Genomic DNA, 453,965 nt, shown 5'->3' with positions numbered 1-453,965 from the left:
TCCCCGGCTTCTCACCCGCTTCTCCACAGCTTATGAACAGACTAGTCGAGTTTTGCCCAGCCCCGCGCGGCGGCCCGATTGCCGCCGCGCCCGCGCTCCGCGATGGCTCGCAGCGGGCCAATCCTGCCCGCTTGAGGAACACGCGATGCGCACCGGCCATGAAGACAGCGAACGCGACGATGCGGCGCCAGTCGATATGCTCGCCTCGCTGTTCGAGGCGCGCGGCTGGCCTTGCGAGTTCGTTTCCGACGACGAGATTCACGGCGAAATCCAGGGTAGCTGGGCCAATTACCAGCTGCGCTGCATCTGGCGCGCCGAGGATCACGTCCTCCAGATCCTCTGCCTCCCCGATATCCGCGTGGCCGACGACAAGCGCTCCGCGATGTTCGAGATCATGGCCCTCATCAACGAGCAGGTCTGGCTCGGCCACTTCGATGTCTGGTCCAATGGCTCGGTGCTGCTCTATCGCCACGGGCTGATGCTGGGCGATGATGGCCTGCTCAGCCTCGTTCAGGCGCAGACCGCGATCGAAGCGGCCGTCGATGAATGCGACCGATTCTACCCCGCGTTCCAGTTCCTGCTCTGGGGCGACAAGACCCCTGCCGAAGCCCTCGCCAGCGCCCTGATCGACGCGGCGGGCGAGGCCTGAGGAAACGCCATGACCTTTTCCCTTCTCCAGTTCGGCTGCGGCAACATGGGCGGCGCGATGCTCGTCGGCTGGCTCGCCGCCGGGTTTGATCCTGCTGCCTTCACCGTGGTCGATCCGTTCGTTGCCGAAACCCCGCCGGGCGTGCGGCTCGAACGCGAGGCACCTGCCGGGGCTGCGCCCGCCGATGTCGTCCTCCTTGGCTTCAAGCCGCAGCAACTGGCCGCGTCCGCCGCTGCAGTGGCGCCGCATGTGGGGGAGGGCACTTTGCTGCTCTCGATCCTCGCGGGCGTTGATCTTGCCACCTTGCGCGCCGCCTTCCCGCAGGCCGCCGCGATCGTGCGCGTGATGCCCAATCTGGCCGCCGCCATCGGCAAATCTCCCGTCGCGCTGTTCGGCGATGCCGCCGGTGCGCAGCGCGAACGCGCCGAAGCGCTCATGGCCCCGCTCGGACCTGCCGAATGGCTCGCCGATGAGGGCGAGATGGATCTCGTCACCGCGCTCGCCGGGTCCGGCCCCGCGTTCGTCTACCGCTTCATCGATGCGCTGGCAGAAGCCGCCACCACGCTCGGCCTGCCGCGCACGCAGGCAGACCGGCTTGCGCTCGCCATGGTCGAGGGCGCTGCTGCGCTGGCCGCCGCATCGCCCCATGCGCCCGGTGAACTGGCCCGCCGCGTCGCCAGCCCCGGCGGTGTTACCCAGGTCGGGATCGACGTGCTCGATGCCGATGCGCGGCTCGTCACGCTCCTCACCGACACGCTGCGCGGCGCACGGGATCGCAGCGCCGAAATGACGCGGGCGGCGCGCGGCGGATAAGGCCGAATACCGAGCCGGGCCAAAACCCGAGCTTATTACCTTTTGACACAATCCATTATAGCCCTTCCGCTTGAAAACCCGCGGGTTTGGGGCGATATTGGTCGCACTGGCCCATTCCGGGCCGTCACGGAGTTTTGTACGTCATGGCAAACTGGAACGACCCCCAGCCTTCTGGCTGGAGCCCGGCAGGCTTCGGCGCTGCGGCGGGTCTCGCCGGGCGCGGTGCCGCGTATGATGCGGGCCTGCGCCGCTACATGCTGTCGATCTACAACTACATGGCATCGGGCGTGCTGCTTTCGGGCATCGTCGCGCTGCTGTTTGCCACCTCGGGCATGGCAGAGGCCGTGTTCGGCACCCCGCTGCGCTGGGTCGTCGCGCTCGCCCCGCTCGCCATCGTCATGGTGATGAGCATGGGCGCGAACCGCATCTCGACCACCACGATGCAGGGCCTGTTCTGGGCGTTCAGCGTGCTGATGGGCGTGTCGCTCTCGTCGATCTTCGCGGTCTATACCGGCCCGTCGATCGCCGCGACGTTCTTCGCCACCGCCGGTGCCTTCGCTGGACTGAGCCTCTATGGCTACACCACCACGAAGAGCCTGTCGGGCCTCGGCACGTTCCTGATCATGGGCCTCGTCGGCATTCTGATCGCCAGCCTGATCAACATCTTCCTGCAGTCGCCGGGCCTGGCCTGGGGCATCAGCTTCCTCGGCGTGCTGATCTTCGCAGGGCTGACCGCGTATGACACGCAGAAGCTCAAGCAGATGTATGATCAGGTCGCGGGTACCGAATTCGCGGGCAAGATGATCGTGCTCGGTGCGCTCACGCTCTACCTCGATTTCGTCAATATGTTCACGTTCCTGCTGCAATTCATGGGCGATCGCCGCTGATACGCAGCACTATTTGAGTCACATCAGCGTGCCCGGCGGGCCTTTTGGCTCGCCGGGCATTTTCTTTGCACGGCGAGCCGGTTAAGACGCGCGGTAAACCACTCCGAGGGGCCTTCCCGCATGCTTCGTCACTCGCGCGCTGCCGCGCCTGCCTTTACCCGCCTCGCCCGCTTCCTGCCGGTGGTGGTGCTCACCGCCGCGCTGGCAAGCTGCGGACCGAACACAGCGCCGCCTGCGCCGCTGCCCCCGCCGCCCAAGCCCGCTCCGCCGCCTCCCCCGCCGCCGCCCAAGCCGCGTCCGCCCTTCGGCGCGAGCGACAATCTCACCATCCCGCCGCTCGATGCCGGCGGCCTGCGCCAGTCGGTCAACCGCAATATCTCACCTACGCAGATGCTGTGGAACCTGCGCTCGGCGTTCAATGTCGCCGCGCTCAATTGCAGCGATCCCAAGCACGCAGAGATCCTGCCGCGCTACCGGCTGTTCCTGAAGAACTACAACGCGACGCTGATGGCGGCGAACCGCAAGGTCGATGCCGAATTCAAGGCCCGCTACGGCGCGAAGTTCACCGCCCCGCGCGAAGCCTATATGACTTCGGTCTACAATCACTTCGCGCTGCCGCCCGCGATGAACGAGTTTTGCAATGCGTCGCTTGCCGTCACGGGTGATCTGGCCGCGCTCACGCCGGTCGTGCCCGCAGCAGCCCCGAAGAAGGGCAAGGCCAAGGCTGCCGCGCCAAGAACGATCACGCTGAAACCGGCCGAGCTTGAAGCCTTTGCCGTGCGCAGCCTGCCCAATATCGAAGTGGTCTACGACGATTTCTATCGCCGCTACGAAAAGTACCGCCTTGATCTGGCCGAATGGAACGCCAAGTACGGTTCGCCAGCCGCACCCGTCAGCACTGCCCCCTGAATTGCCGCGCCGCATTTTGCGCTTGGCAAGCGCGGCCCGGCTAGGCTAAGGGCCGCGCTCCCGGCAGGGCGGCGTTTGCGCTGTTGTGTCGGAGGATACTGGGAACGGGGCCGTAGCTCAGATGGGAGAGCGCGTCGTTCGCAATGACGAGGTCAGGGGTTCGATCCCCCTCGGCTCCACCAGTATGCCGTGAAATGCCACATCCCGGCCTGCGAACGGCACCGTTCTGCGCTTCCGGTGCTCACGGCCATTAAGGCCGCTGCGCGCCGGTTCTCGAACGGCACCATTCTCGGCTCGGGCTGAGGCATTTCCCGACATACTGGTCTACCCCACCCACGATGCGCGACAGCTTTCGCGTTTTGCGCTAGAGTGTTTGCCATGCATTTTCTCGACCAGGCCAAGATCTTCATTCGTTCCGGCGCGGGCGGGCCGGGGGCTGTCAGCTTCCGGCGCGAGAAGTATGAGCAATATGGCGGCCCCGATGGCGGCGATGGCGGCAAGGGCGGCGATATCCTGTTCGAGGCGGTCACCGGGCTGAACACCCTGATCGATTTCCGTTACACCCAGCATTTCAGGGCCCAGCGCGGCATCGGCGGCATGGGCAAGAACCGCACCGGCGCGGGCGGCAAGGATCTCGTCGTCAAGGTCCCCGTCGGCACGCAAGTGATCGACGATGACGGCGAAACCGTGCTGCTCGATCTGACCGAGCCGGGCCAGCGCGTCGTGCTGCTGCGCGGCGGCGATGGCGGGCGCGGCAACCTCTCGTACAAGTCCTCCACCAATCGCGCCCCGCGCCAGAGCGGCCCCGGTTGGCCCGGGCAGGAAATGTACGTCTGGCTGCGGCTCAAGCTGCTGGCGGACGTCGGCCTCGTCGGCCTGCCCAATGCGGGCAAGTCCACCTTCATCAACCAGATCACCAACACCAAGGCCAAAGTCGGCGATTACGCCTTCACCACGCTGCGCCCGCAGCTCGGCGTCGTGCGCCACCGCAACCGCGAATTCGTGCTGGCCGATATTCCCGGCCTCATCGCCGGGGCCGCCGAAGGGGCAGGGGTGGGCGACCGGTTCCTCGGCCACATCGAACGCTGCCGCGTGCTGATCCACCTGATCGACATCAACGGCACCGATCCCGCCGAAGCTCTGCACATCGTGCAGGACGAACTCGAAGCCTACGGTGGCGGGCTCGATGAAAAGCCCCGCCTCATCGCGCTCAACAAGATCGACACCGTCGACGCCGAACTCGTCAGCGCCTTCCGCGCCGAACTGCGCGGTGCCGGTGCCCGCCGCGTGTTCCCCATCTCCGGCGCAACCGGCAAAGGCATGACCGCGCTGCTCGATGCCGTCCTCGAGCACCTCCCCGCCGCCACCGCGACCGAGCGGCCCGATGGCGAAATGGAAGTTGCCGAAGATCAGAAGCCCTGGTCGCCGATCTGATTTGCGGTGGACACCCGCACCCCTTCCCGCGCCGCCGCATTTCCCCTAAGCGGCGGGCACCATGTCCATCGCCAAACCTGCTCTTGAACGTCTCCCGCAGCTGATCGACCCCGCCGAAACGCCGCGCCTTGTCATCAAGGTCGGCTCGGCGCTCCTCGTGGGCAAGGATGGTGAACCGCGCCGGGCGTGGTTGGCGGCGCTGGTGGCGGAAATCGCCGCAGCCCGCGCGCGCGGGCAGGATGTCATCATCGTGTCCTCGGGCGCCATCGCGCTGGGCGCGCGCAAGCTGGGCCTTGCGCGCGGCGGGCGGGGCAGTCTGGCCGATGCGCAGGCCGCTGCCGCTGTCGGCCAGATCGCGCTCGCGGGGCTCTGGGCAGAGCTGCTGGCCGCGCATGGCCTGATCGCGGCGCAAGTGCTGCTTACGCTGGAAGATCTCGAAGACCGCCGCCGCTATCTCAATGTCACCGCCACGCTGGGCACGCTGCTGGCCTCCGGGGCAGTGCCGGTGATCAACGAGAACGACACTGTCGCCACCGAGGAAATCCGCTTCGGCGATAACGACCGGCTGGCCGCGCGCGTGGGGCAGGCGGCGGGGGCCAGCGCGGTGCTGCTGCTCTCTGATATCGATGGGCTCTATGATCGCGATCCCCGGATGGAAGGTGCGGTGCGCATTCCCGTGGTGCGCGGTGTCACGCCGGAAATTCACGCGATGGCGACGGCCGGTTCGTCCTCTGGCCTCGGTTCGGGCGGGATGACCTCGAAGCTGCAGGCCGCTGAAATCGCCGGTCTGGCCGGGATCGCGCTGGCGATCATGGACGGCCGCCCGGAAAGCCCCATCGCGGCGGCGCTTGGCGCAGAGCGCGGCACGCTGTTCTGCCCGCCCCCGCGCGCCGGGCGCAAGGCGCGCGCGCGCAAGGCGTGGCTTGGCGGCAAGTTGCGCATGAAGGGGGCGGTCCATGTCGATGCGGGCGCTGTGGCGGCGCTTGCGCGCGGCTCCAGCCTGCTCGCTGCCGGGGTTACGCAGGTCGATGGCACTTTCCTGCGCGGCGATGCGATTGCCGTGCTCGGCCCCGATAGCGAGGTCCTCGCGCGCGGGCTTTGTGAATATGATGCGGCGGAGTGCGCCGCGCTGATGGGCCATGCTTCGGCGGAGCACGAGGCGCTGCTCGGCTATGCCCCGCGCTCGGCGCTGATCCACCGCGATCAGCTGGTGATGCTGTGAACGCAGAAGGAGGTGATCTCGTCGCAGTGACCGGCGCGACCGGTTTCGTCGGCCAGGCCGTGCTGATGGCTGCCGGTCGCCAAAAGTTCGATGTGCGCGCGCTCACCCGCCGCAAGCAGCGCCTGCGCGGCGGCGTGGAATGGGTGGACGGCGATCTGGCGGACACGGATGCGCTGAGGCGCCTGATGCAGGGCGCGAGCGCGGTGATCCACATCGCGGGCGTGGTCAATGCGCCCGATGCGGCAGGGTTCGAGGAAGGCAATGTGCAAGGCACCTTGCGCGTGATCGAGGCGGCGCATGAAATGGGCGTCGGCCGGATGATCCACGTTTCCTCGCTCGCGGCGCGCGAACCGCAGCTTTCGATCTATGGTGCGTCCAAGCTGCGCGGCGAAAAGCTGGTGCGCGCCTCGGGCCTTGATTGGACGGTGGTGCGCCCGCCCGCCGTGTTCGGCCCGCGCGATACCGAAATGCTCGAACTGTTCCGCCTCGCGCGGCGCGGCGTGGTGCCGCTGCCGCCGCCGGCCCGGCTTTCGGTGATCCATGTTGCCGATCTGGCGCAATTGCTCATCGCTCTCCTGCCCAGCAGCGAGGAGACCACGCACCAGACGTTCGAGCCTGACGATGGCGAGCCCGGCGGATGGACCCATGTTCGCCTCGCGCAGGCCATCGGCGCGGCGGTCCATGCCGGGACCAGGCGCAACAAGCCGATCCGCACGCTCTCGCTCTCGCCCCGGCTGGTCCACCTCGCCGCGCGCGCTGATCGGTTGCTGCGCGGCGACAAGGCCAAGCTCACGCCCGACCGCGCCAGCTACATCTGCCATCCGGACTGGACGGTGGGCGAGGGCGCCCAGCCGCCTGCATCGCTCTGGCGCCCGCGCATCGACACGCGCGAAGGCCTCCATGCCACGGCTGCGTGGTACCGCGAGGCGGGCTGGCTCAAATAACCACGATATCGCTGGCCGCCAGCGCCGGAGCATCAACCAGATGCGCGATCTGCACCGCCGACCCCGCGCTCGATCCATCGGCATCATAGAGCAGCAGTCCTTTCGCCTGATCGTAGAGCAAGTAATCGCCCGCATGGCTCGCCGCGCTGGCCAGCACCAGCACACCGGTTGCAACACCGGCAAAGGCCGCGCCTGCCAGTTCGATCCGGTCGATCCCGCTGGCGAAGTCATAGATCGTGTCACGCTCACTGAGTGCGGTCGGCGCTGCGCCAAACACGAACGTATCGCGCCCCGCGCCGCCGGTCAGCCGGTCCATGCCTGCGCCGCCGATCAAGCGATCATTGCCGGCATCTCCGGTCAGCTTGTCGGCCCCCGGGCCGCCTGCCAGCACATCGGCCCCTGCCGCGCCGTGCATCGTGTCGCGGCCTGCACCGCCTGAAAGCCGGTTGTTCGCTGTATTGCCGGTGATCGTATCGTTGCCCGAACCGCCAATCGCGTTCTCGATCACCGTGCCGAACGCGATGCCCACATTCTGCGTGAGATTGCCGACATCCGAGAGCGTGCCCGGCACCAGGCTGATCCGCTGGCTGGTGCGATAGCCGCTGGTATCCAGCGTATCGCGCCCGCCTGCATCATAGATCGCGATCACCGGGTCCGGGTTGTTCAACCTGCCAAACGCGAACACCGGCCGCCACGGCCCGCTCAGCTTCGCGTGGAAGCCATAGGTGTCATCCCCGGTCCGCGTGGTCGGGTCCGCGCCGTATTTCTGCTGGATCGCCAGAATGTCGTAGATCAGCGGCGTGGCGGCATTGATTCCGTCCCCATTGACATCGCTCGTGGCGGGAGCGCCCAAGCGGTCCACCGCCGGATTGTCCGAATTCGCGGCGAAATACGACATCACCGTCCAGCGCAGCGTATCCTTGGTAAAGCCTGCATCCTCGGCATATGTCGGCATCACCGCATCCGACACATCATAGACCGCCGGGTGCGAGAGGCCGAGCGTGTGCCCGATTTCGTGGATCACGGCTTCGAGCCCGCGCTCGCCATAGGCCCATTGCTGGAATTCGGGCCAAGCGGGATTGAGCCAGACACGGGCAGCATCGAGGGTCAGCGTTCCGGCAAGCTGCGCACTGCCCCTGGTCAGCGCGTAGATCCCGCCGCCGCGCGTGGTGGTGGAGAAGGCCACCGAAATCTGGGCCTTCGGAGCAAGGGCCGGATCGCGCACCGGATCGAGGCTGATCGCGATGAGATCGTCCCACAATTCGAACGCCATCGCCGCCATGCCGGAAAGCGAGAGCGACGCCGAGGCATGTGGCACCGCATCCGGCGCGACGAACCCTGCCGTCTCGACCGCCGCGCCAAACAAGTCTGCGGGTGCGGTGGCAGGCACGCTATAGGTCACGCGCGGCCCCGCCCAGCCGTTCAGGATGCCCTGCTGCGTGCCGCCCCAATTGATCTGGAGCGCGCGCACGATCTGCGCGTTGGTGAAAACGGGGATGATCCGCGCGGTCGTCATGATCTACGGCTCAGGCTGCGTATTACGCCGTCCTACTGCCCGCGCGCTGCGCAAACAATCACTGTCAAAGCCTGGGCCTCGTCCGATTGCGGGACGATCAGGCCGGTTCAGCCACCGCCGCGGCAGGTTCCGCAGCTGGGGCGGCCAGCCTTGCCGCCACCATCGCCTGCAGCGGCAGCCGCGCCTTCATCCGCACCGCCAGCAGCGCGGTGCCGCTGACCTTTCTCTGCACGAACAGCGTATCCATCGGCGGCAAGTGCCAGGTGTCGCGGTCCTGCGCCACCGGCTCGCCAAAATCGCGCAGCCGCGCCACGAAGCTGCGGTCGGCAAAATCGAAGATTGCGGCCTTGTTCACGTGTTCGAGGATCACCCCGATCACGCCTTCGAAGGCTTCCCCATGGCGCGCCATCTGCTCTTCGGAAGCAAAGCCCACCTCGCAGATGCGGCGCTTCAGTTCGGCCGGATCGCCATCGAGCCCCGCCTGCATCATCCGCGCATAGGCGGCGCGGGTTTCGTCAGGCACAGGCCGCGCCGCGCCGAAATCGAGCAGCACGATCTTCCCCGTATCGGGTTGCCAGCGATAGTTCGCAAAGTTCGGATCGGTCTGCATGAAGCCGAACACGAACAGTTCGCGCAGCACCAGATCAAGCATCGCGCCCATCACCCGGTCGCGCACGTCCTGCGGCGCGTCAGCCAGCGTGTCGATCGGGCGCGAGGCGATGAAATCCATCGTCAGCACGCCCGGCCCGGTCAGTTCGTCCACCGGCGCTGGCACCACGAACTGTTCCTCGCCCGCCAGCATCGCGCCATAGCGCCGCATCTGCTCGGCCTCGCGCACATAGTCCGCTTCTTCGTGCAATTGCAGCTTGGCTTCGGCCAGCAGCGGCGTGATATCGAGCGATTTGGGCAGCAGGCCCGAAACGCGCAGCAGCGTCGCCACATTGTCGATATCGGCGTCGATGCTGGCGGCGATGCCGGGATATTGCACCTTCACCGCCACCACGCGCCCATCGTGCATCTGCGCGCGGTGGACTTGCCCGATGGAGGCCGCCGCAATCGGCGTGGTTTCAAACCGCGCAAAGCGCCGCCGCCAATCCGGCCCCCACGCTGCCGCCAGCACGGTCTGCAATTGCTTGGGCGGCATAAAGTGCGCCGCATCGCGCAGCCTGGCGAGGATCGCGGTCAGTTCGGCGGGCAGCAGATCGCCCGCATCGAGCGAGATCATCTGCCCCAGTTTCATCGCCGCCCCGCGCAGCCGCGAAAGCTGCTCGGTCACGCGCGTGGCGTTGCCGGGGGTCAGCAGCAGGTCTGCCATCTGCGGCCGCTCGCCGCGCGCGAGCCGCTTGGCCCCTTCGGCGATCACCCCGCCCGCGACGCCGCCCGCCAACTGGCCGAACGCCGAAAAGCGCGAGAGGCGGCTGGTGGGAACCTTGCGATACCGGTCGTCGCTCAACGCATCATCCTTTGAAGAGTGGGGCGCACCCGCAAGAAGCGCACATAGGCCCATTCGAGCGCGCCGAGCACGTGCTGGTTGCGCGCCAGCAGGCCCAGCGGCCTCAGCAGCGGGATCGCCCGCCACATCGCCGCAAACGCCGCCGCGCCATCGAGCAGTACGCCATCCTCGCGCGCATGGAGCCGCGCCAGCAGCAGCGAGCGATCAACCGGACAAGCAGCCTCCGCTTGCACCACATCGACGAACACGATCCGCTGCGCCCGGTCCAGCCGCCGCATCAGCGCAATCTCGCGGGTGCAGAGCGGGCAGGCGCCATCATACCAGACAGTGAGCGAAGGTGCAGCCATAGCCAGCGCCTAGGCCCTTGGCCCAGCCGCCTGCAAGCTGCTCATTGGTGAGATTGCGGTGAGCCTTGAACGGCCCGGCCTCAGAACGCCGGCCTCAGAACGCCGGCCTCAGAACGCCGGATCATACCCCGGCGGCAGATCGCCATCGGTGCCGGTGCTGGCGGGCGAACCCGGCACATGGATGCCGCATTCCACTTTGTCCCAGCCCTTCCAGCGGCCCGAACGCGGGTCTTCGCCCGGCGCGACCTTGCTGGTGCAGGGCGCGCAGCCGATGGAGGGATAGCCCTGCGCCACCAGCGGATGGCGCGGCAGATCATGTGCTGTCATGTAGGCTTCCAGATCGGCGGAAGTCCAAGAAGCGAGCGGATTGAACTTCAGCCGCCCTTCGGCATCGGTCCGGTCGATCTCGAAGCGCGGCAGGCCGCTGCGCGTGGCAGACTGGAACCCCTTGCGCCCGCTGATCGATGCATCGAACGAAAGCAGCGCGCGCGCCAGCGGCTGCACCTTGCGGATATCGCAGCAGCCATCGGGATCCCACGACCAGCGCAGCCCGTTGCCGTCCTTGGCCGCCAGCTCTGCGGCATCCGGCTCCACGATCAGCAGGTTCGTCATCCCGAGGTGGGTGATCAGCGTATCGCGGTAGGCCACCGTTTCGGCAAAATGCTTGTGCGTTTCCAGAAAGATCACCGGGATCGCCTTGTCCACCTGCGCGACCAGATGGAGGAGCACCGCGCTTTCCGCGCCGAAGCTGGAGACGACCGCAACCTCGCCGATCAGCTTGTCCTGCAGGACGCTGCGCAGCATTTCGGGCGTATCGGTGCCGCGAAACAGGTTGTTCAGCCGGATCGCTTCACTTTCGGTGAAGCGCGGCCCGGTCTCGATCCGGTCCGTGCTGCGGATCTTTTCAGCGCCCATGGCGCAGCGCCCAAATGGGCGAGCGGCCGTCCACCGTCTTTTGATAGACGTCGGGCCACGTCGCAAAGGCTGCCTCTGCTGCTTCCGGCGCAATCGGCTTGGCGGGCGCGAAGGCATCGAAGCCGCACCGCTTCATGTGGCTGAGCTGATCGAGCAGCACATCGCCCACCGCGCGCAGTTCGCCGGTATAGCCTTCCTCACGCAGGATGCGGGCGGAGGAATAGCCGCGCCCGTCGCCATAAGCGGGGAAGTTTACCTCGACGAGCGCAATGCGGCCGAGATGCGGCAGGAGCTTGCGCGCGTCCTCGCCCGGCTCGATGCGGACGGCGACGGCGTTGTCCGCCGCCAGAAAGTCCGCCAGCGAAAGCACCGGCGCTCCGGTTGCCGCGTCGTCGCGGTAGCGCAGCAGATCACCCATAAATCGCCTCCTTGAACGGGGCCATGCCAATGCGGCGGTAGGTATCGAGGAAACGTTCGCCCTTGCTGCGCTGCGCCAGATAGACAGCGGTTGCCTTCTCCAGCGCGTCGACCACGCCGTCCTCGTTGAAGCCCGGCCCGGTGATCACGCCCAGCGACGTATCCGCCGCCTCGCTGCCGCCGAACGAAAGCTGGTAGTTCTCGGTGCCCTTCCGGTCGACGCCCAGAATGCCGATGTGCCCGGCATGGTGATGCCCGCAGGCATTGATGCAGCCGGAAATCTTGACCTTGAGTTCGCCCAGTTCGCGCTGCCGTTCGGGCGCTGCAAACCGCGCCGAAATCTTCTGCGCCAGCGGGATCGAACGCGCATTGGCGAGGCTGCAATAATCCAGCCCCGGGCACGCGATGATATCGCCGATGAGGTCGAGGTTGGCAGTCGCGAGGCCCGCCGCATCCAGCTTCTGCCACAGCGCGTAGAGATCGCTCTGCTTCACATGCGGCAGCACGATGTTCTGCGTGTGCGTCACGCGCAGCTCGTCGAGGCTGTAGGCTTCGGCCAGCTCTGCCATCAGGCGGATCTGGTCCGCGCTGGCATCGCCCGGAATGCCGCCCGCAGGCTTGAGGCTGATGACCACCGCCTTGTAGCCCGCCTGCTTGTGCGCGGCGGTGTTCTGGTCCGCCCAGACCGCAAAGTCGGGATCGCTGCGGTCATAGCCATCGGCGAGGCCGCTCTCGAGGCCCGGATCTGCGAAGAACGCGGCAATCCGCTCCAGCTCTGCCTGCGGAGGCTCCAGACCCAGCGTCAGGATATGCGCGAACTCTTCTTCCACCTGGCGGCGGTATTCGTCCGCGCCGATCTCGTGGACGAGGATCTTGATCCGCGCCTTGTACTTGTTGTCGCGGCGGCCATAGCGGTTGTAGACCCGAAGGCATGCCTCGGCGTAGCTCACCATCTGCAGCACCGGCACGAAATCACCGATCACCGGCGCGATCATCGGGGTGCGGCCCATACCGCCGCCGACATAGAAGCGCGCGCCGATCTCACCGGCCTCGTTCTCCACGATCTGGATGCCGATATCGTGCAGCCGCATCGCCGCGCGGTCCGTATCGCTCGCGATCACCGCGATCTTGAACTTGCGCGGCAGATAATCGAACTCGGGATGGAAGCTCGACCACTGGCGCAGCAGCTCGGCATAAGGGCGCGGATCGACCAGCTCGTCCGCCGCCGCCCCGGCAAAGTGGTCGGAGCTGATGTTGCGGATGCAGTTGCCGCTGGTCTGGATGGCATGCATCTCCACCGTCGCGAGGTCCGCGAGGATCTGCGGCGCGTCTTCCAGCTTGATCCAGTTGTACTGGATGTTCTGGCGCGTGGTGAAGTGGCCATAGCCGCGGTCATACTTGTCAGCGATATCGCCCAGCAGGCGCATCTGGCGGCCATTGAGCGTGCCATAGGGAATGGCGACGCGCAGCATGTAGGCGTGGAGCTGCAAGTAGAGCCCGTTCTTCAGCCGCAGCGGCTTGAACTGGTCTTCGGTGATCTCGCCCGCCATGCGCCGCGCCACTTGCCCGCGGAATTCCTCCACGCGCGCATCGACCATCGCCTGATCGTATTCGTCATACTGGTACATGTTCAGATCACCTGCTTCGCGGCATCGGCATCGCCGGGGCGGAGGGAAAGGTCGAGCCGTACTGTCGGGCCAAGCGCCCGGATGCGGTCCTTGATATGCGCGGGGCGCACGCCCGCATCGGTGCGGGTGGCGGCAATCGCATAGCTTGCGTTCACGCGCCGCGCGGCTTCCTCGGCGGCGAGGATCGTGTCGGCGGCATCGCCCACGTCCACCGCGTCGTTCACATCGCGCGACCAGCCCTTGCCGTCCCACCAGACGACATCGCCGCTGCCCAGATCATTTCCCGTCAAAATCTTCACGCAGCGTTCTCCGCTATCCTTGCAAGGTCCATGTGCTTTTCCCGCGCGGTCACTTCGCCGATCACGATGAGGGCAGGGCTCTTCACCCGCTCGGCCTCGACCAGCGCGCCAAGCCCCGCCAGCGCGCCGCGCAGCACGCGCATCGTGGGCCGCGCCGCGTTCTCGATAATCGCCACCGGCATGTCGGGCGCGAGGCCATCGGCCATCAGCTTCTCGGCAATCGCCTCGCTCGTGGCGACGCCCATGTAGATCACCAGCGTGCGGCCAACGCCGGCAAGGCCTGCCCAGTTCTGGTCCGAGAGGCCCTTGCACTGGCCCGCCACGAAGCTCACGATCGAGGCGTTCTCGCGGTGCGTCAGCGGAATTTGCGCCGCCGCAGCCGCGCCCATCGCCGCGCTCACGCCCGGCACGACTTGCACCGGAACCCCGGCAGCATAGCAGGCCTCCGCCTCTTCGCCGCCGCGCCCAAACACGAACGGATCGCCGCCCTTGAGCCGGATCACATCGTGCCCGGCCAGCGCTTCGCGCACCAGCAGCGCGTTGATATCGTCCTGCTGCATCGTGTGCCGCGCGCGCTGCTTGGCCACCGAAACCAGCCGCGCGCCCTTGGGGATCAGCGCCATGATGGCGGGATCGACCAGCCCATCATGCACGACCAATTCGGCCGCAGACAGCAGCCGCGCCGCGCGCAGGGTCAGCAGGTCCGGATCACCCGGGCCAGCGCCCACGAGGTAGACAGTGCCGATTCTGTGGGGCGCATTGCTCATGGGGGCCAGATGGCCCTCCGCACCCGCAATCGCCAGTGAGGAAACCTAGGGGGGCGGTTAGGTGAGCTTTAGCTGCCAGCTTGCAAGTCCCTCCCCGCTCGGGGAGGGGTTGGGGAGGGGTAACCGAGCCATCCTGCAAGCGCCGCGCACCCCCACCCGGCCTCCCCCGAACGGGGGAGGGGCAGGAAGAGGCCTTACTTCGGGGTTCCACGCCCCAGCGCCTCGGCCAGCAATCGCAGCCCATCCGAATCCCGCAAGGTCACGTCCGATTGCGGCAGCGGAATGCTCACCCCGCTGTCCTTGAGCTTGTGCCACGCCGCCTTCAGCACGTCAGATCGCACATTGCCAACGCCGTTTTCCGGGTCGTTGATCGAGATGTAGATGAGCAGCTGGATCGCGCTCGGTCCAAAGGCGTCGAGCAGGATCGAAGGCTCCGGATCGCGCAGCACGCGCGGCACGGTCAGCGCCGCTTCCAGCAGCAGTTTTTCCGCCAGATCGAGGTCGCTCTCATAGGCGACACTGACCGGAATGGTGATCCCCACCAGCCGCGAGGAGTACGACCAGTTCTCCACTTGCGTGGTCATCAGTATTTCGTTCGGGACCAGGATCTCGCGGTTGTCGCGCGTCGTCACCGAAACCGCGCGCACGCCGATGCGGCTCACTTCGCCGAAAGTGCTGCCCTTGGTGTCGGTCAGCGCGATGACGTCGCCCGGCTTGATCGAGCGGTCCATCAGCAGGATCACGCCCGCGATCAGGTTGCCGAACGTCTTCTGCAAGCCAAAGCCGACAGCAAGGCCGAACGCGCCCGAAAACACCGTCAGCGTAGTGAGGTTGATCCCCACCGCATCGATGCCCACCAGCACCGCGACGGTCCACACCGTCACCGTCACCAGCTTTTCGCCCAGCGCGCGCTGCGTCCCGTCGAGCCCTTTCAGCGAGCGCACCGCCCGCCGCCCGATCCGGCCGACCAGACGTCCGAAAACGACGACAAGTACAACGACGACGATCATCCACACCGCGTTGAACAGCGAGATGTGCGTGCGGCCGACATCGAAGCCGATATCATCGAGCGAGCGCGCCCACTGCGTCACGCTGCGCTGCAGTTTGGTCCACTCGCTCATCGCGCAGCACTCCACACGCGCAGCCCGCGCGCCAGATCGGCGATCAGGTCTGCCGTATCCTCAAGCCCGATGGAAAGGCGCACGCCGAACCGGTCCTCGTCCGCCAGCCCCGGCAGCGGCCAGGGGCTGGTGGTGCGGATGGGGGCAGGGTCCACCGGGGTGGCAAGGCTTTCGAACCCGCCCCACGAATAGCCGATGCCGAACAGCCCCAACGCATCGATCAGCGCGTCGCGCGCCGCAGAAGTGCCGCCCTTCAGCACGAAGCTCAGCAGCCCGCACCCGCCGGAGAAATCGCGCTTCCACACGTCATGCCCCGGCGATCCCGGCAGCATCGGGCACAGCACTTTTGCCACCTCCGGCTGGGCGGAAAGCCACTCCGCCACCGCCAGCGCCGAGGCGGTCTCCTGCGCCAGCCGCAGACCCATCGTGCGCAGCCCGCGCAGCATCAGCGCGGCATCATCGGGCGAGACGACATTGCCCAGCCCCTGCGCGCGGACGCGCAGCTTCCGGTACCAGTCTGCGCCTGCACTGGCCGAGCCCATCATCGCATCCGAATGCCCGCCGACATGCTTGGTCAGGCTCATGATGGAAATGTCCGCCCCCCGCTCCAGCGCCGGAAAGCCGAGCGGAGAGGCCCAGGTGTTGTCCAGCACCACCGTCAGCCCGTGCGCCTTGGCGATGGCAGAGAGCGCGGGCACATCGCAGACCTCTATGGTCAGGCTGCCCGGATTTTCCAGCAGCACCGCCTTGGTCCGCGTGCAGATCGCTGCCTCGAACGCCGCCGGATCGCTGGCATCGAACCAGCGCGTCTCCACGCCGAAATCCTTCAGCAGCCCGCGCCCCATGGCCCGGCTCGGTTCATAGGCGTTGTCGATCATCAGCAGCACATCGCCCGGCCGCAGCACCGTGAGCAGCGCGCCCATGATCGCCGCCACGCCGGAAGGATAAAGCACCGTGCCTTCTGCCCCCGGCTCCAGCGCCGTCAGCGCCTCGGCCAGCGCCCACTGCGTCGGCGCGCCGCGCCGACCATAATAGAACTTGCCGTCCTCGTTGGCCGGATGCGCCCGAAGCGCCGCCATATCGGGATAGAGATGCGTGCTCGCCCGGTAGACCGGCGGATTGACCACCGCGCCGGGATGATCCGCACTGCCCGTCCATTCCGCCCGCCGGCCCACGCCCACAAGCCGCGTGCCGGTGCCGTACTCGTCGCTGTCATGTTCCGCCATGCACCGGTCATAGGCGGAAACACCTGAAAAGTGAATCGCAAAGCCCCTCCACGCTCGGGGAGGGGGTGGGGGGAGGCCACTGCGTTACCGGGCCTCCCACTCCGTTTGGGGGAAGCACACACAGCCAAGCCGGACTTCCCACACAGGTTTGGGGGTCAGCACACAGCTAGGCCGGACTTTCCACTCCGGTAACGATTATGGCAGTAATGGCCCCGCGCGAAAACAAAAGTTGCTTCGTGAACGGACTGAAACTGCATCCGTTTGGGGGAAGCCCTACCGCGCCGCGCCGGTTTCCTTCGGCGTCTCCGGGTCAGCGCCCCATTCGCTCCAGCTGCCGTCGTAGAGTGCGGTGTCCTCCTTGCCGATGAGGTGCAGCCCAAACAGCAGCGCGCTGGCGGTCACGCCCGAACCGCAACTGGTGATGAGCGGCCGCGCAAGGTCCACGCCCGCCGCCTCGAACACGGCGCGGATGTCGGCTGGCGATTTCCACGTGCCATCGGGGCGAAACAGGTTGGCGTAATAGACATTGCGCGCGCCCGGAATGTGCCCGCTGGCAAGGCCCGGCTTCACTTCGGCCACGTCGCCGGTAAACCGCCCCGGCCCGCGCGCATCGACGACCAGTGCGGCGTGGCTGGCAAGGTTGTCCAGCACATCGGCCTTGCTGCGCACCTGCCGGTCATCGCTCCACACGGTGAAGTGCCGGTGCCGCAGCGTTTCCTTGCCTTGCGCGCACTTGCGCCCTTCCGCCTTCCACTTCGCGATCCCGCCATCGAGCAGCGCCACATTGGCCGCGCCGAACATCGTCAGCATGAACCACGCGCGCGCGGACGTCTTCACCGGGCTGTCGTCATAGAGCACGATACGGCTGCCATCGCCGAGGCCAAGGCTCTGCATCTTGCTGGCAAACCGTTCGGGGCTGGGCAGCATGTTGAGCCCGGGCTGCGCCGGATCGGCCAGTTCGGCAAGGTTCATGAACACCGCGCCGGGGATGTGGCACGCCTCGTATTCCAGCACCGGATCGCGCCCGTATTCGGGCAGAAACGCGGTTGCATCCACGATGCGCAGATCACTCGCGCCCAGCTCGCTGGCGAGCCACTGGGTCGAGACCAGGGAATCCATGTGCTCAGCTCCGTCCTGCATGTGGCCCGTCTGTGCGGGTCCTTGGCTCAAAGACTAGACCTGCCCTCTGCGGTCGTCACGCCAAAAATGTGGCAAATCCGCCATTGCAGCCGCCTGCCCCATCGCCCGCTTGCTCCGCTGCCCGCAGCGGTGCAAAGGCGCGACGCCAAGAAAGGACCGCACATGACCGATATCGGCGCCACCCCGCTGCACCTGGGGCAAACCAGCAGCCTGCCCGCCTCGCCCGAGGAGGCGGTGCTCGATTACGTGCCGAACCCGCGCGCAGGCTCGCTGTTCCTCGTGCGCTTTGCCGCGCCCGAGTTTACCTCGCTCTGCCCCGTGACCGGCCAGCCCGATTTCGCGCACTTGGTGATCGATTATGCACCGGGCGAAACCATCGTCGAATCCAAGTCCCTGAAGCTGTTCCTCGGCGCGTTTCGCAATCATGCGGGCTTCCACGAAGATGTCACCGTCGGCATCGGCCAGCGCCTGTTTTCTGAAATGAACCCGCGCTGGCTGCGCATCGGCGGCTACTGGTATCCGCGCGGCGGCATCCCGATTGACGTGTTCTGGCAATCGGACGTGCCCCCTGCCGGGCTGTGGGTGCCCGATCAGGGGGTTCAGTCCTATCGCGGCCGAGGGTAAGCCAGCTTAACGCCTCCAGTATCCGCCGCCCCACGAATTGCCGCGATAGCTCGCAGCCTCGCGCGCGATCCAGTCGCCGATGCGGTTGTATTCGCGGCCGATAACTTGCGCGGCACGGTAGTCGCCCTCGCGGCATTCGTGCTCTTCGCGGTATTGCAGACGGTCGATCGCAGTCTGGATGCGCCGTGCCGACCAGGGATCGATCTGTCCGCGTTCCAAAGAGACCTGCAGGCGGCTCTGCGCCCAGTAGGCGCGGTGGCCAGAACACGTGGTTTCCACCAGGTAGCGGTTGCCGCTCGGCTGCTGCCAGCTGCTGGCGTAGCCCGGTCCGCGCCAGTGGTTTGCGCTCGCCGTTCCGGCCATGCCGACCGCGCTGCCAAGCGCGATTGCTGCGGTGAGAACCTTGGTCATCGTCTTCATCGTTGGTCCCCTTCTTTGGCCCCTTCACTGGTGCCGGTAAAAGCGTTGTGCCTGATTCGCGCTGGCACGAGCCTGAATGCCCTGTTGGCTTTCGTTCATCTTTGGGTACCTTTTCCTGAACGGACCCCGTCCGCCGCATCTGCCCCCTTGCACACTGTGCCTTGCCTGCCGAAAAGGGTGGGCAAGGGCGCAAAAAAGCCCCGCAAGGAGAGCGATGCATGAACGGCGATACCGATTTCACCGGCCGCAAGGTCCTCGTCGTCGGCGGATCGAGCGGCATCGGCAACGGCGTTGCGCACGCTTTCCGCCAGCGCGGGGCCGAAGTTCATGTGTGGGGCACGCGCGCCTGCGCCGAAGATTATGATCCCGCCGAAGGCTCCGATCTCACCGGCCTTGGCTACACGTGCGTCGATGTGGGCGATCCCGCCGCGATCGAGGCTGCACCGCCGCCATTTGACGGCCTCGATGTCCTCGTCCTCTCGCAGGGCACGGTGGTCTACAAGCGCGGCGAGTTCGAGCAGCCGGGCTGGGACAAGGTCATGGCCGTAAATCTCGATAGCCTGATGCATTGCTCGCGCCGCTTCCGCGCCGATCTGGCCCAGGCCCGGGGGAGCATCATCATCGTCAGCTCGGTTTCGGGCTACAAGGCCAATGTCGGCAACCCCGCCTATTCCGCGTCCAAGGCCGGCGCGGTCAGCCTGACCAAAACGCTCGGGCAGGCCTGGGCCCCCGAAGGCATCCGCGTGAACGGCATCGCGCCCGGCCTCGTCGATACCAAGCTCACCAAAGTGACGACCGCGCACCCGGACCGCCTCGCCGCCTCGATTGCGCGCATCCCGCAAGGGCGCATGGGCACGCCCGAGGACATGGCGGGCGCGGCGATCTTCCTTGCTTCTCCGCTCGCCAGCTACGTCACCGGCCAGACGCTGATCGTCGATGGGGGGCTGATCCTGTGAAGGCCCTGCGATATTACGGCGCGCGCGATGTGCGCTACGAAAGCATGGACGATCCCGCGCCGCAGTCTGCCGGAGACGCGATCATCCGCGTCACCGCCTGCTCGATCTGCGGGTCGGACCTCCACATCTACCACGGCCACGGCTTTTCGAAGGACGTGGGCTTCTGCGTCGGCCACGAAGCGGTGGGCGAGGTCGTCGAAGTCGGCCGCGGCGTGCAGCGCCACAAAGTGGGTGACAAGGTGATGATCCCCGCCGCAGTCGGCTGCGGCCGCTGCCGTTCGTGCCTCGCGGGCGTGGTCCATACTTGCGAGTTCAACGCCAGCGCCTGCTACGGCCTCTCCGCCGCGCTGCAAGGCTCGCAGGCCGAGGCGGTGCGCGTGCCCGCCGCAGACATGAACGCTGTCCCCATCCCCGAAGGCGTGAGTGAAGAACAGGCGCTGATGATGACCGACGCGCTCGCCACCGCATGGTTCGGCGCGCGGCAGGCCGATATCCGCCCCGGTAGTTCGGTCGCGGTGATCGGCCTCGGCCCCATCGGCCTGATGGCAGTGGAAAGCGCCTACGTCATGGGCGCGCACGTGGTCTACGCGATCGACCCGATCCCCGAACGCCGCGCGATGGCGGAAGCATCGGGCGCAATCACGCTCCACCCGGACGAAGCGCTCGAACGCATCAAGGTAGACACCAAGGGCCGCAAGCTCGATTGCATCATCGAAGTCGTCGGCAGCGACGCCACGGTCGATTTTGCGCTGCGCCTTGTGCGCCCGCGCGGCACCGTCTCGGTCATCGGCGTCCAGCAATCCCGCCGCTACGCCTTCCCGCTGGAACGCGCGTTTGCCGCTGGCCTGACCTTCCGCATCGGCACGTGCTCGGTCCCGGAGGAACTCCCCGCGCTGTTCCCGCTTGTCCAGTCCGGCCGGCTGAAGCCCGAACGCACGATCACCCACCGCATGCCGCTGAGCGCAGGCGCGGAAGCCTACCGCTTGTTCGAGGCGCGGGAGGCGGGGGCCTTGAAGATGGTGCTGGTGCCGGATTAGGCCACCACCAGCTCCACCCCTGCTGCCTTCACCATCGCCGCATGCTCCGGCGCGATCTCCGCGTCCGTAACCAGCACGTCCACTTCGTCCAGCCCGCAGACAATCGTGCCGGAACCGCTCCCGAACTTCGCCGAATCCACCAGCAGGATCACCTGCTCAGCCCGGTCGATCAGACGCCGCTCGGCCGCCACCAGCACCACATCCTGCTGCATCACGCCCTGCGGCCCTACCGAAGCCGCGCCCATGAACAGCTTGGGCGCGTGGAAGCGCGGCATCGATTCCTCGCCCGCCGCGGCCAGAATGATGTTCTGTTCGCGGAATACCGTGCCCGAAGGCACCAGAATGCGCGTGCCCGCCTGGCTCAGCAGCGCGTTCACGATGTGCAGCGAATTGGTCAGCACTTGCAGGCCGAGGCCTGCCAGATGCGGGCACATCTGCAAGGTCGTCGTGCCGCCGTCGATCATCACGCCTTCGCCCGGCTCGCACAGCATGGCCGCCGCCGCGCCGATGGCGCGCTTGGCTGCCATGTTGCGGTTGATCGATTGGTCAAACGGCGTGCCCGCCAGTTGCAGCAACGGCGCGCGCGGCCCTTCCGCCAGCTTCGCCCCGCCATGCACGCGCACGATGAGGCCCGTATCCTCCAGCCGCGCCAGATCGCGGCGGATCGTCGCGGGGGAGGCATCGAGCAGGGCCTCCAGCTCGCGGTAGGTGACAAAACCGGTGCCCTGCATCGCCTCGACGATCACCTTTTCGCGCTCTGCGGCGTGCACGTTCGTCTCCTGATTACTTCCAATCAGAAACTGTCATGCCGTTCGGCCTCGAGTTGTTCAAGGCTTTTACCCTCGTTGCGCGGTGCCCACGCGAACCCGATCACGCCTGAGACGATGAGGAACCCCGTCAGGATCAGCGCCAGATTGGTGAAACCCGTCGCCGTCAGCACCGGCACGAACAGGCTGAACACGCCAAGGCTGACGCGCACGATCGCAAAGCAGATCCCCTGCGCGGTCGCGCGCAGCATGGTCGGAAAGGCTTCCGCGCTCCACAGCTGGAAAAAGCTCTGCGCGCCAAACCCGCCGCCGAACTGGAGGAGGAATACATAGAGCAGCGCCACCGGGATCGTCAGCGGAAACACCGCCAGCAGGCCCATGCCCACCACCTGGATCACCGCCGAAACCGCAAACAGGGTGCGCTGGTTCACCCGGTCTGCCAGCCGCATGAACACGAGGCCGATGGAGGCCATGCCGATGGCAAAGCTCAGCGCCTGAATGCCCACCGCCTGCGCCTGCGTCGCCGCGCCCACCGTGCGCAGGATATAGGGGAAGAAGAACCCGTTGGTTCCCGCCCACAGGTTCCAGAAGCCATACATGCCGACAAGGCCGAGGATCGAGGCGAGATGCTTGCCCCGCAGCAGCGAGGAAATCGGCGGCCGCTTCGCGCCCGGATCCCGTGCCTCCTGCCACCGCGCCGATTCCGCCATGCGCGAACGCAGGAACGTCAGCCCCAGCGCGATCACCAGCAGATGCGCAAACACGATCCGCGCGCCGAGTTCGCCAAGGCTGGTCAGCGCAAGGCTCATCAGCAGCACCACGACCGGCCCAAGATACCACAGCACTTGCGCCATGCCCGAATGCCGCGCGCGCTGCCCATCGGGCGCGCCTTCCGCAATCAAGGACCATGACGCGGGAATATCTGCGCCCACCGCCAGCCCCACGATCAGGAACCCCGCAATGATCATCCAAGGCGCGACGGCAAACACCAGCAGCGCCATGCCTGCCGCATAGATGAGCATGTCCCACTGGTAGATCGTCTTGCGCCCCAGCCGGTCACATAGAATACCGCCGATCAGCGCGCCGATCCCGGCCCCGATGGCATTCGGCCCGAATGCGCCGATCAGGCCGAGGAACCCCGGCGAGAGCTGGTAGTGCTCCTGCCACAGCGCCAGCGCCACCGATCCCGCCACGATCGAGCCTGCGTCGATATAGTTGGCCAGCCCCGCAAGGATCGTGTCGCGCCAATGGTGCGTCTGCGTCGTCAATCACTCTCTCCCACCAGATTGTCCCGGCTGATCTGGCTCACCCGCGTGACCCCGGTCAGCGCCATCGCCACGCGCATTTCGGCGTCGATCAGGCGCAGCATTTTCGCCACGCCCGCCTCGCCGCCCGCGGCCAGCGCAAAGGCCCACGCGCGGCCCAGCAGAACGCCCTTCGCGCCCAGCGCCAGCAGGCGCACCACATCCAGACCCGAACGCACACCGCCATCGGCCAGCACCGTCAGCCGGTCGCCCACCGCATCGGCAATCGGCGGCAGCGCGCGCGCCGTGGACAGCACGCCGTCCAGCTGCCGCCCGCCATGATTGGAAACCACGATCCCGTCCGCGCCCACATCCGCTGCCTGCCGCGCGTCTTCGGGATCGAGAATGCCCTTCAGGATCAGCGGGCCAGACCACTCGCTGCGGATGAAATCGAGGTCGCGCCAATGGATGGCGGGATCGAAATTCCCCCGCATCCACGCAAAGAAATCCTCCAGCCCCGTCCGCCCCTTCAACACCGGCGCAATATTGCCGAGGTGGTGCGGACGTCCCATGAGGCCCACATCCCACGCCCAGCCGGGCCGCATCGCCGCCTGACCCGCGCGGCGCAGATCGCCCAGCAGGCCCGAAGCGCCCGCCAGCCCGGATCGCACATCGCGGTAGCGGCTCCCCGGCACCGGCATGTCCACGGTAAACATCAGCGCGCTGCACTTTGCCTCGCGCGCCTGTGCCAGCAGATCGCGCATATGGCCCCGGTCGCGGATCATGTAGAGCTGGAACCAGAAGGGCTTGGCAGCCGCTCCTGTCACTTCGCGCAAGGGGCAGACCGAAACGGTGGAGAGCGTGAACGGCACCCCCGCCTTCTCCGCCGCGCGCACAGCCTGAACTTCGCCCCGCCGCGCGTTCATCCCGGCCAGCCCGATGGGTGCGAGCGCGACCGGCATGGCCATTTTCTGGCCAAACAACTCCGCCGAAAGATCGATATCCGCCACATCGGCCAGCACCCGCTGGCGCAGTGCAATCCCCGCCAGATCGCTCACGTTCCGCCGCAGCGTCTCTTCGGCATAAGAGCCGCCATCGAGATATTCGAACAGGAAGTGCGGCAGCCGCCGCCGCGCGGCTTCGCGGAAATCGGCGATATTGGCAATGATCACGAAGCTGTCTCCATCCGCCAGCGTGCGCGATAGGAGAGGAGATCGCCCGCCAGCGGCTCCACCTGCCGCAACTGCGCGGCGGGCACCAGTCCCGGATCAACCAGCCGCAGCGCCCCGAACGCGGCATCGCACGGCCCATCCGCCACCATCACGCGCGTCTCGGGCCGCAGCGCCGCCAGCGCCCGCACGAACACCTCGGCTGCTGCAAACCGCCCCTCGACCAGCAGCGTGTCCCGCGCCCCGATCAGGTCCAGCGCTGCATCCGCCATCAGCGCGGCATAGAGGCAAGCCGCCGCGCGCCTGTCTCCCGGCGCACCGATCCACCGCGCGGCATGATCCGGAAACGGCCCGCAGCCCGGCGCCAGTGTCGGCAGCAGCATGGTCCCGCTTGCCAGCAGACCCGGCAGGTGTGCCACCAAGTCTGCCTGCTCCGCCGGATCATCCACCCGCGCCCCATGCGCCGCGAGTTCGATCTCCCGCCCTCCCATGAACCGCGCCGAAGGCACCGCGCGCCCGTCGACATCGACGTTCACAAGGCAATCGCGCCCCTCCGGCAAAACCGGCGCAGTGCCCTGCGCCCGCCGCATGGCGACAAACCATGTCCCCGTCGAAAGCACCGTCGCCTCGCGGTCCGCCACGTCCGCAAACCCCCGCGCGCCGTGCAGCGCCGCGTTGGAATCATGCACCCCCGCCAGCACGCGCACGTTCGGGGAAAGCCCCGTCGCCGCCGCGATTTGCGGCCTCAGCGTGCCGACGACATCCCACGCATGGGCGCGCGGCGCAAACCGCTCCGCCCAGCCCATCCGCTGCGCCAGCGGCGAAAACGCGGCCTTAGCCGGTGCCCACAGATCGGTATGGCACCCCAGCGAACTCACCTCGCTCACCGCCGCGCCGCTCAGGAACCACGCCCAGTATTGCGCCCAAGGCAGCAGCGTCGTCCCCTCCAGCGCGCCTTGCTCCGCCAGCCACCACAGCTGCGCGCCAAGGTTCAGCCCATGGGGCAGGGCAGGGGAGCCCGTCACGCCAAACGGATCGCGCGCCGACCGGTAGCGCGCCATCACGTCCGCCGGAAGCTCTGCCTCGTAGTCCACCGGCGCAAAGGCCAGCGCGCTGCCCCGCAGCGCCGCCAACCCCGCGCCGTGCCCCACCGGCACGATCGCCTCGACCGGATGCGCCGCAAACGCCCGCAGCGCCTCGATCAGCCACGCGGCAATCCCATCGCCATCGAGCACGCCGCCGTCCACGGCATTGGGCCGTGTGCGCACGTCCAGACGCCGCCCGGCCCGGTCCCACAGGGAAACCTTGGCCAGCGACTTGCCCAGATCGATCACGATGAATGCGCCGTGCTTCAGCGCCCGTCTCCCTTTTTCCAAAATGATCATTATCAATCAATATTGATCGTTTCCAGTAAAAATGTTAGCAACCGCTTCGAAGGCAGCCCGGCTGCCGCTGCCGGATGCCTGCCATGAACGCTCATACCCCAGTTGCCCCCGCGATTCCCTTCGCCGTGCCCACCAGCCGCTGGGACGATGCTCATGCCGCCACGCTGAGCCCGGAGGAACTGCTGCTCTATCGCTCGAACCTCCTCGGCAGCGATCTCACCGTCACCAACTTCGGCGGCGGCAATACTTCGGCCAAGCTCACCGGCACCGATCCGCTTACCGGCGCGCAAGTTCCCGTGCTCTGGGTCAAGGGCTCGGGCGGCGATATCGGCTCGATGAAGCTCGATGGTTTTTCCACCCTCTATCAGGAAAAACTCCTCGCCCTCGAAGCGCACTATTCCGGTCCGGATGATGACGACACAATGGTCGGTTTCCTCCCCCACTGCACCTTCAACCTCAATGCCCGCGCCGCCAGTATCGATACGCCGCTCCATTCGCTGCTGCCCTTCGCGCATGTCGATCACGTCCACCCGGACGCTATCATCGCGCTCGCCGCCAGTTCGGGCGGGGAGGCGGCAACCCGCGCAATCTGGGGCGGCACAATCGGCTGGCTCCCCTGGAAGCGCCCCGGCTACACCCTCGGCGTGATGCTGCGCGATTATGTCCGCGCGAACCCTGATGTGCAGGGCGTCATGCTCGCCGGCCACGGGATCATCTGCTGGGCAGACAGCGCCAAGGCCGCCTACGAACACACCATCAGCCTGATCGCCGACGCTGCGCGCTACCTCAACGCCGCGATGGCCGGAAAGCCCGCGTTCGGCGGCCAGATCGCCCAACCGAACCCGGACCGTGCGGCCATCGCGGCCGATCTCATGCCCCGCCTGCGCGGATTGATGACCGGCGCGCGGCGCAAAGTCGGCCATTTCTCGGATGATGCCGAAGCCCTTGAATTCACCGGCAGCGCAGATTTCCATCGCCTCGCCGCGCTCGGCACCTCGTGTCCCGACCATTTCCTGCGGACCAAGATCGCGCCGCTCGCGCTCGCCCCTGCGCGCTTGGGCGAAGACGCCTACCTCGCGCAGCAACTGGCAGACTACCGCGCGCTCTACGCCGCCTACTACGAGCGCTGCAAACGCGCCAATTCCCCCGCGATGCGCGATCCGAATCCGGTCGTCGTGCTGGTGCCGGGCCTCGGCCGCATCACTTTCGCGACCGACAAGACCACCGCACGCCTTGCGGGTGAATTCTACGGCAACGCCATCAACGTCATGCGCGGGGCTGAGGCCGTGGGCGAGTACATCGCGCTCGACGAACAGGAAGCCTTCGACATCGAATACTGGCTGCTCGAAGAAGCCAAGCTCCAGCGTATGCCTGCGCCAAAGCCGATGGTCGGCCGGATCGCGCTCGTCACTGGCGGGGCAGGGGGCATTGGCGCCGCCACCGCCGTCCGCCTCCTCAAGGAAGGTGCCTGCGTGCTGCTCGCAGACCGTGACGGCGAGGCGCTGGAAAGCATGCGCGCAGGACTTGCTCAGCAGTTCGGCAAGGACGTGATCCGCACCGCCACCTGCGACGTGACGGACGAAACCCAGGTCGCCGCCGCTTTCGCGACCTGCGCGCGCGAGTTTGGCGGGCTCGACATGCTCGTCGCCAATGCCGGCATCGCGTCCTCCGCCACCATCGAGGAAACCACGCTAAGCCTCTGGCACCGCAACCACGATGTCCTCGCGCAAGGCTATTTCCTCACCGCCCGCGCTGCATGGCCGCTCCTCAAGCGCATGAAGGATCAGGGCGGCACCTCGGTGGTGTTCATCGGCTCGAAAAACGCCGTCGCCGCTGCCGCCGGGGCCTCGGCCTATGCCTCGGCCAAGGCCGCCGCCAACCACCTTGCGCGCTGCCTCGCCCTCGAAGGCGCGCCCGATGGCATCCGCGTCAACATCGTGAACCCGGACGCGGTGATCCGCGGCAGCCGCATCTGGGACGGCGACTGGCGCAAGGAGCGCGCCGCTGCCAACAAAGTGGACGCGGGCGACGAACTCGAAGCCCACTACCGCAATCGCTCGATGCTGAAGCGCGACGTGCTGCCCGAAGACATTGCGGAGGCCGCCGCATGGCTAGCCTCCGATCTTTCGGCCAAGTCCACCGGCAACATGATCAATGTTGACGCGGGCAACGTGCAGGCGTTCACCCGCTAAACAGGAACGGGAGAGGAAAAAACAGATGAAGACGAACCACGCATGGGCCGCCCTTGCACTGCTGATGGCCGCACCGGCTGCCGCCCAGAGCGGTCCGCCACCGGTTGAACCCGCCGTCGCCCCGGCAGAGCCCGATGCGATTCCACTGTATGGCGAAAGGACCATGGGTTCCGCCTCAAGCGAGACATGGGTGCGCTTCATGAAGCGCGATCTTGCGGTGCGCAATGTCACGCGCCCCACGATCACGCCATTCCTGCCTGACCCCGCAAAGGCCACCGGCGCTGCCGTGGTTATTGCCCCCGGCGGTGCATTCATGCTGCTCGCGTGGGATCTGGAGGGCACCTCCGTCGCCCGCGCGCTTGCGGATCGCGGCATTGCGGCCTTCGTGCTCAAGTACCGGCTCAATCCCACGCCCGCCGATGAGGCCGAGACGGGGAAGTACATGCAGGCGCAGTTGATGAAGGAAATCGGGCATCCGATGACCGGCGAACTGCTGGGCAAGTCGATGGCTCCGGCAGACGGCAAGGCGGCAGTGGCATGGGTCCGCTCCCATGCCGCGCAATATGGCATCGATCCGGCGCGGGTCGGCATGATGGGCTTCTCCGCTGGAGCGATGACCACGCGCCGGGTCGGTCTCGATGCCGACACGCCGTCACGCCCTGCTTTCCTTGGCTATATCTATGGCCCGCAGGATGCAGAAGCCGTGCCGGCCGATGCGCCGCCCCTGTTCGATGCCATCGCTCTCGATGACAGCCTGTTCCCCAGCAAGGGTTTCCCCATCGCGCAGGCCTGGCTCGCGGCGAAGCGTCCGGTCGAGATCCACGGCTACCAGACGGGCGACCATGGCTTCGGACTTGGCCGTCCCGGCACCACGACCACGCTCTTGATCGACGAATTCACCGCATGGCTCGCCATGCAGGGCTTCCTCGCCCGAAAGGACGCCAAGTGACACTCCCCATCTCTGCCGACCTGATCGCGCAGCACAACGCCGAGCGCGCCGAAGCGCTGCACGAGGACTACGAGGCCTTGGGCCGCAAGCTCGCCCGCAGCGGCATTGCCATCGATGCGATAAAGGCCCGCGCCGCAGGGTTCTCGGTCGCCGCCCCCTCATGGGGCGCAGGGCGCGGCGGCACGCGCTTCGCCAAGTTCCCCATCCCGGGCGAGCCGACCAATATCCACGAGAAGCTGGAGGACTGCGCCGTCATCCAGCAACTCGGCCGCACCACGCCGCGCGTCTCGCCCCACTTCCCGTGGGACAAGGTGAGCGACTACAAGGCCCTGCGCGAAGAGGCCGCTGCCCTCGGCCTCGGTTTCGATGCGGTCAATTCCAACACTTTTCAGGACCAGCCCGGCCAGCCCCACACCTATGCCAACGGCTCGCTCGCCGCGCAGGATGCCGCCACGCGCCAGCAGGCGGTGGACCACAACATCGAATGCATCGAGATCGGCCGCCAGCTCGGCTCCACCGATCTCACCGTCTGGGTCGGAGATGGCACCAATTTCCCCGGCCAGCAGGACCTTGGCCGCAGCCTCGATCGCTATCTCGAAGCCGCCGCGCAGGTCTACGCCGCGCTGCCCGATGATTGGCGCATGCTGCTCGAACACAAGATGTTCGAGCCCGCGTTCTACTCCACCGTGATCTCGGACTGGGGCTCCTCGATCCTCGCCGCGCAGGAACTTGGCCCCAAGGCCAAGTGCCTCGTCGATCTGGGCCACCACGCGCCGAACGTGAACATCGAACAGATCGTCGCGCGCCTCCACCGCTTCGGCAAGCTCGGCGGCTTCCATTTCAACGACAGCAAATACGGCGATGACGACCTCGATTCGGGCTCGATCAACCCGCACCAGCTGTTCCTCGTGTTCAACGAACTGGCGGAAGCGGAAGCAAACCCGAGGGACGGCTTCAACCCGAGCTACATGATCGACCAGTCGCACAACGTCACCGATCCCATCGAATCGATGCTGTCTTCGGCGGAAACCATCACCCAATGCTATGCCAAGGCCGCTCTGGTAGACCGCGCCGCGCTCCACGCCGCGCAAGGATCGAACGATACGATGATGGCCTTCCAGGCGCTGCGCCGCGCCTACAACACCGATGTCGCGCCCATCCTCGCGTTGGCGCGCATGGAGGCAGGCGGGGCCATCGACGTGCTGGAGGCCTACCGCATGAGCCAGTATCGCAGCCGCAAGGCGCAGGAACGCAAGGCGGTGGGGCTGGGCGCGGGGATCGTGTGAGGCCTGCCGCCATTTTCTGACGATATCTTGTCAAAAAATCGTCACAAAACTGGCATTCCCCTGCAACCGATGGTCTAGAGGCGGCGGTTTTCAAGGGAGTCTCGCCATCCGACAGATCGCCGCCTTGCCCTATCGCTTCGAAGAAGCATCCGCCGACGCGGGTGTGCGCGTAATGCTCGTGACGTCGCGCGAGACGAAGCGGTGGGTCATTCCCAAGGGCAATCTCATGGCTTCGGCGCTGCCCCATGTCGCCGCCGCGCGTGAGGCGGAGGAGGAAGCCGGGGTGGTCGGCGCGGCCTGCCCCACGCCGCTCGGTAGCTATCGCTACCGCAAGAAGCGCGGCAACGGCGCGTCGCTGATGGTCGACGTCGATGTGTTTCCGCTGTCCGTCACGCGCGAAATGCCCGCGTGGAAGGAACAGCACCAGCGTGAGCGGCGCTGGTTCACCCTTGCCGAAGCGGCAGACGCGGTCGACGAGCCGGACTTGCGCGACCTCATCCGTTCGTTCGCGCTTTCGGAATTCAAGGCGGCCGCCCAGCGCACGAGCGTGCTGGGCGCGGTCGCACAACACACACGGATCGGATCTATGTTCGCCTGGTTCCAGCGCCTTCTGCCCCGCTCGGGCAATTTCTTCGATATGTTCGAGGCGCACGCCACGACAGTGCTCGCCGCATCCGATGCGATTGCCCGCTTGTTCGAAGAAGGCTCCTCCAGCGGTGACCACATCCGCGAGATCATCGAACGTGAGAACGATGCGGACGAAATCACCCGCACAGTGCTGCAAACTGTGCGCAAGACCTTCCTCACGCCCTTCGATCGCGGCGCGATCACCAGCCTGATCGGCGCGATGGACGATACGGTGGACGAGATGCAGGCCGCCGCCAATGCCATCGACATCTACGAGGTGAAGGCCTTCTCCCCCGAGATGCGCGACATGGCCGCGATCATTGTCGATGCCGCGCGCGTCATGGCCGAAGCGGTGCCGCTGCTGCGCGATGTCGGCCGCAACGGCACCCGCCTGCACGAACTCACCGAGCGGCTGGTGCGCATGGAATCCCATGCGGACGAGATCCATGCCCAAGGCTTGCGCCGTGCGCTGCGCGATTATGGCACTACCGATACGCTGCGCTTCGTGGTGGAGCGCGAGGTCTACAAGCACCTCGAGCGCATCGTCGATGCCTTCGAGGATGCGGCGAACGAGATCGACGGTATCGTCATCGATCATTCCTGAGGGGAGGGCTGATCCATGCATGAGCTTGCCTTCCCGCTGCTCGTCGGGCTGATCGCAATCGCGCTCGCGTTCGATTACCTGAACGGGCTGCACGATGCGGCCAATTCCATCGCCACGGTCGTGGCCACGCGTCTGCTCACCCCGGTGCAGGCGGTTGTCTTCGCGGCGGTGTTCAACGCGGGCGCCTATTTCCTCACGATCAGCTTTCCGAGCCTTCAGGCCGTGGCGGCAACTATCGGCAAGGGCCTGATCGACAAGGATCTCGTTACCCCGGCGGTGGTCTTCGGCGCGCTGATCGGCGCGTCGGTCTGGAACATCCTCACCTGGCTCAAGGGCATTCCTTCCTCGAGCAGCCACGCGCTCATCGGCGGCCTGATTGGCTCAGGGCTAGCCCACGCCGGCCTTACGGGCATCCAGTGGAGCGGCCTCAACAAGACGCTGATCGCCATCGTGCTCTCGCCGACCATCGGCATGATGCTGGCGATGCTCGTCATGCTGCTCACCAGCTGGCTTTTCCGCCGCGCCACCGCGCGCGGCGCGGAGACGCGCTTCCGCTATCTGCACCTCGTATCCTCCGCCGCCTATTCACTCAGCCATGGCCTGAATGATGCGCAGAAGACGATGGGGATCATCACCGTGCTGCTTTACTCGACCGGTCGCCTCACCGGCCCGTTTGAAGTGCCGCACTGGGTGGCGATCAGCTGCTACCTTGCGATCGGGCTCGGCACGCTGACGGGCGGGTGGAAGATCATCGAGACGATGGGCGGGCGCATCACCAAGCTCTCGCAGCATCAAGGCTTCAGTGCGTCACTGGCGGGCTCGATCGTGCTGTTCGGTGCTTCGGCGCTGGGTGTCCCCGTTTCCACCACGCACACCGTGACGGGCGCGATCATCGGCGCGGGCACCGCCCGCCGCGCCTCTGCGGTGCGCTGGGGCGTGGCGCAAAGCGTGGTGATCGCATGGATCATCACGATCCCCGCGTCCGCTGCCGTCGGCGCGCTGTTCTACGCGCTGACGACGCTGTTCTGATGTCCGGTGCGGCTACAGCAATAGCCTCAGGCCGCCTTGCGCAGCGCATAGCGCTGGACGTGGCCCACTACTTCAGGGCTGCCAGCGTCTCCTCGATGCACTGCTCGATGTTCAATCACATTCCCCGTGGCGCCATGTCGCCAACGACAGGGAGATTCGCACGGGGCAAATGGTGCGAGCAGGGAAGTGAGGGAGATCTGTCTGGGATGACGAGGGCTGGAGTGGGTCTTTTGCGAGGACCGACAGGCATGGACCTTGCCGCCCGGCAATGACATAGCCTGCGCCATAACAAACGGAGCAGAGTGATGCCAATTTCCCTTTACGATGCCGTTGTGCCTTCCAACCTCCAGATTCTGGGTGCAGTGGACAAGCTGCTGGGCAAGGCCGAGGCGTTTTGCGCCGAGCAGGGCCGCGCCGAAAGCGAACTGATCGACGCTCGGCTTGCGCCCGACATGCTGCCGCTGGGCTATCAGGTGAAGAGCTGCGCCGCGCATTCGGTGGGGGCCATCGCCGGGGTCAGGGCTGGCCTGTTCGAGCCCGACCTCACGCCGTGGCCGACGGATTTCGCGGGGCTCCATGCGGCCATTCAGGGCGCCATTGCCGAGCTTTCCGCGATTGATGCGGCGGAGTTCGAAGCACTGGGCGAGAACGACACGCTGTTTGCGTTCGGCGAGATGAAGCTGCCCTTCACGGCTACGAACTTCCTGCTCTCGTTCTCGCAGCCCAACTTCTATTTCCACGCCACGACCGCCTATGCGATCCTGCGTGCGCAGGGCGTGAAGGTGGGCAAGATGGATTTCATGGGCATGCCGCGCATCAAGCGGTGAGTGCGGGCTGAGATTAACATCGGAGGGCGGCCTTTGCGGGCCGCCCTTTGCATTTTGGGCTCAGACACGGGGTGCCAATCAAGCGGCTCGTCCGTTCATAAAAATATCGTATAACCTGAACAAATCCTGCAAACCCCATCCCGCGCCCGTTCAGCCAGCAACGCCTAGATCAGTCTTCGACGGCAGCGAATCGTGATCGGGGGTTCCGATCCAATCGCAGGGCCGAAAGGAGACCTGTGATGATCAGCTTTGCGAAGAAGACCGTGATGGCCACTGCCCTTGCCGCTTCCGCTCTGGCGGGTGCGACGCCGGCAATGGCGGACCCTTATCATGGCGGAGGTTATGGCGGGTATCGCCACCATGATCGCGGCGGCGACAGCGCCGGGGCGGCGATTGCGGGCGGCATCATCGGATTGGCACTGGGCGCGATCATCGTGTCCGCGGCGAACAACAACCGCAACCGCGACTATGCCGACCGCCGCTATGACAACCGGTATCGCGGCCAGTATCAGGGCCAGTATCCCAATCAGTATCGGGGCCAGCCGACCTGGCAGGGTGCCCAGAACGGTGATCCCTACGACCAGCGCTATCAGGGCGGCCAGCCGGGCTATACCCGCGACGGCTATTCCGAGCGCGGCGACGGATACTACGACCGGCGCGGCTATCGCGATCCGGACGGGTACCAGGGCGAATACCGCGGCAATTGACCGCAACTTCGGGGCGGCGCGGCGCAAAGCGCCCGCCGCTTCAGAAACAGTTCAGCGCGAAACCGCTGAAGTCCCGTTTACGGCTTGAACAGGAGAAAGGCCATGAAACTCAGGATCACAGGATTGGCGGCCTCCGTGCTTGCCGCCGGAAGCCTTGCACTCGCGGCCCCGGCGCAGGCGCACGGCGATGATGCGGCCATCGCGATCGGCGCGGGCGTGGTCGGCCTCGCCGTCGGCGCTGCAATCGCATCGGATCACAATCGCAGCGACGTCTACGTCCGCTATGACAGCCGGCCGCGCTACTACGGCGGCGGGTATTACTATCCGGCGTACCCGGCATACCGCGCTTATCCGGCCTATCGGCCTTACCCGGCATGGCGGGGCTATGATCCACGCTATGCGCAGTGGCGGCGCTGGCGCGAGCATCAGCGCTGGGAAAACCACGAGCGCCGGGAGTATCGCGGCGGTTGGCGCGACGACGATTGACACCTTGCTTGTGCGAGGGGCCCTTACGAGGGCCCCTCGCCAAACCGGGCGGTGACGGCTAAAGGCGCGGGATGGAACCGACCGAGACTGCCCAGACTGTCGAGATGGCGGAGGCTACCTCCGAGATCCGGCGCGATGGCCCGCTACAAGGCTTGCGCATCGCGCTGTTCAGCGGGAACTACAACTATGTGCGCGACGGGGCGAACCAGGCGCTGAACCGGCTGGTGGGCTATCTCCAGCGGCAGGGCGCAGCTGTTCATGTGTTTGCGCCCAAGGTGAGGAAGCCCGCGTTCGCTTCGATGGGCAGGCTGATCGGGCTGCCATCGGTGCCGGTGCCGGGGCGCGGGGAATACCGCATCCCGATGATGCTGGGATCGCGCGCAAGAGCCGATCTCAAGGCATTCCAGCCCAATGTGGTGCACGTTTCATCGCCCGATCCAGCGGCACACCGCGCGGTGAGCTGGGCGCGGGCGCGCGGGCTGCCGGTGCTGGCGAGCGTGCACACGCGCTTTGATACTTACCCCCGATACTACAATCTGGCGTGGGTGGAGCCTGCGCTGACCGCGCTGCTGCGCCGGTTCTATCGCCGCTGCGATGCACTGGTCGCGCCTTCGGAATCGATGGCGCAAGTGCTGCGCGAGGAGCGCATGAACTATGACATCTCGCTGTGGTCACGCGGGGTGGACCGGACGATCTTCCATCCCGGGCGGCGCGACCTTGCATGGCGGCGCAGCCTCGGCATTGCCGACGACGAGGTGGTGATCGGCTTCCTGGGCCGGTTGGTGATGGAAAAAGGGCTCGACGTGTTTTCGGACACGATCGACGAACTGGTGCGCAAATCGGGCAGCGGCGCGGCGCGCCACCGGGTGATGGTGGTGGGCGAAGGCCCGGCGCGGGCATGGTTCGAGGCGCGGCTGCCGGGCGCGGTGTTCACCGGGTTTCAGGGCGGCAAGGATCTGGGCCGCGCGGTGGCGGCGATGGACGTGCTGTTCAACCCATCGATCACCGAGACGTTCGGCAACGTGACGCTTGAGGCAATGGCCTGCGGCGTGCCGGTGGTGGCGGCGGCGGCGACGGGAAGCCAGAGCCTTGTCGACGACGGGGTTTCGGGCCGCCTGATCACGCCGGGTGCGCTGCACCAGTTTGCGGCAGCCTTGCGCACCTATGTCGAGGACGCGGCCTTGCGCGCGCGCCACGGCGCGGCCGGGGAGCAGCGCAGCCACGATTTCAGCTGGGACGCGATCAACCAGGCGGTCGCGGATACCTACCTGCGCCTGATTCGGCAGAAGGACGCGCTGAAGCGGCGGTGAAGACGCGGTGAAGGCAAGGACCCCGGATCAAGTCCCGGGTGACGAGGGTTTGCCGATTGTGATGGCGACTTTGCGCTAGAACACGAAGTCGGCGGCGGTGAGGTCTGCCTTGCTGACGCCTTCGAGAACCACGCCCACGCCGGTCGAGAAGGTGATGACGGTGTCCGCACCCTGCTGCACGGCAACGGCGAGCATGGCCTCGAAAGTGCCGTAGGAATTGCCCCAGTCGACTATCAGCCGGTCCTCTGTGCCGCCTGCGGTGAAATCGCGGATGTGGTCGAAGCCGCCCGAGAGATTGACGACGAAGGCATCGTCGCCTGTGCTGCCGATGAGCACATCATTGCCCCCCGCGCCATCGATGTAGTCGCCGCCCGAGCCTCCGTTGATGACGTTGCGCGCGTCGTTTCCGTAGAGCGCATCGCTCGCCACGCCGCCGCGCAGGTTTTCGAAGCCGGAGAAGGTATCGCCTTGCCCATCATCACCGAAGGCATTGCCGGCGGCGAGATTGACCGAGACGTAGCTGCGCGAGGTGGCGTAGCTCAGCGTATCGTTGCCGTCGCCGCCTTCCATGTGGTCTGCCCCGGCGCCGCCAATCAGCACATCCCGGCCCGCACCGCCGGTGAGGTGATCGGCCCCGGCCCCTCCCGAAAGCTGGCGGCCGCCATCGTCAGCGGTGAGCACGTCTGCAGAGGATGAACCCGAGACACGCTCGAAGCCCGAGAAGCTGTCACCCGTCGCATCGCCGCCACTGGCGGTGTTGGTGGCAAGATTGATGGTGACCCCGGCGGAGGAGCCCGCATAATCGAGCGTGTCGATACCGTCGCCGCCGGTGAGCGTATCGGCGCCAGCACCGCCGCGGATGAGGTCATCGCCGCCCGCGCCGTCGATCACGTCAGACCCGTCACCGCCGAGAAGCGTGTTGGCACCCGCGCTGCCGCTGAGCGTATCGCCGAGCGCGCTGCCTTCGGCGCGGGAAATACCGAAGATCACGTCGCCGGTGGCATCGCCGCCGCTGACCGTGTGGAGCGCGAGATCGACGGTGACCGCAGCAGCGGACCCCGCGTAGCTGGCGCCATCATTGCCATCGCCCAGCAGCACATCTGCGCCGAGCCCGCCCACGAGCCAGTCGCTGCCCCCGCCGCCAACGAGGCTGTCGTCGCCCGCGCCGCCGATGATGCGGTTGGCAAGCGCGTTTCCGGTGAGGCTATCGCCGAAACGGCTGCCGACGAGCTTTTCGATGCCGGAGAAGGTATCGCCCTCTGCATCGCCCGCACCGGGGAAGCCGCCGAGATTGACGCTGACCGCGCTCGCGGCGCGCCCATAGCTCGCGGTATCGATTCCCGCGCCGCCGATAAGCGCGTCGGCCCCGGCCCCGCCTTCGAGCAGATCGTTGCCGTCGCCACCGACCAGCGTATCGGCTCCGGCAAGACCGTAGAGCCGATCGGCACCTGCCGCGCCTGAGAGCACGTTGTCGAGCGCATTGCCGCGCCCGGTGAAGCTGGAGAGCGCGACGAGATTGGTCAGGTTCTCGACCTCGGCGCCGAGTTCGTAGCTGGCGAGGCCATCGATGCGCGCCTCGTCGGTGCCGCCGCCGGGATATTCGACGATGCGGTCGCGCGCGTTGTCGATGACGTAGTGGTCATCGCCCTGGCCGCCCGCCATGCGGTCGATCCCGCGGCCGCCGTCGAGCCGGTCGTTGCCCGCGCCGCCGATGAGCCGGTCGGTGCCATCATAGCCGGACAGGACGTCGTCTCCATCGCGGCCAGCGAGGCGGTTGGCCTCGTTGGTGCCGGTGATTGTATTGTCCATTGCGTTGCCAGTGGCATCGAACGCACCCGGCGCGAGAAAGCTCAGGTCCTCGACATTGACCGCAAGTGTATACGAGGCAGTGGCCAGAACGAGATCGTGGCCGCCGCCATCCGCCTCGGTGATCGCGTCACCCGCGTCATTGACGTAATAGGTATCGTCGCCCGCGCCGCCCGCCATGGCATCGGTGCCGGTGCCGCCGTCGAGCCGGTCCTTGCCATCGCCGCCCGAGAGCGTGTCGGCACCCCCGCCGCCGTCGATCCAGTCGTTGCCGGTGCCGCCGCTGAGGACATCCGCCGCAGCCCCGCTGATGATCACGGTGTCCGTGCCGTCGGTAGCGGAAAGCGTGACTGTGCTTTGCGCGAGCGCGGCGTTGAGGATGTGGAAGCGGCCGCGCGCTTCCTCGCCGCTGAAATTGTTCACTGCATAGAAATCGAGCGTGCCGTCCGAGACAGTATCACCGACGAGGCCGAGGCTGATCTGGCCGAAGCCGCTATCCCATCCGGAGCCACTGTTGCCGTAGGAGCCGTCCGAGCCGGAGAACGAGAAGTTCCACATCGTCTCGTAGAACGCTTCGCCGGTCTCGGGGTCGTTGTAGCCGGGGATGAAATAGTCCGCGGAGATATCGAACAAGCCGGAATCGCGGTCGAGTGCGATATTGAAACTGGTGGTGCCGGTCATGGTCCTTCTCCGGCCGGATTTGCTCCGGTGTGGAAAAGTGTGTCACGTAACGCGGGCATTGGCCATGTCGGAGTGTTTCCGGACATGTCCGGCGGCGTGATTTGCGACAGGGCGAGGCAAGCGCAGGACCGGCATCGGGCCTGCGATCAAGAGAGCACGCCCTTTGCCGCCATGCTGCGGGCATGGATGAGGAAGAATACGAGCGCGGACCAGACCGTGAGGGCGAGTCCGACCGGCGCGGCCATCGGCGGGTGGAGCCAGAACGCCTGGGTGAGCTGGCTGACCGCGAGGCCGAGGAGCGACAGCGCAAAAGCGAGCACCGCGCGGCGCGAGCGGGCGAGCAGCAGGAGCGAGCCGACCAGCGAGCCCCAGACGCCCAGCGCCCAGAAGCCGGTGAGCCAGACAGGCAGCTGCGCCATATAGGCCACGCTGGCATCATCCATGCCCATGCTGGCAAAGTAGCTCTGCGGCGATAGCTGCGACATCAGGTAATCATAGCAGCCCAGCAGGTTCCACAGCAGGCCGAGCACCGCGATGATCCAGAACGATGCGGGCGCTTGCGATCTTGCGTTCAGCGGCATGGGGCCATCTCCCGTCTCCAGCGCGCAAGTCTACGCCGGAGCGGGGGAGCTGGCAATCAGTCGTCCTGATCGGTCCATGTCCAGACCAGCGCCTCGCGGAAGGCGAAGCGATCGATGTGGCGCTCGACCGCCCCTTTCAGGCCGTCGCGCTGGCCGGGCTCGCTGGCGACGATGCGGCATTCGAGCACATCAGCCTGAGCAGTGAAGGTGACGAGCGCTTCCCCCGCCCACGCTGCGCCGCGCGCATCGCGGGGGAAAGTGACGGTGCCTTGCTGTGCGTCATAGGTGACGGCGAGGTTGTGTTCCCAGTGCTTGCACACCTGCTGGAGGTATTTGCTGGCGTGGGCGGTGGGGACTGCGGCGATGGCGATGCTGGTCATTGGCTGGCTCCGAGGCGTTCGATCTTGCGGACGGCTTCATCGAGGATATCGGCGATCTGGTGGGCGCTGGCCTCGTCCATGCCGCCGGAAGCCTTGTGGCGCAGCGCAATCATGAGGCCCGCCATGGCGCGGCGCAGCGGCGGGCTGCCGCTGCGGCCTTCGGCTTCGCTGCGGGCCTTGCCGAAATCGCCGAGTCGGGCGACGACAGCCTTGGCTTCCTCCAACCGGGGCGCGAGTTCGGCGCGGCCCGCGTCGGTTATGGTGAAGGCCTTGCGCGCGCCTTCGCCCGGCACTTCAGCGATCATGCCTTCATCAACCAGCAGCGCGAGCGTGGGGTAGACCACGCCGGGGCTGGGCGCATAGGCACCGGCGGCAAGTTCCTCTACCGCCTTGATCAGTTCGTAGCCGTGGCGGTCCTGCTCATCGAGGAGGAGCAGGAAGAGCAGGCGCAGTTCGCCGGGGGCAAACATGCGGCCGCCCCTTCCGCCGCCGCCGCGATGGCCGTGGCGGCCGCGACCGAAGCCGGGGCCTTCATCGTCCCAATCGCCATCCCCGAACCCGCCACCGAACCCTCCGGCGCCGAAACCGCCGCCTCTGGAACCCCAGCCGCCGCCGAAGCCGCGCGCCATCATCTTGAGGGCGAGGTGACGCCCGAGGCTGTGTTTGTGGCCATGGTCGTGGCCGTGTCTATCGAAACGCATTGCATATCCTTGATGTTTCATGATGGCTCTAAGATATATCTTTGAGCGCTCTTGACAAGGGGGTGGGTGGAAATTTGTGCGGGGGGGGCGTTCTTCCTGCGCTGCGCGGGGAAACGCGGGCCGCATAACGTGTGGGGTGACGGGGATGGCCTGCATTGGTATCGCCGCAGTCCGATGTCCGACCTTTTCGCCCCTGCCCCTGCCGAAACCCCGCGCGAGTCTGTCGGCCATGATGCGCCGCTGGCCGAGCGGCTGCGGCCCGCCAACCTTGGCGAAGTCGTCGGACAGGATCACCTGACCGGGCCGGACGGCGCGATCGGGCGGATGGTCGCGGCGGGCAAACTTTCCTCGATCATTCTGTGGGGGCCGCCGGGCACCGGCAAGACGACGATCGCGCGGCTGCTCGCCGATGCGGTGGGGCTGCGCTATGTGGCGATCAGCGCGGTGTTTTCAGGCGTGGCCGATCTCAAGAAGGCCTTTGCCGAGGCCGAGGCGATGGCGCAGATCGGGCGCAAGACGCTGCTGTTCGTGGACGAGATCCATCGCTTCAACCGCGCACAGCAGGACGGGTTCCTCCCCTTTGTGGAAAAAGGCACCGTCACGCTGGTCGGCGCGACCACCGAGAACCCGAGCTTTGCCCTGAACGCGGCGCTGCTGAGCCGGGCGCAAGTGCTGATCCTGCACCGGCTGGACGCGGACGCGATGGGATCGCTGCTGGCGCGCGCGGAGGAACTCACGGGCCTGCGCCTCCCGCTCACCCCGCCTGCGCGCGAGGCGCTGATTGCCTCGGCGGAGGGCGACGGGCGGTTCTTGCTGGGGCAGGCCGAGACATTGTTCGATGTCTCGCTGCCCGCGCCGCTCGGGCCGGAGGAACTGGCGAAATTCCTGATGCGGCGCGTGGCGGTCTACGACAAGGACCGCGACGGGCACTACAACCTGATTTCCGCGCTCCACAAGAGCTTGCGCGGATCAGACCCGCAGGCCGCGCTCTACTATATGGCGCGGATGCTGACGGCGGGGGAGGAGCCGCTCTACGTGCTGCGGCGGCTGGTGCGCTTTGCCAGCGAGGACATCGGCCTCGCCGATCCGCAGGCGCTGGTGCAATGCCTCGCGGCGAAGGATGCCTACCAGTTCCTCGGCTCGCCGGAAGGGGAAACGGCCATCGTGCAGGCGTGCCTCTATCTGGCCACCGCGCCCAAATCGAATGCGGCCTATGCGGCGCAGAAGGCGGCCTTCGCCAGCGCGCGCGAGACCGGATCGCTTGTCCCGCCCGCCAATATCCTCAACGCCCCGACCAAGCTGATGAAGGACATCGGCTACGGCGCAGGCTATGCCTATGACCACGAGGCCGAGGACGGATTTTCCGGCGCGGATTATTGGCCCGAGGAAATGCGTCCCCAGCAATTCTACAAGCCGGTGGAGCGCGGGTTCGAGCGTGAGATCGTGAAGCGGCTGGAGTGGTGGGACAAGAAGCGGCGCGAGCGGCGGGGGGAATGAAGCCCCAAATGTCGTCGGCGCGGTTCCGGCATTTCGCCGCCATCGACTGGTCCGGCGCTGCGGGAGAGCGGCACCGGGGGATTGCGCTGGCGATCTGCGGGGAAGGCGGCGGTGCGCCGCAACTGTTACGGCCGGGGCATCGCTGGTCGAGGCCTGAGGTTCTGGAATGGCTGCGGGATGCGCTGCCGGCCGATACGATTGTGGGGATGGACCTCGGCATCTCCCTTGCCTTTGCGGACAGGGGGGCGTTCTTTCCGGGCTGGGCCGAGAGCCCGCGTGATGCCAAGGCCTTGTGGGCGCTGATCGATGCGGTGTGCGAAAGCGAGCCGCACCTTTCGGTCGGCGCTTTCGTGGATCATCCCGAGGCAGCAAGGCATTTCCGGCGGCATGGCGGACGCGAGGGGGCGATGTTCGGCGCCAATGGACAAAAAGGGGGACGCGGGCGCTTTCGGGTGACCGAACTGGCGCAGCAGGCCATGGGCTGTACGCCTTATTCGAACTTCAATCTGGTCGGCGCGGCGCAAGTGGGCAAGTCGAGCCTTTCGGGGATGCGGGTGCTGCACCGATTGCAAGGGGCGCTGCCGGTGTGGCCCATCGATCCGCTGCCGGAAGCAGGCTCGGTGATCTGCGAGATCTACACCACGATTGCGGCGATGGCGGCGGGGCGCAGCGCGGGGCGTTCCAAGATCCGGGACGGTGCGGAACTGGACGCGGCGCTGGCGCGGCTGGGAAGCGCGCCGGTGGGGTTCAGGGGGGCCATGGACGACCACACTTGCGACGCGCTGGTGACCGCGGCATGGCTGCGCACCGTGGCGCATGATCCGGCGCTGTGGGTGCCTGCAGGGCTTACCGCAGAGATTGCCGCAACCGAAGGCTGGACCTTCGGGGCCACCTGACGCTATGGACGCTCCAGCGCCGGCTTAGCTCAGTTGGTAGAGCACCTGATTTGTAATCAGGGGGCCACGGGTTCGAATCCTGTAGCCGGCACCATTTGCAACCGCGCCAAGCATCGCGTTGCACTTTACGACAAAGCGCTAATCCCCGTATTTTCTTGCTTAGAGGCTCGCGTTGCTTCGCCAGAGGTCGCCTCCGCGAAGAGAAGCCCCGTGACCAGGCCTCCCGACGACGCCGGAAAAGTGGGCGTGCAAACCCGAGATTGCATGGATGCCGTGCTCGTCCATGGCCTGCCACCACAGGTCGTGACGTGGTTTGGAGGGGGTGGAGTTCCTTGAAAAACGGGGGATCCCAAACCAAAAAGGGCGGCCCCCAAAGGCCGCCCTCCCTGTCTTGTCCGAAAGACGAAGCGCTTACGCCGCTTCCTTCTTGCGCCCAGCCTTCTTGCGCTCGTGCGGATCGAGCAGGGCCTTGCGCAGGCGGATCGACTTCGGCGTAACTTCGACCATTTCGTCGTCGTCGATATAGGCGATGGCCTGTTCCAGCGTCATGATCTTCGGCGGGGTCAGGCGGATGGCGTCGTCCTTGCCGGTCGAACGGAAGTTCGTCAGCTGCTTCGACTTCATCGGGTTGACTTCAAGATCGTCGGGCTTGGCGTTTTCGCCGATCACCATGCCTTCATAGAGCGGAGTGCCCACGCCGACGAACAGGATGCCGCGCTCTTCCAGCGGGCCCAGCGCATAGGCATTGGCTTCGCCCGCGCCGTTGGAGATCAGCACGCCGTTCTTCCGGCCCTCGATCTTGCCCTTATAGGGGCCATACTTTTCGAACAGCCGGTTCATGATGCCGGTGCCGCGCGTGTCCGAAAGGAACTCGCCGTGATAGCCGATAAGGCCGCGCGAAGGGGCGGAGAAGGTGATGCGCGTCTTGCCGCCGCCCGAAGGGCGCATGTCGGTCATCTCGCCCTTGCGGGTCGCCATCTTCTCCACGACCGTGCCCGCAAACTCATCGTCCACGTCGATCACGACCGTTTCATACGGCTCGGTGCGCTGGCCGTTCTCGTCTTCGCCATAGAGCACGCGCGGGCGGCTGATGCCGAGCTCGAAGCCTTCGCGGCGCATCGTCTCGATCAGCACGCCCAACTGCAATTCGCCGCGGCCCGCCACTTCGAAGCTGTCCTTGTCGGCGCTCTCGGTCACCTTGATCGCCACGTTGGATTCGGCCTCGCGCGCCAAGCGGTCGCGGATCATGCGGCTCGTCACCTTGGTGCCCTCGCGGCCCGCCATCGGCGAATCGTTCACTGCAAAGCGCATCGACAGCGTCGGCGGATCGATCGGCTGTGCGTGCAGCGGCTCGGTCACCGAAGGATCGCAGATCGTGTTGGAAACGGTCGCGGTGGTCAGCCCCGCGATCGAGATGATGTCGCCCGCCACGGCTTCGTCGGTCGGCACGCGTTCCAGCCCGCGGAACGACATGATCTTGGACGCACGGCCCGTTTCGACGATCTTGCCATCGTTATCGAGCGCATGGATCGCCTGGTTGGTTTTGACCGAGCCCGAGAACACGAGGCCCGTCAGGATGCGGCCCAGGAAGTTGTCGCGGTCGAGCAGCGTCACGAGGAACTTGAAGGGACCATCGGGATCGGCCGAAGGCGCGGGCACGTGATCGACGATCTTCTGGAACAGCGGGGTGAGCGTGCCTTCGCGCGCCAGCGGATCATCGCTGGCATAGCCATTGCGGCCCGAGGCATAGAGCACCGGGAATTCGAGCTGCTCGTCGTTGGCCTCAAGGCTCACGAACAGGTCGAACACTTCGTCGAGCACTTCCTGCGTGCGCTCGTCCTGGCGGTCGATCTTGTTGACGACGACGATGGGCTTCAGGCCCAGCGCCAGTGCCTTGCCGGTCACGAACTTGGTCTGCGGCATCGCGCCTTCCGAGCTGTCCACCAGCAGGATCACGCCGTCGACCATCGAGAGGATGCGCTCCACTTCGCCGCCGAAGTCGGCGTGGCCCGGCGTATCGACGATGTTGATGCGCGTGCCTTCCCATTCGACCGAGGTGCACTTGGCCAGAATGGTGATCCCGCGCTCCTTTTCGAGGTCGTTCGAATCCATCGCGCGCTCTTCCACGCGCTGGTTGTCGCGGAACGTGCCGGACTGGCGGAACAGCTGGTCAACCAGTGTGGTCTTGCCATGGTCGACGTGCGCGATGATCGCGATATTGCGCTGGGAATTGGACATGAAAACGCTTTCGATAAAAATCTCGGGTTCGGCGCGCACCGCAGGCAGCACACCGTGCCCAGCGTTCCGGCCGGGACATGGGCGCGCGCTTACCTGTAATTGTGCGCTGCGGCAAGGGCGCGTGGAGGGCAGGCCTTGCTCCGAACGTGGATTCATGGCCTAACTAGGCGTCAAGTGCCACAGGAACAATGTCCGCGATGGAAACGCTGCTCTCGGCGCAGAAGCGCTATACTTCGTTTTCTGGCCGGGCCGGGCAGGGCGAGATCATCGCGATTGCCTTTTTGACACTGTTCGTTGAATTCGCGTTTTTACTAGCCCTTGGTGCGGGCCGTGTGCCAATACCGCACCGCCCCGGCTCTTATATCCGCTTGATAGGAGGCACGGGGCCGGCGGCGGCCCTGCTAACCCTTGGCATCTACATTCCGCTTTTCGCGACTATGGCACGGCGCCTCCACGATCAAGGCAGGACTGCGTGGTTTGCATTTGCTTTGCCGATCGCCTTTCTCGCGCTCGACATGCTCACCCCGCTTACACTTTACCTGAGTGTTATCGGAATCATGGGTGGCCCCGGCCTGCTCGGCCCTAACCGCTATGGCCCTGATCCCCGGGAAAAATCTATCCGCAGCGCTGCCAGCTGACCTTCAAGGACCACCTGCGATGAACTGGATGCTCCTGCCCTACCGGCGCTATGCCGAGTTCTCCGGCCGCTCGCGCCGCCGCGAATACTGGATGTTCGCGCTGTTCTATGTGCTCGTGTTCGTCGTGCTCAACGCCCTGTTCGGCACCAACGAGGTCACCCGCACCTCGACGAACTTCGGCACCGGCTTCAGCTATGGCAGCCGCCTCGTCGGCGGGGGCGGGCTGATCGGCGGCCTGTTCGCGCTTGCCAGCCTCATCCCCGCGCTGGCCGTTTCGGTGCGCCGCCTGCACGATCAGGATCGCTCCGGCTGGATGCTCCTGCTCGGCCTCATCCCGTTCTTCGGCGGCTTCGTGCTGTTGGTGTTCATGTGCCTCGAAGGCACGCGCGGGGCGAACCAATATGGCCCCGATCCCAAGGACCCGGGTAGCGCGGAGGTGTTCCGCTAAACACAACCAAAGCCCCCCTCCCGGTGGGGTGGGGTTGGGGGAGGGGGTTCGGCCCCTCCGGGAAGCGCCGCATACCCCCACCCAGCCTCCCCCGAGCGGGGGAAGGGGCAGGTCGCGCTTTTAAAGCGCCCGCAGCGCCTCAGCCGGGCGCGTGCGCAGCACCGATAGCGATCCCGCCACCGCCAGCACCATCACCAGCCCCACGCCGCCCGCCAGCACGGCAAACACGCGCGCCCAATCCGGCGCCCAGTCGAACTCGAACAACTGCACGATCACCAGCCACGCCGTCCCCCCGCCCAGCGCCAGCGCCACCAGCGCCAGCACCGCGCAGAGCAGCGCATATTCCGCCGCCAGCAGCGCCAGCAATTGCGCCCGGCTCGCCCCCAGCACGCGCAGGATCACGCTGTCATACTGCCGCGCCGCTCGTGCCGCCGCGATGGCGCCCGCCAGCACGGCAAGCCCCGCCAGCACCGCCACGCTGGCGGCGGCAAAGATCGCGGTGCCCACTTGCCCCAGCAGCGCACGCGCGTGGCCCAGCACCAGCCCCACCTCGATCACCGAGCTTTCCGGCAAGGCCTTCACCAGCCCCGAGAGGATCGCACGGCGCACAATTTCGCGCTTTTCAGGCGCGGCAAGGGTAATCGTCGCGGCAAAAGTATGCGGCGCGTCTTCCAGCGCGTTGGGGCTGAACACCAGCGCATAGTTGAACCCGAACGAGGACCAGTCGATCCGCCGCAGCGAAGCGACCCGCGCCTCGCGCTCGGTGCCGAGCAGGCTGATCCGCACCTTGTCGCCTACGTTCAGCCCGATGGCCTTCGCCTGATCGGCATCGACCGAAACCAGCGGTTCGCCCGCATAATCCTTGGGCCACCAGCGCCCTTCGGTCAGGACGTTCCCCTGCGGAATGTCCGCAGAATACGTCAGCCCCCGGTCGCCGCGCAGCATCCACGAAGCCTCGGGAATATCCTTCAGCGTCCCCACTTCGGTCATCGCCGCGTCCGGCCCGAAGGCCAGAATCGAACCGCGCATCGAAGGCACCATGCGCACCGCCGCGCCGGGCGCTTCGCGCCGCACGAGCGCGCGGAACGTGTCCTGCCTGGCGCCTTTGGGCACATCGAGCACGAAGTAATCCGGCGCCCGTTCCGGCACGCGCTGCGCGATGTTCGCGTCGATGCTGGTCTGCACCGCGGCCAGCATCACGAACGCCGCCAGCGCAAAGCCCAGCGCCACCACCAGCGCCGAAGTCTGCGCGCCGGGTCGGTGCAGATTGCCCAGCGCCATGCGCAGCAAGGGCCGGGCAGGGCGGGGCAGCCGCGCCGCGCCCCACGAAAGCCCGCGCCCGATGAGCGCCAGCACCGCAAACACCGCCGCCGCGCCGCCAAGGAATCCCGCCGCCAGCAGCGGCTGCGGCGATGTGAGCACGGCAAGGCCCGCAATCCCGCTCAGCCCCAGTCCCACCGGGAGCACCCACAGCGGCAAGCGCCAGCCTTGGCCCAAAGGCGCGACCCGCGCCCGCAGCAAGGCCATCGCCGGCACCCGCCGCGCCTCCAGTAAAGGCGGCGCGGCAAACGTCAGCGCGATCAGCAGGCCATAAGCGCCCGCCACTGCCAGCGCGCCCGCATCCACAGTAAACCCGGGCGGAATCGGCAGCAAACCCTCCAGCGCGCGCGCCAGCAGCGGCGTGATCCCCACGCCCAGCAGCAAGCCCAGTGCAATTGCCGCCGCTGCCGCCGCCGCGATCTGCAGCAGGAAAATCCGCACGATATCGCCCGACTGCGCGCCGAGAATCTTCAGCGTCGCAATGCTCGCCCGCCGCATCTCCAGATAGGAGGATACCCCCCCCGCAATCCCGATGCCCGCAATCCCCAGCGCCGCCAGCGCCACCAGCACCAGAAACTGCCCCATGCGCGAAACGAACCGGTCCAGCCCCGGCGAGGCCTTGTCGCGCGTGCGCACCTGAAACCCGCTATTGGCAAACCGCGTCTTGAAATCCTCCGCAAGCGCCGCCGGATCAGCCTCGGCGCGCAGCCGCAGCCGGTACTTCCACCGCGCCATCGAGCCGACCTGCACCAGCCCCGAAGCCTTCAGCGCTTCCTCGCTGACGATCACCGTCGGCCCCAGCGCAAAGCCTTCGGAAAGGCGGTCCGGCTCACCCGCGATCACGCCGCCGATGACCAGTTCGGCCTGCCCGATCTTCAGCCGGTCGCCCGCCTTCACCCCCAGCCGGTCGCCCACGCCGGGATCGATCCACGCGGTCATCCCCTGCGGCGCACCTGCGTTTCGCCCGCCTTCCACGGTGAACGCGCCATAAAGCGGCCAGCGCGCATCGACGGCCTTCAACTCCACCGGCACCGCATCGTCGGCGCTTTCGGCGCGCCGGGCCATGGCTTGCAACCGCACGCCTTGGGAAACCGTGCCCAGCGTCCGCATCGCCGCCAGTTCATTCGCCGCCGCTTCGCGCCCCGCCAGCGTCAGTTCCAGATCGCCGCCCAGCATGGATTGCCCGCGCGCCGCCAGTTCGCGCCCTATCCCGCCCGTCAGCGTGCCGATGGCCGAAAGCGCCGCCGTCCCCAGCACGAGGCACACGATCAGCAGCCTGAGGCCGCGAAACCGCCAGTCCAGCCCCCGCCGCGCCAATCGCCACGCAAGCGCCCAGCGGCTCACGCCGCGCCGTCCGCGATGATCCGTCCATCCTCCAGCCGCACGATCCGCCCGCAGCGCGCGGCCAGCGCCTCGTCATGCGTCACCATCAGCAAAGTCGCGCCCACGTCTGCTACCTGCGCAAACAGCAGCTCTGCCACTGCCTTGCCATTGGCGTGGTCCAGATTGCCGGTCGGCTCATCGGCAAAGACCAGCGCGGGCCTGGGTGCGAGCGCGCGGGCAATTGCCACGCGCTGTTGCTCCCCGCCCGAAAGCTGCGCCGGATAATGCCCCAGCCGGTGCCCGAGGCCGACCGCCTCCAGCGCCGTCCGTGCGCGCGGCCCCGCCTCGCGCATTCCCGCCAGCTCCAGCGGTGTTGCTACGTTTTCCAGCGCCGTCATCGTCGGCAGCAAGTGGAACGCCTGCAGCACCACCCCGATCCGCCCGCGCCGCGCTGCCGCCAGCGCATCTTCGGAAAGGCCCATGAAGTCCTGTCCGGCCACGCTGAGCGAACCGCCGCCCGCGCGCTCCAGCCCCGCCAGCACCGCCAGCAGCGAGCTCTTGCCCGAACCCGAAGGCCCCAGCAGCGCCACCGTCTCGCCGGGCATCACCCGCAGGCTCACCCCGCGCAGCACGTCCACCCGCGCCTCGCCCTCGCCAAGGCTGAGCGTGATATTCTGGGCGTCGATGACGGGCGAACCGGGGGAAGGACTTGTCACCCGCCAACATTGGCATAGATCAGTTGCACCAAGCAACCTGCCTGCCCTTCTTGCCTCTTGGGGATTCCCATGCGCCGTCTTCTGCCGCTGATCGCTCTCGCTCTTGCCGCCTGCTCGCAAAGCGCGCCCACACCGGAGGCCCCCAAGCCTCAGGCCAGCGCTTCGGCCGCCATCTCCGCACCCCCGGTTCCTGATGGGGCCCCGGTCATCCTCGCGTTCGGAGACAGCCTCTACGCCGGATACCGCCTCGCGCCGGGGCAGGGCTATCCGCCCCGCCTCGAAGCGGCGCTGAACGCCAGCGGCGTGAAGGCGCGCGTGGTCAATGCCGGGGTCTCGGGCGATACCACTGCCGCTGCCCGCGCGCGCCTCGCGTTCACGCTGGATAACCAGAAAGTGAAGCCCACCCTCGTCATGGTCGGCCTTGGCGGGAATGACATGCTGCGCGGCCTACCGCCTGCCGAAACTCGCGCCAACCTCGATGCCATCCTCACCGAACTGGAAAAGCGGCAGGTCCCCGCGATGCTGACGGGGATGCTCGCCGCGCCCAACATGGGGCAGGACTACGTCAGCGCTTTCAACCCGATCTACCCCGCGCTCGCGGCGAAACACAAAGCGCCGCTGATCCCCTTCTTCCTCCAGAGCGTGATCGGCAACGAGGCGCTGATGCTCGATGATCACATCCACCCCAATCCGCAAGGCGTGGACAAGATTGTCGCCGCCACGAAGGAAGAGGTCGCCAAGGCGCTCAAGGCGGCCATGGCCCCCTGATCCGACCGGGCCATCCCCACACCCCATTCCGGTCCAACCCTCTTGCAACCCACTCAAATCCATGGCTCATTCCCCCCGGGTCGGTGCGCGCCCGCGCGCCTCAAGGGGGGAAACTGCACATGGAATGGATGCTCATGCCCTATCGGCGCTATGCCGATTTCTCGGGCCGCTCGTGCCGCCGTGAATACTGGATGTTCACGCTGCTCTCGGTGCTGGTTGCGTTCGGCGCTGTCGCGCTGATGCTGGCGGGCGGATTGGGTACGGCCGAAGGCGATCAGAATCCCAGCATCCTGTTCTGGATCGGCGCTGCGCTCATCGTGATCTGGGTGCTCGGCTCGATCATCCCCTCCATCGCGGTGCAGGTCCGCCGCTTCCACGATCAGGACCGCTCCGGCTGGATGATCCTGCTGGGCTTCATCCCTTATGTCGGCGGGATCATCGTGTTCGTGTTCATGTGCCTCTCCGGCACGCGCGGCCCGAACCGCTATGGCGCCGATCCGCTCGATCCGTCCAACGTCGATATCTTCAATTAGGGCCAGCAACCTGCCTGTTGTCCCCCCTCTCATAGAGGAGGGGTTGGGGGAGGGGGGGCGGCCTCTCCGGCAAGCGCCGCGCACCCCCACCCAGCCTCCCCCGAACGGGGGAGGGGCAGGCTAAGTCCCGGCCACTGCCCCATCGGCCACGCGCCACACCGCCGCGTCCGCGCCCAGCGGCTCGAACGGGGCAAGCTCCGTCCCCGTCATCCACACTTGCGCGCCTGCCTCGCCCAGCCGCTCGTAAAGCGCCGCGCGCCGCAGTGGATCGAGGTGCGCGGCGATCTCATCCAGCAGCAGGACTTGCGGCCGCGCGCCTTTGGTCAGCGCCGCATGGGCGAGCACGATCGAAATCAGCATCGCCTTCTGCTCCCCGGTCGAACAATCGGCCGCCGGGGCCTGTTTCGCCGCGAGAACCACGCCCAGATCATCGCGGTGCGGCCCGATCAAGGTCCGCCCCGCCGCGCGGTCGCGCCGCCGCCCCTCGCGCAAAGCGCCGCGCAGCGCGTCCGCGTTCACCGGTCCCCCGGCAAGGTACGCCAGCGCGGGCCGCGCAAACGGCGCTTCGGGCAAACCGCCCAGCGCGGTTGAAAGCCCCGCCACCAGCTCCGCCCGCGCCCGCGCCAGTTCCGCGCCTGCCTCGGCCAGACCGGCCTCGATCCCGTCGAGCCACAGCGGATCCGGCTCGCCCGGCCCTTCCAGCAGCCGGTTCCGCTCGCGCAGCGCCGTCTCATAGCGGCTCGCCGTCCGCGCGTGCCCCGGCTCCACCGCCAGTACCAGCCGATCCAGAAACCGCCGCCGCGCCGATGCCCCTTCGGCAAACAGGCGGTCCATCGCGGGTGTCAGCCAGGTGATCGAAAGCCATTCGCCCAGCCGCGTTGCCGGGCCATCGGCGCCATTGATGCGCACCATGCGCCGCCCCGGCGCGGCGGGCGAGGTAGAGGTGGCCAGCGCCACGGCGCCCGCTTCCAGTTCCGCCGCCACGGCAAAGCTGCCATCCCCTCCGCGCCCCGCCATCTCGGCGGCCTGCGCGCGCCTGAGGCCGCGCCCCGGCGAAAGCAGCGAAATCGCCTCCAGCACATTGGTCTTGCCCGCGCCGTTCTCGCCGATCAGCACGTTGAAGGCAGACGTGCCCTCCAGCCGTGTCGCGGCATGGTTGCGAAAATCGCGCAAGGTCAGGCGGGTCAGCGGCATGGCTGGACCACTAGGCGTTGTCGCCCCGTTCCATCAACCCATGCTTCTTCAGGCAGTGGCGCAGCTGGTCATAGGTCAGCCCCAGCGCCTTCGCCGTCTGTCGCTGGTTATAGCGGTTGCGCCCCAGATGATGTTCCAGGATCGCCCGCTCATGCGCATCGACCGCGCCGCGCAGATCGCTGACGCCATCGAGATCGCTGGAAGTGGGCGCGGGGGCAGGGCGCTCCCCAGCCAAGCCTGCTCCCGCTGCCTTCGCCGGAGTCGCCATCAGCGCGGCCGGCCGCCACGGGCTTTCAAACGGATCGAACTGCACATGCCCGATGGCGCGCTCCGGATCATCCCAGCGATAGACCGCGCGCTCCACCACGTTGCGCAATTCGCGCACGTTGCCCGGCCAGGCATAGTCTTCCATCTGCTGCGACACATGCCCGGCAAAGCCCGGCCAGCTAGCCCAGCCCAGCTCCGCGGCCATGCGCCGCCCGTAATAGTCCGCCAGCACCGCAATATCCCCTTCGCGCACCCGCAGCGGTGGCAGGGTGATCACCTCGAAGCTCAACCGGTCGAGCAAGTCCGGGCGGAACCGCCCTTCCTCGGCCATGCGCGGCAGGTTCTCGTTGGTCGCCGCCACGATCCGCACATCGACCATGATCGGCTTGTTCGCGCCGATCCGCGCCACTTCGCCATATTCCACCGCGCGCAGCAGCCGCTCCTGCGCGCCCATCGAAAGCGTGCCCAGCTCATCGAGGAACAGCGTGCCGCCATGCGCTTCCTCGAACCGTCCGGCCCGCGCGCGCGTCGCGCCGGTAAACGCGCCCGCCTCGTGTCCGAACAATTCCGCCTCGATCAGCGTCTCGGGCAGGGCGGCGCAGTTCATCGTCACCAGCGGCTCTTGCCACCGCGTGGAGAGGCGGTGGAGGCGTTCGGCGATCAGTTCCTTGCCGGTCCCGCGCTCGCCGATCACCAGCACCGGGCGGCGCATCGGCGCAGCGCGGCTGGCGCGCTCCACCGCATCGAGAAACGCGCCCGATTGGCCGATGAACTGGACTTCGCGATCCATCCCGCACTCCCCTTGCGCGTCTTGTCCCAAGGTCTAGCAGATTTTCCCAAGCCTAGGCAATAATCCCCAAGTAGGCACTTCCGCGGATCGGCTGAAACCGGGCAATTTCGCCACTTTCGCGATTTGGCACGCCTCCTGCAAAGCATCGGGCAATCCCCAACCAGGGATCCAACAGGAGATTTTCGATGTACACTGCCCGCTTCTTCTCGACCCAGCTCGGCCGCGCGGCGCTGATCAGCATCGCAGCGATGATGGCGCTCAACGTCGCCGTCGCCACCCGCCCCGGTGCACTGGCGCTGTCCGCAGCCGCCCCGCAAGTCGTCGCCTCCAGCGCCGCGATCACGGGTGAGCTGGCCTGATGGGTGCCGATACGCCCTTCAGACCTGTCGGGCGCTCGCAATCCCGTTTCGAAATCGAGCTTGGCGCGCTACGCCAGCACGACAACGAGACTTCACGGCCGTTCACGCCTTTTACCTCCGGAGCCAACCTGATGGGCATCTTCTCCCGCACCCGCGATATCATCGCCGCCAACTTCAACGATCTGCTCGAAAAGGCCGATGACCCCGCCAAGATGATCCGCATGATCATCATGGAGATGGAGGAAACCCTCGTCGAAGTGCGCGCCTCCGCCGCCCGCACCATTGCCGATCAGAAGGAAATGGCCCGCCACGTGGCCAAGCTCGACCGGCTCCAGGCCGATTGGGCAGACAAGGCCCAGCTCGCCCTCTCCAAGGGCCGCGAAGACCTCGCCCGCGCCGCGCTGGTGGAGAAGAACAAGGCCGCCGATATGGGTGTGCAGCTCGCCAGCGAGATCCAGGTGCTCGACGATTCGATGCGTGCCTACGAGATCGACATCGAAAAGCTGCAGACCCGCCTGCGCGAAGCCCGCAGCCGCCAGACCGCGATTGCCGCGCGCCTCGAGAGCGCGGAAAACCGTGTCCGCCTGCGCACGCTGATGACCAGCGAACGCGTGGACGAGGCGCTCTCGCGCTTCGATCAGCTCGAACGCCGGGTCGATTATGCCGAAGGTCGCGCCGATGCCTTGAGCCTCGCCGATGGTGCCCAGCCGAACCTCGCGGACGAGATCGCCGCGCTCGCGGGCCAGGACAAGGTCGACGAAGAACTCGAAGCCATGAAGCGAGCGCTGAGCGCCGACAAGAAGGAGGGCTGAGCCATGGAGGACATCGTCGTTCCCATCGTTGCCATTTTGGGCATCTTCGTTGGTCTGCCCTGGGTCGTGCTGCACTACATCACCCGCTGGAAGACCGCTGCCACACTCACCTCGGGGGACGAGGCGCTGCTGGAGGAACTCTACCAGCTCGCCCGCCGCCTCGATGAACGCATGGATACTGTCGAACGCCTCGTCGCCGCCGACAATCCGGACTTCCGCCCCGGCCGGGTCCTGCCCGACCGCGAGAGCGACAACCAGAAACTGCGCGAGCTGGACCGCCTGCTTGCCGAACAGAGGGGGACTTCCAAATGAGCAACCTGCCCCAGCACACCCGCTTCTATCGTGACAAGGTCAATGGCAAGCTCATGGGCGTCTGCGCCGGGATTGCCGACTATACCGGGATCGACGTTCTGTGGGTCCGCCTCGGCTTCATCGTCCTCGGCTTTTCGATGGGCTGGCCGTTCCTGATCTACTTCGCGCTCGGCTTCCTGGCCGACAAGAAGCCGGCCCGGCTCTATGCCGACCGCGACGAGCAGAAGTTCTGGCAGGGCGTGCGCCAGTCGCCGTCCCGCACGGCACGCGAAGTGCGCAGCACCTTCCGCGATATCGACCGCCGCCTTGCCGAAGTCGAACAGTTCTACGTCTCGGGCAATCCGCGCCTTTCGGCTGAAATCGAAAAGCTGCGTTGATCGCCTTGAGTTTATCGCCTTCTGGGGGGAATACCAATGGATAACGGTACACTCGTACTGCTCGTTCCGATCCTCGCGCTGCTGATCCCGATCATCGCGATCTGGACCACGCACCAGCGCAAGATCGAGGAAATCCGCGCCCAGGCGCTATCGGAAACGAACGCCCAGGCCGCCGCCCGCGCCGCCACCCTCGAAGAACGCGTCCGCGTCCTCGAAGCCATCGTGACGGACAAGAGCTACGACGTCGCCAGCCAGATCGAAGCCCTTCGCACCACGGATCAGATCGGGAGCACCAGGCAATGAACGCCGCCGATGCCATAGCCTTTGCCGCGCTGATGATCGGCCTCGTCTCGGTGCTCGGCGTCCTCGCCGATGTCTACAAGCGCCGCCTCGCTTTCAAGGAGCGCAAGCTCGAACTTGCCGCGAAGGACAGCGCCGAACAGGCCGCCCACTTCGCCGCGCAGGCCCAGCGTCTCGAACAGCGCGTCCGCGTCCTTGAACGCATCGCCACCGACCGCGAAGGGCAGGATGCCGCCGCGCTGGCGGGCCAGATCGAAGACTTGCGCGCCGCCCCCGCAAATTGATCCGCTAACCCGAACCCATCACCTGAGGACTGATCCATGAGCTTCTGGAGCGCCATTGTCGCGATCGTCGCGATCCTCGCCTGGGCGAACATGCGCAGCGCCCGTTACCGCAGCGGACATCCGCTGGCGGGCCAGCCCGATGTTCTGCCCGCCAACCCCGCGCTCGAACGCGAAGTCATCGAACTGAGGAAGCGCGTCGAAGTCCTCGAACGCATCCTCACCGATGAACGGGGTACCCAGCGCCTCGCGCAGGATATCGAAGCCCTGCGCGAGCATTGATCCACCGGAAGGAACCGTCATGCCTTTCACGACTGCCTTCACAACTGCCGCCGTGCTCGCCGCCGCCGCCCTCATCGGCCTCGCGATCCTCGCCCGCACCGCGCTCATCGCCTGGAACGGCTGGCTCGATCTCAAGCGCGCCGAACTGGCCCGTCCTGCCGAAACCGGCACCGGGCCCCACGGCAATCTGGCGCTCGGCCTGATCGACCTCAGCGACATCAAGGAACGCCTGCGCAAACTGGAAGCCATCGCGGCAGGTGTCGATCTGTAATCACCGAAGAACCCCTCCGCCTTCGCTGCGCTCCGGCACCTCCCCATTTGTGCTGCGCAAAAATGGGGAGGGAAGGAAAAGCCTATGCTTTTGTCCTCCCCATTTTCACGAAGCGCAAATGGGGAGGTGGCCCGCCGCAGGCGGGTCCGAGGGGTTCTTTCTACCGGCTTGCCCCTCCCGCGCGATCCGCTATGTCCGGCGCGCATGAGCCACCTCGACGATATCCTCGAAGAATATGAATTCCTCGACGCGGACGAACGCTACCGCCTGCTGATCGATCTCGGCCGCAAGCTGGAAGCCATGCCCGAAGCCCTCAAAACCGACGCGACGCTCGTGCGCGGCTGCTCGGCCAGCGTCTGGGTCTACCCGGTGGCGCAGGCAGGCGATGCGCTGCACTTTCTGGCAGACAGCAACGCCGCGATCACCAAGGGCATCGTCGCGCTCGTGCTGGCCGCGGTGCAGGATCGGCCCGCCAAAGTGGTGGCCCAAACCGATATCGCCGCGCTGCTCGCGCCGTTCGATCTCAAGAACCAGCTCTCCAGCAACCGCACGCAAGGCGTCCCCAACATGATCGCGCTGGTGCGCGAACACGCCGCGCGGATCGCGGGATAAGATGAAACGCCGGCTCTGGACTGTCGCCGGCTTCCTCTTTGTGGGCATTGGCGCGATCGGTGCGGTCCTGCCGCTGCTGCCCACCGTGCCGTTCCTGCTGCTCGCGCTGTTCTGCTTCGCGCGCGGCAATCCGGTGTGGGAGGCGCGCCTGCTGGCGCACCCGCGTTATGGCCCGATGCTGCTCGATTGGCGCGAACGCCGCGCCATCCCCCGCCGCGCCAAATGGGCTGCGCTCATCGCCATGGCCATCAGCGTAGCGGTCGCCGGCCTCACCGCCGGTTGGCCCTGGGTGCTGATCCCGCTCGCGGTCATGGCCCTATCGGGCACCTGGATCTGGACTCGTAACGAATAGGCGCGAGGAAGATCTATTCCACCGCCTCGCGCACCACCGCGATCCCCGCGGCGCGCTGTGCCTTCAGTTCCTGCTTCAGCGTGGCCGGATCGCGCGCGATGATGAAGCCGAAGCTCACCCCGCCTTCCTTGCCGATCGTCGCATGGTGCAGCTTGTGCGCCTGCACCAGCCGCTTGGCATAGCCGCCGCGCGGCACGTATTTGAACCAGCGCTGGTGGACCAACCCATCGTGGATCAGCGTGTAGATCGCGCCATAGATCATGATCCCGATGCCGATCCACGTCGCCGGCCACCACGCGTGTTCGCCCGCGATCAGCGGGCTGCCCATCATGAACCCGCTGATCGACATCGCCGCGCCGACTACCGCGTAGAGATCGTTGCGCTCGAAAAAGCCGTCGTGCGGTTCGTGATGGTCACGGTGCCAGGCCCAGCCGAAGCCGTGCATCACATACTTGTGGCTGCTCCAGGCGACGAATTCCATCGCCCACACTGTCGCAAAAACAATCAGGAACTGAATCATGCCGCGCGCCATAGCCCATTCGCGCCGCCCATGCGAGCCTGCCGCACCATCGGGTCGTTTCCTGAACAGGTCATTCACAAAACGTTCAGGCGGCAAATGAATAAGTGAATCTGGCGATAGTAATTCAATCCGATCCGGACAATTAAACCGAATCAAAGTACGTTTGCCATAGAACGTAGTTAACAAAAGCTGAGAGTGGGGGTCCTAATGGCAGTCGAAGCAAGCGATGTGGCGGTTGATCTGGTTGTTGCGGTCGATCCGGTTCCGGCGGACGACGCGGTGCTTGCCATCGACCCCGTCGAATATCCCATCGACCCCGTCGAATATCCCATCGACCCCGTCGAATATCCCATCGACCTTGGGTCTATCGCCATTGCCGAGCCCCAGCCCGAGGTTCTGCCAATCGATGAAAGCACTTATGTGCCCGTCGATGCGCAGTCGTTCGGCGGCCCGGTCGATGCGGTTCCCGCAGACGACGGGGCAGTCATTTCCTATGCCGGCACGGACGGCGGTGCAGACGGCCAAGCTGGCCCCGTCGATGATGGCGGCATTTTCACGACCACGTTCATCGACGGTTCGCCGGTCGATGTGACCCCGGTCGATGTGACCCTGGTCGATGAGATCCCCACCGATGGCGGCAGCGATGAAGTGATAGACCGCCCGGTCGATCCCATGCCCAACTGGCGCACGTTTGGCGGTGAAGTCGGCAGCGCAGACGGCACGACCGACGGCGATACTGACAGCGTCCCCACCCTCGACCCAATTCTCGACAAGGACCCGGGCGTCGACGCTACCGGTGCGCCCTCCGACACTGGCACCGACGTTGGCGATGGCACCGAAACGCCGGACGACGTGATCTACACGCTCGATCCGAATGATCCGCTGATCTACGCCAACATGGCATCCGGCGAGACGCCCGGTCGTCCGGCCGATCCGCTGCCGTTCGAGCGTACCAATTCCACCCCGGCGGCAGACCTCACCGCACCCGATACCGCCAGCGACGTGGTCCACTACGCCGCCGCGGAACCCTTCCACACCGGCCTCGATCTTCTCTGATCGCAGCCGGCGGGGAGAAGGGGGCAGGGGGCACGCCGCCATCCTGCCCCCTGATCCAGTGGGGCCACTGTTGAAACCACCTGCCATTCCCGCTTGATATGCGCCCCGCGCGGGCTTAACCGGCACGGCATGACCGATATAGCCGCACCCCGCACGCTCTACGAAAAGATCTGGGCCGCCCACGTCGTCGAAGATCGCGACGATGGCACCAGCCTCGTCTACATCGACCGCCACCTCGTCCATGAAGTGACGAGCCCGCAGGCGTTCGAGGCGCTGCGCCTCACGGGCCGCAAGGTGCGCCGCCCCGATCTCACGCTCGCCGTGCCCGATCACAATCTGCCCACCACGGCTCGCCGCGATGCCAAGGGCGCGCGCGTGCCCATCGCGGACCGCGAAAGCGCGGCGCAACTCGAAGCGCTCGAAGCCAACGCGCCCGCCTTCGGCATCCGCTATATCGGCGATGCGGACGCGGAGCAGGGCATCGTCCACGTGGTCGGGCCGGAGCAGGGCTTCTCGCTCCCCGGCGCGACCATCGTCTGCGGCGATAGCCACACCGCCTGCCACGGCGGCCTCGGCGCGCTGGCCTTCGGCATCGGCACGAGCGAGGTCGAGCATGTGCTCGCCACGCAGACCCTGCTGCTCAAGCGGTCGAAGACGATGGAAGTGCGCATCGAAGGCCCGCTCCTGCCGGGCGTTTCGGCCAAGGATCTCGTGCTCCACATCACCGGCGTGCTCGGCGCGGCGGGCGGTACCGGCCATGTCATCGAATATACCGGCGAGGCGATCCGCGATCTCTCGATCGAAGGCCGCCTCACCGTCTCCAACATGGCGATCGAACACGGCGCCCGCGCCGGCCTCATCGCGCCGGACGACAAGACTTTCGCCTATCTCAAGGGTCGTCCCTACGCGCCGAAGGGCGAGGAATGGGACAAGGCCGTGGCTTGGTGGCGCAGCCTCGCCACTGATGCGGGCGCGAAGTACGACAAGACCGTCGTCATTAACGCCGCAGATATCGCCCCCAGCGTCACCTGGGGCACCAGCCCGGAAGACGTGCTGCCGATCACCGGCGTCGTCCCCGCGCCGGAAAGCTTCGCCGATGCCTCTAAGCAGGCTGCCGCGCGCGCCAGCCTCGATTACATGGGGCTCGAGCCGGGCCAGCCGCTGTCTTCGGTGGAAATCCAGAACGTGTTCATCGGCAGCTGCACCAACAGCCGCATCGAAGACTTGCGCGCCGCCGCCGCGATCCTCAAGGGCCGCACCAAGGCCGCGAACGTCAACTGGGCCATCGTCGTCCCCGGCTCGGGCCTCGTCAAGCGCCAGGCCGAGGAAGAGGGGCTGGACCAGGTGTTCCTCGCCGCCGGCTTCGAATGGCGCGAACCGGGCTGCTCGGCCTGCCTCGGCATGAACCCTGACAAAGTCCCGGCGGGCGAGCGCTGCGCGTCCACTTCGAACCGCAATTTCGTCGGCCGGCAAGGGCCGGGTGCGCGCACGCACCTCGTCTCGCCCGCGATGGCGGCGGCGGCGGCGGTGACCGGGCGGCTCACGGATGTGCGCGAACTCGTCTGATCGCGGGCTTGCCACGGCCTGCCGTGGGCGGGAAATCGTGCCGTTTGGGCCACTTGCCGGGTGTTTCATCGTCCTGCCGCAACACCCGCACGGCGCAACCTTGCCACGGCCCATCTGAACCGGGCTGTTCATGTGGCAGAAAGCCTGCTCCAGCAGGGATGAACGCGTTGCCGTTCATCTTCGCGCTGCATAAGCTTGCTGCGCAAGATCCGGCCCCGCCCGCGCCGTTCCCACGGCGTCATGAATTCGCTTCAAGGAGGAACCCGATGCGTACCTTTAACCCGGGCCAGACTGCTCTCGTTCTCGCCGCCGCGCTCGCTGCAGCGCTGCCTGCTGCCGGTTTCGCGCAGGAACTTCCGCCCGTTGATCAGGGGCAGGGCCAGCCGCAGCCTGCCGCCGCCGCCGATATCCGCACCACCGTCGCGCCGGGCATGGGCGATCCCGCCACGCAGCCCAAGGGCCCCGATATCAAGGGCGTGATCTCGCGCCGCAGCGCAGACCGCATGGAGATCACGGCCGACGATGGCACCAAGACCATCGTCAACGTCAACGATCTCACCCGGATCCGTTCCAGCAAGGGCCTGTTCGGCATGAGCCGCCAGCAGCTTGCGTCCAACGCGCTGCTCAATGGCTTGCCCGTCACAGTCCACACCCTGCAATCGGGCGATGCCCTGATGGCGGCTGATATCCAGTTCAAGGACAAGGATCTCAAGATCGCCAACATGATCCGCACCGGCACCAAGCAGGGCTTCGAAGAGCAAAGCGCCGCCACCGCCGAAGTCCGCGCGATGACTGAAGCCCTGCGCACCCGCTTTGGCGATATCGACGAATACAACATCAAGACCACCACCAACGTGAACTTCGCCTCGGGCAAGACCCTGCTCACGGAGCAGGGCAAGGCCGATCTCTGCGCTGTCGCCACGCAGGCGCAGGGCATCAAGAACGCGGTGATGCTGGTGGTCGGCTATGCCGATAACCGGGGCAACGAAGATCTCAACCAGCGCCTCAGCGATCAGCGCGCCACTCGCGTGGTCAATTATCTCCAGCAGTCCTGCGGCTGGAAGCCGTACCGCATGCTCACCCCCAGCGGCATGGCCACAGCCAATCCGCTGGCCGACAACTCCACCCCCGAAGGCCGCGCGCAGAACCGCCGCGTCTCGGTCAACGTGATGGTCAGCAAGGCTGTCGACGGGCTTTGATGCTTTGCCGCGCGAAGGGGCGCCCGCCGCAATCACTTGCGGATAGCCCCCTTCGCCCGCTTGCAATCATCCCTTCGCGGGGCCACTTCCGGGTTGCGGGCGGGTTTCAAGGAGCACAGGCGTGACCAAAAAGACCGACAAGGACAGCAGCAGTTGGACCGGCCCTGCCGCCATCGCCGGGGCCGCGATCGGCTCGGCGGCGCTCGCCGCAGCGCTGCTCTATTCCTCGCGCCGCAAGGAACGCGCTGAAAAGGCCAAGCCCAAGCCGCCGGTCGATCCCATCGAGACCGACTGACCGCGCGGGCAGTGCGCAAGCACGGCCTTGCGTATTGCCCGCCCCAACGGCTAAGGCGCGGTCCATGGAACCTGTCAGCATCATCGAAGGCCGCGCCATCCCGTTTGGCCGCAAGAACATCGACACCGATGTGATCATCCCTGCCGTCTGGCTGAAGACGATCAGCCGCGAGGGCCTCGGCAAGGGCGCGTTCGAGGCGCTGCGTCAGGATCCGGACAACATCTTCGATTCAGCCGAATTCAAGGGCTCGCCGATCCTCATCGCGGGTGACAATTTCGGCTGCGGCTCCAGCCGCGAACACGCGGCCTGGGCGCTGCTTGATCTCGGCATCAAGGCGGTCATTGCGCCCTCGTTCTCCGATATCTTCTCGGGCAATGCCTTCAAGAACGGCATCATCACCGTCGTCCTCCCGCAGGAAGCGATCGACCGCCTGATGGAAGTCGCGGCAACCGAGCCGGTCCACATCGATCTCGAAGCGCAGACCGTGACGACCCCGTTCCAGGACCGCTATACGTTCGAGATCGACCCGTTCCGCAAGCACTGCCTGCTCAATGGTCTCGATGAAGTCGGCCTCACGATGGCGCGCGGCGATGCCATCAGCGCCTACGAAGCGAAAGCCAGCGCCGAACGCCCCTTCCTCGTCCACCCGGCTTAACCACCCGCTTAAATAGGGCTTCCCAAGCCCGTCAAAACGTGGCTCAAAGGTGCCAAGCAAAGCACCGGAGAGATAAATGAAAGCCCTGCGCACCCACGCCGTTGGCGGCCCCGAAACCCTTACGCTCGACGATGTTGCAGAGCCGACCGCAGGCCCCGGCCAGGTCGTCGTCGCGGTCAAGGCCTGCGCGATCAACTTCCCCGATACGCTGATGATCCGCGACATGTACCAGTTCAAGCCGCAGCGCCCTTATGCACCGGGCGGTGAGTTCTCAGGGATCGTCGAAAGCGTGGGTGAGGGCGTCACCCAATGGAACGTGGGCGACCGCGTCATCGGCATGTGCGGCAATGGCGGGCTGGCCGAGAAGGTCGCGCTCGATGCGGGTCGCATGTTCCCGCTGCCCGATGGCGTGTCGTTCGAAACCGGCGCGTCCTTGCTGATGACCTACGGCACCACAATTCACGGCCTCAAGGATCGCGGCCATATCAAGGCGGGCGATACCATGCTCGTCCTCGGCGCGGCGGGCGGTGTTGGCATTTCGGCCATCGAACTCGGCAAGGCTTATGGCGCGCGCGTCGTGGCCGCCGTCTCGTCTGAAGAAAAAGCCGCCGCCGCGCGCGAGGCCGGAGCCGATGACGTCGTCATCTACGGCCGCCCCCCGTTCGACAAGGACCAGAGCAAGGCCCTCGCCGATGCGTTCAAGGCCGCCTGCGGCCCGAATGGCGCGGATATCGTCTATGATATCGTCGGTGGCGATTATTCCGAACCGGCGGTCCGCGCCATCGCGTGGGAAGGTCGCTTCCTCGTCGTCGGCTTCCCCGCCGGCATCGCCAAGCTCCCGCTCAACCTCACGCTGCTCAAATCCTGCGATGTCTGCGGCGTGTTCTGGGGTGCCTTCACTGCGCGCGATCCCGAAAAGAACGCAGCTCATGTCGCCGAATTGTTTGCGCTCCTCAAGGACGGCAAGATCAACCCACGCGTCTCGGCCCGCTTCCCCCTTGCACGCGGCGGCGAAGCCATCGCCATGCTGGCGGACCGCAAGGCGGTGGGCAAAGTCGTCGTCACGATGGACTGAACCTTGGTCCTCCCCATTTTCGTCGCAGACGCAAATGGGGAGGTGGCCCGCCAAAGGCGGGTCGGAGGGGCACTTCCTCCTACCGCACCTTGGCCCAGACCTGCGTCTTGCACAGCGGCCAGACCACGCAGCCCTTCACCGTCATCTCGCCCGCTGATTTCAGCGTAACGGTCGCCGCATACGTTCCGCCATCGTTGGGATTGTAGATCGAACCCTTCCAGCTCCCGCCCGCCGGCTTGAGCCCCCGGAAGATATACATCCCCAGCAAGGGCCGCCCGCGCAGCGCCGGGTTCTTGTTGTTGCGGTCAAACTTGTCGTCCGCGCTGCCGCCCGATCCCCCCACGATCTTGCCGCAAAGCCCGCCGTCGCACTGCGAAACCTCGATCAGCCCGCCGCGCTCGGGCGTGCGCCACTGGCCATAAGGGCTCGCCTGCTCCGCCGCGCCCGAAGCACTCGCCATCAGCAGCGCCCCGGCCAGCATCCCCTGTCGCACCATCACGCGTCCCCTTTGTCCTTTGGCCCATAGGCCGGCAGCCCCAGCTGCCAATGGATCGCCGCGCCTCTTAGCCCGAAACCTGCCAGCGCCGCTACGGACCAACCGGCCATATTGGGCAGGCCTGCCAGATGCCCGCCCGCGCAGATTGCCGAAGCCAGTGCGGCGGGCGTCACGTAAAGCTCGGGCCGCATGATGATCGAAGGGCGCGCGGCGATCACGTCGCGGATCACCCCGCCCACGCAGCCGGTGATTACCCCCATCATCGCCGCTGGCACCGGTGCCACGCCCAGCGCCAGCGCCTTGGCGGTGCCGAGCACGGCATAAGCGCCAAGCCCCGCTGCATCCGCCCATTCGATCACGCGCGTGCTCTCGCCCTGCCACCACCGCGCCGGGCTGAACCACACCAGCAGCGCGACGCCCAGGCACACCGGCGCGGTCCATGCATTGTGGACCCAGAACACCGGCGCACCGATCAGCAAGTCGCGCACCGTGCCGCCGCCCACGCCCGTCACCACCGCGAAAAACGCCATCGTCACGAAAGTCTGCCGCATCCGCGCCGCCAGCAACGCGCCGCTCAGCGCGGTTACCGCGATCCCTGCCGGATCGAGCGCGGCGATCAGGGCAAACACGTCTGCTGCGGGCACATGCGGCGCAGCGGGCAAGGCAAGGCTGTTCATCAGGCTTCTTAACACTCCACTTAGTACGAAAGTAACCACCTCGCGTCTAAGATGGAATCCGAAACGGTCCTTTCCTGCAGAAGGCACGCCTCGTCCGGTGAAGAACTTGCTCAAGAGCTGGAATGCCCCCCGGGCGCCGCATCCGCCGATCCTCGGCGATGATGAGGCGCAGCACCGGCTGGCCGTGTTCGAGGATATCGAACGCGGGCATTCCGGCTGGTTCTGGGCCACCGATGCCTCCGGCCACCTGACTTATATCTCGCCCGCCGCCTGCGAACGCTTCGGGGTTCCGGCAGAGGCGCTGCTCGGCCAGCTGTTCACCAGCCTGTTCGAAACCGATCCGGAAAACCCCGGCGAATGCTCGGGCCGCCCCTTGCAGTTCCAGCTCGGTGCCCACGCGCGGCTCAGCGATGTCACCGTCCGTCTGATGCCCGCGCGCTGCGGCCCCGGCGCGCGGCCCGCGTGGTGGGCGCTTTCGGGCCAGCCCAAGCTCGATGTGGCAAAGCCCGGGTCGGATGGCGCCTTCCACGGCTACCGGGGCAGCGCGCGTGATATCACCACCGAATACCAGCGCCGGATCGAGGATTCGCGCCTTGCCGAATTCGATTCGCTCACCGGCCTCGCCAATCGCCACCGCATCACCCGCCGCGTCGATCAGGTGCTCGCCGCGTTCAAGGGCACCATGCGCCCGGCCACGCTGATGATGCTCGATCTCGACCGGTTCAAGCAGGTCAACGATACCCTCGGTCACCCCGCAGGCGATGAACTCCTCCGCCAGGTCGCCCAGCGCCTGACCCGCGTGGTCGGCGCCAGCGGTGAAATCGGGCGGCTGGGCGGCGACGAATTCCAGATCCTGCTCGCCGATCAGGAAGATCGCGGTAAGCTGGGCGAACTGGCCGACAAGATCATCGGGGTCGTTTCGCAGCCCTATTCCATCGACGATAACCACGTCGTCATCGGCGTCTCGGTCGGCATGGCCATTGCCCCCTTCGATGGCACCGAGCGCGAAGAGATCGTTCGCGCCGCCGATCTCGCGCTCTATGCCGCCAAGCACGGCGGACGCGGCCAGTTCCGCTTCTATTCGTCAGATTTGAGGGACGAGAAGGAAGAGCGCCGCCTGCTCGAAGAGGCGCTGCGCGATGCCATTGCCTCGGTCGATGGCGCCGATGACAGCTGGGACGAACCCCAGCTCGCGATGGTCTACCAGCCCGTCGTGCGCACCGAAGACCACGCCGTCGTCGGGTTCGAGGCGCTAATGCGCTGGGAGCATCCGCAGCGCGGTGCCATCCCGCCCTCGGTGTTCATCCCGGTCGCCGAAGATACCGGCATGATCCTCCACCTCGGCGCATGGGGCCTGCGCCAGGCCGCGCGCGATGCCGCCGCGTGGCCGCACCTCTTGCGTATCGCGGTCAATGTCTCGGCGGTGCAGTTCGCCCACCCCGATTTTCCCGGCGTGGTCGCCGATGTGCTCGCGGATACCGGCCTCGATCCGGACCGGCTTGAACTCGAACTCACCGAATCGGTGTTTATGGGCGATGGCGAGGCCACCGATGCCGCGTTCAAGGCGCTCAAGCTGCTCGGCGTGCGCCTCGCGCTCGATGATTTCGGCACGGGCTATTCCTCGCTCAGCTATCTGCGCGCGGCCCCGTTTGACAAGCTCAAGGTCGATCGCAGCTTTGTCGAAAGCTGCACGCTCAGCGATCAGAACAGCGCCAAGATCATCGCCGCAATCATCGGCCTTGCCGATGCGCTCGGCATGGAAACCACGGTCGAAGGCGTCGAGGCATTCGATCAGCGCGATGTCGTCTGCGCCAAGGGTGCGCGGCTCATTCAGGGCTTTCTCTATTCGCTCCCGCTCCGCCAGGCCGTGGTGCTCGAACGCATGGCAGGCGGGCAGCTCATCATCCCGCCCGAAGGCCCGCAGCGCCACCGCCCCGAACGCCGCTCGGTCTATCGCCGCATCGGGGTGATCCACGAAGACCACCGCTACGAGGCACTGCTGCGCAATCTTTCCGCCACCGGCGCGCGGATCGAAGGGTTGGGCGGCGTCCCCGTCGGCACCAGCCTCGTGCTCGATCTCGGCGCGGGCCAGCTCGCCGTCGTCACCGTCAGCCGCTCGGAAGACGCCATCATCGGCGCGGAGTTCGAAACCCCGCTCGTCAGCGACGGCGCCGGCGGCCTCGTCACGCGCTACCGCGCCAGCCCCTCCGCGCTCGCCGCTGCCGCCCGCATGGCGAGCAAGAGCGCCCCGCAATTCCTCGAAGTCGAAATCCGCAAACGCGCCTAGTTCCTCCCCATTTTCACGAAGTGCAAATGGGGAGGTGGCAGCCCGCAGGGCTGACGGAGGGGTAATTACCCCTCAGATATGGATCGGCTTGCCACCAATCCCCATGGCCGCTTCCTTCAGCGCTTCGGCATGGGTGGGATGCGCGTGGCTCGTATAAGCAATGTCTTCCGCCGTCGCGCCGAATTCCAGCGCCAGCGCGGCTTCCGCGATCATCGACCCGGCAACCGAGGCAATGCACCAAACCCCCAGCACGCGCTCGGTCTTCGCATCCGCGATCACCTTCACGAAGCCGTCCGGCTCATGGTTGGTCTTGGCGCGGCTGTTGGCCAGCATCGGGAACTTGGAGACCTTGATCTCGCCCTTTTCGCGCGCGGCTTCCTCGGTCAGGCCCACGCCCGCAAACTCGGGGAAGGTATAGACCACGCCGGGGATCACGTTGTGGTTCACGATGCCCGTCTGCCCGGCGATGAACTCCGCCACCGCGACGCCCTCGTCCTCGGCCTTGTGCGCCAGCATCGGCCCCGGAATCACATCGCCGATCGCCCAGACGCCCGGCACCGCGGTGCGGAAATCATGCCCCGTCTCGATCTGCCCGCGCTTGTTCACTTCCAGCCCGATCTTCTCCAGACCCAGCCCGTCCACATTCGGCCGCCGCCCGATGGCGACCAGCACACAGTCCGCGCTCAGCGTTTCCGCCGCGCCGCCTGCCGAAGGCTCCACTGTCAGCGTCGCGGTCTTGCCCTTCACGGCAACGCCGGTCACCTTGGTGGAAAGCTTGATCTCCATGCCCTGCTTCTTGAAGATCTTCGCGGCTTCCTTGCGAATGTCGCCGTCCATGCCGGGCAGCAACTGGTCGAGGAATTCCACCACCGTCACCTTCGCGCCGAGCCGCCGCCAGACCGAGCCCAGCTCCAGCCCGATCACGCCGCCGCCGATCACCACGAGATGCTCCGGCACCCGGTCCAACGCCAGCGCGCCGGTGGAATCCACCACCACGCCCGCGTCGTTGTCCACTGCCACGCCCGGCAGCGGCGTCACGCTCGAACCGGTTGCGATCACCACATCGCGCGCGGTCACGCTCGTGCCCGCCACGGAAACCGTGTGCGCATCCTCGAACGCGGCATAGCCCTTGAGCCAGGTCACCTTGTTCTTCTTGAACAGGAACTCGATCCCGCCGGTCAGCTGCTTCACCGAATCCAGCTTCTGCTGCTGCATCGCCGCCAGATCGAGCGTCACCGGCCCGGTCTTGATCCCGTACTTGGCAAACGTCCCGTCCACGGCCTCGGCAAACTTCTCCGAGCCGTGCAGCAGCGCCTTGGAAGGAATGCACCCGACATTCAGGCACGTGCCGCCCAACGTCTCGCGCCCATCGGCGCAAGCTACCTTCAGCCCCAGCTGCGCCGCCCGGATCGCCGCGACATAGCCGCCAGGACCGGCACCGATGATGAGGACGTCGTAGTCGTATTCAGCCATGTTCAAAACTCCTGCGCCCCGCCGAAGCAAGGCTTGGCCGATCACATATCGATCAGCAGGCGGGTCGGATCCTCGATCGCTTCCTTGATCGTCTTCAGCGCCGTCACCGCCTCGCGGCCGTCGATGATGCGGTGATCATAGGAAAGCGCGATATACATCATCGGCCGCACCACGATCTCACCGCCCCGCACAACCGGCCGGTCCTCGATGCGGTGCAGGCCGAGCACGGCAGACTGCGGCGGGTTGATGATCGGCGTGGACATCAGCCCGCCGAACACGCCGCCGTTCGAGATCGTGAACGTGCCGCCTGCCATGTCGGCCATGGTCAGCGTGCCGTCGCGCGCCTTCTTGCCGTAGTCGGCGATGGCCTTTTCGATCCCGGCAAAGCTCATCTTGTCGACATCGCGCACCACCGGCACGACCAGACCGTTGGGCGCCGAAACCGCGACCGAAATATCGACGTAGTCGAAGTAGACGATCTCATCGCCCTGCATCTGCGCGTTGACCGAGGGGATATCCTTCAGCGCCAGCACCGATGCCTTCGCAAAGAAGCTCATCAGGCCCAGCTTCACGCCGTGCTTCTTCTCGAACACGTCCTTGTACTTCGCGCGCGCTTCCATCACCGCGCTCATGTCCACGTCGTTGAACGTGGTCAGCATCGCGGCGGTTTCCTGCGCCTGCTTCAGCCGCTTGGCGATGGTCTGGCGCAGGCGGGTCATCTTGACCCGCTCCTCGCGCCGCTCGCCCGCAACGGTCACGACCGGAGCAGCAACCGGGGCAGGGGCCGGAGCCGAAACCACCGGAGCCGGCGCCGCCTGCTTCGAAGCCGCCGCCGCCAGCACGTCTTCCTTGGTCAGGCGTCCGTCCTTGCCGGTCCCGCGCACCGTGGCCGGGTCGATCCCATGCTCCAGCACCGCGCGGCGCACCGCAGGCGAAAGCGCCGCCGCATCGTCCGCCGCCCCAGAAACCGAAGTAGCTGCCGGGGCAGCAGCAGCAGGAGCCGCCGCCGCCGGAGCCGCAGCCGCCACACCGCTCGTCTCGATCAGGCCCAGCAGCGCGCCCACCGCCACGGTATCACCCTCGGCGGCGACATGCGCGCCCATGATCCCCGCGACGGGCGAGGGCACTTCCACCGCGACCTTGTCGGTCTCGAGGCTCGCAATCGGTTCATCCACCGCCACGGCCTCGCCGGGCTGCTTCAGCCACTGGCCCACCGTCGCTTCGCTGACGCTTTCGCCCAGCACCGGAACTTTCACTTCGATAGACATGGTATTGTCTTCCTGAGAAAAAATGTGGCCGTCAGGCCTTCTTCTTGGTCCGGCGCAGTTCGCCGCGCACCGATAGCGAAAGCGCATTGCTCACCAGCGCAGCCTGTTCAGCCGCATGGCGCTTGGCAAGGCCCGTGGCGGGCGAAGCCGCCGCGCTGCGCCCGGCATAGCGCGCCCGCTTCACCTTGCTCGAAGCCGCCTTCAAGGCATCCTCGATCAGCGGCTCCACAAAGAACCATGCCCCGTTGTTCTTCGGCTCTTCCTGGCACCAGACGACCTCTTCGAGGTTCGCCATGCGCGAAAGGCGCAGCGCCAGCGGCTCGCCCGGGAAGGGATAGAGCTGCTCCAGCCGGATGATCTGCGTATCGGTGATCCCCGCCGCATCGCGCGCCTCGATCAGATCGTAGGCCACCTTGCCGCTGCACAGCACCACGCGCCTGGTTTCCGCGTCCGACGCCGGACTGAGGTCGGAGAGGATGCGCATGAAGTGCCCCTCACCAACGAAGTCCGAAGCCTTCGATTTCGCCAGCGGATGGCGCAGCAGGCTCTTGGGGGTCATGATGATCAGCGGCTTGCGGAAGGGCCGCTGCATCTGCCGGCGCAGCACGTGGAAGTAGTTGGCCGGGCTGGTGATGTTGCACACCTGGATATTGTCCTCGGCGCAGAGCTGGAGATAGCGCTCCAGCCTTGCCGAGGAATGCTCCGGCCCTTGTCCCTCATAGCCATGCGGCAGCAGCATCACGAGGCCGTTGGCGCGCAGCCACTTGGCTTCGGAGGCCGCGATATACTGGTCGATCACGATCTGCGCGCCGTTGGCAAAATCGCCGAACTGCGCTTCCCACAGCACCAAGGTCTTGGGGTCGGCGCTGGCATAGCCATATTCGAAGCCCAGCACGCCGTATTCGCTCAGCGGGCTGTCATGCACTTCGAACTTGCCGTGGGGCAGGGTGGTCAGCGGCACGAACTTGCGCTCGCTCGTCTGATCGACCCACACCGCATGGCGCTGGCTGAACGTGCCGCGCCCCGAATCCTGCCCGGAAAGCCGCACGTTGAAGCCTTCGGTCAAGAGGCTGCCAAACGCCAGTGCCTCGCCGGTCGCCCAGTCGAAGCCTTCGCCTTCGGCAAACATCGCCTTCTTGGCCTCGATCACGCGGCCCAGCGTCTTGTGGATCGTCAGGTCCTCGGGCACTGTCGTCAGCGTCCGGCCCAGCGCGTCGAACCGCTTCTGGTCGATGCCGGTCGCCACGTTGCGCCGCGCGGTTTCCGGGTCCGCCGGCTTGTTCAGCCCGCTCCAGCGCCCGCCAAACCAGTCGGCATGGTTCGCCTTGTAGCCCTTGGCTGCCTCGAACTCGGCCTCCAACGTGGCGACGAAGCGGTCCTCGGTTCCGCCCTTCCAGTCCTTGTCGATCACGCCCTGATCGATCAGGCGGCGCGCATAGACTTCGGAAACTGCCGGATGCTGCTTGATCCGCGCATACATCAGCGGCTGGGTGAAGCTGGGCTCGTCGCCTTCGTTGTGGCCGAAGCGGCGATAGCACCACATGTCGACCACCACGTCGCGGCCGAACTTCTGCCGGTAGTCGATCGCCAGCTTGCACGCGAACGTCACCGCTTCGGGATCATCGCCATTCACGTGGATGATCGGCGCCTGCACGCCCTTCGCCACGTCAGACGGATAAGGCGAACCGCGCGAGAACTGCGGACTGGTGGTGAAGCCGATCTGGTTGTTGATGATGAAGTGCAGGCAACCGCCGGTGTTGTAGCCCTTCACGCCGGAGAAGCCGAGGCACTCCCACACGATGCCTTGCCCGGCAAAGGCGGCATCGCCGTGGATCAGGATCGGCAGCACCTGCTTGTGCTTGCCCGGCCCGATATCCTCGCGGAACACCTGCTGCGCGCGCGCCTTGCCCAGCACCACCGGGTCCACCGTTTCCAGATGGCTCGGGTTGGGCTGCAGGCTCATGTGAACCTTGATCCCGTCGAACTCGCGGTCCGTGCTGGTGCCAAGGTGATACTTCACGTCGCCCGAACCGCCGACATCCTCGGGGTTCGCGCTGCCGCCGGAAAACTCGTGGAAGATCACGCGGTAGGGCTTGGCCAGCACGTTCGCCAGCACGTTCAAACGGCCGCGGTGCGCCATGCCGTAGATGATCTCGCGCACGCCGAGCTGGCCGCCATACTTGATGACCGCTTCGAGTGCCGGAATCATCGATTCGCCGCCATCCAGCCCGAACCGCTTGGTGCCGACATACTTCTTGCCGAGGAACTTCTCGTACTGCTCGCCGCGCACGACGGCTGCGAGGATCGCCTTCTTGCCGTTGGGGGTGAAGTCGATGGACTTGTCGCCGCCCTCGATGCGGTCCTGCAGGAACTTGCGCTCCTCCACGTCGGCGATGTGCATGTATTCGAGGCCGACCTTGCCGCAGTAGTTGCGCTGTAGCACGGCCACGATCTCGCGCGGGGTGGCCCACTGCATGCCCAGCACGCCGCCGACAAACACCTTCTTGTCGAGGTCGGGGCCAACAAAGCCATGATATTCGGGAGTAATGTCTGCGGGCAGCTCCTGCCGCGCCAGGCCCAGCGGATCGAGGTCCGCCGCCAGATGCCCGCGCACGCGGTAGGTGCGCACCAGCATCATCGCGCGGATCGAGGCGCCCGCCGCCGCTTCCAGCGCGGCTTCATCCATCGGCGCGCCAGCGGCCTTCGCCGCCTTGGCGATTTCCTGCTTGAGCGCCATCGGATCGAGCGCGCGGGTCAGGTCGTCGCCCGCGCCCGGATCAGTTACCGGCCAGCGCGCCGAAGCCCATGAAGGCCCTGCCTGCGGACCCTCCTGCAAGGGATCCACTTCAAACGCGCGCTCTTCATAACCCATATGTCACTCCTCTTGCCCCGGGGAGGGTGGGGCTTCGGACCGCTTGCTTTCCCAAGGGCGGAATGCGCCGCCCAAACCGCTAACCACGCTAACCCGCATCATTGGCCCGCAGGGCTGGTCGTCTTAACCATATCTCTGCAAAGGGAGCGCAAGCCTGCGCCCGCGTAAAGCCACTTAGATTAACGGGGCGCGAACCTCATGTGGCCGCGCCCCGCCAGTAATGTCAGGCCAGCGAGGGATCGATGCCCTTGCACGCCACCAGCAGTTCCTTCACCGCGTCGACCGAGACCTGCAGGCCGGCCTTGTCGGCGTCGTCCAGCGCGATCTCGACGATCTTTTCCACGCCGCCCGCACCGATCATCACCGGCACGCCCACGTAGAGCCCGTCAACGCCGTACTGGCCATCGACATAGGCCGCGCAGGGCAGGATGCGCTTCTGATCGCGCAGATAGGCCTCGGCCATCGCGATGCCCGAAGTGGCAGGCGCGTAGAACGCCGAACCGGTCTTGAGTAGCGCAACGATCTCGCCGCCGCCGCTGCGCGTGCGCTGCACGATCGCGTCGATGCGCTCCTGCGTCGAAAGGCCCATCTTGACGAGGTCGGGCACGGGGATGCCGTTCACGGTCGAATAGCGCGTCACCGGCACCATCGTATCGCCGTGGCCGCCCAGCACGAACGTGTTCACGTCCTTCACCGAAACCTGGAACTCATCAGCGATGAAGTGGCTGAAGCGCGCCGAATCGAGCACGCCCGCCATGCCGACGACCATGTGATGCGGCAGGCCCGAAAATTCGCGCAGCGCCCACACCATCGCGTCGAGCGGGTTGGTGATGCAGATCACGAAAGCGTTCGGTGCGTTGGCCTTGATGCCTTCGCCCACGGCCTTCATCACCTTGAGGTTGATGCCGAGGAGGTCATCGCGGCTCATGCCCGGCTTGCGCGCCACGCCTGCGGTCACGATGATCACATCGGCCCCGGCAATATCGGCATAGTCGTTGGAGCCGGTGATCTTTGCGTCAAAACCCTCAACCGGGCCGCACTGCGAAAGATCCAGCGCCTTGCCCTGCGGCACGCCTTCGACGACGTCGAACAGCACGATGTCGCCCAGTTCCTTCTGCGCGGCGAGGTGAGCCAGCGTACCACCGATGTTGCCAGCGCCGATCAGGGCGATTTTCTTGCGAGCCATGGCGTTCTCGATCCTTTCCCGGATATGCGGGACATATGGCCTTAAAAGACCGCAGAAAAGGATCCCCCGCGTCCCGCATGACGGTGAGGATCCCAGACGGATGCCCATCGCCTAAGCCCGCCTTCGGGTGATTGCAAGGCGCAAAAACCCGCATAGTCCGGGTTTTTTCGATAACAGTTCGCAATAGCAATAAGTCGCGCGAAGGCCTCAGCCCTGCAATCGGCTCCGCGCTGCAAACGCACGCTGGGCGGCTTTGGCCATCGGCCCGTCAAGCGCCCCGCACACCGCGATCCACCACGCCGCGCCCGCGCTGTCGCCGCCTGCCTGCGCAATCTCCGCCGCTTCGCACGCCCGCTGCGCTGCGGACAGGCCATGCGCGGCAAACAGCCGCAGCGCTGCTTCGAGCAGTGCTTCGTCCGTGCTGTCATGATCGTTCGCGCCGCTGCTCCGGCCGGGCAGCGCCGCGCCGTTGTCGTTCGCTGCGCCGGGCAGGCGCAAGGCGCGCTGGCGGATCTTGCCCCAGTTGAGGCAGGGCGAGATGATCCCATAGCGAGGGGCAAAGTGCAGCATGGGTGGCTCTCCACGATTGGCGCGATGGAAAGCATATAGCAGCCCCGGATGAACAGCCCGTTCGTCCACAGGGTAAAGACCTCACTAACTTTGCTTAGAGGCTAATAACTATATGAAAAACAGAAATTAATTCGCTGCGTTACCGCGCTCCGACGGGTGCCTTGAGGCAAAATAAGCCCGATTCGGACTGAAAATCAGCCCCCCGGCTGGGCAATCCACTTACCGGCATTCTCGTAAGCCGGATTCACCGCAGACCCACCGGGCAGCTGCCCGGCGCGGTAGAGCGCATCGCCGCCGCGCGCTTCCACGGCAGGCGCAAACTTCGGGCCGCTCGCGCGCGGTTCCGCGTTGCTCACGCCATAGCTAGGCAGCGGGGTCTGCCCGAACGAAGCGGCATTGCGCGCTCCTGCCAGGGGAGCCGCCTGCGCCGTTTTCAGCGCCTCGATCCGCCCGGCTTCGAACGCCTTTTCCAGCGTTATCGGATCGGCCACGTCCGCCGCCGCCGGGGTCCATGTGCGCGGATGGGGCGCTGCCACCGGCTCGCCGCCTGCATAGACCGCGTTGAACGCCGTCGGCCGCCCCGCCGCGCCCTGCCAGCGATAGAACCGGTGCGCGCCGATGGTGCCGATGAAGTTCAGGCTGTCCGCCCAGTAGGGGTGCACGGCAGAGGTATGATAATGCGTCGCCAGCCCCACCGGCGCATAGACGGCCCCGGCCAGCGCATCCGCCGCCACGCGCCGCGCCCGCTCCCAGAACACCGCCATCGGCTTTCTTGCCAGCGATCCATCGCAGGCAAAGCTGAACTGGCACGAAGGCCGCTCCGATCCTTGATAGACCACGCCGCACACTGTGTTCGGCCAGGCCGGGTGCGCCACGCGGTTCAGCACCACTTGCGCCACCGCGCGCTGCCCCGCATCGGGCTCGCTCGCCGCTTCGTAATAGATCGCCGCCGTCAGGCACTGCAGCGCGCGCCCCTGATCAAGGCTGTTCCCCCGCGCGAACATCGGTCGCGCCGCCGGGCCTGTCCCCGTGATCGGAGCTGCATCGTCGCCATGGATCTGCGCCAGCTGCGCATCCCACGCGGATTTCGCGGCATCGGGCGCGATCATCCCGGTATCGTCGCTCGCCAGATAATAGAACGCCGAACCCGGAAAGCTGTCGCCCGCCCGCTCGAACGGCTGCAACCCGTCGCGCGCCTGCGCCGCTGGCACGCCCGGCATCACCCAGCCCGGTCCCGCCAGCCACAGCGCAAAGCCCAGCAGTCCTACCCCCAGCATTGCCGCGAGGTGCCTGTATCGCCCGGCGCGTTCCGGTGACGGGGCGGGGGAGGGCATTTGGGAAACAGGCGGAGTTGCCTCAGCCTTGCGCACCGCAGGCCCTTGCACCGCCCCGCCCGGCGTGACCACAGCCCCCACCGCCCGCCGAGGCGAGAGCGCCTCGGGCGGCAGCTTCACAGGCCGGTAGTCAATGATCAGCGGCATAGGACAGGCGTTACTCGCAGGGATCGGCATTCCGGCACTAGGGCACCGCCAAGCGCGCCGCACCTCGCCATTTAACCGCGTCCCGCTTAGGCACACCCTCCTGCCATCGGGTTAACACCGGCCTCGCGCGCGGCAGGCCTAACCTTACTGGCCCTAACCTTGCTGGACCAGCACCGCGCCCCATGTCTGCTGCCCGGCAATCCCGTCCGCATGAAGCCCGGCCGCCTTCTGGGCCTTCAGCACGGCGGCCTTGGTCTCCGGCCCGAAATCGCCGTCCGCCGGCAGGCCCAGCGCGGCCTGCAGCCGCCGCACCGCCGCGCCCCGGTCGCCCATGCGCAGCACTGGCTGCGGGTTGTCGGTGCGCGCGCCGCCGTGGCGGTGCAGCGTATAGGCGGCGGCAAGGCGGGTGTCATAATGGTTCCGCGCATAATCCGCCCCGTTGTAGCCGCGCGCAAACGCAGGCCAATCGCGGCGGATCAGTTCGTCATCCAGCCCCGCCGCCGCGATGAAGCGCACAAAGGCATCGAGCTGCGCCCCCGCGCCGGAAACCATCGCCTGCACGAACGCCTCGACATCGGCAAACCCCGCAGCCTCGTGGTTGAAGCCCATGATCTGGAATGCGCCCCAGCTGGCGGATTTCAGCGCGGCGGCGCGGTCGCAAGCGATGGCGCGGGCCAGCCGGTCATATTCCGCCGCGCCTCCAAGGTAACCGCCCGGCGCGTGTTGCGAAATCGCGGGGAAGGCGGCATCGAAGCGCCCCCCGGTCTGGCGGCGGAACACGTGGCGTTCAAACAGGATCTTCGGGCGGCCATCGGCCAGAAAGCCGCCCCGGCTCTCCACATCGCAAACCGCGCGCACCGCAGCCACGGCGCAGCCGATGGCGGCGGCGGCGCGGGCGAAATCCGCATCCTGCAGCGGGGCGGGGTTGCCGGTAAACTCGCGCATGGCCTGTCCTCCTTGATGAGAACATAATAGGAACTAACGCAAATGTATCCAACATGCCCCCATTTCGGAGGCGAAGTGCCTGCGCGCACAGCAAAGCGAGATAATCCCGGTCATTCACCTCGCATGTCGAGAGAATACAAGACCTCCAGGGCGCAACGGGTGTATGGCATCCACATGGACGCGATCGAGCCTCACACAGAAGCCCACCGCAGGCCCCCGGCAGACAGCTTGTTTTGCCGGGGCGATGGCCCCCATGCCGCGCGCCCCGCCATGGCAGCGGGCGAACAGGAACATTTCGCCGAATATTTCGCGCGCGATTTCGCCGCTGCCCTCAGCGAAGCGCGCCGCGAACAAGCCTGAAGGATAGGCCCTAAACCGAAAGCGCGCGCGCGCCTGCCGGGCCGATCCACTGCCCGCGCACGCCCCACACATGTTCGATCACTTCCTCGCAAAGCGCCTGCGCGGGCGGGCCATCGGCGGCAATGCGCCCGCCGTGCAGAACGATCACGCGGTCCGCATGGTTCATCGCATAGGCCAGGCTGTGCACCACCAGCAGCACGCCCGCGCCCTTATCGGCAATCTGGCGCAAATGCCCCAGCAGCGCGGCGGCATGCGCAAGGTCAAGGCTGGCGAGCGGTTCGTCGGCCAGCACCCAGCGCGGATGTCCTGCCAGCACGCGCGCCAGCAGCACCCGCGCGCGCTCCCCGCCTGAAAGGGTGTGAATGCCGCGCGTCGCCAGATGCGCCAGATCCAACGCGGCCAGCGCCGCCGCCACGGATGCATCGTCCTCGGCTCGCCCCGTCTGGTGGGGCAAGCGGCCCAGCCGCACGAGCGCCTCGGCGGTCAGGTTCCACACCGGGCTGGCGTGCTGCGGCAAGTATCCGATCACTTGCGCCCGCCTGCGCGGCGTCAGCGCGGCCAGCGGCTGGCCGTCCAGCGTGACCGGACCCGGCTCCAGCCCCGCCAGCGCGCGCAGCAGCGTCGTCTTGCCCGCGCCGTTCGGCCCGCAGATCGCGGTCAGCTGGCCGGGCACCAGCGCGGTGGTGATCTCCACCAGGCGGCCCGGCACCGTCAGATTGTCCGCTGCCAGCACGGGGCTTTGCGCGCTCATGCCAGTTCGCTCCGCAGCTGCAGCAACAACCTCAGGAAAAACGGCGCGCCCAGCAGGCTCAGCGCAATGCCGATGCGCAGTTCGCCCCCCGCCAGCGGCAGCAGGCGGCACAGGCAATCGGCGATCAGCAGCAGCAACGCCCCGCCCAGCGCGCTCGGCAGGATCAGGCTGGAGGGCCGCTGATCGGTCGCCCCGCGCAGCAGGTGCGGCACCACCAGACCCACAAACCCGATGATCCCCGCCGCTGCCACCCCGGCTCCCACCACAAGCCCGGTGGCCAGCACCATCAGCCGCAGCAGCCGCTCCGGCTCCACCCCCAGCGAACGCGCGGTTTCCTCGCCCAGCGTCAGCGCATCGAGCGCAGGCCCCGCGCGCAGCAGCAGCACAAGCCCCAGCGCCGTAGGCGGCGCGGCCAGCGCCACATCATGCCACGAACGGCTTTCAAGGCTGCCCATCAGCCACGTGACGATCTCGCTCAGCGCAAACGGATTGGGCGCAAGGCTGATCACAAGGCTCGTGAGCGCGCCCGAAAGGCTCGCCAGCATCAGCCCCGCCAGCGCAAACAGCGTCGTCCCGTTCGGCCCGGATGCGCCGCCCGCAATCAGGCCCAGCGCCGCCATCGCCGCCGCTGCTCCCGCCAGCGCGGCCACGGGCAGCAGCGCGCCAAGCCCCAGCGCGAGCGCCAGCACCGCGCCCAGCGCCGCCGTCGGCGCCACGCCAAACAGGCCCGGATCGGCCAGCGGATTGCGCAGATAGCCCTGCATCGCCGCCCCGCTCGCGCCCAGCCCGGCCCCGATCACCAGCGCCAGCACCGCGCGCGGCGCGCGCAGTTCGGCGATGATCGTGATTCCATGGGCCGCGCGGGGCGCAAACGGGTCCAGCCACACTTGCCCCGCCAGCAGACTCAGCGGCACCGCCAGCACCAGCGCCGCAAGGAGGAGGGCGACCGTGCGCGTCACGTCAGGCTCCGCCGCACCGCCGCCAGCCGCCGCGCCGCCGGAATGATCGTCGGCCCGGCGCAATACAGCAGCCGCGGATCAAGCGGCGCGCGCGCCGTCCCCGCCAGATGGCTGAGGGCAGGGTGGTGCAGCGCGCGGTCCGAACCCGCCACCAGGATCACGCGCGGCGGATCGTCCAGCACACGCTCCAGCGGCAACTGGTCCGCCTGTCCCAGCCCCCGCGCGGCCGCGAAATTGGCAAACCCGGTGCGCCGCAGCAACTCGGCGATCAGCGTGCCATCGCCGGGCACGATCCCGCCCGGCTCCCATACTAGCGCCGAAATCGGCGGCGCATCTTCCGCCGGAGCCGCCGCCGCCAGCGCGCTATCAATCCGCGCGATCAGCGCCTCGCCGCGCGCCGGGTTCCCGGCCAGCCGCGCCAGCTGGCGGATCTGCGCCCGGCTCTCCGCTACGGTGCTGGCAATGCCCAGCGTCTCCAGCCGCAGCCCCAGCCGCTCATACGCCGCCGCCGTCGCCGGAGGCACAAACGTGCCATCGATCACCAGATCGGGCCGCAACGTCATCACTTCCTCCAGCGTCCCGCGCGTGGTGCGATACTGCCGCGCCTTGGCAGGATCCATCGAACCACTGCGCGGATCGGCGCTATAGTGCGATAGCGCGAGGATCTGCCCCGGCTCCGTCACCTCGGCCAGTATCGCATCCGCGCAAGGGTTCAGGCTCACGATAGTGGGGAGGCGCGGGCTCCGGTCACGCAGCGCCGCCTGCTGCCCGCAAGCCGCCAGCAGCCCCAGCGCCAGCAACTCCAGCGCCATCAGGCAAAGGCCTCCCCGCCACCGCATCAGTAGCGCACCCGCACGCCCGCAAACGCGCCGCGCCCCACCGCGCCATAGCCCGCCGCCGTGGGCAGCCGCAGGTCAAACGCGTTCTCCAGCCGCGCTGTCAGCGTGATCCGATCATGCACCGGCAGGCTGGCGCGGAAGGTCGCAATCGGCCCGCCCGGCAGGCGCACCGCGTTCGCGGCATCATCGAAGCTCGCGCTGATCAGCCGCAAGTCCGCGCCAATCGCCAGCTGCGCCAGCGGCGTCTCCCAATCGCCCGAAACCGTCAGCGCATGCTGCGGCCGCCGCGCCAGATCCTTGCCGAACTGCGCGCTCCCCGCCGTCACATTGCGCGCGCGGGTATACGTATAGATCGAACGCAGCGTCACCGTGCGAACGGGCCGCAGCGTCAGCTCCGCTTCCGCGCCTTCCGCACGCGCCCTGCCGATGTTGTCATACGTGCCAAACGGCCGATTGGCGCAGATCCCCCCCGTCTGGCCAAAGCACGAGACATAGGCGATCAGGTTGCGGCTGTCCCGGCGATAGACGGTCACCGCCGCGCTCACCGGCCCGCTGGCAAACTCGATCCCCGCGTCATAGCTGCGGCTGCGTTCAGGCTTCAGCGCAGTGTTGCCGTAGTTCGATAGCAGCTGAAACAGCGTCGGCGCCTTGAACCCCTCGCCATAGCTCGCGCGCACCCGCAAGTTGCCCGTCAGACGTACCGTCCCGTTTGCCCCAAACGTTGTCGCCCCGCCAAACCGGCTGTGATCGTCATGCCGCAGCCCCGCCGCAAACGAAGCGTTCTCGCCATACCAGCCCAGCATCGCATGCCCGCTGCTCAGCCGCGCGCTCTGCCGCGCATCGAACGTCCCGGCATAGCGCGTCCATTCGCTGTCCGCCCCGAAATCGAGCGCAAATCCGGCGGGCAGCTGCGCCCGCCCGGTCAGATCGGCCCGCTCGCTGCGCCCCTGATAGCCATAGCTCGGCGCGGTGCCGAAGGCCGGATCGTAATAGTCGCGCTTGGTATCGGCCAGCGCAAACCCGGTGTTCACCGTCAGCCACCCCCCGTCATAGCGCAGGCCTGCCCGGCCCGAAAACTGGCGCGTCACCTGATATTCGCCCGTATCGGCAAAGGTGTAGCTCGGTGCCGGATAGCCGTCGATCTCGGTGCGCGTATCAGCATACCGCGCGCTCGCCATCACGGACAGGCCCGGCAGCAGATCAAACCGCCCCCTGCCGCCCAGCCGCCATTGCCGCGCACCGTCCGCCTCGGTCCCGCTCGCAGCCGCTGAAACGCCGTCGGTCGTGGTATACCCCCCGCTGAGCGAGAGCGCATAGGCCTCCTTCGCCAGACCCGCCGCCGCTTCCCCGGCAAAGCTCCCCCGGCTCCCGCCTTCCGCGCTGGCGTCCACGCCGTTGAGCTCGCGCGTCTGCACCGCAATCACCCCGCCCAGCGCCGCGCTGCCCCATGTTACCGAATTGGAGCCGCGCAGCACGTCGATGCGCTCGATCCCGCCCGTCGTCAGCGTGCCGAAATCAAACCCTGATCCGGGCGCGGAAACATCCTCCACCCGCACCCCGTCGATCAGCACCAGCACCTGCTCGGAATCCGAACCGCGCAGCCGCACCCCGGTAAACGCCCCCGGCCCGCCATTGCGGCTGAGCGTCAGCCCCGGCACCTGTTCAAGCGCCCGCGTCACATCCGGCCCCTGCAAGCGGGCCAGATCGGCCGCCGTGATCACCGTGATCGGCTGGCCCGTCTGGTCGATCCGCCGGGGGCTGCCCGTGGCGACAACCGTGATGTTGGCGGGGTCACGGCGGAGAGCATCAGGACCAACGAACACATCCGTTGCGATGTCACCAGCCTGTTGGGCGAGCGCAGGAGTCGCCAGAAGGCAACAAGCAAACGCAGAAAGATAAAGATTTTTCACTCGAGATTCCTCCCGGCCCATGGACGTTGCCGTCCATGGCGGGAGAGTGCGCGGGGCCATAAGGCGCGCCATCTCTCGCATGCGCCCGGTACACCCCGCCCGGCCGCGGAACGACCACACACCGGCAGGTTTCCTGGCTCGCCCGGGTCATCGCCCCCCGTTCGCCTTCCCGGCCCGCAAAGGCCAGTGGCATGTTGAACAGGGCGCTCGCCGGGCACAGTTGCGGGGGCAGCTTCGGAGCCAAATCCCTGAAGATTCGTCCGAATTCCCTCTTAGCCCGCTCGCACGGGCACCGGTGGCGTCAGGTCAGATACCTAACGCCCCTTGCCCAAAGGGGCAAGTTCAAACACCGCCCGCGTCATTCGGTAAGATGCCTCCGGCGGGCAAGGGCCATCGCCCTTGCATCCCCACATTTTCGTCAGTCCCAACCGCAACCGTTTACTTAGGACAACTCTATCCGCAGCCCGGGATCGCTCTCCACCTCGGCAACGATCAGATTGTAGCGCCCCACGATCTGCGCAAATGCATCGCGCCGCCCACTGGCTTTGAACGGTCCAATTTCAAACACATTTGCCGCCGATTACACCTATGCGAGACGGTAGCCGTTGCGCTTCAGTGCCATCTTAAGCTCCGCGGCTGCCACTGCGATTGGCATCGAAGCGAGATCGCGTTCAGCCACAGGTTCGCTTTCAAACGGGGATCGGAGTGAATAGCGCCCAAATCTCTCCGCGCTTCTGCGCGAAACCCCAAACACCCGGGCGCGCAAAGGGCTTGCCCCCCGCGCCACCTTGCCATCCCCTGCGCCCCCACCCACGTGGTGCAAAACCTCCGCGCGCTCTTGCCGGAATCGAACAAATCTGGAACAGACTGCCCTCATGTCCCTCAGCACCATCTCGATCCGCGGCGCGCGTGAGCACAATCTCAAGGGCATCGACGTTGATCTCCCGCGCGATAGCCTGATCGTCATCACCGGCCTCTCCGGCTCCGGCAAGTCGAGCCTTGCGTTCGATACGATCTATGCGGAGGGCCAGCGCCGCTATGTCGAGAGCTTGTCGGCCTATGCCCGCCAGTTCCTTGAGATGATGCAGAAGCCCGATGTCGAGCATATCGACGGGCTCAGCCCCGCGATCAGCATCGAGCAGAAGACCACCAGCCGCAATCCGCGCTCCACCGTCGCCACGGTGACGGAGATCTACGATTACATGCGCCTGCTCTGGGCGCGCGTCGGCGTTCCCTATTCGCCTGCCACGGGCCTGCCCATCGCAGCGCAGACCGTCACCCAGATGGTCGACCGCGTGCTCGCCCTGCCAGAGGGCACGCGCGCCTATCTCCTCGCCCCCGTCGTGCGCGGCCGCAAGGGGGAATACCGCAAGGAGCTCGCCGAATGGCAGCGCTCCGGCTACACCCGCGTGCGCATCAACGGCGAGCTGATGGCCATCGAAGACGCCCCCGCGCTCGACAAGAAGCTGAAGCACGACATCGAAGTCGTCGTCGATCGCATCGCGGTCAAGCAGACGGATGAAGGCTTCCGCACCCGGCTGGCGGACAGTTTCGAACAGGCGCTGAAGCTGGCCGACGGCACCGTCTATCTCGATCTGGCAGACACCACTGTCGCCGCTGTCGGCGGGGAACCCGCCCCCGTCGAAGCGCCCGAGCCTGAGGCCAAGCCCAGGAAGGGCATGAAGAAAACCGGCCTCGCCGCGAACCGCATCGTCTTCAGCGAAAAGTTCGCCTGCCCCGTCAGCGGTTTCACCATCGAAAGCATCGAACCGCGCCTGTTCAGCTTCAACGCTCCGCAAGGCGCGTGCCCCGCGTGCGACGGCCTTGGCGAAAAGCTGCTGTTCGATCCCCAGCTTGTCGTGCCGAACGAAAACCTCAGCCTCAAGCAGGGCGCGGTCGTGCCGTGGGCCAAGTCCAACCCGCCGTCGCCCTATTACATGCAGGTGCTGGCCAGCCTCGCCGCGCATTTCGGCTTCAGCCTTGAAACGCCGTGGGAAAAGCTGCCCGGCGAAGTCAAGGTCGTCATCCTCTATGGCACCGCCGGCAAGGCCGTCCCGCTCACCTTCATCGATGGCCGCAAGTCCTACACGGTGCAGAAGGCCTTCGAGGGCGTCATCGGCAACTTGAACCGCCGCCTGCTGCAAACCGAAAGCGCATGGATGCGCGAGGAGCTGTCCAAGTTCCAGACCGCGCAGCCCTGCGAAACCTGCCAGGGCGCGCGGCTCAAGCCCGAGGCGCTCAGCGTCAAGGTGGCGATGGCGGACATTTCCAGCGTGACCCACCTCTCCGTCGCCGCCGCGGTGGAATGGTTCGGCGCGCTCGATGCCCAGCTCACATCGCAGCAAAGCCAGATCGCCAAGGCCATTCTCAAGGAAATCAACGAACGCCTTGGATTTCTGAACAATGTCGGTCTGGATTATCTAAACCTCGATCGAACTTCAGGTACGCTTTCCGGCGGTGAGAGCCAGCGCATCCGCCTCGCCAGCCAGATCGGCAGCGGTCTTTCGGGCGTGCTCTACGTGCTCGACGAACCCTCCATCGGCCTCCACCAGCGCGACAACGACCGCCTGCTCATCACCCTCAAGCGCCTGCGCGATCTCGGTAACACCGTCATCGTGGTCGAGCACGACGAGGACGCGATCCGCACCGCAGACCACGTCGTCGATCTCGGCCCCGGTGCGGGTGTCCACGGCGGCGAGATCGTCGCGCAGGGCACGCTCGAAGACATCCTGAACAACCCCGCCAGCCTCACCGGCCAATACCTCACCGGCGCCCGCCGCATCGAAGTGCCGAAGAAGCGCCGCAAGGGCAACGGCCTCAAGCTGACGGTCGAAGGCGCGCGGGCCAACAACCTGCAGAATGTTACCGCCAGCGTCCCCCTCGGCACGTTCACCTGCGTCACCGGCGTCTCCGGCTCGGGCAAATCGAGCTTCACGATCGATACGCTCCACGCCGTCGCCGCCCGCACGCTCAATGGCGCGCGCGTCATCGCCGGGGCGCATGACCGCGTCACCGGCCTCGAACACTGCGACAAGGTGATCGAGATCGACCAGTCCCCCATCGGCCGCACGCCCCGGTCGAACCCCGCGACGTACACCGGCGCCTTCACCCTGATCCGCGATTGGTTCGCGGGCCTGCCCGAAAGCGCCGCGCGCGGCTACAAGCCCGGCCGCTTCAGCTTCAACGTCAAAGGCGGCCGCTGCGAGAAGTGCCAGGGCGACGGCCTCATCAAGATCGAGATGCACTTCCTGCCGGACGTCTACGTCACGTGCGAGGAATGCGACGGCAAGCGCTACAACCGCGAAACGCTGGAGGTGAAGTTCAAGGGCCACTCCATCGCCGATGTGCTGGATATGACCATCGAGGACGCGGAGGAGTTCTTCAAGGCCGTCCCCCCGATCCGGGACCGGATGCACATGCTCAACGAAGTCGGCCTCGGCTATGTCAAGGTTGGCCAGCAGGCCACCACGCTTTCGGGCGGCGAAGCCCAGCGCGTCAAGCTCGCCAAGGAACTCGCCCGCCGCAGCACGGGGCAGACGCTCTATATCCTCGATGAGCCCACCACCGGGCTTCACTTCGAAGATGTGCGCAAGCTGCTCGAAGTGCTCCACCGCCTCGTCGATCAGGGCAACAGCGTCGTCGTCATCGAACACAACCTCGATGTCATCAAAACCGCCGACTGGTTGCTCGATCTCGGCCCCGAAGGCGGGGTGCGCGGCGGCGAACTGGTGGCGGAAGGTACGCCTGAACAAGTCGCCAAAAACCCCCGGAGCTTCACCGGCCATTACCTGAAGCCGCTCCTCACCCGCTAAGGGCTAAGCGCTAAGCGCTAAGCGCAGGGGGAGGGGCCTGCCGCCACTTCGGGCAGCAGGCCAGCCGCCTTACACGCGCGACTTGGTGCAGATCACGAAGCCGAGGATCACGCGGCACTGCACGCCCTGGCCGATCGACCAGTGGCCTTCGCCTGCCACCGCCGGAACGGAAACGAGTGCCGTGCCCGCCGCCGCGAGGGCCAGCGCCGCGCGGCGCAGGGAGGTGATGCTGAACTTCATCGTGTTGCCTTTCGGATCGCGACCGCCAGTCCATCCGGGGCGCACCCTATCACAACGGATCGCCAGCCGGTTTTATTCGCCGCCTTTGCCGCTCTGTATGATTTTGTTGCCACCGGGCTGTTCCCCCGCCGCCGCACCCGCCCTTCCGTTGACAAGCTCGCACGCCCCCATCATCTGCGCTCTATATGTAATGATATAGCATTCCCCGGCACTGCGAGCCGGGCTCCCCCGCGCCGCACACCCCCCGCCAGAGTTCAGGAGACCGTCCCATGAACCCCCGCTCCCTCGCGACGCTTGTGGCCGCGATCCTCCTCGCCGCGACCACCGCGCAGGCCCAAAGCGCCCCTGCCGCAAGCCCCATCGCCCCGCGCCCCGCCGGGCCGCCGCCCACCCCCACTTGGACGCTTACCGTCGGCATGGTCCCGCTCGTCGCCCCCGCTTGGCAGGGTTCGCGCGATTATGCGCTGTCGATCTTTCCGGATATCCGCGTGGCCTACAAGGATGTTGCCTTTGCCTCGGTGCAGGAAGGCTTCGGCGTCAACGTCATCAACCGGGATGGCTGGAAAATCGGCCCCATAGCCCGCCTCCGCTTCGGACGGCGCGAATCCACCGGCGGTTCGCCTTTCCTTGTCACTGGTGGCAGCGATGCCCTGCGCGGCTTAGGCAACATCGGCCTAGCCGGAGAGTTCGGCGGCTTCGTGCAATATAGCCCAGCCGGAGCACTCGGTCGCCGCGTGGCCCTGCGCACCGAAGTCCGCCAAGGCACCGGCGGGCACGAAGGGCTTGTTGCCGAACCCTCGATTCGCTTCAGCGACCGCGCTGGCGCCTTCCGCTACTCGCTCGCCCTGCGCTCCACTTTCGCCAGCGCAAAGTACACGCAGGTCTATTTTGGCGTCACCCCCGATCAGGCCGCCCGCGCCGGCCTTTCGGCCTACCGCACCGGTTCCGGCCTTGTCTCTGCCGGTATCGGCGGCACGCTTACCCGTCCCCTCGGCAAACGCGGACAGCACGGCGCCATCACGCTCCTCGCTGGCTACGACTGCCTCGGCAACGTCGCCGCAGACAGCACGCTGATCCGCGGGCGCGGCCGCCGCGACCAGCTCAGCGTCGGCCTCGCCTACGGCTACCGTTTCACCTGGAAGTAGCCCCGTCCCTCCCCAATCTGGCGGGGGAGGGGGCAGCCAACAAAGCAGGTGGAGGATAGGCTCGCGGCAACAGGGTTTCGGTCAGAGCACGAAGTTGTCCGTCGGCGTCTCGCCGAATGACGTGCCAATGTTGGCGTTGACCTTGTCGGGATTGTTCCGATCCGTTGCGATGATCCTCTCCTCTCCCGTGCCGCTGGGAGTAGATATTTGTGCTGACCAATCGAAGTCAGTCGTCGGATCGGTGCAAGGATTTGCGCACATCCCAACATAGCGCACCGACGATTTCTTCGGCATTTTTGCTGCCGTTCGTCGCGCTGCTGTCATCAACTCTTCACCGTGCTGCAACAAACGGTACCTAGGCCTGAACGCCGGATGAACAGTTACCTGCCCCTGATGGATGAGCCTCCTTGCGGGCAAGAGGAAGGCCCCGCACGCGCGATGTCACGCAAGGCATCCATTCTGCTCTACGAACCCAACCAGACCATCCTGAGAATGATGAAGTTCAATCTCGAGATGGAAGGTTTTGCCGTGGTCGAAGCGGGCGAGCCGGGCGATCTGGCGCGCCAGATCGCGGCGCAGGATCTCGATCTCGTACTGCTCAACTGGAGCGAACCGGGTGAAGGCTGTGCGCAGCTTTGCCGCGCGGTGCGCCGGGCAGACGGGACCGGCTATCTGCCGATCATCGTTGTCTCTGCGGTGCGCGATGAACGCGAACGGCTCGGGGCTTATGATGCGGGCGCCGATGATATCCTCGTCAGGCCGTTCTCGTTGCCCGAACTGCTCGCCCGCATCCGCGCCATTCTGCGGCGCACCGCGCCGGCCATCAGCGGGCGCGTGATCCGCATTGCGGGCGTGGAGATGGATATCGACAATGGCACCGTGGCGCGGGACGGGCTCGATGTCCGGCTCAGCCTGATCGAGTTCAAGATCTTGCGCTACCTGATGGAAAACGCGGGCAAAGTCCGCACCCGCGAACAGATCCGCACCGCGGTATGGGGGCGCGAAAGCCAGATCGAACTGCGCGCGGTCGATGTGCGCATCACCCGTCTGCGCCGCCGGCTCAATCTGGAAAGTCGGCCCGATGTAATCCGCACCGTGCGCTCGGTCGGCTATGCCCTTGGCGATCAGCAACCGCGCCTGCGTGCGGATCCAAGGCTCGACGGAGCGGAAGCCTGACCGGCGAAAAAACCGCGCCTCAGGGCGTGGTCAGCCGGCCCACTGTGTCCCTGTCGAATGTCCCGCTCGGCGATATCCCGGCGCTCGATTGGAAGTCCCGGATCGCGGCGGTCAGGCGGTCGGGATCCTGCGCCTCGACGGCATTGGCAAGGAAGTTGAGGCTGACGAGCCGGTCGACAATCCGCTGCACCGTCGCGCTGTCCAGCACGCCCGCACCAGCGGGCAGGGCAGTCGCCGCAGGAGGAGCAGCAGCCGCTTGCGGCAGCCCGCCCGACGCTTCGGCCTTGTCTGCGGGCGGGGTGGCGTCAACCGGCGGAATGGTCTCCTCCGGCGGCAGCACGCTGATGGCCTCGCCCAGCGCTGGCGAAGTGGCTGCTGCTTGGGGCGATGTCCGCGCCTGTGCGGGAACACCAGCCACGGCCACCAGCACGGCCGCGATCAGGCCGGGCAGCGGCATCTTCAGGAACCGGCGCAACTCAGTTCTTGAACGTGCCGGTCGCGGTGGTCTGGCCGGTATTGCTGCCGGATATCGTGTTGCCGTTGATCGAGTTCGAATCGCCATTGATCTGGTTGTAGACGCAATACCCGCACGAGGTCACCGACCGATACATCGAGGTCACATCCTTGCCGATGGTCTGGATCTGGGCGTTCTCGCCTTCGGTCTTGTGCAGCAATGCCGAGTTGAGTGCCGGCCCCGAACTGCCGCTGGAACCCATCGTGCCCCAGGCACTGGTGGCGGGACCGGCAAACGCCGGCGCGGCGGCCGTGCCGAGCAGGATCATGATGGCGGCAAGCGTGGTGGTGGTCCGGGTCATTGTGCTGATCCTTCCTGCTGGGTGCGTGATCACTTGGACGAAGTGGTCCTGATCGAGATGACGTTCGAGAGCCCGGTGGCCGAGACACTCTGGCTGGCGTTGTTGCCGGCGAACGAGCCGCCGGTGATCGTGGCACGGACATTCACCGAGCCTGAGTTCGTACCCGACAGGCGCGTGCCCGAAACGCTCGCGGCGGAAGTGCCGACCGGCTCTCCCTGCGCGTCAAGATTGGCATCGTTGATGCTGTAGCTCGAACTCGCCCCCTGTGCGGCAAGATTGCCGGCGGAGTTGTCGGTCCCGCCCGAAACGGTGGGATTGCTGACATCGCCGCGTAGCGAAATATCGCCGGAATTGATGGCGGTGAGGTCGGAATTGCCATTGTGCGTGATCTGCGCTGCGGCAGCAACCGGCAGGGCCAAGGCAACCGCAGCGGCCAGACGGATGGCCCGGCGCGTCGTGATCCCGAAGATTGCGAATGCCATACCGAAACGCCCTTTCTCTCACTCCGGCCTGCCGTTCGCGGCGAGGGCCACATGCGGGAAAAGGAGGAGCCACGCGGCCCCTCCTTCCCAGGTCTTTTACGCAGGTCCCGCCCGCAAGGGGCGGGTTGTCCGCGCCTTACTGCGTCAGCAGAACCGTGCGGCTGACCGACTGCGACGCCGAAGCGCCAACTGCAGCGGCCGAGACCGAGTTGCTGAAGCCTTCGGCGATGACCGCAGTCTGCAGGCCGCCGCCAAGCACCGAAACCGCGCCCGAGTTGACCGCAGCCAGCGTGATGTCGCTGCCGATCGCCGTCGCCACGCCGGTCACGCCAGCGCCCGAGTTGTCGGTGATCGAGATCGACTGGGAAGCCGAAGCGCCGAGGCCCGCGATGCTGATCGAGTTCTTCGCCCCGCCATCGATGTTGCCACCGGTGGTCAGGTTGACGTTGTTGATGATGTCACCCGAGTTGGTGCTGTTAACCGTGATCGCGTCAAACGACACGTCGCCAGCCGCCGCACCGCCGCCGGTGTCGAACACGGTGTTGGCATAGGACACCGAACCCGACGAACCGAGCGCAGCCGCGCTGATCGAGTTGTTGTTGCCAGCGCCAGAGATCGAGGCATCGTCGTAGGTGGCCTGCGCCGTGCCATCGACATCGCCGCCGAGCGTGACCGCGCCGGCGTTGGTCGAGTCGACCACCAGTTCGCCGACAGCGGCGTTGAAGGCCGTGACCACGCCGCCGCCGCTCGTGCCCGAAGCGAGCGAGAACGAAGCCGACGAACCGAGCGCCGCGGCGCTGATTGCGTTGGCATTGCCGCCAGCGATCGCCGGGGTGGTGGCACCCGCGCCGAGGCCGACCGCAATGGCGCCGGCTGCGTCGTTGGCCGAGCTGATGAGCGCGCCGTCAGCCAGCGTGAGGTCGAACGAATCAAGCACCGAGCCATCGCCATCGACCGCAGCCGAGAACGAGGCAGACGCCGATGAACCAAGACCGGCGACGCTGATGCTGTTGCCGTTGCCGCCAGCGATCGACGGAGCGGTCAGGCCGGTGGCGAGCGAGAGGGTCACGGCGCCCGCGTTGCCGCCCACGGTGGCGTCAGCCGCGTCGACCGAACCGTCAGCCGCGCCCGAAGACACGATCAGCTGGCCCGAGGTGTAGGCGAAGGTCTCGCCGTCGGGAACGGCTGCGCCGGCCACGTCGGTGAGCGTGGTCGAACCCGAAACCGAGGCGGACGAACCGACTGCAGCGAGCGAGATCGAGTTGGCGTTGCCGCCGCCGATTGTGGCACCGGTGATGATGTCGGTGTTGTTGCCAACGTCGCTGGCGCTACCGGCGACAACCGTCACCGCGCCACCGAATTCGACCGCGGCATCGCCGCCAACGCCCGAGTTGTTGACCGAGGAGAAGCCCGACGATGCCGAAGCGCCGACCGTGGCGCCCGAGATCGAGTTCTTGTAGCCAGCGGTGATTTCCGGGCTTTCAATGCCGGCGACGGTGCCGCCATTGACCGGATCGTTGAGCACGGCGCCGGTGTTCAGCGCGCTGACGTTGACATCGCCGGCAATGGTCCAGCTATCAGCAACCTGTGCATGCGCAGAAGTCGCAGCGAAAAAAGCAGTCGCGCCAAGCAGCGCGAGCTTCGTCATGTGAATCTTGGTCACGTTAATACCCCTATTTCTTTCGTTTATACCCCGTATCTAGCCCCGTAGGTACTAGCACGAGCGCATTGGCCACCTTGGTTGAAACATTGGTGACGGTTTGAAGAATGGGCGGCTTTTTTTCTTTAACGGATCTGTAACCAAGTGTTGTTTCAGGACAACTTGCGCTGCGCAGGCAGGTTCAGCGCTGGTTGCGCCGGGCCTTGTCGGGATTGGCAATAGTGCCGCTGGCAGGGCCTTGTTCGGCGGGAATCCGCGGTGCCGGGCTCTGGGCAGGCAGATCATCGCGGCGTGCGCGTGAGCCGTGCGCGGGCTTTTCCTGAGGGCGATCCTCATTGACCCGCGCCTTGTGCGCGGCCTTCAGATTTTCGACCATCTGGCGGCAATCATCGGGCACGACCGGCATGGAAGCCAGCACATCGGCGACGGCCAGCGCGATCACATCCCGAGTCGCTTCCTGCAGGCGCTGCTGATCGGTGAAACCGATCGTGCCGGTGACGAGCTCGCCCTTGCCCTTGCCGAACAGACGCCCGCCGCCGATCCCGGCATCGCGGTAGAACACTTGCCGGTTGAGCGAGCTGATTGCCATCGTCATGCGGTCACCCGGCCGGTACATTTCGGCCGAGACTTCAAGGCTTGCCCCGCGCACGTTGTAGTAGGGGCCGATGCCCCCGGCGCGGATGTCCATCGAAGGACCGCCGATGAAATCGAGCGCAGTGAACGCGGTCGAGATGATGAAGTTGGGCACGCGCGTCTGCTGTTGGGTCGCCAGCGCGGTATCGAGGCTGGAGCCGCCGAACTGGCGCAGCGCGCGCTCGGTGTTGAGCTCGTAGTAGTTCATCGAGAGACCGCCCGCGCGGATCACCGCTTCGGAGGCCCAGATCGCTGCCGTACCCTGCGGCAGGAACGAGCCGGTCGCGCCTTCATAGCCATAGGATGATTTGCCGGTGCCATCCGAATGCACCGCGATGCCGAAGCGGATGCGGTTCAGCGTGTGGCTATCGCGCATGCAGGTGAGCGCCTGCATGATCCCTTCGCTCGGCGTGCTTTGCGCCGAAGGCGGCGCTTCGGACAGCGTGACGCGGCTGCCAGTGCCATAGGGAATGCCGCAAGCGCCAAGCGGGGCCAGAAGGGCGGCGCTCAGCACAAGGCGCGCCATGCGGCCTCCCCGCACCAGAATCGCGTGGCCTGCGCCAGAGCGCCGGAGGTCAAGGCTTTGCATGCCGCAAATTTCCAAACGTTTCATAAGGTTCGCTTATGGTGGAGCGCAGGGCCAGCCCCCTGAGGGCCAGCGCGTATTATCGGGCGATTTGGACACTAAGATTACAGCTGCATGTCATTGCACCGCCGCATGTCATCAGGCCGCGTGGTGTCACGAAACCGGACAGTCTGCCGCGCGCGGCGGTTCAGCGTCTGCGTGTGCCTCGCGGCGGGTTCAGCGCTACGGTGCATTCGCCCATGTAGATGCGCTTGAGGTCGTAGCTGGTGATGTCTCCTGCAGTGCCGAGGAATATCCGCGCCGTCCCGCGCGCCGGATCGTAGTCACTCACCAGCAGGGTCTTGAAGGCTCCGGTTGGAGTCGTCTTCGCCAGTTCCACCCGCTCGGGCCAGAGATCGACCACGCGGTCGAACGGCCCCGGCGCGTCGGCGGTGAGCCCGTCGGGGTCCTCGGTCACGCGGGTGCGCGAATCGACTGGTTCGGCGGCCTCGGTCGCATCGGGCGGGGGCGCGGTGCGCGCGCCGATTGCCGGGAGATAGAGGCTAAGGCGGTGGTGCGTGTCGAACGTGATGTCGGCGTGTGTCTGCTGCTTTTCGGGATTGAAGTTGGTCGCGTGGCCCAACTGGCAGGTTACCAGACGGGCGGGCAGGCGCGTCTGCGGCCGCGCGGGACTGGCCGCTGCGGCGGATGCGCAGGCCGTGCCGAGCCCGAGGGCTGCCGCGGCGGCAAGGGCAAGTCGCCAGCGGCGCGTGGAGGCAAGGCGGATGTGCAAGGCATGGGACATGATGATCGCAGGTTCCACCGGGCTTGAGTCGCATCGCTGCTAGGAAGCAAGCGTGACTCTGCCGTGACGGCCGCCGCGCCGCGTTTGACGGCGGGATGACTGGAAACTGTCGCACAAGCGGCGTACTTTGCGGTTGTGACTTCGCGATCCCGCCCGCGCTGCCCTCGTGCCGTTCGCCGCAGTCTGCGCGGCATGGTGCTGTGCGGGGCGGTTCTTGCACCCTTGGTGGCCCGTGCCGAAACGGCGTCGCTTGCCGCGTCAGCGGCCGCGCCGATGGGTGTGGCTATCGCCGCTGCGCCCAATCCCGCGCAGGATGATGCCATGCGCTGCCTGACGCTGGCGGTGGCGCACGAGGCGGGCAACCAGCCGCGTGCCGGGCAGGAGGCGGTGGCCGAAGTCGTGCTCAATCGGGTGGCCCATCCGGCATTCCCGAAAAGCGTGTGCGGCGTGGTGTGGCAGGGCTGGCGGCGCGGCACGGGGTGCCAGTTCACGTTCGTGTGCGACGGCGCGCTGGACCGCCGCCTTGATGATCGCACGATCCGCGCCGCGCGGATGGTGGCGCAGGCGGCGCTGGGCGGCACCGGGCCGGCGCGCGTGGCTGGCGCGCTCAATTATCACGCGACGTATGTGCAACCCGGCTGGGCGTCCGCGCTCGATACCGTGGGCCGGATCGGCGCGCATATCTTTTATCGCCCACCGCCCGGTGCGCGCGCCGAAGGCGCTGCCGCGCCGGGGCAGGCCATCCGCTGGGACGAGCCCGATCACGCGGTGATTGCGCGCGCCTGGGCGCGCTACCGGGGCGTGGATGGCGGGCCGAGCGCCGCGCTGCTGCTGCCGCGCACGGCTCCGGCAGAAGCTGCTGCCCCGCGTCCGTTTGCGCCTTGGGGCCTGCCGCTGGTGCGCTGACCTTCAGGCACCCCAGCGCAGGATATAGGGCTGGCGGGGCTTGCCAGTGAGTTCGGCGACCACCCGTCGCCGCGTTTCCGCCCCGCCGGGCCCGCGCGCCACCGCGATGATGGTCACAACCCGTCCGCTCCAGTCCGCCGGATCGGTGATCGAGAACGCGGGCCGCTGGCCGCTGACCTCGCGCTGCCGCTCGATCACGTCGAGCGAATTGGCATCGCCATCGTTCATCACCTGGATCGCCAGCGGATCGGCATAACGCTTGTCGAAGGCGGTGCCATTGACTTCGACCGTGGCGATGCGCGCGATGCGTTCGACCAACGCGGGGGTGAAGCCGCGAATATCGCCGAGTTCCTCCACGCTTTGCGGCGGGCCGTTGCGCGCAGCATAGCCGCGCGGCAGATAGAAATCGGTTTCGGCCCCGTTCGCGCGGGGCTCGTCATCCTGGTCGATCCAGTCATCGAAGCTGTCCCGCAAGGTTTCGACCTGGTCCTGCGGCAGGCCGAGCGCGGCGATCAGCCAGCCGATGTTCTCGCCGTCGATGCGGTTGATCATGATCTTGCCCGCCTCGTCCTCGATGCGGATCGCAACCGGCACGCCGCCGAAGCTCTCTTCATAGACGCGCCCGTCAATCGACCAGCGCGCGGCAAGGCCGGGGCGGGTGAGATTGGCAAGCGCGATCTCCACGCCCGCATCGGCTGCGGCGCTGAGCCGGGCGTTGGTGGTCTCGGCCTCCAGCGTATCGAGCCGCGCGGCAGTGGACGAAGCCGCACCCGCCGCGACCGCCGCCATCACGCCAATGCCCGCGACAACCGCGAGCATGGCATAGCCGCGCTCGTTCCGGCGAGGCGGGCCTCCTCTCATCAGGGGATCTTGCCCTTGGTCTTGAACGGTTCGACCGACTGGATCTTGGCGCGCAGTTCCTCGGTGATCGCGGTGAGGTCGTCCGGCGTGCGCAGCACGTGGGGCTTGATCAGGATGATCAGCTCGGTGCGCTTTTGCGTGTTGTTGTTGTTGCCGAACAGGAGCCCGCCAAGGATCGGGATGCGCGAGAGGATCGGCAGGCCGTTCTTGCCGAAGCTCTTGTTATCCCGAAACAGGCCGCCGAGCGCGATGACCTGCCCGTCCTGCACTGAAACCGTGGTGGCCACACGGCGGGTCGAGATGGTCGGCGAGTTGGAAACGCCGGTCTTGGTCGGCTGGACGTCGCTCACTTCCTGCGAGACATCCAGCAGCACCGCACCGCTGACGTTCACGCGCGGGGTGATCTTGAGGATGACGCCGGTATCGCGGTATTCAACCGAGTTGGCCGCCAGCAGGTTGCCCGTGCTGCTGCCACCGCCGAGCGGGGTCACCTGCTGCGAGAGCACCGGCACCTGATCGCCCACTTGCAACGCGGCGGTCTGGTTGTTGAGCACCATCAGCTTGGGCGCGGAGACGACCTTGACCGTGGTTCGTTCCTCCAGCGCATTCAACGTCGCGCGGATGTCATTGTTGTTCGAATAGAAATAGGAAAAGCCGGGGAACACCCGCGTCGGATTGGCGGTGCTGCCTTCGGTCAGTGCGAAGTTCGATTGGCCGGTCGCGAAGTTCCATTGCACGCCGTAGCGCAGCCCGTCGTTGAGGCCGACTTCGGTGATCGCCGCCTCGATCATCACTTGCAGCGGCGGCACGTCGAGCTTGCGCAGTGCGTCCTCGACGATGGCGTAATCGTGGGCGTTGCCATAGACGACGACCGCGTTGTTGATCTCGTCCGAGGAGACGCGGACCTTCAGACCGCCCCCCCCGGTGTCTGGTCCCCCGCCGCCAGACCCCCCGCCACCAAGCCCGGCATTCTGACCGGGTGCGGGAACCTGCCGCGCGGTGTTCTGGCCCTGCGCACCGTCCGTTCCGCCGCGCGCATCGGACGCGAAGGGATCGGCATTTTCCGATGCGCCGCCCGTGGTGCCAGACCCGCTGCCGCCGCCGAACCCGAAGCTCGTGTTGATCGTCTTGACGAGATCGCGCGAGCGGCTGTTCTGGACGCGGTAGATATAGAGCCGCGCTTCGTTGTTGGTGCCTTCGCGGTCGAGCACTTCGACCCAGCGGCGCACGTCTTCGAGGTATTGCTTCTGCGCGCTGATCGCGATCACGCCGTTGATCCGCTCCATCCCGATAAGCCGCACCAGGCCCCGCGTCGGCGCATCGGGCGCGTTGATCAGCTTGTCGAGCTCGGGCACGATCAGCCGGCTGTCGAGGTTCTGCGGCACATAGAGCGCGAACGACATCGAGCGCAGCCAATTCACATCGAACTGTGCGATCAGATCATGCGCGCTCTTGCGCTGGGCCTGCGTACCCGCGATCACCAGCGCGTTCTGCGTAGGGTCGATCGATTGCACTGCGCCGGGGACCACGCTGTCGAGCAGCTTTTTCAGTTCCTCGGCATTGGCGAACTGGAGACGCACCGTCTCGCTGCCGAAGCCGCGATCGGGGACGAATTCGGTGCCGCGAGCCTTGGCGGCGTCCAGCGTCAGGATGCGGTAGCCGGTGCCTTCCCACACCATCACGAGGTTCGCCTTCTTCAGCGAGGCCTCGAACAGATCGAGCAGTTGCTGCCGGTTCACCGGGCCTGCCGTCGTCAGGCCCACGTCGATATCGCCGTCGAGGCTGACGGTGTAGGGAATGCGCAGCGTATCGCGCAGCACGATCTGGGCGAGGGTGCGCACATCGGCGCTGGGGATGGTGAACTCGATATTGCCCTTAGGCGCGCTGCGGGTGCTTTCGGCGCTGTTGCTGCCGGGAAGTGCGGGAGCCGGTTCGGTGCCGCCGATCAGCGCGGTGGTCACGCCTTCGGGGCGCGGCATGGCGGCGGGCGGCGCTGCGGGCTGCGCGCGCTCGACCGGCTGTACCGCCGCATTGGGCGCGCAGCCCGCCGTGGCCGCAAGCGCGAGGACCGAGAGGCCGGCCAGCAGGATCGTTTGATGCTTATTCACTGTCGCTCTCGCTCTCGCTGGTATCTGCCGCGGGATCTCCCGCCTGTGCGCTCGCGCCAAAGGCGATGCGCGTGATCTTGCCGTTCTTGCGGAAGCGGGCACCATCTGCCTCGATCCGCAGCAATTGCCAGCCCTGATAGCTGCCGCCGGGGCCAAGCCGCAGCACGCGCCCGCCTTCTTCGCGCAGCAGCAGCACTTGCGCCCGGCCAACACGCGCCGCGCCGAGCACGAAGGTGCCGCCAAGCGGCCCGACCGGCTTTGGCGAGGCAGCGCCGGGGCTGGCGGCATCCAGCTCTGCGATCCGCGCGCCGATCACGCGCAGCGGCGAGAACAGCGAAGGCCGCCCGGCCAGATTGGGCGCGGTCACTTCGGCAATCGCGGGCAGGCGCCGGTCCGGTGCGCGCGATACGCCCAGCATCGGGGGCACGGCGGCGCCTTGCGGCAGGGTGAGTTGCAGCACCGCACCCGCCAGCAGCACCAGCGCAAGCCCTGCGGGCAGCAGCGCACCGTTGGCCTTATCGGGCCGGTACGAAAGGAGCCGAAGCTTCAAGTCTGACATCGAGCAGGTCCGATTTGGGATTTGTCAGCGCATCGTCGGCGATCACCGTCACGGCATCGACCGCCAGCGCGGGTTTGAGGGCATTGAGCCGGGCCAGCAGGCCGGCGAACTGGGCGTGGCTTATGCGCATGTCGAGCGCGGCGCGCGCCCACCCTTCCTCGGCGGGCACGGCTTCTGAGGCCTTGATATCGCCGCCCAGCTCCTGCGCTGCGCTCTCGATCCGCTCGCGCAGCGCCTCGCTGGCCTCGGCGGCATCGGGCGCAGCGATGAAGCGCTGGCGCATTTCGGCGGTCTGGCGTTCGGCCTCGGCCTGCAGCGCATCGAGCGATGCGATGCGCTGTTCGTTCGCATGGAAGGTCTGGACCAGCGCCTCGCGCCGCGCGGCGCGGTCGGTGAAGCCAGAGACAACCGGGCCGATCATGACCGCCAGCACGAGGGCAATAACAGCCACAAGGATCAGCACGGCGATGAGCTTGCCCTCGCGCGGGGAAAGCGGGCGTTTGCCGAAGGGGCTCATGCGCCGCGCTCCGCGCGCGGGGTCAGCACCACATCGAACGGCCGCCCGCTCTCCGTTTCGGCCACGGCCTCAGACCGGCTGGCACGGACGCTGCCAAACAAGCCGGTGGCCTTGAGCACCGAGACGACATTGATCCCCGGCGCGGCATAGCCGGTCATCCGCAGCGTGCGCCCATCCCATTCGAAGCGCTGCACCCAGGCCTTTTCAGGCAGCGCGCCGCCAACCGTGGCCATCAGCCGCAGCGGCTGGTGCGCGGCGCGCCGGGCATTGAGCGCGTTGACCCGCGCGGCATTGGCCATCACCCGGTCCTCGATCCGCCGTACGGCGGTGAGGGCAGGGGCCTGCGCATTGACCAGCGCCTGCAGGCGCTCCACCTGCTGCTGATCGCGCAGCACCGCCGTGCCCAGGTTGACCAGCACCAGCACCGCCACCACAGCCCACCAGAACCGCGCCACCGCCGGGCGCGGCGGCAGCAGGCCGATCTGGCGCATCGCCGGGGCGAGATCGAAATCGAGCCGTTCGCCGCCCGCATCGAGTGGGCCGACATGCGCAGGCACGGCCCCGGCGGCGCGCGCGGCATCGGCGATTTCACGCGCGCGGGCGATGGGCAGTGCGCCGACAGCTACGCGCACCATGGTGCCGCCGCCGCTTTCGTCTGCGGGGCCCAGCGTGCGGATGCCGATCACGATGCTGTCTGCCGGCACGGGCATGATCCGGTCCGCATCGAGCGCGACCAGCGCGGCGAGATCGGCCTGTGGCAGGCGGGGCAGGGTGAGCGTGCGGACCAGGCACAGCTCGCGCGGGATCACCAGCGTATCGACCCCGGCGCGGCTGGCCGCGATCACTTCGCCGTATTCGTAGCGGTGCCACGCGGTGAGGCTGCGGCGGCGGATCAGCCCCACCGGAAGCAGGCTTTCCAGTTCGCCGACCCACCAATCGAATCCGCTGCGCGCCATCCGCGCCAACGTGGTCATGTCGGCATTTAGCAGTTCGGAAAGGTTCATTGCGCCTCTCCGCAATCAAGGCTCTTGCGCCCGTCCTGGCAGGCAAGGCGCACACCGCTCAGCGGCCGCACCATCAGCACCGGCCAGCGGCGCGGATCGCCGTCGGCAAAGCCGAGCCGCACGCGCACCAGCTTGGGCGGCTGCGCGCGGCCTTCCCAGCGGTCCTGCCACACATCGCGCGCGGTCAGCCGGTCCGGCCCGAAGTAGGCGATGTCGAGCCACTGCACGCCTTCCATCAGCGGCGCGGCGCGCCATCCCTCGACCGAGGGGACGCGCAGATCGTAGCCCGCCAGCTGCGGCGCGGCATAGAGGACGAGCTGGCCGCGATTGGTGCGCCGCAGCCGCATGGCCTGCACTTCATGCGGGCCGCGCGCGGCAAGGTCCGGCGCGGTGAAGGTGATCTCGTCGCGCCGCCCGACCAGCGTGATCGTATCACCCAGCCCGCGAATATCGATCATCGGACGCAGCTGTTCGAGCCGCGCGCGCAGCAGGGTTTGCGCCGCAACGACCTGCTCCACCGCATCGCCCTGCCGCTGCGCCGAACCATCGAGGCGGGCGATCAGATTGATCACCGAGGCCAGCAGCGCCGAAATCATCCCGAACAGCGCGAGCGCAACGAGCATTTCGGCGAGCGTGAAGCCGCCTTCGCGCGCATTCCCGCGCGCAGCAGGCCGGGGCAGGGCGAGCACGGCCATCATTGCCGCGCCTTCAGCGAAGTCAGCCGCGCCAGCACGCGGCCGCTGGCTGCATCGCTCACGGCCACGTTGATCGTCTCCAGCGGGATGCCGTCCGCCGCCTCGCCCGAAAACGCTTCGCTGGCGATCGACCATGCCAGCCGCCCATCGGCCCCGCGTGCCGGGATCGGGGTGCTGGTGCCCGGAACGCTGGCCGCCGCCAGCACCGACCGCGCCAGCAGCAGCGCCTGCCGCCGATCCGCGGCGGCGGCGGCGGTGCGGCCCATCTGCCAGACCGAATCGAACACGAGCGCCGCCATCAGCGCCGCGATGGCCAGCGCGACGAGCGCCTCGATCATTAGAAAACCGCGCTCGCGCACGGGCGGCATCAGGAATCCGCGCTCTTGCGGGAGGGGTTTCATCGTTCAGCGTCCGCCTGCTCCGGGGGCCGGGCCTGCGTGAGCCGCCCGCTCGCCGTGTCCACGCCGTAGCGCGCCGCGTCACGCCCGCTGCCCAGCACCAGTTCGCCGCCGGTCGTGCTGCCATCGGGATGGAACACGATGCCCGGTGGCCGCAGCGCAAGCCTGATCTTTCCGGCCGGATCGAGCGTGATCCGGCGCGATCCGGCCCCGGCGATGATCAGCACCGCGCCGCCTTCATCCGTGCCCAGCGTGACGGGCGCGCCGCTGCGCAGCGCCATCGCGCGCGCCATCTCGGTTCCCTCAGCCACATGCGCGCGCGCAATGCGCTGGCGCACGGCGAAGTTGGCGGTTTCGATCTGCGGATAGAGCAGCCCCGCAATCAGCCCGGTGATCGCCAACACCACGAGCATCTCCAGCAGCGTGAAGCCACTGTCGGTGCGCGGGGGCAGAGGAAGGGGCGCGGCGCGGGGCATGGCTTACCAGTTGCCGAGGTCCTTGGCCTCACCCGTGCCGCCTTCGGCGTTGTCCGAACCCAGCGTGTAGACATCGATCTCGCCATGCTTGCCCGGATTGGCAAAGCGATAGGGATTGCCCCAGGGATCGGTGAGCGCCGCAGTGTTGGGAAGATAGGGCCCGCGCCAGTTAGGCATTCCGGCAGGCTGGGTGACCAGCGCCTGCAGGCCTTCCTGATTGCTGGCATAACGCCCGGCATCGAGCCGCAGCAGCTTCATCGCCGCATCGACATTCTTCACCTGCACCGAGGCGGTCTCGCTCTTGGAACTGGAGAGGTACTTGATCACTTGCGGCCCGACGATGGCATAGAGCAGGCCGAGAATGGCGAGCACCACCAGCAGTTCGAGCAGCGTGAAGCCGTTGCGAACGGGAATGTTCTTGCGCTTTTTCATTGTGCCACCGCCAGATCGTTGAAACCGAGAATTGCCGACATGATCGATGCGACCATCGCCGCGACCAGCACGCCGAGCGAGACGACGATCACCGGCGTCGCCACCGCGATGACGCGCTCTAGCCGCACTTTGACGTCGCGGTCGAGCACCGTGCTCAGCCGCGCCAGCATCGGGCCGAGCTGGGAAGTCTCCTCGCCGGTGCGAATGAAGCTGAGCGCCATGGTCGGCAGTACGCGCCGCTCCGCCAGTGGTGCCGCCAGCCCGCCGCCCTGCCGCACGATATCGGTAACCTCGCCGATAGCGGCGCTCATGTGTCCGTTGGTGACCGTGCGCCGCGCGAGCGCCAGCGCATTGGGCAAAGGCACGCCGCCTTCGATCAGCGCGCCAAGGCTGCGGGCAAAGCGCACTGTCTCGATATTGCGGACCAGCACGCCGATCTGCGGCACATCAAGGATCGTCCGGTCGAGCCAGGCCGCGCCGCCGGGCCGCGCCAGCGCGGTGCGCGCGGCAAAGCCCGCGCCTGCCAGCACGGCAAGGATGATGAGGCCATTGGCGCGCACGAACTGGCTCGCGCCCATCACGAACAGCGATGCGGCGGGCAGTTTTCCGGGCGGGGCCGAGGCGAACAGACCTTCGAACTGCGGCACCACGAACAGCAGCATGAGCAGAATGACGCCGAGCGCGATCACGCCCAGCGCGATGGGATATGTCATCGCCGAGCCGATCTGGCGGCGCTGTTCGTCCGCCTGTTCGAGCATCTGCGCCAGCCGGGCCAGCGCTTCGCCCAGCTTGCCGTTGGCCTCGCCCGCCTCGGTCATCGCCGGGGCCAGGCCGGGGAACAGATCGCTGTGGGCGGACAGCGCGGCGGACAGCGGCTTGCCCTCGCGCACAGCGGCCAGCACATCGGCCAGCCGCGCGCGCAAGGGGGGCTGCTCGACATTCTCGACCGCGATGGCCAGCGCGCGGTCAAGCGGGAGGCCCGCCTGCAGTAGCACGCCAAGCTCGGCAAAGACATTGGTGATGAGCCGCGCCGGGGTCTTGCCGCCGCGTTTTGTGCGGGCCGCCCCCGCTTTTGGCTCGGCAATCTCGATCGGGCGCATCCCGGCCTTGCGCAGCGAACCCACCGCGTCCGCGTGGCTCGCCGCCTCGATCTGGCCGGAAACGGCGGCACCGCTTGCCGCCAGCGCCCGGTACTGGAAAGTTGCCACGCCGCTCAGTCCTCGCTCGCGACGCGCAGCACTTCTTCGAGTGCGGTGAGGCCGAGGCGCGCCTTGGCGATGCCGTCCGCGCGCAAGGTGCCGAACCCGGCGCGGGCGGCGGCTTCGGCGATGGTGCGGGTATCGGCGCGGTGCAGGATCAGCCCGGCAAGATCGCGGTCGATGCGGATAAATTCGAACACTGCCATGCGCCCGGCATAGCCCGAACCCTTGCAGCTTGGGCAGCCAACCGGGCGGTAGAACGTCTGAGGCTCGCCCGCGCGGCTGGCGATCCCGAGCCGTTCGAGCAGCGCCGGATCGGCATCGTATGCTTCGCGGCAATGCGGGCAGAGCCGCCGCACGAGGCGCTGCGCCAGCACGCCCGTCAGCACGGAGGAGAGCAGGAACGGCTCCACCCCCATGTCGAGCAGGCGCGTGACCGCACCCGCCGCCGTGTTGGTGTGCAGCGTGGAAAGAATCATGTGGCCGGTGAGCGCCGCCTGCACCGCGATCTGCGCGGTTTCGGTATCGCGGATTTCGCCGACCATCATCACGTCTGGATCCTGCCGCAGGAACGAGCGCAGCGCGGACGAGAAGCTGTAGCCGATGGCGGGGTTGATCTGGCTCTGCACCACGCCGGGCAGGCGGTATTCGATCGGATCCTCGATCGTCGTCAGCTTGCGTTCGGGCGCGTTGAGGTGCGCGAGCGCGGCGTAGAGCGTCGTCGTCTTGCCCGAACCGGTGGGGCCGGTGACGAGCATGATCCCGTGCGGCTGGGCCAGCGCGCCGAGGAATTGCGCTTCGAGATCAGCGTCAAAGCCGAGCGACTTCGGATCGAGCGAGAGGTTCGCACGGTCGAGAATGCGCATGACCACGCTCTCGCCATGGATCGAAGGCGCGGTGGCCACGCGCAAGTCGATCTCATGCCCGCGCACCGTCAGGCGCAGGCGGCCATCCTGCGGCAGGCGGCGCTCGGCGATGTTGAGGTTTGCCATGACCTTGATGCGGCTGACCACCGGCGCGCGCATGGCGGGCGGCTTTGCGGGCATTTCGCGCAGCATGCCATCGATGCGGAAGCGCACGGCAAGCCGGTCGTCGGTCGGTTCGAGATGGATATCGGAGGCGCGGGCATCGACGGCATCGGCGATCAGGCGGTTGACCGCGCGAATCACCGGCGCGTCGCTGACCATGTCCTTCAGCCGCTCAAGGTCGCCCTCGTCGACTTCGTCTTCCACTTCGGTGGCGGCTTCGGCGCGGTAGAGCCGGTCGATCGCGGCATCGATATCGCCGCCGCGCGCCACGCAGCGCTCCACGCTGCGCCCGGTGGCAAAGGCAATGCCCTCCACCGCATCCCGGTCGAGCGGATTGGCCATGGCAACCAACACGTGCGCGCCATCGATCCGCAGCGGCAAGGTGCGGCGATCACGCAGGAACGGGGCGGAAATGTCTGGAACTGCCGCACTTTCCGCCGGAAAGCTGGCGGCATCGATCAGCGGCAGCCCCAGCGCACGAGCCAGCGCGGCGGCCAGCGCATCCTCGGATATCAGGCCCAGCCGCGTGACGATCTTGTCGAGCGTCTCGCCCGTCTCTCCCTCTACCAGCCGGGCGCGGGCGAGGGCTTCCTCGGCCATCCCCGCTTCGCTGCGCAGGATCGCGACGAGCGCGGCGGAAGGATCGGCCGAAGCATGCGCGAATCTGGCCGTTTCGGATTCTTTTGTCGTCCCGCTGACCCCACTTGCTGCATCGCGGCCCGTGGCGGCGGGGCGCATCCCGTGCGCGGCGGCTTCGCTCACAGCCTCGTTTCCGGCGCTATCTGCCGAAGAAGCAAGGGAATTGATCGAAGCGGACATGGATTTTCAAGCCTTGCGCGGTGCGAAGCATGACCTGCACTCGGCGAGCCTGCGGAGGCAGCGTTTATGCGCAGCATGTGACAAATCCGTTTCCAATAGGCGCCACCTTCTAGCCGAACGCGCGCGCCGTTTCGCACTGAAATTTCGCCGAAACCGCGCCTTTGCGCAATGCGTGCCGCATTCGGCGTGTTGCGGCATCCGCGAAAGCGCCGTCGCAAAAGTTACACATTGGAACCCCAATGGCGGGTTTGGTGAATCGGACCTCAGGGGGCCGATGCAACGGGGGTCGGACTTTCCGGACAGATGCGCAATGGTTTGCGGTGACACTGATCTTGCGCGGTTGCGCGCGCTGTTTGCTTCGCTTGCCGGAGCGGCTGCCCTGTGCGCCGGGACTGCGGCAGCGCAAGACGTCGCCCGTGCGCCCGAACGTTTCACGGTCGAGGCGATCGACGTCGTCGGCGTGGTGGTGCTGACGGCCGACGAGATCGAGAACGCGGTCTATCCCTTCACGGGTGAAAACCGGACCGCCGCCGATCTCGAAGCTGCGCGCAAGGCGCTGCAGGATATCTATGCCGCCAAGGGTTATGAAGCCGCGGTGGTGGATATTCCGCCGCAGGACAGCGCCGCCTTCGCCGCCGGGTATGTCCAGATACGCGTATCGGAAGCGCCGGTTGGCGAAGTGCGCATTGCTGGTGCGAAGTTCCATTCGGCCGATACCGTGCGTGCCCAGCTCCCGGCGGTCGAGGCAGGCAAGCCGCTCAATCTCGCCGCGCTGCAAAAGCAGCTGGCAGAGGCCAACCGCATTCCGGACCGCACCGTCACACCCTCGTTCAAGCCGAGCAAGACCGAAGGCGCGATTGACGTCGAGCTGAAGGTCAAGGACAGCTTCCCGGTTCACGGTTCGCTGGATTTCAATAACGACAACAGCCCCAATACCGACCGGCTGCGGCTCGCCGCCTCGCTGCGCACCACCAACTTGTGGGGCGCCGGGCACACGCTTTCGGCGTCCTACATCGTGGCGCCGCGCAATCGCCGGCAAACGGAAGTCATTTCCGCGTCCTACAATGCGCCGCTGCTCGGCACGCCGTGGTCACTGGTGGTGTTCGGCTTCAAATCGAACAGCAACATCGCCGCTTTGGGCGGCACGCAAGTGCTGGGCAACGGCTATCAGGTCGGCGCGCGCGCGATCTATCGGCTGGCCGGTGAAAAGGCCGATCAGTCGTTCTCGTTTGGCCTTGATTACAAGGACTTCAAACAGAACATCGTGATCAAGGGCGAACTCGCGAGCCAGGCCCCGATCCGCTATGTCCCGCTCGTCCTCGGCTATTCCTACACGCGGCTGGGCGAGAAGGGCGAGTTTGACCTCAATCTCGGCGCCACGCTGGGCCTGCGCGTGATCAAGCGGCTGGTCTGCGCAGACCTCACGCAGACGGCGAACTGCTCGCTCGAAGACCAGCTTTCGCTGCGCGATTTCAACGCGCGCGAGAACTTCGCGCACATCAATCTCGATGCCTCCTACAGCCGCCTGATCGCTGATGACATGAGCCTGATCGTCAAGATCGCGGGCCAGTATGCCGATAGCCACCTCGTTTCCAACGAGCAGTTCGGCCTCGGCGGCGAATCCTCGGTGCGCGGGTACTTCCAGTCCGAAGCTGTGGGCGATCGCGGGGTGGTCGGCACGCTCCAGCTTGATGGGCCTTCGCTGGCAGGCAGCCTGCCGGACTTCGTCGGCGAACTCAGGCCCTACGTTTTTGCCGACTACGGCGTGGTCGGCATCATCAATCCGCTGGCCGAGCAGCGTTCGCGCTTCACGCTCGGCAGCCTTGGCGGCGGCCTCAGGCTGCGCCTGTTCAAGCACCTTGTCGGCGGGCTCACCGTCGGCGTTCCGCTGAATACTTTGTCCGATTCCGAACGCGGCAAGGCCCGCGTCGTCTTTACAGCCAGGGGCGAATTCTGATGCACACCAGCACCTTGCGGCCTGTTCTCAAGGCTTTATTTGCGCTCCTTGTCCTCACGATGGGGACATGGGCCAGCCCGGCTGCGGCTTGGTGGCAGAAGGACTGGGCCTATCGCAAGGCCGTGACGGTCGACACCAGCCCCTCGGGCGTCAACGTCAGCGGCCCGATTGGCCGCACGCTGGTGCTGGTGCGGCTGCACAGCGGCAACTTCACCTTCACCGATGCGCTGGAAAACGGGGCGGACATCCGCTTTGTCGACAGCGACGACAAGAACCCGCTGCCCTACCACATCGAAAGCTTTGACGCGAAGAACGGCGTCGCGACGGTGTGGGTCAGCCTGCCGGTGCTGAACGGCGGCGAAAAGAAGCAGATCTGGCTCTATTTCGGCAACAAGAACGCGCCCGTCGGCGAAGATGTCAAAGGCAGCTTCGATCCTGACCACACGCTCGCCTACCACTTTTCCGAAGGCCCCGGTCAGCCGACCGAGGACAAGACCGCCAACGGCAACAACGCTGCCAATGCGCCCACCGGGATCGAAGACAGCGCGATTGTCGGCCACGGCGGGCATTTCGTTGGGCAGGGCGGTGTCACGGTCAACGATGCGCCTTCGCTGGCGATGACCCCGGGCGCGCCCTTCACCTTCACCGCTTGGGTCAAGCCCGACAACCTCGCCGGTGACCAGCAGCTGTTTGCGCGCGGCGCCATGGTAATCGGCATCAACGCCGGGATGCCCTATGTCGCGGTCGGTTCCGGCCGCGCGGCGGCAACCGCTGCGGTCAAGCAGGGGGACTGGACGCATATCGGTGTGGTGGCCGATGGCACCACGCTCAAGATTTACGTGAACGGCGTCGAAGCCGGGGCGGTTTCCGTTGCGCTCCCCGCCATTGCCGGTCCCATCACGCTGGGCGGTACGCTGGTCGGCTCGCTCGATGAAGTGCGCCTGTCGAAGGCTGCACGTCCGGCTGCGATGCTGCTCGCCATGGCCAACGCGGAAGGCCCTGCCACCAAGCTTGTTGGCGTTTCGGATACGGCAGAGAAGCAGGGCAACGGCGGCGGCGTGCTGACTTTCATCGTCAGCAAGCTTGAGCCCATCGACGCCGGGGTGATCGGCCTGTGCATGATCCTGCTGGCCATGGCGGTGACGCTGATGGTGCAGAAAGTGCGCTATCTGAATGCCGCCGCGAAGGGCAACACGCTGTTCTTCAGCCGCTTCAACGCGATGCACGAAAACCTCGTGCCGCTGGATCAGGCCGAGGGCATCTCGCCGCAGGAAGCCGCGTTCATCAAGAAGACCTCGCCGATTGCGCGGCTCTACGAGATGGGCATTGCCGAACTGGACGTGCGCCGCAAGGTGTCCGTCACCCGCCCGCTTTCGGGCGAAGCGGTGGAGGCGATGCGCGCGGCGGTCGATGCCGTCTACGTCGAGGAAAACCAGAAGCTCGATGCGATGATGGTCATTCTCACCATCGCGATTTCGGGCGGACCGTTCATCGGGCTGCTCGGCACCGTGATCGGGGTGATGACCGTGTTCGGCGGCGTGGCCATGGCCGGAGACGTGAACGTCAACGCCATCGCACCGGGTATTGCCGCCGCGCTGCTCGCCACCATCGCGGGCCTCGCCTGCGCGATCCCCGCGCTGTTTGGCTACAACTATCTGAACGGGCGGATTTCCGCGCTGGCGGATTCGATGCGCGTGTTCATCGACCGCCTGATCACCCGCCTCGCCGAAATGCAGGCCGATGCGGCCTATGCCCGCGAAGCCGCAGAATAAGGAGCCCGTGCGATGCAGGTAGGTGGCGGCCGCAAGGCCTATGACGATATCAACATCACCCCGATGCTCGATCTGGCCTATGTGCTGCTCGTGATCTTCATCCTGATGGCGACGGCATCGGTGCAGGGCATCAAGGTCGATCTGCCCAAGGCCAGTTCGGCCAAGAGCCTGGTGCAGCCCAAGACCATTGCGCTCACGGTCAACGATCAGGGCCAGATCTTCATGGATGCGTTCCCGGTGACGCTGCCCGATCTGGAAACGCGGCTGCGCAACGCCAAGGCCTCGAACCCCGATGTGCCGATCGTGCTCAAGGGCGATACGACGACGCAATACGGCAAGATCATGGAAGTGCTCGATCTGTGCCGCCGGCTGGACCTTGCCAAGGTCGGGCTGGTGACCGGCAAGCCGACCGGGACCTGATCGCCACTCGCCATGGCCAGTCAGCCCGCCTCTCCCAGCCCGGTTCCGCCTGCGTTCAATCCGAACGAGAAGGTGCCGCTCAAGCTGCGCCTGATCCAGGCGGGCGCGGCGCTGCTCGTGCTGCTCGCGGCTTGGTGGTTCTATGGCCTGATCACCGAAGTGCCGGGTGTGAAGGTGGAAGCAGCCTCGCCGCAGACGGTGGACATGCTGCCCCCGCCGCCCCCGCCTCCACCTCCGCCCCCGCCGCCGCCGGATCAGCCGCCGCCCGATGCGAAGCCCGACCCTGCGCCGATGCCTGAGCCCGCGCCCGCGCCCGCGCCCGATCAGCCCGCGCCGATGAAGATCGACGGACCTGCGCAGGCTGGCACCGATGCGTTCGGCATGAGCGCGGGCAAGGGCGGCGGCATGGGCGGCGGCGGCAGTGCGGGAACGTGCCTTGCTCCGCCGTGCGGCGGCGGCTCGCCCATCGCGAGCGGTTTCTACACGCGCTACCTCAGCTCTGCTCTGCAAGAGCGGGTGCAGAACAACGACAAGATCAACCGCCAGATCTTCAGCGCCGATTTCGCCGTGACGGTGAACCTCGGCGGGCAGATCACCGCGGTGCAGCTGCTGCGTTCCAGCGGCAATGCCAAGCGCGATCAGCTGCTGCTGGCGGCGCTGCAATCCATTCGCGGGCTGGATGCGCCGCCCGCCTCGTTCCGCTTTCCGCAGAAGATCACCGTCCGGGGCAGCCGTGGCCTCTGATCTGCACCCAGTTCGTTCATGGAGTTCCGCAATGTCGCTGCGTAGTTTCGCTCCCCGCCGCGCCGGCCTTTCCGCAGCGCTTGCGGCGCTGCTGGCCAGCACCATGGCCACCAGCACCACGGCCAACGCCCAAACGGCGCCTGATGCGGTTGCCACGCCTGTCGCAGCCGCGCCTTCGCCTGATGCGATGACCAACCTCATCCGCCTGCTGGTGGCCAAGGGCACGCTCACGCAGGCCGATGGCGATGCACTGCTCGCGCAGGCGCAGGGCGAGGCCGCGCAGGCGCGCATGGCCGCCGCGCCGCCTCCGCCTCCGCCCCCGCCGGCCGGCGCGGTGCGCGTGGCGCGCGTGCCTGAAGCCGTGCGTCAGCAGATCCGCGACGAAATTCGCGGCGAGATCATGGCCCAGGCCGCCACCGAAGGTTGGGTGACCAAGGATCAGGCCGCACCGGAATGGACCAAGCGTATCCGTCTGTTCGGCGATGTGCGCGTGCGCTCGCAAAGCTCGCTCTATGCGAAGAACAATTCGGACCAGATTTTCGATTTCACGCGCATGACGGCCGCTGGCCAGCCGATCGACCTTACGCGGCTTGCCTCCTACCAGTTCCTCAACACGCGCAAGGATCGCACCGATGCCCGCTACCGCGCGCGGCTCGGGTTCGAGGCCAATGTGGTCAAGGGCGTGACGGCGACGATCGTGCTCGGCACGGGTGACGACAACAGCCCGATCTCGGAAAACGCCAGCCTCGGCAGCGGCTTCTCGAAGCGGCAGATCTTCGTCGATTCCGCAGAAATCAAGGTGAAGCCCACCGATTGGGCAACGCTGCATTTCGGCCGCTTCGAAAACCCGTTCAACACCACGCCGCTGCTCTACGACGAGGATCTGCGCTTCGACGGCGTTTCGGCGTCGCTCAAGTGGGCGGGGCTGCTGGGCAAGGAATCCGCCATTGCGCTCACCGGCGGGGCGTTCCCGCTCGATTACGGCGATGGCAACTTCCCGAACGTCGCGGTGAACAAGCAATCCTATCCGAACAAGTGGCTCTATGCGGGCGAGCTCAAGCTCTCTGCGCCGATCACGCAGAGCCTGTCGTTCGATGCCAGCGCGGCCTACCACAGCTTCCGCAACGTGCAGGGCCGCCTTTCGGAACCCTGCAACCTCGATCTCGGCAACTTCTGCTCGACCGACGGATTCCAGCCGCAGTTCCTGCGCAAGGGCAACACGCTGTTCACGATCCGCAATCTCGTCACCAACAGCACCGGCGTCTATCCGCAGCTGTTCGGCCTGAAGTTCGATTACGACATTCTCGATCTCAACCTCGCGCTGAAGGTGCCGGTTTCGGAGAACGTCAACGCGCGGCTGGCGGGTGAATACGTCAAGAACCTCGGCTTCAAGCGTGCCGACATCTGCTCGGGCCTGTTTGATACCGCGCAGGCCTTCCTCGTGCAGCCCTACAACAACTATGGCAGCAACGGGAACGCGGCGCGCAACATCTGCACCAAGACCAACCCGACGAGCTTTGTCGGCGGCGATACCGGCTGGCTGGTCAATGCCTCGATCGGCTATCCCAAGGTGACCAAGAAGGGCGCATGGAACGCCTTTGCCGAATATCGCTACCTCGAGAGCGATGCGGTGCTCGATGCCTATACCGATAGCGATTTCCACCTCGGCGGGACCAACGCCAAGGGTTACGTGATCGGGGCCGAATACGGCCTTGCAGACCGCGTTTCCGTGCGCGGGCGCTGGTTCAGCGCGAACGAGATTTCCGGCGAACCGCTGGCGATCGACGTGCTGCAGATCGACTTCATGGCCCGGTTCTGACGCTTCGTCAGCCGCGCCATCCATATTCCCAAACCAAGATCACTCGCCAGAGGACCGGCATGAACCAGCGCAGCGACATCGCAACCGGAAAGCGGCAGCGCCTGCTGGCCAGCGTCAGCGCGCTGGTGCTGGGCCTTGGCTGCACGGTGCAGCCCGCACAGGCGCAGATGGCGCGGTTGCAGGGTGCGGTCGGCGCGGTTCCGGTGATCGTGCCGGGCGGCGGCAGTTCGGCGCCGATCCCGCAGCGTTCGGTGCGCATGCAGGAAGCGCTGGCGCAGCAGCAGGCGGCGCGCGATGCGGTCAAGGCGATGCGCGGGCTCGTGACGCAGGCGCGCGAGGCGGCGCTGGTGGCCACCCGCACCCGGCCCAGCGAAGGGCTTTCGCTCGCGGGGCTCAATCCCGCGGTCACCAAAGTCACCGCCTCTACCGCCGATACGACCGGCCTTGCCACCTGGCAGGGCGCGCTGCTGCCCACGCAGATCGAGGCGGACGGCAAGTTCACCGTCACCATCAAGCAGACCGACAGCCGCGCGCTGCTTTCGTGGAACAATTTCGATATCGGCGCGAAGACGACGCTGGTGTTCGATCAGACCGTGGCCGGCAAGGCGCAGACCGATTGGGTCGTGCTCAACCGCGTGGTCGATCCGAATGCGCGGCCCAGCACGATCCTCGGCGCGATCAAGGCACCGGGCACCGTGCTGGTACTCAACCGGGCGGGCGTGATCTTCGGCAATGGCGCGCAAGTGAATGTCCACTCGCTCCTCGCCAGCAGCCTTGAAATCGGCAACTTCGCCAAGGATGTCGGCCGCAGCGCCGAAGACGCCAATTTCTTCACCGGGCTGACGATCAAGGAGCGCAACACCGCCTATCTTGAAAACGGCCTGCTCGGCCCTTCGGCCAGCCCCAGCAAATATGCCGCGCTGATCACCTCCAGCCTTGCCGGGCAGGGCCGCTATGTCGTGACCAATCCGGACGCGGCGTTCAGCGCGGTGCCCGAAGGCGATGTCGTGGTTGATCGCGGCGCGAGCATTTCGGCCAGCGGCGGCGGGTTCGTCATCCTCACCGCGCCGAAGATCTCGAATGATGGTCATTTGTCCGCGCCCGAAGGCCAGGTCAGTCTGCAGGCCGGACGCGCGATCAGCTACATCGTCTCGACCGGCGATGCCAAGGGTGCCGATCCCGATATTCGCGGGCTGATCCTGCGCACGCTGACCGAAACCGGCGGCACGGTGGTGAACTCCGGCCTGATTGATGTGCCGCGCGGCTATATTTCGTTGGGCGCAGACCTTGCGGGCAGCGTGGAAAACGCAGGCCTGCTCGCCTCGACCACCAGCGTCTCGCGCAACGGCGCGATCTCGCTCACGGCAGGCACCATCCGCATCACCGGCGGCAGCGATGCCGCACATGCTGGCGGCATCGCGATCCTTGATGATGCCAGCACCGAGACGGTGCCGCAGGGCACGGCAAGCGAGCCGCCTGCCTTCAAGACCTCGCGCATCGATATCGGCGGGGCCTATGTGCCGCTGCTCGCGGGCAGTTCGGGGCTGGGCCTGCTCGGGCCCGCTTCGGTCGATTTCGGCGCGAACGCGCTGCTGCTCGCACCTGCCGCCACGGTCTCGATCGGCAGCCGCGCCTCGCAGACGTTCGATGCCTCCGCACTCGCGTCCACCGGCCGCACCGTTTCGGCAGGCAGCATCACCGTGGGCGAGGGCGTGCGGATCGATGTCAGCGGCATCAAGGATGTCACGCTCGAAGCGAGCCGCAACGCCGTCACGATTGCGCCGCTCAAGGGTAACGAACTGCGCGATACGCCCAATTACCGCGATGTGCGCACCGACGGCAGCTTCACGCTCAATGGCCGAACCGTCACCATCGATCCGCGCCGCAGCGGCGTGCGCGCAGACGGGGTCAAGTGGATCGGCTCGCCGCTGATCGAGGCCGGGTCTGCGGCCAGCCAGATCGGCGTGGGCGCGGCGGAACTGATGACTAAGGGCGGCACTGTCACCTTCGGCGTGGCGCTGCTGCAAAACGTCGATACCTTGGCGAACACGCCGCAGGTGAAGATCGCGAAGAGCGCCACGGTCGATTTCTCCGGCGGCTGGGTTCATTACAACGCAGGCTGGACCGGCTCCTCGCGCCTGATCCGCGCCGATGGCAGCCTTGTCGATATTGCCGATGCCGATCCCAACGGGGTCTATATCGGCCTCGCCGACGGGTTTACCGAACTGCAGAGCAAGTTCGGCAAGGCCGATACGTACTCAAACCGCATCCTTGCCGGGCAGCGCTTCGATCCGGCTTACGACGAAGGCCGCGATGCGGGCGGTATAGTCGTGATCGGCTCCACCGCAAGTGTCGAGGGCACGCTGCGCGGCGATGCCTTCGCGGGCGAGTACCAATTGCGCAGTGGCGTGATCGGCACGGCAAAGTCCGGCATCGCGCTCGACACGCGCGCGCTTCAGGCCACCGCGCAGCAGCGCCCCTCGGGCGGTTTCCTGCGGCTGGGGTCGTTCAGCGGCCCCTCGGGCGTCGGGCTGGGCGGCGATATCCTTGTCCATGCCGATGGCGCGGGCGATCTGCCGACCGGGCAGGGCGTGTTCCTGCTGTCTGACCGCCAGCTCAGCCAGGCTGGCCTCTCCGCGATCACGCTCCAGACCAGCGGCGGCGTCACCTTCGGCGCAGGCAGCCAGCTGACCCTTGCCGATGGCGGCAAGCTCACTGTCGATGCCGGGCGCACGATCAATTTTGATGGCACCGTCACCGCGCGCGGCGGGGCTGTCGCGGCGCGGACCTACGAACTTGCGGGCACGATCTACCGCTCCGCGCTCGCCGCCACCGGTTCAGCCTTCACCACCGCCGACGACGTGAAGTTCGCTTATGCCGCCGGGGAGCCGCTGCCCGGCCTGTTCGATATCAACGTGAACGGCACGCTCGATGTCTCGGGCTTGTGGAGCAACGATTTTCTCAGCGTGAACACGCTGCCCACCGGGCAGGCGTTCACCTCGGGCGGTTCGATCAGCCTCATCACCGCGCCCAAGGTGCTCGTTGCCGAGGGCGTTGATGCCGAAAGCGCGCAGTATGCGGCCGATCTTTCGGGCAGCATCCGTCTTGCCAAGGATGCGCTGCTCAATGTCTCGTCCGGCGGTTATGTCGATGCCACTGGCGCGCTTGTCCTCACCGCGCGGGGTGGCAGCGTATCGCTGATCAACGCGACGACCTACGCCTCGCTCTCGCAGACCCCCGGCGTGATCGACGAGCTTTCGACCACCGATCTCGGCATCAGCGGCGAGAACCAGAGCGTCGCGTTTTCGCCGTATGTGGCGGATAACGGCAAAGCCGTGCGCGGCGCGCTGGCCCCGCGCGAACAGCGTTCCACCGTCAGCTTCGATGCGGCGAACTTCAAGGGCTTCAGCTTCGGCGGGGGCGGCACGTTCACGCTGGTCGCGCCGCAGATCGCGCTGGGCGGCACGAAGCCGCAGTCCGGTGCGTGGCTCGGCCTCGATTTCCTGCAGAAGACCGGTTTCGGCGGGCTCGATCTCACCACGTTCCGCAGCCGCGTCTACGATGATCTGTTCAAGGGCGGCGTAACGGGCGGCTCGGCGTTCTTTGAAACCACGCGGTTCGTCGTCGGCAACGGCGAGACGCTGAACCTCAGCCAGGCGCTCCTGCCCAATTTCGTCGATCCGGCTACCACGACAAAGCTCGCCACGCTTGCCACCGGCAGCGATGTCACCAGCGTCGTGTCCGCCGCCGTACCGACCGATGCGTTCGACCAGCGCGCCGCCACGCTCACGCTCGGCGGCCTCACCGAACTGACCGTGGCCAAGGGCGGCACGATCACCGGCGCAGCGGGCGCCACGATCACCGCGCCCAAGCTGCTCAACCAGGGCACGATCCGCATTGTCGGCGGCAAGATTGTCCAGCGCGCGGTCCTGCCCGAAGTGCTGTTCGGCAAGGCCATCGGCGTCAAGGATGCGGCCAATGGCGGCAATGGCCTCGATGATGTGCTCGGCGGGCGCATCGCGGGCACGGGTCCGGTGCAATACAGCGAAAGCGCGGCCTCGAAGGTCGATTTCGAAGGCACCGCGCTCACCAATGGCGAGCTGTTTTCCAAGGCCGGGGCCGACCGCGTAGTCTATTTCCTCGGCGCGCTCGACAAGGATGTCGGCCTGCGGCTCGATGCGGGCAGCGTCACCGATCTTGCGGGCGGGGCGGTCTACGATCCGCGCGCGCCGCTGGGGGCCGATGGCCGCCGCATCGCGCGCGGCACGCTGTATGATGGCGGCTCGATTCGCACGGCGGGCACGTTCGTCAATCCGGCAAACGCGCTGTTCACCCCTCCGGTCTATGGCGATCCGCGCTTTCAGGTGATCGTTGCGGGCAACCCGATCACGTATGCAGGCACCACCGCAGGCGCAAAGATCAGCACCGGCACAGGCGCGCTCATCGATCTGCGCGGCGCTTCGGCCCGGTTCGATCAGCAGGATTCCGCAGGCCGCTTCGCGCTCGCCGATCAGTGGAGCCGGGGCGGCAGCCTCAGCGTGCTGGCGGGCGGCTCGCTGGCGGGCGCGGTCATCCGCGCGGGCGGCGGCGCGGCTACAGCCGAAGGCGGCACGCTGGAATGGTTCGCGCCCACGCTGGTCTCCGCCTATGGCGCGCGCGGCGGGCAGAGCAGCCTTATTGCAGCGGATCAGATCGAGGCTTCGGGCTTCACCACGATGATTGCGCGCGGTTCGCTCACCATCGAGGGCGGCACCGATCTCACGCTGGGCAAGGCCTTCATCCTGTCGTCGGCCGATCGGCCGACCGTGTCGACCGTGGACCGCGATCTGCAGGTCAAGGTCACACTGATCGGCAGTGGCGATGCTGCGATCCATGCGCCTTACGTGCGCCTGTCCAGCCTCGCGCAGGGGGCGCCCGGCGATCTCACTGGCGGCGCGAGCGGCGCGCTCACGTTCTCGGGCCAATCGGTCGATCTCGCTGGCGGACTGGGCTTTGCCGCAGACGCAGTGCGCTTCGAGGCCGAACGCGATGTGCGCCTGATCGGCGTGCGCCAAGCCGTCCCCAGCCTTACCGTGCTGACCGGCGTGACCGGCGCGCTCGTTGCCACGGGCGATATCGCGTTCAAGGCGGGCCAGATCTTTGCCACCACCGGCACCGGCAATCTGCAGGCGCTGATCGAAGACCAGCGCAATGGCACCAGCAACAGCGCGGCGCAGCCCTATCTCATTGCCAGCGTGGCGGAAAACGGGACGGTATCGTTCGCTTCCAACGGCAGCGCGGTGCCCGATGCGCCGCTTTCCGCAGGCAGTTGGCTGCGCGTGCTGGGCGCGCAGATCCGGCAGGACGGCGTGCTGCGCGCGCCGCTCGGCTTGATCGAACTGGGCTCCTCCACCTCGCGGCTGATCCCCGGCTCGCTCAATGCGGCACCGGCCACGCGCAGCATCACGTTCGGCGCGGGCAGCATCACGTCCGTCAGCGGCACCGGTCTCAACGTGCCCTATGGCCAGACGACCGACCTTACCGAATACTATTTCGGTCCCGGCGTCAGCGCTGCGCTCACCACCGCGCCCACCGGGCAGCTCGTGCTTGCGGGCGCGGACATCACCATCGGCGCGGGCGCGAAGATCGACGGGCGCGGCGGCGGCGATGTGTTCGCCTATGAATTCGTCTCGGGCACCGGCGGCTCGCGCGATGTGCTCTCGCGGCTCAACAGCGATGCCTTTTCCAGCAACGACGGGCTGCAGTTCGCCGATGGCCGGCAGGTCTATGCGATCCTCCCAGTGGCGCAGGCGGGGCTCGTCGCGGCCTATGATCCGATCTATTCGGACGATTACGGCGCAGGCACCGGCGACCTCTATGGCGCTTCGGCCGGGCGCACCGTTCATCTCGATGGCGGACCGGGTGTTCCGGCGGGCGATTACCTGCTGCTCCCGGCGCACTATGCGCTGCTGCCCGGCGCGCTGCGGCTGGTTGAAAACACCGATGCGCAGGCGCCCTATGTCGGTGCGTCGACCCAGCTGCTCGATGGCAGCGTGCAGATCGGCGGCACGTTCGGCACGGCGGGCACCACTTTCCAGGAATCGCAGCGCCGCTCGTTCACCGTGCAAAGCGCGGAAACCTTCCGCAAGTATTCGAAGCTTCAGGTCACCTCGGGCACTGAAAACTTCGACAAGCTGGCCGACAAGCAGGGCCGCGCCGCACCGCGCTCGCCGCTTGATGCCGCGCGCTTCGTGATCAATCCGGGTGAGACGTTCACCGCAAACGGCACGTTCGATGTGGCCGCCGCCGCCAAGGGGCGCGGGGCGCAATTCGATATCGCGGCCTCTGCCATCGCCATTCGCTCTGCGGCCGGGGCCGAAACCCCCGGCGTGCTCACGCTCACCACCGATACGCTCGCCAATCTCAATGCGGGCAGCCTGCTGCTGGGCGGCGTGCGGCAAGACAAGGCCGATGGCACCACGCGCATCGACGTGCTGGCCGGCACGATCGACATTGCGGGCGACGCGGCGCTCAGCCTGCCGGAAATGATCTTCGCGGTCGGCGGGCAGGGTTCGCGTATCACCGTGGGCGAGGGCGCCTCGCTCACGGCGACCGGCACGCTTGCCGATCCGCGCACCGGCAATTTCGTCGTCGGCTATCAGGCTGATGGTTCGCGGTTTGACAACACCGGGATCGGCGCATTGCTGCGTCTGTCGAGCGGAACAGACCGTCTGGTCACACGCAATTACGCCCCGGACCTCGATAGTGCCGCGCTGGGCAGCGCATCGCTGCGGATCAGCAGCGGCGCGGCGCTGGCGGGCAATTCCGTTGCGCTCAACGCCAGCGGAGCCGTGCGGTTTGCCAAGGATGCGTCGATCACGGCCAAGGCGATCAGCCTCGGCAGCGCGGCGATCCGGTTTGACAGCCAGGGCATTGATGCCGATTTCGCGGCCAAGCTCGCGGCAGCAGACCGGCTGACCTTGCAATCCGGCCGCGTCATCACGCTGGGCGATACCTTGCCCGCGCAGTTCAACACGCTCGCCATCGATGCGCCCGGTCTTGCCTCGAGCGGCGCCGATGTCACCTTGCGCGCCACGACGGTCGAGCTTGGTAATGCCGGTGCGGACCGGGGCAGCTGCGCGGCGGCGGCGCAGGCCGCCTGCGGCGGGGATCAGACCCTGACGATCAAGGCCAATGAGATCAGCTTCGGCAACGGCACGTTCCGTCTGCTCGGCTTCGATGGCGGGGTCACGCTCGATGCCGCCAAGGGCGTTTTCGTCACCGGCAAGGGCGCGCTTGCGCTCGATGATGCAGGGGCGTCCGGCCCGGTCAACCTGACCATGAAAACGCCGCTGCTGGCGGACCGCTCCAGCACGGCTGCGGCAGACGTCAAGTCGGGCGGCGCGGACTATGCGTTCCTCACCGCTGGCCGCGTCACCATCGATGGCACGGGCCGCACTGCGCCCACTGCGCTGCCTGCTGCTGCGGCAGGCTCGATCATAGCTTTCGGGGCCGAGGATTCGGCGGTTGCGGCGCTCACCATCCGGAACACCACGATCCGCGCGACGGCGGGGATCGTCGAGGCCCATGCGCGCGGCGATATCGCGGTTTCGGGCAATGCCACCATCGCCGCGCCCGGCTTCACCACCCGCATCGGCGCGACCGAGGATGCGCTTGTCGCCACGGCTGGTGGCGGGACGATCACGTTCCAATCGGCCGAGGGCAATGTCACGCTCGCGAGCACGGCCTCGCTGATCGTCGATAATGGCATCGGCAACGCGGGCGCGCTCAATCTCGTCGCCTCGCACGGCACGATCGCTTTGGGTGCCGGTCTCAACACCGGGATCGGTGCGGGCAAGACACGCACCGCATCACTCCTCCTCGATGGCGCCGCAATCACCGACAATGCCGGGGCGGCCTTCGATTTCGGCCAGTTCGTCACCCGCGATGGCGCGAAGTTCCAGGGCAAGCTGCAAATCCGCACCGGCACTGGCAATCTTGCGCTCACCAGCGGGCAGACGGTCAAGGCGCAGAGCGTCGCGCTCGCGGCGGATAGCGGCACGATCACTATCGCCGGCACGATCGACACCTCGGGCGCCGATGTCTCGAAGCTCAAGCTGACCGATCCGGCTTATGCCGCCGCAGACGTCAACGGCGGCGACATTGCGCTTTATGGCGGAAGCGGCGTCACGCTCGCGTCCAGCAGCAAGCTCCTCGCCCGCACTTCGGGCTACGGCGCGGCAGACAGCCGTCAGGCGCGCGGCGGCAATGTCACGCTGGGCGTTGCGGTCGATACCGCCGCTGTCACCGTTGCCTCGGGCGCGGTCATCGATGTTTCGGCCACCCGGCCCGGAGACCGTCTTGTCGCCGCCACGGTCAAGGATCCCGGCACGCTGACGCAGAGCACGGCCTTCCGGCTGGCGGCAGGGGATCTGGGCGGCACGGTCACGTTCCGTGCGCCCGTGATCGAAAATGACAGCAAGGTCGATGTCCGCATCGGCGGCACCATCACCGGTGCGCGCGAAGTGGCGATCCATGCCTTCAAGCGCTTCGATCTCGATGCGATTGCCGCCTCGGGCACCTTCAGCGGCGTGGTGCGCGATGGGCAGGGCCAGATCCACCTCGATGCCGCCGCAACCGGCAAGCCCAACTTCCTCGCCGACCTCACTGCCTCGGGCACGCTGCCTGAGTTCGTCCGCAGCTTCTCGGTCACGCTGAAGAACGGCGGCAGCCTGAGCGGTATCCGCGTGCGCCCCGAAATGGAGCTTTCTGCCTCCGGCAGCGTCGTCCTCGATAGCAACATCAACCTCGGCGCGGGCCAGATCACCGATTATGCCGGGGCGCTCGCCGATGGCTATATCGTGCCCTCGGCGCTTGGCCGCGATACGGCGGGCAATCCGCGCTATGAAGTCGTCGCCGGCAAGGAAGCCGCGCTCTTCGCCAAGTATGTCGACATGACCTACCGCGTCGGCGGCAAGGTCACCGGTGAGGCGGGCGTGTTCACGCTGCGCGCGGGCGGTTCGGTGCACGTGGCGAGCAGCATCAGCGACGGCTTCTTCGCCTTCCACGATCGCACCGATCCGAAGTACATCCAGCAGCAGCTTGGCGGCGGCAACCGCACGTTCAGCCCGGCCATCCAGCTCGATTGCGCCTTTGGCAGCCTCTGCGACGATACCCTGCCCAGCTATAGCGCCAGCATCGGCCGCCGCCCGCCGGAGGATGACGCACTTGTTTTGATCGACCTCACCTTCCCGGTGCAAGGCAGCCAGAGCACGCCGATCTTCGTCCATTCGCCCTATAGCGCCAGCGCCAACAGCGTGGCCGCCAATGGGACCGGCAATGGCATCGGCGTGGGCGAACTGTTTCCGCTGGTGGACGGCAAGGTCGTCACCTCGTCGGATATCCGCCTTGTCGCGGGTGCCGCCGCTGGCGCTGCTGATCCCACCCAGCTTGATCGGTCCGCCAAGGGCGATGTCGTCGTCTCGGGCGAGAAATCCTATTCCATGGTCGCGCTCGAAGGGCGCTACACCATTGGCGGCGGCGTCCAGCTCGGCATCGATTCCGGCGATGGCACCTACCTCTACGGCAATGCCAGTGGCGACTTGTTCACGCAGACGTTCGCCGATTTCGCCGATCCGGAAACTGCACGCGATTTCTATACCAAGCTCACTTGGGGCAGCGACAGCGAACTGTCTGACGCTGCGCTCGCTGCCGCCAAAGGCTTCTTCACCGGCAACCGCTTCATCAAGGAAGACGGCGTCGTCACCGGGGTTTATGCCTCGCTCGGCCAGGTCGCCGATTTCCTTGCCGGGGATTATGGCACGACCTACCGCAAGCTCGTCGCCCCCGACATCGCGATCGAGACCGATGTTCCCGTCAGCTATCCGGGTACGCGCGTCTACTATCGCCCGCTCGTGCGCACCGGCGATGGCAACATCACCCTTGCCGCGGCCCGCGATATCAACCTCGTCGGCACCGGCAAGATCACCTACCGCGACGCCAACAGCCTTGCGCGCGACGAGTTTGGCGATCCGCTCGAAGCCAATTTCGACAACGCGCAGGTTGGCGGTTCGGCCGTCTACACCGCCGGCACGCGCCTCGCGAAGCTGGGCACGGTCGATCTTGCCAGCGCCCGCTTCGATCAGGGCGCTGAAAAGCTGGCCTATATCCCCTCGACACAAGGTGCGCTCGATTTCGGCTCCGCGCTGACCGGGAACGGCGGCTCGGTGTCGCTCATTGCCGGGCGCGATGTGATCAGCCGCCGCGATGTCTGGACGGAAACCTTCCTCGACAATGGCCTCGACATCGAGACCACGCTGCCGGGGTATGAAGACGGCGTCTCCACGCTCGATACCACGCGGGTCGGTGCGGCCAGCCAGCGCTGGCGGGTGGGCAAGACCGGGCTCGATTCGACCATCGGTATTATCCCGCAGCTGTTCACGTCGGGCGTCGGCGCGCTTTCGGGCGGCAATGTCACGATCACCGCGGGCCGCGATGTCAGCGATCTGACCGTCGCGCTCGATAACTCGGTCGTCACGCAGACGGATGGCAACGGCGCGCGCGTGCTCGTCACCAGTGCGGGCGGCGATCTGGCGCTCAGCGCAGGACGCGATCTCCTTGGCGGGCAGATCGATCTGGCGCAGGGCACGGGCCGCATCACCGTGGGGCGCAAGGTGGGCGCTGCGGGCGAAACGCTCACCCAAGGCAGCTTCGAAGACCGGGTCGACGCGCCCGATAGCCGGAATCTCCTGCGCGTGCGCGTCAGCGATGCGGCGGTGAGCCTCACTGCCCGCGGCACGGCCGATATCGGCGGGGTGGGCGCACTGGGTGCGAACGAGGCTTCGGCCACGATCGACCTCCAGCTCAACAGCGCCGGTTTCTTCAGCCCCATCGCCGCGTTCAGCGCGTCCACGATGGGCACGCTCAATCTTGCCGCTAACCGGCGCGAGCAGCGCGTGCTGTTCACCGGGCAGAACACCGATGCCGAAAACGCCTCGTTCCTGCTCGGCAATGTGCTTCCGCCCACGCTGCTGCTGCGTTCGCTCTCGGGCGATCTCAAGCTCGGCAACGGTTCGCCGCTGCTGCTCTATCCCAGCCGCTATGGCCAGCTGAGCCTCGTTGCGGGCGGCAACATGGGCCAGTTCGCGCTGGCGATGAGCGATGCCAACCCCTCCGATCTGCCCGGCGCGTTCACCGTCAGCCAGCTGGCTAGCCAGTCGAGCGCGCTGCTGCGGCTCAAGGGCCTCGGCTTCACCTTCGGCAGCGTGGTTCAGCCCACCGATGATGTCACCTTGCGGCTGCTGCATGATCGCAACATCCTGCATGCAGGCGATACGCGCACCGCAGAGGTCTATGCCGGTGGCTCGATCAGCCAGGTCCAGCTCAATCTCGCCAAGGCGGCGCGGATCAACGCCGGGCTCGATATCGTGGACTTCTACTTCGAAGGCCAGAACCTTGCCGTCTCGGACGTGACCAGCGTGCTGGCCGGGCGCGACATCACCGCCACCACCAATCTTCCTGATCTGAACAATGCCTTCACCGGCCGTCCGTTCACCGGGATCACCAACTTCGTGGTCGGCGGCCCCGGCACGCTCACCGTGCAGGCCGGGCGGGATCTTGGCCCGTTCCTCAATTCGGCCACGGTCGGCGGGGTGAGCTATGCTGGCGGCATCCGCACCATCGGCAACGAGGCGAACCCGTGGCTGCCCTCGCAGGGTGCGGATATCTACGCCCTGTTCGGTGTCGCCAAGGGGGCGGATTACACCAAGTTGCGCTCGACATATCTCGATCCGGCGAACCTTGCGAAGCTCGATGGCGATCTCTTCGTGCAGAACGTCGATGCTGCTGGAAACAAGACGCCTGATCGCAGCAAGCCGATCTATGCGCCCAAGCTCGCGCTGTGGCTTCAGGCCAATGCGCCCGAGGCGTTCGCCAGCGTCTTTGCCGACAATCCCTCGATTTCAGGCGAGGCGCTGACCGCTGCGGCCTATACCCGGCTCGACAAGCTCTACGCCGCCTTCACCGGGCAGGTGAGCGAGCTGCAACAGCGCCAGTTCCTGATCGGGCAAGTCTATTTCGGCGAAATCGCCGCGCCCGCCGATCCGAATGGCGCGTCCTACCAGCAATATGTGCGCGGCTACCGCGCGATCCAGACGCTGTTTCCAGCCACGCTCGGCTATACCGACAACCTCGCGACTTTCGCGACCGATCCCGCGTCCGTGACCACCGATCACCCCCTGGGCGATGCAGTGAAGAAGCTGGTCGATGGTGAGCCGGCGCGCGCCGCCCGCATCATCACCGGCAATGTCGATCTGCGGCTCGCCACGATCGAGACCGGGCGCGGCGGATCGATCGACATCCTCGGCCCGGGCGGTGATTTCATCGCCGGTTCGGTGGTGCGCACGTCCGAACAGGCCGCGCGCAAGACCACGCTCTACAGCCAGACCGGCGTCGATTTCTTCCGCACCGGCTTTGGCCTCAATCGCTCGCCTGTGGGCATCGAGGCCATCCCCATCGGCTTCGAAGGCGTGCTCAGCTTGCGCGGCGGGGCGATTCGTTCGTTTACCGATGGCGATTTCCGCCTCAACCAGAGCCGCCTGTTCTCGCTTTCGGGCGGCGACATCACGATGTGGTCATCGAACGGCGATCTCAATGCGGGGCAGGGGCCGAAGACCGCCTCCAACTTCCCGCCGATCGTGCTGCGCTTCACGCCCAATGCGGTGGGTGAGGTCGATTCGGCCGGCAGCGTATCGGGCGCAGGTATCGCCGCGCTGCGGCCCAGCCTCGATGTCGCGCCCTCGCGCGTCACGCTGATCGCACCGGTCGGCACGGTCGATGCAGGCGATGCGGGCGTGCGCGCTTCGGGCGACGTGTTCGTGGCCGCCGCGCGTGTGGCCAATGCCGATAACTTCAAGGTTGGCGGCGTTTCGGTCGGCGTGCCCTCCAGCGTGGTGGTGGCCGCGCCTGCCGCGCCTGCCAGCGCCGCCGCCGCGACGGCGGCGACAGCGGCGCAGGCCGGGGCGCAGCAGCGCGGCGATAGCGCCGACCGCCGCTCGATCATCCGCGTCGATGTGCTGGGCTTCATCGGCTCGGACAATGGCAATTGCCCCAGCGGCCGCTTCGATTCAGAAGGGCGCTGCACCAATTGATCTGGCCCGGTATCAGGATGAACCCCATGACCATCGCTTTTCGCCTCGCCTTTTCGTTCTCCGGCGCCGCGCTGCTCGCTGGCGCTTCTGCTCCGCTCGCGGCGCAGGCCCCAGCGGCAGCACCTGCCGCGCCCGCTTTGGGCGGTCCGCTGGTTTCCGGCCTGTGCCTGCTCTCGCGTGAGGCGGTGCTCGCCAATGCCAAAGTCGGGATCTACGCCTCTCAGCGCATTCGCCAGCTGACCGAGGAAGCCCAGGCCGAAGTGAACGCCGATCGCAAGCCGATCGAGGCCGACATCGCCGCGTTCCGCGCGCAGGCGGCCAAGCTTGCGCCCGAACAGCGCACTGCGCAGGAAAAGGCGCTGGCCGCCCGCCTTGCCCCGATCCAGTCCAAGGCCGAGCAGCGCACGCGCGAGATCGAGAAAACCCGCGCCAAGGCGATCGATACCATCGGCCAGCAACTCCAGCCGATCATTGCCGCGGTCTATACCCAGAAGGGCTGCGGCCTGCTGATGGATCGCGGCACCGTGCTCGGCGGCAACTTGGGCAATGATCTCACCATGGCCGTGGTCGCGGGCCTCGATGCCCGGCTCACCGCGTTCGCGATCCAGCGCGAAGATCTCTCCGGTGCAGCCACGCCGCCGCCGCGTTAAGCCTTCGGCGTCTTCACCTGTGCCGAATTGAACCAAACCGGACTGTCCTCTGCAGTCTGGATTGCGCCGAATAAATCACGGCATTTCAATCGAAAATCGCGCTTTCCGCGCCGGTATTTGCGCGCCTTCCGCCTCCGGACGACAGCCGTGCGGGCCTGCTGAAATGTTCATCACAGAAGTGTCACCGCTGAAAAATAGAGGGGTCCGCGGGGGACGAATCAAACCGCCCGAAAACGTGATTGCATCCTGCCCTGGAAGGTTTCGTTCCGGGCGTTTTGCGTAACCCCACAAGCCCTTTGGAAAAAAGGGCGGCGAAAGTTCAGCACTATCAGGGCCAGTCCGTTTTCCCGTGCGTGGGATTGCGGGGAGCACCTGAGACGAAAGGGATATGAAATGTCGAACACCCTGAAAACGCAGCTGCTCATGGCGACCGCCATGATCGCCGCGCCGGTCACCCCTGCCTTTGCGCAGGCTCTTCAGTACCCCGCCGCCGAACTCCACGGCATGGGCGCTTCCTCGATCGCCGTGGCCCTGCCGCGCGAAATGAACTGCTTTGGTCCCTCGACCGGCCCGAACAAGGTTGGCGACAGCAACGGTTCGGCCCAGAACCTGAGCTCTGAAGGCAAGTACGATCCGGCTGCTGGTGCTGGCTTCAACTGCGTCACGCAGCACATCCAGCCCGACATCGGCGGCAAGTACATCTCGACCGGTTCGGGCGCAGGCCGCACCGCTTGGCGCAACCTGAGCACGATTGCCGCGCTTCCCGGCACCGGTGCCACCAACAAGTTCCCGACCGACTTCGGCGCTTCTGCCGCTGCCTGGCCGAACCCGCACTTCATCTTCACCGATTCGCCGATGGCGACCACGGACATCAGCACATATGCAACGAACGCTGCCGCCAAGAGCGCGGGCGCGTTGATCCAGGTGCCGTTCTACGTGCTCCCCGTCGCCGTCGCCTACAACCCGGTCTATGGCCGCAAGGCCGGCGTGGACGCGGTGTTCAATGTCGCCAACCCGGTCAAGGGCTACGACGGCACCACCGTCGCCGGTGGTCTGCGCCTGACTAAGCAGGTCTATTGCTCGATCTTCAACGGCTACATCACCAACTGGAACGACGTTCGCATCCAGGCGCTGAACGTTGCCCCGAAGGCCAAGGTCTCCACCTCGCTGCGTGACCCTGTCAACGACACGGCTGCTCGCTGGGCCGCTGATGGTGCGCCGATCCGCCTCGTCGGCCGTCTCGACAACTCGGGCACGACCGACATCTTCACGCGTCACCTTGCGGCTGCATGCGGTGGCGGCATCATGGGCCTCAGCAAGCCCAACCTCTACCTCAACAACGCTCAGGCGCTGCCCTATAACGTGTCGTCGGGCGTGAACCTCTCGACCAGCGGTTCGTACAAGACGTCGCTCACGGCCTCGCCTTCGACGACCTGGGCCGGCACGACCAACATGATCAGCGGCGCGGTGTTCACCATCGGTTCGGGCATCACCGGCACCGAAGCTCCCGGCAAGTATCTGGTTGCCAACCTGAACGACGGCGTTGCGGCTGCCATCGAATCGGCTCCGGATGTGCCTTCGGCTTCTGATGTAGACTTCCTGCTCAACGGCAAGGTTGGCTATGTCGGCGCAGACTATGTCCGTCCGGCGCTGAGCCAGACGCTCCACTCTGCGGCGCTCGAAGTCGGCAACTCGTCGCAGACGAAGAAGCCGGCGTTCGCGATGCCCACCGCCGCCAACGCGACGGCTGCTTTCGGTACGCAGATCGTTCCGCCCGAATCGAACAAGGCCGGCAAGTACATCCCGGGCGGCCTCTTCAGCCGTTCGAACCCGGCTGACTGGTACGAAGCACTCTATTCGGGTGCCTCCACGCTGGCCAACGCGCCGGTGGGCTATCCGATCACGGGCACGACGCAGTTCGTCACCGGCACCTGCTTCGCTTCGCCGGCCGTGCGTAACGCGCTTGTCGCCTTCCTGACCGGCTCGCTCGGCAAGCTGACCGCCGCTGCGACTGCCGCTCCGGACAAGAAGACCCTCGGCCTGATGTTCACCGGCACTTCGGTGAAGGCGCTGGGTATCAAGCCGCAGATGGGCATCGCCCCGCTGCCGAAGGCCTGGTCGACCGCACTCTACGAAACGTTCCTGACGCGTTCGACCCAGAAGGCTCCGGACAAGAGCCTGCTGGTCAGCCGCAACCTCTACATCCAGGCCGGCGTTCCGACCGCCAAGGTTCTGGGTCAGAAGGGCACCAAGACGGTTCTGGTCGAAGCCGACCTGCCGACCACCGTGTCGACCACCGTCAAGGGTAAGGCAGTGTTCAACGAAGCTGGTCCGAACAGCACCTGCACCAACGGTGTCGGTATCTGATCTGATACGGTCTAGAACGAACAAAGGGGCGGCTCCGGGAAACCGGGGCCGCCTTTTTTTCTGCACCGCGCAGCGGCGCAGAAATGCGCCGTGCGGTAGCCCACACAGCTCTGCTGGCAGGCAGGAATAGGCTTTAATTTCAGTTTGATATTGCGCGCCTTGGTGCCGCGATGCGGTTCGCGAGGCATTCCAGGTTGCGGTTGGAGACAGCGTGATCTGGAGAAATTTCGAGGTATTCCCAAGAATTCATTCCAAATTCAGGATTTTGTTCCTAAAGTGCCAACTTCACTTTCCCTCCGGGCGGGTGGACGTTTATATCCCTAATCCTGGCGGCGGCAGCTTCGGCTTCCGCCGCCGTTTTTCAATCTGGACCCGCTGTCAGTGCGGGCCCGCTTTTAATCCGCGCCTTGCGCGCCCAGCGCCCGGATCACGCGCGCGATATCGTCTGCGCTGACAGCACCCTCGGTCATCGCCAGTTTGCCGGTGCGGTTGTCACGCACCACGATGGCGGGTGTGCCGGTCACGCCAGCGGTATTGGCGGCATCGAACTGGTTGCCCAGCAACTGGATCGTCTCGGGCGCATGGACGCAGGCATCCAGCTGCGCCGTGTCGGTGGCACCCGCTTCGCGGGCCAGTGCCTCCACGTTCCTGCCCGGGGTATCGGGCAGCCCGGCACCATTGGTCCGGGTCAGTTGCATATAGCGATCGAGGAAGCGGTAATAGCCTGCTGCCGCGCCTTGGCGGCTGACGCACAGCGCAGTTGCCGCGGCGATGAACGCGGGCCTTCCGTGCATGGGCAGTGGCAGCAGCCGCACCGCGAGGTTCACCCGGCCGCCACTGCCATCAACCACCGTTTCGGGCGTCCGTCCCAGCAGCTTGCAATAAGGGCATTCGGGATCGATCCACACGATCACGCTGAAATCGCTGGCGGGCTGACCATAGACCGGCTCCACCGCCGCATCGACCGGCACTACCGTTCCCGCCCCATGCCAGATCGCGCTGGCATCGGCCTGAGCGGCGGCGGGCAATGTTGCAAAGGGCAGCCCGGCGCAGGCAGCAAGGGCGGTTGCCGCCAGCAAGGGGCGGACCAGAACATGGCGGAAATCGAACATCGGACGGCCTTCGGCTGAAACTGTGGCATGGGCATGACAGCGGGAGGGCCCCGGCACTGCGCAGCATAGGCGGCGAATTCGCGCTAGGCAATTTGCCGGGTTATTGTATATCGCGGGATATAGCTTGCAGGAGCGTGCCGTGCCTTCCCTATTCCGCCATCTCGCCCTGCCTTGCGCCATGCTGCTTGCGGTGTTGGCGGTACTTGCGCCAGCATCAACACGGGCCGCGCAGCGGCGCGGCCCGCTCGTGCTCGCTGCTGCCAGTCTTCAGGAAGCGCTCACCGTCGCCGCCGCCAGCTGGACCGCCAGGGGCCATCCCCGGCCGGTGATCTCGTTCGCCGCGTCCTCCGCGCTCGCCCGCCAGATCGAAGTCAGAGCGCCCGCCGACCTGTTCATTTCGGCGGATGAGGAATGGATGGACTATCTCGCCGCGCGCAAGCTGATCGTGCCCGCCAGCCGTGCGGTGTTCCTCACCAACCGGCTGGTGATCGTCGCCCCGGCGGCATCGCGCATCAGCTTCGTCGTGCGCCCCGGCTTTGCGCTGGCAGCGGCGCTGGGCAGCGGACGGCTCGCGCTCGCCGATCCTGATGCCGTGCCCGCCGGGCGCTATGCCAAGCAAGCGCTCACCATGCTCAAGGTCTGGCCCACGGTGCAGGGCAATCTTGCGCGGGCCGAAAACGTCCGCGCCGCACTGGCCCTGGTGGCGCGCGGTGCCGCGCCGCTGGGGATTGTCTATGCCACCGATGCCCGCGCGCAAAGCGCGGTCCGCATTGCCGGGTGGATACCGGCTGGCGCGCATGCACCGATCCTCTACCCGCTGGCCCTCCTTGCCGGATCGACCAACCCCGAGGGCGAGGACTTTCGCCGCTATCTCCTATCGGACGAAGGCAAGGCGATCTTCCGCCGCTATGGCTTCGGCACACGGTAGGCCCCAGCGCGCATGACCGCCGAGGAATGGAGCATCGTCCTGCTGTCGCTGCAGGTTAGCTTTGCAGCGGTCGGCGGCGCGCTGCCGCTGGCATTCGTGCTGGCGTGGGTGCTGGCGCGGCTGCACTTTCCCGGCAAGATCCTGCTCGACGGGCTTGTTCACCTGCCGCTGGTGCTGCCGCCGGTGGTGATCGGCTGGTTGCTGCTCATCGCCTTTGCGCCCGAAGGGCCGGGCGGGCGCTTCCTCGCGCTGTACGGCGTCAGCGTGCTGTTTCGCTGGACGGGCGCGGCCATTGCTGCGGCTGTGATGGCGCTGCCGCTGATGGTCCGCGCCATCCGGCTCAGCCTCGAAGCGGTCGATCCCCGGCTCGAAGCGGCTGCGCGCACGCTGGGGGCGGGGCCGTGGCGCACGTTCGCCACGATCACCGTGCCGCTGGCCGCGCCCGGCGTTCTGGCCGGCGCGGTGCTGGGCTTCGCGCGCTCGCTGGGGGAATTTGGCGCAACGATCACGTTCGTCTCCAACATCCCGGAGGAAACCCGCACCCTTCCGCTCGCGATTTATGCCGCGCTGCAGCTTCCCGGCGGCGATGCGGCCGTCTGGCGGTTGGCGGGGCTGGCCGTGGCTCTATCACTGGCGGCGCTGGTGGCGTCCGAAGCCCTGACCCGCGCGGCGGGGCAGGGCCAGTTGCCCGGGGGCAGGGGCCGCCATGTCCTTTGATATCGACCTGACCTTGCGGCGCGGCGAGCGCACCATAACCTGCCGCTTTGCCGCGCCTGCCGGGATTACCGCGTTGGTCGGCCCATCGGGCGCAGGCAAATCGAGCGTGCTGGAGGCCATCGCCGGGCTCCTGCGGCCGCAATCGGGCCGCATCGCCATCAGCGGCGCGGTGCTCTACGACAGTGCAGCGGTCATCTATCTTGCGCCCGAGCATCGCGCCTGCGGCATGGTGTTCCAAGACTTGCGTCTGTTTCCTCACCTGCGGGTGCGTGACAATCTGACGTATGGCGAGAAGCTCGCCCCGCCCGAACGCCGCTTCCTCTCGCTTGAGGAAACCGCGCGGTTCCTCGATATCGCCCCGCTGCTGGACCGCCGCCCGCGTACGCTTTCAGGCGGGGAGGCGCAGCGTGTTGCCATCGGGCGCGCGCTGCTTTCGGGTCCGCGCTTCCTGCTGATGGACGAACCGCTCACCGCGCTCGACGCTGCGCGGCGCGAGGCGGTGATCGCGGTCATCCAGCGCATCCGCGACGAACTTGCGCTGCCCATCCTGCTCGTCAGCCACGACCGCGCGGATGTGGCGCGACTGGCCGATCAGGTGGTGGAGCTGAGGCTCTAGGGTCCTGACCCTAGATTTCGAGCTGGCTGCCGAGTTCGATCACGCGGTTGGTCGGCAGGCGGAAGAACACCATCGCGCTTTCCGCATTGCGCACCATCCACGCAAACAGCTTCTCGCGCCAGATCGCCATGCCCGGACGCTTCGAGGCGATCAGGGTCTGGCGGGCGAGGAAGTAGCTTGTCTCCATCGGCTTGAACGGCCCGCCCGCGCGCGTTTCGGCGGCGAGTTCGGCGGGCACGTCGGCCTCGTCCATGAAGCCGATGCGGATGATCATGCGGTAGAAGCCGTGGCCCAGATCCTCCACCTCGCGGCGCTTTTCGGGCGGCACGTGCGGCACGTTCTGCGTCTCCACCGTCAGCACCACCACCCGGTCATGCAGGATGTGGTTGTGCTTGAGGTTGTGGAGCAGCGCCGGGGGAATGCCTTCGACGTTCGAGGCCAGGAAGATCGATGTCCCCGCCACGCGCCGCACTTTCTGGCAGACCGAACCGAGGAACACGTCAAACGGCATCGAATCCTCGGCCAGCCGGTCACGCATGATCCGCCGCCCGGTGGACCACGTGCTCAGCATGGTGAAGATGATGCAGGCGCCCACCAGCGGAAACCAGCCGCCATCGGGGATCTTGGTCATGTTGGAGGTGAAATAGGCCCCGTCGATCAGCAGGAACAGGCATGTCAAGAAGCCTGCCACCACCGGCGGCCAGTTCCACACCTTGAACACCAGCACACCGAACATGCACGAGGTGATGAACATCGTACCGGTGTTGGCGATCCCATAAGCCGAGGCAAGGTTGCCCGATGTCTTGAAGCCCAGCACCAGCATCACCACCAGCGCCAGCAGGGTCCAGTTGATCAGGGGCACATAGATCTGCCCCGCCGCGCTCGCGCTGGTGTGGCGGATGCGGATGCGCGGCAAATAGCCCAGCTGCACCGCTTGCTGCGAGACCGAGAATGCGCCCGAAATCACCGCCTGGCTGGCAATGACAGTGGCTGCCGTGGCGAGCAGCACCAGCGGCAGGCGCAGGCTTTCGGGGGCGAGGAGGAAGAACGGGTTCACCACCGTTTCGGGGCGGTGCATGATCATCGCCGCCTGCCCCAGATAATTGAGCAGCAGGCACGGAAACGCGAGGCACAGCCACGCCGCCGTGATCGCGCGGCGACCAAAATGGCCCATGTCGGCATAGAGCGCCTCGGCCCCCGTTACCGCCAGCACGATCGAGCCGAGCGCAAGGTAGGCCATGAGCGGATCATGCGCGAAGAAGCGGTAGGCATGAACCGGATTGAGCGCCCAGAGAATTTCCGGCGCTTCCATGATCCCGATCACGCCGAGCACGGCAATGGTCAGGAAATAGACCACCATGACCGGTCCGAACAGCTTGCCCATCGCCGCCGTCCCGCGCGACTGGATCGCGAACAGACCGATCAGGATGGCAATCGAGATCGGCAGCACGAGATGCTCGAAAACGGGGTTGACCACCGTCAGTCCCTCGACCGCCGAAAGTACCGAAACCGCCGGGGTGATCATCGCGTCGCCAAAGAACAGCGCGGTGGCGGTGAGCCCGAACAAGGCCATCAGATAGGTCCAGCGGCGGTCCGAAAGGCAGCGGCTGACCAGCGCAAGGAGGGCAAGGCTGCCGCCTTCGCCCTTGTTGTCGGCGCGCAGCACGATGAACAAGTACTTCACCGTCACGATCAGGATCATCGTCCAGAACACGATGCTGAGCACGCCAAACACATGCGTCTGGTCCACCTTCAGCAAGTGGTGGCCGACAAAGGTTTCCTTGAACGAATAGAGCGGGGAGGTGCCGATGTCGCCGAACACAACGCCGATTGCACCGACCGCGAGGGTGGTCAGCCCTTCGCTGTGCCCCCCATGCCCGTCGCCATGTCCCCCATGCTCGTCACCGTGGCTGGAAGCACTGGCGTCCAGCGCCGGGGTTACTGCTGCGGTTGAGTCCGAGGCCTCGCCCGCAGGCGTGCTCTCCTGATTTGCGTTGGTCTCCATCGCCGCGCCGCTACTCCTGCCGTGAGGGACTTGCGAGAACTATTTCGGGGCCACCGCCGGAGTTTGACCATCGGGAGAGGCGGCAGGAGTGGCCAGCTTGTCTGCTGGAAGGATCTGGATCGGCGCGGCCGTGCGGGTGGCGGCAGGATCGCGCACCGGGCGTGTGGCCGTGTTGCCGACAGCCGCCACGCCGTCCAGCCCGCGCAGGATCGGCGTCACCAGCGGCACATCGCCGTTGTGGCGCACCTTGCGCGCGTGGCGCTCGGCATCGTGGCGCGGCGCATCGGGCATCAGCCAAGCCTGTTCCAGCGCGCCGGCCGCAGCCAGCACGCGCGCCTTGGCGATATAGGCATTGGCGATGGCGGTGTTCGAATTGCTGCGCGCCACCAGCAGTTCGCGGGCCAGATCGAGCACGTCGAGCGTAGTGATCAGCCCTGCGCGCTGCTGCAGGATCGCGCCTTCATAGGCCTTGCGGGCCGAGGCTTCGGCATCGCGGTAACTGCCGATGGCGGCCTGCTGCGCCTGCCAGTCGTTCCATGAAGCCGCGAGGCTCGCGCGGCTTTCGCGCAACGATCCATCGAGCAGGCGCCAATCCGCATCGTTGGCCGCCATCGCCTCGTTTACGCGCGCCCGGCGCAGGCCGCTTTCGAAGATCGGCCCGGAAATGACCACTTGTCCGCGCAAACCGCGCTGCCGCAGGTCATCGTTGTAGGCGCTTTGCGAACCGTATGTCGCGCTGCCCTGAAAATCGATGCGCGGCATGAGGTCTGCCTTGGCCGCCGCCACGCTGGCCCGCGAAACTTTCTCGCGCGCCTCGGCTGCAAGGATAATCGGGCTATGCGTTTCGGCATAGGCAAAGGCTTCTTCCAGCTGGCGCATGGGCAGCTGGAGCGGGTTGGGCGGCACCAGTTCGCCTGCGGGCACGCCGACCATGCGCAGGAATGTCGCCTCGCTCGACGCGGCATCGCGCTGCGCCGAATAGACTTGCGCTTGCCCGAGCGACACGCGCGTGGCGATCTGCTGCACATCGGTCGCGGTCACTTCGCGCACCGCGAGCCGCGCCTTGTTGTCGCTCAATTGGCGTTCGAGCGCGGCGAGGTTGTCCTTGGCAATGATGACCGAGGCCCGGTCGCGCAGCACGCCGATATAGGCGGAGATCGCATCGAGCAGTGCCTGCTGCTCGGTCGAACGCAGCACTTGCCGCTGGAAATCGAGCTGGGCCAGCGCACCGCGTTCCTGCGAGGCATTGCGCCCGAAGGTGAACAGCGGCTGGTTGAGAATGGCGGACGCCGTCGTCGTCATGCCCGAAAGCACCAGCGTCGGGCGGCCGCGCCGCTGCTCGAAGCTGTCGTGCTGCCAGTTCGAGGCCATGCTGTAGCTGAGCCGGGGGCCATAACCGGCGCGGGCCTGGGTCACGCGGTAATCGACACTGCGCACCGTGGAGCGCTGGGCCAGCAGCGAAGGCGTGGTCCAGTAGGCGAGCCGCAGCGCATCGGTCAGCGTGGACACCGGCGCGCCGATGGAGGCCATTTCGGCGACGTCAGCCGGGGTTTCCTCGGGCAGTTCGGGCCGCATGGCGATGCGTTCGGCAGTGGACATCGCGTCATCGTCGCTGCCGTCCGCCTGCGCATCGCCCTGATCGCGTGCGCTGTCCGGATCGTCGCTGCCATATCCGGTGCCCTGCAGGCCGCCAGTCTGCACGCCGGTATCAGGCGGTCCCTGCATGGGCACCGATGCGGGGGCCTGGGAGGGGGCCTCCTGCGCCGCTGCGGGGGCCAGCGCCATGCAAGCGGCACCGGCGGCCAGCAGTGCGGCGCGCAGGGAGATGGGGGCAGGGGACATCACCGAGCAGCCGTTCAGTTGTCGCGGAAGGCGCGCATGAACTGGTCCATGAACGGCTTCGTGAGATAGGAGATCATCGAACGGTGGCCCGTCTCGATGAAGACTTCGGCGGGCATCCCGCTGCGCAGCGCCAGCCCTTCCTTCTTCACCGCGGCGAGGTCCACCTCGATCCGCACCATGTAGTAGGCCTGGTGCGCTTCGGGGTTTTCGGTGCGGTCGGTCGCGACATATGTCACCCGGCCGAGGATTTCGGGCGTGGTCGGCCGGTTGAACGAGCTGAACTGCACCCGTGCAGGCTGCCCCTTCATCACCTGATCGATGTCGGTCGGGCTGATCATCGCCTCCACCACGAACGTATCGCGATCGGGCACGATCTCCATGATCGGTTCGGCCGGGCGCACCACATCGCCCATCGCGGCAAAGGCGATCTTCTCGATCACGCCGGTATAGGGCGCGCGGATTTCGCTGCGGTCCTGCTGGTCGGATGCGGCCACGCTGCGCAGCTGCTGCTGGTTGAGCGCAGTGTTGACTTGCGCCAGTTCGGTGCCTGCCTGTACGCGCCGCGTCTGACCCAGCTGGATCGATTGCTGCTGCGCTTCGGTGATGCGCGCACGCGCCTGCGCGATCTGCGCCTGCAGCGAGCCGACATTGCCATCCAGATCGACCGCCGTGCGTTCAAGCTGGTTCAAGCGGTTGATCGTGACGAGCTGCTTGTCCCACAAGTCCTTCACGCCCTGCCGCTCCGGCTCGATTAGCTTGCGCTGCTGCTTGAGCGCGGCCATCTGCGATTCCAGCCCGCGGATTTCCTCGTTGTATTGCAGAACCCGCGCCGCAAGCTGGGCGCGCAGGCCGGCTTCCTCGGTCTGGCGGATCGAGAACAGCCGCGCTTCGTCGGCCATCGCCTTGGCCGCGCTGGGATTGGCGGAATTGGTCAGCTCGGGCGGGAACACGAGCTTGCCCGATCCGAGCCGCTCGGCCTCCAGCCGCCCCTTCTGCGCGAGCAATTGTTCGACCGTGAGGTTGGAATACGTCGCGTCCGCGCCGGTCACGGTGTCGTCGAGCCGCATCAGGAGCTGGCCCTGCTTCACATGCTCGCCGTTGCGCACGTAGATCGCCTTGATCACGCCGCCGGTGGGGTGGGCAATGCGTTTGACCCGCGATTCCACGCCGACCGCGCCGCCGCCGATCACCGCGCCGCCCATCGGGATCACCGCCGCGAGCACGAACAGCACGATCAGCAGTCCGCCAACCGTGAAGAGCAGTCGCTTGAGCAGGACCGGGGCCTTGGCCTTGTCCGCGCCATCCTCACCGAACGCGGGCAGGAGCTGGCGCGCGGGATCGGAAATGGTGGTGGGCATGTTCATGCGGTCGGTTCCTTCGCCGGGTTTCCACCGGCCCCGGCATTACCGGCACCCTGCTGCGCGTTCGGCACTTGCTGAGGATTTTGGGCCTGCATGCGCTGCATCACTTCATCGCGCGGGCCGAAATCGGCAAGCCGCCCGGCATTGATCACTGCAAGGTGGGTCGATGGTCCCAGCGTGGCCGGGCGGTGTGTGATCATGATGACGATCCCGCCGCGTGCGCGCATTCCGGCAACGGCATTGGCCAGCGCCGCATCACCCGCCGCGTCGAGATTGGAATTGGCCTCGTCCAGCACCAGCAGGAACGGATCGCCATAAAGCGCGCGCGCCAGACCAACACGCTGGCGCTGACCCGCGGAAAGCTCCACCGCCCCGGCTGAAACCGGCGTTTCATACCCATCGGGGAGGGCAAGGATCACTTCGTGCATGCCGGCCGCCTTGGCCGCCGCCATGATCCCTTCGGAAGTCGCCTCGGGATCGAAACGGGCGATGTTCTGGCCGATCGTGCCGTCCACCAGATCGACCGTCTGCGGCACATAGCCGAAATAGCTGCCCAGCGTTTCCGGATCCCACTGGTCGAGCGTTGCGCCGTCGAGCCGCACTTCGCCGCGATTGGGCTTCCAGATGCCAAGGATCGCGCGCACGAGCGTGGTCTTGCCCGCCGCGCTCGGCCCGATCACCGCCAGCACTTGTCCGGGCGTAAGCGTGAAGGAAACGCCCGACAGCGTGAAACGCTGCGTCCCCGGGGGTGCCACCCAGATGTCGCGCACCGAAAGCTCGCTAGACGGGCGTTCCAGCGTGACGCCGCGCGCAGACGGCTTGCGGAACGTGGCCACGGCCTGCGCGATGCGGCCCCAGCCGGTGCGCGCGGCCACGAGGCCCTTCCAGTTGGCAATCGCCTGATCGACCGGCGCCAGCGCGCGGCCCGAAAGCACCGAGGAGGCGAGGATCACGCCGCCGCTCGCCTTGCCATCGATAACCAGCAGCGCGCCGACCGAAAGGATCAGCGATTGCAGCAGCATGCGGAACGCTTTGCTGGCCCCGCCGAGGCGCGAAACCGTGCGCGAGAGGTACGACTGCGCTTCGATGAAGTTGTTTTCCCAGCCCGCCGTGCGTGCCACCAGCCGTTCTTGCATGCCCATCGCGAGCGCGCTTTCGGCGAAGCGGATTTCGGAGAGCGCAGCGGCAGAGCGGCGCCCGGTGATGTTCGCCAGTTCGCGCGATCCGGCCTGGGTGCGGCGGTTCGAAACGATGGCGATGCCCGCCATGATGAACACACCCGCCAATGCGGTGAGGCCCAGCCACCAGTGAAGGGCAAACAGCACGATCATGAACATGATCACCCAGGGCAAGTCGATCAGTGCGATCGGCCCCTGGCCTGCAAGGAAGGTATGGATGGAATCGAGATCGCGTGTGAACTGCAGTCCGTCGCCCTTGTCTGCTCCGGCGCGCAAGGGGCGTGTCACCGTGGCATAGTGGACCGCCTCGAACAGATCATCGTGCACGCCGTTGGCAATGCCGAGCAGCGCTTCGCTGCGGATCGCCTCAAAGATCGACTGGAACGCGTAGACCAGCAGCAGCATGCCGAACAGGCCGATCAGCGTCGGCACGCTGCGGCTCGGCAGCACGGAATCGTAAACGAGCAGCATGTAAGCCGAGCCGGCGAAAACCAGCACATTGAGCATCACGCTGGCGATGCCGACCAGAATGAGTCCACTGCGGTAGCGCCCGGCAAAAAGCCGCATAAATTGACGATCTATGCTCATAATACTCCTGACGAATGGCGGCTAACCGATCGGGCCGAACCCATCAAGGGCGTTTGTATCCGCGATAGCACGGCGAGGACTGCGTGGGTCTTGGTGCTGAGCCGTTGGCGATCTGCCGTGGTAGGCATTTTCCGTCATCCCCGACAATGCGCAGGCCTTGTCGCGTGCCGAGGGGAAAACTGCCGGACAAATGTTACATTTCTGCCGAGCTGCGGAATGAAGATTGGCGTTGCGCCTTTCTCGCTCACATCCGCAGTGAGGCGATGAGTGCCTAATCCAGCGCGGGCAGGCTGAACTGGCGCGGCGGAGCCATGCGCAGCGCGTCCGAGAGTTCGATCACCAGCGCAACTGCGCGCGCTTCGGCAGCCGTCAGTCCGGAGAAGTCGGGCAGAAACGCCCGCACGGCCTGGCTTAGGTTGCCGGGGCTTCGCTCCAATTCGGAGCGGTATTGTTCGAGCGTGGTACAGCCATCGATCAGCGCCCAATCGATCCCGCCGGGGCCGGGGCGCTGATGAAAGGCCCACAGCGCCTGCACCGCCCGCTCCATCGCGATGCGCGCAAGTTCGCCAACGCCATCGGGCGATGCGCGAGCCTTGAGTTTCTGGCGGTAGCGGCGCTGCCGCTCGGCGTTGGTGAGAGCCATGACGGCGATAGTGATAACAGTTCCTGCGCTGCACAATCCGCAATGGCGGTTACGTAACAGTGCCTAGCTGCGCACTGTTCCCGGACTGGTTGACCTTGGTCAATTCCTGCGCCGTCTCGCCTTGCTAGGACGCAAACCACCGGGAAGACCCGGCGTTTCAGCGAAAGACGCGCCCATGCTGCCAGCCCCGCACAGCCCTGATTCGCGAGCCTTGCGCCGCTCGATACCTGGCACCGCCTTGTTCGATGGCGAACTGGCGGAACGCGGCTTCGCGCTCAACGCGATGTGCTTTTCCTTCAACGATGCGGCCAACCGCGCGGCCTTCCTCGCTGATGAGGACGGCTATTGCGGCGCCTATGGCCTGACCCCAGCGCAGCGCGCCGCCGTGGCTGCGCGCGATGTGCCTGCGATGCTCGCGGCGGGCGGCAACGTCTATTACCTCGCCAAGCTGGCGGGGATCTTCGGGCTGAACGTGCAGGATCTCGGCGCATTGCAGACTGGGCAGAGCGTCACACAATTCAAGGCCATGCTGCTGGAAGCCCGCAATGCGGTCGATCCGGCAATGGCAGGGCTGCATGTCGCGCCGCGCGCCCGCTGCCTTGAAGATAGCAGCCGGGAGAACGCATGATGGCACAGGTTGTCGGCGGCTATTTCACCAGCCATGTCCCTGCCATCGGCGGGGCGATCCAGCGCGGCGATCAGCACGAGGCCTACTGGAAGCCGTTCTTCGATGGCTTTCCGCCGGTGCGCCAGTGGCTTGCCGATGCCGCACCCGATGTTGCAGTGGTGTTCTACAACGATCACGGGCTTAACTTCTTCCTCGATGCCATGCCCACGTTCGCCATTGGCGCGGCGGCATCGTATCACAACGCGGACGAGGGCTGGGGCCTGCCGGTCTACAAGAGCTTCACTGGCCATCCGAACCTTTCGTGGCACCTGATCGAGGCGCTGGTCGAGGCCGAATTCGACATGACCACCTGCCAGAAGATGATGGTCGATCACGCGCTGTCGATCCCCTTCGAGCTGGCTTGGCCCGATGCCGAGGCGTGGCCGGTGAAGCTGGTGCCGATTGCGATCAACACCGTGCAGTTTCCTCTGCCGTCGCCTCGCCGCTGCCTCGCGCTGGGCCGGGCGGTGGGCGCTGCGCTGCGCGCGTGGCCGGGCAGCGAAAGGATCGTGGTGATGGGCACGGGCGGCCTTTCGCACCAGCTCGAAGGCGGGCGCGCCGGGTTCATGAATCCGGATTACGACCGCTTCTGCCTCGATAACCTTGCGTCCGATCCCGATGCGCTCACCGGGCACACCGCCGAGCAGGTGGCCGAGCTGGCCGGCACGCAAGGGGTGGAGATCCTCAATTGGATCGCGGCGCGCGGGGCGCTGGGCGATGCCCCGCAGACCATGGTCATGCGCAACTATCATGTGCCGATCAGCAACACCGCTGCGGCCACCGTCGTGCTTGAGCCGGCGTAGTCGGGAGTCGTATTAGTGGGGCCAGTGTAGTCTGGCAGGCCGCGGGCCTTATTCGCCGGGATCGCCCACCGCGAGCAGCGCCAGTTCGGTGCGGTTGTCGATGCTCAGCTTCTGGTACATCGCGTGAAGGTAGACCTTCACCGTACCTTCGCCGATGCCAAGCTCGCTGCCGATGTCGCGGTTGCGCATCCCGCGCGCCACGAGACGGGCAATCCGCCGCTCGCGCTGGTTGAGCCGTTCGAGCGGTCCGCCGCTGTCCGCGCTTAGCGAAAGGTCGAGCGCGCGCTGCAGCAATGCGGGGTCGATGGCCTTGCCGCCCGCCTCGACCTTTTCGAGTACCTCGACAAGCCCGCCTTCCGCCCCGTCCTTGTGCACGATCCCTTCAACCCCGGCGCGCATCACCGCCAGCAGCTGGCGGTCGTTGATCCCTGCAGTCAGCAGCACGACCGCGCGCTTGTCGCCCTTGGATCGCAGCGCTTCGAGGGCCTGGACCCCGTTCATGCCGGGCATGTTGATATCGAGCAGCACGATCGCGGGATCATGCGTCGCGATCGCGGCAAGGGTTTCCTCGCCGCTCGCGGTGCCCGCCACGACCTGGAACCGACTGCCCCGCAGCACGGCTTCGACACCGGCACGAATGAAGCCATGGTCATCGGCAACAAGAACGGGGATCATCAGGCAATCCTGTTTGGCAAGGCGATTTCAAGCAAAACGCCCGGATGGTTATGGCAGATCGAAAGCGTTCCGCCCAGAGCCTCGACCCGTTCGCTGATCGAGCGGGGGCGGGGCGGGGCGCTGTCGGCCGGAAAGCCTTCGCCGTCGTCGGCGATCCGCAAGGTCAGGCCGGGGCCGCCAAGCCCCACCGCAACCACCACTTTGCCGCAGTGGCCGTGACGGGCGGCGTTGGCCACCGCTTCGCGCAGGACCTGCCGCAGTTCGTGGGCAAGCCCGATGGAGACAGGCATTGGCCGGATCTGCGGCTCGAGCTGCACTGCGATGCGCCAGTGCTGGCTCATCTCGCCGAACAGGGTTTCCAGTTCCTCCACCAGATCGGTGCGGCGGTCGCCTTCCTCGCCGCGGCGCAGGCGCTGGATCATGGCGCGCAATTCCCCCTGCTCGCGCCGCAGCGCGGCCTTGAGGTCATGGATTTCGCGGGTTGGATCATGGCCCTCGCGGATCCAGCGCGAAAGCGCTTCCAGCCGAAACAGCGTGCCGGCGAGGAACTGGGCGACGCTGTCGTGCAGATCACGCGCCAGCGAATCCCGCAGCGCAGCCGCGGAAGCAGCCTGCGCCAGTTCGGCCAGATCCTCGCGGTCAAGCTCTGTGCTGAGATGGTGCCCGATCGCCTCGACCAGCGGCAGATCATCGATGCACATGTCGGGCACGCCCCAGATCAGTAGCTGGCCGGGGCCTGCCGCCGTCTCGAACGAGACGATCATGGCTTCCACGATGCCGCAATGCGCAGCGAGCGGCGCGTTGACCGGGCCGGAGATCGCGAGCGGATAGGATCCTGCCCGGCTGGTGATGCGCCGCCCGCGCGCCCGGTCGATCAGCGCCGCGCGGTCGGGTTCGCCAAAGCTGCCTTCGAGCGCTTCGGGGCCGAGCCGGTCGACGATGACGGCATAGCCGGTGTCGCGCAGCACCTCGGTCCATGGTTCCTCACCGTGCGGCACCGCGATGGCGGCGCCGCTCGCCTGGAGCGCGCCGCGCACGAAAGACAGCGCATCGACGAGAATGGCATTGCGCCGCTCGCCCGGCGTGCCCGGCGTGCGCGGCATGGAGGCTATGCGCGGGCCGCGCTGCTCGCCGCCCAGCCACACCATCATGATCGAAAGCACGCACAAGTACATCAGTCGCCGGCCATACCGGTAGGGCTCTATCGGCAGATCGAGCGCGAACAGGCCCGCACCGATCACCACGTTGAGCAGCACGAGCGCAACCGAGGTCAAGGCCACCGCGAACCAGCCCCAGCGCAAGGTTGCGCTGATCAGCAGGAATGCGGTCAGCGCCATGAACGGGCTGTTGAAATCGGCGCGGGTGGCTTCGGAGAAATAGACCGCGATCACGAAGGCCAGCGTATCGACTGCGTGGACCCACGGAGCGAGGCGGAATTCCCACCACCAGCTGCGCCAGGCAATCACGATCAGGGCGGTGGCACCCGCAAGATAGCCAGCGAGCAGCCCGAACATGACATGGCCGCCAGTGCTGCTGCTCCCGCTCTCCGACGGATCGATGGAAAGCGCGATGAGAAACACGAGCGCCATCGCCGCGCGGCTGGCCGCAAGGACCTTGCCCGTTCGCCGTGCGAACATCCGCGAACGCGTCACGTGCTTACTCTCCGGTTAGGGACCAATTTAACCTATGTTAGGGGAGATATGATTTTCTGAGTCGCGCCGCAATGCCGCAGGTTTGGCTGCCGGGGGCTCAATCGCTACGCATTAGACGAGTTGGTCTTGCGGTCGAGACGTTATTAATCCATTTTTACTGCCGCAATGGCGCAATCGGGGTGGTGGTCAACCAACATGAGCAAGTCGGACCAGACTGTTGCCGCGCCGCCGCCGCCGGTTGAGGCTGGTCCATCAGGGCAAGTGCTGGGGCCGGTTCCTGGCGCAGGGGCGTCACCATTGCCCGACACACTCTCCGCTTTGACAGATAAGCAGCGTGCCGTGCTCGATTTGCTGATCGAGCACAAGACCTCGAAAGAGATCTCGCGCATCCTCGGCATTTCCCACCACACGGTCGACCAGCGGATCATGCTGGCCCGTGCGAAACTGGGCGTCACCACGCGCGGTGAAGTGGCCCAGGCCTATCGCCGCCTCGTGGCGGATCCGGCTGCTCCCGTGGCCGTGAGCGATGCATCCATGGCAGATGCATCCATATACGAACGATCCGTATACGATTTTTCCGACGTCGCGCTTCCGATCGATGCGCCGCAGCATCTGGAACGGGAAGACATGGCGGACTGGGTCAGGCCGCAGCAGACCCGCCGGGATGCGCTGGCCAGTGAAACTCTGGCAAGATCTACGCACCATGGCGGCGATGCTCTGGCCGAACCATACCACCACGTCCTGCCGGAGATGTTCGACGGACCTTACGGGACATATATCAGGCTTGGGACCATAGCGGTCTTTGCCATGTTCCTGATCCTGATCGTCATGGGTGGGTTGGCGATGTTTGCGCAGCTTTCGCAGATCATCGCGCACTGATCCATGGGCCGCCCTGGCCCGGATGAACTTCTCCTCGCACTTGGATCAAGGCGGGCCTCGTCAGGGCCCTGGCATGGAGAGACTGGGATGACTGCTTTCACACACGACACGACGCCGGAAATGCCGTTTTCGGTCGCGCAGCTGCGCATCGCCCGCGATCTGCACCAGGCAGAAGCCGCGCTCGACGAAGCCCTGCTGCGCCAGGCGCAACTGCTGCAGACCATGGTCGGCGCGCGGCGCGGCACCGGGGTCGGGCCGTTTGTCGGGCAGGAAGCCCTGATGCGGCTGGTCAAGAGCCAGCAGGCGATGCTTGATGCCGGTGGCGAACTTGCCCGCGTCCATGGCCGGCTCAGCGCCATCGCGGTGGAAACCTGCGGCGGCAATGATGCCTGCCCGCCCGCCGCACTGCTCGAAGGCGAAGATCTCGCCGATACGGGCATGACTGCAGCGGTTCAGGCGGCCTGATGCCGCATTGGTCCGCCGCTTTTCGGGGATCCTGATGCGCCATGGCCTGGCTGTGGATCCTTCGCATAGCACTGATCGCCACCGTGCTGTTCGCTGCCCGCAAGGGCGACGAACCCGAACGGCTGGTGGCGACAGTGCTGCTTTCCACATTCGCGCTGGATGTGGGCAATCACATGCTGTTCGGCGATCCGGCCTGGTACACGGTCAACCCGGGACACCTGGTGATCGATACCTGGGCTTTCTTCACCCTGCTCTGGGTGGCGCTCTACGCCAATCGCGGCTGGCCGCTGTGGGTTTCGGCCTCGCAAGTGCTCGTCGTGCTCGGTCATGCCGCCAAGCTGTGGGACGTGGACATGGTGCGCCGAGCCTACTGGACGATGACGCAGATGCCTTTCCTGTTCCAGCTTGTGGTGCTGGCAATCGGCACCGCGGCGCATGTCGAGCGCCGTCGGCGGATTGGTCGCTATCACTCCTGGCGGCTCGCATGAGCGCGCCTGCCCGAAACCACCGCCAGACGGCATCCATCGCCCGCGGGAGCCTCGCATGACTGCACGCATCACGCGCCGCCTTGATCGCACCGGTCGCCGCCGCGCCGGCTTGCGCCGCATCGCTCTGGCAGCGCCGCTGCCCGAACCGGTCGCCGCCGCCGAAACTGCCATGCCTGCACAGCGGGAACCTGTCGGTGCCGATATCACGCCCTCGGCCGCCGCTGGCCTGCAGCTTGCCTCTTCGCGGATCACGTCCGATGCGCTGCTGGCATTTGCGCGGGAATGCTATGCCATCCGCCGCCGCCGTGATCGCCATCTGCCCTCAGACCTGTTCGGCGAACCGACGTGGGATATCCTGCTCGATCTCTATGTCGCCACGCGGGAGGACCGGCCTGTGCCCACCACCAGCGCCTGTATCGGGGCGGATGTTCCGCCCACCACGGCGCTGCGCTGGCTGCGCATCCTCGAAGCGCGCGGGCTGGTCGAGCGCGAGGACGATGGCCGCGATGGCCGCCGCACGTTCGTGCGCCTTTCCGACCGGGGCCTTGCCGCGATGGACGATTGGCTCCACGTGGCGCTGGCCACGCTCGATCACACGGTCGGATCGATCCTGCGCCGTTCAGTGCCGCTGGCCGAGGCGGCGGAGTAGGGCGCGAGGCGGTTTGGAAGTGCCCCGCAAGCCCGGCCCGCCGCCTGCACCATGCTTGACCGGCGGGCCGATCCGGCTTAAGGGCGGCTCGTCCCGAACGGCCTCAGGCCAATCGGTTCAACAGAGCTGAACATTGCCGGTGCGCGGCAGGTGGGGCCTCGAGGGCGGATTTCCGTCATTCGTGGGTCCCTCTTGTGTTTGGTCCACATGCTTGCCGAATCGGAGCAATCCGAAACGGGGGCAGGGCCGGGCAACCCCGTAATCCGTCAAAGTAACCCGGTGGCGATTGCCCCGGGTGGAGCGTTTTCGGCTCATGCAGCGCCCGGGCGCGAGGCCAGAATTGGTCTTGCCCGCCGCTGGATGAGAGCATCCGCAAGCCTTCACCCCGGTCTGCCGCGCCCGCAAACCAAGGTGAAGAGTCCTTCATGCCTACGATCAACCAGCTGGTCCGCAAGGGCCGCGAACCGCAGAAGACCAAGTCGAAGGTCCCTGCGATGGAGCAGAACCCGCAGAAGCGCGGCGTCTGCACCCGCGTCTACACGACGACCCCGAAGAAGCCGAACTCGGCGCTGCGCAAGGTGGCCAAGATCCGCCTGACCAACAGCCGCGAAGTGATTTCGTACATTCCGGGCGAAGGCCACAACCTGCAGGAGCACTCGGTGGTGCTCATCCGCGGCGGCCGTGTGCGCGACCTTCCGGGCGTGCGCTACCACGTGCTGCGCGGCGTTCTCGATACCCAGGGTGTCAAGGACCGCAAGCAGTCGCGTTCGAAGTACGGCGCCAAGCGTCCGAAGTAAGTTTCATCTGGGATCGGAATCGCAAGGCAGGCCCGGCTGGGCCAGCCGCGTTCCGAAGGAGTACGCAATATGTCTCGTCGTCGTCGTCCCGAAAAGCGGGAGATCCTGCCGGATCCGAAGTTCAACGATCAGATCCTGTCGAAGTTCATGAACAACCTCATGCTCGATGGTAAGAAGTCGGTCGCTGAAAGCATCGTTTACGGTGCCATGGAAACCATGCAGACCCGCGCCAAGGCGGATCCGCTGCAGCTGTTCCACGATGCGCTCAACAACGTGAAGCCGCAGATCGAAGTCCGCAGCCGCCGCGTCGGTGGTGCGACCTACCAGGTCCCCGTCGAAGTGCGCGTCGAGCGTGCGCAGGCGCTGGCCATCCGCTGGCTGATCACTGCCGCGCGCAACCGCAGCGAAACCACGATGGCTGCGCGCCTTTCGGCTGAGCTGCTCGATGCTGCCAACAATCGCGGCAACGCGGTCAAGAAGCGCGAAGACACCCACCGCATGGCCGATGCCAACCGCGCCTTCAGCCATTATCGCTGGTAAGGATCGGTGCCCAAGGGGGCCACTGGTTTGTCACAAGATGAACAGGCGGCCGTCTTGAAAAGGTCACGCTAAGCACACTATGGGGCGGGCCGGCATTATCCGGCCCCTCCCGAACCCAAGGAAACTCCCATGGCCCGCAGCCATCCGCTCGAGCGCTATCGCAACATCGGCATCATGGCGCACATCGACGCCGGCAAGACCACGACGACCGAGCGCATCCTCTACTACACCGGCAAGTCCTACAAGATCGGCGAAGTCCACGACGGCGCCGCCACGATGGACTGGATGGAGCAGGAACAGGAGCGCGGCATCACGATCACGTCGGCCGCCACGACCTGCTTCTGGAAGTCTGACAGCGGTGCGGGTGAAGACTACCGCATCAACATCATCGACACCCCCGGGCACGTCGACTTCACGATTGAAGTCGAACGTTCGCTGCGCGTGCTCGATGGCGCGGTGGCTTGCTTCGATGGCGTTGCGGGCGTGGAGCCGCAGTCCGAAACCGTGTGGCGCCAGGCTGACAAGTACGGCGTGCCGCGCATGTGCTTCATCAACAAGCTCGACCGCACCGGCGCGAACTTCAAGTACTGCGTGCAGTCGATCATCGACCGCCTCGGTGCGAAGCCGGCCGTGCTGTACATCCCCATCGGGATGGAATCCGAGCTGCGCGGGCTGGTCGATCTCGTTTACAACCGCGCGATCATCTGGAAGGACGAATCGCTTGGCGCTGACTTCTTCTATGAAGAGATTCCTGCCGATCTGGCTGACGAAGCTGCGATCTACCGCCAGGAGCTGATCGAACTTGTCATCGAGCAGGACGATGCGGCGATGGAAGCCTATCTCGAAGGCAACGAGCCCGATGTGGCGACGCTGAAGGCCTGCATCCGCAAGGGCACGCTGAACCAGTCGTTCGTGCCTGTGGTCTGCGGTTCGGCTTTCAAGAACAAGGGTGTGCAGCCCTTGCTTGATGCGGTCGTCGATTATCTGCCTTCGCCGCTCGACATCGAAGACGTCCAGGGCGTCAAGATGGACAGCGACGAGAAGGACAGCCGTCCCGCCAAGGATGACGCACCGTTCTCGGCGCTGGCGTTCAAGGTGATGAACGATCCGTTCGTCGGCAGCCTCACCTTCATCCGCATCTATTCGGGTTCGCTCGCCAAGGGCACCTACCTGAACTCGGTGAAGGACAAGAAGGAGAAGGTCGGCCGCATTCTCGAAATGCACGCCAACGACCGCAAGGACATCGACGAGGCATTCGCGGGCGACATCGTCGCGCTGGCGGGCATGAAGGAAACCACCACCGGCGATACGCTGTGCGCCGAACGGTTCCCGATCGTGCTTGAACGCATGGAATTCCCTGAGCCGGTGATCGAGCTCTCGGTGGAACCCAAGACCAAGGCTGACCAGGAGAAGATGGGCATCGCGCTCAATCGTCTTTCGGCCGAGGATCCCTCGTTCCGCGTGTCGACTGACCACGAAAGCGGCCAGACGATCATCAAGGGCATGGGTGAATTGCACCTCGACATCATCGTCGACCGTATGCGCCGCGAATTCAAGGTCGAGGCCAACGTGGGCGCACCGCAGGTGGCCTACCGCGAATACCTCGGCAAGCCGGTGGATATCGACTACACCCACAAGAAGCAGTCGGGTGGTACCGGCCAGTTCGGCCGCGTGAAGGTCAAGGTCACGCCGGGCGAGCGCGGTTCGGGCTTCGTCTTCAAGGACGAGATCAAGGGCGGTAACATTCCGAAGGAATATATCCCTGCCATTGAAAAGGGCTTCCGTGAAACCGCACTGACCGGTTCGTTGATCGGCTTCCCGATCATCGACTTCGAAGTGCTCCTTTATGACGGCGCATACCACGACGTCGACTCGTCGGCACTGGCCTTCGAAATCTGTGCCCGTGCAGCGATGCGCGAAGTGGCGAGCAAGGCCGGTATCAAGCTGCTTGAGCCGATCATGAAGGTCGAAGTGATCACGCCGGAGGACTACCTCGGCGACGTGATCGGCGACATCAACTCGCGGCGCGGCCAGATCCAGGGCACTGACAGCCGGGGCAATGCCCAGGCGGTTGTGGCCATGGTCCCGCTGGCGAACATGTTCGGCTACGTGAACCAGCTCCGCTCGTTCACGCAGGGACGCGCGAACTACTCGATGTTCTTCGATCACTACGACGAGGTCCCGGCAAACGTCGCGACCGAGATCAAGGCGAAGATGGCGTAAGCTTCAGCTTGCATAAGCAAGCGGATCAATCTAGGGGCGGCGCCTGATTCAGCGGGCGTCGTCCTATCCCCGCAGTATCTGCAATTTCAAAGAAGAAGGTTTGAGCAATGGCCAAGGCTAAGTTTGAGCGGACCAAGCCGCACTGCAACATCGGCACCATCGGTCACGTCGACCATGGCAAGACCACCCTGACGGCAGCGATCACCAAGGTGCTCGCGGAAACCGGCGGCGCGACGTTCACCGACTACGCGAACATCGACAAGGCTCCCGAAGAGCGCGAACGCGGCATCACCATCTCGACTGCACACGTCGAGTACGAAACCGCCAACCGCCACTATGCGCACGTCGACTGCCCGGGTCACGCTGACTACGTGAAGAACATGATCACCGGTGCTGCCCAGATGGACGGCGCGATCCTGGTCGTGAACTCGGCTGACGGCCCGATGCCGCAGACCCGCGAGCACATCCTGCTGGCGCGTCAGGTCGGCGTTCCCGCGCTGGTCGTGTACATGAACAAGGTCGATCAGGTTGACGACGAGGAAATTCTCGAGCTCGTCGAACTGGAAATGCGCGAGCTGCTGAGCTCGTACGGCTTCGAAGGCGATGACATCCCGTTCGTCAAGGGTTCGGCTCTCGCCGCGCTCGAAGGCCGCGACGATGCCATCGGCCGCGATTCGATCAACGCCCTGATGGCCGCTGTCGACTCGTGGATCCCGCAGCCCCCGCGTCCGACCGACAAGCCGTTCCTGATGCCGGTGGAAGACGTGTTCTCGATCTCGGGTCGCGGCACCGTCGTTACCGGCCGTGTCGAGACCGGTATCGTCAAGGTTGGTGAGGAAGTCGAAATCGTCGGCCTCAAGGACACCCAGAAGACCGTCGTGACCGGCGTCGAAATGTTCCGCAAGCTGCTCGATCAGGGTGAAGCCGGCGACAACATCGGCGCGCTGGTTCGCGGCGTGAAGCGTGAAGACGTTGAGCGCGGCCAGGTGCTGTGCAAGCCCGGTTCGGTCACGCCGCACACCGAGTTCACGGCTGAGGTCTACGTGCTGTCGAAGGACGAAGGTGGCCGTCACACGCCGTTCTTCGCCAACTACCGCCCGCAGTTCTACTTCCGCACCACCGACGTGACCGGCGAAGTGATCCTCCCCGAGGGCACCGAGATGGTCATGCCCGGCGACAACCTGTCGCTGTCGGTCAAGCTGATCGCTCCGATCGCGATGGATCCGGGTCTGCGCTTCGCAATTCGCGAAGGTGGCCGTACCGTCGGTTCGGGGGTTGTCAGCACGATCACGAAGTAATATAGGCCGCGCACCGGCAGGAGATTCGCTCTCCTGCCGGTCCGGTTTTTATGGATCAGCGGCCCGCTTTCTCCTCGCTTCATCAGCTGGGGCAGGGTGAGAGGGCGGAGCGGCTGGTCTTTTTGTTTTAGCTCTTTCGCATCGGTTAACGGACATGGACGCCCAGAATATCCGCATTCGCCTCAAAGCCTTTGATCACCGCGTGCTCGATCAGGCCACCGGCGAAATCGCTGACACCGCACGCCGCACCGGCGCGCTGATCCGGGGCCCCATTCCGCTTCCGACGCGCATCGAAAAGTTCTGCGTCAACCGCGGCCCGCACGTGGACAAGAAGTCGCGCGAGCAGTTCGAGGTCCGCACCTACAAGCGTCTGCTCGACATCGTGCAGCCGAATGCCGCCACGGTCGATGCGCTGATGAAGCTCGACCTTGCTGCTGGCGTGAACGTCGAGATCAAGCTCGCGTAATAGTTTTCGCTTCTGCAATTTGCAGAAGTACCAGAGTTTTGGAGGCCACTGAGCCTCCCAGACAATGGGATACCTCCGGCGCCGCTCCTCAGGGGGCAATAGCCGGGCAAGCGTCCCCCGTTCGCTCCTGTTCACGCAGGGGCACTCAGCCCGGACGGGGCGCGTTTCACATACGGGCTGAACACGCCTCGTGGGGATGGTCCCCGCAAGGCCTCTGTAAGGAGTATGGTCATGCGCACCGGCGTGATCGTTAAGAAGCTCGGGATGACCCGAGTTTTCCAGGACGACGGACGGCACGTGCCGGTTACCGTCCTGGCGCTTGAAAACTGCCAGGTGGTCTCGGTTCGTACCGAAGAACGTGACGGTTACGTCGCGGTTCAGCTCGGCGCGGGTCAGGCCAAGCAGAAGAATGTCGCCAAGCCGCAGCGCGAGCACTTCGCCAAGGCTGAAGTCGAACTGAAGATGGAAGTCGCCGAGTTCCGCGTCGCTGATGATGCGCTGCTCGAAGTCGGTTCCACCATCGCTGCCTCGCACTTCGTGCCCGGCCAGTATGTCGACATCACCGGTCACACGCAGGGCAAGGGCTTCGCCGGCGCCATGAAGCGTTGGGGTTTCGGCGGTATGCGCGCCACCCACGGCGTGTCGATCTCGCACCGTGCGCACGGTTCGACGGGTAACCGCCAGGATCCGGGCCGCGTGTTCAAGAACAAGAAGATGGCCGGCCACATGGGCGACCGTCAGCGCACCCAGCAGAACCTCGAAATCGTCCGTACCGACGATGAGCGCGGCCTGATCTTCGTCAAGGGCTCGGTCCCTGGTTCGAAGAACGGCTGGCTGCTCGTGCGCGATGCGGTGAAGCTCGACCGTCACGCCGAGGCGCCGTACCCCGCCGGTCTCAAGCAGGCCGCCAACATGAATGACACGGCTGCGGCCGACACGCCGGCGGAAGACACCGCTGCGGTCGAGACCACTGTCGATGGTCAGGAGGGTTAAGCCCGTGAAGGTTCAGGTCCTCAATCTCGATGGCACTGCAGCTGGCGAAGCCGAGCTGTCTGATGCCGTGTTCGGTCTCGCTCCGCGTGCCGACATCCTCCACCGCATCGTTACCTGGCAGCTCGAAAAGCGCCGTGGCACGGCCCGCGGAGCGCGTGAGCGTTCGGACGTGGCACGCACCGGCAAGAAGCTGGGTAACCAGAAGGGCGGCGGCGGCGCTCGTCACGGTGACCGCGCAGCTCCGATCTTCATCGGCGGCGGCAAGGCTCACGGTCCTCGCGTCCGTGACTTTAACCCCTCGCTCAACAAGAAGATCCGCGCGCTGGGTCTGAAGATGGCGCTCTCGACTAAGGCGCAGTCCGAAGGTCGCGGCCTCGTGGTGATCGACTCGCTCGATACCGACGGAAAGACTGCCACGCTCGCGGCAACGCTGGCCAAGGCGGGCTTCGGCAAGAAGGTGCTGGTCATCGACGGCGACGCGGTGAACGACAACTTCGCCCGCGCTGCGCGCAACATCGTCGGGGTCAACGTGCTCCCGGCGGTTGGCGCCAACGTCTACGACATCCTGAAGCATGACACGCTGGTGCTGACGCGCGCTGCGGTCGAAAAGCTGGAGGGCCGCTTCAATGGCTAAGGAAGGCATCGACACGCGTCACTATGATGTGATCGTGGCACCCCACATCACGGAAAAGACGACGCTGCTCAGCGAGCACAACGCCGTGGTCTTCAAGGTCGCCGACAAGGCAACCAAGCCGCAGATCAAGGCTGCGGTTGAAGCCCTGTTCGACGTGAAGGTCACCAAGGTGAACACGTTGAACCAGGACGGCAAGACCAAGCGCTGGAAGGGCAAGCCCTACAAGCGTTCGGACTTCAAGAAGGCGATCGTGACGCTGGCTGAAGGCCAGTCTATCGACGTCACCAGCGGTATCTGAGGCGCATAGACCATGGCACTCAAGAACTATAACCCGACCAGCCCCGCACGGCGCGGCCTGATCCTCGTCGACAAGTCGTCGCTGTGGAAGGGCAAGCCGCTCAAGGCGCTGACCGAGGGCAAGAGCAAGACCGGCGGCCGCAACAACAAGGGCCACGTGACCAGTCGCGGTATCGCGGGCGGCCACAAGCAGAGCTACCGGTTCATCGATTTCAAGCGCCGCAAGTGGGACATGCCCGCGACGGTCGAGCGTCTGGAATATGATCCCAACCGCACTGCGTTCATCGCTCTCGTCAAGTACGAGGACGGTGAGCAGACCTACATCATCGCGCCGCAGCGTCTTGCGGTCGGCGATCAGGTCGTCGCTGGCGAAAAGACCGACGTGAAGCCGGGCAACGCCATGCTGCTCAGCCAGATGCCGGTCGGCACGATCATCCACAACGTGGAGATGAAGCCGGGCAAGGGTGGCCAGATCGCCCGTTCGGCAGGTACCTATGTCCAGCTCGTCGGTCGTGACCGCGGCATGGTCATCGTCCGCCTGAACTCGGGCGAGCAGCGCTACCTGCGCGGCGATTGCATGGGCACGGTTGGCGCGGTCTCGAACCCCGACAACTCGAACCAGAACCTTGCCAAGGCCGGTCGCGGCCGCTGGCTCGGTCGTCGCCCGCTGACGCGTGGTGTCGCAAAGAACCCGGTCGATCACCCGCACGGCGGCGGCGAAGGCCGCACCTCGGGTGGCCGTCATCCGGTCACGCCGTGGGGCAAGCCGACCAAGGGCGCCCGTACTCGTAACAACAAGCAGACGGACAAGATGATCATCCGTTCGCGTCACGCGAAGAAGAAGAGGTAACACCCCATGGCACGTTCCGTCTGGAAGGGACCCTTCGTCGATCTGCATCTCCTGAAGAAGGCCGAAGGCGCTCAGGATGCTGGTTCGCGTGCAGGTCCGATCAAGACCTGGTCGCGTCGATCGACCATTCTGCCGCAGTTCGTTGGTCTGACGTTCAGCGTCTACAACGGGCACAAGTTCATCCCCGTCTCTGTCAACGAAGAGATGGTCGGCCACAAGCTTGGTGAATTCGCGCCGACGCGCACGTTCCCCGGCCACGCCGCTGACAAGAAGGGCAAGCGCTAATGGGCAAGCCTAAGTCCCCGCGCCGCGTTGCGGACAACGAAGCGCTCTCGGTCGGTACGCAGATCCGCGGCTCGGCCCAGAAGCTGAACCTCGTTGCTGCGCTCATTCGCGGCCGCCGCGCCGAAGACGCCATGAACATCCTCGCCTTCTCGAAGAAGGCCATGGCGGTTGATGCGCGCAAGGTGCTCGCCTCTGCGATTGCCAACGCTGAGAACAACCACAACCTAGATGTCGATGCGCTCGTCGTCGCCGAGGCTTCGGTCGGCAAGTCGATCACGATGAAGCGCTTCCACACCCGTGGTCGCGGCAAGTCCACCCGCATCCTGAAGCCGATCTCGCGCCTGCGGATCGTGGTTCGCGAAGCGGCTACTGGTGAGGAGGCCTGATCATGGGTCACAAGTCGAACCCCATCGGTCTGCGCCTGCAGATCAACCGCACCTGGGATAGCCGCTGGTACGCGGAAGGCCGCAACTACCAGAACCTGCTGCGTGAAGACCTTGCCATGCGCAAGTTCATCATGGAGCATCTGCCCCAGGCTGCGATTTCGAAGGTCGTCATCGAACGCCCGGCCAAGACCTGCCGCGTTTCGATCTACGCTGCTCGTCCCGGTGTGATCATCGGCAAGAAGGGCGCGGACATCGAAAAGCTGCGTAGCCAGCTCGCCAAGATGACCTCCAGCGACGTCAAGCTGAACATCGTCGAAATCCGCAAGCCGGAAATCGATTCCAAGCTTGTTGCGCAGGGTATTGCCGATCAGCTCGTCCGCCGCGTGGCTTTCCGCCGTGCGATGAAGCGCGCTGTGCAGTCGGCGCTCCGTCTGGGTGCCGAAGGCATCAAGATCACGTGCGGCGGCCGTCTCGGTGGTGCTGAAATCGCCCGCGTCGAGTGGTACCGCGAAGGTCGCGTGCCGCTTCATACGCTGCGCGCGCACATCGATTATGCCGAGGCCGTGGCCCACACCGCCTATGGCGTGATCGGCATCAAGACGTGGATCTTCAAGGGCGAGATCCTCGGCCATGATCCGATGGCGCAGGACCGGTTGATGCTCGAGGCTCAGACCTCCGGTGTCCGCCCGGCCTCCGACCGGCGCTAAGGTAGAGTAAGCACCATGCTGCAACCGAAAAAGACCAAGTTCCGCAAGGCCTTCAAGGGCCGGATCAAGGGCGATGCCAAGGGTGGCACCGATCTGAACTTCGGCACCTACGGCCTCAAGGCGCTCGAGCCGGAGCGTATCACTGCGCGCCAGATCGAAGCGGCTCGCCGTGCGATCACGCGCCACATCAAGCGTCAGGGCCGTCTCTGGATCCGCATCTTCCCCGATGTGCCGGTGACCAAGAAGCCTGCCGAAGTCCGCCAGGGCAAGGGCAAGGGTTCGATCGAGTTCTGGGCGGCCCGCGTGAAGCCGGGTCGTATCCTGTTCGAGCTTGACGGCGTTGCCGGCCCGCTCGCTGCTGAAGCGTTCAGCCGCGCTGCGATGAAGCTCCCGATCAAGACCAAGGTTGTTGCCCGCCTGGGCGATACCTCGCACCTCGGAGGCGAATGATGGCCAAGTTTGAAGATATGCGCGTCAAGTCTGACGATCAGCTTCAGGCTGATCTCTCCGAGCTGAAGCGCGAGCAGTTCAACCTGCGTTTCCAGTCGGCGACCAACCAGCTTGAGCGTCCGGCCCGCATCCGCGAAGTCCGCCGCGACATCGCCCGCATCAAGACGCTGCAGACCGAGCGCTCCTCGGCAGCCAAGGCGTAAGGAACCAACTATGCCCAAGCGTATCCTGATCGGGACGATCGTCTCCGACAAGACCGACAAGACCGTGGTGGTCAAGGTCGAACGCAAGGTGAAGCACCCGCTCTACGGGAAGATCATCCGCCGTTCGAAGAAGTACCACGCTCACGACGAGACCAACTCGTTCAAGGCCGGTGAGACCGTGCGCATCGAAGAGACTGCGCCGATCTCCAAGCTGAAGACGTGGAAGGTCATCGACCGCGTGCTGGCCGGCAAGGCCGCCGCAATCGAAGCCGACGTCTAAGTCGCAATCATTTTTGGAACTGCCGGACTTGTTCCGGCAAGCCAGTGAGAAGGAACCGGATCAATGATCCAGATGCAGTCCAATCTCGAAGTCGCTGACAACAGCGGCGCGAAGCGCGTCCAGTGCATCAAGGTGCTGGGCGGGTCGAAGCGTCGTTTTGCCAGCGTCGGCGATGTGATCGTCGTGTCGATCAAGGAAGCGCAGCCGCGTGCCCGCGTCAAGAAGGGCGACGTGCACCGTGCGGTGATCGTGCGTACCCGCAAGGATGTACGCCGCGCCGATGGCAGCGTGATTCGCTTTGACACCAATGCCGCTGTGCTCGTCGGCAAGAACGAAGAGCCCATCGGCACGCGTATCTTCGGACCGGTGGTGCGCGAACTGCGCGCACGCGGCTTCATGAAGATCATCAGCCTTGCGCCGGAGGTGCTGTGATGGGTGCCGCTAAGATCAAGAAGGGCGATGCTGTCGTCGTCCGTTCGGGCAAGGACAAGGGCCGCACCGGCACTGTCCTTCAGGTCCTTCCCAAGGAAGACAAGGTTGTCGTGGCCGGCGTGAACATCGCTGCCCGTCACCGCAAGCCCACTCAGGAGAACCCGCAGGGCGGCATCGACCGCCGCGAGGCTCCGCTGCATATTTCGAAGGTCGGCCTGGCTGGCGCGGATGGCAAGCCCACTCGCGTGCGCTTCGAGACCAAGGACGGCAAGAAGGTCCGCGTGGCCGTCAAGTCCGGGGAGACGATCGATGGCTGATAATTATGTGCCCCGGATGAAGGCGAAGTACCACGCCGAGATCGTCGCTGCGATGCAGGCGAAGTTCGGCTATGGTAACCCGATGGAAATCCCCTCGATCACCAAGATCACGCTCAACATGGGCGTGGGCGAGGCGAGCCAGGACAAGAAGAAGGTCACCACCGCCGCTGCCGAGATGGAACTCATCGCGGGCCAGAAGCCGGTGATCACCAAGGCGAAGAAGTCGATCGCGCAGTTCAAGCTGCGTGAGGGCATGCCGATCGGTTGCAAGGTTACCCTGCGCCGCGAACGCATGTACGAATTCCTCGACCGTCTCATCACCATCGCAATGCCCCGCATCCGCGACTTCCGGGGGCTCAACCCCAAGTCGTTCGACGGTCGCGGCAACTATGCGATGGGTCTGAAGGAGCAGATCATCTTCCCAGAGATCAGCTACGACCAGATCGAGAAGGTGCGCGGGATGGACATCATCGTGACCACCAACGCCAAGACCGACGACGAAGCGCGCGAGCTGCTCCGTCTGTTCGGTTTCCCGTTCCCGCGCGAAGCTGCTGAAGAGCAGCAGGCCGCCTGAGGTTCATCCGGCTAGAGCCGTCTGCCCGTTGGCGGCGGCTCGCCAAAGATTGCAAGAAGAGAGCTTAAGTCCATGGCGAAACTGAGTTCCATCAACAAGAATGAGCGCCGCAAGAAGCTCGTTCAGAAGTTCGCGGCCAAGTACGCCGCGCTCAAGGCTGTTGCGGCCGATGAGAAGCTCGACGAAACCGAGCGCCTCATCGCCCGTCTCAAGATGGCCGAGCTGCCGCGCAACGCGAACCCGACCCGCGTGCGTAACCGCTGCAACACCACGGGCCGTCCGCGCGGTTATTACCGCAAGTTTGGCCTCTGCCGCATCGAGCTGCGTGATCTCGCCAACAAGGGGATGATCCCCGGCGTGACGAAGTCGAGCTGGTAAGGATCACGAAATGGCATTGACCGATCCCCTGGGTGATATGCTCACCCGCATCCGCAACGGCCAGCAGGCGAAGAAGGACTCGGTCCTTTCGCCCGCTTCCAAGCTGCGTCTCCACGTGCTCGAAGTGCTTCAGCGCGAAGGCTACATCCGTGGCTTCAGCGAAGACGTGACCGGCCAGCACCCGCAGCTGCGTATCGAACTGAAGTATTTCGAGGGCCAGCCTGCGATCAAGCATGTTGCCCGCGTCTCCAAGCCGGGCCGCCGCGTCTACTCGGGTTCCAAGGAACTCCCCGTTGTTCGCAACGGTCTTGGCATCACCATCGTCTCGACGCCGAAGGGCGTGCTCTCGGATGCCGAAGCACGTGCGGCCAATGTCGGCGGCGAAGTGCTCGCGGAGGTGTTCTGATGAGCCGCATCGGCAAGAAGCCGGTGACGATCCCCAGTGGCGTCACCGCGGATATCGCGAACGGCGTGATCACCGTGAAGGGCCCCAAGGGCACTCTCACCCTGAACATGCGCGAAGAAATCAGCTACACGGTTGATGGCAACGCCATCATCGTGAAGCCGGCAAACGACACCAAGGCCGCCCGGGCGTTCTGGGGCATGCAGCGCACGCTGGTCGACAACCTGGTTGTCGGCGTGACCGAAGGGTATACCAAGACCCTCAACATCACCGGCGTTGGCTATCGTGCCAACTCGCAGGGCAGCAACCTCAAGCTGCAGCTCGGCTACAGCCACGATGTCGATTTCACGATCCCCGAAGGTATCGAGATCAAGACCCCGGACAACACCACGGTGCTGATCTCGGGTATCGACAAGCAGAAGGTCGGCCAGGTTGCCGCCGAAATCCGTCGCTGGCGCAAGCCCGAACCCTACAAGGGCAAGGGTATCAAGTACGCCGGCGAGTTCATCTTCCGCAAGGAAGGGAAGAAGAAGTAATGGCCAAGCTCTCGCTCTTCGATCGCCGCCGCCAGCGCGTCCGTACCGCGCTCAAGGCTCGTTCCGGTGGCCGTCCCCGGCTGTCGGTCCACCGTTCCGGCCGTCATATCTACGCGCAGATCATCGACGATGCTGCGGGCAAGACGCTCGCTGCCGCTTCGACGCTCGTGAAGGGCCAGAAGGCCATCGGCGCAACGGTTGATGCTGCCGCGCAAGTGGGCAAGGACATTGCCGAACGCGCCAAGGCTGCCGGCATCACCACCGTCGTGTTCGATCGCGGCGGCTTCCTGTTCCACGGCCGCGTCAAGGCGCTGGCCGATGCTGCTCGCGAAAACGGGCTGGAGTTCTAAGATGGCTGACGAAACCAACCTGGATGGCGTTGCCCCCGAAGCAGCCGTTGCTGAGGCTCCCCGTGAGGGTCGTGGTCCCCGCAACGATCGTGGTCCCGGTCGTGGCCGCGGTGGCAACGATCGTGGCGGTGAGCGTGGTGGCCGTGGCCGCCGCGATGACCGCAATGGCCGTGGTGGCCGTGACGAGGACGGCGGCGAAGAGCTGATCGAGAAGCTCGTGCACATCAACCGCGTCTCCAAGACCGTGAAGGGCGGCAAGCGCTTCGGTTTCGCCGCGCTCGTCGTGGTCGGCGATGGCAAGGGCCGCGTTGGCTTCGGCCATGGCAAGGCGCGCGAAGTGCCGGAAGCCATCACCAAGGCGACCGCTTCGGCCAAGAAGACGATGGTCCGCATTCCGCTCAAGGAAGGCCGCACCCTTCACCACGACGGCAAGGGCCGTTTCGGTGCAGGCAAGGTGAACCTGCGTTCGGCTCCGGCCGGTACGGGCATCATCGCCGGTGGTCCGATGCGCGCCGTGTTCGAAAGCCTGGGCGTTCATGACGTGGTGACCAAGTCGGTCGGCACTTCGAACCCCTACAACATGATCCGCGCGACGTTCGACGCGCTCACTGATCAGACCAGCCCCAAGTCGGTTGCGCAGCGTCGCGGCAAGAAGATTGCCGATCTGCTGGGCCGTGGCGGCGCTGCTCCGGTTGAAGCCGAGGCGGAAGCCGCGGCCATCGTGGAGTAATCGATATGGCAAAGATCAAGCTCAAGCAGATCGGTTCACCGATCCGTCGCCCCGAAAGCCAGAAGAAGATCCTCGTCGGTCTGGGCCTCGGCAAGATGCACCGCGTGGTGGAACTCGAAGATACCGCCGAAGTTCGCGGCGCGATCGCCAAGCTTCCGCACATGGTGGCCGTGATCGACTGATCACGCGCTATAAGGCGAAACAGAACAAGGGCCTCGGCAGCAATGCCGGGGCCTTTTCTGTTTTGTAGCCGTGTTAGGCCTTGGCCTATTCCGGGCGCTTTAGCCGGTAAGTGATTGCCGCCTCACCGTTTGCCGGGACGGTTGCCGTCCATGTGGGGCGGCCAAACTTCTGCGGTAGGCGCGTGGAGGGGTTTGCGATGCTTTCGCCGTCACTCAGATAAAGCGATCCCTCGAAAGTGATCGGCCACGGATTGGCGTTCGTCACGGTAGCCCGGTAATCGCGGCGTGTGCCAGCTTCCCTGATCGGCTCAACGCGCACATGGACACCGGGTGATGTGCCGAGTGTGACTTCGACGTCTTCATTCACCGCATAATCGCGCATGCCGCCCTGACCGACGAGCAGCGTTGCCCCGTCATGCGGTTCGAACACCGCGACGGGGCCGCCCGGCAGTGCCACGCCGAGCCCGTCTTCCTTGCGGTTGCGCGTGCGCAGCTTGATGATCGCATTCCGGTCGTTGCCGGGGATCAGGTCGGCGGTGTGCCAGGTCTTGAACTTCACTCCGCTCAGATCATGCATCATGACCTGCTTCTGGGCGTTGGCGGCGACTGTCGTTGGCATCGGCACCCGGTAGAGTTTCAGATCGCCGAGCGCTTCTTCGGTTACCTTGACCGGTGCGGCCATCATAGCCGGGCTGCGCCGCTGCGCGGTCACGACGATGTCTGCCATGGCCATTTCCATCATTATTGGCACCGGCGGGGGAGGAGGCGGCACCACGGCAAGTGACGGCACTTGCGGGTGCAGATAGCAATGCAGCACAAGGTCGCCGTCCTGCGCCTCGCGCTCCTGCCTTGCATCCTCGCGGTCGAGCTTGCCGCCCACAACTGCGGCACCCGCATAAACGAAGCTCGTCGGATCGCTGCTCGCCAATGTCACCCACGCGGTCATCGCCGCCTTGCCGGTTTCCGGATCGAGCCGCACGACATAGTTCGTCTGCCAGTCAAAGCCCCATGAAAGGTAGGATAGCGTGATCGTTGCCCGTGCTGTCGCCGCGCTTTCCGTGCGCACCGACAGCGTCGGCTTGGCGCTCAGTCCTTCCGGCAATTCGGTATAAGCCAGCGCATCGGAAATCCCGCGCCCGCAATCGGCGACTTCGAAGCCGTCTTTCGTTTGGACGATCGCCGCGCCATCGGGGGCTGAGCGGATCACCGCGCGCTCCTCGGTCACCGTGCCCTTGCCGTCCTTGCCCCGGTGGCGGCGCAGGATCGCCGGACGCCCGAAGGCGCGGGCATAGAGATTGCGGGCGGAAAGCAGATCGGCATCGAGGTTCTTCTCGCGCACGCCGGAGGGCAATCCCGCGACCAGAGCGGATTCGGGCAGCATCCCGCCCGCCACGCCCTCGAAGCGGATCGTCGCCGCGCCTGCCGGTATCTCCACCGTCCGCGTCTCGGTCACCAGCGCATAGCCTTCGAGCCAGCCGAGATTCATCGCCGTATCCGCCGCGCGGTCTGGCGCGCGGTAGATCGTCACTGCAACGGCATCGGGCGCGCCCGAGACGATCACAGGTTCGCCCGCCAGGGCCGCGCCCGGCGCAAGGGCCAACAGCAAGAGCGCGCGCCGCATCGCCGCCGCGCTCAGTAGCGCGTGTCGAACTGGACGGTGAGGGTGGTCTCGCCGTTGGCGGGTACGTCGAGCGTCCAGGCCCGCTCGTCCAGCGTGCGCTGCGTGCCCTTCACGCTTTCCGCAGGCACCCGCGTATCGCTCCACCCGTTGTCGAGCCCGGCCTGCACCAGATCGACCTTCAACTGCGCGGGCCGGGCATTGGTCACCTTGTAGGCCATTGTCGTGCGCCAGAACTCCTTCTGCCGCTCCACGGTCACGTCATCGGTCTTGCCGTTCACGGTTACGCGCCAGCGCCCCGATCTCTCCCACTCGTCCGAGGTGATCCGCTCGCGTTTCAGCACCGTCGGCTGCACTTTCACATCGAACGCTTCGCCGGTGCGCAGCGACAGCGTTGAGCCCATCGGCGTATGGTCGATGCTCTTCTCGCCGATGAACTGCGGAGCGCCGCGCACATCGCGCATATAGACGCGCACCGTGCCCGCAGGCAGGGCATCGCCCACGCCGCTGCCCTTCGCGGTCGAAAGGTTGAGCACCGTGGCAAAGCTCTGCGCCTCGTCCGATGTGCCGAGCCAGTCGTTGCGGAAATAATAGCCCTTGCTTGCGGGCGCGCCCGCCACGTCGAGGAAGCTCACCTGCTTCTGCTGTGCATTGGCCACCGTGGTCCGCGCGGCGATGGGATAGACGTAGAAATCGCCCAGCCGCTCCCGGTTGGCGCTTTGCGTGCCGGGAACCATATCGACCTGGCGAGCCCGCGCGTTGTTCATCGCGCCACCTTCCGGCTGCCCCGCCACCAGCAGCACGCGTGCGTTGCCGAAGGTAGTGCCGGTGTTGTTCGTCAGCGTGATCCAGCCCTGCAGGTCCATCTTGCCCGCCGCTTCATCGAACAGCGCGACATAGTCCGCCTTCCAGCCGAGCCCTGAGGACAAGTAGCTCAGCGTTACCGGGCGCGGGCCTGCATTGGCCACATCGAGCGCCACCGACAGTGTCGGCCGCGCGCGCAGGCTGGGCGGCAGGCCGGAGAACAGGATGCGCGCGCCGTATTGTTCCAGCACTTCGATCCGGTCCCCGATCCGCACGATGGTTCCGCCGTTGTTGGCCAGCACCAGCGCCTGCTCGCGCGTTTCGGTGCCGGTTGCGGGATTGGTGCGCACCACGGTCACCGTCTGCCCCACGGCCTTGTCGAGCAGCTTTTCGGGCGAGAGCAGGTCATAATCGAAGTTCTGCTCGATGATCCCTGCGCCTTCGCCCGAAAGCGTCACCGTCTCGGGCCGGATCATCGCGGAAACATCCGGGAATTCCTGCTTCACGCGCCCTTTGGCCAGCGTCAGTTCGCGCCGGTCCTGCACTAGCGCGAGATCGTTGTTGTAGATCGTCAGGGCAACATCGCCCTGTGATGAACCTGGCGAAGAACCGGGCGCGCCCTGCGCCGCCAGCGGAACGGGAAGGGCTGCCAGCATGACCCCGGCAAGGGCAATCCGACCATCGATGTTCATGCGCAATCCTCGCCTGTCCGCTTGAGCGCGCAGCCTATCGGTCCCGTCCGATCTTGGAAAGCGGCTCTGCCGCCGATCCGGTCCGGACTAGGACAAGTGCGGGGATGTATCGCAGTCCGTCCCGGCGTACTCATTGGTCAAATCACGGGAGAGACAAGCAGTGCACCAGACGGAAAAGTGGGACCGGGAAGCGGATGTCGTCGTGCTTGGCTCGGGCGGTGCGGCGCTGGCCGCTGCGCTTTCGGCGCACGATCACGGTGCGCGCGATGTGCTGATCATCGAGCGCAGCGGCATGGTCGGTGGCACCACCGCGATGTCGGGCGGGATGCTGTGGATTCCCGGAAACCATCACCAGCTCGCCGCCGGGATCAGCGAATCCGAAGAGGATGTCGTCGCCTATATCGATGCCCTCGCGCCCGGGCAGCTTGATCCGGAAACGCTGTGGGCCTTCATGCAGGGCGGCCCTGAAATGGTTCGCTACCTTGAGGAGAAGACCCCGGTCCGGCTCCACGCCTTCACTGATTTTCCCGATTATCAGCCTTATGCCCCCGGCGCGAAGCCCGATGGCGGGCGCAGCCTTGATAACGCGGCGTTCTCGTTCGAGCGGCTCGGCAAGTGGGCCGCGCGGGTCAATCCCAGCAAGATGTCCTATCCGATCCGCGCCAGCCTCGAAGAAGCGGTGCAGGGGACGCTGGATGAAGCCGCTCTCGCCGAGCGCGAACGCGGCGATTACCGCGCGCTCGGCCAGGCGCTGATCGGCGCGCTGTTCCTCGGCGTGGTCGAGCGCGGCATTCCCGTCGCCTTCGAAACCCGCGCGCGGGGGCTCGTCAAGGACGGCGACCGCGTGACCGGCGTCGTGGCGGAGGGCGCGGATGGCCGCGAAGTGCGCGTGCGCGCGCGGCGCGGTGTGGTGATCGCCACCGGCGGGTTCGAATGGAACCCCGCGCTGGTCAAAGCCTTCCTGCGCGGCCCGATGACCGGGCCGGTCAGCGTGCCCGAGAATGAAGGCGACGGCCTGCTCATGGCCATCGCGGCGGGCGCGCAGCTCGGCAACATGCAGAATGCCTTCTGGATGCAGAGCGCGCTCGAAATGAAGCCGCAGCGCGGTGCGCGACCCAACTACATGCTGGGATCGGACGAACGCGCGCGCCCCGGCGCGATTCTCGTCAACCGGGCGGGCAAGCGTTTCGTCAACGAGGCGGTGAACTACAACGCGGTGGGCAAAGCCATCGTCGCCTTCGATGCGGGCACCCACAGCTATCCCAACGTGCCTTACTGGCTGATCATCGACCAGCGGTATCGCGACAAGTATCCGGTGTTCCATGCGCAGCCCGGTTCGCCCACGCCGTCCTACATGTTGCAGGCCGATACGCTCGAAGGCCTTGCTGCGGCGGCGGGGATTGATCCCGCAGGGCTCGTCGCCACGGTCGAACGCTTCAACACGATGGTCCGCGCCGGGCACGACGATGATTTCCAGCGCGGCGACAACACGTACGACAACTTCTACATGTGGGGCGATCCCTCTTTCGATCCGCCCTACCGCACGCTTGGCCTGATCGATCAGGGGCCGTTTTATGCGGTGCAGATGGAATCGGGCGTGCTCGGCACGTGCGGCGGCCCGAAGACCAATGCTGACGCGCAAGTGGTCGATTGGGACGGCAATCCGATCCCGGGGCTCTATGCGGCGGGCAATGTCATGGCGGCGGTGCTGGGCGAGGCTTATGGCGGCGCGGGCGGCACCTTGGGGCCGGGGCTGACGTTCGGTTACCTCGCGGGCAAGCACCTGGGTATGCACTTGCCCAACGCGTGAGGCGCGCTCGGCAGGGCAGGGCTGAGGGCAGGGCTGAGGGCAGGGGGGTGACATTGCCCCCCGCTTCGCCTAAGGGCGCACCTCCTATCAGCGCGACTCAAAGCGAAAGCGAGTGCTTCACATGACCAAACTCAACGAACTCTCCGACAATTATGGTGCCCGCAAGGGCCGCATGCGCGTGGGCCGCGGTATCGGCTCGGGCAAGGGCAAGACTGCCGGTCGCGGCCAGAAGGGCGCCAAGGCACGCTCGGGCGTCGCGGTCAACGGGTTCGAAGGCGGCCAGATGCCGCTCCACATGCGCATCCCGAAGCGCGGCTTCAACAACATCTTCGCCAAGGACTTCGCTGAAGTGAACCTCGGCATGGTCCAGAAGGCGATCGATGCCGGCAAGCTGGCAACCGACGGCGTGATCGATCACGCGGCGCTCAAGGCTGCTGGCCTTGCACGCGGCGGCAAGGATGGCGTGCGCCTCCTCGCCAAGGGTGAACTGACCGCCAAGGTCAGCTTCCTCGTCGCAGGCGTCAGCGCCGGTGCGCGCGCTGCGGTCGAGGCGCTCGGCGGCTCGGTCGCGCTGCCCGAAGCGCAGCCCAGCGAGCACGAGAAGAAGACGGCGCGCCGCGAAGTCAACAAGGCGGCCAAGTCCGCCAAGTAAGGCATTTGCCGCATGCGGGGACCGGGGCAACCTGGTCCCCGTTTGCGTTTTGGTGGCCCCCTGCGCCGATAAATCGCTGAACGGGGGTTCGACATTGCCGAACCCTCCCTATATGGGCTAGCCACATAGGTGCTGCGATCCTTTCGCAGCGTGCCCAGCAGCAAGGCTTGAAACCCCACAATGGCATCCCGCGCCGACAATATCGCCAGCACGCTCAATCTGGCCAACTTCTCGAAGGCGACCGAACTCAAGTCGCGCATCTGGTTCACCGTGGGCGCGCTGATCGTGTTCCGGTTCATGAGCTTTGTGCCGCTGCCCGGCGTCAACCCGATGATCCTGGAAGAGCTCTACAAGAAGACCCAGGGCGGCATTCTTGACGTGTTCAACGCCTTCTCGGGCGGTTCGCTCCAGCGCATGAGCCTGATCGCGCTTGGCGTGATGCCTTATATCACCGCCTCGATCGTGGTGCAGCTGGCGGCTTCGCTGCATCCCGCGCTCGCCTCGCTCAAGAAGGAAGGCGAAAGCGGCCGCAAAAAGCTCAACCAGTACACGCGCTATGGCGCGGTGTTCCTTACCGCAATCCAGGGCTGGTTCCTCGCCGTCGGGCTTGAGGCATTCAGCGCATCGAGCGGCCTGCAGGCCGTGGTCGATCCCGGCTACATCTTCCGCATCGGCGCGGTCATCAGCCTGATCGGCGGCACCATGTTCCTGCTCTGGCTGGGTGAACAGATCACCAGCCGCGGCATCGGCAATGGCGTTTCGCTGATCATCATGGCCGGTATCGTGGCGCAGATGCCCACGTTCTTCGGCAACCTGTTCGAACAGGGCCGCAGCGGCGCCTTGAGCCCCTTCCTCATCGCGGGCGTTATGGCGATGCTGGTCGCGGTCGTGATCTTCATCTGCTTCTTTGAGCGTGCCTCGCGCCGCCTGCTGATCCAGTATCCCAAGCGCGTCACCCAGCGCGGGATGATGGCCGCAGATCGCAGCCACCTGCCGCTCAAGCTCAACACCGCAGGTGTGATCCCGCCGATCTTCGCAAGCTCGCTGCTGCTGCTGCCGCTCACGATCACGCAGTTCGCGGGCCGCTCGGTCTCGCCTGACAGCACGTGGGGCCAGTTCATCGTCGGGCTGAATCAGTACCTCGGCCACGGAAAGCCGGTGTACATGGTGCTCTACGCGCTCGGGATCATGTTCTTCAGCTTCTTCTACACCGCGATTGTGTTCAATCCGGAAGAGACGGCTGACAACCTCAAGAAGAACGGCGGGTTCATTCCCGGCATTCGCCCGGGCAAGAACACCGAGAAGTATCTCGATTACGTGCTGACGCGCATCACCGTGCTGGGCGCGATCTACATCACCGTGGTCTGCGTGGTGCCCGAGGCGATCATGGCCGAAACCGGCATGGGCTCGCTGTTCTTCGGTGGCACCAGCCTGCTCATCGTGGTCAACGTGACGGTGGATACCATCACTCAGATCCAGTCGCACTTGCTGGCGCACCAGTATGGCGACTTGATCAAGAAAGCGAAGCTGAAAGGCCGGATGCGCTGATCGCGGGCCGCCCGGGGGTCGGGTGGCCAGCAGGAAATCAGCAAACGGCAAATGAGGGGATTGCAGGCGTGAACATCATCCTGTTGGGACCGCCCGGAGCGGGCAAGGGTACCCAGGCGCAGCGGCTTGTCGAGCGGCATGGCATGAAGCAGCTCTCCACCGGCGACATGCTGCGCGCTGCGGTGAAGGCGGGCACGCCGGTCGGTCTCAAGGCCAAGGCCGTCATGGAAGCGGGCGAACTCGTGTCCGATGAGATCGTCTCGGCGCTGATCGGCGATGAGCTTGACGCCATGCCCGCCGGCATGGGCGCGATCTTCGATGGCTATCCGCGCACCGCTCCGCAGGCGGAATCGCTGGATGCCATTCTCGCCTCGCGCGGCCGCGCGCTCGATCACGTGATCGAACTCGGCGTGGACGAAGACGCGCTCGTCGAGCGCATCACTGGCCGCTACACCTGCGCCTCCTGCGGCAAGGGCTATCACGACACGTTCGAGAAGCCTGCGGTCGAAGGCACCTGCGACAAGTGCGGGGGCCATGAATTCAAGCGCCGTCCGGACGACAACGAGGAAACCGTCCGCACCCGCATGGCCGAATACCGCGCCAAGACCGCACCGATCCTGCCGATCTACGATGCGCGCGGAATTGTCAGCCGGGTTGACGGAATGGCGGATATGGATGCCGTGACAGGTGCCATCGAGGCTATTCTGGTATAAAGGCTTACGTCAGAGCACCTAACCGGGGGCCAGGACGAGGGCAGGAAATCATGCGGGATATCAGGCGTGGATGGGGCGCTGGCTTCCAGGCCAGTGGCGTTGTCGCGGCAGCACTGGCCCTCGCGGTTCCCGCCGCCCGCGCCGAAGTCGTCGCGCGGGAGGAAAACGGCTTCGTCGTCCGCGTCGCCAGCGAAGTCACGGCCCCTCCGGCAGAGGCGTGGAAGCGCCTGCTCACCCCCGCGCAGTGGTGGCAGAGCCAGCACACGTTCTCCGGCGATTCCGCCAATCTCACGCTCGATCCCACAGTCGGCGGCTGCTTTTGCGAGGCACTGCCGCGCCCGGAAACCATGCCGCCGCTGCAAAAGGGCGAACGCTGGAATGGCGGCGTGCAGCACATGCGCGTGGTCTATCTCGAACCGCCGCGCGCCATGCGCCTCGTCGGTTCGCTCGGCCCGCTGCAAAGCGAGGCGCTGGCCGCCACGATGACGATCACGGTCAAGCCCACTGAAAAGGGTTCGCGCATCCTGTTCGAATATGTCGTCGGCGGCTTCATGCGCTACAAGAGCGAGGATATTGCGCCTGCGGTGGACCGCATGCTGACAGCGCAACTCACCAGCCTCGCCAGCAAGCTTGGCCCGGTGGCGGAACCGGCAGCACCATCAGCAGCCCCTGCGCCTTCTTCTGCCGTCGTCGGCCCGCCTGCGCCCGATGGCGAACTGCCCGCTGTCGAGCCCGCAGCCAAGCCTGTCGTGTCGCTGCCAGGAGCCGAAAGCTACAGCCTGCCTCCGGCTGGCGGGAAACCGGCGGCCCGGCCTGCGCCTGTGTCCGCGCCCAAGCTCGCCCCCAAACCCGAGGCGAAGCCAGAGCCCAAGCTCGCGCCCAAGCCGGATACTGCCCCGGCTCCCGCGTCCGCCCCTGCCAAGGCCGCCGCGCCTTCCGCGCCCAAGCCTGCGCCCAAACCGGGCTACTTGCCGCCAGCCAAGCCAACGCCAGCCAAGCCCGCTGCGAAAGCGCCAACGAAGCCTTCCGCCAAGCCCGGCAGCAAGCCCGCCGCCAAGGCCCCCGATCCCGAAGCCGATGCTCACCGCGATGCCAATGCAGCGTTCGATGCGCTGCTCAGCGGGCCAACCGCCCCCTGATTGCGCCGCTATGCGCTGGCGCACTGACGAACGGGCCAAAACGAGTTAAAACATGCAGCAGGACAAGCGCGACTCGCCGGGCACGACCGGGCGAGCGAGCCAATCTGTTGCGGGTCGCACGCAAACCCGAAGCCGATAAGCGGCTTCGCCAAGGGGGAGAATGCTGTGGCCGTTTCCGATCACGTCGACCTGCCGACCTTCATGGAAGGTGTCAAAAAGCGCAATCCGTATCAGCCTGAATTTGTTCAGGCGGTGCAGGAAGTTGCCGAAGACATCTTCGAGTTCATGGCAGACAAGGAGCAATATCACTCGCAGCAGATCCTGCGCCGCATTGCCGAGCCGGACCGCGTCGTCTCGTTCCGCGTGTGCTGGGAAGATGATGCTGGCAACATCCGCGTCCAGCGCGGCTGGCGCGTGCAGAACAACAACGCGATCGGCCCCTACAAGGGCGGCATCCGCTTCCACCCCAGCGTCACCGAAAGCGTGCTCAAGTTCCTCGCCTTCGAACAGACCTTCAAGAACGCGCTGACCGGCCTGCCGATGGGCGGCGGCAAGGGCGGCTCCAACTTCAACCCCAAGGGCAAGAGCGTGCGCGAGATCATGCGCTTCTGCCAGTCGTTCATGACCGAACTCTACCGCCACATCGGCGCAGACGTCGACGTGCCTGCGGGCGACATCGGCGTGGGCGGGCGCGAGATCGGCTTCATGTTCGGCCAGTACAAGCGCATCACCAACAACTTCACCGGCGTGCTGACGGGCAAGGGCCTCGAATGGGGCGGCTCGCTGATCCGCACCGAGGCGACCGGCTACGGCGCGGTCTATTTCCTCGCCAACATGCTGGCGACAAAGGGCGAAGACCTCACCGGCAAGACGGCGGTGATTTCCGGCTCGGGCAACGTTGCCACCCACGCGGCGGAAAAGATCGTCCAGCTTGGCGGCAAAGTGCTGACGCTCTCCGATTCCGGCGGTTACATCCATGATCCGGACGGCATCGATCAGGAAAAGATCGACTGGGTCAAAACCCACAAGACCCACCGCCGCGGCCGCATCGAGGAATACGTGGCGGCTTTCCCCAAGGCCACTTTCGTAGCAGGCAAGACCCCGTGGGGCGTCCCCTGCGATGTCGCGCTGCCCTGCGCCACGCAGAACGAACTGCTCGGCGTGGACGCGAAGATGCTCGTGGCCAATGGCTGCAAGGCCGTTGCCGAAGGGGCGAACATGCCGACTGATCTTGACGGCGTGCACATCTTCAAGGCCGCGAAGATCCTCTACGCGCCGGGCAAGGCCAGCAACGCTGGCGGCGTCGCGGTTTCGGGCCTCGAAATGAGCCAGAACTCCGAACGCCGTTCGTGGAAGGAGGAGGAACTCCAGCAGATGCTCAAGGACATCATGCTCGGCATCCACCAGTCCTGCCTCGCCTATGGCGATCAGGGCGGCGGCTATATCGACTATGTGAAGGGCGCGAATATCGCGGGCTTCAAGAAAGTGGCTGACGCGATGCTGGCGTTCGGCGTCGTCTGAACCATCGGAGAAGGGGAGTGCGGCCGCGCTCCCCTCAACCGGCCCGCAAACTCCGCGCCCGCACGGCGAGCGCCACCGCTGCCGCTGTCAGCGAAACCGGGATCAGCAGCGCCACGCCCAGCTGATAGCTTCCCGTCGCGTCCGCCAGCACGCCCCATGTGATCGGACCGAGGAAGCCGCCCCCTTGCGAGATCGTGTTGGCCATGGCGAGCCCGGCTGGCCGGTCGCCCGCAGGGATCAACCGGCTTACCACCGCCAGCGGCAGCATTCCCGCCGTCTGCGCGGCGGCAATGTACAGGACATAGCCAGCGATGGTGCTGGCTCCTGTGCCGCCGAGCCACAGCAGCGCCAGCCCCGCCGCGGCCAGCCCCATCAATCCCGCGTAGGTCACCAGCGTGCGCGCCGTGGTGCGCCCCGCCAGCATGCTCACCACCAGCACCCCCAGCGCAATCGCCACGCCGCCCGCCGAAACCACGCGGCCAACGCCGGCTACGTCCAGCCCGGTGCCCTGCGCCAGCAGCTTGGGCGCGGAAAACACCACGGCATTGATGGCGATGTAATTGAGCGCATTGGCGCAGCCCAGCATCAGCACGAAGCGGTTGGTCAGCGCATGCAGCACGCTGTGCGATGGCGGGCCAGCGGCTGCCGCCTCGCGCGCCAGCACGTCGGCCAGCCAGCCGCGCTCGCGCTTGTCCAGCCACGGTGCCGTCTCGGGCCGATCGGGCAGGGCGGCGATCAGCACCAGCGCCAGCAGCACCGATGGCAGGCCCTCCACAATCAGCAGCCATTGCCAGCCATGCAGCCCCAGCCAGCCGTGCATCGCCAGCAGCGGCGCGGCGATGCTGCCCATCACCACATAGGAAAGCGGCAGCGCGACATAGAACCGGCTGATCGCCCAAGCGCGGTGCTCGCCGGGAAACCAGCTCGAAAGGTAGAGGATCACGCCGGGATAGAACCCGGCTTCGGCCACGCCGAGCGCAAAGCGCATCGCATAGAAATGCCACGGCATGTGGACGAAGGCGGTGAGGATCGAGATCACGCCCCATGTCAGCATGATCCGCGCCAGCCAGACCCGCGCCCCGAACTTTGCCAAGAGCAGGTTGGACGGCACTTCCAGCAGTGCATAGCCGAGGAAAAATACCGATGCGCCGATGCCGTAGACCGTCTCGCTGAAACCAAGGTCGGCGTTCATCGTCGCGGCGGCAAAGCTGATGTTCGCGCGGTCGACCAGCGCCACGAAAAAGCTCAGCAGGATCAGCGGCAATGTGCGCCAGGCAATCTTGCGGATCAGTGCGCGTTCGTTCACCTCAGCCATGATCTGCGCATCAGTCCCGTGTCTCACTTGGGTTCACGCTAGCAGGGCGGGGCAAAACGACAAGCGGTGCACTTGTCTGGATCACCCCGAAATGACGCCTGCCTTTGACCTCGCCGCGCCGATACGGTATGGACCATCCATCACGGCACGCGGCCGCGCCTCGGGGGCGCGAAGGCCACGTATTCGCGCGTCTTAGCGGTTGACGCTGTGCTCGAATCGTCCTAAGCGCGCCATTCACTCGATACGTCAAGGCTTACTGCGTCGGCGCGAAACCCGTGGGTTTCCTTCTGGCGTTGCCTGATCCGTACCGGTGAATCGCGATGAGATGGGGTTTGGTCCGGCGCTGCAAACGGCGCTGCCGCCTTGGCCCTGTGGAGCATGGAGAAACAAGTGGCTCGTATTGCCGGGGTCAATATCCCCACCAACAAGCGCGTTATCATTGCGCTGACCTACATTCACGGAATCGGTGCGCACAAGGCGAAGCAGATCGCCGACAAGCTCGGGATCGATCATACCCGCCGCGTGCAGGATCTGTCGGACGCCGAAGTGCTCCAGATCCGTGAGACGATCGACGCCGATCACACCGTGGAAGGCGATCTTCGCCGCGAAACCGCGATGAACATCAAGCGCCTGATGGACCTGGCCTGCTACCGCGGCCTGCGTCACCGCAAGGGCCTTCCGGTCCGCGGTCAGCGCACGCACACCAACGCCCGTACCCGCAAGGGCAAGGCTAAGGCGATCGCCGGCAAGAAGAAGTAAGGCGGCTTTTCAGCCCCGACTTCCAGGCACTTTTTTCGACAGGAATCCAAGACAATGGCCCGCGAACCTCAACGCATCAAGCGGCGCGAGCGCAAGAACATCACCAGTGGTGTCGCGCACGTCAATGCCAGCTTCAACAACACCATGATCACCATCACCGACGCGCAGGGCAACGCCATCTCGTGGTCGTCCGCCGGCATGATGGGCTTCAAGGGCAGCCGCAAGTCGACGCCTTATGCTGCGCAGGTCGCGGCTGACGACGCGGGCAAGAAGGCCGCCGAACACGGCGTCCGCACGCTCGAAGTTGAAGTGAAGGGCCCTGGTTCGGGCCGCGAAAGCGCGCTCCGTGCGCTGCAGGCGGTTGGTTTCACGATTACCGCGATCCGCGACGTGACGCCGATCCCGCACAACGGTGTTCGCCCTTCGAAGCGCCGCCGCGTCTGATCCTGCCTTTGGCGGGCGGTTTCGCGGGGCGCGTCCCGCGGTTCACGCCCGCCCAATATTCTGATCGGCGACAGCCCCAAGGCTGATCGCCGACATCCTCCGATAACCCTAGGGGAATTCCATGTCCGTCAACATCAAGAATTGGCAGGAACTGAAGAAGCCCAACTCCCTCGAGATCAAGTCCGGCAACGATGCCAAGCGCCGTGCGACGTTCGTCGCCGAGCCGCTGGAACGTGGCTTCGGTCTCACCCTCGGCAACGCGCTGCGCCGCGTGCTGCTGTCCTCGCTGCAGGGCGCGGCCGTCACCTCGATCAAGATCGAGAACGTGCTGCACGAATTCTCCTCGCTCTCCGGCGTGCGTGAAGACGTGACCGATATCGTGCTCAACGTGAAGCAGATCGCGCTGCGCATGCAGGGCGAAGGTCCCAAGCGCCTCCAGCTCTCGGCCACCGGCCCGGGCGAAGTGAAGGCAGGCGATATCGCTGTCACTGGCGATATCGAGGTCATGAACAAGGACCTCGTGATCTGCAATCTTGATGAAGGTGCGACCTTCAACATGGAACTGACCTGCGACACCGGCAAGGGCTATGTCCCCGCCGTGTCCAACCGTCCGATTGATGCGCCGATTGGGCTGATCCCGATCGATTCGCTGTACTCGCCGGTCCGTCAGGTCTCCTACAAGATCGACAACGCCCGCATCGGTCAGGAGCTTGACTACGACAAGCTCAACCTGACGGTCGAAACCGACGGCACGGTCACCCCGGAAGATGCCGTGGCTTATGCCGCGCGCATCCTGCAGGACCAGCTCTCGCTCTTCGTGCACTTTGACGACCAGCTGCCCACCGGCCACGTGCCGGCGATGGGCGGCGGCATGGCCGTCCACACGCCCGAGGAAAGCGACGCCAACCAGCTCAACCGCTACCTGCTCAAGAAGGTGGACGAACTGGAGCTGTCGGTCCGCTCGGCCAACTGCCTCAAGAACGACAACATCATCTACATCGGCGATCTCGTGCAGAAGACCGAAGCGGAGATGCTGCGCACGCCGAACTTCGGCCGCAAGTCGCTCAACGAAATCAAGGAAGTGCTCTCCTCGATGGGGCTGCGCCTCGGCATGGACATCCCCGGCTGGCCGCCGGAAAACATCGAAGAGATGGCCAAGAAGCTCGAACAAGAGCTGCTGGGCTGAACCGAATACGGGGCGCTTCCACAAGGGAGCGCCCCGACGGGTTTTTGGGCGGCACCCATGAAAACCGCCTGGTACGGGCTACCTGATACGGGCCCCTAACGAACGGAGAAGACCGATGCGTCACAAGCTGGGCCAGCGCAAGCTGGGTCGTACATCCTCGCACCGCCGCGCGCTGATGCGCAACATGGCCGCTGCGCTGATCAAGCACGAGCAGATCACCACCACGCTGCCCAAGGCCCGTGAGCTGCGCCCTTACATCGAAAAGCTGATCACGCTGGGCAAGCATGGCGGCCTTTCGAACCGCCGCCTCGCGCATGCGCGCCTGCTCGACGATGCGCAGCTCGTGAAGCTCTTCACCACGCTGGCCGAACGCTATGCCGGCCGCGCCGGTGGCTACACCCGCATCATCAAGGCCGGTTTTCGCGGTTCGGACGCTGCTCCGATGGCCGTGATCGAACTGGTCGACCGTGACACCAGCGCCAAGGGTCTGGACTCGGGCCCGGTGATGACCGCGGACGAAGACGAATACGAAGCAGCCTGAGGCTGCCGGAACCCGAAAGGCCTTGTGCCTGAAGGGATTGACTGGGGCGGTGCCGCGAGGCGCCGCCCTTTTCATTTGTCCGCTATTCTGGCCTGATATTACGGTGCTGAACTTGGTTGGGGCCGCACCGCACAACGCGGGCCGAGCCAGCGAAACCGCCCCGAAACCCTGCCAATTCCCTACCCGCCACCCCGCGCAATTTCGCTCTCGCCCACTCTCCCGGGCAGTGCTAACCTCTTCCCATAAAAGCATGAATAACGCGGGAAGGATCGGAAGGGCGGCTGTGGTGGCTGCAGCATTGCTGCAGGTGCCAGCGGTCATGGCCCGCGAGGAGGCCGAGGCGCTGACAGCGCCGGTTCACGGCCCCGTTGGCTATGTCGCCACGCCCTCTGTCCAGCCTTCCGCCACTCAACCTAGCCCGGATCGCGCAGCAGACCGCTGGGGCATCACGGCGCTGTCTGCGCCGCATTATCCGCCCACGCGCCGCGAAGCCCTGATCGAACGCCATTTCGGCGAGGATCTTGCCGATCCCTACCGCTGGCTCGAGGCGGATGTGCGCGTCAGCCCCGAAGTCGCCGGATGGGTGGCGCAGCAGAATGCCGCAAGCTCGGCCTATCTTGCGCAGCTTCCCGGGCGCGATGCGCTGCGCGAGAAGATCCGCAGCCTGTTCGCGTTCGAACGCTTCAGCCTGCCGCGCAAAGCCGGGGGGCGCTACTTCTACACGCGCAACAGCGGCCTCCAGAACCAGGCCGTACTCTATGTCCGCGATGGCCTGAACGGCGAAGGCCGCGCGCTCCTCGATCCCAATGCGTGGACGCAGGAAGCAGGCGAGGGCCTGCGCACGCTCGATGCCTGGGTGCCTTCGCCCGGCGGCCACCTTCTTGCGCTCACCCAGCAGCGCGATGGCAGCGATTGGCGCACGATCCGCCTCGTCGATGTCGCCACCGGGCGGATGCTGGCAGACCGGCTAGACTGGGCCAACGATACCGCCATCGGCTGGATCGGCGATGCCGGGTTCCTCTATGCCCGCTATCCCGAGCCGCCTGCGGGTGAGGCCTATAGCGCGCCCGTGTTCGACAAGACGATCTGGTTCCACCGTGTCGGCACGCCGCATAGCGCTGATATCAAGGTCTTCGCCACCCCCGATCACCGCGATTGGAACCACCGCGTCTCGGTCTCGTCCGATGGGCGCTGGGCCGTCATCATCTCCTCGGCCAGCACGCTCCCGCGCCGCACCGTCCGCATCATCCCGCTCGCGCGCAGCAAGCTCGGCAGCGGGCCGCAGGATTGGACCCCGCTGCCCATCGCGCCCGAGATGACGGACGACTGGAAGTTCGTTGAAGGCGACGGCGATCGCTTGTGGTTCATCACCAATGCGGGCGCGCCGCACTACCGTCTGGTGCGCGTCGATCTTGCGCGCAGCGGCCGATTCACCGTGACGGATGTGGTCGGCGAAAAGCCCGATACGCTCGATGGCGGGCGCATTGTCGGCAACCGGCTGATCCTGTCCTATCTCCAGCGTGGCGCGAGCTATGCAGTCGTCACCGATCTCAAGGGCCGGGCGAAGCGCGCGATCACGGTCGATGCCATTGGCGCCGCCAGCGGCTTCGGCGGACGTCCCGGCGATCCGGAAACGTTCTACCAGTTCTCCAGCTTCAACCAGCCGCCCTCGATCTTCCGGCTCGACATGCGCACCGGCGCGGCCACGCCGTTTGCGGTGCCGCAACTGCCGTTCCGCCCGGATGACTATGTCGTGGAGCAGCGCAGCTTTCCCTCGAGAGATGGCACCCGCGTGCCGATGTACCTCGTGCGCAAGCGCAGCCTCGCCGCCTCGGCCACGCCTGCGCCCACGCTGCTCTATGGCTATGGCGGCTTCGATGTCGCGCTCACCCCGGGCTATTCGGCGGTGCGCATGGCCTGGCTTGAGGCGGGCGGCGTGTTCGCGCTCGCCAATATCCGCGGCGGCGGCGAATTTGGCCGCGCGTGGTATGATGCGGGGCGTCTGGCCAACAAGCAGAACAGCTTCGACGATTTCATCGCGGCGGGCGAATACCTCGTCAACGAAGGTATCGCGGCCAAGGGCGGGCTTGCCATTCAGGGCGGCTCCAATGGCGGCATGCTCGTCGCCACGGTCATCAACCAGCGCCCTGATCTGTTCGCCGCCGCCAATCCCGACGTTGGCGTGATGGACATGCTGCGCTTCGACCGGTTCACCTCGGGCCGCTTCTGGGTCGATGATTATGGCAGCCCCGCGCGGGAGGCGGATTGGCGCGTGCTGCGCGCCTATTCGCCCTATCACAACATCCGTCCGCGCGCGCAGTATCCCGCGATTCTCGTCACCACCGCCGATACCGACGACCGCGTCGTGCCCGCGCACAGCTTCAAGTATGTCGCGGCCCTGCAAGCTGCCGATCTGGGGCCGCGCCCGCATCTGCTGCGCGTGGAGGCGCAGGCCGGGCACGGTTCGGGCAAGCCGGTCGACAAGGTAATCGCCAGCGGGGCCGACGTGCTGGCCTTCCTCGCCAAGTGGACCGGCCTCTCGCTTGAATAGACCGCTGATTTTGCACCGCGCGCCCTTGCAGCCCTGCGCGCTGGCCACTATCCCCAAGCGTGAAGCAGCCCGCCGCACACGCGGGCACCACCCGTAGGAAAGACCCGACATGACCTCGTTCCAGGACCGCGAGCGCGCCGAAGAAGCCAAGTTCGCGCACGATGAAGACACCCTGTTCCGCATCCAGGCCCGCCGCAACAAGCTGCTCGGCCATTGGGCTGCGGCGCGCATGGGCCTCGATGCGGCTGAAACCGAAGCCTATGCCCGCTCGGTGGTGCAGGCCGAGTTCGAGGAAGCAGGCGACGAGGATGTCGTGCGCAAGCTGCTGGGCGATCTGACTTCGGCCAAGGTCGAGATCGACGAAGCGGAAATCCGCGCCGCGCTGGCCGAACACGCCGTCGAAGCGCGCCGCCAGATCGTGGGCGACGCCTGATGGCGATGCCTGCGGCGGAGATCGAGGCCCTGATCCGCGCCGCGATCCCCGATGCCGAAGTCACCATCACCGATCTTGCCGGAGACGGCGATCACTATGCCGCGCATGTCGTTGCCGCCTCGTTCGCAGGCCTCAGCCGCGTCGCGCGGCACAAGGCGGTCTATGGCGCTTTGGGTGAGCGCATGGGCGGCGTGCTGCATGCCTTGCAAGTGACCACCGGCGTACCCACCTGAACTCCACGCAACAGCCACGAAAGAACCGGAAGAGCTCCATGTCCAGCAACGAACGCATCGCTGAAATCGTCGGCACCAACGACGTCGTCCTGTTCATGAAGGGCACGCCGCTGTTCCCGCAATGCGGGTTTTCGAGTAAGGCCATCGCCATCCTCGATCACCTCGGGGTCGCTTATGCCTCGGTCGATGTGCTGCAGGACATGGAAATCCGCCAAGGCATCAAGGCTTTCTCGGATTGGCCGACGATCCCGCAGCTCTATGTGAAGGGCGAATTCGTCGGCGGTTCGGACATCATGATGGAAATGTACGAAGCGGGCGAACTGCAGCAGCTCATGGTTGACGCGCAAGTCGCTACCGCCTGATCCAGCCTCATCGCTGAACGCATTAACGCGGCGCTGCTTCCGGCAGGGCCGCGTTTTGCTGTGTGCATCACCTGTGGGGGGAGGGGAGGCCTGGCCCCGCGCGCGGGGGGGGGGGGGAGCCGCGCGCGGGGGAAATCAGACGGTGGGGCCTGTGAGAGGCGGAACCGGGAGACCGGGGGGATCGGTTCCGCCTCTGGGAAGATACTCTCAGGATAAATCAGACTATGCATGGGCCGTGCCAAATCTCTGAACGGCCCAAAAGATCGGCAGCCGGGGCTGGTTTTCAGCATGGTCCCCTCGGCCGTGTGTAAAGTTTGCCGACACGGTCCCTCCTACTTTCGATAGATGTCCGGCAAAGCTGTGTCGCAAAGCTTGGCAAGTCCCTGCCGCCTGTAGCATGATCGCCGGCATGGAAGATCTTGATGACATGGGCGAACACGCAGACGCTGCCCCCGCCACTCCCGCTGCCACGCTGGTGGTGTTCCGCCACGATGCCGCTGGCGGGCCTGCCCAGATCCTCATGGTGGAGCGGTCCGGCACGATGAGCTTCGCGGGCGGGGCCACCGTGTTTCCCGGCGGCAAGGTCGATCCCGCCGATCTCGAACTGGCCGAAGCCTGGATGGCCCGCACTGGCCGCCAGCACGATCTGGCCGATGCCGCCGGGCGGATCACCGCCGTGCGCGAGACGCTGGAGGAAACCGGCCTTGCTGTCGGCCTTACCGGCACGATCGATGCAGCCCGCGCCGCCGATGCGCGCCGTCTCGTGCTCGAAACCGGCCGCCTCGCCGATGTGCTCGATGCTTTTTCGTGGGAACTCGATTTCGATGCACTGGTGCCGTTTGCACGGTGGTGGCCGCGCCACCGCAACATGCGCGTGTTCGATACCCGGTTCTATCTTGCAAACCTTGGCACCGGCGCGGTCGAAGTCACGGCCGATGCCACCGAGAATCGCCACTTGTTCTGGGCCAGCGCTGCCGAAGCCTTGCGCCTTGCCGATGAACAGGCGATCCGCATCATCTTCCCCACCCGGCGAAACCTTGAACGACTGGCACAATTTGGCGATTTTGCCGGCGCGCGCGATCATGCGCTGGCCACGCCGATCGTCACCGTCACCCCGCGGATCGAACTGCGCGATGGGGAGCGCTGGCTGGTGATCGCCTCCGATGCGGGCTACCCGGTTCACGGCGAACTCGTGAGCCAGGCCGACCGCGCCTGAGGCCGAACAAAGACTGCTCCGAGATGGAGGAGATTGTGCAGTGCGGCAAATTTTTCGCTAAGTTGCCTTTTTATAAGTAAAATCCCGTAGATTCGCGCAAATGTCGCTTCACCGCGCTGGCCTAATCTGGTGCGCGGAGGTTCCCGATGTCCGCTGCCCAGCCGCACCCCGAAAGCGCCGTTTCCGCCGTTTCCGCAACGTCGCCGCAGGCTGCGCCCGCGCCGGCCGCCCGCCTCCCGCAGGCCCGACTTGCCGATGAACTGGCGATTCCAGCGCCTTCGCCTGTCCACCAGCTGCAGGCGGAACTCGCGCAGCTGACCCTGCCACCAGACCTTGCACCCGAACCGGGCTACCCCGGCTGGTTCCGCCTCGCCTTCCCGCTCGCCAGCTCGGTCCTGCTGTGGGCGGCGATTCTGTGGGGCGCCAGCCGCCTCGCCTGAAGCGCGGCGCGTCAAGCGCTGCCCGGTCCTCTAATCCAACCGTCCCGGGGGCATCATCGCCTGACCGGCACCGCGCTGCACTGCATCATGACGTCACTGCCGCCTCTTCCGGCGTGCGGGCCTCGTATGGAGACCTGAGCAGTGAACAGCCTCATGCCGGTTCAGACCGAACCCTGGACGCCCGAACTTGTCGCTTCCGATCACGCGCTGGCCGCGCGGGCCATTCCCCTTTCGGCACCCAGCGCGGCACCGAATATCGGTCAGTCGACGCGTGTGCTCACCGCCGTCCCGCTGGAGCAGAAACTGCGGTTGCCGCCGCGCCGCCCGGTTCCCGCCACGCATCAGGCACAGGCGATCCGCGCGCTCGATGTGATCGGTGCCAGCGCCGCTCTCCTGCTGCTTTTACCGATCCTGCTGATGGTCGCGCTGGCGATCAAGCTGTTCGATCCCGGCCCGCTGCTGTTTGCGCATGTGCGGGTGGGGCAGGGAGGGCGCACGTTCCGCTGCCTCAAGTTCCGCTCGATGACCGTGGACGCCGATGTACGACTGGCGCGGCTGCTCGAAGCCGATTCCGCTGCCCGCGCCGAATGGGCCGAAACGCACAAGCTGCGCGCTGATCCGCGCATTACGCCGTTCGGCCGCTTCCTGCGCCGCAGCTGCCTTGATGAACTGCCGCAGCTCGTCAACGTGCTGCGCGGGGAGATGAGCCTTGTCGGACCGCGCCCGATCGTCGCGGCAGAGGCGGTGCGCTATGGCCGCTTCTTCCCGGTCTATTGCAGCCTCAAGCCCGGCATCACCGGCCTGTGGCAGATCAAGCGTGAGGACCAGACGAGCTACCGCCGCCGCGTGGCCTTCGATCTGACCTATGCGCGCTCCCGCTCGCTGCCGCTCAATCTCGCGATCCTGCTGCTCACTGTGCCGTCAGTGATGCGCGGGCATGGTGCCTGCTAAGCGGCTCCTGCCCCGCGGGCGCTTGCACCAGCAGCCCTGAATCCTCGCCTGCCGGAGCCTGCGCGCTCCGGCAGGCTTGATCCAATCCGCCCGGTACCAGCCCGCCGCCAAGGATCGTGTCCAGCACGCACACCGCGGAATCGCGCCATGTCCAGTGCGCGGCGTGGAGCCGGCCCCGCGCGGCAAACAGCTCCGGATCCGCCAGTACGCGCCGCACGGCGGCGACCATGTCGTCCACGTCGTGGGGATTGCAGTAGACTGCCGCCGTCCCGCAGCGCTCGGTCATCGCCGGAATGGCAGAGACCACGACCGGACATCCGAAATGCATCGCCTCGATCGGCGGCAACGGGCTCGCCTCGTAAAAGGATGGAAACAGCAGGCATCCCGCATCGCGGTAAAGCTGCCCCAGGGCATCAAGCTCGGTCACCGGGCCGATAAAGCGCACCAGATGCGCCACATCGGCGGGCACTTCGGCGGCTATCGGCGAAAGGATGTCGCTACCGCCGCCCACGATCAGCGTCGCGCACCCATCCTCGCGCGCCAGCCGCACCGCCACCGCCACCACGCCGTGGATGTTCTTGCGCTGCGAAAGCGAGCCGACATAGAGCATGTAGCCAGGCGCCATTCCAGCAGGCAGGACAGTGGCCGCCGCGCTGCATTCTGCCGTTTCGCTGTCATGCGGGAGGCCGCCCCAGCCGCCGTTCTGCGCCACGCGGATGCGCGCGCGCGCGCCGGGTCGCAGCGCCGCCAGCATGGCCTTTTCCCGCTCCGAAACGGTCAGTATCGTCTGCGCGCGCTGCAGTAGCGAAGGCAGCATGAAGCGGTGCCCCAGCCGGTAGTGCAGCCGGTAAGCGCCCGGATACTGGCGGTACGACAAGTCGTGGATCATCACCGTCACGCCGCCCTGCTTGGCCGCGTGTGCCCCCCCGCGCCGATGCAGCGCGGCCAGCGGCGCGGTGTTGCCAAGGCACAGCAGATGGCCGCCGCGCACGCGCCCCGGCAGCACCAGCTGCTCCCACGCATGGCCGCCGATCCGCCAGCCCAGCTTTGCGCTCAGCGCGCTCCCGGCACGCTCTACGTGCGCCGCGCGCAGCACCAGATCGTCAAGCTCTGCGTCCGGTTCGCACACCAGCCGCAGCCGCACCGGCAGGCCTTCATCGGCCACCAGCCGGTCGATCGCCCGGGTCAGTTCGCGCGCAACCCGCTGCACGCCGGTAACGGGTTGCATCAGGAAACGGCCATTGATGACGACTTCCGGATGGTCGGTGCTTGGGCGATCGGCTCTGGGCCCGTGCGGGTCCGCCAGCTGGGAGTGGGGCACATGGGCGAAGGGCGGGCGGGAAAGAGGCTGGATCATGCGCGCACCCGGCTGTGTCTTGTTGGCATGGCCAATCCCTACCACCGAGCGCCGCTTCCCGGCGCGCGCTAACGGCTCGGGTTCGGAGCCAACCTTGGTGGGCGCAGCCGCGCCGCACGGTTAAACCGGCTGCGCTACTTCCTGAAAGTAGCCGGGTTCAGGAGCAGCCGGTCCATGTTGCGCATCCATATCGCTATCGCCACTGTCGGCCGGCCCGCGCTCCTGCGCGAAACAGTGGATCTTATCGCCCGGCAAACGCGGCGGCCCGATGGCGTGCTCATCGTCGCTCCCTCGCAGGAAGATTTCGGCAGTGTCACGCAAAGCAGCCTCGCCCCCGAACTTGCGCTCTCGGCAAAGGGCTCGTGCCGCCAGCGCAATCACGCGCTCGATCTGCTCGAAGGCCGCGCCGATGTGGTGCTGTTCCTCGATGATGATTTCGTCATGGCCCCCGATTATCTGGCCGCGATAGAAGCGCTGTTCATGGCCGATCCGGGGATCGCCGGGATCACCGGCAATCTCGTTGCCGATGGCGTCCGCCTTGGCGGCTTCACGGCGGCGCAGGCGCTCGATCTCATTGCTCAGCAGGCCGCTTCGCTCGATCCGGCCGTCATCCCGCGCGAGGCGCTCTATGGCTGCAACATGGCGCTGCGCATGGCGCACATGGAAGGACTGCGCTTTGATGAAGCGTTGCCGCTTTATGGCTGGCAAGAGGATATCGATCTCACCATGCGCCTCGCCCGGCGCGGGCGGCTGATCTCCAGCGGCCGGGTCACCGGCGTCCACCTCGGCGTGCGCGGCGGGCGCACATCGGGGCGGCGGCTGGGGTATTCGCAGGTTGCCAACCTCGTCTATCTGCTGCGCAAGGGCACGATCCCGAAGTGGCTCGCCCAGCGTCTGTTCTGGCAGAATCTCGCGGCCAACCTGCTGCGCGCCCCGTTTCCCGAACCGCATATCGATCGCGCGGGTCGCCTCGCTGGAAACGTGCTGGCGCTCACCGATCTCGCGCTCGGGCGGATCGATCCGCGCAAGATCGAACGCATGTAAGGCCCATGCGCCGCGTCATCTTCAATGGAAAATTCCGCGCCGGGGGGCTGAACGGTGTCCACCGCGTCGCCGCGCGGCTCATTGCCGAAGTGGATGCATTGCTCGCCGCCGCGCCCGCGCCCGATGATCCCGCCCAGGGCCATCTATCATGCGCGCTGATCGTGCCCAAAGGCTGCGCGGGTGGCCTGCCGCTGTCCGCCATCCAGCTGATCGAGGATGATCGCCCCGCCAGCCAGTCATGGGAACAACTGCGCTTGCCCCGGCTCGCCGCGGGCGGTCTGCTCGTCAATCTCGCCAATCTCGCGCCGCTCGCGCACCGGCCCAAGCTCACCCTGCTGCACGATGCGCAGTTTCTCCGCGCCGATAGCTCCTATCCCTGGCGTCAGCGCATGGGCTATCGGCTGCTCACGCCGCTGATGGCCCGCTCCAGCGCGCGGGTGCTCACCGTCTCCGCCTTCTCGGCGGGTGAGCTTGAGTCTGGCGGCGTCACGGGCAGGGCGCGGGCCGAAGTGCTTCACAACGGCGCCGATCATATCCTCGAAGTGGCCCCGGACCCCGGCGCGCTCGCCCGCCTCGGTCTCACTCCGCGCAGCTATGCGCTGATGTTCGGCAGCCCCAAGGCCTACAAGAACAACGCCGTCGTCTTCGCCGCCTTCGCGCAGGGCGCGCTGGGCCCCCTGCGCCTCGTGATCGTTGGTCCCCCGCGCGCAGCCCTCGAAGCTGCAGGCCTCGCGCCGCCAGCAGATGCGGTGTTTGCTGGCCCCTGCGATGATGCGGCCCTGCGCGCGCTCTATGAAGGGGCGGAGGCGTTGCTGTTTCCCTCGCGCACCGAAGGCTTCGGCCTCCCCCCGGTCGAAGCGATGCTCTGCGGCTGCCCGGTCGTCGCCGCCCCTTGCGGCGCGGTGCCCGAAGTCTGCGGCGATGCCGCGCTTTATGCCGATCCCGATGATCCCGCTGCGTGGCAGGCCGCGCTCGCCAGTCTCCCGCGTGAAGCCCTCATCGCTGCGGGACGCAGCCACGCCGCGCGCTACACGTGGGCCAGCGCGGGCCGCAATCTGCTCGCCGCCCTGCGCCAACTGGCCCAGCAGGCATGAGGCGCAGGGCATGAAGGCCCGCCTGCTGCGCTTCGCGCGCGCCGGTAGCGGCACTGCGCTCATCGCCATGGCGGCGCGCGTCAGCGGCCAGTTCGCGATGGTTGCGGTCACGCTGGTGGCCACGCGCCATCTTGGCCCGGCCGATTTCGGCGTCTTTGCGATTGCCGGCGCGTTGATCATGCTGGCGCGCACCATGCTTTATACTGGCCCCTTCGAATATCTGCTCAAGGCACCAGAGGCACAGGGACCGCAAGTCGTCACCGCCTGCCTCCTCGCCACCATCGCCGTCGCTGCCGGGTGGACGCTCCTGCTCGCCGCGCTCGGCCTCGCCGCGCCGCTGCTGTTTCAAGGCAGCGGGGTGGCCAGCGTGATCCTCATGCTCGCGCCGTCGGTGCTGCTCGCCGCGCTCTCCGCCTTCGCCGAATCCGCCATGCTGCGCAGCGGCGCGGTGCGGCGCTATTATGCGATCACCGTCGTTGCAGAGCTCGGCGCGGCGCTGGGTGCCATCGCGCTGTTGCTGGCGGGCTGGGGCCTCTGGGCGCTGGTCGCGCAGATCTACGTCCGCGCCGTGCTGCTCATCCTCGCGCTCGGCGGGCTCGGGCCGCGCCATGCCTTCGCCCGTCCGGCGCGCGGTGAAGTGCGCGCGGTGCTGCACTGGTCGCTCAGCCGTTATGGCTCGGTCTTCGTTGGCTTCCTCGCGAACTACAGCGGCGATCTCGTGCTCGGTGTGGTGCTCTCCCCCGCCGCCGCCGGGCTCTACCGCGCCAGCAACCGCATGGTCACGGCGCTGGCAGACATGTTTGTCCAGCCCGCCGGTATGCTCGCGCTCACCACGCTCGCCGCACATCGCGCGCGCGGGGCAAGGCAGGATCAAGACGCGCAAGCACAGGGCGCATGGCTGCGCCTCACTGGCCTGTTCGCGGTCCTCGGCTGGCCCGCGCTCGCGGTGCTGGCGCTGTTTGCGGATCGGCTCGTACCGCTTGTGCTCGGCCCCGCGTGGGCTGCCGCCGGGCCGGTGGTGGCGGTGTTCTGCCTGGCGCGCATGGCCGCGCTGGTTTCCGCGGTCGCCTCCGCCGCGCTCATCGTGGCAGCCCGGCAGGGCCGCGTCCTCGCGGTGCAGACGGTGGCCGCGCTGGCCACGGCAGGCCTCACGCTCTGCGCCGCCCCGTTCGGCGCGATGGGGGCGGCGCTTGCCGCCACGCTGGTCGCCGTGCTGGCCGCCGCCGCACTGGCGCGCATCGCGCTCCACCGGGATGAACACGGCGCGCTGGCCGAAGCCGCGCGCCTTGTCCTCCTGCCCTTGGCCGCCACGTTCGGCGCAGCGCTGGGCGCAGACCGGCTTGCCGCCAGCGCTCCGGCGCTGCTCGCGCTGGCGGTGCCGCTGGCCTGCGCGGCGGGCGGCTGGCTCCTTGCCGCATGGCTCGTCGCCCCGGCGCTGCGCCGCGCCGCCGCGCTGCTCGGCGAAGCGCCAAGCCCCGTGTGAACCCGCAGCCCCAATTGCCGCTTGCCCCCGGCGCGCAGGCATGGAACCTTCGCAGGTGCAACATGAAGGGGCCTTACCGATGCAGCGCATCACGCTTGCCGCAGCCTTGTTCCTCGCCGCCGTGCCTAACGCAGTCTTGGCCCAGCCGCCCGCCCCGGCGCTCGTCGCGCCCGGCTTCGAAGTCCCCACCAGCGCCGAAGGCCCCGGCTTCCGGCTGAAGCCGCTCGGCCCCGATCTCGTGAAGATCGATTTCGATGCCTACATGTCCTCGGTCGAACACCTCCAGCAAACCTTCACCCGCAGCCCGGACTGGCCGCGCGCCGGGATTACGGACGCGGACGCCATGCTCGATATGCAGACCGAAGCCGCACGCTTCGCCGCGCGGAAAAGCTTCGCTTATTCGGTCCTCACGCCCGATGGCCTGCGCGAACGCGGCTGCCTCTATGTCTCGCCCAGCCCGGTGCCGGGCTACGATGCCGTCGTGCGCATCTGGGTCACCAAGGCCGAATACGATGCCGGTTTCGATGCCGCGCTGGAAATCTGGGCGCGCCAGTGGATCGCCGCCAAATGGCCGTTCAGGAAGGTGGCATGGCCCGGCCGCAGCATTGATTGGGCGACTTGGGACGCCCTGACAAAAACCGGATAAATATCATATAAACGGCAGTCATGACTTGACTCCCGCAGCGCAATGCGGCTTTTTTCCGATAAATATCCCGATATTGCGCGGATAGGCAGGGGGAGAGCACACATGGCACCGCCGGAATTCTTTGAAACCAGCCCCTGGATCGCAGGGGGCGTGCAGCGCCAGCCTGCGCTCGCCGGGGCGGTCAAGGCCGATGTGGTCATCATCGGCGGCGGCTTCACCGGGCTCAGCACCGCGCTGCGCCTGCGTGAGGAAGGCGTCGATGTCGCGCTGATCGAACGCGATCATTGCGGATCCGGCGCCAGCGGGCGCAACGCCGGGCATCTCACGCCCACCATCGGCAAGGATTTCCCCTATCTCGTCAAAACCGCCGGCAAGAGCCGCGCGGTGGAATACGCCCGCTTTGCAGACAGGGCCGTGCATTACACCGAGGCGATGATCGCCAAGCTCGGCGTGGACTGCGAATATGTGCCGACCGGCAATGTGATCACTGGTCTCCACCCCCGCCACCGCAAACCGCTGGCCGATGGCGCTGATCTTGCCGCGAAGCTCGGTGTCGGCGTCGCCTTCCTCGATGAAGCCGAAGTGCGTCGCCGCAATCTCCCCTCCCACGTCCGTTTCGGCGTGATCGAGCAATCGGGCGGCCACCTCCATCCCGGCAAATATGTCCTCGCCCTGCGCCAGGCCGTGCTCGATGCCGGGGTGCGCATCTTTGAAGATAGCGCCGTCACCCGGATCGAAGACGCCGCCTCGCCCATCGTCGTGCGCACCGCCGGGGGCAGCGTCACCGCCGAAAAGCTCGTCATCGCCACCAATGCCTACACGCCTGCCACGCTGGGCCGGATGAAAAGCAAGGTCTTCCCCGTGCGCGTCACCCTGTTCCGCACCGCCCCGCTCACCGCGCAGCAGTGGCATCGCATCGGCTGGGAAGGGCGCGAGGCGCTCTACACCGCGCACGAAGCCATGGAGAACTACCGCCCGCAGGCCGATGGCCGCATCTCGGGCGGCTCCAAATGGGTGCAATATGGCTATGGCAGCACACTCACCACCGGCCATCTGCCCGAAGTCTTTGCCCAGTGGCGCGCGCTGTTTGCGCGCCGCTTTCCCGAATTGCCCGATGTTTCCATCGAATCGTTCTGGGGCGGCTGGATCGGCCTCACGCTCGATTTCCTGCCGATCCATCAGGCCAATGCCCGCGGCACCGTGTTCCACGGCATCGGATATAATGGCCACGGCATCGCGCAAGGCACTTATGCCGGGCCAATGCTTGCCGATCAGGTGCTGGGCCGCCCCAATGCCGAAGTCGATCTGTTCCGCCGCCGCCTGTTCCCGCTCCCGCCCGAACCGCTGCGCTGGCTGGTGATCAAGGGCATCACCTCTGCGCTCGACCGGATCGACAACCGCGTGGACACCGATCTCGAACGCGGGGGGTAGGCTGGCTGGGCCTCGCAGGAGCGGTCATGCCTATGATTGCCACAATCATGCGGCACTCTGGGTGAGGTGTCCGAAAGCGCCCAAAAGGCGACGAATGATAGGGTATCCGACTGTTCCGGAAGCGGACGTTAGAAAACCGCGTATGGTTTGCGCTGATGCTCCAGCTTCAAATTTCCGATCTCCACCGGAGCGCTCCCATCACGAATGAAGGCTGCGACGGACATGATCCACTCTGGCTGATCGCTGCTCGCGTAAGGGAATGTGAGGCGGAAGCAGCGTTGATACCATTTTTTCTTTCCACCTCTCGGACAGTCTATCTCCTTCACCTCCGTCGCTAGTTTGAGCGCAAGTTTGGCCAGCGCTTTCGCGGCCTGTTTGCAGGTCCTGTCTGCATAATCATCGCACTCGAAAGGAAGCGGCTTTTGTCTCGGCGCTTTCAAATACTCTTCTTCAATCTCCGTAAGCCACTGCGCATCGCCCGCGTTTGGCGCTCGAAACGCGTCAATAGCTGTAGCGAAATTGGCACAAGCAGCCATTTGTGCGCGCTTGTTCTCCGGCGATCCCGGCTCGCCATTCGGCATTTCGAACGCCTTGAAACGGCTGGCGGCCTCAATGTGACTTATTTCCAAAGGCGTTGATGCGTTCACTTGTTCATGATCGAACCAGTTAAACTCGATGGTTATAACATCGATCTGGCAGATACGATTGATGCGCGGATAGGCAAGTTCGGGACGGGTGTAGAATACAACCTTTTTCGGAAGACCGCTTTGCGAGTCGTATTCCTCTTTGGTTGCTTCTATTACTCGGGCTGCAAGTCGCTTACCAACAAGCTGCTCAGCGAGTTTTTGAGCTTCGAGCGATCGAATTTCACCGACCGTGATCGAGGAAGGGGATGTGGGCGGCGCCGTTGAGCCACTTGCACTTGAGAGACCGAGGCCAATCACTGCCGCGGTGACGAAAGCATGCTTCATGGTGGGATAGTTCACCCTCGGCGTTTTTCGGTCAACGACTTCTTTCGCAACCGGTCAACGAAAATGCCGCCGTTCCGCAATCCACCAATCTCAGCCATTCCCAAAAGCCGCTGATGTATCCGGCCATTTGCGCACCGCCCCCTAAAGCCCCCCCGTCCGCAGCCGATAGCCCACCGCCGGTTCATTGGCGATCAGGTCCGCCGCGCCCGCGCCGTCATCCAGCTTGCGCCGCAGCGCGCTGATCGCCACGCGCAAGTAATCGACATTTTCCTCATGCGCCGGGCCCCACACCGCGCGCAGCAAGTATCGGTGGGTCAGCACGCGTCCGGCATTGCGGGCAAGCTCGGCCAGAACGGCAAATTCCTTGGGCGTCAGATGCACCGCCGCGCCGCGCCGCGTCACTGTCCGCCGGTAGAGATCGATGGCCACATCGCCGAACACCAGCGGCTCCTGCTCCTGCGCCAGATCGAGATCGGCCAGATTGTCGATGAAGCCGGTCAGCCGCGCGGTTTCCCCGGCCATCGTTTGCAGCACCGCCGGATCGCCGCCCCCGCCGCGCTGCAAAGTGCGCACGCCTGCGCCAATGGCGTGGAGCCGGGGCCGGATATCGTTCCCGATCGAGCCGAGCAGGGCGGCGCGCAAGGCATCCCGTTCGCGCAGCACGATATTCTCGCGCCCCGCGCTTTCCAGCCGCGCCCGTTCCAGCGCTAGCGCCACTTGATCGAGCAGATTGCCCAGCAGCGAAAGGCCGTCCCCGTCCACCGGCGGCGCTCCGTCCGCGCGCGCCAGCCCCGCCGCCGCCAGCGCGCCCGCCGCCGCGCAGACCGGGTGAAACTGCCAGTCGGTCAGGCTCCCGCCCGAAATGTGCCGCCCCGCCGGCGCTGCGGCGGCCAGCGCCTGCCCCGCCACGCCAAGGTCTGCGGGTGTCAGCCGGTCCACCCCCGCCGTGCCCGCAATCAGGCGCGGCTCTGCCCCTGCGCCCACCACGCAGACATGGCACGCAAAGATCCGCGCCAGCTCGCCCGCCGCCACCTCGGCAATTGCCGCTTCGTCGGTGCAGGAAAGCAGCCGCCGCGCAAACCCGGCAATCGTGGCATTGCGGCTGGCATGAAACGCGGCCAGCTCACCCTGCGCGCGCAGCGATGTCACCAGATGGCTCGTCACCAGCCCCACCAGCAGCAGCATCGCCACTGTCACCGCATCGCCGGGGTTGTGGATCAGCAGCGTGTAGGTCGGCTCGGTGAAGAAGAAATTGTACGCCAGCGTCGCCGCCACCGCCGCGAGCAAGGCCTGCCAGCGCCCGGCAAACGCCGCTGCGGCCAGCACCGGCGGCAGATAGAGCAGCACCACCGGAAACCCGTCCCAGCGCGCGGCCATCGCCAGCCCCGCCGCCGTCGCCAGCGCAAACATTGCCAGCACCGCCCCAAGGCCCTGCCAAGTGCTGCGCGGCGGCGCGAAAAGGGTCGGGGGCACGCTCAGGCTCATCGCACCATTCTAACCCCCGCCGCCCGCAATGTCCCGCGCTCCCTTAAGCCGCGCGGCGCAATCCACATGGAAACTTAATGCCCCTCAGGCGCACCTCGCGCGGCATGACACAGCCCGCACCGGCCGTTCCCTCGGCTTCATCCGTCCCGTCTCACAGCTCCAGCCGCGCCGCGCTCACCCTCGGCGCGCTCGGCGTGGTCTTCGGCGATATCGGCACCAGCCCGCTCTATGCGCTGCAAGCCACGCTCGATCCGCGCTACCGCCTCGCCGCCACGGTCACCGATCTCTATGGCATCGTCAGCCTGATCTTCTGGCTCTTCGTGTTCGTCGTCACGATCAAGTACGTCTTCATCGTCATGCGCTGCGACAATCGGGGGGAAGGGGGCAGCCTCGCGCTCTATGCGCTGATCCACCGCGAACTCGGCGAAAGGGCACCGAAGCGCTGGCTGCTGGTCTGCGCGCTCTTCGCCACGGCGCTGTTCTTCGCCGATGCCATGCTCACCCCCGCCATCTCGGTCATCTCGGCGGTTGAAGGGCTGGGCGTGGTCAGCTCCGCGTTCAAGCCGTGGATCGTCTGGATCGCGCTCGCCATCCTCACCGGCCTGTTCGCCATCCAGAGCCGCGGCACTGACAAAGTCGGCCGCCTGTTCGGCCCCGTCATGCTCGTCTATTTTGCCGTGATCGCCGCGATGGGCCTCTATCACATCGCGCAAAACCCCGCCGTCCTCGCCGCGCTCAATCCGCTGTACATGTGGACCTACTTTGCCGCCCATCCGCTGTTCTCGTTCCTCTCGCTCGGCGCCATCGTCTATGCGATCACCGGTACCGAGGCCCTCTACGCCGATATGGGCCATTTCGGGCGCGGGCCGATCACCACCGCCTGGCTCACGATCTGCGTCCCGGCGCTGATGCTCAACTATATGGGGCAGGCCGCCATGCTGCTGGCGCACCCCGAATATATCGACAACCCGTTCTTTCACATGGTCCCGGCCAACCTCGTCATCCCGCTGCTGATCATCGCCACGCTCGCCACGATCATTGCCAGCCAGGCGGTCATCTCCGGTGCGTTTTCGGTCACCCAGCAGGCGATCCAGCTCGGCTTTCTGCCGCGTCTGCGCATCCTCCACACTTCCTCGCACGCGCGCGGGCAGATCTATATTCCCGCGATCAACTGGGCGCTGGCGGTCATGGTCGCGGTGCTCGTCATCGGCTTCCGGGCGTCTGCCGCGATGCTCCCGGCCTATGGCCTCGCCGTCGTCGGCACCATGCTGATCACCACCTTCATGCAATATGTCGTCGTCTTCCGCATCTGGCGCGGGCCGAAGTGGCGCGGCGTGCTTGGCTTCGTCACCTTTGTCACCATTGATGCAGCCCTGCTCGCCTCTGGCCTTGCCAAGCTGTTTGAAGGCGCGTGGTTCCCGCTCCTCGTCGGGCTCGTGATCTTCACCCTGCTCACCACCTGGTCGACCGGCCGCCGCCTGATGCGCGAGGGACTGCTGGCAGACAGCCTCCCGCTCGCGGTGTTCATCAAATCGACCGCCGCCACCGTCCACCGCGTGCGCGGCACCGCGGTGTTCCTCTCCGCCTCGCCGGAGGTCTTGCCCGCCGCGCTGCTCCACAATCTCAAGCACAATCAGGTGCTCCACGAACGCATCGTGCTGCTCACCGTGCAAGTGGAGGATGTGCCGCAGGTCGATCCCGCCGCGCGCGCCACGATCCACGCCGAAGGGCACGGCTTCTACCGCGCGATCCTGCACTATGGCTTCATGGAAGATCCCGATATCCCGCGCGATCTCGCAGCCGCTGAAACCGGCACCTCGTTCGAGCCGCTCCACACCAGCTATTTCCTCAGCCGGCAAAAACTCATCGCTTCCTGCGCCGTCCCCGGCATGGCGCTGTGGCGCGAACGGCTTTTCGCGTGGATGCTGAAGGTTTCCGAAAGCGCGATGGACTTCTTCAAGCTGCCAACGGGCCGCGTGGTCGAACTCGGCAGCCAGTTGCGCATCTAGCGCCGCCCCCGCATAATGATGCAGCCCCGCTGGTCACGAAAACGAGGAAAGCGCCATTACCGACGATCCCGATCAGGCGCTGGGCCGGGCGCATCGGCGCTTGCTGCGCAGGATCTGCAATGGCCGCACAGTGCCGCTCCTGCTCGATGAGCAGGCGTTCCTCACCTACCGGGAGGCCAGCCGCTACGTGCTGTCCCTCCCGCCCGAAGCGCGCGATGCGGCGGTTCTCGCGCTCAAGCGCAGCGCTGGTGAAGGCTCCAGAACCTGAAGCCGCCGATCATGGCTTTGGCGTTACGGGTGGGGCGTGATCGCTGCATCGATCAGCCCGGCCGCCGCAATCGCTTCCGCGCTAATCTCGCGCAAGGCCTTGGCCGTATCGCGCATCAATCCGTCGCTGATCGGCTTCTCGCCATTGATGAAGCGGCGGATCGCGCGCTCGTCGATCCTGAGCCGCCGCGCAAAGGCCGTCGTGCCGCCCAGCAGCTGCACGCAATAAGCGAAGTTATCCTGTCGTTCCTGCATCCGCGCCGTCATAAAGTCTGCCGCCGCAAACGCAACGCTACCGCAAACGCCGTCAGGCAATCTCCAGCGAACTGTCCAGCACGAACGGTTCCGGCATCACGAACCCGCGCGGCTTGCCCGATCCGCCCAGCATGAACGGCCCGGAAACCGCCTGCTCCCGGATCGGCGGAGCCGTCAGCGGGCCGGGCACCGGGGCCATGCGCACCGCCGCCGCCTGTTGGAACTGCCGCCGCAGCCCCAGCGCCGCGCCACTCATCATCGCGATATCCGTGCCCGGATCGCACGTGGGGGAAGAGATCGAGGTCATCGCCACGCCCATCATCATCGCCCAGCCGCACGCCGCTGCGGTCGAAAGCGCCTGATCCGCCACGGGCGCCCACGTCGATTGCCGCAGCGGGCCAAACGCGCCGAGCAAGTGCGCCGAAAGCGTCACCGCGCCGATCACCCCGGTGCAGCCGAGCACCGCCGTGGCCAGGCTGGACGAGCGGAAACTGCCCGGCCCGATCCCGATGCCGCCGCTTTTCAGGAACGCATCGATCCCCTGCCACGCCCAGAACTTGCGCTGTATCGCGGAAAAGGACTCGCCCTTGTCGATTGTCATGTGGCGGATCATGTCGCCGAACGCGTCGGCGAAGTGGGGTTGCAGGATCATCACCGCGCTGCCCATCACCACCATCAGCAGCAGCGCCGCGCTGATCCAAAGCGCGCGGTCTGCCGGCAGCGCGCCGGGAAACAGCAGCGCACGCAGCAGGATTACCGCCCCATAGGCCGGCAGCCCGGCATAAGCCGTGCTCGATGTGCTCAGCGCCAGCGCGGTGCCCAGCAGCGCGGCGGCCGGCCCCGTCCAGCGCGGATCGATCCGCCGGAGCCAGCATTCGAAGGTGAACACGAACAGGACCAGCCCATAGTTGGCAAACGTCGATGCCTCAGGAAACACCCCCGTCATCCGCACGAAGCCGAGGTACGAATGATCGAGCTGCGCATAAGCGCCATTGCGGAACACCAGCAGCACCACTTCGGCCGGCGTCCCCTTCAGCGCGACCGAGGCAAAGCCCGTAATCGCATGCGCCATGCCCACGATCGCCAGTGTCCGCACCATGATCGCGCGCCCGCGCTCTCGCCCGCAGGCGACATAGCTGGCGAGCCCCGCCAGCAGCGTGCCGATCAGGTAGACTGCGGTTGTGAGGTTCTGGTTGGTGAACACCAGCGGCCGCACCCAGTAGATATAGGCCAAAGTAGAAACATAGCGCGCCTCCACCCGCCCGCGCAGCGGCGTCACGTCGATCTGCCCGGCAAACAGGCGCGGCCCGATGAACGCGATCATCACCCCGTAGACGACAAAACACACCAGCCAGCCATTCGCGCGCAGCGCCCGGCCAACCGCCGCCATCTGCCCCGAACCCGGTACCAGCAGCCGCATCGCGGCAAACATCAGCGCAAATTGCACCGGCGGGATGGAAGAGCCGCCCAGCAGCGGCAAGAGGATCGCCGCCGAACCGCCAAACATCGCCGAGCAGAGCACGAACGCGAACATCGCCTCGACCGAGCCTGCCACGAACAGCGCCAGACCGATCAGCACTTGCGCCGCGCCGATGAAGGTCAGTTCCATGGCAGCACCCTTCCTGCCGCCTGCCTGGCACAACGCGCGCTCATGGCCGCACAAATCCTTCGCTCGCGCGCACGGCCTTCACGAAGGCGGCGGGATTGCCGCGCCACACCTCACGCGCCGGCACATCGCCGAATACCACCGATCCCGCCGCGATCACGGCATGATCGCCAATCGTCACGCCCGGCAGCACGATCACGCCGCGCCCCAGCCACACGTTGCGGCCCAGCTTGATCGGCGCAGTGCGCACGCCCTGTCCCTCGTGTACCGGGTGATGGTTGGTATCAGCCAGCACGCAGCGCGGGCCGATGCGGCAATGCGCGCCAATCTGCACCCCGGTGTGGCAGATGATTTCCACCCCGGCATTGAGAAACGCCCGCGCGCCGATTTCAAATCGCGCGCCCTGCGCCACCTCGATCGCCACGCGCGCGCCGTGGCAGCTCCAATTGACGCGCTCGCCGATCGTGATGCGCCCGCGCCCTTCGATGCGCGGCAGCCCGCTGTGGACGAAGAAGCGCGCCCCCGGCCGATCCCCGCGCAGCCGCAGCCGCAGCACCGTGATGGCCGTGCGCAGGCGGTTGAGCGGTTGCAGCTTCATGCCAGCGCCGCCAGCACGCCCGCATCGAAGCGTTCGGGCGCAAAATCCCGCGCGCGCGCCATGGCGGCGGCAGGATCGAAGTGCGGCAGCCAGTGTTCCAGCTGCTGCACCGCGTCGATCAGTGCTTCGGTGGTCTGCTCGGCGAAGAACAACCCGGTGCGCCCCGCCACCACACTATCGAGCGCGCCGCCCCGGCCATAGGCAATGACCGGACGGCCCGAGGCCATGACTTCGACCGGCACGATCCCGAAATCCTCCTCGGCGGTGAACACCAGCGCGCGGCAGCGGGCATAGGCTTGGCGCAGCGCGGCAAAATCGAGCCGCGGGATCATGCGAATGTTCGGCCCCGCGCGCTTCTTCAGCATCGCTGCCTGCGGCCCGTCGCCCACCACCGTCAGCGGCAGGCCCAGCGCGTTGAACGCATCGATTGCCAGATCCGCCCGCTTGTAGGGCACCAGCTGGCCAACCCAGAGATAGCCCGGCTCGATCTCGTCCGCAGGCGCGAACAGCGTGGGATCGACCGGCGGATGCACCACCTCCGCCTCGCGCCGCCAGGCCTTGGCCACGCGTTCGCGGATGAAGCGCGAATTGGCGAGCACCCGGTCCACCCGTGCCGCCGAACTCGTATCCCACTGGCGCAGGCCGTGGCACAGCAGCGGCATCACCGCGCGCTTCAGCCAGCCCGCCTCATCGCGGTAGTCGTGGTAGTGGTCCCACAAATACCGCATCGGCGAATGGACATAGCACACGTGCAAGGCATCGGGCGCCGGGATCACCCCCTTGGCCGGCCCGCTTTCGCTGCTGATCACCAGATCATATCCGCGCAGATCGAGCTGTTCGAGCGCCATCGGCATCAGCGGCAGATAGGATTGATAGTGCCGCCGCGCGCCCGGCAGCTTCTGGATGAAGCTGGTGCGCACCGTGCGCGCCCGGATCGCGGCAGACATGGCCGCAGGATCATAGACATGGGTGAAGATGTCGGCCTGCGGGAACAGCTCCAGCAACCGCTCCAGCACCCGCTCGCCGCCGCGCATCGTCACCAGCCAGTAGTGAATGATCGCCACCCGCCGAAACCGCGCGCGCGGATCAGCCGGCAGCACCGCCCCGGGATGAAACACCCCCCGCTGAAGCGCGCTCGGCCAGATGATGGCGGGCTGAGCGACACCGGACAGATCGACGTCGGACCGAGTAACTCCCGATAGAGTAACGCATGACTGAACAACAGGCTTCTCTGGATTCACCAGATGCGCTGCGCCGCAATGCTCGGTTGTGGCTCCTTCCTGCAGAAGGAAGGGAGCCTCGCTCGCGGTGCCCCTGCCAACAACCCGTTTCCCATCGGCCGCGCTTGCGCCCTCTGCATCATCCCGAGCAGCGCGAGTCGAGCTTTGAGCCGGGCTCTTGGGCGAGCGCCGGGGGGAGGGCCGGCGCACCGGCTTGCCTGCCTCAGGCATAGTAGCGCTTGTACGAATGGTAGAATGCATCGTCGCCATAGCCGAAGCGCGCCTGCTTGCGCATGTCGACCCGGCTCAGCGCCACTCCGGCCAGCTGCACCCGGTCATCGGGCAGCAGCCGGAGCGCCGAGCGCAGCGCGGCCTCCGGCGTCTTGCGCCAGCGCACCACGAACACCGATGCGTCCGCCTTGCGCAGCATCAGCCGCGCATCGGCAATCGGCAGTACCGGCGCGGTATCGATGATGATCGCATCGAACATCTCGCGCGCCGTTGCCAACATCCGGTCCATTTCCTCGCCGGTCAGCATCTCGGGCGCTTCGTTGCTGCTCTGCGCCAGCGGCAGGATGTTCAGCCCCGTGGCGGGATCGACCACCAGCGCAGCCTCCAGCGGCGCACTGCCGGACAGCACATCCATCAGCCCCGGCCGCCCCGCCTCGCCGCGCAGGAACCGGCTCACCCCCTGACGGCGCAAGTCCCCGTCGATCAGCAGCACGCGGTCTCCCGTCAGCGCCATCGAACGCGCAAGGCAGATCGCCGTCGTCGTCTTGCCTTCATCGGGCAGGGCAGAGGTCAGCGCGATGATCCGCGCCTGCGTCGTGTTCATCGCGATGGACGCGCGCAGCGAGCGGAAGCTTTCGGCAAAGGCCGAACGTGGATCCTCCAGCAGCGCGGCCACCGGAACCTTTTCTCCCCCTCGCGAGACGGAGCCCAGCGTCGGGATCGAGCCGAGATAGCGCACGCCCAGCCGCTGCTCGATATCGTCGCCCGTGGTCAGCCCGCTGAAGGTCATTTCCGCCGCAAACGCCGCCGCCACGCCCAGGCCCAGCCCCAGCGCCACCGAAAGCACCATGTTGAGCATCACATTGGGGCTCGTCGGCTTCAACGGCACCGCCGCCGGGTGCAGCAAGTCGGCATCGGCCTGTTCGGTGCCTTCGCGCGCGGTCAGTTCCTTGAACCGGTTGAGGTAGCTTTCATACAGCGCGTTCGATGTTTCCGCCCGCTTCTCCAGATCCTGCAAGCCCACCATCGCCGCGTTGTTCTGCGCCAGCGTGCCGCGCGATTGCTGGAGCGATCCGGAAAGCGAAGCCAGCCGCTGCTGCGAAACCCGCGCCTTGGCCTCTAGGCTGGAGATCACCCGCTGCGTCTCGTCCGAAATCCGCGCATCGATCGCGCCGAGCGCCGCCTTGGCGCGCAGCACGTCAGGATGGCGCAGGCCATAGCGCGCGGTGAGCGAGGCCAGCTCGGTCGCCGCGCTCGCCTGCTGCGCGCGCAGCGAGCCGATTGCGGGCGAGGCGGTCACTTCGCCCACGCCGCCCGCGCTGCCGCCCAGCGCCAGCTGCCGCCGCGCCGCATCCAGCCGCGCGCCGTCCTCGCTCGCTTCGGCCCGCGCGGTCGTCACCGCTTGGTTGTAGCTCGATATCTCCTGCTCGGTCAGCGAACCCATTGTGGTGGACAGCAGGTTGTTGCCGATCCGGTAGCGCTGCACCGCCGCCGTATCGGCCAGCGATTGCTGGCGCAGCTGCTCCAGCCGCTCGGCAATCGTCGTCGTCGTGGCCCGCGCGGTCTTGCGCTTCGCCTCAAGCGCGCCGGCGGTGTATTGCTGCGCAAACATGTTGGCCACGCGCGCCGCCCGCACGGGATCGGTATCCTCGAAGGTGATCGCGATGCCATAGGTCGTGCTGATGCGGCTGGCGGTTACGCCCTTTTGCAGCCACGTCAGCGCTGCTTGCCGCGCACCTGCGGGGCTCTTCGCAAACCGCTCCTCCTGCGCCAGGCCAAGGCTGTCGGCCACCGCGCCGAGATTGGCCTGCGATGTCACCAGCGCCACTTGCGTATCGACATAGCCCTCGCTCGGGATCGCAGCCTGCTGCGGGCCGTCGCTCGTGGTCGTCGGCGCCACCGCCTGCTGGCGGCTGTTGAGCGTCACCTCGGCCCGCGCCGTATAGGTGCGCGTCTGCAGCGCGGTCAGCGTAAGCCCTGCCGCCAACACTGCCAGCATCACCGCCAGGAACACGCCGAGCCTGCGGCGAAACACCGCAAACAGCAGCCGCAGATCAACCCGGTCTGCCGCCGGGGGAGGCACCCTTGTTTCAAAGCCCGGCGCGGGGACCATGCCTGGCACCCCGCCGGCATTGCGATAGAGGCCGACTGCCGTGTTCACCCCGGTTCTCCTGAATTCGGCGTTTCCCGCCCGGCCGATCTGGCTGAAAGGAAACCGCATTGGCACAAATGGTCCGATAAGGAAGAAGGCTCCCCCTCGCGGCATGGCTTGAAGACTAGGCAAGGGGCCGCGTCGGGGAAGGCGAAGCGTATCCGCTGCGGAGGCAAACCGGAGGCATCAGGCATCCCGGCAGGCCTCGCAGGGTCGCTGCGCGCTTTGCCGGGCGCAGTCCGAAGCTTCGTACAGCGCTGCATCCCGCATCGCCGGGCCAAGGGCAAATCCGGGTGAATGCTTAAGGATTTATGCACTATTTCCCGCCCGGCCGCGCTGCGCCGATAGTGACGCGGCGGGCGGCGAGGCGTGCTGCGCCCGCTTCGGCGGGGCGCGCGCGGAACTGCTCCAACTCGGAGGATTCGGCACAGGCCCGGGCAATTGCGCTTTGCGCCGCGCGGCATAAACTTGGCGGCATGGAACAATCGTTCGGAAACCATTGGAGATTTCGCATGCAGTTGAAGCAGGAAGGCCATCGGCGCGCGCACCGCGTCGCGGCAATGGCGTTCGCCGGGGCTGTTGCGCTCATGCTCGGCGGCTGCGCCGGGGCAGGGGCCCCGCCGATCTCGTCAGCCGATGTCGCCGTGGGCCTCGAAAGCTACCGCCTCGGCGCAGGCGATCGGGTGCGCGTCACCGTGTTCAACGAACCCTCGCTCACCGGGGAATACAACATCACTCCCGGCGGCGCGCTGGCTTTCCCGCTGATCGGCATGGTCAATGCCGGGGGCCGCACGATTGACACAGTGCAGCAGGAACTCACCGCAAAGCTCGCCGAAGGCTATGTCAACGATCCCCGCGTCAGCCTTGAGGTGCTGACGTATCGCCCGTTCTACATCCTCGGCGAAGTTAACCGCCCCGGTGAATATTCCTACGCCTCGGGGATGACGGTGGAACAAGCCATCGCCCGCGCCGGCGGCTTCACCTACCGCGCCAACGAGAAAACCGTGTTCCTCCGCCGCCAGAAAGGCACCGGCGAAAGCGCCGTCCCCCTGCGCAGCGCCCAGGTCGCCGTGCTGCCGGGCGATACGATCCGCGTGGGGGAGCGGTACTTCTAGGGCCCAGCCCTCCCAATCCCTCTCCGAACTCGCCTCAGGCAGGTGGCAGCTCGAACGGGCTAACGGAGGGGCCGGAAAAGCGAAGCAGCCCTCACCTGGCATCCCCACACTCGGTGCAGCGCCAAGTTCCTCTCTGTTTTTGCGGGAACCGCACAAACGGGGAGGTGGCAGCGCGAAGCGCTGACGGAGGGGTAATTCGTCCCATTCGGCCGCCTAGTAGTCTTGCAGTCCGGCCTACTGGGGCAGAACCCAATTCGTACACCACCGCCCTTGCCTGCCGGCATCGCCCAGCGCCGGGGCAAGTCGCCCTCAACGAACCCCGCCACCAGGCGAAAAGCCGGCCTTCGGCTCAGGGGAGACGGCCCGCGAAAGGGGCGTCAGCTCCGGGCAATGTCACGCGTGGAATTCGCAACTGGCACTCCCTGATCCGTGGCATTAGTCTGTGGCTCGATGGCCTCTGGCGGATGGAGCGGAGCATCGGTGATTTTTGGGATTACTGCACGTTTCACCGTAACTCCGAAATTGCTATGCGAATTGGAATGAATAATGATAAAGATGCATAAGGTTATATTATTAACAATTATATTGCCAATTGCATCTTCATGCCTTCATAGAGAAGGTGGTGAAATGTGCTTAAATAGTGATGATTGGATCGAAAATAAATTCGATATGTCGCGAATTGAGGAGTATATCAACATAACTGTCTATAATGACCGTTACGAGATTTTAGGTTATAGATTAAATAATGAGATTGAAGTGCTTCCCCACCTTGAAAAAGCTGAGCATCGATTCACCGATATGGGCTCATTGCCGCCACATTTATTTTTACGTTCTGATAAATCGGTGGACTGCTCTAGATTTCAGCGGATCGCTCGTCTCATATCCTCTAAGTATCCCTGCAGTGGTAATAATCTCTGTGTCTGGGCATACGGTTCCGGGGCCAAGTCATTGCCATTAGGTGTTTCGCCGCCACCAGCTGAAGGAATTTTTGGGGAGTTACGGTGACAGGTAGTTACGGTGGCAGGTGCAATAACCCTTTTACTCGCACTCTCCGATCCGTAGCATTGGTCTACGGTTCGATAACCTCTGGTGGATCGACGGATCGAGCGGAGCATGGGTGAGTTTGGGGGTTATTGCGCGTGTCAACGTAACTACGGCCACCTTAACTATGGCCACCGTAACTACGGATTGCAGCGCGCAACGCCTGACTACAGCAGAAAGTCTGCGGCGCGCAGAACGGCCGGGCCGACAACCGCGAACTGAAAATCTGCACGGCCATCGCCGTTCACATCGCCCTGCACGAGCAACGCATCGGCAAACGTTTCGAAGCGCAGTTGCCCTTTGACGTTGTCAAACGCTGCCTCGCCAATAAAATCAAAGGCCTGATCGCCTGAAACGCCGGTCCTTGCATCGATCCCGCGCAGATGGATCTTGTCGCCCTGTGCCCGTCTGAAATCCTCGATCAGGTCAAACGCATCTGCGGCGACCGCGCAATCAGAAAGCTTGGCAAAGACAAACACATCTGCGCCGCCGTTGCCGCGCAGAGTGTCAAAGCCGCCTGCGCCGACCAACCGGTTGGCCTGAGCATTGCCGATGAGGGTGTCGTCATTGCCACTGCCAATGGCGTTCTCAATGGAAAACAGGAACTCTCGGCGGTTTGCGCCGGTTTGGGTGAAACCTTGTGATAGGTTTACCGCAACGCCCGTGTTGCCTTGCGTAAAATCGTCATCGCGTGCGGCATAGCTGATGGTATCCGAACCTAGGCCACCGATGAAGGTGTTCTGCCAGCCGACCGAGACGAATCTGTCATCGCCCTCCTCGCCGCGATAGATACTCTGGAAGGTCTCAACCGCGATCAGATCGTTGCCTGCACCTGCAAACACCTGATCGCCCGGATCGCTGGCAAACGAGCTAAAGCCGCGCCCAAGATAGGTATCGTTGCCGCCGCCCAGCCGGATGACATTGCCGAATTCCTTCAGGTTTATCACAGCATCTGCACCCGCGCCCGCATTGATGACATTGCCACCACCAAGGTCGTCCGTCCGGTTCAACTGGATCGTGTCATTGCCGCCAAAGCTGTTCACCGTGATTTCAATGTTCTCCGCAGCGAGACCTTGCACAAATGCATCGGCCCCACTCGTCAATCTGATCACGCGTCCCATGATCGCCCTTTTTCACCCGACATGCCCCAAGTGGCCTGCCATTTGATCGAAAGGTCGCCTGCTTTTGCCTGCGGATCAAGTGTTTTGGTCTCAAAGCCAGGTATTTCGGTGCCGGCATTTCAGTGACAGCATTTCAGTGACAGTGCGCTGAATTGATGCGCGGCTCACGAGCCGTCGTAACAATTGTAAACCCCCAAACACCCACACTACACGCCTTAACGCCGCGCCCCATCCGTGAGTGCCTTCAAGCTTTCCTGCATCGCGAAATTTTGCTTGGCTGAGCGTCTCCCGCCCCCTTGCCGAGCCGCTCTGCTCATGCCGGCAATCCATGCCGCCCGCGCTGTCGCCATTGATTGCCTTGGACGATCAAACTTGCTCCACTGATCGAATGCCGTGATTTCTTAGGACCGTGTCAACTTGCTGCTCTTGCACAGGCAGTGGTGCTTTCGCTGATTGCCGATAGAGTGGCGCTTTGGCCCGCACCCACCGGAGTTTTGCATGGACCGCTTCCAGATCGGCCACGTCACCGTCCACCGTATCGAGGAATGGCAGGGCACCTTTGCGCCGCCGTCCTACCTCTTTCAGGGCTACACGCCCGAGGGCTGGGATCCCCATGCCGAGGAATTCGCGCCCGAATACTATGATCCGGCCACGGGCCAGCTCTATGCCTTCCTGCAAAGCTGGGTGCTTGATACCGGCACGCAGCGCATCCTGTTCGATACCGGCGCGGGGAACGACAAGGACCGGCCCAACATCCCGGTGTTCAGCAACCTGCAGACCGATTTTCTCGGCAATCTGGCCCGCGCGGGCTATCAGCCGGAGGATATCGACGTCGTCGTGTGCTCGCACATCCATATCGATCATGTCGGCTGGAACACGCGCCTCGTCGATGGCCGGTGGGAGCCGACTTTCCGCAACGCGCGCTATGTCCTCCCGCTGGCGGACCGCGCCTACTGGGACCCGGACGACACTGCCGCCGGGCCTGCCGGGCTGGGCCGCTCGGTCAATGCCGGGATGTATGAGGACAGCGTCGCGCCGATTGTTGCCGCCGGGCGCGCCGAATGGGCGGAGCCGGGGTTTGCGGTGGCGGAGGGTCTCACGCTCCACGCCTGCCCGGGGCACACGCCGGGCAGCATGATGCTCGAAGTGGCGGGGAAGGATGATAGCGCGCTGTTCGTGGGCGATGTCGTCCACCATCCCGCGCAGATCTATCGCCCGGAATGGAACAGCGTGTTCTGCGAAGCGCCCGATCAGGCCCGCGAAACGCGCCGTCTGGTGCTCGATCTTGCGGCGGACCGCGGGGCGCTGCTGGTGCCTGCGCACTTCGGGGGCACCCATGCCGCCCGCGTCCTGCGCGAAAGGACTGGGTTTCGCCCCGTGCTGGACAAGCTTGGCCTTACCTAACGAAAGTTTATTGCGGCTTCCCCTAGCTTGCGGGCGATCTTATGGGGCCGCCATCCTTCTGCCTCCCATCGGACCCATGCCTTGCGCCTTTTTCAGCCCATCCTTTCCGGTGCCCACGGTGCCGATCGCCTGTTCGCTGGCTTTGGCGCTGCGCTCGGCATTGCCTTTGCGGCCTTGATAGCGGGGTATTTTCCCCTTCAGCAGAGCGACATTCCGCTGCTCGTCGCCCCGCTGGGCGCTTCGGCGGTGCTGGTCTTCGCCGTGCCCGCCAGTCCGTTGGCGCAGCCCTGGTCGGTGATCGGCGGCAATACCACTTCCGCGCTGGTCGGCATTGCGGTGTACCACCTTGTGCCCGGCGTGGCGCTGGCAGGCAGCGTGGCGGTCGGCTGCGCGATCCTTGCCATGTCGCTGCTGCGCTGCTTCCACCCGCCCGGCGGCGCGTGCGCGCTGACCGCCGTGATCGGCTCATCCGCTGTCCACGCCGCGGGCTTCAGTTTTGCGTTCCTGCCCGTTGCGCTCAATTCGGTGGCGCTTGTGGTGTTTGGCCTGCTGTTTCACCGCGTCTCGCGCCATTCCTACCCACATCGACCCGTGCCCGCGCCGCCTCAAGCCGTCGCTGCGGGCCTCCACCTCGCCGATATCGACGCCGCGCTGGAAGACATGCACGAAACCTTCGACATCAGCCGCGCCGATCTGGATGCGCTGCTTTCGCGCGCGGAATTCCACGCCGCCCGCCGCAAGCTTGGCTGATCAGCGCCAGTCGGCCAGCATCCGGGCCAGCGCGGTTCCCTTGGGCAGGCAGCGCGTCGGGTTGGCGCGGGGGAGGGCGGCGCAATCCCACCACGCGCCTTCCGCGCCCGTCCGCCGATCCCGCAGATAGACGAAGCCGGGGCCTTGCCCTGCCGCCGCGCCGAGCAGTTCGCCGACCACCGCGCAGCGCTCCCGCTCCGCGCAGGCGGCCAGCGCGCGCATGGCATATGTACCGGGGAAGGCTGCGGGATCGAGCATGAGCGAGATGTGTCCGCCCTGCGCCTCTCCCGCGCTCGCCCCTCCGCTCGTAAAGGAAGGCGCGGCACCGTGCGCGCCCGGCTCTGGATCATCGAGCGGGAGGTAGGCCAGTGGTGCGCCTGCCGATGCAGCAGTGCCCGCCGCAGGATCAGCCGCGTTACTGCCCCCGGCATGCGCCGCCGATAGCGCGGCTAGCTGGGGAATGCGCGCCTCTTCCCCGCTCCCGCCGCTGCGCAGCACGCCGGGCGAGCCCCAGGTGCCGGGCCAACGATAGAACAAGTGCAGCCCGACTTGCGCCAGCTTGACGAGGCCGCTGCGCCACACCGGCACGACGTAATCGGCATGATAGTGCGTGGCGAGGCCCACGCGCGGATCAACCGCGCCCGCCAGTGCGGCTGCCGCCACCGCCCGCGCCCGCGCCCACGCCGCCGCGCCGGGATGACGCGCCGCCATCGAGCCATCGCAGGTGAAGCTGAACTGGCAGCCCGTCTTGCGTTCGGAGCCTTGAAACACCACGCCGCACACGCTGGCGGGGAACGCGGGATGGCGCGCGCGGTTGAGCACGACTTGCACCACCGAACGCGCGCCCGAAGGATCGTCACCCGCTTCATACCATGCGGCGGCGGCAAGGCAGTCCAGCGCGCGGGCCTGCGCGCCTGCCTCCGCGCCGAGAGCCACCCCGGCAAAGCGGAACGGCGGCGCGGGCGCGGCTGGCGGCTCGATCGGCATGGCGGCGTTGGCGATCCGCGCGGTTTCCGGGAGATAGGGCAGCAGCGCGGTGGGATCGGGCAGTGGCGGCGGCAGGGCAAGGCGCACCACCGGCCCGGTCGGCGGCGGGGCGAGCAGCGCCAGAGCAGTGCCGAGCCCCGCCAGAAACACCAGCGCCACCACCATCCGCAGCGCCAGAAAGCGCGGCCGCGCCGCCCATTCGGGTAAGGGCGGCAAGCCGGTATCGGCAAATGCAGTGTCCGGCAGGGTCGCCACTGCTGCCTCTAAAGCCGCCAGCGCAGCGAGAGCGCCACGCGGTTGCGATCATAAGCCCGGCCCAGGTCCGTCGCGCCGGTGTTGCGCCCAAGGCTGTGCGAATACTCGCCCGCGATCTCGACATGCTCGGTCAGCCGCCAGCTAACGCCAAACGAGCCGGTGAAGAAGCGCTCCTGCCGCCGCTGCGCGCTGGCCGGCACCTGAAAATCGGCGACGAGATAGCGCACCGAAGGCCGCAGGATCAGCGTGCGCAAAAATTCGTGCTCGGCCGAAAGCGCCACTTCGTGCTGCTGGATCCCGGCGATCCCCGCGATGGGCGAGCGCTGGAAGCTGCGCCCCCCGGAAAGGCGCAGCGTCGTCAGACGCGTCGGGCTCCATTTCAGCTGGGCGTTATAGGCCAGTCCGCTGATGCGCGCAAACACCGGCGCGGTGAAATCCTGCCGCACCCAGCCCACCCCGATTTCCCCCTGCAGCAACCGGTTCAGCCCGAAGGCGAGCCCGGCCAGCACGGTCACCCCATGGGAATTGCGGCTCGGCCCGATGGGCGCTGCAGTATAGCGGTTGCTGTTGAGCCCGACGCTGGCGAACGCGGCCACCCCCGGCCCGATGCCAATGGCGGCGCGCAGCGATCCCGAAAGCGCTTCATAATCGCGGGGCGAAAGGTCGATCACCGTCGCGCCCAGTGTCCGGTCAGAATAGGTGTAGCGTTCGTAGCGTCCGCCCAGCGTGACCTTCGCGCGTGCAAAGCTCTGCTCGATCTCCGCCCCGCCGGTGAACACGGTGAAGGCAATCGGCGCGGCGCCAAACAGGGTATCGCCGGTGGTGCCGCGCGCCTCGATCCGCCGCGCCGCGCTCACCTCGCCCGAAATGCGCGTGTCCGCCGATATGTCCAGCCGCCCGTCGAGCCGCGCGCCATAGGTCTCGTTGTTCTCGCGCGTCCGCCGGGCAAAGCGCTTGATCGCGCCATCGGCGTTGAGGCTCAGCGCATGGCGCGACCACTGCGTGCGCACGGCCAGTGCTGGCAGGAACGCCGCGGCCACATCGCCGCGCTTCACATCGCCGCGCGCAAATACATTGTCGTTCGCATCCGCCTCGATCCCGAAGCTGGGCGAGATCAACAGCGCGCCGACGCGCGCGCCGGTGGTTTCCACTTCGGGCCGCGAGCGCGCGCCCACGGTATCGCGCTCCATCCGGGGATCGACCGTGCTCTGCGCGCGGGCGGCCCCGACGGGCACGATCAGACCGAGAGCGCACAGCGAGAGCGCCGCCGAGCCCAGGCCGCTTCCCGCGCGCCGCCGCGCCTGCCGCTGCCGTTTGCCTGTCATGTCCGGTTTCCTGCCCATGCGCCGCCAACGCGCCCCACTTTCGTGCCTCACGCCGCAAGGGTTATCATTCTTTGCCGCCACCCGTTCGCGCAATTAGCCCCGTATCTGAGCAATCTCCCTCAGGATGAGGGGCGTTTAAGTCGGCTGGTTCCGGAGCATGTCCTTAGCGCGCGATTAACCAATGGGAGAAAGCGTTCCTTGAACCGGGCAGGTGCATGATTCGATTCATGGACGCACTCCTTTCCCGCATCACACCCGGCCAGATCGCGCGCTTCGCCAAGATCGGCGCGCTGCTCATCGCCTTTGCGTTGACGGCGGGCTACGTCACCGACCGGCTGACGCTCGAGCTGGCCGGGGTCGGCGCGTTCTTTCTGGCCACGTTGACGCTGCTGGCGCTGCCCGGACAGCGCAGTTCCGAATTGCTTGGCGCGCTGGCGATCTGGCTTACGTATGCGGAGTTCATGGCTGCCGTTCAGAGCGGGCAGTTCAACCTCTGGCGCTGGGCCATCGTGCTGGCGACGCTGTCGCTGGTGATCGTGCCGATCAAGGTGCAGCATCTGCGCCAGCTGGCCCGGAGCAATCCCTATCGCTCCATCGCCGAGCAGGACCGGCGAATCTGGCCTGCCTCAGGCCAAAGCGCCGCGCCTGCGCCCTACAGGCCCGCTGCGGTGGTGCCTAAAATGCTTCCTGATGCCACGCTTCCCGCAATCGGCTTCGGTCCGGATGCGGATGGCGATCTGGTGCCCGCCGGGGCCTGAACACCGCCGAGCCGCGCGGCATAGTGCGCGAGCAGCCGGTCGATCCAGGCATCGGGCGATAGCGCGAGATGCCGAGTCGCGGTGAAGCCGGCCTGGCTCATCGCTGCCACCTGCGCATCATCCCGCGCCAGCGCCGCCAGCGCTGCGGCAAATGCTGCCGTATCGCGCGGATCGACCGCGATCCCCGCGCCTGCCGCCACCAGATCGGGTGCGAGCAGCGCGCTGGGCGGCAGGATCACCGGCAGCCCTGAAAGCGACGCTTCCATGGCGACGAGGCCAAAGGGCTCCGGATAGCGGCTCGGCATCACCAGCACCCGCGCCGCACCCGCCAGCGCGCCGATGGCCGCAGGCGGCAACCGCCCGGCAAAGCGCGCCTCGGGATACTCGGCCGCCAGCCGCGCGCGGTCTGCGCCGTCGCCCACCAGCCGGATCGGCATGCCCGCGCGGCGCGCGGCCGCTAGCGCAAGGTCCGCGCCCTTGGTCGCCTCGATCCGCCCGACGAACAGCACTTCGCCATTGCGCTCCGCTGCGATCCGCGTTTCGCTGAACGGGGTCACCGGATTGGGCAGGGCATGAACCGCGTCTGCCGGAATGCCCGCGCGCGTCAGCATGGGGCGCATCGCGGCGTGGATTGCGAGCACGGGCGGTGAGGTTTCCGGGCGATAGACCTGCCGCTGCACGGCATGGCGCAGCACCCGCCACGCCTTGTGCGCCGCGCCGCGCCGATCACACGCTTCGGCAAGGCACGCCCGCGACAGCGCGGTGTGCGGGCAGGGCGCGCCGGTGGCGAAGTTCGTGAACGCGCCATTGGGGCAGGCGAGGAAGAAATCGTGCGCCGATATCACCAGCCGTCCGCGCACCGGCGCCAGCGCGGCAAACACCGAGGGCGAAAGGATCTGCGACCAGCCGTGCAAGTGGTAGACCGTGCCCGGTGTATCGTTTGCGGCGATCCAGCCGCGCACCATGCGCGCCGCCGCGCGGTTCCACAGCCCATCGAGCAAGGCACCGCTGCGCCCCAGCAGCCGCGATTGCCCCAGCGCAGTGACGGCAACCCCGCTCGCCTCCAGCGTGGTATCGGCCGTATCGCCCGCCAGCATGGTCACGCGGTAGCCGCGCTGGGCCAAGCGCCGCGCCGAATCCACCGCCAGCGCGCTTGCCCCGCCCATCGGATGCGAGAGGTCGTTGATGACCACGATCCGGTCGATGGCGCGGGGGGGCGCGCTCATGCCGCTGCCTTCACCGGCTGCATCGCCCGCGCCAGCGCCGCCGCCATGTGCGCGATATCCGCCCGCGTCCCCGCGATCAGCGCTTCGAGCGCGGCGCGGTCCACGCCTTCGGCCAAGACGCGCCGGGCCAGTGCGGTGAGCGCAGGGCCATCGAGGGTGGCCGTATCGGCAATGAACTGCCCGCGCCCCGCCAGCGCAAAGAAGCTGTCGAGCTTCACGTCCCAGCGCAGGCCGATGGTGGGGATGGCGAAGGAATGCGCGGCGATGCAGGCATGCATGCGGTGCGCCACGATCAGCTGGCACCCGGCGATGAAGCCCACCATCTCGGCTGGATCGGCGAAAGGATTGGTCATCGTCACCGGCCCTTTTGCGGCAAGGATCCATGATGGACCCATCGCATCGAGGTAATCGCGATCTTCCGGGCTGCCATTGGTGAACAGCGCGACGCGAAAGCCCGCCGCCACCAGCGCCTGCGCGGCGGCGGCATACCACGCATCGAGCGCCGCGCATGCCTCCGCGGCTGCGCCGCCTGCTTCCGGCCCCGTTGCGTGATAGCGCAGCGCCATCGGCGCGGTGATGCACAGCCCCGCCAGCGGCCCATCGAAGGGCAGCGGCGGGCGCGGGAAATGGCAGCTTGCGAGCAGCCCCGGATCGCCGCTCAGCGCCGCAGCGCGGACCCCTTGCGGCACCAGCAGATCGCGCCACGCTGCCTGGCTGCGTGCATCGCGCACCGCCGCATAGGCCAGCTTTGCCGCCCCCAGCGCCCGGCCAAACAAGCGCCGCCCGGCCTCAGACCACTGCCGGTTCGCCCCCACACCATAGACCGCGACCGGCAGCCGCAGCCGCGCCGCCTGCCCGAGCGCGCCGGAGATCTTCATCGGGAAATTGAGATCGGCATCGGTGAGCAGATTGCCGCCACCCAGCACCACCGCATCGCACCCGGCCAACTGCGTGCGCACGTGCCGCGCCAGCCGCAGCCGCACTAGCGCAGAAAGCGCCAGCCGCGTCACCATCTGGCGCAGACTGGCGGGCAGCGCTTCAAGCACCATGATCAGCGCGGCGCGGCGGCTGGGCGCAATCGGCGGATAGGCGCGCCGCCCGGCCAGATCGATCGAGAACACCTGCGTACCCGGCGCGATTGTCTGGAAGGTGCGCGCCAGTTCTGCCTCAAGGCATTCGGACAGCAGCCCATCGCCCAGATTCGGGCTGTATTTCACGTTCAGCAGCGCGATCCGGCGGGCCAGATTCGCGCCGGGCTTCGTGCCAGTTGAAGGGGAGGGGGCCTCTGCCGCAATCATGCCGCTTGCGGTGTCACGCCGCCCGCCCCTCCAGCAAGCACCGATACCCCCGGAATCGAGCGATCAGTCGGTCGCCGCCAGAACTTCGCGCAAAGTGGGCGCAAGGCCGCTTGCCGCAATCAGGTCTTCCTGCCCGCCCGCCACGATCAGCCCGATCCGGCGGCGATAGTCATAGCCCTGCAGCGGCACCGCCACCGTGCCCGGCTGGACAAGCGATACCGGCGCGGTCGTCACCCCCGCGCCTGCTGCCACGAGCGCAAGGCAGCGGTCATCGTTGGCGCTGCGCAAGGCAAAGTGTGGCCGCACCCCGCGCGCGGTGAAAAAGCGGCTGGTCTCGGCGAGGATCTCGCAGGCGCGCCGCGCGATCATCGTCTCCCCCGCCAGCTCTTCGGGCAGCAGCAGATCGCGCGCGGCAAAGCGGTGCGCAGCGGGCAGGATCATCGCATAGCCTTCCTCCAGCAGCACCTGAGCGCCTGCTTCCGCGCCGTGCAGCGTCGTCAGCACCGCATCGAGCCGATGTTCGGCCAGCCGCCGCCTGAGATCCGCGTCCGGCGCTTCAGTCAGCGTTAGCCGCCCCGGTGCAAACCGCCCGGCAATTCCCGCCACCATGCGCGTGGCGAGCGAGGCGATCACCCCCAGCCGCAGCGGCGGGGCCGGGGCAGGGGCGGCGAGCACCCCGCGCTCGGCCAGGCCAAACTCGCGTTCGATCGCGCGGGCGTGGATCAGCAGACGGTTGCCGGCTTCGGTCAGCCGCAGCGCGCGCCGCTCGCGCACGATCACTGCCGCGCCCAGCGCACGTTCCAGCTCGGCAATTCCGGCGGAAAGCGTCGGTTGCGCCACATGCAGCTGGTTTGCCGCCGCGGTGAATGATCCGGTATCGACGAGCGCGAGGAACTGGCGGAGGTGGCGGCGGTTCAGCATAGATTTTTCCTATACTGCTGCGCGCGAAAATTCAATTTTTCCGAAGCTGTGGTTTGCCATAGACTGCTTTGCGGATTGAGGAGTCTGACTGAAAATGCGCGCCACGCCCGAGCTTGATTTCGCCCTGCCCGAAAGCGCCCTGATGATCCGCGAGGCGGCAGGCCGTTTCGCCGATGAGAAGATCGCCCCGCTCGCCGCCAAGGTCGATGCCGAGGACTGGTTTCCGCGCGACTTGTGGCCCGCGATGGGCGCGCTTGGCCTGCATGGCATCACGGTGGAGGAGGAATGGGGCGGCCTCGGCCTCGGCTATCTCGATCACGTGCTGGCGGTCGAGGAAGTCAGCCGCGCTTCGGCCTCCATCGGCCTCAGCTATGGCGCGCACTCCAACCTCTGCGTCAACCAGATCCGCCGCTGGGGCAATGACGAGCAGAAGGCGAAGTATCTGCCGAAGCTGATTTCCGGCGAGCACCTGGGCAGCCTTGCGATGTCCGAAGTGGGGGCGGGATCGGACGTCGTCTCGATGAAGCTCAAGGCCGATGCCGTGCCGGGCGGCTTCCGCCTCAACGGCACCAAATTCTGGATCACCAACGCGACTTATGCCGATACGCTGGTCGTCTATGCCAAGACCGCGCCCGAAGCCGCCAGCCGGGGCATCACCGCGTTCCTGATCGAAAAGGACATGCCCGGCTTCGCCATCGGCCAGAAGATCGACAAGATGGGCATGCGCGGCTCGCCTACTGCCGAACTCGTCTTCAACGATTGCTTCGTGCCGGAAGAGAACGTGATGGGGCCGCTCCACGGCGGTGTCGGCGTGCTGATGAGCGGCCTTGATTACGAGCGTGTCGTGCTCGCGGGCATCCAACTCGGCATCATGCAGGCCTGCCTCGATACCGTCATTCCCTACGTGCGCGAGCGCAAGCAGTTCGGCAAACCCATCGGCGCGTTCCAGCTGATGCAGGGCAAAGTGGCGGACATGTACGTCGCGCTGCAATCGGCCCGCGCCTATACTTACGCTGTCGCGCGCGCGGCGGACGCGGGCCAGACGACGCGCTTCGATGCGGCGGGCGTGATCCTGCTGGGCAGCGAGGCGGCCTTCCGCGTGGCGGGTGAGGCTGTGCAGGCGCTCGGCGGCGCGGGCTATACCAAGGACTGGCCGGTGGAGCGCTATCTGCGCGATGCCAAGCTGCTCGATATCGGCGCGGGGACCAACGAGATCCGCCGCATGCTGATCGGGCGCGAACTGATCGGAGCAGGGGCATGAGCGCGGGCAAGGAGTTTCTGGCTTGGGACTATCATTTCGCGTCAGAGGGGCACTCGGTGCCCAGCCCGGAGTTCCTGCGGACCAAGCTGACCGAATTTTATGAGCAGGGCTGGTCGCTTGTCTCGGCCGTTCCCTATACGGAACGGGGGCAGGAGGGCTTCACGACGGGGATCATGCATTATCTTGATCGGGTGATCCGGCCATGACCGGCCCCGTCCTCCCCACCAACCTCGACATCTCCAGCCCCGAGGCGCAGGCGCGCGCCGCGCACAACCGCGCGCTGGCGGCAGAACTGCGCGCGCGCGTGGCCAAAGCGGCGCTCGGCGGTGATGAAAAGTCCCGCGCGCGCCATGTCTCGCGCGGCAAGCTGCTTCCGCGCGACCGTGTCGAGCGGCTCCTCGATCCGGGCTCGCCTTTCCTTGAAGTCGGCCAACTCGCGGCGAATGGCATGTACGGCGATGAAGTCCCCGGCGCGGGCATCATCACCGGCATCGGGCGCGTTTCGGGCCGCCAGTGCATGATCTTCGCCAACGACGCGACGGTGAAGGGCGGCACTTACTTCCCGATGACGGTGAAGAAGCACATCCGCGCGCAGGAAATCGCGGCCGCGAACCGTCTGCCTTGCGTCTATCTGGTGGACAGCGGCGGCGCGAACCTGCCCAACCAGGCGGAAGTCTTCCCGGACCGCGACCACTTCGGCCGCTTTTTCTTCAATCAGGCCAATATGAGCGCGCAGGGCATCCCGCAGATCGCCAGCGTGATGGGCAGCTGCACCGCAGGCGGCGCTTATGTGCCCGCGATGAGCGACGAAAGCGTGATCGTGCGCGAACAGGGCACGATCTTCCTCGCGGGGCCGCCGCTGGTGAAAGCTGCGACGGGTGAGGAAATCAGCGCCGAGGCATTGGGCGGCGGCGATCTCCACGCGCGCAAGTCCGGTGTGGTCGATCATCTGGCCGACAACGACGAGCACGCGCTCACCATCGTGCGCGATATCGTCAGCCACCTCGGGCCCGGGCCTGCCGGGGTGCAGGGCGCGGTCGCCCCGCGCCCGCCGAAATACGACGCGGAAGACCTCTACAGCATCATCCCCGATGATGTGCGCGCGCCTTACGATGTCCATGAAGTCATTGCTCGCATCGTCGACGGCAGCGAGTTCCACGAATTCAAGGCGCACTATGGCACCACGCTGGTTTGCGGTTTCGCGCATATCTGGGGGATGCCGGTGGCGATCCTCGCCAACAACGGCGTGCTGTTCAGCGAAAGCGCGCAGAAGGGCGCGCATTTCATCGAACTGGCCTGCCAGCGCCGCATTCCGCTGCTGTTCCTGCAGAACATCTCGGGCTTCATGGTCGGCGGGAAGTATGAGGCGGAAGGCATTGCCAAGCATGGTGCGAAGCTGGTGACGGCCGTCGCCACCGCGCAAGTGCCCAAGCTGACGGTGCTGATCGGCGGCAGCTTCGGCGCGGGCAACTATGGCATGTGCGGCCGGGCCTATGATCCGCGGTTCCTGTTCACATGGCCCAATGCGCGCATCAGCGTGATGGGCGGCGAACAGGCGGCCTCCGTGCTCGCCACCGTGCACCGCGATGCGGACAAATGGACGCCGGAGGAAGCCGAAGCCTTCAAGGCCCCGATCCGGCAGAAGTACGAGGACGAAGGCAATCCCTATTACGCCACCGCGCGGTTGTGGGACGATGGGGTGATCGATCCGGTGCAGACGCGCGATGTGCTGGGGCTGGCGCTGGGCGTTTGTCTGGAAAACCCGATTGCGGAGGCGCCCCGGTTTGGGGTGTTCCGGATGTGATGGAGAACAAGGCCAAGATGCGCAAAGTCATCCTCGCCGCCGCCGCGCTCCTTGCCAGCGCCGCCCTTCCGGCCCCCGCGCAAAGCGCCGCGCGCGTACCGTCTGCCTTGCTGCCCTTGTCCGAGAAGGACATGGCTAGCACGCCGGAAACCGGCTGCCAGTTCCTGTTCAGCCAGGGCCGCAATACCTACGTCTTCATGATCGGCAGCGATTTCCTGATGCGCACCGAGCAAAGACTTGCCACCTGCAAGATCACCGACGCCCAGTTCCAGTCGCTCGGCGAGGGACGCGGCGTGATTGCGTGCGGGGGGCGCAAGCTGGCGATCCGGCGCACCGGCAAGGTTCAGTCGAACCCTGAAGCCGATAGCGCCTCAGGCCCCGCAAGCCTGACGATGACCGAGGGCACGCGCAGCCGCACCGTGCGCGGCGATTGGGGCAGCGCATGTTGAGCGGCCTGCTCACCGCCCTCGCGCTCGCCGCCGCGCCGCTGCCGCAAGCCGAACGCCTGCCGCCGCCCGATTTCGCGGACAAGGACGTGCTTGCCACCGTCGAGGCGCTGCTCGCCACGCTCGAAACCGGCGACGCGCCCGCGCTGCTGAAGCTCGTCTACCCCGAAGGCCGCGTCACCGGGCGCGGCACGTTTGTGGGCGGCACGAGCGGGCTGCGCAGCCGCAGCTTCACCGAATATGCATCGCGCATGACGCCGGGTTCCGGCTTCATCGAGCGGATCACCAATCCCGTGATCGAGCAGGACGGCGATGTCGCGATCGTCTGGGCGCCGTTCACGATTCAGATGGGCGGCAAGCTTGTCAGCTGCGGTTTCGATCACTTCGACCTCGTTCGCGAGAACGGCCAATGGAAGGTGATGAACCTCACCTTTTCCTCACGCACGGAAGGGTGCGGCGCATGATCCAGTCCCTCCTCATCGCCAATCGTGGCGAGATCGCCTGCCGCGTCATCCGCACCGCGCGCGCGATGGGAATCCGCACGGTGGCGGTCTATTCCGATGCCGATGCCAAGGCGCTGCATGTGCGTTCGGCGGATGAGGCGGTGCATATCGGCCCGAGCCCGGCGCGCGAGAGCTACCTCGTCGGCGCAAAGATCATCGCCGCCGCGAAGGCAACCGGCGCGGAGGCGATCCATCCCGGCTACGGCTTCCTTTCGGAGAATGCCGAGTTTGCGCAGGCGGTGATTGACGCAGGCCTCATCTGGGTCGGCCCCAAGCCTGCCAGCATCACCGCGATGGGCCTCAAGGACGCGGCCAAGCAGCTGATGGCGGCAGCGGGCGTGCCCGTTACGCCGGGCTATATGGGCGAGAACCAGGACCCGGCCTTCCTCGCCGAGCGCGCTGCTGAAATCGGCTACCCGGTGCTGATCAAGGCCGTCGCGGGCGGCGGCGGCAAGGGCATGCGCAAGGTGGAGGCGGCGGCGGATTTTGCCGACGCGCTCGCTTCGTGCCAGCGCGAGGCAGCGGCTTCGTTCGGCAACGCGCATGTGCTGATCGAGAAGTACATCCGGCGCCCGCGCCATATCGAGGTGCAGGTCTTCGGCGATAGCCACGGCAATGTGGTGCACTTGTTCGAGCGCGATTGTTCGCTCCAGCGCCGCCACCAGAAGGTGATCGAGGAAGCCCCCGCGCCGGGCATGGACGAAGTGACGCGCGAGGCGCTCTGCGCGGCGGCGGTGAAGGCGGCGAAGGCGGTCGACTATGTCGGCGCGGGCACGATCGAATTCATCGCCGACGCTTCGGAAGGCCTGCGCGCGGACCGCATCTGGTTCATGGAAATGAACACGCGGCTGCAAGTGGAGCACCCGGTGACGGAGGAAATCACCAGCGTCGATCTGGTCGAATGGCAACTGCGCGTTGCGAGCGGGGAACCGCTGCCCAAGCGGCAGGACGAGCTTTCCATCAACGGCTGGGCGATGGAAGCGCGGCTTTATGCAGAGGATCCGGCGAAGGGGTTTTTGCCGAGCATCGGCAAGCTCGAATGGCTGGCAATCGGGGCTGGCTCCGCACGCGTCGAGACGGGCGTAAGCCAAGGTGACGCGGTCAGTCCGTTCTATGACCCGATGATCGCCAAGCTGATCACTTCAGGTTCCGGGAGAGATGCCGCTGCCGAGGCTATGGCTGAGAAGCTTGGCAGCATGAATGTCTGGCCGGTCAGAACGAACGCGGGGTTTCTCTACAGGGCCGTCACGCACGCCGATTTCCTTGCCGCCCATATCGATACGGGCTTTATCGAGCGCAATCTTCCAGAGTTGATCCCGCCATCAGTGCCGAACGCGCAGGCCTTGCGTGAAGGGCTTGCTATCAATCGCTGGCAGGACGGCTCTTATGATCTGGGCGCGGAGTTGGTAGGATTCCGATTGAACAGTTCGCCTAGACAGACAGCTATGGTCAGCGTCGACGGGCAATTGGCCGAGGCGGCGGTCGGCAATCTTAGCGATTATCCCTTCCGCACTGACGAACCTGCTGGGCGTGCCCTGATCAATGACCATGGCCAGACGTATTCGATCACGCCATGGCGCGTTGACGGAGCAGGGCACGGCCATGCTGGAGACGGCGCTATCCTCGCCCCCATGCCCGGCAAGGTCATCGCGGTCGAGGTCGCCGAAGGCGATACCGTCACCAAGGGCCAGAAGCTCCTCGTCCTCGAAGCCATGAAGATGGAACACGCGCTTACCGCGCCGTTTGACGGGGCGGTGGCGGAGCTGACCGTGGCGGTGGGCTCGCAGGTGCAAGTCGAGGCGCTGCTGGTGCGCGTGGAGAAAGCCAAGGAGGACTGACAATGGCAGGCCGCTACTTCGATGAATGGCAGGTGGGCGACAAGCTCACCCACGAAATCCGCCGCACCGTGACCGAGACCGACAACCTCCTGTTCTCGGTGATGACGCACAACCCGCAGCCGCTGCATATCGATGCCGAAGCCGCGCGGGCGAGCGAGTTTGGCCAGATCCTCGTCAACGGCACTTTCACGTTTGCGCTGATGGTGGGGCTGTCGGTCGGTGATACCACTGTCGGCACGCTCGTCGCCAATCTGGGCTATGACAAGCTGGTGATGCCGAAGCCGGTGTTCCTCGGTGATACCCTGCGCGCCACCAGCGAAGTGGTGGAACTGCGCGCCAGCAAATCGCGGCCCGATGCGGGGATCGTGACCTTTGCACATGAGGCGCTCAACCAGCGGGACGAAGTCGTCTGCCGGTGCCTGCGGATGGCCTTGCTGGCGAAAAAACCGGCCTAGGCTGTCGCGAAGAGCAGGCGGCCTGGCCCCAGCGCCTCAAGCACCTGCGTGATCTCGCGCGGGTTCACGGCAAAGCAGCCTTGGCTGCGGCCGACGCGGCCCTGCATGGCGACCACGGCGGGTGAGACGTAACTGGCTGCATGGATGACGATCCCGCGCTCCAGCGCGCGATCGTTATCGGGATCGAGCCCGATCAGCCGCCGCGAGCGGCCATGCTTGCCGTAATAGACCTCGCCCGTGACATAGCTCCCGCGCGAGGATGCCTCGGAGTCCATCTGATTCGAGAAGTGTTCGGCGATCCCGCGATTCGCGGGGTCCGAGCCCTTGCCATGTGCCACCAGTAGCGGCGCGGAGACGGTGCCGCTCGCCAGATCGACGATATGGAAGCGCGCGGCGCGGGAGGGCTGCGCAAAATCGACGATGCCGATCCGGTCGCGCACCGAAATCGCCGCGCCGTGCCGATCAAGCGCGGCCAGCGCGCGCGGCAACAGCGGGAGAATGCCCGAGCGCGCAATGGTCGTCTGCCCGCCGGCCAGCACCGGCGCATCGGCATCTGCCACGGGCACGGTTCCCCAGAACGTGCCGCCCGGCAGTTCGGCTTCCTGCGCCTGCGCACCGCTGCGTGGCAGCACGAGCGAGGCGGCGGTTCCGGCAAGGGCGCCAAGCAGATGGCGCCGGTCGATGGTCATGGTTGCTTCAAGCCTTGGCAGCAGTTGCGATCCCAAAGGCAACTAAGGCCACGCAAAGGTTGACGATCCAACCCCCGGGGCATCGTCCATGCGACGAAGCGTGGCCACAGCGCCACTGGCCGTTGCCGGGCAGACATTTGGCGGGCGATCAGGGCCAGCCTGCCGGAACAGCGCCAGGCCGACGCGGACTCAGTAACGTTTCCTTAACTAAAGGCAGTATCTGAACCCAAGCTGAGCGAGCTGGGGGGTGGGCCGAATATTTCACTGATTAAATATCCGCGTGGATATTTCGCAACACTCCGCCGAACTGCACGGAAATCCGCCATTTTTGCGTTACGCTTCGTGTCAAAGTGTCAAAAAAACGTCATGCAAGCTGCCTAGAGCGCGCTCATCCGGGACCTGTCCCAGCCTAACTGAGGTTATCCATGAGACTCGCCAACACCCTCCGCACCGGCCTGCTGGCTGGCGTGGGAATCTTCGCCCTTGCCGCAAGCCCCGCTTTCGCTGCTGCCGAGGCCGCAGCTGCTGATGGCGCTGCTGGCACCGAAGCCGCGCCTGCGCCCGGCCTGCCGGACGGCGTGCCGATCGAGGAAATCGTCGTCACCGCCACCAAGCGCGTCACGAGCCTCGTCAAGACTCCGATCTCGATCTCGGTCGTCGGCGCGGCCGACGTCAAGAACCGCCACGTGCAGAGCCTGATCGATCTGGCAGACGGCGCGGTGCCCTCGCTGCGTATCGCCACGTTCGAAGCGCGCCAATCGGCGCTCACCATCGGCCTGCGCGGCATCGTGCCGGGCGATGCCAACCAGCCCGCCCGTGAACAGGGCGTCGGCGTCTATCTCGATGGCGTCTACCTAGGCCGCCAGCACGGCCTCAACGCCGCGCTGTTCGATATCGAGCGCATCGAAGTGCTCAAGGGCCCGCAGGGCACGCTGTTCGGTCGCAATACCGAAGGCGGCGCGCTCAGCATGGTGCTGAAGGCCCCCACCGGCGAATTCGGCGGCCGCGCTTCGGCTGGCTTTGGCAACTATGGCTCCTACACCGGCCAGCTCCACGTCGATCTGCCCGAGATCGCCAATGTCGCCTTCAAGCTTGATGGCGTGGTGATGCATCAGGGCCCGACCACCAAGAACCCGCTTGCGGGCCAGACCGGCTGGAACCAGTTCCACCGCTATGGCGGCCGTGCTGCTGCCCGCTGGAAGCCGGTCGATGGCCTCACCGTCGATCTCGCCTTCGACAAGAGCCGCGACGAGAACACCCCGTTCTACAGCGCGCTGCTCAACTACAACCCGCTCGGTCTGCCTATCGGCACTGTCTACGATGCCACAAAGAAGGCGTGGTACACCGATGCGACGCTGACGACCAAGGGCATCGCCCCGCTTCCCAGCCAGGTCAAGGCCGGCTGGTTCCGTCCGGACGTGGCGGATATCGGCGTGCCGCAGCAGGTATCGGTCGGCAAGACTCAAGGCTTCTCCTCGTCCATCAAGTACAAGGTCAGCCCCGAGCTCGAATTGCGCTCGATCACCGCATGGCGCACGGTCAGCGATGATCAGTGGGACAACTCGGGCGGCGCGCACCGTGCACCGGTCTATTCGCCGAACGGCAATTTCAGCCGCTACAGCCTCGCCACGCTCGATCAGCGCCAGTTCAGCACTGAACTGCAGGCGGTCGGTTCGATCTCGAACATCGATTACGTGCTCGGCCTCTACTACTTCAACGAGCGCGCGAACGATCAGGCTCGCACGCCGAACACCAACAAGTGGGTTTCCGATCCGGTGACGGGCCTTGCGACCGGCATCGCGATCAACGATCCCAACCAGTATGAAGCCTCCGCGCCGATCGCCCGCGCCAGCATTGCCTATGCCAAGAGCTATGCTGCTTATGGCCAGGCGACCTGGACCCCGATCAGCCCGCTGCACATCACGCTGGGCGGCCGCTACACCGCAGACCGCAAGCACGGCTCGCTGTTCACCGTCAACGGTGCGCCGACCGACTTCACCTTCAAGCAGGACAACAACCGCTTCGATCCGCTCGCGGTCTTGGCCTACGATGTCGCGCAAGGTGTCAACGTCTACGCCAAGTACTCGACCGGCTACCGCGCCGGCGGTGCCAGCTCGCGTTCGGTCAGCTACCGCGCGTTCGGTCCGGAAGAAGTGAAGTCCTACGAACTGGGTCTCAAGACCGAGCTGTTTGATCGCAAGGTGCGCTTCAACCTCGCGGCCTACATGATGGACCGCACCAACAGCCAGGTCGATTTCAACTTCTTCATCCCGCAGGCCAATGGCACCGTGCGCAACACGCTGGAAACGGTGAACGCGCTCGGCACCACCAAGATCCGCGGTATCGAAGCAGACCTCAACGTGCGCCCGGTCGATGGCCTCTCGCTCGGCCTGTCCTACGTCTACACCTACACCAAGATCCCGCCCGCGCGGAACACGGTGCAGGAGCAGCTGAACCAGGAAATCGATCCGACCAACACCGCGCAGGTCTTCCAGGACGTCTACATCGTCTACACGCCTGAAAACGCGGTTTCGGGCACGATCGACTACGAATACCCGATCGGCGGCGCGGGCACCGCGCTCAAGTTCCACCTCGACGGCAACTATGCCGACGCGGCCTACACCTTCGACAACGAGAACGTGAAGGCGGACAAGACGTTCGTGGTGAACGGCCGCATCGCGCTGGCGGACATCCCGATGAGCGATCACGGCCAGAAGCTGACGATTGCGGGCTGGGCGCGCAACTTGTTCAACAACGCCTTCGTCTATCGCCGCTCGAACGCGAACGGCAATGTGCTGGGCGACTACGGCAACTGGAACGCCCCGCGCACTTACGGCATCGAGGCGACGATCAACTTCTGATCGTTTTCAGAGACGGGTAAAAGGAAGCGGCGGCCGGAGTGATCCGGCCGCCGTTTTCGTTGGGTCTTGCCGCTTGGCGTGGGCGTTCTAAGCCGCTCGGCGCGGGCGTTTTATGCCGCTCGGCGCGGGCCGGGCTTGTTGTTTGCTGCCTGAACGAGCCGCTCATAGCTGGCGAACAGTTCGGCGAAATGGTCGTCCATCACGCGCGGGGCAGGGATCTCGGCACGCGGGCCATCAAGGCCGCTCTCGCGCGCGATGCAGTATTCCACGATGGTCTCTGCCGCCGCCGCAGCATTGGCGGATTCGTAGATCCACCCCGCAGAAGCCCGCGCCTGATCCGCCGCGCCACCTTCATCGGGCGCGATCAGCGGTAGGCCGCTGGCCCGCGCTTCGGCAGCCACCATGCAGAACGTCTCCGCCTCGCAGCCGTGCACCAGCGCATCCGCGCTTGCCATCACGCGCGCCAGTTCGGCCCGGTCGGTGATCGGCGCAAGGATGCGGATATGCGGATTTCCGCCGATGCGCTTTTCGATGGCCTTGAGATCGCGACCTTGCCCGGCCAGCACCATGCCCACCGGGCGGCGCGTACCCGCCGCCGTCACCGCGTCGACCAGCATCGGCCAGCGCTTTTCCGGCGCAAACCTGCCCACGCCGATCAACAGCGTCGCGTCCTCGGGCAGTTCGCACAGCTCCAGCAGGCCTTTGCGTAGCCGCGCATCGCGGTGCGCGGGGGCAAACACGCCGGGGTCGACGCCCATCGGATTGGTCACCACACCCGCTAGGCCGCCATTTGTCAGCCGGTCGGACAAGCCCTGGCTCGCGCTCACGATCATGTCGAACTGCGTGTCGAGCTTGCGCAAGTGCCGCCAATAGCGATCAAACGCCTTGTCGATCACCGGGCGCGGGGCAACGCCATCGAACCAGCGGTAGGCATAGGCAGACAGCGGATCGGCGTGCATGATCAGCGCGCGCGGCGCGGCGCCCGGCCAATCGCCGACGAGGCTGGCGCTGCGCCAGGGCGAACTGGCCTCGACCATGTCCGGTGCCTCGCGGTCCAGCGCGGCATAGAGCGCGGGCACGTCGCTGAAGTAGCGGTAGTTGAAATCGAGCGGAAACAACGTGCTCTTCAGCCACACGATGCGCGCATTCGGTCCGCGCTCTTCCACGCGCGTTTCCTCGCCCGGCGCGATGATCACCACTTCGTGGCCCATCGCGGCGCCAGCCTTGAGCTTGCGATCGACATAGGTGCGCACGCCGCCACCCTTCGGCGCGTAGAAAGCGCAAACATCAACGAGCTTCATGCGCAAATCCCTAGGATCGTTTGAGCGGCCCGAACGTGAACAGGCCGGTACGGTAGTTCATCACGATGCGCAATGTGGTTAGCCCGCCACCCGCATTTGCCGCTACGGTGCTGGCCTTGGGCTTCGACCAGCCCAGCTTCGGATTGGCGGAAAAGCCGATGCCATCGTGGCTCAGGCTGAACTTGCGGTCGGCGTTGCGGTCATGCAGCACGGTGACGGCATAGGTGCCGGGGCCGGGCAGGCGCACGCAGATGCGCGGCACCGGTTCGGCCGGCACGGGCACTTCGACGCGGCGGAAGGTCTTGCCCGCCATCACCAGCACGTTGTCATCGGCGAGGAAATCGGTGTCGTTGGCCGGATAGACTTCGATCTTCACGCGCCCGGCGCGGTCCTTGAGGCCCATGAGATCGACAAGGAACGCAGGCCCGCTTTCGCCCGGACGGCACTGGCCTTCCGCCTTGCCGAGGTCGGGCGTCGACGGGATCGGCGCTGCTGCTGTCAGCAGCGTAAGTATACCGCCAAGGAAAATGACCCGTTTCAAGCATTCTTCTCCTTCTGCACCAGATCAAGCAGCATCAAACCCATGAACAACACCACATGCGTTGCCACGATCAGGAGCGATATCATGGCAATCATGTCGCTAGTCTGAACCTGACTGCCCACGAGCAAGGTCGAGATACCGGCGAAGGCGATGTCTTTATTGGGAATGAGCGGCAGACGGGACAGAAGCAGGCGAACAGTTGCGAAAAGAAGCCACGAAGCGATGCCCACGCCGGGCAGGATGAGGTGCCAGGCCAGCGCGGAAAGGCCGGTATTGGCCACGATACGCAAGGTGTGGACGACGAACACAAAGCCGAGATCGGCCTTGGGCAGGCTGAGCAGGCCATTGCGGAAAAACATGATCACAAGGCTGGTGACCAGCACGACGCCGATCGAGGTGGCCAGCACATGCCCATTGCCGGTGCCCGCGCCCTCCAGCCCCAGCTGGCTGATGATCGGCCAGGTGAAGATCAGCAGCATCACGGTCATGATATTGCCCGCCAGCGCCGAAAGGATCGCGACGTCCTTCACCGCGCCAAACGGCGAGCCTTCCATCTTCACATGGCGGCGCGCCCAATCGTAGAAATAGACTTCACCGACATAGCCCAGCAGCAGTTCGTTGCCGATCAGCTTCTTGAGCAGCGGGAAAATGCCCGAAACCGGAATGCCCCACAGTTTGCGGAAGATGATCCAGTCCGCCACCGGCCCGGCAAAATAGCTGGCGGCCAGCACCAGCCAGATCCACGGCGACGTCGGCACGATCGACCAGACCTGGCCCCAATCGATCTTGCGCAGCTGCCACAGCACCGCGACGAGGATGGCGACCGAAATCGCCGGGCCGAGCCATGCGCTCCACTTGCGCAGATTGCGCTCCAGCGGCGCGACACTGGGCAGTGTGGTCGGCAATACCGGGGGCAGGGTTTCGGTCAGCGCTTCGGGAGGAACCATTGCGGGATTGTCCTTCGTGGGGCCTGCTTCGCCATCGGGTTCAAGCATGGGCGAGGCCCTCCATCAGCGCGCGATAGCGATGCGAAGCTATCTCCACGGTGAACCGCCGCGCTTGATCGCGCGCGGCGCATACGTCAAATTGCAAGTTGGCAATCTTGTCCATCGCCTCGGCCAGCGCGGCCACATCACCCACCGGCACCAGTGTGCCGAACCGCCCGCCGACCAGCATGTCGTCCATGCTCACGCTGCACCGCGTTGAAACCACCGGCAGCCCGGCGGCCAGCGCTTCTGCCACGACGGCGGGAACGCCTTCATAGTCCGAGGACAGCACCAGCGCGTCCGCCGCCGCGAGTTCGGCATCGAGCGGGCTGACATGCCCCGGCAGGCGCACTTTGCCCGAAAGCCCAAGCCGCTGGGCTTGCGCTTCCAGCGCGCGCCGCTCCGAACCTTCGCCGATGATGGCGAGGCGGTCATCAGGCCCGGCGATACGCGCGAAGGCGTCCAGCAGCAGGGGGAAATTCTTCTGCGCCGCCAGCCGCCCGATGGCGAGGAACCGCCTGCCGGGCACGCGCGGGGCCGCCTGCGCTGCATCGCGCGCGGCGGCCATGCGGCGGATATCCGCTTCGGCCAGCGAAGGATCATCGATCACCGCGATCCGCGCGTCATCGGCGCGCATCAGCGTACCAATCTCTTCACGCATCGGCGGGGCCATGCCCACCAGTCGGTCCAGCATCCGCCCCTGTATACGCAGCCACGCCCGGTAAAAGGGCCGCGCCGGGGCGGGCAGGTCCTGCCGCGCCAGGTCATTGCTGATCTTGGCGACAATCGGCGGACAGGCGCGGCCCAGCAGCAGCCGCATCATCACCGCGACAATCGTGTAGGAATTGCCTGCGCAAAACAGCACATCGGGCCGGATGCGTCGGATCGCGCGCGGCAGGTGGAAGATCATCCACAGCGTCTCCCACGCCGCGCTGGGAATGCGCTCGCTGCCGAGCACCTCGAACTCCAGCCCGGGCCACTCGCGCTTCATCGCGCCCGCCGTGCGCCCCATGACAAGGCGCGCATCAAGCCCCTGCGCCCGCCACGCCTCGTGCAGCCGCAGCGCCACGCGCTCCACGCCGCCCGGCTCGAAGGCGTGCAGAAACGTCAGCACGCGCAGCGGCTGCGCACCGGCGGGCGTCAACCGACTAATGTCCGCCGACAGCGCATTCATGGCGCCGCGCCCAGATCGGCATAGCGCGAGGGCTGATGCGTGCGCACAAACCGCGCGAGCGTCGTATCGATGCTCTCCAGCAGCGCGGGCACCGTGGTGTCGCCCGGATGCACCGCCACGCGGATCGTGCGGGTGAAGGGCAGGGCGGCCCGTCCCAGCGAAGCGGCAAACAGCGAACTGGCAATCCGCGCCTTGCTTCGGCTCGCCCAGGTGATCACCGGGCCTTTCGCCAGCACTTTGCCGCTCACAGGGCGCCACACTTTCATGTGGTCCTCGGCCAGCGCAAAGCCCAGTTCGCGCAGCGCTGCATGCGCGCCTTTGCCATAGAGCCACGCGGGCGCGACGAAGCCTGCCACCGGGCGCCCGATCACATCCTCCACCAGCGCGCGCCCCTCGCGCATCCGCGCCAGCGCCTCGGCGTGCGGCAGATTGAGGAACTCGCCTTCGCCGGCCGTCATGTGCTTGCCCTTGATCGCGGCAAGCCCTTGCGTCGCGGGCGTCTCGTCCTTGTGACACCAGCCGTGGAGGAACATTTCGATGCCCTGATCGGCCCAGCCGCGCAGGCGCGCCGCAAACGCCGCATTTCCGGCAATTGGCGCGCCGCGCCAGTGATCGGGGATCACCAGCATGGCAAACCGCGCTGCGCCCACATGGCGCGCCAGCCGCTCCGCTAGAATGTCCACCTCGCGCTCGAACCGCGGCGAAACATCGTGGATCGAAACCAGCAGGCGGCGGTCAGGGCCGCTGAAAAGGCGCGCAGGGCTGGTCATGCGCGCGCCGGTATCACTTTATGCTGCACTGCCGCAAGAGATTGGCGGCATGGTATTCGCGGCAGGCTGAGGCATGGCATGGCGACGATCACCTCCGGCACGGGCCAGCTGGCGCTGCCTTGCGCGGCGCAGATGGCGATCCACCCGGCCATCTGCAAGCAGCGATGCGGCCAAACTATGGCGGATGTGGCGCCGTCCTTTCGCTTGCGACGGGACGGCGCAGGCATGCGATCACACGTCGGCGAATTCCTCGCCCGCTTCGTCGCTCGCCTATTGTCTACTGTTTATGTTGAGTTATTGTTGCCCTTGTCGGGACGTACACCGAGTCGACCGGCCATTTCCTCCTGCGGAGACATGTGATGGCCTATGATAACCTTGTTTCGGATGGTTCCATCCGGCCTGTGATCCTTACTGTTCCGGGGCTTGGCGGCAGCGGCCCGGGCCACTGGCAGACCGAATGGGAAGCGCGGCTTCCCGCCTGCCGCCGGGTCGATCTGGGGCTGTGGGAAGATCCGCACCGCAATACCTGGGTGAACAAGCTCAATCTGGCGATCCAGCGCGCCGAAGGACCTGTCGTTCTCGCCGCGCACAGCCTTGGCTGCCTCGCCGTGGTATGGTGGGCGGAATACGAGCAACCGGGAAGTTCACGGGCAGGCGGCCCGGCAGAAGGCGCCAAAGTCATCGGCGCGCTGCTGGTGGCCCCGCCCGATGTGGAAGACCGCCCGATCGATCGCCGCCTGACGCGTTTCGCGCCGGTGCCCGAAAGCGCGCTGCCGTTTCCCAGCGTCCTCGTCGCCAGCCGCAACGATCCCTACCTGACGATGGCGCAGGCCCGCCGCCTTGCCCGCCGCTGGGATGCGCGCCTCGCCGATGCGGGGGAGGTGGGCCATATCAACGCAGCGTCCGGGCTTGGCGACTGGGCGTTTGGCCGCGTGCTGCTCAACACGCTCCTGCCGCAGCCCTTGCCAGTGGCGCAGGAGACCCCGCGCGCCTTGCCCGCTGCGCGCCCTCAGCCTGCTGCGCGTGATGCGTTCGATCCGGCGTCAGTCTGGCAACACGCCTGATCCGTTTCCGGGCCCGTTCACCCCGGGTCCGGCATAAGGGGCGGCGCGATCGACCCTCAATCCCTTCGCTCGCGCCGCCTCCTTTTTCTCCGTCCAGCTGAAGCCCTGCGTCTGGTGGTCTTCCCACCGGCCCGCGTCCATCGCTGCCCCATCCAGCGCGCGCCATGCGCCGCCTGCGGGGAATTGCGCAAAGTCCCGCGCCGCCCGCCACGCCGCCAGCGCGGCCACATGGTCCTCCAGCGCGCGGTCGCGGTTTGCCCAGTCGATCCACGTTACCGCGTTGTCCTGTGCGTAGGCATTGTTGTTGCCCTGCTGGCTGCGGCCGAACTCGTCGCCCGCCGTCAGCATGATCGTGCCGGTGCTCACGAACAGCGTGCCCAGCATCGCCCGCGCCAGTGCGCCGCGCCGTGCCAGCACCGCCGGATCGTCGGTCGGCCCTTCTACGCCGTTGTTCCAGCTAAAGTTCTCGCCGTGCCCGTCGCGATTGTCCTCGCCGTTGGCGTGATTGCGGCGGTGTTCGTAAGCCAAGGTATCGGCCAGCGTGAACCCGTCATGCGCCGCCAGATAGTTCACTGCGCGGCAGTCCTTGCCGAAAATGTCGGAGCAGCCTGCAATCCGCGTTGCCAGCAGGCCCACGCCCGCATCGCCCCGCCAGAACCGCCGCACATCGTCGCGGTAGCGGTCGTTCCACTCCAGCCAGTGCGCCGGAAAGCGCCCCAGTTGATAGCCGCCGGGGCCGATATCCCACGGTTCGGCAATCATCACGCGGTCTGCAAGCCACGGATCTCCGGCAATCTCGGCAAAGATCGGCGCGTCCGCGGCAAAGCCCGGTCCGCGCGCCATCACGGTGGCAAGATCGAAGCGGAACCCGTCCACGCCGCAATGCTGCACGAAATGCCGCAGCGTATCGACCACCAGCGCGCGCACCGCCGGATTGGCAAAGTCCAGCGTGTTGCCGCAGCCCGTATCGTTGATGAGGCTGCCATCGGCGTTGTGGGCATAGGCCGCGTTGTCCAGCCCGCGAAAGCTCAGCACCGGCCCCCGAATGTCGCTTTCGCCGGTGTGATTGAACACCAGATCGAGGATCACCCCGATCCCCCGCGCGTGCAGCGCTGCCACCGTCTCGCGCAGTTCCGCCACGCCGCCCGGGCAAAGTCGCGGATCGAGCGCCATCGGCGCGACCGGATTGTAGCCCCACGCATTGCTCAGCCCCAACGGCGGCAAATGACGCTCGTCGATCCACGCCGTGATCGGCATCAGTTCCACTGCGCTCACGTGCAGCTTTTCGAGATGCGCCAGCACCGCCGGATGCGCCAGCGCCGCCACCGTCCCGCGCTGCGCCTGCTGCACACCCGGGTGCAGCATGGTCAGCCCGCGCACGTTGACCTCGTAAATCAGCCCCCCGCGCGTGAAAACGGGCGGTCCCAGCGGCACTTCTGGCAGCGCGCCGGGCATGACCGCGCGCGGCACCAGCGGCGCGGTATCGACACCGTATTCCGAAAGCACCGGGCTAAACTGAAACGCCCGGTCCAGCTCCACCGCGCGCGGATCGACCATCAGTTTGGCCGGATCGAACCACAGCCCGCGCTCGGGCGCCCATTCTCCAGCCGCGCGCAGGCCATAGCGCGTGCCGGGGGGAGGGGCCTGTGCGATCCAGTCATCCCCGCGCCGCGTCATCGCCGCGCGGGTCTCCGTCTCGCCATCAAACAGGCACAGCGAAACCGCCTCGGCACGCGGTGCGCGCACCGAAATCAGGGTCATGTAATCACATCAGGTGCGCTGCGTCCCGTGCGCGCGGCGATCCCGGCAATCGCTTCGGCGGCGGCAATCAGTTCAGACAGCATCGCATCGGTATCGGCATCAAGCGTGCCGCCAGCGGGCTCATAGCGCTCCAGATAGAGCCGCAAGGTCGCGCCTTGCGTGCCCGTGCCGGAAAGCCGCAGCACGATCCGCGAGCCGCCCTCGAACAGCACGCGCAGCCCCTGATTGGCGCTGAACGAGCCATCGACCGGATCGGTATAGGCAAAGCTGTCCGCCGTCTCCACCGTGAGCGGCCCGAACGCCTTGCCCGGCAGCGTCGGAAAGGATGCCTCCAGCGCTGCCATCAGGGCCTCGGCCACATCCTTCGGCAGCGCCTCGTAATCATGCCGCGCATAGTAGTTGCGGCCAAACTTGGCCCAGTGCGCCCGCGCGATGTCCGCAGCGCTTTCGCCCCGCGCGGCCAGAATGTTGAGCCAGAGCAGTACCGCCCAAACCCCGTCCTTTTCGCGCACGTGGTCCGATCCGGTGCCCGCGCTTTCCTCGCCGCAGATCGTGGCTTTCCCGGCATCGAGCAGGGTGCCGAAGAACTTCCAGCCCGTCGGCGTCTCGAACGCCGGAATGCCCAGCGCCTCGGCCACCCGGTCCGCCGCCGCACTGGTCGGCATCGAACGCGCGATCCCGGCAAGGCCGCGTGCATAGCCCGGCGCAAGGTGCGCGTTCGCTGCCAGCATCGCGAGGCTGTCAGACGGGGTGATGAAGATGCCCTTGCCCACGATCAGGTTGCGGTCGCCGTCGCCATCCGAAGCCGCGCCGAAATCGGGCGCATCCGGCCCAAACATCGTCTCGAACAGTTCGTGCGCATGGACCCGGTTGGGATCGGGGTGATGCCCGCCAAAATCCTCCAGCGGCACGCCGTTCCGCACGGTGCCGGGCGCAAAGCCCAGCCGCTCTTCCAGCACTTCGGTGGCATAGGGGCCGGTGACGGCATGCATCGCATCGAACGCCATCGTCAGCCCACCCGCCACCGCGCGGCGGATCGCGGGAAAATCGAACAGCGTTTCCATCAGATCGGCCCAGTCGGCCACAGAGTCGATCACTTCGACCGCCATGCCCGCGACTTGCTGCACGCCCAGCGTATCGAGATCGACGTTCGCCGCCTCCACCGTCAGCCAGCGGTCGATGACCGTGGTCCGTGCGAAGATTGCATCCGTGATCGCCTCGGGCGCGGGGCCGCCATTGGCGATGTTGTACTTGATGCCGAAATCCTCGTCCGGCCCGCCCGGGTTGTGGCTGGCGGAAAGGATCAGCCCGCCGCTCGCGCCATATTTGCGGATCACGTGGCTGGCGGCGGGAGTGGAAAGGATGCCGCCTTGGCCCACCAGCACGCGGCCATAGCCATTGGCTGCCGCAATGCGGATCGCGGCCTGAATGACCGTCCGGTTGTGATAGCGCCCGTCGCCGCCAATCACGAGCGTGGAGCCCGGTGCGGGCGAGACCGCATCGAACACCGACTGGATGAAGTTCTCCGCGTAGTTTGCTTGCGCGAACACGCGCACTTTCTTGCGCAGGCCCGAAGTGCCCGGCTTCTGGTCGGTGAACGGCGTTGTCGGAATGGTCTGGATCATGGCGTTTCCGTCAGGCTCTTGTAGAGATCGGCATAGGCCTGCCCGCTGAGGCCCCACGAGAAATCGGCTTTCATCCCGGCACGTTGGACGGCGTTCCACACACCGGGTTGATGGTATAGCTGCACGGTCCGGTTCAGCGCATCGGCAAGGGTCTGCCAGCGCACCCCGTCAAACTGCACGCCGGTCGCCACCCCGGCCACGCGCGCGGCAAGGTTCGCGTCGATCACCGTATCGGCCAGACCGCCGGTGCGGCTGACGACCGGCACGCAGCCGTAGGCGAGGCCGTAAAGCTGCGTCAGCCCGCACGGTTCGAACCGGCTCGGCACCAAAATCGCGTCACCACCGCCCAGCATCCGGTGCGAAAGTGCCTCGTCATAGCCGATCCGCACGCCGATCCGCCCGGGATGGCGCGCGGCGGCGGCGTGAAATCCGGTTTCCAGCGCCGCATCGCCCGATCCCAGCAGCGCCAGCCGCCCGCCGATGCCTACAAGGTGGTCGGCGGCTTCGAGCAGCACGTCCATGCCCTTCTGCCACGTCAACCGGCTGATGACGATGAACAGCGGGCCATCCCCCTGCTCAAGGCCGAATTCCGCCTCCAGCGCGCGCTTGTTCGCCTTGCGCTTGCCCAGCGATTTCGCGGTGTAGCTGGCCTTCAGCGCTACATCGCTCGCCGGGTTCCACACGCCCGTGTCGATCCCGTTGACGATCCCGCTGACATCCGCCTCACGTCCCCGGATCAGCCCTTCCAGCCCCATGCCGAAGCCCGGCTCGCGGATCTCGCGCGCATAGGTTGGGCTGACGGTGGTGATCCGGCTCGCGGCAGCAAGCCCCGCCTTCAGGAAGCTGATCCCGCCGTGATATTCTATCCCGTCGATCGCCATGGCCTGCGGCGGCAGCCCCAGCGCGGGGAACAAGTCCGCGCCGTAATGCCCCTGAAACGCCATGTTGTGGATGGTGATGACCGAAGGCAATTGCGGTCCTGCCGGCGCAAACCGCTGGTAGGCCAGCGCCATCCCCGCCTGCCAATCGTGCGCGTGGACGAGATCGAAGGTCAGGCCTTTTACCACGCCCCCCGCGACATCCGCTGCCGCGCGGCCAAACGCGGCAAAGCGCTTGCCATTATCGCCCCAATCGCGCCCCGTCGCATCGCCGTATGGCCCGCCGCCGCGCGCGAAATAACCCGGCGCATCGAGCACCAGCAGCGGATGCTCTCCCAGCTTGCCCGCCAGCAGCCGCGCGGGTTCGCCCAGCAGGCTGGCCCACGTGTGCACCGCTTTGGGTTTCTTGCCGAGCGCTGCGATCACCGCCGGATAGCCGGGCAGCAGGGTGGTCATGGTCACCCCATGCGCCGCCAACGCCTCGGGCAGCGCGCCCGCCACATCGGCCAGCCCGCCGGTCTTGACCAGCGGCACCGCCTCGGAGGCGACGGAGAGGACGGCCAGAGTCATGCCGGCAACCTCACTTCAGCCGCTCGATCATCGCCTTGTTGATCAGGCACACGCCGTTTTCGGTGCGGCGGAACCGCTTGGCGTCGAGGATCGGGTCTTCGCCCACCACCAGCCCTTCCGGAATGCGCACGCCGGAATCGAGGATGACGCGCGAAAGCCGCGCCCCGCGCCCGATGTTGCAATAGGGCAGGATCACGCCTTCATCGACGCTGGAGAATGAGCCCATCTTCACGCCGGTGAACAGCAGCGAACGCCGCGCAATCGCGCCCGAGACGATGCAATCCTGCGAGATCAGCGAGGAAATCGCCATGCCGCGCCGCCCTTCCTGATCGTGGACGAACTTCGCGGGCGCGGCCACGACCTGATCGGTCCAGATCGGCCACTCGCGGTCATACATGTTGAGCGCGGGGACCACGTCGGTGAGGTCGAGGTTCGCCTCGAAATAGGCGTCCAGCGTGCCGACATCGCGCCAGTATTCGCCGATTTCCTCCGCCGCGCGGATGCAGCTGTCGGTGAAGCGGTGGGCCACGGCCTTGCCGTTCTTCACGATGTCGGGGATGATGTCCTTGCCGAAATCGCGGCTGGAGTTCGGGTCGGCGGCATCGCGGCGCAGCGCCTCGAACAGGAACTTGGTGTCGAACACATAGATGCCCATCGAGGCCAGCGAATGCTCCGGATCACCGGGGATCGCGGGCGGATCTTCGGGCTTTTCCACGAAATCGGTGATCACGCTGGCCTTGTCCACGGCCATCACGCCAAAGCCCTTGGCTTCCTCGCGCTTCACCACAAGGCAGCCGATGGTCACGTCCGCGCCCGATGCCACGTGCTGCTGCAGCATCAGCTCGTAGTCCATCTTGTAGATGTGATCGCCCGCAAGGATCACCATGTACTTGGGCGCGTGGCTCGCGATGATGTCGAGGTTCTGGTAAACCGCATCCGCCGTGCCTTCATACCACGCATGTTCGGAAATGCGCTGCGAGGCGGGGAGGATGTCGAAGCTCTCGTTACGCTCGGGCCGCATGAAGTTCCACGCGCGCTGCATGTGGCGGATCAGCGAATGCGCCTTGTACTGTGTCGCCACGCCGATGCGCCGGATGCCCGAATTGATCGCGTTCGAAAGCGCAAAGTCGATGATCCGGCTGACCCCGCCGAAATAGACCGCAGGCTTGGCGCGGTTGTCGGTAAGATCGTACAAGCGGCTGCCGCGCCCGCCTGCCAGCACATAGGCCATGGCATCACGCGCCAGCGGCTGAGCGTAAGTATCGCGCATCAAGCTTCTCCCTCGTTCCCTCGTTGCCCTGTTCTTATTCCTCGAACACGAACATCATCGTTGATAGCGGCGGCAGCACGACCAGCGCCGCGCCGTCCTCAGCCTTCACGCCGCCCAGATTGCCCTGGCCCGATCCGCCATAGATCGCCGCATCGCTGTTGAGCGCCTCGCGCCAGTAGCCATCGCGCGGCATCGGCAGGCGGTAATGGCTGTGCAGCGTCGGCGTCATGTTGCTCACGACCACCACCGTCGGCGCGCCCGGCGCCTTGCGGGCCCATGCAAACACGGAGGCTGCGGCATCATCGACCACCAGCCAATCGAACCCTTCGCCCTCGCAATCGCGCGCGTGGAGCGCTGGCAACGTGCGGTAGGCAGTGTTGAGGTCTTTCACCCAGCGCTGCACGCCAGCATGTTCGGGCAGATCGAGCTGATACCAGTCCAGCCCGCGCGCCTCGCTCCATTCGCGCCCTTGCGCAAACTCCTGCCCCATGAACAGCAGCTTCTTGCCGGGATAGCCCCACATGAGGCCGTAATAAGCGCGCAAATTGGCAAACTTCTGCCAGGCATCCGCGCCGCTCATCTTGCCGAGCAACGAACCCTTGCCGTGGACGACTTCGTCATGGCTCAGCGGCAGCACGAAGTTCTCGCTGAAGGCATACATCAGCCCGAAGGTGATCTCGTCATGGTGATGGCGCCGGTGCACCGGATCGCGCGCCATGTAGGCCAGCGTATCGTGCATGAAGCCCATGTTCCACTTGAACCCGAAGCCAAGGCCGCCGCGCGGCGGGCCACTGGCGTCGGTGGGCTGAGTCACGCCCGGCCAACTGGTCGATTCCTCCGCAACCGTCAGGAACCCCGCATGGCTGGCATAGACCGCGCGGTTCATCGCCTGCAGGAAGCTCACCGCTTCCCAATTCTCGCGCCCGCCCTCGGCATTGGGGATCCACTCGTCCGCCTTGCGGCTGTAATCGCGGTAGAGCATCGAGGCGACCGCATCCACGCGCAGCCCATCGACATGATAGCGTTCGGCCCAGAACAGCGCGTTGTTGACCAGGAAGCTCGAAACCTCGCGCCGCCCGAAATTGTAGATCGCGGTCTGCCAATCGGGATGGAAGCCAAGGCGCGGGTCGGCGTGCTCGTAAAGTTCGGTCCCGTCGAACTTCGCCAGCCCGTGCGTATCGACCGGGAAGTGCGCGGGCACCCAATCGATCAGCACGCCCACGCCCGCGCGGTGCGCCCCATCGACGAACCGCGCAAAGCCTTCCGGCTCGCCGAAGCGGGCAGAGGGGGCGAACAGGCCAGTGGTCTGATAGCCCCAGCTGGGATCGTAGGGATGCTCGGAGACGGGCAGGAACTCGATATGGGTAAAGCCCATCTCGATCACATAAGGGATCAGCCGGTCCGCCAGCTCGTCCCAGCTGTAGAACTCGCGGCCCCCGTTATTGGCATCATCCGGCTTCCGCCATGATCCGGGATGGACCTCGTAGATCGAAATCGGCACCCGGCGCGGGTCGATCTTCGCCCAGTTCGCGCGGTGCGCATCGTCGCCCCATTCATGGGCATCGGGCGCGGCGATCACGCTGGCCGTGGCGGGTCGCAGTTCGGAGCGGAACGCGAAGGGATCGGCCTTGAGCGGCTGCACTGCGCCGCCCGGACCAACCACGCGGTACTTGTAGGCGCGCCCGGCTTCGATATCGGGCAGGAACACTTCCCACACGCCGATATCCGCCCGCCGCCGCATCGGATGGCGCCGCCCGTCCCAATCGTTGAAATCGCCGACCACCGAAACCAGCTCGGCATTGGGTGCCCAGACGGCGAAATGCACGCCTGCCGCGCCTTCATGCTCGATGACATGCGCGCCCAGCTTGTCGAACAGCCTGAGGTGAGTGCCTTCATTGATCAGGAAATCATCGAGCGGCCCCAGCACCGGGCCAAACGAATAGGCGTCGGTCGCCCACCAATCGTGGCCCGCCGCCGTACAGCGATACTTCACCGGCTGGCGCGATCCGGAAACGTGGCCTTCGAACAATCCCCGCGCATCGATCCGCACCAGCGCGCCCAGCGCTTCGCCGCCTAACGAATGCGCTTCCGCCGTCTCCGCCCCCGGCAGCACCGCCCGCGCAAATGCGCCGCCCGGTCCATCGTGAATGCCCAGCAGGGCGAACGGATCAGCATGCGTTCCGTTCAGCAGGGCTTCGAGCGCAGCGGGGGAGGGCTTCATGACGTGGAACTGACCCCCCAGATATCGCGCGCATATTCGCCGATGGTCCGGTCGGACGAAAACCAGCCAACATTGGCGATGTTGCGGATCGCCTTTTCGCGCCACCCGGCCTGGTCTTCCCACAAGCGGTCCACCCGGCGCTGCGCGGCGTGATAGGCATCGAAATCGGCCGCGACCATGAACCAGTCGTGGTCGTAGAGGCCGCCCATCAGCCCGGCATAGCGCGTCGGATCATCGGGCGAGAACACGCCGGTCGCGATGGCGGAGACCGCCTGCTGCAACTCCCGGCTCGCCTCGATCACCGCGCGCGGGTTATACCCGCCCGCGCGCTTTTCGGCGACTTCGTCCGCCGTCAGACCGAAGATCACGATGTTCTCGTCGCCCACCCGGTCCTTGATCTCGACATTCGCGCCGTCGAGTGTCCCGATGGTCAGCGCGCCGTTGAGTGCGAACTTCATGTTGCCGGTGCCGGAGGCTTCCATGCCCGCCGTGCTGATCTGTTCGGAAAGGTCCGCCGCCGGAATGATCCGCTCGGCCTTCGAAACGTTGTAGTCCGGCATGAACACGACCTTGAGGAGGCCGCCCACCGAAGGATCGGCATTCACCCGCCGCGCGATGTCGCTCGCCAGTTTGATGATCAGCTTGGCGTTATGATAGCTTGAAGCCGCCTTGCCGCCGAAGATCTTGACGCGCGGCACCCAGTCGCGCTCCGGGTGGCTCCTGATCTGATCGTAAAGCGCGACCGTCTCGATCAGATTGAGCAGCTGGCGCTTGTATTCGTGGATGCGCTTGATCTGCACATCGAACAGCGCATCGGGATCGAGCCGGATGCCCATCGTCTGGCGCACATAGTTCGCCAGCGCGACCTTGTTGGCGCGCTTCACTTCTGCGATCCGCTCACCCAGCGCGGCATCGCCGGCGAGGGCATTGAGGCTGGCCAGCTTTTCCGCATCATCGAGGAAGGCGGGGCCGATGGCATCGGTGATCACGCCGGTCAGTCCCGGATTGCACTGCTGCAACCAGCGGCGCGGCGTCACGCCATTGGTCTTGTTGTTGATCCGCGTGGGGTAGAGCGAATGGAGGTCCGAAAAGACCGTCGATTTCATCAAATCGGTGTGGAGCGCGGCCACGCCGTTCACGCTGTGCGCGCCCACGAACGCGAGGTTGGCCATGCGCACGCGCCGCTCGCCGCCCTCGTCGATCAGGCTGATCGCGGCAATCGCGCGGTCGTTCAGCCCGCTCTTGCGCGCCTCACGCAGCACGCGGCTGTTGATCGCGTAGATGATCTGCATGTGGCGCGGCAGCAGGCGCTCGAACAGCGGCAGGGGCCAGCTTTCCAGCGCCTCGGGCAGCAGGGTGTGGTTGGTATAGCCCACGGTGCGCCGCGTCAGGTCCCACGCCTCGTTGAAATCAAGCCCGTGCACATCGACCAGCAGGCGCATGATTTCCGCAACGGCCACCGCCGGGTGCGTATCGTTGAGTTGGATCGCCGCCTTGTCGGGCAGGCTGGCGATGTCGCCGTGCGTCTGCACGTGGCGGCGCACGATGTCCTGGATCGAAGCGGAGGTGAAGAAATACTCCTGCCGCAGCCGCAGTTCCTGCCCGGCGGGGCTGGAATCCGCCGGATAGAGCACGCGCACCAGCGTTTCGGCGCGCACTTCCTCGGCCAGCGCGCCGGCATAATCGCCCGCGTTGAAGGCATCGAGGCGAATGGGATCGAGCGCGCTCGCGGTCCACAGCCGCAGCGTGTTGACCCGCTTGCCGCGCCAGCCGACCACCGGCGTATCGACGGCGGAGGCCTCGACCTGCTCGGCCGGCACCCATTCCACGCGGCCCGCCTTGTCCACCACTTCGCCGCCGAAGCCGATGCGGTAGGCGCTTTCCCGGCGGTCGAATTCCCAGGGGTTGCCGTGGCTCAGCCAGGTTTCGGGCAGTTCCACCTGCCAGCCATCATCCAGCCGCTGGCGGAACATGCCGTTCACATAGCGGATGCCATAGCCGTAAGCCGGGATATCGAGGCTGGCGAGGCTTTCCATGAAGCACGCCGCCAGCCGCCCGAGGCCGCCATTGCCCAGCGCCGCATCCGGCTCCAGATCTTCGATGGTCGAAAGATCGAACCCGTAGGACCGCAGCGCCTTTTCCATTTCGCGCGTCAGGCCCATGTTCGAAAGCGCATCGCGCAGCAGCCGCCCGATCAGGAATTCGAGGCTGAGGTAATAGACCCGCTTGCCCGAAGCCTCATAGGTCCGGTGCGTCGATTCCATCCACTGGTCGATCACCTTGTCGCGCAGTGTCAGCACCGTCGCGGTGAACCAGTCATTCGGCGTGGCGGAATGCACATCCTTGCCCACGCGCTTGCGCAGCACATCGAGGATATGGGCTTGCATGTCCGGGCTGGCGCCGTCTGCGTTGCGGGTTTTCTCGTCGAGGCGCACGGAACATCACTCCACCTGCCGGGCATGGCAAGGCACGGGGCGCTGTGCGGCCCTCGGCCCACCATCAACCCTTTCGCTGTCCAGCCTCCCCCGGCTCTACGAGCAGCAGCCTAGGCGAGGGATGCAGCCCGCCGCAAGCGATCAGACGCCACGCGGCGTTCCCGCAATGGTATTACAAGGCAGGAATACGATTGCAGCCGGGCCGCAGCCTTCGCATAGGAGCGCAGACAAGAGCTAACGAGAGGATTGCACCCGATGTCTCAGGCTACCATGCATGTGCTCGAAGTGCAGGCCCTCGCGCCCGATCTCGCCGGGCTCGCGCTGGTGGAGCGCCCGATGCCCGCAGCCGCCCCCGGCACCGCGCTGGTGCGCATCGAGGCCGCTTCGCTCGGCTTTCCCGATCTCCTGATGACCGAGGGGCTTTATCAGGCCAAACCTGCGCTGCCCTTCGTGCCGGGCATGGAAGCGGCGGGCGTCGTCGTTCAGGCCGGTGAGGGGGGCCGCTGGCAGGCGGGCGACAAGGTGATCGTCGCCACGCTGACAGGGGCCGTCGTGCAGTACGGCGTTTTCGCCGATGCCGCGCTCACGCCGCTGCCCGAAGGCCTGTCGTTTGCCGAAGGGGCCGCCCTGCGCGCCGCCTATATCACCGCCTACACCGCCATCGCGCGCATCGGTCAGGCGCAGCCGGGCGAGACGCTGGTGGTCCACGGCGCGGCGGGTGGGGTCGGGCTCGCCGCCGTCGATCTCGGCAAGGCGCTCGGCCTCACCGTCATCGCGGTGGCTTCCAGCGCCGAAAAGCGCGAGGCCATCCAGCGCCTCTATGCGCCCGATCATGTCCTCGCTGGCCCCACCGGCCTGCGCAAGCAGATCCTCGAACTCACCGGCGGGCGCGGCGCAGACCTTGTCTACGATCCCGTTGGCGGCGATGTGTTCGATGAAGCCTGCCGCTACACCGCGTTCGGCGGCCGCCTGCTGGTGGTCGGCTTCGCGGGCGGCCGCATCGCCGAAGTGCGCACCAATATCCCGCTGATCAAGGGCTTCTCGGTCGTCGGCGTGCGCGCAGGCGAATATGGCCGCCGTTTCCCCGAACGCGGGCGGGAGGACATGGCTGCCGTGATGCGCCTTGCCGAAGAGGGCCGCATCCGCCCGCATGTCCATTCCGCCGAGCCCTTGGCGGATTGGCGCGAGGCCTATCTGGCGATGCGCGAGCGGCGCGTGATCGGAAGAACGGTGATCCTGCCGCACGGTTGACCCTCCCGGAACCAGACCAAAAAAAGGGGCCACCCGTTGCCGGATGGCCCTTTGAAAGTTTGGGAGAGGATGCCTGAAAGGCGGGTTCTTAGTGCGCCCCACCCCGAGTCTTCGCAAGTGCGAAACACAGCGTTGCAGTTGCACTAATTGCACTTCACTCACGCAAAAACGCGGTTTCAAGCGATTTAAAGCGGTGAATTTTGCATTATAATCAATTGCTGCATTCGTATGCAGTGAGCGTTCACAGGGCGCTGCTCCGCTACTCTGTCCTTTTGTGCAGGTTTTGGATCCGTTGCGGCTGAAACCACCTGGTCCGCGATTTCACCCCGCGCCACATCGGCGCAGACCCGACATTGCGCCGACTCGCGAAGTGTTATAAGGCATAACCCATCGCACCCAGTTGCACCCGAGAGGACACGCCGTGAACGACCAAACCCCCATCGCCCCCAAGCCGGATCGCGCCGAGGAAGACACCGTTGCTTTCTGCGTGGAAGACGGCATCGCCTGGGTGGCCTTCAACCGCCCCGAGAAGCGCAATTGCATGAGCCCCAAGCTCAACCGCCGCATGAAGGCGGTGCTCGAAGAGCTGGAATTCCGCGATGACGTGCGTGTGCTGGTGCTTACCGGCGAAGGCGAGGCCTGGACCGCCGGCATGGACCTCAAGGAATACTTCCGCGAGACCGAGGCGCTCGGCCTCGGCGCGATCCGCAAGTCGCAGCGTGAAAGCTACGGCTGGTTCGAGCGTCTGCGCTGGTATGAAAAGCCCACAATCGCGATGATCAACGGCTGGTGCTTCGGCGGCGGCTATGGCCCGCTGTTTGGCTGCGATATCGCCATCGCCAGCGAAGATGCGCAGTTCGGTCTCTCCGAAATCAACTGGGGCATCCTGCCGGGCGGCGGCGCGTCGAAGGTCGCGCAGGAACTGATGCCGTTCCGCAAGGCGATGTACCACGCGATGATGGGCGAAAACCTCACCGGCAAGCAAGCCGAAGCGCAGGGCCTCGTCACCGAAGCCGTGCCCGCCGACAAGCTGCGCGAGCGCGTGCTCGAAGTGGCCAATGTCCTGAAAAAGAAGGACAGCCACGCCCTGCGCGCCACCAAGTGGACGATGCGCCGCATGGTCGACATGACCTACGACAACGGTCTCGAATACCAGATCCGCGCGCAGGAAGCGCTCCACAGCTTCGGCGGCGCCGCCGCGCGCAAGGAAGCGACGCGCCAGTTCCTCGACGAGAAGAGCTTCAAGCCGGGGCTTGAAACCTTCGACGTGACCAAGGTCAAGGACTGAGGGGGAGGGGCGCAACCCGCGCCCCTCTCAACAAAACAGCTTGCGCCGCCACTCAGACGCGGGAAGGGTGGAGGGACTTCAGGAGTCCCCCCACACCATGTCCCTTTCCCGCCTCGCCCTCGCTTCCGTCCTTGCGCTCGCCCCGCTGCCGGTCCTTGCCGCAGCCCCCGCAGGCTACCCTGCCGCTGAAGCGCAAGTGCTTGATCTGGCTAAAAAGTCCATCGCCATGCGCTCGGTGCGCGGCGAAAACAACCGCACCATCGACGTCGCCAATCTCTACAAGCAGGCACTGATCGCGGGCGGCTGGAAGGACAGCGATATCGAGATCACCCCGGTCGACGATACTGCCTACATCATCGCCACGTGGCCCGGCAGCGATCCCAAGCTCAAGCCCATCGTCATCTCGGGCCACATGGACGTGGTCGAGGCCAAGCCCTCCGATTGGCAGCGCGATCCTTTCACCCCCGTGGTGGAAGACGGCGTGCTCTATGGCCGCGGCGCGACCGACATGAAGTTCAACGGGGCGGTCGCGGTCGCCTCGCTGATCGAACTGCGCCGCTCCGGCTTCAAGCCGCGCCGCTCCATCGTCATCGAGTTTTCGGGCGACGAGGAAACGGTGATGAAGAGCACCGGCATCCTTTCCGAAAAGCTCAAGAACGCCGAACTCGTCATCAATGCCGATGCAGGCGGCGGCAAATTCGATGATGCCACCGGCAAGCCGCTCTACTGGGTGTGGGACGGCGCGGAGAAGACCTACGGCGATTTCAAGCTCGAAGTCACCAACCCCGGCGGCCACAGCTCGGCCCCGAGGCCCGAAAACGCCATCGTGCAGCTGGCCGCTGCGCTGGTGAAGGTCGGGGCCTACAAGTTCCCGGCCGAACAGAACCCGCTGACCAAGGCCTATTTCACGCAGGCCGCCGCGTTTGAGACCGATCCGAAGATCGCCGCCGCCATGCGCGCCTTTGCCGCCAATATCGCCGATGAAAATGCCATCGCGGTGCTGCGCGCCAACCCGGCTACGGTCGGCAAAGTCGGCACCACCTGCGTGCCGACAATGGCCGAGGCGGGCCACGCGCTCAACGCGCTGCCGCAGCGCGCCGCCGCGTTCATCAACTGCCGCATCTTCCCCGGCCACACCCTCGCGCAGATCATGGACGAGCTTTCGCGCGTGATCGCCATGCCCGAGGTCAAGATCACCGACGTGACCGAAGGCTCGTTCGAAACCGACGCCTCGCCGATGCGCCCCGATTTCGTTGCCGCCTCCACCAAGGCGATCCGCAAGGCGTGGGGCAAGGATATCGCGGTGGTCCCCTCGCAAAGCTCGGGCGCGACCGACAGCATGTATTTCCGTCGCCTCGGCATCCCGGCCTATGGCGCGAGCCCGACGTTCACCAAGGACAGCGAGGAATTCTCGCACGGCCTCAACGAGCGTGTCAGGCTGGAAAACATCCGCCCCGGCGTGACTTATTACCTCAGCCTCGTCACTGATCTGGCGAAATAAGCGTATCGAGGAAGCGGCGCGCGATATCGCCCGCTTCCTCCGCGCTGAAGCAGCCAGGCGAAAGGCACAGTTCCAGCCACAGCCCATCGACCAGTGCCGTCACCGCAATCGCGGCGCGGCGCTGCTCGTCCGGCGGCACGCCGCAATCGCCCAGCAGCGCCTCAAGCCGCGCGCGCGATCCGGAATACTGCTCGTCATGCTGCGCGGCGATAGCGGGCCGCGCGGTCACGAGGCTCCAGAACGCGATCCATGTGGCCAGCAGTTGCCGGTCGGCGATGCCCGGCGCAAAGCTCGCGGTCACGAACGCATCGAGCCGGGCACGCGGCTCCGGCCCTGCGTCCGCCACCGCGCGGTCCAGCGTTTCGGCCACCGCGCCTTCGACATGCGCGTAAGTCGCAGCGACAAGCGCTTCGATTCCGCTGAAATAATGGCTGACCAGCCCGGGCGAGACACCGGCCTCCACCGCAATCGCCCGCACGCTCGCGCCCGCCGCTCCCGCGCGCGCCAGCACCCTTGCGCAAGCCTCGATCAGCGCCAGCCGCCGGGCGTCGGGCTCCTGTCGGCGGAAGGCCGGTTGATGGCCGGTTGCTGAGGTGGAAGGCGCTTTCATCTTGCACAATCTAGCCGTTGTTGTACGATCGTCCAACAAGCATTTTTCACCTTGGAGATTCGACCCCGTGGGCGATCAGACAGCCTTCGCCGCGCTCGCCAGCACCGAGCATGATCCCGATGCGGACTGGAGCCTCCCCGGCTGGCTCTACACCGATCCCGAAAACCACGTGGTGGAGATGGAGCGGGTGATCCGCCCTTCGTGGCAGATCGTGTGCCACGTGAACGAAATCCCGAAGCCGGGCGATTGGCGCACGATTGATTATATCGGCGAAAGCGTGATCGTGATGCGCGGTGATGACGGCGAGGTGCGCGCCTTCGCCAATGTCTGCCGCCACCGCGCGATGCGGCTGGTCGAAGGCAGTGCAGGCTGCGCGAAAAAGCTGGTCTGCCCCTATCACGCCTGGGTTTACGAGACCGACGGCCGCCTCACCGGCGTTCCCATGAAGAGCGACTATCCCGCGCTGAAGCTGGAAGAAAACGGCCTCGTCCCCGTCGCGCTCGAAGTGTGGCGCGGCTTCGTGTTCGTGTGCCTCAAGCCCGGCGTGTTCCCCACGCCCGGCGAGATGATGGCCCCGCACGAAGCGGAAATCGCGCCCTACCGGTTCGAGGACATGCAGCCGATGGGCGCGATCCGCCTGCGCCCGCGCGATGTGAACTGGAAGAACGTCGGCGACAATTATTCCGACAACCTCCACATCCCGGTGGCGCATGATGGCCTCACCCGCATCTTCGCCAAGTCCTATGAAATTCAGGCTGACGACTGGGTCGACCGCCTGAAGGGCGATCTCGTCGACAAGCCCTCGGCCAATTTCTGGGAACGCTTCTATCAGGCGCACCTGCCCAATGTGGAGGAACTGCCGGAGGACAACCGCCGTCGCTGGCTCTATTTCAAGCTCTGGCCGAACATTGCCTTCGATATCTACGCGGACCAGATCGATTTCATGCAGTGGCTGCCGATCAGCCCCACTTCCTGCCTGCTGCGCGAAGTGGCCTATGCGCTGCCGGACGATACTCTGCCCGAAGACCAGCGCCGCACGATGAAGCTGGTGCGCTATGCCAACTGGCGGATCAACCGCGTGGTCAACAAGGAAGACACCTGGCTGATCGAGCGGGTGCAGCAGGGCATGAAGTCTGACACCTACGGCGCTGGCCCGATTGGCAAAAGCGAGGTCTGCCTGCGCAGCTTTGCCCGCAAGATCCGCGCGCTGACGCCGCAGGCGAGGCTGCACAAGGCCCCGCCTGCGGGATGGAGCAAGACCTAAAGCCCTCTCCCCTTCAGGGGAGAGGGTTGGGGAGAGGGGCACAAACGCCGCGCTCCCCTCTCAACTCCGGCTAGCGAGCAAGCTCGCAAGCCTGCGTATCTCTCCCCTCAAGGGGAGAGAGCAAGATACAGAACACCAAGGGAAGAAATCCAATGTCGAACCGTTACGACGCGATCATCATCGGCGGCGGCCACAACGGCCTCACTTGCGCCTTCTATCTCGCCCGCGCCGGCATGAAGGTCCGCGTGCTCGAACGGCGCGATATCGTCGGCGGCGCCTGCGTGACCGAGGAGTTTGCGCCCGGCTTCCGTAACTCCACCGCGAGCTACACCGTCAGCCTGCTGCGCCCCAAGGTGATCGCGGACATGAAGCTGCACGAACGCGGCTTTCGCATCATCGAGCGCACGATCAGCAACTTCTTCCCGTTCGAGAACGACTACCTGAAGCTCGGTGGCGGGCCCGGCCGCACCGAAGCCGAATTCGCGCGCTTCTCGAAGAAGGATGCCGAGGCCTATCCGCACTATGACGCCGCGCTTGAAAAGGTCGCGCAAGTGCTGCGCGATATCGCGCTCAAGACCCCGCCCAATGTCGGCGGCGGCGTGCGTTCGCTGCTCTCTGCCGCGCAGCAGGGCTGGCCGATTGCGGGGCTTGACCTCGATGTGCAGCGCGATCTGCTCGACATCTTCACCAAGTCCGCGCGCGATTTCCTCGATGGCTGGTTCGAGAACGACTACGTGAAGACCGCGTTCGGCTTCGATGCCGTCGTCGGCAATTACGCGGGCGTCTCCACCCCCGGCTCGGCTTACGTCCTGCTCCACCACGTGTTCGGCGAAGTGAACGGCAAGTTCGGCGCGTGGGGCCACTCGGTCGGCGGCATGGGCGCGATCACGCAGGCCATGGCCCGCGCCTGCGCCGAAGAAGGCGTGGAAATCAGCCTCGAAGCGCCCGTCGCCAAGGTGCTGGTGAACAACGGCAAGGCCGCGGGCGTGAAGCTCGAAAGCGGCGAGGAGCTTTATGCCCCCACCATTGCCGCCAACGTCGGCCCCGCGCTGCTCTATCGCCAACTGGTCGACAGCAGCGATCTGGACGCCGATTTCAACCGCCGCATCAAGAACTACAAGACCGGCTCGGGCACGTTCCGCATGAACGTTGCGCTCTCGGAACTCCCCGATTTCACCGTGCTGCCCGGCAAGGAAAAGGCCGAACACCACACCGCGGGCATCATCATCGCGCCGGGCATGGACTATATGGACCAGGCCTTCATCGATGCGCAGCAGTTCGGCTGGTCGAAGAAGCCGATCATCGAGATCAAGTTGCCCACCACGATCGACGACAGCCTCGCCCCTCCGGGCCAGCATGTCGCCAGCCTGTTCTGCCAGCAGTTCGCGCCCGAGCTGAAGGACGGCCAGAGCTGGGACGACGTGCGCGAGAAGGTGGCGGACCTCATCATCGACACGGTCAACGATCATGCGCCCAACTTCAAGAAGGCGGTCATCGCGCGGCAGATCCACTCACCGCTCGATCTCGAACGCAAGTTCGGCCTCATCGGCGGCGATATCTTCCACGGCACCATGGGCCTCGATCAGCTCTGGGCTGCGCGCCCGGTGCTGGGCCACGGCGATTATCGCTCGCCGATCAAGGGCCTCTACATGTGCGGCAGCGGCACCCACCCCGGCGGCGGCGTGACCGGGGCACCGGGCCACAACGCGGCGGCGGAAATCATCCGCGATCGCGGGACATTGTGGAAAGTGCTGCACCGGGGGCGGTGAAGAAGAACCCCTCCGTCAGCCCTGCGGACCGACACCTCCCCGTTTGTGCTCTCGCAAAATGGGGAGGACCTGCTTGATCCTCCCTGTTCTGGCGAAGCCCAAACGGGGAGGGGGACCGCCCGCGCAGCGGGTGGTGGAGGGGTAGGTGCCGTCTATTCCTGTTTGCGAGCGTCGAGCATTTGACCAATACGGCTAGCTTTAGATGCCAATTCGCTAGGGTCGACTCCCTCAAAATTCATCGCGCGAAGGATGCCCCAGCCGGGCGGTGTGGGCTGATCATTCTTCAAATTCTCTTGCAACTCTTCGAACCAATGTAGCCACTTTGCCTTGCGCTCTCTATTCCAACCCGCCTTTCGTTCAGCGTCGGTCGGTGGGCTGGTAAGGTCGTTGATTATGTCCGCAACTAGGCTCGAAACATTGGCTTCCACATAGATTGGCTGTTCCTTAACGGCCGCTTGCCCCCGCCGCACCGCGAGGTAAACCGGCACCCCGGCCAGCACCAGGCCCGCGCCATAGCCCACCGCGCTCGCGCCGAGCCCCCATGTCGCCCAGCCGATGAACGCCGCGCCGCCCAGCGCCAGCAGGATCAGCCCGCGTTCTTCAGGCAGCAGGCGAATGGCGGCCATCATGCTCATGAAATAGGCCAGCATTCCCGCCGCGAGGCTGACCGAGGCGATGAATGCAAACAGATCGCCCATGCCCCGCCCATAGTTGAGCAGCGTCACCGCGCTCAGCAGCAGTGAGGACACCACATGCGCGCGCACCGGCGTTCCACGCGCGCCATCGCCTGCGAACCACTGCGGAAACACCCCGCCGCGCGCCATCGCCTGCGGCATCTCGCCCTGCAGCAGGATGAAGCCGTTCAATGTGCCGAACGCGCTGATCGCGGCGAACACCGCGACGACAGAGGCCATGTTCCCGCCGAACGTCCGCCCCAGAAAATCCGCCACCGGGGCAGGGGAGGCCGCCGCCTCGCTGGCAGGCATATAGGCCCAGAACGCCACGCTGATCCCGAAATAGACTGCGCCCGTCAGCAGCACGCCGATGATCGTGGCGAGCGGCACGACCCGCGCGGCGTTCTCCACCTTCCCGGCGGGCACGGTTGCGGATTCCAGCCCGAGGAAGCCCCAGAACGTCAGCCCCGCCGCCGCCGCAATCGCGCCTGGCGCGATGGAGACCGCAGCGGGCGCGACACGCGGCGCGGCGTTCGCGGCAAACCACAGCGCAAGGCCGATCAGCAGCACCAGCGGCAGGAGCTTGAGCGCCGTCGTCACCACCGAAAACGCCCCCGCCGCGCGCACGCCCCGGATGTTGAGCAAGGTCATGCCCCACACGCAGGCCACGGCCAGAATGGCGGGCAGGCCGGGCGTCTTGCTGATCCATGGCATGACGAGGCTGAGGTTGCTGACCACCGCCACGGCAATCGCGCCATTGCCCGCCCAGAGCATGACCCAATAGCTCCACGCGGTCGCAAAGCCCGCAAACGGACCGAACGCTGCCTGCGCATAGGCATATGGCCCGCCGGAGTATGGCAGCCGCGCGCCCATCCGCGCAAAACTCGCCGCAAGGCAGGTCGCCCCGGCAATCGTCACCATCCAGCCGATCAGCTGGTTGGTGCCCAAGGGGGCCAGGGTGGCGGGCAGCAGATAGATGCCGCTGCCGACCATGTTGCCCACGCACAGCGCCAGCACCATCCAGAAATTGAGGCCGCGCGGCTGCTTGCTCATCTACCCACCCATTATTGTCTGCTGCCCAGACTAGCGCTTGATCGCGCCGCGTCACCGTGTTTGTTGCTGGCGCGATGACAACTGCTGTTTCCTACGATCCCCGCCTCGTTCGCGCCGCCATGGCGATGAACGCCAACGTGCTGCACGAGGCCGAACCCTTGCTGCGCGCGCTGCTCAAGGAAAATCCGTTCGATGTGCGTGCGATCCGCCTGTTCGCCGAACTGGCGGGCCGCATCGGGCGTTATACCGATGCGGAAAACCTGCTGCGCCGCGCCATCGAACTCGCGCCCGATTTCACGCCCGCGCGCGCCAATCTCGCGCTCGTTCTTTACCGTACGAACCGCGCGAGCGAGGCGTTGGAGGAGCTGGCGCGCGTGACGGCGGAAGATCCGGACAACGCGGGAACTCTCAATCTTCAAGCCGCCGCTTATGGCCGCATCGGCGAGTTCGACGAGGCGCTGGCGCTTTATGCGCAAGTGCTGAAGGATGCGCCGCATCAGCCCAAGGTCTGGATGAGCTATGGCCATATGCTCAAGACCGTGGGCCGGCTGGCCGAGGGCATCGCTGCCTATCGCCGCGCGCTCGAAATCCAGCCCGGACTGGGGGAGGTGTGGTGGAGCCTCGCCAATCTCAAGACCGTGACGTTTTCGGATGAGGACATTGCCGCAATGCAGGCCGCATTGGCGAGCGAGGGGACCACGCCCGAGGACCGCTGGCACCTCGATTTCGCGCTGGGCAAGGCGCACGAAGATCGGGCTGACGCTAGGACGGCTTTTGCGCATTATGCGGCTGGCAATGGTTTGCGCAGAAAGCGCCTGCCCTACAAGGCGGAGGATACCACCGCAGCGGTTGATCGCACGATTGCCGCCGCCACGCCTGACCTGTTTGCGCGGGTTTCGAAGGCCGGCTGCCCCGCGCCCGATCCGATTTTCGTGCTCGGAATGCCGCGCGCCGGTTCAACGCTGGTGGAGCAGATCCTCGCCAGCCACAGCCAGATCGAAGGCACCAGCGAACTGCCCGATATCGCCCTGCTGGCGCGCTCGGTAGAGGGGTATCCGGCCAGCCTTGCCGCGCTCGATCCGCAAGCCTTGCATGATCTGGGCGCGCAATATCTTGAGCGCACGCGCGTGCAGCGCCGCACACCGCGGCCCCTGTTCATCGACAAGCTGCCTAATAACTGGATGCACGTGCCGTTCATCCGGCTGATCTTGCCGAACGCCAAGATCATCGACGCGCGCCGCCATCCGCTTTCGTGCTGTTTTTCCAATTTCAAGCAGCATTTCGCGCGGGGCCAGGGGTTTACTTATTCGCTGCAAGACCTTGGGGCCTATTATAGCGACTATGTCCGCCTCATGGCGCATGTGGACCGCGTGCTTCCAGGATACGTTCACCGCGTGATCTACGAACGCATGGTGGAGGACACCGAAGCCGAAGTGCGCGCGCTGCTCGATCATTGCGGCCTGCCGTTCGAACCGGCCTGCCTCGCCTTCCACGAAACGGAGCGCGCTGTTCGCACGCCAAGCTCCGAACAGGTCCGCCGCCCGATCTACCGCGAAGGGACGCAAAGCTGGAAGGCCTTCGAACCCTGGCTCGATCCGCTGAAAGCGGCGCTGGGCGATGTGCTGGCCGCTTATCCCGAGGCACCGCCAAAATGGATGTGACAGCGTTGTAATTTGGCCACGAGGTGCCAGGCTTTGCGTGGGAGCGGCGGGATCGGCCTTGAATTTTCTCGGCTTCCGGACCACGGCCGGTATTAACAGGTGTTCAGCAAAGTGAGACGTTGAGATGGTGAAGGCGCATAACCGCTTTTCTCGGAGTGTTCTGTTTCTAACCACGGCGCTTGCCGCACCGGTGGCCCTTGCGCAGCAGGCACCGCAATCCGGGGCAGACCTCTCGGCCTCGTCCGACGGTTCGGAGATCATCGTAACCGCCCAGAAGCGCAGCGAAAATCTGCAGAACGTGCCGATCGCGATCCAGGCGCTCACCAGCGCCAAGCTTGATCAGCTCAATGTCACGAACTTCAACAGCTACACCCAGCAGCTGCCCTCCATCGTCTCGCAATCGGCCGGTACGCCGGGTACCAACGTGATCTACATGCGCGGGGTCGCCTCGGGCGGGGATGGCAACCATTCGGGTTCGCAGCCTTCGGTCGGCGTCTATCTTGATGAACAGCCGGTCACGACCATCGGCGGCAACCTCGATGTGCACGTCTATGATATTGCGCGGATCGAAAGCCTCGCCGGGCCGCAGGGCACGCTGTATGGTGCAAGCTCCGAGGCGGGTACGATCCGCATCATCACCAACAAGCCCGATGCCACCGGCTTTTCCGCTTCGGTCGATTCGCAGATCAACACGGTCGAAAAAGGCGGCCAGGGCGGCAATATCGAAGGCATGGTCAATATCCCGCTGTCCCCGCGCGCTGCGGTCCGCGTAGTCGGCTTCTACCGCAAGGATGCCGGCTACATCGACAACGTGGCCGGTACGCGCTGCTTCCTGCCCACGCCCGGCGGCATTTGCGTGAACAACGCGGCGCTCGTTAAAAACAACTTCAACGACACCGACGTCTATGGCGGCCGCGCGGCGCTGAAAGTTGATCTTGATGACAACTGGACCGTCACGCCCTCGGCCATGATCCAGGAAACCAAGAGCCACGGCATCTACAGCTTCGATCCCAGCGTGGGCGATCTGCAGGTGCAGCGCTTCTTCCCCGATTTCCGCAACGATCGCTTCTGGCAGGGCGCGCTGACGATCGAGGGCAAGATCGGCAGCTGGGATCTGACTTCGGCCACCGCCTATCTTGATCGCAAGACTTCTTCGTCAAGCGATTACACCGATTACGCGGAAGCTTACGATTCGATCTATGCCGCGTCGGGCGGTGTCGCCGGATACCTGTATTTCCAGGATGCTGCCGGCAAGACTATCGATTCCCGCCAGAAGGTGATCGGCGGCGATCACTTCAAGATGTTCAGCCAGGAACTGCGTGTGGCCTCGCCCGCCGATCAGCCTGTGCGGCTGGTGGCAGGTGCCTTCTATCAGTTCCAGTCAAACGACATCGAGCAGGACTATCAGGTGGCCGGGCTCGCGCCGCTGCTGTCGGTCAATGGCCGTGCGGGCACGCTCTGGCTCACCCAGCAGCACCGGGTTGACAAGAACTACGCAGCATTCGGCGAACTGAGCTGGGATATTGCGTCTACCTTGACGCTGACGGCAGGCGGCCGCCTGTTCAAGTATGACAACTCGCTGGTCGGTTTCTTCGGCTTTGGCCGTGATCCGGCGTTTGTTCAGGGTGCGGACAATGCCAATCCGCCCAACGGCGTAGGTTCAACCCGCACCGGCGTCGCCGGGTGCTTCACCCAGTCGGGCGTCCGGCTGCGCGAAGCCCAGCTTGCCGGGCAGGCCGATACCACGCTGCTACCCCCCGAGGTCGCAGGCGGCCCGTGCACCAACCTTGGCACTTTCGCCAATGGTGAGGTCAATCCCGTGCGCGCCAAGGGTGATGGCGTGACCTGGCGTTTCAACGGTACGTGGAAGCCGCAGCAGGGCCTGCTGTTCTATGCCACGGCGTCGCGCGGCTTCCGCCCCGGCGGCAACAACCGCCGCGGGGATTTCGGTGATTACAAGCCGGACTATCTGGTCAACTATGAACTGGGCGCGAAGGTAAAGCTTGGCGCCATGCGGCTCAATGCCGCGCTCTATCAGCAGGAATGGAAGAACTTCCAGTTCAGCTATCTGGGGCCAAACAGCTTCACTGTGATCACCAACGGCCCGAATGCGCGTATTCGCGGGTTCGATGTGGATGCCACGTTCCAGCTGGAACGTCTGAACATCAACATCGCAGCGGCCTACACCGATGCGAAAACGCGCAACAATCTGTGCCGCACTGTAGAGCAGGGCGTCAATTGCACCGGAGCCGATGTGCAGGCACCGGCTGGCACGCGTCTGCCGATCACGCCGCAGCTCAAGATGGCAGGCACCGCCCGCTACACCGCACCCGTCGGCGCAGCCAAAGTCTATGGTCAGTTCAACTTCGCCTACCAGTCCGAAGCGTCGTCCGATCTGCGCGTGGCCTTTGCCGCGCGGCAAGGCAGGCTGCCTGCGTTCGGCACGGTCAATCTGGCGATCGGTAGTGATTGGACCAACTATTCGGTCGAGCTGTTCGCAAGCAACATCTTTGATGTGCGCGGCCAGCTTTCGCGTTCGGTCTCGTGCGGCGCCTGCACGGATCGGCCCTATATCTTCCCGACAGCGCCGCGCACGATCGGTCTGCGGACCGGTGCGAAGTTCTGACACGTTGATGCATTGAGGCCAGATCGGGCGGTGTTCCTGTGGAACGCCGCCCTTCTTGTATCGGCTGAGGAGCAGCCTTCACGGCCGATCGAGAACATACCCCAGCGAACGCACCGTGCGCAGCGGCTGGCCCGCGCCTGCCTCGCGCAGCGCGCGGCGCAGGCGGCTGACCCAAGCGTCCACCGTCCGCTCGTCGATCGGCTGCTCCTTCTTGCCCAGCGCGGCAATCAGCTGCGTGCGGCTGAACACTTGCCCCGGCTGCTCCATCAGATAGCGCAGCAGGCGCAGTTCGTTGGGCATCAGCGGGATAGCCTTGCCCTGCCAGCGTGCCTGCAGCGCTGTCAGATCAAGCGACAGCTCGCCCAGCCGCAGCGCGCGCGCCATGCTTTCGCGTTCGGGCAATTGCACGGAAAGCACCCGGTCCAGCACTGCCGCGCGGTCTAGCGGGCCTACGATATAGTCGTCCGCTCCGGCCCGCAGCGCCCGGCGCTTGGCGTCGGCGTCGTCCTCTTCCAGCACCATCGTGATATGCGCGCTTTCAGTCTGCGAATCGCAGCGCAACCGGCGGCACAGCTCAAGCCCCGAAAACTCGGGCAGCACCCAGCCGATAAACGCCCATGCCCGGCCATCGAGCAGCGGCAGCGGCGCAGACCCGTTCCAGTCGTGAAACATAACGATGAGGTCGCCGTGGACAAAGCTGTCCCGGCCCCCGGCGAGCCCATCGGTGAGGAGAATGTCGATTTGCCGCATCGCAACCGGTTTCCATAGGAGCGGGCACGTGAGGCCCTTCCCGGATCCTTTGTCGCCTTAGTGAGACGGCTCCGTGACGATGTGACAGTGCTCTAGACGGGCAGCCCCACGTAGTTCTCGGCAATGCTCGCCTGCGCCGCATCGCTCGTGGCGATATAGTCCAGCTCGGCCACCTGCATCGCGCGTTCAAACGGGCCGTCATCCGGGAAACGGTGCATCAGCTTGGTCAGCGACCAGCTGAATCGCTCGCACTTCCACACCCGGGCAAGGGCACGCGCCGAATATCCGGCCACGGCATCGTTGTCCGCCCGCTTGAAGTATCCACAAAGCGCCTCGGCGGCGTAATGCACATCGCTCGCCGCCAGATTGAGGCCCTTGGCCCCCGTTGGCGGCACGATATGCGCCGAATCGCCGCAGAGCAGCAGGCTGCCATGCCGCATCGGTTCGAACACATAGGAGCGCAGCGGCGCGATGGACTTTTCAATGGCGGGCCCTCGCGTCATGTTCGCCGCCGCTTCCGGCCCCAGCCGCACGGCCAGCTCGTCCCACAGGCGGTCGTCGCTCCAGTCCTCGATCTTCTCGGTCAACGGCACGTCGATGTAATAGCGGCTGCGCGTGTGGCTGCGCATCGAGGCCAGCGCGAAGCCGCGTTCGTGGTTGGCATAGATCAGTTCGTGATGGCAGGGCGGCACATCGGCCAGAATGCCCAGCCAGCCGAACGGATAGACCCGCTCGTACTCGCGGCCCACCGCCGCCGGGATCGCCTTGCGCGAAGGCCCGTGGAACCCGTCGCACCCGGCGATGAAGCGCGCCGAAATGCGCTCCTCGCGGCCGTCGCGGCGAAACGTCACCGAAGGCGTCTGGCTTTCGATATCGTGCAGCGCCACGTCCTCCGCGCCGTAGATCACCTCAAGCCCGCGCCCGGGCGCGGCGTCCATCAGGTCGCGCGTAATCTCGGTCTGGCCGTAGACCCACACAGTCTTGCCGGTGAACTTGGCCACATCGATGCGGATCAGCCGTTCGCCGTCGGCCAGATTGAAGCCTTCCTCGACCAGCCCTTCGGCCTTCAGCCGCGCATCCAGCCCCAGCCGCTCCATCAGGCCTACGGTCACTTGTTCCAGCACCCCGGCGCGAATGCGCGAAAGCACATAGTCCGGCGTCTGCCGCTCGATCACCACGCAATCGATGCCTTCGGCCTTGAGCAGATGGCCGAGCAAAAGTCCCGCTGGTCCTGCGCCGATGATGGCAACCTGGGTGTGCATGATCCTGTCTCCCGCATCGCCCGCACCGGGGCGTGTCATGTTTCGTCATTTGACAGGGGCACGGATTGGAGGGAAGGCAGGGACAGGACAAACGGATGGTACTTTCGGGACATGGCTGAGGCAATTCCCCGCTATGCGCTCTATGGTGAAGGTCAGGCGCTGGTGCCCGGCGGCTTTGCCCATATCGAAACGATTGCCGAGCGCAGCGCGCTCCACGATTGGGAAATCGGCGTCCACCGGCATGATCATTTCGTGCAAGTCCTGCTGGTAGAGGAAGGACATGCCAGCGTCACCCTTGAAGGGGCAAGCGTCGGCCTTGAAGGTCCGGGGCGGGTGATCGTTCCTGCCGCCGCCGTCCACGGCTTCCGCTTCCGTCAGGGCACGCGCGGCTTTGTCCTCACGTTGTCGACAGACTTTTCCACACGCGCCGCCGGAGCCGCCGATCCGCTCCTCGCGATCCTCGCGCGCGGCGGCATTGCGCAGCTTTCGCCCGCAGCGTCGGCCCGCGCGCTGTGGCTTGCGCGCGAAATGCTGGGGCTTCAGCAGGAATGGCAGCAGCAGGATCCGCTGTTCCTCGCCCTCGCCGAAAGCCTGATCCGCACCATTGGCCGCGATGGCGCAGGGGAGGGGGCCGCCCCGCGCGATGACCCGCGCCTCACCCGCTTCCGCCAGCTCGTCGAACTGCACTACCGCCAGCACCGCGATCTCGATTTCTATGCGGGTGCGCTGGGCCTCACCCGCCGCACCCTCTCGCGCCTCACTGCCGCACAGCTCGGCTGTTCGCCGATGGACCTCATCCACCGCCGCCTCAGGCTCGAAGCCCAGCGCCTGCTGCGCTATACCAATGCAACCGCCACCCAGGTCGCCGCCGAACTCGGCTTTGAAGACCCGTCCTACTTCTCGCGCTTCTACTTGCGCATGACCGGCAAGCGTCCAGGCGAGGAACGCTAGGGGCAGCACCAGGTAACCGGCGCTTGATCCCCGCGTCGCAAACCGCCAGTCTGCCGCCAGACCCGCAATCACCGGAACCCCGATGCCCAAAACCCCCCGCAAGGTCGCCGCCGCAGCGCTGGCCTCGGCCCTCGCGTTTGCCCTGATCGCGCCCGCCGCTGCCGCCAGCGCTCCGGCTGAAGCGCCGACAGGCCTGAGCGAGACCGAACAGGCCGCCCCTGCGCTGCCCGCGCTGCTTTCGGCACGCGAACGCGCGGAAACCGAAAACCGCCTGCTGGCGGAGCGGCTCGATACCGTGATCCCTGCGATCATGCGCGCCGAAGGCATCGATCTCTGGCTGCTCGTCGCACGCGAGTATTTCGAGGAACCGGTCGTCGCCACGATGCTCGATGCGGAAAACATGCACGCCCGCCGCCGCACGATCCTTATTTTCCACGATCCGGGCGCGGGCAAACCGGTCGAACGGCTCACCGTCAGCCGCTACGGGCTCGGCGGCCTGTTCCAGCCTGCGTGGGATCCTGCCAAGCAGCCCGACCAGTGGCAGGCCGCCGCCGATCTCGTCGCCGCGCGCAATCCTGCAAAGATTGCGATCAACGTGTCCGATCTCCACCAGTTCGCCGATGGGATGACCGTCAGCCAGTACGACAAGTTCGCCGCCGCGCTCCCTGCCGATCTGCGCAGCCGCGTGGTCAGCGGTGAAGGCCTCGCGATCCGCTGGCTCGAAACCCGCACGCCAGCTGAAATGGCGCTCTACCCCGCGATCATGCGCACGGCCCACGCCGTTATTGCCGAAGCGTTCTCGCGCAAGGTCATAACGCCGGGCGTCACCACGGCAGAGCAAGTGCAGTGGTGGTATCGGGACCGGCTGCTCCAGCTTGGCCTCGATGCGTGGTTCCACCCTTCCATCGCCATCCAGCGGAAGGGTGCCAAGGGCATGCTCGAAGGCCCTGAAGTGATCCAGCCCGGCGATCTGCTGTGGACCGATTTCGGCATCACGTACTTGCGCCTCAACACCGATACCCAGCACCTCGCCTATGTCCTGAGGCCGGGTGAGAGCGATGCCCCCGCGGGCCTGAGGCAGGGCGTTGCCAACACGAACCGCCTGCAGGACATTCTTCTGCGCCAGTTCGCTGTGGGCCGCAGCGGCAACGAAGCGCTCGCGCTCGCCCGCGCCGAAGCCAAGGCCGCCGGGCTTGATCCTTCGATCTACTCGCACCCCATCGGCTTTCACGGCCACGGCGCGGGGCCGTCCATCGGCTTCTGGGACAACCAGAACGCCGATCCGCGCGGGAATGCCCCCATCCGCGCCAACACCGCCTGGTCGATCGAACTGACGACTTATGCCGCCGTGCCCGAATGGGGCGGACAGAAGGTCGATTTTCGCGCCGAGGAGAACGCCTTCTTCGATGGCAAGGCGGTGCGCTGGATCGATGGCCGCAAGACGAGCCTCACGCTGATCCCGTCCGCCCCCTGACACGCAGCAAGGTTTGCCTTGCGGTTCATTTAATCACCGTTTAGATAGTCCGGCAGGAGACCGCGCCATCCCGCGCGGCAACGGGATTTCGGCGGCCATGGGTTCTTTGCAATACGGCGTCTCGGTCTACAGCTACGTCAACGATTACGGCTCGGTGATGACGCTGGAAGACGCGTTCGATCATATCGCCGATACTGGCGCGACTGGGATCGAGATCCTCGGTGAAGGCCAGGTCGAAGGCTATCCCGAACCGTCCTCGGCATGGCTCGACAGGTGGTTCGGCCTCGTCGATCGCTACAAGCTTGAGCCGACCAACATGTGCGGCTGGGTCGATACCCGTGTAACCCTTGCGCGCAATCTCACGGTCGAGGAAGGCGCCGCCGATCTCGCGCGCGATCTGCGCCTCGCCCATCGCCTCGGTTTCAAGTTCTATCGCCCCAAGTTCGGCGTCACCTCGCACGAGCTTGATCCCGATCCCCAGTGGCAGGGCTATGTCGAGCGCAATCTCGATCTCGCCCACCAGCTCGGTATCGTGATTTGCCCGGAAATCCATTCCCCCACGCCGATCCGGCACCGCGTCACCGATGGCTACATCGACTTCATCGAGCGCACGGGCACGAAGAACTTCGGCCTGATGATCGATACCGGCATCTTTCAGGATCGCCCGCTCACGCACTGGGGCTCGCACCAGATCAACGATGGAATGCGCGAACACATGGCCTTCTTGAACGGCATCAAGGTCCCGCCCGAACAGTTCCTCGATATCGCGCAATATGTCGTGTTCATTCAGGCCAAGTTCCACGATATCGACGACAACCTCGAGGATCTCAACATCCCGTGGCGTCCAGTCATGTCGGCAATCCTGCGCTCTGGCTATTCGGGCTGGCTTTCCAGCGAATACGAAGGCCTGCGCAGCCCCTGGCGCGCGATCGATCAGGTCCGCCGCCAGCAGGTCCTCCTGCGCAAGCTCGAAGCCGAATACGCAGCCGGCCTGCTCGCCTGATCTTCCCCATCACCCGGACACACCATCATGCTCGAACACCAGCTCATCCAAAGCACCGGCTTCCGCAATTTCGGTCCTGTCGGCGCGCGCGAAGGCTTCGCGGTGCGCATCCGCATTCCCAATTATCACGGCACCCGCCTCTCGCAGCTCGATGGCTTCACCGTCACCGTCGATGGCGAAGTCTTCCCCTTTGAGGACAACCGGCTCGGCATCCGCGACGAAGTCTATACCCTTGCCGAAATGCGCGAGGAAACCGAGGCGCGCTGGGGCCTCACCGAATGGGCTGAAATCCTCGTGACCAAGCCCGGCGGCCTCACCCCCGGCGTCCACAAGGTCGAAGTGCTCGCGCGCATCCGCTATTCCTACTTCCCGCCCGATGTGCACGTGTTCCCGATGCACGAGGCCCGCATGGCGACGATCTGCATGGCCTGAGGCTGGCAACGCGGCGTATTGGGGGCTAGGGCAGCGGGCATCCAACGGGAGCGCGCATGTCCGGCAAGAAGCCCTACCACAAGGAAGACCTCAGGGGCGATCTGCTCAAGGCCGGGCGCGCCTATGTCGAGGCGAACGGACACCTTGGCCTGTCGATGCGCACGCTGGCGCAGCAAGTCGGCGTTTCGCCCGGCGCGCCCTATCACCATTTCCCCGATCGCCGGGCCTTCCTGCTGGCGCTGGCGGGGGAGGGCTTCCGCGAAATGCTGGCGCTTTCGCAGGCCGTCGCCGACACCGAAGCTGATCCCGCCGCCAAACTGCGCGCGCTGGGCACGGTGTTCATCCGCTTTGCCGAGGAAAACCCCCACCTCGTTGATCTGATGTACGAAAGCGAGCTGACCAGTCCCGCGCTCGACACGGAATTGCTCGCCTTCCAGCAGATCGGCCACGAAGCGCTGCGCGCGGAAATCGTCCGCGCCATGCCCGGTCTTGTCGAAGAAGCCGCCGACGTGCGCACGCTCACGTTCTGGTCGGCGATCTATGGGTTCGCCTCGATGCGCCGCAAGGGCGTCATCCGCTCCGGCCCGTCGACGCCGGCCACGGTTGATCTGGCCGAGGCCATTGTCGAACGCGTGATCGTTGCTGTCCTCGCGCCTTAGGGCGGGCGCCCTAGAAGCGCTTGCGGAAAAGCCGCTTTTCGCCCCGCTCGGTCACTGCGCGGTCCATCGGCGCCAGCTTGGCCAGAAACCGGTTCTGCGCCGCAAATGGCACATGGCTCTCGCGCATCGCTGCCTGCAGGTTTTCCACCAGCGCGTTGAGGTCGGCGCGCGTCGTGCCCAGCCCCTTGTGCGAGGCGGGCATCGCGCGGCCGGTGTAATCGCACCCGGCATTGAGAATATAGCAGAACTGCTCGAACAGCGTGCGCCGCAGCCGCACCATGTCGTGCTTTTCAAAGATCGCCTTGATCCGCGGATCGGCCTCGCTCCGGGTCACCGTAGCGTCTGCGATGCGGCGGATGCCGTCCTTGCCGCCAAACGCGCGCGCCATGCCATCCCCCTTGAATGGCGCCGCGCCCGCATTGGCATTGCTTTGCACATAAGGATCGACCGGAAGTTCGCCCGTCACCGGATCGCGGGTCTTCTCGGCGACGCCGAATTCCTTGTCCCAATCAATGCCCTGCTCCGGCGGTGCTTCCTGCGCGTGCAGGCCTGCCGCGCCCAGCACCAGCGCCGTTCCCACCATCATCAACCGGATGCGTTTCATCGTACCGCCCATCAGAATGCCGCCTGCACGGAAAGCAGCGCCCCGCGCTGCCCCTTGAACGTCGCCACCGAACCGACATCGACATAGGCCGCTGTCATGGTCAGGTTCCTGACTGGCGCCCAGGCCGCAAACACGTCGAACGCATCGTTCTCGCGCGCGATGCCCAGATTGTCGGGCCGCGTGCGGAATTCCCCGCCCAGCGCCAGCCGGCGCGACGCCTGCCACGCCAGCGATCCTTCGAACTGCAACGTGCGCCCGCGGTGCTTGTCGCCGCCAAAACCGAGCAGGCCGAACTGGTTCGCCCGCGTCAACCGCGCCGTCCCATTCACCAGAATGCTGCGCGAAAGCAGCAGCTTGCTGGCACTTACGGTATAGTCCGTGCCCTTGGCCGATGCCGCGCCCACCGCGCGCACAATCGTGCCATCAAGGCTGCGCTTGTGCTGCACGCCCACGGCAATCGCGGGCAGCAGCGCTGGCCCATAGACCAGATCGCCTACCAGCCGCATTTTGGCCGAAAAAACGTCCTGATTGAACCGGAATCCGCGCCCCAGCCCCAACGCAGCCCCCACGGCGCGCGTATCGAAGTTTTGGCGCGCATAGGCCAGTTCCACCCGGTCGTGGATGCCCACGGCCAGCCCGTGGCTCTGCCAGCCGTAGTCCGGCAGTGCGATACCCGTCACATGCGCCGAGATGCCCACCGCGCGTTCGGTCCCGCGTCCGGCAATCGTGCTCCATGTGGCAAGGCCGCCGCCGCTGGCGCCTTCCACCGTGCTCACACCATTGGTCAGCAGCAGCTTGGCATCATCGAGCAGCGGCTCTGCCCGCGCGGGCATGGCCAGCATCAACGCTAAGGCAAAGGCATGTAGGTGCAGGCAGCGCGGCACCGCAGACGGGGCAGAAACGGGCATGTCGGGAGCCCTAACAAAGGATGGTAAAGAATGGGTAAAGCTTGTCCTACCGGTGTTTATGAGGATGTTAACCCGCTTCGGGTCATAACGATTTCATGGCCGACGCAAGTAATCCCTTTTTGATCCGCCCTTTCCTGCTCCGTACCGCCCTCGCGCTATGCTGCCTGCCCGCCATTTCGGCGAGCGGCCCCAGCGAAGCGGTGTTTCAGGTCGTCGATGCGCGCGGGCTTCCGCTGCAAGGCGCGGTGGTCGAAGTCGAAAAGTCCGGCGGCAGCGCTGCGCCTGCCTTCCCTTGGCGCATGGCCATGGCTCAGAAGAACCAGGCCTTCGCCCCCGGCACGCTGATCGTCCCAGTCGGCGCGACGGTCGCGTTTCCCAATCTCGATACCGTGCGCCACAGCATCTACAGCTTTTCGAAGCCCGCGCGCTTCAAGATCGATCTCTATGGCCGCGATCAGACCCGCTCGCAGCAGTTCGCGATTGCCGGAACCGTCGCGCTCGGCTGCAATATCCATGATACGATGCGCGGCTATATTCGCGTGGTTTCATCGGCTTATGCCCGGCAGAGCGATACCAATGGCTATGCCCGCATCCCCGGCCTTGGGGCGGGCAATTACAAGGTGAAAGTCTGGCATCCCCGCCTGCGTGGCGCAGAAGGCGAACAAGTGCTCACAGCTGCCGTCCCTGCCAGCGGCGCGGCCCGGCTCGTGGTGCAAGTCAAGTGAGCCTGCGATTGCGCCTCCATGCCCAACTGCGCGCCCGCCTGCGCGCCCCGCTCGCGCTGCGCACGCGCGTGGCGCTGCTGTTTGCGCTGCTGCTCATCGCGGTCATGGCGGTCTCGGTTGGCGTCGCCAGTTCCGGCCTCAGCTTCATGGCGCGGCAGGCGGCAGAGCGCGACATGGCTGCCAATGCCCGCGTGTTCGATCAGATCATCGCCTCCAGAAGTACCCAACTTGGCGAATCCGCCGCCGTGGTCGCGCGCGATTTCGGCTTCCGCGAAGCCTTCGCCACGGGTGACAGCGCCACGCTCGCCTCCGCGCTCGCCAGCCTGGGCCAGCGCACCGGGGCTGAGGTCGCCGCCATTGTCGCGCTCGATGGCACGGTCACCGCGGCGCCGGGCGCGCCAGCCATGTCCGGCGCGGCCTTGCTCCCCGCGCTCGAAGCCGGGCGGGATCGCGGCACTGTGGCCTTGGGCGGCAAGCTTGCGCTCGCCGTCGCCGCGCCCATCGAAATGCCCGATCTGGCCGGTTGGCTCGTCCTCGCCCAGCCGCTCTCAGGCCCGGACATCGCCTCGCTCAGTAAGCTTTCGGCCATCCCGATGCGGGCTGAAGTCAGCGATGCCAGCGCGCTCGCCCCCGCGCTGCGCCGCGAACAGCCCGGGATTATCGCCATTGCGCCCAGTGCCGAAGGCGATCAGCTCGTCCGCCTGTCTGCGCTGCCCTCGCTGCAGCAAGGCGTCGAAGCGCGCCTCGTGCTGCGCTCGCCGCTCGCCGCCGCGCTCGAAGCTTATGCCCGCACGCGCTTCTTGCTCATCGCCATCGCCATTGCCGGAACGCTCTTGGGCGTGTGGCTCGCGCTGCGCCTTGCGGCGGATATCACCCGCCCGCTGACCGCGCTGGCCGATGCCGCCCGCCGCATCGCCAAGGGCGAATGGACCCGCGTTCCCGTGCGCGGAGACCGCGAAGTGGCGGCGCTCGCGCACAGCTTCAACGCGATGGTCGATGCGATTGACGAACGCGAACGCCAGATCGTCCACACCGCGCTGCACGATGGCCTCACCGGGATGCCGAATCGCAGCTACTTCATCGAAAAGCTCGAACGCGCGCTGCTGCGGCAAAACGATGACTACCGTACGCTCGTCGCCTTCATCGATCTCGATGATTTCAAGGTCATCAACGACACGATGGGGCATCCTGCGGGAGATGCCCTGCTGCGCCGGATCGCGAAGCTGCTGCAGGATCTCTATCCCGATGCCATGGTCGCGCGCTTTGGCGGCGATGAGTTCGGCCTGCTGATCACCGGCCTTTCCCGTAGCGCCGATTGCACTGCCATCGCCTCCGCGCTCAACGATGCACTCAACCGCGATCACCTGATCGAAGGCCGCACCCTGGCCGCCTCCGCCAGCTTCGGCGTCGCCATCAGCCCGGCGGACGGCGCGGATTGCGATACCCTGCTCAAGCACGCCGATCTCGCGCTCTACCGCGCCAAGGCCGAAGGGAAGGGCACCTACCACTTCTTCGAAGCCGCGCTCGATGAAGCCGCCAGCCGCCGCCGCCAGCTGGAGCTCGATATGCGCGAGGCACTGCGCAATGGCGCGTTCGAACTGCATTTCCAGCCGCTGTTCAGCATGGCGCACCAGCGGGTGAAGGGGTTCGAGGCGCTGATGCGCTGGAACCACCCGGTGCGCGGGGCCATCAGCCCGGCCGAGTTCATCCCGCTCGCCGAAGAAACCGGCCTGATCATTCCGCTGGGCGAATGGGCGCTGATGGAAGCCTGCCATCAGGCGTCGGCGTGGCCTGATGATCTCTCGGTCGCGGTCAACATCTCACCGCGCCAGTTCGCCAGCCCCGCGCTGGCGCAGGCCGTCATCCGCGCGCTCGCGGCATCCGGCCTTGATCCGTCGCAGCTCGAACTCGAAATCACCGAAAGCATCTTCATCGGCAATGTCGAGAAGACCGTCGCCACGCTCCACGCCTTGCGCGGCCTTGGCATCCGCGTCTCGCTCGATGATTTCGGTACGGGCTATTCCTCGCTCAGCTATCTGCGCAGCTTCCCGTTCGACAAGATCAAGATCGACCAGAGCTTCGTGCGCGATCTGTGCGGCGATACCAGCGCCCGCGCCATCGTTCGCGCGATCACCGCCATGGCCGGCGCGCTCGGCATGGATATCCTCGCCGAAGGGGTCGAGCTTGATGCACAGGCCGACATGCTGCGCGCCGAAGGCTGCGACATGATCCAGGGCTACCTCATCAGCCGCCCGATCCCGGCGCGCGAAGTGGCGGCCCTGCTGGGCCTGCACCAAGGCGAGGCGAAACGCGCCTAGAGCAGGATGAGATCAGAGGAGACCGTCTGCCCGGACTTGTTCCGGGCCTTGGCTTTCTTCTTCGGGCGCAGCGCCAGCAGAACAGCCAAACCCCGTGTCAAGCACGGGGTGACGAAAACAAGCTCACCGTAAAGGCGCCACAGCCTCGGGCTCCTTGTGCAGCCACTCCGCGTGCCTTGGCGCGCGCTTGGTCCGGCTCCATTCCTCCAGCATCACCGGCGCCAGTGCCGCCAGTTCCACGCGCTGCGCCGCCGTGCCGATATTGCAGGCCAGCTCCAGCCGGTGTCCGTTGGGATCGAAGAAATAGATCGAGCGAAAGATGCCGTGATAGGTCGGCCCCAGCACGTCGATCCCTTCGGCCTCGAGATGCGCCTTGGCCGCATGGAGCGCCGCCTCGTCCGCCACTTCGAACGCCAGATGCTGCACCCACGCGGGCGTATTGGGATCGCGCCCCATCTCGGGCTGGTTCGGCAGTTCAAAGAACGCCAGCACATTGCCCCCGCCGCAATCGAGGAACACGTGCATATAGGGATCATGCTCGCCTGTCGAAGGCACCGTGTCCTCGGCAAACGCGGTGGTATAGCGCATGCCCATCACCCGCTCGTACCACGCCACCGTTTCCTTCGCGTCGCGGCAACGATAGGCCACGTGGTGGATGCGCTGGATGGCCGGGATCATGCTCCAATCTCCTCAAGCTTTCCCTCCACATTCAGAACCCCGCGCCGCAACTGGTCGCGCTCCATCGATTGGAACAGCGCGGTGAAGTTGCCCTCGCCAAAGCCTTCGTCCTTCTTGCGCTGGATAAACTCGAAGAACACCGGGCCAATCTGCGTTTCGGAAAAGATCTGGAGGAGGAGGCGCGGATCGCCCGCCTCGGTCGATCCATCCAGCAGAATGCCGCGCTTCTGCAGTTCGCCCACCGGCTCGCCATGCCCGGGCAGACGCTCCTCCAGCATCTCGTAATACGTCGCAGGCGGCGCGGTCATGAACGGCGTGCCACTCGCCTTCAGCCGGTCCCACGCCCCCAGCAAGTCATCGCAGGCGAACGCGATATGCTGGATGCCCTCGCCGTTATAGGCGCGCAGGAACTCCTCGATCTGCCCGCCGCCGGCTCTTGCTTCCTCGTTGAGCGGAATGCGGATCTTGCCATCGGGCGCGGTCATCGCCCGGCTGGTGAGGCCGGTATATTCGCCCTTGATGTCGAAATAGCGGATCTCGCGGAAGCCGAAGATCCGCTCGTAGAACGCCGCCCAGTGCGCCATGCGCCCGCCATAGACGTTGTGCGTCAGGTGATCGATCGTGTGGAAACCAGCGCCCTTCGGCTCGCGCTCCACCCCCGGCAGATAGACGAAATCGATGTCGTAGATCGAAAGGTCGCCCTGCGGCGATCCGGCGTAGCGGTCGATCAGATAGATGATCGCGCCCCCGATCCCGCGAATGGCGGGCAGGCGCAGTTCCATCGGTCCGGTGCGCACTTCCACCGGCTCGGCCCCGCGCTCCAGCGCGATCCGGTAAGCCTCCGCCGCATTGCGCACCCGCCAGCCCATGCCGCAGGCCGAAGGGCCATGCTCGGCCGCAAACCACGCCGCCGGGCTTTTCGGTTCATAGTTCGCGATCAGGTTGATCCCGCCCTGCCGCCACAGCTGCACCGCCTTCGAACGGTGACTCGCCACGTGGGCAAAGCCCATCGCGGCAAACACCGGCTCCAGCAGCCCCGGCGCGGGTGCGCAGAATTCGATGAACTCGAAGCCATCAAGGCCAAGCGGATTGTCGAACAGGTCGGTCGGCTGGGTGAGGGCATTCATGGCGCGGGCACTCCTCATGGATCGCCTGCGCAGAATACCCGAAATCCCTTGCGTCGTCCGCGCAAAGTTCGCAGGGATTGCATTCAATTATGCGTCAATCACGCATCATGATCTGAGAATGCAACAGGAAGACGCATGGACAAGCTCGATCACCAACTTCTCGCGCTCCTGCAAACCGATGCATCGCGCCCCCACGCCGATCTCGCCCGGCTCGTCGGGCTCTCCGCTAGCCAGGTTTCCCGCCGCATTGCGCGGCTGGAGGCAGACGGCTTCATCCGCGCCACCGTCGCCTTGCTCAGCGAAGCCGCGCTTGGCCTGCAAGTTGAAGCCTATGTCGCCGTCGCGATGGCGAGCTACGCGCCGGATGTCGTGCGCGGCTTCCACGAACGCATATCGGCGCTCCCTGAAGTGCTCGATTGCCGCGCCACCACGGGCGATTCCGATTATCTCCTGCGCATCGTCGCGCGCGATCTCGCGGCCTATTCGCGCCTGATGAACCAGCAGCTCCTCGGTCACGGCGATGTCGCCAGCGTGCGTTCCAGCGTGGTGCTCGATCGGATCAAGCACACCACCAGCCTCCCGCTGCCGCCGCCGGTTGCCTAAGGGATAAGGGCGGGCGCGGGTGAGGGGGCTTGCGCTCCACCGCAATTTGCCCTGCAATCGCGGCATCCGGGAGAGAACCATGATCAAGCTGACCTTCTGCCTCCACCGCCTGCCGCACCTCAGCCGCGCCGAGTTTCAGGACTATTGGCTGAACACTCACGGCCCGCTTGTCGCCAGCGTGCGCGATGCGCTGAAAATCCGCCGCTATGTGCAGCTCCACTCGCTCCCGGATGCCGAAGAGGCCCCCTTTGCAACAGTGCGCGGCGCGCCCGGCCCTTATGACGGCGTGGCGCAACTGTGGTGGGACAGCCTCGAAGACCTCGCGACCGACACCCCCGAAGCCCGCGCCGCAGGTGCGCTGCTGTTGGAAGACGAGCGCAAGTTCATCGATCTGCCGCGCTCCCCGCTCTGGCTGGGCGAGGAAAAGGTGATCTTCGGTTAGGCGGGTTCCAGCGCGGGCGCATGGCGCGCCAGCGCATCGCCGCCGATCCCGCGCACGCCTTGCGCCGCCAGCGTGCTGACAACCCGCGCCGGATCAAGCGCCTGCACTGCCAGCCCTTCGGCCAGCGCCATAGCCGCAGCGGTCCCCGCCGCTTGCCCCATCGCCATGCACTGCGGCATCCCGCGCACCGAAGCGAAAGCGGCAGGATCGGCGCAGACCAGCCGTCCGGCAAACAGCAGGTTTTTCAGCCGCTCCGGCACCATCGCGCGGAAGGGGATCGTGTAATAATCCCCCTGCGCCACGATGGCGTCGTGGGTCATGGCCTCGTTGCCCCGCATCACGTCGTCGATGGGGTTGTCGCAGGCGGCAATGCCGTCCGCAGGCTTCGCGCCTGCGCGCAGATCGCTCGCCAGAATGCGCTGCACCGCCTCCAGCTTGCGCGTCTCGCGCACGCCCACCGTCGGCCCCAGTTCGCTCATCCGCGCGTTCTCGAACCCCGGCACATGGTGCGTCAGGAACCGCGCCAGCTGGTGGCAGCGCCGCCGCCCTTCCTGCGTGGCGCGCGCCAGGCCTCTCGGATCGGTTCCGTCCACACCCCGGATATGCACCGAATTGCAGAACACTGTATCGGGGTGAAAGCCCTTCATCAGATAGAGCTGGGCGAGGTCCGGATGCAGCAGCCCCTGCGCGATGCCAAAGGCCGCCTCCTCCTCGAAATAGGGATCGCCCTTCGCGAACACGCGCGCCCAGTCCGCGCCAACCATCGAGAACGAGAGCGTCACCCCCATCATGTTGCCGCGCCCGTCGCCCACCACATAGGGCACGCCCGCGCGCGCCGAGGTGTCGCCGTCGCCCGAACAATCGATCACCATCCCGGCCTCGATCACCATCGCCCCGGTGCGGTCGGTGCATTCGACCCGGGTGATCCGCCCGCCGTCCACCACCGGTGCGCCTGCAAAGGTGTTCAGATGCACCTCGACGCCCGCATCCTCCAGCATCTGGAACATCGCAAAAACAGCCGCTTCGTGGTCGTAGATCACCTCGTACCCGAAGTTCTCCAGCGTCGATGGCCGCACCTCGGCCATCGGTGGATCCATCGTGAGGAGCGCGTCGGTCAGTTCGCCGAACACCCCGCCGATGCTCCGCCCGGTGGGATAGCCGCCGCCCCAAGGCATGCCCGGGCAGAACGCCATGACCCCGCCGATCTTGCTCGTTCCCTCGATCAGGCGCACCTTTGCACCCTGCCGCGCCGCGCCCAGCGCCGCGCCGAACCCGGCGGTGCCCCCACCGATCACCAGAACGTCCGTCTTGAACTCGCGCACGGTCACTTCCTCTCGAACACCACTTTGCCACCAAACAGCGTCATGAGGCAGCGCATGTCCTTGAGGCTGGCGGTTTCCACCGCATAAGGATTGCGGTCCCAAATCGCCACGTCTGCCAGCTTGCCCACTTCCAGCGAGCCGGTCTGCTTGTCCAGGAACAGCTGCCGCGCTGCCCAGATCGTGTGGCTCTTCAGCGCGCTGCGGATGTCTACCGCCTCTGCGGTGCCGAACGGCGCCTTGCCGAAGCGGTCCCCATCCGGCTCGCGTGCGACGGACGACCACAGGCCATAGCGCGGGGCATAAGGCGTCACCGGATAGTCCGAACCGTCGCTATAGAGAATGCCGCGCTTCACGTAAGTCGCATAAGGCATCATCTTGTGGCTGCGCTCCGGCCCCCAGCCTGCCGCCAGCGCATCGCCGAGGAACCAAAGGAATTCCGCCTGCGCTTCGGGATAGCCTGCGTCATAGCGCTTCTGCAGGTCCGCCATCACATCCAGCGCATGGCCCGTTGGCAGGTTTGCGTGGATCAGGCTGTGCCGCAGGCCCTGTTTGGGCCTCTGCTTGAGCGCGGCGGCATAAGCATCGACCACCGTGTCGATCGCCCGATCGCCAATCGCATGGGTGCCGATCGGCATGCCTTCGCGGGTGAACAAGTCCACCATCTGCCGGTAGACATCGGCCCCCATCATCGGCAAGCCCGTGCCCGGATTGACGTGCGAGGCATCGGCTTCGAACGGCTGATACATCCACGCCGTGCGCCCCGCGCCCGATCCATCGAGGAAGATCTTCACTCCGCACACATCGAGGTTGCCACCCTTCAGCGCCGCTGCCTCGCGCTTGCGCTGGCGGTAGTCGTCCACGGCCGCGCGCGCGGTCATCATGTCGGTGCGTGCCGAAACCAGCGTGCAGACATGCATCGGCAGCGGGGCGGCCTTGGCGGCGCGGGCATAGACATCCCAGCTTGTCCGGTCGATGCCGGGGTCCTTGAAGCCGGTCAGCCCTTCGGCCAGCGCCCCTTCGATCAGGTGCTTGAGCCCCTTGTCGCGCGTTGCGGCGTCAACGGGTGGCACCAGCTTGTCGAGCACGTCCTGCGCGCTGTCATAAAGCACGCCGTTCAGCGCGCCCGATGCATCCTTGTCATAGCGCCCGCCCGCCGGATCAGGCGTCTGCGCGGTGATCCCAGCCAGCTTGAGCACCGCGCTGTTGACCAGCGTGTAGTGCCCGGTCGTGTTGCCCAGCGCGACGGGGTGACCATCCGAAACCGCATCGAGCTGCGCAAGGCTGGGCGGGTGGTGTTCGGCAATCCGGCTCTCGTTCCAGCCCGAACCGGTCAGCCATGCACCCGGCGGCAGCTCTGCCGCGCGCGCTTTCACCCGCGCGAGGAAATCGGCCACGCTCGCAGCCTCTGCGAGTTGCAGGTTCGCCACTTCGTCGATCCCGCCGCCCAGCGCATGGGCATGGGCATCGATCATCCCCGGAGTCGCGGTGCGCCCGGCCAGATCGATCACTTTGGTGCGCTTGCCGATGAAGGCGCGCACCGCCTTGTCGCTCCCCAGCATCACGATCCGCCCGCCGCGGATCGCCATGGCCTGAACCACGCGGTCCTTGGAATCCACCGTCAGGATCGTGCCGTGATGCAGCACGGTATCGGCCGGCGCGGGCGCTTTGGCATTGGCTCCTGCCGCGAAAAACACGAGTGCAAGCGCTGAAACCGTGATTTTCCGCATAGCAAAGCCCCCGAACCATCTGTAGAGACAAGGGGTAAGCGCAGGCCCCCTGCTGTCAAGACGCAGCACGCCGAACACGGTCCGCCCTGCCGCTTGCCCAACCCCAAGCATTTGAAAAGCACCCGGCAGGTCGTTTCTGTCATTGCCCGGTCTTGCGTGCGCCATTTCCACCAGGGAGACCACGATGAACCCGGATCTCGTACTTGTCCTCGATGCCGCCGTTTTCGCTGCCGAGAAACACCGCCGCCAGCGCCGCAAGGATGCCGATGCGACGCCCTACATCAATCACCCCCTCGCGCTGGCCACCATCCTTGCGCGCGAAGGGGGCATCAGCGATGCCGAAACGATCGCCGCTGCGCTGCTGCACGATACCGTGGAGGATACCGAGACCACGCTTGCCGAACTCGAGGCCTGCTTCGGCGCGAACGTGGCTGGCATCGTCGCCGAAGTCACCGACGACAAGTCCTTGCCCAAGCTTGAACGCAAGCGCCTGCAAGTCCTGCGCGCCGCGCACAAGTCGTCCGGCGCGAAGCTGGTGAAGCTTGCCGACAAGATTGCCAACTTGCGCGATCTCGCCGCCTCACCGCCCGCTGATTGGGACGACCGGCGCAAAGCCGATTATGCCAACTGGGCGCAAGAGGTAGTCACGGGGCTGCGCGGCGCAAACCCGGCGCTGGAGGCAGCCTTCGATGCCGCCGTGGCGGCGATCGCCTGACGCTTCACGGCATCATGCGCTGCAGTTCCTTCTCGCCGTCCATGAACTGGTGCTTCAGCGCCGCGCCAACATGCAGCGCCCACAGCGCCCACATCGCGTAACCCAGGATCTCGTGCACCTCTCCAAAGCTGTCGTGCACGCTCTTCTTGGTCACCTCGTCCAGCCCCATGACCGGCCCGATGCGCGGCCATTGGAACAGGCCGAACCACTGCATCGGGTTCGCGGCGGCATCCTTCCAAGCCGAATCCATGATCCACCCGGTCAGCGGCAGGGCGATGATCAGCGCGTAGAGCGCCCAGTGCGCAGCGTGGCTCGCCTTCACTTCCCACGCCTTGTAGCTGGCGGGAAGGGCCGGGGGCGTGTGCGTCAGCCGCCACAGCAGCCGCATCAGGGCCAGCCCCAGCACGGTGATCCCGATGGACTTGTGCGTGTTGATCAGCGGCCGCACGTTCTCGTCGCCCGCCGCTTCCCAGATATAGGGCAGGATCAGGTTCACCATGATGCCCACGGCCACGATCCAGTGCAGCGCAATCGCTACACCGCTGTATTTCTTCACCATGCCAATCCCCGCGCGCTGCAAGTCCATTGCCGATTGTTCACCCACCTGCCCCTCAAACGCAATAGCCGGTTCAGCTTTGGCCGGATAAGGGCATGCCATGCTCCCGCTCAATGCCGTCCTCCACGCAGCCTCCCCGCGCTTCACCCCGCGCGCCGTGCCGCTCGTCAGCCGCTTGATCGGGATTGCCGCGCCGCTCCTGTTCCTCGTGCTGACGTGGCAGGCGTTCCAGCGGCAGGACTTGGGCATGTGGTCGGTCGGCGTCGCCTATATTCTCTATGATACCGCGCTGCTCCTGTTCACCGCATGGCAGATCCGCGCGCTTGTCGCCGATACCGCGCGCCCGCTGCCGCACACCGCCGATGCGCCCACCTTGGGCGTCATCGTCGCCGCGCACAACGAAGCGGGCGTCATCCGCCTCACCGTGGGCCGGCTCCTTGCGCAGGCCCAGCCGCCCGAGGCGATCCTGATCGCCGATGATGGCTCCAGCGATGCCACCCCCGCCGCGATGCTCGAAGCCTATGGCCTTGCCGCGCCTTGCATCGGCGGCATGGCCGAAACCGTGATCGGCGCCACCCGCCTGCAATGGCTGCGCCTGCCCCATGGCGGCAAGGCCCGCGCGCTCAATCAGGCGTTGCAGCACGCGCGCACCGATGTCGTGCTCACTGTCGATGCCGATACCCTGCTCGAACCCGGCGCGATTGCCGCCATGCGCGGGGCCTTCCTGCGCGATTCCCGGCTGGTTGCGGCCACGGGCGTGCTCCAGCCGATCTGCGGGCCTTCGCTTTCGGGCCGCCTGTTCGAATGGTTCCAGTCCTATGAATACGTGCGCAATTTCCTCTCGCGCCACGCATGGATGAACCTTAATGGCCTGCTGCTCATCTCCGGCGCGTTCGCGGCTTTCCGGCGCGAAGCCGTGCTCGCCGTGGGCGGGTTCGATCCTGATTGCATGGTGGAGGATTACGAGCTGATCCACCGTCTGCACCGCCACAGCCATGACAACGGCCTCGGCTGGCATGTCGCGGTCGTCGGCGGCGCAGTGGCGCGCACCGATGCGCCTGCAACGATCCGCGGCTTCCTCAAGCAGCGCCAGCGCTGGTTCGGCGGTTTCCTGCAAACCCAGCACTGGAACCGCGATATGGTGGGCAACGCGCGCTACGGCCTGCTCGGCACGCGGATGCTGCCGGTGAAGGCGCTCGATACGCTCCAGCCGGTCTATGGCATCGCCGCCTTCCTCATCCTGATCTGGCTCGTCGCCACGGGACGCTTTGCGCTCGCGTTCCCGATCCTGCTGGTGATGGTGGCCAAGATCATCGTCGATCTCACCTTCCATCTCTGGTCGCTTGGCATCTACAAGCGCTGGACCGGCCAGACCAAAGGCTTGCGTCTCGGCCCTGCGCTGATCGCCGCGCTGGCTGAACCCTTCAGCTTCCAGCTGCTGCGCCACACCGGCGCGCTGCTCGGCTGGTACGCGTTTCTCACCGGCAGCCAGACCTGGACCCGCGCGACCCGCACCGCGCTGGAGCACCAGGCCTGAAAGCGCGGCGTGCGTGGGGTATCAGAAGAGGTTGAGCTTGCTCGCGATGGAATAGAGTGCCGCAAGCGTCAGCGCCGAACTCGCCGTGCAAATGCACACCAGAATGCGCAGATCGCCTCGGATTTCAGGTCCGGCGTCCTGGGCCACATGATCGTCCCCATCGTAATAAGCGCCCGCACCTCGGGCGCTCGCGCCTGCAAGGGACGTGGTGGATTCGCGAAGGGATGGCGAGGGAGAAGACAAGGATGCTTCCTGCATGGCAAATGGTGGCACGGTAAGTCTGTTACGTGACACAGCGCTGAGTGGCGTTCATGCCGAATCACTGCCAGATTGGCAGTGTGCTCCCGTGCATGTTCGCTGATGGCAGCCAAACCACCGCGCGAAACGGATGCCGATGGCGCGCGGGGCATGGCAAGCCCGCCTTGCAGGCCCTGCACACGCGGCTGGGCGGCCCAAATCGCAAGATCGCCAAAACTGCAAATCCGGCTGCAATTTCTCTATACGTATGCGGCGGTTGCGTGAGGCCAGCGCGCTCGACCTCCAGCCCTTGCCAAGCCAGCGCTTCCCCCGCACCATGCGGCGCTTGCAAGGATAGGGCGAGGCAGGGGTATGGGCACGGCGGCATCACTGGCCATCACGCGGCGCGGGCTGCTCGGATCGGGCGGCGCGCTGGGCCTAGCCAGTATTTCCCCCCGCGCCATGGCCGCGATCCTCGATCCCGCGCCCACCCGCATTTTCAGAAACGCGCTCATCCACACGCTCGATCCCGCGCTGCCAGCCGCCGATGCTATTGCCATCGCGGGCAGCCGCATCGTCGGCGTGGGCACCTGGGCCGATCTCAAATCGCTTGCCATGTCCCGTACCGAAGTGATCGACCTTGGCGGGCAGACCATCGTCCCCGGCTTCAACGACGCGCACCTGCATGCCGTCGGCGAAATGCTGCTGGGGTCCGTGCTCGTCGGCAATCCGTTCGAGGTCGAGTTCTTCACGATCGACCGCATCGTCGCCCTCCTGAAGGACCGCGCCGCGATCACCCCGCCCGGCACCCTTGTCGCGGGCGAGTTCTACGATGATACCAAGATCAAGGATGGCCGCCCTGTCCTGATGGCCGATCTGGACCGCGTCTCGGCCCAGCACCCGGTCATCATCACCCATCGCGGCGGCCATACTTATGTCGTCAATAGTGCCGCCTTCAAGCTCGCCGGGATCACCCGCGATACGCCCGATCCTTTCGGCGGCACTTATGACCGCGATGCCAATGGCAATCTCACCGGGCGCGTGACCGATCTCGCCATCGATCCGATCATGGCCAAGGTGCATGAAGCCGCGCTCACGCCCGAGCAGCTGCGCGCCCGCGCCGTGGCCGGGGCTGCGAAGATCAGCCAGGAATTCGTGCGCTACGGCCTCACCAGCGTGTGCCACACCGCGCCGGGCCTTGTTTCAGCCGGAACCGCGCTCGCCGATGATTTCGCCGCGCTCCAGCAGATCCGCCGCGAAGGCAAGCTGCTCCATCGCGTGACCTATGAACCCTCGGGCGCGATGCTCGATGCGCTGATCGCCAATGGTGTGCGCACCGGCTTTGGCGATGAATGGATCCGCATCGGCGCGACGGCGGAGCAGTTCTCCGACGGCTCGTTTTCAGAACGCACGATGTCGCGCGCCACGCCTTATCCCGGCCGCACGCCGCCCTATTACGGCAATATCATGCAGACGCAGCCGGGGCTCGATGCGCTCGTCGAAAAGCAGATGCGCGCCGGAATCCAGCCCAATTTCCACGCCAACGGCGATGTCGCCATTGCCATGGTGCTCACCGCCTACGAACGCGCCATGAAGCTGCTCGGCCCTGCCGACCGCCGCCCCAAGATCACGCATTGCACCAATGTCTCGCCCGCGCTCGCCGCCCGGATCAAGGCGCTGGGTGCGGTTCCGGCGCTGTTCACCAGCTATGCCTACTACAACGCGGACAAGTTCCATTTCTACGGCGCGGAAATGATGGAACACATGATGGCCTACCGCATGCTGATCGATGCGGGGGTGCCGGTCTGCGCCGGGTCCGATTTCCCGCCCGGCCCCTTCGCGCCGCTCATGGGCCTGCAAGGCATGGTCACGCGCAAGGGCTGGAACGGCGAAGTCTGGGGCGCGAGCCAGCGGATCACCGTGATGGAGGGCCTCAAGGTGTTGGCCGCGAACGGCGCCCATGCCTCGTTCGAGGAAGACCTCAAAGGCACGCTCACTCCTGGAAAGCTGGCCGACATGGTGATTCTCGATGCCGATCCGGCCACCATCGACCCCGAAAAGATCAAGGATATCCGCGTCCAGCAGACCCTCGTCGGTGGCGATGTGAAGTTTAAAGCGTGAGGACCAAGCAATGACCTACCGTGTCAAATTCGTCGAACGCACCGGCCTCGAATTGCTGGAAGGCGGGCGCGGAAAGGCGCGCTACCGTATGCCGCTGGCCGGCAACGAGAACCACGTCGGCGTGATGTACATGGGCGCGTTCACCGTGCTGGCCGAAGCGACCGCCGCGATCCCCGGCATCTCGATCCTTGATACCGCGCGCTTCTATCCGATCATCAAGGATATCGCGGTTTCGTTCCACAAGATGGCCGCAAGCGATGTGTTTGCCGAATTCGCTCTCGATGAGCCCGCGCTTGAAGGCCTGCTCGCCGATCTCGAACGCAAGGGCAGCGCGGGCTATCTGGCGGAGTTTCCGATGACCGACGCAAAAGGCGTCGTCGTCGCCACCGGCAAAGTCGCGGTGAAGCTGCTCTCGCACGGCTGGCAGAAAGCCTGAATACCGTGCGTGCAGCAGGCCCGGCCGCTGCACGCACGCTGATTGCTTTCGCGGCTCAGGCAGCGTCCAGCGCTGCGCCGAGGTCGGCGAGGATATCGTCGATGTGCTCGATCCCGATGGACAGACGCACATAGCCCGGCGTCACGCCGCTTGCCGCCTGCTCTTCCACCGAAAGCTGCGAGTGCGTGGTCGATGCCGGATGGATCGCGAGGCTGCGCGCATCGCCGATGTTGGCCACATGGTAGAACAATTGCAGCGCATCGATGAAGCGCTTGCCCGCTTCCGCCCCATCCTTCAGCTCGAAGCCAACGAGCCCGCCCTGACCGCGCGTGAGGTACTTGGCGGCGAGGTCTGCCGCCCGGCCCGTGGCGACCGAGGGATGGATTACCGCGGAAACCTTGGGGTGGCTCTTGAGGAAGGCGGCGACCTTCACCGCGTTCTCGCAGTGCCGCTCCATGCGCAGCGGCATCGTCTCCAGCCCCTGAATCAGCTGGAACGCGTTCATTGGCGAAATCGCGTTGCCCAGATCGCGCAGCAGGATCACGCGGGCGCGGATGATATAGGCAATCGGCCCCAGTGGCTTGATATCGCGCGCCCACACCGCGCCGTGATAGCTGGCGTCCGGCGTGTTGAGGTGCGGCTGGCGTTCGGGGATGGCGTCCCATTCGAAGTTGCCGCCATCGATGATCAGGCCGCCGATCGAGGTGCCGTGCCCGCCGATGAACTTGGTGGCCGAATAGACCACCACTGCCGCACCATGCTCGAACGGCTTGATGAGGAGGGGGGCCGCCGTGTTGTCCATGATCAGCGGAATGCCGTACTCACGCCCGATGGCCGCCACTTCGGCGATTGGGAATATTTCCAGCTTCGGATTGGGCAGCGATTCCGCATAGTAGGCGCGCGTCTTGTCATCGGTCGCGCGGCGGAAACCTTCCACGTCCGCCGGATCGACAAAGCGCGTCTCGATGCCCAGATCGCGCAGCGTGTTGGCAAACAGGTTCCACGTGCCGCCGTAAAGGTTTGTGGAGGCCACGATATTGTCGCCCGCCTTGGCGAGGTTCAGGATCGCCAGCGTGGTGGCCGACTGGCCCGAGGAGACTGCCAGCGCCGCCACGCCGCCCTCGATCGCGGCCATGCGCTTTTCCAGCACGTCGGTCGTCGGGTTGCCGAGCCGGGTGTAGATATTGCCCAGTTCCTTCAGCGCGAACAGGTTCGCCGCGTGCTCGGTCGAATGGAACTGATACGAAGTCGTCTGGTGGATCGGCACGGCCACCGAACCGGTCGTCGGATCGGCGCGCCACCCGGCGTGGAGGGCAAGGGTTTCGGGCTTGGCTTTGGAAAGGTCGGTCATGTCATGCATCCTGCTCTGATCGGTTGTGGTTATAGTCTATCAATTCGGTTGAGATGGCAAGCGGCGGTAGAGCACGCTGTCCTGCGTTTTGCGCAGCGGCTCCCAGCCGGGCAGCCGGGTGCTGGGATCAAGGCGGATCACCCACAGATAGCGCGCCGCCCGCGGAATGACCCGCACCGTCTCTGCCAGCCCCGGCGAAGCGTTGCATGGCTCCAGAAACGTGATCGTGGAAGGATCGCGGTCGAACGGCGCAAGGCGGGGGTTGTGGATCGTGATCAGCTGCCCGCTCGGCAATTGCCACTGGCCATTGTCAAACACATGCCGCCGCACCAGCCCATAGCCCATGATGTGCCGCCGCCGGTCGGTGTTCCACCCCAAACATTGATCAACGTAGAGCGAGACGAGGTTCGCCCCGCGCGGCACGGCTTCGATGGCGGTCAGCGTTTCGGCAAACTGGCGGCCTGATTGGGCCATGCTCGCCGAGTTGGTCGCCAGCCGTGCTGCGCCGAACACGAAGCCGCCGATCAGCAGCCAGCGCATGAGGCGCGGATCGACCCGTGACCCATTTGGCGCGCTGGCCAGCACGAACAGCGCGAGGATCACTGGCCCCAGCCGCATATCGGCAAAGCGCGAGCCCATGATCGTATCGGGCATGGCCAGATAGAGCGCGAGCAGCGCCAGCGCCGCCGCCATCAGCCCATGATGCACCACGAAACCGCGCGTGCGCAGGCTGATATAGATCACGAACGCGATCACCGCCGCGCCCGCCGCGTCCCATATCAGCCAGCGGTCGGCCATCGCCATGATCAGCCACACGATCTTGCGCGGTTCATCGTTGTTGGCCAGCAGCGCGACGGCTTCCGCGCCGTCCTTGGGCTGCAGCGCACCGATCACCGGGCCGAGCAGCAGCGGCGCGGTCATCAGCGCGATGGCGGCGAGCGTGCGCACCACGCCTTTGCGCTCTCGCCAGCCCGCCGCCAGCGCGGTCATTCCTGCGACCAGGCTGAACACCGCCCAGCCGACCAGATGGCACAGCCACAGCGCAAACCCGATCGGCACGAACACAATGGTGCGCAAGACCGGCCTGTGCTCCAGCGCGATCCACAGCGCCATGGCATGAAACGCCAGCGCGATGGAAAGCGCGAAGTTCGCAAAACCATAGAGATAGGGCAGCGAGATCGCCAGCGGCAGCGCATAGAGCGCGTTCACTCCGATCCGCCCATGTGCCGCGCGCGAAAGCAGCAGCATGCCGGCCACCATCAGCGGCGGGATCGATCCGACGATGAGATGCACCGCCGGCTCCAGCCCCATCACCGGGGCCAGCAATTGCACAAGCAGATCGACGCCGAGATTGGGCAGCAGCCCCCACTGGAACGTGTACCAGCTTGCCAGCACCGGCGAACGCCCCGCATCGAGCTGCACAGCATAGCGCGCCATATGGCCGCCCAGATCGATCAGCGGAAGTACCGGGGCCAGAACAGCGGGGAGGGCCGCCGCCGCGCTCAGCAGCAGGATCAGCGCCAGTTCGCCAAGCGGGTCCTTGCGCGAAGCCGAAATGCCCGCAGACCCGCCGCGCGCATCACCCAGAACCGAGAATGGCCATGCCCTCATCCCGCCAGCCTTTACGGGCGCATCCGCGCTGCTGTCAAAGGGCGGCGCAATCGCATGCAAAACTGCAGCCAAATGGCAGATCGCAGCGGGTCTTGCGACATGCCCTTGAGGACAATTGTGCCTATCCCGCTGCGGGTGAACATTAAAAGTGTGTAAGGAACGATGTCATGGCGGATTGCGGCGCTATTGCCCGTTGCTGGTCATCGAGATTCGTCATAATCGTGCCGCAGTTTTTGTAAAAAGCCCCAGTTCGTAAAGGAATGGCCATGCGCAATTTGAGAGGATACCTCGGTCTGATCGCCCTTTCCGCCGCCCTGGCGGCTTGCGGTGGCAAGAAGGAAGAAGCGGCAGCGCCTGCCGCTGAAGCTCCCGCTGCTGCCGCTCCGGCTGCTGATGCTGCCGCGCCTGCTGCTGCGAAGATCGCAGCTGACGACGTCACCACGGTCGATGGCACCAAGTTCGCCGACATGAAGGGCGATGCCGCCGCTGGCGAGAAGATCTTCACCCAGTGCAAGACCTGCCACGTGATCGACGCTGGCGTGAATCGCATCGGGCCGTCGCTCCACGGCATCATCGGCCGCAAGGCTGGCCAGGTCGCGGGCTTCTCCTATTCGTCCGCGAACAAGGAAAGCGGCATCACCTGGACGGCCGAGAAGCTCTACCAGTATCTCGAAAAGCCCGCCCGCGTCGTTCCCGGCACCAAGATGGCCTTCGCCGGCCTCGCCAAGGGGCAGGACCGCGCAGACGTGATCGCTTATCTGACGTCGGCGACCAAGTAAGCGTCGCTCAAGGCAGCGCACAACAAGACGCCGCTCCCGAAAGGGGGCGGCGTTTTTTGTTGGCTGGTTGAGTGTGGCCCTATCAGGAGATGGGGGCGACACAGGTCTGCCCTAACCGTTCAACCACTCGGCGATGATCTCGCCCCGATACCCCTCCGGCGCCAGCGCGGTGCGCAGGGCTTGCAGCATGGGCGGCAGCTCTTCCGTGAAGGCGTAAGGCGGACCCACGATGAACAGGCCCGCGCCGTTGTAGATTCCGGGCTGATCGCTGTCATAGAGCCAGTGCTCCACGTTCAGCATCTTAGGGACGCCGAGCCTGCGCAGCTGCTCCTTCCACCGCACATGTACGCTCCGGTCCTTCAGCGGATACCAGATCACCGTCACGCCATGCGCCCATTTGCGGTGCGCGGCGGCAAGAGTGGCGGTGATCCGGGCGCGTTCGTCCGTCTGCTCGTAGGGCGGGTCGACCACGACCACGCCGCGCGGGGTCCGGGGCGGCACCATCGCCAGCCATAGCTCGTAGGCATCGCGTTGGTGAACGGCAGCGGACGTGCCGCGCATCGCGCGGCGCAGGACCTGCGCGTCCTCCGGATGCTTTTCGTTCAGGATCAGAACATCCTGCGGGCGCAGCAGCTGCGACAGGATCTTCGGCGAGCCGGGGTAGAGGTGCGGCCCGGCCGCCCCGTCTTCCCCGTCATTCACGGCCTGCACCGCGGCGCGGTAGTCGTCCAGCAAGGGGTTCGCGTCAGCAAAAGCCCGCACCACGCCCTGCGCTGCCTCGCCCGTGCGGCCGGCCTCCTCGCCGTTCAGGTCGTAGAGCCCGCAGCCGGCATGGGTGTCGATCAGGGTCAGCGCGCTGTCCTTGCGCTGCAAGGCCCGAACAAGGGCGATCAGCAGGCTGTGCTTCACGACATCGGCGCTGTTGCCGGCATGAAAGGAATGCCGATAATTCATTGCACGACCAAGCCCTGATGATCCAAAAGTTCGCGCTATCTCTCCAATTTCGGCTGCGCAAGTCTGTCAGCCGCACAAAAAGAAACCCGGCCCCCCGCCATCGCAGGGAGCCGGGCTTCTGATTTCAGCGCGCCTTAGGCCGCGTAAGCGCGCCGGGCCAGTTCGCACTGTGACCAGATATCGCTCAGCGCCTCGAGCAGCCGGTCGATATCGCCGTCGGTGTGGACGGGCGAGGGGGTGATGCGCAGGCGCTCCGTGCCGCGCGGCACGGTCGGGTAGTTGATCGGCTGCACATAGATGCCGTGGTTGTCGAGCAGCCAGTCGCTGATCATCTTGCACTTGCGCGCGTCGCCCACCATCACCGGGATGATGTGGCTCGGGTTATCGAGGTGCGGGATGCCCAGCGCGTTGAGCTTGCGGCGCACCGTGCTCACCCGGTCGCGGTGGCGGGCGCGTTCGTAGCCGCTGACCTTCAGGTGCTGAATGCTGGCGCAGGCACCGGCGGCGAGGGCAGGGGGGATCGCGGTGGTGAAGATGAAACCCGAGGCGAAGCTGCGCACATAGTCGCACAGCGCTTCGGAGGCCGCGATATAGCCGCCCATCACGCCGAACGCCTTGCCCAGCGTGCCCTCGATCACGTCGATCCGGTCCATCAGGCCTTCGCGTTCGGCCACGCCGCCGCCGCGCGGGCCATAGAGGCCGACGCCGTGGACTTCGTCGATGTAGGAGAGCGCGCCATGCTTCTCGCAGACTTCGATGATCTCGCGGATCGGGGAGATATCGCCGTCCATCGAATAGACGCTTTCGAACGCCACCAGCTTGGCGCGGCCAGGGGCGACCTGCGACAGCTTGGCATCCAGATCGCGCCAGTCGTTGTGCTTCCAGATCACGCATTCCGCCTTGCTGTGGCGGATGCCCTCGATCATCGAGGCGTGGTTGCCTGCGTCGGAGAACACGACGCAATCGGGCAGGCGCGCCGCCAGCGTGCCGAGTGCCGCCCAGTTCGAGACATAGCCCGAGGTGAACAGCAGCGCGGCTTCCTTATGGTGGAGATCGGCGAGTTCAGTTTCCAGCAGCGCGTGGTGGCGGTTGGTGCCCGAAATGTTGCGCGTGCCGCCTGCGCCCGCGCCGCATTCATCCAGCACGGTGTGCATCGCATCGAGCACCTTGGGATGCTGCCCCATGCCGAGGTAATCGTTCGAACACCACACGGTGACTTCCTGGGTGCCGCCGTCCACATGGCGCGTCGCCTTGGGGAAAGAGCCGCGATGGCGCTCCAGTTCGGCGAAGATGCGATAACGCCCTTCGCCGCGGATGCCGTCGAGTTCCTGTGTAAAGAAGGCCTCATAGTCCATGGCCGAAATACCCCTTCCCTTGTAATCCCTTGGGCCCGATTGCTCAGACGTTGATGCGGTTGTTGCGGGTGGGCAGCGCCCAGCCCCACAGCGCGCCGTCGCGAAACGGCAAGGCGAGAAACACGTGTTCGAGAACGCCCAGCGCGGCCATCGCGAAAAGCAGGCTGGCGCGGACGGCTTCGGTGCTGCCGGCTGGCGCGGCGAGCGCCGCCTGGCCGAGCAGGGCGGCGAGACCCACCGTGAACATCAGGGCCAGCCCCAGCGAGGGCGAAAAGCGGCGCGGGCCGAAATAGCTGCGCAGATAATCGAGATGCGGGGGCAGCAAATCGCCCACCTGGCTCGGCACTCCGGCAAACAGCGCCAGCTTGCTGGCCACCCGCAGCGAGAAGAGCAGCACGAAGACTTCCGCGCCGGTCGGGTTCACCGCGTTCCAGCCCAGCGAAAGCAGCATCAGCGCGGTGAGGGCGAGGGCGATTTCATGGTAGATCAGCGTCGATCCGGCATCGATGAAGCGGTCCCACCCGCGCGCGGCAGGGTTGCTCGGCTCGCGCCGCGGGCCTGCGACAGCGCCCATCAGGAAGCTCGCCTCGTGCCACGACCACACCATCAGCGCGCCGACGAAGCCGATATAGGCGCCTGCCATGCCCGGCATGACTGAGCCGACCACAACCGCAACGAGCCCGGCGATCCCGCCCGCACCCGCCAACGCCAACGCGCGGGGGAAGGTGGCGCGGTCGCGGTTATCCAGCCACGCGATCAGCCCGGTGGCGAAGAACCACACGAGCAACGTGACCACCATGGGCACGGCGTGGCCGGAAAAGCTTACCACGAAGGCTGCATCCGCACGCTGGCGGGCAGGGCGTTTTCCTGCGTGCGGTGGAAGTACATGCGCGCAAACGCGAGGCCCGCGCTGGCCACGCCGCTGAAGCGCTGGAAGGCGCCGACCAGTCCTCCGCGTTCCTTGCCTGCGGCGATGCGGTTGCTGGCGTTCAGCAGATCGTCCATCCGGCGGCGGAAGGCCGGGTGATCGGTTTCCAGCTCGATCGGGAAGACCTGCCGGGTGATCGCGGTGCAGACCGAGAAGACCTTGTAGTCATACTCGGTCGGATCGACGCCGAGCGCGGCGTGGAACACCGGGCGGGCGTGATCGCGCACATACATCGTGGCGTAGACCGAGAGCAGGAAGAAGCGGATCCACAGGCGGTTCAGCCCGGTGAGCAGCTTGGGATCGGCGCGCATCAGGAGGGCAAAGGCCTCGCCGTGGCGGAACTCGTCGTTGCACCATTCCTCGAACCACGAGAAGATCGGGTGGAAGCGGTGCTCGGGGTGCTTGGCGAGGTGCCGGTAAATCGTGATGTACCGCGCATAGCCAATTTTTTCAGAGAGATAGACGGCATACCAGATGAACTTCGGGCGGAAGTAGGTGTACTTCTTCGATTTCGTCAGGAAACCCAGATCGACGCCGATGCCGGCATCCTTGAGCGTCTCGTTGATGAAGCCGGCGTGGCGGCTTTCATCGCGTGCGAGCAGCTTGAACAGTAGCTTCATGTCTGGGTTGCGGGTGCGGCGGGCCATTTCGGAATAGAGCACGCAGCCGGAAAATTCGGACGTCATCGAGCTGACAAGGAAATCGGTGAACTCTTCGCGCAGCGCCGGTTCGAGGTTCTCGATGATCCCGGCAAAGCTTTCCTTGCGCTTGAAGTGGGTCTTGTTGGGGTCCGCCTGCATTTCGGCCATCAGGCCGTCCCATTCCTTGCGGACCAGCGAAACGTCGATCGCATCGAGTGCGTTGAAGTCGGTGGTGTAGAAGCGCGGGCTCAGCACCGTTTCGGCGCGGGCCATGGCCATCGTGTCGACTTTTCCGGCGCTGCTGCCCGTGTCGAAATCAAGCCCGGCGGCGGCTGCGGCGCGGCTGAATTCGGCGTGCGCGGAAGAATTGGGGTCAATCGTGGTAGGGGCGTTCATGACGGTCTCCCGGGCGTAAAGCTGACTTCGTAGAGTTCGGTGAGGTCGAAATAGGCCGCCAGCTTGATCCACAGCCGGACAGGCAGACTCGCCCGGGTTACCGTTGCCATGCGGTCGATGGCCATGCTTTGACCGAAGTCAACGCGGATCGGCGCGCCGTGGACCTTGACGCGGTCGCCGGGTTGCAGCTCGATATCGCCCGCCAGGCGGACGTGCGCATGGAAGTGCTCGGGCGTCTGCTCGATCTCGATGCGGCAGGGGGTATCGAAGCTGCTCCCGCCCATCAGGCAGCGCCTCCGGGCAGCAGCGCGGCAAAGGCAGCGCGGTTGTCTGGACCGAACGAGCCCAGTTCGATGGAGCGGCCCGTGGCCTTGTCATCGAGGCTCAGCGTGCCGTTCTTCCACAGCGTCAGCGTGAACGGCGGGGCCATGCCGACGCCGCGGCTGTGCCGCTCGCGCGCCATGCCGCGCATCACCCCGCGCACGAAGCCGTTGCCCGGAACGCCGTCGATCAGCACGCGCACCGTCTCGCCGGTCGTCACGTCGCGCACCACGACAGCGCCGTCGGCACGGTCGCTGAAGCTGAGCGTGCGCACCACCGCCGGGGCGACATGCGCCTCGGTGCGGACCAGTGCGGGCACGGCCTCGCGGTTGAGCACGCCGACCTTGACCAGCGTGGTCAGTGCCAGCGCGGTGATCACCAGCATCGCGGCCGAAGCCACGGCGTGCTTGGGGATCGTCTGCTCGTGATCGTGAACCAGGCTCATGCTGCTGCCTCTCTTGCACCCAGAACGGGGCGCGGTGCCTGCGTAGCGGATGCCGCTTCGCTGCGCTGCTGAACCGGCGTGATCGCGGCTGCCGCCTTGGCAAGGATGGCAGCGGCGTCTGCCGCATCGGCTAGTGCGCGCAGCATCGGCTGCGGCTTTGCGAGGCGGAAGGGCCGGGCGTGCGGCCAGAGCATCAGATAGCCCAGCATGCTGGAGCCCTGCGGCACGAGCGCAATATCGCCGAACCCGCCGCCGAGGTTGCGCAAGTCTGCCGAATCCACCTTGCTCAGCGGCAGGTTGATGCACTTGCTGAGTGCCACACCGATGCGCAGAACGACACGGCGATTGGTGATCGTGTAGACCGTGCTGCGCGCCACGAGCAGGGCAAAGCCATAGGCCAGCCCGACCGCGAGAACGCCGAAGCCTGCCGTGAGCAGCGCGCCGAGCGGTGTGCCGCTGACCATGGCCCAGGCGACCAGAGCTGCGAAATATCCGCCGATCCACCGCGCCCCCAAGGCGCTGCGTGCGAACACGCGCGCATCAGGTGCACCCTGCCAGAGGATCGCCTCACCCGGAGGCAGATCACCCGGCAGGCCGCGGATCGGCTCGATATCGTGCTCTCTCACAGGATTGGCTCCTGCCGGCCGGCGTTGGCGTAGAGATAGCCGCCGCCGAAGTAGCCAATCACGCGCTCTTCTTCATAGCGGGTGATCTCGGCAGCTGCTTCGAGCTGCGGTACGCCGTCATAGTCGGCCGCGTTGATCGCATCGATGGTCACGCCAGCGGCGGTCACCGTTGCCATGGCCATCGGCGCGAGGACCGACTTGCCGCTTGTGGTCTGCACCGCAAGGTAGCGGATCTGGTGCTCGGCGCGGTCGATCCACAGATCGGTCACGGTGCCGGCGATCTTGCCGTCAGCGGCGATGACCTGCATGCCGCGCGGATCGCGGCTGCCGCTCCACACCGAGATGTGGCCTTCGGTTGAAAGCGGCACGATGCGGGCGCGGCCATGCGCGTCCTGATCGGGCCACATTGCGCGGTTCGCATAAGATGCCGGGCCGACGCCATCGACCAGCGGATTGCCGGTCGGCACGTAGGGCGCACCGGCGAAGTTTTCATAGCGCTTGGCGGCGATATCCACCGGCTCGCGGCCTTCGGCACGCCCAACCGGTGCCATCACGGTGCCGCGATCGAACGGCAGCCGGAAGGCCTTAGGCAGCGCGGTCGAGAGTGGGCCGCCGACGGTCTCGATGAAACCGTTGATCTCGTCCTCGAGCGGATAGCCCTCGCGACGGTCTTCGCGCCGCAGCCAGAACACCAGCGCGACAAAGAAGAGGAAGAACGCAGCGAGCGAGAGCTCCGCGACGTCAATCGAGCCAACAACATATGCGCTTTTCATCGAATGTTCCTTTCCCGGATCAAGGCCCCGGAGGCCGCATGTCCCACCACCAAATTCAATTCACGCACCGCAATCATGTCGGAAACTCCGGCAAGACCATTTGCCCGCCGGGCAATTCGCCTGCGATGCCGATACGCTTGCCGGCCAGCGGCCCGAGCACGACGAGCGCCGCGATCAGCATCACGATTTCAAGACTGTAGACCGTGGCATAGCCTGCCCCGCGTCCGTCCGCGCCAGCCAGCCACGTGACCGTGTCGCGCAATACGCCGCCCACGGCGAGCGCGCTGCCCGCCGCCGTTGCCTGAACCGCGCCCCACGCCCCCAGCGCCACGCCGGAATCGCCGCGTTCTGCCAGCGACATCGCCGCGATCAGCGTGCCGACCGAAAACAGCCCGATGCCGAAACCGATGGAACCTGCGCCGATGGCCAGCAGGAAGGGCGAGCCCAGCGGCGCGGCCAGCAGCACGAGAATGAAGGCGCAGATCCCGCCAACCATGCCGCCACCGGCAAGCCGCAGCGGATCGAGGCCGCGTTCCAGCACGCGGGTGGACAGCGAGAAGCCGAGGATCGCGCCGAACGCCCACGAACCGGTCAGCATGGTCGTCGAACCGACAGCGAGGCCGAGCAGTTCGGCGCCGTATGGCTCCAGCAGCGCGTCCTGCATGGCAAACGCCGCCGCGCCGAGGCCGATGGCGGAAAGCAGGCGCACGGTGTTGGGCTGGGCCACGAACGTGCGCCACACATCGCTGAATTCCGGGGTCTCACGGTTCTTGGCGGTTGCGGCGGAGTTGCGGCCTTCCTGCTTCCACAGCGCCGTCACGTTGAGCACCAGCGTGACGACTGCCGCGCCCTGGATCACTTGCACCAGCCGGGTGGGGCTGAAGGGCACGAGCAGCCCGCCGATCACGAAGGCCGAGACCATCATGCCCAGCAGCAGCATCACATAGAGCAGCGCCACCGCGCGCGGGCGCTTGTCGGCGCGGGCAAGATCGGTGGCCAGCGCGAGGCCGGCGGTCTGCGTGACATGCAGGCCAGCGCCTGTCAGCAGGAACGCCAGCGCGCCGCCCACAAGGCCCTGATAGAACGTGCGCGTCTCGCTCAGCAGCAGCAGCGCAAACGGCATGATCGCAAGGCCGCCCCACTGCATCAGCGTGCCGAACCAGATGTAGGGCACACGCCGCCAGCCCAGCACCGAACGGTGCGTATCGGACTTGTGGCCGATCAGCGCGCGCAAGGGAGCGAACAGCAGGGGCATCGCGATCAGCAGCGAAACCAGCCAGGCCGGCGTGTGCAGTTCCACGATCATGACGCGGTTGAGCGTGCCGTTGAGCAGCACGGTCGCCATGCCGACGCTCACCTGAAACAGCGCGAGACGCAGCAGGCGCGAGAGCGGCAGTTCGGCGCTGGCGGCATCGGCAAACGGCAGCCAGCTCATGCCCACCCGCGTCCACTGCGCCGCAACCCGCGAGAGGCGGGTTTGCTGGGCAGTGTCGGTCAAGGCGGGGGTGCTGGTCATGCTCAGTCGCGGACCAGTTCGAGCGCGTTGGAAATGTAGAAGCCGCTGCCGATGCGCTGGCTGCGCCGCACCTGCCAGCCGGGCAGCGCGGCTTCGATCCGGTTGATCAGATCGGCCTGGCGCACCGGCACGATCGCGGGGGCGCGGTCGCTGCGGGGGAAGAGCAGCCCGGTGGTGTGCATCGCGCGCAGCATCGGGGTGGAAGGCGCGTGGGTGAACACGATCGAGCCGTCGCAGCGCTCGGCGAGCGAGACGAGCGTCGAGACAATGTCTTCCGGACGGTAGTGGATCAGCGAGTCCATCGCGACGACGTGATCGAAGCGGCCATGTGCGGGATCGAGCATATCGCCCACGCGCCAGTGGATGCGGCCATGACCGAGGAACGATGGGCAACGTTCGTGCGCGATGGCGACAAGGCCGCCCGCAACATCCACGCCGACCACTTCGGCCCCGCGCCGCGCCGCCAGCACGCTGAGCGCGCCGGTGCCGCACCCGGCATCGAGCACGCGCTTGCGCCTGAGGTCATGCGGCAGCCAGTTCAACAGCACCTCGCGCATCGCATCGCGCCCGGCGCGCACGGTCGCGCGGATGCCGCTGACCTTGGCGTCGGACGTGAGATCGATCCACGCCTTGCGCGCCGTGCTGTCGAAATACGTCGTCAGCTTGTCGCGTTGCGCCGCAAAGCGTGAGCCGTGCTGATCGAACCCGGAGGATGCGCGCGTTGCCATCATTCAAACCCCAGAAAATCGAAGATATCGCGGTCCTTCATCGCCAGCGCATCGAGCGCAGGCGCGCCGGCCCAGAGCGTCCGGGCGAGATTGAGGTATTCCTCGCGCGCCTTGATCACGTCCGGGCTGTCGGGCATTTCGAACAGCGTGCATTTTTTCAGGCGCGAACGACGGATCGCATCGAGATCCTGGAAGTGGGCGAGGCGCTTGAGGCCAGTGGCGGCGTTGAAGCGGTCGATCTCGTCCGTTGCGGCCGAACGGTTGGCAACAACACCGGCAAGGCGCACGTCGTAGTTCTTCGACTTGGCGTTGATGGCGGCGACAATGCGGTTCATCGCGAAGATGCTGTCGAAGTCGTTCGCAGCCACCACGATGGCGCGCTCGGCATGTTGGAGCGGAGCGGCAAAGCCGCCGCAGACCACATCGCCCAGCACGTCGAAGATCACCACATCGGTGTCTTCGAGCAGGTGGTGCTGCTTGAGCAGCTTGACCGTTTGCCCGACGACATAGCCGCCGCAGCCAGTGCCCGCCGGCGGGCCGCCAGCCTCAACGCACATGACGCCGTTGAAGCCTTCGAACATGTAGTCTTCGGGCCGCAGTTCTTCGGCATGGAACTCGACCGATTCCAGCACGTCGATCACCGTCGGCATCAGCTTCTTGGTGAGCGTGAAGGTGGAATCGTGCTTGGGATCGCAGCCGATCTGCAGCACGCGGTGGCCGAGCATCGAAAACGCCGCCGAAAGGTTCGACGAGGTGGTCGATTTGCCGATGCCGCCCTTGCCATAAACCGCGAAGACCTTGGCATTGCCGATGCGGTCAGCGGGATCGAGCCGGACCTGCACCGAACCGGCGCCATCTGGCGAGCGGGTGGGGGGATCGAGTAGCGCCATGATATGTTCCTTTATGCCGCGACGGCTGCGAGGGATGCGGGGGCCGCGCTGGAAGGGGTAATCCCTTCAAGGCGGTCCTCGAGTTCATCGCTGGCGGCGTGGAGGGCTGCGAGAGTGGCTTCGTCAGGCGACCAGAATTGCCGGTCGACCGCTTCGAGAAGGCGGTTTGCCACGCGGGCCGAAGCGCGCGGATTGAGGGCGGCCAGGCGCTCGCGCATGGCCGCGTCGAGAACGTAGGTTTCGCTGATGCGCTGGTAGACCCAGGGATCGACTTCGCCGGTGGTGGCGGACCAGCCCATCGTGGTGGTGACATGGCCTTCGATGGCGCGCACGCCTTCATAGCCGTGGCGCAGCAGGCTTTCGGTCCACACCGGGTTGAGGATGCGGGTGCGGGTTTCGAGCGCGACTTGTTCCTGCAGGCTGCGGACCTTGCCGGTGCCTTGAGTCTGGTCGCCGATATAGACCGGCGCCGTTTCGCCGCCCTTGGCGCGGGTGACGGCGCGGCTGATGCCGCCCAGCGCATCGACATACTGGTCGATCGAGGTGATGCCGAGTTCGACGCTTTCGAGGTTCTGGTAGGCGCAATCGACAGTGCGCAGCGCCGAGGCGAGGATCGCGGCCTGCCGGATCGGCACGCCCTTCACCCCGTAGGCATAGCCCTTCTGGCGCTCGAAGCTGTCGGCCAGCTCGTCCGGATCGGTCCAGGCGCCGTTGTCGATCATCAGGTTGACCTGCGCGCCATAAGCACCGTGTGCATTGGAGAAGACGCGCAAGGCAGCCGTCTCGAAATCGCAGGCATGTTCGTTCTGGTGCGCAATGGCGTGGGCACGCACGAAGTTCATCTCCAGCGGCTCGTCGGCGCAGGCAGCGAGCAGGGCGGCTTCGGCGAGCATCCGCGTCTGCAGCGGCAGGAGATCGCGGAACACGCCGGACAGCGTGGCGATCACATCGATGCGCGGGCGGCCCAGTTCTTCCAGCGGGATCAGTTCGGCCCCGGCAAGGCGGCTGTAGCTATCGAACCGCGGCCGCGCGCCGATGAGGGCGAGGACTTGCGCGATCTGCGCGCCTTCGCTCTTGAGGTTGTCGGTGCCCCACAGCACCATCGCGATGGTCTGCGGCAGGTGGCCGGAGTCCGCGAGGCTGCGTTCGAGCAGCTTGCGCGCCTGCTCCGCGCCGTCCTTTACCGCGAAGGCGGAGGGCAGGCGGAACGGATCGAATCCGTGGATATTGCGGCCGGTCGGCAGGATTTCCGGGGCGCGCAGCACATCGCCGCCCGAGACGGGGCGCACAAAGCGGCCTGCCAGCGCACGGACGATACCGTCCAGCTCGTGGTTTACCGAAAGCGCGGCATTGAGCGCGCCCATTTCCTTGAGCAGCGGCGTATCGAGCCGCAGCTTGCCATCGACCAGCGCTTCAGCCGCCTCGGCGCTCAGCGGGTGGCCGCGCGCTTCGGCAGAGGCACTGATCATTTCGATGCGTTCTTCGCGGGTTGCGGCTTGCCCGGCCACATGCAGGCCCTGCGGGATCAGCTCGCGCTCGATCTCATAGAGCCTTGCTGCGAGGGCAGGCACGTCGCTGCCATCCAGATCCAGCGCTTCGGCCTGATCGGCGACAAGCTCTGCCAGCAGCACGGCCTGCTGGTCGCCCGGCGGCAGCGAACGCCAGCGTTCGACCGAGGCCTTGAGATCGGCGAGGCCCTTGTAGACGCCCGAGCGGGTGAGGGCGGGGGTGAGGTAGCTCACCAGCGTTGCGCCTGAACGGCGCTTGGCGAGCACGCCTTCCGAAGGGTTGTTGGCAGCGTAGAGATAGACGTTGGGCAGATCGCCGATCATCCGGTCAGGCCAGCATTCAGCGGTGAGGCCGGTCTGCTTGCCGGGCATGAATTCGAGGCTGCCGTGCGTGCCGAAATGGAGCACGGCGTGGGCGGCGAAATCTTCGCGCAGCCAGCGGTAGAACGCGGCAAACGCATGGCTGGGGGCAAAGCGGCCTTCGAACATCAGGCGCATCGGATCGCCTTCGATACCGATGGCGGGCTGGATGCCGACAAACACGTTGCCGAACTGCGCGCCGAGGATCTGCACCGCGCTGCCGTCTGACTGGAGCTTGCCCGGGGCAGGGCCCCACGAGGCTTCGATTTCCTTCAGCCACGTCTCACGCGTAACGATGCTGTCCGCCGTTACCCGCGCATGGACATTGGCTTCGGTGCCATAGCGCGCCGAATTGCCGACGAGGATCGCGGTGCGCAGCGCATCGACGCTTTCGGGCACTTCGACCGAATAGCCTTCTGCCGAGAGCCGCACGAGCGTGGCGCGGAGCGATTCGAACACGCTGAGGAACTGCGCCGTGCCTGCCGCGCCGGCATTCGGCGGGAAGTTGAACAGCACGACTGCGATGCGCCGCTCTGCTGCTGCCGCGCGGGCAAGGTCGATCTGCTTGAGCACGCGCGCGGCCAGTGCCTCGGCGCGTTCGGCGCAGCTTTCCATCTGGCGGACGCCTGCGGTACCCGATCCAACAAACGTGCAACTCTTGGCGCAGCCAGTGCAAGCCTCGCCGCTGCCGTCCGCGCGGCCGCCGAACACCATCGGCTGAATCGCGCCGTCCAGTTCCGGAATGGCGATCATCATCGTCGATTCCAGCGGCAGCAGCCCTTGCGGGTTCGCGCCCCAAGCCTGCAGCGTCTGGAATTCCACGGGATGTGCGGCGATATAGGGCCGGTCGAGCTTCGCAAGGATCGCTTCGGCCGCCGCTGTGTCGTTGTATGCCGGGCCGCCCACCAGGCTGAAGCCGGTGAGGTTGACCACCGCATCGACCACGGACTTGCCGTCCTTCATGAACAGCGCTTCAATCGCCGGGCGGCCATCGAGCCCGCCAGCAAAGGCCGGGATGACCTTGAGGCCCCGCGCTTCCAGCGCCGCGATCACGCCGTCGTAATGGCGGGCATCCTTCGCCAGCACATAAGAGCGCAGCATGAGCAGGCCGACCGTGCCGCGCTTGCCCGCCGTGGCGCTGGCAGGCAGAGCCGCAGCGGTTGCCGCAAGGCGCGGGGTCATCGCCGGGTGATAGACGCCGACTTCGGGATATTCGCGCGGCGCTTCGGCCTTCATCGCGCCGCGAAGGCCTGCGCGCTCGCCGCTGGCGTACCGGTCGATCAGCGCGCGGATCATGTCGACGACGTTGTCGTCGCTGCCCGCCAGCCAGTATTGCAAGGTCAGGAAATAGGCGCGCACATCCTGCGCGGTGCCGGGCACGAAGCGCAGCAGCTTGGGCAAGCGGCGCAGCATGGCCATCTGGCCCTTGCCCGAACTGGCGCCGGGCTTGCTCGATCCGCGCAGCTTCTTGAGCAAGGCCATCATGCCGGTGGCGGGCTTGTCCATCCGGTAATCACCCATGCGGGTGAGCTTGACCACTTCGCCCGCAGACATCAGGCCGACAATCGCATCGCAATCGTCGCGGCGGGCTTCGAGCGCGGGCATCACCGCGCGGATGTGGTCCTCAAGGAACAGCATCGTGCACAGGATGATGTCGGCGCGGGCAATGTCAGCTTGCGCGGCATCGAGCGTGCCGGGCTTTTCGTCCCAATCAGCGGCGGCATGAAAATCGATGTGGACCCCGGTCCCGGCCCGAGCAAACTGCGCCTGTGCGCGGGCAAATGCGCCCGAAAGGTGGTTGTCGAGCGTGATGACGACAACGCGAACAGGGGTGTCCGGGGTGGGAAGGGGAGCCTTACCGCGCATAATGGGCTTTTGCCTCGTAGAGCGTGTCGAGCGTGATAGCCGCCAGCCCCATGTCGTTCGCGTACTTCTCGGTGTTGCGCTTGGCCTTGCCGCGCACGAAGAACGGAATCTTGCGCAGTTCGCGCTCTGCCTCGTCGGTCCACCCTGCAGTGTCGTTCGAGGCCACCGGCGTTGCCAGCCCTGCCTGCTCGGCCGGTTCCGGCTGTGCGGCGTTTTGGGGGGCTGCGCTGTGGCTGGGCGCTGCGCCGTGCAGGTGCGAAGGCCCCGCCGCGTCGCTGAATTCGAAATCGTCGCGGAACATGGTGAGGAGATGCTCCTCCAGCCCCATGACCAGCGGGTGGACCCAGGTATCGAAGATCACGTTCGCGCCTTCGAAGCCCATCTGCGGGCTGAAGCGCGCGGGAAAATCCTGCACGTGGACAGGCGCTGAGATCACCGCGCAAGGCACGCCCAGCCGCTTGGCGATGTGGCGCTCCATCTGCGTGCCCAGCACCAGTTCGGGCGCAGCGGCGGCGATGGCTTCTTCAACCGTCAGGTGATCGTCGGTGATCAGCGGTTCGAGCCCGTATTCCTTGGCCGCAGCGCGGATATCGCGGGCAAATTCGCGGTTGTAGCAGCCGAGCCCGCAGACGGTGAAACCCAGCTCCTCGCTCGCGATGCGCGCGGCGGCGACGGCATGGGTGGCATCGCCGAAGATGAAGACGCGCTTGCCGGTGAGGTAGGTCGAATCGACCGAGCGGCTCCACCACGGCATGTGCGAGGACGGATCATCAAGAGCGAGGGCCGGATCGACGCCCGCCAGCGCCGCCACTTCCGCGATGAACGCACGCGTTGCCCCCACGCCAATCGGCACGGTGCGGATCGCGGGCTGGGCAAAGGTCTTGTCGAGCCAGCGCGCGGCCTCGTCGCCGATTTCGGGATAGAGCACGATGTTGAAATCAGCCGCGCCGATGGTGCGGATATCCTCGGGCGATGCGCCGAGCGGGGCGACGAGATGGACGTCGATGCCCAGCAGATCGAGGATACGGCGGATCTCGCGCACGTCGTCGCGGTGGCGGAAGCCGAGCGCGGCGGGGCCGAGCAGGTTGACGCGCGGACGGCGGCCTTCGCGCGGGGCGGGGCGCACCGACGTATCGGCGAGATGGCGCACGATCTGGTAGAAGGTTTCCGCAGCGCCCCAGTTTTCCTTGCGCTGGTAGCTGGGCAGCTCAAGCGGGATCACCGGGCAGGGCAGCCCCATGTTTTCGGCAAGACCTGCCGGATCGTCCTGGATCAGCTCGGCAGTGCACGAAGCGCCAACGAGCAGCGCCTGCGGCTTGAACCGTTCCACCGCATCGCGCGCGGCGTTCTGGAACATGCTGGCCGTATCCTTGCCCAGATCACGGGCCTGGAAGGTAGTGTAGGTGACCGGCGGGCGGGCGCTGCGCCGCTCGATCATCGTGAACAGCAGATCGGCGTAAGTATCGCCCTGCGGTGCATGGAGCAGATAGTGCACGCCGCGCATCGCCGTTGCGACCCGCATGGCGCCGACATGCGGCGGTCCTTCATAGGTCCAGACGGCGAGTTGCATGGGCCTATATCCTCAGCACGTCGCGGCGGCGCAGCGGCCGGGCGAACAGTTCAGCGAGGTCACCCGCCTGATCGAAGCCGTGAACCGGCGAGAACACCAGTTCGATCGACCACTTGGTGGAAAGCCCTTCGGCTTCGAGCGGATTGGCAAGGCCAAGGCCGCAGACGGTGAGATCGGGCCGGTCGGCGCGCACGCGGTCGAGCTGGCGCTCCACGTCCTGGCCTTCGCTGATCCGGGTTTCGGGAGGCAGCATCGCAAGATCGGCTGCGAGATGCGCGCGGTGGAGATAGGGGGTGCCGACTTCGACCGGGATCATGCCGAGTTCGGTGCTGAGGAACCGGGCGAGCGGGATTTCCAGCTGCGAATCCGGCATGAACGTGATGCGCTTGCCTTCGAGCATCGGGCGATAGCGTTCAAGCGAGCGCTTGGCGCGTTCGCGGCCCGGCGCAATCACGCGGTTCACGTGCATCTCGTCGATGCTGAACGCCGCTGCCGCAGCTGCCAGCCAGGCCGCCGTGCCGTCTGCGCCAAAGGGGAAGGGGGCGTCGATCCGCACCGCGCCCCGGTCTTCCAGCGCCCGCGCGGTTTCGCCGAGGAAGGGCTGCGCCAGCAGATAGCGCGTGTTCGGCCCCAAGGCGGGCAGTCCGCCCGCGCGCCGCGCCGGGAGCACGCCAACATGGGCGATGCCGAGTTCGGCGAAGAGGCGCAGGAACTGGTCCTCGACGATATCGGGCAGGGTGCCGACCATGACCAGCGACAGCGCCGCGCCCGGCGCTTCGGCGGGCATTTCCGGCACGAGCGTGGTCAGGCAGGCGTCTTCGCCTTCGGTGAAGGTCGTCTCGATCCCGCTGCCCGAATAGGCGAGGATGCGAACGCCTTCGCTACCCTCGGTGCGCACATGCTTGGCGCCGAGACGCTGCGCGGCATTGCCGAGATCGAGCTTGATCACTTCGGACGGGCACGAGCCGACGAGGAACAGCTGCCGGATTTCCGGGCGGCGCGCCAGCAGCCGATCGACCACGCGGTCGAGCTCGGCGTGGCAATCGGCCATCCCGGCCAGATCGCGCTCCTCGATGATGGCAGTGGCAAAGCGCGGTTCGGCAAAGATCATCACGCCCGCCGCCGATTGCAGCAAGTGGGCGCAGGTGCGCGAGCCGACGACGAGGAAGAACGCATCCTGCATCTTGCGGTGCAGCCAGACGATCCCGGTCAGCCCGCAGAACACTTCGCGCTGTCCGCGCTCGCGCAGCACTTCGAGTCCGCCGTCGCGCGACGTTTCCGACTTGGCGAGGACCTGTGCGGGGCTCATGCGGCTTTCGCCTGAAGCCGGGCTGCGCGCAGCTTCAACACGAACTGTGCGGCGTTGACGACATAGGTAAGGTAGGCGGCGAGCGCGACGGTGAGGCGCGCCTCGATCGTGCCGATCTTGCCCAGCAGCATCACCAGGTAGGCGGTGTGCAGCGCGATCACGAGCATCGAGACAACGTCTTCCCAGAAGAACGCCGGGGCGAAGAGCCATTTGCCGAAGACCACCTTCTCCCAGATCGAGCCGGTGACCATGATGGTGTAAAGCGTGAGGGTCTTGGCGATGACCGACATGTCGGCCGCGAAGGTGCCTTCGCCGGTCAGCAGGCAGCGCAGGACCAGCACGAGGCTGACGACGAACACCACGAACTGGAAGGGTGCGAGCAGCCCCTGAACCAATGTCCACGGGGTTTGATCGCGGCGGCGCTGTTCTTCAGGGGTATAAAGCGGGCGGGCCTGCCGGGCCTGCCCGTGAGCGCTTTGGCGGTGGCCCGAGCTGGACCCAAATCCGCGCAGCGCTGTCGTCCGAGCTTCCGACATTTCGTGCGTCCCATCCTCTTCGTAACGAGCAGCTTACGACTCGTTCGAACGGACTGTCAATAAAATTGGACGACAAGAAAAATTGACACGATTGCGTTTGCCATGGTTCCGGAATGGGGTTAGGTCTTTGGCACGGGACAGAGTCGGAGTGTCTTTAACCACGATCCCCACGCAGACATTGTGCTGCGGCAGACGGGAGAGTCTGGCATGGACTTGGCGGTTGGCAAAAGTGGCCAGGGAACCCGCAAGGCGGATCCTGCCGGCCCACACGACGAGCATACTGGCGTGCCTGCGAATGCCCGGCGCAATGCTGGCAGCAGCAATGCAGGCGGAGGCCGGGGAGGCAACGCGCGCCGCACGCGCAATAGTTCCAGTTCGGCGATCAGCACCCTGATCGAGGGTGAGATCATTCCCCAGTTGCTGGTGGCCCATCGCATGCGCCCGGGGCGCCCTGCGCCGCAAGGCGGAGGGGTTGTCACGGCAGACGATGTGGCGCGCTTCTCGCCGCTCCCGCTCACGCTGCAGGCAGACGAACTGCTCGTCCATGTCGAGGAATATCTTGCGCGCGGCGTGGGCATCGATGCGCTCTTCGTGGATCTGCTGGCACCTGCGGCGCGCCGCCTTGGCGTGTTGTGGGAAGAAGATCTGTGTGATTTCCTCGACGTGACCATCGGCCTGTGGCGGCTTCAGGAAGTGATGCGGGAGATTGCATGGGGTAGCCCGGTCATCACCGGTCCGATCAACGCGCCGTGCCGCGCCCTGTTTTCTCCGATGCCCGGCGAGCAGCACAGTTTCGGCGCGACGATGGTCCACGAAGTGTTTGTACGGGCGGCTTGGGAAAGCGAAGTTCTCGTTGCCCCGGACATGCGCCAGCTCGTATCGAAGGTTGCCAACAAATCCTATGACTTGGTCGGGTTGACCGTATCTTGTGATGTGACTACCGAATCCCTTTCAAGAACCATCAAGGCGATCCGCAGCGTGTCCATGTGCCAAAATGTCTATATTCTGGTGGGCGGACATGCGGTGAATTCCAATCCTGCCATGGCACTCGAAGCCGGCGCCGATGGTTCGGCGGTTGATGCACCCGGGGCGCTTGCTCTCGCCAACCGTCTGGTCGGCGTGTCTGCGCACCGGACCGTGAACGCCGGCTAGAGCCGGTCGCTATCGTGGTCCAACCTGAACGCGCCCTCGCGGACAAGACGCCGTTTACCCGGTCCGAAGCAGCTTTCAGCGCGATCGGCCCGGCCGATGCGCTGCGACTGGTGCTGGCCGCCGGTGATATCACCCTCTCGCTCGATCCGTCTGGCCGCATCATCGATGTCGCGGCCAACCGGCAGGATTTCCCGGGTTGCGACGGCTGGATCGGCCATCCATTCGAGACCACGGTGACGGTCGAGAGCCGCACCAAGGTCCGCGACATGCTGATGGTAGAGCCGGGTGACGCAAGCAACCGCTGGCGCCAGATCAACCACACCAGCCCGGCCGGTGATATCCCGGTACGCTATCTGGTGATCAGCCTCGATGGCGGCAAACGCCTGATTGCGGTGGGGCGCGATATGCGCGGCGCGGTCGTGCTGCAGCAGCGCCTGCTGCAGGCCCAGCAATCGCTCGAACGCGATTACATGCGCCTGCGCCAGATCGAAACACGCTACCGCCTTCTGTTTGATCTGTCCTCCGAACCAGTCCTGCTGGTCGAAGCGGATAGCCAGCGCATTCAGGAAGCCAATCCGGCAGCCCACACCCTGCTCGATGCGCGCCCCGGCAGCCTTGTCGGGGCCAAGCTTTCCGGGCTCGTCGCGCGCAGTTCGCGCGATGCGCTGATCGCTTATCTCGGCGCGGTGCTGACCACGTCTGATGTCTCGCCGCTGACAGTCGAGCTTGAGCGCGCGCGCCAGGATCTGACGATGTCGGCCACCGGCTTTCGCCAGCTCGGCGGGCGCTACCTGCTGGTTCGCCTCAGTTCGCCGGGCGGACGCCCGACCGAAGGCGCGGCCACGCTGCTCGATATCGTCGAGCGGATGCCAGATGCCTTTGTCGTGGCCGATGCCCGGATGCGGATTATCGCCGCCAATATCGCCTTTCTCGAACTGGCCCGGGCGGCGTCGCTCGATCAGATTCGCGGTCGTCCGCTGGGCGAATTCGTCGGCCGGCCCGGGATCGACCTCGATCTCATCGAAGGCCAGCTCACCAAATATGGCCTTGCGCGCAATGTCAGCACGGTGGTGCGCGCCCGCGATTCCGAACTGGAAGAGCCGGTGGAGCTCTCCGCCGTGCGAACTTCGGGCGATTCCCCGTGCTATGGCTTCGCGATCCGCGAGATCGGCCGCCGCTTGCGCGATCTGCCGCCGACTCCGCTCGATCTGCCGCGCTCGGTCGAGCAATTGACCGAACTGGTCGGCCGCGCTTCGCTCAAGGAGATCGTGCGCGAGAGCACCGATCTGATCGAGCGCCTGTGCATCGAAGCGGCGCTGGCCTACACGTCGGACAACCGCGCTTCTGCGGCCGAAATTCTCGGCCTCAGCCGCCAGAGCCTCTATTCCAAGCTTCACCGCTACGGGCTGGGCAACCTTGTGGGCGAGAGCGAATAGCGCGCGCCGCGCAAGTGTAAGAAACCATTGACACTTGAGGGTGTCAACCATACCCTCCAGGGATGACGCAGCCAGCCACATCGGCCCCTTCGATGGCCCCGCCGCCCCGCGCGGACATCCGCCGTCCCGCGCCGCGCGCCGTGCTGGAACTGCTCAAGCCGATCACCTGGTTTCCGCCCATCTGGGCCTTCATGTGCGGCGTCGTTTCTTCCGGTCAGCCCGCGTCCGGCCACTGGATCGCGGTGATCGTGGGCGCCATGCTCGCGGGGCCACTGGTGTGCGGCAACAGCCAGGCAATCAACGACTGGTTCGATCGCCATGTCGATGCCATCAACGAGCCGAACCGCCCGATCCCCTCGGGCCGCATTCCGGGCCGCTGGGGGCTGGGGATCGCCTGCGCGGGAACGGTGCTTTCGTTCGCGGTCGGTGCGGCGCTCGGCACATGGGTCATGGTCGCAACCGTGATCGGCCTTGCGTCGGCCTGGGCCTACAGCGCGCCGCCGTTCCGCTTGAAGGCCAGCGGGTGGTGGGGGCCTGCGCTGGTCGGCCTCACGTATGAAGGGCTCAGCTGGTTCACCGGTGCAGCCGTGATGACGAGCGCTTTGCCTTCCACTCCGGTGCTGATCGTCCTCGTGCTCTACAGCCTTGGTGCGCACGGGATCATGACACTCAATGATTTCAAGGCGGTGGAGGGCGATATTCAAACCGGCGTGCGCTCGCTGCCAGTCGTGCTCGGCGTGCGCAAGGCCGCGCTGCTCGCCTGCGGAGTCATGGCGCTGGCGCAAGTCATCGTTGCGGTATTCCTGCTGCGCGAGGGGCTGACGCTTTCCGCGCTCATCGTGGCGGGTGTGCTCGCCGCGCAGTTCGCGCTGATGCCCCGCCTGCTGAGCGATCCGGCGCGCCATACCCCGTGGTACAGCGCCACCGGGGTCAGCCTCTATGTGCTGGGGATGCTGGCGGCTGCCGGCGGGCTTGGCGGCCATTGGTGATGGCGCGCGGCAGATCTGGGCGCGACCGCGCGGCAGGCTTCGGCTGGTTTTCGATTGTCCGCATCGGCCTCGTGCAGGCCTCGATCGGGGCCATCGTCATGCTGGCCACCTCGCTGCTCAACCGGGTGATGGTCGTTGAATATGGCATGGCCGCTGCCGTGCCCGCCGGGCTCGTCGCGCTGCACTATGCGGTGCAACTCGCCCGGCCTGTCTGGGGCCACGGCTCCGATCAGGGTCATGCGCGCACGCCTTGGATCATCGGCGGCGTGGCAGTGCTCGGCCTCGGTGCCATGCTGGCCGTCGCGGCCCTCGCGCTCGCGCCGCTGATGGCGAATGTCCTGCTTCTGATCGGCTTCGTGCTGATCGGCGCAGGCGTGGGCGCGGCGGGCACGTCGCTCCTCGCGCTCCTCGCTGCGGGCGTTGAGCCAGGGCGGCGCGCTGCCGCTGCCGCTGTCACGTGGATCATGATGGTCATGGGTATCGTGATCTCCGCAGGCACGGCAGGCGCTCTGCTCGAACCGTTCTCGTGGAGCCGCCTCTTTGCCGTCTCGGGCGGCATCGCGCTGGCCGCGCTTGTGCTGACAATCCTCGCCACATTCCGCCTCGAACGCGGCTTGCCCGCCGCTGCGCTCTCCGGTGCAGCGCCGGACCGCTCCAGCCTCGGCGATGCCTTGCGCGCGGTGTTTGCCGAAACGGCTGCGCGCCGCTTCACGGTCTTCGTGTTCCTCTCGATGCTCGCCTATTCGATGCAGGATCTCATCCTCGAGCCCTTCGCCGGGCTCGTCTTCGGCATGACCCCGGCGCAATCGACCTCGCTCTCCGCGACCCAGCACAGCGGTGTGCTGCTCGGCATGATCGTCGCCGGTGTCGGCGGCAGCGCCTTCGCGGGCCGCGCTGCGGGGGAACTGCGCGGCTGGATCGCCGCGGGCTGTGTCGGTTCGGCACTGGCGCTGGCCGGGCTGGCCGTGGGCGCGGGGATCGGGCCGGGCTGGCCGCTGGCCGCCAATATCGGCGTGCTCGGATTTGCCAACGGCGTGTTCGCGGTTTCCGCCATCGGCGCGATGATGAGCCTGGCCGGTGGCGGCAACGGCAGCGATACCGGCGTGCGCATGGGCGTGTGGGGCGCGGCGCAGGCCATCGCCTTCGGGCTTGGCGGGCTGATCGGCGCCATCGGGGTTGATCTTGCGCGTCATGCGGAAAGCGACGGGCGCGCATTCCAGACAATTTTCACGGCAGAGGCCATGCTGTTCATGGCCGCTGCGATCATGGCGGCGCGCATTGCGGGACATGTCCCGGCGCTGCCCTTGCGGGAGGCGGAAGCATGAGCAGCGGAGCTGAATTCGATGTCGTCGTCGTGGGCGGCGGACCTTCCGGTGCCACGGCTGCAACCGATCTGGCGCGCAAGGGCCACAGCGTTCTGCTGCTGGACCGGGCAGGGCGCATCAAGCCATGCGGCGGCGCAGTTCCGCCACGCCTGATGGAAGAATTCGCCATACCCGATAGCCTGCTGGTCGCCCGCGCCCGCTCGGCGCGCATGGTCGCCCCGTCGAACCGTGCGGTCGATATGCCGGTGGGCGAGATCGGCTATGTCGGCATGGTGGATCGCGATGTGTTCGACGAATGGCTGCGCAACCGCGCGGCGCAAGTGGGAGCGGAGCGGCGCACCGGTACGTTCGAGCGGATCGAGCGCGACGGCGCGGCAGGCGCGGTCGTCGTCTACCGCGAGGCGCGTGGCGGGCCGGAGCTGCGCGTGCGGGCGCGCTTGGTGATCGGCGCCGATGGCGCACGTTCGGGCGTGGCGCGCGATAGCCTGCCGGACGGCGAGAACGTGAAGTGCGTGTTCGCTTATCATGAGATCATCAAGTCTCCCCCCGCCAACGACCAGGGCTATGATCCCACGCGCTGCGATGTGATCTATCAGGGCCGCGTCTCGCCCGATTTCTACGGCTGGGTCTTCCCGCATGGCGAGACCGCCAGCATCGGGGTGGGCAGCGCCAACAAGGGCTTCTCGCTGCGCGGATCGGTTGCCACGATGCGCCGCGAAATGGGCCTTGTGACTTGCGAAACGGTGCGCAGCGAAGGCGCGCCCATTCCGCTCAAGCCGCTAAAGCGCTGGGACAATGGACGCGATGTGATCGTCACGGGCGATGCCGCCGGCGTCGTCGCCCCGGCCTCGGGCGAGGGGATCTACTATGCGATGGCGTGCGGGCGGCATGTCGCCAATGCCGCGCACCAGTTCGTGCTGACCGGCCAGCCCAAGGCACTCAAGGCCGCGCGCCGCACTTTCCTGAAGGATCATGGCCGCGTGTTCTGGGTTCTGGGGATCATGCAATACTTCTGGTATTCCAGCGACAAGCGCCGTGAACGCTTCGTGGCGATGTGTGCGGATCCCGATGTGCAGAAGCTCACCTGGCAGGCCTACATGAACAAGAAGCTGGTTCGCGCCGATCCGATGGCGCACTTGCGCATCTTCCTGAAAGATACGGCGCATCTGTTGGGACTGAGGGCGGCACACCCTTGACCAGCCCGCTCAGGGATCGCCCTTGGGGGCTGCCGATTGCCATTGCCGCGATTGCCGCCATCGTTGTCGCCGGGGTCGGCGGCACGATGACCGACACGAGCGGCTGGTACGAAAGCCTGCGCCTGCCCAGCTGGAACCCGCCGCCGCCTGCGTTCGGCGTGATCTGGACGATTGTTTTCGCCCTCATCGCGGCCTCCGGCGTCAACGCGTGGCGCGCCGCGCCCGATAGCCGTTCTGCCGATACGCTGATCGGCCTGTTCGCCATGAACGGCGCGCTCAATGTCAGCTGGACGGTGCTGTTCTTTCAGCTGCGCCGTCCCGACTGGGCCTTTGTCGAACTTTCGGTGCTGTGGGTTTCGATCGTGGTGCTGATCTTCGCCTGCGGACGCTTCTCGCGCATCGCGGCGCTGCTGCTCCTGCCCTATCTGGCGTGGGTCACCACCGCCGGCGCGCTCAACTGGCAGGTGATCCAGCTCAACGGGCCGTTCTGAGGGGCCGATGCCTGATCTTGCCGCCTTCTTCGCCAGCGGCCACGCCGCCGATCTCGTGCTTGCGGTCCTCGCCGTAGAAGCCCTGATCCTGCTGCGGGCGGGCCGTCCGGCCATCGATGTCGCGCTGCTGCTGCTCCCCGGCGCCTGCATGATGCTGGGCCTGCGCGCCGCGCTGGTCGGTGCAAGCTGGCCGTGGGTTGCGCTGCCGCTGGCCGCTTCGTTTCCGGTCCATCTGGCGGATATGGTGCGGCGAGGGAGGTAGTTGGGGGTATCTCAAAGTCTGCCAACGCATGAACTTTGCTTGCGCTACTATTTGCTGGGGTGCCGTGGTGAGCGGACGCAATCTAACCGAGCATCTCCTCTCGTTCGTCATCTGAGCAAAGCGCGATGGCTGCTAGACTATGTTGGCCTTTGGCATGGGCGATCACAGCTATGAGGCTCCGAACCAGTTCGCCTTGTGATGCGTTAGCAAGATCGCGGATGGCCAAAGGCAAGACCGACCGCCATGCCGCAGTATATGCGGGTATGAGCGAGGGAGGGATCAATTCGGCTCCGTCTGCTCGCGCTTCCTCGATCGTCGCGATGAGAGCATAGGCGTCCCAGTCTGGTTGGCTTGACGTTTCAAGCAGTTCCACCAAATCCGGTACGGCAGCATACGAAGCCGACCCAACGTTGCCTTGGTGATAAAGTCGCTCCCACAGTGTTCCCACTGCTCCAGGGGCTTCGCCACTCCGCCAACGAGCTATAATTGGGCGAGGGTCAAACGGATTGCCATAGGCGTCGTAAAGCTCACTCATCGGGTCATCTTCGCTTTACACTGCGCTGAGATCAATGACTGCTTTGCTAGGGCTTCTCGAAAAAACAGGTTTGTATTTCCGCAATCCTGCGTTGCTGCTCTTGCAACTCCACCCAAAAGAAAACCCCCGCGATTCCAAGGAACCGCAGGGGCCAGGTAGTCCGCGCCGGTTGCGAGCGCGGGGGTGTTTGAGTGCCTGACCCGGGTCAGGGCATCTTGGTCGGCGCTGCAGCCGGGGCCGGAGCAGCGGCCGCCGTGACCAGCGGACCGCTGGGCCGCAGGGCCGGGTAGTCCTTGACCATCGAGACGCCGCCGAGAGGCTTGTTCACGCCGCGGTGGCAGGTGGTGCAGTTGACCTTGAGCGGGTCACCCATCGGCCCGAGGCGGTGCTTCGGGAACACGCTGGCTAGCGGGGTGATGTAGCTCCCGTTGATGTCGCGCACCATGCGGTAGCCGTACCAGGCACCAACACGCTTGGGCGTGCTCATGTTCCAGGCCTGGAACGAGCCGGCGTTGTGGCAGAACGCGCAGTTCACGCCCAGCGCGGTCGAGGTGTGCATCATCAGGCTGTACGTGCCCTCGGTTTCCATCGTCGAGGTCGTCGCCAGCTTTGATGGGTGGCTGTATTCCGACTGGACCCGGATCTGGGACGAATCGCTGTTCAGCAGGTACTTGGCAAACGCCGTGTTGGGCAGCGACGAATAGGCCGTGCTGACCATCGGTGCATTCTGGCCATGCTTGTTGCCCAGAATGGTATCGGGATTGCCGGCCGCCGGAAGCGCCCAGTTCTCGCTCGGGATCGCCTGACCGCGGTGGCAGGTGTAGCAGGTGACGCCGGTCTGTTTCACGTGCTGGGTCCAGCTCGTGTTGATGTTCCGGGTCATCTGCAGCATCCGCCGCGCGACCTTCTTGGTGTAGATCTCGTCCGAGGCCATGTTGGCCGGGTTGTGGCAATAGTTGCAGCCCTGTTCCGGCGCGATCCACTGGGTGATCGCGGCCATCGTGTAGCTGAACTCGTCCTCCGAGATGTCTCCCAGAACCTGGACGTTCTGGTAGGCTTCGCGGGCTGGCTTGCCGCCGGGCTTGGGCGGATCATAGGGCGGGGCGGGAACCTCGCCGATCTTCTTCTTGTCCGATACGAGATGGACCTGGTCCATGCCCGTACCGCGGAAGCCGGTCTGCTGGACCGATTTGGTTTCCAATTGGCAGGCACCGAGCAGCGCCGCGCCGGCGAGGGCTGCGCCGAAGCGCAGCAGCATGGTTCTGGTCATTGTCCCTTGCTCCCCAATGCCGGATCCACAACCCCTGTGTTGGGATAGGACGGCGCGTAGTGGTGCTGTTGTGCCCACAGGTACCAGTTATCGACAACGGTGCCGGTGAGCAGGATGCCGATGCCGCCGGTCAGCGTGGTCAGCACGGCAAACCACCAGGCCCAACGGTGGATCGATTCCATCGTGGCGTTGAAGCCCATGGTCCAGCGCCAGAACAGGGCAGCGCGCTCCGATGCCGTACCGCGATCGGTGATCTGCTCGATTTCGCGCTCACCGCCATAGCGGCCGACTGCCAGAATGGTTGCGCCGTGCATCGCGAAGAGCAGCGTCGAGCCATAGAGGAAGGCGATCGAGAGAGCGTGGAACGGGTTGTAGAACAGGTTGCCGTAACGGATCGAGAACGCGGCGGTCCAATCGAGGTGCGGGAAGATGCCGAAGGGCACGGCTTCCGACCAGCTGCCCATGAACATGGGCCGAATGAAGCCGAGCACGAGGAACAGCCAGATCGCCGAGATGAACGCCCAGAATACGTGGGTGCCCATGCCAAGCGCGCGGGCCCGGCGGTAGGTGCGGATCGACCAGAGCAGAACCGAGGCGGTCAGGAACATGCCCGCGAGGATCCACCAGCCGCCCTTGGCGAGCGGAACGATGGGCGAGAACCCGTATTCCGGCCCCGGCGGCTCAAGGCTGAGCCAGGGCAGCATGCGGACGAACTGGATCGGATCCCAGTTGACCGAAGCCATCATGTTGAGCCCGATGATCTCGAACGCGGTCAGCCCGCACAGGATCGAGAGGAGCCCCGTCCAGCCAAGGTAGATCGGGCCGAGCTGGGCCTGGCCGAAGCGGCCGAAGAGGTGGTTGAACCCTACGGCGGTGCCGCGTGGATCACTGCCCGGCTTCATCCCGATGCCCATTTCCGGGGCATGGCTGAGCTGAACCTGGGTGAAGATATTCTGATAAGCCATGGCTTGGTTCTCCTTCACGACCAGATCGGCAGGTTGAGCCACCAGTTCCACCATTCAGGCCATCCGCGGGTCCACAGCGGGCCGCTGATGATGATGCAGACCGCGCTCCAGAAACCGGCGTTGAGCGCCAGCAGGAGGCCCAGGCGGTGGATGCCCAGGGTGCCGATCGAGTAACCGATCAGATCGCGGAAGAAGGTATCTTCATATTCCGGCGTCTTGACCGTTTCGCCTTCGGCCGGGTTCACGGCGGAGAGCACCAGCGCCCCGTGCAATGCGAGCGCGAGGCAGGTGGTGAAGAAGAACGACACCGCCAGCATGTGCGCCGGATTGTAGTGGAAGTGCAGGTATTGGTAGCCGGTGTTCGACACCCAATCGAGGTGGCTGAAGATGCCGTAGGGGAAGCCGAAGTGCCATGCACCCAGCAGCACCGGACGGATCACCACCAGCGAGACGTAGGCGAAGATGGCAAAGCCGAACGCAATCGGCACATGGTATCCCATGCCCAGCTTGCGGCAGATTTCCACTTCGCGCAGCGCCCACGATGTGAACGACACGATCGCGCAGACCGTGATGACCTGCCAGAAGCCGCCCTCGTTGAGGGGAGCAAAGCCGAGGCCATATTTGAGGTCAGGCGGCGCGATCGAGATCAGCCAGGGGTTCCACGTGCCACCTTGTGAAGCACAGTAGAGAATGAGGGCTGTTCCGAGCGAGGCGAAGATCGCCGTGATCACTCCGAAAAACCCAACGTAGAACGGGCCGACCCAGAAGTCGAAAAGGTCCCCGCCGATCAACGTGCCTCCGCGCACGCGATACTTTCGCTCGAAACTGAGGAGCGCCATAGCTCTATCCTCCCCCGCCCAAGCCTGGCGGGCACATGTATATGGTCAAAATCAACCGGTTGCCCCCCCGCAGTGCCGGAGGCGGCATGTCCACACGTGGTGGGATGCCGCCTCTTGCCTTGCAGGTGGTCAGGGTGCGGCCGCGGCTGCGGCTGCGGCTGCCGGTGCCGCGGTGTGCGGGCCGTCGAGCCAGTTGAAGCGAGGGGTGCTGAGCAGGATGAAGTGAATCACGATTGCCAGCACAAACAGGAACGCGGCAAGTGCCACGAGGGCCCTGCGCGGATCGAAAATAAGCCAGACTCTCCACATGGTCATTTTCCTTGTGAATGCGCCACTTGGGCGCGGTCGTTCAGGTTCGGCCAAAACATGGCCGGGTGGCCGTTATGGCCAAACGTGTTTGAAGTGACGGTGGATTTCTTACGAAATCCAGGGACGCCACGACCACACGAGGAAGTGGGCAACCACGGCCACTCCGGTGAAGCCAATGAAGCTGGTCATGAACAGCTTGTGAAATTCCTTGGCTTCTTCGGGCGTCAGGTAGGTCCTGAGCCCCAGGCGATCATCGCTCATATCTGCATCTCCAGTATTGACGTGCAAAGCGAGAGGCGGCGATCGCCCCCCGGCGATATTCCAACGGCCGAAACCGAGGGAATGGTGGTCCCCGCTGGATAGCGGGTGATGGGGTGGGCGCGGCTCATGGAGCCGCGCTGCCAAGCAGCGCATCGGCCAGCCGGTCGGCGCTGACGATGCTTTCGCCCTCGCGGCGTGCGGCTTGTTCGGCCGCGTCGCGCAGACGTCTTGCAAAAGAGATGCGGATCAGCACCGGCTGTGCTTCGACGAGCTCGTCGAGCCGGGCCTTGGCTTCGTCGCTCCACGGCAGTTCGCGGTGTGCCCGCGCCGGCGTGGCAGGCACCGCATCGAGCTGCGTTGCCAGCGGGAGGATGTGAAACAGCGCATCGAACAGCGCGTTGCACACTTCCTGGATGAGATACGTCGCACCGGAATAGCCCATGAAGGGCGTTCCGGGATGGCGGCGGATGGCCGCACCCGGGAAACTGGCGGGGATATAGATGCTGCGCGCGCCGCATTCGGCGAGGTACATACGCTCGTTGTAGCTGCCGAACACGACCATCGGCGCACCAGCCCGGATCGCGTCGCGCACGTCCTCGTTCTTCGGCTTCACGCCGGCACTGCGCGAGAAGGCGAAGGCGCAGGGCAGGCCCATATCCTCTTCGAGGAAATGGCGGATCCCGCGCGTGTAGGTCTCGTTCGCCACGATGCCGAAGCTGGCCGTGCCGAAGAAGTCCTGCGTCACCGAACGCCACAAGTCCCACAGCGGCTTGATCGTGGTGTGCTTTTCGCGGGTGATGAATGGTTCGGGATCGAGCCCGAGCGATGCGCCCAGCGCTTCGAGGAAGCGAGTGGTGGACGTGAGCCCGACCGGCGCCTGGAAATAGGGCCGCTCCAGCACTTCGCACAAGTTGCGGCCAAACTCGCGGTAGAGGCAGACGTTGGCGTCTGCGTCCGCCAGCTTGCGGATATCGGCGAGGTGGCAGCCCAGTGGGAACACCATGTTCACTTCGGCGCCGATGCCCTCGATCAGGCGGCGCACTTCGGCAAGGTCGGAGGCCATGTTGAACATGCCGTAGGCCGGGCCGATGATGTTGACGCGCGGCTTTTCGCCTTCCTTACGCGCCTTGGGGGCGGGCATCGCCTTGGGGCCGAACTCGGTCCACAGCCAGCTGAGCGCGCGGTCCGCCGATTGCCACTGATCCTCGTCGATCGTGCGCGGCAGGAAGCGCTTGATGTTGGTGCCGCCTGGCGTGACGCCGCCGCCGATCATTTCGGCAATCGAGCCGGTGACGACGACCGCTGGCAGATCGGGATCGAGGGTCTTCCACGCGCGGCGCATGGCGGCTTCGGTGCCGGTTTTGCCCAGCTCTTCCTCGCCAAGGCCCGTGACGACGATGGGCAGCTCGTGCGGCGGCAGGCCGTCGGTGTAGTGCAGGACGGACGTGACCGGCAGGTTCTCGCAGCCCACGGGGCCATCGATAATCACCTGCAGGCCCTTGACCGCCGTGAAGACGTAGACCGCGCCCCAGTAGCCCCCGGCCCGATCATGATCGATGATGAGGGTCATGCGCACCCTCCGAAGGTCTGGCCCAGAGACTGGCTCAAAGCCTTGCCCAAGGTATGGCCGAACAGCAGTGCCGACGTCTGGTCGGACGTCTGGTCCGAAGGCGGGCTCGATGGCTGGCTGGCCGGTTGGCGCGAAGGCTGAACGGTGACAGCGAGGCGCTGGCCGCGATAGGCGAGGAGCAGGATCATGAGCCCACCGCCTCGGCCGCCTTGCGGGCAGCCTCGTTGAGCGCAGCGTACTTCTTCTTGAAGTTCGGACGGTCCTGCGGAGTATCTTCCCACACGCCGGTGGTGTGGCCGGTGCCGACGCCCTCGAAGAAGGCCGACATGCGGTCGAAGCGGGCTTTCCCGGCGATGGCGGTGTTGACCACCATCGCAAGGCTGCCAGCGCCAGCCGGGCCCATCAGCGGGCGGGCCGAGATGAGGTTGGTGAAATAGAGCGCCGGGATCGCCATCTGCTTGGCGTGCTGCACGACCGGGGTCGTGCCGATGGCGAGATCGGGGCGGAATTCCTCGACCGCGGCAATGTCCTGTTCGAGGCTGGCGCGATATTGCACGCGCACGCCGCGGGCCTGGAGCCATTCGCGGTCAGGATCGGACCAGACGGTGCGCGGGCAGGCGGTGCCGACATAGCGCACGTCCGCGCCGCTTTCGATGAGCAGGCGGGCGACCAGCAGTTCGGAGCCTTCATAGCCCGAAACGGTGATCCGGCCCTTGATCGGGCGGGCCGCCAGCGCAGCCGTGATCGCCGGGAGAACGCGGTTCTGCGCATTCGCGACGGCTTCGGCGCTGACGCCGCAGGCATCGCCGATGGCCGCGAGCCAGGCGGCGGTGCCATCACGCCCGACCGGGGCGGAGCCGACGACGGTGCGGCCAGCGGCCTCGAATTCGCGCACGCTGGCGGTATAGAACGGATGGATCGCGGCGACGGCAGCGCAATCGAGCGCAGCATAAAGCTCGCGCCATTCGCGCGTCGGCACGACCGGCCCGGCGGCGAGGCCCATCGGCTCCAGCATCTGGGAAATGCCCATCGGATCAACCGGGAACATCTCGCCCAGCAGCGTTATGGTTGGCTTGTCTGAGCGGCTCGCCGGAGCGCTCACCGGGCCAGCTTCAGCCTCGCTGCGGGCATAGGCGAGCATGGCACCGGCAAGCACGTCCTTGGCTTCGGCATGCGTCGGGATGCCAAATCCCGGCACGTCGATTCCGATGATCCGGACGCCGTTGATTTCCTTGCCAAGCAGGCGCAGCGGCACGCCGCTTGCGGTCGGCACGCAGAGGTTGGTGACGACGATGGCATCGTAGTCCGCCGGATCAGCGAGCTTCTCGACCGCTTCCTTGATATCCTCGAAGAGCTTGCCGGTGACGAGCGTTTCCGAGCTGAACGGCACGTAGCCGACGCTGCGCCGCGCGCCATAGAAGTGCGACGTGAAGGTGAGGCCATAAACGCAGCAGGCCGAGCCCGAGAGCACGCTGGCCGTGCGCCGCATCCGAAGGCCCACGCGCAGCGAGCCGAAGGCCGGGCACATCGATTGCGGCTGATCGTGCGGGCCGACCGGATAGTCGGCGGCATAGCGATCGAGCACTTCGCTCTTGCCAGCGGCGCGCGCGGCATCGCGCATCCGGTCCACACCGCCGTGGCAACCGCCATCTTCGCCCGCCGGAACGAGCGCGTCAGGTGTCGCGTCAATTCTGTCGGGAGCGGGGCGCGCGTCAGATGTCATCGTAGATGACCTCCAGCGAAGCCTTGGCTTCGAAGGTGCCGCCGCGCATGTCGGCCTGGGTGGCGGGCAGCAGCGTCACGTTGCCACCGGTATCCTCGGGCGAGAACAGGCCGAGCAGGCCGTCCTGGTCGAGCGGCTTGGGCCGGCGCGGGGGCGCGGTGGCGACGTTCTCCGCCAGTTCCTCGAACAGGCTGCCCCACTGCGTGTCGGGCCGGCCGATGATCTGGTAATTGGCGGACTTGCGGCGAATATCCTCGTCCGCCGGGATCGCGCAGAGCACCGGAATGTCGACCGCTTCGGCAAAGGCCTTGGCCTCTCCGGTGCCGTCGTCCTTGTTGATGATCATGCCGGCGACGCCGACATTGCCGCCCATTGAGCGGAAATATTCAACTGCCTTGCAGACGTTGTTCGCGACGTAGAGTGACTGGAGATCGTTCGAGCCGACGACGATGACCTTCTGGCACATGTCGCGCGCGATCGGCAGGCCGAAGCCGCCGCAGACCACGTCGCCGAGGAAATCGAGCAGCACGTAATCGAAGCCCCACTCGTGGAAGCCGAGCTTTTCCAGCAGTTCGAAGCCGTGGATGATCCCGCGCCCGCCGCAGCCCCGGCCCACTTCCGGCCCGCCAAGCTCCATCGCGAAAACGCCGTCGCGCTGGAAGCAGACGTCCTCGATCTTCACGTCTTCCCCGGCCAGCTTCTTGCGCGCCGAGGTTTCGATGATCGTGGGGCAGCTCTTGCCGCCAAACAGCAGCGAGGTGGTATCGGACTTGGGATCGCAGCCGATCAGCAGCACGCGCTTGCCCTGCTGGGCCATCATGTAGCTGAGGTTGGAGAGGGCAAAGCTCTTGCCCGAGCCGCCCTTGCCGTAGATCGCGATGATCTGCGTTTCCTTGGTCACTTCGGTCGGCACGATCGCATCGGGTTCGATCGCCGCTTCGTCGCGAAGAGCCTGAACGCGCGCAGATGCTTCAAGAGTTGTCATGCGCAATCGCTCCAATCGAGAACCATCTTCAGGCAGTTGCGGTCGGTGAAGGCCGCAGGATAGGCTTCGGCTGCTTCGCTCGCGGGGCGCACATCGGTGACGAGGCCGGAGAGATCGAGGCGTCCCGAGCGGATGAGATCGCGTGTGCGGGCCAGATCGTCCGGCGCCCATTCGGCGGCGACGCGGATGCGGGCTTCGGCGCGGAAGGCAGCCGGAAAGGCGAAGTTCAGCCGTTCGGCATAGAACCCGGCGAGATTGATTTCGCCGCCGCGGGCCAGGCGCCCCATCAGCGTATCGAGAATGTTCGAATCGCCGCTGGCATCGCAGATCGAGTGATAATCGCGGCGCGGATCGGCATCGGGCGTGAGCACGGTGTAGCCCACGCCGCCGCCGGTGCGCTGCGGATCGGTTTCCCACACAGTGGGAGCGCCGCCGCCCAGCGCCATCGTGATGCGCGCCAGCAGGCGGCCGAGCACGCCGTGCCCGATGATGAGATCGGGCAGGGTGCCGCCGTCCAGGGCATGCAGCGCCGTCGCCGCGAGGGCAAAGAGCACGCCGTCAGCCTTGAGCGACTCGTCGATGGTCAATGCGCGGGTGGACGGGAGAACGAGGCGGCGGGCCGAGCCGCCGAACAGGCCGCGGGCATCGCGAAAGCAGCTGGCGCCGGGCACAAACACCCAGTCACCAATGCGCGACCAGGCATCCCGGCCGGCATCGATCACGCGGCCAACCGATTCGTAACCGGGCACCAGCGGGTAGCCCATGCCCGGAAACATGGGCATTTTCCCGGTCCAGAGCAATTTTTCGGTGCCGGTGCTGATGCCGCTCCAGCGGACTTCGACCACCACGTCGGTTCCGGTCGGCGCATCGAGCGCGAGGGGCCTGAGAGCCAATTGCTCCGGTGCCTCCATGATGAGCGCTAGTGCTTCCACGACCATTTTCCCCTCAGCCCGGGCCGGACGGCGTGCCGTTCGGTCTAGGGGGCTTTCCGAGTGTCAGCTTACATTGTCATGAATGAGTGTCAACTCGGCACTACACTTTTGTAGGGGCTACCCCTGCGATAAACTGTGCCGCAGCGCCGATGATCCGTTTGGCTGGAACGGGTTAGGCCCGTGCAACAATCGCACCGCAGACGAGCGGGAGATGTGTGGGGAGCTCCTTCCAGCTCGCGAAACCGGCGCTGTGCAGCATGGCGCCGATTTCGGCCGGACGGCGGGGGCGGCCCGATCCCATGGCCCAGAGATACAGCCCGAAATACGCGTCTCCCATCGCGCCGCCGCCGGGTGCTCCGGCCATCGGCTCGCCAATCAGCAGCGTGCCGCCGGGCGGCAACGCAGCGCGAACCGCGCGCAGAATGCGCAGCGCGGGCTCGTCGTCATGATCGTGGAGAATGCGCACGAGCGTGATGAGATCATGGCCCGTAGGCAGCGGATCATGCAGGAAACTGCCTTTGTGGAAGGTCAGCCGGGGGGCGATCAGCGCATCGCGGCCGAGCCTGGTTTCCGCGCCCGCAACGACATCGGGCAGATCGAACAGGCCGAGTCGCAAACCGGGGGCAGCCATGCCGACCGCCCGCACGAACGCCCCCGTGCCGCCGCCCACATCGAGCAGCGCCTGGTGTCGGCCGAACTTGTAGGCTGCGATGAGCTGCTCGCTCACCATGGCCTGCGATGCGGCCATCAGCGCGGAGTATTCCGCGGCAGCGGGCTCGTTATCCGCATCGCCCTGCCGCCCGGGCGGAACCGCGCCGGTCGCGCTGGCGCGGGCATAAGTCCAGAAATCCGAGAGCGCGGTGGGGTCTTTGCGGTCCGCGCGCAGCAGCGCCAGCGGATCGGCAAGATCGGCATAGAGCAGCGCGTGGTGGCGGATCATCGCCCGCGCGCCCGGATTGCACTGCAAGGCCGCGCCATCCATCCCCAGCGTCCAGCGCCCGCCCGGGAGCGACTCGGCGATCCCCAGCGAGGCCGCAGCCCGCAGCAGGCGTTCGGCGGCGGGCAGGCCAAGGCCGGCGCGTTCAGCGGCAGTCGCCGTATCGCAGGCTCCTTCGGCCAGCAGATCGAGCAATCCGCTCTCGACGCACGCGGCCAGCACTTGCGCATAGGCAAACCCGGCCACCAGATCGAATGCCCGCTGCGCGCGGGAGCGCACGATCGGGCGGGTGAGCGGGAAGGCGGCGGCCCACTGCTGGAACCGGGGACTGGTCAGCAAGCGGTTGCGCAAGCCGATCCAGCGTTCCTTGAGGCCTGCCTTTCGGGGCAAATCCATTTGAGTGGACATTTTCATATGTCAATTACATTGGACATTTACGGGCAATGCGTCAATCATCCCCGCAGCCCGCTGTCATGCGAGGCGAGGGAGATCGAGCCATGTGGCGAGGCAATGTTCGCACAGGGAGCGCGTTTGGGGTGAGGGACGGCGATGACGCCGCCGCATCATACTTGCGTTCGGACGAGCTGGCAGCGGGCATTCCCTCCAGCGAATGGCCCCCGCTCTGGACCGGCATAGCGCGCATGAACGGGGCCCTGCCGCCTGCCGCCCCGGCGCCAGATCCGTGGGCCTTGCTGCGCCGGGGCGAGGATGATCGCCTCGTGCGGGCACCCGGCGCGCGCGACAGCGATGCGCATCCCCGGTTCGATGCGCCGGTCCCGGCGGGCGGTTACAGCTGGTGGTATGTCGATGCGCTGAGCGACGACGGCCAGCACGGCCTCACCGTGATCGCGTTCATCGGCAGCGTGTTCTCACCTTATTTCAAGCGTTCGGGGCGGGGCAATCCGCTCGATCACTGTGCCCTCAACGTCGCGCTCTATGGCCCCAAGGCGCGCTGGACGATGACCGAACGCGGCGAACATGCCGTGCAGCCCGAGCGGGACCAGTTCGCGATCGGGCCGAGCAGCGTGCGCTGGGCGGGCGATTGTCTGGTCATCGATATCGAGGAACGCGACAAGCGGATCATGAACCCGCTGCGGCGCCGCGTGGCAGGGCAGATCAAGGTCTGGCCTGAAATGCTCAACACCGAAGCCTTCGCGCTCGATCCGGCGGGCAAGCACTTGTGGCACTGCCTTGCCCCGCGCGCGCGCATATCGGTGGAGATGCAGGCGCCGGAGCTGAGCTGGCAGGGCAGTGCCTATCTCGATTCCAACCGAGGGTCTGAGTCGCTGGAGGAAGGCTTTCGCATCTGGCACTGGTCGCGCGCGCATCTCGGCAAGGATGTGGCGGTGTTCTATGAAGGCCAGCGCCGCGATGGCACCACGTTTGCCAGCGCGCTGCGGTTCGACAAGGCGGGCGTGCCGCATGAGGCTGACTTGCCGCCGACCGCGCCGCTGCCCAATACGCTGTGGCAGATGGAGCGCGTTACGCGGGCAGACCGGGGCCATGCCACGGTGCGCCGCACCTGGGAGGATTCGCCGTTCTACACGCGCTCCACGCTCCACGCGCGGCTCTATGGCGAGCCGGTGGTGGCGATGCAGGAAACGCTGTCGCTAGACCGGTTCTGCTCACCCATCGTGCAGCAACTGATCCCGCACCGTATGCCGCGCGCGCGCAAGTGATCGTGCGCGGGGTGGAAAGCGCCGCCGTTCAGTCCTTCCCGGCGGCATCCTTCTTGGCTTTGTCCCTGGCGATCTCGCGGTTGACCGAGACCAACTGCCACACGCCGATGCCCAGCGCGACGCCGCCGAAGACGACCATTTCGATCCATCCGAAGTTTTCAGCCATGCAGTCTCTCCCCTTCAGGCAGGCACCGCCGCATCGGCGAAGATCGCCTGCGCAACCAGATCCGCGCGCTCTTCGTGCGCCAGGTGGCCAAGCCCTGCAAGCACGTTGAGCTGCGCCTGCGGGATCAGCCGCGCGGCCTGCTGCGCGGCGCTGGTCGGCACGGCGGCATCCTTTGCGCCGTGGATCAGCCGCACGCGCGGCTGCACTTGGGGCAGATCGCGTTGCAGGCCGGCCAGATCCCAACCGGCCATCATTTCCAGCGCGCCGCCGCAATGGTGCGAATTGCCCAGCAGCATGGCGTAGCAGCGCACGCCCTCGGCATCGATCCGCGATCCGGTGGAGCGGACCAGCAACCGTTCGGTATCGCCGGAGGTGCGCGCGCTGGCTGCGAACAGGCGCGGCACCAGCGGATTACGCACCAGCGCGCGGGCGAGCCCCTGAAACAGCGGCGCGAACACGCCGGGGAAAGGCATGAGTGCAGCGTTGAGGCCGATCACTTCGGGCACGGCAAAGCCGCCGCACACCATCCTGAGTGCGATCGCGGCGCCTGCCGAATGGCCGATCAGTTGCACCGGGCGCACGTCCAGCACGGCCAGCAGCGCAGTGACTGCTGCCGCCATGCCGGGCAGGGTCAGCCCGCCTGCGGGCTTCCCGCGCGTGAAGCCGTGGCCGGGCAGGTCCAGCGCGATCACGCGGTGCTGCTCCGCCAGCATGGGCATCAGGTGCCGCCAGCTGTGCGTGGCCGCGCCGGTGCCGTGGAGCAGCACCACGGGCGGTCCCTCGCCGGTTTCCTGCACGTGCCATGTCAGCCCGCCCGCCTCGACAAAGCGGCTGGCGGCGCGGTGGGGCCAGTGGCGCCCGTCCGCCTCCCAGCGCAGCGGCGGGCTCATGCCGAAGGCTTCATGTCAGCGCGCCAATCACTTTGCTCAGCGTGGCCGCGTTCGCTTGCGGCAAGGGCACGTAGCGCGCCCGCATTGCCCCGGCCACGGCGGCGGCTTCGGGCCGGGGTCGGGGCGAAATGTCGATCACCACGCCCGCTAGCCCCGCCGCAGCAATCGCCCTTCCGGCTTTGAGCGCATCGTCGGTGGCGGCGGCGCGGTTGGTGCTGCCATCGAGCGCGATATTGCCGCGCCCGTCAGTCAGGACCACGAGCAACGGTGTATAGCCCCGGCGCGTCAGGCCAGTGCCAAGCGTGCAGACCATCGAAAGTCCCGCCGCCAGCGGAGTGCCGCCGCCGCCGGGAAGCTCGGTCAGCGCCCGGCGCGCGCGGGTGAGCGAGCGGGTGGGCGGCAGCAGCAATTGCGCCTCGTTGCCGCGAAAGGCGACGAGCGCGACTTCGGTGCGCTTCACATAAGCCTGCGCCAGCAGCAACTCGACCGCGCCCTTGGCTTCGGCAAGGCGCGTGAACGCAGCCGAGCCCGAGGCATCGACCGCGAAGATCGTGACCGAGGCACTGCGCGCTTCGAAGCGGCGGACGCGCACGTCGTCCTTCATGATGCGCAGGCCGGAGCGGGTATCGCCGCCTTCCGCGCGGCGCAGCGCCTGCCACGGAACGGCTGCGCGCAAGGTATCGATCAAGGCCAGTCGTGCGCCGCCGCGCGGGAGGCCCTGCCGCGCGGCGAGCGGGCGGCCCCTGAGCGGCGACAAATGCCGCGCCCCGCCGCCACTGCCCGCTCCGCGCCGGGTGCGCCCATCGGCCAGCGCTTCGAGCAGGCCGGGTGGGATCGCAGCGGCGGCGGCGGCGATCAACTGATCGGGATCGGGCGTGCCGGTGTCCTCGCGCTCCTGGTCGCCGGGATTATCGGCCTCGCCTTCCGGAGGCGGGGGAGGGGGCGGGGTTTCGTCTTCCGCCTGATCCTCCGGCGGGGGCGGGGGCAGCCGGGTGGCGCGCGGGGAGAGCACCAGCCGGGCTGCCGCCGCCAGATCGCTTTCGCGCACCACATCGCGGCCATCGAGCCGCGCGCTTGCGCCCGCTGCCAGCGCGGCAAAGCGCAGTGCGCGCCCGGAATCGACGCCCAGCGCGAGCGAGACGGCGGCCAGCGCCTCCAGCCCTTCTGCGGTGCAGGCCGGGAGATCCGCCGGGGAGGCGAGGGGTGCGGGCAGTTCGATGGCGGCAAGCCCTGCGGGCGCGGTCGTCCCCAGATCGCAGGCAAACGCCACGCGCTCGGTCAGGCTTAGCGGCGGCACTTCATCGCGCTCGGCCCCGTCATCGAGCAGCACGAGGCCAAAGCGCTGAGCCGCATCGGCATGATCGAGCGCCTGCGCCACGCTTCCGGCGAGCGCGGGCGTGATCCGCTCGGCCAGCGGCGCGATCACCACCCCGCCGCGCGCTTCATCGAGGAAGCCGGTGCGGGGCACACTGCGCCCGGCGGCAAGGCTGGCGGCAAGGTCGATCCCGCCGTGCAGCCGCTCACCATCGATATGCGCGGGCATGCGCCGCAGATGCACCGCCGTGCCCAGCCGTTCGACCAGCGCATCGCGCGCCGGGCCGGGGCCGCGCAGCCACAGCCCGCCAAAGCCCGCCGGCCAGAGCGCAAAGGCGCGCAGCGCCAGCGCCGCGTCATCCGCGGCGGGCGCGGCAGGGGATGTCACCCGAAGACCTCGGCCACCGCGCGCTCGATGCGGGTGGTCGATCCCGTTTCATCCAGCACATCGCGGCGCAGGCGGTGGCGAAGTGCCATGGGAGCAACGGCGATCACATGCTTGCGCTTGACCGTATCTGCACCCTCCAGCGCCGCCTGTGCGCGGGCGGCACGCATCAGCGTGAGTTCGCCGCGCAGGCCATCGGCCTTGCAAGCCATGCACAGCCGCGAGGCATCGTAGAGCACTTCGTCCGGCGTCTCGACCGAAGGGAGGCGCGTGCGCCCGCGTGCGATCTTGCGCACGATCTTGGCGTCCGCCGGTGCCCATTCTTCGCCAAACGTCGCCGGATCACGCTCGTGCGAGGCGCAGCGGCGCATGATTTCCACGCGCGCATCGAGCGTCTGCGGCGTGCGCACTTCCACCGATAGCCCGAACCGGTCGAGCAACTGCGGGCGCAGTTCGCCCTCTTCCGGATTGCCGCTGCCGATCAGCACGAACTTGGCCTTGTGCCGTACCGAAAGCCCTTCGCGCTCTACCAAGTTCTCGCCCGAAGCTGCCACATCGAGCAGCAGATCGACGAGGTGATCCTCCAGCAGGTTGATCTCGTCGATATAGAGAAAGCCCCGGTGCGCCTTGGCCAGCAGGCCCGGCTCGAATCGCTTTTCGCCCGAGCGCAGCGCGCGCTCCAGATCGAGCGCGCCGATCACGCGGTCCTCGGTCGCGCCCAAAGGCAGATCGACGAAGGGCACCGCGCGCTTGGCGGACTTCTTCGATGTACACGGATCTGGACAAGTTCCGGCATCGCTTGGCGCGCAGCCGAAGCGGCAGCCTTCCACCGCGACAATCGGCGGCAGGATCGCGGCCAGCGCGCGCGCCGCCGTCGATTTGCCCGTCCCGCGATCGCCGAAGACCATCACGCCCCCGATGGCAGGGTCGACAGCGGCCAGCAGCAGGGCCTGCTTCATTTCGTCTTGCGCGACGATGGCGGAGAAGGGAAATCGGTTCATAGTGTCAAGCAATCTGGACTATGCGGGTTGTAACAGCAAGTGTGCTGTGAAAGACTATGCGCAAGGCGAGGTGCGGCGCGAAGCAGCGTCGGACGGGGAGTGCCATAAGCCATGCTCAACGAACACCGGCTGCGGCGCGAGATTGTCGGCGAGATGCATCTGCGCCGCTGGCCGCCGATCACGCCCCCGATGCAGATCATCCAGATCCTGCGCCTTGGCGCTTCCGAGGGCCTGCCGCCGTTTCGTGGCGGTCCGGCCTTCACCGCCGATGCGGGCCAGCGCCACATGCAGGGCATCCTTGCCGAAGGCCTGCTGTTTACGTGGGAACGCCATAGCGAGGCGACGACGCTGACCGTCTTTGCCAGCCCCGATGCGCCGCTGCTCGCCGAAGCGCGCGCCTGGGCGGAAAGCGCGCCGGGCGATGTGCTGCGCGCCACGCTGATCGATATCGAAGCCGATGCCGCTGCTGCTGCCGCGCGCATGGCGCAGTTCGAAGTCGATCCGGCAGAGCTGGTCTGCTGCGATTTCGGCGGCGGCGCGCGGCTTTCTTCCGATTTCCGCATCAAGGACGAAGGCTATGGCCGCCTTGTCGTCGCGGCGGGGCAGCTGGGGCCGGTCGATCTCGCCCGCGCGGTGCAATCGCTGCAGGAACTGGGCAATTATCGCAACATGGCGCTGCTTGGCCTGCCGGTCGCGCGGGCGTGCTGGGGCAAGCTCGATGCCGCCGAGGAAGAACTGCGCGCCTTCGGCCGCCGTCTCGATTCGGATGAGACCTCGGACAACGACCTGCTCGATGCGCTGTGCGCCATGTCGCTTGAGCTGGGCACCATCGCCAGCGATTCGCGCTACCGGCTGAGCGCCACGGCGGCTTACGCGCGGCTGGTCGATGAACGCCTCGCGACGCTCGCGCCGGTCGCGATTCCCGGCTTCGCCAGCCTTGCCGATTTCACCCAGCGGCGCTTTCATCCTGCCATCCGCACCTGCGAGACGGTGGTGCGCCGCCAGCAGGAACTGGCCGAACGCTCCGCGCAGCTGACCTCGCTGCTGCGCACCCGCATAGAAACGCGGATCGAGGACCAGAACGGCCAGCTCCTCAAATCGCTGGAAAGCGCGACCCGCACGCAGCTGCGCCTGCAGCACCTCGTCGAAGGCTTCTCCACCGTCGCCATCACCTATTACGCGGTCTCGCTCCTCGCCTATCTCAGCGGCGGTCTTGCGCTGTTCGGCGTGCATGTGGAGCATGATCTGTTTGCCGCGCTCGTCATCGTGCCGGTGTTCATCATGCTGTTCGTCTATCTCCGCCGCGAACGCAGCCGCCTCGGCGCGCATTGAACCAGAGCCGCCTTGCGCGCCAAGCCACGAGGCGTAGGATCACCGCATAGGCAGCACAGCCGGCTGGCGAGTCTGAGCACAGGCGCGCGCAAGGTGCCGGACAGGCTGCGACAACAGGAGACAATGCGATGACCAAGGTTCCTGCACGCGCGCTGCTGATTGCCGGATGCACGGCAGCGCTGGCGCTCACCCCCGCCGCGGCCTTCGCCGAAACAGTGGTGCTGACCGCAAACCTTTCAGGCGCCAACGAAGTCGGCGGCGGCGCGCCCGAAGGCAACGGCGCCTTCCGCGCCGAGGTGAACACCGAATCCGGCGATTTCTGCTACACGCTCTATGCCGAAAAGACTGCCGCCCCCACCATGGCTCACGTCCACACCGGCGCGGCTGGCAGCAACGGCGGCCCCCTCATCAGCATCGACGTTACGGGCAAGGGCAGCGACATGTGCATCGCGGTCGAACCCGACAAGCTGAAGTCCATCATCGCCAATCCGGCGGGGTTCTATGTGAACATCCATACCGCGGATTTCCCCGGCGGCGCGGTGCGCGGGCAACTGGTCAAGGGGTGAGGCCGATCGTTCGGGACGGCGCGCATTAGCGTGCTGGTCTCGTGCATTGATGACCCCAAAACCAAATGGGGGTCGGCATTGCTGCCGGCCCCCACTGTCGCCGCTGCTGGCACTCTGGCTTTCCTGCGTCTGCGCGAATGCGCGTCCTTCCGCCGTCCTTTGTCCTTTGGACCCATCCTGTCGGGCAAAGTCCTCCGGTTCGCTGATCCGTCCGGTCCTTCCTGCTGGGCAGGTGCTTCCTTCCTCGTCAGCTATCAGTTCTGCGGTGTCCGCAGTTCCGGCGCAGTTCCGGGCCGCATGGACCCGGCATTCGCTGAGGCCGTCGCCGCCTGCCGCGCGTTGCCGCGTTTCGGGCTGCTGCTGGCGTGTTGCCTTTTCCGGCCCCTCCGGCACCGCTCCCTCCGGTCCAGCCTTTCGGCTTCGCCTTCGGACGGCCCACCATCGGGGAGAAAAGGGCCCTTCCGCGCGTTCTGGCGTGCTGCCCCTCGCTCCGCTTCTGCTGGCGCTTGCCCCCGATCTTGCGACCATCGGCCTTGCCGCATCCGCCTTGCTTCGGGACGCCATTCCGGCATCCGGAACCGATCTTTCCAGCTTGCGATCCGCCGCTTCCAGAACGAGCCTCAGCCCGCCTAAAGTGGTTTCAATGCAGACCTTCCAGTCCGGCCCGATCGGGAAATTTCCGCTTTCAGATCAGTGCGTTGCGACGCTTTTCCGTGGCTTCGTTTCCCTCTCAACAAGACAGAGGCTGCGCTTCGTTCCTGAGTCGCACAAGCGCAAAAATGCGAAGTTATCCACAGGCAGCCCAAGGACTGGTGGACAACTTCGCAAGCCGCGGAATCGGCTTTGATTTTCGGTTTGGGCTGAGCCTGGGGGCGCAGAAACCCCTCGCCAACTTCGGCTACGCAGCAAGCTGCCAAGCCTGCGTATCCTCTCCCCGAACGGTGAGAGGGTTGGGAAAGGGGGTTAGCGGTCCCTCTGCGCCAGCAGGCGCAGGCGTTTATCGGTCCCTCTGCGCCAGCAGGCGCAACCGGAGCGCATTGAGCTTGATGAAGCCCGCCGCGTCCTTCTGGTCGTAGGCCCCGGCGTCGTCCTCGAACGTCACGTGGCGTTCGGAGTAGAGGCTGTCGGGCGATTTGCGGCCGACGACCGAGGCATTGCCCTTGTAGAGCTTGAGCCGGACGGTGCCGTTCACCCGCGACTGGCTGTGATCGATGGCGGCCTGCAGCATCTCGCGCTCCGGGCTGAACCAGAAGCCGTTGTAGATAAGCTCGGCATACTTGGGCATCAGCTCGTCCTTGAGGTGCGCCGCGCCCCGGTCCAGCGTGATGCTTTCGATGCCGCGATGCGCGCGGGCATAGATTTCGCCGCCCGGCGTCTCGTACATGCCCCTGCTCTTCATGCCGACGAAGCGGTTCTCGACGAGATCGAGGCGGCCAATGCCGTGCTTGCGGCCCAGACCATTGAGCGCGGCGAGCAGCGTGGCGGGCGACATCGCCTCACCATTCAGGGCAACGCCGTCGCCCTTCGCGAAATCGATGGTGATGTATTCGGGCGTGTCCGGCGCGTCTTCCGGGTTCACCGTGCGGCTGTAGACGTAGTCCGGGGTCTCTTCCCACGGATCTTCCAGCACTTTGCCTTCGGACGAGGTGTGGAGGAGGTTCGCGTCGGTCGAGAACGGGCTTTCGCCGCGCTTGTCCTTCGGCACCGGGATCTGGTGTTCTTCGGCCCAGGCGATCAGCGCGGTGCGGGAGGTCAGGTCCCACTCGCGCCAGGGGGCGATGACCTTGATACCCGGCTCAAGCGCATAGGCGGAAAGTTCGAAGCGGACCTGATCGTTGCCCTTGCCGGTGGCGCCGTGGGCGACGGCATCCGCGCCGGTTTCGCGCGCGATTTCGATCAGGCGCTTGGAAATCAGCGGGCGCGCGATCGAGGTGCCGAGCAGGTAATCGCCTTCATAGCGGGCATTGGCGCGCATCATCGGGAAGACGAAATCGCGCACGAATTCCTCGCGCAAGTCGTCGATGTAGATGTGCTCCGCCTTCACGCCCATCAGCTCGGCCTTGGCGCGGGCAGGGGCGAGCTCTTCGCCCTGACCGAGATCGGCGGTGAAGGTGACGACCTCGCAGCCGTAAGTCACCTGCAGCCACTTCAGGATGACGCTGGTATCGAGACCGCCGGAGTAGGCGAGGACGACGCGCTTGATATCGGAGCGCTTGGTATCGGACATGGCAGCCAGCTTCCCGTGGAAAGGGTGAGAATGGCGCGGCGGCTAGCAGGGCAGACGCCCCGGTGCAACCGCTCTGCTGGCTCCATGAGGCTGGCCGATCAGAGGATCAGGTTTTCCTCGCTGATGATGGTGGGGAGGCGGATCTCCAGATCGGCTTTGCCGTCGCCATCGACGTCCCCCATGATCCAGCTGAACTCGTAGTAATCCGCATCGCCGCCGATGGCGCCGCGAATGTACCAAAGCTCGCCCGCCTTGCCGGACGAGCCGCCGACGAGCGAGAAATGCTGCATGCCGGCCTGCGTGGTATCAGCGTCCATGGCGGAGAGATCGATCACGTCGTGCGCGCGCGGGTGCGCGGCATCATAGGCGCGGAAGTTGTCGAAGACGTCACGCGCGTCCGGGGTCGAATCCGCTGCCGAGGTGTAGATGAAGCGCCAGCCGCCGGCGGTGCCGTTCTGGAAGTGGTCGCTGCCAGTGCCGCCCTTAACGCGCGCGGGGCCGCTGGAGGAGAACACGTCATCGCCCGCGCCGCCGATCAGCGTGTTGCGGCCAGCGCCGCCCGCCAGCACATCGTTGCCGCTGCCGCCGCTCAGCAGATCGTTGCCGCCCCCGCCGACGAGGACATCGTTGCCATCGCCGCCGAACAGCCGGTCCGCCCGGTCACCGCCGACCATGGTATCATTGCCCTGGCCGCCATAGAGGCGGTCCCGGCCGCCGCCGCCGACCAGCGTGTCGTTGCCGCCTCGCCCCAGGATTATTTCGTCCGCGAGGCTGCCGGTGATGGTGTTGGACAGGGCATTGCCGGTGATCACGCTGCGGCGCGCGATGCCCTCACCGCCGGTGACAAGAAGATCGGTGACATTCGGGCCGAGCTGGTAGTCGATGCCAGCGGCGATGGTTACGGGCCGGACGGGCGTGGTCGCAGCGAGAATGGCGGACCGAGAGGCATGAGCAAGCGAGCGGCGCATCGGACTGGGCTTTCGTAGCGTAACGGACTCGCCGTTCGTGTCCGCACGCCCTGCCGATTGCAACAGGGCGGACGCGGCGGACCGCGCCCGGCTGTCTCAAGTTGCGACAGGGGGTGAGGGGAAACGTGCTGCAATGCACCCAGTGGTCCCGAAGTGGGACGAAGATCAGCGTAATTACTAAGCCAGCCCGTGTTGATTGCCCGGGCAGGTGGTCCGTTCAGGCTGGGCTGCGCCGCTTCTCGCGGTAGGCCAGTTCGGTCTCGTGGATGTAGTTGCGCGTCAGCGGCAAGGCATCCTTGGTGCGGACGATCTGGAGCTGGAAATTGACCAGATCGCCATGTTCGAACCCGGTGGCCGCGCCCGCCAGATAGAACTGCCACATGCGGAAGAAGCGCCCGTCATAGATGCGGGTGATCGTCTCTTCCTGCTCGGCGCAGCGCTTGTACCATTCGCGCAAGGTGAGCGCATAGTGGCGGCGCAGGATCTCGCAATCGGTGAGCATGAGCTTGCACGGTTCGATCCCGCGCAGGGTTTCGCTGAGCGAGGGGATGTAGCCGCCGGGGAAGATGTACTTGCGCGTGAAATCGTCGGTGATGTTGGGCGGGCCGGAGCGGCCGATGGTGTGGAGCAGCATCACGCCATCGGGCGCGAGCAGATCGTGGCACTTGCGGAAGAAGGTCTCGTAGTTCGGCACGCCGACGTGTTCGAACATGCCGACCGAGACGATGCGGTCGAACGGGCCAACCTGATCGCGGTAGTCGGTGAGGCTGAAGGTGACCTTGTCGGCCACGCCTTCGCGCTCCGCCCAGGCCTTGGCATAGCCGATCTGTTCGACGCTCAGCGAAATGCCGTGAATCGAGGCCCCGGAAATCTTGTGGAGGTGCAGCGCAAGGCCGCCCCAGCCGCAGCCGATATCGAGCACACGCATTCCGGGCTTGAGATCGAGCTTGGCGGCGATGTGCTCCATCTTGGCGAGCTGCGCTTCTTCGAGCGTGGTGACGCCTTCGTCCCAATAGGCGCAGGAATACTGGCGCGAGGGATCGAGGAACAGATCGTAGAGCCGGTCGTCGAGATCATAGTGGTGCGCGACATTGCGCTTTGAGGACAGGCGCTGGTTGCGCTGATCGAGCCGGGCCATGACCGCCACGCGCAGCTTGTCGAACGCGTTGAGATTGTCGAGATCGCCGCCCTTTTCCCAAGGGTTGTTGCGGCGGATGAAGCCGACGAAATCCATGATGTCGCCATGTTCGATCGTGAGGCGGCCATCCATGAAGCATTCGGCCATGCCCAGCGTGGGATTGCGGGCAATGGCACCGGGAACGCGGGCGTCGTGCAGCTTGAGGCCAAGATCGGGCCAGCCCGGTGTGGCCGTGCCATAGACCCGCTGGCGGCCGGATGCTTCCGTCAGGGTGAGGGTGCCGTTCTTGACCAGACGGCGCAGTGCAGCATCGAGCAAAATCATGGACATCGGGCGCGACCTTGTTGACCGGTTGACGTGGTAAACGGCCTATGGCGCGGCTGCCCCGCGCGGGCAAGCCGCGCGGGGCACAAGATTATCCATCAGCGGCAGCGCGAACCGCTGCGCTCGATCTCGCGGCCCAGCAGCGCGCCGCCCGCTGCGCCCAGCAGGGTGCCCACGGTGCGATCGCCGCGCGTGTCGATCGTGCGGCCAATCAGCGCACCGCCAACCGCGCCGATGACAAGGCCGGTCGTGCCGTTGTTGCGCTTGCAATAGTAGCGTCCGTCGCGCCCGCGCCACACGCGTTCGCGGCTGCTGATCGGGCGGGGTTCGGCATAGCGGCCATAGCGGTCGTATTCGCCGTCATGCGCTCGGCGGCCGTGGGCGGGGGCCCAGGAGGGCGGATCGGCGAGCGCGGGGGCGGCGCCAAGCGTGGCGGCTGCGCCAAGTGCGGCGGTGACCGCCGCGGCGATGATGAACCTGTTCATGCGGGACTTCCTTTCAGTCTTGCATCGGGTGTGACGGATCGTGCTGCCTCAACCTGCGGGCATGATGCCCAACCGTGGCTGAACGAAGCGACAAAGGCGGTGAGGCGAGGTCTGCCCGCGACGAGATGCAGGTCTGGATCAAACACCTTTCCTACAAAAACCAAATAGGTTAGTTTTGCGCCCGCCTCTCATGTTTCTGGCCCCATGGTTCTGGAGAATGTTCATGCCCAATCCGCCCGTTACGTTTCCCGCCCTGTTCACCCCGGCCAATGCCGTTGCCTTCACCAATGTGGATGGCACCGCCCAGATGGTGAGTGCCGCCGCGCCGCTTCCGGTCAGCATTTCCGGCGGTGTCAGTACGCAGCCGGTCAGCGCAGCCAGCCTGCCGTTGCCGACTGGCGCGGCCACGGCGGCAAACCAGACTGCAACCAATACTTCGCTCACGGCGATCTCCGGCCAGTTGCCCGCCACGCTGGGGCTCAAGGCGGCCGCAGCGAGCCTTTCGGTCGGCGTGGCCTCCGATCTTGCCAACCTCGAGCCCGGTGCCGCCGCGATCACCGGCACCACGATGCCAACCGGCGGCACGGGCCTGACCGGCTGGCTTTCAGCGATCTACCGTTCGTGCAGCGAGGGGGCGACCGTTTCCGGCAGTGTCACCTCCGCGGTCCCTGTCGTCTCCGTCAGCAACAACGCCTACATGGGCGGCGCCTTCCATGTAACCAGCGCGGGCACGACCTGCACCATCACCTATGAGCAATCGAACGACGGCACCAACTGGGTCACGCTTCCGGTGATCTCGGCAGCGGCCGCCAACGCAGCCCCGGTGACGACTTCGACGGCTGTTGGCGTCTATACCTACGTTTCGTCCGCCGCCTTCATCCGCGCGCGCGTTTCGACTTATACCAGCGGGACGGTGTCCGTCGTGCTCAACCAGAAGCAGCAGGTTGCGCCCGCGAGCGGCGTTTCGCTGGCGGCGGGCAGTTCTGGCATCGGCAGCGTTGCGGTGACGGGCACGGCCACGGTCAGCGGTACGATCAACCCCGGCACCGGCTTCACCGACAGCACTGCCGCGCTGGCCGCATCGGCCACGTTCACCGGCACGGGCCGCGCCAACAGCGCGGCGCAATACGAGTTCTTCGCCGCCACGGCTTATGCGGACCAGGCGGGCACGCTGTTCATCGATCAGTCGCTGGATACCGGCGCGACGTATCAGCCGATCATGAGCCAGGCGGTGACCGCAGGCGGCGCGGCGAACATCGCGGTGCGCATGTGCGGCACTGTCGGCACCGCCACCCTCTACCGCGTGCGCTATGTCAACGGCGCAACCTTGCAGACGGTGTTCCGTCTTTCGAGCGGCTTCTCCGCGAGCTGATGATGCGATATCTGTTTCAGCCTTGCTGAAACAGGTGCGGTACCGGCCCGCTCCCCCGCCCGGCCACCCAACGGAATTGTACGTTGTGGGTGGCCGGGCGGGGGAGCGGGCCGGTACCGCTTTTTCCGCGTCAGCGGAACAAATCAGCCGAGCGCGGCCTGCTTTTCTTCCAGCAGCCGGTCGACCTCGGCGCGGCTCTTGCGTTCGGCTGCGGTCTTGAGCTGCCCACAGGCAGCATCGATATCGCGGCCGCGCGGGGTGCGCACCGGCGCGGAAATGCCCGCATCGAACACGATCTTGGCGAAGCGCTTGATCTGTTCGGGCGTGGAGCATTCATAGGGCGCGCCCGGCCAGGGATTGAACGGAATGAGGTTCACCTTGGCCGGCAGCCCATAATGCTTGATCAGGCGGACAAGTTCGTGCGCATCGCTGTCGCGGTCGTTCTTGTCCTTGAGCATCACATATTCGAAGGTGATGCGCCGCGCGTTGGAGGCGCCGGGATAATCGGCGCAGGCCTGCAGCAGTTCCTCGATCCCGAACTTGCGGTTGATCGGCACGATCTCGTCGCGCACGTCCTTCGTCACCGCGTGGAGCGAAACCGCCAGGTTCACGCCGATTTCCGCGCCCGCGCGGGCCATCATCGGCACCACGCCGCTGGTCGAAAGCGTGATCCGGCGTTTCGATAGGGCGAGGCCATCGCCGTCCATCACCACCTTCAGCGCATCGCGCACATGCTCGAAGTTATAGAGCGGCTCGCCCATGCCCATCATCACGATATTGGTGAGCAGGCGGCCATCGGGGGTGTAATCAGACGACTCGTCGTCCTCGGTATCGTCGAAGTCCAGACCGGCCATCGACCCGCGCGGCCATTCCCCCAGCACATCGCGCGCCAGCATGACCTGCCCCACGATCTCGCCCGGCGTGAGATTGCGCACCAGCCGCATTGTGCCGGTGTGGCAGAAGCGGCAATTGAGCGTGCAGCCCACTTGGCTCGAAACGCACAGCGTGCCGCGCGTGGCGTCAGGAATGAACACCATCTCGAAATCGTGGTTGTCCGCCGTGCGCAGCAGCCACTTGCGCGTGCCATCGCTCGATACTTGCGCCTCCACCACATCCGGGCGGCCGATCACGAAGCGCGCCGCCAGCCAGGGGCGCATGGTCTTGGCGATATCGGTCATCGCCTCGAAATCGGTCACGCCGCGGTGATAGAGCCAGTGAAACACCTGCTTGGCGCGCAGCTTGGCGGCCTTGGCATCGAGCCCGGCTTCGAGGAACAGCGCGGCAATCTGGGGGCGGCCAAGCCCGATGAGATCGACCCGGCCATCGGCGCGCGGGGTCACCTCACGCGGCACGGGCACGGGATCGATATGCCCCGGGATCGGCATCGGGGTGATCTGGGTCGTGATTTCAGGCTGGATTTCCATGGCGCGCCTATAGGCGCAAGCGCGTTTCGGCGCAAATCGGCTTCAGTTCTGCGCGCAGCCCAGCATGGCGGCATCCATGGCAGAGGCCGCACCGGCCAGCGGATAAGTATCGATGAAGACCCGGCCCGCGGCGCTGCGGGCGCTGACGCTCATGCTGCTGGCCGAGCGCATCGCCGCGACGACGGCGGCATCCATCCGCCGATCCGCCGCCCAGGCATCCGCCGCGCCCGCCGCCAGCGCATAGCGCTGCCCGCCGATGGAGAGCGTGACGGTGCTGCCGGGGCCGATCTTGCGCGAAAGGCGCACGTGGATTTCCCCGCGCGCGCCGCGCCGGGGCCATGTGCCCACGGTGAAATAGGGCTGCAGCTCGTTTTGCCGGCCCGGCGGGGCGTCGGCCATGGCGATGGCATAGCAGCGCGGCACCCCGGCATCCGAAAACGCGCCCCAGGTGTTCCAGATGCCCAGGCTGTCACGCGCCGCAGCCGGTGCGGCAGCGAGCAGGACGGGGATCAGCAGCGCAGCGGCGAAAAACGCCCGCTTCATGGGTCCACCAGATCGAGATAGTGGACGACATCGTTGTCGGTCGCGATGAACAGGCCCTCCTGCACATCCGCGCTTTGCTGCGCGGCAAGCGCGAGGGCTTCGGCCAGCGTGCCATAGAGCAGCGTTTCCGCCCCGCCGCCGTCCGGCCCGTCGCTCAGGTGATAGAGGCGCACGGTGGCGCTATCGTGCGTCGAGCGCATCAGTCGCGGCCTTCCAGCTTTGCGCCATCGAGCAGGCGTTCCGCGCGCGCCGCTTCGGCCTTGGTGGCGGTCCGTTCGGCGCGGGTGCGGCCGTGGGCGGCGCGATTGGTCGCGGCCTCCGCCTCCTTCGCGGCCCGCGCGGCGGCCTTGCGGGCGAGGCGCAAGTTGACGACTTCGCCCATCAGGCGTGCTCGCTGCCCCGCTCTGCGCCAAACAGCACGTCCTCGCGGCCATCCTGCACCAGCGCGATCGAGCCTTGCACCAGCGAGGGGGCAATCGGCGCGCCCAGATCGGGGTGGACCGGATAGCCGGCCATCATGCCGCGCAGCACGCGGCTGGAAATGCCGTGCATGACGACGATGTGATCGCCCGGCGCATCGCCCACTTCCGCCAGCCAGCGGGCAAGGCGGGCGGCGATCATCGGGTAGTCCTCGCCTTCGGGGGCGGGGCGCAGCAGGTGATCGGCGATGACGATGGGGCCGACTTCGGCTTCCACATCATCATAGAGCCGCCCGCACCACGCGCCCATGTCGATCTCCCTCAGATGATGGGTGCGCTTTGCCGCAAACCAATCGAGCCCGAGTTCGTGCGCGATGAGCGCGGCCGTCTGCAAGGCGCGGCCGGTTTCCGAAACGTGCAGCGTGGCGGCGGGCGAGGGGCCAAGCGCAGCGCGCAGCGCCGCCCCCATCGCGAGCGCCTGCTCGGTGCCAAGCGCAGTGAGCGGGGTGTGGATGTGGTTCGCCTGAAGGCGGCGCGCGGCGTTATACACCGTCTCGCCGTGGCGCATGATGAAGAAGCGGGGGCTGGGCATGATGCGCGTGATAGCGGGTGGGGTGGCGGATGGCGAGGGGGTGGGGTGTGGTGTGTGGATCAGCTATTGAGGCTGCTATCGCTCAGCGCACGGCCAGCACCGGGCTGCGGCCCACGCTTGCGCGGCGCCAAGGTCTTGCCAGTGCGCTGCTCCATGTCGGCCAGCCACGCCGCTGAACCGACTGGCCTGCCCACGCTTTCCGCTTTGCGCAGCGCGGCGTAGCTCAATGCCTCGTCAAAATCTTCGCTCAGGAATGCAGCGAAGTCGCCGACTCTTTCGAGCGCTGGCGCAACTTTGACAACGCCGTCATCGCGGCGCGCGAGATGCGCCCCCGTGCTGGACCAGCGCCAATCCTGCGGCCGTGCCACAAGCCGCGCGCGGACCGGGTTAAGCGCCACATAGCGCAGCGCCGTCACGAAGTGCGGTTCATCCATGGCGACCGAATTGAAGCGTCCCTGCCACAAGTGCCCCGTTACGCGCAGGCGTGCATTGATGTAGCCGGTATAGTGGCGGTGGACATGCCGGAACGTGCGCCCCAGACCATCCTCGTCTGATGGCACCGCGATGATGTGAACGTGGTTTGGCATCAGGCAGTACGACCATATCCCGACCTGCGCGCGCATGGCGGCCTCCGCCAGGAGATCAAGGTAGAGTTCGTAGTCGCCGTCCTCGAAGAACGTTCGCTCGCGCCGATTGCCGCGCTGGGTGACGTGGTGCGGGATGCCGGGCAGGACAAGGCGAGGTAGGCGAGCCATGTCCTTACGCTAGGGATCGCAGGGCGCGAGTAAAGGGGTTATTGCACGTGTCACCGTAACTCGCGATTATGGGATTTGCGATGCTAGGTCGGCGGGATCAGGGCCGGCCCCGAAGGGGCGCGAAGCAGGTTGAGGCGGCCGATCGACCGTGCTCCCCACACGGGAGACTCCCGGCACCGCCTGTATCCCTGGCAGTGCCACTTGTCGTGTCAAATTTCGATGTCCAGACAACAACTTAACAGCACTTAGGTGCTGTCCCTCTATCTTGCTGTTCGCTCTCCAGGTTGCTCGCCTTTGCGACCTTCCCACCAAACGTCGCTACCGCATTTGCGCAGATAACGAATCATCTCGCCATTCAATGGTTTCTCTGTCCGCGCCTCAATAACTCTCATGGAACCTGAATCTTTAATCGCGATTTGAATGCCATCATACGTACGGAATGATTTTTTACCCTCAGACGCCTCTACCGGGAACATACGAGGAAAGGCAGAATCCCAATCTTGAGCTACACACTGAGCTAAGAATTCAAGGGAATTCTTGGATTGCACCCGAAGATCAGGTGTCTTTTTTGATTCATCCGCATACCCGCATGATGAAATTGTGAATAAAAAGAGGACAGCAAGAACATATCGCCCGCCCCCCGATCCCCAGACTGGAATTAATGGCGACCTCATTTTTTTGCGAGGTTACGGTGACAGGTGCAATAACCCCCAAATTCCCCATCATCCACCATTCAACCGCTCCCCATCCGCGATAGCCTTCAAGCTTTCCTACATCGCAGAATTCTGCATTGCTCCGCAAGTCCCGCCCCCTTGCCGAGCCGCTCTGCCCATGCCGCAACCCATGCCACCCGCGCTGCCGCGTCGTCCGGGCCGGGAAAGTCCTGTCCCGCGCGGGGTAAACCTGCCATGGAGGGAGCCGCTCTCCCCAAAGATTGGCCAGTTCCCGTGATCTCCACACCTGTACTCGTTGCTGCTGGCGGCGCCGTTCTGCTCGGACTTGTCGGCGGGCTGATGACCCCGATCGGGACGTGGTATGCCAACCTGCGCAAGCCCCGGCTCCAGCCGCCGAACTGGCTGTTCGGCCCGGCGTGGACGGTGATCCTTGGCCTTGCGGCGTGGTCTGCGGCGGCAGCGTGGGATGCGGCGACAAATGCAGCCGACGCGGATGCGGCGCGGACCAGTGTGGTGATCCTGTTTGGCGTCAATGCACTTTGCCACCTCTTGTGGAGCCCGCTGTTCTTCAAGCTGCGGCGGCCGGACTGGGCCTTGATCGAGGTCGTGTTTCTGTGGGCCTCGCTTGTCGCGCTGGTGGTGGGGCTGTGGCCGATCTCGCCCTTCGCGGCCAAGCTGATCCTGCCCTATCTGGCGTGGGTGAGCTTTGCGGCGTGGCTCAATTGGGCGATCGTGCGGCTGAACGCGCCGTTTGCCTAGTTGCCCCTCCGACCCGCCTTTGGCGGGCCACCTCCCCATTTGCACTTCGTGAAAATGGGGAGGACCTGACGAGGTAGGCGGCCCATTTGGGCTTCGCCAAAATGGGGAGGAGCTTGGATGGTGATGACTTGCGGTTGATCATTCAGCCGTCACCCCGTGCTTGACACGGGGTTTGGCTTCTCTCCTGGCGCGGCGCTTGAAAAAGAAAGCCAAGGCCCGGATCAAGTCCGGGCAGACGTTTCTATCAGATATCGTGGTGCTTCAAGGCGCGGGAAAGCTGATCGTCAGCACTTCCCATTCCTTCTCGCCACCGGGCAGGTGCACCTTGCGCAAGTCTCCCACCCGTGCGCCGCGCAGGGCGCGGGCGATGGGGGCGCTCCAGCCGATGCGGCGGGCGGTGGCGTCCTGCTCGTCGTCGCCCACGAGGGTGAGAACCATGCGGTTGTCGTCCTCGTCGGCGATCTCCACCACGGCGCCAAACAGGACGCGGGTCTGGTCCGGCTGGCGGGCGGGATCGATCACGCGGGCGGCCTTCATGCGCTTGGCCAGAAAGTTCAGCTCGCGGTCAATCTCGCGCATCCGCTTGCGGCCATAGAGGTAATCGCCGTTTTCGCTGCGGTCGCCGTTGCCCGCCGCCCAGCTGACGATCTCCACGATGGCGGGGCGTTCGGTGCCCAGCAGATGATCATAGCGCGCGCGCAGGGCGGCCATGCCGCCGGGGGTGATCGGGTTGCCATCGGGTTGCATGGCTGAGGCTCTAGCCGGGGATGGCGCGGCATGGAAGGTTGCCCCGGCGCGGGGGGGCGACTAGGGCAGGGCGGATTGCTGTTCCAACGAGGATACCATGGCCAAGACCATCGCGCTGACGCTGACCGAAGACGAACTCGAGATCCTGGTGGATGCGCTGGAGGCCGATCTCGAAGGCTATGCCGAAGCCGCCGAGGAAGCTCGCGCCGGGGGCAACAAGGATGATATCGAGACGTTCAAGCTGGCCGCGCTCAACATTCAGAAGCTGCTGGCCCGCCTGCAGGACATGCTGCCGGATTGACCACTTCAACCCGGCGTGGGCTTGCCGAGGAAGTGGCTGAGCGGATTGGCGGCGGTGTAGCTGGCCTTGTCCGGGTACATCGCTTCGTAGACCACGGCGTTTTCCATCACGCGCTGCACATAGTTGCGCGTTTCGGATAGCGGGATGCGCTCCAGCCAATCAATCCAGCCGACGCTGCCGGTTCTGGGGTCGCCGTTGGCGCGCAGCCACTTGTTCACATTGCCCGCGCCCGCGTTGTAGGCCGCGACGGCCAGCGGGTAGCTGCCGTTGTAGTAGTCCAGCAGGCGCTGGAAGTACGACCCGCCGAGCTGGAGGTTGAACCCGGCATCGTCGATCAGCGCGCTGGTTGAATAGGCAAGGCCAAGCTTGCCCGCCTGCTCGTTGGCGGTGGCGGGCATCAGCTGCATCAGGCCGCGCGCACCCGCGTGGCTGACGGCGTTCTGCGCGAACTGGCTTTCCTGCCGGGCGATGGCGTGGATCATCGTCCACGCGTGTTCATAGCCCTGCGGCACGGGGATCACCGGGAAGGCGATGTGCTGGAAATCGAGGAAGCCGCGCGCGGCGGCGGCTTGCCCGACGATCACGCCGAGATCGCGGCGGCCCAGCTCGCGCGCCAATTGCGCGACGAGGACGTGCTGGCCCTCGGTCTGCTGCTGCTCGCTGATCTCGCGGAAGAAGCGCACGGTGGTGCGCCAGTCCGCATCGCGCGCGGCTTCGCGCACGGCTTGCGTGAGGGGCGAGGCGTTGAACCGGGCGCGTTCGTCTGCCGTGGGCTGGACATCGGCGGCAGGCGCAAAGCGGGGCACCGGGCGGCCGAGCCTTTCGAGCGCGAGCAGGCCGTAGAACTGGTCGGCATAAGCGGCGGACATCTCGAAATAGCGCTGCGCTTCGGCGCTTTGCCCGGCCTGCGCGGCGGCGAGACCGGCCCAGTAGAAGCCCTTTGACCGCGTGCCCGGTGTGCGCGCGGCGGCGCCATAGCGCCAGAACAGCGGCGCGGCATCGCGGCCATTGCCCAGCTGGCGCAGCGCCTGCTGGCCGCCCAGCCACATCAGCGAGGTGTAATCATCGCGCAGATCATAGGGGAGCTGGCTGATATCCTCGCCCCGCGCGAAGGCATCATCTATCCCGGCGGCGATGCGCCATGCGGTGCGGGCATCGCCCATGGCCGCGGCAGAACGCGCGTTGGTGAGGAGTTCGTCCACCCACTTCTCGCGGCTCAGCGGCGGGCGGGCAAGCAGCGGGCGGCTGGCGATCAGCGCCTGCGCCGCAGCGCCTTGGCCCTGACGGCGCAGCTGGCGCGCGCGCGACCAGACGAAGCCGGGATCGGAATTCAGCGCATCGCCGCTCGTGCCTTCGGCTGCGGCATATGGATCGAGGCCAATCAAGGTAGCCTGCCGCGCGGCAAACAGGCCGCGCCGTGCCGAAGTGAGGCGCGCAGTCTGGCGCGCGGCGGGTGAGGGATTGCCGGCCCAAAGCAGGGCTTCCATCCGCTCGTCCTGATCGTCGGGCGTGAACGTGCTGCCCCACAGGCTGAGAATCGCGGTTTCCGCCGCCTCGCTCATTGGTCCGCCGCGCCATGCCGCGCGGGCCTGCGCATCGGCTTCGGGGCGGCCCAGTGCCTTGAGCGCGAGAGCATATTGCGCGCGGGCCGGGTTGGTGAGCGGGGGCACACGGTCGAAATAAGAGACAACGGCGCTCGCTTCGGCGGATTGGCGATCGAGCGCGGCTTCGGCGAAGCGGCGCAGCTTGGCTTCTTCGGGGAAGCCTCGGTAGCTCATGATGAAGCTGGCATAATCGCTGAAGGCAAAGCGGTCCGAGCCGGTGAGCATCTGCCAGCGGCTGATCGCCTGCGCCATCGGGCCCTGACCTTGCGCGACAAGGCGCGCGCGCGCAGCATCCCACGCCGCCCCGCCGGGATCAGCATCGCTGGCGTGGCAGGCAGCCGAAGCGGCCAGTACGGGCAGCAATGCAGTGGCCAGCAGGAGCTTTCGCAACTTCACATTCATCTCCATGCCGGCATCTCCACGCTGGACATTCCGGCTTTCGTCTTTCTATCAGGCGTTCCGGCAGCGCTCCGGCAGGGAGCAGCACGCCATTGCAACGCCTTGTGGCGCAGATCGAAGGGCAAAGTCCATGTTTTCCGGCTCCATTCCGGCTTTGGTGACACCTTTTCGCGGCGGGGTGTTTGATGAAAAAGCTTTTCGGCAACTGGTCGACTGGCAGATCGAGAATGGCTCTTCGGCGCTGGTTCCCTGCGGCACGACGGGCGAATCCTCCACGCTTTCGAACGCCGAACACCACCGCGTGATCGAAGTCTGCGTGGAGCAGGCGGCGGGGCGCGTGCCGATCATCGCGGGCTGCGGCAGCAACGACACGATGAACGCGCACATGCACATGACCTTCTCGCGCAAGAGCGGCGCGGCGGCGGCGCTGTGTGTTGCGCCCTACTACAACCGGCCGAGCCAGGCGGGGCTGCTCGCGCATTTCGGCTATCTGGCCGAGAACAACGAACTGCCTATCATTCTCTACAACGTGCCGGGCCGCACGGTGACCGACATTCTGCCCGAGACGGTGTGCGAACTGGCGCGCCGCTATCCGGACAAGATCGTGGGCATCAAGGACGCGAGCGGCGACCTTTCGCGCGTGACCGACCACCGCATGGGCATCGGCAAGCATTTCTGCCAGCTTTCAGGCGATGACGAACTCGCGCTCCCGGCCAATGCGGCGGGCGCGGTGGGCTGCATTTCGGTGACGGCGAATGTCGCCCCGCGCCTGTGCGCCGATTTTCAGGCGGCCTGCGCGGCGGGTGATTTCGAGAAGGCGCGCGAGATCAACGACCTGCTCTATCCGCTGCACTACGCGATGTTCGAGGACGCTTCGCCCGGCCCGGTCAAGTATGCGCTGAGCCGCGTGCACCCCTGGCTGACCGAGGAACTGCGCTTGCCGCTGGTGCCCTGCAGCGATGCGGCGCGGGCGGCTGTCGATGCGGCGCTGGCGCATGCGGGGCTGGTTTAGGCCCCGCATGCCGCTGGCGGTCACATGTGCCGGTAGATTGCGCGTTCGTGGCTGAAGGCCTTGAAGCCGAAATAGCCGTGATAGCTGCCCGATCCGCTGGCATTCACGCCGCCGAAGGGCAGGTGGTTTTCGAGATAGTGCGAGAACACGCCGTTGATGGTCATGCCGCCCGATGAGGTGCGGCTGATCACCTTCTCGATGGCCGCCTCGTCGTCCGAGTAGATATACAGCGCCAGCGGCTTGTCGCGTGCCGCGATGTAGTCGATCGCCTGATCGATGCTCTCATAGTTCATCACCGGCAACACAGGCGCGAAGATTTCCTCCTGCAGGATCTTCATCTGCGGGGTGACGCCGGTGAGCAAGGTGGGGTGGATGGTGAGATCGCTCTCGTCCATCGTGCCGCCGACGGCGACGGTCGCGCCTTGCGCCACGGCATCATCGAACAGCGCCTTCACGCGGTTGAAGTTCGCCTGATTGACGATCTGGGCGATGCTTTCCTTCTTGATCGCTCCAGTTTCGTCATAGAGGTTCTTGGCGACATTGGTCTTGAAGCCCTCGACCAGCCGGGCCTGCTGTTCTTCGCGGACGAAGACATAGTCTGGCGAAATGCAGGCCTGCCCGCCGTTGAACTGCTTGGCCCCGGCAAGCTGGGCCGCAGCCTTGTCGATATCTGCGCCGGAATCGAGGATCACGGGCGATTTGCCGCCGAGTTCGAGCGTGACGCTGGCGAGGTGCTTCGCCGCGGCGGCCATCACGATCTTGCCGACGCGGGTGCTGCCGGTGAAGAAGATGTGGTTGAACGGCAACTCCAGCAGCGCGGTGGCGACGCTGACATCGCCTTCGACCAGCGCGACTTCGTTTTCGTCGAAGGCTTCGGTGATGATCTTGGCGGCGACCTTGGCGGTGGCGGGGCAGAGGTCGGTGAGCTTGACCACGGCGCAGTTGCCCGCCGCAACGGCAGCGGCGAGCGGCCCGAGCGCGAGGCCCAGCGGGAAGTTCCACGGCCCCAGGATCAGGCAGACCCCGCGCGCTTCATAGCGGATCTGCGCGCGGTCTGCCGGATTGAGCGAGGGGGTGACCTCGGTGGGGGCCATCCACGCATCGAGATTGTCGATATTGCGCTGGATATTGGCGGTGACGTTCATCACCTCGGTAACGCGGATCTCGCCCTCGGGCTTGCGCGTATCTTCGAGCACGGCGGCGACGATGGCATCGGCATGGGCCTCGACCGCAGCCTTGAGGCCAGCGAGCTTGGCCTTGCGCACCTCGGCGCTGGAGGCCTTCACGTTCCACTGGTTCGCCTGCTGGAGTTCGAAGATGCGGAGGAGATCGGCTGCGGTCGGGTTGGTCATGGTCGGTCAGGCCTGCGATTGAGGGTGGGCGGGTGTGCCATGCGAGATGGTGTAACCGCGCCTGCCCGTCAATGTAAGGTGGCCTAACGGATCATCCTGTGCAACGTTACCCCATCGACCACCCATGGCTGGCGATCAGCGACTGCCCCGTCAGCGCATTCGTCGGGAAGCCTGCGAAGAACAGCGCCAGTTCGGCCACGTCGTCCACCGTGGTGAATTCGCCGTCGACCGTCTGGCCGAGCATGACCTTCTTGACGACGTCTTCCTCGCTGATGCCGAGTTCCTGCGCCTGCTCGGGGATCTGCTTGTCCACCAGCGGGGTGCGCACGAAGCCGGGGCAGATCACGTTGGTGCGCACGCCCTTGGGGCCGCCTTCCTTGGCGACGGTGCGCGCGAGGCCCATCAGGCCGTGCTTGGCGGTGACGTAGGCGCTCTTGAGGGGGCTGGCGAGGGTGGAGTGGACCGAGCCCATGTAGAGGATCGCGCCCGAGCCCTGCGCGTACATGTGCGGGATCACCGCCTTGGTGGTGAGGAACGCGCCGTCGAGGTGGATGGCGAGCATTGTCTTCCAGTCGGCAAAGGCGAACTGCTCGATGGGATTGACGATCTGGATGCCCGCGTTGGAGACGAGCACATCGACCGTGCCCCATGCCGCGACCACGGCGGCGACGCCCGCGTTCACCTGATCCTCGTCGGTCACGTCCATCGCGATGGCCATTGCAGCGCCGGGGCGCTCGGCGTTGATCGCGGCGGCGGCGGCCTCGGCGGCGTCCATCTTCAGATCGGCGATGGCGACTTTCGCGCCCGCTCTGGCATAGCGCTGCGCGATGGCGAGGCCGATGCCGCTGGCGGCACCGGTGACGAGGGCGATCTTGCCTGAGAGGTCCATGGTGGCTCCGGTTGTGTGGTTTGGCGTTCTTTGTGCACCGCAGCGAGCGCTTGGCAAGGTCTGATGATCGCACGCTCCCTTTTCATTCGGGCGGGCTCGGCCTACATGGCGTTGACCATGGTACGCCCCACACCGCCCGCCTTCGACAAGAAGAAGATCGTCGCCGAAAACCGCCGCGCGCGCTTCGAGTATTTCATCGAGGATGTGTACGAGGCGGGCATCGCGCTGACGGGCACCGAAGTGAAATCGCTGCGCTTTGGCGAAGGCTCCATCGCCGAAAGCTATGCCGAAGTGAAGGACGGCCAGGTCTGGCTCGTCAATTCCAACGTGCCCGAATTCAGCCACGGCAACCGCTATAACCATGAGCCCAAGCGCCCGCGCAAGCTGCTGCTGAAAGAGCGCGAGATAGCCCGCTTCACCGGCGCGGTGGAGCGCAAGGGCATGACGCTGGTGCCGCTTTCGGTCTATTTCAACGGCCGGGGCCGCGCGAAAGTCGAGCTTGCGCTGGCGAAGGGCAAGAACAACGCCGACAAGCGCGCCACGATCAAGGACCGCGATTGGCAGCGCGACAAGGCGCGGATCATGCGCGAAAATGGCTGAGCGGATGCAAGCGGTGGCCCGGCGCATGGTGCCGACGCGTGAGGCGCTGGTGCAGAACCGCTTTGTCCGCCCGCTGGCCGCCCGCCCCGAACTGTGGCGTTATACCCGCCGCTCGGTGCCGCGCGGGGTGGCAGTGGGCCTGTTCGTGGGCATCTTCGCGCTGATTCCTGGCGTCCAGATCGTCGGCGCGGCGCTGATGTGCGTGCCGTTTCGCGCGAATGTGCCGCTGGCGGCGGGGGCCACGTTCCTCTCGAACCCGGTGACCACGCCGATGATCCTGCTCGCCGCGCTCTGGGTGGGCAGCTTCCTTGGCCTCGATGCCGATCTCACCACGTTTCAGGCGCTGATCGACAAGGGCGCGGGCTTTGGCGACTGGGCGGCGTGGCTGCTGTCGTCCGCTGCGCCCGCGCTGGTGCTGGGGCTTTTCGTGATTTCGTTCGTTTCGGCGGTGATCGGCTATTTTTCCGCCATCGTCCTGTGGCGCTTCTGGACCGCGCGCCGCCGCCGGGTGCGGCTAGGCCGATCCGCCGCCGATGGAGCGCCGCGCGAGGCATGAGTGTCAGCACGCTGATCGCTGGTCAGGCCGAGGCCGACGCGCCGCGCTGGCGCGAACGCGGGCTTGTCGCGCTGGGCGTGGCGGCGAGCGCGCTGGTGCTGTGGCTCGCCACTGGCCAGCCCATCGCCGCGCTGGCCTATGCGATGGGCGTGGGCTGCCTGGCCTTGGCGCTGGGCTTTGGCTTGCGCCAGCGCGAGCCTGCCGCAGCGGCCGAATTCGCGCCGCCGGACTGGTCTGTTACCCACGCCGCCATCGAGCGGGGCGATGAGGCCACCGCGATCATCGACCGCGCTGGGCGGCTGACTTGCGCCAATGCCCGCTTTGCCGAATGCTTCGGCATCGGCGCGGCGCCGCCTCGGCTCGGGCTGGAAGGCACAGACAACGAGGCGCTGGAGACGGCGGCGCGCGCTGCGTGGCGCGATGGGCACGCCGCGTTCGAGCCGATTGCGGCTGGCGGGCGCGAATGGCGGCTTGAAATCGACCGGGCGGGGCGCGGGCAGGATTTCCTGATCTGGCGGTTTGCCCCTGTGGTGCGCCACGATCCGCTGGACGAAGTCATCGGCCACGTGCGCGGCAAGCTGGGCAAGGCGCTGGGGCGCGAAGGCATCCAATTGGCCGCTGTCGCGCCGGACGGGCGGATCCATGCCGCCAACGCGCTGTTTGCGGCGCGCGCGGCGGGCGATGCCGATACGGACGTTGCGGGCAGCGATTTCGTCGGCTTCTTCAGCGCGGACGAGCAGGAGCGCATCTTCTATGCGCGCGAGGGCCATCGCGGCTCATCGGTGCGGATGCTTCATGTGCCGATCGCCGATCCCGATGCGGTTCTCGACGGTTCGGCTGCCGCAGACCCGGCGCAGACGGCATCCCTGTTCCTGCTGATCGATAATCAGGGCGGTGTGGGCGATAGCCGCACCGGCATTCCGCAGATCGAGGCGCTGCTGGCGCGCCTGCCGCTGGGTCTGGCGATGACCGACCGCGACGGGCGGTTCCTGTTTGCCAACAAGGCCTTCCTGCGCGCGGCGGGGCATGACGAGAGCGGCCCGCCGCCCTATCCGTCAGACCTCGTGATCCGCGAGGACAAGGGCGCGCTGGCCGATGCGGTGCGGCGTTTTGCAGGCGGCGGCGGCTCTGGCGATGTGGCGGTGCGGCTGCGCGCATCGCCCGAGGATCCGGTTTCGCTGAGCCTTGCGGGCGTGCGTGGGCTGGGCGAGGGCGCGGTGATCCTCAGCCTCAAGGACTCGTCTGAGGAAACTCGCCTCAAGCGCGAGATCGCGCAGGCGACCAAGATGCAGGCGGTCGGCCAGTTGGCGGGCGGCGTGGCGCACGATTTCAACAACGTGCTCACCGCGATCATCGGCTACTGCGATCTCATGCTGATGCGCCACACGCCGGGCGACAGCGATTATGACGATATCCAGCAAATCCGGGCCAATTCGAACCGTGCCGCCAGCCTGACGCGGCAGTTGCTTGCCTTCTCGCGCCAGCAGACGCTGCGCCCCGAAGTGCTGCAATTGCCCGATGTGGTGGCGGAGATTTCCACGCTGCTGAAGCGCCTGCTGGGCGAGAAGATTCTGCTGGAAGTGACGCATGACCGGGGCCTCGGCCTCGTCCGCGCCGATCCGGTGCAGCTGGAGCAAGTGCTGCTCAACCTTGCGGTCAACGCGCGCGATGCGATGACGGGCATTGGGGCACCGGGCGGCATTCCTTCCGGCAAGGGCGGCGGCGTGCTGCGGCTCAAGACCAGGCGCGTGACCGCAGCCGATGTCCGCGCCATGAAGAGCGAGATCCTGCCCATCGGCGACTATACCGCGCTGGTCGTCGAGGATACCGGACAGGGCATTCCGCCTGCGCAGATCGGCAAGATCTTCGAGCCGTTCTTCACGACCAAGGAAAAGGGCAAGGGCACCGGGCTGGGGCTTTCGACAGTCTACGGCATCGTCAAGCAATCGGGCGGGTTCATCTTCGCTGAAAGCGACCTCGGCAAGGGCACGCGCTTTTCGATCTACCTGCCGGTCCATGTGCCCGATGCTGCCGATGTGGCCGATGCCGCCGCTGCAGCGATAGCGGCCAAGCTTCCCGTGCAACGCAAGCAATGGTCTGGCGGCGGGCGCGTGCTGCTGGTGGAAGACGAGGACACTGTGCGCGCGGTGGCTGAACGCGCGCTGGTGCGGCAGGGCTATGAGGTGACGACCGCGAGCGACGGCGAGGACGGGCTGGAAGCGCTCGGCCGGGCAATCTCGGCGGGTGAGGAGTTCGATCTTGTCCTCTCGGACGTGGTGATGCCAAGCATGGATGGCCCCGCGATGGCGCGCGAAATCCGCGTGCTGAGGCCCGAACTGCCGGTGTTGTTCATGTCGGGCTATGCCGAAGAGCAGCTGCGGCGCGAGATCGACATTCCCAACATGTACTTCCTCGCCAAGCCGTTCAGCGTGGCGCAGATCTGTACCGCCGTGGAAGATGTGCTGAAGGCGCGTTGAGCCCGCCTGCCGAACCGGTTCAGGGCGCGCTGAACACCGGCGTCGGTTGGTCTTTCCAGGCTTCGGCAACCACCGCCAGATTGTTGGCATGGGCGTCGCGGTAGGCCCACCACAAGCTGACATCGCCGCGCTTCAGCGCTTCGCCGACAAAGCTGGCGAGGGGCCGCTGCTGGAAATCGGCATCCTTCGCGTGCTCCACCAGCGCGCGGATATAGGTGCGGGTGGCATCGATCAGGCCAAGACCATAGCCGCCTGCCGCGATCACCGCAGGATGGCCATGATTGGGCAGAATCTTCGTGAAGCCCCAGCCGCGCATTTCGCCCAGCGCCTTGTACTGCTGCGGGATTGTCTGGGGTTCGGCCACGAAGGTCGCGGTATCCTCCAGCGTGTCACCCGCCAGCAGCAGCTTGTCGTCCGGCAGCTCGATCACCAGGCCGTCGGCGGAATGGATCGCGACCGGACGGAGCATGGCGCGGACTTTGCCGATCATCAGCGTCACCGGGCTTTCAGGTGCAAGGCCGATGGTGGGCGTGAGGAGCGGATTGATGGCCGGCGGTCCCTCTTCGGTGCCCGCTTCGATGGCCGCGCGCTTGTCTTCCAGCGTCCGGCGAGTCGCCTCGGTCGCGATGCGCAGGGAGTCGACATAGACCGCGTTGCCGCCGATGTGATCGAGGTGCCAGTGGCTGTTGGCCAGAATGAAGTGCCGCACCCCCGCCTTGGCAAGCCAATCGCGCACCCACTGCGCAGATGCGGTATCGGTGAAGCTGTCATAGACAAGCGCGGTATCGCCATCGTGGATCGCATAGGTTGCAACGCCAACGAAGATCGCACCGAGATCGGGCCACGTGCGCGGACCCGGCCCCACCGCAGCTTCCTCCGGGCGGCCCTGATAGAACGCGGTGAGGTGCGCGTTGATCGGCATGGCGCGGACGACGTGATCGGCAGACTGCGCATGGGTGGGACCAGCGAGGAGAAACCCGAGAGCGGCGATCACGGCGGCTGGCATGGGCTTCATCCGGATTTCCCTTCCGCAAGCCGGTATCCGGCCATTGTGCAGTGCAGCATAGCTTACGCGCCATAACGAACCTGTCAACCGCGAGGCACTGGAAGGGAGGTCGACCTCGAGCGAATCGCCAATCCTACCGGAAATTTTTTGCTCCATTCGTGCAGGAAATGGCGCGCGAGCAACGTTGAAAACGGCTGGAAAGAAGGAATTATCATGGTATTTCAATGCAGTGATCTACTTCTTCGTTCAATGGGAACGGATTTATGTTCACCCCTTGTTCCTTAAGAACAAACTGGGTACAAGGCTGGTGTTGACGGTTCATGTCGGCCATCACTAGCAAGGGGAAGCAAGCCATGGCGGCGCAATTGAAGCTTATCCAGGAAGGCAAAGACAAGGACATGGATCGTCAGAAAGCGCTCGATGCAGCGCTCGCACAGATCGACAAGGCTTTCGGCAAAGGTTCGGCCATGCGGCTGGGCTCGAAGGAGACAATGCAGGTCGAGGCGATTTCCACCGGCTCGCTCGGGCTCGATATCGCGCTGGGTGTCGGCGGCCTGCCGCGCGGCCGCGTGATCGAGGTCTATGGGCCGGAAAGCTCGGGCAAGACGACGCTCGCGCTCCACGTGATCGCCGAGGCGCAGAAGGGCGGCGGCACGGCGGCTTTCGTCGATGCCGAACATGCGCTCGATCCGGTCTATGCCAAGAAGCTGGGCGTCAACATCGACGAACTGATCGTTTCGCAGCCCGATACGGGCGAACAGGCGCTGGAGATCGTCGATACGCTGGTGCGTTCGAACGCGATCGACGTGCTGGTGGTCGATTCGGTGGCAGCGCTCGTTCCTCGTGCGGAAATCGAGGGTGAGATGGGTGACAGCCATGTCGGCCTGCAGGCGCGCCTCATGTCGCAGAGCCTTCGCAAGCTGACCGGTTCGATCAGCCGTTCGCGCTGCATGGTGATCTTCATCAACCAGCTGCGCATGAAGATCGGCGTGATGTACGGCAACCCGGAGACGACGACGGGCGGCAATGCGCTCAAGTTCTACGCTTCGGTTCGCCTCGACATTCGCCGCACCGGCCAGATCAAGGACCGCGACGATATCGTCGGCAACGCGACCCGCGTGAAGGTCGTCAAGAACAAGGTGGCGCCGCCGTTCAAGCAGGTCGAGTTCGACATCATGTACGGCGAGGGCATTTCGAAGATCGGCGAAATCCTCGATCTCGGCGTCAAGGCGGGCCTGGTCGAGAAGTCCGGCGCATGGTTCAGCTACGATTCGATCCGGATCGGGCAGGGCCGCGAGAACGCCAAGACGTACCTGCGTGAGCACCGTGAACTTTGCGACAAGTTGGAAGCCGCGATCCGCGGCCAGACCGACAAGGTCGCCGAAGGCCTGATGGTCGGTCCGGACGCGGACGACGACATCTGAGCTTTCAGGCGGTGGGGGCAATTCCCTGTTCCCCGCCCTACGCCGCCAGTCCAAAGGTCGGCGCGCTGCCCGGAAGCAGCGCGCCGGTTCCTTTTTGGGGTTTTGGACGCTGCCCGGCGGTAACGCAGCAGGGGTAAGGTTTTCGGGCTAGGCTCGCTTTGATCCCCTCGATTGTGGTTTGCAGAGCTTCCCCACCTGCTTCAAAGTGCCTAGCTTCGGAGCCAAGCGGATCAACGGGAAGGAAGTCTCATGGCGATCGTTCTGCACCACCTCAACAACAGCCGTTCGCAGCGCATCTTGTGGCTGCTGGAGGAACTGGGCGTTCCTTATGAACTGAAGATTCATCTGCGCGATGCCGAGACCAACCTTGCGCCGACCGAACTGAAGGCGGTGCATCCGCTGGGCAAGTCGCCGCTGCTCGAAGTCGATGGCCGGATCATCGAGGAGTCGGGCGCGATCGTGCAGTACTTGTGCGAGAAGCATGGCGGCGGCAAATGGCTCCCGGCTGCGGGGACCGACGATGCGCTGCGCCACAACGAGCTGATGCACTTTGCCGAAGGTTCGGCAATGACCCCGATCCTTCTCAACCTCTATGTCTCGCGGTTGGGCGATGCGGGCGCGCCGCTCCGGCCGCGCATCGACGAGCAGCTTGCGGCTCATTTCGGCTATCTTGAACAGATCCTGCGCCCCTCGGGGCATTTCATCGGCGATGACTGGACCGGAGCAGACGTGATGCTCAGCTTCCCGGCCGAAGTCGCGGTGATGCAGGGTATGGGGGCAGCGTTTCCAAAGCTCGCCGCTTTCGTCGCGGCTATCCATGCGCGGCCCGCGTGGCAGGCGGCGCGCGCCAAGGGCGGTGCCTATTTCGCGACCTGATATACGGTGCTGCATTAGCGCTTGCCGGGTGCCGCCGCCGCGCATAGCCTGCATGGCATGACGGGCGCACAAGAATGGCAAGGCCGGGTCGGCCAGAACTGGGCGGCGGAGTGGGAGCGGACGGATCGCAGCTTTGCCGCGCTCACGCCGCATCTTCTTGCCGCGATCGCGGCTGAGCCCGGCAAGCGGATCATCGACATTGGCTGCGGTGCGGGCGAGCTTTCGCTGGCCGTCTCCGCCGCGCAGCCCGATGCACAAATAACCGGGGTCGATATTTCCGAGGAACTGGTTGCTGCGGCCCGAAGCCGCGCTGCAAGCCATGCCAACCTCTCGTTCACCGTGGCCGATGCCTCAAGCTGGACAGCCGATGGCGCTGCGCCCGATCTCTATGTTTCGCGCCACGGCGTGATGTTTTTCAGCGATCCCCCGGCGGCTTTCGCGCATCTCTCTGCCGTGGCGGCGCCGGGCGCGCGGATGGTGTTCTCCTGCTTCCGGCCTGCTGCCGAGAACCCCTGGGCGATGGAGATTGCGCGCCTCCTGCCGCCCGGCAGGCCCACGGCTGCGGTCGATTTTCCGCCGGGGCCGTTCGCTTTTGCCGATCCCGACCGCGCCCGCCGCTGCTTGCAGGGCTGGCGGGACATCACGTTTCTGCCGCTCGATTTTGCCTATGTCGCGGGATCGGGCGCGAATCCGGTGGCGGATGCCCTGTCGTTCTTCAGCCGGATCGGTCCGGCCGCGGCGGCGATCCGCACTTTGCCGGATCAGGCGCGCGCCGGGTTCGAACGCGGTCTGCTCGAACTCGTGCAGTCGCGCCATGTCGGTGGGCAGGTGTGCTTCCCGGCAGCGGCCTGGCTGGTAACCGCGACGGCGGACAACCTCTGACGCTCGACTGATCGCGGCTTGGTGGGGCGGGCAGAAACCCCACCGGGATGGGGACAAGCATGCCGAAAGCGCCGAAACGTGCTTGTTCCGCGCCGAGGCCTCGCCTAATCGGCATGTCATGACTTCGACCAACGAAATCCGCCGGTCCTTCCTCGACTACTTCGGCTCCGCCGGGCACGAGATCGTGCCCTCGGCGCCGCTGGTGCCGTTCAATGACCCCACGCTCATGTTCACCAACGCGGGTATGGTCCCGTTCAAGAACGTGTTCACGGGCCTTGAAACGCGTGCGAGCAAGCGGGCGACATCCTCGCAGAAGTGCGTGCGTGCAGGCGGCAAGCACAACGATCTCGATAACGTGGGCTACACCGCAAGGCACCACACGTTCTTCGAGATGCTCGGCAATTTCTCGTTCGGTGACTATTTCAAGGAACAGGCGATCACGCACGCCTGGACCCTGCTGACCCGCGAATGGGGCCTGCCCAAGGACAAGCTGCTCGTCACCGTCTATCACACTGACGATGAGGCGTTCGGCCTGTGGAAGAAGGTTGCCGGGCTTTCCGAAGACCGGATCATCCGCATCCCCACGTCCGACAACTTCTGGTCGATGGGCGATACGGGGCCGTGCGGGCCGTGTTCGGAAATCTTCTATGACCATGGTGCGCATATCTTCGGCGGGCCGCCGGGATCGCCGGACGAGGATGGCGACCGCTTCATCGAAATCTGGAACCTCGTGTTCATGCAGTTCGAGCAGGCCGCCGATGGCAGCCGCACGAACCTGCCCAGCCCGAGCATCGATACCGGCATGGGGCTGGAGCGCATTGCCGCGGTGATGCAGGGTGAGCACGACAACTATGACACGGACACGTTCCGCGCGCTGATCGCCGCCTCGGAAAGCCTGACCGGCACCAAGGCCGAGGGTGAAAGCCGCGCCAGCCACCGCGTGATCGCGGACCATCTGCGTTCTTCCAGCTTCCTGCTGGCCGACGGCGTGCTGCCAAGCAACGAAGGGCGCGGCTATGTGCTGCGGCGGATCATGCGCCGCGCCATGCGCCATGCGCACTTGCTGGGTGCCAAGGAGCCCCTGATGCACCTGCTGGTGGGCTCGCTCGTCACCGAGATGGGGCAGGCGTTCCCCGAGCTTGGCCGCGCGCAGCCGCTGGTGGAAGAGACCCTGCTGCGCGAGGAAGTGCAGTTCCGCCGCACGCTGGCGAACGGTCTGCGCTTGCTGGACGAGGAAGCGGGTGATCTTGGCGAGGGCGACAGCCTGCCGGGCGAAACCGCGTTCAAGCTCTATGACACGTTCGGTTTCCCTTACGATCTGACCGAAGACGCCTTGCGCGCGCGCGGGGTGAGCGTTGACCGTGCCGGGTTCGAAGCGGCGATGGCGCAGCAGAAGGCGGCGGCCCGGGCAGCGTGGAAGGGCAGCGGCCAGACCGCCGACAGCGAAGTGTGGTTCGACATCGCCGAGCGCGAAGGTGCGACCGAATTCACCGGTTATACGGCCAACATCGGCGAGGGCGTCGTCGTCGCGCTGGTGAAGGACGGCAAGGAAGTGGCCGAAGCGGCGGCGGGCGAGGCGGTCACTGTGATCACCAACCAGACGCCGTTCTACGGCGAAAGCGGCGGCCAGATGGGCGATGCCGGGACGATCTCGACCATCGAGGGCCTGCGCATTGCGGTGAGCGATACGGCCAAGCCCTTGGGGCGGCTTCATGCACATCAGGGCACCGTTGAAGCCGGTTCGGTCAAGGTCGGCGATGCGGTGCAACTCGCCATTGATGTGGCGCGGCGCGATGCCACGCGGGCCAACCACTCGGCAACGCACTTGCTGCATGAGGCGCTGCGCCGCCGGCTCGGCGCGCATGTGACGCAGAAGGGCTCGATGGTTTCGGCCGAGCGGCTGCGCTTCGACTTTTCGCACCCGGCGGCCCTGAGCGCCGAGGATATCGCGGCGGTCGAAGACGAAGTGAACGCCGAGATCCTCGCCAATGCGCCGGTTACGACGCGCCTGATGAGCCCGGAAGACGCGATTGCGGCGGGCGCGATGGCGCTGTTTGGCGAGAAGTATGGCGATGAAGTGCGCGTGCTCAGCATGGGCACCGGCGCTCAGCCCTATTCGGTCGAGCTGTGTGGCGGCACCCATGTGCGCGCGCTGGGCGATATCGGCCTGCTGCGCGTGGTGAGCGAAAGCGCGGTGTCTTCGGGTGTGCGGCGCATCGAGGCGCTGACGGGCGCAGGCGCGCGCGCCTATCTGGTGGGCCGCGAGGAATCGCTGCGGCGCACCGCGGGGCTGCTGCGGTCCGCTCCCGACGAGGTCGAGGCGCGTGTGGCCGCGCTGGTCGATGAACGGCGCAAGCTGGAGCGCGAACTGGCCGAGGCCAAGAAGGCGCTCGCGCTCGCGGGTGCATCGGGCGGCGGCGCAGCAGCGGCTCCGGCAGACGAGCAGGTGGGCGGCGTGACGTTCTCCGGGCAGGTGCTGGAAGGCATGGACCCCAAGGAACTGCGCGGGCTGCTGGATCAGGCCAAGGCGCGCATGGGATCGGGCGTGGCGGTGATTGTTGCGGTCAACGATGGCAAGGCAAGCATTGCCGCCGCCGTCACCGAGGATCTTGTCGGCAAGGTCAGCGCGGTTGATCTGGTGCGTGCAGGGGTCGAAGCGCTGGGCGGCAAGGGCGGCGGCGGCCGGCCCGACATGGCGCAGGGCGGCGGACCGGACGGTGCGAAGGCGGCTGATGCGATTGCCGCGGCGAAGGGCGTGCTGGCCGGTTAGCGGTCGCGCAGGCCTGCGGCCTTCAGGCGCGGTTTCTCGTCGAGCCCGCCATCGCGCATGATCGTCTCGCGCAATTCGTCGCGCAGTTCGTGGATCGAGGCGATCACCGGGCCCATGGCGACGCCCATATCGACGAGCACGGCTTCGGATAGCTGGAGCGAGCTTTCGAGCGTTTCGGGCACGGCATCGCTGGCGCCTGCGCGGTAAAGCTCGGCAGCGTGGGCGGCGTCGCGCGCGCGCACGATGATTGGCAGATCGGGGTGCGCGGCGCGGATGCGGCGCACCGTGCGGCTGACGAGGACAGGCTCGTCCATGGTGACGATGACCGACCGGGCGGCTTCGAGGTGGAGTTTTTCGAGCAGCGCGGCATTGGCGACATTGCCGTAGATCACCGGAACGCCCGATTGGCGCGCCTCGCTGACGAGGGCGGGATCGGCATCGACTGCGAGCCACGGCACGTCATGACGGGCGAGCATGGCACCGACCACCCGGCCGACGCGGCCATAGCCGAACAGGATCGCCTGCCCGCTCGCATCGCTCGGCAGTTCGCCAACAGGCATATCCTGTGGGCGGTCCACTGCCGTGGCGACGCGGCGGCCGATCATGGCGAGTAGCGGGGTGAGCGTCAGGCCGAGTGCGGTGACGATCTGCCAGAACTGCGCCGTTTCCCGCCCGACGAGCCCGGCAGCCGCAGCGGCGGCGAGCACGATCAGGGTCGTCTCCGACGGCGAGGCGAGGAGCAGGCCGGTTTCGGCGGCCATGCCCCGGCTCGCCCCGCCAATCCGCAGCAGCAGCGCCGTCACCAGCGCCTTGGCCGCGAGCACCGCGCCGACCCCCAACGCAATCGCGCCGAGCTGCCGCCAGATTTCCATGACATCGATGCCCATGCCGACGGTGATCAGGAACACGCCGAGTGCAAGACCCTTGAACGGAGCGGTGATTGCCTCGACTTCGCGCGAGTAGTCCGTTTCGGCGATCAGCAGGCCGGCAAGCAGCGCGCCCATGATCGGCGAAAGGCCTGCGCCTGCGGTGGCGAGCGCGGCTGCGATCACGACGAGGAGGCTGAAGGCGAGGAACAGCTCCGGGCTTTTGGTGCGCGCGGCGCTGGCGAACAGGCGCGGCAGGAGAAAGCGGCCCAGCGTGAGCATGACCGCGACGATCACCGCGCCGCGCCACAGCGTTGCCATGAGCTCGCCGCCGCTGGAGCCGCCCGGACCGAACGCGCCGAGCACGAAGATGATCGGGACGAGCGCGATATCCTCAAGCAGCAGCATGGCGAGCGCCTTGCGGCCGACCGGGCTCTGCGTGCCGGCGATGGGCAGCACCAGCGCGGTGGAAGAAAGTGCAAGTGCGATGCCCAGCCCGGCGGCGGCAGGCCCATCGTGGCGCATGGCCAGCAGGATGAGGGTGAGCAGCGCGGCTGAAATCAGCAGCTTTGCCGCGCCGAGGCCGAATACTTGCGCGCGCATGTCCCACAATCGGCCGAACGAGAGTTCCAGCCCGATTTCGAACAGCAGCAGGATCACGCCAAGTTCGGCAAAGGGCGCGATCGCCTCGGGCCGGGTGATCGTGACAAAGTAGAGCGCGGGGAACACATCGACGAGGCGGCCAAGGCCGAACGGGCCGACCAGAACGCCGACGAGGATGAAGCCGATCACCGGGGTGATGCGGGCGCGGGCAAAGGCGGGGATGACGATCCCCGCGGCGCCAAGGACGACGAGCGCGTCGCTCATCGAGGTAGAGAATTCGAGATGTCCGGCCATGCGGCCATCCTAGCCGGATGGCTGGCAATGTCATGGATTAAGGTGTCGGTTGCCCGGGGGGCAGGGGCTGGCTAGTCTTGACACTTGTCCGGATTCTGGGGGGATGCACGATGGTGTTTGCGGCGAAACACAGCGGTTTGGGGCTGGCTCTGGCCGGTTGGGCGGCTTTCGCGGCTGGGCCGCTGCTGGCGCAAAGTACCCCGTCTGCGGCGGCGCGCCATGCGGTGACGATTGCGGATATCCTTGCGCTGCGTTCGCTCTCGGAATTGGATTGCGCGCCGGATGGACGCCAGGCGGTCTATGTCGTGGGTGAGGCCGATGTGAAGGCCGACAAGCGGCGCAGCGCGCTGTGGCTGGCGGATATGGCCGGGGACGCGCCGCTGCAACTGACGAGCGGCGAGGATAGCGCCAGCGCACCCGCATTCAGCCCGGACGGCAGGACCATCGCGTTCCTTTCGAAGCGGGGCAAGGACAAGCTGGCGCAGATATGGCTGCTCGACCGGCGCGGCGGTGAGGCGAGCAAGCTGACCGACGTGAAGGGCAGCATCGACGGCTTCCGCTGGTCGCCCGATTCGAAAACGCTGCTGCTGACGATCAGCGATCCTGCGACCGAACCGCCCAAGGACGATCCGGAGCGCCCGCTGCCGGTGGTGGTGGACGATGTGAAGTTCAAGCAGGACGGCACCGGCTTCATCACCGCCGAAAGCCACACGCACCTCGCCCTGTTCGATGTGGCGGCGCGGACCGAGACGCGGCTGATGGCAACGGATGCGTTTGACGCGGGCGCGGCGGAGTGGTCACCGGATGGCAAGTATGTCGTGTATATGACTGATCATACGGCAGATCCTGCCGACCTTGGCGGGCAATGGCTGACCGTTGTCGAGGCGCGCGCGGGCGCTGCGCCCAAGCTGGTGGCGAAACTGCGCGGGGCTTCGGGGCAGACCTTGCTGTGGTCTGCGGACGGCACAACGATCACGCATCTGGTGGGGCCGGGCGGCAAGGCGGACCAATATGGCCAGCCGCATCTGGCGCAGACCGTGTTGGCCACCGGGCAGACACGGGTGCTGCCTGCGACGGCCGGGGTCTATGTCAGTGCGCCCGTTAGCCTTGGTGCCGGGCGGATCGGTGTCGTGCTGGCGGAAGATCGCCGCGAAGTACCGGCTGTTGTGGACCCGTTGGCAGGCACTTCCTCGGCGGGCCTGCGCCGCTTGGGTGACCGGCGGCTTGCAATCCTTGAGCAATGCGGAAGTGCCGATCCCAAGGCGGCGCGCGCGGTGGTAGCCAGCGGGGATGGTCAGCCGGCGGAAATCTACGCGCTCGATGCAAAAGGCGCGCTCAAGCCTTTGACATCACACAACAAGGTGCTTGCAGAGAGTGTGCTGTGGGCCAAGGTGGAGGACTACGCGGCGACGGCCAAGGACGGCAACGAGGTTCACGGCTTACTGATGCGTCCTTCTGGCATGGCAGCAGGCGGCAAAGTGCCAACCTTGCTGTGGATTCACGGCGGGCCGAACGCGCAGGATATCCACGCGGTCGATGGCTACAGCATGATTGCCGAACTGCTCGCGGCGCAGGGCTATGCCGTGCTGATGCCGAATTATCGCGGGTCTTCGGGCCGGGGCGATGCCTATGCGGCGGCGCTGGCGGCCGATTGGGGCAACAAGGATGTGGCCGATCTCCACGCCACGCTCGATTGGGCGGTGGCGCAGGGCTTTGCCGATCCGGCGCGGCTGGGGGCTGGCGGGTGGAGCTATGGCGGCATCCTCACCGATTTCCTGATCGTGCGCGACAACCGGCTGAAGGCGGCGTTCAGCGGCGCGGGCGAGGGCAATATCTTCGCGCTGTTCGGAGTGGACCAGTATATCCAGCAATATACGCAGGAGCTTGGGCCGCCGTGGCAGGATCCCGCGCTGTGGATGCGGCTGTCCGAGCCGCTGATGCACGCCGACCGGATCAGGACGCCGACGCTGTTCATGGGCGGGATCGCGGATGACAACGTGCCGCTGGTCGGCGGTCAGCAGCTCTATCAGGCGCTGAAGCTGACCGGCGTGCCGACGCGGCTGGTCGGCTATCCGGACGAGAACCACGGCATCACGCGCCCCAGCTTTCAGCGGGATCGTTTGGAGCGGATCGTGGACTGGTTCGCGCGCTATCTGAAGTAAGGTTTCCAACACGCTGAAACTGAGAAGATCGTTCATAGGATCATTGCCCAAGCATGGGCTGCGACCAGCTGGCTTGAGGGCCAACCGAGCGGGGCTTCACAAGGAAACTTTGTCTAATCTGGGAATAGCCCTGCATGTGGACTCGTATTCCGCATGGGTGCGCCTTATTTCCCGCGCGCATTGGAGGATTTCATGGCTACGACCCACAAGACCCGCATGTTGATCATCGGTTCCGGCCCCGCCGGGCTTTCTGCTGCCATCTATGGCGCACGCGCGGGCATGGAGCCGATCGTGGTGCAGGGGCTGCAGCCCGGCGGACAGCTGACGATCACCACCGACGTCGAGAACTATCCCGGCTTTCGCGATGTGATCCAGGGGCCCTGGCTGATGCAGGAAATGCAGGCGCAGGCCGAGCATGTCGGCACGCGGATGCTGTGGGACACGATCACCGAAGTGAACATGGATGGCCCCCCGTTCCGCGCGATGGGCGATAGCGGCGATATCTACGAAGGCGATGTGCTGGTGATCGCGACCGGCGCGCAGGCGCGCTGGCTTGGCGTGGAAGGCGAACAGGAATTCGGCGGCAAGGGCGTTTCGGCCTGCGCGACGTGTGACGGGTTCTTCTATCGCGGCAAGAAGGTGGTGGTGATCGGCGGCGGCAATACCGCGGTCGAGGAAGCGCTCTACCTCACCAACCATTCGCCCGAAGTGACGCTGATCCACCGGCGCGACAGCCTGCGCGCCGAGAAGATCCTGCAGGACCGCCTGATGAACAATCCGCGCATCAAGGTGCTGTGGAACAAGGCGGTGACGCGCTTCAGCGGCGCGGCTGGCGGCGTGCTCGAAGCGGTCGAACTGGTTGATACGGTGACGGGCGAGGCATCCTCGGTGGCGACCGACGGCGCGTTCGTGGCCATCGGCCATGCGCCCGCGACCGAACTGTTCAAGGGCAAGCTGGAACTCGACGCGAGCGGCTATATCGTCGTGCAGCCGGGCACGCCCAAGACGGCGATCCCGGGCGTGTTTGCCTGCGGCGACGTGATGGACCACACCTACCGGCAGGCGGTCACCGCAGCAGGTACGGGCTGCATGGCCGCGCTCGATGCCGAGCGGTTCCTGGCCGAGCATGCTTTTGCCGCCACGCAGGCGGTGGCGGCGGAGTAAGGGGTCTAGCGCAGCGCTTCGAGCAGGCGTTCCAGCAGCCAGCCTTGCGCCTCCTCACCCGCGAAGCTGTGGCCGCTGCTGGCGTGGCGCTGGATGCGCGGGTCTTCGGCGGGCCAGACGGCAGCGAACATCTGCGCGGTGCGGTCGCCGGTGGCGAGGAGGATCGTGACCGGGCCGGGAAAGCCCGCGAGGTTTGCCGCCATGCTATCGACCAGCGATGATCTGGCCGGGGCGGCGGCAGCGCGCCTGAGGCCGCGCGCGAGCTTGGCGAGGTTCACCCCGCCGGTAAGCAGGCGCAGGACTTCGCGCGGATTGGCGAGCTTGGCGAGATAGCGCTGGCGCAGCGCGGCGGGAGGAGCGGCATCGGCGTCGTCCGTTTCCAGCGTCCACGGATTGGCGAGAACGAGGCCATCGAGACCGATTTCCGCGCCGTGGAGCATCAGCGCGGCAGCCGCATCGCAATTGCCGAAAGCGAACACCCGGCGCAGGCTGGGCACGGCGGCGTGGAAGGCGGCGAGGGCGGCGGCGATATCGTCGCGCGTGTGGAGGAAGCCGGGATCGCTACCTTCGCTTTCGCCCACGCCGCGCCGGTCGTAGCGCAAGACCGGCACCCCGGCGGCGGCGAGGCGGGTGGCGAGCTGGGCTTGTCCGCCCCAGCTGCCGGCGCGGATTTCCCGCCCTCCGGAAACGAGCAGCACGCCGGTGGTGCCGGTGGCGGCCTCCATGTCGAGCGTGCCGACGAGCGTGTCATGGCCGCAAGGGAAAGTGAGGTGGCGGCGCATCAGCCGTTTGCCTCGGCAGCGATCAGACGGGCGAGATTGGCGGACTGGGCGGGATCTTCACCGGGCTCGCTGCGGAGCCACAAGGCGCTGCCGCCAAGGGCCGCCTGCCGCAGAACCACTTGCCCCTCGTCCTGCGGGACAGCAGCATCAAGCCAGGCGACGAGCGCGGCGGAAAGCTGATATCCTGCCAGTTCAAGGCCATGGTTGCGGCCCTGTTCGAGCAGATCGGCGCTGTTTTCTTCCCGCCCGGCTTCCTTGGCGGCGAGGACGCGGGCGCGCAGCAGCTGGCGCAGGATTGATGAGCCCTTGAGCGGTTCGAGCACCCAGCCGGGCAGGTTGGTCGGGAAAACCAGTGCGCCGCCGCGCACGGCAAGGACGTGTGTTGCGGCAAAGTGGCGCGCGGCGGCGGCCATGGCGTCGCGCCAGCTGCCGAGGCTCTGCGCCGCAAAGACTTGTAGGCTCTCGTTGCAGCCGGGCAGATCGGGGAGCATCGAATCCACGCCGAGCGCATCGAGCTGGCGCTGCGTTTCGACCAGCATGCGCCGCGTGCGGTTCATTTCCTCGAACAGCGGCGGCACGATCAGCAGGCGGACGGCGCGCGCGCGGTCGAAGGCCACGGCGTATTCATCGGCAATGCCGGAGGGACCGGGGCAGGGCCAGGTTGCCGGCATGCGCGCGCTCAGCCCTCCGCGCGCTTGCGGACGATGAAGGCGAGGAGATCGCCGTAAGTGCCGAGCATGTCGCCATCGACTTCGTCATCATCGATCACCACGTCGAAGCGGTCCTCGATTTCGGTGAGGAGCCCGGCGACGGCCATCGAATCGAGTTCGGGCAAGGCGCCGAAGAGGCCGCTGTTTGCCGTCAGCGCCGCAGCGCGCGCGGGGCCGAGGCCGAGCACATCGTTCAGGAGGCTGCGCAAGTCGGTGTCGGTCTGGTCGGGCGAAGTCACGGTCAAGGCCTTGTTCTGAAAGAGGTGGCGCGCGCTTTAGCCAGCGGCCTGCGGGGAGACAAGCATGGGCTTCGGGCGGGGGCCCAGCACCCGGCGTTTGACGGTGCTGGCGGCGAGGCGGGCGAGTGCGGGCCAATGCCCCACCGCAGCAGGGCGATAGAACCGGAGCGCATAGCGCGGGCGCTGCGCCTCCATCCAGTCACGCTTGTAGGGATCGTTGCCGGTGCCGAAATCGACGGTGTGGACGCGGTCCTTGTCGATGACGTGCGCGAACATCGCGGCGGTCAGCAGCGTGCCGGGGGAATGGGCGCGGTGGGCTTCATCGTGCGCCAGTTTGTGGATCCACGCGGTGCCGCCCTCGATTGTCCAGAACTGCGCGGCGACAGGCTGACCATCGATTTCGGCGATTCCCATGCGCAGGGCTCCGGCGGCACTTTCGGCTTGGGCGAAGGCGCGCAGGAACGCTGGATTGCCTTCCTCGGGCTTCCAGCTTTTGGCGTAGATCGCCTCGTAGGCGGCCCAATCGGCCTCGCTGAAGACGCTCTCGATGCGCAGGGAAACCTTGCCGCGCGCGGTCTTGCGGCGGACGGTTTCGCGCAGCTGCCCGGGGCGGGCCGCCCAATATGCGGCGAAGCTGCGGCCCCCGAGTTCGAGGATGTGGTTGGTGTCGCAGGGTTCGGCCGCGCCGATCCAGCCAGCGGTGCGGAAGGCCGTGGCAAGGGCTTGGGCTTCGGCTTCGGGCACCGGTGAAAGCTGCGCTGAACCCGCCGGGGCAAGGCTGCGGGCGAGGGCTGCAAAGAGTTCGGGAGCGCGAGCGGGCGCGTTCGTCAGTGGGCGGACGAAGAAGCTGTACCATGTGCCGAACGGGGCGGCGCCGCCGGGGCTTGTGCGGAAAGGAAGGACGGCGATTGCATCGCCGTCACGGGCAATGGCGAGCTTGCAGGTGGCAGCGGGAAGGCAATGCCGGGCGAGGAGGGCGAGCCACTCCAGCCGGTCGAACGGCGCGCTTGCGGGCGCGCGGCCAAGCAGCGCGGCGAGCGCCGGGTCCGCTTGCGCTTCCCGCAAATCAGCGTGATAGACCGTGAGAGCCAAACCCCGTTTCCTGCCTTCCTGCCCGAGAGAGCCGCGTGCCAGCAGCGCCCGATCCGACCGTGTTTCCGCTTGATCACCTTGCGCTGCGGGGCAAGCCCGATGCGCCCGCGCTGGTCTTCAAGACGCATGGGCTTAGCTATGAGGCGTTAAATCAGCGTTTAGGACAATTGGCGGCGTGGCTTGCGGCGCAAATTTCCGAGCCGGGCGCACGTGTCGCGACATGGCTGCCCAAAAGCGAGCTGGCGTGCCTGATGCCGCTGGCGGCGGTTCGGGCCGGGCTGGTGCATGTGCCGGTGAACCCGCTGCTCAAGCGCGCGCAAGTGGCGCATATTCTGGGCGACAGCGGGGCGCGCCTGCTGATTGCCAATGCAGGGCGGCTGGCGACGCTGGAGCCGGGCGATCTGGCCGGAGCGGCGGCGCAGGAGGAAAGCGCGGTGTGGGCGGCGGCGGAAGGCCTTGTGCCGCTGGGGCCATCGCAGGCCGCGCCAGATGCGCTCGCGGCGATCCTCTATACCAGCGGGTCGACCGGGCGGCCCAAGGGGGTCATGCTCAGCCATGCGAACCTGTGGCTCGGCGCGGTGAGCGTGGCGCATTATCTGGGGCTGACGGCGGAGGACCGCGTGCTGGCCGTGCTGCCGCTGGCGTTCGATTATGGGCAGAACCAGCTGTTTTCGACATGGTATGCAGGCGGGGCGGCTGTGCCGCTTGACTATCTGACGGCCCGCGATGTGGCAAAGGCGGTGGAGCGTCATGACGTCACCACGCTTGCCGCTGTGCCGCCCCTGTGGGTGCAACTGGTGGAACTGGACTGGCCCGAAGCGGCGGCGCTCAGGCTCAAGCGGCTGACCAATAGCGGCGGCGCGCTGACGGAGCCGCTGGTGCGGGCGCTGCGCACACGGTTTGCGCAGGCGCGGCTGTTTGCGATGTATGGTCTCACCGAGGCGTTTCGTTCGACGTATCTCGATCCGGCGCTGGTGGACGCGCACCCGACTTCGATGGGCACGGCGATCCCGTTTGCCGAAGTGATGGTGGTGGCGGACGACGGGCGGGAGGCGGCGGCGGACGAGGAGGGCGAACTGGTCCATGCCGGGCCGCTGGTGGCGCAAGGCTATTGGCAGGATGCAGAGCGGACGGCGGAGCGGTTCAAGCCAGCGCCCGCCTTTTCGCGGATGGGCGGCATGGCCGTATGGTCCGGCGACAGGGTGCGGCGCGATGGCGCGGGGCTGCTCCACTTTGCCGGGCGGCGCGATGCGATGATCAAGACCAGCGGCAACCGCGTCAGCCCGCAGGAAGTGGAAGATGCGGCCATCGCAACGGGCTTGGTGGCCGAAGCCGTGGCCCTCGGGCTGCCCGATCCGGCGCTGGGACAGGCGATCCATCTGGTGGTGCGGGCAAAGGGCGATGCGGGGCAGGCTGCGGCTGACTTGCCGGGGGCACTGGCGCGCGAACTGCCGGGCTTCATGGTACCGCGCGTGATCCACTGGCGCGAGGCGATGCCGCTCAGCCCCAATGGCAAGCTCGACCGGACGGGCCTTTACCAGGAATTATCGGCTGCGGTGGCAAAGGGCTGAGCCATGAAGCCGCTTGGCCCCATTCCGCCCGGATTTGCCGCGATCGATGGAGAGCTTGCCATTGGCGGGCACAAGGCGTCTGCGCTGGTGGCGGAGGCGGGTTCGCCGCTGTTCGTCTATGATGGCGCGCTGATTGCGGCGCGCGTCGCGGCCTTGCGCGCGGCGTTGCCGCAGCGGCTGGGGCTGCACTATGCGATGAAGGCTAATCCCTATGGCCCGGTGTTGCGGCACATGGCGGGGCTGGTCGACGGGTTCGATATTGCTTCCGGCGGGGAATTGCTGCTGGCCGAGGCGGCGGGAGTTCCGGCGGAGCGGATCAGTTTTGCGGGGCCGGGCAAGCGCGATGCCGATCTTGCAGCGGCCATTAGCCGGGGCGTGACGCTGAACCTCGAATCCGCGCGCGAAGCCGAGCGCGCGCTGGCCATCGGGGAACGTCTGGGCCTCGCCCCGCGCCTCGCGATCCGGGTCAATCCTGATTTCGATCTCAAGGGTTCGGGGATGAAGATGGGTGGCGGCGCGAAGCCGTTTGGCGTCGATGCGGCGGCGGTGCCTGCGCTGGCACGGCAGATCATCGCGGCGGGTGCGGACTGGCGCGGTTTCCATATCTACGCCGGGAGCCAGACACTGGACGCCGCCGCGATTGCCGAAATGCAGGCGGCGACAATCGCGCTGGCGGCGCGGCTGGCGGAGGAAAGCGGCGCGGCGCTGCCCGCGTGCAACCTTGGCGGCGGGTTTGGCATTCCCTATTTTCCGGGCGATCTCCCACTGGATCTGGCCGCTGTCGGCGCGGCGCTGGCCGAGCAGCTGGCCGCGCTGCCCGCAGTGCTGGCCGAGACCGCGTTCTGCATCGAGCTTGGCCGCTATCTCGTTGGCGAGGCTGGGGTTTATCTGGCGCGCATCATCGACCGCAAGGAAAGCCACGGCGAGGTTTTCCTCGTCACCGATGGCGGGCTGCATCACCAGCTCGCGGCGAGCGGCAATTTCGGCACGGTGGTGCGGCGCAATTATCCCAGCGCGATTGCCACCAAGTTCGGCGCGGCGCCTGCGGAAGAAGCCAGCATCGTCGGCTGTTTGTGCACTCCGCTCGACCGGCTGGCCGACAAGGGCGGCTTCCCGCGTGCGGACGAAGGCGATCTCGTCGCGGTGTTCTGCGCCGGGGCCTATGGCGCGAGTGCGAGCCCGGTGCACTTTCTGGGGCACGGACCAGCGGCTGAACGGCTGGTTAACGCAACTGTCTGATTTATAGGTATTAACCTATAGACTGATCGCCGTCCCGTTACGGGACTTTGGCGTAAATGCCCTTGTGCGGACCGCGCCATGCGGATCAGGACTAACGGTATCTTCACCCTTTTTGGCGATACCCCGCAAGTCATGGGAGCTCCCCGTGGTCCCGCTGCGGGACAAACGGGACAGCCTGCCCAGCGCGCGCAAAGGACGGTCAATGCCCAAGAATACGCGTATCACCCGCTTGCTGGCCAGCGCGGCCACGGTGAGCCTTCTGCTCGGCGGATGTGCGGGCGGTGGCGGCGGTGCGCAATTGCCGCCAGCCTCGTTCGTGGCGCTGCAGGAAGGGCCGGGCGAGGAATACGTGATCGGGCCGCTCGACGACCTGACCATCTTCGTGTGGCGCAATCCCGAACTCGGCGCGACGGTGCAGGTGCGGCCGGACGGGCGCATCACCACGCCGCTGATCACCGACATGCCGGCCGTGGGCAAGACCCCCTCGATGCTGTCCGAGGACATCAAGCTCCAGCTCTCGCAGTATATTCAGGAACCGATCGTCTCGGTCATCGTCAACAAGTTTTCGGGCACGTTCAGCCAGCAGGTGCGCATCGTTGGCGCCACCGGCAAGCCGGCCTCGATCCCCTATCGTGCGAACATGACCCTGCTCGATGCGATGATCGCGGTGGGCGGCCTTTCGGAATACGCGGCGGGCAACAAGGCTCGGCTGGTGCGCTTCGACAAGCAGACCGGCAAGCAGAAGGAATATGGCGTGCGGATCGGCGATCTGCTGCGCAAGGGCGACACGCGCGCCAATGTCATGCTGATGCCGGGTGATGTGATCATCATCCCGGAAAGCACGTTCTGAGGGTGCCGGCCGCATGACGAGCATCTACGAGGAAGTGCGCATCGCGCTTTATGGCATCTGGCACCGGCGCTGGCTGGCGCTGGGCGCGGCCTGGCTGGTCTGCATGGCGGGCTGGCTGGTCGTGGCGACAGTGCCCAATACTTACGAATCGAAGGCGCGCATCTTCGTCCAGATCGACGATGTGCTGTCCGACCAGATCGGCATCGGCGGCGACCGCAAGCGCGATATCGAGCGCGTGCGCCAGACGCTGACGAGCTCGGTGAACCTGTCCAAGGTCGTCCGTGCCACGCGGCTGGGCGACAAGGTCACGTCCGACAAGCAGATGGAAGCGGCCGTCGCTGCGCTGGGCAAGAATATAAAGGTGGTGAGCCAGCAGGACAACCTGTTCGAGATTTCCGCCTATTCGGGCAGCAAGGCCTTTTCCGATGTCCAGAACGCCAAGCTGGCGCAGGATGTCGTGCAGAAGATGATCGATATCTTCCGCGAGGAGAACCTTGCGGGCGGGCGCGGCGAGATGAGCGATACGCTCGCCTTCATGGACCAGCAGTTGGCCGACCGGCAGAAGGACCTCGAAGCGGCCGAACAGAAGCGTCAGGCGTTCGAGGCGAAGAACGCCGAGATGATGCCGGGCAATGGCTCGCTCACCAGCAAGATCGAAGGCGCGCGCGCCGAACTGCGCGGGATCGAATCCGATCTGCTGGCGGCGCAGAGCGCGCTGGCTTCCATTCGCGGCCAGCTTTCGGGCACGCCGCCGACGATCATGGTGCCCGGTGCGCAGGGCGGAGCGCGCGGTTCGCTGGCGCAGGCGCAGGCCGATCTCGGTGCGCTGCGCGCGCGCGGCCTGACCGACAGCCATCCCGACGTGATCGCGCTCAAGGCGCAGATCGCCAGCCTCAGCCGCGCCGCGGCGGGCGAGGGCGGCCCCGGCGGCATGCCGAACCCGGCCTATTCCTCGCTGCAATCGATCAAGGCAGACCGCGAGGCGAGCCTCATCGCGCTGCAATCGCGCCGCTCCTCGCTCAGCGCGGAGCTGGCGCAGCTGACCGGCCGCCAGTTCAGCGAGCCGGGTCTCGCCGCCGAAGCCTCGCGGATCAACCGCGATTATGACGTGCTCAAGGAGCAATACGACAAGCTGCTGCGCGACCGCGAACAGCTGCGCCTGCGCGGGCAGGTGGAGACCGAGCGCAATGCGGTGAAGTTCGAAGTGATCGACCCGCCGACGACGCCGCGCGGCCCTTCTGCGCCAGATCGGCCGATGCTGCTTTTCCTTGTGCTGATCGTTGGCGTGGCGGCGGGCTGCGGCCTTGCCTTCGCGGTGGGCCAGCTGCGCTCGACCTATTCGACGACCGGCCAGCTTGAACGCGCGACCGGCATGCCGGTGATCGGCTCGGTCACGCTCACGCTGACGCGGCGGGCGCGGGCACAATACTGGCGTCATCTCAAGTGGTTCGCCGGCGGCGTTGCCAGCCTCGCGTTCGTGCTCGTGGTGCTGCTCGCGGTCGAATTCATGAAACGCGGCATGGTCGCCTGAGGGAACGCAACAGATCATGACCGAACAGAGCAAGATCCCCCTGCCCAAGGACACGTCCGAGGCGCGCTCGCTGATCGAGCGCGCGGCGGGCACTTTCGACTTGCGGGCGTTTCAGTCGCCGGTTGCGCCGAAGCTGCCTGAGCCGCGCGAGCCGGCGCCGGTCATGCCCGAAGCCGCCGAACCGGCAACGCTGGTGCAGCGCGGCCCTGCGCCGGTGCCGCCCAGCCTGGCGCCCCCGGCATTCGACGGGATCCCGGCGCGGCAGTCGTTCCGGGGCACGTTCCATCCGATCGACCGCAAGCACTTGCGCGAACAGTGCCTGATCGAGCCGGAAGGGCCGGTCACCGGCCTGCTCGAGGAATTCCGCATCGTGAAGCGCCAGCTGCTGATGACCGCAGCGGAATCGCGCGCGGGCTGCGGCGCGCCGCATGGCGAGCGCATTCTGGTGTGCTCGGCGCATCCCGGTGAGGGCAAGACATTCTGCGCGGTCAATCTCGCGCTGTCGATGGCGGCGGAGAAGGACACCGAAGTGCTCCTTGTCGATGCCGATTTCGCCAAGCCCAGCGTGCTTTCGGCGTTTGGCCTGCCGGGCGGTCCCGGGCTGATGGATGCGCTGGCCGATCCGGCCATCGCCGTGGAAGATTGCATCATCGGCACCGATATCGCCGGGCTGTTCGTGCTGCCTGCGGGCAATTCGAGCGGCCACGATACCGAGCATCTCGCTTCAAGCTACACCGCGCAAGTGCTGGGCCGCCTCAGTTCGCAGGCGCCCAACCGCATCGTCATCTTCGATAGCCCGCCCGTGCTGGCAGCTTCTCCCGCGTCCGAACTGGCGCACCATGTCGGCCAGGCGCTGATGGTGGTGCGCGCCGACCAGACCGGCGAGGCCGCGCTGCGCGATGCGGTGAGCATTCTGGCAGGCTGCGACGATATCAAGCTCCTGCTCAACTGCACTCGCTTCTCACCCACCGGACGTCGCTTCGGCTCCTACTACGGGTACAAGGAATGACCATGGCGCGTAACTCGAACCGTGCTCTTGTGAGCGGCGCGATGGCCGCAGGCGTACTGGCGCTCGCGCTGGTCGCGGGCGCAGCCCATGCCCAGTCGCTGCCTTATGGCGATCCCGGCGATAGTGAGGGGCTTTCCGGCGGCGATGGCGCGTCATCGGATGGCGGCGGCGCTTCGCGTAAGGGCTCGGGAGGGGGCGGGCGCAGCATCGGCAGCGCCGGTGGCGGCGGGCGGATGAAGATCCAGCCTTATATCGAGCTCAACCAGAGCGTGCTGGCGCGGCTGGAGCCGACGCATGAGGTGCTGACCTATTCCAGCGTGGCGGTCGGCCTCGACATGTCGCTGGCCGGGCGGCGCACGGAAGGCGCGGTTTCAGTGCGCTATGAGCGGCGCTTTGCCGAAAGCGGCAATATCGCCAGCAACGACACGATCTCGGGCCTCGCGCGGGTGCGGCACGATCTGATCCCGCGCCAGCTGACGATCGAGGCAGGCGGCCTTGCCACACGCACCCGCTTCGATGCCAACGGGGCCTCGCGCCTCGGCTCGGTCGAAACGGGCGATCGCATTGCACAAGTCTATTCGCTCTATGCCGGCCCGGCGCTCTCGACCCAGATGGGCGATCTGGCGGTCAAGGGCTCCTATCTCGTCGGCTATACCAAGGTGAACACGCCGCGCCTCACCGTGCAGGGTACCCCGCAGGCGCAGGGCGATATCTTCAATCATTCGGTGGCGCAGGCCGCGCAAGCCTCGGTCGGGTTTGCGCCCGGTACGGTGCTGCCGGTCGGGCTTTCGGCCAGCGGCGGCTATAGTCAGGAAGACATATCCAACCTCGATCAGCGCGTGCGCGAACTGCGCGGCGGGGTGCAGGCCACTTTGCCGATCACGTCGGAGCTGGCACTGATCGGCGGCGTGGGCTGGCAGGATGTCGAGGTTTCCTCGCGCGATGCCGTGCGCGGGCCGGGCGGCGTGCCGCAGGTGGGCAGCGATGGCCGCTTCGTGACCGACAAGTCGAAGCCGCGCCAGATCGCCTATGATGTGAGCGGGATGACCTGGGATGCCGGGGTGATGTGGCGGCCCAGCCGCCGCACGTCGCTCAGCGCCTCTATCGGCCACCGCTATGACAGCATGACCTATTACGGCCAGTTCTCCTACGCGCCCAATGCGCGCAGCTCGCTCAATATCGATGTGTTCGATAGCGTGAGCGGGTTCGGTTCCGCCGTGGGCAATGCCGTTCGCGGATTGCCGACCGACTTTACCACCGATCGCAATCCGTTCAGCGGCGATATCTCGGGCTGCGCCACGGGTGCGCAGGGCGGGGGTTGTGTCAACGGCGCGCTGGGTTCGATCGCTTCGGCGGCATTCCGCAACCGGGGTGTTTCGGCCAGCTATAGCCGCATGGCCGGGCAGCTGCGGCTGGGCCTTGGCGCGGGCTATCTGCGGCGCAAGTTCATCGGCGCGCGCGGTACGGTGCTGGAAAATGCCAATGGCCGCACCGACGAGACGCTCTATGTCAACGGCCAGATTTCGGGCGCAATCGACCGGCTCACCGGCTTTTCCGTCGGCATTTACGATAGCTGGTACAAGTCCGGGATCTCCGATCTTGGCGATGTCAACGCTGTGGGCATAAATGCGGGCATTTCGCACCAGTTCACCTCGCGCCTTGTCGGCAATGCTGGCGCAGGGCTCGATGCACTCAATCGCAAGGTCGCACCGGACGAGCTGATCGCCACCGGGCAGGTCGGCCTGCGCTACAACTTCTAAAGCAGGGACGTCTCCCAAGATGTACGACACATTCTACCAGCTGACCGGGCGGCCCTTCCAGCTCACCCCCGATCCAGAGTTCTATTTCGAGAGCGGAACGCACCGCAAGGCGCTGTCCTATCTCGGTTATGGCCTCGCGCAGGGGGAAGGCTTCATCGTCATCACCGGTGCGGTGGGCGCGGGCAAATCGACCTTGGCGGCGCATCTCCTTGCCACCATCGACCGCCAGCGGCTGACGGCGGGGCAGATCGTGACCAGCCGGCTGGATGGCGGCGAACTCGTCCACATGGCTGCGCGCGCGTTTGGCATTGCGGTTGCGGGGCACGACAAGGCTAGCGCGCTCGCCCTGATCGAGGGGTTCCTGCACGAGGAAGCCCGCGCCGGGCGGCGCTGCCTGCTGGTGGTGGACGAGACGCAGAACCTCTCGATCGAGGCGCTCGAGGAGCTGCGGATGCTGTCCAACTTCCAGCTTGGCGCGCATCCGTTGTTGCAGATCCTGCTGCTGGGCCAGCCCGAGTTTCGCGATGTGCTGCACAATTCGCCGCGGCTGGAGCAACTGCGCCAGCGCGTGATCGCCACGCACCATCTCGATGCGATGGAGCCCGAGGAAGTCGGCCCTTATGTGCTGCACCGGCTGGCCTGCGTGGGCTGGAACGGCAATCCGGCGTTCGACAAGGCCGTGTGGGCCGATCTCGCCACGGCGACCGGCTGCCTGCCGCGCCGGATCAACCAGGTGGTCGGCCGCCTGCTGCTGATGGGCGCGGTCGAGCAGAAATCGCGGATCGATGCTGCGATGCTGGCCGAAGTGATCGCCGATCTGGAGCGAGATGGTGCGCTGGGTGATGCCGATGCACCGGCACCCGCGCCAGCATCGGCTCTGGCTCCGCTGATCGCGCCGGAAGCGGTGGTGGCAGCGACGCCCCCAGCAGCCGCGATGGCTAGTCTGGCCGCGCTGCACAGCGCGATGACGAGCCAGGCCGAGCAGATCACCGAACTGCAGCGGGCCGTGCTCGAACTCGCCGACATGCCTGCGGCCCCGGCTGCGGTTCCAGCCACCGACGCGCGGCTCGAAGCGCTGGAAGCCACGCTCGGCGCGCTGCAACAGCGCATCGTGGCGCTGGAGGCGCGCGGGGCCGAGCAGGAACAGGCGATCCGCCACGTGCTCACCATGCTGATCGAATGGCTCGAAAGCGAAGCGCCCCGCCGTGCGGCCTGAACGCCGCGCTGCCTGAAAGGACAGTTAGGCCATGTCCGGCCCTGATCTTGAACATCCACTTGCCCACGGCGGCGTGCTCAACGGCATGTCGGTCGACGTCGAGGACTGGTTTCAGGTCGGCGCGTTCGAACATGTGATCGCACGCGGCGAGTGGGATGGGCTGGAACGCCGGGTCGAGGCCAACTGCGACCGCGTGCTGGCACTGTTTGACGAGGCGGGCGTGAAGGCCACGTTCTTCACGCTGGGCTGGGTGGCGCAGCGCCATCCCGCGATGATGCGCCGGATCGCCGCGCAGGGCCACGAGATCGCCAGCCACGGCTGGGATCACAAACGCGTGTTTACGCTGGGCGAGGTGGCCTTTGCCGAAGATATTGCGCGCGCGCGCGGCGTGCTTGAAGATACCAGCGGCAGCGGGGTGACCGGATACCGCGCGCCAAGCTTTTCCATCGATGCGCGCACGCCGTGGGCACACGAAGTGCTGGCGCGGCAGGGCTATGCCTATTCCTCCAGCGTCGCGCCGATTGTTCACGATCACTACGGCTGGCGCGAAGCACCGCGCTTTGCGTTTCGTCCGGTGGCAGGATCGCCGCTGGTCGAAGTGCCGGTCACGACGGTTGAACTGGCCGGACGGCGCATGGCGGCGGGCGGCGGCGGGTTTTTCCGGCTGCTGCCTTATGGCCTTTCGCGCTGGGCGGTGGACCGGGTCAACCGGCACGATGGCCGCCCGGCCGCGTTCTATTTTCATCCTTGGGAAATCGATCCCGGCCAGCCGCGCCGCCACGATGCGCCGCTGCGCTCGCGCCTGCGGCACTACACCAATCTTGGCGTCATGGCCCCGAAGCTCAAGCGGCTGCTCGGTGCCTTCGCGTGGGGGCGGATGGACGCCGTGGTGGCAGCCGAAGCCGCGCGGCTCGATGCGCAAGGCGTGGCGGCATGAACGCGCCGTTCCGCCCCTCGCTGACCCGCGTGCGGCTCGCCGATCCGGGCGACCGGGGTGCGATTGCGCGCTTCGTGGCCGAGGCGGACGGCGCGACACCGTTTCATCGGCCCGAATGGCTTGAGGCGGTCACGCAGGCGGCGCGGCACCCGGCGCATGTACTGCTGGCCGAGCGCGGCGGGGCGATTGCCGCACTGCTGCCGTGCCATGCCGTCCATTCGCCGCTGTTTGGCCGCGCGCTGGTCTCATCCGGGTTTGCCGTGGGCGGCGGCGTGCTGGGCGATCCGGCTGCGGCCACCGATCTGTTTGCGGCAGCCACTGAACTGGCGGTCCGCCTCACGTGCCCCACCGTGGAAGTGCGCGGCGGGGTGATGCCCGAAGACGGCGCATGGCACATCAAGCGCGACAGCCATGCCGGTTTCGTCGCGCCGCTGGCTGCTGATGATGATGCGCAGCTGACCTGGATCCCGCGCAAGCAGCGCGCCGAAGTGCGCAAGGGGCTGGGACACGCGATGGAGGTCCGCATTGGCCGGGGCGTGCAGGACCGCGATTGGCACTACGGCGTCTATGCCGAATCCGTGCGCAATCTGGGCACGCCGGTGTTCCCGCGCGGCTTGTTCGAAGCGGTGCTCGATGGCTTCGGCGAGGATGCCGACATTCTGACTGTGCTGCACGAAGGTCGCGCGGTGGCCTCGGTGCTCAGTCTTTATCATCGCGGCGCGGTCATGCCCTATTGGGGCGGCGGCGTTCATGCCGCGCGGGGGCTGCGCGCCAATGACGTGATGTATTACGCGCTGATGTGCCATGCCCGCGCGCGGGGCTGTGATCGGTTCGATTTCGGGCGCTCCAAGACCGATACCGGCGCCTATCACTTCAAGCGCAACTGGGGTTTCGAGCAGCAGCCGCTGAGCTATGCCGTATGGAGCGCGGATGGCGCGCCGCCGCGTGACGTCAATCCGCTTTCGCCGCGCTACAAGGCCAAGATCGCGCTGTGGCAGAAGCTGCCGCTGGGCATCGCCAATCGCGTAGGGCCGTTCATCGCAAGCGGTCTGGCATGAGCGAGATCCTGTTCCTTGCGCACCGCGTACCGTTTCCGCCCGACCGGGGGGACAAGATCCGTTCCAACCATCTGCTGCGCCGGATTGCGGAGATCGCGCCGGTGCATGTCGGCGCGCTGGCGGATGATGCGGCGGACATGGCGCAGGAGCACGAACTGGCGGCGCTGGCCGCAAGCCACTGCCTCGTGCGCCGCAGCGCGCCGCTGCCCTTGGCCGCACTTGCGGCGCTGGGGCAGGGGCGGCCGGTCAGCCTTGCGGCGTTTGCGTCCGCGCGGCTCCAGCGCTGGGTGAACCATGTGCTGGAAACGCGGCCTATCGCGGCGATCTTCGTGTTTTCGGGGCAGATGGCGCAATATGTGCCGCCCGCGTTCCGGGGCCGCGTGGTGATGGATTTCGTCGATGTCGATTCGGCGAAGTTCGAAGCTTATGCCCAGACCGGCGCCCTGCCGCGCCGCCTGCTCTATGCGCGCGAAGCGCGGCTCATGCGCCGCTTCGAGGAGCAGACCGCGCGCCGCGTGACCACCAGCCTGTTCATCACGGCGCAGGAACGCGCGTTGTTCGAAAGCCGGCTGGAGCAGGGCGCGCTGCCCGATGTGCGTGCGCTGGGCAACGGCATCGACACCGAGCTGTTCGATCCCGCTACCGTCAGCCCCGCGCCGGAACTGGCGGGGGAAGGGCCGAGCATCGTCTTCACCGGGCAGATGGACTATGCGCCCAACATCACCGCGGTGGAGCTGTTTGCCCGCGAAGTGATGCCCCGGATCCGCGCGGTGCATCCCGATGCGCGTTTCGCGATTGTTGGCCGTGCGCCGACAGTGGCGGTGCGGGCGCTGGCCGGGATCAACGGCACGCTGGTGACGGGCGCGGTGCCCGATGTGCGGCCGTGGCTGGCGGGGGCGGACATCGTCACCGCGCCGCTGCTGATCGCGCGCGGGGTGCAGAACAAGGTGCTGGAGGCGATGGCGATGGCGCGTCCGGTGCTGCTCACGCCCGCCGCTGCAACCGGGATCGGCGCGGCGGACGGCGTGCATTTCGTGCAGGCCGAAGCGCCGCTCACACTGGCGGAGCGGGGGCTGGCGCTGCTGGCAGACAAGGCGGCGGCGGAGGCAATGTGCATGGCGGCGCGGCGGTTCGTGATCGCCGAATGCGGCTGGGACCGCGTGCTCGCGCCCTTGCGCGCCTTGCTTGAAGGCGAAGCCGATGCTGCCTGAGACCGCCGTGACGCGCCGCGCTGTGCCGCTGCTGGAGCGGTTGCCCACGCATTGGCGAGGGCCGCTGCTGCACGTCGGCGCCGCGTGGCTGGGCCTCATCGCGCTGTTCTTTGCCGATTGGCGGGATATCGCCTGGCAGGCGTGGGATAGCTCCACCTACAACCACATCCTGCTGATTCCGCCTATCCTCGTCTGGCTCGTCATGCAGCGCAGCGCGGAGACGGCGCGGCTGGTGCCGCAGACGTGGTGGCCGGGCCTTGTCGTCTTCGGCGGCGCAGTGTTCCTTTGGGTTTTGGGCGCGTTTTCGGGCCTCAATCTGGCGCGGCAACTGGCGGTTGTCGTCATGCTGCAAGGTGCGGCGCTGGCGCTGCTGGGCCCGCGCGTTGCCGCGGCCTTGCTGTTTCCGCTGGGCTACATGTTCGCGCTCGTGCCGTTTGGCGATGAACTGATCCCGTTCCTGCAAACGATCACCGCCAAGCTGACAATGGCGCTGCTGGCACTCACGCAAGTGCCCGCGGCGATCGACGGCGTGTTCATCACCACCAGCTTCGGCTATTTCGAAGTGGCCGAGGCGTGTTCGGGGGTGAAGTTCCTCATCGCGATGATCGCCTATGGCGCGCTCGTCTCCAACGTGTGCTTTGCCAGCTGGAAGCGGCGCGGGGCGTTCATGGCGCTCTCGCTGGTCGTGCCGGTGCTGGCCAACGGCGTGCGCGCATGGGGCACGATCTACATCGCGCGCTGGCGCGGGATTCAGTTTGCGGCGAGCTTCGACCATATTTTCTACGGGTGGGTGTTCTTCGCGGTGGTCATGGTGCTGGTCATGGCAGTGGGCTGGCGCTTTTTCGACCGGAAGGTCGATGCGCCGCTCATTGATGACGCGGCAATCGAGGCCTCGCCGCTCCTTGCACGGTTGTCGCGGATGACACTCTCAGCCCCCATGGTGCTGGGCGCGATCGGCGCGCTCGCGCTGACCGGCGCGGCGTGGAGCGGGGCGGCAAACCGCATTGCCGCGCCCATGCCGGACTACATCGCCTTGCCGCAAGTGCCGGGCTGGAAGCTGGATGAAAGCAGCCCCCGGGCAGAATGGCATCCGCTGCACAGCGGCGCCGATCACCGCCTCACCGCGCGCTACGGTGATGGGAAAGGCCATTTCGTCGACTTGTCGTTCGCGCTCTATGCCGCGCAGGGTGATGGCAAGGAGGCTGGCGGCTTCGGCGAAGGGGCGCTGCCGCTGGAAAGCCACTGGGCTTGGGAAGAGGCCGGGCCAGGCTTCGCCGATGCGAAGAGCGACGTGATCCAGGCGCCCGGCCCGGTCCACCGCCTTGCCGTCACCTGGCTGCGCACGGGCGATCTCCTCACCGGCAGCAATTCGCGCCTGAAACTCGCCAATATGCAGGACCGCCTGCTGCTGCGCGCCCGCCCGACGATGACCCTGATCCTTTCCGCCGAAGCGGCAGACGGCGCCCCGCCCGAAGCCGCGATCCGCGCGTTCCTTGCGGCATCCGGACCGGTTGCACCGTGGATGGACCGCATGGCCCGCGTCCGGTAAGCGCTGCTCCATCATGTGCGGCATTGCCGGAATCTTCCACACCGAGGGTCTGAAGCCCGTCGATCCAGATCGCGTCGCGCGGATGTGCGCGGCTGCCGCGCATCGCGGGCCGGACGGGCAGGGGGTGTGGACTGCGCCGGGCGTGGGCCTTGGCCACTTGCGCCTCGCGATCATCGATTTAGCCGGATCGCCGCAGCCGATGGCCTCGTCCGATGGCGCGGCGATGCTCGTGTTCAACGGCGAGATCTACAATTTCCGCGAACTGCGCCGCGAATTGCAGGCGGGCGGCGCAACCTTCCGCACCGATGGCGACAGCGAGGTGATCCTTGCTGCCTGGCAGAAGTGGGGCGTGGATTGCCTGCCGCGCCTCCACGGGATGTTCGCCTTCGCGCTCTATGACCTGAGGCAGCGCACCCTGCTGCTGGCGCGCGACCGGCTGGGCGTGAAGCCGCTGCACATGGCCACCCTTTCGGATGGCAGCGTGATCTTCGGCTCGGAACTGAAGCAGCTGCTCACGCACCCCTCCTTGCGGCGCGAGATCGATCCGCTGGCGGTGGAGGACTACCTCGCGTGGGGCTTCGTGCCCGATACGCGTGCGATCCTGAAGGGCGTCGAAAAGCTGCCCGCCGGGCACTACCGCCTGCTGCGCCACGATGCCCCGCCGCCGCCGCCAGCGCAGTGGTGGGACGTCTCGTTCGAAGGGCGCGAGCGCGGGAGCGAGGCCGATCTGGGCGCGCATATGCTCCATCACCTGCGCGAAGCTGTCACTTCGCGCATGGTCGCCGATGTGCCGCTCGGCGCGTTCCTTTCGGGCGGGGTGGACAGCTCCAGCGTCGTTGCGCTGATGGCCGAGGCAAGCAGCGCTCCGGTCAAGACCTGCACCATCGGTTTCGATGTGAAGGCGCTCGACGAGACGGCCTATGCCGGCCGGATTGCCGCGCAATATGGCACCGAGCATTACCAGCGGACCGTGGGCGCAGACGATTTCGCCCATGTCGGCACGCTGGCGGCGATGTTCGACGAACCCTTCGCCGATGCCTCTGCCTTGCCGACGTGGCGGGTTTCGCAGCTCGCGCGTGAACATGTGACCGTGGCGCTTTCGGGTGACGGGGCGGACGAGGCCTTTGCCGGATATCGCCGCCAGACCTTCCATCACCGCGAGGAGCAGGCGCGCGCCTTCCTGCCTTCCGCGCTACGCCGTCCGCTGCTGGGCGGGCTGGGCGCAGCTTATCCCAAGCTCGATTGGGCGCCGCGGCCCCTGCGCGCCAAGACCACGCTGCTCAGCCTCGCGGCGAGCGGCGAGGAAGGCTATGCCCGCGCGCTGGCCGTCACCGGACCGGAACTGCGCGCCTCGCTATATTCAGCGGAGTTCCGCCGGATCAGAGGCGACTACCGCGCCGAGCAGCCGTTCGTGGAGCTGATGCGTGGGGCACCGGCGCGCAGCGGGCTGGACCGCGCGCAATACGCCGATCTCAAGTTCTATCTGCCCGGCGATATCCTGACCAAAGTGGATCGCACCAGCATGGCCGTCAGCCTTGAAGCGCGCGAGCCATTGCTCGATCACCGACTGATCGAATTTGGCGCGCGCCTGCCCGAGCGGGTGCGGGTGCGCGGCTCCACCGGCAAATGGCTGATGAAGCAATCGATGCGGCGCTATCTGCCCGATGACATCCTGTTCCGGCAGAAGATGGGCTTTGTCACCCCGATAGCCGCCTGGCTGCGCGGGCCGCTGGCTGGCGAAGCGCGGCAGGTGGTGTCAGGCGGCGTTCTGGCGCGCACCGGCTGGTTCGACAGCGCGCGGCTTTCTGCGCTGGCCGAGGCGCACATCGCAGGGACCAGCGATCACAGTCGGCTGATCTGGCAATTGCTGATGCTGGACCGTAGCCTGCAGATAGTCATTTGAAAACATACAGATAAAATCAGGCAGAGCTGAATCTTGCCGAAAAGCCTTAAGGCAATATCAACCATTTCGGACTAGGCCCGGGTATCACCAACCGTTTTGGGCGGTCCATGCGGCAGTTCCTGCGTACCTCTTTTGGCATATCCTTGCTGACCACGTTGCTTCTGGCGATGATGGTGGCTGGGGAGCCGATTGCGCACAGCTACTGGAACATGGTGTTCAAAGTCGTGCACCGCAGCGCGCCCTCCTCGCAGGTGCTGCTGACGATCGACGACCGTCACACCTGGACTTCGGCCGAGCTAGCCGAAGTGCTCGACGAACTGCGCCCCCGCATGCCGCGCCGCGTTCTGATCGATACGCCGCTGCCGGTTGGTGAGAACGCTGCCGGCGATGCGGCACTCGCGCGGGCCGTGCGCAGCTATGGCTCCGACATTGCCTTCATTGCCCGCTCCGAACGGGTCGACAACATTGGCAAGGATGCGATCATTCTGCCGCCGAAGCAGATCACCGGCAATGCCGAAGTGCTGGCCTCTGCATGGCGCGGCAACTTCCTGCTCTATGCCGTGTCCGCACCGTACACGATCACCGTCGATGGCCGCGAATACAGCACGGTGGCCGCCGCGCTGTCCGGGGTGCGATCCGGCATCGAGGGCGACTACTACCCCGACTTCCGGATTGATCCCGCCACGATCCCGCGCATTCCTTCGCAGACGCTTTCTGCGGGGACCGCTGCCGCCAGCGGCCTTACCGGACGGACCGTGATCGTGACGGGGCTGAGCAAGGCCCCATCGATCCTGTATTTTGGCCACAGCTATGCGCCCGCCATCGCGCTTGATATTGCCGGTGCCGAAGGTCTGAAGGCACCGTTTGCGCTATCGCTTGGGCCTCGGTTCGGCGCTTTGCCGTTTCTTGCACTCGTGTCCTTGCTGATCTGGCTGGGCAGTCGCGCATCCGGGTTGCGCAAGGCGGCCGCCTATCTTGCTGCCATCGCCGCAGCGTTTGTCCTGCCGGCCGTGCTGCGAACGATGGGCCTGGTGTTCGCGCCCGATGCCGCGTTCATGTTCATGGCGATCTACGGCTCCGTGCGGCTGTGGCAGAAGCGGGCGCGGCGCATCCAGCTGACCAGCGCTTCGGGCCTGCCCAATCTGCTGGCGCTGGCCAACAATCCGCTCCCCGTCGGCTCCGATGTGGTGGTGGCCGTCGTCGGACGCTACGAAGAGATTCTCGCGACGCTGCCGCACGACCTGCATGGGGAATGTGCTCGCCAGATTGCCCGGCGCATTGCTGCCGGGGCCGGAGCTGACAAGATCCATCACGGTGATGGCGGGCATTTTGCCTGGGCGGAAGAGGCGCGTCCGCTGGAGATGCAACTCGATCACCTCGAAGGCTTGCGGGCGCTGTTTGCAGCCCCGTTGCTGATCGGCAACCATACCTTCGATACCAACATCCACTTCGGCCTTGATCGCAACGAGGGGCTGGACACCCCGACCCGGGTCAACTCCGCCCTTGCCAGCGCGAACGAGGCCCTGGCCAACGGACGGGCCATCGAACTGTTCGAGGCAAGCCGGCTGGCCGAGGCGCCGTGGGAGCTGTCGCTTCACGCCCGCATCGAGGAAGGCTTGCGCAATGGCGATATCTGGCTGGCATTCCAGCCGCAGTGGGACCTCCGGGATGGCCGGATGTGCGGGGCAGAGGCGCTGATCCGCTGGAATCATCCGACGCGCGGGCCGATTGCCCCCGATGCGTTCATCCTTCAGGCTGAGCGGGCCGGCCGCATCGACGCGCTGACCTACTGGGTGCTGGATCTGGCGATCACCGCCGCGCTTACGCTCAATGCGCGCGGGCCGCGTTTCCAGATGAGCATCAACCTTTCGGCACAGATGGTCGATAAGCCCGATCTTGTCGCCAACTTCGCCGACATCGTGCACCGGCGCGGCATTGATCCCAGCCTTCTGACGGTCGAGATCACCGAGACGTCCTGCGTGCGCAACCGGCCCGCCGCCTGCCAGAACATGAGCCGGCTGCGCGAACTGGGGTTCCGCCTGTCGATCGACGATTTCGGCACGGGCGAGGCCAGCCTTGCATACCTGGCTGATCTGCCGAGCGACGAGCTCAAGATCGACCGCCGGTTCATTGATCGCATGGCGGCGAGCAAGCGCGACCATGCCATTGTCGCCAACACCATCGCGCTGGCGCATGCGCTGGGCCAGACCGTAGTGGCCGAGGGCATCGAGGACGCACCGACGCTCGCCATGCTGCGCGCGATGGGCTGCGATCTGGCACAGGGGTACTTGCTGGGCCGGCCCGAGACTTACGCCAATCTGGAACAGACCTATGAGGCAAGCCTGAGGCAGAGCGCCAAAGAGGCTTAGGAACTTGTTAACCAGAGTTTTTAAAGATATATAAACCCCATCGCAAACCGGTGGAGGCTTATATGATCTGGCATCTTCTGTTCCGTTGATTTTGGTTTTTGCGCCGGTTTTCCTCGCTAGTTCGGGGAATCGGCCAAAAAACCACCGATTCGTTTTCAGCTCGGGCCATTGGGGCTGAAAACGCAGGAAACTCCAAAATGGAAGCGATTGTGGTGACGTCATGACGGCACCATGATCCTGCCAAAACCCTTTGGCCAAAGCGCGGGTGCTGGTCCACCTGACGCGGCGGAAATGGTCCGGTGGCGACGTGCCGCTTGATCATGGCTCGGGTTAGAGGGCGGTTTGCCCCGGGAACCAGCAGTGCTGGTTCCCGATGAAGAGTTTAGAAAAGGGAAGTCAGGTGCCCGAAGGCACTCGGCTTCCCTTTTTCGTTGTGGCTGCCCATTTTCGTCATGGCCCATTTTCGTCATGACTGAGCAGCTGCGCCGCCCACGGCGTGCTGGAGGCAGGCTTCAGGCTTCGCCGTGGCCGAGCGCGAGATAGTCCAGGCTCTGCATCTCGATCAGTCGGCTCACCGTGCGCTCGAACTCGAACCGCCCATCGCCCGCCGGATAGAGGTCGGTCGGCTCGGCATCCGCTGTCGCGATCAGGTTCACCTTGTGCTCGTAGAGCGCGTCGATCAGCGTGACGAAGCGCGCTGCCTCGTTGCGCTGGTCCGGCCCGAGGCGCGGGATGCCGACGAGGATCACCGTGTGATAGTTGCGCGCGATGGCGAGATAATCCGCCGCGCCGCGTGCCTCGCCGCACAGCCGCTTGAAGCTGAACACCGCGACGCCCTTGAGGCTCTTGGGCACATGCAGCATGCGCCCGCCGCCCACGTCGAGTGAACCCGCAGGCACATGCAGGCTGTCCTCGGGCGGATAGTCGGTCAGCCGGAAAAATGCCTCGCGCACCGCTGCCGTTGATTCCGGCCCGTTGGGCACGTGCCAGGTGCCCACGCCAGCCATGCGCACCATGCGGTAATCGGTCGGGCCGTTGAGCGGGACGACGTCGAGCCGGTTCTCGATCAGCGCGATGAACGGCAGGAAGTGCTCGCGGTTGAGCCCGTCCTTGTAGAGATCACCTGGCGCGCGGTTGGACGTGGTGACAACCGTGACGCCAAGATCGGTGATCAGCGCAGTGAACAGGCGGCCCATGATCATGGCATCCGCGCTGTTGTTCACCACCATCTCATCAAACGACAGCACGCGCGCTTCCGCGGCGATGGTAGCGGCGACGGGCGGGATCGGGTCGCCGCGCTCCTTCTGGCGTTCAACGCGCAGGCGGGCATGCACGTCGAGCATGAATTCATGGAAATGCGCGCGGCGCTTTGGGCCTGCTTCCAGCGTATCGTGGAACAAGTCCATCAGCATCGATTTGCCGCGCCCGACGCCGCCCCATAAGTAGAGCCCGCGCGGGGGCGGGGCGGGCTTGCTGCCCAGCAGGCGGCCCATCAGGCCGGGCTTGGGGGCAGGGCGCTCAAGCTCCTGTTGCAGCGCATCGAGCCGGGCGGCGGCAGCGGCCTGTTCGGGATCGGGCTTCAGTTCGCCGGCCGCCACCAGCGCGGCGTAGCGGGTCGCAAGACCGCTCATCGCGTGGAGGGCTTGCGCACCGTCCCGTTGAAGGCGGCGACGAGATGATCGTCCTGCACCACCGTGCCGCGCAGGAACAGCAGCCGCCGCGTCTCGCGCAGCACTTCGACCACGGCATCGAGCGGCTTGCCGACGATGCCCGCGCCGATGAACTGGGTGGACAGATCGAGAGTGACCGATCCCGCCGCATCGCCATCCATCGCATGGCGCATGCAGGCAAACAGCGAAACGTCGATCAGGGAAAGCGTGATGCCGCCATGAACCGCATCGAGCAGGTTGCTATGGCGACGCTGCGGAAACATGCGCAGCCGCACACCGATGGCGCCGCCGGGAGAATCCTCGCGACGCACCAGCAGCGGCCCCATGACATGGCTGTTGAACCGGTCCTGATCCTTCAGGTCCCAGGTATACCAGCCGGGATGCTCCTCGGACGGACCGTAACTGAAGGCAGCGTTGTCGACCATGATCGCAAGAGGCGGCGAAGTGCCCGCTTCAGAGCGAGCGTTCGACCTGCATCTTCTTGATTTCCGCGATCGCGCGCGCCGGCGAGAGACCCTTGGGGCAGACGTTGGCGCAGTTCATGATCGTGTGGCAGCGATAGAGGCGGAAAGGATCTTCCAGCTCATCAAGCCGCTCGCCGGTCATCTCATCGCGGCTGTCTGCCAGCCAGCGATAGGCCTGCAGCAGGATCGCCGGGCCGAGGAACTTGTCCGAATTCCACCAGTAGCTGGGGCAAGAAGTTGAGCAGCAGGCGCACAGGATGCACTCGTAAAGCCCGTCGAGCTTCTCGCGCTGTTCTGGGCTCTGCAGGCGCTCCTTGCCCGAAGGCGTGGGGCTGACGGTCTGCAGCCAGGGGCGAATCGAGGCGTACTGCGCGTAGAAGTGCGTGAAATCGGGGACGAGGTCCTTGATCACTTCCATGTGCGGCAGCGGGGTGATGCGAATCTCGCCCTTGAGGTCCGAGATGGCGGTGGTGCAGGCAAGGCCGTTGCGGCCGTTGAGGTTCATCGCGCACGAACCGCAGATGCCTTCGCGGCAGGAACGGCGGAAGGTGAGCGTGGGATCAGCCTCGCTCTTCATCTTGATCAGCGCATCGAGCACCATCGGGCCGCACTGGTCGAGATCGATCTCGAACGTGTCGTAGCGCGGGTTCTCGCCGCTGTCCGGATCGTAGCGATAGACCTTGAACTTCTGGATTCGCCCTTGGGTGGCTGCCGCGAAATGCCGCGACTTGCCATTGACCTTGGAATTCTTCGGAAGCGTGAAGGTCGCCATCGAGCCGTCCTTGTTGATCAGATACGTTGATCGGGTTCGAAAAAAAGGTTGAACTGTCCTTAGCGAAACCGTGGCGGTGGGCAAGAGGGCTAGCAGCGGTTTGCCCCTGCCCAAGGTAACAGGGTCGCCGGTGCCGTTTCGCCCCGTGAGGGACACAAACGAAAGGGGCGGGGAACTTTCGTTCCCCGCCCCCGAACGTTTCGCTTGCGAAAAGCTCTTAGAGCTTGCCGTCAGCCGCGTTGTTCATGTTGGTCGAAACCAGGTTGAACGTGTTCGACAGCGAGTTGCCCAGCGCGCCCATGGCGGTGATGGCGGCAACAGCGATAAGAGCGGCGATCAGACCGTATTCGATTGCGGTCGCGCCATCTTCGTTAGCGAGCAGGTTCTTGAAAAGCGTCATGTTAGATCTCCTGAGTTGGCGCCCCACGCGCCACTCACCCCCTGTGTCTTCCGTGGTGAGCAAGGACCTATGTACGGACAACATTCTAACAATCCCCTAACGCGTAACGTGACGGGGGTGAGGGGGTTTGGAGAAATAAGTATATTATTATCAATGCTCTGGGGATGGATCTTACGGGGGCTGGCCGCCAACATTGATAGGAGCCAGCAAGAAAAGTGTTTGTGAAATCCCTTGCGGCAGAGTTTGCACCCGCGCTTGTGCGGCCGCGCCGGGGCGTGCAACATCAAAACCAGACGGGTCAGGAAAGGGTGCAGGAAATGGGTTTCAAGGCGTTCTGGGATCGGCACATGGTGCCCCGGCTCATCCGCACGTGCTGCGGGGCAGAGGCGATCATGGACCTTCGCGGACAAGTGGTCCCCAAGGCGCGCGGCGCGGTGTTCGAGATCGGCTGCGGCGGCGGGTTCAACCAGCAGTTCTATGATCGGGATGCGGTGACATCGTTCGCCGGGATCGATCCTTCGGACAAGCTGCTCGATTTCGCGCGGGCGGAAGCGGCGAAGAAGGGCTGGGCGGCAGATATCCGCGCCGGTGTGGGTGAGGCGATTCCCTTCGCGAGCGAGAGCTTCGATACGGTGGTGTGCACCTACACGCTTTGCTCGGTAAGCGATCCGCAGCGGGTGCTGTCCGAACTGCAGCGCATCCTGAAACCGGGCGGGCAGTTCCTGTTCCTCGAACATGGCAGCGCGCCCGATGCCGATGTGCAGCGCTGGCAGCAGCGGATCGAACCCTACTGGAAGCACATCGCCGGTGGCTGCCATCTGACGCGTCCGGTGACAGCGGCGGTGCGCCACGCCGGTTTCGATGTGGCGCCGATGGGGCAGACGTATCTGCCCGGCAATCCGCGCTGGGCGGCGTGGATGGAATGGGGCACGGCCACCCGCGTGGCCTGAAGGTCGGCGAACACCGCAAGCAAAAAAGCCCTCCCCGGCGGATACCGGGGAGGGCTTTTTTCGGGCTGTCATGCAGCCTTTGCGTGCGGTGTCAGGCCCCGAAGGTGCGCTGCCACCAGCCGCGGCGCGGTTCGCCCGGCGTTTCTTCGGCCTGAGCAGCGTCTGCAACTGGCGTCTCAGCCACCGCAGGTGCGGCCTCTTCCGCAGGCGCTTCTGCCGCTGGCGCAGCTTCGGTTTCCGGCGAATCGCTCTTCTTGCGGCGCGTGCGCTTCGGCTTGGCCGGAGCTTCTGCTTCTGCTTCGGCCACCGCTGCCGCAGCGGGTGCTTCCGCTGCAACCGGTGCTTCAATCACTTCGGCTTCGGCTGCATCGGCCTTCTTGCGGCGCGTCCGCTTGGGCTTGGCAGGCACTTCTGCTTCGGCAGCGGCGGGTTCGGCAACAGGCTCTGCAACCGCTTCTGCAGCAGGCGCTTCGGCCACGTCCGCTGCCACCGCCTCGGCATCGGCCTTGCGGCGACGCGTGCGGCGCGGCTTGGCAGGTGCTTCGACCGCAGGCTCGGTTGCGGCGGGTGCTTCGGCTGCATCAGCCGCCGCGTCTTCACCGTCCGCTTCGCCGAGGGTTTCCTCGCCCTGAGCATCGTCACCGGCCTGGCCTTCGCCATCGCCGCGGCTACCGCGCCGACGACGACCACGGCGGCGGCGCTTGCGCGGCCCCCGATCTTCGCCACCTTCATCGCCGGGTTCGTCACGAGCTTCCTCGCGCTCGGGCCGATCGCCGTCCTCGCTGCGTTCGTCGCCATCGGCGTCGTCTGCGTCGCCTTCATTGGCGGCAGAGGATGTGTCGTCCCGGTCGCTACCGTCACGGTCATCCCGGTCACGGCCGCGACCACGGCGGCGTTTGCGGCGCTTGCGGCGTCCGCCGTCACCGTCCTCGCGGCTGCGCTCGCTCCGTGCGCCGTCTTCGGTGCCGTCATCGTCTTCGGCTTCGGCTTCGTCCTCGTCGCCGTAGTCCTCGTCGTCGATGGAATCGTCAATCGGCTCCATGATCGGTTCGAAGCGCGGCACGAACGAAGGCTTCGGCCCGCGCGAGCCAACCCGCATCTTGGCGCCTTCGTTCTCGCCTTCGGGGATCACCTCGACCGTCACGCCGTAGCGCTCCTCGATCTCGGCGAGATCGGCGCGCTTGGCGTTGAGTACGTAGATCGCCGCTTCCTGGCTGGCATAAAGCGTGATGATCGTGCCCTTGCCCTTGGCGGCTTCGTCCTCGATCATGCGCAGCGCCGAAAGGCCGGCCGAAGAAGCCGTGCGCACGAGGCCCGAACCATCGCAGTGCGGGCAGGCGCGAGTCGTCGCTTCGAGCACGCCGGTGCGCAGGCGCTGGCGGCTCATTTCCATCAGCCCGAAGCCCGAGATGCGGCCGACCTGGATGCGCGCGCGGTCGTTGCGCAGCGCGTCCTTCATCGCCTTCTCGACCTTGCGGACGTTGGAGCCGTACTCCATGTCGATGAAGTCGATCACGACGAGCCCGGCCATATCGCGCAGACGCAGCTGGCGGGCGATTTCGCGCGCGGCTTCGAGGTTGGTGCTGACCGCCGTCGCCTCGATCCCGTGCTCCTTGGTGGAGCGACCCGAGTTGATGTCGATCGAGACGAGCGCCTCGGTCGGGTTGATCACGAGGTAGCCGCCGCTCTTGAGCTGGACCACCGGATCATACATCGCGGTGAGCTGGTCTTCCGCGCCATAGCGCTGGAACAGCGGCACCGGATCGGCATACTGGCGCACCCGCTTGGCGTGGCTGGGCATCAGCAGCTTCATGAAGTCCTTGGCGGCGCGGTAGCCGTGCTCGCCCTCGACGACCACTTCCTCGATGTCGCGGTTGTAGATGTCGCGGATCGCGCGCTTGATGAGGTCGCTGTCCGAATGGATCAGCGCGGGCGCGGAGGATTTCAGCGTGCGTTCGCGAATCTCGTCCCACAGGCGGGCGAGATAATCGAAGTCGCGCTTGATTTCGGGCTTGGTGCGCTGAAGACCGGCAGTGCGCACGATACAGCTCATCGTGCGGGGCAGTTCCAGCTCGGACATGATCGACTTCAGGCGCTTGCGGTCAGCCGCCGAGTTGATCTTGCGGCTGATGCCGCCGCCATGGCTCGAATTGGGCATGAGCACGCAGTAGCGGCCCGCGAGGCTGAGATAGGTGGTGAGGGCAGCGCCCTTGTTGCCGCGCTCTTCCTTGACGACCTGGACGAGCAGCACCTGGCGGCGCTGGATCACGTCCTGGATCTTGTAGCGGCGGCGCAGCGCCATGCGGCGGGCGCGCAGATCATCGGCCTCACGCGCCTGAGCGCGCGGTGCGCGCTGGCGGCGGGGGCGACGCTGGCGGCTCTCGCCGTCTTCGCTGCCTTCTTCGGCACCTTCTTCGCCCTGCTCGTCGCCGGATTCGTCTTCGAAGCCGTTTTCGACAACGCCGCCTTCGATCGTGGCGACTTCGTCCTTCTCGGAGGTATCGACTTCGGTGACGCCTTCGTCGCCATCATAGTCGTAGCGGTCGTCGCCGCCTTCCTCATCGTCGAGGTCGCCATGCTCGGCTTCGTCGGCAGCGCGCAGTGCGGCTTCCTCTTCGGCATGTGCGGCTTCTTCCGCCAGCAGGGCCTCGCGGTCCTCCTTGGGGATCATGTAGTAATCGGGATGAATCTCGCTGAAGGCGAGGAACCCGTGGCGATTGCCGCCGAAATCGACGAATGCCGCCTGCAGCGACGGTTCGACGCGGGTTACCTTGGCGAGGTAGATATTGCCCTTGATCTGCTTGTGATCGGCAGATTCAAAGTCGAATTCTTCAATCCGATTGCCATTGAGCACCGCCACCCGGGTTTCTTCCTGGTGGCGCGCATCGATCAGCATGCGCGTGGTCATTATAAAGTCTCCAGCCGCGCAGCCACGGGGGTGAACCCGGGTTCTGGGCGCGGTTCAATGTGAAAGCGCGATAGCCGCCATGATCGGCCCGGAATGATACCGGAGCCGACGCGGGGCGTTTCGCGAATGCGGATGTGCCGGTTCGGAGCGCGGGAAGGGACGCGTGCCCCGTGCGCTCGCCGCCCGGCGGCGGTTGGTGCGTGTCTGCCTTGAAGATGGCCCGTGGCGACTGGCACGGACCGATGCCCGCCAAGCCCGCACGGGCCCCTGCGGGGCTCCTCGGCTCGAACGGTGCACGGATTTGCATCAAGACATCAACCTCTGGCGCGAGATGCGCTGGAACTGGCCGGTAACAACAGGCCGGTGCCATACTCGCTCTAGCTCTGGAAAAATTCCGAAAAATCTGGGCCTTGGCAACGCTTTGCTGCTAACTGCTGGCGGACAGACCAAGCTGCCATGCCCAAGTGAGGAGCGCGAAGCCGAGGCCGATCCGGTCTCGTTCCAGATTGGCACTGCTAGCACCTGATTTGACAACCTACAATTAAAACCATGACGGGAAGGTTGCTGGCCGGTGTCAACGCTCTTCCCCATCGGGTCTTGTCGCATCTGGCGCAATTGGCGCTGGACCAGCGGCGCTTCGGCATTGCATAGCCCCGCCTCATGAAAGCGCGTGTGCTGATCGCGGTGGGACTGGGCGTGCCACTGGCCGTGGTGACGGCGCTTGCCATCCTGTTTGCGCTGGGCGCGGCGGCCACTGCGCACGTTCCCGATTATGTCGTGCGGATCGCCCTGCCATCGGGGACGAGGCAGATCGGTCTTCCCCCCATCGAAGGCCCCGCCGACGCGAGCCGCCCGCTGGTGGTGATCGATGCCGGGCACGGCGGGCACGATCCCGGAGCGAGCGGACTGCTCGGCGAGAAGGAAAAGACCATCACGCTGGCGCTGGCCCGCGCGCTGCGCAAAGCGCTGCTGGAGCAGGGCCGCGTGCGCGTCGCGCTCACGCGCGATGATGACCACTTCCTTGCGCTTGATGAACGGTCCGGCATTGCGCGGCGGCTCAAGGCCGATCTGTTCGTTTCAGTCCATGCCGATGCCGCGGAATCGCCCGATGCCACGGGAGCGACGGTCTACACGCTGTCCGACCGGGGTTCTGACGCCGTGGCCGATGCGGTGGCCCGGCGCGAAAACCGGGCAGACACAGTGAACGGTGTGACCCTGAGCGGCCAATCCGATGCCGTGACGGCGATCCTCGTCAGCCTTTCGCAGCGCGAGATGCGCGAGCGTTCGCGCGCGTTCGGGGCGCTTGTCCTGCGCGAAGGGGAGGGGCGGCTGCGCTTTCACACCGATCCCGAACGTGAGGCGGCCTTTGTGGTGCTGAAATCGCTCGACCTGCCTTCGGCGCTGATCGAGGCAGGTTATATCAGCAGCCCTGACGATGCCCGGGCCATGGGCAATCCGGACTGGCGAGAAAAGTTCGCCGGGTCGGTCGCCTCGGCAATCGGGATATATCTGGCGCGCACCAGCGTGGTCTCTGCGGTCCCCTGAAGAGTGCCCCGAAGCTGGCCCCGAAGCTCACCACTGGCAATCGGACAAAGGGCCATGCTAAGGCGCGGCGAAGATGGCGAACGATCCTTCCTTGCCCGAGCCTGATGGCACCTCCGTGCGCTGGCGTATCCAGCGCGATGCTGCAGGCCTGCTGGGCCGGGTGCGAGATCTGTGGCGCACGAAAGTGTGGGTGCGCCGCGCTGGCTATGCGCTTGGCGTGCTGGCGGTGCTTTACCTGATCCTGTGGGTCACGGTGATCCGCACGCTGCCATCGGCGGACAAGCTGCTGACTTACCAGCCGCCGCTGCCCACCATGGTGCGCGGCAATGATGGCGAGATCGTTTCGAGCTATGCTCGCGAACGCCGCGTGCAGCTGCGCTATGTCGATTTTCCGCAGCCACTGATCAACGCGTTTCTGGCGGCCGAGGACAAGTCGTTCTTCAGCCACGGCGGGGTCGATTTCACCGGGCTGCTGGGAGCGGTGGTCGATTATACGGTGAAACTGGGATCGGGTGAGCGCGCACGTGGCGGCTCCACCATTACCCAGCAGGTTGCCAAGAACATCCTGATCGGCAACGAATATTCGGTCACGCGCAAGCTCAAGGAAATGATCCTCGCGCGGCGCATCGAAAGCGTGCTGAACAAGCAGCAGATCCTTGAGCTGTACCTGAACGAGATTCCGCTCGGACGGCAGAGCTTCGGCGTGCAGGCGGCGGCGCGGGCCTATTTCGACAAGGACGTCAGCGACCTCAAGCTGCACGAAGTGGCGTTCCTGGCGATCCTGCCCAAGGCGCCGGAGACCTATGGCCGCGCCAAGTTTGCGGGCCGCGCGCTCGAACGGCGGGCCTATGTGCTCGACCAGATGGTGAAGAGTGGCTGGGCGACTGCGGCCGAGGCGGCCGACGCCAAGGCCCAGCCGCTGGGCCTCGTGCCGCGGCGGGCTGACAATTACACGGCGGATGCCGGCTACTTCCTGGAGGAAGTGCGCCGCCAGCTGATCGACAAGTTTGGCGAGAATGCCGAAAACGGGCCCAACAGCGTCTATGCTGGCGGGCTGTGGGTGCGCACCTCGCTCGACACCGAATTGCAGACGGCGGCGCAGAAGGCGCTGCGCGGCGGGCTGCTGCGTTATAGCGCCGGGCGGGCATGGAACGGGCCAGTGGCGCGGATCGACGCTTCAGCGAACTGGCAGACCCAGCTGATCACCAGTAATCTTGCGATCCATTACCAGGACTGGCGGATCGGCGTGGTGCTGGAGCGGCGCGGAAATGACGGGCGGATCGGCTTTGCCGATGGCACCACCGGGCCGCTCTGGGCGATGCCGCAAGCGATGAAGGCGGGCGACGTGATCGCAGCAGCGCCTTCGGGTGGCGGCTGGTCCGTCAGGGTTATCCCCGAAGTTTCGGGCGGCATGGTGGTCGAAGATCCGCAAAGCGGCCGGGTGCTGGCGATGCAGGGCGGGTTCGACGCGCGCCTCGGCTCGTTCAACCGCGCCACTCAGGCGGCGCGCCAGCCGGGTTCGACGATCAAGCCGTTCGTCTATGCCACCGGACTGGACAACGGGATGACGCCTGCCTCGATGGTGCTGGATGGGACGTTCTGCGTTTATCAGGGCGCGGCGCTGGGCCAGAAGTGCTTCCGCAACTTCGGCGGCGAGGGCGGCTCCGGCAGCCACACGATGCGCTGGGGGCTTGAGCAATCGCGCAACCTGATGACCGTGCGCATTGCCAATGACACCGGCATGGAGAAGGTGGTCAAGACGATCAAGGCGATGGGGATCGGGGATTACCAGCCCTATCTCTCGATGGCACTGGGCGCGGGCGATACGACCGCGGCAAAGATGGTCAATGCCTATGCCGCACTGGCGAACCACGGGCGGCAGCATGAGCAGACGCTGATCGACTATGTCCAGAACCGTGATGGCAAGGTGATCTGGAAGGCCGATACGCGGGCGTGCAATGGCTGCAGCATGGCGCAGTGGGACGGGAAACCGATGCCGCGCATCAAGCCCGCCGGCAAGCAGGTGATGGACGCGCGCACCGCGTATCAGGTGGTGCACATGCTGGAAGGCGTGGTGGTGCGCGGAACGGCGCTGACGCTGGCCGATCTCAAGCTGCCGCTGTTCGGCAAGACCGGCACGACCTCCGGCCCGACCAACGTATGGTTTGCGGGCGGTTCGCCCGATATCGTGAGCGCGATCTATCTCGGCTATGATCAGCCGCGCAGCCTTGGCGGCTATGCGCAGGGCGGGCGGATTGCCGCGCCGATCTTCAAGGACTTCGTGCTGCAGACGCGCGCGCGTTGGAGCGACACGCCTTTCACTGTGCCGGAAGGCATCCGCATGGTGAAGATCGACCGGGTGAGCGGGCGGCAGGTGTTCGGCGGGGTGCCGCAGGACGATGTCAAGCAGGCCTCGGTGATCTGGGAAGCGTTCAAGCCCAATAGCGAACCGACGCGCACCTTCCGGCCCGAGGACCAGACACTCAAGGACGCGGTGCTCGAAGCGATCCGCAAGGCGCGTGCGGCCAGGGGCGCGGACACGGGCGGCGATGATGTGCCCGTGGAAGAAGGCGACTTCGTGGAGGACAAGGGCGGCATCTACTAGGCTGGTGCAAGGGCAGGCTTCAGCCTGCCTGCACCAAAAGCCGGTTCCCGCTCCGCATTCTTGCTGATAAGCTTGTAGCTATGAACAAGCTTCTCATCGCTGCTGGTGCAGCGCTCGCCCTTCTTCTCCCCGCTACCGCCAGTGCGGAACTGACCCAGGGTGCTGCGGCACCGGACTTCACCACGATGGGCGCGCTGGCTGGAAAGCCGATCAAGGTGAACCTCAAGGCGCTGCTGGCGAAGGGGCCGGTGGTGCTCTATTTCTATCCCAAGGCCTTCACGCAGGGCTGCACGCTCGAAGCGCACGCCTTTGCCGAAGCGACGCCCGAGTTTGCCGCGGCGGGCGCAACCGTGATCGGCATGTCGAACGACGACTTGCCGACGCTGCAGAAGTTTTCCACCGCCGAATGCCGTGACAAGTTCACTGTGGCCGCCGCGACGAAAGACGTGATCAAGTCCTACGATGTGGCGCTGAAGGTGGCGGGTCTGCCGGTCGGGCTGACCAAGCGCACCAGCTATGTGATCTCGAAGGGTGGCAAGATCGTGATGGTTCATTCCGATATGGACTACCGCGATCACGTGAAGCTGACGCTGGAAGCGGTGCAGAAGCTCAAGCAGGGCTGATCGGGGGGGCGCTTGGCGGCGGCCAAGGCGTCCTGCACTCTTTACGTTGCCCTCTTTACAGGGCGCGCTGCTTCGTTAAGCGGCTTGGCTCCCGCAATCTGAAGTGAGACCCATCATGCGTGCCGAAGGGCAGGCCCATATCGACCGCATCGAGGCCGCGCTGCGGCTTGTGCGCAAGTTCCTGGATTGGGACCGCGCGGTGCGCCGGCTCGACGAGCTGAACGCGCGCGTCGAGGACCCGAAGCTGTGGGATGATCCCAAGGCCGCGGAAGCGGTGATGCGCGAGCGGCGGCGGCTGGATGCGTCGATCAGCACGGTGAACCAGATCGGCCAGGAGATGGCCGATGCCATCGAATTCGTCGAACTGGGCGAGATGGAAGGCGACGAGGCGACGGTGGCCGAAGGGCTTGCCAGCCTTGCGGCGCTGGCCGAACGGGCGGATGCGGACAAGGTGCAGGCGCTGCTCGCGGGCGAAGCCGATGGGTCGAACGCGTTCCTCGAAGTCCACGCGGGCGCGGGCGGCACCGAAAGCCAGGACTGGGCCGAAATGCTCCAGCGCATGTACACGCGCTGGGCGGAGCGGCATGGTTTCAAGGTCGATCTGCTGGACTATCACGCGGGCGAAGCCGCCGGGATCAAGAGCGCCACGCTGCTGATCAAGGGCGAGAACGCCTATGGCTATGCCAAGACGGAAAGCGGCGTTCACCGGCTGGTGCGGATCAGTCCTTATGACAGTTCGGCGCGGCGGCACACTTCGTTCAGCTCGGTCTGGGTCTATCCCGAGATCGACGACAACATCGACATCGAGATCAACCCGGCCGACCTCAAGATCGATACCTACCGCGCTTCGGGTGCGGGTGGGCAGCACGTGAACACGACCGATTCGGCGGTGCGGATCACGCATATTCCCACTGGCATCATCGCCGCGAGCCAGATCGACCGTTCGCAGCACAAGAACCGCGCAACCGCGATGGGGATGCTGAAAGCGCGGCTCTATGAAGCGGAACTGGCCAAGCGCGAGGCGGCGGCGAGCGGCGAATATGCCGCCAAGACCGACATCGGCTGGGGCCACCAGATTCGTTCCTACGTGCTCCAGCCCTATCAGCAGGTGAAGGACCTGCGCACCGGCACGGTCAGCACCAATCCCAGCGAAGTGCTCGACGGCGCGCTCGATCCGTTCATGGCCGCCGCGCTGGCGCAGCGGGTGACCGGTGAGAAGGTGACCGTGGAAGACGACGATTGAGGAAGCGGGCGGGGCTGGCAGCAGGACTGGCAGCTGGGCTGCTGGCGCTCGCGGCCTGCCATGAAGGCGCGGGGGATACCGACCGCGCGCCGCGCGACCGGGCCTTTCCGCGTGCGGATCGGCCCGTGGCGAAAGTCGTTTCGACCCAATGGGCACCCGAGGAAACGCGCGACAAGCAGGGCGAAGCGCAGATCGTGATGGACGAGGCGGAGATCGCCCCGGGCATGACAGTCGCCGATATCGGTGCGGGCGAGGGGTATTACACCGTCCGGCTCGCCGCGCGGGTAGGGCCGAAGGGCCGCGTGCTGGCGCAGGATATCGATCACGGCGCGCTCGGGCGGCTCGGCGCGCGGATCGAGCGCGAGCGGCTGACGGCGGTTTCGATCACGCCGGGCGCGCCGGATGATCCCCGCCTTCCCGCGAAAAGCTTCGACCGCGTGTTCCTGATTCATATGTACCATGAAATCGCCGAACCCTACCCGTTCCTGTGGCGGCTGTGGCCAGCGCTCAAGGCGGGCGGATCGGTGGTGGTGGTCGATGCGGATCGGCCGACCGACAAGCACGGCACGCCCGCTGCCCTGCTTTTTTGTGAATTCGAGACAGCGGGCTTTCGCTTGGCCGCGTTTCGACGTAAGCCGCAACTATCAGGCTATTACGCTCAGTTTGTACCTGCTGGAAGCGGGCCGCCTGAGCCGGGTCGGATGCGAGCTTGCCCGCAAGGTACTGGTGCCCTCACCAGCACCGGTGATGGCAAGGTTGGGGGTCTCTGAGGAAAGACAATGTCTGCGTTCAAGGGTTTGAAGCCGATTCTCTATGGCGGCCGTGAAGTGTGGCCGCTCATCGAGGGCGGGAAGGGTGTTGCCGCAACCAATCATATGAGCTCCGGCGCATGGGCGGCGGCGGGCGGCATCGGCACGGTGAGCGCGGTGAATGCCGACAGCTATGATCCGACGGGCAAGATCATCCCCCAGGTCTATACCCAGCTGACGCGGCGCGAGCGCCACGAGCAGCTGATCCGCTATGGCATCGACGGCGCGGTGGAGCAGGTGCGCCGCGCGCATGAACTGGCGGGCGGCAACGGTGCGATCAACATCAACGTGCTGTGGGAAATGGGCGGCGCGCAGCCGATTCTCGAAGGCGTGCTTTCGCAGACGCGCGGGCTGATCACGGGCGTCACCTGCGGCGCTGGCATGCCCTACAAGCTTTCCGAAATCGCGGCGCGGCATGGGGTCTACTACCTCCCGATCGTCTCGTCGGGCCGGGCTTTCCGCGCGCTGTGGAAGCGGGCCTATCACAAGGTTCCGGAATGGCTGGGCGCGGTGGTCTATGAAGACCCGTGGCTGGCGGGCGGACATAATGGCCTCTCCAACGCTGAAGATCCCAAGAAGCCCGAAGATCCCTATCCCCGCGTCAAAGTGCTGCGCGATGTGATGCGCGCCGAAGGCGTGCCCGATAGCGTGCCGATCGTGATGGCGGGCGGGGTGTGGTTCCTGCGCGAATGGGACAACTGGATCGACAATCCCGAGCTTGGCAGCATTGCCTTCCAGTTCGGCACGCGGCCCTTGCTCACGCAGGAAAGCCCGATCCCGCAGGGGTGGAAGGATCACTTGCGCACGCTCGATCCGGGCGACGTGCTGCTGCACCGCTTCTCGCCGACGGGGTTCTATTCCTCCGCCGTGCGCAATCCGTTCCTGCGCGCGCTCGAAGCCCGCTCGGAACGCCAGATTCCCTATTCCAAGGTCTCGGCCGGTGAACACACCGTGCAGCTCGATGTGGGCGTGAAGGGCAAGAACTTCTGGGTGACGCCGACCGACCGCGAACGCGCACGCACGTGGCACGGCGCTGGCTTCACCCACGCGCTGCGCACGCCCGATGATACCGTGGTGTTCGTGACCCCGGCGGAGCGCGAGACGATCCAGCAGGACCAGAAGGACTGCATGGGTTGCCTCTCGCACTGCGGGTTCTCTTCGTGGAAGGACCACGACGACTACACCACCGGGCGGCTCGCCGACCCGCGGAGCTTCTGCATCCAGAAGACGTTGCAGGACATCGCGCATGGCGAGCCGATTGACGAGAACCTGATGTTTGCGGGACATGCAGCCTACCGGTTCAAGCAGGATCCGTTTTATTCCAACAACTTCACGCCCACTGTGAAGCAACTGGTTGATCGCATCCTGGCTGGCGACTGAGGCCAGATGACTGGGGCCAGATGACCGAGCGCGGGGCGCCAGCGCCAGCCAAAGCGCCGCCGCGCTGGCGCTGGGCGCTGGAATTCCTTGCGCTGCCGCAAATCCAGATTGCGCCGCTGCGCGCGCCCGTAGCGGTGCCTCCGTTCGGGCGGGGTCGGCCCGTCATCGTCATTCCCGGTCTCCTTTCAAACGACCGGTCCACCGCGCTGCTGCGCAGCTCGCTCGCCAAGGCGGGGTTCGTGGTTGAAGGCTGGGGGCAGGGGCTCAACACCGGCGCACAGGCAGACAAGATCGCCCGGCTGCAGGCGCGGCTCACGGCGCTTGCGGCGGAGGCGGGCGAGCCGGTTACGCTGATCGGGTGGAGCCTTGGCGGCCTCTATGCGCGGGTGCTGGCGCAGCGCCATCCGGAGGCCTGCCGACTGGTGATGACGCTCGGGTCGCCGTTCTCAGGCGACCGGCGCGCCAACAATGCGTGGCGCGTCTACGAGGCGCTCAATGATCACAAGGTCGATGCGCCGCCCTTTCCCGAAGATCCGGGGATCAAGCCGCCGGTGCGGACAGTCGCGGTGTGGTCGAGGCGCGACGGGATCATTGCGCCCGGTTGCGCGGCGGGCGAGGCGGTGCAATCGGATAGGAGGATCGAAGTGCCGTTCAAGCATTTCGAACTGGCCTCGGCGCGCGGGGCAGTAGCAGCGGTGCTGCAGATCCTGCGCGAGGAGCTTGGTTAGCCTCTGTTCGCTTGCAATTGCTGGAACACGCCGAGCCGATCCGCAATCTGCCAGTGACCGGTGAGGCGATCCTGATCGTCGAAGCCATAGGCCGTCGCGCCCGACATGCGGATGACCTTGCCGGTGGCAGGAAAGCCCGGAAAGTCGCCGAGATGCGTGGCTTCCCACGTCCACGTCATGATGACCGCGTCATCGTCTTGCGCCATGCGCAGCACGTTGAAGCGCTGATCGGGAAAGGGCGCGCGGGATTGGATCAGGCGCTCGCCAAAGCCTGCGGGATCGAGTGTGCGGCCCTCCCACGGATCGCCGGGATCGTGGTGAATGGTGTAGGCAGAGGCGAGATAGGTGGGGACGGCGGCAGCGTCGCCCAAGTTCCACACAGCCTCGATGAACGCAGCCAAGCGGGTCTTGCGGTCCATTCTATTCGAATTCCCACGCCCGTTCGCCGTGGCTGGTGAGGTCGAGGCCTTCGCGTTCCTCGTCCTCAGTCACGCGCATCGGGATGACCATGGCCACGGCCAACGCCGCGATCACGGTGCCGAGCGCGCTCCACGCCGCGACCACGCCGACGCCTGCGCCTTGCGCGAACAACTGGCGGGCAAGGCCCATGCCTTCAGCGTAGCCGGTGCCGCCGAGCGAGGGTTCGAGGAACACCGCCAGCAGCAGCGAGCCGATGATGCCGCCCATGCCGTGCACCGCGAAGACATCGAGCGAATCGTCGATTTCCATGCGGCGCTTGACCAGCAGGATCATCGGGTAGCACACGGCAGCGGCCGCAATGCCGAACAGGATCGCGGCGCCGGGCGCGATATAGCCCGCAGCAGGCGTAACCGTGGCAAGGCCCGCAATCGCGCCGGTGGCAAAGCCGATCGAAGTCGGCTTGCCGATGCTGAACTTTTCGATGGCAAGCCATGCCAGCGCAGCCGCGCAGGCGGCGGCATGGGTGTTGATGATGGCCGTGGCCGCGTCATCAGTCGCCGTGAGCGAGGAGCCGCCGTTGAACCCGAACCAGCCTACCCACAGCATCGCGGCGCCGATCATGGTGAGCGCGGGCGAATGGGGCAGCATCTGCATGCGCGGGAAGCCGGTGCGCTTGCCCAGCAGCAGCGCGACGACCAGCGCCGAGACGCCCGCGGTGGTGTGGACGACGATGCCGCCGGCAAAGTCCATCGTGCCGAGGCGGCTGGATAGCCAGCCGCCGCCCCAGACCCAGTGCGCAACCGGGGCATAGACGATCAGGCTCCACAGCGCGCAGAACGCCACGACCCAGCCGAACCGGGCGCGGTCGACCCATGCGCCGACCATCAGCGCGGGCGTGATCGCCGCGAACATCAGCTGGAACAGCACATAGGCGCTTTCAGGAACGAGCGTGCCTTCGCGCACATTGCCAAGCTGGGCGAGCATCCATGCGCTGCCACCGCCGATCCAGCCGCTCGAAACCGGGCCGAACGCGAGCGTGTAGCCGGCGACGATCCACAGCAGCGAGGTGATTGCGGCAATCGCGCCGATCTGGATGGCCACGGCAAGGAAGCCCTTGGCGCGCACCAGACCGCCATAGAACAGTGTAAGCCCCGGCAGGGTCATCAGCATGACCAGCGCGGACGAGGCCAGTACCCATGCCGTATCCCCGCTGTCCGCCGCATCGAGCGCCTCGACCGGCGCGGCACCCGTCTGGGCGTGGACGAGCGCAGGCAGCGCAAGGGCGCTGGCGGCAAGAGCCACCGCGGTGAACTTCTTCATTGGCTTCTCTCTCCCACGCGACCGGTTATGTTCTACGCCCAGCCTTCAAGCACTTGATCGGGCGGCCGGTGCCCATCGGCCCAGAAACGGATATTGGCAATAACCTTGTCGCCAGAGGCCGTGCGTCCCTCGAACGTGGCGCTGCCCATGTGCGGCAGCAGCGAAACGTTGCCGAGCGCGAGCAGGCGCGGATCGATCTTCGGTTCGTGCGCAAACACGTCGAGCCCTGCGCCGCCGATGCGGCCTTCCTGCAGCGCCTCGATCAGTGCGTCCTCGTCCACCACGTCGCCGCGCGCGGTGTTCACCAGATAGGCCTCGGGCTTCATCAGCGCGATGCGCCGCGCATCCATCAGGAAGCGCGTTTCGGGCGTGGCGGGGCAATGCAGCGTGACGATGTCTGCCTCGCGCACCAGGGTGTCGATATCGGCTTCATAGCGCGCGCCGACCATGCGTTCGAACGCTTCGGGCAGGCGCTGGCGGTTGTGGTAGACGATCTCCAGCCCGAAGGCGCGGGCACGGTGCGCCACGGCCTGGCCGATACGGCCCATGCCGATGATGCCCAGCCGCTTGCCACTGATGCGGTGGCCGAGCAGCGTGGAAGGCGCCCAGCCGGCCCAGTCGCCCGAACGGATCACGCGCCCGCCTTCGGCCAAGCGGCGCGAGACGGCGATGATCAGCGACAGCGTCATGTCCGCCGTATCATCGGTGAACACGCCGGGGGTGTTGGTGACGAGGATCTTGCGGGCGCGGGCGGCGGCAAGGTCGATATGGTCGGTGCCTGCGCCGAAGCTGGCGATAAGACCAAGCTGCGGCCCGGCTGCAGCGAGGAGGTCTGCATCGATCCGGTCCGTGACGGTGGGGACGAGGACATGCGCGGTCTGCATCGCAGACCTGATTTCGTCTTGCCCAAGCGGGCGGTCATCGGGATTGAGCGTTACGTCGAACAGCTCGGCCATGCGCGCCTCGGTTTCGGGCAGCAGGCGGCGGGTGACAAAGACGCGGGGGCGCCCCTCGATCCGGCGGGTCGGGCGATAGTTGGCGCTCTGAGGTGCTGCGGGCATGGCGTATCGCTATGCCGCCTCGTGCGCTGCGGTCAAGCACCGGTTGCCGCGCGCGGCGAATGCTGTATCGCAGCATGAATGGCAGATATGGGCGAATATGGAGGACACCTGGTCGTGAGGCGCGGCAAACCCCGATTTGCGATCCTGCTGGCACTGGCGGCGCTGAACCTTGCGACGCCTGCGCGGGCGGCGGATGATGAAGGCGTGCCTTATTGGGTCTCGCTGCGCGAGCAGCCGGCCAATCTGCGCGTGGGACCGGGGCGCGAATATCGCATCAGCTGGGTCTATGTGCGCGCCGGCTTGCCGATGAAGGTGCTGCGGATGATCGGCGGCTGGCGGCTGGTTGAGGATATCGACGGCGCGCGCGGGTGGATGCTGGCGCAGTTCCTGACACGCAATCGCGCCGCGACCGTGAAGGGCGGGATCGCCGAGATTCGCGAGAATGCCGATGGTTCGGGCCGCCTGCTGTGGCGCGCGGAGCCGGGCGTGACCGGCAAGCTGGGCGATTGCGGCCCGGCCTGGTGCAAGTTCGATATCGATGGCCGCCACGGCTTCGTGGCGAAGGCCGCAGTATGGGGCGCTGACTGAGGGGGCCTGCGCGGCAGACCCCCTCTCAGGATTCTCGCTTAGACGAGTTCGATGGCCACGGCCGTGGCTTCGCCTCCGCCGATGCACAGGCTGGCGACGCCGCGCTTCTTGCCGTGGCGCTGGAGCGCGCCGATCAGCGTGGTGACGATGCGCGCGCCCGAAGCGCCGATGGGATGGCCCAGCGCGGTCGCGCCGCCGTGGACGTTGATCTTCTCATGCGGGATGCCAAGATCGTGCATCGCGAACATCGCGACGCAGGCGAAGGCTTCGTTCACTTCGAACAGATCGACATCCGCCACGGTCCAACCGGCCTTGGCGAGGAGCTTGTTGATCGCGCCAACAGGGGCAGTGGTGAAGTCCTTCGGCGCTTGCGCATGGGCAGCCATCGCCACGACGCGGGCCACGGGGGCAAGGCCATCGGCGGCGGCGATGCTCTGGCGCGTGAGGACCATCGCAGCCGCGCCGTCCGAGATCGAGGACGAGGTGGCGGCGGTGATCGTGCCGTCCTTGGCGAAGGCGGGCTTCAGCGCCGGGATCTTGTCCGGCTTGCCCTTGCCGGGGGCTTCGTCGGTATCGACCACGGTTTCACCGGTGCGCGACTTGACCGTGACGGGCGCGATTTCGGCGGTGAAGGCACCCTCGGCCACAGCGGCTTGCGCGCGGCGCAGCGATTCGATGGCGTAGGCGTCCTGCTGCTCGCGGGTCAGCTGGTATTCGTTGGCGGTGTCCTGCGCGAACGTACCCATCGCGCGGCCCGGCTCGTAGGCGTCTTCCAGACCGTCGAGGAACATGTGGTCATAGGCCGTATCATGCCCGATGCGCGCGCCCGAGCGGTGCTTCTTGAGGAGGTAGGGCGCATTGGTCATGCTTTCCATGCCGCCCGCAACGACCATGTCGATGCTGCCCGAAGCAAGCGCTTCGGCGCCCATGATCATCGCCTGCATGCCCGATCCGCAGACTTTGCCCACGGTCGTCGCTTCCACCGAAGCGGGCAGCCCCGCGTGGATCGCGGCCTGACGGGCAGGGGCTTGGCCGAGCCCGGCGGGAAGCACGCAGCCCATGTAGATGCGGTCCACCTTGCCGCCATCGATCCCGGCGCGTTCGACCGCAGCCTTGACCGCCGTCGCGCCAAGCTGGGTGGCGGAGACATCGGCAAGCGATCCCTGCATCGCGCCCATCGGGGTGCGGGCGAAGGAGAGAATGACAACGGGATCGGCAGCGGAGAATTGGGCCATGGGAGTGATTCCTATAGTATGAGCGCGTTAAGGGGGGCGCGTTAAGACCGCTTAGGCTATGGCCGGTGTAGCCGCCGGGGCGCACGATATCAATTCGCGTGGGAGTATAAGCACGATGCGGGAAGGGGCGGCATGACGATTGTGCTCGTCCTCGGCGCGATGGTGCTGGGCGCGGTGATCGGCAGCTTCCTCGGCGCGGCGCTGGTGCGCCTGCCCGATGGCCGCTCCGTGCTGACGGGGCGCTCGGCCTGCGATACCTGCGACAAGGAACTCACCCCGATCGAGCTCATTCCGATCCTTTCGTGGCTGATCCAGGGCGGCAAGTGCCGTGAATGCGGCTCGGCCATCGATCGCTGGCAACTCGCGGCGGAAGTGGGCGGAGCTCTCATCGGGGCGGCGTGCGTGCTGCTGAGCTGGTTTCCGATCTGGGCGATGGTGCTGGGCTGGCAATTGCTGCTGCTGGCAATGCTGGACCTGCGCCACATGTGGCTTCCGCGCCAGCTTTCTGCGCTGCTGGGAGCCAGCGGCGTGCTGTTCGCGCTGGTCATGGCCCATTGGGCGCAGGACGTGATGGTTCTGGTGCTATCGATGGCTGGCGGGGTGTTCGGCTTTGCCACGCTGTGGCTGCTGGGTCAGGGCTATCAGGCGTGGCGCGGGCAGGAAGGGCTGGGCGGGGGCGATCCGCCGCTGCTGGGCGCCATTGGCCTGTGGCTCGGGCCGCTGGGGGTGATCCACACAATGCTGGCGGCGAGCCTGTGCGGGCTGGCGGTGGCGGCGGTGCTGCACCGCGCTGGGCGGCGGATTGCGCCCGATACGATGCTGCCGCTGGGGACGCTGCTGGCCGTCGCGGCATGGCCGGTATTTCTGTGGCAGGGTTTCTGATACTGATAATCGTTATCACTTGGTAATCATTCACATGCAGCGCCAAAGGGCGCGGAAAACGGCCAAAATGGCGGTCTTCCACAGACAAAAGCGAGTTATTTGAGCCTCATCGGGCGATGCCGCACTTGCGCAAGGGGCCTGCCGGGACTAGGGCGCGCGTCACATAGAAACAGCGAGTCAGCCCTTGGCCCAATCCCTGCCCTATCTCGCACAGTACCTGCCGATCCTCATTTTCCTCGGCATCGCGCTCGCGCTTTCGTGCGTGTTCGTGTTCCTGCCGATGGGCGTGGCGCGGCTGACGGGGGCGCACAACCCCAATGCGGACAAGCTCAGCGAGTATGAATGCGGCTTCCCCGCGTTCGAAGACCCGCGCAGCCAGTTCGACGTGCGCTTCTATCTCGTCGCGATCCTGTTCATCATCTTCGATCTCGAAGCGGCGTTCCTGTTTCCGTGGGCGGTCAGCCTGAAGGAAAGCGGCTGGGCGGGCTGGGGCACGATGATGGTGTTCCTGTTCGAACTGGTCATCGGCTTTATTTATGCGTGGAAGAAAGGGGCGTTGGACTGGGAATGAGCACCATGAACCCAACCTCGTCGATCATCCCGGCAACTGCGGCAGACTTGCCCGGTGCGCCCGATGCCGCGTTCTTCGACAGCCTGAACGCCGAAGTTTCGGATAAGGGCTTCCTCGTCACCAGCACCGAGGAATTGTTCCAGTGGGCCCGCACCGGCTCGCTGTGGTGGATGACCTTCGGCCTCGCCTGCTGCGCGGTCGAGATGATCCACGTCAACATGCCGCGCTATGACATGGAGCGCTTCGGCGTCGCCCCGCGCGCATCCCCGCGCCAATCCGACGTGATGATCGTGGCCGGCACGCTGTGCAACAAGATGGCCCCGGCGCTGCGCAAGGTCTACGACCAGATGTCGGACCCCAAGTACGTCATCTCGATGGGCAGCTGCGCCAATGGCGGCGGCTATTATCACTACAGCTATTCGGTGGTGCGCGGCTGCGACCGCATCGTGCCCGTGGATATCTACGTCCCCGGCTGCCCGCCGACCGCCGAAGCGCTGCTCTACGGCGTGATGCAGCTGCAGCGGAAGATCCGCCGCACCGGCACGATCGAGCGTTGAGGGGATTGCTGACATGACCGTGCATCATCCCGCCCCGCGCTATGCTCCGTTTGACGGCGTGCTCGAAACGCTGACCGCCGCGCTGGGGGCCGATATTGTTTCGGCGATCGAGCAGCATGGCGAGATCGTGATCCATGTGGTGCGGACACGGATCGTGGATGTGCTGCGCACGCTGCGTGATACCCACGAATATCAGCAACTGATGGATATCGCGGGCGCTGACTACCCCTCGCGCGCCGAGCGGTTCGAGGTGGTCTACTGCCTGCTCTCGCTCACGAAGAACCACCGCCTGATCGTGAAGGTTTCGACCGACGAGGCGACACCGGTGCCGACGGTGACAGAGCTGTGGCCGAACGCGAACTGGTACGAGCGCGAGGTCTATGATCTCTACGGTGTGCTCTTCGCCGGGCACCCGGACCTGCGCCGCATCCTGACCGACTACGGCTTCCAGGGCCATCCGTTCCGCAAGGACTTCCCGCTGACTGGCTATGTCGAGCTGCGCTATTCCGAAGAGGACAAGCGCGTCGTCTACGAGAAGGTCGACCTGGCGCAGGACTTGCGGCAATTCGATTTCATGAGCCCGTGGGAAGGCGCAGACTACGTTTTGCCCGGCGATGAAAAAGCTGAGGGGGCTAAGCCATGAGCCTGAGCCTTGAACAGTCGCCGACCACTGGCGACGAGGTCATCACCAACTACACGATCAACTTCGGCCCGCAGCACCCGGCCGCGCACGGCGTGCTGCGCATGGTGATGGAGCTGGACGGCGAAATCGTCGAGCGCATCGATCCGCATGTCGGCCTGCTGCATCGCGGCACCGAAAAGCTGATCGAGCACAAGACCTACCTGCAGGCGCTGCCCTATTTCGACCGGCTGGACTACTGCTCGCCGCTGGCGATGGAGCACACCTATGTGCTGGCGGTGGAAAAGCTGCTCAACATCGAAGTGCCGCTGCGGGCGCAGTATCTGCGCGTGCTGTTCGCCGAGCTGACGCGCATCTGCAACCACATGCTGAACCTGGGTTCGCACGTGATGGACGTCGGCGCGATGACGCCGAACCTGTGGCTGTTCGAAATCCGCGAGGACTGCCTCAATTTCTTCGAACGCGCATCGGGCGCGCGCATGCACGCGGCATGGTTCCGCCCCGGCGGCGTGCATCAGGACGTGCCGCTCAAGCTGCTGACCGACATTGCCGACTGGCTCGACACGCGCCTGCCGCAGATTTTCGAAGACGCGATGAGCCTCGTCGTCGACAACCGCATCTTCAAGCAGCGCAATGTCGATATCGCCATTGTCAGTCGTGATGATGCGGTTGCCTGGGGCTTCTCCGGCCCGATGATCCGCGGCTCGGGCATTCCGTGGGATCTGCGCAAGAGCCAGCCCTACGACGTCTATGACCGCATGGACTTCGAAGTGCCGGTGGGCACGCGCGGCGATTGCTATGACCGGTTCATGGTTCGCGTCGAGGAAGTGCGCCAGTCCGCACGGATCATGAAGCAGTGCCTCGCGGAAATGCCCGAAGGCCCGATTTCGAGCACCGACCGCAAGGTCGTCCCGCCCAAGCGCGGCGAGATGAAGCAATCGATGGAAGCGCTGATCCATCACTTCAAGCTCTACACCGAAGGCTTCCACGTTCCGGCGGGCGAAGTCTACGTCGCGACGGAAAGCCCCAAGGGCGAGTTCGGCGTCTATCTCGTTTCGGATGGTTCGAACAAACCGTATCGCTGCAAGATCCGCCCGACCGCGTTCTCGCACCTGCAGGCGATGGACTTCATGACCAAGGGCCACATGCTGCCCGACGTGACCGCGATCATCGGCGCCATCGACGTCGTGTTCGGGGAGTGCGACCGGTGAGCAACCTCGCCACTGCCAAGGCCATGATCGCCGCCTACAACGCGCAGGACGTGGACGTCTACGTTTCCTACATGACCGACGACGCCTGCGAGGCGAACTATCGCGGGGATGTCGTGCGCGAAGGCAAGGAAGGCACGCGCTCCGGCCTTGCCGCCGCGTTCGCGCGCTGGCCGCAGAACCATGCCGAGATCGTCGAAGCGCAGCAGATCGGCACTTACGTGCTGATGCGCGAACATGTGACGCGCGGGCCTGCGACCGACGGTTCGGCGCTGGTCGAGCCGTTCGACGTCGTCGCGGTCTATTCTTTCGAAGGCGAGAAGTGCTCTCGCGTGGAGTTCATTCGCTGATGGCTGACCGTCATATCGAACCTGATACCCCGACCTTGCGCGCCCGCTGGGGCAGCTTCGCGTGGACGGCGGAGAACGCCGAGAAGGCCAAGACGATCATCGCGCGCTATCCGGCGGGGCGCCAGCGCTCGGCGGTGATGCCGCTGCTCGATCTCGCGCAGCGCCAGGTCGGCGCGGAAGAGAATACGCAGGGCTGGCTGCCGATTCCGGTGATGGAATATGTGGCGCAGCAGCTCGACATGCCGATCATCCGCGTGGTCGAAGTCGCGACGTTCTACACGATGTACAACATCGCCCCGATCGGCCGGTTCCACGTGCAGGTCTGCGGCACCACGCCGTGCATGCTGCGCGGGTCTGACGACATTCTGGCGGCGTGCAAGGCGCGCGGGCTCAAGAAGGGCCACACGACGGACGACGGTGTGTTCACGCTGACCGAAGTGGAATGCATGGGCAACTGCGCGTCTGCGCCGATGGTCCAGATCAACGACGACAACTACGAGGATCTGACGGCGGCAGACATGACGCGCATCCTCGACGAGCTGGCGGCAGGCAAGCAGCCCAAGACGGGAACGCAGCTGCCGGGCCGCCACACGGTGGAGCCCGCTGGCGCGCTCAGCTCGCTGACGGCGATGGCCGAAGCCAACCACGATTACCGGGGGGAATGGTGATGGCTCTCAAGCCAATCCTGCCCAAGCCAATCCTGATTGCCGTGGGTGCGGTGCTGATGGGGCTCGGCCTGCTCGATCTCGCGCGTGACGGGGCGCTGGGCACTTGGGCGATTGCGATTGCCGCGCTGCTGATCGCGTTTGCGACGCGCGGCGATGCGCCGAAGAATGGAGCGGACAATGCTCGCGGATAAGGACCGGATTTTCACCAACCTCTACGGCTATCAGCCGTGGAACCTGAAGGCGGCGCAGGCGCGCGGGGATTGGGACAACACCAAGGCCCTGATGGAGCGCGGGCAGGACGCGATCATCGAGGAAATCAAGGCGTCTGGCCTGCGCGGTCGCGGCGGTGCGGGCTTCCCCACCGGCATGAAGTGGTCGTTCATGCCCAAGGAATCGAAGGACGGCCGTCCCTCGTTCCTCGTCATCAATGCCGACGAATCCGAACCCGGTTCGTGCAAGGACCGCGAAATCATCCGCCACGATCCGCACAAGCTGATCGAAGGCGCGCTCGTCGCGGGCTATGCGATGCGCGCGCGGGCGGCCTACATCTACATTCGCGGCGAATATATCCGCGAGGCCGAGACGCTGTTTGCCGCCGTGCAGGAAGCCTATGACGCGGGCCTGATCGGCAAGAACGCCAGCGGCTCGGGCTATGACTTCGACGTCTTCGTCCACCGCGGTGCGGGCGCCTACATCTGCGGCGAAGAGACCGCGATGATCGAGAGCCTTGAGGGCAAGAAGGGTCAGCCGCGCCTCAAGCCGCCGTTCCCGGCTGGCGCGGGGCTCTATGGCTGCCCGACGACGGTGAACAATGTCGAGAGCATCGCGGTCGCGCCGACGATCCTGCGGCGCGGGGCTTCGTGGTTCTCCAGCTTCGGACGTGACAACAACAAGGGCACCAAGCTCTTCCAGATCAGCGGGCACGTGAACAAGCCCTGCGTGGTCGAGGAAGCGATGAGCATCCCGTTCAGCGAGCTGATCGAGAAGCACTGCGGCGGCATTCGCGGCGGGCGCGATAATCTGCTCGCGGTGATTCCTGGCGGATCCTCGGTGCCGCTGGTGCCGGCGGCGGAAATCTGGGACGCGCCGATGGACTTCGACGGCCTGCGCGCAGTCGGTTCGGGCCTCGGCACGGCGGCGGTGATCGTGATGGACAAGTCCACCGACATCGTCCGCGCGATTGCCCGGCTTTCGTACTTCTACAAGCACGAGAGCTGCGGCCAGTGCACCCCGTGCCGCGAGGGCACCGGCTGGATGTGGCGCGTGATGGAACGCCTTCGCACCGGCGATGCGGCGGTCGAGGAAATCGACATGCTGCAGCAGGTGACCAAGCAGGTCGAAGGCCACACGATCTGCGCGCTGGGCGATGCGGCGGCATGGCCGATCCAGGGCTTGATCAAGCACTTCCGGCCCGAGATCGAGCGCCGGATTGCAGAGAACAGCGCGATGAAAGAGGCGGCGGAATAATGCCCAAGCTCAAAGTCGACGGCGTAGAGCTCGAAGTCCCGGCAGGCGCGACGGTGCTGCAGGCGTGCGAGCTGGCCGGCAAGGAAATCCCTCGCTTCTGCTATCACGAGCGGCTGTCCATCGCGGGCAATTGCCGCATGTGCCTCGTTGAAGTGAAGCCCGGGCCGCCCAAGCCGCAGGCGTCTTGCGCGCTGCCCGCTGCCGAAGGGCAGGAAATCCGCACCGACAGCGAGATGGTCAAGAAGGCGCGCGAGGGGGTGATGGAGTTTCTCCTCATCAACCACCCGCTCGATTGCCCGATCTGCGATCAGGGCGGCGAATGCGATCTGCAGGATCAGTCGGTCGCCTATGGCCGGGGCAAATCGCGCTATGACGAGAACAAGCGCGCCGTCACCGACAAGTACATGGGCCCGCTGATCAAGACGACGATGACGCGGTGCATCCACTGCACGCGCTGCGTGCGCTTCTCGGAAGAGATCGCGGGCGTGGACGAGATCGGCGCGCTTTATCGCGGCGAGGGGATGCAGATTTCGACGTACCTTGAAGGTGCGGCGAAGCATGAACTCTCCGCAAACGTGATCGACCTCTGCCCGGTCGGCGCGCTGACGTCTAAGCCTTACGCCTTTGAAGCTCGGCCTTGGGAACTCAAGAAGACGCTGGGCATCGACGTGTCCGACGCGGTTGGCTCCAACATCCGCATCGACAGCCGGGGCCGCGAAGTCCTGCGCATCCTGCCGCGCGTGAACGACGACGTGAACGAGGAATGGCTGTCTGACCGCGCGCGGTACGTGGTCGATGGCCTGACGCGCCGCCGCCTGGACAAGCCGTGGCTGCGCAAGGACGGCAAGCTGACGGCGGCTTCGTGGGCTGAGGCGTTCGACGCCGTGGCCAAGATCAATCCCGGTTCTTCGGTGGCGGTGATCGCGGGCGATCAGGTCGATTGCGAGACGATGTTTGCCGCCAAGGCTCTGGCCCGCGCGCTGGGATCGAGCCTGCTGGAAGGCCGCCAGACGGGGCTGGCCTATACCGCGAGCAACATGGCGGCGGTGGCCTTCAATTCGACGCTGAACGGCATCGAGGAAGCCGACGCGATCCTGATCGTGGGCAGCAACGTGCGCGATGAAGCGCCGCTGGTGAACACCCGCCTGCGCAAGGCGGCCAAGCGCGGCGCGAAGGTCTTCGTGATCGGTGCGGCGTGGGAGCCGACCTATCCGGCGACGTTCCTTGGCGAAGATTGCGCCATTCTCAATGATGTGCCCGCCGAAGTTGCAGCCGCGTTCGAAGGTGCAAAGAAGCCTGCGATCATCGTCGGCGGTGCTGGCCTTGCCAAGGGCGCGCTGGAAGCCGGTCTCGCCTTTGCCGAACGCTTCAATCTCGTCACCGAAGAATGGAACGGCTTCAACGTGCTCCACATGGCGGCGAGCCGCATGGGCGGGCTGATGCTGGGCTATGCGCAGCCGGGTGGCCTTGGCGATCTGGTTGCCGCCAAGCCGAAGATGGTGATCTCGCTCGGCGCGGACGAGGTGGACTACACCAAGTTTGCCGGTTCGATGATCGTGCATATCGGCCATCACGGTGACAAGGCGGCGCATGCGGCGGACGTGATCCTTCCGGCGGCGGCCTTCACCGAGAAGGACGGCACTTACGTCAACACCGAAGGCCGCGTGCAGTATTCCGAACGCGCCGTCTATGCGCCCGGCGATGCGCGCGAGGACTGGACGATCCTGCGTGCGATGGCCGATGCGCTGGGCGTTTCAGTCGGCTTCGACAGCTTCGATGCTCTGCGCGCGGCGATGATCGCCGAGGTGCCTGCACTGGGCGTTGAAGGGCTGGCCGATTACGGCGCGCTGCCTGTGGCTCCGAAGGGCGCGAAGGCGGAAGGCGTGATCGCGGCCTACCCGATCAAGGACCACTACCTCACCAACGCCATCGCGCGGTCCAGCCCGACGCTGCAACGCTGTTCGGCCGAACTGCTGCATGGTGAGAGCTTTGCGGAGGCCGCGGAATGATCCCGTTTTTTGAGGGACTGGGCCTCTCGTTCGAGGCTTCGTGGATCGTCTCCACGGTGGCGGAAATCCTGCTGATCGCGTTGCCGGTCATGCTGGCGGTGGCACTCGTCATCTATGCCGACCGCAAGATCTGGGCGGCGATGGCGCTGCGCAAGGGGCCGAACGTGGTGGGGCCGATCGGCATCCTCCAGTCGTTCGCGGACGGCCTCAAGGTGTTCCTGCAGGAAACGATCATTCCTTCGGCGGCGAACAAGGGTTTGTTCCTGATCGCGCCGATCATCACGTTTACCGTGGCGCTGATGGCCTGGGCGGTGATCCCGTTCAATTCGGGCGCGGTGCTGGCGGATATCAACGTCGGCCTGCTCTACATTCTCGCGATCTCGTCGCTGGGGGTTTACGGGGTGGTGATCGCGGGCTGGTCGTCGAACTCGAAATACCCGTTTTTCAGCGCGATGCGCGCCTCGGCTCAGATGATTTCCTATGAAGTCTCGATCGGCTTCATCCTGATCTGCGTGGTGCTGTGGGCGGGCTCGTTCAATCTGAACGACATCGTGAAGGCGCAGCAAAGCCACGTCTGGATCATCAACGGCTTCGTGGCGAACCCGCTGCTGTTCCCGGTCTGGGTGATGTTCCTGATCTCCTCCATGGCCGAAACCGCGCGCGCGCCGTTCGATCTGACCGAGGCGGAAAGCGAGCTCGTCGCAGGCTATCAGACCGAATACTCCTCGATGGCCTTCGCGCTCTACTGGCTGGGCGAATATGCCAACGTGCTCCTGATGTGCACGCTGAATGCCACGCTGTTCTGGGGCGGGTATCTGCCGCCGCTGGATATTCCGGTGCTCTATCTGGTGCCGGGCCTCGTATGGCTGATCATCAAGATCTGCGGCTTCTTCTTCATCTTCAGCTGGGTGAAGGCGACCGTGCCGCGGTATCGCTATGACCAGCTGATGCGGCTGGGCTGGAAGATCTTCCTGCCGCTCTCGCTGTTCTTCGTGTTCGCGATCAGCGGCTACCTCATGGCCACCGGACATTTCGCATGACCGTCTCGCAGATCATCAAGAGCTTCACGCTGTGGGAGTTCGTGAAGGCGCATTGGCTCACCTTGAAGTACCTCTTCAAGCCCAAGGCGACGATCAACTACCCGTTCGAGAAGAACCCGCTTAGCCCGCGCTTCCGCGGTGAGCATGCGCTGCGCCGTTATCCCAACGGCGAGGAACGCTGCATCGCGTGCAAGCTGTGCGAAGCAGTGTGCCCGGCGCAGGCGATCACCATCGAGGCGGAACCGCGCGGCCTAGAATCAGGGGGGGACGGCAGCCGCCGCACCACGCGCTATGACATCGACATGACCAAGTGCATCTTCTGCGGCTTCTGCCAGGAAGCCTGCCCGGTCGATGCCATCGTCGAAGGTCCGAACTTCGAATACGCCACCGAAACGCGCGAGGAGCTCTTGTATGACAAGACCAAGCTTCTCGCCAACGGGGACAAGTGGGAGCGGGCGCTGGCCGCGAACCTTGAAGCCGATGCACCGTACCGCTAGGGGCCGCGCATCATGATACAGTTGGTAGCCTTCTACCTCTTTGCGAGCCTCGTGATTGCCTCTGGTGCGATCACCATTCTCGCCCGCAATCCGGTCCATTCGGTGCTGTGGCTGATCCTCGCGTTTTTCAACGCGGCGGGGCTGATGGTGCTGATCGGCGCGGAATTCATCGCGATGCTGCTGGTCATCGTCTACGTCGGCGCGGTCGCGGTGCTGTTCCTGTTCGTGGTCATGATGCTCGACATCGACTTTTCGGAAATGCGCGCAGGCTTCATCAAGAATGCGCCGCTGGGGCTGATGATCGCCGCCGTGCTGCTGTGCGAACTGGTGCTCGGCGTCGGCGCATTGCACACCGGCGCGCTGCAGCTGGGCGTGGCGAACGGGGCTTCGGCGACGCCGGAGGGGCTTTCCAACACCGCCGCCATCGGCGCGCTGCTTTATACGCGCTACCTGTTCCTGTTCGAAGCGGCGGGGATCATCCTCCTCGTCGCGATGATCGGGGCCATTGTGCTGACGCACCGCCAGCGCGGCGATACGCGCGGGCAGAACGTGAGCCACCAGATTGCGCGGCGCCCGGAAGACGCGACGGTCAACGTCAAGCCCGCCGTGGGCCAGGGGGTGACGCTGTGATTGGCATTGAACACTATGTCGTCGTGAGCTCGATCCTGTTCGTGCTCGGCGTGCTGGGGATCTTCCTCAACCGCAAGAACGTGATCGTCATCCTGATGGCGATCGAGCTGATCCTCCTTTCGGTGAACATCAATTTCGTGGCGTTCAGCGCCTTCCTGCATGACCTCGTGGGCCAGATCTTCGCGATGTTCGTGCTGACCGTGGCGGCGGGTGAGGCGGCGATCGGGCTTGCCATTCTCGTCATCTACTTCCGTGGTCGCGGCACGATTGCCGTGGACGACGTCAACCGGATGAAGGGGTAAGCCACGTGCATCCGATCCAGTTGATCGTATTTCTGCCGCTGCTGGCAGCGCTGGTCGCAGGGCTGGGTGCCCGGCTGATCGGCAAGGTGCCGGCCAAGATCGTGACAACGGGTGCGCTATTTGCATCCTGCGCGCTGTCGTGGCCGATCTTCCTTTCGTTCCTTTCCGGCAGCGCCGAAGCGTCGGTCGTCCCGGTGCTGCAATGGGTGCGTTCGGGCGATCTAGACTTCGCGTGGGCGCTGCGCGTCGATACGCTGACCGCGATCATGCTTGTGGTTATCACCAGCGTCTCGGCGCTCGTCCACCTGTACTCATGGGGCTACATGGACGAGGACCCGGACCAGCCGCGGTTCTTCGCCTACCTTTCGCTGTTCACTTTCGCGATGCTGATGCTGGTGACGGCGGACAACCTCGTCCAGATGTTCTTCGGCTGGGAAGGGGTGGGCCTCGCTTCGTACCTCCTGATTGGGTTCTGGTTCCGCAAGCCGAGCGCAAACGCCGCCGCGATGAAGGCCTTCGTGGTCAACCGCGTGGGTGACCTTGGCTTCATGATGGGCATCTTCGGCACGTTCCTCGTGTTCGGCACCGTCTCGATCCCTGCGATCTTGGCCGCCGCGCCGGGCATGGCGGGGAGCACCATCGGGTTCCTCGGCTACCGGCTCGATACGATGACGGTGCTGTGCATCCTCCTGTTCATCGGCGCGATGGGCAAGTCGGCGCAGCTTGGCCTGCACACCTGGCTCCCGGACGCGATGGAAGGCCCGACCCCGGTTTCGGCGCTGATCCACGCCGCGACCATGGTGACCGCGGGCGTGTTCATGGTCTGCCGTCTCTCGCCGATGTTCGAGACGAGCCCTGTGGCGCTGAGCTTCGTGACGGCGGTGGGCGCGGCGACGTGCTTCTTTGCCGCGACGGTCGGCACCACGCAGACCGACATCAAGCGTGTGATCGCGTACTCGACCTGCTCGCAGCTCGGTTACATGTTCTTTGCCGCTGGTGTCGGCGCGTATGGCGCGGCGATGTTCCACCTGTTCACCCACGCCTTCTTCAAGGCGCTGCTGTTCCTCGGCGCGGGCTCGGTCATCCATGCGATGCACCACGAGCAGGACATGCGCTATTACGGCGGCCTTCGGAAGCACATCCCGCTCACCTTCTGGGCGATGATGATGGGCACGCTGGCGATCACCGGTGTCGGCATTGTCGACGTGGCGGGCTTCGCGGGTTTCTATTCGAAGGACGCGATCCTTGAAGCGGCCTTCGCCAAGGGCACCGGCCTTTCGCAGGGCGCGTTCTTCGTGGGCATCTTCGCGGCGCTGCTGACGAGCTTCTACTCGTGGCGCCTGATGTTCCTGACCTTCTGGGGCAAGCCGCGCTGGGAGCTTTCGGAGCATATCCAGCACGCGGTGCATGATGCGCATGGCCACGATGACCATGGCCACGGCCACGACGATCACCACGCGCACGCTCGCGCCTCCCACGATGGCACGGCGGGCTATCACCCGCACGAAAGCCCGCTTTCGATGCTGCTGCCATTGGCGCTGCTGTCGGTTGGTGCGGTGCTGGCAGGCTTCGTGTTCCACCACGCCTTCATCAGCGAAGGCGGCGGGGAGTTCTGGAAGGGCAGCCTCGCGTTCAGCGAACACCTTATCCACGCGATGCACGAAGTGCCGGAGTGGGTGAAGTGGGCACCGTTTGGTGTGATGCTGACCGGCCTCGTGGTCGCGTACATCGCGTATATCGCAAAACCGGGTCTGCCTGCGGCGTTCGTCGGCACCTTCGGCGCGCTCCACCGGTTCCTGCTCAACAAGTGGTACTTCGACGAGCTTTACGACGCGGTGTTCGTGAAGCCCGCGATGGTGCTCGGCCGTCTGTTCTGGAAGCAGGGTGATATCGGCATCATCGACCGGTTCGGCCCGAATGGTGTGGCGGCGGTCGTTGCCCGCAGCAGCCGGATCGCGGTGCGGCTGCAGTCCGGTTATCTCAACAGCTATGCGCTGGTCATGCTCGTCGGCCTTGTCGGCGCGGTCAGCTGGGTGATTTCGAAATGAGCGGCTTTCCTATCCTGAGCCTCATGCTTCTCGTGCCGCTGGTCGGTGCGGTCGCCTGCCTCATGGTCGGGCGCGATGCGGCCCGCATGATCGCGCTGGCGGCAACGCTGGTCGATCTCGTGCTCGGTGCCGTGCTATGGTCGCAGTATGAAATCGGCGGCGCGCAGTGGCAGTTCCAGGAACATGCCTCGCTCTTCGCCGGATTCGAATGGAAGCTGGGCATCGACGGCATCGCGCTGCTGCTGATCGCGCTGACCGTGTTCCTCATGCCGATCTGCATCGGCGCGAGCTGGAAGACGATCGAGAAGCGCGCGGGTGAGTATTACGCCAACTTCCTCGTGATGGAGACGCTGATGATCGGCGTCTTCTCCGCGCAGGATCTGTTCCTGTTCTACATCATGTTCGAAGCTGGCCTGATCCCGATGTATCTCATCATCGGCATCTGGGGCGGGGCGGACCGCATTTACGCCAGCTACAAGTTCTTCCTCTACACGCTGCTCGGCTCGGTGCTGATGCTGATCGCGATGATGTGGATGGCGAACGAGGCGGGCACGACCGACATCCCGACGCTGATGTCCTACAATTTCCCCGCGCAGGCGCAGACCTGGCTGTGGCTGGCGTTCTTCGCGAGCTTCGCGGTGAAGATGCCGATGTGGCCGACCCACACCTGGCTGCCGGACGCGCACGTGCAAGCACCGACCGCAGGCTCGGTGATCCTCGCGGGCGTGCTGCTCAAAATGGGCGGCTATGGTTTCATCCGCTTCTCGCTGCCGATGTTCCCCGAGGCTTCTGCGCAGTTCGCGCCGCTGATCTACGGGCTGTCGATGGCGGCAGTCGTCATCACCTCGCTGATCGCGCTGGTGCAGCACGACATGAAGAAGCTGATCGCCTATTCCTCGGTCGCGCACATGGCGATCGTCACGGTGGGTCTGTTTGCCTTCAACCGGCAGGGCCTCGAAGGCTCAATGATCGTGATGCTGAGCCACGGTATCGTCTCGGGCGCGCTGTTCCTTGCCGTCGGCGTGATCTACGACCGCCTGCACACTCGCGAAATCGACCGTTACGGCGGCCTTGCGATCAACATGCCGGCCTATGCGCTATTCTTCATGCTGTTCACGATGGCTTCGGTCGGCCTGCCGGGCACCAGCGGTTTCGTCGGCGAGTTCCTCTCGCTGATGGGCATCTATGCGCAGTCGAGCTGGGTAGCGCTGGTCTGCACCACGGGCATCATCCTCGGTGCGGCCTACATGCTCTACCTCTATCGCCGGGTGGTGTTCGGCGTGCAGAAGAACGCGGACGCGGCTGCTATGCCCGATCTCGATGCGCGCGAATGGGCGATGATGGTGCCGCTGGCCGCCGCCGTGCTGTGGATGGGTGTCTATCCCGAAACCTTCCTCGCGCCGATGCGCAAGGATATCGCCGGGCTTGAAGCGCGGCTGGCGCAGGCGCGGCCCAAGGGCGATGCCGATCTGCGGCTGGGCGCGATCCCGCCTGCCGCGTCAGAACACGAACATGGGGCTGCAATGGAACACGGGCCAGCATCTGGGACACAAGCCCAGCATGGGGGAGCACGCTGATGGAACTGCTCCGTTCACTGGCGATCACCGGAACCGAGGAAGTCCTCAGCATTTCCGGCCTGATCCTCCTGCTCGCCGCCGCATGGGGCGGTGACAAGGCGAGCCGCGTCATCTCGATTGCGGCGGTTGCGGTCCTCACCGTCTGCGCCGTGCTGACCGCACCGGCGCTGTGCAATGCCGCCATGGGCGCACAAGTCAGTGCCTGGAATGGCCAGTTCAGCGGCGATGCCTTCGCTGCGTTCGGCAAGCTGCTGATCTATGTCGGCGCTGCCGTCACGCTGATCGTGGCCCCGACCTTCTTCGAGCGCACCAATGCGATGCGCGCGGAGTTCCCGCTGCTCGTGCTGTTTGCCGCGATGGGCATGGGCATGATGGTCTCGGCCACGGACATGCTGGCGCTCTACATCGGCCTCGAACTCAACAGCCTTGCCGCTTACGTCATGGCCGCGTTCCTGCGCAGCGACGAGCGTTCGGCCGAAGCGGGCCTCAAGTATTTCGTGTTGGGCTCGCTCGCCTCAGGCATCCTGCTCTATGGCATCAGCCTGACCTACGGCTTCACTGGCAGCACGAGCTTTGCGGGCATTCATGCCGCGCTCGCTGGGCCGCTTTCGATGGGCGCTACGTTCGGTGTGGTGTTCGTGCTGGCGGGCCTTGCCTTCAAGGTCAGCGCCGCGCCGTTCCACATGTGGACGCCCGACGTCTATGAAGGCGCGCCCACCCCGGTGACGACCTTCTTCGCCATCGCGCCCAAGGTGGCCGCGCTCGCTCTGCTCATGCGCGTGAGCCTGTTCGCCTTCGGTGCGCAGCCGGGTGCATGGCAGCAGATCGTGATCTTCGTGGCGCTGCTCTCGATCGTCATCGGTGCGCTGGGTGCCATCGGGCAGGACAACATCAAGCGCCTGCTGGCCTATTCCTCGATCAACAACGTCGGCTTCATGCTGATCGGCCTTGCCTGCACCAACCAGGCGGGCGCGGCGGCGATGCTGGTGTACCTTGCGATCTATGTCGCGATGTCGGTTGCGGGCTTTGTCGCGGTGCTGATGCTGCGTGATGAGCAGGGCGCACCGGTGGAATCCATCGCGGCGATGGCGGGCCTGTCCAAGACCCGGCCGATGCTGGCGCTGGCACTGGCAATGGTCATGTTCAGCCTTGCGGGCATTCCGCCGCTGTTCGGCTTCTGGGGCAAGTTCGTGGTGTTTCAGGCTGCGGTGCAGGCAAATCTGCTTTCGCTTGCGGCCATCGGCATCGCGGCTTCGGTGATCGGCGCGTTCTACTACATCAAGGTTGTCAAGGTGATGTACTTCGACGAAGCCGCCGATGTGGTGCGCGGCCAGAGCGATCTGGCGCAGCGCGTGCTGCTGTTCGTCTCGGTCGTCGCCATCTCCCCGCTGGGCTATCTCGTGACCAAGCCGCTGGGCGTGCTGGCCGGCCATGCCGCTGCCGCCCTGTTCCACATCGCCTGACGCGCCGAGCAGGCGGTGCCTGATCCGCTGATCAAGGTCATCGGCGAGCTTGCTTCGACCAATTCCGCGCTGCTGGCGCGGTTGGCCGAGGGCGACACGCCGCACGAGGGGCACTGGCTGGTGGCCGACCGGCAGACCGCGGGGCGCGGACGGTCTGGCCGGGTCTGGACCGGCGGCTTCGGCAACTTCATGGGCTCGACCGCCGTGGCGCTCCATGGCAACGATGCGCTGCCGCAGACGCTGGCGCTTGTTGCGGGCGTGAGCGTGCACCGGGCTCTGATGAGCGTGGCGCCCCAGCTTTCCGGACTTGCGCTCAAATGGCCCAATGATCTGCTGGTGGGCGAGGCCAAGCTTGGCGGCATTCTGCTGGAGCGGCAGCGCGACGCGGTGGTTGTCGGCATCGGGGTCAATCTGGCGCAGGCGCCTGACGTGCCGGGCCGCAAGACTGCGTCCCTTGCCGCCTTGGGGCATGAGGTAGCGCGCGATGCCTTCGCTTCTGCACTTGCGGCCGCATGGGCGGAAGACCTGACCGCCTGGCACGCGGGCGGTTGGCCGGCCTTGCGCGAGGAATGGCTGGCGCGGGCGCTTCCCAAAGGCACCTTGCTGGGGGTCAACCTCACCGAAGAAGGGCACGTGATCGGCGCCTTCGCCGGGCTCGAGCCGGGCGGTGCCGTCCTTCTGCGCTTGGCGGATGGCGCGGTCCGTGCCATCCACGCCGGAGATGTCGAGCTTGTCGGCGCAAGCTGATCGAGCGGAGGAGAGTACGATGCTTCTGGCGGTTGACGTCGGCAACACCAACGTCGTGTTTGCGCTGTTTGATGGGCGCGAGATCAAGTCGCGCTGGCGCGTCGCGACCGATCCGCGCCGCACGGCGGACGAATATGCGGTGTGGCTGCTCCAGCTCATGCAGCTGCAGGGTTTCGATCCCAAAGCGGTGACGCAGATCCTGATTGCGACTGTGGTGCCCCGTGCGCTGCACAACCTCCAGGTGCTCTCGCAGAAGTATTTCGGGCGCGAGGCGCTGATCGCGGGAGAGCCGCCGGTCGAGTGGGGCTTTGCCGCCGATGTCGACCAGCCGCGCTCGCTTGGTGCGGACCGCGCGGTCAACGCGATTGCTGCCCATGCGCGCTATCCGGGCGATTTGATCGTGGTCGATTTCGGCACGGCGACGACCTTCGACGTGATCGACTACATGGGGGCCTACAAGGGTGGGATCATCGCGCCGGGCATCAACCTGTCGCTTGATGCGCTGGTCAATGCGGCGGCCAAACTGCCGCGCATTGCCATCGAGCCGCCCACGCGCACCCGCAGCGTGATCGGGCGTAACACCGAAGACCAGATGCACATCGGCGTGTTCTGGGGTTATGTAGCGCTGATGGAGGGCCTGATCGCCCGCCTGCGCGCCGAAATCGGCCGCCCTGCGAAAGTCATCGCGACGGGTGGTCTGGCGGTGCTGTTTGGCGATCACACCGATATCTTCGACCACGTCGATGCCGATCTCACGCTCGATGGCCTCGCCATCCTTGCGGAACGCGTCGCCGCACAATGATTTTTACCGGGGCGCAGCAGCCCCCAAGCGAATTGGAATTCTGGTGAAACCCGGCAAGGAATTGCTGTTTCTCGCGCTCGGCGGTTCGGGCGAGATCGGCATGAACGTCAACCTCTATGGCTGCAACGGCAAGTGGCTGATGGTCGATCTCGGCATGACTTTTGCCGATCCGCATTATCCGGGGGTGGACCTCGTGTTCGCCGATCTCTCGTTCATCGAGGAGCGGCTGGACGATCTGCTCGGCATTGTGCTGACCCACGCACATGAGGATCATATCGGCGCGGTGCCCTATTTCGCGCTCGATCTCGGCGTGCCGCTCTATGCCACGCCGTTCACCGCGCGGCTCGTGCAGGAAAAGCTGAACGAGGCGGGCATCGCCAAGCAGGTGAAGCTCAACGTCGTCCCCAACGACAGCTCGCTGAGCATCGGGCCGTTCGATCTCCGCTATGTTCCGCTGGCGCACTCGATCGCCGAAGGCAATGCGCTGGTGATCGACACCCCGCATGGCCGCGTGTTCCACACGGGCGATTGGAAGCTGGATGACGAGCCGCTGATCGGCGTGCCCGCAACTGCGCAAGAGCTCACCGTAATCGGCAACGAGGGCGTGCTGGCGCTGGTTTGCGATTCGACCAACGTGTTCAATCCCAAGGCGTCTGGCTCCGAAGGCGGCGTGCGTGATGGGCTGATGGAGATGGTCAGCGGCCTGAAGGGCAAGCGCGTGGTCGTCACCACGTTCGCCTCCAACGTGGCACGGCTGCAGACTTTGGGCGAGGTGGCCGAGGCAACCGGCCGCCGGCTGTGTGTCGCCGGGCGCTCGCTTGACCGTATCATCGGCGTGGCCAAGGCCAGCGGGTATCTGAAAAACTTCCCGGAAACGGTGAGCATGGACGAGGCGATGGACCTGCCGCGCGGGGAAGTGCTGGTGATGGCAACCGGTGGGCAGGGCGAGGCGCGCGCCGCGCTGGCGCGGATTGCGGGCGATACGCACCCGATCAAGCTCGAAAGGGGCGATGCCGTGCTGTTTTCCAGCCGCCAGATCCCCGGCAACGAGATCGCCATCGGCCGCATCCAGAACATTCTGGCGGAAAAGGGCGTGGAAATCCTAACCGACCGGCAGGGCATGATCCACGTTTCGGGCCATCCGGGACGGCCGGAACTGGCCGCGCTCTACAGCTGGATCAAGCCCGAAATCCTCGTGCCCGTGCACGGCGAGATGCGCCACATGGCCGAACAGGCGCGGCTGGGCAAAGCGGAAGGCATCAAGCGCACGATCGTCCAGAAGAACGGCGATGTGGTGCGGCTGGCCCCCGATGGCCCGCACAAGATCACCTCGGTGCGCAACGGCCGCCTTGTGCTCGATGGCGATATCATCGCGCCTGCTGATGGCGGTACGATGGGGCAGCGGCGCAAGCTGGCGGAAAGCGGCGTGGTCGTGGCTGCGCTCGCGGTCTCGGCAGTGGGCAAGCTCAAGTCTGCCATCGAGATTGCCGCGGTCGGCCTGCCGCTGGAAGAGGACATGGACGAATTCGTGGCCGAAGCGCAAGGCGATGTCTCCAAGGCGCTGGGGACGCTGAAGGGCGAGAAGGCGCGTGATCGGGCGGCGATTGCCGAGGTCGTGCGGCTGACCGTGCGGCGCGCAGCGCAGCGCTGGTCGGGCAAGAAGCCGGTCGTCCAGGTCATGCTGCGGGAGGGCTGACGCGCCATGAAGTGGACATCGATCCTCGCGATCTGGGCGCTGTTCTGGGTGCTTTCCGCGTTTCTGGTGCTGCCTTTCGGCGTGCGCACCTCAGACGAGCTGGGCGTGGCCAAAGTGCCGGGGCAGGCGCCGAGCGCACCGGCGAATTTCAATCCGCGCCGCATCCTGCTGCGCGCTTCGGTGCTCTCGGCGGTGTTGTTCTGGCTTTATTACGCGAACTACGTGAACCGCTGGATCACGATCCAGGACCTCGATATCGCGCCCTTGCTAGGTATCTAAGCGCTCCCCTTCAGAGAACAAAGTCCGCAGCGACCGGGGCCGGCCCTTCCGGATGGCCCGGAGTGGTAAGGGAGACGACGAGCAGAGTAGCTTCTGCCTGATCGTCCGCGTCGGAGTTGATTTCAACGAGATACGAGTGCGGCGCGTTGGCAAGAGCCGAGACGCGCACCGTGCCGGGCGTATTTGCGGTGAAGGCCGCAGCGCCAATGAACGTGAACGCCTGATTTCCGGAAACCGTGAAGTTGGCATCCATCGCGCTGAGGTTGATCCTGTCACCCTGAGCCTGATTGAAATCCATAACCGAGTCCCACGGAGATCCAGCGGCTGTTGGATTGAACACGAAATCGCCGGTGCCCTTGAAGATGAAGGTGTCTGCGCCCGCGCCGCCATAGAGCGTATCCAGCCCGGCACCGCCGATGATCCGGTCGTTGCCTATCCCGCCGAGCAGCCTGTCATCATCTGCGCCGCCGTTGAGCACGTCCGCGCCCGCTCCGCCCCAGAGCACATCCTTGCCGTTGTCTCCGAATAGGGTGTCCGCCCCGGCTTCTCCGAACAGCCTGTCGGCGCCGTCAGCCCCGTAAAGGAAATCGTTGCCCGCAAAGCCTGAGATCGTGTCGTTGCTGGCGCCGCCGTTTATCGTATCATTGCCGCCCCAGACCAAACCATTGAGGCCTGCAGGATCGCCGTTTCGGACCGCTTCCATGAATGCGGGAAACGGAATGGTAAGCCCCTTGATGAAATCAGAAGGTCTGTTGATTTCGAGTATCGTGCCCGTGTCGGTATTGAGATCAAGGCCGCTTTGTGAACGGAGCGCCAGAGTCTCGGTTGCAGATGTAAAGGTCAGTGTGCGACCGTCTGAACTGAAACTGGGGGCAGATGTTTGTCCGAACAAGATGTTCTCGATTGTCTGCGTCGAAAACATGTTGATCCAGAAAGTTCCGGTAGGGCGGAACGAGCGTGCATCTGCCATGGAAGCCTCGCCTCTTCAGGCTGCAACAACGCAGCGACAGGGCGAAAACATATTTTCATTTGCACCTGAGGCAAGAATATTTGCCTGATTTGCAACCGATGCGGTTCAAACGCCTTCCAGTGCATACCCCGCCGAGCGCACGGTGCGCACCGGATCGGCGGCGCCGGGGATGGCAATGGCCTGGCGCAGGCGGCGGATGTGGACGTCCACCGTGCGCAGTTCGATATCGCTGCCGCTGCCCCACACGGCATCAAGCAACTGCCCGCGCGAGAACACGCGGCCCGGGTGCTCCATGAAATGGCGCAGCAGGCGAAATTCGGTGGGACCGATCTTGATCGCCTGGCCGCGCCGCGTCACGCGGTGGGCGGTGGGATCGAGCGCGAGATCGCCGACCGTGATCGTCTCGCCAGCAAGCGCCGGGCGCACGCGGCGCAGCACCGCGCCGACGCGGGCAATCAGCTCGCGCGGGGAGAACGGCTTGGTGACATAATCGTCCGCGCCGGTTTCCAGCCCGCGCACGCGGTCATCCTCGTCGCTGCGCGCGGTGAGGATGATGATGGGGACATGCGCGGTGGCCTTGCTGCGGCGCAGGCGGCGGCAAACCTCGATCCCGCTGGTGCCGCCGATCATCCAATCGAGCAGGACGAGATCGGGCGTATCTTCGGCGGCGAGCAGCAGTGCTTCGTCACCATCATCGGTGGTGCGCACATCATAGCCTTCGCCGCGAAACCGGTACTCGACCAGTTCGGCGAGTGCGGTATCATCCTCAACCAAGAGCAGTTTCGGCGCGGACATCGATAACCCCTGATGCGACGTGGCGACCGCCGGACATGACAGTCACATTGCGCTAACACGACAATTGTTACGCCGTCGTGACGCCGCTCCCGCCCTTTCAGGCTGGCGGTGTGACCTCGTCGCGTTCGGGCAGATACGTGCCGGTTGCGGCGTAGTGGACCATCTCGGCGATGTTCGTGGCATGGTCACCGATCCGCTCGATATTGCGCGCGACGAACATGAGCTGCGCTACCGAGCTGATCGTGGCCGGGTTTTCCACCATGTAGGAGACAAAATTGCGGAACACGCTGTCGTAGAAGGCATCAACCTTGGCATCGCGCTTGACGATCTCGGCCGCAGCGACAGGATCGCGCGCGGCATAGGCTGTCAGCACGTCGTGGACCATGTCACCGGCCAGCTCGTTCATCACCGGCAGCAGCGTGAGCGGCTCGAACCGCTTGCGGCCCTCGATATGGCCGACGCGCTTGGCGATGTTCTTGGCGTAATCGCCGATCCGCTCGATCACGCCTGCGATCTTGAGCGCGGCGATCACTTCGCGCAGATCATCCGCCATCGGCGCACGCAGGGCTAGCACGCGCACGGCAAGGCGATCGACTTCGCCTTCCAGCTGGTCAATTCGCTTGTCACGCGCGATCACGCCTGCGGCGAGGTCCTGGTTGGCATTCACCAGCGCGTCCATCGCTTCGGCCACGGAAAGTTCAGCCAGCCCGCCCATTTCGGCAACAAGGCCGCGCAGGCGGGTGATGTCCTCGTCGAATGCCTTGACGGTGTGTTCAGCCATTCTGCTTCCTTACCCGTGCGCTCAACCGTAGCGGCCGGTGATGTAGTCCTTGGTCTTTTCCTCACGTGGGTTGGTGAAGATATCCGAGGTTGTACCGTATTCGACGATCTTGCCGAGATGGAAAAATGCCGTGCGCTGCGAGACGCGGGCGGCTTGCTGCATCGAGTGGGTGACGATCACGATGGCATAGCGTCCGCGCAGATCGTCGATCAGCTCTTCGATACGCGCCGTAGCGATGGGGTCAAGCGCGGAGCATGGTTCGTCCATCAGGATCACTTCGGGATCGACCGCAATGGCCCGCGCGATGCACAGGCGCTGCTGCTGGCCGCCCGAAAGCGCGGTCCCGCTGTCACCCAGCCGGTCCTTCACTTCGTCCCACAGGCCCGCGCGCTGGAGCGATTGCTCGACGATGCCGTCAAGCTCGCCCTTGCTGGCGGTGATTCCGTGGATACGCGGGCCATAGGCGATGTTTTCGTAGATCGACTTGGGGAAGGGGTTCGGCTTCTGGAACACCATGCCCACGCGCGCGCGCAATTGCACCACGTCCATGCCGGAGCGGTAGATGTCAGCCCCATCGAGCAGGATCTCGCCTTCCACGCGCGCGCTGGGGATCGTGTCGTTCATGCGGTTGAGGCTGCGCAGGAACGTCGATTTGCCGCAGCCCGAGGGGCCGATGAACGCGGTCACGTAGTTCTGGGGGATCTCGATCGAGACATCGTCGATCGCGCACTTCGGGCCATAGAACACCGAAACGCCTTTTGCGCTGATCTTTGACGGCGCAACCGGTTCGGGAAACACGGGCGGCGCGGGCGCCTGAACCACCACTTCGGGGGCAGAATTGTCAGCCGTCATGTTACCACCGTTTTTCGAAGCGGTTGCGCAAGTAGATCGCAATGCCGTTCATCAGGAGCAGGAAGATCAGGAGCACCACGATCGCGGCGCTGGTGCGTTCGACGAAGCCGCGATCGATCTCGTCCGACCACAGGAAGATCTGCACCGGCAGCACTGTCGCGGGCGAGGTGAAATCGCTGGGCGGGCTGGCGACGAACGCGCGCATGCCGATCATCAGCAGCGGCGCGGTTTCGCCCAGCGCACGCGCCATGCCAATGATCGTGCCGGTAAGGATGCCGGGCAGGGCAAGCGGGAGGACGTGATGGAACACGACCTGCACCGGGCTGGCACCCATCGCCAGCGCGGCATCGCGGATCGAGGGCGGCACGGCCTTGATGGCGTTGCGGCCTGAGATGACGATCACCGGCATGGTCATGAGGGCGAGCGTCATGCCGCCGATCAGCGGGGCGGAGCGGTAGTTGGGAAACGCTGCCAGAAACACCGCGAGCCCGAGCAGGCCGAAGATGATCGAGGGCACCGCCGCAAGGTTGTTGATCGAAATCTCGATCACGTCCGTCCAGCGGTTCCGGGCGGCGTATTCCTCAAGGTAAAGTGCCGAGAGCACGCCGACCGGGAAAGCCAGGACCAGCGTGATGAACATGGTCATCATCGAGCCCTTGAGCGCGCCCCAGATGCCCACGCTCTGCGGGTTGGTGGCATCGGCGCGGACGAGAAAGCCGCTGTCGAAGGCGCGGACCAGCTGGCCCTTGCGGCCAAGATCATCGGCGGTCTTCTGCATCGCCGGATCGCCGCCGCCGCGGGTGGCATTGGCCAGATCATTGCTTGCAGGAAGCGAGACGGCGATCTCAGGGCTGAGCATCAGCGCGGGATTGGTGGCCAGTGTCTTGCCGACTTCACGCCAGGCGCCTTCGGCAATCAGCGCGTCTCCGCCTGGACCAAAGGTCTTGACCGCGGCTGCGCTGACAAGCGCGGGCAGCCCGGCTGCTTCCAGCCCGCCAAGCGGATCAGGCTGCGCAAGGCGCGCAGGATCGAGTTCGAGGTGCCCCCGGATCGGCACAGCCATGTGCAGTTCGCTGCGGTGAAAGCCTGCCCAGCCGCTGGACGCCATCGACAGCAGCAGAAACACGAGCACCAGCACCGAGAAGCTGACTGCGCCAAGCCCGGCAACGCGGAACCACCGGTCTGCCCGGTAGCGCCGGGCCAGCCCTGCCTGCATGCGGGCCTGCCGGGCTGCGCGAAGGGCGTCCTGAGCGGCTGCACTCTGCGTGGCGGGATCAAAGGTCTGTGTCATCGCGCCGGCCTCACTCATATGCTTCGCGGTAACGCTTCACCACGCGCAGGGCGATGAAATTGAGTGTGAGCGTGACAAGGAACAGCACCATGCCGAGCGCAAAGGCGGACAGCGTGGCGGGGTGATCGAAGCTGCCTTCGCCGGTCAGCATCGCCACGATCTGGAAGGTGACCGTGGTCATCGATTCAAACGGATTGGCGCTGAGATTGGCGGCCGCGCCCGCTGCCATCACTACGATCATCGTTTCGCCGATGGCGCGGCTGACCGCGAGCATGATCCCTGCAACAATGCCGGGCAGCGCGGCAGGCACGAGCACTTTGCGGATCGTTTCAGCGCGGGTGGCGCCCATCGCAAGGCTGCCATCGCGCATCGCCTGCGGAACGGCGGCAATGCTGTCGTCAGCCATGGATGAGACGAAGGGAATGATCATCACGCCTATGACAAGCCCCGCCGCCATCGCGCTTTCGGTCGAGGCATTGGCGATGCCGATCGCCTGCGCGGCATCGCGCACAGCGGGCGCGACAGTCAGCGCAGCGAAGTAGCCGTAGACCACGGTGGGTACACCTGCGAGGATTTCGAGGAGCGGCTTGACGATGCTGCGCACGCGGGGCTCAGCATACTGGGTCAGGTAGATCGCGCTCATCAGGCCGAGCGGGATCGCCACGGCCATCGCGATGATCGCGCCGATATAGATCGTGCCCCAGAATAGCGGGATCGCTCCGAAGACGCTGCCATCGGGCGTGCCGCTGCTCATCGGATCGGGCGCCCAGTGCGTGCCCAGCAGGAAATCCGCAGGCGAAACCATGCCAAAGAAGCGCACCGTTTCGAACACCAGGCTGGCGACGATTCCTACAGTGGTGAGGATCGCGACAAGCGAGGCAAGCAGCAGCAAGCCCATCACCGCGCGTTCGACGCGGGTCCGCGCGGTGAAATCCGGGCGCAGGCGCAGGAACGAGAACGCGCCGCCGGCAAATGCAATCAGCAGTGTGACGACAAGACCGAGGGTGTTGTAGCGGGTGATCGCGATGCGGAACGGCTCGACGAGACCTTCCGCTTCGCTGTTGAACACCGCAGGCGCAGCGCCCATCGCCACCGCGCGCGCTTCGCCCATGATCGCCTCGCGCTCGAAGCCGAAAGTGGGGAGGGTGGCGGCGGCGGGATCGGCCAGCACGTGCTGGAGGACAAGGGCGGGGCTGATCGCTTCCCACAGCAACGCGAACAGGATCGCAGGAACCGCCACCCACAGCCCGACGTACCAGGCGTGGAACTGGGGCAGCGAGTGGATCCGCCCGCCCGGCGCCGCGCGGCGGAACGCCCACGCGCGCGAACGCCCTGCCAGCCATCCGACGAGGCCCAGCCCGAAGGCCAGAAGCAGCAGAATGGCTGGCGACATGGTCCCTTACCGGCCCTTACTTGAGCTGCGAGCCGTCGAGCACCGGCAGTTCGCTCGCTGCCTTGGCGCTCGCCGCCAGCACGTCATCGGGCGCTACGACCATGCCGGCCTTGGCCAGAACACCGCCCTTGCTCCAAAGCTTGGCCCATTCGTTCACGTAGGCCTGAAGCCCCGGGATCGCCTTGAGGTGCGCCTTCTTCACATAGATGTAGAGCGGGCGGGCACCGGGATAGGTGAAATCGCTGATCGATTCGTAGGTCGGGTTGATCCCGCCCATGGTCAGCCCCTTCAGCTTGTCGCGGTTCTCTTCGAGATAGGAAAAGCCGAAGACGCCAATGGCCTTGGGATTGGCCTCGATCTTCTGGACGATCAGGTTGTCGTTTTCGCCAGCATCGACATAGGCACCGTCCTCGCGCACGTCGCCGCAGATGGCGTCATGCTGCTTCTTGTCGCTGTCCTTGAGCGCCTTCATCGCAGGATCGCTCTCGCAGCCCTTGGTGAGGATCAGTTCCTTGAGCGCATCGCGCGTGCCCGAAGTGGAAGGCGGGCCGTAGACGAGGATCGCTTCGGCGGGGAGGGCGGGGTTGACGTCCTTCCAGGTCTTGGCGGTGTTCGGCTTGCCGAAAGGATTCTTGGCCAGCGCCTTGTACACGTCCGCAGGCGTGAGCGCGATGCCCGGGCCGCCCGTGCCTTCGGCGAAGGCGACGCCGTCAAGCCCGACCTGGACCTCGACGATTTCCTTGACGCCGTTCTTCACGCAATCGTCGAATTCCGACTTCTTCATGCGGCGCGAGGCGTCTTCGATATCAGGGTGCTGCGGGCCGACACCGGCGCAGAACAGCTTCATGCCAGCGCCCGTGCCGGTCGATTCGATAATCGGCGCCTTGACCGAAGCGTCGGCGCGGGCGAGCGATTCTGCCACAGCCTTGGCAAACGGGTAAACCGTGGATGAGCCGACGGCGCGGACCTGATCGCGGCTTGTGCCCTGCGACCCACCGCAAGCGGCGAGGCCAAGCGTGGCAAGGACCAGCACTGATCCGGCAATGAGACGATTAGCTTTCATCGTAGATTTTCCCTTAGACCTCATGTCGGGCGGGGCAATGCGACAGTTTAGTGACGGTTTTATGACAGCACTTCACGGCAGGGCCATCGGCGCTGTGGGAGCGAGCGCGAGGCGCACGATCACCGAGGTTCCCTTGCCCAGCTCACTGGAAATGTCGAGATTGCCGCGGTGTCTTTCAACGATGTGTTTTACAATGGCAAGACCAAGCCCCGTTCCGCCCGCCGCGCGGCTGCGGCCCGGGTCGGTGCGGTAGAAGCGGCGCGTGAGATAGGGGATGTGATCGGGGTGAATGCCTTCGCCCCGGTCGATCACGCTCAGCACGGCCTCCCCGCCTTCGCCCACCACTTTGACTCGCACCGGCTGGGCCGGATCGCCATATTTCAAGGCATTGTCGATGAGGTTGCGAACCAGTTGATCGAGTTGCTGGCGATCGCCCGTCACGCGGGCGTCGGTCACCTCGACCTCGATCCGCTCTTCGCCGACATTGGAGGCAACTTCGGAGCCGATGGTGGCGGCGAGTTGGCCGATGTCGATCGTCTCGCGCGGGGGATCATGCTTTTCGGCCTCGATCCGCGAAAGCGACATGAGATCCTCGACAAGGCTTTGCAGGCGGCGTGATTCGCGCAGGACGGTCGTATGGAAGCGGGCCGCCGTGGCCGGATCAACCTTCGCATCCGGATCTGCCAGAGTTTCCACATAGCCAATGATCGAGGCGAGCGGTGTGCGCAGCTCGTGGCTGGCATTGGCGACGAAATCGGTGTGCGAACGGCTGATATCCGCCTCGGCGGTGCGGTTGACCAGTTCGATCAGCGAGAAACGCTGGTCGATGCTGACCCGGCGCACTTGCCAGATGCTGCGCGCACCGGTCAGGCCGCGCACCATGGCGCTGCCCTGCGGTTGATCGAGCAATGTGATCGCTTCGGGGTGGCGCAGCGCAACCCGGGCATCCTGCCCGACGATGTGCGGCCCCAGCGCCTCGCGCGCGGCGGCATTGGCTGCGGCAATCCGCTGGCCATCGAGCATCAGCACCGGGACGCTGAAGGGCTCGACCAGTTCGACCATCGCCTGCCTGGACACCGAACCTTCATCGGCCGTGCGCATTTCGATCATCGGTTCGGGCTGCGACAGCCACAATGTGCCGAACCAGAGAATCAGGACAGCCACGCTGAGCGGCGGGCTGACGCCCAAAAACACCATGGCAATGACTGTGCCAAGGGCCACGGCCATGCTGGACCAGGGTAGTTTTGGCGACTCCATCGGGCTGCTTGATACCACCGGTGTTACCGACCCGTGACAAGCTGGGCGCCCACGGTGTCCGTTACCGGAAATTTTCCGGTGATCGCCCAATAGGCGAGGCGGCGGGGTGGCCGCAAGCCGCGCTTGCGCGCCGCGTTCACCATGGGGATGCGCAAATCGGCCAGAGGCGTGCAGGCCAGACTGTCGGCCAGACTGCAGGTTGTCACGATTGCAAACATACCGTCAAAAAACCATCATGAAGACACAATCTGTAACATAACTGTCATCAATCCTTCATATTCGGCCAGCACGTTTCCGAAAGGTCAGAGTGTTGCCAAATTCCCTTGCCCGTTCCGCAGCCACCAGGCTGGTTGTTCCGATCCTTGCTGGCGCAGCGGCTCTGGCCATGCCTGCCGCCGCCGCTGCGCGCGATGATGCCCAAGGCTGGGCCGCGGCTACGGTCAATGTCGATCTGGGCGGCGGCTTCCGGGCGAGCAACGAAACTGTGCTGCGCTTCAGCGACAACCGCGGCGGGCTCTATGAAGTCGAGGATAACCTCATGGTCGGCTACAAGCCGAACAAGCAGGTTACACTCTGGCTGGGCTATACCCACAATCCGCAGTACGACCACGGCGACTTCACGCGCATGGAGCACCGCTTTCGCCAGCAGGTGAATGTCGACAACTTCCTGCAGCTCGGGTCGGTCAAGTTCTCCGGCCGCCTGCGGCTGGAAGAGCGCTGGCGCGAAGGGCAGGGCGGCCCTGCGTGGCGGCTGCGGCCTTATGTAAAGGCCGCGGTGCCGGTGAAGGGCAAGTTGAACCTGGTGGTGAGCCATGAAAGCTTCATCGATCTCAACACTTCGGCGTTTCAGCGCGTTGGCGGCGAAGAGCGGATGCGCAATTCCATGGTCCTCTCAGCGCCGCTGAGCAAAAAGCTGAGCATCGAAGCCGGCTATCTGATGCAGCACGGCTTCGTGCGCGGCGGCCCGGACAACCACGACCATGTGCTGACCGTCGCGCTGACTGCGAATTTCTGAAAACGCGCGCTGGGCGAGCGATCTTCAGCTTCCCGGGGCGAACCAGATTTTCGCGGCGGTGGCGATGAGCATGATCGCGAGCATCGAGAACAGGGCCGAGATCAGGCCCCATGGCACCACGCTGATTCGATCAAGATCGCGGCGGCGGCGCTGGCTGCGATCGCGCAGGGCGGCAAGCAGCGCGATGAGCGCGGCGAATCCGCCGCTGCCCGCGAATGCTGCGAAATAGCTCAGCGAATCGAGATCCATCAGGACTGCCTGTGATTGCGGATCATGGGGATTTTGCGGCCATACCGTTGATGCGCCTGCATCTTGATGGCCCAGATCTTGATGGCCCAGATCTTGATGGCCCAGATCTTGATGGTCTGCCGCATTACCATCCGGCTGGTGACCCCTACGGGAATCGAACCCGTGTTTCAGCCGTGAGAGGGCCGCGTCCTGACCGCTAGACGAAGGGGCCTTGCCGTGAACCGGCTTGGCGGTCCCGCCCCGGTTCTTCATAACCTGCCCGGCCTTTAGGCCCGGCTTGCAGAGTGGTGACCCCTACGGGAATCGAACCCGTGTTTCAGCCGTGAAAGGGCCGCGTCCTAACCGCTAGACGAAGGGGCCACTGGCTGAGGCCGCGTGGCAGGACCGCGCCTCTAGGGCGGACTGCCGGATTGGTCAACCCCCTCACTGAGAAGCGTTGCAGGTATGGCCAAAGGGGCAGGATCAGTCCACGAAGGCTGCATCCTCGACATGGAGTTCGGCGGCCGGGCGGCTGCCCCAATCGTCGATCTTCGCGCGCCCCGCGAGCCATAGCGCGCGCCCGCGCGAGCCATGCAGCAGAGCCTGACCCATTTCGGTTTCCGCCGCGCGAAATGCCATGGCCTTGAACGAGCGGCCATCCGGTCCGCCTGCGATCATGCGCACGTGATTGGCGCCGACAATATCGCATTTGATCAGGCGCACCGGCCCAACGGCCACGCGCGGCCCTGGCCAGCCCATGCCGAAGGGGCCTGCCGCCTCCAGCCGTTCGACCAGATCGGGCGTGAGCCCGCCGGGTGCGAGGCTGAGATCGAGCAGGAGCGACTGGCTCTGCCGGGCCAGGCCGACATCGCGGGCGAGGCGCTCGTCGAGCCATTCCGCAAGCCGTTCCGCGCCGTCCGGCGCAATGGTCAGTCCGCAGGCCATGGCATGGCCGCCGCCCGCGATGAGCAGGCCCGCTGCGCGCGCGGCAATGATCGCCGCGCCAAGGTCAACACCGGGAATCGAGCGGCCCGAGCCCTTGCCATTGCCTTGCGCGTCGCCGTCCTCGGCGATGACGAGGGTCGGCCGCCCGGTCTTTTCCTTGATCCGGCCGGCCACGATGCCGATCACGCCCGGATGCCAGCCGCGCCCGTGGACGACGACGACGCTGCGGTTGTGCTGTGCATCGACTTGCTGCTCGGCGGCTTCCTGCACCGCCTGTTCGATGGCGCGGCGTTCGTCGTTCAGTTCGGAAAGCTGGGCGGCGATGGCGCGCGCCTCATCGGCATCGCTGGTGGTGAGCAAGCGCACGCCAAGCCCCGAATCGCCGATTCGGCCCGCGGCATTGATGCGCGGGCCCAGCGCAAAGCCCAGATCGCTGCACGTAGGTGCGCGGGTGAGGCGGCTGGCGTCGATCAGCGCGGCCAGCCCCACATTGGCGCGCCGCGCCATGATCTTCAGCCCCTGCGCGACAAAGGCGCGGTTCACGCCCCGGATCTGCGCGACATCCGCGACCGTGCCGAGCGCGACGAGATCGAGCAGCCCCATGAGATCGGGCGCGGCAGATGCATTGACGAAGCCACGCGCCCGCAGCACGCGCAAGCACGCGACCGCGAGCAGGAAGGCAACGCCAACCGCCGCCATGTGGCCGTGGCTGGCCGCTTCGTCGGTTTCATCCAGCCGGTTGGGATTGACGAGCGCAGTGCACACCGGAAGCTCGGGATTGCACTTGTGGTGATCTACCACGATCACATCGACCCCTTCGGCGCGGGCGGCGGCCAGCGCTTCATAGGCCATGGCCCCGCAATCGACCGTGACGATGAGCTGCGCGCCTTCGCGGGCCAGTTTGACGAGGCCTTCCGCCGAAGGGCCATAGCCTTCGAGCAGGCGGTCCGGGATATAAGGCCGCGCCGCCACGCCAAGGCTGGCCAGGAAGCGGATCAGCAGGGCCGCGCTGGTCGCGCCATCGACGTCATAGTCGCCATAGACCGCAATCGCCTCGCCCTTGGTGATCGCGTCTGCCAGCCGCTGCGCGGCGCTCTCCATATCGTTGAAGATCGCAGGATCGGGCAGGAAATCGCGCAAGGTCGGGCGGCGGTGCCGTTCGAGATCATGGCGTTCGACCCCGCGCGCCATGAGCAGCTGATCGACGAGCGTATCGAGCTGGCCTGCGCCCCCGCCGGACAAGTCCATGTTGCCGCCGCGCCAGTGCCAGGCGAGACCGGATAGCGAACGGGTGATAGCGGTCACGGGGATCATGGCGCGGGGCTAGACGATCTGCGCCGCGCGGGGAAGGGCTCCACTCTGTGTGCGCCATTGCGGCTGCTGTGCGCTCTGTCATCACGAAGCCGCAGTTTGGTTGACATGGTGCCCCCCGATATGGTCGCATCGGAAACAAGCAAGAACCGGTCGCGCCAATACCAACAAGGTCGATTCTCGGCCTTACAGAGAGGTTTGAGCTCATGAGCATCTACACCGTGCGTCTGATCGCCTTGGCCGGCAGCGCTGCTGTCGTAGCGGCCGGGTTGTCGATTGCGCAGACTGCTGCGCCGATTGCGCGCTATGAAATGCTTGCCGGAACCACGTCGGGCCTGCTGGGCGGCATGGCGGGCATGAAGGGCGGGGGCATGGGGTCGGCCATGAGCATGGCGTTCGGCGGCGGCGGCCGGAATACGCCGCAGCACGAACTATGGTTGGCGCTGGGATCAAGCCGCGCACCGGCGGGCGCGCCGCCCAAGGCAGATCACTTCCTGCCCGCAGGAGCCAGGATGGGGCTTTCGGTGCCGCTCAAGACCCCTGTCGGGGAAACCCGCACCGTGGGTGAACCGCCCGAGAAGCGCGATTTCAAGCGGCCCAAGGGGCGCATCCTGATCTTCTGGGGCTGCGGTGAACATGCCCCTGCCGGGCAGCCGGTGATCATCGACTTTGCCAAGATCGCCGCCGGGCAGATGCCCCCGGGCCTGTGGTCGAGCAGCGTGCCGATGGAACGCCGGGTTTCTCTTTCCAGCAGCAAAACCTATGGCTCGTGGCCGAACAACGAAGGGCAGCCGGTCAAGACCGACAGTTCGCTGCTTGGCGCGCACAAGGTGGCGGGGAACTACTCGCCCGAGATGAACTTCACCCTGACGCATGATTTCATGGGCGGCCTCAAGACTTCGACGTATGCGCAGCCCAGCGGAGCCACGTTGCTGCGGTGGAACCCGCTGCCCGACGCGACCGGGTATCACGCCTCGCTCATTGGCGGAAACATGAGCAAGGACGGCGAGATGAACGACATGGTGTGGTGGGCATCGAGCAACACCCGCGAGTTCGGCGGCGGCCTTTCCGACTGGCTTTCGCCTGGGACCGTGGCGAGGCTGGTGACGAACAAGACCGTGCTGGCACCGGCAACGACGACCTGCATGGTGCCGGCGGAAGTCAAGGCGGCGGCGCCGCAGTTCCAGATGGTCTCGCTCTATGCCTATGGGCCGGAGGAGAGCTTCGTCTATCCACCGCGCCCGGCCAATCCGAAAACGCCGTGGAAGCCGGAATGGACCGCCAATATCCGCCACCGTTCGATGACCGGGTTCCTGCTCGGCATGCCGGGGATGGGTGATGACAGCGCCGGCAATGGCCGGAACCGGGGCGACCGGAGCCAACAGTGCCAGCCCAAGCCCAAGAAGCGCGGCCTCGGCGGCCTGCTCGGCGGCGCGCTTGGTGGTGCACTGGGCGGCGCGGTCGGCGGGACTGCCGATGGCTCCGGCGGTAACGGAGACGGCTGCTGATCTGCTCATGCTGCTGATCGTCTGGCACAGTCGCACCGGGGCGGCAGAGCAGATGGCCGCCGCCGCGCTGCGCGGTGCTGCGGGCGAGGGGGCGGCGCTGTCCATTGCGGCGGCAGCCGCCGCTCCTGCCGATGTGCTCGCGGCGCAAGGTTATCTGTTCGTCTGCCCGGAGAACCTTGGCACGATGAGCGGGGCGATGAAGGAGTTCTTCGATCGCTGCTATTATCCGCTGCTCGGGCAGATCGAGGGGCGGGCCTTTGCCACGGCGATTTCTGCAGGATCGGATGGATCGGGCGCCGAACGCCAGATCGAGCGGATCGCGACCGGCTGGCGGCTGCGGCGAATCGCGCCGGGTTTGATCGTCAATCTGGGCGCGCAAACCCCAGAGGAGATCCTTGCGGCCAAGACCGTGCCGGCCCCGGCGCTGCAAAACTGCCACGATTTGGGACAGTCCTTTGGGGCTGGGCTGGCGATGGGCGCATTCTGATGGGCTTGCCCACATTGATGATCCGATTTCGTGCCGGATTGGACGCACAGGACTCGACCTGCGACGGTCAATCGTGTCTTTCAAGGTCACTGCTGAGGGAGCGTAGCTGGTGGTGATCGAGCGTGTCGCAGGGCGTGAGCCTCTAGCCGCGCTGCTGTTCGACCGGGATGGTCGGGCCGCTGCGGAGGCTTTGGCCGACCTCGCCGCAGGTGCTGACAGCTTCACTCTGCTCAACGCCGCGAAAGCGGCCCCCGGCACCGCCGAATTGCTGCGCGACGGCTTGACGTTCGACCTTTCCGGATTGGCTCCGGCCGCCGCGCTGCCGGTTCCAGAAGCCGTGCACCGCGTTGCCTTGCCTGCGGATTTTACCCCCGCCGGGATGGAAGCTGCGTGGTTCATGGTCGGTCCGCATCTGGCTGGCGCGGAGAGTCTGCTACCGGTGCTGCGCGTTGCGGCCACGATTCTGCGCTTTCTTGTGGCACTTGGCGGGGTAAAGGCGATCGTGTGGCGGCCAGCACGGCTGGTCATGTCGCCTGCCTGGTTCGTCGAGGCTGTGGGCGCTTGGCTGGCGGGCGGGCCGTTTCCGGCGCTGGCCCTCACGGCGCTGGCGCGCACCGATACCGGCATCACGAGCGAGGGCCTCGCGTTCCTGATCGGGCAGGAATTCCTGCTCCATGCGCGCACTGGCACGCCGAACCGCGAGGACAGCCGCGTGGCCCTGCGCCTGACCGACTGGCTCGTTGCAAACGGGCGGGTGGAGCGCGCGCAGGAAGCGGTACTGGCCGGGGTCGGCGCGGTGTGGCTGGAGCCCGAGGGCAAAAACAGACTTAACGTGGTAACCAGATAGGCTCACGTTCTTTCCACGCAGCCCGTTAAGGCGCGTGGGCGAGCATGGGGCATGGTTCCTGCCGTGCATCCTGCCCGGGGACATATCCCCTTCCGCTCGGTCAATATGCCGGGCAGGCCCGGCTATCATCCCGGCCTGCAGCGCCATCATCTCCTGCCGCGCGCGCTGCTGGGCCGCCGCGCGTTCAGTCCGATGATCGCCATGCTCGGCACCGAGCAGGTGGGCTTCCATGATTTCCGCCGCAACGGGCTGCTGCTGCCCGCCACCGAAAGCGGGGCAGAGCGCATCGGTCTGCCGCTGCACCGGGGGCCGCACGGCACCTATTCCGAAATGGTGACCGAACGGGTCGGCCAGATCGAAATGGGCTGGAGCCGCACGCGCCGCTACGATCCGGAACTGGCGAGCATGGAATCGCTGATGCGGCTCGACTTGCTCCAGCGCGCGCTGCGCCGCCGCCTGCTGACCCCGCCCAAGGGCGAGGAAATCGTGCTCAACCGCCATGACCCGGCGCTGGTGCAGCCGGACCAGTCGCTTGATTACAGTCACCTCGACCGGATGGCCGAGATGCTGTGGGAGGCGACGGAGAGCAAGCTTTAGAGGAAGGGTGCCGAATCCGCGCTGAGCCCGGCAGCGGCCTCGCGGTACTGCGCCGTCAGCTTGGCGACGCGCTCGGCCACGGTTTCCACCTTGTCGACCGCGCCGATGCCCTGGCCCGAGCCCCAGATATCCTTCCACGCCTTGGCTTCGGTGTTGCCGCCCGAGCCGAAGTTCATCGCCGAAGGATCGCTGACCGGCAGGTTGTCCGGATCGAGCCCGGCCTTGACGATGGAGCCGCGCAGGTAATTGCCGTGAACGCCGGTGAAGAGGTTCGAATAGACAATGTCGCCAGCCTTGCTGTCGACGATTTCCTGCTTGTAGCCTTCTGCCGCGCGGGCTTCAGCCGTGGCGATCCAAGCCGAGCCGATATAAGCGAAGTCCGCTCCCAGCGCCTGCGCGGCAAGGATCGAGCGGCCATGCGCGATGGCACCCGAAAGCGCGACCAGCCCATCGAACCACTGGCGGATTTCCTGCATCAAGGCGAAGGGCGAGAGCGCGCCGGCGTGGCCGCCAGCACCAGCGGCGACCGGGATGAGGCCGTCCGCGCCCTTTTCGATGGCCTTGCGGGCGAAGCGGTCGTTGATCACGTCATGCAGCACGATCCCGCCCCAGCGGTGTGCAGCCTGATTGATGTCCTCACGCGCGCCGAGCGACGTGATCAGCATCGGCACCTGCCACTTTTCGCAGAGCGCCATGTCCTCATCGAGGCGGTTGTTGGTCTTGTGGACGATCTGGTTGACCGCGAAGGGCGCCGCCGGGCTATCGGGATGATCGCGGTTGTGCGCGGCCAGCGTCTCTGTGATTTCGTGCAGCCATTCGTCGAGCTGGCTGATCGGCCGCGCGTTGAGCGAGGGGAAGCTGCCGACGATGCCCGCCTTGCACTGCGCGATAACCAGTTCGGGGCCGGAAATGATGAACAGCGGCGAACCGATGACGGGCAGGCGCAGGTTCTTGAACAGCGGGGGAAGCGGCATCCGGGAAAGCTCCGTTTTTAAGCGAGCGGTTAAACGAAGCATTAGCAGGAGAAGCGGCGCTGTCAAACCGCAGCGCCGCTCCCTTAAAGGCTAGGCCCGAAGCTTATGCTGCTAGCAGGTACTCGATCCCGTAAACCCGCGCCGCATTGCCCGCGAACAGGGCGCGCTTTTCATCCGCTGAGGCACCGTGGGCGAGGCGCTTGAACGTGTTCCAGAGGACCGGATAGGTCGCGCCCCAGCGGTCCACCGGGTAGTTGCTTTCGAACATCCCGCGCTCCGGCCCGAAGGCATCGATGCAGGTCTCGATATAGGGCCGCCACATCGCCGCCAGCGTTTCGGAACCGAGCCCTGCGGCGGGGCCTTGCTCCGGCATCGCACAGAACGCCATGGCGAGGCCGCCCAGCTTGACCGAGACATTGGGGCACTTGGCGAGTTCGCGGATGTTGTCGCGCCAGACGTCGAAGCGCTCGTGCAGCTTGCCCTTGTACGGACCGACGCCGAGCGGGGTGCCGCAGTGATCGAGCACGATAGGCTGATCGGGAAAGGCGCGGGCGAGGGAGATAACATCGGGCAGCTGCGGTTCGAGCAGCCAGGCATCGAAAGTGAGGCCCATCTTGCCGAGGTGCTTGAACCCGGCGCGGAAGCCATCGCTGGTGTAAAGCCCGGCGGGCGCGTGGAACGGGGGGCCGAGCACTTCGGGATCGGCATCCCATGCGGCCTGATGGCGAATGCCCTTGAAGCGGCCGTTTCCAGCAGCAGCAAGGGCTTCCAGCACCGGCACCGCGCCGTCGCCCAGCGTCATGTCGGCATGGCCGATGATCGCGGCGCAAGGGCGGTAATCGCCGTAAAGCCCGCTCGCGCCTTGCGCGGCGACGCCGTTCACGAACTCGACCTCACCGACCGGCTTCATCGCCGCATCCGCGCCGTGGCGATAGAACGCGCCGCATTCCATGAACACGGTGCCGACAATGTTGTGCCCGCTGTGAGTATCGGCGTGGAGCGTATCGAAGTTGTAGTAGGCCGCCGGAACCAGCGTTTCGACAAACGGATGCAGCGGCTGCGGGAACGAGGCGACCAGCGGGCGCAAGTCCCACAAGTGGTGATGGGGGTCGATGATCGGCAGATCGGGTTCAATGATGGCTTCAGGCATGGCTCTCTCTCGTGGTCGGCCTCTTACGGGCGCGCTCGGGGAGTATGCCGAAGGTTGGGGGAAAGGGAAGGGGGGCAGGGCTGGTGGTGAGGCCAGTTTTCGGGATGCAAGCGCAATGGCCCTTGCCCGCCGGAGGCTACTTTTTCAGTTACCCCTCCGACCCTCCTTGCGGCGGGCCACCTCCCCATTTGTGCTGCGCAAAAATGGGGAGGAGCTGGCGCGGGTTCAGCCCGCCGCGTTTGCTGCGCTGAGGATGGCGCGGACGCTCGCGGTGGCAACGTCTTCGTCAATCCCGACGCCCCAGATGACTTTGCCAGCGGGGCCAGTGCATTCGACATAGGCGGCGGCGCGCGCATCGCTGCCGGCGCCGAGGGCGTGTTCGGCGTAGTCGCGCACGTCGATCTCGATGCCGAAGCCGTCCTTGAGCGTGGCGACGACCGAGGAGATCAGGCCGTTGCCGCGGCCCGAAACCGAGCGCACTTCGCCATCGACGGCGATCTTGCCGGCGAAGACACGGGTGCCGTCTCCCGCGCGGGCTTCCTCGTAGTCAACGAGCGTGAAGCGCTGCTCTTCACCGAGGTGGTAGGTCTTCTGGAACACGGTCCAGATGTCCGCCGCCTGCAGTTCGCGCCCCAGTTCGTCGGCGAGTTCCTGCACGTGGCGCGAGAAGTGCGCCTGCATCTTCTTGGGCAGCTTGAGGCCCTGATCCTGTTCGAGCACCCACGCGAAGCCGCCCTTGCCGGACTGCGAATTGACGCGGATGACCGCTTCGTAGCTGCGGCCGAGATCGGCGGGGTCGATGGGCAGGTAGGGGACGGCCCACATCTCGTCGTTCTGGACTTCGCGCGCGGCAAAGCCCTTCTTGATCGCATCCTGATGGCTGCCGGAGAAGGCGGTGAACACAAGCTCGCCGCCATAGGGATGGCGCGGGTGGACGGGGAGCTGGTTGCAGTACTCGACCGTCTGGATCACCTTGTCGATATCCGAGAAATCGAGGCCCGGATCGACGCCCTGCGTATACATGTTGAGCGCGACGGTGACGAGGCAGCAGTTGCCGGTGCGCTCGCCATTGCCGAACAGGCAGCCCTCGACGCGGTCCGCGCCCGCCATCAGGCCAAGTTCGGCAGCAGCGACGCCGGTGCCCCGGTCGTTGTGGGTGTGGAGCGAAATGATCGCCCGATCCCGGTTCGGCAGGTTGCGGCAGAAGTACTCGATCTGGTCGGCGTAGATATTGGGCGTGGCCGCCTCGATCGTCGCGGGCAGATTGAGGATGATCGGCTTGTCGGTGGTCGGCTGGAGGATATCCATCACCGCCTCGCAGCATTCGATGCTGAAATCGAGTTCGGCGGTGGAGAAGGTTTCCGGGCTATATTCGAAATGCCAATCCGTCTCGGGGAAACGGGCGGCCTGATCGCGCAGGAAGGTGGCGCCAGCGCGGGCGATTTCCTTGATCTCGGCGGGTTCCATGCCGAACACGACCTTGCGCCACAGCGGCGAGACCGCGTTGTAGACGTGGACAATGGCCTGTTTCGCGCCCGCAAGACTTTCGAACGAAGTCTTGATCAGGTCTTCGCGCGATTGCGTCAGCACCTGGACGAACACGTCATCCGGGATGCGGCCGTGATCGACGAGGCCGCGAATGAAATCATACTCGGTCGCGCCCGCGCTGGGGAAGCCGACTTCGATTTCCTTGAGGCCGAGGCTGACGAGCAGATCGAAGAAACGCGCCTTCTTGTCCGCGTCCATCGGATCGATCAGCGACTGGTTGCCATCGCGCATGTCTGTCGAAAGCCAGCGCGGGGCATGGGTGATCGTGCGGCTGGGCCACTGGCGGTTTTCCAGCGGAACCTGCGGGAACGGGCGGTACTTGACCGAGGGATTCTTGAGCATGGACATGGGACTGCTTTCGGATCTGGCAATTGCGATTTCGTGGCGGTGTGACCCTTGGGCGCTAAAGGCGCGCCCGCTGGCCGCCTCTCTTCACGCCCAAGGGCGGATAAGTCGCAGGGTAAGGTCCAGAGCGGCGATCATGCTTTTAGCCTATGGTGAAAGGCGCTGCGCTTGTCCAGAATGAAAGCATAAAGGGAGAGCCGTATGTCTGAAGCCGTCGAGCCGTTTGAGTACCGGGTGCCGCAGGAAGCGCTGGATGATTTGCACGCGCGGCTGGATCTGGCGCGCTGGCCGGAAAAGGAGGCGGTGGACGACTGGACGCAAGGGGTGCCGCTGGCGGCCTTGCAGGATTTCGTGGCTTATTGGCGGCACGGGTATGACTGGCGCAAGTGCGAGGCCTGGCTGAACGGGCTGGGTCTCTGGACCACGGACATCGACGGAGTGGCGATCCGCTTCCTGCATGTGCGCTCGAAGCACGAGGGCGCATCGCCGCTGATCATGACGCATGGCTGGCCGGGTTCCATTCTGGAGTTTCGCGGCGTGATCGATGCGCTGACCGATCCGGAAGCGCATGGCGGCAGCGCGGACGATGCCTTCCATCTGGTGATCCCCTGCTTGCCGGGCTTCGGCCTTTCGGGGAAGCCCGCGAAGCATGGCTGGGGCGTGGAGACAATCGCGCGGGCGTGGGGCGTGCTGATGGCGCGGCTGGGCTATGCGCGGTGGTTTGCGCAAGGGGGCGATTGGGGTTCGATCGTGACCTCGCATATCGGCGCGCAGAACGTGGCTGGCTGTGCGGGCCTGCACCTCAACATGCCCATCGCGCGCCCGCTGCCGGAGGACATGGCGAACCCGTCTCCGGCGGAATTGAAGGCGCTGGGCGCGCTGCAATATTATCAGGAGTGGGATTCGGGATACTCGAAGGAGCAATCCACCCGGCCGCAGACCATCGGGTATTCGCTGGTCGATTCGCCGGTGGGGCTGGCGGGCTGGATCTACGAGAAGATGTGGGCCTGGACCGACAACGCCGGGATGCCCGAAAGCGAACTGAGCCGCGATGCCATGCTCGACAATATCATGCTCTACTGGCTGCCGGCGGCTGGGGCTTCGTCGGCGCGCCTCTATTGGGAGAGCTTTGGCAGCGGCGAAACCGGTCCGATCACCTTGCCGGTGGCGGTCAGCGCTTTTCCCAAGGAAGTGCTGCCCACCCCGCGCAAGTGGATGGAGCGGCGCTGCTCGAACATCGTCCACTGGGGCGAGATGGCGAAGGGCGGGCACTTTGCCGCGTGGGAGCAGCCCGAAGCGTTTGTGGGCGAACTGCGGACGGCGTTTTCGCTGATGCGTTGACAAAGGTGACGGGGCGGCGCTGCAGCCGCCCCGCACACGCTTACTTCTTCTCGAAGGCGATGGTGATGTCGAGCTTCACTTCATCCGCCACCAGCGGGGCGAAAAAGCCAAGGCCGAAATCGCTGCGCTTGATTGTGGATTGACCGTGGAAGCCGATAGTGGCGGCCTTGTTGAAGAAATTGGTGCCCGCGCCGGTGAACTGCGCACTGAAAGTGGCGGGCTTGGTGACGCCGTTGAGGGTGAGGTTGCCCTCGACGGTGGCGTTGGTGCCGTCCGCGCCGGGCGTGACCTTGGTCGAGACGAAGACGGCGTCCGGCATGGCGGGGCCGAAGAAATCGGGCTTGGCGCCGTCAGCGCCGGGTTTGGTGAGGTGGGCAGTGAGTGCGGCATCGACGGTCACCACCTTTGAGACCGGGATCGTCGCTGTCAGCTTTGTGGCGGCGGGGTTGGCGGGATCGAACGCCATCGCGCCGCCAAGTTGGCCGAACAGGCCGAAATAATCGTTGAAACCGAGGTGGTTGACCCGCCACGCGATCATCGAATGGGTGGCGTCGACGGTGTAGTTCCCGGCGGTGACGCGCGATTTGTCGAGTGCGCCCGGAGGCGTGCTGGGGAGCTGCGAGAGCGAGGGCGCAGCCAGTGCGGCAAGGGCGAGGGGAAGGGCAAGTTTGGCGGCGCGGGGGAAGCGGATCATCGGCAGTCTCCGGTCAGGGTCTGACGGAGGGGCTGCCACGGTAACAGGCGGGTTGGCAAGAGGCTTGCGGTGGCCCGACCGGGGTGATCAGCCGCAGCGCATGGCGGCGATGCGGCCGCTCTCATCCAGAATCACGTTGAGACGGCGGGCGCTGAAATCCAGCGTGATGGGCTGACCCGGGGTGATCCAGCGCACGGGATTGGGCCGGGCGATCTGCTGCACCGCGCGGCGAACCTGGCTGATCGCCTTGGCGCCGATGAAATGTTCGGTGGTGGTGAGGCGGCAGGTATCCGGCGGCGGCGCGGGCGCGTCTGCCCATGCGGCGCAAAGCGGGAAAAAAGCCAGCGCCGCCGCGCCAAACCGGAACTTCATGCGATGGTTTTCCCCGATACTTCGAAAATGGAGGTATCGGGTTTGCGACTGCCTCGCAACCGGCAATGGGCGGGCGGTGTATGCCGTTCGTCGATTGGCCGAAACGAACGCGGCAACGAAAAGGGCGGGCCTCCGGTGGAGACCCGCCCTCGCTGTTTTCGGTCCCTTGCGGGAGTTCCCGGATCAGTTCTTGGCCTTGTCGACCAGCTTGTTGGCGCCGATCCACGGCATCATCGCGCGCAGCTGGGCACCGGTCTTTTCGATCGGGTGGGCCGCAGCAGCCTTGCGGGCGGCCTTGAGTTCGGGCTGACCGGCGCGGTTGTCGAGAACGAAGTCCTTGACGAAGCGGCCCGACTGGATGTCGGCCAGAACGCGCTTCATTTCGGCCTTGGTCTCGTCGGTGATGATGCGCGGACCGGTCTTGATGTCGCCGTATTCGGCGGTGTTCGAGATCGAGTAGCGCATGTTGGCGATGCCGCCTTCATAGAGCAGGTCGACGATCAGCTTGGTTTCGTGGAGGCACTCGAAATAGGCCATTTCCGGCGCGTAACCGGCTTCGACCAGCGTCTCGAACCCGGCCTGGATGAGGTGGGTGATGCCGCCGCACAGCACGGCTTGCTCGCCGAACAGGTCGGTCTCGCATTCTTCCTTGAAGTTCGTCTCGATGATGCCCGAACGGCCGCCACCGACGCCCGATGCATAGGCAAGGCCCACGTCATGCGCGTTGCCGGTCGCGTCCTGATGGACGGCGATGAGGCAGGGAACGCCGCCGCCACGCACGTATTCCGAGCGGACGGTGTGGCCGGGGCCCTTGGGCGCGATCATGATCACGTCGATATCGGCGCGCGGCTCGATCAGGCCGAAGTGGACGTTGAGGCCGTGCGCGAAAGCGAGCGCGGCGCCGGGCTTCATGTTGGCATGCAGGTCTTCGGCATAGATCGCGGCCTGATGCTCGTCGGGCGCGAGGACCATGAGAATATCGGCCCATGCAGCGGCTTCGGCGTTGCTCAGCACCTTGAAGCCAGCGGCTTCGGCCTTCTTGGCGGTGGCCGAACCGGCACGCAGCGCGATGGCGACGTCCTTGACGCCGCTGTCACGCAGGTTCTGCGCATGGGCGTGGCCCTGCGAGCCATAGCCGAGCACGGCGATCTTCTTGCCCGTGATGAGGTTCAGATCGCAATCGGCGTCGTAATAGACCTTCATTCTCAGTTCCGTTCTCTATGTCGTTAAAAAGAAAGGGGATATCAAGCTGCAGCGGCGCCGCGGATCATGCCGACGATGCCGGTCCGGCCCACTTCGACAAGGCCGAGTTCCTTCATCAGGCTGACGAAGCTGTCGATCTTTTCCGGTGCGCCGGTCAGCTCGAAGACGAAGCTGGCGGTGGTGGTATCGACGACTTTGGCGCGAAACACATCGGCAAGGCGCAGTGCCTCGACGCGGTTTTCGCCCTTGCCCGCGACCTTGATAAGCGCCAGCTCGCGCTCGACGTAAGGGCCGACTTCGGTGAGATCGACGACCTTGTGCACCGGCACCAGCCGTTCGAGCTGGGCGCGAATCTGGTCGATGATCTCGGGCGGGCCGTGCGTCACGATGGTGATGCGGCTGACATCGTGGCCATCGGTGATGTCGGCCACGGTCAGGCTGTCGATATTGTAGCCGCGCGCGGTGAACAGGCCCGCGATCTTGGCGAGAATGCCCGCTTCGTTATCGACGGTGATGGTGAGGACGTGGCGCTCGCTGTCATTGGCTGCGGCGGCGATGGCGGTTTCGGCGGTCATTGGCTCGGCCTCCTCAAACCAGCGCCTTGGCGGCGTCGTCCATCGTGCCGGACACGGTGTCGCCATAAAGGATCATGTCGGTGTGCGCCGCGCCCGAGGGGATCATCGGGTAGCAGTTCACTTCCTTGGCGACGAGGCAATCGACGAAGACCGGACCCGGATGGTCGATCATCGCCTGGATGCCCGCATCAAGCTCGCTCTCATCGGTGATTCGGATGCCCTTCCAGCCGTAAGCCTCGGCCAGCTTCACGAAATCGGGCAGGCTGTCCGAGTACGAATTCGAATAGCGGCTCTCGTAAGTCAGTTCCTGCCACTGGCGGACCATGCCCATCCACTCGTTGTTGAGCACGAAGACCTTGACCGGCAGGCGGTACTGCGTCGCGGTGCCGAGCTCCTGGATGTTCATCTGGATCGAGGCATCGCCCGCGATGTCGATCACCAGCGCATCCGGGCAGCCGACTTGCGCGCCGACGGCGGCAGGCAGGCCATAGCCCATCGTGCCAAGCCCGCCCGAGGTCAGCCACTTGTTGGGGCCAGAGAAGTGGAAATACTGCGCCGCCCACATCTGGTGTTGGCCCACTTCCGTCGTGATGATCGGATCGTGCTTCCGCGTCAGGGCATAGAGCCGCTCGACCGCATGTTGCGGCATGATCGCTTCGCTGCGGTGCGGGTAGGCAAGGGACTGGCGGGCGCGCCAGCCATCGATGCGGGCAAACCATTCGGTGAGTTCCGCCGCTTCGTGCTTGGCCGCGTGCCATGCGTCGATCAGCTGGCGCAGCACTTTCGCGCAATCGCCGAGGATGGGCAGATCGGCGCGCACGGTCTTGTTGATCGAGGCGCGGTCGATATCGATGTGGATGCGCTTGGAATTGGGCGAGAAGGCATCGAGGCGGCCCGTCACGCGGTCATCAAAGCGCGCGCCGATGGCGACGATGAGATCGGCGCGGTTCATTGCCATGTTGGATTCGTAGGTGCCGTGCATACCCAGCATACCAAGCCACGCCGGATGCTCCGCCGGAAACGCGCCGAGGCCCATCAGCGTGGAGGTGACCGGCGCGCCGGTGAGCGTCTGCAATTCGCGCAGCAGGGCAGTCGCTTCCGGCCCCGAATTGATCACGCCGCCGCCGGTGTAGAAGATCGGGGCCTGCGCAGCGGCGATCATCTGCACGGCCTGCGCGATATCTTCGCGGGGGGCCTCGATCTGCGGCTGATAGCGGGTGCGCGTGCGGGCGGGCTTGCCGGTCCACGCGGCCATGCCGATCTGCACGTCCTTGGGAATGTCGATCACAACCGGGCCGGGGCGGCCTTGCGTGGCAATGCGGAACGCTTCCTCGACGATTTCGCCCAGCTGGTCCGGGTCTTTCACCAGATAGTTGTGCTTGGTGCAGTGGCGGGTGATGCCGACCGTGTCGCATTCCTGAAACGCGTCAGACCCGATCAGAGCGGTGGGCACTTGCCCGGTGATGACGACGAGCGGGATCGAATCCATGAACGCATCGGCAATGCCGGTGACCGCATTGGTCGCGCCCGGGCCGGAGGTGACGAGCACGACGCCGGGCTTGCCGGTGGCGCGTGCATAGCCTTCGGCTGCATGAGCCGCGCCGGCTTCGTGGCGGACGAGGATGTGGCGGATGCGTTCTTCGCCGAACAGCGCGTCATAGATCGGCAGCACCGCACCGCCGGGATAGCCGAACACGCATTCGACCCCCTGTGCGACCAGGCTTTCGACCAGGATTTCCGCGCCGCTGCGCTCGTTCTTCACGCTCAATTCCCTTTCCGGACCCGGGCTGCCTGAGGTTGACCCCGAGTGGCCGTTTCAAGCGGGCGCGTTAGCCGCGCCGTCCTGCCGTTCAAACCAAAATCTGCCGAATTGTGGGTGTTCACCCACGAAAACCCGCAAAAAATGCGGCCCGGGGCAGATACGGACTGCACCGGGCCAACAAGACCGCAGCAGGGACTGGAATCCATGTGCTACGGTGAACGCGTGGTAGACGACATAAAATGCCGTGTCAACCGCTAATCGCGTAATAATGCTTCAACGAGAGTGTCTGGCGGGGAACTTTGCAACACCACCCGAGGCCATGCGGCCGGTGGCTGGTGGCGCAGCCAGGTGTATTGCCGCTTGGCATAGCGGCGCGTGGCCTGGCTGCCTGCGGCGATGGCTTCGGCCTCGTTGCAGGATCCGGCAAGGTAGGTGCTGATTTCGGGCACGCCGATGGCGCGCATCACGGGCAGCGCGGGATCGAGCTGGCGGGCGAGCAGAGCCTCGGTCTCGGCCACCGCGCCGCCCTGCCACATCTGCGCAAAGCGCCGGTCGCAGCGTACGTAGAGCCACGCGCGGTCCGGCATCAGGATCAGCGGGCGCAGCGCGACCATGTGGCCGATGCCGCCGACGGTTTCGGCCTGCCACGCGGCCAGCGGCCTGCCGGTGGAACGCACGACTTCCAGTGCGCGGGCGATGCGCGCGGCGTCTGCGGGCGCGAGCGCGGCGGCGCGGGCGGGGTCTTCGCGGGTGAGGGCGGCGTAGGCTTCGGAGACGGGCAGGGCGCGGACTTCAGCGCGGACGTGCGGATCGATGGGCGGCACAGGCGCGATCCCATCGAGCAGCGTGCGGATATAAAGACCGGTCCCGCCGACGAGGATGGGCAGTGCGCCTGCAGCGTGTGCGGCGGCCACTTCGGCGCGGGCGGCTGCGGCCCAGTCTGCGGCGGAGCACGCTTCCGCTCCGTCCCACGCGCCGAACAGGCGGTGCGGCACGCCTTGCATCTCCGCTGCGGTGGGGCGCGCGCTGAGCACGGCGAGATCGGCGTAGACTTGCGCGCTATCGGCGTTGATCACCACGGCCCGCGTTCCGGCGGCCTGCGCTGCCAGCGCAGCGCGCACGGCGAGATCGCTCTTGCCGCTGGCGGTCGGCCCTGCAATGAGCGCGAGCGGCGGCCTGGAAACTGAATGATTGGCTGCATCAGAAGGGGAAAGATCGGTGCTCATCGCACGTCTGATAGCAGAGCAAGAGACGCTTGGTGACAATCTTGCGCTCGCCATGGAGCAGATCGAGGACGCGGGCTGGGAAGTGGCCGGGGCCGGGATGCTGGACGCGTGCGACGACGTGCTGGAACTGGAACTGATCGAGGAAGCCGCTTCGCCCGATGCGGACGCGGTGCGGCGCGTTCTGGAACAGTGCTTTCCGGTGTGCGACCTGCTGCTTTCGCGCGAGGCCATCGAAGTGCCGCGCCTGTTCGTGTCCGACATGGATTCGACGATGATCGGGCAGGAATGCATTGATGAACTGGCCGATTTTGCCGGACTGAAAGAACGGATTGCCGCCATCACCGAGCGGGCGATGCGCGGAGAGCTGGATTTCTCTGCCGCGCTCAATGAGCGGGTCGGGCTGCTCAAGGGCCTTTCGGAAAGCGCGATTGCGCAGTGCCTTGAGGAGCGCATCCGCCCCATGGAAGGCGCGCGGACTTTGGTGGCAACACTGAAGGCCAAGGGCTGCCGGACGGTGCTGGTAACGGGCGGTTTTCACGCCTTTGCCGATCCCGTGGCGCAGCAGCTGGGCTTCGAGCATGTCGTGGCCAATCGCCTTGGCGTGCACGGCGGGGTGCTGACGGGCGAGGTCGTCGGCGGGATCGTCGACAGTTCGGTCAAGCGGCAGGTGCTGCTGGATGAAGCGGCGCGGCTGGGCGCGGGCGTGGGCAGTCTCGCCACTGGCGACGGCGCGAACGATATTCCGATGCTGCAAGCGGCCAGCCACGGCATTGCCTACCGCGCAAAGCCCAAGGCGCGCGCGGCGGCGGATGGGTGGATCGAGCGGGGCGACCTGACCGCGATCCTTTCGCTTTACGGCATCGCGCGCGAAGACTGGGTGTCATGATCCTGAGGTGGTCTTGACGCGATATTAACACTGGTGTTAGTACGGCGCCACAACCTGATTCTGCGGAGACACCGTGTGAACGCCCTTGCTGCCACTTTCGAAGCTGACACCTCACGCGATTTCCACTGCCTGCCGCTCTATGACGAGCGCCGCCCGAAGCTGAAACTGCGTCCGGGCAAGGCGCTGCATCATTTTCGTGAGCTGCTGAAGGACAAGGAAAATACCGAAGAAGTGTTCCGCATCTTCGAATCGCTGCCGTGGAAGGATCTGCGCAAGGCGGGCGAGCGCTTCCTGACTTCGGAAAAGGGCATGGACCTGCGCGTGCGCGAGCCGTTCCTGCCCGCAATCCTTGACGATCACGCAGCGCTGCGCCGGATGCCGGAAGGCTCGCTCGCGCATGCCTACTGCGATTTCATGGAAGGCGAAGGCCTCACCGCGCAGGGGCTGGTCGATGAGTTCGACCGTTTTGCGGCAGACAAGCCCAAGTATGTCGACCAGTTCCAGTGGTACATGAACCGCATGCGCGATGTGCATGATATGCTTCATGTTCTCACCGGCTATGGCCGCGATGCGCTGGGCGAGGCCTGCGTGCTTGCGTTCACCTACAGCCAGCAGCCTTCGCCGGCGCACTTGTTCATCGGCTATATGGCCGGACTGAATATCGGCAAGCAGGTCAAGAGCAGCGCCCCGGTGCTGCGCGCGATCCGCGAGGCCCAGGGACTGGGCAAGGCTTGCCCGCGCATTGCCGAGCAGGCGATCACCGATCTGCTGCCGCTGCCGCTGGAGGAAGTTCGCCGCAAGCTGAACATCACGCCCGCGATGCATTACCGCGCCGCGCATGCGGTGTGGGGATCGATGGGCGTCGATCCTTACGATCTGCTGGGGAAGAAGGCGGCTTAAGTTACCCCTCCGTCAGCGCTTCGCGCTGCCACCTCCCCATTTGCACTTCGTGAAAACGGGGAGTGCTTAGATCCTCCCTGTTTTTGCGGAGCACAAACGGGGAGGTGGCCTGCCGCAGGCAGGTCGGAGGGGTTTTTCACCCCTCCATCCAATCCTTGAAGAACGCCTCGTTGGCCGCGCGCAAGTCGGTGATGTCCACCGCGAAGCCCGGCCCGCTGACGGCACTGCCGCCCGTGGTGCCGATGCGCGTCATCGGGATGCCCGCGGCCTGGATCGTCTCGGCCACGGCGCTCGTCACGACGTAGCGGGCCTGATCCTCGCCGAATGCGGTGAAGTGATCGCCAATTTCCTCGATCTTGCAGCCAATGCCGCTTGCCATCGCCATTTCCGCCAGCGCGACGAGTAGGCCGCCGTCGGAAACGTCGTGAACTGCGCTGACCTTGCCTTCGCCGATTAGCTTGCGGACGAATTCGGCATGAGCGCGTTCGGCGGCGAGATCGACCGGCGGGGGCGCGCCTTCCTCGCGGCCATGCACTTCGCGCAGCCAGAGCGACTGGCCGAGGTGGCCGTTGCTGTGGCCGATTACGAAGATGGCCTCGCCTTCAGCCTTGAACGCAATGGTCGCCATCGTTTCATGGTTTTCCATCAGCCCGACGCCGCCGATCGCAGGCGTTGGCAGAATGGCCGAGCCGCCGCCGGTGGCCTTGCTCTCATTGTAGAGCGAAACGTTGCCCGAGACGATGGGATAGTCGAGCGCGCGGCAGGCATCGCCCATGCCGCGCAGGGCTTCGACGATCTGGGCCATGATCTCGGGGCGCTGCGGATTGGCGAAGTTGAGGCAGTTTGTGATCGCGAGCGGGGTCGCGCCGACGGCCGAGATATTGCGGTAGGTCTCGGCCACCGCCTGCTTGCCGCCCTCGAACGGGTCGGCATAGCAGTAGCGCGGCGTGCAATCGGTGCTCATCGCGAGCGCCTTCTGCGTGCCGTGGAGGCGCACGACGGCCGCATCGCCGCCCGACTTCTGCAGTGTGTCTGCGCCGACCTGCGAATCGTACTGCTCCCAGATCCAGCGGCGGCTGGCGAGATCGGGGCAGCCCATGAGCTTGAGGAGATCCGCGCCAAGGTCCGCGCTGGCGGGAACGTCGCCCAGCGGCTTCACGCCGGACCATGCCTTGTAGTCCGCAAGGCTCATCGCTGGGCGGTCATAGAGCGGGGCGTCTTCGGCCAGCGGCCCGAGCGGGATGTTGCACACCGTCTCACCCTGGAAGGTGAGGACCATGTGGCCGGTGTCGGTCACTTCGCCGATCACCGCGAAATCGAGTTCCCACTTCTTGAAGATCGCCTCGGCCATCGCTTCCTTGCCGGGCTTCAGCACCATGAGCATGCGCTCCTGGCTTTCCGAGAGCATCATCTCGTAAGGCGTCATGCCCTCCTCGCGGCAGGGCACCTTGTCCATGTCGAGAATGATGCCGGCCTTGCCGTTGGTCGCCATTTCCACCGACGAGGACGTGAGGCCCGCCGCGCCCATGTCCTGAATGGCCACGATGGCGTCGGTCGCCATGAGTTCGAGGCAGGCTTCGATCAGCAGCTTTTCGGTAAAGGGATCGCCGACTTGCACGGTGGGGCGCTTGGCTTCCGAATCCTCGCCGAAATCGGCGCTGGCCATCGTGGCACCGTGGATGCCATCTCGCCCGGTCTTGGAGCCGACGTAGACGATCGGATTGCCGATGCCGGTTGCGGCGGAATAGAAGATCTTGTCCTGATCGGCGACGCCCACGGTCATCGCGTTGACGAGGATGTTGCCGTCATAGGCGGGGTGGAAGTTGGTCTCGCCGCCCACGGTCGGCACGCCGACGCAGTTGCCGTAGCCGCCAATGCCCGCGACGACGCCCTGCACGAGGTGCTTCATCTTGGGATGATCGGGGCGGCCGAACCGCAGCGCGTTCATGTTGGCCACGGGGCGCGCGCCCATCGTGAACACATCGCGCAGGATGCCGCCCACGCCCGTCGCCGCGCCCTGATAGGGTTCGATGTACGAGGGGTGATTGTGGCTTTCCATCTTGAAGATCGCGGCAAGCTTGGTGCCGTCCGGACCATCGCCGATATCGATCACGCCCGCGTTCTCGCCGGGGCCGCAGATCACCCAGGGCGCCTCGGTCGGCAGCTTCTTCAGATGGATGCGGCTCGATTTGTAGGAGCAGTGCTCAGACCACATGACCGAGAAGATGCCGAGCTCGACAAGGTTCGGCTCGCGCCCCAGCGCGTGGAGCACGCGGGCATATTCTTCTTCGGAAAGCCCGTGGGCGGCGACGGTTTCTGCAGTGATCTCGGCCATGAATGCGCCCTTAGCCAAGCAGCGCGGGCATTGCGAGTCTCAAGAACAGGGCGAGTCTGAAGAGAGGCGCCAGCCTCAAGAAAAGCGCTGTGTGCTGGTAACCTTGGAGCGCGTCGCCTCGACCAGCAGGGCCAGCGCGCTCAGCACGGTGAAGGCGAACAGCGCCAGCAGCGGCTGTGCTGCGCTGACTTCGGTGGTGCGCGGGCTGAACCAGTCGATCAGCTGAAACAGCGCGAGCACGCCTGCGAACAGGCCAAGGAACAGGCCCGCGCGCGGACCGGCGGCACGCGTGCGCGCGGCGTAGAAGGCGAGCGTGCCGAACGCGAGCACGACTTCGAGGCCATGTTCGATCAGCGGATGGTTCCACAGACCAAGGCCGAGCTTCGGCGGCGAACCGGCCAGCGTGAGATCGGGGGCGTGGACGATGAAATCCGCCAGCCAGTGCGAGAGGACGCAGGCGAAGGCGATGGCGGCGGCGGCGCGGCTGCGCGTGACCGCAAGGACAAGGCCGCCAAACAGCACGCCCAGCACGCCCGTGCCCAGCAGGCTGTGGCTGAGGCGCATGTCGTAAAGGTCGAGCCAGTTGCTGGCGGTGAAGCCGGGCACCATGCGGTAGTGTTCGATGCCCGCCAGCGCAAAGCCGAAGAAGGCGAAATCGAGCACTTGCACAGCGACGACCAGCACGGCCAGCGAAGGGGCCTTGCGCATGGCAGCGGCAGCGAATGCCGGGGCATAGTGACCGATGAACATGGTGCTATCCGGCGAACGTGCGGGCGGCGTATGTGGCGGCGACAGCGGCCGTCATCGTGGCGAAGGCGCCCCAACAAACGTCGATCACGGTCACGTAAGTCGGCCAGCGGGCCAGCGTGGCCTGATTGGTGAAATCATACGTCGCGTAGCACAGCGCGCCCAGCAGCGCGCCGTTCAGCGCCGCTGCACTCAGGCCGGACGTGAGGCCGGGCCGGATCGCGAACCAGACCATGCCGGCGAGATAGGCGAGGTAGAAAATGCCTGCAGGCGCCAGCCGGAAGCTGGGGGCGAGGAGATCCCCCAAGGCCGGGCGATAGAGATTCGGACCTGCCCAGCCGAGCCACATCGCGTCGAGCGCGCCAAACACCACAGCGGCGACAGTATAAGCGATGACCAGTTGCATGCATGTCCTTCCGCCCGCGATGCTTGACCGGCAAAGGACTGCGCGTCAATGGTTTCGCCTAAGGGATTTCGCGTCTGACAGATGACAGAACTTTTTGTTCAGACGGAAGCATGCACAGGTGAGCAGCGAGCAAGATCTGGAGTTGCTTGCACAGGCGAGATGGGGAGTTGGCGATGAAGGGATTTCTTGCAGGATTGGCCGCACTGGCCGCGTTCGTGGCAACTCCGGCCATGGCGACGGTGACCGCAGCGGACCCGGCGCTGGTCGCCAAGGCGATGGTCAAGATGGGCTACCGGGCGGAACTGGGCAAGGACGAGAGCGGGGATCCCTACATCACCTCGGCTTCTTCGGGCTCAACGTTCCTCGTCTTCTTCTTTGGCTGCAAGAAGGGCGTCAACTGCACGACGGTCCAGTTCTTTGCCGGGTTTGACAAGCCGTCCAATGCCTCGCTGGCGGCGATGAACCAGTGGAACCGCGATAACCGGTTTGGCCGCGGCTATCTGGCCGATAACGGCTCGGCCCGTCTCGAAATGGATCTGGACCTCGACGATGGCGGGATGAGCGATCTGCTGTTCGCAGACAATGTCGAGTTCTGGGTGGCGATCATGGCCAAGTTCGAAAAGTACGTCCGGCGCAAGTAGGCGGAAGCTTCGCTCGCGCGGGGGGAAAGCTGCGATTTCCGGCGGGGTCAGGCGGCATGGGCGCTTGACCCGCTGCGGCTCGCCGGTCAATGCTTGCCCATGATGGCACAAGACACCGACATCGGCTCGCTGAGTTTCGAGGAAGCCCTGAAAGCGCTGGAGGATATCGTCCGCCGGCTGGAAAGCGGAGAGGCGCCGCTCGACGAATCAATTGATCTTTACGCGCGCGGCGATGCGCTGCGTGCGCATTGCCAGACGCGGCTCGATGCGGCGCAGGCGCGGATCGAGGCGATTGTTACAAATGGCGCGGGCGGTGCGGCAGGCACCCGTCCCTTCGATGATGCAGGTGCAGCATGAGCGCGATGCAGCGGACCGATCCGTGGCAGAACCTGCTGCGCCCCGCGCTGACGCGCATTGCCGAAGATATCGACAGTAGCTTCGATGCCTTGCTGCCGCTGGCGAATGACCCGCGCGACCGGCTGATCGAGGCGATGCGCTATGCCGCGATTGGCGGCGGCAAGCGCCTGCGCCCGCTGCTGGTGCTGGCCACCGCCAGCCTGTTTGGCGCGGACCGGGCGATGGCGATCCGTGTCGGCACCGCGATCGAGGCGATCCACGTCTATTCGCTGATCCACGACGATCTGCCGTGCATGGACGATGACGCGCTGCGCCACGGCAAGCCGACGCTGCACGTGGCGTACGACGAAGCGACCGCCGTGCTGGCGGGCGACGCACTGCACGATTTCGCGTTCGAAGTGCTGTCCGATCCCAATCTTTCCGGCGATCCGTTCGTGCGGATCGAACTGGTGCGCACGCTGGCGCTCGCCAGCGGGATGAACGGCATGGCCGGCGGGCAGATGATGGACATCGCCGCCGAAACCGCCTCGTTCGATCTGCCAACGGTGACGCGGCTCCAGCAATTGAAGACCGGCGCGCTGCTGAGTGCGGCTGTGGAAATGGGCGCTATCATCGGGCGCATTCCGGCCGAGGGGCGCTCGCACTTGCGCGGCTATGCCCGGGATATCGGCCTTGCTTTCCAGATTGCCGACGATCTCCTCGATGCCGAGGGCGACGAGGAAGCGGCGGGCAAGGCGCTGCGCAAGGACGAGCAGGCCGGCAAGGAAACCTTCCTGTCGCTGCTCGGCCCGGCGCGTGCGCGCGAACAGGCGCAGATGCTGGTCGAGCAGGCGGTGCAGTTCCTCGCGCCTTATGGCGAGGAAGCGGACCTGCTGCGCGCGCTGGCTTGGTTCATTGTTGAAAGGGATCGTTGAATGGGCGCGGGGGCAGCACACAGGGTCGGGGTCTACCCCGGCACGTTCGATCCGATCACGCTCGGGCATCTCGATATCATCCGGCGTGGCGCGAAGCTGGTCGACCAGCTGATCATCGGCGTGACGACGAACCCTTCGAAGAATCCGATGTTCACGCCCGAAGAGCGCATGGCGATGGTCACGCGCGAAGTGGCGGCGCAGGGCATCGAAAACGTCACCGTCATGGGCTTCAACGCCCTCCTGATGAAGTTTGCCGAGAAGCAGGGCGCGAGCGTGATCGTGCGCGGCCTGCGCGCCGTCGCGGACTTCGAGTACGAATACCAGATGGCGGGCATGAACCAGCAGCTCAACGACGGGATCGAGACGGTGTTCCTGATGGCCGACGTCAGCCTGCAGCCGATCGCCTCCAAGCTGGTCAAGGAAATCGCGCTGTTCGGCGGGGATATCACGAAGTTCGTGACGCCGATGGTGCGGGACGAAGTGGTAGAGCGCGTGGCGCAGCAGGGCCAGCTGGGCGATTACTGAGGCGGGCGGCTGGCTTTTTTGCGGCATTTGTTCCCAGCGCCTGCGGCATTTGTTCATTGCGGCGTCATCGCCGGGGGCCTATCCGCCGCCCATAGGGCTGATGTGATCGGGCCAAGGTAGTTAGGACGATGGGTTTGATGACTTCGCGTTTGTTCAAGAAGGTCGCGTTCGGGCTGGCGCTCGGCACGGCGCTGATCGCCCCGCTTTCCCTTGCGTTTGCGCAGGGCGCGCCGGGCAAGGAACCGGTCAAGCCGATCAAGGTCGATCCGATCCAGCACGCGCAAGGCCTGACCTATGCGGTCGATGCCGATATCACGCATGATCCCGATAACGTGCTGCTGCTCGATCTTTCGAACGGCGGGCGCGTCGCTATCCGGCTGATGCCGGAATGGGCGCCCCATCATGTGGAGCGGATCAAGGCGCTGACGAAGGAAGGCTTCTACAACGGGGTGATCTTCCACCGCGTGATCGATGGCTTCATGGCGCAGACCGGTGATCCCACGGGCACCGGGCAGGGCGGATCGAAGCTGCCGGACCTCACGGCCGAGTTCAACGATATCCCGCATCTGCGCGGCACGGTTTCGATGGCGCGCACGGACGAGCCGAACTCTGCCAACAGCCAGTTCTTCATCGTGTTCTATCCGCGCTTCGCGCTCGATCACAAGTACACCAACTTTGGCCGGGTGATCGCGGGGATGGACATCGCCGATGCCATCACGCGCGGCGAACCGCCGAAGAACCCCACGAAGATCGTGCAGGCCAGCCTCGCTTCGGAAGGCAAGGCTCCGCCAGCGCCGCCCGCCGCGCCCGCGCCGACGACCTTTACCGCCGACATGCTGAGCAATTCGCAGTCCAATTGATTTCGGCCAGCTGAACGTCCCGTGCGCGTAGACCTGTTCGATTTCGAGCTTCCGCCCGAACGCATCGCACTGCGCCCCGCTGCCCCGCGCGATTCGGCCAAGCTGCTTGGGGTTGGGTCCGAAGGGCCGTTCACCGATGCGGTGGTCCGCGATCTGCCGCAGCTGCTGCGCGCGGGCGACGTGCTGGTGTTCAACGATACGCGGGTGATCCCGGCGCAGCTTGAAGGCGAGGTCGGCAATGCGCGGATCGGCGCAACGCTGCACAAGCGCATGGACCTGCGCCGCTGGCAGGCGTTCGTGCGCAACGGGCGGCGGCTGAAGCCGGGCAGCGTGATCGATTTCGGCGCAGGCGTTGCGGCGACCGCCGAGGAGCGCCACGGCGATGGCAGCTGGACGCTGGCGTTCGGCGGCGAGGAACCGGTCGAGGTGCTGCTGGAGCGGGCAGGGCGGATGCCGCTGCCGCCCTATATCGCGGGCAAGCGTCCGACCGATGAGCGGGACCGCGAGGATTACCAGACGATGTTCGCGGCGGAAGACGGCGCGGTGGCCGCGCCGACGGCGGCGCTGCACTTCACGCCCGAGTTGATGGCGGCGCTCGACGAGGCAGGCATCGGGCACGAGACGCTGACGCTGCACGTGGGTGCGGGCACGTTCCTGCCAGTCAAGGCCGATGATACCGACGACCATGCCATGCACGCCGAATGGGGCCGGATCGAGCCGGACACGGCGGCGCGGCTCAATGCGGTGCGCGCGCGCGGCGGGCGGATCATCGCGGTGGGCACCACCAGCCTGCGCCTGCTGGAAAGCGCAGCGGATGAGCGCCGCGTGATCCATCCCTTTGCGGGCGATACCAGCATCTTCATCACGCCGGGCTACCGGTTCCGCGCGATCGACGGGCTGATGACGAACTTCCACTTGCCCAAATCGACGCTGATGATGCTGGTCAGTGCGCTGATGGGAATCGAGCGGATGCAGGCGGCTTATGCGCACGCCGTTGCGAACGAATACCGCTTCTACAGCTATGGCGATTCGAGCCTGCTGCTGCCGGGGGATTGAGCCGGACGCTCTTTCCCCTGGGCAGCCTCACGCGAAGATCTGCAGATCCCCATAAGCCAGCGCTGGATGCTTCGAAGCGCCAAGCAACGCAACCTGGACGGCGGCAGCGCCTCCCAGACCATCAGCATCGTAATAGAGGACGCCGGTGGTGGTATTGTAGATCACCCGGTCATTGGCATCGTGCGCCGTGGTTGATCCGGCAGCGGCGTAGAAGTCGTCCGCGTGCAGTGTGCCGGTGTAGGCGAAGCCCTTGAACACTGCCTTGCTGAGCTGAATCTTGTCACCATCGGCGCGGCTGAAGTCCGTGATCGTGTCCCGGCTGGTCGGTGCGGTGTTGAAGACAAAGCTATCCTGTCCGGTCCCACCTGACAGAGTGTCCTTCCCGTCGCCGCCAAAGAGCTTGTCGTTACCGCCCCCACCTTTGAGGATGTCATCGCCCAACAAACCCTTGAGGGTATTGGCCCCATCGTTGCCGTTCAGCGTGTTGGCGAGCGCATTGCCCGTACCTGCGAGGTTGGCAGAGCCGGTCAAGGTCAGGTTCTCAATAAACTTGCCAAGCGTGTACCCGATCGAGCTGATGACGGTATCTTTGCCGCCAAGATCAGTCGTGTCGGTGCCAGATGTTGTGGCCGTTTCGTAAAGTCGATCTCCGGAGACATCGACGTGGTAAGTGTCGTTGCCTACACCGCCGAACATCCGATCGGCACCTGCGCCACCATTGAGCGTGTCGCTCCCCGCGTTGCCTTTCAGGACGTCAGTGCCGTCACCGCCAGCCAAAACGTTCGCGAGGCCGTTGCCTGTCAGCGTGTCGGCATAGCTGCTGCCGGTAATGTTCTCGATCGCCGCGAGCGTGTCGGTTCCGCCCCCCAGTGTGCTCTGCGCGCCCTTGAGCAGGAGGCTCACCACCACGCGAGACGTCGCACCGGTGTAGCTGGCCGTATCATAACCACTGCCGCCCAGAAGTTGGTCGTTGCCCGCGCCACCCGCCAGCGTGTCGTTGCCAGCTCCCCCGATCAGGGTATCGTTGCCAGCAAGACCATAGGCAGTCTCGGCCCCCTCGCGCAGCGTGATCGTATCCTTCCCATCGCTGCCGCGCACGGTTGCGCCATTGGCAAAGCCGGTCCAGCCCGCAGCCTTGCCCACCGCGAGCCAGTGCGCAAGCCCGCTGGCATACGTGCCAGCCTTGACCATAGCCGCCACATCGGGGTGCTCGGTCAGATAGTAAACCTCGCTGAAGCCCGGCGCGCCCTGCAGCGCGGGGTTGATGCCCCCCGGTCCGGTGGACATGGCCGTGTCGGCTTCCACGGTGAAGACCACCTGGGTGTACGCCCCGCTACCGTTGGCAAAGCCGCTGGTCGTTGTCACGAAGCCAAGGCGTCCGTCCGGCGTCAGATAGGGGTAGAACTCGCTCTCGACGTTGCCGGGATAGAACAGGTTCAGGCCAGACGCCTTGGCCGCATCGGCAAGCTTTCCGGTCAGCGCATGGAACTGGTTCCACATCACCGAGACGAACTTGCCACTTCCGGTGTTGAGATAGACCTCATTGGACCAGCTCTTGTCCAGCGTTCCATCCGACCCGTAGGTGCCCGGTTCAGCGATCACAATATCCTTGAAAGCATCGCCGTTCACATCGATGAGCTGCGGGTTCTTGCCCGGATCAGCGCGCGCGACATAACTGTTGTAGATCGTCGTGTCGGTCACATCGGTGAATTTGAGTTTTCCGTCATTGCGTAGAAACTGCAGCATTGAAGCGCCGTAGCCGTTCTGGTGGAAGATCATCGAGCTTACCACCAGATCGAGATCGCCGTCGTTGTCGAAATCGAAGGGATTGACCGCGACATCGTGGGAGCGCTGCGTTGAAAGGTCCGATGGCACATCGCTGTATTTGGCGTTGCCCTCAAAATAGGGCTTTGGCAGCACAACCTGGTCGCCCCAGATCGAGGTGGTATCGCTGCGGATATTGGTGAAAATCCAGCTGTTGCCCACGGTGGGGCTCGAATCGGCGGAATTGAGCAGGTCGACCGCGATGATCTCGGCCTTGCCGTCGCCGTCGAGGTCTGCAGTCGTCGCATCGCTGGCGAGGCCCCAGTTGATCCGGCCCGGCTTACCCAACGCCACATCGGCAAGGCTCATGTTATAGCTGAAGGGCAGCGCCTTGAAGCCACCCCTACCATCGCCGAGGAACGCAACGATGCCCTGATGGTTGTCCAGCATCTGATAACTGCCGGGGGCATACAGGCGCGGGTCGAAGGCTTTTGCCACCGAATAGCCCGCGCCAATGAAATCGAGCTTCCCATCGCCGTTCAGATCGCCGATCTCGCCGTTGTGAAATGTACCCTTTGGACCCGCATCGATCGGGCGGAGAGTGCCGTTGCCGTTGTTCAAGTAAAGCGTCGATTGGGTGTCGAAAAACGGGCTTTCGTTGTGCCCGTCCACGAACAGGTCGAGCTTCCCGTCGTTGTTGAAATCACCCATGCGCAGCGATTGCGTACCCGGCGTGCTCGCGCGGCCCAGCACTGTCGCGGCATCGAGCAACTTGCCCCCGCCAGGCCCAGTTGATACGATCAGGAAGGGCACTGAAGGCGGCGTGCCCGTCGCATCGAAGCCGCGATAAGACCAGCCGCCAATGACAACTTCTGCCCAACCATCGCCAGTCAGATCGCCCGAAACGCCCTCCAAGACCGCACCGTCATTGGTCGGATGAAACACCGATCCAGCGACCTTTATAGTGAAACCCCCTTCATCCCACTGCACGCTAGTCGGCAATGGATTTAGCGTGGACTGCGAACTAAGCGGCACCGCCTATCTCCAATTTTATTAGCTACTGCAGATTAGAGGTCAGACTAGGCAGATTTGGCCTGCTGCTGCCAGGGGATTGAGCCGGACGCCCTTTCCCCTGGGCAGCCTCACGCGATGATCTGCAGGTCTCCGTACACCAGTGCCGGATGCGTCGAAGCACCCAGCAGCGCGACCTGGACGGCGGCAGTGCCTCCGAGCCCGTCAGCATCGTAATACAGGACACCGGTCGTCGTGTTGTAGATCAACCGGTCGGTCGCATCGTGCGCCTTGGTGGCTCCGGCTGCGGCATAGAAGTCCTCCGCGTGGAGCACGCCGGTGTACGCAAAGCCTATGAAAACCGCACTGCTCAGCTGGATCTTGTCGCCTTCTGTGCGGCTGAAGTCGGTGATCGTATCCCGGCTGGTAGGCGCTGTATCGAAGACGAAGGTGTCCTTGCCAGCCCCGCCGGTCAGCGCGTCCTTGCCTGCGCCACCGAACAGCTTGTCGTTGCCAGTGCCGCCCTTCAGGATGTCGTTTCCGCCGAGCCCCCGCAGGGTGTTGGCACCGTCGTTGCCCACGAGCGTATTCGCCAGCTCATTGCCTGAACCACCATAGTTTCCAGTGCCGGTCAGTGTCAGGTTCTCCAAGAACTTGCCGAGCGTGAAGCCGATCGAGCTGCTTACGGTGTCCTTGCCGCCAAGATCGGTGTTGTCAGCGGTGGCCACCGAAGCGGTTTCATAGACCCGGTCCCCGGCATTCTCGACGTAGTAGGTGTCGTTACCAGCGCCGCCGAACATATTGTCAGCTCCAAGACCGCCGTCGAGCTTGTCGCCACCAGCATTGCCTCTCAGAATGTCGTTCCCTGCCAGACCCTTGAGTGAGTTTGCGCCATCGTTGCCCAAGAGCGTGTTGGCCAGCTCATTGCCCGTGCCGCTAAAGCTTCCAGTGCCGGTCAGGGTCAGATTCTCGATAAACTTGCCGAGTGCGTACCCGATCGAACTGCTGACCGTATCTGAGCCGCCGAGGTCAGTTGTGTCGGTGCCGGAGGCAGTGGCCGTCTCATAGACGCGATCGCCAGTGGCATCGACGTGGTAGGTGTCGTTGCCGGAGCCGCCGAACATCCGGTCGGCACCTGCGCCACCATCGAGGGTGTCGCTCCCCGCGTTGCCTTTCAGGACGTCAATGCCGTCACCGCCAGCCAGTACGTTCGCCAGGCCATTGCCTGTCAGCGTGTCGGCATAGCTGCTACCGGTCAGGTTCTCGATGCTGGTGAGCGTATCGCTGCCTGCACCCTTGGTGTTCTGCGCAACCTTGATGCCAAGATCGACAGCTACCGCACTCAGGCTGTCGGCATAGTCAGCGGTGTCGCTGCCTGTACCGCCATCGAGCAGATCGTTTCCTGCGCCACCCTGAAGGTTGTCCTTGCCATCACCGCCATTCAGCGAGTCCGCATCCCCGCCACCGATGAGATAATCATTGCCATCGCCGCCAGAAAGCGTGTCCGTCCCTCCGCCGCCGAAAAGAGAATCGTTTCCTACTAAACCCTTGAGCGTATCGTTGCCTAAGCCCCCGGCAATTTTGTCTGCGCCGATCGTTCCTTCAACCGTATCATCGCCGGGGCGAAAAAGATCATTCTGGTAGACGACCAACTGTGAATCGCTCGCTCCAACGAGTTCGGAAATTCCGTCGCTATCTATGTCGACCGCGTTTACGTACAAACCGGAAAAAGTTCTTGTATTGCTGAAATTTCCGCTGCCGTCGTTTAAATAAAGCTCTGAGCCGATTTTTTCGTTTTCGTAGACCGCGATCAAATCGTCGGCGCCATCGCCATTGACGTCTATAGGCTCCAGGAATTTATACCAGTACCCGGGGCGTGCTGATGAATCCTGAAGCAGGCGCGAACCTGTCTGGTCTTCGAAGACGCCGTTGCCCTTGTTTACAAGAAATTGGATATACGGGAGCCTGTAAAAGCCACCACGATTTCCGCCATTGGTCACCGAGACCACCAGATCGGGTAAAGCATCTCCATTCAAGTCGAGTTTGCGGATCATCACGGTAATGTCGGGGTCACCGATGTCGGAAATTTCGGGAAGCGGCACAATCTGCGAAAACCCGAACCGCCCGGTGCCGTCTCCTTTAAGAAACTGACTTGGAGAGGGGTTGATTTCCCAGGTGCCTAAAATCGCATCAGCCGCACCATCGCCGTCTAGGTCGCCGATAAACGACCAAGTGTGTCCGGGCGCATAGCTCCCCTGCTGCTGAATCACGTGCGGAAAGGCGTCAGTTTTCAGCGTAAAATTGCCACGACCATCGTTGATCAGTAATTGCTCTGCATTGCCATCTTTTGCGCTCAGTGCATTCACGAGAATGTCAACGTCACCGTCTCCGTCTACATCCGCCGTACTTAAGCCATGGTTATTATATAGACCTTGTGGCAGGTTGGTGGTTGCATCAATCATCTTGCCACTCGTACTGCTTAGGTAGATATGATTTTGACCACCGGGGAACGGATCGGTGTCGAGACCAAAATCTGCGGCAAAGATATCGCTGCGACCATCATTGTTGAAATCAGCGACTATCATACGTGGTGAATAATTCACCTCCGGAATCAGAGAGCCGAAAATATTCGCTGTACCATCCCGAAAAGAACCTTGGCCATCGCCTAACAATACTTGGACTGGCGTCGATTTGGTCCCAGAGCTTGGGGCATCGAGGCGGTTAATCCAAAGGTCGATAAAACCATCGCCATTGAAGTCTCCCGACAGGACTTGTTGCACATTACCCGGCGCGCTGCTCATCGGAATTCGAACAGGCATTGCAAAGGGACCTGAAATATCCTCTTTGGAAAGCGTCACGGATAAACCATTCAAGCCTACGAACGAGATCGCTTCGATCCCTTTGAGATGATCAATCCCGTAACCGCCTGCTCCTGCATCAGTCGGGTTGTGCGTGACTGTGATAAGGTCCAGTACCTTGTCGTAAGCAATCGAAACTTCATCGAGCCCAACCCGATAATATGTGACTATATCGAGCCCCGCGCCGCCATCTACAGTATCGTTCCCCCCCAGAGTCCAAAACTGGTCGTCGCTGGCTGAGCCTTTAAAAATATCGTCGAAACTGGTACCGTGAACGGTGTGGATATCAATCAGTGTATCCTTGCCTCCAGTTCCATCCAAAACGATTCCGGTTGAGAGATCCACTGTTATGCCACTGGTTGCGCCATGATAGGCTGCTGTCGAATAGCCGACAGTTCCGATAATTCGGTCATTCCCTGGCCCGCCTACGGCATTAGCATAGGCGATGGTAATAACGTCATCTCCGCCATTGCCAAATATAGTGGAATAATTTGGTATCCCAATATCCGATTGGTTGATTATATCTTTGCCTTCTGTGCCTTGATAATCAGCCATTTATTTATCCTAAAAAATATAATAATTTGAATTAATTTCTATAATCGTTTCACAAGGTCCCAAACGCTCCGAGACATAGTCGGGTGGACCAAGAACAGGAAAATACTAATGCCGGCGGAAAAAATCGCCAGCCTTCGAGGCGACTGACTCCGCATCATAGAACGAGAAATGGTGCCAAAAGAGAATGCGTTGATTTTATCCTATGCGAGGCTGCCGGACGTGTCTCGCTAAAGTATTGTAATAACATAATTATTATGGCAAAGAGTCGCTGCTGTTCTGGCGCCAATGCTAGGCCCGCGTGGCGAGGGCGCTGGATCGCGGATTCCGCAGTTCGCTTCCGCCGGCATCAGGAGCCGCTGAGGTCGGCAGAGCAGACACGAATTGCTCTTGATGCAATCCGAGGCCGCGCAGAACACGCCACCTTATTTGAATGGGCCGGAACGCCTGTTCACACACCGACGCCCTCAGCTAACCGCTGGGGGCTTTCTTATTGGAGAAACGCCCATGCGCGAAATCCTGACCATCCTTCTGCTCGCCGCCCTTCTGACGGTCGCCCTAAAAATCGCATTCGTGTTTTTGATCCTCGCCGGATCAATCTTCGGGACCCACGAGACAGTCGGCTTGATCGTGATCTTGGCAATCTTCGCCGGTTTCAGGGGCCAGGCTGCCGGAATAATAACAAACCGCCGCGCAATTCTCGCCATCTTATATGAACAGGCCGCATCTGATTTTTTGTGGAACAAAACAAGTACAAAATTGGGCGCTTTGAGCTTGCGACCGTCTCGATATCCCGCCAAAAGGTTCCTGCCTTCCGTGAAAGCCGGAAGGTGGGGCGTG

Annotated in this window: 424 protein-coding genes, 4 tRNA genes and 1 riboswitch; of the genes, 231 read left to right on the top strand and 197 right to left on the bottom strand. The window is 65.7% G+C overall.

All coding sequences use genetic code 11. From position 1 onward, the window contains the following. The first annotated feature begins 145 nt into the window (after window positions 1-145). From CFE35_RS07910 to CFE35_RS07875, 8 genes are all read left to right on the top strand, one after another. Window positions 146-649 (top strand): YbjN domain-containing protein, encoded by a 504-nt coding sequence (locus CFE35_RS07910; protein WP_292929724.1) that lies wholly within the window; start codon window positions 146-148, stop codon window positions 647-649. Between the two features lie 9 nt (window positions 650-658). After that, window positions 659-1,462, top strand: coding sequence for a pyrroline-5-carboxylate reductase (locus CFE35_RS07905; protein ID WP_292929722.1), 804 nt, complete (start codon window positions 659-661; stop codon window positions 1,460-1,462). A gap of 143 nt (window positions 1,463-1,605) precedes the next feature. Beyond that, window positions 1,606-2,349 carry a Bax inhibitor-1/YccA family protein gene (locus CFE35_RS07900; protein WP_292929720.1) on the top strand — a complete coding sequence of 248 codons (744 nt, stop codon included), beginning with the start codon at window positions 1,606-1,608 and terminating at the stop codon, window positions 2,347-2,349. 120 nt (window positions 2,350-2,469) lie between these two features. Further along, on the top strand, window positions 2,470-3,258 hold the full coding sequence (locus CFE35_RS07895; protein ID WP_292929718.1) for a hypothetical protein: 789 nt from the start codon (window positions 2,470-2,472) through the stop codon (window positions 3,256-3,258). A 106-nt stretch (window positions 3,259-3,364) separates the two neighbouring features. Beyond that, window positions 3,365-3,440, top strand: a tRNA-Ala gene (locus CFE35_RS07890). 196 nt (window positions 3,441-3,636) lie between these two features. Then, a complete protein-coding gene (gene obgE / locus CFE35_RS07885) occupies window positions 3,637-4,692 on the top strand; it encodes a GTPase ObgE (RefSeq protein WP_292929716.1) in 1,056 nt (351 codons plus the stop codon). A gap of 61 nt (window positions 4,693-4,753) precedes the next feature. Then, window positions 4,754-5,914, top strand: coding sequence for a glutamate 5-kinase (gene proB, locus CFE35_RS07880; protein WP_292929714.1), 1,161 nt, complete (start codon window positions 4,754-4,756; stop codon window positions 5,912-5,914). Next, window positions 5,911-6,858: an NAD(P)H-binding protein gene (locus CFE35_RS07875; RefSeq protein ID WP_292929712.1), complete on the top strand. Its 948-nt coding sequence runs from the start codon at window positions 5,911-5,913 to the stop codon at window positions 6,856-6,858. The genes proB and CFE35_RS07875 overlap by 4 nt, the downstream gene beginning before the upstream one ends. Here the strand turns inward: CFE35_RS07875 and CFE35_RS07870 are convergent. From CFE35_RS07870 to CFE35_RS07820, 11 genes are all read right to left on the bottom strand, one after another. Beyond that, a complete protein-coding gene (locus CFE35_RS07870; protein WP_292929710.1) occupies window positions 6,851-8,374 on the bottom strand; it encodes a M10 family metallopeptidase C-terminal domain-containing protein in 1,524 nt (507 codons plus the stop codon). The genes CFE35_RS07875 and CFE35_RS07870 overlap by 8 nt on opposite strands. 97 nt (window positions 8,375-8,471) lie before the next feature. Next, window positions 8,472-9,827, bottom strand: coding sequence for an AarF/ABC1/UbiB kinase family protein (locus tag CFE35_RS07865; RefSeq protein ID WP_292929708.1), 1,356 nt, complete (start codon window positions 9,825-9,827; stop codon window positions 8,472-8,474). Then, window positions 9,824-10,174: a DUF393 domain-containing protein gene (locus CFE35_RS07860; protein ID WP_292929706.1), complete on the bottom strand. Its 351-nt coding sequence runs from the start codon at window positions 10,172-10,174 to the stop codon at window positions 9,824-9,826. Before CFE35_RS07860 ends, CFE35_RS07865 begins: the two co-directional genes overlap by 4 nt. A 108-nt stretch (window positions 10,175-10,282) precedes the next feature. Beyond that, window positions 10,283-11,089 (bottom strand): phosphoadenylyl-sulfate reductase, encoded by an 807-nt coding sequence (locus tag CFE35_RS07855; RefSeq protein WP_292929704.1) that lies wholly within the window; start codon window positions 11,087-11,089, stop codon window positions 10,283-10,285. Next, window positions 11,079-11,507, bottom strand: coding sequence for a DUF934 domain-containing protein (locus CFE35_RS07850; RefSeq protein WP_292929702.1), 429 nt, complete (start codon window positions 11,505-11,507; stop codon window positions 11,079-11,081). The genes CFE35_RS07855 and CFE35_RS07850 overlap by 11 nt, the downstream gene beginning before the upstream one ends. Continuing rightward, on the bottom strand, window positions 11,500-13,134 hold the full coding sequence (locus CFE35_RS07845; RefSeq protein ID WP_292929700.1) for a nitrite/sulfite reductase: 1,635 nt from the start codon (window positions 13,132-13,134) through the stop codon (window positions 11,500-11,502). Before CFE35_RS07845 ends, CFE35_RS07850 begins: the two co-directional genes overlap by 8 nt. Window positions 13,135-13,136: 2 nt before the next feature. After that, on the bottom strand, window positions 13,137-13,433 hold the full coding sequence (locus CFE35_RS07840; RefSeq protein ID WP_292929698.1) for a DUF2849 domain-containing protein: 297 nt from the start codon (window positions 13,431-13,433) through the stop codon (window positions 13,137-13,139). Next, the gene (gene cobA / locus CFE35_RS07835) at window positions 13,430-14,200 is read right to left on the bottom strand and encodes a uroporphyrinogen-III C-methyltransferase (RefSeq protein ID WP_292929696.1); all 771 of its coding nucleotides are present in this window, start codon (window positions 14,198-14,200) and stop codon (window positions 13,430-13,432) included. The genes CFE35_RS07840 and cobA overlap by 4 nt, the downstream gene beginning before the upstream one ends. A gap of 194 nt (window positions 14,201-14,394) precedes the next feature. After that, window positions 14,395-15,321, bottom strand: a complete 927-nt coding sequence (locus tag CFE35_RS07830; protein WP_292929694.1) for a mechanosensitive ion channel domain-containing protein — start codon at window positions 15,319-15,321, stop codon at window positions 14,395-14,397. Continuing rightward, window positions 15,318-16,547, bottom strand: coding sequence for a cystathionine beta-lyase (gene metC / locus CFE35_RS07825; RefSeq protein ID WP_292929692.1), 1,230 nt, complete (start codon window positions 16,545-16,547; stop codon window positions 15,318-15,320). The genes CFE35_RS07830 and metC overlap by 4 nt, the downstream gene beginning before the upstream one ends. 273 nt (window positions 16,548-16,820) lie before the next feature. Next, window positions 16,821-17,666, bottom strand: a complete 846-nt coding sequence (locus CFE35_RS07820; protein ID WP_292929690.1) for a sulfurtransferase — start codon at window positions 17,664-17,666, stop codon at window positions 16,821-16,823. Window positions 17,667-17,849: 183 nt separating this feature from the next. Here CFE35_RS07820 and queF point away from each other — a divergent pair, with 183 nt between their 5' ends. Further along, window positions 17,850-18,311 (top strand): preQ(1) synthase, encoded by a 462-nt coding sequence (gene queF / locus CFE35_RS07815; protein ID WP_292929688.1) that lies wholly within the window; start codon window positions 17,850-17,852, stop codon window positions 18,309-18,311. Between the two features lie 6 nt (window positions 18,312-18,317). Here queF and CFE35_RS07810 read toward each other — a convergent pair whose 3' ends face one another. Continuing rightward, the gene (locus CFE35_RS07810; protein ID WP_292929686.1) at window positions 18,318-18,731 is read right to left on the bottom strand and encodes a hypothetical protein; all 414 of its coding nucleotides are present in this window, start codon (window positions 18,729-18,731) and stop codon (window positions 18,318-18,320) included. Window positions 18,732-18,949: 218 nt separating this feature from the next. Here CFE35_RS07810 and CFE35_RS07805 point away from each other — a divergent pair, with 218 nt between their 5' ends. Together CFE35_RS07805 and CFE35_RS07800 are read left to right on the top strand one after the other, a co-directional pair. Beyond that, window positions 18,950-19,687 (top strand): SDR family oxidoreductase, encoded by a 738-nt coding sequence (locus CFE35_RS07805; protein ID WP_292929684.1) that lies wholly within the window; start codon window positions 18,950-18,952, stop codon window positions 19,685-19,687. Beyond that, window positions 19,684-20,724, top strand: coding sequence for an alcohol dehydrogenase family protein (locus CFE35_RS07800; RefSeq protein ID WP_292929682.1), 1,041 nt, complete (start codon window positions 19,684-19,686; stop codon window positions 20,722-20,724). Before CFE35_RS07805 ends, CFE35_RS07800 begins: the two co-directional genes overlap by 4 nt. Here CFE35_RS07800 and CFE35_RS07795 read toward each other — a convergent pair. Genes CFE35_RS07795 through CFE35_RS07780 form a run of 4 tightly spaced genes read right to left on the bottom strand, consistent with a single transcriptional unit; the run spans window position 20,721 to window position 25,289 of the window. Further along, the gene (locus tag CFE35_RS07795) at window positions 20,721-21,494 is read right to left on the bottom strand and encodes a DeoR/GlpR family DNA-binding transcription regulator (protein ID WP_292929680.1); all 774 of its coding nucleotides are present in this window, start codon (window positions 21,492-21,494) and stop codon (window positions 20,721-20,723) included. The genes CFE35_RS07800 and CFE35_RS07795 overlap by 4 nt on opposite strands. Window positions 21,495-21,517: 23 nt before the next feature. Then, entirely contained in the window at window positions 21,518-22,759 is a 1,242-nt protein-coding gene (locus CFE35_RS07790; protein WP_292929678.1) for an MFS transporter, read from the bottom strand. Further along, window positions 22,756-23,907 (bottom strand): FMN-dependent L-lactate dehydrogenase LldD, encoded by a 1,152-nt coding sequence (lldD, locus tag CFE35_RS07785; RefSeq protein ID WP_292929676.1) that lies wholly within the window; start codon window positions 23,905-23,907, stop codon window positions 22,756-22,758. The genes CFE35_RS07790 and lldD overlap by 4 nt, the downstream gene beginning before the upstream one ends. Next, a complete protein-coding gene (locus CFE35_RS07780) occupies window positions 23,904-25,289 on the bottom strand; it encodes a carbohydrate kinase (protein WP_292929674.1) in 1,386 nt (461 codons plus the stop codon). Before CFE35_RS07780 ends, lldD begins: the two co-directional genes overlap by 4 nt. An 83-nt stretch (window positions 25,290-25,372) precedes the next feature. On the opposite strand from CFE35_RS07780, the gene CFE35_RS07775 reads away from it, so the two are divergent. From CFE35_RS07775 to CFE35_RS07735, 9 genes are all read left to right on the top strand, one after another. Continuing rightward, window positions 25,373-27,481 (top strand): bifunctional rhamnulose-1-phosphate aldolase/short-chain dehydrogenase, encoded by a 2,109-nt coding sequence (locus CFE35_RS07775; RefSeq protein WP_292929672.1) that lies wholly within the window; start codon window positions 25,373-25,375, stop codon window positions 27,479-27,481. A gap of 25 nt (window positions 27,482-27,506) precedes the next feature. Continuing rightward, the gene (locus CFE35_RS07770) at window positions 27,507-28,430 is read left to right on the top strand and encodes an alpha/beta hydrolase (protein WP_292929670.1); all 924 of its coding nucleotides are present in this window, start codon (window positions 27,507-27,509) and stop codon (window positions 28,428-28,430) included. Then, the gene (gene rhaI / locus CFE35_RS07765; protein ID WP_292929668.1) at window positions 28,427-29,716 is read left to right on the top strand and encodes an L-rhamnose catabolism isomerase; all 1,290 of its coding nucleotides are present in this window, start codon (window positions 28,427-28,429) and stop codon (window positions 29,714-29,716) included. The genes CFE35_RS07770 and rhaI overlap by 4 nt, the downstream gene beginning before the upstream one ends. Window positions 29,717-29,822: 106 nt before the next feature. Next, window positions 29,823-30,947 (top strand): DUF47 family protein, encoded by a 1,125-nt coding sequence (locus tag CFE35_RS07760; RefSeq protein ID WP_292929903.1) that lies wholly within the window; start codon window positions 29,823-29,825, stop codon window positions 30,945-30,947. A gap of 15 nt (window positions 30,948-30,962) precedes the next feature. Beyond that, window positions 30,963-31,976 (top strand): inorganic phosphate transporter, encoded by a 1,014-nt coding sequence (locus CFE35_RS07755; protein ID WP_292929666.1) that lies wholly within the window; start codon window positions 30,963-30,965, stop codon window positions 31,974-31,976. A 305-nt stretch (window positions 31,977-32,281) separates the two neighbouring features. After that, a complete protein-coding gene (locus CFE35_RS07750; RefSeq protein ID WP_292929664.1) occupies window positions 32,282-32,803 on the top strand; it encodes a DUF1993 family protein in 522 nt (173 codons plus the stop codon). 239 nt (window positions 32,804-33,042) lie between these two features. Further along, window positions 33,043-33,510 (top strand): hypothetical protein, encoded by a 468-nt coding sequence (locus CFE35_RS07745; protein ID WP_292929662.1) that lies wholly within the window; start codon window positions 33,043-33,045, stop codon window positions 33,508-33,510. Between the two features lie 102 nt (window positions 33,511-33,612). Then, window positions 33,613-33,996, top strand: a complete 384-nt coding sequence (locus CFE35_RS07740) for a hypothetical protein (protein ID WP_292929660.1) — start codon at window positions 33,613-33,615, stop codon at window positions 33,994-33,996. 104 nt (window positions 33,997-34,100) lie between these two features. Beyond that, on the top strand, window positions 34,101-35,306 hold the full coding sequence (locus tag CFE35_RS07735; protein ID WP_292929901.1) for a glycosyltransferase family 1 protein: 1,206 nt from the start codon (window positions 34,101-34,103) through the stop codon (window positions 35,304-35,306). Window positions 35,307-35,381: 75 nt separating this feature from the next. On the opposite strand, the gene CFE35_RS07730 is transcribed toward CFE35_RS07735, so the two are convergent. From CFE35_RS07730 to CFE35_RS07715, 4 genes are all read right to left on the bottom strand, one after another. Further along, the gene (locus CFE35_RS07730; RefSeq protein ID WP_292929658.1) at window positions 35,382-37,793 is read right to left on the bottom strand and encodes a calcium-binding protein; all 2,412 of its coding nucleotides are present in this window, start codon (window positions 37,791-37,793) and stop codon (window positions 35,382-35,384) included. Between the two features lie 146 nt (window positions 37,794-37,939). After that, the gene (locus CFE35_RS07725; RefSeq protein ID WP_292929656.1) at window positions 37,940-38,374 is read right to left on the bottom strand and encodes a hypothetical protein; all 435 of its coding nucleotides are present in this window, start codon (window positions 38,372-38,374) and stop codon (window positions 37,940-37,942) included. Window positions 38,375-38,430: 56 nt separating this feature from the next. Further along, window positions 38,431-38,754: a DUF2218 domain-containing protein gene (locus CFE35_RS07720; protein ID WP_292929654.1), complete on the bottom strand. Its 324-nt coding sequence runs from the start codon at window positions 38,752-38,754 to the stop codon at window positions 38,431-38,433. Continuing rightward, on the bottom strand, window positions 38,751-39,455 hold the full coding sequence (locus tag CFE35_RS07715) for a PadR family transcriptional regulator (protein ID WP_292929652.1): 705 nt from the start codon (window positions 39,453-39,455) through the stop codon (window positions 38,751-38,753). The genes CFE35_RS07720 and CFE35_RS07715 overlap by 4 nt, the downstream gene beginning before the upstream one ends. A gap of 174 nt (window positions 39,456-39,629) precedes the next feature. Between CFE35_RS07715 and CFE35_RS07710 the strand changes: the two genes are divergently transcribed. The 3 genes from CFE35_RS07710 (at window position 39,630) to CFE35_RS07700 (ending at window position 41,942) form a co-directional block, all read left to right on the top strand. Further along, window positions 39,630-40,952, top strand: coding sequence for a replication-associated recombination protein A (locus CFE35_RS07710; protein WP_292929650.1), 1,323 nt, complete (start codon window positions 39,630-39,632; stop codon window positions 40,950-40,952). Window positions 40,953-40,960: 8 nt separating this feature from the next. Then, complete coding sequence (locus CFE35_RS07705; protein WP_292929899.1) at window positions 40,961-41,848, top strand: hypothetical protein; 888 nt, start codon at window positions 40,961-40,963, stop codon at window positions 41,846-41,848. Between the two features lie 18 nt (window positions 41,849-41,866). Next, window positions 41,867-41,942 (top strand) — tRNA-Thr (locus tag CFE35_RS07700). Window positions 41,943-42,259: 317 nt separating this feature from the next. Here the strand turns inward: CFE35_RS07700 and typA are convergent. After that, window positions 42,260-44,086, bottom strand: a complete 1,827-nt coding sequence (gene typA, locus CFE35_RS07695; protein ID WP_292929648.1) for a translational GTPase TypA — start codon at window positions 44,084-44,086, stop codon at window positions 42,260-42,262. A 197-nt stretch (window positions 44,087-44,283) separates the two neighbouring features. Between typA and CFE35_RS07690 the strand changes: the two genes are divergently transcribed. Together CFE35_RS07690 and CFE35_RS07685 are read left to right on the top strand one after the other, a co-directional pair. After that, on the top strand, window positions 44,284-44,724 hold the full coding sequence (locus CFE35_RS07690) for a DUF805 domain-containing protein (RefSeq protein WP_292929646.1): 441 nt from the start codon (window positions 44,284-44,286) through the stop codon (window positions 44,722-44,724). Between the two features lie 19 nt (window positions 44,725-44,743). Next, a complete protein-coding gene (locus CFE35_RS07685; protein ID WP_292929644.1) occupies window positions 44,744-45,172 on the top strand; it encodes a DUF805 domain-containing protein in 429 nt (142 codons plus the stop codon). A gap of 120 nt (window positions 45,173-45,292) precedes the next feature. Here CFE35_RS07685 and CFE35_RS07680 read toward each other — a convergent pair whose 3' ends face one another. Both CFE35_RS07680 and CFE35_RS07675 read right to left on the bottom strand, forming a co-directional pair. Further along, entirely contained in the window at window positions 45,293-47,836 is a 2,544-nt protein-coding gene (locus tag CFE35_RS07680; RefSeq protein ID WP_292929642.1) for an FtsX-like permease family protein, read from the bottom strand. Continuing rightward, on the bottom strand, window positions 47,833-48,531 hold the full coding sequence (locus CFE35_RS07675) for an ATP-binding cassette domain-containing protein (protein WP_292929640.1): 699 nt from the start codon (window positions 48,529-48,531) through the stop codon (window positions 47,833-47,835). The genes CFE35_RS07680 and CFE35_RS07675 overlap by 4 nt, the downstream gene beginning before the upstream one ends. 69 nt (window positions 48,532-48,600) lie before the next feature. Here CFE35_RS07675 and CFE35_RS07670 point away from each other — a divergent pair, with 69 nt between their 5' ends. After that, window positions 48,601-49,299, top strand: coding sequence for an arylesterase (locus tag CFE35_RS07670; RefSeq protein ID WP_292929638.1), 699 nt, complete (start codon window positions 48,601-48,603; stop codon window positions 49,297-49,299). A gap of 119 nt (window positions 49,300-49,418) precedes the next feature. Next, window positions 49,419-49,832: a DUF805 domain-containing protein gene (locus tag CFE35_RS07665; RefSeq protein WP_292929636.1), complete on the top strand. Its 414-nt coding sequence runs from the start codon at window positions 49,419-49,421 to the stop codon at window positions 49,830-49,832. 120 nt (window positions 49,833-49,952) lie between these two features. Here CFE35_RS07665 and recF read toward each other — a convergent pair whose 3' ends face one another. Continuing rightward, a complete protein-coding gene (recF, locus tag CFE35_RS07660; RefSeq protein WP_292929634.1) occupies window positions 49,953-51,026 on the bottom strand; it encodes a DNA replication/repair protein RecF in 1,074 nt (357 codons plus the stop codon). Between the two features lie 10 nt (window positions 51,027-51,036). Next, window positions 51,037-52,083: a phage shock protein operon transcriptional activator gene (gene pspF, locus CFE35_RS07655; protein ID WP_292929632.1), complete on the bottom strand. Its 1,047-nt coding sequence runs from the start codon at window positions 52,081-52,083 to the stop codon at window positions 51,037-51,039. 185 nt (window positions 52,084-52,268) lie between these two features. Here pspF and CFE35_RS07650 point away from each other — a divergent pair, with 185 nt between their 5' ends. The 10 genes from CFE35_RS07650 (at window position 52,269) to CFE35_RS07605 (ending at window position 56,041) form a co-directional block, all read left to right on the top strand. After that, window positions 52,269-52,442, top strand: a complete 174-nt coding sequence (locus CFE35_RS07650; RefSeq protein ID WP_292929630.1) for a hypothetical protein — start codon at window positions 52,269-52,271, stop codon at window positions 52,440-52,442. Beyond that, complete coding sequence (gene pspA, locus CFE35_RS07645; RefSeq protein WP_292929628.1) at window positions 52,442-53,254, top strand: phage shock protein PspA; 813 nt, start codon at window positions 52,442-52,444, stop codon at window positions 53,252-53,254. Before CFE35_RS07650 ends, pspA begins: the two co-directional genes overlap by 1 nt. A 3-nt stretch (window positions 53,255-53,257) precedes the next feature. Beyond that, window positions 53,258-53,566, top strand: a complete 309-nt coding sequence (pspB, locus tag CFE35_RS07640; RefSeq protein ID WP_292929626.1) for an envelope stress response membrane protein PspB — start codon at window positions 53,258-53,260, stop codon at window positions 53,564-53,566. Next, window positions 53,563-53,943, top strand: a complete 381-nt coding sequence (gene pspC / locus CFE35_RS07635; protein WP_292929624.1) for an envelope stress response membrane protein PspC — start codon at window positions 53,563-53,565, stop codon at window positions 53,941-53,943. The genes pspB and pspC overlap by 4 nt, the downstream gene beginning before the upstream one ends. A gap of 36 nt (window positions 53,944-53,979) precedes the next feature. Continuing rightward, window positions 53,980-54,246 carry a hypothetical protein gene (locus CFE35_RS07630; protein ID WP_292929622.1) on the top strand — a complete coding sequence of 89 codons (267 nt, stop codon included), beginning with the start codon at window positions 53,980-53,982 and terminating at the stop codon, window positions 54,244-54,246. Then, a complete protein-coding gene (locus CFE35_RS07625; RefSeq protein ID WP_292929620.1) occupies window positions 54,243-54,527 on the top strand; it encodes a hypothetical protein in 285 nt (94 codons plus the stop codon). Before CFE35_RS07630 ends, CFE35_RS07625 begins: the two co-directional genes overlap by 4 nt. Window positions 54,528-54,563: 36 nt before the next feature. Continuing rightward, window positions 54,564-54,806, top strand: coding sequence for a hypothetical protein (locus CFE35_RS07620; RefSeq protein WP_292929618.1), 243 nt, complete (start codon window positions 54,564-54,566; stop codon window positions 54,804-54,806). 19 nt (window positions 54,807-54,825) lie between these two features. Then, window positions 54,826-55,077, top strand: a complete 252-nt coding sequence (locus CFE35_RS07615; protein ID WP_292929616.1) for a hypothetical protein — start codon at window positions 54,826-54,828, stop codon at window positions 55,075-55,077. Between the two features lie 204 nt (window positions 55,078-55,281). Then, window positions 55,282-55,689 (top strand): SufE family protein, encoded by a 408-nt coding sequence (locus CFE35_RS07610; RefSeq protein WP_292929614.1) that lies wholly within the window; start codon window positions 55,282-55,284, stop codon window positions 55,687-55,689. Window position 55,690: 1 nt separating this feature from the next. Beyond that, window positions 55,691-56,041, top strand: a complete 351-nt coding sequence (locus CFE35_RS07605; RefSeq protein WP_292929612.1) for a YbaN family protein — start codon at window positions 55,691-55,693, stop codon at window positions 56,039-56,041. Between the two features lie 13 nt (window positions 56,042-56,054). Here CFE35_RS07605 and CFE35_RS07600 read toward each other — a convergent pair whose 3' ends face one another. Further along, entirely contained in the window at window positions 56,055-56,561 is a 507-nt protein-coding gene (locus CFE35_RS07600) for a sterol desaturase family protein (RefSeq protein ID WP_292929610.1), read from the bottom strand. 207 nt (window positions 56,562-56,768) lie between these two features. Between CFE35_RS07600 and CFE35_RS07595 the strand changes: the two genes are divergently transcribed. The 6 genes from CFE35_RS07595 (at window position 56,769) to CFE35_RS07570 (ending at window position 62,407) form a co-directional block, all read left to right on the top strand. Continuing rightward, complete coding sequence (locus CFE35_RS07595) at window positions 56,769-57,617, top strand: hypothetical protein (protein WP_292929608.1); 849 nt, start codon at window positions 56,769-56,771, stop codon at window positions 57,615-57,617. 138 nt (window positions 57,618-57,755) lie between these two features. Next, on the top strand, window positions 57,756-59,183 hold the full coding sequence (leuC, locus tag CFE35_RS07590) for a 3-isopropylmalate dehydratase large subunit (protein WP_292929898.1): 1,428 nt from the start codon (window positions 57,756-57,758) through the stop codon (window positions 59,181-59,183). Between the two features lie 266 nt (window positions 59,184-59,449). Next, window positions 59,450-60,382 (top strand): OmpA family protein, encoded by a 933-nt coding sequence (locus tag CFE35_RS07585; RefSeq protein ID WP_292929606.1) that lies wholly within the window; start codon window positions 59,450-59,452, stop codon window positions 60,380-60,382. A 121-nt stretch (window positions 60,383-60,503) separates the two neighbouring features. Then, window positions 60,504-60,677 carry a hypothetical protein gene (locus CFE35_RS07580; protein ID WP_292929604.1) on the top strand — a complete coding sequence of 58 codons (174 nt, stop codon included), beginning with the start codon at window positions 60,504-60,506 and terminating at the stop codon, window positions 60,675-60,677. A 64-nt stretch (window positions 60,678-60,741) separates the two neighbouring features. Beyond that, on the top strand, window positions 60,742-61,332 hold the full coding sequence (leuD, locus tag CFE35_RS07575; protein ID WP_292929602.1) for a 3-isopropylmalate dehydratase small subunit: 591 nt from the start codon (window positions 60,742-60,744) through the stop codon (window positions 61,330-61,332). A 76-nt stretch (window positions 61,333-61,408) separates the two neighbouring features. Beyond that, window positions 61,409-62,407, top strand: a complete 999-nt coding sequence (locus CFE35_RS07570; protein WP_292929600.1) for an NADPH:quinone oxidoreductase family protein — start codon at window positions 61,409-61,411, stop codon at window positions 62,405-62,407. A gap of 79 nt (window positions 62,408-62,486) precedes the next feature. On the opposite strand, the gene CFE35_RS07565 is transcribed toward CFE35_RS07570, so the two are convergent. Then, entirely contained in the window at window positions 62,487-62,903 is a 417-nt protein-coding gene (locus CFE35_RS07565) for a DUF2147 domain-containing protein (RefSeq protein ID WP_292929598.1), read from the bottom strand. Further along, entirely contained in the window at window positions 62,903-63,580 is a 678-nt protein-coding gene (locus CFE35_RS07560; protein WP_292929596.1) for a TRIC cation channel family protein, read from the bottom strand. The genes CFE35_RS07565 and CFE35_RS07560 overlap by 1 nt, the downstream gene beginning before the upstream one ends. A gap of 97 nt (window positions 63,581-63,677) precedes the next feature. On the opposite strand from CFE35_RS07560, the gene CFE35_RS07555 reads away from it, so the two are divergent. Continuing rightward, the gene (locus CFE35_RS07555) at window positions 63,678-65,867 is read left to right on the top strand and encodes an EAL domain-containing protein (protein WP_292929594.1); all 2,190 of its coding nucleotides are present in this window, start codon (window positions 63,678-63,680) and stop codon (window positions 65,865-65,867) included. A 72-nt stretch (window positions 65,868-65,939) separates the two neighbouring features. Here the strand turns inward: CFE35_RS07555 and lpdA are convergent, their stop codons facing one another. The 11 genes from lpdA to CFE35_RS07500 all read right to left on the bottom strand — a co-directional run bounded on the left by lpdA (window position 65,940) and on the right by CFE35_RS07500 (window position 80,481). After that, a complete protein-coding gene (gene lpdA, locus CFE35_RS07550; RefSeq protein ID WP_292929592.1) occupies window positions 65,940-67,340 on the bottom strand; it encodes a dihydrolipoyl dehydrogenase in 1,401 nt (466 codons plus the stop codon). 41 nt (window positions 67,341-67,381) lie between these two features. After that, window positions 67,382-68,608 (bottom strand): 2-oxoglutarate dehydrogenase complex dihydrolipoyllysine-residue succinyltransferase, encoded by a 1,227-nt coding sequence (odhB, locus tag CFE35_RS07545; protein ID WP_292929590.1) that lies wholly within the window; start codon window positions 68,606-68,608, stop codon window positions 67,382-67,384. Window positions 68,609-68,639: 31 nt separating this feature from the next. Next, the gene (locus tag CFE35_RS07540) at window positions 68,640-71,480 is read right to left on the bottom strand and encodes a 2-oxoglutarate dehydrogenase E1 component (RefSeq protein ID WP_292929588.1); all 2,841 of its coding nucleotides are present in this window, start codon (window positions 71,478-71,480) and stop codon (window positions 68,640-68,642) included. 223 nt (window positions 71,481-71,703) lie between these two features. Then, complete coding sequence (gene mdh / locus CFE35_RS07535; protein ID WP_292929586.1) at window positions 71,704-72,666, bottom strand: malate dehydrogenase; 963 nt, start codon at window positions 72,664-72,666, stop codon at window positions 71,704-71,706. 207 nt (window positions 72,667-72,873) lie between these two features. Then, entirely contained in the window at window positions 72,874-73,236 is a 363-nt protein-coding gene (locus CFE35_RS07530) for a hypothetical protein (RefSeq protein WP_292929584.1), read from the bottom strand. A gap of 194 nt (window positions 73,237-73,430) precedes the next feature. Beyond that, the gene (locus CFE35_RS07525) at window positions 73,431-74,513 is read right to left on the bottom strand and encodes a cell wall hydrolase (RefSeq protein ID WP_292929583.1); all 1,083 of its coding nucleotides are present in this window, start codon (window positions 74,511-74,513) and stop codon (window positions 73,431-73,433) included. A 357-nt stretch (window positions 74,514-74,870) separates the two neighbouring features. Beyond that, window positions 74,871-75,662: an N-acetylmuramidase domain-containing protein gene (locus CFE35_RS07520; RefSeq protein ID WP_292929581.1), complete on the bottom strand. Its 792-nt coding sequence runs from the start codon at window positions 75,660-75,662 to the stop codon at window positions 74,871-74,873. A 370-nt stretch (window positions 75,663-76,032) separates the two neighbouring features. Continuing rightward, window positions 76,033-76,773, bottom strand: coding sequence for an ABC transporter ATP-binding protein (locus tag CFE35_RS07515; protein WP_292929579.1), 741 nt, complete (start codon window positions 76,771-76,773; stop codon window positions 76,033-76,035). Continuing rightward, on the bottom strand, window positions 76,770-77,732 hold the full coding sequence (locus CFE35_RS07510) for an iron ABC transporter permease (protein WP_292929896.1): 963 nt from the start codon (window positions 77,730-77,732) through the stop codon (window positions 76,770-76,772). The genes CFE35_RS07515 and CFE35_RS07510 overlap by 4 nt, the downstream gene beginning before the upstream one ends. Further along, window positions 77,729-78,544 carry an ABC transporter substrate-binding protein gene (locus tag CFE35_RS07505; protein ID WP_292929577.1) on the bottom strand — a complete coding sequence of 272 codons (816 nt, stop codon included), beginning with the start codon at window positions 78,542-78,544 and terminating at the stop codon, window positions 77,729-77,731. The genes CFE35_RS07510 and CFE35_RS07505 overlap by 4 nt, the downstream gene beginning before the upstream one ends. A 26-nt stretch (window positions 78,545-78,570) precedes the next feature. After that, the gene (locus CFE35_RS07500; protein WP_292929575.1) at window positions 78,571-80,481 is read right to left on the bottom strand and encodes a TonB-dependent receptor; all 1,911 of its coding nucleotides are present in this window, start codon (window positions 80,479-80,481) and stop codon (window positions 78,571-78,573) included. Between the two features lie 105 nt (window positions 80,482-80,586). After that, a riboswitch (cobalamin riboswitch) is annotated at window positions 80,587-80,793 on the bottom strand. Between the two features lie 563 nt (window positions 80,794-81,356). Here CFE35_RS07500 and uvrA point away from each other — a divergent pair. After that, window positions 81,357-84,293, top strand: coding sequence for an excinuclease ABC subunit UvrA (gene uvrA / locus CFE35_RS07495; protein ID WP_292929573.1), 2,937 nt, complete (start codon window positions 81,357-81,359; stop codon window positions 84,291-84,293). A 69-nt stretch (window positions 84,294-84,362) separates the two neighbouring features. Here uvrA and CFE35_RS07490 read toward each other — a convergent pair whose 3' ends face one another. Beyond that, window positions 84,363-84,533 (bottom strand): hypothetical protein, encoded by a 171-nt coding sequence (locus CFE35_RS07490; protein ID WP_292929571.1) that lies wholly within the window; start codon window positions 84,531-84,533, stop codon window positions 84,363-84,365. A 269-nt stretch (window positions 84,534-84,802) separates the two neighbouring features. On the opposite strand from CFE35_RS07490, the gene CFE35_RS07485 reads away from it, so the two are divergent. Next, the gene (locus CFE35_RS07485; protein WP_292929569.1) at window positions 84,803-85,678 is read left to right on the top strand and encodes a MipA/OmpV family protein; all 876 of its coding nucleotides are present in this window, start codon (window positions 84,803-84,805) and stop codon (window positions 85,676-85,678) included. Between the two features lie 81 nt (window positions 85,679-85,759). Here the strand turns inward: CFE35_RS07485 and CFE35_RS07480 are convergent, their stop codons facing one another. Then, window positions 85,760-86,023 (bottom strand): hypothetical protein, encoded by a 264-nt coding sequence (locus tag CFE35_RS07480; protein ID WP_292929567.1) that lies wholly within the window; start codon window positions 86,021-86,023, stop codon window positions 85,760-85,762. Window positions 86,024-86,116: 93 nt separating this feature from the next. Here CFE35_RS07480 and CFE35_RS07475 point away from each other — a divergent pair, with 93 nt between their 5' ends. After that, window positions 86,117-86,854, top strand: a complete 738-nt coding sequence (locus tag CFE35_RS07475; RefSeq protein WP_292929565.1) for a winged helix-turn-helix domain-containing protein — start codon at window positions 86,117-86,119, stop codon at window positions 86,852-86,854. A 19-nt stretch (window positions 86,855-86,873) separates the two neighbouring features. Here the strand turns inward: CFE35_RS07475 and CFE35_RS07470 are convergent, their stop codons facing one another. The 6 genes from CFE35_RS07470 to CFE35_RS07445 all read right to left on the bottom strand — a co-directional run bounded on the left by CFE35_RS07470 (window position 86,874) and on the right by CFE35_RS07445 (window position 91,832). After that, window positions 86,874-87,311, bottom strand: a complete 438-nt coding sequence (locus tag CFE35_RS07470; protein ID WP_292929563.1) for a peptidoglycan-binding domain-containing protein — start codon at window positions 87,309-87,311, stop codon at window positions 86,874-86,876. A gap of 19 nt (window positions 87,312-87,330) precedes the next feature. Further along, window positions 87,331-87,669 carry a hypothetical protein gene (locus tag CFE35_RS07465; RefSeq protein ID WP_292929561.1) on the bottom strand — a complete coding sequence of 113 codons (339 nt, stop codon included), beginning with the start codon at window positions 87,667-87,669 and terminating at the stop codon, window positions 87,331-87,333. A gap of 29 nt (window positions 87,670-87,698) precedes the next feature. After that, window positions 87,699-88,151 (bottom strand): hypothetical protein, encoded by a 453-nt coding sequence (locus CFE35_RS07460; RefSeq protein WP_292929559.1) that lies wholly within the window; start codon window positions 88,149-88,151, stop codon window positions 87,699-87,701. Between the two features lie 136 nt (window positions 88,152-88,287). Then, on the bottom strand, window positions 88,288-89,814 hold the full coding sequence (locus CFE35_RS07455) for a hypothetical protein (protein ID WP_292929557.1): 1,527 nt from the start codon (window positions 89,812-89,814) through the stop codon (window positions 88,288-88,290). A 178-nt stretch (window positions 89,815-89,992) separates the two neighbouring features. Further along, window positions 89,993-90,970 (bottom strand): hypothetical protein, encoded by a 978-nt coding sequence (locus tag CFE35_RS07450; RefSeq protein ID WP_292929555.1) that lies wholly within the window; start codon window positions 90,968-90,970, stop codon window positions 89,993-89,995. A gap of 247 nt (window positions 90,971-91,217) precedes the next feature. Further along, complete coding sequence (locus CFE35_RS07445; RefSeq protein WP_292929553.1) at window positions 91,218-91,832, bottom strand: hypothetical protein; 615 nt, start codon at window positions 91,830-91,832, stop codon at window positions 91,218-91,220. Window positions 91,833-92,087: 255 nt separating this feature from the next. Between CFE35_RS07445 and CFE35_RS07440 the strand changes: the two genes are divergently transcribed. Beyond that, complete coding sequence (locus tag CFE35_RS07440; protein ID WP_292929551.1) at window positions 92,088-92,720, top strand: cell wall hydrolase; 633 nt, start codon at window positions 92,088-92,090, stop codon at window positions 92,718-92,720. 3 nt (window positions 92,721-92,723) lie between these two features. Here the strand turns inward: CFE35_RS07440 and CFE35_RS07435 are convergent, their stop codons facing one another. Genes CFE35_RS07435 through CFE35_RS07385 form a run of 11 tightly spaced genes read right to left on the bottom strand, consistent with a single transcriptional unit; the run spans window position 92,724 to window position 102,759 of the window. Beyond that, window positions 92,724-93,581, bottom strand: coding sequence for a type II secretion system protein GspK (locus tag CFE35_RS07435; RefSeq protein ID WP_292929549.1), 858 nt, complete (start codon window positions 93,579-93,581; stop codon window positions 92,724-92,726). Then, on the bottom strand, window positions 93,581-95,689 hold the full coding sequence (gene gspD, locus CFE35_RS07430) for a type II secretion system secretin GspD (protein ID WP_292929547.1): 2,109 nt from the start codon (window positions 95,687-95,689) through the stop codon (window positions 93,581-93,583). The genes CFE35_RS07435 and gspD overlap by 1 nt, the downstream gene beginning before the upstream one ends. Continuing rightward, complete coding sequence (locus CFE35_RS07425; protein ID WP_292929545.1) at window positions 95,682-96,239, bottom strand: hypothetical protein; 558 nt, start codon at window positions 96,237-96,239, stop codon at window positions 95,682-95,684. Before CFE35_RS07425 ends, gspD begins: the two co-directional genes overlap by 8 nt. Next, window positions 96,205-96,765 carry a type II secretion system protein GspM gene (gspM, locus tag CFE35_RS07420; RefSeq protein WP_292929543.1) on the bottom strand — a complete coding sequence of 187 codons (561 nt, stop codon included), beginning with the start codon at window positions 96,763-96,765 and terminating at the stop codon, window positions 96,205-96,207. The genes CFE35_RS07425 and gspM overlap by 35 nt, the downstream gene beginning before the upstream one ends. Next, window positions 96,762-97,769 carry a PilN domain-containing protein gene (locus CFE35_RS07415; RefSeq protein WP_292929541.1) on the bottom strand — a complete coding sequence of 336 codons (1,008 nt, stop codon included), beginning with the start codon at window positions 97,767-97,769 and terminating at the stop codon, window positions 96,762-96,764. The genes gspM and CFE35_RS07415 overlap by 4 nt, the downstream gene beginning before the upstream one ends. Next, the gene (locus CFE35_RS07410) at window positions 97,766-98,464 is read right to left on the bottom strand and encodes a prepilin-type N-terminal cleavage/methylation domain-containing protein (protein ID WP_292929539.1); all 699 of its coding nucleotides are present in this window, start codon (window positions 98,462-98,464) and stop codon (window positions 97,766-97,768) included. The genes CFE35_RS07415 and CFE35_RS07410 overlap by 4 nt, the downstream gene beginning before the upstream one ends. Continuing rightward, window positions 98,464-98,865, bottom strand: a complete 402-nt coding sequence (locus tag CFE35_RS07405) for a prepilin-type N-terminal cleavage/methylation domain-containing protein (protein ID WP_292929537.1) — start codon at window positions 98,863-98,865, stop codon at window positions 98,464-98,466. Before CFE35_RS07405 ends, CFE35_RS07410 begins: the two co-directional genes overlap by 1 nt. After that, complete coding sequence (locus CFE35_RS07400) at window positions 98,862-99,338, bottom strand: type II secretion system protein (RefSeq protein WP_292929535.1); 477 nt, start codon at window positions 99,336-99,338, stop codon at window positions 98,862-98,864. The genes CFE35_RS07405 and CFE35_RS07400 overlap by 4 nt, the downstream gene beginning before the upstream one ends. Before the next feature lie 3 nt (window positions 99,339-99,341). After that, window positions 99,342-99,770 carry a type II secretion system major pseudopilin GspG gene (gene gspG / locus CFE35_RS07395; RefSeq protein WP_292929533.1) on the bottom strand — a complete coding sequence of 143 codons (429 nt, stop codon included), beginning with the start codon at window positions 99,768-99,770 and terminating at the stop codon, window positions 99,342-99,344. Further along, entirely contained in the window at window positions 99,767-100,978 is a 1,212-nt protein-coding gene (locus CFE35_RS07390) for a type II secretion system F family protein (protein WP_292929531.1), read from the bottom strand. Before CFE35_RS07390 ends, gspG begins: the two co-directional genes overlap by 4 nt. Before the next feature lie 5 nt (window positions 100,979-100,983). Continuing rightward, a complete protein-coding gene (locus CFE35_RS07385) occupies window positions 100,984-102,759 on the bottom strand; it encodes a GspE/PulE family protein (protein ID WP_292929530.1) in 1,776 nt (591 codons plus the stop codon). 367 nt (window positions 102,760-103,126) lie between these two features. Between CFE35_RS07385 and CFE35_RS07380 the strand changes: the two genes are divergently transcribed. The 8 genes from CFE35_RS07380 to CFE35_RS07345 all read left to right on the top strand — a co-directional run bounded on the left by CFE35_RS07380 (window position 103,127) and on the right by CFE35_RS07345 (window position 125,672). Next, window positions 103,127-104,773: a ShlB/FhaC/HecB family hemolysin secretion/activation protein gene (locus tag CFE35_RS07380; RefSeq protein WP_292929527.1), complete on the top strand. Its 1,647-nt coding sequence runs from the start codon at window positions 103,127-103,129 to the stop codon at window positions 104,771-104,773. After that, window positions 104,773-106,545 carry a DUF2341 domain-containing protein gene (locus CFE35_RS07375; RefSeq protein WP_292929525.1) on the top strand — a complete coding sequence of 591 codons (1,773 nt, stop codon included), beginning with the start codon at window positions 104,773-104,775 and terminating at the stop codon, window positions 106,543-106,545. Before CFE35_RS07380 ends, CFE35_RS07375 begins: the two co-directional genes overlap by 1 nt. A 12-nt stretch (window positions 106,546-106,557) precedes the next feature. Then, on the top strand, window positions 106,558-106,965 hold the full coding sequence (locus CFE35_RS07370; RefSeq protein WP_292929523.1) for a biopolymer transporter ExbD: 408 nt from the start codon (window positions 106,558-106,560) through the stop codon (window positions 106,963-106,965). A gap of 12 nt (window positions 106,966-106,977) precedes the next feature. Continuing rightward, window positions 106,978-107,709 carry a TonB C-terminal domain-containing protein gene (locus CFE35_RS07365; protein WP_292929521.1) on the top strand — a complete coding sequence of 244 codons (732 nt, stop codon included), beginning with the start codon at window positions 106,978-106,980 and terminating at the stop codon, window positions 107,707-107,709. A gap of 31 nt (window positions 107,710-107,740) precedes the next feature. Further along, window positions 107,741-109,528, top strand: a complete 1,788-nt coding sequence (locus CFE35_RS07360) for a putative porin (protein ID WP_292929519.1) — start codon at window positions 107,741-107,743, stop codon at window positions 109,526-109,528. Window positions 109,529-109,587: 59 nt separating this feature from the next. Next, window positions 109,588-122,655 carry a filamentous haemagglutinin family protein gene (locus CFE35_RS07355; RefSeq protein ID WP_292929517.1) on the top strand — a complete coding sequence of 4,356 codons (13,068 nt, stop codon included), beginning with the start codon at window positions 109,588-109,590 and terminating at the stop codon, window positions 122,653-122,655. A 26-nt stretch (window positions 122,656-122,681) separates the two neighbouring features. Next, the gene (locus CFE35_RS07350; protein ID WP_292929515.1) at window positions 122,682-123,305 is read left to right on the top strand and encodes an OmpH family outer membrane protein; all 624 of its coding nucleotides are present in this window, start codon (window positions 122,682-122,684) and stop codon (window positions 123,303-123,305) included. 393 nt (window positions 123,306-123,698) lie between these two features. Beyond that, on the top strand, window positions 123,699-125,672 hold the full coding sequence (locus CFE35_RS07345) for a substrate-binding domain-containing protein (protein WP_292929513.1): 1,974 nt from the start codon (window positions 123,699-123,701) through the stop codon (window positions 125,670-125,672). Window positions 125,673-126,067: 395 nt separating this feature from the next. Here the strand turns inward: CFE35_RS07345 and CFE35_RS07340 are convergent, their stop codons facing one another. Continuing rightward, window positions 126,068-126,784, bottom strand: coding sequence for a thioredoxin domain-containing protein (locus CFE35_RS07340; RefSeq protein ID WP_292929511.1), 717 nt, complete (start codon window positions 126,782-126,784; stop codon window positions 126,068-126,070). Between the two features lie 178 nt (window positions 126,785-126,962). On the opposite strand from CFE35_RS07340, the gene modA reads away from it, so the two are divergent. From modA to CFE35_RS07325, 3 genes are read left to right on the top strand one after another with little or no spacing between them, the layout of a single operon-like run. Beyond that, the gene (gene modA, locus CFE35_RS07335) at window positions 126,963-127,712 is read left to right on the top strand and encodes a molybdate ABC transporter substrate-binding protein (protein WP_292929894.1); all 750 of its coding nucleotides are present in this window, start codon (window positions 126,963-126,965) and stop codon (window positions 127,710-127,712) included. 12 nt (window positions 127,713-127,724) lie between these two features. Beyond that, window positions 127,725-128,429 (top strand): molybdate ABC transporter permease subunit, encoded by a 705-nt coding sequence (modB, locus tag CFE35_RS07330; protein ID WP_292929509.1) that lies wholly within the window; start codon window positions 127,725-127,727, stop codon window positions 128,427-128,429. Further along, window positions 128,419-129,045 carry an ATP-binding cassette domain-containing protein gene (locus CFE35_RS07325; protein WP_292929507.1) on the top strand — a complete coding sequence of 209 codons (627 nt, stop codon included), beginning with the start codon at window positions 128,419-128,421 and terminating at the stop codon, window positions 129,043-129,045. Before modB ends, CFE35_RS07325 begins: the two co-directional genes overlap by 11 nt. A gap of 10 nt (window positions 129,046-129,055) precedes the next feature. Here the strand turns inward: CFE35_RS07325 and CFE35_RS07320 are convergent, their stop codons facing one another. The 5 genes from CFE35_RS07320 to CFE35_RS07300 all read right to left on the bottom strand — a co-directional run bounded on the left by CFE35_RS07320 (window position 129,056) and on the right by CFE35_RS07300 (window position 136,662). Beyond that, entirely contained in the window at window positions 129,056-131,050 is a 1,995-nt protein-coding gene (locus tag CFE35_RS07320; RefSeq protein ID WP_292929505.1) for a potassium transporter Kup, read from the bottom strand. Between the two features lie 39 nt (window positions 131,051-131,089). Then, on the bottom strand, window positions 131,090-132,892 hold the full coding sequence (locus CFE35_RS07315; protein ID WP_292929503.1) for a TolC family outer membrane protein: 1,803 nt from the start codon (window positions 132,890-132,892) through the stop codon (window positions 131,090-131,092). 14 nt (window positions 132,893-132,906) lie between these two features. Next, on the bottom strand, window positions 132,907-134,256 hold the full coding sequence (locus CFE35_RS07310) for an HlyD family type I secretion periplasmic adaptor subunit (RefSeq protein WP_292929501.1): 1,350 nt from the start codon (window positions 134,254-134,256) through the stop codon (window positions 132,907-132,909). Then, a complete protein-coding gene (locus tag CFE35_RS07305; protein WP_292929499.1) occupies window positions 134,253-136,019 on the bottom strand; it encodes a type I secretion system permease/ATPase in 1,767 nt (588 codons plus the stop codon). Before CFE35_RS07305 ends, CFE35_RS07310 begins: the two co-directional genes overlap by 4 nt. 271 nt (window positions 136,020-136,290) lie before the next feature. Continuing rightward, the gene (locus CFE35_RS07300; RefSeq protein ID WP_292929497.1) at window positions 136,291-136,662 is read right to left on the bottom strand and encodes a hypothetical protein; all 372 of its coding nucleotides are present in this window, start codon (window positions 136,660-136,662) and stop codon (window positions 136,291-136,293) included. 175 nt (window positions 136,663-136,837) lie between these two features. Between CFE35_RS07300 and CFE35_RS07295 the strand changes: the two genes are divergently transcribed. Further along, window positions 136,838-137,290, top strand: a complete 453-nt coding sequence (locus CFE35_RS07295; RefSeq protein ID WP_292929495.1) for a protocatechuate 4,5-dioxygenase subunit alpha — start codon at window positions 136,838-136,840, stop codon at window positions 137,288-137,290. Next, window positions 137,287-138,132: a class III extradiol dioxygenase family protein gene (locus CFE35_RS07290; RefSeq protein ID WP_292929493.1), complete on the top strand. Its 846-nt coding sequence runs from the start codon at window positions 137,287-137,289 to the stop codon at window positions 138,130-138,132. Before CFE35_RS07295 ends, CFE35_RS07290 begins: the two co-directional genes overlap by 4 nt. A gap of 48 nt (window positions 138,133-138,180) precedes the next feature. Here CFE35_RS07290 and CFE35_RS07285 read toward each other — a convergent pair whose 3' ends face one another. Both CFE35_RS07285 and CFE35_RS07280 read right to left on the bottom strand, forming a co-directional pair. Further along, on the bottom strand, window positions 138,181-138,807 hold the full coding sequence (locus CFE35_RS07285) for a response regulator transcription factor (RefSeq protein ID WP_292929492.1): 627 nt from the start codon (window positions 138,805-138,807) through the stop codon (window positions 138,181-138,183). Then, window positions 138,807-140,459: a histidine kinase gene (locus tag CFE35_RS07280; RefSeq protein ID WP_292929491.1), complete on the bottom strand. Its 1,653-nt coding sequence runs from the start codon at window positions 140,457-140,459 to the stop codon at window positions 138,807-138,809. Before CFE35_RS07280 ends, CFE35_RS07285 begins: the two co-directional genes overlap by 1 nt. A 297-nt stretch (window positions 140,460-140,756) precedes the next feature. Between CFE35_RS07280 and CFE35_RS07275 the strand changes: the two genes are divergently transcribed. The 28 genes from CFE35_RS07275 (at window position 140,757) to rpmD (ending at window position 157,251) form a co-directional block, all read left to right on the top strand. After that, window positions 140,757-141,338 carry a helix-turn-helix transcriptional regulator gene (locus tag CFE35_RS07275; protein WP_292929489.1) on the top strand — a complete coding sequence of 194 codons (582 nt, stop codon included), beginning with the start codon at window positions 140,757-140,759 and terminating at the stop codon, window positions 141,336-141,338. Between the two features lie 87 nt (window positions 141,339-141,425). Next, entirely contained in the window at window positions 141,426-141,803 is a 378-nt protein-coding gene (locus tag CFE35_RS07270; RefSeq protein WP_292929487.1) for a hypothetical protein, read from the top strand. 41 nt (window positions 141,804-141,844) lie between these two features. Then, window positions 141,845-142,291 carry a hypothetical protein gene (locus tag CFE35_RS07265; RefSeq protein WP_292929485.1) on the top strand — a complete coding sequence of 149 codons (447 nt, stop codon included), beginning with the start codon at window positions 141,845-141,847 and terminating at the stop codon, window positions 142,289-142,291. 55 nt (window positions 142,292-142,346) lie between these two features. Next, a complete protein-coding gene (locus CFE35_RS07260; RefSeq protein WP_292929483.1) occupies window positions 142,347-142,940 on the top strand; it encodes a winged helix DNA-binding protein in 594 nt (197 codons plus the stop codon). A gap of 425 nt (window positions 142,941-143,365) precedes the next feature. Continuing rightward, window positions 143,366-143,737 (top strand): 30S ribosomal protein S12, encoded by a 372-nt coding sequence (gene rpsL, locus CFE35_RS07255; RefSeq protein WP_054121067.1) that lies wholly within the window; start codon window positions 143,366-143,368, stop codon window positions 143,735-143,737. A gap of 69 nt (window positions 143,738-143,806) precedes the next feature. Further along, window positions 143,807-144,277 carry a 30S ribosomal protein S7 gene (gene rpsG, locus CFE35_RS07250; RefSeq protein ID WP_292929480.1) on the top strand — a complete coding sequence of 157 codons (471 nt, stop codon included), beginning with the start codon at window positions 143,807-143,809 and terminating at the stop codon, window positions 144,275-144,277. Window positions 144,278-144,406: 129 nt separating this feature from the next. Continuing rightward, window positions 144,407-146,500 carry an elongation factor G gene (gene fusA / locus CFE35_RS07245; protein WP_292929478.1) on the top strand — a complete coding sequence of 698 codons (2,094 nt, stop codon included), beginning with the start codon at window positions 144,407-144,409 and terminating at the stop codon, window positions 146,498-146,500. A gap of 107 nt (window positions 146,501-146,607) precedes the next feature. Then, window positions 146,608-147,798, top strand: a complete 1,191-nt coding sequence (gene tuf / locus CFE35_RS07240; protein ID WP_292929476.1) for an elongation factor Tu — start codon at window positions 146,608-146,610, stop codon at window positions 147,796-147,798. Window positions 147,799-147,952: 154 nt separating this feature from the next. Beyond that, a complete protein-coding gene (gene rpsJ / locus CFE35_RS07235; protein ID WP_028639306.1) occupies window positions 147,953-148,264 on the top strand; it encodes a 30S ribosomal protein S10 in 312 nt (103 codons plus the stop codon). 231 nt (window positions 148,265-148,495) lie between these two features. Continuing rightward, window positions 148,496-149,257 carry a 50S ribosomal protein L3 gene (gene rplC, locus CFE35_RS07230; RefSeq protein WP_292929472.1) on the top strand — a complete coding sequence of 254 codons (762 nt, stop codon included), beginning with the start codon at window positions 148,496-148,498 and terminating at the stop codon, window positions 149,255-149,257. A 4-nt stretch (window positions 149,258-149,261) separates the two neighbouring features. Continuing rightward, window positions 149,262-149,891 carry a 50S ribosomal protein L4 gene (gene rplD / locus CFE35_RS07225; protein ID WP_292929470.1) on the top strand — a complete coding sequence of 210 codons (630 nt, stop codon included), beginning with the start codon at window positions 149,262-149,264 and terminating at the stop codon, window positions 149,889-149,891. Continuing rightward, window positions 149,884-150,189, top strand: a complete 306-nt coding sequence (locus CFE35_RS07220; RefSeq protein ID WP_292929468.1) for a 50S ribosomal protein L23 — start codon at window positions 149,884-149,886, stop codon at window positions 150,187-150,189. Before rplD ends, CFE35_RS07220 begins: the two co-directional genes overlap by 8 nt. A gap of 12 nt (window positions 150,190-150,201) precedes the next feature. Continuing rightward, window positions 150,202-151,038 carry a 50S ribosomal protein L2 gene (rplB, locus tag CFE35_RS07215; RefSeq protein ID WP_292929466.1) on the top strand — a complete coding sequence of 279 codons (837 nt, stop codon included), beginning with the start codon at window positions 150,202-150,204 and terminating at the stop codon, window positions 151,036-151,038. 6 nt (window positions 151,039-151,044) lie between these two features. After that, window positions 151,045-151,323: a 30S ribosomal protein S19 gene (gene rpsS, locus CFE35_RS07210; RefSeq protein WP_292929464.1), complete on the top strand. Its 279-nt coding sequence runs from the start codon at window positions 151,045-151,047 to the stop codon at window positions 151,321-151,323. Beyond that, the gene (gene rplV, locus CFE35_RS07205; RefSeq protein ID WP_292929462.1) at window positions 151,323-151,709 is read left to right on the top strand and encodes a 50S ribosomal protein L22; all 387 of its coding nucleotides are present in this window, start codon (window positions 151,323-151,325) and stop codon (window positions 151,707-151,709) included. Before rpsS ends, rplV begins: the two co-directional genes overlap by 1 nt. 2 nt (window positions 151,710-151,711) lie before the next feature. Beyond that, window positions 151,712-152,416: a 30S ribosomal protein S3 gene (gene rpsC / locus CFE35_RS07200; protein WP_292929460.1), complete on the top strand. Its 705-nt coding sequence runs from the start codon at window positions 151,712-151,714 to the stop codon at window positions 152,414-152,416. A gap of 15 nt (window positions 152,417-152,431) precedes the next feature. Then, a complete protein-coding gene (gene rplP / locus CFE35_RS07195) occupies window positions 152,432-152,866 on the top strand; it encodes a 50S ribosomal protein L16 (RefSeq protein ID WP_292929458.1) in 435 nt (144 codons plus the stop codon). Further along, window positions 152,863-153,069, top strand: a complete 207-nt coding sequence (rpmC, locus tag CFE35_RS07190) for a 50S ribosomal protein L29 (RefSeq protein ID WP_292929456.1) — start codon at window positions 152,863-152,865, stop codon at window positions 153,067-153,069. Before rplP ends, rpmC begins: the two co-directional genes overlap by 4 nt. Window positions 153,070-153,079: 10 nt before the next feature. Then, window positions 153,080-153,349, top strand: coding sequence for a 30S ribosomal protein S17 (gene rpsQ, locus CFE35_RS07185; protein ID WP_292929454.1), 270 nt, complete (start codon window positions 153,080-153,082; stop codon window positions 153,347-153,349). Window positions 153,350-153,412: 63 nt separating this feature from the next. Next, on the top strand, window positions 153,413-153,781 hold the full coding sequence (rplN, locus tag CFE35_RS07180) for a 50S ribosomal protein L14 (protein ID WP_054121079.1): 369 nt from the start codon (window positions 153,413-153,415) through the stop codon (window positions 153,779-153,781). Further along, window positions 153,781-154,098: a 50S ribosomal protein L24 gene (rplX, locus tag CFE35_RS07175; protein WP_292929450.1), complete on the top strand. Its 318-nt coding sequence runs from the start codon at window positions 153,781-153,783 to the stop codon at window positions 154,096-154,098. Before rplN ends, rplX begins: the two co-directional genes overlap by 1 nt. After that, the gene (gene rplE / locus CFE35_RS07170) at window positions 154,091-154,672 is read left to right on the top strand and encodes a 50S ribosomal protein L5 (protein ID WP_292929448.1); all 582 of its coding nucleotides are present in this window, start codon (window positions 154,091-154,093) and stop codon (window positions 154,670-154,672) included. The genes rplX and rplE overlap by 8 nt, the downstream gene beginning before the upstream one ends. A 72-nt stretch (window positions 154,673-154,744) precedes the next feature. After that, a complete protein-coding gene (gene rpsN / locus CFE35_RS07165) occupies window positions 154,745-155,050 on the top strand; it encodes a 30S ribosomal protein S14 (protein WP_292929447.1) in 306 nt (101 codons plus the stop codon). A 10-nt stretch (window positions 155,051-155,060) separates the two neighbouring features. Beyond that, window positions 155,061-155,456, top strand: a complete 396-nt coding sequence (rpsH, locus tag CFE35_RS07160) for a 30S ribosomal protein S8 (RefSeq protein WP_292929445.1) — start codon at window positions 155,061-155,063, stop codon at window positions 155,454-155,456. Then, window positions 155,456-155,989: a 50S ribosomal protein L6 gene (rplF, locus tag CFE35_RS07155; RefSeq protein WP_292929443.1), complete on the top strand. Its 534-nt coding sequence runs from the start codon at window positions 155,456-155,458 to the stop codon at window positions 155,987-155,989. Before rpsH ends, rplF begins: the two co-directional genes overlap by 1 nt. Next, a complete protein-coding gene (gene rplR, locus CFE35_RS07150; protein ID WP_292929441.1) occupies window positions 155,989-156,339 on the top strand; it encodes a 50S ribosomal protein L18 in 351 nt (116 codons plus the stop codon). Before rplF ends, rplR begins: the two co-directional genes overlap by 1 nt. Window position 156,340: 1 nt before the next feature. Further along, window positions 156,341-157,069: a 30S ribosomal protein S5 gene (rpsE, locus tag CFE35_RS07145; protein ID WP_292929439.1), complete on the top strand. Its 729-nt coding sequence runs from the start codon at window positions 156,341-156,343 to the stop codon at window positions 157,067-157,069. Window positions 157,070-157,074: 5 nt separating this feature from the next. Next, complete coding sequence (rpmD, locus tag CFE35_RS07140; RefSeq protein WP_292929437.1) at window positions 157,075-157,251, top strand: 50S ribosomal protein L30; 177 nt, start codon at window positions 157,075-157,077, stop codon at window positions 157,249-157,251. 85 nt (window positions 157,252-157,336) lie between these two features. On the opposite strand, the gene CFE35_RS07135 is transcribed toward rpmD, so the two are convergent. Further along, window positions 157,337-158,872 carry a hypothetical protein gene (locus CFE35_RS07135; protein WP_292929435.1) on the bottom strand — a complete coding sequence of 512 codons (1,536 nt, stop codon included), beginning with the start codon at window positions 158,870-158,872 and terminating at the stop codon, window positions 157,337-157,339. Window positions 158,873-158,883: 11 nt separating this feature from the next. After that, a complete protein-coding gene (locus CFE35_RS07130) occupies window positions 158,884-160,329 on the bottom strand; it encodes a DUF4139 domain-containing protein (protein WP_292929892.1) in 1,446 nt (481 codons plus the stop codon). A gap of 196 nt (window positions 160,330-160,525) precedes the next feature. Here CFE35_RS07130 and CFE35_RS07125 point away from each other — a divergent pair, with 196 nt between their 5' ends. The 6 genes from CFE35_RS07125 to gdhA all read left to right on the top strand — a co-directional run bounded on the left by CFE35_RS07125 (window position 160,526) and on the right by gdhA (window position 167,748). Then, complete coding sequence (locus tag CFE35_RS07125; protein WP_292929433.1) at window positions 160,526-162,175, top strand: FAD-dependent oxidoreductase; 1,650 nt, start codon at window positions 160,526-160,528, stop codon at window positions 162,173-162,175. A 121-nt stretch (window positions 162,176-162,296) separates the two neighbouring features. Further along, window positions 162,297-162,827, top strand: a complete 531-nt coding sequence (rplO, locus tag CFE35_RS07120; protein WP_292929431.1) for a 50S ribosomal protein L15 — start codon at window positions 162,297-162,299, stop codon at window positions 162,825-162,827. Window positions 162,828-163,007: 180 nt separating this feature from the next. Further along, a complete protein-coding gene (secY, locus tag CFE35_RS07115) occupies window positions 163,008-164,375 on the top strand; it encodes a preprotein translocase subunit SecY (protein WP_292929429.1) in 1,368 nt (455 codons plus the stop codon). 68 nt (window positions 164,376-164,443) lie between these two features. Continuing rightward, on the top strand, window positions 164,444-165,088 hold the full coding sequence (locus tag CFE35_RS07110) for an adenylate kinase (protein ID WP_292929427.1): 645 nt from the start codon (window positions 164,444-164,446) through the stop codon (window positions 165,086-165,088). A 50-nt stretch (window positions 165,089-165,138) separates the two neighbouring features. Further along, window positions 165,139-166,227: an SRPBCC domain-containing protein gene (locus CFE35_RS07105; RefSeq protein ID WP_292929425.1), complete on the top strand. Its 1,089-nt coding sequence runs from the start codon at window positions 165,139-165,141 to the stop codon at window positions 166,225-166,227. Between the two features lie 165 nt (window positions 166,228-166,392). Beyond that, entirely contained in the window at window positions 166,393-167,748 is a 1,356-nt protein-coding gene (gdhA, locus tag CFE35_RS07100) for an NADP-specific glutamate dehydrogenase (RefSeq protein WP_366557127.1), read from the top strand. Window positions 167,749-167,782: 34 nt separating this feature from the next. On the opposite strand, the gene CFE35_RS07095 is transcribed toward gdhA, so the two are convergent. Then, entirely contained in the window at window positions 167,783-169,090 is a 1,308-nt protein-coding gene (locus tag CFE35_RS07095) for an MFS transporter (protein WP_292929423.1), read from the bottom strand. Window positions 169,091-169,453: 363 nt separating this feature from the next. Here CFE35_RS07095 and rpsM point away from each other — a divergent pair, with 363 nt between their 5' ends. The 11 genes from rpsM (at window position 169,454) to CFE35_RS07040 (ending at window position 178,179) form a co-directional block, all read left to right on the top strand. Beyond that, complete coding sequence (gene rpsM / locus CFE35_RS07090; protein WP_292929888.1) at window positions 169,454-169,822, top strand: 30S ribosomal protein S13; 369 nt, start codon at window positions 169,454-169,456, stop codon at window positions 169,820-169,822. A gap of 54 nt (window positions 169,823-169,876) precedes the next feature. Then, window positions 169,877-170,266 carry a 30S ribosomal protein S11 gene (rpsK, locus tag CFE35_RS07085; protein WP_008065643.1) on the top strand — a complete coding sequence of 130 codons (390 nt, stop codon included), beginning with the start codon at window positions 169,877-169,879 and terminating at the stop codon, window positions 170,264-170,266. 121 nt (window positions 170,267-170,387) lie between these two features. Continuing rightward, window positions 170,388-171,452, top strand: coding sequence for a DNA-directed RNA polymerase subunit alpha (locus CFE35_RS07080; RefSeq protein WP_292929421.1), 1,065 nt, complete (start codon window positions 170,388-170,390; stop codon window positions 171,450-171,452). 115 nt (window positions 171,453-171,567) lie between these two features. Beyond that, complete coding sequence (gene rplQ, locus CFE35_RS07075; RefSeq protein ID WP_292929419.1) at window positions 171,568-171,993, top strand: 50S ribosomal protein L17; 426 nt, start codon at window positions 171,568-171,570, stop codon at window positions 171,991-171,993. 319 nt (window positions 171,994-172,312) lie between these two features. Then, complete coding sequence (locus CFE35_RS07070; RefSeq protein ID WP_292929886.1) at window positions 172,313-174,544, top strand: prolyl oligopeptidase family serine peptidase; 2,232 nt, start codon at window positions 172,313-172,315, stop codon at window positions 174,542-174,544. Between the two features lie 109 nt (window positions 174,545-174,653). Next, window positions 174,654-174,977: a DUF1476 domain-containing protein gene (locus CFE35_RS07065; protein ID WP_292929417.1), complete on the top strand. Its 324-nt coding sequence runs from the start codon at window positions 174,654-174,656 to the stop codon at window positions 174,975-174,977. Next, window positions 174,977-175,210: a BolA family transcriptional regulator gene (locus CFE35_RS07060; protein WP_292929415.1), complete on the top strand. Its 234-nt coding sequence runs from the start codon at window positions 174,977-174,979 to the stop codon at window positions 175,208-175,210. Before CFE35_RS07065 ends, CFE35_RS07060 begins: the two co-directional genes overlap by 1 nt. 38 nt (window positions 175,211-175,248) lie before the next feature. Continuing rightward, window positions 175,249-175,572: a Grx4 family monothiol glutaredoxin gene (grxD, locus tag CFE35_RS07055; protein ID WP_292929413.1), complete on the top strand. Its 324-nt coding sequence runs from the start codon at window positions 175,249-175,251 to the stop codon at window positions 175,570-175,572. A 409-nt stretch (window positions 175,573-175,981) separates the two neighbouring features. After that, on the top strand, window positions 175,982-176,788 hold the full coding sequence (locus CFE35_RS07050) for an NUDIX domain-containing protein (protein ID WP_292929411.1): 807 nt from the start codon (window positions 175,982-175,984) through the stop codon (window positions 176,786-176,788). 146 nt (window positions 176,789-176,934) lie between these two features. Beyond that, window positions 176,935-177,228 (top strand): hypothetical protein, encoded by a 294-nt coding sequence (locus CFE35_RS07045; protein ID WP_292929409.1) that lies wholly within the window; start codon window positions 176,935-176,937, stop codon window positions 177,226-177,228. Between the two features lie 141 nt (window positions 177,229-177,369). Further along, window positions 177,370-178,179 carry a sugar transferase gene (locus tag CFE35_RS07040; RefSeq protein WP_292929407.1) on the top strand — a complete coding sequence of 270 codons (810 nt, stop codon included), beginning with the start codon at window positions 177,370-177,372 and terminating at the stop codon, window positions 178,177-178,179. Here CFE35_RS07040 and CFE35_RS07035 read toward each other — a convergent pair. Continuing rightward, a complete protein-coding gene (locus CFE35_RS07035; protein WP_292929405.1) occupies window positions 178,139-179,536 on the bottom strand; it encodes a glycosyltransferase family 1 protein in 1,398 nt (465 codons plus the stop codon). The genes CFE35_RS07040 and CFE35_RS07035 overlap by 41 nt on opposite strands. Before the next feature lie 174 nt (window positions 179,537-179,710). On the opposite strand from CFE35_RS07035, the gene CFE35_RS07030 reads away from it, so the two are divergent. From CFE35_RS07030 to CFE35_RS07010, 5 genes are all read left to right on the top strand, one after another. Next, window positions 179,711-180,580 carry a glycosyltransferase family 2 protein gene (locus tag CFE35_RS07030; RefSeq protein WP_292929403.1) on the top strand — a complete coding sequence of 290 codons (870 nt, stop codon included), beginning with the start codon at window positions 179,711-179,713 and terminating at the stop codon, window positions 180,578-180,580. A 5-nt stretch (window positions 180,581-180,585) separates the two neighbouring features. Beyond that, a complete protein-coding gene (locus tag CFE35_RS07025) occupies window positions 180,586-181,674 on the top strand; it encodes a glycosyltransferase family 1 protein (RefSeq protein WP_292929401.1) in 1,089 nt (362 codons plus the stop codon). A 10-nt stretch (window positions 181,675-181,684) separates the two neighbouring features. Further along, a complete protein-coding gene (locus tag CFE35_RS07020) occupies window positions 181,685-183,157 on the top strand; it encodes an oligosaccharide flippase family protein (RefSeq protein WP_292929399.1) in 1,473 nt (490 codons plus the stop codon). A 79-nt stretch (window positions 183,158-183,236) separates the two neighbouring features. After that, on the top strand, window positions 183,237-183,803 hold the full coding sequence (locus tag CFE35_RS07015; RefSeq protein WP_292929397.1) for a twin-arginine translocation pathway signal protein: 567 nt from the start codon (window positions 183,237-183,239) through the stop codon (window positions 183,801-183,803). Window positions 183,804-183,905: 102 nt separating this feature from the next. Then, window positions 183,906-185,234, top strand: coding sequence for an FAD-binding oxidoreductase (locus CFE35_RS07010; RefSeq protein ID WP_292929395.1), 1,329 nt, complete (start codon window positions 183,906-183,908; stop codon window positions 185,232-185,234). Window positions 185,235-185,362: 128 nt separating this feature from the next. On the opposite strand, the gene CFE35_RS07005 is transcribed toward CFE35_RS07010, so the two are convergent. Next, window positions 185,363-186,220, bottom strand: coding sequence for a hypothetical protein (locus CFE35_RS07005; RefSeq protein ID WP_292929393.1), 858 nt, complete (start codon window positions 186,218-186,220; stop codon window positions 185,363-185,365). Between the two features lie 126 nt (window positions 186,221-186,346). Beyond that, window positions 186,347-187,678, bottom strand: coding sequence for a DUF4118 domain-containing protein (locus tag CFE35_RS07000; protein WP_292929391.1), 1,332 nt, complete (start codon window positions 187,676-187,678; stop codon window positions 186,347-186,349). 116 nt (window positions 187,679-187,794) lie between these two features. Here CFE35_RS07000 and CFE35_RS06995 point away from each other — a divergent pair, with 116 nt between their 5' ends. Together CFE35_RS06995 and CFE35_RS06990 are read left to right on the top strand one after the other, a co-directional pair. After that, window positions 187,795-189,699 (top strand): potassium transporter Kup, encoded by a 1,905-nt coding sequence (locus tag CFE35_RS06995; RefSeq protein WP_292929389.1) that lies wholly within the window; start codon window positions 187,795-187,797, stop codon window positions 189,697-189,699. A gap of 100 nt (window positions 189,700-189,799) precedes the next feature. Beyond that, window positions 189,800-189,967 (top strand): hypothetical protein, encoded by a 168-nt coding sequence (locus CFE35_RS06990; RefSeq protein WP_292929387.1) that lies wholly within the window; start codon window positions 189,800-189,802, stop codon window positions 189,965-189,967. A gap of 23 nt (window positions 189,968-189,990) precedes the next feature. Here the strand turns inward: CFE35_RS06990 and CFE35_RS06985 are convergent, their stop codons facing one another. The 5 genes from CFE35_RS06985 to CFE35_RS06965 all read right to left on the bottom strand — a co-directional run bounded on the left by CFE35_RS06985 (window position 189,991) and on the right by CFE35_RS06965 (window position 196,037). Further along, window positions 189,991-190,221 carry a hypothetical protein gene (locus CFE35_RS06985; protein ID WP_292929385.1) on the bottom strand — a complete coding sequence of 77 codons (231 nt, stop codon included), beginning with the start codon at window positions 190,219-190,221 and terminating at the stop codon, window positions 189,991-189,993. Between the two features lie 52 nt (window positions 190,222-190,273). Then, window positions 190,274-191,830 carry a hypothetical protein gene (locus tag CFE35_RS06980; RefSeq protein WP_292929382.1) on the bottom strand — a complete coding sequence of 519 codons (1,557 nt, stop codon included), beginning with the start codon at window positions 191,828-191,830 and terminating at the stop codon, window positions 190,274-190,276. 40 nt (window positions 191,831-191,870) lie between these two features. Next, the gene (locus tag CFE35_RS06975; RefSeq protein WP_292929380.1) at window positions 191,871-192,425 is read right to left on the bottom strand and encodes an acyltransferase; all 555 of its coding nucleotides are present in this window, start codon (window positions 192,423-192,425) and stop codon (window positions 191,871-191,873) included. Beyond that, a complete protein-coding gene (locus CFE35_RS06970; RefSeq protein WP_292929884.1) occupies window positions 192,422-193,459 on the bottom strand; it encodes a glycosyltransferase in 1,038 nt (345 codons plus the stop codon). Before CFE35_RS06970 ends, CFE35_RS06975 begins: the two co-directional genes overlap by 4 nt. 409 nt (window positions 193,460-193,868) lie before the next feature. Then, entirely contained in the window at window positions 193,869-196,037 is a 2,169-nt protein-coding gene (locus tag CFE35_RS06965) for a polysaccharide biosynthesis tyrosine autokinase (protein WP_292929378.1), read from the bottom strand. A gap of 503 nt (window positions 196,038-196,540) precedes the next feature. Between CFE35_RS06965 and CFE35_RS06960 the strand changes: the two genes are divergently transcribed. Together CFE35_RS06960 and CFE35_RS06955 are read left to right on the top strand one after the other, a co-directional pair. Beyond that, on the top strand, window positions 196,541-197,143 hold the full coding sequence (locus tag CFE35_RS06960) for a polysaccharide biosynthesis/export family protein (protein ID WP_292929376.1): 603 nt from the start codon (window positions 196,541-196,543) through the stop codon (window positions 197,141-197,143). A gap of 546 nt (window positions 197,144-197,689) precedes the next feature. Next, window positions 197,690-198,148, top strand: coding sequence for a hypothetical protein (locus CFE35_RS06955; protein ID WP_292929374.1), 459 nt, complete (start codon window positions 197,690-197,692; stop codon window positions 198,146-198,148). Window positions 198,149-198,351: 203 nt separating this feature from the next. Here the strand turns inward: CFE35_RS06955 and CFE35_RS06950 are convergent, their stop codons facing one another. Beyond that, complete coding sequence (locus CFE35_RS06950) at window positions 198,352-199,263, bottom strand: M10 family metallopeptidase C-terminal domain-containing protein (RefSeq protein WP_292929372.1); 912 nt, start codon at window positions 199,261-199,263, stop codon at window positions 198,352-198,354. 540 nt (window positions 199,264-199,803) lie between these two features. Here CFE35_RS06950 and CFE35_RS06945 point away from each other — a divergent pair. Together CFE35_RS06945 and CFE35_RS06940 are read left to right on the top strand one after the other, a co-directional pair. After that, window positions 199,804-200,709: an MBL fold metallo-hydrolase gene (locus tag CFE35_RS06945; protein ID WP_292929370.1), complete on the top strand. Its 906-nt coding sequence runs from the start codon at window positions 199,804-199,806 to the stop codon at window positions 200,707-200,709. An 81-nt stretch (window positions 200,710-200,790) separates the two neighbouring features. After that, a complete protein-coding gene (locus tag CFE35_RS06940) occupies window positions 200,791-201,459 on the top strand; it encodes an HPP family protein (protein WP_292929368.1) in 669 nt (222 codons plus the stop codon). Here the strand turns inward: CFE35_RS06940 and CFE35_RS06935 are convergent, their stop codons facing one another. After that, a complete protein-coding gene (locus CFE35_RS06935; RefSeq protein WP_292929366.1) occupies window positions 201,460-202,701 on the bottom strand; it encodes a cell wall hydrolase in 1,242 nt (413 codons plus the stop codon). It lies immediately after the preceding gene. A gap of 8 nt (window positions 202,702-202,709) precedes the next feature. Beyond that, window positions 202,710-204,026 carry an outer membrane beta-barrel protein gene (locus tag CFE35_RS06930; RefSeq protein ID WP_292929364.1) on the bottom strand — a complete coding sequence of 439 codons (1,317 nt, stop codon included), beginning with the start codon at window positions 204,024-204,026 and terminating at the stop codon, window positions 202,710-202,712. 227 nt (window positions 204,027-204,253) lie between these two features. On the opposite strand from CFE35_RS06930, the gene CFE35_RS06925 reads away from it, so the two are divergent. Then, window positions 204,254-204,784 carry a hypothetical protein gene (locus tag CFE35_RS06925; RefSeq protein WP_292929362.1) on the top strand — a complete coding sequence of 177 codons (531 nt, stop codon included), beginning with the start codon at window positions 204,254-204,256 and terminating at the stop codon, window positions 204,782-204,784. Here CFE35_RS06925 and CFE35_RS06920 read toward each other — a convergent pair. From CFE35_RS06920 to CFE35_RS06910, 3 genes are all read right to left on the bottom strand, one after another. Further along, window positions 204,679-206,010 carry a glycosyltransferase family 4 protein gene (locus CFE35_RS06920; protein WP_292929360.1) on the bottom strand — a complete coding sequence of 444 codons (1,332 nt, stop codon included), beginning with the start codon at window positions 206,008-206,010 and terminating at the stop codon, window positions 204,679-204,681. The genes CFE35_RS06925 and CFE35_RS06920 overlap by 106 nt on opposite strands. Beyond that, window positions 206,007-207,308, bottom strand: coding sequence for a polysaccharide pyruvyl transferase family protein (locus tag CFE35_RS06915; RefSeq protein WP_292929358.1), 1,302 nt, complete (start codon window positions 207,306-207,308; stop codon window positions 206,007-206,009). The genes CFE35_RS06920 and CFE35_RS06915 overlap by 4 nt, the downstream gene beginning before the upstream one ends. Window positions 207,309-207,371: 63 nt before the next feature. After that, window positions 207,372-208,229 carry a LysR family transcriptional regulator gene (locus CFE35_RS06910; protein ID WP_292929356.1) on the bottom strand — a complete coding sequence of 286 codons (858 nt, stop codon included), beginning with the start codon at window positions 208,227-208,229 and terminating at the stop codon, window positions 207,372-207,374. Window positions 208,230-208,323: 94 nt separating this feature from the next. On the opposite strand from CFE35_RS06910, the gene CFE35_RS06905 reads away from it, so the two are divergent. Genes CFE35_RS06905 through CFE35_RS06875 form a run of 7 tightly spaced genes read left to right on the top strand, consistent with a single transcriptional unit; the run spans window position 208,324 to window position 214,536 of the window. Then, window positions 208,324-209,490, top strand: coding sequence for an isovaleryl-CoA dehydrogenase (locus tag CFE35_RS06905; RefSeq protein ID WP_292929354.1), 1,167 nt, complete (start codon window positions 208,324-208,326; stop codon window positions 209,488-209,490). Beyond that, entirely contained in the window at window positions 209,487-209,696 is a 210-nt protein-coding gene (locus CFE35_RS06900; RefSeq protein ID WP_292929352.1) for a hypothetical protein, read from the top strand. Before CFE35_RS06905 ends, CFE35_RS06900 begins: the two co-directional genes overlap by 4 nt. Then, on the top strand, window positions 209,693-211,294 hold the full coding sequence (locus CFE35_RS06895) for a carboxyl transferase domain-containing protein (protein WP_292929350.1): 1,602 nt from the start codon (window positions 209,693-209,695) through the stop codon (window positions 211,292-211,294). Before CFE35_RS06900 ends, CFE35_RS06895 begins: the two co-directional genes overlap by 4 nt. Beyond that, window positions 211,294-211,743, top strand: a complete 450-nt coding sequence (locus CFE35_RS06890; RefSeq protein WP_292929348.1) for a hypothetical protein — start codon at window positions 211,294-211,296, stop codon at window positions 211,741-211,743. The genes CFE35_RS06895 and CFE35_RS06890 overlap by 1 nt, the downstream gene beginning before the upstream one ends. Beyond that, window positions 211,737-212,204, top strand: a complete 468-nt coding sequence (locus tag CFE35_RS06885; RefSeq protein WP_292929346.1) for a nuclear transport factor 2 family protein — start codon at window positions 211,737-211,739, stop codon at window positions 212,202-212,204. The genes CFE35_RS06890 and CFE35_RS06885 overlap by 7 nt, the downstream gene beginning before the upstream one ends. Then, the gene (locus CFE35_RS06880) at window positions 212,201-214,081 is read left to right on the top strand and encodes a biotin carboxylase N-terminal domain-containing protein (RefSeq protein WP_292929344.1); all 1,881 of its coding nucleotides are present in this window, start codon (window positions 212,201-212,203) and stop codon (window positions 214,079-214,081) included. Before CFE35_RS06885 ends, CFE35_RS06880 begins: the two co-directional genes overlap by 4 nt. Window positions 214,082-214,083: 2 nt before the next feature. Then, window positions 214,084-214,536 (top strand): MaoC family dehydratase, encoded by a 453-nt coding sequence (locus CFE35_RS06875; RefSeq protein ID WP_147159173.1) that lies wholly within the window; start codon window positions 214,084-214,086, stop codon window positions 214,534-214,536. Here CFE35_RS06875 and CFE35_RS06870 read toward each other — a convergent pair. Continuing rightward, the gene (locus CFE35_RS06870) at window positions 214,533-215,225 is read right to left on the bottom strand and encodes a murein L,D-transpeptidase catalytic domain family protein (RefSeq protein ID WP_292929340.1); all 693 of its coding nucleotides are present in this window, start codon (window positions 215,223-215,225) and stop codon (window positions 214,533-214,535) included. The genes CFE35_RS06875 and CFE35_RS06870 overlap by 4 nt on opposite strands. Before the next feature lie 425 nt (window positions 215,226-215,650). On the opposite strand from CFE35_RS06870, the gene CFE35_RS06865 reads away from it, so the two are divergent. Continuing rightward, window positions 215,651-218,086 carry a TonB-dependent receptor gene (locus CFE35_RS06865; RefSeq protein WP_292929338.1) on the top strand — a complete coding sequence of 812 codons (2,436 nt, stop codon included), beginning with the start codon at window positions 215,651-215,653 and terminating at the stop codon, window positions 218,084-218,086. 110 nt (window positions 218,087-218,196) lie between these two features. Here the strand turns inward: CFE35_RS06865 and CFE35_RS06860 are convergent, their stop codons facing one another. Genes CFE35_RS06860 through CFE35_RS06840 form a run of 5 tightly spaced genes read right to left on the bottom strand, consistent with a single transcriptional unit; the run spans window position 218,197 to window position 222,858 of the window. Then, on the bottom strand, window positions 218,197-219,387 hold the full coding sequence (locus CFE35_RS06860; RefSeq protein ID WP_292929336.1) for a glycosyltransferase: 1,191 nt from the start codon (window positions 219,385-219,387) through the stop codon (window positions 218,197-218,199). 10 nt (window positions 219,388-219,397) lie between these two features. Then, window positions 219,398-219,928: a DUF2141 domain-containing protein gene (locus CFE35_RS06855; RefSeq protein ID WP_292929334.1), complete on the bottom strand. Its 531-nt coding sequence runs from the start codon at window positions 219,926-219,928 to the stop codon at window positions 219,398-219,400. Next, the gene (locus tag CFE35_RS06850; protein ID WP_292929332.1) at window positions 219,925-220,923 is read right to left on the bottom strand and encodes a hypothetical protein; all 999 of its coding nucleotides are present in this window, start codon (window positions 220,921-220,923) and stop codon (window positions 219,925-219,927) included. Before CFE35_RS06850 ends, CFE35_RS06855 begins: the two co-directional genes overlap by 4 nt. Beyond that, on the bottom strand, window positions 220,916-222,088 hold the full coding sequence (locus tag CFE35_RS06845) for a glycosyltransferase (RefSeq protein WP_292929330.1): 1,173 nt from the start codon (window positions 222,086-222,088) through the stop codon (window positions 220,916-220,918). Before CFE35_RS06845 ends, CFE35_RS06850 begins: the two co-directional genes overlap by 8 nt. Beyond that, window positions 222,085-222,858, bottom strand: coding sequence for a polysaccharide deacetylase family protein (locus tag CFE35_RS06840; protein ID WP_292929328.1), 774 nt, complete (start codon window positions 222,856-222,858; stop codon window positions 222,085-222,087). Before CFE35_RS06840 ends, CFE35_RS06845 begins: the two co-directional genes overlap by 4 nt. 78 nt (window positions 222,859-222,936) lie before the next feature. On the opposite strand from CFE35_RS06840, the gene CFE35_RS06835 reads away from it, so the two are divergent. Together CFE35_RS06835 and CFE35_RS06830 are read left to right on the top strand one after the other, a co-directional pair. Further along, a complete protein-coding gene (locus CFE35_RS06835) occupies window positions 222,937-223,218 on the top strand; it encodes a hypothetical protein (protein ID WP_292929326.1) in 282 nt (93 codons plus the stop codon). Further along, window positions 223,218-223,922, top strand: a complete 705-nt coding sequence (locus CFE35_RS06830; protein ID WP_292929324.1) for an alpha/beta hydrolase — start codon at window positions 223,218-223,220, stop codon at window positions 223,920-223,922. The genes CFE35_RS06835 and CFE35_RS06830 overlap by 1 nt, the downstream gene beginning before the upstream one ends. Here the strand turns inward: CFE35_RS06830 and glgX are convergent. Genes glgX through CFE35_RS06800 form a run of 6 tightly spaced genes read right to left on the bottom strand, consistent with a single transcriptional unit; the run spans window position 223,902 to window position 234,634 of the window. Beyond that, a complete protein-coding gene (glgX, locus tag CFE35_RS06825) occupies window positions 223,902-225,683 on the bottom strand; it encodes a glycogen debranching protein GlgX (protein ID WP_292929322.1) in 1,782 nt (593 codons plus the stop codon). The genes CFE35_RS06830 and glgX overlap by 21 nt on opposite strands. Then, entirely contained in the window at window positions 225,680-227,308 is a 1,629-nt protein-coding gene (locus CFE35_RS06820) for an alpha-D-glucose phosphate-specific phosphoglucomutase (protein ID WP_292929320.1), read from the bottom strand. Before CFE35_RS06820 ends, glgX begins: the two co-directional genes overlap by 4 nt. Then, a complete protein-coding gene (gene glgA, locus CFE35_RS06815; RefSeq protein WP_292929318.1) occupies window positions 227,305-228,756 on the bottom strand; it encodes a glycogen synthase GlgA in 1,452 nt (483 codons plus the stop codon). The genes CFE35_RS06820 and glgA overlap by 4 nt, the downstream gene beginning before the upstream one ends. A 10-nt stretch (window positions 228,757-228,766) precedes the next feature. Further along, window positions 228,767-230,026: a glucose-1-phosphate adenylyltransferase gene (glgC, locus tag CFE35_RS06810; protein ID WP_292929316.1), complete on the bottom strand. Its 1,260-nt coding sequence runs from the start codon at window positions 230,024-230,026 to the stop codon at window positions 228,767-228,769. Window positions 230,027-230,060: 34 nt separating this feature from the next. After that, window positions 230,061-232,247: a 1,4-alpha-glucan branching protein GlgB gene (glgB, locus tag CFE35_RS06805; RefSeq protein WP_292929314.1), complete on the bottom strand. Its 2,187-nt coding sequence runs from the start codon at window positions 232,245-232,247 to the stop codon at window positions 230,061-230,063. Beyond that, complete coding sequence (locus CFE35_RS06800; protein WP_292929882.1) at window positions 232,244-234,634, bottom strand: glycogen/starch/alpha-glucan phosphorylase; 2,391 nt, start codon at window positions 234,632-234,634, stop codon at window positions 232,244-232,246. Before CFE35_RS06800 ends, glgB begins: the two co-directional genes overlap by 4 nt. Before the next feature lie 303 nt (window positions 234,635-234,937). Here CFE35_RS06800 and CFE35_RS06795 point away from each other — a divergent pair, with 303 nt between their 5' ends. The 3 genes from CFE35_RS06795 (at window position 234,938) to CFE35_RS06785 (ending at window position 238,722) form a co-directional block, all read left to right on the top strand. After that, complete coding sequence (locus CFE35_RS06795) at window positions 234,938-235,933, top strand: NADPH:quinone oxidoreductase family protein (protein ID WP_292929312.1); 996 nt, start codon at window positions 234,938-234,940, stop codon at window positions 235,931-235,933. 421 nt (window positions 235,934-236,354) lie between these two features. Continuing rightward, window positions 236,355-237,221, top strand: coding sequence for a p-hydroxycinnamoyl CoA hydratase/lyase (locus CFE35_RS06790; protein WP_292929310.1), 867 nt, complete (start codon window positions 236,355-236,357; stop codon window positions 237,219-237,221). A gap of 97 nt (window positions 237,222-237,318) precedes the next feature. Continuing rightward, window positions 237,319-238,722, top strand: a complete 1,404-nt coding sequence (locus tag CFE35_RS06785; RefSeq protein ID WP_292929308.1) for a M20/M25/M40 family metallo-hydrolase — start codon at window positions 237,319-237,321, stop codon at window positions 238,720-238,722. On the opposite strand, the gene CFE35_RS06780 is transcribed toward CFE35_RS06785, so the two are convergent. Further along, window positions 238,703-239,332, bottom strand: coding sequence for a TetR family transcriptional regulator C-terminal domain-containing protein (locus CFE35_RS06780; protein WP_292929307.1), 630 nt, complete (start codon window positions 239,330-239,332; stop codon window positions 238,703-238,705). The genes CFE35_RS06785 and CFE35_RS06780 overlap by 20 nt on opposite strands. 67 nt (window positions 239,333-239,399) lie before the next feature. Here CFE35_RS06780 and CFE35_RS06775 point away from each other — a divergent pair, with 67 nt between their 5' ends. Both CFE35_RS06775 and CFE35_RS06770 read left to right on the top strand, forming a co-directional pair. Then, the gene (locus CFE35_RS06775) at window positions 239,400-240,596 is read left to right on the top strand and encodes an aromatic ring-hydroxylating dioxygenase subunit alpha (protein ID WP_292929305.1); all 1,197 of its coding nucleotides are present in this window, start codon (window positions 239,400-239,402) and stop codon (window positions 240,594-240,596) included. Window positions 240,597-240,748: 152 nt separating this feature from the next. Further along, the gene (locus tag CFE35_RS06770; RefSeq protein WP_292929303.1) at window positions 240,749-242,365 is read left to right on the top strand and encodes an NAD(P)/FAD-dependent oxidoreductase; all 1,617 of its coding nucleotides are present in this window, start codon (window positions 240,749-240,751) and stop codon (window positions 242,363-242,365) included. A gap of 152 nt (window positions 242,366-242,517) precedes the next feature. On the opposite strand, the gene CFE35_RS06765 is transcribed toward CFE35_RS06770, so the two are convergent. Next, window positions 242,518-244,092: an amino acid permease gene (locus tag CFE35_RS06765; RefSeq protein WP_292929301.1), complete on the bottom strand. Its 1,575-nt coding sequence runs from the start codon at window positions 244,090-244,092 to the stop codon at window positions 242,518-242,520. 74 nt (window positions 244,093-244,166) lie between these two features. Between CFE35_RS06765 and CFE35_RS06760 the strand changes: the two genes are divergently transcribed. Both CFE35_RS06760 and CFE35_RS06755 read left to right on the top strand, forming a co-directional pair. Then, window positions 244,167-245,753: a sulfotransferase gene (locus CFE35_RS06760; protein WP_292929299.1), complete on the top strand. Its 1,587-nt coding sequence runs from the start codon at window positions 244,167-244,169 to the stop codon at window positions 245,751-245,753. Window positions 245,754-245,943: 190 nt separating this feature from the next. After that, a complete protein-coding gene (locus tag CFE35_RS06755; RefSeq protein WP_292929297.1) occupies window positions 245,944-248,379 on the top strand; it encodes a TonB-dependent receptor in 2,436 nt (811 codons plus the stop codon). A 78-nt stretch (window positions 248,380-248,457) separates the two neighbouring features. On the opposite strand, the gene CFE35_RS06750 is transcribed toward CFE35_RS06755, so the two are convergent. Both CFE35_RS06750 and pobA read right to left on the bottom strand, forming a co-directional pair. Next, on the bottom strand, window positions 248,458-249,129 hold the full coding sequence (locus CFE35_RS06750; RefSeq protein WP_292929295.1) for a response regulator transcription factor: 672 nt from the start codon (window positions 249,127-249,129) through the stop codon (window positions 248,458-248,460). Between the two features lie 92 nt (window positions 249,130-249,221). Beyond that, on the bottom strand, window positions 249,222-250,391 hold the full coding sequence (gene pobA / locus CFE35_RS06745) for a 4-hydroxybenzoate 3-monooxygenase (RefSeq protein ID WP_292929880.1): 1,170 nt from the start codon (window positions 250,389-250,391) through the stop codon (window positions 249,222-249,224). Between the two features lie 111 nt (window positions 250,392-250,502). On the opposite strand from pobA, the gene CFE35_RS06740 reads away from it, so the two are divergent. The 5 genes from CFE35_RS06740 (at window position 250,503) to CFE35_RS06720 (ending at window position 254,910) form a co-directional block, all read left to right on the top strand. Further along, window positions 250,503-251,342, top strand: coding sequence for a helix-turn-helix domain-containing protein (locus tag CFE35_RS06740; protein WP_292929293.1), 840 nt, complete (start codon window positions 250,503-250,505; stop codon window positions 251,340-251,342). Between the two features lie 82 nt (window positions 251,343-251,424). After that, on the top strand, window positions 251,425-252,816 hold the full coding sequence (locus tag CFE35_RS06735) for a M24 family metallopeptidase (RefSeq protein ID WP_292929291.1): 1,392 nt from the start codon (window positions 251,425-251,427) through the stop codon (window positions 252,814-252,816). A 97-nt stretch (window positions 252,817-252,913) separates the two neighbouring features. Continuing rightward, window positions 252,914-253,819, top strand: coding sequence for a TIM barrel protein (locus CFE35_RS06730; RefSeq protein WP_292929289.1), 906 nt, complete (start codon window positions 252,914-252,916; stop codon window positions 253,817-253,819). Window positions 253,820-253,846: 27 nt separating this feature from the next. Next, the gene (locus tag CFE35_RS06725; RefSeq protein WP_292929287.1) at window positions 253,847-254,251 is read left to right on the top strand and encodes a DUF6379 domain-containing protein; all 405 of its coding nucleotides are present in this window, start codon (window positions 253,847-253,849) and stop codon (window positions 254,249-254,251) included. 56 nt (window positions 254,252-254,307) lie between these two features. After that, on the top strand, window positions 254,308-254,910 hold the full coding sequence (locus tag CFE35_RS06720) for a TetR/AcrR family transcriptional regulator (protein ID WP_292929285.1): 603 nt from the start codon (window positions 254,308-254,310) through the stop codon (window positions 254,908-254,910). 10 nt (window positions 254,911-254,920) lie between these two features. Here CFE35_RS06720 and CFE35_RS06715 read toward each other — a convergent pair whose 3' ends face one another. Further along, window positions 254,921-255,526 (bottom strand): group 1 truncated hemoglobin, encoded by a 606-nt coding sequence (locus CFE35_RS06715; RefSeq protein ID WP_292929283.1) that lies wholly within the window; start codon window positions 255,524-255,526, stop codon window positions 254,921-254,923. Then, window positions 255,526-256,356 (bottom strand): DUF3034 family protein, encoded by an 831-nt coding sequence (locus CFE35_RS06710; protein WP_292929281.1) that lies wholly within the window; start codon window positions 256,354-256,356, stop codon window positions 255,526-255,528. Before CFE35_RS06710 ends, CFE35_RS06715 begins: the two co-directional genes overlap by 1 nt. A gap of 185 nt (window positions 256,357-256,541) precedes the next feature. On the opposite strand from CFE35_RS06710, the gene CFE35_RS06705 reads away from it, so the two are divergent. Both CFE35_RS06705 and CFE35_RS06700 read left to right on the top strand, forming a co-directional pair. Then, window positions 256,542-257,147, top strand: coding sequence for a methylamine utilization protein (locus CFE35_RS06705; protein WP_292929279.1), 606 nt, complete (start codon window positions 256,542-256,544; stop codon window positions 257,145-257,147). Further along, on the top strand, window positions 257,144-259,465 hold the full coding sequence (locus tag CFE35_RS06700; protein ID WP_292929277.1) for an EAL domain-containing protein: 2,322 nt from the start codon (window positions 257,144-257,146) through the stop codon (window positions 259,463-259,465). Before CFE35_RS06705 ends, CFE35_RS06700 begins: the two co-directional genes overlap by 4 nt. 123 nt (window positions 259,466-259,588) lie before the next feature. Here CFE35_RS06700 and CFE35_RS06695 read toward each other — a convergent pair whose 3' ends face one another. Both CFE35_RS06695 and hppD read right to left on the bottom strand, forming a co-directional pair. After that, window positions 259,589-260,143, bottom strand: coding sequence for a VOC family protein (locus CFE35_RS06695; RefSeq protein WP_292929275.1), 555 nt, complete (start codon window positions 260,141-260,143; stop codon window positions 259,589-259,591). Beyond that, a complete protein-coding gene (gene hppD / locus CFE35_RS06690; RefSeq protein ID WP_292929273.1) occupies window positions 260,140-261,270 on the bottom strand; it encodes a 4-hydroxyphenylpyruvate dioxygenase in 1,131 nt (376 codons plus the stop codon). Before hppD ends, CFE35_RS06695 begins: the two co-directional genes overlap by 4 nt. A 135-nt stretch (window positions 261,271-261,405) precedes the next feature. On the opposite strand from hppD, the gene CFE35_RS06685 reads away from it, so the two are divergent. Continuing rightward, complete coding sequence (locus tag CFE35_RS06685; RefSeq protein WP_292929271.1) at window positions 261,406-261,873, top strand: Lrp/AsnC family transcriptional regulator; 468 nt, start codon at window positions 261,406-261,408, stop codon at window positions 261,871-261,873. 79 nt (window positions 261,874-261,952) lie between these two features. Further along, window positions 261,953-262,315, top strand: coding sequence for an EthD domain-containing protein (locus CFE35_RS06680; protein ID WP_292929269.1), 363 nt, complete (start codon window positions 261,953-261,955; stop codon window positions 262,313-262,315). Here CFE35_RS06680 and CFE35_RS06675 read toward each other — a convergent pair. After that, window positions 262,312-263,637: an FAD-dependent oxidoreductase gene (locus CFE35_RS06675; RefSeq protein WP_292929267.1), complete on the bottom strand. Its 1,326-nt coding sequence runs from the start codon at window positions 263,635-263,637 to the stop codon at window positions 262,312-262,314. The genes CFE35_RS06680 and CFE35_RS06675 overlap by 4 nt on opposite strands. Window positions 263,638-263,639: 2 nt before the next feature. Then, window positions 263,640-265,364, bottom strand: coding sequence for an amidohydrolase (locus CFE35_RS06670; protein WP_292929265.1), 1,725 nt, complete (start codon window positions 265,362-265,364; stop codon window positions 263,640-263,642). Window positions 265,365-265,548: 184 nt separating this feature from the next. Between CFE35_RS06670 and CFE35_RS06665 the strand changes: the two genes are divergently transcribed. Continuing rightward, the gene (locus CFE35_RS06665) at window positions 265,549-266,079 is read left to right on the top strand and encodes an HD domain-containing protein (protein WP_292929263.1); all 531 of its coding nucleotides are present in this window, start codon (window positions 265,549-265,551) and stop codon (window positions 266,077-266,079) included. A 4-nt stretch (window positions 266,080-266,083) separates the two neighbouring features. Here CFE35_RS06665 and CFE35_RS06660 read toward each other — a convergent pair whose 3' ends face one another. Then, window positions 266,084-266,665, bottom strand: coding sequence for a cytochrome b (locus tag CFE35_RS06660; protein ID WP_292929261.1), 582 nt, complete (start codon window positions 266,663-266,665; stop codon window positions 266,084-266,086). 70 nt (window positions 266,666-266,735) lie between these two features. On the opposite strand from CFE35_RS06660, the gene CFE35_RS06655 reads away from it, so the two are divergent. Then, window positions 266,736-268,172, top strand: a complete 1,437-nt coding sequence (locus CFE35_RS06655) for a glycosyltransferase (RefSeq protein WP_292929259.1) — start codon at window positions 266,736-266,738, stop codon at window positions 268,170-268,172. A 21-nt stretch (window positions 268,173-268,193) separates the two neighbouring features. Here the strand turns inward: CFE35_RS06655 and CFE35_RS06650 are convergent, their stop codons facing one another. Beyond that, on the bottom strand, window positions 268,194-268,319 hold the full coding sequence (locus tag CFE35_RS06650) for a hypothetical protein (RefSeq protein WP_292929257.1): 126 nt from the start codon (window positions 268,317-268,319) through the stop codon (window positions 268,194-268,196). 462 nt (window positions 268,320-268,781) lie between these two features. Here CFE35_RS06650 and CFE35_RS06645 point away from each other — a divergent pair, with 462 nt between their 5' ends. After that, the gene (locus CFE35_RS06645) at window positions 268,782-270,530 is read left to right on the top strand and encodes an amidohydrolase (protein WP_292929255.1); all 1,749 of its coding nucleotides are present in this window, start codon (window positions 268,782-268,784) and stop codon (window positions 270,528-270,530) included. 10 nt (window positions 270,531-270,540) lie between these two features. After that, the gene (locus CFE35_RS06640) at window positions 270,541-270,966 is read left to right on the top strand and encodes a DUF4442 domain-containing protein (protein ID WP_292929253.1); all 426 of its coding nucleotides are present in this window, start codon (window positions 270,541-270,543) and stop codon (window positions 270,964-270,966) included. Window positions 270,967-271,021: 55 nt separating this feature from the next. On the opposite strand, the gene CFE35_RS06635 is transcribed toward CFE35_RS06640, so the two are convergent. After that, window positions 271,022-272,317, bottom strand: a complete 1,296-nt coding sequence (locus CFE35_RS06635) for a PLP-dependent transferase (protein ID WP_292929251.1) — start codon at window positions 272,315-272,317, stop codon at window positions 271,022-271,024. Between the two features lie 39 nt (window positions 272,318-272,356). Further along, the gene (locus tag CFE35_RS06630) at window positions 272,357-273,928 is read right to left on the bottom strand and encodes a GtrA family protein (RefSeq protein WP_292929249.1); all 1,572 of its coding nucleotides are present in this window, start codon (window positions 273,926-273,928) and stop codon (window positions 272,357-272,359) included. Window positions 273,929-274,194: 266 nt separating this feature from the next. On the opposite strand from CFE35_RS06630, the gene CFE35_RS06625 reads away from it, so the two are divergent. Beyond that, entirely contained in the window at window positions 274,195-274,707 is a 513-nt protein-coding gene (locus tag CFE35_RS06625; protein ID WP_292929247.1) for a cytochrome c family protein, read from the top strand. Between the two features lie 111 nt (window positions 274,708-274,818). Here the strand turns inward: CFE35_RS06625 and rlmJ are convergent, their stop codons facing one another. From rlmJ to bchF, 15 genes are all read right to left on the bottom strand, one after another. Continuing rightward, complete coding sequence (gene rlmJ, locus CFE35_RS06620; RefSeq protein ID WP_292929245.1) at window positions 274,819-275,661, bottom strand: 23S rRNA (adenine(2030)-N(6))-methyltransferase RlmJ; 843 nt, start codon at window positions 275,659-275,661, stop codon at window positions 274,819-274,821. A 134-nt stretch (window positions 275,662-275,795) separates the two neighbouring features. Then, window positions 275,796-277,016, bottom strand: a complete 1,221-nt coding sequence (gene hemA, locus CFE35_RS06615) for a 5-aminolevulinate synthase (RefSeq protein ID WP_292929243.1) — start codon at window positions 277,014-277,016, stop codon at window positions 275,796-275,798. 43 nt (window positions 277,017-277,059) lie between these two features. Then, on the bottom strand, window positions 277,060-277,845 hold the full coding sequence (gene puhE, locus CFE35_RS06610) for a putative photosynthetic complex assembly protein PuhE (RefSeq protein ID WP_292929241.1): 786 nt from the start codon (window positions 277,843-277,845) through the stop codon (window positions 277,060-277,062). After that, window positions 277,839-278,864, bottom strand: a complete 1,026-nt coding sequence (gene acsF / locus CFE35_RS06605; protein WP_292929878.1) for a magnesium-protoporphyrin IX monomethyl ester (oxidative) cyclase — start codon at window positions 278,862-278,864, stop codon at window positions 277,839-277,841. The genes puhE and acsF overlap by 7 nt, the downstream gene beginning before the upstream one ends. A gap of 113 nt (window positions 278,865-278,977) precedes the next feature. Next, entirely contained in the window at window positions 278,978-279,265 is a 288-nt protein-coding gene (locus CFE35_RS06600) for a hypothetical protein (protein ID WP_292929239.1), read from the bottom strand. Next, a complete protein-coding gene (puhC, locus tag CFE35_RS06595; protein ID WP_292929237.1) occupies window positions 279,265-279,747 on the bottom strand; it encodes a photosynthetic complex assembly protein PuhC in 483 nt (160 codons plus the stop codon). Before puhC ends, CFE35_RS06600 begins: the two co-directional genes overlap by 1 nt. Continuing rightward, the gene (puhB, locus tag CFE35_RS06590) at window positions 279,744-280,373 is read right to left on the bottom strand and encodes a photosynthetic complex putative assembly protein PuhB (protein WP_292929235.1); all 630 of its coding nucleotides are present in this window, start codon (window positions 280,371-280,373) and stop codon (window positions 279,744-279,746) included. Before puhB ends, puhC begins: the two co-directional genes overlap by 4 nt. Further along, entirely contained in the window at window positions 280,370-281,146 is a 777-nt protein-coding gene (gene puhA / locus CFE35_RS06585) for a photosynthetic reaction center subunit H (RefSeq protein WP_292929233.1), read from the bottom strand. The genes puhB and puhA overlap by 4 nt, the downstream gene beginning before the upstream one ends. A 73-nt stretch (window positions 281,147-281,219) precedes the next feature. Next, complete coding sequence (locus CFE35_RS06580) at window positions 281,220-282,662, bottom strand: BCD family MFS transporter (protein WP_292929232.1); 1,443 nt, start codon at window positions 282,660-282,662, stop codon at window positions 281,220-281,222. Window positions 282,663-282,664: 2 nt separating this feature from the next. Beyond that, complete coding sequence (gene bchM, locus CFE35_RS06575) at window positions 282,665-283,390, bottom strand: magnesium protoporphyrin IX methyltransferase (RefSeq protein WP_292929230.1); 726 nt, start codon at window positions 283,388-283,390, stop codon at window positions 282,665-282,667. Next, window positions 283,390-284,280, bottom strand: coding sequence for a ferredoxin:protochlorophyllide reductase (ATP-dependent) iron-sulfur ATP-binding protein (gene bchL / locus CFE35_RS06570; RefSeq protein WP_292929228.1), 891 nt, complete (start codon window positions 284,278-284,280; stop codon window positions 283,390-283,392). The genes bchM and bchL overlap by 1 nt, the downstream gene beginning before the upstream one ends. A gap of 11 nt (window positions 284,281-284,291) precedes the next feature. Further along, a complete protein-coding gene (locus CFE35_RS06565) occupies window positions 284,292-288,014 on the bottom strand; it encodes a magnesium chelatase subunit H (RefSeq protein ID WP_292929226.1) in 3,723 nt (1,240 codons plus the stop codon). Beyond that, window positions 288,004-289,584, bottom strand: coding sequence for a ferredoxin:protochlorophyllide reductase (ATP-dependent) subunit B (bchB, locus tag CFE35_RS06560; RefSeq protein ID WP_292929224.1), 1,581 nt, complete (start codon window positions 289,582-289,584; stop codon window positions 288,004-288,006). Before bchB ends, CFE35_RS06565 begins: the two co-directional genes overlap by 11 nt. A 4-nt stretch (window positions 289,585-289,588) precedes the next feature. Next, the gene (locus CFE35_RS06555) at window positions 289,589-290,893 is read right to left on the bottom strand and encodes a ferredoxin:protochlorophyllide reductase (ATP-dependent) subunit N (RefSeq protein ID WP_292929222.1); all 1,305 of its coding nucleotides are present in this window, start codon (window positions 290,891-290,893) and stop codon (window positions 289,589-289,591) included. After that, window positions 290,890-291,429: a 2-vinyl bacteriochlorophyllide hydratase gene (gene bchF, locus CFE35_RS06550; RefSeq protein ID WP_292929220.1), complete on the bottom strand. Its 540-nt coding sequence runs from the start codon at window positions 291,427-291,429 to the stop codon at window positions 290,890-290,892. Before bchF ends, CFE35_RS06555 begins: the two co-directional genes overlap by 4 nt. A gap of 180 nt (window positions 291,430-291,609) precedes the next feature. Here bchF and CFE35_RS06545 point away from each other — a divergent pair, with 180 nt between their 5' ends. From CFE35_RS06545 to CFE35_RS06515, 7 genes are all read left to right on the top strand, one after another. Then, window positions 291,610-292,581, top strand: coding sequence for a B12-binding domain-containing protein (locus CFE35_RS06545; RefSeq protein WP_292929218.1), 972 nt, complete (start codon window positions 291,610-291,612; stop codon window positions 292,579-292,581). 14 nt (window positions 292,582-292,595) lie between these two features. Next, the gene (gene ppsR / locus CFE35_RS06540; protein ID WP_292929216.1) at window positions 292,596-294,017 is read left to right on the top strand and encodes a transcriptional regulator PpsR; all 1,422 of its coding nucleotides are present in this window, start codon (window positions 292,596-292,598) and stop codon (window positions 294,015-294,017) included. Window positions 294,018-294,109: 92 nt separating this feature from the next. Then, on the top strand, window positions 294,110-295,006 hold the full coding sequence (gene chlG, locus CFE35_RS06535; protein WP_292929876.1) for a chlorophyll synthase ChlG: 897 nt from the start codon (window positions 294,110-294,112) through the stop codon (window positions 295,004-295,006). Next, complete coding sequence (locus CFE35_RS06530) at window positions 295,006-296,331, top strand: BCD family MFS transporter (protein WP_292929214.1); 1,326 nt, start codon at window positions 295,006-295,008, stop codon at window positions 296,329-296,331. The genes chlG and CFE35_RS06530 overlap by 1 nt, the downstream gene beginning before the upstream one ends. Next, the gene (locus CFE35_RS06525) at window positions 296,328-297,527 is read left to right on the top strand and encodes a geranylgeranyl diphosphate reductase (RefSeq protein WP_292929212.1); all 1,200 of its coding nucleotides are present in this window, start codon (window positions 296,328-296,330) and stop codon (window positions 297,525-297,527) included. The genes CFE35_RS06530 and CFE35_RS06525 overlap by 4 nt, the downstream gene beginning before the upstream one ends. Continuing rightward, window positions 297,524-298,018: a TspO/MBR family protein gene (locus CFE35_RS06520; protein WP_292929210.1), complete on the top strand. Its 495-nt coding sequence runs from the start codon at window positions 297,524-297,526 to the stop codon at window positions 298,016-298,018. Before CFE35_RS06525 ends, CFE35_RS06520 begins: the two co-directional genes overlap by 4 nt. Before the next feature lie 7 nt (window positions 298,019-298,025). Next, complete coding sequence (locus CFE35_RS06515; protein WP_292929208.1) at window positions 298,026-298,280, top strand: hypothetical protein; 255 nt, start codon at window positions 298,026-298,028, stop codon at window positions 298,278-298,280. 82 nt (window positions 298,281-298,362) lie between these two features. Here CFE35_RS06515 and CFE35_RS06510 read toward each other — a convergent pair whose 3' ends face one another. The 12 genes from CFE35_RS06510 to CFE35_RS06455 all read right to left on the bottom strand — a co-directional run bounded on the left by CFE35_RS06510 (window position 298,363) and on the right by CFE35_RS06455 (window position 309,014). Continuing rightward, window positions 298,363-298,815 carry a hypothetical protein gene (locus CFE35_RS06510; protein ID WP_292929206.1) on the bottom strand — a complete coding sequence of 151 codons (453 nt, stop codon included), beginning with the start codon at window positions 298,813-298,815 and terminating at the stop codon, window positions 298,363-298,365. A gap of 205 nt (window positions 298,816-299,020) precedes the next feature. Continuing rightward, window positions 299,021-300,085, bottom strand: a complete 1,065-nt coding sequence (gene pufC / locus CFE35_RS06505) for a photosynthetic reaction center cytochrome PufC (protein WP_292929204.1) — start codon at window positions 300,083-300,085, stop codon at window positions 299,021-299,023. After that, window positions 300,082-301,050, bottom strand: coding sequence for a photosynthetic reaction center subunit M (gene pufM / locus CFE35_RS06500; RefSeq protein WP_292929202.1), 969 nt, complete (start codon window positions 301,048-301,050; stop codon window positions 300,082-300,084). The genes pufC and pufM overlap by 4 nt, the downstream gene beginning before the upstream one ends. A 14-nt stretch (window positions 301,051-301,064) precedes the next feature. Further along, window positions 301,065-301,889 carry a photosynthetic reaction center subunit L gene (pufL, locus tag CFE35_RS06495; protein WP_292929201.1) on the bottom strand — a complete coding sequence of 275 codons (825 nt, stop codon included), beginning with the start codon at window positions 301,887-301,889 and terminating at the stop codon, window positions 301,065-301,067. A gap of 129 nt (window positions 301,890-302,018) precedes the next feature. After that, window positions 302,019-302,198 (bottom strand): light-harvesting antenna LH1, alpha subunit, encoded by a 180-nt coding sequence (gene pufA, locus CFE35_RS06490; protein ID WP_292929874.1) that lies wholly within the window; start codon window positions 302,196-302,198, stop codon window positions 302,019-302,021. A 108-nt stretch (window positions 302,199-302,306) separates the two neighbouring features. After that, window positions 302,307-302,459 carry a light-harvesting antenna LH1, beta subunit gene (gene pufB, locus CFE35_RS06485; protein WP_292929199.1) on the bottom strand — a complete coding sequence of 51 codons (153 nt, stop codon included), beginning with the start codon at window positions 302,457-302,459 and terminating at the stop codon, window positions 302,307-302,309. A 124-nt stretch (window positions 302,460-302,583) separates the two neighbouring features. Next, window positions 302,584-304,029, bottom strand: coding sequence for a chlorophyllide a reductase subunit Z (bchZ, locus tag CFE35_RS06480; RefSeq protein WP_292929197.1), 1,446 nt, complete (start codon window positions 304,027-304,029; stop codon window positions 302,584-302,586). Further along, on the bottom strand, window positions 304,026-304,217 hold the full coding sequence (locus tag CFE35_RS06475) for a hypothetical protein (protein ID WP_292929195.1): 192 nt from the start codon (window positions 304,215-304,217) through the stop codon (window positions 304,026-304,028). The genes bchZ and CFE35_RS06475 overlap by 4 nt, the downstream gene beginning before the upstream one ends. Beyond that, on the bottom strand, window positions 304,214-305,752 hold the full coding sequence (bchY, locus tag CFE35_RS06470) for a chlorophyllide a reductase subunit Y (RefSeq protein WP_292929193.1): 1,539 nt from the start codon (window positions 305,750-305,752) through the stop codon (window positions 304,214-304,216). The genes CFE35_RS06475 and bchY overlap by 4 nt, the downstream gene beginning before the upstream one ends. Then, the gene (locus CFE35_RS06465) at window positions 305,742-306,737 is read right to left on the bottom strand and encodes a chlorophyllide a reductase iron protein subunit X (RefSeq protein ID WP_292929191.1); all 996 of its coding nucleotides are present in this window, start codon (window positions 306,735-306,737) and stop codon (window positions 305,742-305,744) included. Before CFE35_RS06465 ends, bchY begins: the two co-directional genes overlap by 11 nt. Then, entirely contained in the window at window positions 306,734-307,669 is a 936-nt protein-coding gene (bchC, locus tag CFE35_RS06460) for a chlorophyll synthesis pathway protein BchC (RefSeq protein WP_292929189.1), read from the bottom strand. The genes CFE35_RS06465 and bchC overlap by 4 nt, the downstream gene beginning before the upstream one ends. A 172-nt stretch (window positions 307,670-307,841) precedes the next feature. Continuing rightward, window positions 307,842-309,014 carry a methyltransferase gene (locus CFE35_RS06455; protein WP_292929187.1) on the bottom strand — a complete coding sequence of 391 codons (1,173 nt, stop codon included), beginning with the start codon at window positions 309,012-309,014 and terminating at the stop codon, window positions 307,842-307,844. Between the two features lie 128 nt (window positions 309,015-309,142). Between CFE35_RS06455 and CFE35_RS06450 the strand changes: the two genes are divergently transcribed. Then, window positions 309,143-310,285 carry a hypothetical protein gene (locus tag CFE35_RS06450; protein WP_292929185.1) on the top strand — a complete coding sequence of 381 codons (1,143 nt, stop codon included), beginning with the start codon at window positions 309,143-309,145 and terminating at the stop codon, window positions 310,283-310,285. Between the two features lie 28 nt (window positions 310,286-310,313). On the opposite strand, the gene CFE35_RS06445 is transcribed toward CFE35_RS06450, so the two are convergent. Genes CFE35_RS06445 through bchI form a run of 4 tightly spaced genes read right to left on the bottom strand, consistent with a single transcriptional unit; the run spans window position 310,314 to window position 314,041 of the window. Then, complete coding sequence (locus CFE35_RS06445) at window positions 310,314-310,451, bottom strand: hypothetical protein (protein WP_292929183.1); 138 nt, start codon at window positions 310,449-310,451, stop codon at window positions 310,314-310,316. A 14-nt stretch (window positions 310,452-310,465) separates the two neighbouring features. Then, window positions 310,466-311,341 carry an alpha/beta fold hydrolase BchO gene (bchO, locus tag CFE35_RS06440; protein WP_292929181.1) on the bottom strand — a complete coding sequence of 292 codons (876 nt, stop codon included), beginning with the start codon at window positions 311,339-311,341 and terminating at the stop codon, window positions 310,466-310,468. Between the two features lie 10 nt (window positions 311,342-311,351). Further along, window positions 311,352-313,043 carry a magnesium chelatase subunit D gene (locus CFE35_RS06435; RefSeq protein WP_292929179.1) on the bottom strand — a complete coding sequence of 564 codons (1,692 nt, stop codon included), beginning with the start codon at window positions 313,041-313,043 and terminating at the stop codon, window positions 311,352-311,354. Then, entirely contained in the window at window positions 313,040-314,041 is a 1,002-nt protein-coding gene (gene bchI, locus CFE35_RS06430; RefSeq protein ID WP_292929177.1) for a magnesium chelatase ATPase subunit I, read from the bottom strand. The genes CFE35_RS06435 and bchI overlap by 4 nt, the downstream gene beginning before the upstream one ends. Before the next feature lie 111 nt (window positions 314,042-314,152). Between bchI and CFE35_RS06425 the strand changes: the two genes are divergently transcribed. Further along, window positions 314,153-315,373, top strand: coding sequence for a DUF3422 domain-containing protein (locus CFE35_RS06425; RefSeq protein WP_292929175.1), 1,221 nt, complete (start codon window positions 314,153-314,155; stop codon window positions 315,371-315,373). 128 nt (window positions 315,374-315,501) lie between these two features. Then, window positions 315,502-315,939, top strand: a complete 438-nt coding sequence (locus CFE35_RS06420; protein WP_292929173.1) for a CHRD domain-containing protein — start codon at window positions 315,502-315,504, stop codon at window positions 315,937-315,939. 997 nt (window positions 315,940-316,936) lie between these two features. Here CFE35_RS06420 and CFE35_RS06415 read toward each other — a convergent pair. From CFE35_RS06415 to CFE35_RS06400, 4 genes are all read right to left on the bottom strand, one after another. Continuing rightward, complete coding sequence (locus CFE35_RS06415; protein WP_292929171.1) at window positions 316,937-318,166, bottom strand: argininosuccinate synthase; 1,230 nt, start codon at window positions 318,164-318,166, stop codon at window positions 316,937-316,939. A gap of 98 nt (window positions 318,167-318,264) precedes the next feature. After that, window positions 318,265-319,134: a hypothetical protein gene (locus tag CFE35_RS06410; RefSeq protein WP_292929169.1), complete on the bottom strand. Its 870-nt coding sequence runs from the start codon at window positions 319,132-319,134 to the stop codon at window positions 318,265-318,267. 217 nt (window positions 319,135-319,351) lie between these two features. Further along, complete coding sequence (locus CFE35_RS06405; RefSeq protein ID WP_292929872.1) at window positions 319,352-320,596, bottom strand: cyclopropane-fatty-acyl-phospholipid synthase family protein; 1,245 nt, start codon at window positions 320,594-320,596, stop codon at window positions 319,352-319,354. A 98-nt stretch (window positions 320,597-320,694) separates the two neighbouring features. Further along, entirely contained in the window at window positions 320,695-321,081 is a 387-nt protein-coding gene (locus CFE35_RS06400; protein WP_292929167.1) for a glycine zipper 2TM domain-containing protein, read from the bottom strand. Window positions 321,082-321,304: 223 nt separating this feature from the next. Here CFE35_RS06400 and CFE35_RS06395 point away from each other — a divergent pair, with 223 nt between their 5' ends. After that, window positions 321,305-322,453, top strand: a complete 1,149-nt coding sequence (locus CFE35_RS06395) for a hypothetical protein (RefSeq protein ID WP_292929165.1) — start codon at window positions 321,305-321,307, stop codon at window positions 322,451-322,453. A 143-nt stretch (window positions 322,454-322,596) separates the two neighbouring features. Here the strand turns inward: CFE35_RS06395 and rlmN are convergent, their stop codons facing one another. From rlmN to CFE35_RS06365, 6 genes are read right to left on the bottom strand one after another with little or no spacing between them, the layout of a single operon-like run. Then, window positions 322,597-323,877 (bottom strand): 23S rRNA (adenine(2503)-C(2))-methyltransferase RlmN, encoded by a 1,281-nt coding sequence (rlmN, locus tag CFE35_RS06390; RefSeq protein ID WP_292929163.1) that lies wholly within the window; start codon window positions 323,875-323,877, stop codon window positions 322,597-322,599. A gap of 42 nt (window positions 323,878-323,919) precedes the next feature. Then, on the bottom strand, window positions 323,920-324,420 hold the full coding sequence (locus CFE35_RS06385) for a hypothetical protein (protein ID WP_292929161.1): 501 nt from the start codon (window positions 324,418-324,420) through the stop codon (window positions 323,920-323,922). Further along, entirely contained in the window at window positions 324,417-324,620 is a 204-nt protein-coding gene (locus CFE35_RS06380; protein ID WP_292929159.1) for a hypothetical protein, read from the bottom strand. Before CFE35_RS06380 ends, CFE35_RS06385 begins: the two co-directional genes overlap by 4 nt. Further along, window positions 324,620-324,802 (bottom strand): DUF4169 family protein, encoded by a 183-nt coding sequence (locus tag CFE35_RS06375; protein ID WP_292929157.1) that lies wholly within the window; start codon window positions 324,800-324,802, stop codon window positions 324,620-324,622. The genes CFE35_RS06380 and CFE35_RS06375 overlap by 1 nt, the downstream gene beginning before the upstream one ends. Continuing rightward, window positions 324,802-325,431, bottom strand: coding sequence for a phosphoglycerate mutase family protein (locus CFE35_RS06370; protein WP_292929155.1), 630 nt, complete (start codon window positions 325,429-325,431; stop codon window positions 324,802-324,804). The genes CFE35_RS06375 and CFE35_RS06370 overlap by 1 nt, the downstream gene beginning before the upstream one ends. A 59-nt stretch (window positions 325,432-325,490) precedes the next feature. Beyond that, entirely contained in the window at window positions 325,491-326,186 is a 696-nt protein-coding gene (locus CFE35_RS06365) for a transposase (protein ID WP_292929153.1), read from the bottom strand. Window positions 326,187-327,133: 947 nt separating this feature from the next. Here CFE35_RS06365 and CFE35_RS06360 point away from each other — a divergent pair. Continuing rightward, window positions 327,134-327,619, top strand: coding sequence for a TspO/MBR family protein (locus CFE35_RS06360; protein ID WP_292929151.1), 486 nt, complete (start codon window positions 327,134-327,136; stop codon window positions 327,617-327,619). 261 nt (window positions 327,620-327,880) lie between these two features. On the opposite strand, the gene CFE35_RS06355 is transcribed toward CFE35_RS06360, so the two are convergent. Then, on the bottom strand, window positions 327,881-328,366 hold the full coding sequence (locus tag CFE35_RS06355; RefSeq protein ID WP_292929149.1) for a GreA/GreB family elongation factor: 486 nt from the start codon (window positions 328,364-328,366) through the stop codon (window positions 327,881-327,883). 97 nt (window positions 328,367-328,463) lie between these two features. Here CFE35_RS06355 and CFE35_RS06350 point away from each other — a divergent pair, with 97 nt between their 5' ends. Next, complete coding sequence (locus tag CFE35_RS06350; protein WP_292929147.1) at window positions 328,464-328,667, top strand: hypothetical protein; 204 nt, start codon at window positions 328,464-328,466, stop codon at window positions 328,665-328,667. A 5-nt stretch (window positions 328,668-328,672) separates the two neighbouring features. Here CFE35_RS06350 and CFE35_RS06345 read toward each other — a convergent pair whose 3' ends face one another. Continuing rightward, window positions 328,673-330,667 (bottom strand): lytic transglycosylase domain-containing protein, encoded by a 1,995-nt coding sequence (locus CFE35_RS06345; RefSeq protein ID WP_292929145.1) that lies wholly within the window; start codon window positions 330,665-330,667, stop codon window positions 328,673-328,675. A 133-nt stretch (window positions 330,668-330,800) separates the two neighbouring features. Between CFE35_RS06345 and dapA the strand changes: the two genes are divergently transcribed. Then, entirely contained in the window at window positions 330,801-331,682 is an 882-nt protein-coding gene (gene dapA / locus CFE35_RS06340; protein WP_292929143.1) for a 4-hydroxy-tetrahydrodipicolinate synthase, read from the top strand. Between the two features lie 20 nt (window positions 331,683-331,702). Here dapA and CFE35_RS06335 read toward each other — a convergent pair whose 3' ends face one another. Continuing rightward, complete coding sequence (locus CFE35_RS06335; RefSeq protein WP_292929141.1) at window positions 331,703-333,034, bottom strand: aldehyde dehydrogenase family protein; 1,332 nt, start codon at window positions 333,032-333,034, stop codon at window positions 331,703-331,705. Between the two features lie 106 nt (window positions 333,035-333,140). Next, the gene (locus CFE35_RS06330; RefSeq protein ID WP_292929139.1) at window positions 333,141-333,923 is read right to left on the bottom strand and encodes a 3-hydroxybutyrate dehydrogenase; all 783 of its coding nucleotides are present in this window, start codon (window positions 333,921-333,923) and stop codon (window positions 333,141-333,143) included. Between the two features lie 117 nt (window positions 333,924-334,040). On the opposite strand from CFE35_RS06330, the gene smpB reads away from it, so the two are divergent. Genes smpB through CFE35_RS06315 form a run of 3 tightly spaced genes read left to right on the top strand, consistent with a single transcriptional unit; the run spans window position 334,041 to window position 337,556 of the window. Beyond that, a complete protein-coding gene (smpB, locus tag CFE35_RS06325) occupies window positions 334,041-334,523 on the top strand; it encodes an SsrA-binding protein SmpB (protein WP_292929137.1) in 483 nt (160 codons plus the stop codon). Then, window positions 334,516-335,079, top strand: coding sequence for a DUF2062 domain-containing protein (locus CFE35_RS06320; protein ID WP_292929135.1), 564 nt, complete (start codon window positions 334,516-334,518; stop codon window positions 335,077-335,079). The genes smpB and CFE35_RS06320 overlap by 8 nt, the downstream gene beginning before the upstream one ends. Then, window positions 335,076-337,556, top strand: a complete 2,481-nt coding sequence (locus tag CFE35_RS06315) for an ATP-binding protein (RefSeq protein ID WP_292929133.1) — start codon at window positions 335,076-335,078, stop codon at window positions 337,554-337,556. Before CFE35_RS06320 ends, CFE35_RS06315 begins: the two co-directional genes overlap by 4 nt. Before the next feature lie 19 nt (window positions 337,557-337,575). On the opposite strand, the gene CFE35_RS06310 is transcribed toward CFE35_RS06315, so the two are convergent. Beyond that, window positions 337,576-338,571, bottom strand: a complete 996-nt coding sequence (locus CFE35_RS06310; RefSeq protein ID WP_292929131.1) for an MBL fold metallo-hydrolase — start codon at window positions 338,569-338,571, stop codon at window positions 337,576-337,578. A 344-nt stretch (window positions 338,572-338,915) separates the two neighbouring features. Here CFE35_RS06310 and recA point away from each other — a divergent pair, with 344 nt between their 5' ends. From recA to alaS, 4 genes are all read left to right on the top strand, one after another. Next, complete coding sequence (recA, locus tag CFE35_RS06305; RefSeq protein WP_292929129.1) at window positions 338,916-339,986, top strand: recombinase RecA; 1,071 nt, start codon at window positions 338,916-338,918, stop codon at window positions 339,984-339,986. 249 nt (window positions 339,987-340,235) lie between these two features. After that, complete coding sequence (locus tag CFE35_RS06300) at window positions 340,236-340,862, top strand: glutathione S-transferase (RefSeq protein ID WP_292929127.1); 627 nt, start codon at window positions 340,236-340,238, stop codon at window positions 340,860-340,862. A 57-nt stretch (window positions 340,863-340,919) separates the two neighbouring features. Continuing rightward, window positions 340,920-341,744 carry a class I SAM-dependent methyltransferase gene (locus tag CFE35_RS06295; protein ID WP_292929125.1) on the top strand — a complete coding sequence of 275 codons (825 nt, stop codon included), beginning with the start codon at window positions 340,920-340,922 and terminating at the stop codon, window positions 341,742-341,744. Window positions 341,745-341,862: 118 nt separating this feature from the next. Continuing rightward, entirely contained in the window at window positions 341,863-344,514 is a 2,652-nt protein-coding gene (gene alaS / locus CFE35_RS06290) for an alanine--tRNA ligase (protein WP_292929123.1), read from the top strand. Here alaS and CFE35_RS06285 read toward each other — a convergent pair. After that, a complete protein-coding gene (locus CFE35_RS06285) occupies window positions 344,511-346,277 on the bottom strand; it encodes a cation:proton antiporter (protein WP_292929121.1) in 1,767 nt (588 codons plus the stop codon). The two genes, alaS and CFE35_RS06285, sit on opposite strands and share 4 nt — an antisense overlap. A 113-nt stretch (window positions 346,278-346,390) precedes the next feature. On the opposite strand from CFE35_RS06285, the gene CFE35_RS06280 reads away from it, so the two are divergent. Beyond that, the gene (locus CFE35_RS06280; protein ID WP_292929119.1) at window positions 346,391-348,439 is read left to right on the top strand and encodes a S9 family peptidase; all 2,049 of its coding nucleotides are present in this window, start codon (window positions 346,391-346,393) and stop codon (window positions 348,437-348,439) included. 192 nt (window positions 348,440-348,631) lie between these two features. After that, on the top strand, window positions 348,632-349,603 hold the full coding sequence (trxB, locus tag CFE35_RS06275) for a thioredoxin-disulfide reductase (RefSeq protein WP_292929117.1): 972 nt from the start codon (window positions 348,632-348,634) through the stop codon (window positions 349,601-349,603). Between the two features lie 5 nt (window positions 349,604-349,608). Here the strand turns inward: trxB and CFE35_RS06270 are convergent, their stop codons facing one another. From CFE35_RS06270 to CFE35_RS06255, 4 genes are read right to left on the bottom strand one after another with little or no spacing between them, the layout of a single operon-like run. After that, window positions 349,609-350,385, bottom strand: a complete 777-nt coding sequence (locus CFE35_RS06270; RefSeq protein ID WP_366557122.1) for a hydrolase 1, exosortase A system-associated — start codon at window positions 350,383-350,385, stop codon at window positions 349,609-349,611. Then, window positions 350,385-351,056, bottom strand: coding sequence for a hypothetical protein (locus tag CFE35_RS06265; RefSeq protein ID WP_292929115.1), 672 nt, complete (start codon window positions 351,054-351,056; stop codon window positions 350,385-350,387). The genes CFE35_RS06270 and CFE35_RS06265 overlap by 1 nt, the downstream gene beginning before the upstream one ends. Window positions 351,057-351,064: 8 nt before the next feature. Further along, entirely contained in the window at window positions 351,065-351,340 is a 276-nt protein-coding gene (locus CFE35_RS06260) for a phosphopantetheine-binding protein (protein ID WP_292929113.1), read from the bottom strand. A gap of 30 nt (window positions 351,341-351,370) precedes the next feature. Beyond that, window positions 351,371-352,426, bottom strand: coding sequence for a GNAT family N-acetyltransferase (locus tag CFE35_RS06255; RefSeq protein WP_292929111.1), 1,056 nt, complete (start codon window positions 352,424-352,426; stop codon window positions 351,371-351,373). A gap of 35 nt (window positions 352,427-352,461) precedes the next feature. On the opposite strand from CFE35_RS06255, the gene CFE35_RS06250 reads away from it, so the two are divergent. The 13 genes from CFE35_RS06250 (at window position 352,462) to CFE35_RS06190 (ending at window position 370,629) form a co-directional block, all read left to right on the top strand. Further along, window positions 352,462-353,997, top strand: a complete 1,536-nt coding sequence (locus CFE35_RS06250) for an acyl-CoA ligase (AMP-forming), exosortase A system-associated (RefSeq protein ID WP_292929109.1) — start codon at window positions 352,462-352,464, stop codon at window positions 353,995-353,997. Between the two features lie 3 nt (window positions 353,998-354,000). Next, window positions 354,001-355,236, top strand: coding sequence for a pyridoxal-dependent decarboxylase, exosortase A system-associated (locus CFE35_RS06245; protein ID WP_292929107.1), 1,236 nt, complete (start codon window positions 354,001-354,003; stop codon window positions 355,234-355,236). 202 nt (window positions 355,237-355,438) lie between these two features. Next, window positions 355,439-356,086: an XrtA/PEP-CTERM system exopolysaccharide export protein gene (locus CFE35_RS06240; protein ID WP_292929105.1), complete on the top strand. Its 648-nt coding sequence runs from the start codon at window positions 355,439-355,441 to the stop codon at window positions 356,084-356,086. A 13-nt stretch (window positions 356,087-356,099) separates the two neighbouring features. After that, entirely contained in the window at window positions 356,100-357,617 is a 1,518-nt protein-coding gene (locus tag CFE35_RS06235; protein ID WP_292929103.1) for an XrtA system polysaccharide chain length determinant, read from the top strand. Between the two features lie 16 nt (window positions 357,618-357,633). Further along, window positions 357,634-358,626, top strand: coding sequence for a capsular biosynthesis protein (locus CFE35_RS06230; protein WP_292929101.1), 993 nt, complete (start codon window positions 357,634-357,636; stop codon window positions 358,624-358,626). Window positions 358,627-358,628: 2 nt separating this feature from the next. Beyond that, window positions 358,629-360,386 (top strand): preprotein translocase subunit YajC, encoded by a 1,758-nt coding sequence (locus tag CFE35_RS06225; protein WP_292929099.1) that lies wholly within the window; start codon window positions 358,629-358,631, stop codon window positions 360,384-360,386. 19 nt (window positions 360,387-360,405) lie between these two features. Next, window positions 360,406-361,602, top strand: a complete 1,197-nt coding sequence (locus CFE35_RS06220) for an AAA family ATPase (protein WP_292929097.1) — start codon at window positions 360,406-360,408, stop codon at window positions 361,600-361,602. A gap of 31 nt (window positions 361,603-361,633) precedes the next feature. Next, window positions 361,634-362,539, top strand: coding sequence for an XrtA system polysaccharide deacetylase (locus CFE35_RS06215; RefSeq protein WP_292929095.1), 906 nt, complete (start codon window positions 361,634-361,636; stop codon window positions 362,537-362,539). After that, window positions 362,536-363,597 (top strand): FemAB family XrtA/PEP-CTERM system-associated protein, encoded by a 1,062-nt coding sequence (locus CFE35_RS06210; RefSeq protein ID WP_292929093.1) that lies wholly within the window; start codon window positions 362,536-362,538, stop codon window positions 363,595-363,597. Before CFE35_RS06215 ends, CFE35_RS06210 begins: the two co-directional genes overlap by 4 nt. Further along, window positions 363,594-364,808, top strand: a complete 1,215-nt coding sequence (locus CFE35_RS06205; protein ID WP_292929091.1) for a TIGR03087 family PEP-CTERM/XrtA system glycosyltransferase — start codon at window positions 363,594-363,596, stop codon at window positions 364,806-364,808. Before CFE35_RS06210 ends, CFE35_RS06205 begins: the two co-directional genes overlap by 4 nt. Then, window positions 364,798-366,357 carry an exosortase A gene (xrtA, locus tag CFE35_RS06200; protein ID WP_292929089.1) on the top strand — a complete coding sequence of 520 codons (1,560 nt, stop codon included), beginning with the start codon at window positions 364,798-364,800 and terminating at the stop codon, window positions 366,355-366,357. Before CFE35_RS06205 ends, xrtA begins: the two co-directional genes overlap by 11 nt. Before the next feature lie 13 nt (window positions 366,358-366,370). After that, on the top strand, window positions 366,371-368,260 hold the full coding sequence (locus CFE35_RS06195; protein WP_292929087.1) for an XrtA/PEP-CTERM system amidotransferase: 1,890 nt from the start codon (window positions 366,371-366,373) through the stop codon (window positions 368,258-368,260). Between the two features lie 143 nt (window positions 368,261-368,403). Then, window positions 368,404-370,629, top strand: coding sequence for an EAL domain-containing protein (locus CFE35_RS06190; RefSeq protein WP_292929085.1), 2,226 nt, complete (start codon window positions 368,404-368,406; stop codon window positions 370,627-370,629). 512 nt (window positions 370,630-371,141) lie between these two features. Here CFE35_RS06190 and zapE read toward each other — a convergent pair. The 4 genes from zapE to CFE35_RS06170 all read right to left on the bottom strand — a co-directional run bounded on the left by zapE (window position 371,142) and on the right by CFE35_RS06170 (window position 373,935). Then, window positions 371,142-372,260: a cell division protein ZapE gene (gene zapE, locus CFE35_RS06185; RefSeq protein WP_292929083.1), complete on the bottom strand. Its 1,119-nt coding sequence runs from the start codon at window positions 372,258-372,260 to the stop codon at window positions 371,142-371,144. Then, complete coding sequence (locus CFE35_RS06180) at window positions 372,257-372,724, bottom strand: PaaI family thioesterase (RefSeq protein ID WP_292929081.1); 468 nt, start codon at window positions 372,722-372,724, stop codon at window positions 372,257-372,259. The genes zapE and CFE35_RS06180 overlap by 4 nt, the downstream gene beginning before the upstream one ends. 28 nt (window positions 372,725-372,752) lie before the next feature. After that, window positions 372,753-373,535: a succinate dehydrogenase iron-sulfur subunit gene (locus CFE35_RS06175; RefSeq protein WP_292929079.1), complete on the bottom strand. Its 783-nt coding sequence runs from the start codon at window positions 373,533-373,535 to the stop codon at window positions 372,753-372,755. Between the two features lie 217 nt (window positions 373,536-373,752). After that, window positions 373,753-373,935: a Flp family type IVb pilin gene (locus CFE35_RS06170; RefSeq protein ID WP_292929077.1), complete on the bottom strand. Its 183-nt coding sequence runs from the start codon at window positions 373,933-373,935 to the stop codon at window positions 373,753-373,755. Between the two features lie 317 nt (window positions 373,936-374,252). Here CFE35_RS06170 and CFE35_RS06165 point away from each other — a divergent pair, with 317 nt between their 5' ends. After that, window positions 374,253-374,885: a class I SAM-dependent methyltransferase gene (locus CFE35_RS06165; protein ID WP_292929075.1), complete on the top strand. Its 633-nt coding sequence runs from the start codon at window positions 374,253-374,255 to the stop codon at window positions 374,883-374,885. A 91-nt stretch (window positions 374,886-374,976) separates the two neighbouring features. On the opposite strand, the gene CFE35_RS06160 is transcribed toward CFE35_RS06165, so the two are convergent. Next, a complete protein-coding gene (locus CFE35_RS06160; protein ID WP_292929073.1) occupies window positions 374,977-377,793 on the bottom strand; it encodes a ribonuclease E/G in 2,817 nt (938 codons plus the stop codon). 660 nt (window positions 377,794-378,453) lie between these two features. Between CFE35_RS06160 and CFE35_RS06155 the strand changes: the two genes are divergently transcribed. From CFE35_RS06155 to CFE35_RS06125, 7 genes are all read left to right on the top strand, one after another. Beyond that, complete coding sequence (locus CFE35_RS06155) at window positions 378,454-379,338, top strand: N-acetylmuramoyl-L-alanine amidase (RefSeq protein WP_292929071.1); 885 nt, start codon at window positions 378,454-378,456, stop codon at window positions 379,336-379,338. Between the two features lie 73 nt (window positions 379,339-379,411). Beyond that, entirely contained in the window at window positions 379,412-381,943 is a 2,532-nt protein-coding gene (locus CFE35_RS06150; protein ID WP_292929069.1) for a transglycosylase domain-containing protein, read from the top strand. An 80-nt stretch (window positions 381,944-382,023) separates the two neighbouring features. Next, window positions 382,024-382,566 carry a peroxiredoxin gene (locus CFE35_RS06145; RefSeq protein ID WP_292929067.1) on the top strand — a complete coding sequence of 181 codons (543 nt, stop codon included), beginning with the start codon at window positions 382,024-382,026 and terminating at the stop codon, window positions 382,564-382,566. A gap of 115 nt (window positions 382,567-382,681) precedes the next feature. Further along, complete coding sequence (gene prfB, locus CFE35_RS06140) at window positions 382,682-383,809, top strand: peptide chain release factor 2 (protein WP_292929065.1); 1,128 nt, start codon at window positions 382,682-382,684, stop codon at window positions 383,807-383,809. 38 nt (window positions 383,810-383,847) lie between these two features. Next, a complete protein-coding gene (locus tag CFE35_RS06135; protein WP_292929868.1) occupies window positions 383,848-384,579 on the top strand; it encodes a class I SAM-dependent methyltransferase in 732 nt (243 codons plus the stop codon). Window positions 384,580-384,588: 9 nt separating this feature from the next. After that, window positions 384,589-385,998 (top strand): nitronate monooxygenase, encoded by a 1,410-nt coding sequence (locus CFE35_RS06130; RefSeq protein WP_292929063.1) that lies wholly within the window; start codon window positions 384,589-384,591, stop codon window positions 385,996-385,998. A 20-nt stretch (window positions 385,999-386,018) separates the two neighbouring features. Continuing rightward, window positions 386,019-386,726 (top strand): alpha/beta hydrolase, encoded by a 708-nt coding sequence (locus CFE35_RS06125; protein ID WP_292929061.1) that lies wholly within the window; start codon window positions 386,019-386,021, stop codon window positions 386,724-386,726. Here CFE35_RS06125 and CFE35_RS06120 read toward each other — a convergent pair. Genes CFE35_RS06120 through CFE35_RS06110 form a run of 3 tightly spaced genes read right to left on the bottom strand, consistent with a single transcriptional unit; the run spans window position 386,723 to window position 389,527 of the window. Continuing rightward, window positions 386,723-387,145: an ester cyclase gene (locus tag CFE35_RS06120; RefSeq protein ID WP_292929059.1), complete on the bottom strand. Its 423-nt coding sequence runs from the start codon at window positions 387,143-387,145 to the stop codon at window positions 386,723-386,725. The genes CFE35_RS06125 and CFE35_RS06120 overlap by 4 nt on opposite strands. 1 nt (window position 387,146) lies before the next feature. Then, a complete protein-coding gene (locus CFE35_RS06115) occupies window positions 387,147-388,466 on the bottom strand; it encodes an ammonium transporter (protein WP_292929057.1) in 1,320 nt (439 codons plus the stop codon). 32 nt (window positions 388,467-388,498) lie between these two features. Continuing rightward, a complete protein-coding gene (locus CFE35_RS06110) occupies window positions 388,499-389,527 on the bottom strand; it encodes a D-glycerate dehydrogenase (protein ID WP_292929055.1) in 1,029 nt (342 codons plus the stop codon). 78 nt (window positions 389,528-389,605) lie between these two features. Here CFE35_RS06110 and CFE35_RS06105 point away from each other — a divergent pair, with 78 nt between their 5' ends. Continuing rightward, complete coding sequence (locus tag CFE35_RS06105) at window positions 389,606-390,115, top strand: SH3 domain-containing protein (RefSeq protein WP_292929053.1); 510 nt, start codon at window positions 389,606-389,608, stop codon at window positions 390,113-390,115. 38 nt (window positions 390,116-390,153) lie between these two features. On the opposite strand, the gene CFE35_RS06100 is transcribed toward CFE35_RS06105, so the two are convergent. Further along, window positions 390,154-391,350 (bottom strand): acetyl-CoA C-acyltransferase, encoded by a 1,197-nt coding sequence (locus CFE35_RS06100; RefSeq protein WP_292929051.1) that lies wholly within the window; start codon window positions 391,348-391,350, stop codon window positions 390,154-390,156. A 132-nt stretch (window positions 391,351-391,482) separates the two neighbouring features. Between CFE35_RS06100 and CFE35_RS06095 the strand changes: the two genes are divergently transcribed. The 21 genes from CFE35_RS06095 to CFE35_RS05995 all read left to right on the top strand — a co-directional run bounded on the left by CFE35_RS06095 (window position 391,483) and on the right by CFE35_RS05995 (window position 410,783). Then, a complete protein-coding gene (locus tag CFE35_RS06095) occupies window positions 391,483-392,232 on the top strand; it encodes an A24 family peptidase (protein WP_292929050.1) in 750 nt (249 codons plus the stop codon). A 196-nt stretch (window positions 392,233-392,428) separates the two neighbouring features. Beyond that, entirely contained in the window at window positions 392,429-392,803 is a 375-nt protein-coding gene (locus tag CFE35_RS06090) for an NADH-quinone oxidoreductase subunit A (RefSeq protein ID WP_292929866.1), read from the top strand. 5 nt (window positions 392,804-392,808) lie between these two features. Beyond that, window positions 392,809-393,360 carry an NADH-quinone oxidoreductase subunit B family protein gene (locus CFE35_RS06085; RefSeq protein ID WP_292929048.1) on the top strand — a complete coding sequence of 184 codons (552 nt, stop codon included), beginning with the start codon at window positions 392,809-392,811 and terminating at the stop codon, window positions 393,358-393,360. Window positions 393,361-393,373: 13 nt separating this feature from the next. Beyond that, entirely contained in the window at window positions 393,374-394,003 is a 630-nt protein-coding gene (locus CFE35_RS06080) for an NADH-quinone oxidoreductase subunit C (RefSeq protein WP_292929046.1), read from the top strand. Next, on the top strand, window positions 394,000-395,211 hold the full coding sequence (locus CFE35_RS06075) for an NADH-quinone oxidoreductase subunit D (protein ID WP_292929044.1): 1,212 nt from the start codon (window positions 394,000-394,002) through the stop codon (window positions 395,209-395,211). The genes CFE35_RS06080 and CFE35_RS06075 overlap by 4 nt, the downstream gene beginning before the upstream one ends. Then, window positions 395,208-395,558: a nuclear transport factor 2 family protein gene (locus CFE35_RS06070; RefSeq protein ID WP_292929042.1), complete on the top strand. Its 351-nt coding sequence runs from the start codon at window positions 395,208-395,210 to the stop codon at window positions 395,556-395,558. The genes CFE35_RS06075 and CFE35_RS06070 overlap by 4 nt, the downstream gene beginning before the upstream one ends. Next, window positions 395,558-396,226, top strand: coding sequence for an NAD(P)H-dependent oxidoreductase subunit E (locus tag CFE35_RS06065; RefSeq protein ID WP_292929040.1), 669 nt, complete (start codon window positions 395,558-395,560; stop codon window positions 396,224-396,226). Before CFE35_RS06070 ends, CFE35_RS06065 begins: the two co-directional genes overlap by 1 nt. Then, window positions 396,226-396,417 (top strand): hypothetical protein, encoded by a 192-nt coding sequence (locus CFE35_RS06060; RefSeq protein ID WP_292929038.1) that lies wholly within the window; start codon window positions 396,226-396,228, stop codon window positions 396,415-396,417. Before CFE35_RS06065 ends, CFE35_RS06060 begins: the two co-directional genes overlap by 1 nt. Beyond that, window positions 396,404-397,693 (top strand): NADH-quinone oxidoreductase subunit NuoF, encoded by a 1,290-nt coding sequence (nuoF, locus tag CFE35_RS06055; protein WP_292929036.1) that lies wholly within the window; start codon window positions 396,404-396,406, stop codon window positions 397,691-397,693. The genes CFE35_RS06060 and nuoF overlap by 14 nt, the downstream gene beginning before the upstream one ends. Beyond that, window positions 397,693-399,702 (top strand): NADH-quinone oxidoreductase subunit NuoG, encoded by a 2,010-nt coding sequence (gene nuoG / locus CFE35_RS06050; protein WP_292929034.1) that lies wholly within the window; start codon window positions 397,693-397,695, stop codon window positions 399,700-399,702. Before nuoF ends, nuoG begins: the two co-directional genes overlap by 1 nt. Beyond that, a complete protein-coding gene (gene nuoH, locus CFE35_RS06045) occupies window positions 399,699-400,742 on the top strand; it encodes an NADH-quinone oxidoreductase subunit NuoH (RefSeq protein ID WP_292929032.1) in 1,044 nt (347 codons plus the stop codon). Before nuoG ends, nuoH begins: the two co-directional genes overlap by 4 nt. Beyond that, a complete protein-coding gene (nuoI, locus tag CFE35_RS06040; RefSeq protein ID WP_292929030.1) occupies window positions 400,739-401,239 on the top strand; it encodes an NADH-quinone oxidoreductase subunit NuoI in 501 nt (166 codons plus the stop codon). The genes nuoH and nuoI overlap by 4 nt, the downstream gene beginning before the upstream one ends. A gap of 12 nt (window positions 401,240-401,251) precedes the next feature. Beyond that, window positions 401,252-401,869 (top strand): NADH-quinone oxidoreductase subunit J, encoded by a 618-nt coding sequence (locus CFE35_RS06035; protein ID WP_292929028.1) that lies wholly within the window; start codon window positions 401,252-401,254, stop codon window positions 401,867-401,869. After that, the gene (gene nuoK, locus CFE35_RS06030) at window positions 401,866-402,171 is read left to right on the top strand and encodes an NADH-quinone oxidoreductase subunit NuoK (RefSeq protein WP_292929026.1); all 306 of its coding nucleotides are present in this window, start codon (window positions 401,866-401,868) and stop codon (window positions 402,169-402,171) included. Before CFE35_RS06035 ends, nuoK begins: the two co-directional genes overlap by 4 nt. 5 nt (window positions 402,172-402,176) lie before the next feature. Beyond that, a complete protein-coding gene (gene nuoL / locus CFE35_RS06025) occupies window positions 402,177-404,219 on the top strand; it encodes an NADH-quinone oxidoreductase subunit L (RefSeq protein WP_292929024.1) in 2,043 nt (680 codons plus the stop codon). Continuing rightward, window positions 404,216-405,796 (top strand): NADH-quinone oxidoreductase subunit M, encoded by a 1,581-nt coding sequence (locus CFE35_RS06020; protein ID WP_292929022.1) that lies wholly within the window; start codon window positions 404,216-404,218, stop codon window positions 405,794-405,796. Before nuoL ends, CFE35_RS06020 begins: the two co-directional genes overlap by 4 nt. Next, a complete protein-coding gene (nuoN, locus tag CFE35_RS06015) occupies window positions 405,796-407,259 on the top strand; it encodes an NADH-quinone oxidoreductase subunit NuoN (RefSeq protein WP_292929020.1) in 1,464 nt (487 codons plus the stop codon). The genes CFE35_RS06020 and nuoN overlap by 1 nt, the downstream gene beginning before the upstream one ends. Window positions 407,260-407,274: 15 nt before the next feature. Continuing rightward, a complete protein-coding gene (locus CFE35_RS06010) occupies window positions 407,275-408,006 on the top strand; it encodes a biotin--[acetyl-CoA-carboxylase] ligase (protein ID WP_292929018.1) in 732 nt (243 codons plus the stop codon). A gap of 19 nt (window positions 408,007-408,025) precedes the next feature. Beyond that, complete coding sequence (locus CFE35_RS06005; protein WP_292929016.1) at window positions 408,026-408,808, top strand: type III pantothenate kinase; 783 nt, start codon at window positions 408,026-408,028, stop codon at window positions 408,806-408,808. Between the two features lie 43 nt (window positions 408,809-408,851). Then, complete coding sequence (locus tag CFE35_RS06000; RefSeq protein WP_292929014.1) at window positions 408,852-410,504, top strand: ribonuclease J; 1,653 nt, start codon at window positions 408,852-408,854, stop codon at window positions 410,502-410,504. 6 nt (window positions 410,505-410,510) lie between these two features. Further along, window positions 410,511-410,783, top strand: coding sequence for a DUF1467 family protein (locus CFE35_RS05995; protein WP_292929012.1), 273 nt, complete (start codon window positions 410,511-410,513; stop codon window positions 410,781-410,783). A 10-nt stretch (window positions 410,784-410,793) separates the two neighbouring features. Here the strand turns inward: CFE35_RS05995 and CFE35_RS05990 are convergent, their stop codons facing one another. Further along, on the bottom strand, window positions 410,794-411,486 hold the full coding sequence (locus CFE35_RS05990) for a calcium-binding protein (RefSeq protein WP_292929010.1): 693 nt from the start codon (window positions 411,484-411,486) through the stop codon (window positions 410,794-410,796). Between CFE35_RS05990 and CFE35_RS05985 the strand changes: the two genes are divergently transcribed. After that, window positions 411,485-411,841: a hypothetical protein gene (locus CFE35_RS05985; RefSeq protein ID WP_292929008.1), complete on the top strand. Its 357-nt coding sequence runs from the start codon at window positions 411,485-411,487 to the stop codon at window positions 411,839-411,841. The genes CFE35_RS05990 and CFE35_RS05985 overlap by 2 nt on opposite strands. Window positions 411,842-411,858: 17 nt before the next feature. Here the strand turns inward: CFE35_RS05985 and phoB are convergent, their stop codons facing one another. The 8 genes from phoB to CFE35_RS05945 all read right to left on the bottom strand — a co-directional run bounded on the left by phoB (window position 411,859) and on the right by CFE35_RS05945 (window position 419,391). Further along, on the bottom strand, window positions 411,859-412,548 hold the full coding sequence (gene phoB, locus CFE35_RS05980) for a phosphate regulon transcriptional regulator PhoB (protein ID WP_292929006.1): 690 nt from the start codon (window positions 412,546-412,548) through the stop codon (window positions 411,859-411,861). Window positions 412,549-412,645: 97 nt separating this feature from the next. Then, a complete protein-coding gene (gene phoU, locus CFE35_RS05975) occupies window positions 412,646-413,329 on the bottom strand; it encodes a phosphate signaling complex protein PhoU (RefSeq protein ID WP_292929004.1) in 684 nt (227 codons plus the stop codon). A gap of 21 nt (window positions 413,330-413,350) precedes the next feature. After that, window positions 413,351-414,181 (bottom strand): phosphate ABC transporter ATP-binding protein PstB, encoded by an 831-nt coding sequence (pstB, locus tag CFE35_RS05970; RefSeq protein ID WP_292929002.1) that lies wholly within the window; start codon window positions 414,179-414,181, stop codon window positions 413,351-413,353. Between the two features lies 1 nt (window position 414,182). Next, the gene (gene pstA / locus CFE35_RS05965) at window positions 414,183-415,490 is read right to left on the bottom strand and encodes a phosphate ABC transporter permease PstA (protein ID WP_292929000.1); all 1,308 of its coding nucleotides are present in this window, start codon (window positions 415,488-415,490) and stop codon (window positions 414,183-414,185) included. After that, window positions 415,483-416,865, bottom strand: coding sequence for a phosphate ABC transporter permease subunit PstC (pstC, locus tag CFE35_RS05960; protein ID WP_292928998.1), 1,383 nt, complete (start codon window positions 416,863-416,865; stop codon window positions 415,483-415,485). The genes pstA and pstC overlap by 8 nt, the downstream gene beginning before the upstream one ends. Window positions 416,866-416,881: 16 nt before the next feature. After that, window positions 416,882-417,928 (bottom strand): substrate-binding domain-containing protein, encoded by a 1,047-nt coding sequence (locus tag CFE35_RS05955; protein ID WP_292928996.1) that lies wholly within the window; start codon window positions 417,926-417,928, stop codon window positions 416,882-416,884. A gap of 72 nt (window positions 417,929-418,000) precedes the next feature. Continuing rightward, window positions 418,001-419,092, bottom strand: a complete 1,092-nt coding sequence (locus CFE35_RS05950; RefSeq protein WP_292928994.1) for an ATP-binding protein — start codon at window positions 419,090-419,092, stop codon at window positions 418,001-418,003. Window positions 419,093-419,208: 116 nt separating this feature from the next. Then, the gene (locus tag CFE35_RS05945) at window positions 419,209-419,391 is read right to left on the bottom strand and encodes a hypothetical protein (protein ID WP_292928992.1); all 183 of its coding nucleotides are present in this window, start codon (window positions 419,389-419,391) and stop codon (window positions 419,209-419,211) included. A gap of 179 nt (window positions 419,392-419,570) precedes the next feature. On the opposite strand from CFE35_RS05945, the gene CFE35_RS05940 reads away from it, so the two are divergent. Continuing rightward, on the top strand, window positions 419,571-420,200 hold the full coding sequence (locus CFE35_RS05940) for a DUF2490 domain-containing protein (protein WP_292928990.1): 630 nt from the start codon (window positions 419,571-419,573) through the stop codon (window positions 420,198-420,200). Between the two features lie 24 nt (window positions 420,201-420,224). On the opposite strand, the gene CFE35_RS05935 is transcribed toward CFE35_RS05940, so the two are convergent. The 5 genes from CFE35_RS05935 to recJ all read right to left on the bottom strand — a co-directional run bounded on the left by CFE35_RS05935 (window position 420,225) and on the right by recJ (window position 422,687). After that, window positions 420,225-420,449 (bottom strand): hypothetical protein, encoded by a 225-nt coding sequence (locus CFE35_RS05935; RefSeq protein WP_292928988.1) that lies wholly within the window; start codon window positions 420,447-420,449, stop codon window positions 420,225-420,227. Continuing rightward, window positions 420,449-420,574, bottom strand: coding sequence for a hypothetical protein (locus CFE35_RS05930; protein WP_292928986.1), 126 nt, complete (start codon window positions 420,572-420,574; stop codon window positions 420,449-420,451). Before CFE35_RS05930 ends, CFE35_RS05935 begins: the two co-directional genes overlap by 1 nt. Before the next feature lie 11 nt (window positions 420,575-420,585). Then, a tRNA-Glu gene (locus tag CFE35_RS05925) sits at window positions 420,586-420,660 on the bottom strand. 74 nt (window positions 420,661-420,734) lie between these two features. Further along, window positions 420,735-420,809 (bottom strand) — tRNA-Glu (locus tag CFE35_RS05920). Between the two features lie 102 nt (window positions 420,810-420,911). Continuing rightward, window positions 420,912-422,687 carry a single-stranded-DNA-specific exonuclease RecJ gene (recJ, locus tag CFE35_RS05915; protein ID WP_292928984.1) on the bottom strand — a complete coding sequence of 592 codons (1,776 nt, stop codon included), beginning with the start codon at window positions 422,685-422,687 and terminating at the stop codon, window positions 420,912-420,914. A gap of 203 nt (window positions 422,688-422,890) precedes the next feature. Between recJ and CFE35_RS05910 the strand changes: the two genes are divergently transcribed. From CFE35_RS05910 to CFE35_RS05895, 4 genes are all read left to right on the top strand, one after another. After that, window positions 422,891-424,192 carry a hypothetical protein gene (locus CFE35_RS05910; protein WP_292928982.1) on the top strand — a complete coding sequence of 434 codons (1,302 nt, stop codon included), beginning with the start codon at window positions 422,891-422,893 and terminating at the stop codon, window positions 424,190-424,192. Continuing rightward, entirely contained in the window at window positions 424,161-424,679 is a 519-nt protein-coding gene (locus CFE35_RS05905) for an NAD(P)H-dependent oxidoreductase (protein ID WP_292928980.1), read from the top strand. Before CFE35_RS05910 ends, CFE35_RS05905 begins: the two co-directional genes overlap by 32 nt. A gap of 109 nt (window positions 424,680-424,788) precedes the next feature. After that, window positions 424,789-425,526 (top strand): hypothetical protein, encoded by a 738-nt coding sequence (locus tag CFE35_RS05900; RefSeq protein WP_292928978.1) that lies wholly within the window; start codon window positions 424,789-424,791, stop codon window positions 425,524-425,526. Window positions 425,527-425,631: 105 nt separating this feature from the next. Next, window positions 425,632-426,123, top strand: a complete 492-nt coding sequence (locus CFE35_RS05895; RefSeq protein ID WP_292928976.1) for an AHH domain-containing protein — start codon at window positions 425,632-425,634, stop codon at window positions 426,121-426,123. Here the strand turns inward: CFE35_RS05895 and CFE35_RS05890 are convergent. The 3 genes from CFE35_RS05890 to leuA all read right to left on the bottom strand — a co-directional run bounded on the left by CFE35_RS05890 (window position 426,120) and on the right by leuA (window position 430,143). After that, window positions 426,120-427,097 (bottom strand): nitronate monooxygenase family protein, encoded by a 978-nt coding sequence (locus tag CFE35_RS05890; protein WP_292928974.1) that lies wholly within the window; start codon window positions 427,095-427,097, stop codon window positions 426,120-426,122. The two genes, CFE35_RS05895 and CFE35_RS05890, sit on opposite strands and share 4 nt — an antisense overlap. A gap of 103 nt (window positions 427,098-427,200) precedes the next feature. After that, window positions 427,201-428,247, bottom strand: a complete 1,047-nt coding sequence (locus CFE35_RS05885) for an amidohydrolase family protein (protein ID WP_292928972.1) — start codon at window positions 428,245-428,247, stop codon at window positions 427,201-427,203. Between the two features lie 225 nt (window positions 428,248-428,472). Then, a complete protein-coding gene (gene leuA, locus CFE35_RS05880) occupies window positions 428,473-430,143 on the bottom strand; it encodes a 2-isopropylmalate synthase (protein WP_292928970.1) in 1,671 nt (556 codons plus the stop codon). 198 nt (window positions 430,144-430,341) lie between these two features. Between leuA and CFE35_RS05875 the strand changes: the two genes are divergently transcribed. Next, complete coding sequence (locus CFE35_RS05875) at window positions 430,342-431,481, top strand: epoxide hydrolase family protein (protein ID WP_292928968.1); 1,140 nt, start codon at window positions 430,342-430,344, stop codon at window positions 431,479-431,481. A gap of 40 nt (window positions 431,482-431,521) precedes the next feature. Here the strand turns inward: CFE35_RS05875 and CFE35_RS05870 are convergent, their stop codons facing one another. The 6 genes from CFE35_RS05870 to miaA all read right to left on the bottom strand — a co-directional run bounded on the left by CFE35_RS05870 (window position 431,522) and on the right by miaA (window position 437,313). After that, window positions 431,522-432,175, bottom strand: coding sequence for a YceI family protein (locus CFE35_RS05870; RefSeq protein WP_292928966.1), 654 nt, complete (start codon window positions 432,173-432,175; stop codon window positions 431,522-431,524). Between the two features lie 87 nt (window positions 432,176-432,262). Continuing rightward, a complete protein-coding gene (locus CFE35_RS05865; RefSeq protein ID WP_292928965.1) occupies window positions 432,263-432,547 on the bottom strand; it encodes an I78 family peptidase inhibitor in 285 nt (94 codons plus the stop codon). Window positions 432,548-432,730: 183 nt separating this feature from the next. Then, complete coding sequence (gene ilvC / locus CFE35_RS05860; protein ID WP_292928963.1) at window positions 432,731-433,750, bottom strand: ketol-acid reductoisomerase; 1,020 nt, start codon at window positions 433,748-433,750, stop codon at window positions 432,731-432,733. Window positions 433,751-433,791: 41 nt separating this feature from the next. Next, window positions 433,792-434,325, bottom strand: coding sequence for an acetolactate synthase small subunit (ilvN, locus tag CFE35_RS05855; RefSeq protein WP_292928961.1), 534 nt, complete (start codon window positions 434,323-434,325; stop codon window positions 433,792-433,794). A gap of 13 nt (window positions 434,326-434,338) precedes the next feature. Next, the gene (gene ilvB / locus CFE35_RS05850; RefSeq protein ID WP_292928959.1) at window positions 434,339-436,087 is read right to left on the bottom strand and encodes a biosynthetic-type acetolactate synthase large subunit; all 1,749 of its coding nucleotides are present in this window, start codon (window positions 436,085-436,087) and stop codon (window positions 434,339-434,341) included. 254 nt (window positions 436,088-436,341) lie between these two features. Continuing rightward, window positions 436,342-437,313 (bottom strand): tRNA (adenosine(37)-N6)-dimethylallyltransferase MiaA, encoded by a 972-nt coding sequence (gene miaA / locus CFE35_RS05845; RefSeq protein ID WP_292928957.1) that lies wholly within the window; start codon window positions 437,311-437,313, stop codon window positions 436,342-436,344. Here miaA and serB point away from each other — a divergent pair. Together serB and CFE35_RS05835 are read left to right on the top strand one after the other, a co-directional pair. Then, on the top strand, window positions 437,306-438,199 hold the full coding sequence (serB, locus tag CFE35_RS05840; protein ID WP_292928955.1) for a phosphoserine phosphatase SerB: 894 nt from the start codon (window positions 437,306-437,308) through the stop codon (window positions 438,197-438,199). The two genes, miaA and serB, sit on opposite strands and share 8 nt — an antisense overlap. A 75-nt stretch (window positions 438,200-438,274) precedes the next feature. After that, on the top strand, window positions 438,275-439,099 hold the full coding sequence (locus CFE35_RS05835; RefSeq protein WP_292928953.1) for a Coq4 family protein: 825 nt from the start codon (window positions 438,275-438,277) through the stop codon (window positions 439,097-439,099). A 136-nt stretch (window positions 439,100-439,235) separates the two neighbouring features. On the opposite strand, the gene purL is transcribed toward CFE35_RS05835, so the two are convergent. The 3 genes from purL to CFE35_RS05820 form a co-directional block, all read right to left on the bottom strand. Further along, window positions 439,236-441,434 carry a phosphoribosylformylglycinamidine synthase subunit PurL gene (gene purL / locus CFE35_RS05830; RefSeq protein ID WP_292928951.1) on the bottom strand — a complete coding sequence of 733 codons (2,199 nt, stop codon included), beginning with the start codon at window positions 441,432-441,434 and terminating at the stop codon, window positions 439,236-439,238. A gap of 75 nt (window positions 441,435-441,509) precedes the next feature. Further along, entirely contained in the window at window positions 441,510-442,184 is a 675-nt protein-coding gene (locus CFE35_RS05825; protein ID WP_292928949.1) for a hypothetical protein, read from the bottom strand. Window positions 442,185-442,188: 4 nt separating this feature from the next. Further along, on the bottom strand, window positions 442,189-442,587 hold the full coding sequence (locus CFE35_RS05820) for a DUF2177 family protein (protein ID WP_292928947.1): 399 nt from the start codon (window positions 442,585-442,587) through the stop codon (window positions 442,189-442,191). Between the two features lie 173 nt (window positions 442,588-442,760). On the opposite strand from CFE35_RS05820, the gene CFE35_RS05815 reads away from it, so the two are divergent. From CFE35_RS05815 to queA, 6 genes are all read left to right on the top strand, one after another. Beyond that, on the top strand, window positions 442,761-443,228 hold the full coding sequence (locus tag CFE35_RS05815) for a YbjN domain-containing protein (RefSeq protein WP_292928945.1): 468 nt from the start codon (window positions 442,761-442,763) through the stop codon (window positions 443,226-443,228). A 102-nt stretch (window positions 443,229-443,330) separates the two neighbouring features. Beyond that, window positions 443,331-443,585 (top strand): exodeoxyribonuclease VII small subunit, encoded by a 255-nt coding sequence (locus tag CFE35_RS05810; RefSeq protein ID WP_292929864.1) that lies wholly within the window; start codon window positions 443,331-443,333, stop codon window positions 443,583-443,585. Then, the gene (locus CFE35_RS05805) at window positions 443,582-444,499 is read left to right on the top strand and encodes a farnesyl diphosphate synthase (protein WP_292928943.1); all 918 of its coding nucleotides are present in this window, start codon (window positions 443,582-443,584) and stop codon (window positions 444,497-444,499) included. The genes CFE35_RS05810 and CFE35_RS05805 overlap by 4 nt, the downstream gene beginning before the upstream one ends. Continuing rightward, window positions 444,500-445,024 carry a pantetheine-phosphate adenylyltransferase gene (coaD, locus tag CFE35_RS05800; protein ID WP_292928941.1) on the top strand — a complete coding sequence of 175 codons (525 nt, stop codon included), beginning with the start codon at window positions 444,500-444,502 and terminating at the stop codon, window positions 445,022-445,024. A 137-nt stretch (window positions 445,025-445,161) separates the two neighbouring features. Continuing rightward, on the top strand, window positions 445,162-445,884 hold the full coding sequence (locus CFE35_RS05795; protein WP_292928939.1) for a peptidylprolyl isomerase: 723 nt from the start codon (window positions 445,162-445,164) through the stop codon (window positions 445,882-445,884). Between the two features lie 21 nt (window positions 445,885-445,905). Then, window positions 445,906-446,940 (top strand): tRNA preQ1(34) S-adenosylmethionine ribosyltransferase-isomerase QueA, encoded by a 1,035-nt coding sequence (queA, locus tag CFE35_RS05790; RefSeq protein WP_292928937.1) that lies wholly within the window; start codon window positions 445,906-445,908, stop codon window positions 446,938-446,940. Between the two features lie 27 nt (window positions 446,941-446,967). Here queA and CFE35_RS05785 read toward each other — a convergent pair whose 3' ends face one another. Both CFE35_RS05785 and CFE35_RS05780 read right to left on the bottom strand, forming a co-directional pair. Then, entirely contained in the window at window positions 446,968-449,649 is a 2,682-nt protein-coding gene (locus CFE35_RS05785; RefSeq protein WP_292928935.1) for an FG-GAP-like repeat-containing protein, read from the bottom strand. Window positions 449,650-449,846: 197 nt separating this feature from the next. Continuing rightward, a complete protein-coding gene (locus CFE35_RS05780; RefSeq protein WP_292928933.1) occupies window positions 449,847-453,128 on the bottom strand; it encodes an FG-GAP-like repeat-containing protein in 3,282 nt (1,093 codons plus the stop codon). Between the two features lie 504 nt (window positions 453,129-453,632). Between CFE35_RS05780 and CFE35_RS05775 the strand changes: the two genes are divergently transcribed. Beyond that, window positions 453,633-453,965 (top strand): hypothetical protein (locus CFE35_RS05775; protein WP_292928931.1); only part of this gene is annotated, 333 nt, incomplete at its 3' end.

This window comes from Novosphingobium sp. PASSN1 (assembly GCF_002278815.1).
The sequence above is the reverse complement of the archived record's forward strand: the minus strand, read 5'-3'. Positions and strand labels throughout refer to the sequence as shown.

What these genes read in the sequence shown, in the direction of transcription:
- CFE35_RS07910 (WP_292929724.1), top strand. Translation starts at nt 146, where the DNA reads ATGCGCACCGGCCATGAAGACAGCGAACGCGACGATGCGGCGCCAGTC.
- CFE35_RS07905 (WP_292929722.1), top strand. Translation starts at nt 659, where the DNA reads ATGACCTTTTCCCTTCTCCAGTTCGGCTGCGGCAACATGGGCGGCGCG.
- CFE35_RS07900 (WP_292929720.1), top strand. Translation starts at nt 1,606, where the DNA reads ATGGCAAACTGGAACGACCCCCAGCCTTCTGGCTGGAGCCCGGCAGGC.
- CFE35_RS07895 (WP_292929718.1), top strand. Translation starts at nt 2,470, where the DNA reads ATGCTTCGTCACTCGCGCGCTGCCGCGCCTGCCTTTACCCGCCTCGCC.
- obgE (WP_292929716.1), top strand. Translation starts at nt 3,637, where the DNA reads ATGCATTTTCTCGACCAGGCCAAGATCTTCATTCGTTCCGGCGCGGGC.
- proB (WP_292929714.1), top strand. Translation starts at nt 4,754, where the DNA reads ATGTCCATCGCCAAACCTGCTCTTGAACGTCTCCCGCAGCTGATCGAC.
- CFE35_RS07870 (WP_292929710.1), bottom strand. Translation starts at nt 8,374, where the DNA reads ATGACGACCGCGCGGATCATCCCCGTTTTCACCAACGCGCAGATCGTG.
- CFE35_RS07860 (WP_292929706.1), bottom strand. Translation starts at nt 10,174, where the DNA reads ATGGCTGCACCTTCGCTCACTGTCTGGTATGATGGCGCCTGCCCGCTC.
- CFE35_RS07855 (WP_292929704.1), bottom strand. Translation starts at nt 11,089, where the DNA reads ATGGGCGCTGAAAAGATCCGCAGCACGGACCGGATCGAGACCGGGCCG.
- CFE35_RS07850 (WP_292929702.1), bottom strand. Translation starts at nt 11,507, where the DNA reads ATGGGTGATCTGCTGCGCTACCGCGACGACGCGGCAACCGGAGCGCCG.
- CFE35_RS07845 (WP_292929700.1), bottom strand. Translation starts at nt 13,134, where the DNA reads ATGTACCAGTATGACGAATACGATCAGGCGATGGTCGATGCGCGCGTG.
- cobA (WP_292929696.1), bottom strand. Translation starts at nt 14,200, where the DNA reads ATGAGCAATGCGCCCCACAGAATCGGCACTGTCTACCTCGTGGGCGCT.
- CFE35_RS07830 (WP_292929694.1), bottom strand. Translation starts at nt 15,321, where the DNA reads ATGAGCGAGTGGACCAAACTGCAGCGCAGCGTGACGCAGTGGGCGCGC.
- metC (WP_292929692.1), bottom strand. Translation starts at nt 16,547, where the DNA reads ATGGCGGAACATGACAGCGACGAGTACGGCACCGGCACGCGGCTTGTG.
- CFE35_RS07820 (WP_292929690.1), bottom strand. Translation starts at nt 17,666, where the DNA reads ATGGATTCCCTGGTCTCGACCCAGTGGCTCGCCAGCGAGCTGGGCGCG.
- queF (WP_292929688.1), top strand. Translation starts at nt 17,850, where the DNA reads ATGACCGATATCGGCGCCACCCCGCTGCACCTGGGGCAAACCAGCAGC.
- CFE35_RS07810 (WP_292929686.1), bottom strand. Translation starts at nt 18,731, where the DNA reads ATGAAGACGATGACCAAGGTTCTCACCGCAGCAATCGCGCTTGGCAGC.
- CFE35_RS07805 (WP_292929684.1), top strand. Translation starts at nt 18,950, where the DNA reads ATGAACGGCGATACCGATTTCACCGGCCGCAAGGTCCTCGTCGTCGGC.
- CFE35_RS07780 (WP_292929674.1), bottom strand. Translation starts at nt 25,289, where the DNA reads ATGATCATTTTGGAAAAAGGGAGACGGGCGCTGAAGCACGGCGCATTC.
- CFE35_RS07775 (WP_292929672.1), top strand. Translation starts at nt 25,373, where the DNA reads ATGAACGCTCATACCCCAGTTGCCCCCGCGATTCCCTTCGCCGTGCCC.
- CFE35_RS07770 (WP_292929670.1), top strand. Translation starts at nt 27,507, where the DNA reads ATGAAGACGAACCACGCATGGGCCGCCCTTGCACTGCTGATGGCCGCA.
- CFE35_RS07755 (WP_292929666.1), top strand. Translation starts at nt 30,963, where the DNA reads ATGCATGAGCTTGCCTTCCCGCTGCTCGTCGGGCTGATCGCAATCGCG.
- CFE35_RS07750 (WP_292929664.1), top strand. Translation starts at nt 32,282, where the DNA reads ATGCCAATTTCCCTTTACGATGCCGTTGTGCCTTCCAACCTCCAGATT.
- CFE35_RS07745 (WP_292929662.1), top strand. Translation starts at nt 33,043, where the DNA reads ATGATCAGCTTTGCGAAGAAGACCGTGATGGCCACTGCCCTTGCCGCT.
- CFE35_RS07740 (WP_292929660.1), top strand. Translation starts at nt 33,613, where the DNA reads ATGAAACTCAGGATCACAGGATTGGCGGCCTCCGTGCTTGCCGCCGGA.
- CFE35_RS07735 (WP_292929901.1), top strand. Translation starts at nt 34,101, where the DNA reads ATGGCGGAGGCTACCTCCGAGATCCGGCGCGATGGCCCGCTACAAGGC.
- CFE35_RS07730 (WP_292929658.1), bottom strand. Translation starts at nt 37,793, where the DNA reads ATGACCGGCACCACCAGTTTCAATATCGCACTCGACCGCGATTCCGGC.
- CFE35_RS07725 (WP_292929656.1), bottom strand. Translation starts at nt 38,374, where the DNA reads ATGCCGCTGAACGCAAGATCGCAAGCGCCCGCATCGTTCTGGATCATC.
- CFE35_RS07720 (WP_292929654.1), bottom strand. Translation starts at nt 38,754, where the DNA reads ATGACCAGCATCGCCATCGCCGCAGTCCCCACCGCCCACGCCAGCAAA.
- CFE35_RS07715 (WP_292929652.1), bottom strand. Translation starts at nt 39,455, where the DNA reads ATGCGTTTCGATAGACACGGCCACGACCATGGCCACAAACACAGCCTC.
- CFE35_RS07710 (WP_292929650.1), top strand. Translation starts at nt 39,630, where the DNA reads ATGTCCGACCTTTTCGCCCCTGCCCCTGCCGAAACCCCGCGCGAGTCT.
- CFE35_RS07705 (WP_292929899.1), top strand. Translation starts at nt 40,961, where the DNA reads ATGTCGTCGGCGCGGTTCCGGCATTTCGCCGCCATCGACTGGTCCGGC.
- typA (WP_292929648.1), bottom strand. Translation starts at nt 44,086, where the DNA reads ATGTCCAATTCCCAGCGCAATATCGCGATCATCGCGCACGTCGACCAT.
- CFE35_RS07690 (WP_292929646.1), top strand. Translation starts at nt 44,284, where the DNA reads ATGGAAACGCTGCTCTCGGCGCAGAAGCGCTATACTTCGTTTTCTGGC.
- CFE35_RS07685 (WP_292929644.1), top strand. Translation starts at nt 44,744, where the DNA reads ATGAACTGGATGCTCCTGCCCTACCGGCGCTATGCCGAGTTCTCCGGC.
- CFE35_RS07670 (WP_292929638.1), top strand. Translation starts at nt 48,601, where the DNA reads ATGCGCCGTCTTCTGCCGCTGATCGCTCTCGCTCTTGCCGCCTGCTCG.
- CFE35_RS07665 (WP_292929636.1), top strand. Translation starts at nt 49,419, where the DNA reads ATGGAATGGATGCTCATGCCCTATCGGCGCTATGCCGATTTCTCGGGC.
- recF (WP_292929634.1), bottom strand. Translation starts at nt 51,026, where the DNA reads ATGCCGCTGACCCGCCTGACCTTGCGCGATTTTCGCAACCATGCCGCG.
- pspF (WP_292929632.1), bottom strand. Translation starts at nt 52,083, where the DNA reads ATGGATCGCGAAGTCCAGTTCATCGGCCAATCGGGCGCGTTTCTCGAT.
- CFE35_RS07650 (WP_292929630.1), top strand. Translation starts at nt 52,269, where the DNA reads ATGTACACTGCCCGCTTCTTCTCGACCCAGCTCGGCCGCGCGGCGCTG.
- pspA (WP_292929628.1), top strand. Translation starts at nt 52,442, where the DNA reads ATGGGTGCCGATACGCCCTTCAGACCTGTCGGGCGCTCGCAATCCCGT.
- pspB (WP_292929626.1), top strand. Translation starts at nt 53,258, where the DNA reads ATGGAGGACATCGTCGTTCCCATCGTTGCCATTTTGGGCATCTTCGTT.
- pspC (WP_292929624.1), top strand. Translation starts at nt 53,563, where the DNA reads ATGAGCAACCTGCCCCAGCACACCCGCTTCTATCGTGACAAGGTCAAT.
- CFE35_RS07630 (WP_292929622.1), top strand. Translation starts at nt 53,980, where the DNA reads ATGGATAACGGTACACTCGTACTGCTCGTTCCGATCCTCGCGCTGCTG.
- CFE35_RS07625 (WP_292929620.1), top strand. Translation starts at nt 54,243, where the DNA reads ATGAACGCCGCCGATGCCATAGCCTTTGCCGCGCTGATGATCGGCCTC.
- CFE35_RS07620 (WP_292929618.1), top strand. Translation starts at nt 54,564, where the DNA reads ATGAGCTTCTGGAGCGCCATTGTCGCGATCGTCGCGATCCTCGCCTGG.
- CFE35_RS07615 (WP_292929616.1), top strand. Translation starts at nt 54,826, where the DNA reads ATGCCTTTCACGACTGCCTTCACAACTGCCGCCGTGCTCGCCGCCGCC.
- CFE35_RS07610 (WP_292929614.1), top strand. Translation starts at nt 55,282, where the DNA reads ATGAGCCACCTCGACGATATCCTCGAAGAATATGAATTCCTCGACGCG.
- CFE35_RS07605 (WP_292929612.1), top strand. Translation starts at nt 55,691, where the DNA reads ATGAAACGCCGGCTCTGGACTGTCGCCGGCTTCCTCTTTGTGGGCATT.
- CFE35_RS07600 (WP_292929610.1), bottom strand. Translation starts at nt 56,561, where the DNA reads ATGATTCAGTTCCTGATTGTTTTTGCGACAGTGTGGGCGATGGAATTC.
- CFE35_RS07595 (WP_292929608.1), top strand. Translation starts at nt 56,769, where the DNA reads ATGGCAGTCGAAGCAAGCGATGTGGCGGTTGATCTGGTTGTTGCGGTC.
- CFE35_RS07585 (WP_292929606.1), top strand. Translation starts at nt 59,450, where the DNA reads ATGCGTACCTTTAACCCGGGCCAGACTGCTCTCGTTCTCGCCGCCGCG.
- leuD (WP_292929602.1), top strand. Translation starts at nt 60,742, where the DNA reads ATGGAACCTGTCAGCATCATCGAAGGCCGCGCCATCCCGTTTGGCCGC.
- CFE35_RS07570 (WP_292929600.1), top strand. Translation starts at nt 61,409, where the DNA reads ATGAAAGCCCTGCGCACCCACGCCGTTGGCGGCCCCGAAACCCTTACG.
- CFE35_RS07565 (WP_292929598.1), bottom strand. Translation starts at nt 62,903, where the DNA reads ATGGTGCGACAGGGGATGCTGGCCGGGGCGCTGCTGATGGCGAGTGCT.
- CFE35_RS07560 (WP_292929596.1), bottom strand. Translation starts at nt 63,580, where the DNA reads ATGAACAGCCTTGCCTTGCCCGCTGCGCCGCATGTGCCCGCAGCAGAC.
- lpdA (WP_292929592.1), bottom strand. Translation starts at nt 67,340, where the DNA reads ATGGCTGAATACGACTACGACGTCCTCATCATCGGTGCCGGTCCTGGC.
- odhB (WP_292929590.1), bottom strand. Translation starts at nt 68,608, where the DNA reads ATGTCTATCGAAGTGAAAGTTCCGGTGCTGGGCGAAAGCGTCAGCGAA.
- CFE35_RS07540 (WP_292929588.1), bottom strand. Translation starts at nt 71,480, where the DNA reads ATGGGTTATGAAGAGCGCGCGTTTGAAGTGGATCCCTTGCAGGAGGGT.
- mdh (WP_292929586.1), bottom strand. Translation starts at nt 72,666, where the DNA reads ATGGCTCGCAAGAAAATCGCCCTGATCGGCGCTGGCAACATCGGTGGT.
- CFE35_RS07530 (WP_292929584.1), bottom strand. Translation starts at nt 73,236, where the DNA reads ATGCTGCACTTTGCCCCTCGCTATGGGATCATCTCGCCCTGCCTCAAC.
- CFE35_RS07525 (WP_292929583.1), bottom strand. Translation starts at nt 74,513, where the DNA reads ATGCTGGGGGTAGGACTGCTGGGCTTTGCGCTGTGGCTGGCGGGACCG.
- CFE35_RS07520 (WP_292929581.1), bottom strand. Translation starts at nt 75,662, where the DNA reads ATGCGCGAGTTTACCGGCAACCCCGCCCCGCTGCAGGATGCGGATTTC.
- CFE35_RS07515 (WP_292929579.1), bottom strand. Translation starts at nt 76,773, where the DNA reads ATGAGCGCGCAAAGCCCCGTGCTGGCAGCGGACAATCTGACGGTGCCG.
- CFE35_RS07505 (WP_292929577.1), bottom strand. Translation starts at nt 78,544, where the DNA reads ATGGCGCTGGAGTTGCTGGCGCTGGGGCTGCTGGCGGCTTGCGGGCAG.
- uvrA (WP_292929573.1), top strand. Translation starts at nt 81,357, where the DNA reads ATGTCCCTCAGCACCATCTCGATCCGCGGCGCGCGTGAGCACAATCTC.
- CFE35_RS07490 (WP_292929571.1), bottom strand. Translation starts at nt 84,533, where the DNA reads ATGAAGTTCAGCATCACCTCCCTGCGCCGCGCGGCGCTGGCCCTCGCG.
- CFE35_RS07485 (WP_292929569.1), top strand. Translation starts at nt 84,803, where the DNA reads ATGAACCCCCGCTCCCTCGCGACGCTTGTGGCCGCGATCCTCCTCGCC.
- CFE35_RS07475 (WP_292929565.1), top strand. Translation starts at nt 86,117, where the DNA reads ATGTCACGCAAGGCATCCATTCTGCTCTACGAACCCAACCAGACCATC.
- CFE35_RS07470 (WP_292929563.1), bottom strand. Translation starts at nt 87,311, where the DNA reads ATGCCGCTGCCCGGCCTGATCGCGGCCGTGCTGGTGGCCGTGGCTGGT.
- CFE35_RS07465 (WP_292929561.1), bottom strand. Translation starts at nt 87,669, where the DNA reads ATGACCCGGACCACCACCACGCTTGCCGCCATCATGATCCTGCTCGGC.
- CFE35_RS07460 (WP_292929559.1), bottom strand. Translation starts at nt 88,151, where the DNA reads ATGGCATTCGCAATCTTCGGGATCACGACGCGCCGGGCCATCCGTCTG.
- CFE35_RS07450 (WP_292929555.1), bottom strand. Translation starts at nt 90,970, where the DNA reads ATGGCGCGCCTTGTGCTGAGCGCCGCCCTTCTGGCCCCGCTTGGCGCT.
- CFE35_RS07440 (WP_292929551.1), top strand. Translation starts at nt 92,088, where the DNA reads ATGGGTGTGGCTATCGCCGCTGCGCCCAATCCCGCGCAGGATGATGCC.
- CFE35_RS07435 (WP_292929549.1), bottom strand. Translation starts at nt 93,581, where the DNA reads ATGAGAGGAGGCCCGCCTCGCCGGAACGAGCGCGGCTATGCCATGCTC.
- gspM (WP_292929543.1), bottom strand. Translation starts at nt 96,765, where the DNA reads ATGAGCCCCTTCGGCAAACGCCCGCTTTCCCCGCGCGAGGGCAAGCTC.
- CFE35_RS07415 (WP_292929541.1), bottom strand. Translation starts at nt 97,769, where the DNA reads ATGAACCTTTCCGAACTGCTAAATGCCGACATGACCACGTTGGCGCGG.
- CFE35_RS07410 (WP_292929539.1), bottom strand. Translation starts at nt 98,464, where the DNA reads ATGGCCGTGCTCGCCCTGCCCCGGCCTGCTGCGCGCGGGAATGCGCGC.
- CFE35_RS07405 (WP_292929537.1), bottom strand. Translation starts at nt 98,865, where the DNA reads ATGAAACCCCTCCCGCAAGAGCGCGGATTCCTGATGCCGCCCGTGCGC.
- CFE35_RS07400 (WP_292929535.1), bottom strand. Translation starts at nt 99,338, where the DNA reads ATGCCCCGCGCCGCGCCCCTTCCTCTGCCCCCGCGCACCGACAGTGGC.
- gspG (WP_292929533.1), bottom strand. Translation starts at nt 99,770, where the DNA reads ATGAAAAAGCGCAAGAACATTCCCGTTCGCAACGGCTTCACGCTGCTC.
- CFE35_RS07380 (WP_292929527.1), top strand. Translation starts at nt 103,127, where the DNA reads ATGGTTTGCGGTGACACTGATCTTGCGCGGTTGCGCGCGCTGTTTGCT.
- CFE35_RS07375 (WP_292929525.1), top strand. Translation starts at nt 104,773, where the DNA reads ATGCACACCAGCACCTTGCGGCCTGTTCTCAAGGCTTTATTTGCGCTC.
- CFE35_RS07370 (WP_292929523.1), top strand. Translation starts at nt 106,558, where the DNA reads ATGCAGGTAGGTGGCGGCCGCAAGGCCTATGACGATATCAACATCACC.
- CFE35_RS07365 (WP_292929521.1), top strand. Translation starts at nt 106,978, where the DNA reads ATGGCCAGTCAGCCCGCCTCTCCCAGCCCGGTTCCGCCTGCGTTCAAT.
- CFE35_RS07360 (WP_292929519.1), top strand. Translation starts at nt 107,741, where the DNA reads ATGTCGCTGCGTAGTTTCGCTCCCCGCCGCGCCGGCCTTTCCGCAGCG.
- CFE35_RS07355 (WP_292929517.1), top strand. Translation starts at nt 109,588, where the DNA reads ATGAACCAGCGCAGCGACATCGCAACCGGAAAGCGGCAGCGCCTGCTG.
- CFE35_RS07350 (WP_292929515.1), top strand. Translation starts at nt 122,682, where the DNA reads ATGACCATCGCTTTTCGCCTCGCCTTTTCGTTCTCCGGCGCCGCGCTG.
- CFE35_RS07345 (WP_292929513.1), top strand. Translation starts at nt 123,699, where the DNA reads ATGTCGAACACCCTGAAAACGCAGCTGCTCATGGCGACCGCCATGATC.
- CFE35_RS07340 (WP_292929511.1), bottom strand. Translation starts at nt 126,784, where the DNA reads ATGTTCGATTTCCGCCATGTTCTGGTCCGCCCCTTGCTGGCGGCAACC.
- modA (WP_292929894.1), top strand. Translation starts at nt 126,963, where the DNA reads ATGCTGCTTGCGGTGTTGGCGGTACTTGCGCCAGCATCAACACGGGCC.
- modB (WP_292929509.1), top strand. Translation starts at nt 127,725, where the DNA reads ATGACCGCCGAGGAATGGAGCATCGTCCTGCTGTCGCTGCAGGTTAGC.
- CFE35_RS07325 (WP_292929507.1), top strand. Translation starts at nt 128,419, where the DNA reads ATGTCCTTTGATATCGACCTGACCTTGCGGCGCGGCGAGCGCACCATA.
- CFE35_RS07320 (WP_292929505.1), bottom strand. Translation starts at nt 131,050, where the DNA reads ATGGAGACCAACGCAAATCAGGAGAGCACGCCTGCGGGCGAGGCCTCG.
- CFE35_RS07315 (WP_292929503.1), bottom strand. Translation starts at nt 132,892, where the DNA reads ATGTCCCCTGCCCCCATCTCCCTGCGCGCCGCACTGCTGGCCGCCGGT.
- CFE35_RS07310 (WP_292929501.1), bottom strand. Translation starts at nt 134,256, where the DNA reads ATGAACATGCCCACCACCATTTCCGATCCCGCGCGCCAGCTCCTGCCC.
- CFE35_RS07305 (WP_292929499.1), bottom strand. Translation starts at nt 136,019, where the DNA reads ATGAGCATAGATCGTCAATTTATGCGGCTTTTTGCCGGGCGCTACCGC.
- CFE35_RS07300 (WP_292929497.1), bottom strand. Translation starts at nt 136,662, where the DNA reads ATGGCTCTCACCAACGCCGAGCGGCAGCGCCGCTACCGCCAGAAACTC.
- CFE35_RS07295 (WP_292929495.1), top strand. Translation starts at nt 136,838, where the DNA reads ATGCTGCCAGCCCCGCACAGCCCTGATTCGCGAGCCTTGCGCCGCTCG.
- CFE35_RS07290 (WP_292929493.1), top strand. Translation starts at nt 137,287, where the DNA reads ATGATGGCACAGGTTGTCGGCGGCTATTTCACCAGCCATGTCCCTGCC.
- CFE35_RS07285 (WP_292929492.1), bottom strand. Translation starts at nt 138,807, where the DNA reads ATGATCCCCGTTCTTGTTGCCGATGACCATGGCTTCATTCGTGCCGGT.
- CFE35_RS07270 (WP_292929487.1), top strand. Translation starts at nt 141,426, where the DNA reads ATGACTGCTTTCACACACGACACGACGCCGGAAATGCCGTTTTCGGTC.
- CFE35_RS07265 (WP_292929485.1), top strand. Translation starts at nt 141,845, where the DNA reads ATGGCCTGGCTGTGGATCCTTCGCATAGCACTGATCGCCACCGTGCTG.
- CFE35_RS07260 (WP_292929483.1), top strand. Translation starts at nt 142,347, where the DNA reads ATGACTGCACGCATCACGCGCCGCCTTGATCGCACCGGTCGCCGCCGC.
- rpsL (WP_054121067.1), top strand. Translation starts at nt 143,366, where the DNA reads ATGCCTACGATCAACCAGCTGGTCCGCAAGGGCCGCGAACCGCAGAAG.
- rpsG (WP_292929480.1), top strand. Translation starts at nt 143,807, where the DNA reads ATGTCTCGTCGTCGTCGTCCCGAAAAGCGGGAGATCCTGCCGGATCCG.
- fusA (WP_292929478.1), top strand. Translation starts at nt 144,407, where the DNA reads ATGGCCCGCAGCCATCCGCTCGAGCGCTATCGCAACATCGGCATCATG.
- tuf (WP_292929476.1), top strand. Translation starts at nt 146,608, where the DNA reads ATGGCCAAGGCTAAGTTTGAGCGGACCAAGCCGCACTGCAACATCGGC.
- rpsJ (WP_028639306.1), top strand. Translation starts at nt 147,953, where the DNA reads ATGGACGCCCAGAATATCCGCATTCGCCTCAAAGCCTTTGATCACCGC.
- rplC (WP_292929472.1), top strand. Translation starts at nt 148,496, where the DNA reads ATGCGCACCGGCGTGATCGTTAAGAAGCTCGGGATGACCCGAGTTTTC.
- CFE35_RS07220 (WP_292929468.1), top strand. Translation starts at nt 149,884, where the DNA reads ATGGCTAAGGAAGGCATCGACACGCGTCACTATGATGTGATCGTGGCA.
- rplB (WP_292929466.1), top strand. Translation starts at nt 150,202, where the DNA reads ATGGCACTCAAGAACTATAACCCGACCAGCCCCGCACGGCGCGGCCTG.
- rpsS (WP_292929464.1), top strand. Translation starts at nt 151,045, where the DNA reads ATGGCACGTTCCGTCTGGAAGGGACCCTTCGTCGATCTGCATCTCCTG.
- rplV (WP_292929462.1), top strand. Translation starts at nt 151,323, where the DNA reads ATGGGCAAGCCTAAGTCCCCGCGCCGCGTTGCGGACAACGAAGCGCTC.
- rpsC (WP_292929460.1), top strand. Translation starts at nt 151,712, where the DNA reads ATGGGTCACAAGTCGAACCCCATCGGTCTGCGCCTGCAGATCAACCGC.
- rplP (WP_292929458.1), top strand. Translation starts at nt 152,432, where the DNA reads ATGCTGCAACCGAAAAAGACCAAGTTCCGCAAGGCCTTCAAGGGCCGG.
- rpmC (WP_292929456.1), top strand. Translation starts at nt 152,863, where the DNA reads ATGATGGCCAAGTTTGAAGATATGCGCGTCAAGTCTGACGATCAGCTT.
- rpsQ (WP_292929454.1), top strand. Translation starts at nt 153,080, where the DNA reads ATGCCCAAGCGTATCCTGATCGGGACGATCGTCTCCGACAAGACCGAC.
- rplN (WP_054121079.1), top strand. Translation starts at nt 153,413, where the DNA reads ATGATCCAGATGCAGTCCAATCTCGAAGTCGCTGACAACAGCGGCGCG.
- rplX (WP_292929450.1), top strand. Translation starts at nt 153,781, where the DNA reads ATGGGTGCCGCTAAGATCAAGAAGGGCGATGCTGTCGTCGTCCGTTCG.
- rplE (WP_292929448.1), top strand. Translation starts at nt 154,091, where the DNA reads ATGGCTGATAATTATGTGCCCCGGATGAAGGCGAAGTACCACGCCGAG.
- rpsN (WP_292929447.1), top strand. Translation starts at nt 154,745, where the DNA reads ATGGCGAAACTGAGTTCCATCAACAAGAATGAGCGCCGCAAGAAGCTC.
- rpsH (WP_292929445.1), top strand. Translation starts at nt 155,061, where the DNA reads ATGGCATTGACCGATCCCCTGGGTGATATGCTCACCCGCATCCGCAAC.
- rplF (WP_292929443.1), top strand. Translation starts at nt 155,456, where the DNA reads ATGAGCCGCATCGGCAAGAAGCCGGTGACGATCCCCAGTGGCGTCACC.
- rplR (WP_292929441.1), top strand. Translation starts at nt 155,989, where the DNA reads ATGGCCAAGCTCTCGCTCTTCGATCGCCGCCGCCAGCGCGTCCGTACC.
- rpsE (WP_292929439.1), top strand. Translation starts at nt 156,341, where the DNA reads ATGGCTGACGAAACCAACCTGGATGGCGTTGCCCCCGAAGCAGCCGTT.
- rpmD (WP_292929437.1), top strand. Translation starts at nt 157,075, where the DNA reads ATGGCAAAGATCAAGCTCAAGCAGATCGGTTCACCGATCCGTCGCCCC.
- CFE35_RS07135 (WP_292929435.1), bottom strand. Translation starts at nt 158,872, where the DNA reads ATGCGGCGCGCGCTCTTGCTGTTGGCCCTTGCGCCGGGCGCGGCCCTG.
- CFE35_RS07130 (WP_292929892.1), bottom strand. Translation starts at nt 160,329, where the DNA reads ATGCTGGCAGCCCTTCCCGTTCCGCTGGCGGCGCAGGGCGCGCCCGGT.
- rplO (WP_292929431.1), top strand. Translation starts at nt 162,297, where the DNA reads ATGACCAAACTCAACGAACTCTCCGACAATTATGGTGCCCGCAAGGGC.
- secY (WP_292929429.1), top strand. Translation starts at nt 163,008, where the DNA reads ATGGCATCCCGCGCCGACAATATCGCCAGCACGCTCAATCTGGCCAAC.
- CFE35_RS07105 (WP_292929425.1), top strand. Translation starts at nt 165,139, where the DNA reads ATGCGGGATATCAGGCGTGGATGGGGCGCTGGCTTCCAGGCCAGTGGC.
- rpsK (WP_008065643.1), top strand. Translation starts at nt 169,877, where the DNA reads ATGGCCCGCGAACCTCAACGCATCAAGCGGCGCGAGCGCAAGAACATC.
- CFE35_RS07080 (WP_292929421.1), top strand. Translation starts at nt 170,388, where the DNA reads ATGTCCGTCAACATCAAGAATTGGCAGGAACTGAAGAAGCCCAACTCC.
- rplQ (WP_292929419.1), top strand. Translation starts at nt 171,568, where the DNA reads ATGCGTCACAAGCTGGGCCAGCGCAAGCTGGGTCGTACATCCTCGCAC.
- CFE35_RS07070 (WP_292929886.1), top strand. Translation starts at nt 172,313, where the DNA reads ATGGCCCGCGAGGAGGCCGAGGCGCTGACAGCGCCGGTTCACGGCCCC.
- CFE35_RS07065 (WP_292929417.1), top strand. Translation starts at nt 174,654, where the DNA reads ATGACCTCGTTCCAGGACCGCGAGCGCGCCGAAGAAGCCAAGTTCGCG.
- CFE35_RS07060 (WP_292929415.1), top strand. Translation starts at nt 174,977, where the DNA reads ATGGCGATGCCTGCGGCGGAGATCGAGGCCCTGATCCGCGCCGCGATC.
- grxD (WP_292929413.1), top strand. Translation starts at nt 175,249, where the DNA reads ATGTCCAGCAACGAACGCATCGCTGAAATCGTCGGCACCAACGACGTC.
- CFE35_RS07050 (WP_292929411.1), top strand. Translation starts at nt 175,982, where the DNA reads ATGGAAGATCTTGATGACATGGGCGAACACGCAGACGCTGCCCCCGCC.
- CFE35_RS07045 (WP_292929409.1), top strand. Translation starts at nt 176,935, where the DNA reads ATGTCCGCTGCCCAGCCGCACCCCGAAAGCGCCGTTTCCGCCGTTTCC.
- CFE35_RS07035 (WP_292929405.1), bottom strand. Translation starts at nt 179,536, where the DNA reads ATGATCCAGCCTCTTTCCCGCCCGCCCTTCGCCCATGTGCCCCACTCC.
- CFE35_RS07030 (WP_292929403.1), top strand. Translation starts at nt 179,711, where the DNA reads ATGTTGCGCATCCATATCGCTATCGCCACTGTCGGCCGGCCCGCGCTC.
- CFE35_RS07025 (WP_292929401.1), top strand. Translation starts at nt 180,586, where the DNA reads ATGCGCCGCGTCATCTTCAATGGAAAATTCCGCGCCGGGGGGCTGAAC.
- CFE35_RS07020 (WP_292929399.1), top strand. Translation starts at nt 181,685, where the DNA reads ATGAAGGCCCGCCTGCTGCGCTTCGCGCGCGCCGGTAGCGGCACTGCG.
- CFE35_RS07015 (WP_292929397.1), top strand. Translation starts at nt 183,237, where the DNA reads ATGCAGCGCATCACGCTTGCCGCAGCCTTGTTCCTCGCCGCCGTGCCT.
- CFE35_RS07010 (WP_292929395.1), top strand. Translation starts at nt 183,906, where the DNA reads ATGGCACCGCCGGAATTCTTTGAAACCAGCCCCTGGATCGCAGGGGGC.
- CFE35_RS06995 (WP_292929389.1), top strand. Translation starts at nt 187,795, where the DNA reads ATGACACAGCCCGCACCGGCCGTTCCCTCGGCTTCATCCGTCCCGTCT.
- CFE35_RS06985 (WP_292929385.1), bottom strand. Translation starts at nt 190,221, where the DNA reads ATGCAGGAACGACAGGATAACTTCGCTTATTGCGTGCAGCTGCTGGGC.
- CFE35_RS06980 (WP_292929382.1), bottom strand. Translation starts at nt 191,830, where the DNA reads ATGGAACTGACCTTCATCGGCGCGGCGCAAGTGCTGATCGGTCTGGCG.
- CFE35_RS06975 (WP_292929380.1), bottom strand. Translation starts at nt 192,425, where the DNA reads ATGAAGCTGCAACCGCTCAACCGCCTGCGCACGGCCATCACGGTGCTG.
- CFE35_RS06970 (WP_292929884.1), bottom strand. Translation starts at nt 193,459, where the DNA reads ATGCGCGGCGGCGAGCGGGTGCTGGAGCGGTTGCTGGAGCTGTTCCCG.
- CFE35_RS06960 (WP_292929376.1), top strand. Translation starts at nt 196,541, where the DNA reads ATGCAGTTGAAGCAGGAAGGCCATCGGCGCGCGCACCGCGTCGCGGCA.
- CFE35_RS06955 (WP_292929374.1), top strand. Translation starts at nt 197,690, where the DNA reads ATGATAAAGATGCATAAGGTTATATTATTAACAATTATATTGCCAATT.
- CFE35_RS06945 (WP_292929370.1), top strand. Translation starts at nt 199,804, where the DNA reads ATGGACCGCTTCCAGATCGGCCACGTCACCGTCCACCGTATCGAGGAA.
- CFE35_RS06930 (WP_292929364.1), bottom strand. Translation starts at nt 204,026, where the DNA reads ATGACAGGCAAACGGCAGCGGCAGGCGCGGCGGCGCGCGGGAAGCGGC.
- CFE35_RS06925 (WP_292929362.1), top strand. Translation starts at nt 204,254, where the DNA reads ATGGACGCACTCCTTTCCCGCATCACACCCGGCCAGATCGCGCGCTTC.
- CFE35_RS06920 (WP_292929360.1), bottom strand. Translation starts at nt 206,010, where the DNA reads ATGAGCGCGCCCCCCCGCGCCATCGACCGGATCGTGGTCATCAACGAC.
- CFE35_RS06915 (WP_292929358.1), bottom strand. Translation starts at nt 207,308, where the DNA reads ATGATTGCGGCAGAGGCCCCCTCCCCTTCAACTGGCACGAAGCCCGGC.
- CFE35_RS06910 (WP_292929356.1), bottom strand. Translation starts at nt 208,229, where the DNA reads ATGCTGAACCGCCGCCACCTCCGCCAGTTCCTCGCGCTCGTCGATACC.
- CFE35_RS06905 (WP_292929354.1), top strand. Translation starts at nt 208,324, where the DNA reads ATGCGCGCCACGCCCGAGCTTGATTTCGCCCTGCCCGAAAGCGCCCTG.
- CFE35_RS06900 (WP_292929352.1), top strand. Translation starts at nt 209,487, where the DNA reads ATGAGCGCGGGCAAGGAGTTTCTGGCTTGGGACTATCATTTCGCGTCA.
- CFE35_RS06895 (WP_292929350.1), top strand. Translation starts at nt 209,693, where the DNA reads ATGACCGGCCCCGTCCTCCCCACCAACCTCGACATCTCCAGCCCCGAG.
- CFE35_RS06890 (WP_292929348.1), top strand. Translation starts at nt 211,294, where the DNA reads ATGGAGAACAAGGCCAAGATGCGCAAAGTCATCCTCGCCGCCGCCGCG.
- CFE35_RS06885 (WP_292929346.1), top strand. Translation starts at nt 211,737, where the DNA reads ATGTTGAGCGGCCTGCTCACCGCCCTCGCGCTCGCCGCCGCGCCGCTG.
- CFE35_RS06880 (WP_292929344.1), top strand. Translation starts at nt 212,201, where the DNA reads ATGATCCAGTCCCTCCTCATCGCCAATCGTGGCGAGATCGCCTGCCGC.
- CFE35_RS06875 (WP_147159173.1), top strand. Translation starts at nt 214,084, where the DNA reads ATGGCAGGCCGCTACTTCGATGAATGGCAGGTGGGCGACAAGCTCACC.
- CFE35_RS06870 (WP_292929340.1), bottom strand. Translation starts at nt 215,225, where the DNA reads ATGACCATCGACCGGCGCCATCTGCTTGGCGCCCTTGCCGGAACCGCC.
- CFE35_RS06865 (WP_292929338.1), top strand. Translation starts at nt 215,651, where the DNA reads ATGAGACTCGCCAACACCCTCCGCACCGGCCTGCTGGCTGGCGTGGGA.
- CFE35_RS06860 (WP_292929336.1), bottom strand. Translation starts at nt 219,387, where the DNA reads ATGAAGCTCGTTGATGTTTGCGCTTTCTACGCGCCGAAGGGTGGCGGC.
- CFE35_RS06850 (WP_292929332.1), bottom strand. Translation starts at nt 220,923, where the DNA reads ATGCTTGAACCCGATGGCGAAGCAGGCCCCACGAAGGACAATCCCGCA.
- CFE35_RS06845 (WP_292929330.1), bottom strand. Translation starts at nt 222,088, where the DNA reads ATGAATGCGCTGTCGGCGGACATTAGTCGGTTGACGCCCGCCGGTGCG.
- CFE35_RS06840 (WP_292929328.1), bottom strand. Translation starts at nt 222,858, where the DNA reads ATGACCAGCCCTGCGCGCCTTTTCAGCGGCCCTGACCGCCGCCTGCTG.
- CFE35_RS06835 (WP_292929326.1), top strand. Translation starts at nt 222,937, where the DNA reads ATGGCGACGATCACCTCCGGCACGGGCCAGCTGGCGCTGCCTTGCGCG.
- CFE35_RS06830 (WP_292929324.1), top strand. Translation starts at nt 223,218, where the DNA reads ATGGCCTATGATAACCTTGTTTCGGATGGTTCCATCCGGCCTGTGATC.
- glgX (WP_292929322.1), bottom strand. Translation starts at nt 225,683, where the DNA reads ATGACCCTGATTTCGGTGCGCGCACCGCGTGCCGAGGCGGTTTCGCTG.
- CFE35_RS06820 (WP_292929320.1), bottom strand. Translation starts at nt 227,308, where the DNA reads ATGATCCAGACCATTCCGACAACGCCGTTCACCGACCAGAAGCCGGGC.
- glgA (WP_292929318.1), bottom strand. Translation starts at nt 228,756, where the DNA reads ATGACTCTGGCCGTCCTCTCCGTCGCCTCCGAGGCGGTGCCGCTGGTC.
- glgC (WP_292929316.1), bottom strand. Translation starts at nt 230,026, where the DNA reads ATGCGCGATACTTACGCTCAGCCGCTGGCGCGTGATGCCATGGCCTAT.
- glgB (WP_292929314.1), bottom strand. Translation starts at nt 232,247, where the DNA reads ATGAAGCCCTCCCCCGCTGCGCTCGAAGCCCTGCTGAACGGAACGCAT.
- CFE35_RS06800 (WP_292929882.1), bottom strand. Translation starts at nt 234,634, where the DNA reads ATGCAAGCCCATATCCTCGATGTGCTGCGCAAGCGCGTGGGCAAGGAT.
- CFE35_RS06795 (WP_292929312.1), top strand. Translation starts at nt 234,938, where the DNA reads ATGTCTCAGGCTACCATGCATGTGCTCGAAGTGCAGGCCCTCGCGCCC.
- CFE35_RS06785 (WP_292929308.1), top strand. Translation starts at nt 237,319, where the DNA reads ATGTCCCTTTCCCGCCTCGCCCTCGCTTCCGTCCTTGCGCTCGCCCCG.
- CFE35_RS06780 (WP_292929307.1), bottom strand. Translation starts at nt 239,332, where the DNA reads ATGAAAGCGCCTTCCACCTCAGCAACCGGCCATCAACCGGCCTTCCGC.
- CFE35_RS06770 (WP_292929303.1), top strand. Translation starts at nt 240,749, where the DNA reads ATGTCGAACCGTTACGACGCGATCATCATCGGCGGCGGCCACAACGGC.
- CFE35_RS06765 (WP_292929301.1), bottom strand. Translation starts at nt 244,092, where the DNA reads ATGAGCAAGCAGCCGCGCGGCCTCAATTTCTGGATGGTGCTGGCGCTG.
- CFE35_RS06760 (WP_292929299.1), top strand. Translation starts at nt 244,167, where the DNA reads ATGACAACTGCTGTTTCCTACGATCCCCGCCTCGTTCGCGCCGCCATG.
- CFE35_RS06750 (WP_292929295.1), bottom strand. Translation starts at nt 249,129, where the DNA reads ATGCGGCAAATCGACATTCTCCTCACCGATGGGCTCGCCGGGGGCCGG.
- pobA (WP_292929880.1), bottom strand. Translation starts at nt 250,391, where the DNA reads ATGCACACCCAGGTTGCCATCATCGGCGCAGGACCAGCGGGACTTTTG.
- CFE35_RS06740 (WP_292929293.1), top strand. Translation starts at nt 250,503, where the DNA reads ATGGCTGAGGCAATTCCCCGCTATGCGCTCTATGGTGAAGGTCAGGCG.
- CFE35_RS06735 (WP_292929291.1), top strand. Translation starts at nt 251,425, where the DNA reads ATGCCCAAAACCCCCCGCAAGGTCGCCGCCGCAGCGCTGGCCTCGGCC.
- CFE35_RS06730 (WP_292929289.1), top strand. Translation starts at nt 252,914, where the DNA reads ATGGGTTCTTTGCAATACGGCGTCTCGGTCTACAGCTACGTCAACGAT.
- CFE35_RS06725 (WP_292929287.1), top strand. Translation starts at nt 253,847, where the DNA reads ATGCTCGAACACCAGCTCATCCAAAGCACCGGCTTCCGCAATTTCGGT.
- CFE35_RS06720 (WP_292929285.1), top strand. Translation starts at nt 254,308, where the DNA reads ATGTCCGGCAAGAAGCCCTACCACAAGGAAGACCTCAGGGGCGATCTG.
- CFE35_RS06715 (WP_292929283.1), bottom strand. Translation starts at nt 255,526, where the DNA reads ATGGGCGGTACGATGAAACGCATCCGGTTGATGATGGTGGGAACGGCG.
- CFE35_RS06710 (WP_292929281.1), bottom strand. Translation starts at nt 256,356, where the DNA reads ATGCTGGCCATGCCCGCGCGGGCAGAGCCGCTGCTCGATGATGCCAAG.
- CFE35_RS06695 (WP_292929275.1), bottom strand. Translation starts at nt 260,143, where the DNA reads ATGATCCCGGCCATCCAGCGCATCCACCACGTGGCCTATCGTTGCCGC.
- hppD (WP_292929273.1), bottom strand. Translation starts at nt 261,270, where the DNA reads ATGAATGCCCTCACCCAGCCGACCGACCTGTTCGACAATCCGCTTGGC.
- CFE35_RS06685 (WP_292929271.1), top strand. Translation starts at nt 261,406, where the DNA reads ATGGACAAGCTCGATCACCAACTTCTCGCGCTCCTGCAAACCGATGCA.
- CFE35_RS06680 (WP_292929269.1), top strand. Translation starts at nt 261,953, where the DNA reads ATGATCAAGCTGACCTTCTGCCTCCACCGCCTGCCGCACCTCAGCCGC.
- CFE35_RS06670 (WP_292929265.1), bottom strand. Translation starts at nt 265,364, where the DNA reads ATGCGGAAAATCACGGTTTCAGCGCTTGCACTCGTGTTTTTCGCGGCA.
- CFE35_RS06665 (WP_292929263.1), top strand. Translation starts at nt 265,549, where the DNA reads ATGAACCCGGATCTCGTACTTGTCCTCGATGCCGCCGTTTTCGCTGCC.
- CFE35_RS06660 (WP_292929261.1), bottom strand. Translation starts at nt 266,665, where the DNA reads ATGGACTTGCAGCGCGCGGGGATTGGCATGGTGAAGAAATACAGCGGT.
- CFE35_RS06655 (WP_292929259.1), top strand. Translation starts at nt 266,736, where the DNA reads ATGCTCCCGCTCAATGCCGTCCTCCACGCAGCCTCCCCGCGCTTCACC.
- CFE35_RS06645 (WP_292929255.1), top strand. Translation starts at nt 268,782, where the DNA reads ATGGGCACGGCGGCATCACTGGCCATCACGCGGCGCGGGCTGCTCGGA.
- CFE35_RS06640 (WP_292929253.1), top strand. Translation starts at nt 270,541, where the DNA reads ATGACCTACCGTGTCAAATTCGTCGAACGCACCGGCCTCGAATTGCTG.
- CFE35_RS06635 (WP_292929251.1), bottom strand. Translation starts at nt 272,317, where the DNA reads ATGACCGACCTTTCCAAAGCCAAGCCCGAAACCCTTGCCCTCCACGCC.
- CFE35_RS06630 (WP_292929249.1), bottom strand. Translation starts at nt 273,928, where the DNA reads ATGAGGGCATGGCCATTCTCGGTTCTGGGTGATGCGCGCGGCGGGTCT.
- CFE35_RS06625 (WP_292929247.1), top strand. Translation starts at nt 274,195, where the DNA reads ATGCGCAATTTGAGAGGATACCTCGGTCTGATCGCCCTTTCCGCCGCC.
- rlmJ (WP_292929245.1), bottom strand. Translation starts at nt 275,661, where the DNA reads ATGAATTATCGGCATTCCTTTCATGCCGGCAACAGCGCCGATGTCGTG.
- hemA (WP_292929243.1), bottom strand. Translation starts at nt 277,016, where the DNA reads ATGGACTATGAGGCCTTCTTTACACAGGAACTCGACGGCATCCGCGGC.
- acsF (WP_292929878.1), bottom strand. Translation starts at nt 278,864, where the DNA reads ATGGCCATGGCCCGCGCCGAAACGGTGCTGAGCCCGCGCTTCTACACC.
- CFE35_RS06600 (WP_292929239.1), bottom strand. Translation starts at nt 279,265, where the DNA reads ATGGGCGGGAGCAGCTTCGATACCCCCTGCCGCATCGAGATCGAGCAG.
- puhC (WP_292929237.1), bottom strand. Translation starts at nt 279,747, where the DNA reads ATGAGCCTGGTTCACGATCACGAGCAGACGATCCCCAAGCACGCCGTG.
- puhA (WP_292929233.1), bottom strand. Translation starts at nt 281,146, where the DNA reads ATGAAAAGCGCATATGTTGTTGGCTCGATTGACGTCGCGGAGCTCTCG.
- CFE35_RS06580 (WP_292929232.1), bottom strand. Translation starts at nt 282,662, where the DNA reads ATGACCAGCACCCCCGCCTTGACCGACACTGCCCAGCAAACCCGCCTC.
- bchM (WP_292929230.1), bottom strand. Translation starts at nt 283,390, where the DNA reads ATGGCAACGCGCGCATCCTCCGGGTTCGATCAGCACGGCTCACGCTTT.
- bchL (WP_292929228.1), bottom strand. Translation starts at nt 284,280, where the DNA reads ATGGCGCTACTCGATCCCCCCACCCGCTCGCCAGATGGCGCCGGTTCG.
- CFE35_RS06565 (WP_292929226.1), bottom strand. Translation starts at nt 288,014, where the DNA reads ATGCGCGGTAAGGCTCCCCTTCCCACCCCGGACACCCCTGTTCGCGTT.
- bchB (WP_292929224.1), bottom strand. Translation starts at nt 289,584, where the DNA reads ATGCAACTCGCCGTCTGGACCTATGAAGGACCGCCGCATGTCGGCGCC.
- CFE35_RS06555 (WP_292929222.1), bottom strand. Translation starts at nt 290,893, where the DNA reads ATGAGCCCCGCACAGGTCCTCGCCAAGTCGGAAACGTCGCGCGACGGC.
- bchF (WP_292929220.1), bottom strand. Translation starts at nt 291,429, where the DNA reads ATGTCGGAAGCTCGGACGACAGCGCTGCGCGGATTTGGGTCCAGCTCG.
- chlG (WP_292929876.1), top strand. Translation starts at nt 294,110, where the DNA reads ATGGCCCCGCCGCCCCGCGCGGACATCCGCCGTCCCGCGCCGCGCGCC.
- CFE35_RS06530 (WP_292929214.1), top strand. Translation starts at nt 295,006, where the DNA reads ATGGCGCGCGGCAGATCTGGGCGCGACCGCGCGGCAGGCTTCGGCTGG.
- CFE35_RS06525 (WP_292929212.1), top strand. Translation starts at nt 296,328, where the DNA reads ATGAGCAGCGGAGCTGAATTCGATGTCGTCGTCGTGGGCGGCGGACCT.
- CFE35_RS06515 (WP_292929208.1), top strand. Translation starts at nt 298,026, where the DNA reads ATGCCTGATCTTGCCGCCTTCTTCGCCAGCGGCCACGCCGCCGATCTC.
- CFE35_RS06510 (WP_292929206.1), bottom strand. Translation starts at nt 298,815, where the DNA reads ATGAGTGAGCTTTACGACGCCTATGGCAATCCGTTTGACCCTCGCCCA.
- pufC (WP_292929204.1), bottom strand. Translation starts at nt 300,085, where the DNA reads ATGACCAGAACCATGCTGCTGCGCTTCGGCGCAGCCCTCGCCGGCGCG.
- pufM (WP_292929202.1), bottom strand. Translation starts at nt 301,050, where the DNA reads ATGGCTTATCAGAATATCTTCACCCAGGTTCAGCTCAGCCATGCCCCG.
- pufL (WP_292929201.1), bottom strand. Translation starts at nt 301,889, where the DNA reads ATGGCGCTCCTCAGTTTCGAGCGAAAGTATCGCGTGCGCGGAGGCACG.
- pufA (WP_292929874.1), bottom strand. Translation starts at nt 302,198, where the DNA reads ATGTGGAGAGTCTGGCTTATTTTCGATCCGCGCAGGGCCCTCGTGGCA.
- pufB (WP_292929199.1), bottom strand. Translation starts at nt 302,459, where the DNA reads ATGAGCGATGATCGCCTGGGGCTCAGGACCTACCTGACGCCCGAAGAA.
- bchZ (WP_292929197.1), bottom strand. Translation starts at nt 304,029, where the DNA reads ATGACCCTCATCATCGATCATGATCGGGCCGGGGGCTACTGGGGCGCG.
- CFE35_RS06475 (WP_292929195.1), bottom strand. Translation starts at nt 304,217, where the DNA reads ATGATCCTGCTCCTCGCCTATCGCGGCCAGCGCCTCGCTGTCACCGTT.
- bchY (WP_292929193.1), bottom strand. Translation starts at nt 305,752, where the DNA reads ATGACATCTGACGCGCGCCCCGCTCCCGACAGAATTGACGCGACACCT.
- CFE35_RS06465 (WP_292929191.1), bottom strand. Translation starts at nt 306,737, where the DNA reads ATGACAACTCTTGAAGCATCTGCGCGCGTTCAGGCTCTTCGCGACGAA.
- CFE35_RS06455 (WP_292929187.1), bottom strand. Translation starts at nt 309,014, where the DNA reads ATGTCCACTCAAATGGATTTGCCCCGAAAGGCAGGCCTCAAGGAACGC.
- CFE35_RS06445 (WP_292929183.1), bottom strand. Translation starts at nt 310,451, where the DNA reads ATGGCTGAAAACTTCGGATGGATCGAAATGGTCGTCTTCGGCGGCGTC.
- bchO (WP_292929181.1), bottom strand. Translation starts at nt 311,341, where the DNA reads ATGAGCCCGCCGCTGCGCTGGGAGGCGGACGGGCGCCACTGGCCCCAC.
- bchI (WP_292929177.1), bottom strand. Translation starts at nt 314,041, where the DNA reads ATGAACCGATTTCCCTTCTCCGCCATCGTCGCGCAAGACGAAATGAAG.
- CFE35_RS06425 (WP_292929175.1), top strand. Translation starts at nt 314,153, where the DNA reads ATGCTCAACGAACACCGGCTGCGGCGCGAGATTGTCGGCGAGATGCAT.
- CFE35_RS06420 (WP_292929173.1), top strand. Translation starts at nt 315,502, where the DNA reads ATGACCAAGGTTCCTGCACGCGCGCTGCTGATTGCCGGATGCACGGCA.
- CFE35_RS06415 (WP_292929171.1), bottom strand. Translation starts at nt 318,166, where the DNA reads ATGTCCGATACCAAGCGCTCCGATATCAAGCGCGTCGTCCTCGCCTAC.
- CFE35_RS06410 (WP_292929169.1), bottom strand. Translation starts at nt 319,134, where the DNA reads ATGCGCCGCTCGCTTGCTCATGCCTCTCGGTCCGCCATTCTCGCTGCG.
- CFE35_RS06405 (WP_292929872.1), bottom strand. Translation starts at nt 320,596, where the DNA reads ATGATTTTGCTCGATGCTGCACTGCGCCGTCTGGTCAAGAACGGCACC.
- CFE35_RS06400 (WP_292929167.1), bottom strand. Translation starts at nt 321,081, where the DNA reads ATGAACAGGTTCATCATCGCCGCGGCGGTCACCGCCGCACTTGGCGCA.
- CFE35_RS06395 (WP_292929165.1), top strand. Translation starts at nt 321,305, where the DNA reads ATGCCCAATCCGCCCGTTACGTTTCCCGCCCTGTTCACCCCGGCCAAT.
- rlmN (WP_292929163.1), bottom strand. Translation starts at nt 323,877, where the DNA reads ATGGAAATCCAGCCTGAAATCACGACCCAGATCACCCCGATGCCGATC.
- CFE35_RS06385 (WP_292929161.1), bottom strand. Translation starts at nt 324,420, where the DNA reads ATGAAGCGGGCGTTTTTCGCCGCTGCGCTGCTGATCCCCGTCCTGCTC.
- CFE35_RS06380 (WP_292929159.1), bottom strand. Translation starts at nt 324,620, where the DNA reads ATGCGCTCGACGCACGATAGCGCCACCGTGCGCCTCTATCACCTGAGC.
- CFE35_RS06375 (WP_292929157.1), bottom strand. Translation starts at nt 324,802, where the DNA reads ATGGGCGAAGTCGTCAACTTGCGCCTCGCCCGCAAGGCCGCCGCGCGG.
- CFE35_RS06370 (WP_292929155.1), bottom strand. Translation starts at nt 325,431, where the DNA reads ATGCCCAGCCCCCGCTTCTTCATCATGCGCCACGGCGAGACGGTGTAT.
- CFE35_RS06365 (WP_292929153.1), bottom strand. Translation starts at nt 326,186, where the DNA reads ATGGCTCGCCTACCTCGCCTTGTCCTGCCCGGCATCCCGCACCACGTC.
- CFE35_RS06355 (WP_292929149.1), bottom strand. Translation starts at nt 328,366, where the DNA reads ATGCAACCCGATGGCAACCCGATCACCCCCGGCGGCATGGCCGCCCTG.
- CFE35_RS06350 (WP_292929147.1), top strand. Translation starts at nt 328,464, where the DNA reads ATGGCCAAGACCATCGCGCTGACGCTGACCGAAGACGAACTCGAGATC.
- dapA (WP_292929143.1), top strand. Translation starts at nt 330,801, where the DNA reads ATGTTTTCCGGCTCCATTCCGGCTTTGGTGACACCTTTTCGCGGCGGG.
- CFE35_RS06335 (WP_292929141.1), bottom strand. Translation starts at nt 333,034, where the DNA reads ATGACCAACCCGACCGCAGCCGATCTCCTCCGCATCTTCGAACTCCAG.
- CFE35_RS06330 (WP_292929139.1), bottom strand. Translation starts at nt 333,923, where the DNA reads ATGGACCTCTCAGGCAAGATCGCCCTCGTCACCGGTGCCGCCAGCGGC.
- smpB (WP_292929137.1), top strand. Translation starts at nt 334,041, where the DNA reads ATGGTACGCCCCACACCGCCCGCCTTCGACAAGAAGAAGATCGTCGCC.
- CFE35_RS06320 (WP_292929135.1), top strand. Translation starts at nt 334,516, where the DNA reads ATGGCTGAGCGGATGCAAGCGGTGGCCCGGCGCATGGTGCCGACGCGT.
- CFE35_RS06315 (WP_292929133.1), top strand. Translation starts at nt 335,076, where the DNA reads ATGAGTGTCAGCACGCTGATCGCTGGTCAGGCCGAGGCCGACGCGCCG.
- CFE35_RS06310 (WP_292929131.1), bottom strand. Translation starts at nt 338,571, where the DNA reads ATGAAGCCCATGCCAGCCGCCGTGATCGCCGCTCTCGGGTTTCTCCTC.
- recA (WP_292929129.1), top strand. Translation starts at nt 338,916, where the DNA reads ATGGCGGCGCAATTGAAGCTTATCCAGGAAGGCAAAGACAAGGACATG.
- CFE35_RS06300 (WP_292929127.1), top strand. Translation starts at nt 340,236, where the DNA reads ATGGCGATCGTTCTGCACCACCTCAACAACAGCCGTTCGCAGCGCATC.
- CFE35_RS06295 (WP_292929125.1), top strand. Translation starts at nt 340,920, where the DNA reads ATGACGGGCGCACAAGAATGGCAAGGCCGGGTCGGCCAGAACTGGGCG.
- alaS (WP_292929123.1), top strand. Translation starts at nt 341,863, where the DNA reads ATGACTTCGACCAACGAAATCCGCCGGTCCTTCCTCGACTACTTCGGC.
- CFE35_RS06285 (WP_292929121.1), bottom strand. Translation starts at nt 346,277, where the DNA reads ATGGCCGGACATCTCGAATTCTCTACCTCGATGAGCGACGCGCTCGTC.
- trxB (WP_292929117.1), top strand. Translation starts at nt 348,632, where the DNA reads ATGGCTACGACCCACAAGACCCGCATGTTGATCATCGGTTCCGGCCCC.
- CFE35_RS06270 (WP_366557122.1), bottom strand. Translation starts at nt 350,385, where the DNA reads ATGCGCCGCCACCTCACTTTCCCTTGCGGCCATGACACGCTCGTCGGC.
- CFE35_RS06265 (WP_292929115.1), bottom strand. Translation starts at nt 351,056, where the DNA reads ATGCCGGCAACCTGGCCCTGCCCCGGTCCCTCCGGCATTGCCGATGAA.
- CFE35_RS06245 (WP_292929107.1), top strand. Translation starts at nt 354,001, where the DNA reads ATGAAGCCGCTTGGCCCCATTCCGCCCGGATTTGCCGCGATCGATGGA.
- CFE35_RS06240 (WP_292929105.1), top strand. Translation starts at nt 355,439, where the DNA reads ATGCCCAAGAATACGCGTATCACCCGCTTGCTGGCCAGCGCGGCCACG.
- CFE35_RS06235 (WP_292929103.1), top strand. Translation starts at nt 356,100, where the DNA reads ATGACGAGCATCTACGAGGAAGTGCGCATCGCGCTTTATGGCATCTGG.
- CFE35_RS06230 (WP_292929101.1), top strand. Translation starts at nt 357,634, where the DNA reads ATGACCGAACAGAGCAAGATCCCCCTGCCCAAGGACACGTCCGAGGCG.
- CFE35_RS06225 (WP_292929099.1), top strand. Translation starts at nt 358,629, where the DNA reads ATGGCGCGTAACTCGAACCGTGCTCTTGTGAGCGGCGCGATGGCCGCA.
- CFE35_RS06220 (WP_292929097.1), top strand. Translation starts at nt 360,406, where the DNA reads ATGTACGACACATTCTACCAGCTGACCGGGCGGCCCTTCCAGCTCACC.
- CFE35_RS06215 (WP_292929095.1), top strand. Translation starts at nt 361,634, where the DNA reads ATGTCCGGCCCTGATCTTGAACATCCACTTGCCCACGGCGGCGTGCTC.
- CFE35_RS06210 (WP_292929093.1), top strand. Translation starts at nt 362,536, where the DNA reads ATGAACGCGCCGTTCCGCCCCTCGCTGACCCGCGTGCGGCTCGCCGAT.
- CFE35_RS06205 (WP_292929091.1), top strand. Translation starts at nt 363,594, where the DNA reads ATGAGCGAGATCCTGTTCCTTGCGCACCGCGTACCGTTTCCGCCCGAC.
- xrtA (WP_292929089.1), top strand. Translation starts at nt 364,798, where the DNA reads ATGCTGCCTGAGACCGCCGTGACGCGCCGCGCTGTGCCGCTGCTGGAG.
- CFE35_RS06195 (WP_292929087.1), top strand. Translation starts at nt 366,371, where the DNA reads ATGTGCGGCATTGCCGGAATCTTCCACACCGAGGGTCTGAAGCCCGTC.
- zapE (WP_292929083.1), bottom strand. Translation starts at nt 372,260, where the DNA reads ATGAGCGGTCTTGCGACCCGCTACGCCGCGCTGGTGGCGGCCGGCGAA.
- CFE35_RS06180 (WP_292929081.1), bottom strand. Translation starts at nt 372,724, where the DNA reads ATGGTCGACAACGCTGCCTTCAGTTACGGTCCGTCCGAGGAGCATCCC.
- CFE35_RS06175 (WP_292929079.1), bottom strand. Translation starts at nt 373,535, where the DNA reads ATGGCGACCTTCACGCTTCCGAAGAATTCCAAGGTCAATGGCAAGTCG.
- CFE35_RS06170 (WP_292929077.1), bottom strand. Translation starts at nt 373,935, where the DNA reads ATGACGCTTTTCAAGAACCTGCTCGCTAACGAAGATGGCGCGACCGCA.
- CFE35_RS06165 (WP_292929075.1), top strand. Translation starts at nt 374,253, where the DNA reads ATGGGTTTCAAGGCGTTCTGGGATCGGCACATGGTGCCCCGGCTCATC.
- CFE35_RS06160 (WP_292929073.1), bottom strand. Translation starts at nt 377,793, where the DNA reads ATGACCACGCGCATGCTGATCGATGCGCGCCACCAGGAAGAAACCCGG.
- CFE35_RS06155 (WP_292929071.1), top strand. Translation starts at nt 378,454, where the DNA reads ATGAAAGCGCGTGTGCTGATCGCGGTGGGACTGGGCGTGCCACTGGCC.
- CFE35_RS06150 (WP_292929069.1), top strand. Translation starts at nt 379,412, where the DNA reads ATGGCGAACGATCCTTCCTTGCCCGAGCCTGATGGCACCTCCGTGCGC.
- CFE35_RS06145 (WP_292929067.1), top strand. Translation starts at nt 382,024, where the DNA reads ATGAACAAGCTTCTCATCGCTGCTGGTGCAGCGCTCGCCCTTCTTCTC.
- prfB (WP_292929065.1), top strand. Translation starts at nt 382,682, where the DNA reads ATGCGTGCCGAAGGGCAGGCCCATATCGACCGCATCGAGGCCGCGCTG.
- CFE35_RS06130 (WP_292929063.1), top strand. Translation starts at nt 384,589, where the DNA reads ATGTCTGCGTTCAAGGGTTTGAAGCCGATTCTCTATGGCGGCCGTGAA.
- CFE35_RS06125 (WP_292929061.1), top strand. Translation starts at nt 386,019, where the DNA reads ATGACCGAGCGCGGGGCGCCAGCGCCAGCCAAAGCGCCGCCGCGCTGG.
- CFE35_RS06120 (WP_292929059.1), bottom strand. Translation starts at nt 387,145, where the DNA reads ATGGACCGCAAGACCCGCTTGGCTGCGTTCATCGAGGCTGTGTGGAAC.
- CFE35_RS06115 (WP_292929057.1), bottom strand. Translation starts at nt 388,466, where the DNA reads ATGAAGAAGTTCACCGCGGTGGCTCTTGCCGCCAGCGCCCTTGCGCTG.
- CFE35_RS06110 (WP_292929055.1), bottom strand. Translation starts at nt 389,527, where the DNA reads ATGCCCGCAGCACCTCAGAGCGCCAACTATCGCCCGACCCGCCGGATC.
- CFE35_RS06105 (WP_292929053.1), top strand. Translation starts at nt 389,606, where the DNA reads ATGGCAGATATGGGCGAATATGGAGGACACCTGGTCGTGAGGCGCGGC.
- CFE35_RS06100 (WP_292929051.1), bottom strand. Translation starts at nt 391,350, where the DNA reads ATGGCCCAATTCTCCGCTGCCGATCCCGTTGTCATTCTCTCCTTCGCC.
- CFE35_RS06095 (WP_292929050.1), top strand. Translation starts at nt 391,483, where the DNA reads ATGACGATTGTGCTCGTCCTCGGCGCGATGGTGCTGGGCGCGGTGATC.
- CFE35_RS06085 (WP_292929048.1), top strand. Translation starts at nt 392,809, where the DNA reads ATGAACCCAACCTCGTCGATCATCCCGGCAACTGCGGCAGACTTGCCC.
- CFE35_RS06080 (WP_292929046.1), top strand. Translation starts at nt 393,374, where the DNA reads ATGACCGTGCATCATCCCGCCCCGCGCTATGCTCCGTTTGACGGCGTG.
- CFE35_RS06075 (WP_292929044.1), top strand. Translation starts at nt 394,000, where the DNA reads ATGAGCCTGAGCCTTGAACAGTCGCCGACCACTGGCGACGAGGTCATC.
- CFE35_RS06065 (WP_292929040.1), top strand. Translation starts at nt 395,558, where the DNA reads ATGGCTGACCGTCATATCGAACCTGATACCCCGACCTTGCGCGCCCGC.
- CFE35_RS06060 (WP_292929038.1), top strand. Translation starts at nt 396,226, where the DNA reads ATGGCTCTCAAGCCAATCCTGCCCAAGCCAATCCTGATTGCCGTGGGT.
- nuoF (WP_292929036.1), top strand. Translation starts at nt 396,404, where the DNA reads ATGCTCGCGGATAAGGACCGGATTTTCACCAACCTCTACGGCTATCAG.
- nuoG (WP_292929034.1), top strand. Translation starts at nt 397,693, where the DNA reads ATGCCCAAGCTCAAAGTCGACGGCGTAGAGCTCGAAGTCCCGGCAGGC.
- nuoH (WP_292929032.1), top strand. Translation starts at nt 399,699, where the DNA reads ATGATCCCGTTTTTTGAGGGACTGGGCCTCTCGTTCGAGGCTTCGTGG.
- nuoI (WP_292929030.1), top strand. Translation starts at nt 400,739, where the DNA reads ATGACCGTCTCGCAGATCATCAAGAGCTTCACGCTGTGGGAGTTCGTG.
- CFE35_RS06035 (WP_292929028.1), top strand. Translation starts at nt 401,252, where the DNA reads ATGATACAGTTGGTAGCCTTCTACCTCTTTGCGAGCCTCGTGATTGCC.
- CFE35_RS06020 (WP_292929022.1), top strand. Translation starts at nt 404,216, where the DNA reads ATGAGCGGCTTTCCTATCCTGAGCCTCATGCTTCTCGTGCCGCTGGTC.
- nuoN (WP_292929020.1), top strand. Translation starts at nt 405,796, where the DNA reads ATGGAACTGCTCCGTTCACTGGCGATCACCGGAACCGAGGAAGTCCTC.
- CFE35_RS06005 (WP_292929016.1), top strand. Translation starts at nt 408,026, where the DNA reads ATGCTTCTGGCGGTTGACGTCGGCAACACCAACGTCGTGTTTGCGCTG.
- CFE35_RS05995 (WP_292929012.1), top strand. Translation starts at nt 410,511, where the DNA reads ATGAAGTGGACATCGATCCTCGCGATCTGGGCGCTGTTCTGGGTGCTT.
- CFE35_RS05985 (WP_292929008.1), top strand. Translation starts at nt 411,485, where the DNA reads ATGAATGCGGGAAACGGAATGGTAAGCCCCTTGATGAAATCAGAAGGT.
- CFE35_RS05990 (WP_292929010.1), bottom strand. Translation starts at nt 411,486, where the DNA reads ATGGAAGCGGTCCGAAACGGCGATCCTGCAGGCCTCAATGGTTTGGTC.
- phoB (WP_292929006.1), bottom strand. Translation starts at nt 412,548, where the DNA reads ATGTCCGCGCCGAAACTGCTCTTGGTTGAGGATGATACCGCACTCGCC.
- phoU (WP_292929004.1), bottom strand. Translation starts at nt 413,329, where the DNA reads ATGGCTGAACACACCGTCAAGGCATTCGACGAGGACATCACCCGCCTG.
- pstB (WP_292929002.1), bottom strand. Translation starts at nt 414,181, where the DNA reads ATGACGGCTGACAATTCTGCCCCCGAAGTGGTGGTTCAGGCGCCCGCG.
- pstA (WP_292929000.1), bottom strand. Translation starts at nt 415,490, where the DNA reads ATGAGTGAGGCCGGCGCGATGACACAGACCTTTGATCCCGCCACGCAG.
- pstC (WP_292928998.1), bottom strand. Translation starts at nt 416,865, where the DNA reads ATGTCGCCAGCCATTCTGCTGCTTCTGGCCTTCGGGCTGGGCCTCGTC.
- CFE35_RS05955 (WP_292928996.1), bottom strand. Translation starts at nt 417,928, where the DNA reads ATGAAAGCTAATCGTCTCATTGCCGGATCAGTGCTGGTCCTTGCCACG.
- CFE35_RS05940 (WP_292928990.1), top strand. Translation starts at nt 419,571, where the DNA reads ATGCCTGCCGCCGCCGCTGCGCGCGATGATGCCCAAGGCTGGGCCGCG.
- CFE35_RS05935 (WP_292928988.1), bottom strand. Translation starts at nt 420,449, where the DNA reads ATGGATCTCGATTCGCTGAGCTATTTCGCAGCATTCGCGGGCAGCGGC.
- CFE35_RS05930 (WP_292928986.1), bottom strand. Translation starts at nt 420,574, where the DNA reads ATGCGGCAGACCATCAAGATCTGGGCCATCAAGATCTGGGCCATCAAG.
- recJ (WP_292928984.1), bottom strand. Translation starts at nt 422,687, where the DNA reads ATGATCCCCGTGACCGCTATCACCCGTTCGCTATCCGGTCTCGCCTGG.
- CFE35_RS05910 (WP_292928982.1), top strand. Translation starts at nt 422,891, where the DNA reads ATGAGCATCTACACCGTGCGTCTGATCGCCTTGGCCGGCAGCGCTGCT.
- CFE35_RS05905 (WP_292928980.1), top strand. Translation starts at nt 424,161, where the DNA reads ATGGCTCCGGCGGTAACGGAGACGGCTGCTGATCTGCTCATGCTGCTG.
- CFE35_RS05895 (WP_292928976.1), top strand. Translation starts at nt 425,632, where the DNA reads ATGCCGGGCAGGCCCGGCTATCATCCCGGCCTGCAGCGCCATCATCTC.
- CFE35_RS05890 (WP_292928974.1), bottom strand. Translation starts at nt 427,097, where the DNA reads ATGCCGCTTCCCCCGCTGTTCAAGAACCTGCGCCTGCCCGTCATCGGT.
- CFE35_RS05885 (WP_292928972.1), bottom strand. Translation starts at nt 428,247, where the DNA reads ATGCCTGAAGCCATCATTGAACCCGATCTGCCGATCATCGACCCCCAT.
- leuA (WP_292928970.1), bottom strand. Translation starts at nt 430,143, where the DNA reads ATGTCCATGCTCAAGAATCCCTCGGTCAAGTACCGCCCGTTCCCGCAG.
- CFE35_RS05875 (WP_292928968.1), top strand. Translation starts at nt 430,342, where the DNA reads ATGTCTGAAGCCGTCGAGCCGTTTGAGTACCGGGTGCCGCAGGAAGCG.
- CFE35_RS05870 (WP_292928966.1), bottom strand. Translation starts at nt 432,175, where the DNA reads ATGATCCGCTTCCCCCGCGCCGCCAAACTTGCCCTTCCCCTCGCCCTT.
- CFE35_RS05865 (WP_292928965.1), bottom strand. Translation starts at nt 432,547, where the DNA reads ATGAAGTTCCGGTTTGGCGCGGCGGCGCTGGCTTTTTTCCCGCTTTGC.
- ilvC (WP_292928963.1), bottom strand. Translation starts at nt 433,750, where the DNA reads ATGAAGGTCTATTACGACGCCGATTGCGATCTGAACCTCATCACGGGC.
- ilvN (WP_292928961.1), bottom strand. Translation starts at nt 434,325, where the DNA reads ATGACCGCCGAAACCGCCATCGCCGCCGCAGCCAATGACAGCGAGCGC.
- miaA (WP_292928957.1), bottom strand. Translation starts at nt 437,313, where the DNA reads ATGAGCACCGATCTTTCCCCTTCTGATGCAGCCAATCATTCAGTTTCC.
- purL (WP_292928951.1), bottom strand. Translation starts at nt 441,434, where the DNA reads ATGGCCGAGATCACTGCAGAAACCGTCGCCGCCCACGGGCTTTCCGAA.
- CFE35_RS05825 (WP_292928949.1), bottom strand. Translation starts at nt 442,184, where the DNA reads ATGTTCATCGGTCACTATGCCCCGGCATTCGCTGCCGCTGCCATGCGC.
- CFE35_RS05820 (WP_292928947.1), bottom strand. Translation starts at nt 442,587, where the DNA reads ATGCAACTGGTCATCGCTTATACTGTCGCCGCTGTGGTGTTTGGCGCG.
- CFE35_RS05815 (WP_292928945.1), top strand. Translation starts at nt 442,761, where the DNA reads ATGAAGGGATTTCTTGCAGGATTGGCCGCACTGGCCGCGTTCGTGGCA.
- CFE35_RS05810 (WP_292929864.1), top strand. Translation starts at nt 443,331, where the DNA reads ATGGCACAAGACACCGACATCGGCTCGCTGAGTTTCGAGGAAGCCCTG.
- CFE35_RS05805 (WP_292928943.1), top strand. Translation starts at nt 443,582, where the DNA reads ATGAGCGCGATGCAGCGGACCGATCCGTGGCAGAACCTGCTGCGCCCC.
- coaD (WP_292928941.1), top strand. Translation starts at nt 444,500, where the DNA reads ATGGGCGCGGGGGCAGCACACAGGGTCGGGGTCTACCCCGGCACGTTC.
- CFE35_RS05795 (WP_292928939.1), top strand. Translation starts at nt 445,162, where the DNA reads ATGACTTCGCGTTTGTTCAAGAAGGTCGCGTTCGGGCTGGCGCTCGGC.
- CFE35_RS05780 (WP_292928933.1), bottom strand. Translation starts at nt 453,128, where the DNA reads ATGGCTGATTATCAAGGCACAGAAGGCAAAGATATAATCAACCAATCG.